Source organism: Sphingopyxis sp. P8 (assembly GCF_020622175.1).
Taxonomy (GTDB): Bacteria; Pseudomonadota; Alphaproteobacteria; order Sphingomonadales; family Sphingomonadaceae; genus Sphingopyxis; species Sphingopyxis jiangsuensis.
The window spans coordinates 615995-1071906 of record NZ_JACNMK010000002.1; the positions used below are offsets into that span (position 1 = coordinate 615995).

Here is a 455912-nt window from a genome sequence, read left to right on the forward strand (position 1 = left end):
TGGACCGAGGTGCGCGGGATGATCCCCGGCGCCTTCACCTCGACGCGCATGCGCTTGTCGGCCTTGATCGGGCCCTTGCCGTCGATGGGGTTGCCGAGGCCGTCGACCACGCGGCCGAGCAGGCCCTTGCCGACGGGGACGTCGACGATGGTGCCGGTGCGCTTGACCTGGTCGCCTTCCTTGATCTCGGCGTCCGAGCCGAAGATCACGATACCGACATTGTCGGCTTCGAGGTTGAGCGCCATGCCCTTCACGCCGTTGGCGAATTCGACCATCTCGCCGGCCTGGACATTGTCGAGCCCGTGGACGCGGGCGATGCCGTCGCCGACCGACAGCACCGAGCCGATCTCGCTGACCGTGGCGTCGGTGCCGAAATTGGCGATCTGGTCCTTGATGACCTTGCTGATTTCAGCGGCGCGGATTTCCATTGTTTAGCCTTTCATCGCCTGTGCGAAGCTATTGAGACGGGTACGGATGCTGCCGTCGATCAGCTGGCTGCCCAGCTGGACGACGAGGCCGCCGAGGATGGCGGGATCGACGGTGGTCGCGACCTGAACGTCGCGGCCGACACGGGTCTTGAGGTTGGCGGCGAGCGCGTCGAGCTGCTCGGCCGTCAACGGGTGCGCGCTCGTCACCTTTGCGGTCACTTCGCCGCGATGCGCGGCGACGATCGCGTCGAACGCGTCGATCATCCCGCCGAGATCGGCGAGGCGACGGTTCTCGGCGAGTACGCCCAGGAATTTGCCGGTGAGCGAATCGAGCTTCATCGCCTCTGCGACCGCGGCGACCGCCTTGGCGGCGTCGGTGCGGCTGACGACAGGGCTTTCGACAAGCGCCTTGAGGTCGTCCGATTCGGTCAGGCCCGAACGCAGCGCCGCAAGGCTCTGCTGGACGCTGTCGATGGCGTTCGATTCGCGCGCCAGATCGAACAGCGCGCTGGCATAGCGGCCCGCGAGGCCCGCCGTGATGTTGCCCTGAATGCCGCCGGAATTCTCCACGCGTGAAAGTCCTTTGCTACGATCCCGTGGGGGATGGGTCGCGCGGGTTTTGGCGGATATTCGGAAATATCCCCCGCTGCGAAGTCGCGGCGCGCCTAGCAACGATTGTGCGGCAATGCAAGGTGGTGGTTGGGGGAGTCCCGTGCCCTGCTCGACCCCCTTTGCCGCCGAGCCCGACCCGGGGTTGTCGAAGCACCGCCCTTTCGCCAGAACACCCGCTAGAGCGGACGGCCCTTCGACAAGATGAGGGCGAACGGATGAGGGGGAAGCCGGTGGGCGAAATGATTCGGATGACGATGGACGACGGCGCCGAGATCGCCGTCTATCATGCAGAGGCGACAGGCGAACGCCGCGGCGGATTGGTGCTGGTCCAGGAAATATTCGGCGTCACCGATCATATTCGCGAGCTTTGCGACGAATATGCCGCCGACGGCTATGAAGTGCTCGCCCCCGCGCTCTTCGACCGCGAGCATCCGGGGTTCGAGAGCGATTATTCGGGGCCGCAGTTCGAGCGCGCGGTCGAACTCGCGCGCAAGCTCCACCCGTTCGAGCAGAGTTTGAAGGATGCGCAGTCGTGCATCGACGCGCTGAAGGGGAAGGGCCCCGTCTTCATCGCCGGCTATTGCTATGGCGGGTCGGTCGCGTGGCGGATGGCGCAGATCAGTCCCGACCTTGCCGCCGCCTCATCCTATTATGGCAGCCTCGTGCCGACCCAGTTCAGCGAAGAGCCGCCGCGCTGCGCCGCGATCGCGCATTTCGGTCGCTTCGACGGCGGCATCCCGATGGACGGCGTCGAGGCGCTGATCGCCAAGGCGCACCCGACCGCGCAAATCTTTGTCTATGAGGCGGGGCACGGCTTCAACAGCGACCGGCGCAAGGATTATCACGAACCGAGCGCGGATCTGGCGAGGGAGCGGACATTGATGCTGTTCAAGGCGTGCGGGGGGTGAGGCTGGTCTTCATCCATGGCCCTGCAGCTTCGGGCAAACTGTCGTCGGCCGCTATTCTGCACGCGTTGGAAGCGAAGGGGGCGTTTGACTATCCGCCGATTCCCTCGGCGGTCACTATCGACACGGGCGGCGCTGCGCCCGCGGACGCCGCGCTCCGCATTCAAGGCGCGCTTGGTCTCGGTGGCGCATGAAGGCCGCGATCAACCTGCTCGTTTTTGTCGTCGTGCTTGCGCTGGCGGTGGGCGCGCTCTTCTATACGCAGCAGCGCCGCCTGTTTTTTCCGGCGCCGTCCGATTATCCGCAAACGGTCCCGGGCTTTCGCCTTGTCCACAGCCTGACCGATGACGGGCTGCGCCTGACGGCCTTTTATCGCCCCGCCGCACCGGGCAAGAAGACGATCCTCTTCTTTCATGGCAATGGCGACAATATGCTGGGCGCAATCGAGGCGACGCGCGGGCCGGCGGCGGCGGGGCATGGGCTGATGCTCGTCGAATATCGGGGCTATGGCGGCAATCCGGGAAAGCCGAGCGAGGCCGGGCTTTACAGCGACGGCGAAGCGGCGATGCGCTGGCTGGGGCAAGCGGGCGTACCCTCAAGAGAGATAGTCGTCGTCGGCAATTCGATCGGGTCGGGACCGGCGACCGAAATGGCGCGGCGCCACAAGGTCGCGGCGCTGGTCCTGTTGTCGGGCTTGTCCGACCTGCCGTCGGTGGTGCGGAGCCAGGCGGCGTTCATACCGCGCTGGCTTGTACGCGACCGTTTTGACAATGCCGCGAAGTTGGCGCAGGTCGAGGCGCCGGTTTTCCTTATGCACGGGGCGAGTGATACGCTGGTCAAGCCCGACAATCTCGACCGGCTGGTGCGGGCGCGTCGCGATGCGACCGTGGCACGCGTCGCGGGCGTCGGGCATGAGCTTGCCTATACCGCGGGCGCGCAAGCGATTCTCGCGAAATGGATCGACGCCTTGCCCTGAGCCGGTCAGTTCCCGGTCGCGGGCGATGCCGCGCCGTCCGCCAGCTTCTGGCAACGATAGACCAGCCGCTCGTTCGGACTCGTCGGCAGCGCGCTGCGGATCGCGTCCTGTTGCGTTGCAAGCGCTTCGACGCGCGCGGGGTCGGCGGTGCAGCTCTTGACCTCGATGCCTGAACGGATTTCTCTTGCGCGTTCCATCGTTTCGGCGTCGAGCAGATAGCGTTCGACGCGATATTCCTTCCCCGCGGGATCGATCGAGGCGACCGTCACCGTCGCCTCCTCGTTGGGGACAAGGATGCGCTGCCAGCGGCCGTCGGCCCCCATCGCATATTGGGTGCGCTCGTTGACGCAGCCGTTTTTGCCGATTGTCACCGGGACATCGTCGGCCGACGACACGGTGATGCGGCTGCGGTTCGACTGGACCGTGCAGATGAAGCGGCCCTCGGCGAGCGTGCGGGTGGCGGGCTGCGTCGGCTCGTCGGGTGCGGGAGCGTCGGCAATATCGGCGTGCGCGTCGGGGCGCGTCATGAACACCATGATCGCCAGCAGCATCAGCGCGCCACCCGCGCCGCCCGCGATCTTCGCGTTGCGCAGTTTCTGCTGGTTGTAGAAAAGCAGCCCCGCGCCCGCGGCGAGTGCGCCGATCACGAACAGCACGCCCGCGAGTGCGATGCGATTTTCGCGTGCGGCAAGCGCTTCCTCTTCGGCGCGCTGGAGACGGCGTTCGCGTTCGAGCTTTGCGGCCGCTTCCCTGGCCGAATTGGCTTCAGCGGCAACGCGTTCCTCGGCGGCAAGCGCGGCGCGTTCGCGCGCCTCGGCCTCGGCCATCGTCAGGCAGCCGGTGCCGACACTCGTATAGCCTTGATTCGCGTCGGCAAGGAAGCGCGCCAGTTCGCGCGCCGATATGGCGAAGGCGAAAGGCGAATCGCCGTCGTCGGCGCGGGTGATCGCGGTGTTGATGCCGGTAATGCGCCCGCAGTCGTCGACGAGCGGACCGCCCGAGTTGCCGCGCGAGATTTTTGCGGTGTGGACGAGCATCGCGACGCCGTCGACCGACTGCATGTTCGAATAATTGCCCTCGCTGCGCACCGGCGAACGCGGGGTGATATAGTCCGACGCGCTGCGCGCGGTCGCGAGGTCGACATTGCCCGGATAGCCGAGCGCGACGATGTCGGTGCCGGCATCGAGCGGCCCGGTATAGACGGCGGCGGGCGGGACGCGCCCCTGCGTGATTTCGATGAGCGCGAGGTCGCGCGCGCGGTCGATCGCGACGAGCTTTGCGGCATAGCTTTTCTGTCCCTCCGACGGGACGACGCCGAGCGCGACATTGTTCGGATAGCGCACCGCCGAATCGACGACATGCGCGTTGGTGACGATGCGCGTCGGCGAAATGGCGATGCCGCTGCCGTGGCCGAAACCGACGACCTCGCCCTCCATCATCGCGACGGTTACGACGCGCACGACGCTGCGCGACGCGGCGCTGATGTCATCGGCGGCGCGCGCCGGAAGGGCGAGGGAGACGAGGGCGAAGAGCAGCGCGAGCAAGCGGGTCATGGCGGCGCAGACTAAGGCCGTGCGCTTTGAACGCAAGCATCGGGACGCGATGTGCGGCGGGGCGTGGCAATCGGGCTCCAACAGACGGAAAGGACGATGCCATGACCTATACGATCACCGGCCTGGGCGCCGAGCAATTCGCGCCGCTGTTCGCAATGGACGATGCCGCGCTCGCCACTCGCGGCGCGCGGCGCGTCACGGCAAGTGCCGACCGCGGCTTTCCATGCCGGATCAGCCTGGAAGATGCGCGCGCGGGCGAGCAGCTGATCCTGCTCCATCATGTCAGCCACGATGTCGAGACGCCCTATCGCAGCGCCTATGCCATCTATGTGCGGCCGGATGTGCGTGCCGCCACCTATTGCGACGAGGTGCCGCCGGTGTTCGAGGGACGCCCGCTCGCGCTCCGCGCGTTCGACAGCGCGGGGATGCTGCAGACGGCGGCCCTCGCCGCACCGGGGGACGCCGACAAAGCGATCCGTGACCTGTTCGACGACGAAGGCATTGCCTATATCGATGCACACAATGCCGCGCACGGCTGCTTTGCCGCGCGGATCGAGAGGAATTGATCATGGACGGCCGCACCATGACCGACGACGAACGCTGGCAGGCGGTCCGCGCGCGCGACAAGGCCTATGACGGGCGCTTCGTCACCGGCGTGCTCACGACGGGCATCTATTGCCGCCCGAGCTGCGCAGCGCGCCACCCTTTGCGCGAGAATGTCCGCTTCTTTGCCGATGGCGCGGCAGCGCGTGCAACAGGGCTGCGACCGTGCAAGCGCTGCATGCCCGACGATGTCGCGCGCGACGAAAGCGCGGTGATCAAGGCGATTGCCGCGATCAAGGCGAGCGAGGAGCCGCTCGCGCTCGCCGATCTCGCCGCGCGTACCGGCTATTCGCCGACGCATTTCCAGCGCGTCTTTACCCGCCACACCGGCCTGTCGCCCGCAGCATACGCCCGCGCGCTCCGCGAAGAGCGTGCGCGGAAGGCGCTGAGCGACGGAGCAAGGGTGACCGACGCGATTTACGACGCGGGCTTTTCGGGGCCGTCGCGTTTCTATGAGAATATGGAGGGACGTATGGGCATGACGGCTTCGGCCTGGGTGAATGGCGGCAGGGGTACGACGATCCACTGGGCGGTCGTGCCCACCAGCCTCGGCGACATGCTGGTCGCGGCGACCGACAAGGGTGTGTGCCGCCTCAGCTTTGCCGAGGGCCGCGAGGCGCTCGAAGAGCGGTTTCCCGCCGCGACGCTGATCGAGGGCGGTGAAGAATTTGCGGCCCTTCTCTCACAGGTAGTTGCGGCGGTCGAGGCGCCGACGCAGGGTTTCGACCATATCCCGATCGACGTGAAAGGGACGGCGTTTCAGGAGGCAGTATGGCGCGAACTGCGCAGGATTCCGGCGGGCGAAACGCGCAGCTATGCCGAGATCGCCGCGGCGGTCGGAAAGCCCAATGCGGTGCGCGCGGCGGGGAGCGCGAACGGCGCGAACAATGTCGCCGTGCTGATCCCCTGCCACCGCGTCGTGCGCAGCGACGGGTCATTGGGCGGCTATGCCTATGGCCTGCCGATCAAGGATGAATTGCTGCGCCGCGAAAAAGCGTCAGGCCAGCGGGCATTTGACGAATTCTGAAGCAAACGAAGCAGGAGCATGAGCATGAGCGACAAGATCCGGGATTTCGCGGCACTGCACATACCGGGCAGCCCGCTGATCCTCGTCAATATCTGGGACGCGGGAAGTGCGAAGGCGGTCGCCGCAGCGGGCGCCAAGGCAATCGCGACGGGCAGTTTCGGCGTCGCGGGCGCGCAGGGGCGCGCCGATGGCGAGGATTTCCCGATCGAGGATGTGTTCGAGAATCTGGCGCGGATTCTGGCGGTCACCGACTTGCCGGTCACAATCGACCTGGAGTCGGGCTATGGCGCCGATCCCGCGGCGGTGGGTGTGTCGGTCGCGCGTGCGAAGGAGGCCGGGGCGGCGGGCATCAATATGGAGGATCGCCTGCCCGGTGAAACCGAGTTGCTACCGATAGGTGAAGCGCAGGCGCGCTATCGCGCGGCGGCAGGCACCGGCATCTTCGTCAACGCGCGCTGCGATGTGTTTCGCGGACGCGATGCGGCGAACGACGGCGACGCGCTCGTCGCCGCGACGCTCGAACGCGCACGCGCCTATGCCGACGCGGGAGCGGGGTCGCTGTTCGTGCCCTTCCTGCTCGACGAGGCGTGCATCGGCGCGATCTGCGAAGCCTCGCCGCTGCCGGTCAACATCCTGCGCGGCAAGGGCGGCCCGACGCATCAACGGCTCGCCGAACTCGGCGTCGCGCGGATCAGCCACGGCCACCAGCCCTGGGCGGCGGCAATGAAATGGCTGGCGGGGCAGGCGCGACAGGTGTTCGAGGGCGCCGAGCCGGACTATTGATCCGCGCCTTCCGCGTCCGACGCCTCCTCCATTGTCTCTTCTTCGAGATCGGCGCCATTCCCGCCGTCGCGCATCGATTCGAGGCTACGTAGCAAGGATCGGCCGTTCGCGCCCATATGCGGGTCGAAGGCGATCGATTGTGCAAGCTTGATCGCGACATCATGCTTGCCCTGATTGGCGAGCGCAAAGGCATAGGCGACGCGGACCTCGATATTCTCGGGCGCCAGTAAGAAGGCGGTGCCCAGGCCCTGGATCGCGATGTCAGGCGGGCGTACGCCCTGATCGACGAAGCTGCGGAAATAGGCATAGAGCGGCACCGGATCGTCGGGGTCGGTGCGGTTCGCCAGTTGAATCGGGCGCCGCGCCGCGCGCCAGGACGCGTCGTCATAGTCACCCTTTTCGTCGAGTTCTTCGGTCAATATCCTGCCTAGTAGGACGTTGGCGCGAACGTGGTCGGGCTTGATGGCGAGGGCGCGGTCGAGTGCGTCGCGAAGCGCGCCGGCGTCGCGCTGGCCCTTGTCGATCGCGCGCTCGGCCGCGGCGAGTTCATACCAGACCGCGGCGTCACCTGGGTGCGCCGCAGCGGCGATCTTGAGTGCGTCGCGGATCGCAGACCGCTTTTCGGGGTCGTTGCCCGCGCTCATCCGCTGCAACCGCAGTTCGATTATCGCGTCTTCGCCTGCAGAAAGCGGTGTGATGCGGATATTGGCGGGAATGGGGATGGCTGCGTTCGTCAGCCGGTAGCTGAGTGACCGGCCAACATAGCGCTTCAGGTCTTTATCGATCGCGTCAAGATCGCCGAAGGCGTTGAGCGCCGCGTCTTTCGCATCCTCGCCCGCGTTGATCGCGCGGACGTAGGCGTCAAGCTGACCCGCGCGCGACGGGTCCTGATAGAGCATGTGCGTCAACAACCATGCGCGTCCGTAAAACACATCGACCTGCTCGGTCGACTTGAGCGAAAGCGGGTCGCTCTCGATCAAGGTCTTGACCGGAATCTGCGGCAGCGCGAGCAGGCTGTAACCGCGGCGATAGGCGGGCTTTCCAACCTCTGCCTTGCCGTTCTTGTTGAAATCGACGGTCGAGTAATATTCGGCAAAACCCTCGATCAGCCAAGCCGGAAAAACCGCCGTGCGATAGCGTTTCATGAAATGGTGCGAATATTCGTGGAACAGCGTCTGCTGCGACGCCGAAGTGCCGCGCCCCGCGCCGTCATTCTCGCGATGCGAAACAGCAAAACTGCCGTCGGGACCGGTGCGGTAAAATCCCGCGAACCCCGAATTGCGGGAGCCGGTGAACAGCTTGGCAACCTCGCCCGTCGTGCCGAGCAGATAGATCGGCAGGCGATGCGGCTCGCCCTGTTCCTTGACGTCGAGCAGGATGCGAAGCGTGATGTCGAAGCGCTGCAAGGTTTCGGCGAAGCTACGCAGCGAGGATTCGCTGCCTTCGCTATAGATGATGAAGCTGTCGGTTTCGGCCTTTTGCCATTTCGCCCAGGCTGGCGTTGCAGATACCGCGGCCCACGCGCTGAGCGTGAGCATGATGATGCGCATATTTCTTCTTCCCCCCGGACACGATCACTTGCCGATTACTTGCTGCCATTGGCGAACACGACTGTAAAGTGTCAGACGAAACTATAGGGGTCGACGTCGATCGCGAGGCGCGCCTTGGCGGGCCAGTCGATGCTCCCCACCCATTCGCGGATCGTCCCTTGCAGGTCGAAGCTGCGCGGGGCGTGGAGGAGGAGGCGGAAGCGGTGGCGGCCGCGCAGCATCGCCAGCGGTGCGGGGGCGGGGCCATAGACCGCGAGGCCGTCGGCGACCGGCGCCTTTTGCCCCAGCCGCTGCGCGACGCCGCGCGCGACCTCGACATCCTCCGACGAGATGATCAGCGCGGCGAAGCGACCATAGGGCGGCGCGCCCGCGCGGCGACGCGATGCGGCCTCGGCGGCGTAGAAGCCGTCGCGGTCGTTCGCAACGAGCGCCGCCATCACCGGGGCGTCGGGAACGCGCGTCTGGATGAGCACCTCGCCCGGCTTCGCCCCCCGCCCCGCGCGCCCCGCGACCTGCGCGATTTGCTGGAAGGTCCGTTCGGACGCGCGCAAGTCGCCGCCGTCGAGGCCAAGGTCGGCGTCGACCACGCCGACGAGGGTGAGGTTGGGGAAGTGATAGCCCTTGGTGACGAGCTGTGTGCCGATGATGATGTCGACCAGTCCCTCCTCGACATTGGCGACGAATTCGGCAGCCTTGGCGGGCGACCACAGCGTGTCCGAGGTGACGATCGCGGTGCGTGCCTCGGGAAAGCGCAATGCCACTTCATCGGCGACGCGCTCGACGCCGGGGCCGCAGGCGACCAGGCTGTCTTCGTCGTCGCATTCGGGGCAGAGGCGCGGCGGCGGCATGACATGGCCGCAATGGTGGCAGGCAAGGCGATGGACGAGCCGGTGCTCGACCATCCACGCGGTGCAATTGGGACACTGGATGCGATGCCCGCACGTCCGGCAGAGGGTGAGCGGCGCAAAACCGCGGCGGTTCAGAAAGAGCAGGCTCTGCTCGCCCTTCCCCAGCCGGTCGGCGAGCGCGTCGACGAGCGGGGGTGCCAGCCATTTGCCGCGGTCGGGCGGGTCGCGGCGCATGTCGATCGCGGCAAGGTCGGGGAGGGTGGCGCCGCCGTAGCGCGCGGGCAGGCTGATGTGGCGATAGCGCCCCGCCTCGACCATCGCGAGGCTTTCCAGCGCGGGGGTCGCGCTTGCGAGCACGACCGGCACGCCTTCGAAATGCCCGCGCATCACCGCGACGTCGCGTGCGTGATAATGGACGCCATCCTCCTGCTTGAAGCTCGTCTCATGCGCCTCGTCGACGGTGATGATGCCGAGATTGGCATAGGGGAGGAAGAGCGCCGAGCGCGCGCCGACGATGATCTTCGCCTCGCCGCTGGCGATCGCGTGCCAGGCGCGGCGGCGCTCGGTCGAGCGCAAGCCCGAATGCCACGGCACCGGCTCGCAGCCGAAGCGCGCGGCGAAGCGCGTCAGCATCGGCTCGGTCAGCGCGATTTCGGGGAGCAGGACGAGCGCCTGCTGGCCCGCGGCGACCGCGGCGGCGATCGCCTCCATATAGACTTCGGTCTTGCCCGAGCCGGTGACGCCGTCGAGCAGCAATGTCTCGAACCGCGCGGCGGCGACCGCAGCGCGCAGTTGTTCGGCCGCCGCCGCCTGTTCGTCCGACAGGTCGGGCGGCGCAAAGCCGGGGTCGGGTTCGGGCCAGGGGGCGTCGGCGGACACCTCGACCGCGTCGAGCGCGCCTGTGTTGACAAGGCCGCGCACAACCGCCTCGCTGACGCTGGCGAGCGCGGCGAGTTCGCGCACCGTGCCCTGCCGCGTGCCGATGGCGTCCATCGCGACGCTGCGTTGCGGCGTCATGCGCGCGGGCAGTTCGCCGGTCGCGCGATATTCGACGATCGGGCGGCGCGCATCGGCAAAGGCGGCGCCGGGGAGCACCATGCGCAGCACCGACCCCGGCGGGCTCAGATAATAATCGCTCGTCCATTCGACGAGGCGGCGGAGCGCAGCGGGGATCGGCGGGACGTCGACGATCTCGAACAGGTTGCGCAGGCGGTTGTCGCCGACGGGTTCGGGCGCGCCGAAGCTTTCATCCTCCCACACCACGCCGCCCATCCGCCGCGGCCCCAAGGGGGCGACGACGACGCTGCCGAGCGGCGCATCGCTCCCCTGCGGCACGCGATAGTCGAGCGGGCCGAGGGCTGCGGTGAGGAGGAGAACGCGGGCGCGGGTCATGGAGGACGCAGGATATAGGCGGCGGCGCGAAATAGGAAAGCGGGGAGGTTATCCGACGGCCGTTTACGACCGATTGCGGACGTTCGATCCTCCCCATGGCTTCGCCACAGGGAGGATTTAGCGGCAGCTTCCCACCCCAAAGCGGCCTTTCGCCACCTATGCCGAAACCAACGCCGCCTTCGTCTCCCGCCGCGCGGGCTTCGGCCGCCGGAACCAGAAGGTCCACACCGCAAAGCTGCCGAGCAGGGTCAGCGCAATTCCCGACAGCGTCATCAGCAGACGATAGGCGAGCCCCCCGACCTTGCCCGCGTGGAGCGGATAGGCCTTGTTGAACGCCTGTGCGGCGGACGGCATGGCGAGCGCGTCGCGCGCGCCCAGCAGTTCGCCGGTCGCCGCGTCGAACCACAGGGTCGTGCGTCCGTTGGGGAGCCATTCGGCGGGCTGGCGCATGCGCAGGCTGATCGGATCGCCGGCCCCGCGCGGCAGGCTGAGGATACGGAATTCGGCGTCGGGAAAGCGGCGGCGCGCCTCGGCGAGCATCGCGGCATAATCGGGTTTTGCCGCGAGCGGACCGCTGTCATAGTCGGGCGTTGCCATTGCGTCGGCCGCTTCGCTCGTCGAGCCGAAAGGCGCGACGACCGCCATTGCGAAGGGACGAAAGATCATCATCGTGCCGGTGACGACCGACAGCAAAAGCAGCGGCGCGGCGACGATGCCGAGATCGCGATGGTGCATCAGGATCGCCGGGCGGCTCATCCGCTTGGGCCAGAACCGGAATTGAAAGGTCTTCCGCGTCCGCCACCACAGGATGACGCCGCTGATGACGAAGAACAGCCCCGCGATCCCTGCGATGCCGATCACCCATTCGCCGCTGTCGCCCGCGAACAAATGGTGGTGGAAATCGAACAGCCAGAGTTCGGGCCGCTCCCACTGACTCGCCCAGCGCGCGACCACATGGCCCGACTGGTCAGCATAGAGTCCGGCGCCTTCGCCGAAACGCGCCTGGTGCAGCCCGAAGCTTTCGCGCGCAAAGATAATGCCCTGCGGCGCCTCGGGCAGCGCCATGATCGCCTCGGTCGCGCGCGTTACGCTGTCGAGGTCGGTGCGCTGTGCGTCGGCTGCGCGCGGCAGGCCGATCCATGCGTCCTTGTGAAGCAGGATCGTCCCGGTCAGCCCGAGCAACGCGAGCAGGAGGCCGATAACCCCCCCCGCCCAGCGGTGCAGCGTGTCGAGCAGCTTCATCATTTAAAAGCGGTAATCCCAGCCGAGCGTAAAGGTCCGGCCGCGTCCGGCGAAGTTGAAGAAATTGTCGGTCGGGCGCTGGGTATCGCTCGCGTAGCTGATATATTGTTTGTCGAAGAGGTTCTGCACCGCGAGGCTGAGCCCCCCGATCGCGGTCTGGTAGCGGACAAACGCATCGGTGAGCGCGTAGCCCTCGAAATCGTTGCGCGTGTCGCGATTGGGTCCGTCGAAGGTGCGCGCGAGGTAGAATTGCGTCTGCACGCGCGCCGAAAACGGACCCTTGGCATAGCCAGCCGCAAGGTTGAGCCGGTCGGGCGAGATGTTCGCGCCGTCGAGGTCGGTGTCGACGACATTGTCGTCGTCGCTGTCGTAGCGGCCGACGATATGGGCGTAACCCGCCGAGAGCGTCAGCCCGTCGATCGGCGTCCTGACCGCGAGGTTGATTTCGAGCCCCTCGATTTCGACGCGCTCGCGTTCGACGGTGAAGATGCCGTCGGGCCCGGCCTGAAGCCGCTGGCCGTTCTTGCTCGACGACCAGAAATAGGCGGCGCTCGCGTCGAGCGGGCCGCGCTTGACCTCGAACCCGATTTCTCGGTTGTTCGAAACGATGGGGGCGATGTCGAGGAAGTCGTCGATATCGGTGCCGGGGGTGCTCACCGATCGCGTGATGCGCCCGACGTCGGGAACGGTATAGCCCTCGGCATAGCTGGCGTAGGCGCGGATGCCCGCGACCGGCTCGACGATCACGCCGCCGTTGAGCAGCACATCGTCGAAGGTCGGTCTGCCGCCCGAAACGAAGGTGCTGCCCGAGGAGGCGAGCGTCGTATAATCGTCGATGCTGATCTTCACATTTTCATAGCGCGCGCCGCCTGCCAGGCGGACGAGCCCGCCCGCCAGCTTGAGGTTCGCCTGACCAAAGGGCGCGAGGCTGCGGAAATCGGTCGGCGGCACCCAGCTGCGTCCCGTCGCGATCAGCCTTTGCTCGGTCGTGTCCCACAGTGCGTCGAAGCCCGCGATGAGGGTGAGTGCCTCGAACCCCGGCAGCGCGCGTTCATAGGACAGCTTGCCGCCATATTTGCGGCTGCGATTCTGCGACTGGTCGAACAGCGTTCCGACGGGCGCGATCGCCGCGTCCTGAAAGGTCGCAATCGGATTGGGCTCGCCGCCGAAGGTGTCGCGGCTGCGGTTCCAGAATATCTGGCTGACGAAATTGCCGCCGCCGAGGTCGCTGTCGGTGAGCGAGAGCGCGAGGCTTTCGGTGCGGTTGGTCGCAGGCACGCCCGGCGGGGTGCCGCGCTGCTGGCTCGTCGGCAGGCCGGTCGCGCGGTTGCCCGCGACGACCATATAATCGCCGTCGCCCTCGAGCTCGAAGCGGCTCGCGATCAGGTCGAGCCGCATCGTGTCGGTCACTTCATAACCGAAGCGGCCGAAGAGCGAGAGCGTCTGTGAATCCTGCGTCTCACCCTGCGTCAGGTTGATGCCGATCGGGCGTCCCTCGCCGTCGCGAAAAATGCCGCGCAGCTCATAGGCTGCGCCGACCGACGCGTCGAAGCGATCGGCCTTGTACTGAACGAGCCCCGCCGCCTTTCCGCCCATTCCGGCGTCGGAAAATTCATTGTCGGCGGTGCCCTGCAAGAGCACTCGGCCCGACACACCCTCTTGCACCGGCGCGCCGACGGTGACCTGATTGACGATGCCGCCGGTGCCGCCGATGCCCTGCAGCGCGTTCGAGCCATAGATGAGCTCGACGCGGTCGACAAAGAAGCCGTCGATGGTGAAGCCGTCGCGGCTGCCGTCGCGCAGCGGGGTCGATTGCGGGATGCCGTTGATCGCATAGAGCGGCGAGCGACCGCGCAGCGTCTCGCCCGCGCCCGACAGCTTCTGGCGGGTGGGAGAGAAGCTGGGGGTAAGCGTCGCGACCGCGTCGGTGACCGATCCGGAGATCGCAAGCTGTTCGTCGAGCGCTGCCTTGTCGATCAGGTCGACCGTCAGCGGCAGCGCATTGGCAGGCAAGATGGTCCGCGCGGCGGTGACGATAATCGCATTGCCGTGTTCGGCACCCCCGGCCGGGGCCTCTTCGGCGAAAGCGGGGGTGGCAAGCGCGCTTGTGGCGAGCATGGCGACGGCAATCTTGCGAATCATTCTCAACTCCTGTTTGCGGGCTCGCTAGTGAGAACCAATCGCAATTGCAAGCCGCGTTTGGAATCCCGCGCCTTTTTTGCGGGGCCCGTCGCCATGCGCGGCAAAGCGCGCTATCACGGTCGCCATGCGGGAGAAGGAACTGCGTTTCGCGCTGATTTGCTATGGGGGCATCAGCCTTGCCGTCTATATGCACGGCATTACCAAGGAGGTGTGGCGGCTCGCCGCGGCGTCGCGCGCCTTTCACGAGGGTGCGGTTCCCGATGGTTCGGGCGCCGCCTATCACGCGCTTCTCGCCGCGATCGACGCCAAGGCCGGGGTGCGCCTGCGCGTCTTTGCCGACATTATTGCGGGTGCGAGCGCCGGGGGTATCAACGGCATCTTCCTCGCGCGCGCGCTGGCGACCGGCCAGTCGCTCGATCCGCTCACCGACCTGTGGCTCGACGCCGCCGATGTCGACAGCCTGCTCGATCCCGATGCGCGTCCGCTATCCGCTGCGACCAAATTCTGGGCGGTGCCGATCGCAGGCTGGGCGATGAAGCGGCGCGGAAATGCCATCGACCGCACCGTCGGCGAAGGCGCACAGGACGAAGTGCGCGCAAAATTGTCGCGGTTCGTACGCGCGCGTTGGTTCGAGCCGCCGTTCGGCGGCGAAACATTTACCAACCTGCTGCTCGATGCATTCGAGGCGATGGATGCGGGACCAAGGGGGCCGCTCCTCGTCCCCGATGGTCAGCCGATCGACCTGTTCGTCTCGGTCACCGATTTCGCCGGCCATGCGATGCCGCTGTCGCTCAATAGCCCGCCGCGCGTGACCGAGCAGGAGCACCGGCTCGTCATGCACTTCCGTCACGACGGCCGCGGCGGCAGACGCATCGACGATGTGCCGGGGCTGACCGCGGCGGCGCGCGCGACCGCGAGCTTTCCTGGCGCCTTTCCGCCCTTTACCTTGCGCGAAATCGACCATGTGCTCGAACGGCGCAACCTGGCGTGGCCTGCGCGCGCCGGTTTCATCCGCGCGCAGCTTCCCAAGGGTGGCGAGGCCGATCCCGCCGACCGCGTGCTCATCGACGGTTCGGTGCTCGCCAATGCGCCCTTCCGTCCCGCGATTGCCGCGCTCAAGCAGCGTCCGGCGCGGCGCGAGATCGACCGGCGCTTCGTCTATATCGATCCCAAACCCGATTTCCGCTCGATCAGTTTCGGCAAGCCCGGCGAGGTCAAGGAGGGCGCGTCGCCGCGACTTCCCGGCTTCCTGCCCACGATCCTCGGCGCCTTGTCCGAAATTCCGCGCGAGCAGCCGATTCGCGACAATGTCGAGGCGATCGAAGGCATGTCGCGCCGTATCCGCCGGATGCAGCGCGTCGTCGATGCGATGAAGGTTGAGGTCGAGGAGCAGGTCGCGGCATTGTTCGGCACGACCTTTTTTCTCGATACACCAACAACCGCGCGCCTCGCGCGCTGGCGCGCAAAGGCGCAGGAACAGGCCGCAGCCCGTGCGGGTTTCGCCTATGCGCCCTATGGTCATCTGAAATTGTCGGCGGTGGTCGAGGAGCTGGTACGCGTGACCGAGCGGCTCGCGCCTTCGGCGAACGAGATGCAGCGTGCGTCACGACGCGAGGCGCTGTGGACGGAGGTTCGCGCGCGCGGGCTCGACCGGATTTCTGGCAAGCGCGGTGCGGGCGCGAGCGGCGATGCGATCGACTTTTTCCGCACCCACGACCTCGGCTTTCGGGTGCGGCGGCTGCGTTTCCTGGCGCGCGAGCTCGACGGCGCGGTTGAGGCGACGCGCGACGCCCGCGATCCCGAGTGCGAGGCGATGCGCGAGGCGATTTTCACCGCGCTCGGCCTTTATCTCGAGCGTCAGGGCGACGACTGGCTCGAGGCGATCGAGCTTTCGGACGAGGCGCCCCCCGCCGAATGGATCGATGCGATTGCTGCGCGGCGCGACCTGCCGGGCGTCGATGGCGATGCCGACGCGCTGATCGCCGAGGGGCTCGCCGCGTTGCCGAAGGACGATCGGCGGACTTTGCTGCTCGCCTATCTCGGCTATCCCTTTTACGATATCGCGACGCTGCCGCTGCTCCAGGGCGAGGGGTTCGACGAGTTCGACCCGATCAAGATCGACCGCATCTCGCCCTCCGACGCGACCGCGATCCGCGGCGGCGGCGCGGCGGCGATGCTCAAGGGAATCGAGTTCAACAGCTTCGGCGCCTTTTTCAGCCGCGCCTATCGCGAGAATGACTATCTGTGGGGACGGCTTCACGGCGCCGACCGGCTGATCGACATCGTCGCGAGCAGCGTCACCGGCGATGGCGCGCTGGCCGACGACGCCCTGATGGCGATCAAGCGCCGCGCCTTTCACGCGATCCTCGACGAAGAAACGCCGCGGCTGCCCAGGGTGCAGGCGCTGATCGCGGAGCTGCGGCACGAGATCGACGCCGCAGGCTGAGGAGCGGTTCGGGCGCTAGCGGTGCTGGTCGATCAGGATCGGATTGCCGTCGGGATCGACCAGCGTGATGCTCGCAGGGCCGCTGCCGTCGGGATCGGCTTCCGATGTCAGCTCGACGCCCGCTGCCTTCAACTGCGCCTGTAGCGCGCGCACGTCGGTGAAGGGATCGATCTCCTGCGCATTCTCGTCCCAGCCGGGATTGAAGGTCAGGATATTCTTGTCGAACATCCCCTCGAACAGCCCGATGACCGTCGTCCCGTTTTTGAGGATCAGATAGCCATGCTCGGCGTTGCCGCCGAAATCGCGGAATCCCAGCTTTTCATAAAATGCGCGTGACACCGCCAGATCCTTGACCGTCAGGCTGACCGAAAACACTCCGAGTTGCATGCCGCCTCTCCCTTTTCCGCCGAACTCAATGGCTGTGGTCGCCGCCGCCGTGGCTGTGGGCGCCCATGACGTCCTTTGACCGGTCGGGCTTGTGGCCGCGCGGATGCCCTTTTTCGCTGTTGTAGATGGCTTCGACGAAGGCGTCGCCCATGATGAAACCGCCCTTGACCTCATATTTGGCGGCGGGCTTCATCGCCTTTACCTCGTCGAGCGACATGCCCCCGGCCTTCGCGCTCTCGACCGCGCCAACCACTTCGGCGAGCATCGCGCGATAGGCGGCGAGGTCGGCCTTGGTGGCGAGCGGGCCGTGGCCCGGAATGATCACGCTTTTCTCGTCGGCCTTCGCGAGCACCATGTCGGCGGCGGCGAGCACGCCATAGACCGATCCACCGCTGCCGAGGTCGATGTAAGGCAGCGTCACCTTGTGGAAAAAGGTGTCGCCCATGTGAAAGACATTGGCCGTTTCCCAATGGAGGATCGAATCGCCGTCGGTATGCGCGTGCGGCGCGTGCATGACGCGTACCGTGTCGCCGTTGAGGTGCAGCGTGATGCCGTCGTGATAGGTGAGCACCGGCAGTGCATCCTTCGGTGCCGGCGCGGCGCGGCCGCCGCGGTGAAGGCTGCCCTCGGCGAGCCGCTCGCGGACATGGTCGTGCGCCATGATCATCGCGCCCGCCTTGCCGAAATTTTCGTTCCCGCCGCTATGGTCGCCGTGCCAGTGCGTGTTGATCAGCCATTTGACCGGGGTCGCGCCGAGCGCGGCTACCGCGGCCTGGAGTTTTGGGGTCAGCGGCGCGAACTGGTCGTCGACAAGGACCGTGCCGTCGGCGCCGTGGCTCACCGCGATATTGCCGCCAGCGCCGAACAGCACCGCGATCGACGGTGAAACGGTTTCGGTGCGGATTTCGACCTTCGACAAATCCTGCTGCGCGAGCGCGGCGGGAGCGGCGAGGACCAGAGTCGAGGCGAAGATCACGGCGCGGAACATGACAGGGCCTTTCGTAAGCGGACGATGCGAAAGGCTAGCAGGGTGCGGAGGGAAAGAAAGGGGGAGGCGGAGGTTCGGCAAAACCCGCGCTCAATCGGTCAGATCGTCCCACATTTCCTTGATGCGCCCGAAAAAGCCCTGGCTCGCGGGGCATTCGTCGCCGGTTTCGGTCTCGCGGAAGGCCTCGAGCAGTTCCTTCTGCTTCGCCGACAGGCGCGTCGGCGTTTCGACGTCGACCTGGACGACGAGGTCGCCGTGGCCGCGGCCGTTGAGCACCGGCATGCCAGCGCCGCGCTGGCGGAGCTGCTTGCCCGACTGGATGCCTGCGGGAATGTTGATCTCGTGTCTCTGGCCGTCGAGGCCGGGGATGGTGATGCACCCGCCGAGCGCGGCGGTGGTAAAGCTGATCGGCGCGCGGGTGAACAGCGTCGTGCCCTCGCGCTCGAACAATTTGTGCCGCGCCATGTGGAGGAAGATATAGAGGTCGCCCGGCGCCGCGCCGCGCGCGCCGCTTTCGCCCTCGCCCGACAGGCGGATGCGCGTGCCCTCGTCGACACCCGGGGGGATGTCGACGGTCAGCGTCTTGCGCCGGTCGACGCGGCCTTCGCCAAGGCAGGTGCCGCAGGGGTCGGCGATAACCTCGCCAGCGCCCTGACACGTCGGGCAGACCCGCTCGACCATGAAAAAGCCCTGCTGCGCGCGGACCTTGCCATGACCGCCGCAGGTCGAGCAGCGATGCGTATGGGTGCCGGGCTTGGCACCCGATCCGTCGCAAGTGTCGCAGCGCGCCGCGACGTCGACCTGGATTTCGCGGCGGCAGCCGGTGAAGGCATCCTCGAGCCGGATTTCCATGTCGTAGCGCAGGTCGGCGCCGCGCGCGGGGCCGCGCTGTTGCCGTCCGCCGCCGAATGCCGACCCGAAGATCGATTCGAAAATGTCGCCAATGTCGCCGAAGTCGGCACCGCCCCCGTTCGCGCCGAAGCCGCCGTTCCGGAAAGCATCCTTGCCGAACCGGTCATAGGCGGCGCGCTTTTGCGGATCTTTCAGGCAGTCATAGGCTTCGCTGATCGCCTTGAACCGCGCCTCGCTGTCGCTGCACCCCGGATTGCGGTCGGGGTGATATTGCATCGCGAGCTTGCGATAGGCTGACTTCAGCGCCTTGTCGTCGGCGCTGCGGTCAACCTGCAGCAGTTCGTAATAATCGATGTCGAGCGACATGGTTTGCTTATGCCCCCAAGGGTGCAGCCCTTCGAGACGGCCCTTCGCTTTCGCTCAGTCCCTCCCCCGGACGAACGGATAACCACGCACCGTTCGCCCTTGGGAGCCCTTGAGCTTGTCGAAATGGCGTCTCGAAGGGCATGCCCTTCGCCTTACTTCTTGTCGTCTTCGACTTCCGAAAATTCGGCGTCGACGACGTCTTCGTCGGCCTTGCTTTCGGTCGCATCAGCGGCGGGCGACGCCGCGGCCTGCTGTTCCTTTTCATAGATCGCCTGGCCGAGCTTCATCGCGACCTGCGCCAGCGCCTGCGACTTTTCGGTCATCGCGGCGCTGTCGCCGCCTTCGACCGCGGTCTTGGCTTCGGCAACCGCCGCCTCGATTTCGGACTTCAGCGCCGCATCGATCTTGTCGCCATGCTCTTCGAGCTGGCGTTCGGTCGTGTGGATCAGGCTTTCGGCGTTGTTCTTCGCCTCGGCCGCCTCACGGCGCTTCTTGTCCTCTTCGGCGAACTGTTCGGCGTCCTTGACCATCTGGTCGATGTCGCTGTCCGACAGGCCGCCCGACGCCTGGATCTTGATCTGCTGTTCCTTGCCGGTGCCCTTGTCCTTGGCGTGGACCGACACGATGCCGTTGGCGTCGATGTCGAAGGTCACTTCGATCTGCGGAACGCCGCGCGGAGCGGGGGGGATGCCGACGAGGTCGAACTGGCCGAGCATCTTGTTGTCGGCGGCCATTTCGCGCTCGCCCTGGAACACGCGGATCGTCACCGCCGACTGATTGTCGTCGGCGGTCGAATAGACCTGCGACTTCTTGGTCGGGATGGTCGTGTTGCGGTCGATCATGCGCGTGAACACGCCGCCCAGCGTCTCGATGCCGAGCGACAGCGGGGTCACGTCGAGCAGCAGCACGTCCTTGACGTCGCCCTGCAGCACGCCCGCCTGGATCGCCGCACCGATCGCGACGACTTCGTCGGGATTCACGCCGGTGTGCGGCTCCTTGCCGAAGAAATCCTTCACGACTTCGCGCACGCGCGGCATGCGCGTCATGCCGCCGACCAGCACGACCTCGTCGATCTCGCTGGCGTTGACGCCCGCATCCTTGATCGCCTTCTTGCACGGTTCGAGCGTGCGCTTGACGAGTTCTTCGACCAGCTTTTCGAGGTCGGAGCGCGTGATCGTCTTCACAAGATGCTTCGGCCCGTTGGCGTCGGCGGTGATGAAGGGCAGGTTGACCTCGGTCGTCGCGGCCGACGACAGCTCGATCTTCGCCTTTTCGGCGGCTTCCTTGAGCCGCTGGAGCGCAAGCTTGTCACCGCGCAGGTCGATGCCTTCGTCCTTCTTGAAGGTGTCGGCGAGGAATTCGACGATCTTGCTGTCGAAATCTTCACCGCCGAGGAAGGTATCGCCGTTGGTCGACTTCACCTCGAACACGCCGTCGCCGACCTCGAGAATCGAAATGTCGAAGGTGCCGCCGCCAAGGTCATAGACGGCGATCGTCTTGTTCTCGCTCTTGTCGAGGCCATAGGCGAGCGCGGCCGCGGTCGGCTCGTTGATGATGCGCAGCACTTCGAGGCCGGCGATCTTGCCCGCGTCCTTGGTCGCCTGCCGCTGTGCGTCGTTGAAGTAAGCGGGGACGGTGATGACCGCCTGCTCGACCTTTTCGCCCAGATAGGCTTCGGCGGTTTCCTTCATCTTCTGAAGGATGAAGGCCGAGATCTGCGACGGCGAATAATCCTCGCCGCCCGCCTTGACCCATGCGTCGCCATTGCCGCCCTTGGCGATGGTATAGGGGACGAGCTCCATGTCCTTCTTGGTCATGGGATCGTCGAAGCGGCGGCCGATCAGGCGCTTCACCGCAAAAATCGTGTTCTCGGGGTTGGTCACCGCCTGGCGCTTCGCCGGCTGGCCGATCAACCGCTCGCCATCCTTGGCGAACGCGACGATCGAGGGCGTGGTGCGCGTGCCTTCGACGTTTTCGATAACCTTGGGCTTGCCGCCCTCCATGACCGCAACACAGCTGTTGGTGGTGCCGAGGTCGATCCCGATGACTTTGGCCATTGATATATCCGTCCTTGTTGCAACTTTGGCGCCCTGAACAGGCACGCCGTTTCATTGGTCCCTTGCGGGTTTCTGGGGGCGATATAGGTGCGCCGCTCCTTGGCACAAGGGCTTTAGGGGCTTATCTGGGAGGCGAAAATTTCGGCTTTTACGGAGTCCTCCCAAAATGAAACCTTTTGCCATCGCTGCATTTGCCCTCGCTGCGCTGTCGCTTTCCGCGTGCGGCGAGAAGCTGGGGGGCGAAAAGCCGCTCAACGTCGTCAGTGGCCATATCGTGATGGGGGCGACCCCCGACCGGCCGGCGGTCGGCTATTTCCGCGTCCAGGGCGGCCCGCGCGACGTCGAACTCGTCGCCGTGACCGCCGACCTCGCGCAGCGCGTCGAGATGCATGAAACGGTGCGCGAAAATGGCGTCACCGCGATGAAGCCGCTTTCCGGCGCGCCGGTCCCCGCAAAGGGCGAGCTGGTGTTCAAGCAGGGCGGCAAGCATCTGATGATCTGGAACATCAATCCCGCCGCGGTGCGCGCCGGCAAGCTGCCGATGGCGTTCGTGTTCACCAACAACAATAATGAACGCATCCTCTTCGACCTGCCGATCAAGGAGGCGCCGGGCGCCGAAGCGATGGATCATGGTTCGATGGATCATGGCAGCGGCGGCGCGCCGGGCGCGGAATCCGCTGCGAAATAAGCGCAGGTGCCACGCCACGCCCGTGCCCTGACCGACGGCGAGGTCAAACTGGCGCGCAGCGTCTTTGGCGATGCCATCGACTATCCGCGCGTCCGCGTGTGCCGCAGCAAATGGGCCTTCTTCCAGCCGCGCCGCGTCGTGATGGCGCCGATGGGCGCGCTGCACTTTCACCCGCACGGCGATTTATATTGCGATGATTTCGGCGCGGCGTCGCAATCGCTGAAGGGGCTGTTCATTCACGAGATGGTCCATGTGTGGCAGGCGCAGACGCGCGGGCGCTGGTATCTGGTGCTGATGCGCCATCCCTTCGCGCGCTATTCCTATACATTGAAGCCGGGGTGGAAACTCGAACGCTATGGCCTGGAACAGCAGGCGGAGATCGTGCGTCACTATTGGCTGTTGACGCAGGGCGTGCGCGTTGCCGGTGCGCCGGGGGCGGAGGCGTATCGCGCGGTGTTGCCCTTTGCCGAGCCGCGCTGACATCCAGGTTGCGCTGGCGAAATCGACTTGCCCCGCGCGGCGGCGCATGACACATGGTAAGCGGTTCAAAATGGGGGTGAAGTCATGAAATTGATGGGGATTGCGGCGCTGGCCGCGCTGACCGTTCCGGTGGCTGTTTCGGCGCAGGATCTGTCGCTTCCCGCCGATCCGGTGAAAGCGATCGAGGGCAAGTGGACCGGACCGTGGAACGAGTGGGAAATCAACGTCCGCAACGGCCGCGTCGAACTGACGAAGGGCGATCCGAAGACATATAGCTATCTTCCGGTCGGCACCGTGCTGGGCGTGCTCAACGGCAACGGCAAGGCGGACGGCCGCGCGTATCGTTTCAGCGGGTCGACGTGCCTCCACCACAGTCAGGGACGCGGGCCTTCGGCCTATGAAGTGATCCCGTGCGGCGATTATGGCGCGGTGCTCAGCGTTTTCGCCAACTCTTATGAACTGCGCGTGTCGGGCCTGTCTTTTCGCCGGCCGAAAAAATAAACGTGAATGAACGGGCGGGAAGGCGCCGAAGCGCCTCCCCGCTCAACTTCAGTGCTGCATGTCCTGATGCTCGCCGTGGTCCGGCGCGTCCTCGCCCTTCTTCCCGGCGCAGCAATCTTTCTTCATTTCCTTGCAGCAGCACGCCTTGGGCGCCTTGTCCTCAGCCGCGTGCGCGGCCGTCGGGGCGGCGAACAACATGGCGAAACCGAACATCAGATTTTTCATGTGCAACTCCATCGAACGCAAGGACGAAGACTCGACCCTGACCGAACGACAGTCTGTATGCGCGTCGTTCGGCAATGTCGCCGCTTCATCGTGGCGGCAAATTAGCCCGGCCGCGCGGAAATGAAAGCATCGCAGAGCCGCGATGAATCTGCGCTGGCCAAATGGCCTGCGTTCGTCCTATGTTCCGCGCATGGACCCGACCGCGCTGCTCATCGCTCTCTTCTCCCTTGTCCTTGGCGCCCTGATCGGCTGGCTCGTTGCGGGGCGGCAGGCGGGGGCGCTCAAGGCCGAGCGCGACGGATTTGCCGAGCGCTTCAAGGCGGCGGTGAGCGACCTTGCTGGCGAGGCCGAGGCGCGCAAGACGGCAGACCTGCAATTGTCGGCGCTGCTCGCCGAGCAAAAGGCGCGCGACGCGGCGCATGACGCGCAGATTGCGCAGCTCAAGGACGCGCAGGCGGCGCTCACCGCGCAGTTTCGCGAGGTCGGGCAGGCGATGCTCGACAAGGCGCAGCAGGATTTTCTCGCGCGCGCGACCGACCGCTTCAAGCAGAGCGAGGAAAGCGCGGGGCAGAATCTGAAGGCGCTGCTCCAGCCGGTGCACGAGCGGCTGCAGAAATATGAGGAAGCGGTCGGCAAGGTCGAGGCCGAACGGCGCGACGCCTTTGGCATGCTGCAGGGCCAGATCGCGGCGATGCGCGAAGGCACCGATCGCGTGTCGAGCGAGGCGGCGAAGCTCGTGAACGCGCTCCGCAACGCCCCCAAGGCGCGCGGGCGCTGGGGCGAGCAGCAGTTGCGCAATGTGCTCGAAAGCTGCGGGCTTGCCGAACATGCCGATTTCCAGACCGAGGTGAGCGTCGCCGATGGTGACGGCGGGCGGCTGCGTCCCGACGTGGTGGTCAAGGTTCCGGGCGGGCAGAGCCTCGTCATCGACGCCAAGGTCTCGCTCAACGCCTATCAGGACGCCTTTGGCGCCGTCGACGATGGCGAAAAGGCGACGCATCTCGCGGCACATGCCGCCGCAATGAAGGCGCATGTCAACGCGCTGGGGGCCAAGGCCTATTGGAACCAGTTCGCCGACACGCCCGACTATGTGGTGATGTTCGTCCCCGGCGAGCATTTCCTCGCCGCCGCGCTCGACCATGATCACGAGCTTTGGGACTATGCGTTCGAGCGCAAGGTGCTGCTCGCGACTCCGACCAACCTGATCGCGATAGCGCGAACGGTCGCGGCGGTGTGGCGGCAGGAAAAGCTTGCCGGACAGGCGCGCGAAATCGCGGCGCTGGGCAAGGAGCTTTACGCGCGGATGGCGACGATGGGCGGTCATATCGCGCGCGTCGGCAAGAATCTCGATCAGGCGACTGGGGCGTACAATGCCTTTGTCGGCAGCTTCGAAAGCCAGGTGCTGACGCAGGCGAAGCGGTTCGAGACGCTCGACGTCGAGACGGGGGGCAAGGAGATACCGGTTCTGCCTGTCGCCGAACAGTCGGCGCGACCGCTTGCGAAGCTTGCGGCCGCGCCGAGCGCGGTGAACGACGAGGGCGAATAGCCCGCGAGCGACGGCGACTGAAGGCCCCTTAAAGGCTCCTTGAATGCGGTAACAAGAAGTATCGCAGTTTTCTTTTCGTGGCCGCGGGGGGAGACTCAAATCGACCGTCTGAGCACCGCCGTCCGTCCGTCCGGGCCGGTCAGCACCAACGTCCCGTCCGACGGAAACTCGATTCGCACCGGCGCGCGCATCAGCGCGAAGAAGGCATTTTCCTGCTCCGTTCCCGCCCCGGGACACGCCATCTTGGTCGCCATCAGCGGCCCGGCGGTGAGCATCGCGCCCTCGCGCGACCAGCTTCCCGAAAAGCGGTTGCATCCGGCGCTGCCGCTGAGGCGGTCGGCCTCGAACGCCAGCGATGTCGGACGGTCGGCAGCGACCGCGACGCCATTGATCGAGACGAAGGTCCAGCTCGTCCCGGCGAGGTCGGTCGGCGCAAGGATCGCGCCGCCGCAGCCTTTCACCGTCTTGCCGTCGGCTATCACCATCACCGTGTCGGCATACAGGCGATCGCTCATCCCGTCGTTGCACTCGCCATGGGTGATATCGACCGTCAGCCGGTCGGTGACGTAGCGTCTGCCGTTGAAGCTCGGCCGTGCGCCAGGGTTGGCGGCAGTGATACGGGTCTCGCCATAATCGCCATGATAATCGAGCTGTGCGGGCGTGATTTCCAGCGTCCAGCCCGGTTCGGTGCCGAGCGCCATATAGGCGGCGGGTTCGGTCGCGGGGGGCTGCGGCGCCTCGACCGGCGCGCAGGCGGCGAGGGCGGGCAGGACGAACAGCGGCAGGATGCGTTTCATGTGCGGCATCTCCTTCCTTCGACAAGCTGAAAATACTTCAGCATGTCGACATAATCGAGCGCCGCCAGCGTTGCCAACCGAAAGTCGGAATGCGTGCCGGCGTGCCGGTCGGTCAGCGCCGCCGCTGGTTCAGCACCTCATAGGCCATCACCGCCGCCGCGACCGCCGCGTTGAGGCTGTCGGCCTTGCCCATCATCGGCATCTTGACGCGGACGTCGGCGGCGGCGGCATAGCTCTCGGGCATGCCCTGCGATTCATTGCCGATCAGGATGAAGGTCGGTGCTTCGTATCGCACCGCCTGATAATCCAACGTGTCGTCCGCCAGCCATGTCGCGACGAGTTGGCCGGGTCCGCTGCGCAGCCAGGGCAGGAAATCGTCCCAGCGCGCCTGCACGAGCGCCTGCGTGAAAATCGCGCCCATGCTCGCGCGCACCGCCTCGACGCCATAGGGATCGGTGCTCTCGTCGAGCAGGATCAGCCCGCCCGCACCGACCGCATCGCCGGTGCGCAGCATCGTGCCAAGGTTGCCCGGGTCGCGCAGCCGCTCGGCGACGAGCCAGATCGGCGCGGCATTGCGGTCGAGGTCGGCGAGCGTCGCCGACGGCTCGGCATAGATGCCGACGACCGTCTGCGGATTGTCCTTGCCCGACAGTTTCGACAGGATCGCGGGTGTCGTGTCGATCACCTCGCCCCCCGCCGCGAGCGTCGCGTCGATGAGCGCGCGCGCCAGCGGATGTGCCGCGCCTTCTTCGCCAAGAAACAGCCACGCCGGCAACACTCCTGCCTCGCGCGCCTCGGTCGCGATGCGCAGGCCCTCGGCGAGGAACAGGCCTTCGGCGCGGCGATGCCGTTTTTCGCGCAACAGCCGCATCCGCTTGACGAGCGGATTCGAAAGGCTTTCGATTCGGGACCGGCGACCGTGCGCCATCATCAATCCTCGCCGAAGCTGTCCTTGACCAGCCCGACCAGCTTGAGCAGCGCGGCGTCGGCGCCTTCGCCGCTGGTGTGGATCGTGATGCTGTCGCCCTTGGCCGCGCCGAGCATCATCAGCCCCATGATCGACGTGCCGTTGACGCGCGAGCCGTTGCGTTCGACCTCGACGCTCACGCCGTCGGGAAGGCGGCTGACAAAGGTAACGAATTTGGCGCTCGCGCGCGCGTGAAGCCCGCGCTGGTTGGTAATCTCGACCGTCTCGCTGGCGTCACTCACGGCCCCACCCCCAGCATTTCCGATGCGACCGAAATATATTTCTGCCCCGCCTCTTTCGCGGCGATCACGGCGGCGCGCAGCTCCATCGATTTGCGCGCGCTTTCCAGCCGGATCAGCATCGGCAGGTTGATGCCCGCGATAACCTCGGTGCGGCCGCTTTCGAGCAGGCTGATCGCCAGATTCGACGGCGTGCCGCCGAACAGGTCGGTCAGCATGATGACGCCGCGGCCTTCGTCGACCTTTAGAATCGCGTCGGCGATTTCCTGGCGGCGCATTTCCATATTGTCATTGGGGCCGATGCACACGGTCGCAATTGCGCGCTGCGGGCCGACGACGTGCTCCATCGCGGTCACCATTTCCTCGGCGAGCCGTCCATGGGTGACGAGGACCATTCCAAGCAGCGGTAAAGCTTTATCGGTGGGCATGAAGTCGGGGACCCTTATTCCTGTCGTCCGTTCGCCGCGCGCGACGTCGGCGGGGGGCTGCCCTCAAGCCCATCTTGCGGGCTGGAGTCAAGATTGCGGTGGGACACGGTGGGTGCATGACCTGCCGAACGCAGCGTTTTTGCGACCCGTTCGGCGACATGGACCGAACGGTGGCGGCCGCCGGTGCAGCCGAAGGCAATGGTCACATAGCTTTTCCCTTCAGCGCGATAGCGGGGCAGCAGCGCCAGGAGCAGCGCCTCGATCTGCCCGACCGTCGCCTCATAGGCGGGGTCGGCGGCGACATAGGCGGCGACGGCATCGTCGAGTCCGGTGCGGGGGCGCAGCGCCTTGTCCCAATGGGGATTGCGCAGATAGCGCATGTCGAACACCAGATCGGCGTTGCGCGGCAGGCCGCGAGCGAAGCCGAAGCTGAGGACCGTGAGCACCGGTGCGGTGTCGCCGCCTTCGGCGAAGCGTTGGCGCATTTCCTGTTGCAGGTCGTTGCTGCTGTAGTTGGTCGTGTCGATGACGTGCTCGGCCCAGCGGCGCAGAGGTTCCATCATCTCGCGCTCGCGCGCAATGCCGTCGGCGGCAGGCCGGTCTTCGGCGAGCGGATGGCGACGCCGCGTTTCGGAAAAACGCCGCTCGAGTTCGGTGCCCGCGCAATCGAGGAACAATGTCTGGATGTCGCGACCGCCCGCTTCGCGCAATTCCTTGATCCGGCGGACGAGCAGCGCCGGCTTGAAGCCGCGACTCCGGCTGTCGATGCCGACCGCGACCGGACGGCCCGCGTCGCCGGGCTTGACGGGGGCTCCGATCAGGGCGTCGAGCAGCGCCAGCGGGAGATTGTCGACGACCTCCCAGCCCAGATCCTCGAGCACGTTGAGCGCGGTCGACTTGCCCGCGCCCGACAGGCCCGTCACGAGCATCAACCGCTGTTCGGGGCGCGGGTTCATGCCGCGGGCGCCAGCCGTTCGAGTGCGAGCATGATCTTGATCGGCGCCGACGCCTCGAACGCCGACAGCAGGAGCGCGGGGAGCGGGTGCCCCGCGACCATCTCGACCTGGTTGACCGCGGGCATGCGATCATAGCGGTCGGTCAGCCGCACCGCGAGCGCGAGCGGCGCGGGCGCCGTCCACGGACGCTCGACGATGCCGATGCCGCGGACCTCGATCAGCCCCGCGAGCGTATCGGGCGGGCGGCACCACAGCCGGTCGCGTTCGAACCAGACATCGCAGCGGTCGTCGGCGACGAGCCGCGCGCCGCGGTCGATGAGCCGCAATGCTAGGTCGGACTTTCCCTGTCCGGCATTGCCCAGGATCAGCACGCCGCCATTGCCCGCCGCCACGCAGCTCGCATGGATGTTGACGATTTCGGGGCGGGTCCGGTTCGCGAACATCGACATGGCTTACCGGCGACGAAGCGGGGCCGCAAGGCGATAGGCGGTTTGCCGTCAGCCGGCGCGTTCGGTGCGGTCCGCCGACGGCAGCGTAACCAGCAGGCTCGCGCCGCGCTTGCCGTCGTCGCGGTCGCGTGCCGAGATCGTCCCGGCATGCCCCTCGACGATGGCGCGGGCGATGGCGAGGCCCAGCCCGCTGTGCTTGCCGAACGCTTCGTCGCGCGGGCGCTCGCTGTGAAAGCGGCGGAAAATCGCCTCGCGCTGTTCGGGCTCGATACCGGGGCCGTCGTCGTCGACGCGGACGTGAACCTCGTCGCCCAGCCGCGTCGCGGAAATGCATACCAGCCCGTCGGCGGGCGAAAAGCTGATCGCATTGTCGATGATATTGTCGATCGCCCGTTCCAACCGGTGCCCGTCGCCCATGACGATGGTCGTTCCCTTGCGCGGGCGGGCAAAGGCAAGGCGCGGCTGTGCGGCGTCGGGTTCGGCGCGCGCCGCCCGTCCGGCGAGCATCGATTCGATCATCAGCCCGACGTCGATCGGCTCGAACAAGGTGCGCGACAATTGCGCGTCGATGCGGCTCGCATCGCTGATGTCGCTGACCAGCCGGTCGAGCCGTCGCACGTCCTCGTCGGCGATGGCGAGGAGTTGCTGGCGTTGTTCGTCGGTCTGGACGCGCCCCAGTCCCTCGATCGCCGAGCGCACGGAGGCGATGGGGTTTTTGAGTTCGTGCGCGACATCGGCGGCGAAATGCTCGCCTGCGTCGATGCGTTCGCGCAGCGCTTGCGTCATGTCGGACAGCGCCCGCGCGAGCGTGCCGATCTCGTCGCGGCGGCTTGGCAGGCGCGGGACGACGACCTCGCGCGCGCGGCCCAGCCGCACGCGCACCGCGGCGCGCGCCAGCCGTCGCAGCGGGCGGACGATCGTCCGCGCGAGGAAAAGCGACAGCAGCACCGATGCGAGCACGACCATCAGCACGACGACTGCCAGCCGGAAGCGCTCGGCGCGAACGGTGCGCGTGATGTCGCGCGCGTTGAGCGTCATCAGCACGACCTGCGGCGTGTCGAGGTCGACGATCCGCGTTGCGCTGAGCAGCGGCGTCCGCTCGGGCGCGTAGCGGAAGCGGTTCGTCGCGAGGCCCGATTGCATCGTCTCCACGACCTCGGGCCATGCTGCGGCATTGTCCATGACCGGCTCTTCGAATTCGGGATAGGTCGGGGCCCCGACGATCCAGTCGATGCCGCGGTCCATCGCGCGCGCGGCATCGCGTTTCCATGGCTGAAGGTCGGGGTCGCGCAACGTATAGGTTGGCGGCGCGCTTTCGAAACTGTCCGCAATGCGGCGGCCGTCGGCTGCATAAAAGCGCAGCCGCGATTCGGTCGCGCGCGTGAATTCTTCGACAAGCGCCGAGCGCCGGTCGGGCCGCGCCGCCTCGAGCGCTTCGTCGAGCAGCGCGAGCTGCGCCTGCATCACATCGACGCGCATGTCGACGAGCCGCGTGCGATAGGTGTCGAGATAGAAAAAGCCCCCGCCGAGCAGGACGATGGCGAGGATGTTCACGGCAAGGATGCGCGTTGTGAGCGACCAGCGCGCCGACCAGACCAGCGGCGCTTCTTCCTGCTCGGCGACCGAGCCTTCGGGGCTCGCCGTATCAGCCATCGTCGGAGAAACGGTATCCGGCGCCGTAAAGCGTCGCGATTGCGTCGAAATCGGGGTCGACCTCGCGGAACTTGCGCCGCAGCCGCTTGATATGGCTGTCGATGGTCCGGTCGTCGATATAGACATCGTCCTGATAGGCCGCGTCCATCAACTGGTTGCGGCTTCGCACGATACCCGGGCGCGCCGCCAGCGTTTCGAGGATCAGAAATTCGGTGACGGTCAGCGTGACGTCCTTGCCGTCCCAACTGACCTTGTGCCGCGCCGGGTCCATTTGCAGGCGTCCGCGCGTGATCGGTTCGGCAACGGGCTCGTCATCGGCGTCGGCGATGCTCTTGTTAAGTTCGACGCGGCGCAGGATGGCGCGGATGCGCGCGATGACGAGTCGCTGCGAAAAGGGTTTGGCGATATAATCGTCGGCGCCCATCGCAAGGCCCAGCGCTTCGTCGATTTCGTCGTCCTTGCTGGTCAGGAAGATGACGGGCAGCTGGCTTTTCTCGCGCAAGCGGCGGAGCAGTTCGAGCCCGTCCATGCGCGGCATCTTGATGTCGAAGACGGCAAGGTCGGGCGGGTTGTCGATCAGCGGCCTCAATGCCGCCTCGCCGTCCGAATAGAGCCGCGTGACGAAGCCTTCGGCCTGTAGCGCGATCGAAAGCGAATGGAGGATATTGCGGTCGTCGTCGACCAGCGCGATGGTTGCCGTCATGTTCTTTCCATAGGGCGGACCCGTTCGCCGATTAGCCGATTAGCTGCACAGCGACAACCGGATCGCACGGCTACCGCTTCCCTTTGGTACAGGTCGCGACGGCGGGGCGTTAATCTTTTGACCTCTCCTGCCAACCTCGCTAACGCGACCTTGTTTTCGGAATCGGCGTCGACGTCGGCACCCATGCAAATGCGGGCCCTCCCTTTCGCTTGGCAGGCATTGCATAGGTATGCAACGGCGGACGCCATGGGAAAGGCGCAGAAAATGACTGAGTTGGTGATCGGCGGAGCGGTTGTCGCGGCAAAAGCGGACGTCGCCGAAAACTGGGACACGCCGCGGCTGGTCGAGGATGCGGTGCGTCATGGCGAGGGCGTGCTGGCCAAGGAAGGTCCGCTCGTCGTCGCGACCGGCAAGCACACAGGGCGCAGCGCCAAGGACAAGTTCATCGTCAAGGACGCCGAGACCGCCGACACCATCTGGTGGGGCAAGACCAATGTCGCGATGACTCCTGATCATTTTGCCGCGCTCAAGGCCGACTTCTTTGCCCATCTTGCCGCGCGCGACCGTCTTTATCGTCAGCAGCTGTTCGGCGGGTCGCAGCCCGAACATCGCGTCGCGGTGCAGGTGATCACCGAATTTGCGTGGCACAGCCAGTTCATCCGTACGCTGCTCTGCCGCCCGACTGCGGACGAACTCGCCGGGTTCGACGCCGAATATACGGTGATCGACCTGCCGAGCTTCCACGCCGACCCGGAAAAGCACGGGACGCGCAGCGAGACGGTGATCGCGGTCAATTTCGCCGAAAAGCTCGTGCTGATCGGCGGCACCGCCTATGCCGGCGAGATGAAGAAGTCGGTGTTCGGCATCCTCAACTATCTGCTTCCGGCAAAGGGCGTGATGCCGATGCACTGTTCGGCGAACATCGGCCCCGAAGGCGACACGGCGGTCTTCTTTGGCCTGTCAGGCACGGGAAAGACGACGCTGTCGGCCGACGCGTCGCGCACGCTGATCGGCGACGACGAGCATGGCTGGTCGGACACCGCGGTCTTCAATTTCGAGGGCGGTTGCTACGCCAAGATGATCCGCCTCTCGCCCGAAGCGGAGCCCGAAATTTACGCGACGACGAAGCGCTTCGGCACGGTGCTCGAAAATGTCGTGATCGATCCGGTGGCGCGCACGCTCGACTTCGACGACAACAGTCTCGCCGAGAACAGCCGCGGCTCCTATCCGCTCGATTTCATTCCGAACACGTCGGACCATAATATGGGGCCGGTGCCGCGCAACATCATCATGCTGACCGCCGATGCCTATGGCGTGCTGCCGCCGATTGCGAAGCTGACGCCCGACCAGGCGATGTACCACTTCCTTTCGGGCTATACGGCGCGCGTCGCGGGGACCGAGATCGGCGTGACCGAGCCCGAGGCGACCTTCTCGACCTGCTTCGGCGCGCCCTTCATGCCGCGCCACCCGTCGGTTTACGGCAATCTGCTGAAAGAGCGGATCGCGAAGGGCAATGTCCAGTGCTGGCTCGTCAACACCGGCTGGACCGGCGGCATGGCGACGATGGACGGCATCAAGCGCATGCCGATCAAGGCGACGCGCGCGCTGCTCAACGCCGCGCTCGACGGCAGCCTGAACGACGCCGAGTTCCGCAAGGACCCCAATTTCGGTTTCATGGTGCCCGTCGCCGTTCCCGGCGTCGACAGCGCCTTGCTCGACCCGCGCGAGGCCTGGGCCGACAAGGCGGCCTATGACCGCACCGCGCAAACGCTCGTCCAGCAATTCATCGACAATTTCGCGCAATTTGCGGATCAGGTCGATGAAGGCGTCCGCCAAGCGGCCCCGAAGGCGACCGTAGCAGCTTAATCCACCCGGACATCTTCCGGGTGGCCATTCACCCGGAAGGACCGGACAATGACGACCGAATATTCACCGCGCCTGTTCGAGCGCGATTCCGACATCCGCGCGCTGGGCGAGGGGCTTCTCGCCTGCGCGCTGCCGCGCGAAGCGTGGACGCACGAGGCGCATCTCGCCGCCAGCCTGTGGCTGCTGACCGAACGGCCCGACATCGACGTCGATGCCGAAATTGCCGGGCTGATCCGCCGCTTCAACGAAAGCGTCGGCGGCGTGAATAACGACCATGAAGGCTATCACGACAGCATCACCCGTGCCTATGTCGCCGGGGTGCGGCTGTTCGTCGCGCGCACGGAGGAAACGGAGTTGGCCGCGCGCGTCAACGCGCTGCTCCGCTCGGAGGTCGGGCGGCGCGACTGGCCGCTACGCTTCTACAGCCGCGAACTGCTCTTCTCGGTCGCGGCGCGGCGGGGCTTCGTCGAACCCGACCTCGCGCCCTTCCCCTAGGGTCAGGAGCGGCGCGCGCTACGCCTTCGCCGCCGCGACATAGGCGTCGACATTCTTTGCCAGCACGTCGAGCGGCACATTGCCGCCCTCGACCAGCACCATGTTGAAGTCGCGAAGGTCGTATTTCGGCCCCAGCGCCGCCTGTGCGAGCCCGCGCTGGCGGACAATCTCGCTGTGCCCGACCTTGTACCCGCACGCCTGCCCGGCCCAGCTGCAATAGCGGTCGACCTCGCTCGCGACCTCGAGCGGGTTCGACCCGTTCTCGCGCACGAAAAACTCGACGCCCTGTTCGCGCGTCCAGCGCTTGGCGTGGAGCCCGGTGTCGACGACGAGGCGGCACGCGCGGAAGGCAAGCGACTGGAGATAGCCGAGCCGCCCGACCTCGAAATCGTCATAGAGGCCCAACTCGTCGGCAAGCTGTTCGGCATAGAGCGCCCAGCCTTCGCTATAGGCGTTGAACGCCAGCATCGTGCGGATCAGCGGCATCTGGTTAGAATATTCGCCCTGCCAGACATGGCCCGGAATTGCCTCGTGCATCGTCAGGTCGGGAAGCGAATATTTGCTGTGCAGGTCGGTGGTGCGCAGGTTGATCCAGAATTTGCCGGGGATCGTCCCGTCGATCGACCCCGCGCCGCCATAGGCCGAGGGTGCGCCGGGCTCCTCTTCGGGCGGCAGGCGCTTCACCTCGACATTGCCGCGCATCAGCGTACGGAAGGCGCGTGGCAGTTCGGCGCGGATCTTGCCGAGCCATGTCTGGATATAGGCCATGATCTCGGCGCGCCCCGCGTCATTGTCGGGAAATTTGAAACGTGGGTCCTTGGCGAGCGCGTTCATGCGGTCGCCGACCGACCCCTGCGTATAGCCGAGCTTCTTCAGGATCGGGTCCATCCGGCCGTGGAGCGCGGCGAGTTCGTCGCGGCCCATCTGGTGGATTTCGTCGGGGGTCATGCGCGTCGTCGTGCTCGCGCGCAGCGCCCAGGCGTAGAATTCGTCGCCGCCGGGGCGCGCCCACATGCCGGCGTCCATCGTCGCGCGCGGGCGCTGCGCCTTGAGTTCGGCAAGCTGCCGCTCGAGCGCGGGAACGACCGCGCCGCGCACGATCGCCTCGGCGCGCGGTCCCCAATTGCCCGCGATCCCCGCGGCGGCAGTCCGGCGCACGAGGCTATCGATCAGCCCGCCGCCTTCGCGCGCGCCAGCGAGCGTCGCCTCCATCTGCGTCACCGCCTTGTCGATCAGGAAGGCAGGCGCGATCAGCCCATAGGCTGCCGCCGATTTCAGCCGCTCGGTCTCGCCGTCGAGCATCGCGGGAAAGGCGTTGAGGCGCGATAGATAGGCTTCGGCGTCGGCCGATGTCTTGACCGGATGGTCGCTGTCGAGGAAGCGCGGGATGTCGAGATAGGCGCCGACATTCTGGATCACGACATAGGGGGTGTTGCGCCACCCCCCGACCGCAACGTCGCCATAGGGCTGCGCGAACCCGTCGAGCGCGACGTCATAGGCGCTTTCGACGACGGCAAGGCTGGTGCGCGTGCCGTGATCGAGTCCGGTGGTGTCGAAGGCGCGGATACGCGCGACGTCTGCCTTCAGCGTATCGGCAATCGCCTGTTGCCCTGCCGCCGAGCGGTCGCCGAGCTCGCCGCGCATCGCCGCGCGCGCCCCGGTGTCGATGCCAAGCCCGGTCGCGCCTTCGGGCGAATGGGCGAGCAGATTGTCACCGATCGAGGCGAGCAAGGTTTCTGCTGCGGGCTGTGCTCCCGTTGCCGGAACGGGTGCGGGCGCGGCAATGGCGGCGCCGCGCGAACATGCGGCGAGGGCGATGCCGGCTGCACCGGTTCCGAGTGCGCCGAGCGTCTGGCGACGGTTAAGGGAGAGAAAAATCTGATCGGGCACGTGCGGCATCCTCGCGACTGGTTTCGAACGAAACCTGTCTAGGGGGAGCGGCCGTGCGGTCAATGGGGCAGTGGCGTCCGTGGCGAAGCCACGGCGTCCACCCGCCCGGTTCGCGACATCGGCGTCACGCCGCCATCAGACGGAATTCCTCGCGAAAGTCGGCGTCCACATCGATGCGTCCGCGCATGGGGGTGACGGCATTGCTGCCGTCACCATCGCCCTCTTCGAACAGCGCGCAGGCGGCTTCGCCGCCGCGCGCAAGGCTGTAGCGCTGCGCGATCCGGCCGGTCGGCCTGAAGCCCAGCTTGCGCAGCACCGCGCCCGACGCCGGATTGTCGAGAAAATGGCCCGCGGTCAGCTTGGGCATGCCCATTGCGCGTGCGATGCGGACGAGCTGGCGCCCGGCCTCGGTCGCAAAGCCGAGCCCCCAATAGGGGCGCGCGATCCAATAGCCCATTTCGGGAGTGCCGTCGGGATCGGGCGAAATGCCGCACCCGCCGACGAGCCGCGGCGCGCCGACGGTGCGCGCGAAGATCAGGAAGCGCGGATGGACGGGGTCGAGCGGCTGGCCGAGAAAGGCCTGCGCTTCGGTCTCGCCATAGGGCCAGGGGGCGGTCGCGAGGTTGCGCACGACGGCTTCGTCGCCGATCGCGCGGGCGAGGGCGGGGGCATCCTCCACCCAGCCGGGCCGCAACAACAGTCTTTCGGTACGCGCAAACATTCTTTTCACTCCCAATCGGTGGTCGCATTGGCGCCAGATGGTGACGCTTTGACGACATTCGCATGCAGAGGGAGACTGGTTGCCCGATTTTCGCGTCCGTTTGCCAATCATGACGCCAAGCGCCCGATTTCGGACAAGAAAAAAGGGAGTCCGGGGTGACCCGTCTCCCTCTTTTCGAACCTTGTTTCCGCCGTGGCGGAAAGGACAGCTCCGGGTCATCCCTGGTGGACGACCCCGGAAAGATCGTCCCTTATTCGGCGGCTTCCGCCATCGCGTCGACCGACACATATTTGCGGCCAAGCTTGCCATCGTGGAATCGGACGCGGCCTTCGGCGGTGGCAAAGAGCGTGTGGTCCTTGCCCATGCCGACATTGACGCCCGGGTACACTTTGGTCCCGCGCTGGCGCACGATAATGTTGCCGCCGATCACTTCCTGACCGCCGAACTTCTTTACGCCAAGGCGACGACCGGCTGAGTCGCGACCGTTGCGCGATGAACCGCCTGCTTTTTTATGTGCCATGACTGATGCTCCTTAATTCGATCGGGGCCGAGCTGCGTTGCCGCGCTCAGGCGTCCTTCTTGGGGGCCGCCTTCTTGGCAGCGGGCTTCTTGGCGGGTGCGGCCTTTTCGGCGGCGTCCTTCTTGGGGGCGGCGGCCTTCTTCGGCGCAGCTTCCTTGGCAGGTGCGGCCTTGGCTTCGGCAGCCGGGGCTTCTTCCTTCTTGGGAGCGGCTTCCTTCTTCGGCGCGGCCTTCTTGGCTTCGCCGACTGCCAGGATGCGCAGCAGCGTCAACGATTGGCGATGGCCGTTGCGGCGGCGATAATTGTGCCGGCGGCGCTTCTTGAAGACGATGACCTTTTCGCCGCGCGTCTGCGCGATGATTTCGGCCGATACGGTCAGACCCTTCGCGTCCTTCACCTCGCCGCCGTCGCCGGCCAGCAGGACGTCGCCCAGCGACACGGTGTCACCGGCTTCACCCTCGATCTTTTCGACGGCGATCTTGTCTCCAGCGGCGACGCGATATTGTTTGCCGCCCGTGCGCACGATTGCGAACATGGTCTTCCATCCAATCAAAAACTATGGTGCCCGCGCTGCCAGTCACCCGCCGAAGCAGGCGATTTTTCCGGCATGCGGGAAAGACCGCGCCACTAACCGCACAGGCGGCTGCTGTCAACCGCATATTTCCGTGCTTTTGCTACATTGCGGCCGAAAACTGCACCCGTTCGGGCGCGGTCCGATTCGCGCTTGCTGCGGCGCGGCGGCGCTCATATCAGGGGCGGCAATGATGCGCATCCGCCTTTTGGCGCCTCCGGCGCTTGCCCTGTCGCTTTCCTTGTCCGGCTGCGCCGCAGCGCAGGGCGGCGCTGCGCCATCGCTCGCCAAGCGGCCGGTCGAGGGGCAGTTCGACGTGGCGCCACCGACGGTGGTCGTTGCGCCGCCGGGGCCGCTTCCCGCCGACCTTGCAGGGCGTCTCGCGCGCTGGGAGGCCGACGCCACCGCCGCGCAGCAGGCCTTTGCCGCCGAGCGCACGCCGACCGTCGAGGCAGTGGCCGCGGCGCAGGGGGCGGCGATCGCCAGCGAACGCTGGGTCGTCGCACAGCAAGCGGTTTCGCGCCTTGTCGCCGCGCGCGCACCGCTGACGGCGGCGCTCGCCGACATCGACCGGCTCTATCTTGAACGCCGTATCGAAGAGGCGGTCGACGGGTTGCCCGAAATTTTTGCGCTGCGCGAGCGGTTGACGGAACTGGCCTCGGCGCAGGACGCGGTCGTTGCGGCGCTGTCCAGCGAACTGCCGGAGGAATAGGCGGCGCGGGCCAGGCCCTTAATTCAACCCATGCTTCTTCAGGGCATGGCGAATCTGATCGTAACTCAGCCCTAGTGCCTCCGCCGCGACCTTCTGGTTGAAGCGGCAGCGTGCCATCGTATCCGACAATATCTGCCGCTCATAGGAATCGACCGCGGCGCGCAGATCGCTCACGGGGCCCGGCGCGGGCGGGGCGGACGCCTCGCTATTTGCGGCCTGCTCCGTCGGCGTGTCGGCTGTGCGCGGCGCCGGTTGCCACGGGCTGGCGAACGGGTCGAAGCTCAGCGCGTCGACGGGCCGCGACGGGTCGCCCCAGCGATAGATGGCGCGTTCTATCACGTTGCGCAGCTCGCGGACGTTGCCGGGCCAGTCGTGCCCCTCCATGGCAGCGAGCGCACGCGGTCCGAATCCCGGCCACGCCTCCCAGTCGAGCACGGCCGCCATCCGCTGCCCGAAATAGTCGGCGAGCACTTCGATATCGCCCTCGCGCGCGCGCAAAGGGGGAAGGGTGATGACCTCGAACGACAGGCGGTCGAGCAGGTCGGCGCGAAATTTATTCTCCTCGACCAGCGCGGGGAGATGCTCGTTGGTCGCCGCGACGATGCGGACATCGACGCGGATCGGGCGCGACGAGCCGACACGCGTCACTTCGCCATACTCGACCGCGCGCAGCAGCCGTTCCTGCGCGCCCATCGACATGGTCGCAAGCTCGTCGAGGAACAATGTGCCGCCGTCGGCCTCCTCGAACCGGCCCGCGCGACTGCGCGTCGCGCCCGTAAAGGCGCCCGCCTCGTGCCCGAACAATTCAGATTCGATCAGCGTTTCGGGCATCGCGGCGCAGTTCATTATCAGATAGGGCTTGTCCCACCGCGTCGACAGCCGGTGAAGACGCTCGGCGATCAGTTCCTTGCCGGTACCGCGCTCGCCGATGACGAGGACGGGACGATCGAGCACCGCGGCCTGGCTTGCGCGTTCGACGGCGTCCTGAAAGGTCGCCGACTGACCGATGAACTGCGTTTCGCGCTCCATTCCCAATCATTGGCAAATTTCACCGATGATTGGCAAGGCAAATCGTGCAGGGCTGCGATTTCGGTGTGAAGTTGCACGCATTTCCGCCCTTTTCGGCAATTGGCATACCCCCTGCATAGTGTTGGTCGAACCGGCGCAAAATGTGCCGGGCAGTCAGAACAGGATGGAAAATCATGAAGCCGATGTTTGCCCAAGCCGCCACCTTCGCATTCAGCGCAGCCGGGGCGTTGGCGATCCTCGTCGGATCGATCAACCAGCCCCTGCTCGCGGCCAATGTCGCTGGCGCCCCCGCCATCGGCCTGGTCTCGGCTGCTTCGACCCCGGCGGTCAGCCCTACGGCTTGACCGACACTGGTGCCGGGGCACTCTCCCCCCTTGCCCCGCCCCGGCACCAGCATTTTTTCTGATTTTGACCGAGTTTTCGACAGGAGTTTCAAAATGGGTATTTTCTCACGAACCCGCGACATCATCGCCGCCAACGTCACCGACCTGCTCGACCGGGCCGAAGACCCCGAAAAGATGATCCGCCAGATCATCTTCGAGATGAATGAAACGCTCGTCGAAGTTCGCGCTTCCGCCGCCCGCACGATCGCGGACCAAAAGGAAATGCGCCGCCACATCGCCAAGCTCGAAAGCCTGCAGGACAGCTGGAAGGAAAAGGCCGAACTCGCGTTGTCGAAGGACCGCGAAGACCTCGCCACCGCCGCGCTCGTCGAAAAGCAGAAAGCCGGCGACATGGCCGAGCGGCTCAAGAACGAGATTGCCGTCCTCGACGACGCGCTCAAGGGCTATGAGGCCGACATCGCCAAGCTGCAGAAAAAGCTCAGCGAAGCGCGCGCCCGCCAGTCGAGCGTCGTCAACCGCCTCGAAAGCGCCGAGAACCGCTTCCGCCTGCGCGAGATGACCAATGGCGACCGCGTCGAGGATGCCTTCTCGCGCTTCGAAATCCTCGAGCGCCGCGTCGACGAGGCCGAAGGCCGTGCGGATGCGCTCAGTCTCGGCTACAAGAAGTCGCTCGACGAGGAAATCGCCGAACTGCAGGCCGCCGACAAGGTCGCCGACGAGCTTGCCGCGCTGAAGGCGGCGCAGGCCAAGAAATAAGGAGCCCGGCCGATGGAAGAGATCATCATCGTCCCGATTGTCATCGGAACCCTCTTCCTCGGTCTGCCCTGGCTGATCCTCCACTACATCACCAAGTGGAAACAGGCCAAGACGCTGACCGGAGAAGACGAGCAGCTGCTCGACGAACTTTACGATACCGCACGCCGGCTCGAGGGCCGTCTGCACACCGTCGAACGCATCATCAGCGCCGACCATCCCGAATTCCGCCCCGCGGTTCGCAGCGATGAAGAGCTGGCGCAACTTGAAAATACAAGCAGGAGGAATTGAGATGTCTGCCAGCCGCACCAAATTCTATCTCGACAAGCAGAACGCCAAATGGAGCGGCGTGTGCGCGGGTATCGCGGACTATAGCGGTGTCGATGTCCTCTGGGTCCGCGTCGGCGCGGTCCTGCTGACCCTGATGGGCGGCTTCCCCTGGACGCTGATCGCCTATTGGATGGTCGCCTGGATGGGAACGCCGAAACCCTTCGCGCTCTACGGCTCGAACGAGGAAGCGAAGTTCTGGCAGGGCGTGCGCAGCAACCCCGGTGCCTCGACCCGCGACATCAAGTCACGCTTCCGTGACATCGACCGCCGGCTTGCCGACATCGAGCAATATTACACCAGCCACAATCGCCGCCTCGCCGACGAAATCGACGCGCTGCGCTGAGCGGACAGGCAACAGGGAGAATTGACATGAGTTGGGGTGGTCCCACCTTCGTCCTCGCCATCATCGCACTGTCGATCGGCGGCTGGATGTTCACGACATGGATTCGCGCCAAGCACGGCTATCCGGTTGAAAATGAATGGGGCGGCACGGTTCATCGAACCGACCCCGACGCTGATCGAAAAATCGCATTGCTCAGCGACGACAATGCCAAGCTCGCCAACCAAATCGGCCGGCTCGAAGAACGGATTGCAGTGCTCGAACGCATCGCGACCGAAGAAAGCGGCCGCGCAGCGCAACTCGCCGACCAGATCGACCGTCTGCGCTAGGGGGAATTGACCAATGAACGCTGACCTTTTGAACGCTCTTGCTCCCGCCGCAGCCCTGATCGGCATCATCGCCGTCGGTGGCTGGATCTTCACCACCTGGCTGCGCGTCAAGCATGGCTACCCGCTCGAAAACAGCTGGGGCAAGGCGGTTTATCCCAAGACCAGCGACGAGGCGATGGAACGCGTCAAGCTGATCAGCCAGGAAAATGCGCAGCTTCGCGCCGAGCTGGGCTCGGTCAAGGACCGCCTTGCGGTAATCGAGCGCATCGTCACCGACGAAGGCAACCGGCTGAGCCACGAAATCGAGGCGCTGCGGCGCCCCGCGAACTGAGGAGTGAGCGATCATGGGCGATGAAATCTGGATCCTGATCCCGCTGGCCCCCTTCATCCTCGGCGGCTTCGTCATCTGGTCGAAGCACCAGCAACGGATGATCGAGAAACAGTCGGAGATGACTGCGGAAAAGGCTGCGCAATATGCAGCGCATACCGAACGGCTCGAAGAACGCGTCCGCGTCCTCGAACGCATCATTACCGACAAGGGAGTTGATGTGGCCGACGAGATCGAAAAACTGCGCGACGCGCCGCTCAACTGACGCGACGACAATAGGAAAGGATCTTCCCGATGGGACCGTTTGAAATGGTAATTGGCATCGTCCTCATCGTGACGATTGGCAGCATCATCCGCGCCAAGCACGGCATCCGTCGCGATCGCCACGGCAATGACTATGTCGCCGCAAACGATGCCGAGACCAAGGCGCTGCAAGCCGAGATTCGCGCGCTGAAGGAGCGCATCCACGTGCTCGAGCGCATCGCCACCGACAACAACCGGGCCGTCAGCCTCGACCAAGAGATCGAGAAGCTGCGCGACCGTTCCCTCCCCTGATGTGACGAAGAAGGAGCCGGCCGATGGCCACCATCACTTCCGATCTGGCAACCAATCTGGTCACCGCGGCGGTCGCGCTGAGCGCGCTGACCATCATCAGCCTCGCTGCGCTGCGCGGATGGCGCGACTGGATCCAGTATAAGCGCGAGGAACTCGCCGCGTGCCATGCGGTCGGCCACGATCCCGCGCTGCCGCACACCGGCTCGCGCATCGAGATCGCCGACCTCAAGGAGCGGCTGCGCAAACTCGAAGCCATTGCTGCGGGCGTCGATCTGTAGCACCCGTCGCTCCCGCGAAGGCGGGGGCCGCAGGCGGCATTGCTCAGCCGCGTTGCTTGAATTGTGGGGGCGTCGTCTTCTCTGGCGCGGCGGAAAAGGACGAGGCGGACCCTTTCCTCCACGCCCCAAATCTGCCACTGCCGCGACCATGCGCAGCCTCTCCGACATTTACGACGAATATGACTTCCTCGACGGCGACGACCGCTATCGCCTGCTGATCGAACTCGGCCGCGAGCTGGAACCGATGCCCGACGCGCTCAAGACCGACGCGACGCTGGTGCGCGGCTGCAGCGCAAGCGTCTGGGTCTATCCGGTCCCGCAGGATGACGGCCGGCTTCATTTCCTCGCCGACAGCAACGCCGCGATCACCAAGGGGATCGTCGCGCTCGTCCTGTCGGCGGTGCAGGACAGGCCCGCCGCCGAGGTTGCCGATATGGACATCGCCGCCGCGCTCGCGCCGTTCGAGCTGACGCGCCAGCTCTCGTCGAACCGGACGCAGGGCGTTCCGAACATGATCGCGCTCGTCAAGGACACCGCGCGGCGCATCGCCGCGGGCTGACCGCGACCCGGCCGCTGCCACGCGCCACACCTTCTCCGTCATCCACGAAAAAGGGCGCGAGAGTTTCCTCCCGCGCCCGATTTCTTGACGCAATCGCGCCGCTTAGAAGGCGACGGTCAGCGTGCCGCTGACGGTGCGCGGCGCACCGATCTGCGCGAACGGCGGCGACGATCCCTGCGAGATCGACGTCGTGTAGCGACCGACATAAAGCGTATCGAACAGGTTATAGACGTTGAGCTGGAAGAAGGTCTGATCGTTCAGGCCCAGGAATTCCAGGTTCAGGCGTGCGTCGAGGTTGACGAGCCAATAGGCATTCGTCTTGGCCGGAAAGACTTCGCTGCCGCCAATGACGATCGGCAGGTTCGTGTCGTAAATGTACCGGCCGCCCGTGCGCTTGGCAGTCACGCCCAGTTCGACCGGGCCCAGCGTGCCACGCGCCGATCCGCCGAGGGTATAGGCAGGGGCGCCCGATTCGCGCTTGCCGGCGGTCGGGATGAAGCTGGTGCCGCCCGACTGGACATCGTCCTTGATTTCCGATTCGAGATACGAACCGAAAGCATACAGCGCGAGTTGGGGCAGCGGCTGCCAGGCGACGCTGCCGTCGATGCCATATTTGTCGACGCGGCCGAGGTTCCGATACAGGTTGCGATCGGTGACCGGATCATAGGCCGAAGCAAGACGATTGTCATATTTCGTGAACCAGCCCGAAACCTGCGCCTGGACCTGCCCGGTGCGATAACGGAGGCCGAGGTCGAAGTTGTCGGTCGTTTCGGGTTCGGGGCGTGCCGACGGCGTGTCGGGGGCGAAGAAGAAGGCATTGTACAGGGCATCGGTGCCCGGGACCTGCAGACCCTTCGAATAGTTGGCGAAGACCGAAACCTGGTTGCTCGGTTTGAACAGCAGGCCGACGTTCGGAAGGATTTCGTCATATTTCAGCACGCGCTGCTGCGGCCCCTGAACCGTCGGATTGGCGGCAGCATATGCGGCGTTGCGCGGATCGCCCTGTCCGAAACAGTCGACAAAGCCGGTGTCGCTCGTGGTGAAACAGAAATTGTTGAGGTCGCGCTTGAAGAAGGGCGCGCGGATGCCGAGCGTGGCAACGAGCGACCCGTCCATGAATTCGCCGCGATATTCACCCGAAACCTGCGACAGGATCGCATAGGACAGGCGGTCGCGCTTCTGGAGCACGGCGCCGGTCACATCGGTGAGCGGGTCGTTGACCGGGAACACATCGACCGGCTCGCCGTTCAGCTGGAGCAGGCCGACCTGGCCGGTCTGGCGGTGGCGCGCGCGGTCATAGGTGAAGCCGACGCGGACACTGTGGTCGTCGTTGATGTCCCAGCGCAGGTTGGCAATCACGCCATAGCGGTGCGTTTGCGTCTGGCTGGGAGCCGTCATCGTGACTTCGTCGAGCAGGTCGCCGTCGCCGTTGAGGTCCATCCCGAAATAGGGACGACCACCGATATAGCCAGCGAGGTTGGTCACACCGGCGCCAGGCTGAACGTCCTGAAGGCGCTCGCGTGCATTGACCGTGCCGCCGCCATTGGCCTTCACATACTGATAGCTCGGATCGACGGTCAGCACGACGCCTTCGGTCAGCGTGAAGCGCGACGCACCGCGGATGTTGCCGGTGTTCGACGGGTTGTAGCGGCGATCGAATTCGGTGCCGCAGCCATTGGTCAGGTCGGCGAGGCCGGGCCGCGCGATGGTGCTGACGGTGCAGGGATAATTGATGTCATATTCGCGCTCGTCCTTCGACTGCGGGAAGCCCGACGGGACCGCACGGTCGAACCGCAGCGGCAGCGAACCGAAGAAGTTGTTGCGGTTCTCGTTATAATGGCCGGAGATCGCCACGAAGTCGCCATTGTCGCCGATCGGCTGCCAGATGCGCGCGTTATACTGCTGCTTGTCGACGACGCCGTAATTGTTGAACGGGTTGTCGTTCGACGCGGTCGAGGCCGAAATGAAGGCGCGCGTGCCCCAGGGGGTGAAGACGCCGGTGTCGACCATGCCGAAAATGCGGAAGAATTTAAACTCGCCCGCCGAGCCCGACAGGCGGACGCCAAATTCTTCGCCCGGCGTGCGCGTGCGATAGTTGACGGTCGAACCCGTCGCGGCGGCGGTCGGGCTGTCGACGTCGGTGGTGCCGAGATTGACGTTGACCTGCTCGATCAGCTCGGGATCGAGCTGCTGGTTCGAATAAATGGCATAGTTGCCCGAATCGTTCAGCGGAACGCCGTCGAAGGTCAGGCTGATGCGATCTTCCGAAAAACCGCGGATCGAGAGCTGGCCGCCCGACGAGCCGTAGGCGTCATTGTTGGTGAAGACGACGCCGGGCACCAGGTTGATCGTGTCGAGGATCGTCTGACCGGGGTTCTGGCGGGCAATGATTTCCTGGTTCAGCACCGACTTGGCCTTCGACGTGTCAGGCGACTGGATGCCCGCGACATCGGTGGCGCGTGCGCCGGTCACGACGATCTCGTCGTCGAAGTCGACCGAGCCGGTCGACTGGGCAAAAGCCGGAGTGGAAAGCAGCGCGGCCGGAATCAGCGCGGCGCTTGCGGCAAGCGAATGACGGAGTTTCATCTGAGGTTGTCCCCTTTGTGGTGCGAATCTGGCAGGCGCACTCGACAGGGCGCGCAGTACCCGCGAGCGCCCCTGAAGCCCGCGTGTGGCACGATTGTGACAGCAATTGTGACAGTGCAAGCCGCGAAGGAGTTGGCGATCAGGAAAGCGTCAAGAAAGCGCGCATTTGCGTGAAATCGCGGCGGCGCATGACCTGCGCGGCTGCGCTTTTTTCAGCAACTGTTGCTGCAATGCAACATAGTTGGCGAGGCAACCAAACCCGATGCGGTGCGACTCAGGCCGCGTCGCCGGCCTCTTTCGCCTTGTCGGCATAGACGCGCACGGGATCCTTGCGGCCTTCAACGACATCCTTGTCGACGACGATTTCGACGACGTCGGTAAGGTCGGGCAGGTCGAACATCGTGTCGAGCAGGATCGCCTCGACGATCGAGCGCAGCCCACGCGCGCCGGTCTTGCGTTCGATCGCCTTCTTGGCGACCGCGACGAGCGCATCGTCGGTGAAGGTCAGCGCGACATCCTCGAGGTCGAACAGCTTCTTATACTGTTTGACCAGCGCATTCTTGGGCTCGCCCAGAATCTTGACGAGCGCGTCGATGTCGAGATCTTCCAGCGTCGCAATGACGGGCAGGCGGCCGACGAATTCGGGGATCAGGCCGAACTTCAGCAGATCTTCGGGCTCAATCTGTTTGAGTACTTCGCCCGTGCGGCGTTCGTCGGGGCCGGCGACATGCGCGCCAAAGCCGATCGACTTGCCCTGCAGGCGGTCGCCGATGATCTTTTCGAGGCCGGCAAAGGCGCCGCCCGCGATGAAGAGGATGTTCGTCGTGTCGACCTGCAGGAATTCCTGCTGCGGATGCTTGCGCCCGCCCTGCGGCGGAACGCTCGCGGTCGTGCCTTCCATCAGCTTGAGCAGCGCCTGCTGGACGCCTTCGCCCGACACGTCGCGGGTGATCGACGGATTTTCGGCCTTGCGGCTGATCTTGTCGATCTCGTCGATATAGACGATGCCGCGCTGCGCCTTTTCGACGTTGTAATCCGACGACTGGAGCAGCTTGAGAATGATGTTCTCGACATCCTCGCCGACATAGCCCGCCTCGGTCAGCGTCGTCGCGTCGGCCATGGTGAAGGGCACGTCGAGGAAGCGCGCGAGCGTCTGCGCGAGCAAGGTCTTGCCGCTGCCGGTCGGGCCGACGAGCAGGATGTTCGACTTGGCTAGCTCGACATCGTCGCTGCGCCCCGAATTGGCGAGGCGCTTGTAATGATTGTGCACCGCGACCGACAGCACGCGCTTGGCGGTGTTCTGGCCGATGACATAGGCGTCGAGATGCTGGCAGATTTCGAGCGGCGTCGGGACGGCGCCGTCCTTGCGCGCGGCGATCCCGCCCTTGATTTCTTCACGGATGATGTCGTTGCACAGCTCGACACATTCGTCGCAGATGAACACCGTCGGTCCGGCAATCAGCTTGCGGACTTCGTGCTGCGACTTGCCGCAGAAGGAGCAATACAGAGTGCTCTTGCTGTCCGAGCCGCTCAACTTGGTCATAAATCTTCCTCTGGCCCGCGCAAAATGCGCGCTGCCCTGTTTATCCTAGCCCGCGTCCCCTCAATTACAATATGGCAATTGGGTGACATGGCTTCAATGTCCCGCATAGCGCCAGGCGCCGTGCGAGACGTCAAGAAATGCGGTTAGCGGGAGGTTGCGCCGGCGTCCGGTCAGGGCGTCGGGCCTTCGCTCACCTCGGTCGGCGCGTCGTCGCCGGGCGCGCCCGGGCGGCGGTCGAAGACCTGGTCGACGATACCGAATTCCTTGGCTTCGTCAGCCTCGAGGAAGGTGTCGCGATCCATCGCCTTCTCGATGTCTTTCAGGGGCTTGCCGGTATATTTTGCATAAAGGTCGTTCATCCGTCTGCGGATACGCAGGATTTCCTTGGCCTGGATCTCGATGTCCGACGCCATCCCGCGCGCGCCGCCCGACGGCTGGTGGACCATCACGCGCGCATTCGACAGCGCGACGCGCATCCCCGGTTCGCCGCTCGCGAGAAGGAAGCTGCCCATCGACGCGGCCTGGCCGATGCAGACGGTGCCGACGCGCGGGCGGATGTACTGCATCGTGTCGTGAATCGCCATGCCCGCCGTCACCACGCCGCCCGGCGAGTTGATGTACATATAGATGTCCTTCTTCGGATTCTCCGATTCGAGGAAGAGCAACTGGGCGACGATCAGCGAGGCCATATTGTCCTCGACCTCGCCGGTGACGAAAACGATGCGCTCGCGCAGCAGGCGCGAGAAAATGTCGAAGCTGCGTTCGCCGCGGCTCGTTTGTTCGACGACGACTGGAACAAGGGCGGCAAGCGGGTCGATCATCGGGAATTCGTCCTTATGGTTTTCAAGGCGCCGCGCCGAGGACCGGCGGGCTGGGTTTCCGTCGCCCTACATCGTCGCCCCGCGCGACGGATTCAAGAGGGGAAAACATGGCGAGGCCGATCAGGGTGGGAGTCGATATCGGCTTTGGGATAACGGTATTGATTGGAAACGACGTCCACTACCGGTCGTCAGGCGATACCACTCTCCGTATGAAAAAGGGGCGGGAATGACCCGCCCCTTCTGTCCGTTTGACGTCGCGGCGATCAGTCGCCTTCGCCGGGTTCGGGCGAGAAAAGCTTCTCGAACTTGCCTTCGACGCCCTTATATTCTTCGGCGTCGGCGGGGCTTTCTTTCTTCACCGTGATGTTCGGCCATTCGGCGCTGAACTTGGTGTTGACCTCGAGCCATTTCTCGAGCCCGCTTTCGGTATCGGGCAGGATCGCCTCGGCGGGGCATTCGGGTTCGCACACGCCGCAGTCGATGCACTCGTTCGGGTTGATGACGAGCATATTCTCGCCCTCATAGAAACAATCGACGGGGCAGACCTCGACGCAGTCCATATATTTGCAGCGAATGCAGGCGTCGGTGACGACATAGGTCATGGGTTCGGGCTCCCTTTGCCGACGGCACCCTTGCCGTCCGGCCTTCATCTGCGACCCGCCTCTATGCCGCGCGGACGCGGCGCGTCAACGCAAAGCGACAGTTGCGAATCACTTTCATTCCCCTAGTCCGCCCACGGCAAAGCCGCGCCAGAGAATTTCCTTGGGCGCTGAAAGTTCAGTGCGCCGCGGCAGTCGCGCCGGGGTCGAGCCGGATGTAACAGGCGTGCGCTTCGGGCGCCGGACCGCGGCGTCTGGGGAGGGCGACCAGCCGGATGACCTCGACGCGCTCGCCGACGGGGAGGACAAGCGTTTCGCCCGCGCGTACCGGCGCCGACGCGCGCGTGATACGGCGCCCCTCGAGGCGGATATGCCCCGCGGCGATCATCGCCTGCGCGACACTGCGCGACCGGGCGAAGCGCAGGTACCAGAGCAGCTTGTCGAGCCGGATGCTCCCTGCCGCGCCGGGACTCGCCATCGCCTGCGTCAATCCTTTCCGGCGTCGGCGAGCAGCGCCGCGAGGCCTGCAAAGGGGCTGGTCGGCGACGGGCCGCGCCGCGGTGGCCGGTCAACGCGCGCCGGGCGCTGGACAGGCGTGCCGGGCGGAGCGGATTTGCCGCGTTTGCCGCGCGGGCCTTTGGCCGCCGCGCGCCGGTCCTTGCCGCTGGCATCCGCTGCGGGAGCGTCGGCCGTCTTCCTGGCCTGTTTGCGACGGCGGCGCTTGTCGGCGCGCTGCAGACCCGACCAGCGCCAGCGCTGCAGTTCGGGGTCGCCGACGGTACGAAAGCCGAAGCTTTGCAACAGCGCGCGCCGCGATTCCTCGTCGAGACCGAGCGAGGTGGCCAGCGCCGGGTCGATTGCAAAGCCAGGCGCGACCGCCGCCGCGCCATCGGCAGCGCTGCTGTCCTCATGCTGGTCGACATGATGCTCGGCGGTGCCCGAAATCGGTGCCGCGGGCGGCGCGGCGGCCTGCATACGCGCCGCATGGGCCTGTCGCGCAAGCTTTTCGGCCATGTCGATCCGCAGCCAGCCGGTCGCGCAGCGCCGGAAACCTGCGATCCGCAGCCCCGCCTGGTTGCCGCTCTTTTGCAGCACCGCGCCTTGCGGCGGCAACGCGGGGACAGGCGCGCCCTGCTGTGCCGCGGCGAGCGCGGCGCGCCAGCGCACTGCCTCGGGCTTGAGCAGTTGCGGGTGGAAAATGTCGAGCGAGCCGATTGTCAGGCCGAGTTTGCGCAACTGGGGTCGGTCTTCGGCGCTGATCGCGCTCAGCTGGTCCTCGACCGCAGAGCGACCGATGGTGCCGCCGCCGTCGACGAGCGCCGCCAGCAGCGCGCGGACGCGCGGCGGCGTGAAAAGGTCGCTCGCCGCCTCGCCCATCGCGGCGAGCGGCCCCGCATGGCGCGCGAGCTGTTCGGCGACAAAGGCGTGCAGTCGCTCGGTGATCGCCTGCACCTGTTGCGGCTCGAGGCGGCGCAGCGAGGGGTCGATTTGGAGCGCGGGCTGGACGAGCGTCGGCCCGCGCCCGAGCGTCGCGACGATGTCACCGTGCCACGCGAGGCGCGGCGGCGCGCCCGCTTCGCTCACCAGCGACAGCGCGCTTCCGTCCCCCTCGGCGAGCGATGTCGCGCGCCGCGCGAGTTCGCCCCGCAGATGCTTTTCGGCCGCGGCGAGCAACATGCGATGGTCGCTTGCTCGCGCGACCGGGTCGACCTTGAAATGAAAGCCCCTGAGCGTGCCGAGCGCCTCGCCATCGACCGCGACGGTGCCGTCGGCGCTAACCGCGACCGGCAGCGCCGCGTTGCGCTGCCCCGCGTCGCGGAGGAGCAACGCGAGCCGCCGGTCGACGAAGCGCTGCGCGAGCGCTGCGTGGAGCGCGTCCGACAGGCGTGATTCGAGTTCCTGCGTCTGTTCGGCCCATCCTGCGCCGCCCGCGATCCAGTCGCCGCGCTGCGCGATGAAACAAAGCGTGCGGACTGCCGCGATGCGGCTCGCGAGCTGTTCGATGTCGCCGTCGGTGTCGTCGAAGCGTGCAAGGCGCCGCGCGAACCATTCGGGGTCGATCATCCCGTTGCCGCTCGTGCGCCATTGCCACAACTTGAGCACGGTGCGGCTGTGATGCTCGGGACCGAGCTGTTCGAAGTCGGGGAGGCCGCACACGTCCCACAGCCGCTCAACCGCTTCGGCGTCGGTCGCGCGCGCGCGCACCTCCATGTCGCCTGCCAGATATTTGAGCACCGCGATATCGACCGCCTCGGGCGCCGGGCGCAGGCCGGCCAGCGTCGGCGGCTCGGCAAGGTCGGTGAGCAGCAGGTCGAGCGTGTCGGCACGCGGTACCGGATTGCGCCAGAACAGGTTGGGAAGCGGCGGAAAATGATGCCCCTCGATCGCCGCGATTTCCTCAGGGGTGAATCCGCCCTGCGGCATGCCGACGGTGCCGAAACTGCCGTCCTGCTGGTGGCGCCCGGCGCGGCCCGCGATCTGCGCCATTTCAGCGACCGTCAGGCGGCGCAGGCGGCGCCCGTCGAACTTCTGCAGGCTTGCAAAGGCGACATGCGTAACGTCGAGGTTCAGCCCCATGCCGATCGCGTCGGTGGCGACGAGATAATCGACCTCGCCCGCCTCGAACATCGCGACCTGCGCGTTGCGCGTCTTGGGGCTGAGCGCGCCCATCACCACCGCCGCGCCGCCCGAAAAACGCCGCAGCATCTCGGCGATCGCATAGACCTCCTCGGCCGAGAAGGCGACAACCGCGGAGCGTTTGGGCAGGCGCGACAGCTTTGACGGGCCGGCATAGCTCAGCGTCGAAAAGCGCGGCCGGGTGACGATTTCGGCCTCGGGAACCAGCCTGCGGACCAGCCCGCCGATGCTCGCCGAACCGAGGATCATCGTTTCCTCGCGACCGCGCGCGCGCAGCAGGCGATCGGTGAACACATGGCCGCGTTCGGGATCGGCGCCGAGCTGCGCCTCGTCGATACCGACAAAGGCGACGTCGCGCGTGACGGGCAACGCCTCCATCGTGCCGAGCAGATAGCGCGCATCGGGCGGCGTAATCCGCTCCTCGCCCGTGACGAGCGCAACCTGTGCCGCGCCCTTGATCCGGACGACGCGGTCGTAAACCTCGCGCGCGAGCAGGCGCAGCGGGAATCCGATCATGCCGCTCGCATGGGCGGTCAGGCGCTCGACCGCCAAATGGGTTTTGCCGGTGTTGGTGGGGCCAAGGACGGCCTTGACCGGGGTGGAAGAGGGTGGCGCCATTGTCTTTCGTGCACGCTGGCATGGACGCGCCGCGTGCGCAACAGGCGATCGACGGCCACCGGTGCGCCGTGTGCGGTTTTCGCCCTGAATCACGCCGCGTCGCGGCGACGCCACGCCCCGCCGCAACAAAATTCCCGCGGCGGGCCATTAAATTGACTTTAACGGCCTTTGTTTACAGACAAAGCGGCGGTAATATGAATTGAGCGGCCGGGCCGGGGGGCTCGTCGAGCGGGGGTAATATCTTGTTCCAGCGTCACGAACCCATCGCGGGGATGTCCGGCAATGCTGCCGCCCTCACGATGTCGCAGGCGATTCCCCTGCGATCGGGTGACGCAAAAGCGCCCCCTCTGCTGTCGTGGCGTGAACGGCTGGCGCAGCTCGACCTTGTTCCCGACCTTGGTAACGATATCGGCTCGCGCGAATGGTGGCGCGGCCTCGCGACGTTGACGCTGCTCTGCGGCAGCGCGATCGCGACCTTCCCCGGCATCCGGCCACTTGCGGCGCCGACCGCGCCCGCGCTCGACGCCGCCGATTTCAACGAGGCGCGCGCGCAGATGATCGTGCCGCTCGCGTTCGGCGGCGACACGGGGCGGCATATGGCGGCGACCGATGCGGTGCGCCCGCTGACGCAGACACCCGAACGCCCGCAGATCGAACTGACGGCTACGCTCGGCCGCGGCGACAGCTTTGCGCGCGTCCTCGAACGTGCAGGCGTCGGCAGCGCCGAGGCGCAGGCGCTTGCAAGCCAGGTTTCGGGCGCGGTGCCGCTTGCCGATATTGCGGCGGGAACGCGCATCGACCTGATCCTGGGGCGCCGCGCCGCGCGCACGATGCCGCGCCCGGTCGACGCGCTGGCGATGCGTGCGCGCTTCGACCTCCGGATCGAGATGGAGCGGATCGACGGGCGTCTCGTCATGCGGAGCATCCCGATTGCGGTGGACAACACGCCGCTGCGTATCCGCGGCCGCGTCGGCGACAGCCTGTATCGCTCGGCGCGCGCGGCGGGAGCGCCACCCGAGGCGATCCAGGCTTATCTGCGCGTCATCGGAAAGCAGATATCGGTCGGCAGCGACATCCGCGCCAACGACGAATATGACATCGTCGTCGATTATCGCCGCGCCGAAACGGGCGAGAGCGAGACGGGCAAGCTCCTCTACGCCGGGTTGATCCGCAACGGTCGGCCAAAGCTGTCGATGCTCGAATGGAAGAAGGACGGACGCAGCCAGTGGTTCGAGGCGTCGGGCGTCGGCGAACAGCGCGGCGGCATGGCGCGCCCGACGAACGGCCGTGTTACCTCGACGTTCGGGATGCGGCGCCACCCGATTCTCGGCTATCGCCGGATGCACAGCGGCATCGACTTCGGCGGCGGCTATGGTGCGCCCATCTATGCTGTAACCGACGGCGTCGTCGCGATGGCGGGGCGCAACGGCGGTTATGGCAATTATGTCCGGCTCAACCACGGTGGCGGTCTGGGCACCGGCTATGGGCATATGAGCCGCGTCGCGGTGCGTGCGGGTCAGCGGGTCAGCCGCGGGCAGGTCATCGGCTACATCGGCTCAACCGGCCTCTCGACGGGGCCGCACCTCCATTACGAGCTTTACCGCAACGGGCGCGCGGTCAACCCGTCGTCGGTGACATTTGTGACGCGCGCGGCGCTCGAGGGCAAGGAACTCGCCGATTTCCGCGCGCGCATCCGTCAGCTCACCGCGATCGAATCGGGCGCCGCGCTCACCCCGATCGCGCCGAAACAGGTGGAGGGGCCCAAGCTCGGCTCGCTCGCCGACGTGACGGCAAAGCGGATCGGCGACGGCATCTGAGCGCCGCGGGTTCGCACCAATATCCGTTTGCGGCGCGGCAAAGCGCGGCTATGGACGCGCGATGACCAACGCCGCTTTCCCCGACCTGCGCCTGCGCCGGACGCGCCGCACCGGCTGGAGCCGCGCGATGGTGCGCGAGACGCATCTGGCGCCGTCGAACCTGATCTGGCCGCTCTTTGTCTGCCCCGGCACCGCGACCGAGGAACCGATCGCGAGCTTGCCGGGCGTGTCGCGCTGGTCGGTCGACCGCATCGTCGAACGTGCAAAGGACGCCGTCGCGGCCGGAATCCCTTGCATCGCGCTTTTCCCCTATACCGAAGCCGGTCGGCGCAGCGACGACGGGGCAGAGGCGCTCAATCCCGACAATCTGATGTGCCGCGCGACAGCGGCGGTCAAGGATGCGCTTGGCGACGCCATCGGCGTTCTCACCGACGTCGCGCTCGACCCCTATACCAGCCACGGGCAGGACGGGCTGGTCGACGAGGGCGGCTATGTGCTCAATGACGAGACGGTCGACGTGCTGGTGGGGCAAGCGCTCAACCAGGCGCGTGCGGGTGCCGACATCATCGCGCCCAGCGACATGATGGACGGCCGCGTCGGCGCGATCCGCGAGGCGCTCGAGATGGAAGGGTTCACCCACGTCCAGATCATGAGCTACGCCGCCAAATATGCCTCGGCCTTTTACGGCCCCTTCCGCGATGCGGTCGGCTCGCGCGGGCTGCTGAAAGGCGACAAGAAGACCTATCAGATGGACCCCGCCAATGTCGAAGAGGCGCTGCGCGAGGTCGAGGCCGACCTGGCTGAAGGCGCCGACAGCGTGATGGTCAAGCCGGGCCTGCCCTATCTCGACGTCGTGCGCGCGGTGAAGGACCATTTCGCGGTGCCCGTCTATGCCTATCAGGTGTCGGGCGAATATGCGATGATCGAGGCCGCGGCCGCAGCCGGAGCGGGCGACCGCGACGCGCTCGTCCTCGAAACCCTGCTCGCGTTTCGCCGCGCCGGCGCGGCGGGCGTGCTCAGCTACCACGCGCTGCATGCGGCGCGGCTTCTCGGCGCATGATCGAAACCCAGCGGCTCCTGATGCGTCCGTGGCGCGATGACGACGTCGTGCCCTTTCAGGCGATCTGCAGCGATCCTGCGGTCATGGCGACGCTCGGGCCGCCGCTCGACAGTGAACAGACCGCCGCGCTCATCGAGCGGATGCGCGGGATCGATGCGGCGCACGGCCATTGCTTCTGGGCGCTCGAACGGCGCGACGACGCGCGGCTGATCGGATGGTGCGGGGCAATCCGCGGGAGCGTGGGGCCGGTCGCCGACAAACCCGAAATCGGTTGGCGGCTGGCAAGTGATTGCTGGGGTCGCGGCTATGCGACCGAGGCGGCAAAGGCCGCCGTCGCGTGGGTTTTCGACAATTTGGCTGACGAAGCCGTGTGGGCGATCACATGGCGGGGCAATGTCCGCAGCCGGGCGGTTATGGAGCGATTGGGAATGCAGCACGCCGAGACTTGCGATTTCGACCATCCCAGGCTGACCGAGGGCGATCCGTTGCGTCCGCATGTCGCCTATTCGCTCGACCGGGCAAGCTGGGGGCACGCATGAGCGCGGTCGCGACACGGCGCTGGCTTTTCGTGCTGACCATCTTGGTCGGCAGCTTCCTGCTTTTCCAGATCCAGCCGATGGTCGCGCGGATGGTGCTCCCCAAATTGGGCGGCGCGCCGGCGGTGTGGAACAGCGCGATGCTCGTTTATCAGGCGTTGCTGCTCGGCGGCTATGCCTATGCGCACTGGCTTGGACGTTTCGCGCTGCGGCGGCAGGCGATGATCCACGTTGCGCTCTTCCTTGTGGCCGCGCTCTGGCTTCCGATCGGAATTGCGCAGATCGCGCCGCCGGCGGCGGGGCAGGAGGTGCTGTGGGTTCCGCTGCTGCTTCTGGCGTCGATCGGACCGGTATTCTTCGTCGTTTCGGCGCAGGCGCCGCTGATGCAGCGCTGGTTTGCCGCAGATGCGCGCGCGGGCGACCCTTATTACCTCTACGCCGCGTCGAACCTCGGCAGCTTTGCCGGGTTGATCAGCTATCCGGCACTGGTCGAGCCCAATCTTCCGCTGGCGACGCAAAGCTGGGGATGGACCGGGGGCTATGCGGCGCTGCTGCTGCTGGTCGCCGCGAGTGGCTGGGCGCGTTGGAGCGCACACCCGGAGGCCATGGACTCGGATGTCAAGCAACCAGCCGAGCCGGCACCGACGTCGCGACGGATGCTCCACTGGCTGTTCATTGCGGCGGTTCCGTCGGGCCTGATGCTGTCGACGACGACGCATCTGACGACCGACATCGTCGCGATGCCGCTCCTGTGGGTGCTGCCGCTCGGCCTGTACCTGCTCAGCTTCGTCATTGCCTTTTCCACGATGGACCGCGCGACGCAGGTCGTCACGACGATCGCGCCGACGATGCTGCTGATGGTCGGCGCGCTCGCGCTGCTCAGCTCGGCCGGCGGAACGATGATGGTGGCGCTCGCCAGTCTTGCGATGCTTTTTGTCGTCGCGACCGCGCTCCACGGCTATCTCTATCATCTTCGCCCCGCGCCGCGGCACCTGACGCTTTTCTACCTGGTCATGTCGGCGGGCGGGGTGCTTGGCGGCCTGTTTGCCGCGCTGGTTGCGCCGCTGCTATTCGACTGGGTTTACGAACATCCGTTGCTGATCGTCGCGGCGGCGCTGTTGCTGCCGTTGCCCGCGCTTTTCCCGTGGAACGAGTGGATCAAGGCCTCGCCGCAGCAAACGCGGCGGCTCGTCTTGCTGCTCGTCATCCTCGCAGCCTTCGCCTGCTGGAACATGGTCCAGCGCTGGTCGGGGGCGTTCGACACGGACACGGCGCTGTGGGGCCTGACAATCGTCGCGGTGGGCTTGCTCGTATCTGCATGGCGCTGGGCCTATGTCTCTACGCTGCTGCTGTTGATGATCGGCGTCGGCGGCTGGGATACAGTGAAGGTCAGCGTCGACGGGACGCGGGTGCGCAGCTATTTCGGCGTCTATTCGGTCACCGACGACGCTTATCGCATGCAGCGGCGGCTCGCGCACGGCACGACGCTCCACGGCCTGCAAAGCACCGAGCCCGGGAAGGAGCGCGAGCCGACAACCTATTACGGGCACCAATCGGGCGTCGGCCTGGCGCTCGACAAGGCCGAGGCGCTGGCGGGGCCGGATGCGTCGGTGGGGATCGTCGGGCTCGGCGCCGGGACGCTGTCCTGCTATCGCCGTCCGGGCCAGAGCTGGACGTTTTACGAGATCGACCCCGTGATGGCCGACATCGCCCGCGACCCGCAGAAATTCACCTTCCTTTCGAATTGCGCGCGCGACACACCAATTGTCATCGGCGATGCGCGGCTGCAGATAGCAAAGGGACCAGCGGCGCAGTTCGACATTTTGGTAATCGACGCCTTTTCGTCCGACGCCATCCCGCTGCACCTGCTGACCGAAGAAGCGATCGGCGTCTATGCGCGCGCGCTCAAACCCGACGGCTACCTGCTGATCCATATCTCGAACCGTTTCTTCGGACTCGAGCCGGTATTGGCCGCCGAGGCCAAGGCACGCGGCTGGTCGGCCGCAATCCGGATTGACCCGACCCCCGATCCCGAGGGCGAGTTCGGCGACCTGACCGGGTCGAGCTGGGTTGCGTTGACGGCGACACCGCAGCGGCTCGAGCAATTGACCGGCGGGACGAAGGCGCGCAATCTGAGCGCCGAAGACGGCACTTGGGTTCCGCTTGCGGCGCGCAAGGGGTTCACGCGCTGGACCGACGATTATGCCTCGACCCTGCCAGTGCTGATCTGGAAAAACGTGATCGGAAGCTACGAATGACCCGGAGTGACATCAGCATCATCAGCGTCAATGGCAAGACGCCGCAGATCGATCCCAGCGCCTTCATCGCGCCGGGATGCCGGATCATCGGCGATGTGGTGATCGGTCCCGACGTCAGTATCTGGTATAATTGCGTGCTGCGCGCCGATGTCAGCCATATCCGCATCGGCGCGCGCTCGAACATCCAGGACGGCAGCATCCTGCACTGCGACGGCCCGACTCCTTTCCATCCCGACGGCTTTCCGACGATCGTCGGCGAAGATGTGCTGATCGGACATTTGGCGATGGTGCATGGCTGCACGCTCGCCGACCGTGCTTTTGTCGGCCTGAAGGCCACGGTAATGAACGGCTGCCGCATCGGCAGCGACGCGATGCTCGCCGCGGGCGCGTTGCTCACCGAGAATAAGGAAATCCCTGACCGCGAACTGTGGGCCGGGACCCCGGCGCGACGGGTGCGCGAGATCGACGACGCGCAGGCCGCGGGCATGCAGATCGGCGTCGCCCATTATGTGATGAACGGTCGGCTGCACAAGGCAGCGGTGGAAGGGTGAATAAATCCTCCCTGTCGCGAAGCCATGGGGAGGGGGACCGTCGCCGTAGGCGATGGTGGAGGGGCGGCAAGGTTGCGCCAAAGCCCCTCCGTCAGCCCTTCGGGCTGCCACCTCCTCATCGTTTCGCGACAGGGAGGATCGTCACATCACCCGTGGTTGGCGTTCACCATCGCATAGAGCATGGGAATCGACAGCAAGGTGTTCGTTCGAGAAAAGATCATCGCGGTTTGTGCCGCCTTGGCCTTCGTTGCGTCATCGGCCTCAACGATGCCCAGCGCCTTTTTCTGGTTCGGCCAGATCACGAACCAGACGTTGAAAGCCATGATCAGCCCCAGCCACATGCCGACGCCGATCAGCTTATAGGGGTCCTGCAACGTCAGCGCGGGAACCGCATATTGGGCGTGAAAGGCGATGGCGAGACCGAAGAGCACCGTCGCGGCGGCCGCCCAGCGGAACCAGAAGAGCGCGGCGGGCGCGATATGCTTGCCGACCGCAGGTTTCAGTTCGGCCGGAATCTTCGGCATCGTCGGCATCTGGACGAAGTTGAAATAATAAAGCAACCCGATCCATAGTACGCCGAAAAAGGTGTGCAGCCAGCGCATGATGGCATTGCCCGCGGCGACGCCATCGTCGAAATTCTGGCCATTGAGGCCCAGCATCAGCACGATTGCGAACACCAGCCCGGTACCCAGAACGGCGTGAAGATTTCCGAAAAACTTCCCCATTTGCATTCCCCTCCTTATCGTTCGGCGCGCGGTGCGACCCGGTGCCGTGGCGATGCTATGCCAGCGCGAAAGGAAAGGCTCAAGCGGGCTTGTCGGAGGTGTCCTCGGCGACCGAAAGGCCGTTCTTCAACATCACCGGGACCTGCGTCAGCGTGAAGACGAAGGAGAGGGCGGTGACGCCCCAGACCTTGATCGTGAGCCACAGGTCGAAACTCATGCGATCGGTCTGGATCAGTTCGTACATCACGTGGTTTGCGATGCCGAGCGCGCCGAAGAAAATTCCCCAGTTCCGCGACAGCAACAGCCAGCCCTTTTCGGTCAACCCTTCGAGCGCCGACTGGAGCAGATATTTGAGCATCGGGCGCTTCAGCCACCAGCCGCCGAGCAGCAGCAGGGCAAAGGCGCCATAGATGATCGTCGGCTTCATCACGATGAAGCGCTCGTCATGGAACCAGACGGTCAGCGCACCGAAACCGAGTACGAGCACGCTCGACATCCATAGCATCGGCGAAATCTTGCCCAGCTTCCACTTCGACACCGCCATAGCGACGATAATCGCGACCATGAACGCGAGTGTGCCCTTGATCGCGGCGGTCGTCGCGGCAAAGGCGCCGTCGCCTTCCGATGCGAACTTATAGGCGACGAAAAAGACGAGCAGCGGTCCGAAGTCGATCGCAAAGTTCAGCCAGCCGTGCTGCGCGCGCGGCGGCGCGGGGACGGGCTCGGGGCCGGTGGGCGGCATATCGGGGGCGGTCATCGGATATTTCCTGCAATGATGGCGGCGATCTCGTCGGCGTCGAAGGGGCGCAGATCCTCCATCGTCTCACCAATGCCGATTGCGTGGATGGGCAGCCCGTGGCGCTCGGCCGCGGCGACGAGGACCCCGCCGCGCGCGGTGCCGTCGAGCTTGGTCATGACGAGCCCGGTAACGCCCGCGACCTCGCGAAAAACGTCGATTTGCGACAGCGCATTCTGCCCGGTCGTCGCGTCGAGCACGAGCACCACGTCGTGCGGCGCGGCGGGGTTGAGGCGGCCGAGGACGCGCTTGATCTTGGCAAGCTCGTCCATCAGCTCGCGCTTGTTCTGCAGGCGTCCAGCGGTGTCGACGATCAGCACGTCGATGCCCGTCGCCGTCGCCTGCTTCACCGCGTCAAAGACGATGCCCGCGCTGTCGCCGCCTTCGGGGCCCGCCATAATCGGCACGCCCAGGCGTTCGGCCCAGACCTTCAATTGCCCGATTGCGGCGGCGCGAAAGGTGTCGCCCGCGACGAGCATTACGCCATAATCCTGTTCCTGGAACAGGTGCGCGAGCTTGGCGATGGTCGTTGTCTTGCCCGACCCGTTGACGCCGATCACCAATATGACCTGCGGACGCGGAAAGGCGTCGATTTCCAGCGGTTCGGCGACCGGGCGCAGCACCGCCGCAATCTCGTCGGCGACGACGCGGCGGAGCTCCTCGGTGCCGTTCGCCGCGACGTCGCGGCGCTCGGACAGGCGATCGCGGATGCGCGCGGCCATCGCGGGGCCAAGGTCGGCGGTGATCAGCGCCTCCTCGATCCGGTCGAGGTCGTCGTCGTCGAGCCGCGACTTACCGGTCAGTCCCGACAGATTTTCGCCGAGCCGCTCCGACGTGCGGCGAAGCCCGCCGAGCAACCGCTCGCTCCAGCTCGCCCCGCTCATGCTGCGATGCTTTCGGCGATCATGCGCTCGCCGTCGCGCGCGCGAAGGCGCACCGGCACTATACTGTTCGGCGCGGCGGGTGCGGCCAGCGTCAGCGCGGCAAAATTCTCGGCATGGCCGCACATCCCGTCGCGCTCGACGAGCATCTGCGTCATCGTGCCAGCTTGCGCGTCGAGCCAGCGATGGCGCCGCCGCGCATTGGCCGCGCGCAAGGTCGCGGCGCGGTCGCGCGCGACGCGGCGCCCGACCTGCGGCATGCGCGCGGCGGGCGTTCCGGCGCGCGGGCTGTACGGAAAGATATGGCCGAAAACGATGTCGCAATCGTCGATCAGCGCCAGACTGTTGGCAAACATGCTGTCATCCTCGGTGGGAAAGCCCGCGATCAGGTCGGCGCCGATCGCGATTTCACTACGCGCCGCCTTGAGCCGCTCGACGAGCCGCACGGCGTCGGCGCGGCGATGGCGGCGCTTCATGCGCGTCAGCACCATATCATCGCCCGCTTGCAGCGACAGATGGACGTGCGGCATGACCCGCGGCTCTTGGGTGAGCAGCGCGAACAGCGCATCGTCGACGCGGTCGGGGTCGAGCGAGGAGAGGCGCAGCCGCTCGACGGGCAGCGCGAGCAGCGCCTCGACGAGCGATGCAAGACTCGTCCCGCTGTCGTCGCCATAGCTCGCAAGATCGACGCCGGTGAGCACGATCTCGCGCTGTCGGCGCGCGAGCGCGGTGCGCGCGGCCTCGACGACAGCATCAACCGTCGCCGACCGCGCGGTCCCGCGCGCCAGCACGGTCGCGCAAAAGGTGCAGCTGTGCGAACAGCCGGTCTGCACGCCCAGGAAGGCGCGCGCATGATCGGCGCCGGAGAGGGCGGGGGTATAGGATTTGGGTGTGGGTGTGTAAGTATCCATGTTCCCCCGCGAAGGCGGAGGTCGATCTCTGGCCGGTGCTATTTGGAGCGCGCCGGTGTTGGGTCCCCGCCTGCGCGGGGACACACCGATATTTGCGTAGCTTTGCGTCAGCCCCTTCGCATCGTTCGCCACGACCAGTGCGCCCATCGCTTCGAAACGCCCGGCCTCGAGTTCCGCCGCGCATCCTGTCACCACCACCTCGGCATCGGGATGTTCGCGTAGCGCGCGGCGCACCGCCTGCCGCGCCTGACGCACCGCCTCATCGGTCACTGCACAACTGTTGAAGACGATGGTGTCGGACGCGCCCGCGTCGCGCAGCGCGGTGCGAACCGCTTCACCCTCGGCGATGTTGAGCCGGCACCCGAAATTGACGACCCGATGCCGGTCGGCGACCGAATTGCTCATCCGAAGCGCGCCCAGTCGGTCTCGCCCTCGAACACGCGCGTCGCCGCGCCGGTCATCACGATCGGCTCGCCGGGCGCCCAGCGGATGAGGAGGTCGCCGCCGGGGAGCGAGACGGTGACCGGCGACTGGACCAGCCCCGCGCGGATCGCCGCGACCGCCGTCGCGCAGGCGCCGGTGCCGCACGCCTGGGTGACGCCCACGCCGCGCTCCCAGACGCGAAGTTGCAGCTGATTCTCGCCGTCGAGGCTCGCGACATTGACGTTGACGCGCTCAGGAAACAGCGGGTCGGTTTCGATTCGCGGACCCAGGTCGGCGAGCGGCACAGCGTCGGCTTCGGGTACAAAAAAGACGATATGCGGATTGCCGACGTTAACACCTGCGCCATGTTCAAGCTCGTCCCATGCGACCGGCATGTCGCGCGTGTCCATCGGCATCGCGAGCGGGATATGCTCCCAGTCAAACACGGGTTCGCCCAGCGTCACTTCGGCGCCGCCATCGGCGGGGCTGACGCGCAGCATCCCGCCCAGCGTCTCGATCACCGCGGGCTGCGCGAGCAAGGTCGCGACGCAGCGCGTTGCGTTGCCGCACGCCTCGACCTCGCCGCCGTCGGCGTTGAAGATGCGCATCTTCACGTCGGCGCTGGTCGACGGTTCGAGCAGGATCAGCTGGTCGCAACCGATGCCGTGACGGCGATCGGCAATCGCGTGCGCGCGCGCCGCGGTCATTTCGACCGCTGCCTCGCGCGCGTCGATCACGACGAAGTCGTTGCCGAGTCCGTGCATCTTGGTGAAGCGGTCTGCCATAGCCGCGCATGTAAGGGCGCGGCGCCGCGAAGTCTAGCGATGGGTCGGGTCAGGCGCTCTTGCGCAGTGGCTCGGCGTCGGGCTTCGCAACGCCGCCTTCAGGTATCGCGGGCGCGCGCAGCAACCCGCGCTCGGCGAGCAGCGCCGCGGTGTCGCCCGCCGACGCGGCCCGGCCATAGAACCAGCCCTGTCCCTTGGTGCAGCCGAGGCGGGTGAGTTCGATCGCCGTCGCCTCGTCCTCGACGCCCTCGGCGGTGATCGGCATCGCAAGGCTTTCGCCGAGCCGGACGATGGCGACGACGATGGCTTGCGCATCGGCGCTGTCGCGCATCGCGGCGACGAAGCTGCGGTCGATCTTGATCCGGTCGAACGGCAGCGCGCGCAGGTGCGACAGCGAGCTATAGCCGGTTCCGAAATCGTCGAGGCTCAGCGACACGCCCTGATTTTTCAGGCTGGTGACGATCGAGCGGACCAGCGGCAGGTTCTCGAACAGGCTGCTTTCGGTAATCTCGACCTCGAGCTGGCTTGCGGGAAAGCCCGCCTCGACGAGCAGCTTGGTCAGCTTCTGGCTGAACCACGGGTCCTTCAACTGCTGCGGCGAGATATTCACCGCGAGCATGATCGACGGGTCCCAGCCCTTGGCGATGTCCATCGCGCTACGGATGACCTGCAGCGACAATTCGCCGATCAGCCCGCTCTCTTCGGCAATCGGGATAAAGCGTTCGGGCGGGATCATGCCATATTCGGGCGAATCCCAGCGCATCAGCATTTCAAACCCGACCAGACGGCCGCTGGCGATATCGACCTGCGGCTCGAAATAGGGGACGAACTCGCCGCGCGGCATGCCGCTGCGGATGCCCGTTTCGATCTGGTTGCGGACCTGCACCGCCATTTCCATGCCCATCTCGAACCAGCAATAGCGGTTCCGACCCTGGTCCTTGCAATGGTACATGGCGATGTCGGCCTGCCGCACCATTGTGTCCATCGTTATGCTCGCATCGTTGGCGAGCGCGATGCCCAGCGATGCGCCGATGCGGATCTGCTGCGCGTCGTGCGTCACCGAATCCTCGAGTGCCGCGACGAGCTGTGCGGCGAGCGCGTCGATCGTCGCACGCGCGCCGGGCTCGAAGGGCAACAGCGCGACGAATTCGTCGCCGCCGAGGCGCGCCTTGGTGGCGCTCGGCGGCAGGACGGTGCTGATGCGCTCGGCGGCGACCTGCAGCACGCGGTCGCCCGCGACATGGCCGTGGATATCGTTGACGGTCTTGAAATGGTCGAGGTCGAGCAGGAACAGCGCGACCTGCCGACCTTCAACCGCCGATTTCGCGATCAGCTGCTGTCCGGCGACGAGCAAGGCGCGGCGGTTCAGGAACCCGGTCAGCGGGTCGGTATCGGCCAGATAGCGGGCGCGCTTCTCGGCCTCGGTCCGCTCGCGAATTTCGCGGTTCAGATCCTCGTATCGCCGCCACCCGAACAGGATCAGCGCGACGTTCAGGATCAGCGCCGCCGCCAGCACCTTGTCGGGTCCGCCGCCCAGCCCGATCAGGCTCTGCACGAGCGCGTGCATCAGATTGCTGCCGGTGCCGACGAAGAGCAGGATGGCCGCGACCACGATACCGCCGGTCAGGACGTCACGCCGGGCGGCTTCGCTGCGATCTCGCGGCCGGATGTCTGAAGTCATAGATTCTTTTCCCACTGTTGTGCCTTTTATGGCGGGCAGCGATGAAATTTGCGTTAAGTGCGTTACCGCGGCGGCGGTGCGCGAGAGCGTCGTGCGGCCTTGCCTTTCTTTGCGCTTTTGCGTAAAGGCGCCGCGTCCGGCCGCATCTTGCGGGCGGACAGATACGACATCCGCGACGGAAACGTCTGTCCACGGATAGCCGCTGGTTGGCGAGGTTTCGCTCACCGGCGTCTTTTGCGTTGCGGCATGTCAGAAGGGTGCAAACGGCGCATGTTCGACAGTCTGAGCAATCGGCTTGGCGATGTTTTCGGGAAGCTCCGCGGTCGCGGCGCGCTGACCGAGGCGGACGTGCGCGCGGCGATGCGCGAAGTGCGAATCGCCTTGCTCGAGGCCGATGTCGCGCTGCCCGTCGTGCGCAGTTTCGTCGATCAGGTCACCGAACTCGCGATCGGCCAGAATGTCCTGCGATCGGTCACGCCGGGGCAACAGGTCGTCAAGATCGTCAGCGACGCGCTGACCGAGATGCTCGGCTCGGAAACCGCCGAGCTCGACCTCAATGTCGCGCCGCCCGCGGTGATCATGATGGTCGGTCTGCAGGGCTCGGGCAAGACGACGACGACCGCAAAGATTGCGAAGCGGCTCAAGGACAAGGAGCGCAAGAAGGTGCTGATGGCGTCGCTCGACGTCAATCGCCCCGCCGCGCAGGAACAGCTCGCCGTCCTCGGCACGCAGATCGACGTCGCGACGCTGCCGATCGTCGCGGGCCAGCAGCCGACCGAAATCGCGAACCGTGCGCTGCAGGCGGCGAAGCTTCAGGGCTACGACGTGCTGATGCTCGACACCGCGGGCCGCCTCCACGTCGACCAACAGCTGATGGACGAAATGCAGGCGGTATCGCGCGCGGCGAACCCCGCCGAAACGCTGCTCGTCGTCGATAGCCTGACAGGTCAGGACGCGGTGCAGGTCGCGCAGCGCTTTACCGAACAGGTGCCGCTCACCGGCGTCGTCCTGACCCGCATGGACGGCGACGCGCGCGGCGGCGCCGCGCTGTCGATGCGCGCGGTCACCGGCAAGCCAATCAAGTTCGCGGGCACCGGCGAAAAGCTCGACGGGCTCGAACTCTTTCAGCCGTCGCGCATCGCGGGCCGCATTCTCGGCATGGGCGACGTCGTTAGCCTCGTCGAACGCGCCGCCGAGATGATCCAGGCCGACGAGGCCGAGGCGATGGCCAAGAAGATGGCGAAGGGTCAGTTCGACCTCGACGATCTTCGCAGCCAATTGAACCAGATGCGCCGCATGGGCGGGCTCGGCGCGCTCGCGGGGATGATCCCCGGCCTCAAAAAGGCGCAGGCGGCGATGGCGCAAAGCGGCGCCGACGACAAGGTGCTCGTCCATATGGATGCGATCATGGGGTCGATGACGCGCAAGGAGCGCGCAAAGCCCGAAATCATCAACGCCAAACGCAAGATCCGCATCGCCAACGGGTCGGGCACGACGGTGCAACAGGTGAACAAGGTGCTCAAGATGCACCAGGAAATGTCCACCGCGATGAAGAAAATCCGCAAAATGGGCGGGCTCAAGGGGCTCGGCGCGCTGTTCGGGCGCGGCGGCGGCATCCCCGGAATGCCCGGTCTTGGCGGCGGCATGGGAGGCATGGGCGGCGGTCTGCCCGGGCTCGGCGGCGGAGCGATTCCGCCCGATCTCGCCAACCTGATGAACAAGAAGAAATAATCCAGACAATCCAGTTAGACTTAGAAGGAAAATATCATGGCTACCTCCATTCGCCTCTCGCGCGGCGGTTCGAAAAAGCGCCCCTATTACAAGATCGTCGTCGCCGATTCGCGCAGCCCGCGCGACGGCCGCTTCATTGAACGCATCGGCAGCTACAACCCGCTGCTCGCCAAGGACAATCCGGAGCGCGTCAAGCTTGACGCCGAGCGCGCGACGCACTGGCTGAGCGTCGGCGCGCAGCCGAGCGACCGCGTTGCCCGCTTCCTCGACGCCGCGGGCATCAAGGAACGCGCCGCGCGCAACAACCCCAACAAGGCGGTTCCGGGCGAAAAGGCCAAGGAACGCGCCGAAGAAAAGGCGTCGAAGCTGGCTGAGGCCGAAGAGGCCGCAAAGGCTGCCGCCGCCGCTCCGGCTGAAGAAGCCCCGGTTGAAGAGGCTCCCGCTGAAGAAGCTCCCGCCGAAGAGGTTACGGCCGAATCGGATGCCACGGGTTCGGTGAAGACCGAAGAAACCGCCGAAGCCGTTGCCGATGCGGTCGCCGACGAAGTTCCCGTCGACGCGACTGCCGAAGACGCAACCGCGATCGCCGAAGAAGTCGCCGAAGGCGGCCCCGTCGCTGCCGAGGGCGAAGAAGCCCCGGCCGAAGACGCCGGCGAAGAAAAGGCCGAAGGCTAACCGCCTTGGTGAACGCCGACCGCCCCGTCACCCTTGCCGCCATTGCCGGTGCGCACGGGGTACGGGGCGAGGTGCGCCTCAAATTGTTCGGCGAAGGCGCGGATGCTCTCCGCGCCTTTTCCACATTCGATGCGGGGCCGCGCAAGCTGACCCTGACGTCGGTGCGCCCCGCCAATCAGGGCGCGGTCGCAAGCTTTGCCGAGCTGACCGACCGCAGCGCTGCCGAGGCATTGCGCGGCACGCTTCTGACCGTTCCGCGCTCGGCGCTGCCGCCGCTCGGTCCCGGCGAATATTATCATCACGACCTGATCGGGCTTGCCTGCACCTCCACCGACGGAGCGCCCGTCGGCCACGTCGTCGCGGTCGAAAATTTCGGCGCGGGCGACATCCTCGAAATCGAGAAGCCCGATGGCAAACGCTTCATGGTCCCGATGACCGCGCAGGCGGTCACGGCATGGGATGACGCGGGCGTGACGATCGATCCGGCATTTGCCGACTGACACAGCGCGTTCAGCGCGCGCGCGCCCGCTTTCGCGTGGCCGCCCGGCCGATTGATTTGCAGCATTCGGCGACCCGCACGAAATAGGTGTCGGCGCCTTCGCGGTGGCTCGGCGTCACCAGTTCGGCGAAGCGGTCGAACGCCGCCACGGACTTGCGTACCAGCCGGTCAATATCGGCGCTGAGCTGGCCGTGGCCTGCGACCCAGACGCGCATAAAATTTTCGTCCATCATCGGTCTTCTCCTGCTTGTCCGATGACGATCCATTTGCGCCTTTCGCGCGCCGCTTGCCAACAAAAGCTGTGGCGCTTCTCATAAGGACAGCTTATGATGATCGGCATGACGAAAATTCCGCCGCTTGCCGCCGTCCGCGCGTTCGAGGCCGCAGCCAGGCTGGAAAATTTTTCGCGCGCGGCAGAGGAACTGGGGATGACGCAGGCGGCGGTCAGCTATCAGGTGCGTCAATTGGAGGATCGCCTCGGCCGCCCGCTGTTCGTCCGCGAAAAGGGTCGCGTGCGGCTGTCGGAAACGGGGCAGCGCCTGCTCCCCGCGATCAGCTCGGCCTTTGCGGCAATGGGTGATGCCTTTGCGTCGCTGGGCAGCGACGAGACCGATGTGCTGACGATCAATGCCGTGACAAGCTTCGGCGGCGGGTGGCTCGCCTCGCGCATCGGCGCGTTCCAGCTCGCCTTTCCCGACCTCGCGGTCCGCCTGTCGATGTCGAACGCGCTCGTCGATTTCAACGCGTCGAGCGTCGATGTTGCGATCCGCATGGGGCCGGGCGGGTGGCCGGGGCTGCGCGCCGATTTCCTGTTTCGCGGCCATGTTTCGCCGATCTGCGCGCCATCGTTTCGCGACGCCAACCATATCGAGCAGCCCGCCGACCTGCTGCGCGTCGAGCGGCTCGCGCCGAATGATCCGTGGTGGGCGGGCTGGCTCGCGGCAGCAGGGGTCGACACGTCGCCGCCGCCGCAGCGGCGCGGCATCGAACTCGACAGCCAGCTTCAGGAGGCGTCGGCGGTGCAGAGCGGCTTCGGCATCGCGATGATGACTCCGCTGATCTGGCGGGCCGAAATCGATGCGGGGCGGCTCGTCCAGCCGTTCGACACGTTCTATCATACCGGCAGCGCGACGTGGCTTGTCCACCGCGAGGGCCGGGCCGGCGTCCGCAAGATCGAGCGCTTCCGCGAATGGCTCCACGCCGAAATGGACCGCGACCGCGACCGTTCGCCCGCCGCGATATGGGAGCCGCTGGGCTAGCGACGCATAGCCCTCTTGCCAGCGCGTGGCGCTGTGCCATGAAGGCGCGATGACCCAGCTTCACGCCACCATCGTCCAGGCCGCCCCGATTCCGCTCGCGATCGGCGACGGCATCGCTGCCGCTGCCGACCATGCGCGGCGCGCGGCGGACGCCGGCGCGCAGATTGTCGCATTTGGCGAAACCTTCCTCGGCGGCTATCCGCTCTGGCTCGACGAGGCGCCGGGCGCCGCGCTGTGGGACCATCCGGGCACGCGGGCGCTCCACCGCATCCTGCTCGATCAGGCCGTGCGCCAAGACGATCCGCGCTTCGCGCCGTTGCAGGATGTCGCCGACCGCGGGGTGCTCGTGTCGATTGGCGCGCACGAGCGCGTGCGGTCGAGCCTTTGCAACACGCAGATTCTTTTCCGTCCCGGCGCGCCACCGCTCCTCCACCGCAAGCTCGTTCCGACGCATGGCGAACGGCTGATCTGGGCGCGCGGCGACGGGTCGACGCTCGACGTCCATCAGGCACCCTTCGGCGCGGTCGGCAGCCTCATCTGTTGGGAGCATTGGATGCCGCTCGCGCGCGCGGCGATGCACAATCGCGGCGAAGCGGTGCATGTCGCCGCTTGGCCGACAGTGCGTGAAACCTATGCCATTGCGTCGCGCCACTATGCGTTCGAGGGGCGGTGCTTCGTTCTTGCTGCCGGGCTGGTACAGGCGCGCGCCGACCTCCTCGACGGCCTCGCGCGCGTCGGCGGCGATGCCGAGGCCGAGGCGCTGATCCGCGCGATGCCTGACGGACCACTCAACCGCGGCGGCAGCCTGATCGTCGCGCCCGACGCGACGGTGCTGGCCACGGCGGGTGAGGGCGAGGAGCATCTGTCGGCGACGCTGGACCTGTCTATGATCGGCGAGGCGCTCGCGGCGCTCGATGTCGACGGCCATTATAGCCGCCCCGACGTCTTCACGCTCGATGTCGACACAGCGCCGCAAGCGGGGGTGCGCTGGGACTGACAGGGCGACGCGCGGGGGGAATCGCTTCTTGCGCGCGCAGCCGCTATGGCGGCTCGCATCATGACATTCGCCGCCGTTCCGCTGACGCTTTATCCCGACATGTTCCCCGGCCCGCTGGGGCACAGTATGGCGGGCCGCGCGCTTGAGGCGGGGGTGTGGTCGTGCGCGCCCGTGCAGATCCGCGATTTTGCGACCGATAAGCACCGCACCGTCGACGATACGCCCGCGGGCGGCGGCGCGGGGATGGTGCTCAAGGCCGATGTGCTCGGCGCCGCGATCGACCATGCGACGGCGGTGCATCCGGGGCTTCCTATCGTCGCGATGACGCCGCGCGGCGCACCGGTGACGCAGGCGCGCATCCGCGAACTTTCCGTCGGCCCTGGTGCGATCATCCTTTGCGGGCGGTTCGAGGGGTTCGACGAGCGCATCTTCGACGCAAGGCCCATTGAGCAGCTTTCGATTGGCGACATCATCTTGTCGGGGGGCGAGATGGCGGCGCTGATGCTGCTCGACGCTTGCATTCGGCTGCTTCCCGGCGTAATGGGCGCGGCTTCAAGCGGCGACGACGAATCGTTCGAACACGGTCTGCTCGAATATCCGCACTATACCCGGCCCGTCACTTGGGAAGGGCGCACGATCCCCGAAGTGCTGCGATCGGGGGATCATGCGAAGATCGCCGCCTGGCGGAAACACCAGGCGGAGGACGACACACGGTTACGCAGGCCGGACCTTTGGGAGCGTCATATCGATGCTCGGGACCGACCTGCCTCTGGCGCGCGGCAAAAGAAGAAGGACTAGGGGCATGAACCTCATCCAGACGATCGAAGCCGAAGAAATCGCCAAGGCTGGCAAAGACATTCCGACCTTCCGCCCCGGCGACACGCTGCGCGTCGGCGTGCGCGTGGTCGAAGGCGAACGCACCCGCGTCCAGAATTTCGAAGGCGTGTGCATCGCGCGTTCGAACAAGGGCATGGGCTCCAACTTCACCGTACGCAAACTGTCGTTCGGCGAAGGTGTCGAGCGCGTTTTCCCGCTCTATTCGCCGAACATCGATTCGATTACCGTCGTCCGCAAGGGCGCCGTCCGCCGCGCGAAACTTTACTATCTGCGCGGCCGCACCGGTAAATCGGCGCGTATTGCGGAACGCCGCGATTACCGGTCGGAAGCCGAGGGCTAAGGAGAGCTTCTCCTCCACAAAGCCGAAACAGCTTTCCAAAACGGCCGGTTCCGCCAACAGGCAGAGCCGGCCGTTTTTCGTTTCACGCCAAGACAAAGGACATTTTCATGGGTTACCGGATCGTCGTCGCAGGTGCGACGGGCAATGTCGGACGCGAAGTCCTCGCCATCCTCGCCGAACGCGAATTCCCGATTGCCGAACTGGCAGCGGTCGCTTCGTCGCGCAGCCAGGGCGACGAGGTCGAGATCGGCGAGACCGGCAAGACCGTGAAATGCCAGAATATCGAGAATTTCGACTGGTCGGGCTGGGACATGGCGATTTTCGCCATCGGCAGCGACGCGACTGCTATCCATGCGCCCAAGGCCGCGGCGGCGGGCTGCGTCGTGATCGACAACAGCTCGCTCTATCGCATGGATCCCGACGTGCCGCTGATCGTGCCCGAAGTGAATCCCGACGCGATCGACGGCTACACCAAAAAGAATATCATCGCGAACCCCAACTGCTCGACCGCACAGATGGTGGTGGCGCTGAAGCCGATCCATGATGCCGCAACCATCACGCGCGTTGTCGTATCGACCTATCAGTCGGTGTCGGGCGCGGGCAAGGCGGGGATGGACGAGCTGTGGAACCAGACGCGCCAGATATTCGTCGGCGACGAAAAGGATGTGCAGAAGTTCACGAAGCAGATCGCCTTCAACGTCATCCCGCACATCGACAAGTTCCTCGATGACGGCTCGACCAAGGAAGAGTGGAAGATGGTTGTCGAGACCAAGAAGATCCTCGATCCCAAGGTCAAGGTGACCGCGACCTGCGTGCGCGTGCCCGTCTTCGTCGGCCATTCGGAAGCGATCAACATCGAAACCGAAAAGGAGCTGTCGGCAGAGGATGCGCAGCGCATCCTGCGTGAAGCCCCCGGCGTCGTGCTCCACGACAAGCGCGAGGACGGCGGCTACATCACCCCCGTCGAATGCGTCGGCGATTTTGCGACCTTCGTCAGCCGCGTGCGCGAAGACCCGACGGTCGATAACGGCCTCAACCTGTGGTGCGTCAGCGACAATCTTCGCAAGGGCGCCGCGCTCAATGCGGTGCAGATCGCCGAACTGCTCGGACGGCGCCACCTGAAGAAGGGCTGATCGCCGTGTCGCCGAACGAGAAAGCCGTGCGCGCCTATATCGACGCCTTCAACCGCGGCGACTGGGATGCGATGCATGACATTTTCACCGAGGACGCCAGGATCCAGGGCGTCCTCGGCCATGCGACGCTCGACTGGGCGCTCGACATCTGGAAAGGGTTGCACGAGGCGATGGGCTGCCGGCTCGAGCCGGTGGCGATCGCGGTCGACGGCGACCAGGTCGCCGTGCGCTACAAGGAAACTGGCCGCTTCGCCGCCCCCTTCATCGCCTATCCCGACGCTGAGCCAACCGGCAAAAGCTATGAGGTCCTCGCGATGGAATGGTTCGACTGTCGCGACGGCCGCATCAACCAGCGTTGGGGCGCGCGCGATTCGGCGACGATCCGTAAACAGATACTGGGTGAGTGACGGCGGCGACGAGCCCCGCGCAGCGTCGCCTGCTCGGCCTGCTGCTTGCGCTGCTGCTCGTCGCGCAGATCGATCAGCCCTATCCTGAAGTCGCGCTGCTCCAGCATCTGCCGACGATGCTGCTGCTGATCGCGTCGCCGGCGCTGCTTCGCCGCTGGCCGCTGTCGACGCCGGCGGTCGCGTGCGTTGTCGCTTTCCTCGCGCTGCACACGCTCGGCGGACGCTACGCCTACAGCGACGTCCCCTATGACGATTGGGCGCGCGTGCTGACCGGCACGACTCTCTCCGAAAGCCTTGGCTGGACGCGCAACCACTACGACCGCCTTGTCCATTTCGCTTTCGGCGCGCTGTCGATCGTCCCCGTCGCCGAAGTCGCGCGCCGTTGGGGCAGGCTGGGCCGACGCGGCGCGCTGGTTGTCGCCATTGGCTGCGTGCTTGCGTTGTCGAGCCTCTACGAAATCCTCGAATGGCTGCTCACCGTCGTTGCTGCGGGCGAAACCGCCGACCGCTACAACGGCCAGCAAGGTGACATGTGGGACGCGCAGAAGGACATGGCGCTCGCGCTGCTCGGCGCGCTCGCCGTCGCGGCGGCCATGGCGAAGCGGTAATCGATCGGCTTCCTTCGATGCAAAGCAAGGCAGAACAGGCGGCGTCCAGCCTAGTGCCTCCCACGGCCGAGGGCCGAACCTAGCGCCGGTCGTTTGACGAGGAATGGCCGGGAATTGCTTCCCGGCCATCGGTGCGTCTCAATCGGTTGCTTACCACCCGGTCGGCTTGCCCTTGTTCTGCTCGTCGAGCCATTTTTTCAGCGGCGCGAAATAGGCGGCCATCGCCTTGCCCGACATTTCGCGGCTGCCGGTAAAGGCTTCGAGCGCGTCGGGCCACGGCTTTGACGCGCCCATTTCGAGCATCGCGTTCAACTTCTCGCCGACCGCCTTGTTGCCATAAAAGGAACAGCGGTGGAGCGGCCCTTTCCACCCCGCCTGCTTGCACGCCGCCTGATAGAATTGGAACTGCAGCACGCGCGCCAGGAAATAGCGCGTGTAGGGCGTGTTGCCCGGAATATGATATTTTGCGCCCGGATCGAAGGCGTCAGCCGGACGCTCGGCGGGCGGGACGATCCCCTGATATTGGGTGCGAAGATCGGTCCACGCCTTGTTGTAATCGGCGGGCTGGATCGACCCATCGAACACACCCCAGCGCCAGCGGTCGATCAGCAGGCCAAAGGGCAGGAACGCCACCTTGTCCATCGCCTGCCGCAGCAGCAGGCCGATGTCCTTGTCGGCGCTCGGTACCTTCGCCTTGTCGAGCAGGTCGATGTCGACGAGATATTGCGGCGTGATTGACAACGCGACGAAATCGCCGATCGCCTCGTGGAAGCCATCGTTCGCGCCGTTCAGATATAGGAACGGCTGTTCGTTATAGGCGCGCTGATAATAATTATGGCCGAGTTCATGGTGGATGGTGACGAAATCGTCGGCATTCACCTTGATGCACATCTTGATGCGGATATCGTCCTTATTGTCGATATCCCACGCCGACGCATGGCAGACGACTTCGCGGTCGGCGGGCTTGGTGAACATGCTCCGCGTCCAAAAGGTTTCGGGTAGCGGCTCCATCCCCAGCGACGAATAGAAATTCTCGCCGATCTTGACCATGTCGATCGGGCCCTTGCCCTTCGCCTCCAGCAATTCGCCGATGTCATAGCCAAGGTCGCCCGTTCCCGGCGGCGCGACGAGTGGATAGATGTTGCCCCATTCCTGCGCCCACATATTGCCGAGCAGGTCGGCGCGAATCGGACCCGTCTTCGGCTGGATCGCGTCACCATATTTCTCGTTGAGTTTCGAGCGCACATAGGTGTGGAGCGCCATGTAGAGCGGCTTGACTTCCTGCCACAGCCGCTCGGTCGTCTTGGCGAATTCTTCGGGCGGCATGTCATAGCCAGAGCGCCACATCGCGCCGACGTCGGTAAAGCCCAGTTCCTTCGCGCCCTCGTTCGCGATGCCGACCATCTTGGCATAGTCGTCCTTCATCGGCGCGCCGACCTGATTGTGCCAGCTCATCCACATTTCAGCGAGTTCGGCGGGGGTGCGTTCGACATTCCCCATTTCGGCCTCGATGTCCGAACCCGAAATTTCCTTGCCGTTGAGCGTCCCGCGGCCCTTGCCATATTGCGACTGCAGGTTCGTCGCGATCTGGTTGAGTTCGGTCGCGGCGCCCGGCGTCGTCGGCGCGGGAAGCACGAGGCCGGTGCGCAATATGTCGAGCTTGCGCCGCGTATCGGCGCTGAGCCCTCCGACGTTCATGTATTTGGCAGCTTCGAGCGCATATTTGACCATCTTTTCGGTGCCGACGGCATTGATGCGCGCCGCCATCGCGTCGGTATCCTCGGTGATATAGGTCGAATTGACCCAGTTCACCTGGCTCGCCTCGACCGTATAGTCGAACAGATCCTTTTCGGCCGCGGCGATAAAGGCTTCGGCGTCCGCGACAGTGGGCGCGGCCGTTTGCGCCGCCGCCGGCGTCGCCACGGCGAGCGAAAGGGCAAGCGACAGGGTCGAGATCATCGATTTCATGGGGTTGCGTCCTCAATCAAGTTTCATGCGCTCTGCGGCGCGATAGCCACAGCTTGGCGCGCGCCGCCTGCCCGGTCAAGCGGCCAGGAAGCTTGCGATCGCCTCGCCGAGAGCAGGCTCGGTCACGCTCGACATATGCGTTCCGGGGATCGTCGTGAGCCGCGCGTCGGCGAGCGTTGCCGCAAGTTCGGGCGCTGAACCATTGTCCTGATCGTCCTCGCCGCAGACGACGAGCGTGGGCATGGTGATCGCCGCCAGTGCTTCAGGTGGCGTGTCGGTGAAGCTGTTCAGCAGATGCCCGGCAGCGACGCGGTCGACCTTCATCGTTTTCATGAACTGGATCGCCATCCATGTATCGTCCCCGCGTTTCGCGCTGTCATATTCGGCGATCGCGCGGCGAAAGAAATCGCCCCGGCGCTGCCAGCCTGAAAGGCCAGCGAGCCCCATGCCGCCAAGGATCAGCCGCTCCGGCGCGACGCCCCCGACGACCGCGCGTACACTGGTCCGGGCGCCGAGCGAGAAGCCGCCGAGATCGAAGCGGTCGAGGCCCAGATGCGCTATCAGGTCGCGCAGATCGTCGACGAGGACATCGGGCGGATAATGCGCCGCGTCGTGCGGCGCGTCGCTCGCCCCATGAACGCGCAGGTCGGGCATGATGACGCGGTAACCCTCGGCTGCAATCCGGTCGGCGGTGCCGAACTTGATCCAATTGACCTCTGCGTTGGAGAAAAGGCCGTGGAGCAGGAGCAGCGGCCGCCCCTCGCCCCTTTCGCGCCAAGCAAGGCGAATCCCGTCGCGCGCTTCGAAAAAATTCGTGTCGTTCATCGCGCGCGCAGTCCCTTTTGCTCCATCCGCCATTTCGCCATCTCTATCCGGTCCTGCCCGAAAAAGGGCTCGCCGTCGAATACGAGCGTCGGGACGCCCCAATGGCCCGCGATCTCGAGCGCGACCTGATTGCCGGCAATCTCAGTGTCGAGCGCATCGGCATCCGCGACGACCTCTGCATCAAGCTCGCCGAGGTCGAGTCCGGCGCGACCCGCGGCGCCGGCGAGATGGTCGCCAAGGTGCCAGTCCTCGACGCCGCCCCAGATCAGCTGCCCCGCCTCATGCGCGAAGGCGAGCCCCTTGCCGCGTCGCGCTGCCGCCTGCCCCAGCCGTGTGAGGCGATAGATATAGGGCTGATCGGCTGCGATCGCGCGCGTCGTCACATTCTGGACGATCGGATCGGGGCGCGGCGGCCCGAAGGGGATGCCGTGGAACTGCGCGACGCGGATCATGTCGCGCATCGTATAGCTCAGCCAATTGGGGTGGTTGCGCTCGAAGAAGTCGGGCTGGCGGATCGCGAGCGGATAGACGGGGCGCAGCTTGATCATAACATCGTGGCTCGCCGCGAGCGCACGATAGCGGCCGACGGCGAGATAGCTGTACGGCGAGCGGAAGGACCAGAAAAGGTCGGCGGTCAGCGTCATGGAGCGCACCCTGCCCGAAATGGAGCGAAGTGCAACCGTTGGCGCCGCTGTTGCTGCCGAAACGGATGTTTTCGAAGGTGTCGCGCAGCGTGCGTTGTGTTTAGTAGCAATTGCTATTATATGTGGTGCCATGAGTGAATCGATCGGCTTTCTGCTCAACGACACCGCGCGGCTGTTCCGGCGCGCGTTCAACGCGCGCACGCGCGACAGCGGCATCACCGCGTTGCAGTGGCGCGTGCTGTCCTATCTGTCGCGGCACCCCGGTATCCGCCAGGGCCCGCTCGCGGATATTATCGAGGTCGAGCCGATCACCCTGTCGCGGATGATCGACCGGCTGGAAGAGGCGGGGCTTGCCGAGCGCCGCGCCGATCCGACCGACCGCCGCGCGTGGCTGCTGCACCTCACCCCGCTCGCCGAGCCGCTGCTCGACGATCTGCGCCGCACCGGGCGGGCCGTCGTCGCCGAGGCGACCGAGGGGCTGAGCGACGCCGAACGCGACCAGCTCGCCGCGCTCGTCGAGCGCGTCCGCGCCAACCTGTCGCGCCGCGAATGCCTGAAAGAGAAAGAGACGCTCTGATGGACCAGCTGACCCGCCGCCCGCGGCCCGAGGATGCGAACTCCCCCGCCGCAGCGCCGAAGGCCGATCCCGTCCCGCCCACCGCCCCCGACGCGGCATCGCGCGGCGATGCAGCGCCCGCCTGGCGCACCCGCCTGCTGATGTTCGGCCTGCCGCTGCTGTTGGCGGCCGGGGCGGGCGGATACTGGCTGATGAGCGGCGGAACGGTGTCGACCGACAATGCCTATGTTCAGATGGACAAGGTTTCGGTGGCTGCGGAGATCGGCGGACGCATCACCGAAGTTGCCGTGCGCGACGGACAGCATGTCGCGGCGGGCCAATTATTGTTCCGCATCGACGGCGAACCCTATGCGCTGAGCGTCGCACAGGCGGACGCGGCGATCGATGCCGCGCGCGTCGACGTCGGCAATCTGTCGGCGAGCCTCGCCGCCACCGGCGTCGCCATCCGCGCCGCCGAAGAGGATATCGCCTTTGCCGAGGCCAATTTCCGCCGCCAGGCCGCGCTGATGGAGCAGGGCTTTACGACGCGCGCCGCCTATGATGCCGCGAAACATGCGGTCGACCAGGCGCGCGCCGGCCTGGCGCAGGCGAGGGCCGACGCGGTCGAGGCGCGCGCGAAGCTGGCGACCGGAGGCAGCGGCATCAATCCGCAGGTCGAAGCCGCGCGGGTGCAGCGCGCGCAGGCGGCGGTCAATCTGGGCCGCACCGAGGTTCGCGCGCCAAGCGCGGGCCGTATCGCGCAATCGGACCGGCTGCAGGTCGGCCAGACGATGGTCGCGGGCCTGCCCGCGGTGACGATCGTCGACACGGCCAGTCCGTGGGTCGAGGCCAATTTCAAGGAAACCGACCTTGCCGACATGCGCGTCGGCCAGCGCGCCGAAATCCGTTTCGACGCCTATCCGGGGCTGAAGGTGCGCGGCCATGTGCTGACGATCGGGGCAGGGACGGGCAGCGAATTTTCGGTCCTGCCCGCGCAAAATGCGACGGGCAACTGGGTCAAGGTGACGCAGCGCGTCCCCGTCCGCATCGCCCTTGACGAAAAGCCGTCGCGCGACATGATCGCCGGGCTGTCGGCGGATGTGCGGGTGTTTACCGGCGGCGGGACGGCGGCGGGGAAGTAGGGGTGGTCGCGCCGCTTTACACAACCCCAACCCCTCCCCTTCAGGGGAGGGCAGCGAGACTTGCCGGGTTGCTGCCTAGTCGCAGCGGGTGGGGGCCAGCGGCCTTGCGCCAGGCCGATGGACCCCACCCCAACCCCTCCCCTGGAGGGGAGGGGCTTTAGCTAGCCATGGCCAGCCGCTCGCTCCCCCGCCGGCCCGCCGCCGCTGCGCTGCCCGCCGGCGACGAGGTGCCGCTGCACGAGCGCGTGCGTTTTCGCGGGCTGCTGACGGTCGCGGTGATGGGCGCGTCGATCATGCAGATCCTCGACACGACAATCGCCAATGTCGCGATCCCGCACATGCAGTCGGCGCTCGGCGCGACGGGCGAGACGGTGACGTGGGTGCTCACCAGCTATATCCTCGCGTCGGCGGTCGCGATGCCGATCACCGGCTGGCTTGCCGACCGTATCGGCCGGCGCGAGCTGTTCCTTGCCGCGATCGCGGGCTTCATCGTCACGTCGATGGCGTGCGGCGCCGCGCAATCGCTCGAACAGATGGTCGTCTTTCGCTTTCTGCAGGGCGTGAGCGCCGCCTTTATCGCGCCATTGTCGCAATCGGTGATGCTCGACATCAATCCCCCCGAACGCCATGCGCGCGCGATGTCGATCTGGGGCATGGGAATCATGATCGGGCCGATTCTGGGTCCCATACTCGGCGGCTGGCTGACCGAAAGCGCCAATTGGCGCTGGGTCTTTTACGTCAACCTGCCGGTCGGCCTGATCACGCTCGCGATGATGTGGGCGCTGCTCCCCGCGACGCACCGCCGCGAGCGCAAGTTCGACCTGTGCGGATTTTCGATGCTCGCGCTGGGCCTCGCGGCCTTGCAACTGATGCTCGACCGCGGCGCGCACGAGGACTGGTTCGACAGCGCCGAAATCTGGATCGAATGCGGGGTCGCCATCGGCTGCCTGTGGATCTTTGGCGTCCACCTGTTCACGTCGCGCCGCGACACGCTGTTCAACCGCGCGATGCTTGCCGACCGCAACCTCGTCACCGCGATGGGATTCATGATCGTGATCGGCGTCGTGATGTTCGCGTCGATGGCGCTGCTGCCGCCGATGCTCCAGAATCTGTTCGGATGGCCGGTGATCGACACCGGGCTGGCGCTCGCGGTGCGCGGGATCGGAATCCTGATCAGCATGGGGATCGCGGGGCAGTTGATGGGCAAGGTCGATGCGCGCTGGCTGGTCGGCGCCGGACTTGCCATCGCCGCGCTGTCGCTGTGGCAGATGAGCCACTGGTCGCTCGCCATGGGGATGCGGCCCGTCATCGTCAGCGGGCTGGTGCAGGGGCTGGGCATGGGGCTGATCTTCATCCCGCTCAACACCATGGCGTTCGCAACGATCGCGCCGCATTTCCGCACCGACGGGTCGAGCCTGCTCAACCTGTTCCGCAGCCTGGGCGCGTCGGTCGGCATATCGGTCGTGACGACGCTGTTGGGCGCGAACATCCAGACGAGCCACGCCGACCTCGCCGCGCATGTCACCAGCGGTTCGACGAGCGTGATCGACCCGTCGACCGCCGACCGCTTCGGATCGCTCGGCGATGCCGCGATGATGATGGTCAATGCCGAGATCAACCGGCAGGCGGCGATGATCGCCTATATCGACGATTTCTGGCTGATGATGTGGGTGACGCTGGCGGCGGTGCCGCTGGTGCTGCTGCTACGGCCGGCCAGGCAGGAGGCGCCGCAGGCGGCGACGGAGGATATGGGGGATTAGAAAGCGGCGGTTTTGGGGTAGGGAGTGGACGTTCAACGCGATTAAGGCCCCTCCCTTTCAGGGGAGGGGTTTGGGGTGGGGGTCCGACGCCTTGCGCAAGGCCGCTGGCCCCCACCCCACTCCGACTAGGCAGCAAGCTGCCAAGTCTTCGTTGCCCCTCCCCTGAAGGGGAGGGGCTGTCTTTTCCTTACGGCAACTATCGGTCGCTACCAGACCTTCGTCATCGCGGACTTGATCCGGGATCCATAGCAGCGCCGAAGTCATGGATCCCGGATCAAGTCCGCGATGACGAACTGATTATTGGCAGATATGGGTGCAATCTGTTCCAAACTCCCTGTCGCGCAGCGATGGGGGGGTGGCAGTCGCGCTGCGCTAGCCCGCCTCCACGCGGCGCTTGAGCCGCGCGAGTCCGTCGGCTGCGGCGGCGGCGTGGGGGCCGATCCAGCGGTCGTGGATGTCCTGGATCGGCATCGCGTCGAGGTGGTTCCAGCGTTCGCGCCCGCGGCGTTCGGCGATCACCAGCCCGGCATCTTCCAGCACCCTCAGATGCTGCATCACCGTGCAGCGGTCGATTTCGGGGAAATGGTCGCAGAGCGTTCCCGTCGTGAGCGGCTGGTCTTTCAGATCGTCCAGAATCTGTCGCCGCACCGCATGGGCCAGCGCCTTGAACACGCGGTCATAATCGTCGTGGATTGACATGTTATAAAAATATAACATAATTGGCGCCGACTCAAGCGGAGATTGGCGATGGAACTCAAATTCAGGGTCGCGGCGCGGATCGCGAAGCCGGTGCACGAAGTGTTCGAGGCGGTGGCCGATCCCGCGCAGCTTTCGGAATATTTCACGACCGGCGGCGCGCAGGGGCGGTTGGAGCCGGGCGCGACCGTGTCGTGGGCTTTTCACGATTACCCCGGCGCCTTCCCGGTTTGGGTGATCGAAGTGGTGAAGGACGAAAGGATCGTGCTCGAATGGCAGGCGGGCGAAGGCGAAGCCCCCAATCTCGAGGGCGGCGAACTGACGGATGCCGATTACCGGACGCGCGTGACGATGAGTTTCAAGAGCCTCGACGACGGCCGCACGCTGGTCGAGATCGCCGAGGAAGGCTGGCGCGAGAACCAGGCCGCGCTCGGCGCCAGCTATGGCAATTGCCAGGGCTGGGCGCAGATGCTGTGCGCGCTGAAGGCGTGGCTCGAATATGGCATCAACCTGCGCGCGGGCATGTATGATTGAGGCGCGCGCGGCGCGGGCCAGCCCGCGCGGCGGCCCGATTTAACGGAACGGCGGCTCGTTGAACGCGCGCAATTTGCGGCTGTGCAGCTTCGCGCCCTCGTCGTGCAATATCTCGCAGGTCCGAATGCCGATTTGCAGGTGCGCGGCGATCGCCTCTTCGTAGAAGCGGTTCGCCTGTCCGGGCAGCTTGAGCTCGCCGTGCAGCGGCTTGTCGCTGACGCAGAGCAGCGTCCCATAAGGTACGCGGAAGCGATAGCCCTGCGCGGCGATCGTCGCCGATTCCATGTCGATCCCGATCGCGCGCGACTGCGAAAAGCGCAGCGCCGAGTCGGTGAAGCGCAGCTCCCAATTGCGGTCGTCGGTGGTGACGACGGTGCCGGTGCGCATCCGTTTCTTGAGGTCGGCGCCGCTCGTCCCCGACACCGCCTCGGCCGCGCCGGCGAGCGCCTGTTGCACTTCGGCGATCGGCGGGATCGGGATTTCGGGCGGCAGCACGCTGTCGAGGATATGGTCGTCGCGCAAATAGGCGTGCGCGAGCACATAGTCGCCGATCCGCTGGCTGGGGCGCAGGCCGCCGCAATGGCCGATCATCAGCCATGCCTCGGGCCGCAGGACGGCAAGGTGGTCGCAGATCGTCTTCGCATTCGACGGGCCGACCCCGATGTTGACGAGCGTGATGCCGCTGCCGTCGGGCGCGATCAGGTGATAGGCGGGCATCTGGTGCCGCCGCCACGCGCTGTCGGCGACGAGCGCGCTCGCATTGACGCCGGGCCGGTCGACATAGAGACCGCCGGCGCCCGCAAGCGCCGTGTAGCGACCCTCGCCGACCTGCTTGCCCGCCCAGACGACGAATTCGTCGACATAGCGGTGATAGTTGGTGAAGAGGATATAGCGCTGGAAATGCTCGGGCGCGGTGCCGGTATAGTGGCGCAGGCGCGCGAGGCTGAAATCGGTGCGCAGCGCGTCGAACAGCGCGAGCGGCTGCGCCGCGGTCGGATCGAGACCGAACAGCCCGTCGGCAAGCTCGTCGCCGATGTCGGCGAGTTCGGTCGTCGGAAAATGGCGCGCGAGCTCGAGCGGCGTGACGCTCCCCATGTCCGAACCGTCGCTCGCGTCGAGCACATAGGGGAAGGGGATCTGTTGTCCCGTCCGCGTGACCTCCAGCGTCACCTCATAGTGGCGGACGAGCAGCAGCAATTGCTCGCGCAGATAATCCTCGAACAAATCGGGGCGGGTGACGGTGGTGACGAATTCGCCCGCGCGCTCGAAATGACCGAAGGCGAAATTGTGGCCGCCCTGGCCCTTGCGAAACTCGCCCGTGGTGACGAGACGGAGCGCGGGATAGTCGAACAGCCCCGCCGATGCCGCGTCGGCGGGCGGCAGCGTGCGGTCGCGAACATAGTCGGCAATCGCCGATTTCAGCGCGGATACGGAAGACTGGAAGCGGCTTTTGAGTTCGTCGATGACCGCGTCGACAAGCGCGGCGGGATCAGCGATTTCGGAAGTTGGCGATGAGGTCGTCATCGCGACGCTGTTGCACGAAATTATGACAAAAGGGAAGAGGGCGGCACCATCGGGCGCCGCCCCCCAGATCTCAGAGCTGTTCGAGCATATGGTCGGCGCTCGAAACCTTGAATTCGCCCGGTGCCTCGACGTTGAGCTGTTCGACGACGCCGTCGTTGACGATCATCGAGAAGCGCTGGCCGCGCTTGCCCATGCCGAACGCCTTGCCGTCCATCGTCAGCCCGACCGCTTCGGCGAAGTCGCCATTGCCGTCGGCGAGCATCGTGACGCTGTCGCCGGCGCCGGCGCTCTTGCCCCACGCGCCCATGACGAAGGCGTCGTTCACCGCGGTGCAGACGATTTCATCGACGCCCTTGGCCTTGAGTTCGGCGGCCTTGTCGACAAAGCCGGGAAGATGCTTGGCCGAGCAGGTCGGCGTGAACGCGCCGGGCACCGAGAAAAGCGCCACCTTGCGGCCCTTGAAATAATCGCTGCTGCTCACCTGTTCGGGACCATTTTCGGTCACCTTGACCAGCTTGGCGTCGGGCAAAGTGTCTCCGGTCTGGATCGTCATGTCGGCATCCTTTCGTTGAGGGGGTTGGATCGCGGCAGACATTGGGGCGGGGCGGTGCCAAGTCAAGCGGTCGGGAACCCCCCTGGCGGGAATTTCCGCAATCGGCGGCGCGGCTGGGCCGGCGAGACGGGCGCCGACGTCAAAGAGGCTGGACCTGCCGCGCACGCGGGTTCATGATGGCGCGATGGAGACGGACCCGACCTGGTTCACCGGCCAGCTGCTGCTCGCGCTGCCCGGTATTGGCGATCCCCGCTTCGAGCATTCGGTGATTGCGATGATCAGCCATGACGAGGAAGGGGCGATGGGGATCGGCATCGCCGACCCGATCGGCGGCATGACCGTCGGCGCGGTGCTCGACCAACTCGAAATCGACCATGACGACCCGCTCGATCAGCCGGTTTTCCTCGGCGGGCCGGTCGAGCCCTCGCGCGGTTTCGTCCTGCACAGCCGCGATTGGGGCGGCGAGGGGGCGGTACAGGTTTCGGACCGCTGGATGGTGTCGAGCTCGCACGACATATTGCGCGCGATCGGCGACGGGCACGGACCGTCGCAGTGGCTCGTCGCGCTCGGCTATGCGGGCTGGTCGCCGGGACAGCTGGAGGGCGAGATGGTGCGCCACGGCTGGCATGTCACACCGGGCAGCGACACCCTGCTATTCGAAACGCCGCCCGCCAGACGCTGGCAGGCGGCGTTCGCCGAAGCGGGAGTGGACGCCCGCCTGCTTGCCACCGAAGGCGGCGAAGCATAGCTTCGTTTTTCGCCGGGACGACGATATCGGATCAGCGCGCGAGCGCGAGCAGCGGCCGACCCCGATCGAGGTTGGCGCGCGCGGTGCGCGCCGCCCAGCGTGAGTCGACATAGCGGCCGTCGGCCAGCTCGACATCGTAGCGGATCGGGCTGGCGGCCGCCGCTTCATAGGATGCGGCCGCATCGGCGGTGCGACCCAGCCGGGCATAGGCGGTGCCAAGGTTGATGAGGCGCGACGGGTCGCGCGCGTCGAGCGTGGTGTCGCTCGTCAGCTTGGCGACCGCGGCCTGATTGTCGCCCGCTTTCAGCTCCGTATAGGCCACCGGCAACACATGCGAATCAGCCTGCGGGGCCGTTACGACAACGATCGATTGCGCGGCGGCAGGGGTCGCGAAGGCCAGGACGACAAGCGGAAGCAGAATTTTTTTCATCTTAGGTATCTCCCCGAAAACTTTATGCGATTTTCTCGCGTGACCGTGAAAAAGTCAATATTTCCGGGCATATGTAACATGGCTGTCACATTAGGAAATTATGCTCATCGCATGGCGCATTATAAGTCAAGATAATCAGAATCTTGGCTTTTGCGACTCCGTGTCACAATTCCGGGGTCGCGATTGTCATAATTGCGCCGCTCCAAAATTTATTTGCCGCGCCGGTTCGGTTCGCGGTCAACGAATCGCGTTCAGGGAGCCGCCGGAGTCCCGACAAAAGAGCGCGGTTTACCGGGTCATTTTGCCCGCATCGCGAACGGCCGGGCGCGCCGCATTTGCGATATAAAGAAAAGTTTATATTTGATTGGCCGCGCCGTTTCGGTTAGGGCGCCGGGCATAATTGCTTCGAGCATTCGGGACCGCTCGCCTGCGGTCGAACTTGCCAGACTGGAGAAACATCGTGGCCACTCTTGCCGCCGATACCCGTGATTATGTGATTGCCGACATCGGGCTTGCCGATTTCGGGCGCAAGGAAATCAACATCGCCGAAACCGAGATGCCGGGGCTGATGGCGCTGCGCGAAGAATATGGCGCGTCGAAGCCGCTGAAGGGCGCGCGCATCACCGGGTCGCTGCACATGACGATCCAGACCGCGGTGCTGATCGAGACGCTGACCGCGCTCGGCGCCGAAGTTCGCTGGGCGACGTGCAACATCTTTTCGACGCAGGACCATGCCGCCGCCGCAATCGCCGCGTCGGGCGTTCCCGTGTTCGCGGTGAAGGGCGAAAGCCTTGCCGATTATTGGGACTATGTCGGCCGCATCTTCGACTGGGAAAGCGACAATGACGGCCAGACCTGCAACCTGATCCTCGACGACGGCGGCGACGCGACGATGTTTGCGCTGTGGGGCGCAAAGCTCGAGGCCGGCGAAACCATGCCCGCGCCCGAGAATGAGGAAGAGGTCGAGATGCAGCGCGCGCTGAAGGCGTTCATCGCGGCGAAGCCCGGCTATCTCACCAAGACGGTCAAGGCGATCAAGGGCGTGTCGGAAGAAACGACGACCGGCGTCCACCGCCTCTATCACATCGCCAAGAAGGGCGAGCTGCCTTTCCCCGCGATCAACGTCAACGACAGCGTGACCAAGTCGAAGTTCGACAATCTTTATGGCTGCAAGGAATCGCTCGTCGACGCGATCCGCCGCGGCACCGACGTGATGCTCGCGGGCAAGGTCGCGACCGTCGCGGGCTTCGGCGACGTCGGCAAGGGCTCGGCCCAGTCGCTCCGCAATGGCGGCGCGCGCGTGCTCGTCACTGAAATCGACCCGATCTGCGCGCTGCAGGCGGCGATGGAAGGGTTCGAGGTCGTCTCGATGGACGAAGCCGTCAAGCGCTCGGACATCTTCGTCACCGCGACGGGCAACGCCGACGTTATCACCGCCGAACATATGGCGGCGATGAAGAATATGGCGATCGTCTGCAACATCGGCCACTTCGACAGCGAGATCCAGATCGCGGCGCTCGCCAACTACAAGTGGACCGAAGTCAAGCCGCAGGTCGACCTGGTCGAATTCCCCGACGGCAAGCAGATCATCATCCTCTCGAAAGGCCGCCTCGTGAACCTCGGCAACGCGACCGGCCACCCGAGCTTCGTGATGTCGGCAAGCTTCACCAACCAGACGCTCGCGCAGATCGAACTCTGGACGCGCAGCGAGCAGTACAAGAACGACGTCTATGTCCTGCCCAAGCACCTCGACGAAAAAGTCGCCGCGCTGCACCTCGAAAAACTGGGCGTGCATCTGTCGAAGCTGACGCAGAAGCAGGCCGACTATATCGGCGTGCCGGTCGAAGGGCCGTTCAAGCCCGACCATTATCGCTATTGATCGGCAAGGCCGATCGGAAGGAAGCGGCGCCGGGATTCCGGCGCCGTTTTCATTTGGAGGCGCCGCGAGCGTCAGCGAGCGCTTGCGCGCTCGGCCCCTCGGTCAGCCGCGGCGCGACTGCCACCTCCCCATCGCTGCGCGGGCGGGAGGATTGGGGCAGCTTGCACCAATTGCTGCCAATAATCAGTTCGTCACTGCGGACTTGATCCGGGATCCATAGCAGCGCCGAAGTCATGGATCCCGGATCAAGTCCGGGATGACGAAGGTCTGGTAGCGGCCAATAGGAGACGCTGGCATTATCTTTAATGCTTCGAAAGCGAGCGCCGACCGCATATCCCTGCCCGCAACGCTGCGGGGGCGGGCTGCGATTTTGGGTGAGGACTACGCTATGAAGATTCGTTCAATTCCAAACCCTTTTAAGATTGTAATGCTGATGATATTTTCGCTTCTGGCCTACTATACGGTCGGAACCATTTGGATTGGCCTGGCTTTTTTCGCGATGGGCATAGTCGCGATTTTGATCAACAGATGATGGTCAGTGCGGAAGCGTTGGCTTCTTTGAAAGCCCCCTAACAGGATGTGGCAGCTTTAGTGGCCGCCCGCTTCTTACGTCCGCTCCCCCACCCCGAAGCAGCCCTAGTCCGCGAGCGGACCCAGTACGTCGCGCAGGGGGCCAAGCCATTCGGCATAGGGGCGCCACACCTCCATCCCGTCGCGGTTGAGCGGGCGGCGTACCTGTTCGCTCGATGGCGTGCGGACGACGCGATCGAGCTTGTGGAATTCGAGGATCGCGGCATCCCAGTCGAGCCCGAGGTGGGCAAGCGTGGCGCGCAGTTGCGGCTCGGGATCGTCGACGAGCGCGGCATAGTCGATGTGATGCACCATGCCCGGCGCAACGCGGTCGAGGTGCGCCATCAGCCGCACATAATCGACATAGCATTGCCCGATGTCCTCGAGCCGGAACGAAGCAGCATGGGCGCGCGAGAAGCTCTGCGTGAAGTTGGAAAAGCAGCAATCCATCGCCGGGCGGCGGATGTCGAGGAACTTTGCCTGCGGCAGGATGCGGCGGAGGAAGAGGATGTTGCTCCAATTGTGCGGAAGCTTGTCGATGAAGAAGGGCGCGTCGGTGCGGCGGTGGAGCGCGGCGCGCGCCAGATAGTCGGCGCCCATCGCGGCGGCCTGTTCGGGCTGCAACCCGGCGATCAGTTGCGGAACGGTGACGCGGCCGCGGCGCGTTGCCAATTCCATCACACTGCGCAGGATGGCGGGCGCGTAGGGAAGCTCGCCGACCGGCTCGATCGCCGGATGGCTGCCGAGCATCTGTTCGAGCAACGTCGATCCCGATCGCGGCAGGCTGACGATGAAGATCGGCGTGGCGTCGCCGACCGGCGGCTGGTCGAGCGAAGCGAGGAACGGTGCGTCGGCGAGCTTTTCGATCTCGGCAATCTCGCCGGTCAGCTCGCTTGCGTCATAGCCAATGTCTTCGGCGCGCTGGCGGTTGCCTTCGGCATAATGCTCGAACGCCGCCGCATGGTCGCCGCGGTCGTGAAGCGCGCGTGCGAGTGCGAAATGCAGCGGCGCGCTGTTGCGCACGTCGATGGCGATGGCGATGGCGCGGCGCATGGCGTCGAGATCGGCGTCGGCAAAGACGCGCCGTTTGATGCTTGCAAGCCCCCACCAGGCCTCGCCGCACTCTTCGTCGAGTTCGATCGCCTTGCGGTAGGCGGCGACGGCATCGTCGACGCGGCCCGCGGCGCGCAAATTATGGCCGTAGGAAATCCAGTAGTGCGGCCGGTCACTCGTCTCTTTGGCGAGCGGCTCGATGAGCGCGCGCGCTTCCTCTGACCTCCCGAGCCGTTCGAGGACGTTGGCGTGCATGCCCGCGAGTATGGACTCATCGTGCTCGCGCCGCAGATCGGCATAGAGGCGGGCCGCTTCGTCGAGCCGTTCCTGCTGGCTGAGCACCGACGCCAACTGTCCCCGCATTGCGCGATCGGCCGGATCGGCGGCGAGGGCGCGGCGGATGAAATGTTCGGCCTGCATCAGCGCGCCGAGGTGCATAGCAATTTCGCCGAGCAGCGCCATGCCCGCCGGATCGTCGCGATAGCGCCGAAGATGCGCCATGGCCGCCTGCGCTGCCTCCTCGAACCGCCCCGCGTCTGCAAGTTCGCGTGCTTTGCCGAGCATGGGATAAAGGGTGACGGTGCCGTTGCCAGTCATCGGCGCTTCAATCAGTCATAACCGAGCAACGCACGCAGTCCGGGCGCGTGATAATCGACCAGCGCCTTGTGCCGACGGGGCAATTGGCTCGGGAAGTCGTGCTCGACGCCGGTCAGATTCTCACGCGCGGTCGCACTTTGTCGCCGGTCCGAGCCGATACGCACGCGATCGCGCCAGTCGTCGGGGCGGGCGATGCCGCAGGCGTCGAGCAGCGCGCCGAAAAAGTCTTCGGCCCCGCCGTTGTCGAGATCCGCGACATGGGTGGCCAGATCTTCAAAGCGTACGATATGGACGCGAGCGCCGAGCCAAGCAGCGGCGTTCATTTCGTAAATGTCGTTGAGCGACGGGGCTTTGCCCGGCAAGCCAAAGATCATCATCGTCAGCAACTCGTCGATGGAGAGTGCTTTCGATTTCAGGAAATCCATATTGCCCGAAAACTGCTCCGAGGCGAAAAATCGTGCTCGCGCGATCACCCAATCATAGGGATCGCGATAAAGGAGGATGCGGCGTGCGGGCGCGGTCTCGATTGCCGAAGCGTCGGCGAAGAACAAATGTCCCCAACTCAGCCTGGGGGCGGCGGGATCGAACGCCGCTCGATGCTGTTGCAGATTGGCCCATTGAATGAAGTCGGCGCGATATTGCTGCTGCACAGGCACGAACATGCGCAGGATGTTGCGCAACAGATGGCTGCCGCTCTTGGGCACACTGTTCAGAAATACCGGCTGCGCCAATGGCGCGAGATCGAACCGTTCGGCTTCGGTGTCGAGCGTGTCGGCTTTTACCAGGATGCGCGGCATTGGCGATATCTGCTCCATTGTGCGGGTTTCGAAAACGGGCAAGGGGCGGCATGTTGTCATGCCGCCCCCGCCTTGTCCCGTGCAATCGGGTCAGTAACGTGCGCGGACGTTCAGAAATGCGCGCCGCCCCACGAAGGGATATTGCGAGGCCGAGACGACGGGGCCGAGCATCGTGATCTGACCACCATTGAGCACCGAAACACGCGGCGGACGCGTGTTGAAGATGTTGCTCACGCCAGCCGTGATTTCGAAGCGGCCATCGCCGATTTCCTGCGTGATCGAGGCATTGTGATAGAAGGTCGCCTTGGTCGTCAGCAGTGGGCAATAGCGACCGCGCGTCGCCGAATCGATGCAGGGATCGTCGCCATTGCGGGCGAGGAAATCTGCGACATCCGACGTGCCGCCAATGACGTTCATGCCATAGAAGAGCGATGTTCCGCCTTTGGTCCAGTTGAGCCTGAAGTCACCGACCCATTGGGGCGACCCTGCTTCGCCGTTGTCGGACTGGAGCGGCGAGTTGGGAAGCAACCTGAAGTCGTCCTTAACTTGCCACGTCATGTCGGCGGTGAAGTTCAGCCGACCCGCACGCCCGAGATCATGGCGCACATTGACTTGAACGTCGACACCGCTGTTCTTCTGGCTCGCGATGTTGACGAACTGGTCGTAAACTTCATTGACCGCAAGCGGGTCGGCAGTCTGTCCACGTGTGAACAGGTTGCAGAGCGGCTCATTCGCGAAATCGTCGGAGTCATAGCAGCCGAACAAGATATTGTTTGCCCCGAGCTGCGTGATTTCGCCTTTCACGCGGATATTGAAGTAATCGACTGCGACGTTGAACGTTGTGTCCGGAAGGAAGGCGAATTTGGGCGACAAAACCCCGCCCAAGACCAAAGCTTTCGAGGTTTCGGCTTCGAGTTGCCCGAGACCGCCCTGCGAAAAGGCCGTGGCTGTGATGTTGCCGCCGACATAGGTGCCGGGGATCCCGTCAGCGGCACAATTGTCGGCGACGCGCTGCGTCGTCGAGCCGTCGGTGAGCCCCTGTTGCCAGTTGACGCACGGATCGATGTTCCGCGCATTCGGGAAGCTTGTTTCGTTCGCCAAAAACTGTTCGAACAATGCAGGCGCCCGGAATGATGTGCCGTAGCTTGCCCGGAACCGGATGATGTCGTTTAGCGCCCAGTTGGCGCCCAACTTGTATGTCCAGTTGCCGTTGTCGCTGTCCGACACGCCGTCCGATGCGCGCGTTGCCTTCACACTGGTGATGCGCGCCGCGCCCGACAGGGACAGATCCTTGAAGAAAGGCTTGTCGGCAAAAACGGGCACGTTGATTTCGCCGAAAGCTTCCTTGGTGATGCTTTTGCCGGCGGTAATGCCCGAAGCCGAGGCACCCCAGGCATTGGCGGCGAGCGTAATTTCACCGGGTACGTCGTTGATACGGTCGCGCCTTACGGTGACGCCAAGCCCCACCTGCAATGGTCCGGCGGGCAATTCGATCAAGTCGCCGTTGACCGTCGCCTCGCCGGTTAGCTGGGTATAGACGGTCTTGCCCTCTTCCCAAGAAAAGAGGAAATCAGTCTGCTCGGGCGTCAGCTCTCCGCGCAGGAAATAGGGATCCATCCACGGGAGGTCGATGCACTGCTTGCCCGAAACCGGGAGCACTGTGCCGACGCACGAACCGCCAAAATAAAGTCCCTGATCGATCCCGACGTCGTATACGTCCTGCAGGATTTGCTCGGTGCGATAGCGGCCGACACTCTTGCTATATTGGCCATAGGCCTCCCAGCGCCATTTGCTATCGCTGCCGAAATCTCCCCGCAGGCCACCGACACCGCGATAATAATCGACCTTCTGGCTACTGTCGGCGTGATTGGTAATGCCGGTGGGACTGACGAGGTTCACGCCCTCCCAGCCCGGCGCCCAAACATTGTAAATCGTTCCGGTGCCATAAAGGTCGCCGGTGTAACCGAAGTTCCAGAACTGGCGCCAGCCGTTCTGATAGGTCTTGCGGCGATTGAAGAGGAACTCGCCGAACAATTCGACCGACTCGCTCACTTCGAACGCACCTTCGGCATAGGCGGTTATCAGGCTGGTTTCCGGAATGATGGTCTGTTCTTCGACAAATGGATGGTAAGCATTCTGCACGGCAAGCGACGCGGTGTCATATCCCGTCGGGAACCAACCTGCAGGAACGCCGATGTCGCCAGGAAATGCCGGAGCACCGTATGTGGGAATGCCCAATGTTTCGCCCGGGTACTGGAACTGAATAAGATTGACGCCGCCAAACCTGGCCGTGTCGATGCCCGTGTTCGGGCCGCCGGGTCCATCAAGCGCCATGTTGCCGATGAGGTCATAGGTCCATACATGGCCCCAGCGAAGATCCTCGCACTTGAACTGGCCGGTGCGCGGATCGATCAGATCAGCGCGGCTGCCATCTTCGCGGAACGTATAGGCTTCGGGGCAGGCGAGGTAACTGCGGTCGCCGCGCGCCAGTTCGCGAATTTTGGTGTAGTCGGCGGCCACCAGGAAATGGCCGCGGCTGAAGGTCTTGCCCCAGATGGCGCTCAACCGATATTCTTCGCCGCCCCCGTCAAACGGAATCGATACATTGCCATTGAGTTCGACGCCGTCGGTATCGGTTTTGGTGATGATGTTGACCACACCCGCAACCGCGTCGGAACCATAGACCGACGACGCGCCAGTCTTCAATATTTGCACATTCTGTGCAATCGATTGGGGCAGGACGTTGAGGTCGAACGACGACACCGCGCCCCTTGTCCCGGCAGGGCCGGCACGGCGTCCATTGAGCAATACGAGCGTGCGGTTCGCGCCGAGACCGCGAAGATCGATGGTCTGCGCGCCGGGGCCGCCGTTGGTGACGAAGTTCGACGAAATCGCCGAGGTGATCTGCGTCGAGCCCGCCGCAACGGGCGAGCTTTGCAGCGTCGAGGCGAGATCGAACTTGCCTTCCTTCGACGCGATTTCGGGATCGATCACCGAAATCGGGTCGGGGCTGTTGAATGGCGTGACGCGGCTGAGGCGCGATCCGGTGACGACGATGGCGGGTTCGCTCGCGGCGGCTTCCTCTTCGCTCGTCTCCGTTGCCGCCGTGTCCTGGGCATAGGTCGGCGTCGCCAGGATGACGGCCATTGCCGACAGGCTGGCCAAGCCAAGATTGCGGCGCTGAAGTGGCGCCAAGCCATTGCTATATTTCATATTTTTTTCCCCGGTTTTTAGCCCAACGGCATTTTCCCCTGAAAATGCCTTGTCAGATGGCCCTTTGCAGACCTTATGACTTGTCAGGATTAAGAAGGTTTCAAAGCCAACCAGCCAAGTCAACCCAAAGCGCGCCCTTTTCGGCCTTTCGCGCCGCATGTGGCAAATTTGCCGCACTTGTGTGACGATTATTTGGTGGTCGTGTCCGGCCATCGGGACGGCGCCAGGTGATTGAAACGCCGCGGCACAGTCGATAGGGCGAAACCATGGCCCTTCGCCCGTCCCTTGCCCTTTTTCCGCCTGTGGTCCGCCGCCGATGACGCTGTCGACGGGCGCAGTATTTGCGCTGGGCATTTTTGCGGCTTTCTGGTTGCTCGCCGGCCTGTGGGCGGTCGGCCGCGGGGTGGCGATGCAGCGCCGCTCGGCCTTTGTCGCCGGGCAGACCGGACGGCTTGCGGGATTGCTGGAAGCGTCGCCCTATCTGCCCGTCGTCGTCCGGTCCGACTGGCGGATCGAGGCAAGCGACCGCCTGGGGCGCTGGCTGGGTCTTGGTCCGGGGCCACGCAGCTTCGACGAGCTGCGCGGACAGGATGCCGGGCTCGACGCCGAAGGGCATGAAGCGCTGCGGCAGGCGATCATCGGCGCGCAGCGCGGCGCGCGGCCCTTTACGCTGAGCCTCAGGCCGCTGGGCGGAACGCGCACGATCGTCGTGCATGGCGCCGCCGCGCCGCAGAGCGTTGCGGGGCCGGGCAGCGTGCTGTTGTGGCTGAGCGACGCGACCGACGGGGAGCAGGCGCTCGCGCGGGCGCGCGGCGAGCGCGACGAAGCGCTCGCGGCGTTCGAGGCGCTCTCGGGGCTGATCGAGGCGGCGCCTTTCCCCATGTGGTTCCGCGATACCGAGCTGCGCCTCGCGCTCGTCAACCGCGCCTATGTCCGCGCGGTCGAGGCGACGAGCGCCAATGCGGTGATCGACGAGGGGGTCGAGCTGTGCGAATCCGTCGCCGGCGTCAGCGCGACCGATACCGCCGAGGAAGCGCGCGAATCGGGCGTCACGCAGACGCGGACGATTCCGGTGACGATCGAAGGCGAACGTCGCATCATGCGCGTCGTCGACGTTCCGCTGTCGCCCAACGATGGCCATGTCATCGGGATTGCCGGTTACGCGATCGACATTCAGGAGCTCGAAAGCGAGCGCGGCGCGCATCGCCGTTTCGCCGACGCGCAGCGCGAACTGCTCGACCGGCTTTCGGCTGCGGTGGCGCAGTTCGGCCCCGACCAGGGGCTGATATTCGCCAATCAGCCGTTTCGCCGCCTGTTTTCGCTCGAAGCCGACAAGATTGCCGAAGCTCCGCCTTTTGCGCGACTGCTCGACGTGTGGCGCGATATCGGGCGGACGCCCGAAGTGCGCGATTTTCCCGAGTGGCGTCAGGCGCATGTCGACTGGTTCGCGCGCGCCGAGGCGAGCGAGGAGGACTGGCTGCTGCGCGACGGCACCCACCTGCGCGTTGTTGCCCAGCCGACGCCCGACGGCGGCCTGCTTCTGATCGCCGAGGACCGGACCGAGCAGGTGCAACTGGCGTCGACGCGCGACACGCTGCTCCGCGTGCGCACCGCGACCTTCGACAATCTGTTCGAGGCGATTGCGGTCTTTGCGCCCGATGGTCGGCTGCATCTGTGGAACCAGCGTTTCCGGCGCCTGTGGGGCATCGACGAGGGCACGCTCGCCGCGCACCCGCGCGTCGACACGCTGATGGGCGAGCTTGCCGACCGGCTCGCCAAGCCGAACCAGGTCAGCGTGGTGCAGGAAGTCATCCGTGCCGCGACGCTCGAACGCACGCAACGCCGCGGCGACATCCGTTTCGCCGACGGGCATCATTTCGATTTTGCCTCGATCCCGCTTCCCGACGGCAATGCGCTGCTCATCATGCTCGACGTCACCGACAGCCGCCGCATGGAAAGCGCGCTGCGCGAGCGGAACGAGGCGCTCGTCGTCGCCGACGAGGTCAAGACGGCCTTTCTGTCGCGCATGAGCTATGAATTGCGCACGCCGCTGACCTCGATCGGCGGGTTCGGCGAGATGTTGCAGGCGGGCTATGCGGGCAAGCTGTCCGACCAGCAGCAGGAATATATCGCGGCGATCATGGACTCGGTCGAGGTGCTGAGCCGGCATATCGACAATGTGCTCGACCTCGCGCAGGGCGAGGCAGGGACGTTGGTAGTGGAGCGCGCGACGGTCGACCTGCCCGCGCTGCTCGACAAAGCCCTCGCGAGTGCGCGGCCCCTGGCCGACGCCGAGCAGATCGAACTGGTCGGCAATCTGTCCGACGCGCTCGGGACGATCGAGGGCGATGCGCCGCGGCTGTCGCGGCTGGTGGCCGGGCTGCTCGACAATGCGATCCGCTACACCGCGCCCGAGCGGCGCGAGGGCGGGCGCGTATTGCTCCATGCGGACGGCGACGAGCGCGGCGTCGACATCATCGTTTCCGACAATGGACCCGGCCTTCCCGACGCGGTCGGCGCGATCACCAGGGGGACGCAGGCGGGCACCGCGACCGGCGGCATCGGCCTCGCGCTCGCGCGCCAGCTTGTCGACGCGCACGGCGGCGCGATGGAGGTCATCACCGAAAAGGGGCAGGGAACGATGGTCCGCATCAGCCTGCCGCGCCGCGGATGACGAGCTTTCGCCGGGACTATGAACTGGGCGAGGCCGAGCGCGTCGGCGCGGCGATCGGCGCGGCGCTGCGCGCGGGCGATGTCGTCGCGCTCTCGGGCGACCTCGGCGCGGGCAAGACGACGCTGGCGCGCGCGATGCTGAAGGCGCGCGGCCTCGCGGGAGAGGCGCCGAGCCCGACCTTCGCCATCGTGCAGCCCTATGCGCCGCCCGAGGTCGACCTGCCGATCGCGCATATCGACCTTTACCGAATCGAGGACGCGAGCGAACTGGTCGAACTGGGTCTCGACGATTACCGTCATGACGGCGCGCTGCTGATCGAATGGCCCGAGCGACTGGGCGATGGCGGCTGGCCCGACATGCTGTGGCTGGAGATTTCGGGGAGCGGCGAGCGGCGCGTCTTGACAGCGAAGGTGCCGCCCGCTTGGGAAGCGCGATGGCCGCTCCGATGATTCCGCCCGCCCATGCTCCGGCCTTCCTTGCCGCGCATGGCTGGCCCGATGCCCAGATTTTGCCGCTCGCGGGCGATGCCTCTTTCCGTCGTTACTTCCGCATCGTCGCGCCCGAGCGGTGCGCGGTCCTGATGGACGCGCCGCCGCCGCACGAGGACCCGCGGCCCTTCGTTGCGGTTGCCGAATGGCTGGGCGCGTGCGGCCTTACCGCGCCGACGATCCTTGCGCGCGACCTCGACAAGGGATTGCTGCTCATCGACGATTTCGGCGACGTCCGCCTGCGCGAGACGCTCGACGCGCAGCCGCAGGCCGAGGCCGAACATTATGCCGGCGTCACCGACCTGCTCGTCCACCTCCATGCGCAGCCGCCGATGGCGGGGTTGCCCGTCCACGGGCTCGACGAGTGGCTCGACGAGGTGATGCTGTTCACCGACTGGTATTGCCCGGCGCTCGAGATCGAGGTCGATCGCGACGCCTTTCGCGCCGCATGGGCCGAAGTGCTGGGGCCGGTCGAACGCGACGCGCTGCCGTGCGTCACCGTGCTGCGCGATTTCCATGCCGAGAATATCATGCTCGTCGCGGGCAAGGACGGGCTGGCGCATTATGGCCTGCTCGACTTTCAGGACGCGCGTGTCGGTCATCCCGCCTATGACCTTGCCTCGGTGCTCGAGGATGCGCGGCGCGACGTGTCCCCGGCGGTGGAGGCGGCGATGATCGACCGCTATATCGCCGCGACGGGGCAGGGCGAGGCGTTTCGCGCTGCCTATTGGGCATTGGCAGCGCAGCGCAACACGCGCATCCTTGGCGTCTTCGTGCGGCTGTGGAAGCGCGACGGCAAGCCGGGATACCGCCAGTTCCAGCCGCGCATGTGGGGCCTGCTCGAACGCGACCTCGCGCACCCGGCGCTTGTCGCGGTGCGGCAATGGTTCGACGCCAATATTCCCGCCGCGAAGCGCGCGGGCGCGTGGATGTGAACGGAGCGATGGCGGTGACGATCGAAAGCGCGATGGTGATGGCGGCAGGGCTCGGCAAGCGGATGCGGCCGCTGACCGCGACGCGCCCCAAGCCGCTGGTTCGCGTCGCGGGCAAGCCGCTGATCGACCATAGCCTCGACCGGATCGAGGCCGCGGGCATCGGCCATGTCGTCGTGAACGTCCATTATCTCGCCGACGCACTCGAGGCGCATCTTGCGAAACAGAAGCGTCGTTTCAGCATCGCGGTGTCCGACGAGCGCGGGCAACTGCTCGAAACCGGCGGCGGGATGGTCAAAGCGCTGCCGCTGCTGCGGGGCGACCCGATCCTGATCGTCAACAGCGACAATATCTGGACCGACGGTCCGCAGGACAGCATCCACCACCTCGCGCGCCACTGGGACGGGACGCGGATGGACGCGCTGCTGCTCCTTATCCGGCAGGCGAGCGCGACGGGGCACGCCGGACGCGGCGATTTTCACATGGACCCCGACGGGCGGCTGTCGCGGCGCAAGGCGGGACGGGTCGCGCCCTTTGTCTATACCGGCATCCAGCTCATTTCTCCGCGCCTGCTGGACGGCGCGCCCGAAGGGCCGTTTTCAACCAACATCTTGTGGGACCGCGCAATCGAGGCGGGGCGTCTGTTCGGCGTTTCGCACATGGGGCAATGGTTCGACGTCGGCACGCCCGCGAGCATCGCGCCGACCGAGGCGGCGCTGAGTGACGTCTGACCGCAAGCCGACCATCTTCACCATCCCGGTCCACCGGGCCTTTGCCGACGCGCTTGCCGCAGGGCTGATCGCCCGCTTTGCCGACGGCGCGCTCGGGCTGGCAGAAGGGATCGTCCTGCTCCCCAGCAATCGCGCGCGCAGCGCGGTGCAGGCGGCGTTCGTCCGCGCGGGCGGCGACGGGTTGCTGATGCCCCGGCTTGCGGTAATCGGCGACGCCGACCTCGACGAAAGCGTCGCGCTCGCGCTCGATACGATCGACGATGCCGCGCCGATCCCGCCGGCGATCGATACGCTGCGGCGGCGGCTGATGCTCGCCGAACTGATCGAGCGGCATACGCCCGCGGGCGAGGATCGCATCGCGGGCGCCGCGGCTTTCCAGCTTGCCGACGGGCTCGCGCGCGTCGTCGACCAGCTCCATTACGAAGAAGTGCCGGTCGCCGCGCTCGTCGACCTGGACCTCGGCCCCTATGCCGAACATTGGCAGGCGTCGCTCGCGCGGCTGCGGCTGCTCGTCGATCATTGGCCCGCCATGCTCGCGCAGACCGGCGCCATCGATCGCGCCGAGCGGCGCAACCGGTTGCTCGACCGCGTCGCGCTGTCATGGCGCGCGGCGCCGCCTGCGCGTTTCGTCGTCGCGGCGGGGATAACCACCGCTGCGCCCGCGATTGCGCGGCTGCTGCGTGCCGTTGCCGATCTGGAGCGGGGGATGGTCGTGCTGCCCGGACTCGACATGGCGATGGATGCCGCCGAATGGGACAGCCTCGGTCCGACGCGCCCCGATCCCGACAATCCGGCGCGGCCCGTCGAAACGCACCCGCAATATCATCTGAAGCTGCTGCTCGACCGCATCGGCGTTGCGCGCGCCGAGGTGACGGCGTGGGACGCAGCGTCGGACTTCGACGGACCGGCCGAGCGTGCCGAACTCGCCTCCTTGCTTTTCGCGCCCGCCGCCCATGCGGACCGCTGGCAGCGCGCGGGTGATCTGAACGTGGCGACCGCGGGGATCGAAAGCGCGGTTTTCGCCGATGACGGGCAGGAGGCGCAGGGAATCGCGCTGCTGATGCGCGCGGCGCTCGAAACGCCGGGGCGCACCGCGGCGCTGGTGACGCCCGACCGCGCGCTTGCCGAACGCGTCGCGGCGGCGCTGACCCGCTGGGACGTCGCGGTCGACGACAGCGCGGGGCAGGCGCTCGCGCGGACGCCGCCCGGTGCCTTGCTGCTCTTGCTCGCAGAGCTTGCGGCGGACTTCGACCCGGTGCGGTTGCTGGCGCTGCTGGGGCACCCGCTGGTTCGCAAGGGTGACGGCCGAACCTTGTGGCTCGACCAGTTGCGGCGGCTCGACCTGCTGCTGCGCGATCCGGGGCTGACGCCGGGCTGGGAAGGGGTAACGGCGCGCGCCGCCGAGCGTGCGTCCGACGCGAAGTCGCGCGGGCACGGGCTGGCCGTTCAGCTTTTGCCCTGGTGGCAGGATGTGGCGACGGCGATGGGCGACGCCCTCGCGCCTTTTGCCGCGCGCGCGCCTGCGCCTCCGGAGGCGTTGCTCGCGGCGCTCCAGCGCGCGCTCGAATGGCTTGCGGGCGATGCGGCGTGGAGCGGTCCTGCCGGTCGCGAGCTTGCGAAACTGTTCGACGACTGGGGGCTTGCGCGCGGCGCCGGTCCGGCGCTGGTCGATCCCGCCGATTTCCCCGCGATGCTCGGACAGCTGCTCGCGCAGGCGAGCGTGCGCCCGCCCTATGGCGGCCATCCGCGCCTGTTCATCTGGGGGTTGCTCGAGGCGCGGCTCCAGCGGGCCGACCTGATGATCCTTGGCGGGCTCGACGAAGGACGCTGGCCTGCCGCGACGCAGCCCGACCCGTGGCTTGCGCCCGGAATTCGCCGCCTGCTCGGCCTTCCTGCGCCCGAACGGCAGCAGGGGATGGCGGCGCATGATTTTGCCAGCGCGCTTGCCGCGCGCCGGGTGGTGATAACGCGCGCCGAGCGTAGCGGCGGCGACCCGGCGGTCGCGTCGCGTTTCTGGCTGCGGCTCGTCGCGCTCGCGGGCGACCTGCCCGAACCTGCGCCCGGCGGGGTTCCGCTCACGCGCCTCGCCGCCGAACTCGACCTGCCGTGCGGTCCCTCGACCCCCGCTGCACGGCCGCAGCCTGCCCCCCCCGTCGCCGAGCGGCCGCGCCGGATCAGCGTTACGGCGGTCGACCGCCTCGCGCGCGATCCCTTTGCCTTTTACGCGCAGGCGATGCTCGGCCTGTCGGCGCTCGACCCGCTCAGCGCGTCGCCCGATCCGCGCTGGCGCGGCACGCGCGTGCACAAGCTGTTCGAGGATTGGGTCCGCGGCGGCGCGACGGCAGAGGGGTTCGAGGCCGAACTCGAAGCCTTGCGCCGCGACCCGGCGTTCGACGCGCTCGCGCGTGCTTTCTGGCTGCCGCGCATCGAGCCTGCGCTGCGCTGGGCGGCGGCGCAGGTCCTGGGCGCTGCCGAACGCCGCCCCGTCGCGGTCGAGTGCAAGGGTGAGATCGCCATCGACGGCATCACGCTTCACGGCAAGGCCGACCGCATCGACCGCGACGGCGAAGGAAGGCTCGCCATCGTCGATTACAAGAGCGGCGGCGCGCCCAGCGCGAAGGCGGCGTTCGACAAGCTCGACAACCAGCTCGGCCTGCTCGGCCTGATCGCGCAGCGCGGCGGGTTCAAGGATATGCAAGCGGCCGATGTCGCCGCGCTCGAATATTGGAGCCTGCGCCCCGACCGGAAGGCGGGCGGGGCGGGGCGCATCGCGACGACCTATGGCCCGCGTAACGACTTGCCGAGCGCCGCGGCCGCGATCGACCATGCCGCCGACGCGCTGGCCGAATTCGCTGCGCTGTATCTGGTGGGCGACGCGCCCTTTGCGCCAGGCGAGGCGGCGGGATTCGGCGATTTCGACCAGCTCGCGCGCCGCGACGAATGGTTCGGGCGCGGGAGGGACGCGTGATGGCAAAGCCCGGCGGTCTCGCCATCTTGCACGCGCGGCAGGCGATGGCCGCCGACCCCGCGCATCATGTGTGGCTCGGCGCGTCGGCGGGGACGGGCAAGACGCAGGTGCTGTCGGCACGTGTGCTGCGGCTGCTGCTTAACGGCGTCGCGCCCGACGCGGTGCTGTGCATCACCTTCACCAAGGCGGGGGCGGCCGAAATGGCGCACCGCATCCACGAACGGCTCGCCACCTGGGTACGGATGGACGATGCCGAGCTGCGGCTCGACCTGCACGCGCTCGGGCTCGACTGGCAACGCCCCGGCCTGATCGATCGCGCCCGCGCGCTCTTTGCGACGGTGATCGACAGCCCCGGCGGTGCGATCCGCGTGCAGACGATCCACAGTTTTTGCCAGACCTTGCTCGCGAGCTTCCCGCTCGAGGCAAAGCTGCTCCCCGGTTTCCGCCCGATCGAGGAGGATGAGGCGGCGCGGCTCCAGCGACAGGTGCTCGGCGCGCTGATCGAGGCGGCGGGCGACGAGGCCGGGCGGCTGCGCGCCGCCGCGGCGATGCTCGCACGGCGGCTGGGGCAAGAGGCGGCGCTGTCCTTCCTGTCGCGCTGTGCGGCCGCATTCGGCGGGCCGCGGGCGCAGCTCGTGCCGACGGCGCGCGACCTGCGCGCGGCGTTCGATCTGCCGAGGGGCGACCCCGATGCCTGGCTGGTCGGTGAACTCGGGCGCGGGGCGATTGCCGACGCCGATATCAAGGCGGTCGCCGCGAGCGGCGCGGCCTGGGGGACCAAGACCGGACTCGCCTGCTCCGACGTGATGGTCGGGTGGCTCGTCGCCGACGCAGCGGGTCGCGCGGCGATGCTCGGCGAGCTTGTCGGCTGCTTCCTGACCGGCAAGGGCGAGCTGCGCGCCGATTTCGGCGGCGACAAGGGGCGGATGACCGACTGCGTCGACAGCGCGGTGCGGATTGTCGAGGCGGCGCAGCAACTGAGCGCAACCGCGACCGCGATGCGCGTCGCCGACGATCTTGCGGCGGCGTGGCTGCTCGGAAGCCGCTTTGCCGAAAGCTATGCGCTGGCGAAACGCGAGCGCGGGCTCGCCGATTTCGACGATCTGATAACCCTTGCCGGAACGCTGCTCCGCGTCAGCAATTTCGGCGAATGGGTGCGCTTCAAGCTCGACCAGCGCACCGACCACATCCTTGTCGACGAGGCGCAGGATACGAATATGCGCCAGTGGGGCATCGTGCTGTCGCTCGCCGAGGAGTTTTTCGCGGTGCACGGCGACGATGCCGAGCGGCTGCGCACGCTGTTCACCGTCGGCGACCGCAAACAGGCGATCTTTGGTTTCCAGGGCACCGACCCCGCCGCCTTCTCCACCGCGCGCGACCTGTTTCGCGCGCTCGGCGAGCGCGCGGGGCAGGCGTTCCAGAATGTCGACCTCGAATCCAATTATCGCTCGACCCCGGCGGTGCTCGACGTCGTCGACCGCTGGCTCGCCGACGGCGGAACGACGGCAATGGGCCTCGATGGCGCCGAGCCGCCGCACCTCCCTTTTCGCGAAGCGCAGGCGGGACAGGTCGAGCTGTGGGCGCCGCTGCCCGTCGGTCGCGCGCTCGATGGCGCGGCAGACGAAGCCGACGATGGCAGCGGCGACGGCAGCGCCCCGGCGCGCGATCCCGCGTCGATGCGCCTTGCCCACGCGATCGCCGACGAGGTGCAGGGCTGGATAGCGCATGGCAAGGACGGCCGGCCGGTCGCGCCGGGCGATATCATGATCCTCGTGCGGCGGCGGCGCGATCTTGCCGCGCGGATCGTCGCGCGGCTGCAGGCGCTGCACGTGCCGGTCGCGGGCGTCGACCGCTTTGCGCTCGTCCAGCCGCTCGCGGTGCAGGATCTGCTGGCGGCGATGCGTTTCGCCGTGCAGCCGCTCGACGACCTCAACCTTGCGTCGCTCCTCGTCTCGCCGCTCATCGGCTGGACGCATGACGAGCTTTACGCACGCACCCGCAAGCGCGGACGCGCGGCGATCTGGGAGCATCTGCGCGCGACCGAAGACGCGCTGCCCCCGGCGACGATGGCGGCGCTCCGCCAGCTTCTCGGCATGGCCGACTTCACGACGCCTTTCCGCTTCCTTGAAACCTTGCTGTCGGGGCCGATCGACGGGCGGCGCAAACTTTATGCACGGCTGGGACGCGAGGCGCGCGACCCGATCGACGAGCTGCTGAACCAGGCGCTTGCCTTCGAGGCGCGCGAGACCATGTCGCTGCTCGGCTTTCTGTCGGCGGTCGAGGCGAGCAAGGCCGACATCAAGCGCCAGACCGAGGCGCGAAGCGACGTGGTGCGCGTGATGACGGTGCACGGGTCGAAGGGGCTGCAGGCACCCATCGTCATCCTCGCCGATGCGACCGACGATGCCGCCATCGGCCATCGTCCGTTCACGGTCGATGTCGCGGGGTGGGAGAAGCTTCCGGTCTTTGCGCTGCCGACCGACGAGCGGCACGGCAGGCTTGCCGCCGCCTATAACGACGCCGCGCTCGCCGCGTCGCAGGAGCATTGGCGGCTCTTCTATGTCGCGATGACGCGTGCCGAGGAAATATTGGTCGTCGCCGGGGTCACGAAAAAGCCCGACGGTTCGGTTCCCGAGGCGAGCTGGCACAGCGCCGCCGACCGCACGCTGGAGGCGATGGGCTGCGCGTGGGAGGATGCGGGGGGCGCATGGGGGCAGCGCCGCGTCCACCGCGTTCACGCCGGGAAATGGGCGCGCAAGACCAAGGCCGCCAAAGCCACGCCGCCGCCGCTCGCCATCCCCGGCTGGGCGCACCAGCCGGCGCCCGAGGAAGCGCGCCCGCCGCGCCCGCTCGCGCCGTCGGCGCTGGGCGACGACGATGTCGCCGCACCGCCGCAGGGCGCGGGACGTTCGGCGGCGGCCGAGCGCGGGATCTTGCTGCACGCGCTGTTCGAGCGTCTGCCCCCGGTAGCTCCCGGGCGTCGCCGCGCCGCCGCGCTGCGCTGGCTGGAGGCGCAGGCGCCCGACATGGGAGCCAGTGAACGCGCGGCGATGGCCGACGAGGTGCTGCACATTCTCGACGACCCGGCGCATGCGGCGATCTTCGGCCCCGGAAGCCTCGCCGAAGTGCCGCTGTCGGCCGTTGTCGATGGCGGCGCCGTCGTCGCGGGGATTGTCGATCGCCTGCTCGTTACCGATGCGGCAGTCACGGTGATCGACTTCAAGACCGGACAGCATGTGCCCGCCGCCGCCGCCGACGTGGCGCCTGCCTATCTGCGGCAGATGGCGGCATATCGCGATGCGCTGCGCGTCATTTTTCCGGGGCGAGGGGTGAAGGCGGTGCTGCTCTACACCGCCGCGCCGCGGCTTCTGGGCCTCGACGATGCGCTGCTCGACGCGCACAAGCCGGGCTTGGCGGCAACCAAGGCGAATTTGCCGGGTTCGGCCCTTGAGCGCGCCGCATCGACGCCCTAGCTAGGGTGCAACAGCGATTCAGGAGTTTCGATATGGGTACCAAGGCAATTACCGACGCCAGCTTTCAGGCCGACGTCCTCGACAGCGACACCCCCGTGCTCGTCGATTTCTGGGCCGAATGGTGCGGCCCGTGCAAGATGATCGGTCCCGCGCTCGAAGAAATTTCGGACGAACTCGACGGCAAGGTGGTGATCGCCAAGCTCAACATCGACGACCATCCCGACGCCCCCGCCAAATATGGCGTGCGCGGCATCCCGACGATGATCCTGTTCAAGAATGGCGAGATCGCCGACACCAAGGTCGGCGCGGCGCCGAAGAGCGCGCTCAAGGGCTGGCTCGAAGGGGCGCTGTAAGTCTCCGTCATTGCGAGGAGCGAAGCGACGCGGCAATCTCCTGCTATCGGCTTTGCGCAAGGCTGTGAACTGGAGATTGCTTCGCTTCGCTCGCAATGACGAAGAGAATTTTCAGCTCCGGTAATCGGCGTTGATGCTGATATAACCGTGCGTCAGATCGCACGTCCACACCGTCGCGCGGCCTTCGCCGAGGCCGAGGTCGGCGCCGACGCGGATGTCCTGGCCTTTGAGATGCGCGGCGACCGGCGCCTCGTCATAGCCGTCGACGGGCAGCCCGTCCTTTGCGACCCAATGGTCGCCGAAGCGGATCGCCAGCCGGTCGCGGTCGGCGGGTTCGCCCGCCTTGCCCACCGCCATCACGACGCGGCCCCAATTGGCGTCCTCGCCCGCAATCGCCGTCTTGACGAGCGGCGAGTTGGCGATGGCGAGCGCGACGCGCCGGGCGCTGTCGTCGCTCACCGCGCCCGTCACCTGCACCTCGATGAATTTCGATGCGCCTTCGCCGTCGCGCACGACGAGATGGGCAAGCTCGCGCGCGACCGCATGGATGGCGGCGTACAGCGCATCGGCGCCGGCATCGTCCCACGATTGCAGTTCCGGATTGTTCGCTTTCCCGGTCGCGAAGAGGAGCACCGTGTCGCTCGTCGACGTGTCGCTGTCGACGGTGATGCTGTTGAAGGTCGCCCCCGTCGCACGCGCGAGCATGTCCTGCAGCAGTGCCGGTGCGACTGCGGCGTCGGTGAAGATATAGCCGAGCATCGTTGCCATGTCGGGCGCGATCATGCCCGAACCCTTGACGACGCCCGCAACCTGCACCGTGCGGTCGCCGACGACCGCACTCGACGCCGCGCCCTTGGCAAAGGTGTCGGTGGTGCCGATCGTCTCGGCGAGCGCCTCCCACGAGCAGGGTTCGGCGGTCAGCGCGGCCTCGACGCCCGCGCGCGCCTTGTCGCTGGGCAGCGGCACGCCGATGACGCCGGTCGAGCTCACGAAAACCTCGCGCGCGCTGCATCCCAGATGCTCGGCGACCTGCGCCATGATCGCCTCGACCGCCTCGCGCCCGCGATAGCCGGTGAAGGCGTTGCTGTTTCCCGCGTTGACGACCAGAGCGCGCGCGCTGCCGCCCTGCACCTGTTCGCGCCCGAGTTCGACCTCGGACGAACAGCAGACATTGCGCGTGAACACCCCCGCGACGGTCGTGCCCGGTGCGAGCTCGACATAGCTGAGGTCGCAGCGGTCCCATTCCTTGTAGCGCGCCCGCGCGACGCGGCGCGTTACGCCCGCGATTTCGGGCAGGGCGGGGAAGGCGGCGGGGGCGAGCGGAGAGCGGCTGTGCATGGGTGGGCGCATAGCTGCGCCTTGGAAAAACATAAAGCCCCTCCCCTTCAGGGGAGGGGTTGGCGTGGGGGGTTCGCGGCGTGGCGCCGGGTTGCTGACCCCCACCTGCTGCGACTAGGCAGCAAGCTGCCAAGTCTCGCTGCCCTCCCCTGAAGGGGAGGGCGTGGAGCTATCAGGCCGGAACGCCGCTGATGGCCTTGACCTCCATGAAGTCCTTGAGGCCGAAAATGCCGCCCTCGCGGCCGTTGCCCGATGCCTTGTAGCCGCCGAACGGCGCGCCCGGCCCCGGCCCCCAGCTGTTCACCGCGACCATGCCCGCGCGCAACCTGGGCGCGATTTCGGCGGCCTTGGCGGGGTCGCCCGAAACGACGGCCGACAGTCCATATTCGGTGTCGTTGGCAATCTCGACCGCCTGGTCAAGGTCGTCATAGGCCATCAACGTCGCGACAGGGCCGAACACTTCTTCCTTTGCGATACGCATGTTCGGGGTCACGCCCGAAAAGACGGTGGGCTTGATATAATAGCCGCGGTTGACGTTCGACGGCAGGCCGGTGCCGCCCGTCTCGAGCTTTGCGCCTTCGTCGATCGCCGACTGGATAAGGCTCTGAATCTTGTCGAACTGCGCCTTGTTGACGACGGGGCCGATGTGGCCGCCTTCGCTCATCGGGTCGCCGACCTGCGTTCCGTCGAACATCGCCTTGATCACGCCGACCGCTTCGGCCTCGCGCTCCTTGTGGACGAGGATGCGCGTCGGCGCGATGCAGCTTTGTCCCGTGTTGACGAGCACGCCCTGCACCGTGGGCGGCAGCACGGTTTCCAGATCCGCGTCGGGCAGGACGATGTTCGGCGATTTTCCGCCGAGTTCCTGATGGACGCGCTTGACCGTGTCGGCCGCCGCCTTGGCGACAAGGATGCCCGCGCGCGTCGATCCGGTGAAGCTCACCATTTCGACGCCCGGGTGCGCCGAAATCGCGTTGCCGACGGTCGGCCCGTCGCCCTGGACGAGGTTGAACACGCCCGGCGGCACGCCCGCGGCATCAAGGATTTCGGCAAAGATTGTGGCATTGCCGGGGCATTCCTCCGACGGTTTCAGGACCATCGTGTTGCCGCCCGCGAGCGCGGGGGCGACCTTGAGCGCGATCTGGTTGAGCGGCCAGTTCCACGGGGTGATCATCCCGACGACGCCAATCGGTTCGTACACGACCTTGTTCGCGCCATGTTGTTCGGTGAACTCAAAATTCTTGAGAGCCTCGATCGTACCGAGGAAGCCGCCGATGCCTGCGCCGACCTGCGCGGTGCTCGCAAAGCTCACCGGTGCGCCCATTTCGGCTGCCATCGATTTGGCGAGGTCGGGAACGCGCTTCTTATATTCCTCGACGATGCGGCCGAGCAGCGCCAGACGGTCCTCGCGCGTCGATTGCGACCAGCTTTTGAACGCTTCGCGCGCGGCGGCCACCGCGTCATCGACGTCGGCGGCGGTGCCGAGGATGATGGTCGACGCGGGCTCTTCGGTCGCGGGGTTGATGACGTCGTGCGGCTTGCCGCCCTTCGAATCGACCCAGCGTCCGCCGATGTAATTCTGCTTGAGGTGCGTTTCGGTGCTCATGTCCTGTCTCCCATCGGCGGTGAATCCGTCTCGGATTGCTACCTAATCACTGTAGCGGATGAATCAAGTTCGTCGCGCCTTTATCGTCACCCCGGATCAAGTCCGGGGCGGCGAAGCGGGAAACAGGACGCGCTACCGCTTTTCGGCAGCGAGCCGCGACATCAATATGGCGGCGCGGACCGCCTGCCGTTCGATGCTCGGCAGGTCGACCGTTTCCTCGGGCCCGTGATCGCCGGTCGAATAGGCGCCGAGTCCGGCGAGGCTGTCGACCATCGGCGCGACGAAGCTGATGTCGGCGGCGCCGCGCTTCAACGGATCGAGCGGCGCCATTTCGGGAAGGCCGAGGTCGCGGTTGACCGCATTGAGCCGCGCCAGCAGCGCGCGATTGCCGTCGGTCGGCGCCATCGCCGGATAGCCGCCGGGGTCGAAGGCGAGCGTGGCCGAGGTGTCCGGCGCATGGTCGGCGACGATCGCCGCCATCCTGGCCTTCACCCGTTCGGCCTGTTCGGCTGACAGCGTGCGCAGGTCGCCGCGCGCGATGGCGGTCGCCGCGATGATGTTCGTCTTGCCGTTCGCGCTCGCGCGGATCTTGCCTTCGTCGAGCGTCACCTGCTCGCCGCCCGCGACCAGCCCGACGTTGAAGGTCAGGTTCGGCTCGGGCAGCTCGGTGCGGAAACGGTGGATGATGCGCGCGAGTTCGTAGATCGCTCCGTCGCCGGCATCGGCGCTGAAGATGCCCGAACTATGGCCGGTCTTTCCGGTCGCCGTGACCTGCCAGCTTTCCGAACTGCGCCGCGCGATCGAACTCATGTCCGCACCATTGTCTCGGATGAGCCCCTCGAACCCCAGCGCGACATCGGCGCGCTTTCCCGCTGCAAGCAGGTCGGCGCGCGCGATCGATTGCGGGTCGCCCGTATCCTCCTCGTCGCCGGTCATGTGAAATTCGATATTGGCGTCTTTCAGCGTCCCCGCCTTGTGCATCGCGCGCAGCGCGGCGACGACAACGACCATCCCGCCCTTGTCGTCGCCGACCCCGGGGCCCTTCGCCTTGTCACCCATGCGCTCGAAGCGCTGGAAGGGCGAATCGGGCTCGAACACCGTGTCGAGGTGCGCGATGAGGAGCAGCCGCTTGGTATCGGGGCGCCCCTTGTGCGTCGCGATCAGATGCCCCGCGCGGCCGGTTTCGCGCATCGGCTTCCATTCGACGGTGAAGCCGAGCGGCTCCAGCTCGGCGCGCATCATCGCGCCGACCTTTTCGACGCCTTCGAGGTTCAGCGAGCCGCTGTTCTGGTTGACGAGCTTTTCGAGCAGCGCGATCGAACGCTCCTGTTCCGCGGCAACGGTGCGCGCCATAGCGGCTTCGGCACCATTCAGTTCCGCCTGTGCAGGCGCGGAGGCAATCAGCTGCAATGCGGCAAGCGCGGCAAACGACAAAAATTTCATATCGGGCGACTCCTTGAAGTCGGCCCTTGTGCCGCCTGCCGCGCCGAGCGGCAACCCGTCAGCCGGTCGAGGTGTGGGCGTCCTGCTCCGGCCATCATCGCATGACGCCCGGTCAAGCCTCCGGGGTCCGGAAAAAGGCGGTGATCCGAGCGCGTCAGAAAAGGGCGATCGCCCGTCCCGTCACGGTTTGATGCCATATCCGGCATAGATGCTGTCGATCCGCGCCGATTGCATTCGCGCCAGTGCGAGGTCGCCCTGCGCCCCTTCGCGGTCGTTTTCGCGCAGGCGCACGATCCCGCGCATGAATAAAGTCGCCGGGACGTCGGGGTGGAGCTTGAGCGCCGCGTCGAGGTCGGCGCGCGCCTCCTCGAGCCGGCCGAGGCGATAGAAAACGAGCGCGCGGCTATCGAGCACCGCCGCCGGGCTGTCGGTCAGCTCGATCGCCCGCGTGCAATCCTTGAGCGCCGATTCGAGCGCGACCGAGCGCGTGCCCTTCAGCCAGCAGAGATTGTTGAGCAGGCCGGGGTCGCCCGGACGTTCGACCAGCGCCTCGTCGAGCAACGCCGTGCCTTCGTCGGCGCGGCCCGCCTTGCCGAGCGCTTCGGCCTTGAGCGTGACCCAGCCGCGCCTGTCCTTCGCGGTCGCAATCTGTTCGTCGGCGAGCGCCAGGGCTTCGTCGATGCGGCCCGCGTCGGCGAGTGTTTCGATCTTGAAAGCGAGCGCGCTTTCCGAGCCGGGGTCGAGTTGCAACGCCTCGTCGACGTCGGCGAGGGCGCGTTTGTGGTCGCCGATCGCATTGTAGAGTCCGGCGCGGCGGAGGAAGGTGTCGGCGTCGGCTTCGCGCTTCAACGCCTCGTCGACATCGGCAATGGCGGCGCGCGGTTCGAAGATTCCGGCGTAAAATGCTGCGCGGTTGAGATAGCCATTGGCTTCGTCGGGATCGTCGTCGATCGCCTTTTGGTAAGCGGCGAGGAGCGGGGCAAGGCGCCCCGCCTTCTTGGCTTCCGCGATCTCGGCGACGCGGGTCGGCGCGCCTTCGGGCGCGCGCAGGCGGAACAGGCGCTGCTTGGCGGCCGCGACCTGCGCGCGCGCCGCCGGGAGGTCGGCGGCTGCAACCTCGACACCGCTGCTCCAGATGGTTTCGCGCTGTTCGAGACGCGCTCCGTCGAGCCGGGCGTCGCGGCGCAGCGCTATGCCCGCAATCGACAGATTGGCTTGCGCGTCGCCCTCGGTCGAATAGCCGGCACGGTCGGGCAGTTTCAGGCTGATCTTGCGAACGATCAGACTCGAGGGGCCGCCCGCGACGGGGATGTCGCGCCAGGCGGCGCGCGCGCGGTCGGCGCGAACGTCAAAGTCCTGCACGAGGCCGTCGAGCGTTACATAGGGACGCGGTTCGTCGCGGCTCCAGATAAGATTGCCGATTCCCGACGCCCGGACGGTCGTCGTTCCGTTCGCTTCGTCGACCTCGATCGTCCGGCTGTGAATCTGGCCATTGTTGATCAGATTCCCGAGCGCCGCCTGCGCGGCATCGCGCAACTGATCGGGCGTCGCCTGCGCCTTCATGGTCGCAATCCGCGCCGCCAGTTCGCCGCGCACCGTGAAATCGATGTCGAACAGCGGCGGAAAGGCGCTTCCCGCCGATTGGTCGTAGTCGATCGCTATCTGGATATGGGGTCGCTCCGGCTCGCGCACGGGCAGCGCTGCGAGAGTGTGCCCGTCCATCGTCAGCGGCAGCGCGTGGCCGAACGGGGGAACGTCGGCCAGGTCTTCGATATGTGTTCCCGCCGTCGTGCCGTCGAGCCAATAGTCTGTCCCGTCGATGCGCGCCTGCACGACGACATGGTCGAACGCGGCGAGCGTCGGCAGCCTGTCGGGAAGCGCGTCGCCGAAGCTCGAATGGACCAGCGTCGGCACCGCCTCGATCCCGAGCCGGTCGAGTACAGCGAGCAGCAACAGCGTCTTGGCCTTGCAGTCGCCATAGCGCAGCGTCCACGTCTGTTCGGGCTTTTGCGGGACATAATTGCCGTTGGCGAGGCCGTTGTAGAGATAGCGTATCTCGTTCTGGACCAGAGCAAGCGCCTGCGCGGCGCGCAGCTTCGGGTCGGTGCTGGCGCTTGCAATGCGGTCGACCGCCGCGGCGAGTGTGCCGCCATCGGCGATCGTCCCGCTCGTTGCATAGAGCGGTGCCATCGTGCGCGACAAATCGGCCCAGCCGGGAAAGGTCGAAAACTCGAGTCCGGGCGGGCGGCGGAAACGGAGCGGCGTGTCGGTGGGGAGTTCGTCCTGCTTCACGACAGGCTGGGTCAGCGACAGGATGCGAAAGCCGCCCTTGTCCTTGATCTCGGGCGTGACGCCTTTCCCGAAGGCTTTCCATTTGACCGGAAGCGCCGTCGGCCACAGCACGCGAACGGTCCCCTGCGCGATGGTGGCGGGCCTTGCCTGAACGTCGACGATCGCCTCGCCATTGCCCGCAAGCACATCGCTGCGCTCGACGGTCGTCACCGAAAAGCGCACCGTGTCGCCGACGCGGAGATCCTCGATCGACGCGGTTGCCGTCAGCAGACCGTCGATCGTCTTTTGCTCATAATCCTTCTCGCGCCGCAGCACGGTGAGCTTCATCCCCTGGCCGAGCAGGTCGATCGTCGCGCCGTCGCGGATGATTTCGATTCTGTGGACGATGAGGTCGTCGCGGTCGGGGTGCCAGACGAACTGCAGATCGTTCCAGTTGCGCAGCGAGTCGGCCGAAGCGATGTAAAAGGCATTGTCGGTGAAGGTCGACCTTTTGTCGGCTTCGATCAGCAGCTGCTGGTCGCCCAGCACCCACGGCGTCGACGCATCGCCGATCGCCAGCGGTGCGGTCGTCGGGACCACCCAGTCGGCGGGGCTGCCATAGGTCGGGGTGTCGGCGGCAAAAGCGGGCGCGCACGGCGCCAGAGCCGAAGCGGCCAGCAGGACGGCAATTGAACGCAATGTCGGAACTCCCCTCTTTCGGGTCGTCTAACTTGGTTCGCGTCCGTTACAAAACTCTTTTGGTTCAGAAAATGGAGCGTCCGGTTCCCCCGAACCGGACGCTCTCTTACGCTGCCGATCGCAGGGCGATCAGGCGCTGTAATACATGTCGAACTCGACCGGGCTCGGCGTCTGTTCGAAGGTATAAACTTCGTCCCACTTGAGTTCGATATAGGCGTCGATCTGGTCCTTGGTGAACACGTCGCCCTTCAGCAGGAAGTCATAGTCGGCGGCGAGGCTGTCGAGCGCTTCGCGCAGCGATCCGCAGACGGTCGGGACTTCCGAAAGTTCCTCGGGCGGCAGGTCATAGAGGTTCTTGTCCATCGCGTCGCCGGGGTGGATCTTGTTCTGGATGCCGTCGAGGCCCGCCATCAGAAGCGCGGCGTAGGCGAGATAGGGGTTCGCCATCGCGTCGGGGAAGCGGAACTCGACGCGCTTCGCCTTGGCGCCCGCGCCATAGGGGATGCGGCACGAGGCCGAACGGTTGCGGCTCGAATAAGCGAGCAGCACCGGCGCTTCGAAACCGGGGACGAGGCGCTTGTAGCTGTTCGTCGTCGGGTTGGTGAAGGCGTTGAGCGCCTTGGCGTGCTTGATCACGCCGCCGATGAAATAGAGGCACATGTCCGAAAGCCCGGCATAGCCGTTGCCGGCAAACAGCGGCTTGCCCTTTTCCCAGATCGAAATGTGGGTGTGCATGCCGCTGCCATTGTCGTCCTTGATCGGCTTGGGCATGAAGGTTGCCGACTTGCCATAGGCATGCGCGACCTGGTGCACGACATATTTGTAGATCTGCATGCGGTCGGCGGTTTCGGTGAGCGTGCCGAAGGTCAGGCCCAGCTCGTGCTGCGCCGCCGCGACTTCATGGTGATGCTTGTCGCAGGGCAGGCCGAGTTCGAGCATCGTCGAGACCATCTCGGCGCGGATGTCGACGGCGCTGTCGACCGGCGCGACGGGGAAATAGCCGCCCTTGGCGCGCGGGCGGTGGCCGAGGTTGCCGCCCTCATAGCTGCGGCCGGTGTTCGTCGGCAGCTCGATGTCGTCGATCTCGAAGCCCGACTTGTTGTAGCCGCTTTCGAACTTCACATCGTCGAACATGAAGAATTCGGCTTCGGGGCCGACATAGACGGTGTCGCCGATGCCGGTCGAGCCGAGATAGGCTTCGGCGCGCTTCGCCGTCGTGCGCGGGTCGCGGGCATAGCCTTCGCCGGTCGACGGCTCGACGATGTCGCAGAAGATGACGAGCATCGGGGTCGCCGAGAAGGGATCGTCATAGACCGCGTCGAGGTCGGGCTTCAGGATCATGTCGCTTTCGTTGATCGCCTTCCAGCCCGCGATCGACGACCCGTCGAACATCAGCCCGTCCTCGAGCGCATCCCCGTCGATCACGCCGGCGCACATCGTCAGATGCTGCCACTTGCCCTTGGGGTCGGTGAATCGCAGGTCGACCCACTCGATGTCGTTTTCCTTGATCCGCGCAATGATGTCCTTGGGCTTCGTAGCCATGATTAAGCTTCCTTCTTGCGATGATGACCGGCGCTGCCGGGGTTCTGGTTGAAATTCGTTATGGCCGCGTGTCCCCGCGAAGGCGGAGGTCCGTCACGACCATATCTCAGAGCGCGTCCTCGTTGCGTTCGCCGGTACGGATACGCAGCGCGGTTTCGACGGGGATGACGAAAATCTTGCCGTCGCCGATGCGGCCGGTCTGCGCGGCGGCGGCGATCGCCTCGACGACGCGTTCGGCCATGCCGTCCTCGACGATGACCTCCAGCTTCACCTTGGGCAGGAAATCGACGACATATTCGGCGCCGCGATACAGTTCGGTATGCCCCTTCTGGCGCCCGAAGCCCTTTGCCTCGGTGACGGTGATGCCGCTGACGCCAACTTCGTGCAGCGCCTCCTTCACCTCGTCGAGTTTGAACGGCTTGATGATCGCCTCAATCTTCTTCACGCTCTTCTTCCCCCTTTGGGCTGGCCATCGCACTTCGCGGTCATGGCCGAACCAGGCGCGCCTGATCCGGTGTCTCCGTCGAGTCGGTGCGGTGTGCCGCCATCTTGCACCAATCAAGAGCCGTGCCAATTGGCGAATCGCAAGCTTTCGGTAAGAATTTCGACATGAAATTGCGCCGTTGCCCAAGGGGTGAGCAATCGGGTTGATCCCGTGCCTAAAAAAGAAGCACCGCACTCCTCCCCATCGCTGCGCGACAGGGAGGATTTGCGCATCACCGCCCGACGGGTGCCGAAGCTTCGGGCAAGGTCCGCTTCGTCCAGATCGACCGGTCGATGACATAGGCGCGAATTGCATCGGCCTCGTCGGGCTTGAGCACATTGGCAAAGCTCACCATGCCGCGATCCTTGAGCGCGCCGTCGATCACGACCGACTTCCACGCGTCGGCATCGACGAGCGTTCCCGAGACGCGCAGATCGGGGGTGAAGCCGTTGCCGATCGCGCTGTCGCCGTGACAGACGAGGCAATAGCGGCCATAAAGCGCCTTGCCCGTCGCCACCTGCTGCGCGGTGCCGAACTGCGGCGGCGGGTTCCATGCGAGCGTCGCCGTTTCGGGCAGCGGCGGCAATTCGACCTCGCCGCCGAGCTTGAGCACGACGAGCCGCGGGATGTTGGGAACCTTGCGCGTCACGCCGCCCGCGACGCCTGCGACGAGCGGAAAGGCGCCGCCCTTGCTCGTCATGAAGGCAACATATTGCGTGCCGCCGACGCGAAAGGTCGACGGCGCGGCGACGATCCCCGACTGCATGTCGAGGTCGAGCAATTGCTTGCCCGTATCGGCGGCATAGGCGCGGAACCGCCCGGTGCTCGTCCCCTGAAAGACCAGATTGCCGGCGGTCGTCATCGTGCCGCCGTTCCACGCGGCGGGATAGTCGACGCCCCACGCGACCTTGCCGGTGCGCGGGTCGAAGGCGACGAGGCGGCCCGTCGTCGCGGCGATAGCGGCGCGGAACGCCGCCTCGTCGTCGGGCATCATCGTGCCGGTGAGCGAGCTTCCGACATTGAAGCCGAGCACTTTCCGCCGGTCGAGTTCGTTCATGTCGGCGAGATAGCCTTGCGGAATCTGCTGCGCGGGAATGTAAACGAGGCCCGTCGCCGGATTATAGCTCATCGGGTGCCAATTATGCGCGCCGAGCGCACCGGGGATCGCGATGAAGGGCTCGCCCGTCTTGTAAAAGCGCGCGGCGGGATTCTCGTTGGGTCGCCCGGTCGTCAGGTCATAACCTGTGGCCCAGTTGATCCCGTCGACGAAAGGCTTGGCGTCGACCAGCTTGCCCGTGGTGCGGTCGATGGTGAAGAAAAAGCCGTTCTTGGGTGCGTGGTACAGCACCTTGGTCGGCGTGCCGTCGACCTCCTGCTCGGCAAGGATGATCGGCTGCGTCGCGGTATAGTCCCACGTTTCGGCCGGGGTTTCCTGATAGTGCCATTTATAGACGCCGGTCTTGGCATCGAGCGCGACGATCGACGAGAGGAACCAATTGTCGCCCTCGCCATTCGAGCGCGTGCCATGGTTCCATGGATTGCCATTGCCGACGCCGATATAGACCTGGTCGAGATCCTTGTCATAGACGATGGCGTCCCACACGGTGCCGCCGCCGCCCGATTCCTTCCATTCGCCCTTGTCGGACCACGTCGCATTGGCCCTGGCCGCGAATATCTCGTCGCTCGCGACATTGTCGGCGCGGCGATCGGGATTGGGGGTCGTGTAGAAGCGCCAGCGTTGCTTGCCGGTATCGGCGTCATAGGCGGTGACATAGCCGCGCACCCCGAACTCGGCGCCGCCATTGCCGATCAGCACCATGTCGTTCGCGACGCGCGGTGCGCCGGTGATCGTATAGGGCCGCCGCTTGTCGGTGGTCTGCGTCGACCAGATCGGCGTTCCCGTCTTGCGGTCGAGCGCGATCAGCCGTCCGTCGAGCGCGGCGACGAACAGCTTGTCGCCCCACAGCGCGACGCCGCGGTTGACGACGTCGCAGCAGGCGTTGACCGCGGTCTCGCCCGCCACTTCGGGATCGTAGGACCAGAGCTTCCTGCCCGTCGCGGCGTCCCATGCGCTGACCTTTGACCAGGCGTGGCTGACATAAAGCGTGCCGTCGACGACGACCGGCGTCGCCTCCTGCCCGCGTGCATCCTCAAGGTCGGCGTACCAGGCAATGCCGAGAGTGCCGACATTGCTGTCATCGATGTCGGTGAGCGGGCTGAAGCGGCGTTCGTCATAGCCATAGCCGATGGCGGCCCAGTCGTCGCCATTGCCGCCGGTCTTGAGCAGCGCTTCGGTCGCGGCTTCGGCGGGATCGAGCGCTGGCGGCGCAGGCTTGTCCTCTTCCTTGTTGCACGCCGCGAGCAGCAGGGCCGCGCCTGCAATGAATGAGGCTGTAATGCGCCGTATCGCCATCGCGTCTCTCCCGCTCGCCGTCTTGTGCTTGACGTTCACGTCAAGTCTGCGCGCTAAGCGCGAGGGGTTCAAGGGCGAATTTTTCGGGGGCGAGAATGGTGTATCGTCGCCCCGGACCTGATCCGGGGTCCACGAGGGCCAGCGCGGCGCTTGAAGCAATGGATCCCGGATCAGGTCCGGGATGACGAACGGGAAACCGTCGTCTCGCTTACTGCCAAGGCGGCGCGTTCAGCCCTTTCGGGCTGGCGGTGAAAATCTCGCAGCCGTCCTCGGTGATGCCGATGCTGTGCTCGAACTGCGCCGACAGCGAGCGGTCGCGGGTCACTGCGGTCCAGCCGTCGGCGAGCATCTTCACCGCATATTTGCCGGTGTTGATCATCGGTTCGATGGTGAAGAACATGCCGGGACGCAGCTCGGGTCCGGTGCCGGGGCGCCCGGCGTGGACGACCTCGGGCGCATCGTGGAACATCTGGCCGAGTCCGTGGCCGCAGAAATCGCGCACCACCGAATAGCGGTGCTTTTCGGCGTGGCTCTGGATCGCATGGGCGACGTCGCCCATGCGGTTGCCGGGCTTCGCCTGCTCGATGCCGAGCATCAGGCATTCATGGGTGACCTCGACCAGCCGTCGCGCCTTGATCGGCACGTCGCCGACCAGATACATGCGGCTCGTGTCGCCGTGCCAGCCGTCGACGATGCTCGTCACATCGACGTTGACGATGTCGCCTTCGCGCAACGGCTTGTCGTCGGGGATGCCGTGGCACACGACATGGTTGATGCTGGTGCAGCAGCTGTGCGTGAAGCCGCGATAGCCGAGCGTCGCGGGGATGCCGCCGCCCGCGAGCATCATCGCGCGCACCTTGTCGTCGATCGCTGCGGTCGTCACGCCCGGCTGGATGAAGGGGACAAGCGCGTCGAGGATCTCGGCCGACAGCCGCCCAGCCTTGCGCATCCCGGCAAATCCCGCCGCATCGTGCAGCTTGATGGTGCCGTCGCGCACGGGGGTGGGGGCGCCGGCATCGGCGGTGGTCACGGAAACATAGTCGTACATGGGGGTGATATAGGCGAAGTGGCGCCGGAATGCGAGGGGCCGGCTAAGCCCCTCCCCTTCAGGGGAGGGGTTGGGGTGGGGGCTGTCGAGGTTGCGCAAGGCCGATGGCCCCCACCCGCTGCGACTAAAGCCGGCAAGCTGGCAAGTCTCGCTGCCCTCCCCTGAAGGAGAGGGGTTTAGCTAGTCTACTCCGCCGCCTTCTTTGCCTTGTCGGCCTTCGCCTTGCCCTTTGCGCCCTTGGGCGGGGTGGGGGTGATTTCGAAGGCCAACGGATTGCCGACCTTGGCGTCCTCGCCGGTCTTCATCTTCACCTTGACCTCGCCGCCGTGGACGAGCTTGCCGAACAATAGTTCCTCGGCGAGCGGCTGCTTGATCTTTTCCTGGATCAACCGGCCCATCGGGCGCGCGCCATAGAGCTTGTCATAGCCCTTGGCGGTCAGCCATTCGCGCGCGGCGTCGTCGAGCTGGATATGGACATTGCGGTCGGCGAGCTGGAGTTCGAGCTCGAGGATGAACTTGTCGACGACGCGCGCGACCACCTCGGGCGGCAGATAGCCGAAGGGCACGATCGCATCGAGGCGGTTGCGGAATTCGGGGGTGAACATTTTCTTCACCGCCTCTTCCTGCGCGTCCTCGCGCGTCGCATTGCCAAAGCCGATCGACTCGCGCGCCATGTCGCTCGCGCCCGCATTGGTCGTCATGATCAGGATGACGTTGCGGAAATCGACCGTCTTGCCGTGGTGGTCGGTCAGCCGGCCATTATCCATCACCTGCAGCAGGATGTTGAACAGGTCGGGATGGGCCTTTTCGATTTCGTCGAGCAGCAGCACGCAATGCGGATTCTGGTCGATCGCATCGGTCAGGAGCCCGCCCTGGTCATAGCCGACATAGCCCGGAGGCGCGCCGATCAGGCGGCTCACCGAATGGCGCTCCATATATTCGCTCATGTCGAAGCGCTGGAGCGGGATGCCCATGATCGACGCGAGCTGCTTTGCGACCTCGGTCTTGCCGACGCCGGTCGGGCCGCTGAACAGATAATTGCCGATCGGCTTTTCGGGATCGCGCAACCCCGCGCGGCTGAGCTTGATCGCCGACGACAGCACCTCGATCGCGGTGTTCTGGCCGAACACGACGCGCTTGAGGTCGGTTTCGAGCGTTTCGAGGACCTTCTTGTCGTCGCTCGACACCGATTTCGGCGGGATGCGCGCCATCGTCGCGATCACCGCTTCGATCTCCTTTGCGGTGATCGTCTTGCGGCGCTTCGACGGGGGGACGAGCATCTGCATCGCGCCGACCTCGTCGATCACGTCGATCGCCTTGTCGGGGAGCTTGCGGTCGTTGATGTAGCGCGACGACAGCTCGACCGCTGCGACGATCGCGTCGGCGGTGTATTTCACATTGTGATGGCTCTCGAACGCGTCGCGGAGGCCCGCGAGGATTTTCTTCGTATCCTCGATGCTCGGCTCGATCACGTCGATCTTCTGGAACCGGCGCAGCAATGCGCGGTCCTTTTCGAAATGGTTGCGGAACTCCTTGTACGTCGTCGACCCGATGCAGCGGATGACGCCGCCCGAAAGCGCGGGCTTGAGCAGGTTCGACGCGTCCATTGCGCCGCCGCTCGTCGCGCCCGCGCCGATGACGGTGTGGATCTCGTCGATGAACAGGATCGCGTGCGGCATGCCTTCGAGTTCGGAGACGACCTGCTTCAGCCGCTCCTCGAAATCGCCGCGATAGCGCGTACCGGCGAGCAGCGCGCCCATGTCGAGCGAATAGATGACCGCTTCCAGCAGCACCTCGGGAACGTCGCCCTCGACGATCTTGCGCGCAAGTCCCTCGGCGATCGCCGTTTTCCCGACGCCGGGGTCGCCGACGTATAGCGGGTTGTTCTTGCTGCGGCGGCAAAGGATCTGGATCGTCCGGTCGACCTCGGCGCTGCGCCCGATCAGCGGGTCGACCTTGCCGCCCTTCGCCTTTTCATTGAGGTTGACGGTGAACTGGTCGAGCGCGGTTTCCTTCTTGTTCTTGGCTGCGTCCTTGTCCTTCGTCTCTTCCTTCTCTTCGGGCTCGGCGGTGGGCGAGGGCTTGCCGCCCTTGCCGACGCCGTGGCTGAGGTAGGAAACGGCATCGAGCCGCGTCAGGTCCTGCTGCTGCAGGAAATAGACGGCGTAGCTTTCGCGCTCCGAAAACAGCGCGACGAGCACGTTCGCGCCCGTCACCTCGTCCTTGCCCGACGACTGGACGTGCAGGATCGCGCGCTGGACGACGCGCTGGAATCCGCTGGTGGGCGAAGGGTCGCTGTGCCCCTCGACCTTCAGACTGTCGAGTTCGGTGTCGAGATAATGGATCACCGCCGCCTGCAGGTCGTCGAGCGCGACGCCGCATGCGCGCATCACCTCTGCGGCATGGTCGTCGTCGACCAGCGCCGAGAGCAGATGTTCGAGCGTCGCATATTCATGATGGCGCTCGGACGCGGCCTTCAGCGCATTGTGCAAAGTCTTTTCGAGGGATTCCGAAAAGGACGGCATGGGTCATTCTCCTTGCAGGGACCATGCCGGGGAGAGGCGGCCCCCTCTAGACCACAAGGTGGCGACACCGCCGCCCCACCGCAAGGGAAAAGCGGTCGGCTGTGTGAAATTACGATGACAGCATTGCGCTATGGTTAACGTCGCGTTGAGATTTTGGGGTGGGTATCTGCCGCAAATTCCTCCCTGTGGCGCAGCCATGGGGAGGGGGACCGCTCGCGAAGCGAGGGGTGGAGGGGCCGCGACGCCAGCGCCATTAGCCCCTCCGTCAGCCCTTCGGGCTGCCACCTCCCCATGCCTGCGGCACAGGGAGGATCGAATGTCCTCAACCGGTCGTTTCCCGCCTTTCGTCATCCCGGACCTGATCCGGGATCCATGACTTCGGCGCTGCTATGGACCCCGGGTCAAGCCCCGGGGTGACGACGAACCGAGATTACGCCTTTAGGTCGTTTCCGGACCGTCCCTCTTTTCCGTTCGTGTCGCGCGAAGTCGAGACACCCATCGACCTTGCTCCACGCCGAGGGGCATTTCGATTTCGCGCGATGCGAACGGAAATGGGACGGCGTTCTAACCCTTCCGAAACAGCGCTTCGGCGATCGCCTTGTGACTGGTCGCAGCCGCCTTGTGCGCCTTGACGCGGGCGATCTCGCTCTCGAGCACCGCGACGCGCTCATCCAGCTCCTCGACCGACAGCGGGTCAAGCGATTGCCTGGTCAGCGCGGCGAGCACGTCGTCGCGGCGGCGGGGAAGATCGTCGTCGTCCATCGCAAAAGCTCCCTGATTGCGCGCAACTGTTGACCCGCGCCGTGCGGCTGTCAATAAGGCGGCGCGAGTGGGATTTCGCGAACATATGGGGGACCTAGCTTGACCAGCCTGCCCGAACGCATGACCGCGGTCGCGATAAGCGCGCCCGGCGGACCCGAGGTGCTTGTGGCCGAAGAGCGGCCGGTGCCGCAGCCCGGTCCGGGCGAGCTTCTGATCCGTGTCGCGGCGGCGGGGGTGAATCGTCCCGACGTTCTGCAACGCATGGGCTTTTATCCGCCGCCGCCGGGGGCGTCGGACCTGCCGGGGCTGGAAGTCGCGGGCGTGGTTGCCGCGGTCGGGCCGGGCGGCGATCCCGAATGGCTCGGCCAGTCGGTGTGCGCGCTCGTCGCGGGCGGCGGCTATGCCGAATATTGCCTCGCGCCGGTCGGAAGCTGCTTGCCCGTTCCCAAAGGCTTTTCGATGGCCGAGGCGGCGGCATTGCCCGAGACGGTGTTCACCGTGTGGCACAATCTGTTCGAGCGCGGCTGGGTCAAGGATGGCGAGACTGCGCTCGTCCACGGCGGGACGAGCGGCATCGGCACGACCGCGATCGGGCTGTGCAGGCTGTTCGACGTGCGCGTGATCGTGACCTGCGGCAGCGCCGAAAAATGCGACGCCGCGCGCGCGCTCGGCGCCGACCTTGCGATCGATTATTCGTCCGAGGATTTCGTCGAGGCGGTCAAGGCGTTCACCGGCGGCGCGGGCGTCGACGTCGTGCTCGACATGGTCGGCGGCGATTATCTGCCGCGCAACCTCGAATGCCTTGCCGACGACGGGCGCCATGTGTCGATCGCCTTCCAGCGCGGCGCGAAGGCAGAGGTCGACATCACGCAGCTGATGCGCCGCCGCCTGACGCTCACCGGATCGACGCTCCGCGCGCGCAGCGCCGATTTCAAGGCCGCGCTCGCCGATGAGATTCACGGAACGCTGTGGCCGCGACTGTCGGCTGGCGAGTGGAAGCCCGCGATGGACCAAAGCTTCGCGCTCGCCGACGCCAGCGCCGCCCACGCGCGGATGCAGGCGGGCGCGCATGTCGGAAAGATCGTGCTGACGGTGGGGTGAGGGGATTCGGACGGTCGTTCATCCAACGGTCCCCAAAAACCCGGCCCGCAATCCCCGCTCTTGCTCCATTTGCCAATCCGGCATATAGCCGCCCCCAATGTCCGGCCGCCCCGCGAGGGGCGGCCCTTATTATTTCCGCTTGGAGTTTGTGTCATGGCTGCCGCCAATCCTACCCCGCTGATGCCGCACGCGACCGCCGCCTGGCTGGTCGACAATACCGGCCTCACCTTTGCCCAGATCGCCGAATATTGCGGCATCCACATTCTGGAAGTGCAGGCGATCGCCGACGAGACCGCCGCGACCAAATATACCGGCCGCGATCCGGTGCGCGCGCACGAGCTGTCGATGGAAGAAATCGAAAAGGGTCAGAAGGACCCCGATTACAAGCTCAAGATGAGCGTCCAGTCGCAGGATACGATCCGCCGCACGCGCGGGCCGCGCTACACGCCGGTCAGCAAGCGGCAGGACAAGCCCGACGGCATCGCGTGGATTCTCAAGAACCATCCCGAAGTGTCCGACGGCGCGATCGGCAAGCTGATCGGCACGACGCGCAACACGATCAACGCGATCCGCGAGCGCAGCCACTGGAACAGCGCGAACATCGTTCCCAAGGATCCCGTAACGCTCGGCCTCTGCTCGCAGCGCGAGCTCGACGCGCTTGTTGCCAAGGCGGCGAAGAAGGCGGGAATCAAGGCGCCCGAGGACAGCCGTTTCGAGGGCGACCGCGAGGCGCTCCTCGAAGAACTGCGTGCCGAACGCGCGGCGGCAGCCGAAGCGCATGCCGCCGAGGAAGCCGAAACCAACGGCGAAGCCTGACGCGTGCCGGATCGCGGCAACGAGGACGACATCCCGGCGGCCAGCGGCTCGCCCGACGCCTCGCTGACGCAGGACGACAGCTTTACCGCGACGAGCCGTGCGGGCCTGACCTACCCGTGGGGCGAAGCCGCGCCCGGCGCGGGCGAGACGATCCGCATCGCCGACGGCGTCAGCTGGGCGCGCATCCCGATGCCGGGCTCGCTCGGCCATATCAACAGCTGGCTGCTCGACGACCATGACGGCGTCGCCGTCGTCGACACCGGCATCTGCATGACGCTCTGTTCGGACGCGTGGAAGGCGCTTTACGCGGGCGCGCTCAAAGGCAAACGGATCACGCGCGTCATCGGTACGCACCTCCACCCCGACCATATCGGCCTCGCGGGCTGGATCGCGAAGAAGCAGGACGTCAAGCTGTGGATGACGCGCGGCGAGATGCTCACCGCGCGGATGATCGTCGCCGACGCGAGCGAGACGGTGCCTGAGGAGGTGCTCGAAAAATCGCGCGCCGCGGGCTGGGACGAGGAGGCGATCGAGGCGCAGCGCGCGCGCGGCTGGAACATGTTCCAGCGGATGATCTTCGCGCTGCCGCGTTCCTATGTGCGGATCAAGGACGGCGACCAGCTCGACATGGGCGCGCACCGGTGGCGGGTCGTCACCGGGTCGGGGCACAGCCCCGAACATGCGTGCCTGTGGAACGAGCGCGAGGGCGTGCTGATCTCGGGCGACCAGGTGCTCCCGCGCATCAGTTCGAACGTGTCGGTCAATCACACCGAGCCGGATGCGGACCCGCTTGGCGAATGGCTCGCGTCGATCGACAAGCTGATTGCGACCATACCGTCCGACGTGATCGTCTGCCCCGCGCATGGCGAGCCGTTCCGCGGGCTGCACGTCCGTTTGACCGCATTGCGCGACGAGCACCGGATGCGGCTCTACAATCTGGCCGAGGCGATCGCCCGGCAGCCGATGCGCGCGGTCGATACCTTTCCCCTGCTCTTCAACCGCCCGATAGGCAGCCATAATCAGGGGCTCGCGACGGGCGAGGCGCTCGCGCATCTGAAGCGGCTCGAGGTCGAAGGGCGGGTGCGCTGCGACGATCGCGACGGCGTCTGGTGGTATCACGGCGTCGCGTGATGCGGTTCATTCGCCGCGGTGCATGATCCAGCTGAAGGCGAGCGCGTTGAAGATCGTGTAAAGCCCATAGAGCAGCAGGCCGGTGAACCAGTTGCGCGTCGCGATCGCCAGCGCCCCGACGAGCAGCAGGAACTCGAACACATAGGTGGCGTGCGGCCCGACGCGGTCGGCGAGCGGCTTCACCATCTGCTGGACCAGCGGGTCGTCGCTTTCCATGAATGCGCGGTGCATCGCGAAATTGCCGACACCGGCGCAGAATATGGCGATCATCGCGATTAGCATAGGTTTGCACATGGGATAGGCGGGGTGGAATTGCCAGCCCCGTTGTGCCTATATGCGCGGCGCCGCAATGGCTTGCCGATGAAACGAACGCTGAACCGACCTCCCCCACGAAAGGCAAAGCGATGAAAGTCTCTCCCCGTCTCGCCGCGCTTGGACTCGCCCTGTTTGCAAGCCCCGCGCAGGCGCAGCTTGCCGATCCGGTGCGCGCGATGATCGAGGCGGCGATTGCGACAGGCGATGCCGACAAGGTCGACACCGTTGCAGCGATTGCGCGGACGACCAATCCCGATCATGTCGCCGAGATCGACGCCCTGCTGGCCGGTTTCTCCGCGAACGAAATCGTGCCGGTCGAGCCCGCGCCTCCGCCGCCCAAGCCGACGCGCGTCCTTCTCGATGCGGCGATCGCCAGCGGCAAGGACCGCGACGTCGAAACGGTCGGCAAGCTGGCCAAGGCGGCGAGCCCGGAAGACGCGGCCGAGATCGACCAATTGCTCGCCGACTATCGCGCGCGCCGCGAGCGCGAAAAGGCGGCGGCGGCAGCGGCGGCACGCACGAAACTCGCCAACGCGAAATTCTGGCAGAACTGGAAGGGCGAGGGCCAGATTGGCGCAATGTTCAGCAGCGGCAACACCGACGCCGCCGGGATCAATCTGGGGGTCGCGCTCAAGCGGCAGGGTCTCAACTGGGACCAGCGCTTTCTCGCACGCACCGACTATCAACGCACCAACGGCCGCAAATCGACCGAACGCTATCTTGTCGAATATGAACCGCAGGTCCGGCTCGGCGAACGCGCTTTCGTCTTCGGGCTCGGGCGTTGGGAACGCGATTTCAAGCTCGGCTTCACCGCACGCTGGAACACGTCGGCAGGGCTCGGCTACAAATTGTTCGACGACAAGGTTCTGTCGCTCAGCGTCAAGGCCGGCCCGGCATGGCGCGAGACCGTCTATCGGCCGGGACGCGGGCAGGACGAGAGCGAGCTCACCGGTCTTGGCGGGCTCGATTTCGGCTGGCAAATGTCCCCGACGGTCAAGCTGACGCAAGTCGCCTCGACGACTGTCAGCGAGCGCAACGTGACCGCCGCGTCGCAAACCGCGCTCAATGCCAAGATCAACGGCGCGCTGTCGGCACGCATGACCTATGCGGCCGAGGTCGACAGCAACCCGCCGCCGGGGGTCGAAAAGCTCGATACCCAGACGCGCTTCACCCTCGTGTACGGCTTCTAGTCGAAAATTTCGGCGCCGCCGATTTCGCGCCCTTCGACGAGCAGCCCCGCGCCGGGGACATGATTGAACTCGATGCGGATGCCGTCGGGGTCCTCGAACAGGATCGAATAATAGCCCGGCGCCCATGGCTCCTCCTGCGGTGCATGGACAAGGGCGATGTCGGTGCGCGGCTTCAGGAAAGCGTGGAGCCGGTCGATGGCGTCGCGGTCGCGCATCCGGAAGCAGACATGGTGCAGCCCGGGCGCGCCCTGGTCGAAGCGCTTCCCGGCATTGTCGGGGCTGCCGGTGCGGATACCGATCGCCGTGCGCCCGCCGACGCCATAGAGCATCGCGTCGCTGTCGAGGACGATCTTGAGGTCGAGATAGACGATCAGTTCGCGCCAGAAGGCCGTCGACCGCGCAAAATCGCCCGCCGTAAGGATGACATGCGCGACGCCGTTGAGGTCGCCGGTCATTTCATCGCGGCGCCGCGAATCAGCTCGCGGCGGTTCAAGCGGTCGAACTGGCGGAAATCCATGCGGTGTCCCCTGCTGTGCTTATGTTGCAGAGAGTGTTCTTCACTTTTCGCGTCGAGGCAAGAACGCACCGGCGAGACCCCGGCCTTCGCCGGTGACGGAAATAAAAGCGGTGATACATAAAGTAGATCGTCACCCCGGCGCAGGCCGGGGTCTCGCCGTATCGGCATGCCACCTTCACCCAAGGATAGTATCGAACAGATCGTTCCAGTCGGGGTTTTGCTCGTCGACCAGGCGTCGCTTCCAATCGCGATGCCATTCCTTCAATGCCCTTTCGCGCGCGATCGCATCGGGCATCGTTGCGTGGAACTCGACATGGACGAGCTTGCGGATGTTGTAGCGTCGGCAATGCACCGATCCTTCACCGGCGCGATGGTGCATCATGCGCGCGGCAATGTCGCTTGTGACGCCGATATAGAAGAGTTGGTTGCCGCGATTTGTGAGGATGTAGGTGCAGGGCTGGCGCATCACCGCATCCTACCCCGCATCGTCATCCCGGCGAAGGCCGGGATCTCGCCGTTTCGGAGGTTTCAGGTCGAGAGGGCGAGACCCCGGCCTTCGCCGGGGTGACGGGGAAGGGAAGGTGAGACCGCACCCTTGGATGCGGCGGAGCAGGCGGGACAGGCGTACGTTCGGCAACATGAATGTTCTCCTGCGTCAAAGAGAACACCCCTTTAGAAACCGATTCTACGGTTCTCAAAATGACAACATTGTAAGGGCGCGCCTTACAAAGTCGGCCTCACGCCCCCTCCAGCAACCCCTCCTCCTTGATCCGCTTCTGCCACAACGCCGGGGCGTTCACGTGGACATTCTGGCCTTCGCTGTCGACCGCAACGGTGACAGGGAAGTCCTTGACCTCGAACTCGTAGATCGCTTCCATCCCCAGATCGGCGAAACCGACGACCTTGCTGCCCTTGATCGCGCGCGCCACCAGATACGCCGCGCCGCCGACCGCCATCAGATAGGCGCTCTTGTGCTTCGCGATCGCCTGCGTCGCGGCGGGGCCGCGCTCGGCCTTGCCGACGCAGGCGAGCAGGCCCTGGCCCAGCATCATGCCCATGAACTTGTCCATGCGCGTTGCGGTCGTGGGGCCTGCGGGGCCGACGATTTCCTCGCCGACCGGATCGACCGGGCCGACATAATAGATGACGCGGCCCTTGAATTCGACGGGCAGTTCCTCGCCCTTCGCCAGCATGTCGGCGATGCGCTTGTGCGCGGCGTCGCGGCCCGTAAGCATCTTGCCATTCAAGAGGATGCGGTCGCCCTGTTTCCAGCTCGCGACCACTTCGGGTGTCAGCGTGTCGAGGTCGACGCGCTTCGCCGCGCTGTCGGGCGCCCAGTCGATCTGCGGATAATCGGCCAGCACGGGCGGCTCGAGATAGGCCGGGCCCGACCCGTCGAGCGTCACATGCGCGTGGCGCGTCGCGGCGCAATTCGGGATCATCGCCACCGGCTTCGACGCCGCGTGCGTCGGCCAGTCGGCGATCTTGACGTCGAGCACGGTCGAAAGGCCGCCGAGGCCCTGCGCGCCGATTCCGAGCGCATTGACCTTTTCATACAGCTCGATGCGCAATTCCTCAGTCGGGTTCGACGGCCCGCGCGCGAGCAGTTCGGTCATGTCGATCGGGTCCATCAGCGATTGCTTGGCGAGCAGCATCGCCTTTTCGGCGGTGCCGCCGATGCCGATGCCGAGCATCCCCGGCGGGCACCATCCGGCGCCCATCTGCGGCACCATTTCGAGCACCCAGTCGACGATGGAGTCGCTGGGGTTCATCATCTTGAACTTCGACTTGTTCTCGCTGCCGCCGCCCTTCGCCGCGACGTCGATATGCACCTTGTCGCCCGGCACCATCTCGACGTTGAGCACCGACGGCGTGTTGTCCTTTGTGTTCACGCGGCTGAACGCCGGGTCGGCGAGGATCGAGGCGCGCAGCTTGTTTTCGGGGTGGAGATAGGCGCGGCGCACGCCCTCGTCGACGACCTGTTGCAGGCCGCGGGACGAGTCGAGGCGGCAGTCCATCCCCCATTTGATGAAGACGGTGACGATGCCCGTGTCCTGGCAGATCGGGCGATGCCCCTCCGCGCACATGCGGCTGTTCGACAATATCTGCGCCATCGCGTCCTTCGCCGCGGGCGATACCTCGCGTTCATAGGCGGCGCCGAGCGCGCGGATATAATCCATCGGGTGGAAATAGCTGATGTACTGGAGCGCGTCGGCGATCGTTTCGATCAGATCGTCTTCGCGGATGATGACGCTATTCATGGGATGCAGCCTTTCGCCCTGTGCCGGGATTCGGCGCCTCCCTAGACCCGCAGCGCGCAGCCGAAAAGGGGTTTAGCCCCAGTCGGCGAGCGGCCGCCGGGTTCGCAGCGCCTTCCAGCAGCCCGCGGTGGCGAGCGCGAGCAACAATATCCACCCCGCGCCGATCGACGGGACGAGCGCCCAGGCAAAGGCGGCGGGGGTGATGAGCGCCATGACCGTCGGTATCGCGGCGAGCACCGCGAGCGTCCCGGCGAGCGCCCACCAGCGGCCGAGCTGCATCGCCGCCCCGCCAATGACGACGTTGGTTGCCGCCAGAGCCAGGAATTTCACGGTGACGGGAAGAGAGAGGCTCGCCATCGCGGGCGAATAGTCGCCGAGCGTGAAGGCCGCCTGGATGTCGAACAGCAGCCAGTTTTCATAGGCGTCGGACAGGGCGGCGAGCAGCGGCAGCACCGCCGCAGCGAGTAGCACTCGCCGGCGCAACTCGCGCCACAGCGCGATGCAGCCGCTTGCCAGAAAGGCGCCATAGAGCAGCATGTAGAGATAATCCCGCTCGTTCCCGCTGCGCATCGCGGCGAGCCGCGTCACCTGTTGCGGGTCGCCGTCGGGGCCGAAGATTGCGATCAGATCGTCCTGGCCCCCTGCGAATTCGAACGCGAGGACCGGCGCGCCATAGCCCGGCGCCATCGCGAAGCCCGTTTGGGGGAAGATCGCGGTCAGCCATGTGCCGAACAATGCCGTGGCTATCCCGAAAACCAGCGTCGCCTGCCACCAGCGCGTCGGTGCGGGCGGGCGATGGTGCTGCGTTTCGAACCAGGTGGAAAGGCGCGATCCCGACCCGGCCGTCATGATCGGATTATTGGCAATCCGAACATTTGCCGCGCACCTCGATCACGGGGCGCTCGGCGGAAAAGCCCGTGGCTTCGGCAGCGGCGCGGACGCCGTCCGACAGCTTGTCGTCGTCGACATGGACCGCGGTTCCGCAAGTGTCGCAGATCAGGAAGATGCAATCGTGCAGGCAGCCGGGATGGCTGTTCGCGACGAAGGCATTGGCGCTTTCGACGCGGCGGACAAGGTTGTTCGCGACGAACAGGTCGAGGATGCGATAGACGCTGTTCGGCGCAACGCGCTTGCCCCGGTTTTTCGATACGATGTCGGCGATTTCATAGGCGCTCGCCGGCTTGCCGATGGCCGCCACGGCGTCGAAAATCTGCGCGCGCATGTCGGTCCACGCCTCGCCCGCGCTTTCGAGCGCGGCCTGCGCCGCCTTGGCGAGCGACGCGCCGCTCGCTTCGACATGCGGATGATCATGCTTGCCCATTGCTTTTCCTATGCGCGTCGCTGCACGCCAAAATATCCCCTGCGGGAACAATGTAAGCGCTTCGGGGTCATGCCGCAAGCTGCGGCCATAGGCGGGGTCAGTGACGCGCGCGGCGATTGAGGTCGTGGCCGAGCGCCACCACCGCGACGCCGATCATCGTGGCCAGAATTTCGCTGCCGTCATGCGGCCGCGACAGCGCGCCGCCCATCACGCCAAGCCCGAAGCAACCGACTGCAAAGGGCATCATATAGCCGTGGCTCAACACCCCCGCGAGCAATGTGACCAGTGCGAAACCGATCGCGATGACGAGGCCGATCTCGTGGAACAGATGGTTTTCGAGGACGACGCTGACCGACGCAATCGATGCGAAAAGCACGGTGCTGGCCAGGCAATGGATCAGGCACAGTCCCGACAAGCCCATCGCGAGCTGGTCGCCCGACAGCGACGTCAGCGGCCGCGAATCGCGCATAGCACGCCACAGCGCGCCGAAGCGCGTCTGGACAAGGCCATGGCTGGCGACTTGGGTCACCCGAATCTCCGTTACTGCGATTGCAGCAACGGATATGGCATATCATGACAAAGGTTACAACGTCTCATCGGGCCGGGCGCTGAATTTTCGCCGATCAACCGCCCGCTTCCGCGCGCAGCGCCTTGCGGTCGAGTTTGCCGATCATCGTTTTGGGGAGTTCGGCGCGGATTTCGACCGCACTCACCCGTTCGTGCTTTCCGAGTTTGGGGTTGAGCCATGCGGCAAGCGCTTCCCCCGAAACGTCGAACCCTTCCTCCAGCGTCACGAACGCCTTCGGACTCTCGCCGCGATAGGCGTCGGGGACGCCCAGTACGATCGCCTCCTTGACCGCCGGATGCTCATAGAGATGCGCCTCGATCACGCTCGGATAGACTTTGAATCCGCCGACCGCGATCATGTCCTTCAGCCGGTCGACGATGCGGATATAGCCTTCGTCGTCGATCGTCGCGACATCGCCGGTGCGCAGCCAGCCGTCGGCGGTGAAGCTGTCCTTGTCGGCATCGGGCCGGTTCCAATAGCCCTGCATGACCTGCGGCCCCTTGACCGCGAGTTCGCCCGGCTCGCCCGCCGGCGCATCGCGCGACGGATCTTCCTTGTCGAGCAGGCGGATACGCGTCGCGGGGATCGGCTGGCCGATCGTTCCCGGCTTGACGGGGCCGTCATAGGGGTTCGTCGATACCACCCCCGCGCTTTCGGTAAGGCCGTAGCCCTCGACGAGCGAGGCGCCCGTCGCCGCGACGAATTTCTCGCGCAGTTCGGCGGGCATCGGCGCGCCGCCCGAAATGCAGACGCGCAGCGACGAGAAATCGGTCTTGGCCAGGTCGGGATGATCGAGCAGCGCCTGATACATCGTCGGCACGCCGGGAAGCGCGGTCGTGCGCGTGCGCGTGATCGCGGCGAGCGCCGCCTTGGCGTCGAAGCGCGGGAGCATCGTGATCGACCCGCCGTTGAGCACCGTGCGGTTGAGCACGCAGGTGTTCGCAAAGACGTGGAAAAAGGGCAGCACGCCTAGGATACGGTCGTCGGCGTCGTGATCGGGGTCGATGACATTCACCTGTCGCGCATTGGCGGTCAGATTCTGGTGCGTCAGCATCGCGCCCTTCGGCGTCCCCGTCGTGCCGCCGGTATATTGGATGAGGGCGATGTCCTTCTCGGCATCGATGGCGACCGGTTCGGGCCGTGCGTCATTGTCGGTGAGCGCCGAAAAGCGGATGACGCGCGGGTCGTCGGGGATCGCCGCGACCTCCTTGCGGCGGAACAGGCGATAGAGGACCGAGTTTGCCGCGGGCAGCCCGCCGGCGACCGACCCGACGACGAGCTGGCGCAGGCTCGATCCGTCGAGCACTTCGAGCGCCGTCGGAAGCAGCGCCGACGCGCTGATCGTGAACAGCGTGTCGGTCCCCGAATCCTCGACCTGCGCCTCGAGCTCGGCGACGGTATAGAGCGGCGAGAAATTGACGACCGTCGCGCCTGCGGCGAGCGCGCCATAATAGGCGGCGACATAGTGCGGGACGTTGGGAAGAAACAGCCCGACGCGGTTTCCCTTGCCGATCCCGCGCTGCTGCAGCCCGCGCGCAACGCGCGCCACCCCTTCGGCAACCTCGTCATAGCTGAACTGGCGGCCAAGGAAGTCGAGCATCGGGGCAGGGCCACGCCGCGCGACGCTGTCGGCGAGCATGGCAGGCAGCGTCATCGGCGCAAAGACCTGGCTCCATTTCGCGGGGTGACGATATTGGGCGGACCAGTCGTGTTCGATCGTCGTGGCGGCCATTCGCCCTCTCCATAGCGTTACTGACATTTATATAAGCAGCATTGAAACGCCACCGCAATCTTGCGGCGCCATCGAGCGACGGCTACGCCCTTGTCTCGACGGCCAACCGGGGGTGAATATCATGCGAAGAGAGTCCCTTGCACGTGCGATCGGATTGTTCGCCGTTGTCGTGTGGGTTTCTCCGGCGTTGGCAAAGGACAGAAAAGCGCCCCCGCCGCCCGCGCAGGTGCAGCAGATTTTCGATTGCCGGGCCATTTCGGACGATGCGGGTCGCCTGGCGTGCTTCGACGCGCAGGTCGCATCTTTCGAGGATGCGGTCGGGAAGCAGGACGTCCGGATTTTCGACCGCGCGGCTGCGGACAAGGCGCGGCGCAGCCTGTTCGGCTTCACGCTGCGCGATTTGCCCTTCTTTGGCGACGACGACGACGGGAAGGAAGGCGTTCAACGGATTGAATCGACGATCAAATGGGCGCGCCGTGAAGGCTATAATCAGGTTCGCTTCGCGATCGAAGAGGGGGCGGTGTGGGTGCAGGCCGACCAGACCGACTTGCCGCGCGACCCGCGGCCGGGAGACAGAATCGTGATCTATCCCGGCGCGATCAGCAGCTATTGGGCCGAAATCGGATCGTTGAAACGCATCCGCGTTCGCCGCGAGCGTTGAGCCCGTCGGGGAAGCGCGCCATGGATTTCACCGCCTGATGTCGCAACCGAGGGTCGCGCCGGTGGGCGTGTCGACGCCGCCTTTTGTATTGCTCGACGACGCCCGCGCCGAGGGCGCGGTCGCGGCGCGGCTTTTCGCCGAGCCGGTCGATGTCGTCGCCGCCCATGATGCGCGGGAGATTCCGGCGCTGCTCGACACGCTCGAAGCAGCGCGGCGGCGCGGCCTCTATTGCGCCGGCTATCTTTCCTATGATGCGGGGCAGGGGCTGGCGCCCGCATGGCGGGGCGCCATCGAGGCGCGCGAAGACGCGGGGGCGCCGCTCGCCTGGTTCGGGCTGTTCGCGTCGGTCGAGCGGATCGACGCCGACGCGGTCGAAAATCTGCTTCCCGATCCGGCAGGCGCATGGGTCGGCCCGGTCGTGCCGCGCGTTTCGCGCGGGGATTTCGAAGCATCGATTGCGCGGGTGCTCGACTATATCGAAGCCGGCGACATCTATCAGGCCAATCTGACCTTTCGCGCCGACGTTCTTTTTCAGGGCAATCCGCTGGGCGTTTACGCCCGGCTTCGCCGCACGGCCCGCGCGGGCTATGGCGGCTTTATCTGGACCGGCGATCGGGCGATCGCCTCGCTGTCTCCCGAACTCTTCTTCTCGCTGCGCGGGAAGGACGTGATGGCGCGGCCGATGAAGGGCACGGCCGGACGCCGGGATGATCGCGAAGCCGACCGGCGCGCCGCCGCCGAACTGGCGCGCGACCCCAAACAGCGCGCCGAAAACCTGATGATCGTCGACCTCATCCGTAATGACCTGTCGCGCGTCGCTGCCGCCGGATCGGTCAAGGTGCCCGATCTGTTTCGCGTCGAAAGCTTTCCGACGATCCACCAGCTTGTTTCGGACGTGACGGCCGAATTGCCCGAGGGCGCCGGCGCCGTCGACGTGCTGCGCGCCGCCTTTCCCTGCGGCTCGATCACCGGCGCGCCCAAGGTCCGCGCGATGGAAATCATCGACAGCCTCGAAAGCGATGCGCGCGGTATCTATACCGGCTCGATCGGGTTCATCGAGCCGAACGGCGACGCGGCGTTCAACGTCGCGATCCGCACGCTCGTCTTTTGCAGCCAGCATGGTGCGGACCGGGGGTTGCAGGACGGGCCAATGTGCGCCACGCTGGGATTGGGTTCGGGAATTGTCGCCGACAGCCGCGCTGCCGAGGAGTGGCGTGAATGTCTGGCCAAGGGGGAATTTGTGGGCGCAGCGGGGGAAAGCTTCGACCTCATAGAAACGATGCAATTTGATCCGGTCGACGGAATCCAGCGGCTCGACGGGCATATCGCCCGGATGAAGGCGAGCGCCGATGCTTTCGGTTTCCGGTTCGATCGTCATGGTGCGCGCAACAGCCTGCAGTCGGCGACGTTCCGGATGCGAAACGCCGCGCGCGTGCGGATGCGGCTTGCGCCGTCGGGCGCGCTTGCGGTCGAAGTTTCGCCGCTGCCGCGCCTTGCCGAACTGCCGGTGCCCGTTGCGGTGCGGCCGGCCCCGATGCCTGCAGGCGACTTCCGTCTCGGCCACAAGACCAGCCTGCGCGCGCCATATGAGGCGGCGCGACGCGAAAGCGGTGCTATCGAGGTGCTGTTCGTCGACGAACCCGGTTTCGTGACCGAAGGCAGTTGGAGCAATATCTTCGTCGAGCGCGACGGGCTGTTGCTGACGCCGCCTGCATCGCTCGGCTTGCTCCCCGGCGTGTTGCGCGCCGAGCTCATTGAAAAGGGGCGCGCGGTCGAATCGCACCTGCGGCTCGCCGACCTTGGCAATGGATTTTTCATCGGTAATTCGCTGCGCGGCCTGATCCCGGCGCGGCTCGCCGACACCGCCGCGAGCCAATCGCTGCCGCATAGGTAAATTTGGCCGTTCGCCTTGCGATTTGCAGGCAGAGGCTTTAGGCGCGGCCCCGCGCGATTCCCGTGTCGCGCTTTCCCGCCTCGCGACCAGCAAGGAAGACCCGTCGATGCCGCTCAAGCCGCATATCTCCGCCGCCCTCAACCGCATCCAGCCCTCGGCAACGCTCGCGATGACCGCGCGCGTCGCGAAGCTGAAAGGCGAAGGGGTCGACGTGATCGGCCTGTCGGCGGGCGAGCCCGATTTCGACACGCCCGATTTCGTCAAGGAAGCGGCGATCGAGGCGATCCGCGCGGGGCAGACCAAATATACGCTCGTCGATGGCACGGTCGCGCTCAAGGAGGCGATCCGCGGCAAGTTCCGCCGCGACAACGGGCTCGAGTTCGGCCTCGACCAGATCACGGTCAATGTCGGGGGCAAGCACACGCTGTTCAATGCGCTCGTCGCGACGGTGGACAAGGGCGACGAGGTCATCATCCCGGCGCCCTATTGGGTGAGCTATCCCGACATCGTCGCCTTTGCCGGCGGCACCCCGGTCATCGTCGCGGCCGGCGCGGCGCAGGGATATAAGCTCACGCCCGAACAGCTTGACGCGGCGATCACGCCCAAGACGCGCTGGATCATCTTCAACTCGCCGTCGAACCCCTCGGGCGCGGCCTATTCACCCGAAGAGCTCGACGCGCTTGGCGAGGTCGTGCGCCGTCACGAGCATGTGATGGTGATGTGCGACGATATGTACGAGCATGTCTGGTACGCCGACTTCGCCTTTTCGACGCTCGCACAGCGTTGCCCCGACCTTGTCGACCGCATCCTGACGGTGAACGGCTGTTCGAAAGCCTATGCGATGACCGGCTGGCGCATCGGTTATGCGGGCGGCCCTGCCTGGCTGATCAAGGCGATGGGCAAGCTCCAGTCGCAGTCGACGTCGAACCCCTGCTCGGTCGCGCAGGCCGCCGCCACTGCGGCGCTCGGCGGTCCGCAGCAGTTCCTCGACGACCGCAACGCAGCCTTCCGCAAGCGCCGCGACATGGTCGTCGCCATGCTCAACGACGCGCCGGGGCTCGATTGCCCGGTGCCCGACGGCGCCTTTTACGTCTATCCCGACGCGAGCGGCTGCATCGGCAAGAAGACCCCGGCGGGGCATGTGATCGACAGCGACGAGGCGTTGATCGACTATTTCCTCGACGCGGCGCGCGTCGCGGCGGTCCACGGCGGAGCCTTTGGCCTGTCGCCGGCCTTCCGCGTCTCCTATGCGACGTCGGAGGCGGCGCTCAAGGAGGCGTGCGTGCGCATCCAGCAGGCGTGCGCGGCACTCAGCTGAGTTCAGCTTTGCGACGGCCAAATAATTCTGTACCGATTGGTCTTGAACTGTCGGGCGCACGCGCCTATCTGCGCCACCTGAACGGCGGTTAAGCGGCCGGTTCACCACATGGTAAGTCCTGTCGGTTAAGGGTGACCCCGATCACTGCACGGCGGCACGGGGCGCGCCACGATGTCGGTGTAACCAAAGCGGCAACGTCCGCGAACAAGATGACATGATACGAGGCACCGATGATTACTCTCCTTCGCTCCGACTGGTTCCAGACGATGCTCGCGGGATTCGCGATCGGCACGCTGTACATGGTGTTCCAGCAGCCGGCGTTCGCGCTGCCGTTCTGATGCCGCTGCGGCGGTCCTTGTCGGCGCTGATGGCGGGGCTGCTCCTCGCCCAATGCGCGCCCGCACAGGCCGAAAGCATCGTCAGGCTTCCCGCCGCCAAAATCGACCCCGCCGTCAATGCAAAGCGCGCCACCGCGATTCTCGCCGGAGGTTGCTTCTGGGGCGTCGAGGGCGTCTTCAGCCATGTGAAGGGCGTCATCTCGGTCGAATCGGGCTATCATGGCGGCAGCGCCGCGACCGCCAAATATGAACTGACGCACGACGGCACCTCGGGCCATGCAGAGGCGGTGCGGATCGTCTATGACCCCTCGCAGGTCAGCTATGGCACGCTCTTGCGCGTGCTCTTTTCGGTGATCGCCGATCCGACGCTCAAGAACCGCCAGGGCCCCGATGTCGGCCCGCAATATCGTGCGGCGATCGTGCCGGTCGACGCGACCCAGCGTCGGGTTGCGACCGCCTATCTCGCGCAGATCCGGTCGGGGCGCTTTTTCGACAAGCCGGTGGTCGTACCCATCGAAAGCTACAAGCGCTTCTATCGGGCGGAGGCCTATCACCAGGATTTCATGCGCCGCAATCCGCGCCACGGCTATATCGTCCGCTGGGATGCGCCCAAGCTCGCGGCACTCAGGAAACTATACCCCCAACTAACAAACCCAACCCCCGCACCCTGAGTTTGGGGGCGGCGCCGCCGCTTATCGCGCGACAGGAATCATTCATCGCAATTCGCTGGCGAGGCAGCCATGCTTGCGAGACGAGTGGCCCGGATGCAAGGGCCGGAGGTATGGTCGCAGTCGCGGGGATTGAATGAGATTTGAAGTATCGGGCAAGCCGCTGCTTGCCGCTACAATGAGTGCCGCAGTGCTCGCTGGCTGCGTGAGCAGCGCAGCGATCGTTCCGCCCCCGCGCCAGCAATCGACGACAACCACTGCGCCCGCCGGGTCGGCCACCGTCCCGATCGCGGGCCCCGTTCGAGCCGCTGTGCCGGTCGCCAAGGGTCCGATCGATCCGGGGTTTCGCCGCGCGCCGGCAGGATTGGAAGAGCGCCTGTTCAGCCTCTGGCGTGGCTTTCCGGGCAAGACCGGCATCGCGGTTCAGCGTATCGACGGCGAATGGGCGCTTGCCCAGCGCGGCGACGAGCTGTTCCCGCAGCAAAGCGTGTCGAAGCTTTGGGTGGCAATGACCGCGCTCGACGCCGTGGACCAGGGACGCGTCCGGCTCGATCAGTCGGTGCGGATCGGGCCCGAAGACCTGACGCTTTTCTATCAGCCGCTCGCCAGTACCGTACGCGCGCAGGGATCGGTGACGATGACCGTGCGCGAGCTGATCGAAACCGCCATCACGCGCAGCGACAATACCGCGAACGACAGCCTGCTGCGTACCGTCGGCGGTCCGGAGGCGGTGCGGCGCTTTATCGCGAAAAAGGATCTGGGGGCGATTCGCTTCGGTCCGGGCGAGCGCCTTCTGCAGTCGGGTACGGCAGGGCTGAACTGGCAGCAGGCCTATTCGGTCGGGCGTGCATTCGAACAGGCGCGCGCTACGCTGCCCGATGCTACGCGCAAGGCCGCGATGGACGCCTATCTGGCCGATCCGGTCGATGGCGCCAGCCCGGCGGCGATTGCGAGCGCGCTTACGCGCCTCGCGCGCGGCAATCTTCTGTCGCCCGAATCGACAGAATATCTGCTCGACGTCATGAGCCGCACGCGGAGCGGTCCGCAACGGCTCAAGGCCGGACTTCCGGCAGGCTGGAAGTTCGGCCACAAGACCGGAACGGGACAGAATTACAAGGGCATGACTGCCGGCTATAACGACATAGGGATCGCCACGGCGCCCGACGGGACACGCTATGCCATCGTCGTCATGCTCGGTACCACGACCTCGCCGATACCGGAGCGCATGGCACTGATGCAGGCGGTGTCGGGCGCGGTGGCCGAATTCCACGGGCGATAACCACTATGAAGAGATTCATCTCGCCGCTGGCTGTGCTGGCACTGACACTTTCGGCCTGTGCAACACCCGAAACACGGCTCCGCACCGGCCTCAATAATGCCGGTCTTTCAAAGGCGATGTCGGGATGCATGGCCGAACGGATGGTCGACCGGCTCTCGTTGCTTCAGCTTCGGCGGCTGTCCTCGCTCGGCAGTCTCAAGGATCGCGAAATCACCGACCTGACGCTCGACCAGTTTCTCCGCAAGGTCCGCGCGCTCAAGGATCCGGAGATATTGGGGGTCACGACAAGCTCGGCAGCGGTGTGCGCTTTGCGCTGAGCAAGCTTTTCTGTCGGCATCCGGGGTAGCCTTGCCGCCAAACTTGTGCTTATGCGGCGGCGCAAATCTCCCGCTCCAGAGTCGAAAGGCCCGGCAGACCTCATGAACATTCACGAATATCAGGCGAAAGAACTTCTCGCGAAATTTGGCGTCGCGGTGCCCAAGGGCATTGCCGCGATGAGCGTCGAGGAAGCCGTTGCGGCGGCAAAGCAACTGCCCGGGCCGCTCTATGTCGTGAAATCGCAGATCCATGCCGGCGGCCGCGGCAAGGGCAAGTTCAAGGAACTCGGCCCCGATGCAAAGGGCGGCGTCCGTCTTGCCAAGAGCATCGAGGAAGTCGAGGCGCACGCCAAGGACATGCTCGGCAACACGCTCGTCACGATCCAGACGGGCGAGGCAGGCAAGCAGGTCAATCGCCTGTACGTCACCGACGGCGCCGACATCAAAAAGGAATATTATCTCGCGCTGCTCGTCGACCGCGCGACCAGCCGCATCGCGGTCGTCGCCTCGACCGAGGGCGGGATGGACATCGAAACCGTCGCGCACAACACGCCCGACAAGATCCACACGATCGTCATCGACCCCGCGACGGGGCTGATGCCGCACCACTGCCGCAGCGTCGCCGCAGCGCTCGAACTGACGGGCGACCTTGCAAAGCAGGCGGCCAAGACGCTCGCCGGTCTTTACAGCGCGTTCCTTGCAACCGATGCCGAACAGATCGAAATCAATCCGCTCGCGGTGTGCGAAGGCGCGAATGGCGATGAACTACTCGTGCTCGACGCCAAGCTCGGCTTCGACGGCAACGCAATGTTCCGCCACCCCGACATCGCCGAACTGCGCGACCTGACCGAGGAAGACCCGGCCGAGGTCGAAGCGTCGGAATATGACCTCGCCTATATCAAGCTCGACGGCAATATCGGCTGCATGGTCAACGGCGCGGGCCTCGCGATGGCGACGATGGACATTATCAAGCTGAACGGCGCCTTCCCTGCGAACTTCCTCGACGTCGGCGGCGGCGCTTCGAAGGAAAAGGTGACCGCGGCGTTCAAGATCATCCTGAAAGACCCGGCGGTCGAAGGCATCCTCGTCAATATCTTCGGCGGCATCATGAAGTGCGACATCATCGCCGAGGGCATCGTCGCCGCGGCGAAGGAAGTGAACCTTTCGGTGCCGCTCGTCGTTCGCCTCGAAGGCACGAATGTTCAGCAGGGCAAGGACATCCTTGCGAACTCGGGCCTGCCGATCGTCGCGGCGAACGACCTGGGCGACGCCGCCAAGAAGATCGTCGCCGAGGTCGCCAAGGCGGCGTGAAAAAACTCCTCTCCCGCAGGCGGGAGAGGATAGGAAGACTTGGCAGCTTGCTGCCTAGTCGGCTTGGTGTGGGCCTGCTCCGTCGCATTTGCCCACTCCGCTGCGACTAGCGGGACACGCCCGCAAGTCTCGCTGCCTCTCCCGCCTGCGGGAGAGGAGGGGCTGCAGGTTGACGTTTACGTAAGCGCCAATTATGACGCGGTGCAACATTGTTGAGAGGAGCTGACAAAGCCATGAAAATCCTCGTCCCCGTGAAGCGGGTGCTCGATTACAACGTCAAGCCGCGGGTCAAAGCCGACGGCACCGGCGTCGACCTTGCCAACGTCAAGATGTCGATGAACCCGTTCGACGAAATCGCGGTCGAAGAAGCGATCCGCCTCAAGGAAAAGGGTGCCGCGAGCGAAATCGTCGCCGTCAGCATCGGCCCGGCGAAGGCGCAGGAAACGCTGCGCACCGCGCTCGCGATGGGCGCCGACCGCGCCATCCTCGTCCAGACCGACGACGCCGTCGAACCGCTGGCCGTTGCCAAGATATTGAAGGCGATTGCTGACGCGGAGGCACCCGGCCTCGTCATCCTCGGCAAGCAGGCAATCGACGACGACAATAACCAGACCGGCCAGATGCTCGCCGCATTGACCGGCTGGGCGCAGGGCACTTTCGCGAGCAAGGTCGAGGTCGAGGGCGACAGCGTGAGCGTCACCCGCGAGGTCGACGGCGGGCTCGAAACGGTCAAGCTCAAGACCCCTGCGGTCGTTACCACCGACCTGCGCCTCAACGAGCCGCGCTATGCGTCGCTTCCCAACATCATGAAGGCGAAGTCGAAGCCGCTCGAAACCAAGTCGCCCGCCGACTATGGCGTCGACACGGCCCCGCGCGTCAAGGTGCTCAAGGTGGCCGAACCGCCGGTGCGCCAGGCGGGCATCAAGGTCGCCGACGTCGACGAGCTGGTCGCCAAGCTGAAGTCGATGGGCGTCCACAGCTGAATCTATCCCCCGCTCGTGTCGAGCGAAGTCGAGACACCCATCGGGACAGCGCAAGGTCGAGGGGCATCTCGACTTCGCTCGATGCGAACGGGACGGGAAGAAGGAACGTAAGAGATGAAAACTCTGGTTTGGGTCGAACATGACGGCAGCGCCGTCAAGGATGCCACGCTCGCTGCGGTGACCGCCGCCTCGAAACTCGGCGAAGTCCATCTGCTCGTCGCGGGCGAGGGCGTCGATGGCGTCGCGCAAGCCGCCGCGCAAATTTCTGGCGTGGGCAAGGTCCATGTCGCCGACAGCGCTGCCTTCGGCCACGCGCTCCCCGAAAATATCGCGCCGATGATCGCCGAACTGATGGCGAGCCACGACGCCTTCGTCGCGCCTGCGACGACGACGGGCAAGAATATCGCGCCGCGCGTCGCCGCGCTGCTCGACGTGATGCAGGTGTCGGACATTCTTTCGGTCGAAGGGCCGAAGACCTTCACGCGCCCCATCTATGCGGGCAATGCGATCGCCACCGTCGAAAGTTCGGATGCCAAGCTCGTTCTCACCGTCCGCGGCACCGCGTTCGAAAAGGCGGCGACCTCGGGCGGCTCGGGCGCGGTCGAGGCCGTGTCGGCGGGCGGCGATACGGGCATCTCGAGCTTTGTCGGCGCCGAAATCGCCAAGTCGGAACGCCCCGAACTCACCTCAGCGAAGGTCATCGTCTCGGGTGGCCGTGCGCTCGGGTCGAGCGAAAAATATGAAGAGGTCATCGTTCCGCTCGCAGACAAGCTCGGCGCCGCGCTCGGCGCCAGCCGCGCCGCAGTCGATGCGGGCTATGTCCCCAACGACTATCAGGTCGGCCAGACCGGCAAGATCGTCGCGCCCGAAGTCTATTTTGCGATTGGCATTTCGGGCGCCATCCAGCATCTAGCGGGGATGAAGGATTCGAAAACGATCGTCGCGATCAACAAGGACGAGGATGCGCCGATCTTTCAGGTCGCCGACCTCGGCCTTGTCGCCGATCTGTTCAACGCCGTTCCCGAATTGACGGGCAAGATCTAGGCCGGAGGCGCGATGGGGGGGCATCATCCTGGGGTACCCGGACTGGGCGATGCCCCATTCAGCGCCGGGGGACGCCATTCGGCGCGGCCGAAGTCTGCCGCTGAGGAAGATGCCAACCTCGCGAAGGAAGAAAGCCACGGGCGGTCGGTAATGCTCGCGCGCATCGCGCGCGACGCCCGGCTCAATCAGAAATTCCTGCTGCTGATCACGCTGTCGTCGGCGATCGCGACGCTGGGACTGCTGCAAAGCTCGGCGCCGGTCGTCATCGGCGCGATGCTCGTGTCGCCCCTGCTCGGCCCGATCATGGGCGTCGGCTTTGGCCTCGCGACACTCGAGCGCCATCTGATCCAGCGTTCGCTGATCACCATGGCTGCGGGAATGGGCGTTGCGGTGCTCATCGCGATGGTCATCATCTGGCTGTCGCCGATCAAGGACGTCACGCCAGAACTGCGCGCGCGGACCGAACCGACCTTGCTCGATCTTGGCGTCGCCGTCGTCGGCGGGGTCGCGGGCGTCTACGCCATCCTGCGCAAGCTGTCGGGGGTCATGGTCGGCGTCGCGATCGCCACCGCGCTTGTCCCGCCGCTGTCGACGATCGGTTTCGGGCTTGTCACCGGGCGCTTTGACTATGCGCTTGGCGCCGCGTTGCTGTTCCTCACCAACACGCTCGCGATCGCGCTCGTCGCGACGATTGTCGCCCGGCTGAACCGTTTCGGACCGTCTCTGACTGCCCAGAATACGGCGATGCAGGTGGTCGGAATCGTCGTCACACTGGGCATATTGTCCATCCCGCTAGCGCTGTCGCTCAACAATATCGTCCGCGAAGTCGGCGCGCGCAACGCCGTCCAATCCGAACTCAGCGATCTTCTCAAACGCGGTGACCGCGTTGACAGCCTCAATGTTCGGATGGAGGGCGACGAGGTGGCAGTCGATGGCGTCGTGCTCGTCGACCAGTATGCGTCGCAGCTCAACGGCGACCTCGCGCGGGCCGTTCGCGATCGACTGAACCGGGACGTCCGTGTCAGCATTGTCCAAATTCGCCAGCAGACCAACGCCGCAGTCGAGTTCGAAGAACGGCTCAATCAGCGAATCGCGGCGCTTGAGCAGCGCGAGAGCGAAAGTCGCGGTGTTCTTGCCGGACTGACCGTGGGGAACCTTGTGCCGCGCGACCGGGTGCTGATCGATCTGCAGGCGCGCCGCGCAATCGTTCAGCGCGACCGCGAGGCCGAAGGCGAGCAGGTCGCGGCGGCGGTCGACCGCGTCATGGCATCGGTGCAGGATGATTTCCCGCAATGGCTGATCCAGAACGGGGCGCTGACCGAAGCCGAGGAGCCGCCACCGATCGAAGAGACCGCTCCGACCGGCGAGTGATCGCGGACACGCGGAGGCTCCTGTCATCCAATTGTCACCGACCGGCGCTTGAGCGGCCTTGTACCTGCCCACATTCGGGCGCCGACGAGGACTCCGCATGCCCCAGGCTGACAAGCGCGCGCTGATCGCCGAAGGGCTGACCGTCGGCGAGGACGACGATGCATTGCACCAGCGGCTCGTCGCGGCGGGGATTTCGGGGGCGTCGGCGCGCTATGAAATCGACCGGCTGGCAAAGGACCCGCTTGCCGCGGCGCTCCGCCGTCAGGCCGCGCGCATGGCGAAGCAGCGCTGGCTGTTCACCAACCAGCAACGCCTCGCGTTCGAGGCTGAGGGCGGCTTCGCGCTCGATACGCTCGGCAACGCTGACCCCGACCATTTCTATCGTCACTATTATGACGCCAACCGTCCTGCGAAATTGCTCGGGCTGGTCGATCATTGGCCCGCGCTTTCGAACTGGTCGCTCGATCATTTCGCGGCGGTCGCAGGCGACGCGGTCGTCGAGGCGCAGGTTGGGCGCGAGCGCAGTCCCGATTATGAGATCGCCAAGGACGACCACCGCCGCCCGGTCCGCTTTGCCGAACTCATCGAATGGCTGCGCGCCGATACGCCGAGCAACGACGTCTATCTGACCGCCTATAACAGCAGCGCCAATGCCGCCGCGCTCGCACCGCTTTGGGATGACATGAAACCCATCACCATTCTCGATCAGCGCTCCGAACGCGATGGTTTCTTCTGGCTGGGGCCGAAGGGGACGCTGACGCCCTGGCATCATGATCTCACCAACAATCTTCTGGTCCAGATTGTCGGGCGCAAGCGTGTTCGCATGGCGCCGCCCTGGGCGGCGGATCGGATGAAGAACCGCATCCATTGTTTTTCGGACTGGAACAATACGCCCCTGCCAGCGGGGCAGGGCGACGCCGAAACGCCGCCGGTGATCGAAACGGTGATCGGCCCCGGCGAGGCAGTATTTCTCCCGGTTGGCTGGTGGCATCAGGTCGAGGCGCTCGACCTGTCGGCAAGCATGAGTTTCACGAGCTTCCGCCGCCCCAACGCGCATGTCGAGGATTATGCGTCCTATGGAGATATTGAATGACGGTCCCCATTGCCAATGCGAACGCCGAGGGATAGTCAGTAAGGCCATGAAAACAGGCGCAAAGGCCATTCTTGGCATATTGGTCCTGCTGCCCTCCGTCCCGGCAGCGGCGAAAGATCGGCCCCTCGTGCTTGAACCCTCGTCGAAATGGAACGTCCATTACGCCGATGATTTTTGCCGCTTAGCCCGGACTTTCGGTACGGGCGACGAGGCGATCACCATTTTTCTCGACCGGTTTTCGCCAAGTTCGACGTTTCGGCTCAACCTGATCGGGCAGCCGATGAAGCGATGGGTCAGCGACGGAAAGGCTCAGATCCGTTTTGGCCGCGAGTTGCCCGACCAGTCGCTCTACTTTTATGTGGGGAGCTTTGAGAACAAGGTTCCCACATGGACCTTCGCGGCTGTGGTCGGGCTGCGACCCTGGGTGCGGGAAGAGGAATATGACGAAGTGGCGCAGCGCACGCAGCGTGCCCGCGACGAGGCGAACGTCAGCGAAATCGCTATCGGGTCGCCGCTACGAACGCCGGTGATCCTGCAAACCGGCCCGATGAAAAACGCCTTCGCCGCGCTTCATGCCTGCACCGAACAGCTGGTTTCCACCTGGGGTGTCAACATCGAAAGCCATCGCACCGCGCAGCGCCTTCCGGCACCCGTGGGCACTCCCGAGAAATGGATAACATCGTTCGACTATCCGCCGGACATGCTTCGCAAGCGCCAGCCGGGGCTGGTCGAATTTCGCCTGATGATCGATGCCGAGGGCAAGGCGACCGCATGCCATATCCAGCAATCGACCAATCCCGAGGGATTCAACGACATTGTGTGCGAGGCACTGATGCGCCGCGCCAAGTTCGAACCCGCGCTCGACAAGGACGGTCGCCCGATGGCTTCCTATTATCGAAGCCGCGTTCGTTTCCACATGTAACGGAGTCCGACCCTAACCCGGCTTCCTGAACCGCAGCGCGAACTGGTCGGTCTTGCCGCGGATCGCCGCGTCGAAAACATTGGCGGAGCGCGGATCGTCGGGGCGGGCGTATAGGTCGCTTTCGGCCTCGAGGATAAAGCCCGCCTGCGTCAGCGCCGCGATCACCGCGGCCTTGTCGATACGGTGCAGGCTATCCGCCAGCGTCGTACCGCTGCCGTCGGCGGCGCTGTGATCGACGACCACCAGCGTCCCGCCGGGTTTCAGCGCCGCGAACAGCGCCGCACTCGCTCTGTCGCCCGTCCCTGCCGGGAAAGGCTTCAGATACAGGTCATGGAAATTCTGCACGGTAATGATCGTGTCGAGCGGTTCGGGAAAGGGCGGCGCCGCGAAGGCGCCGTTTACGGCGTCGATATTGGCATAAGCATCGACGACCCTTTTCTGGTCCTCGCCATATTGCGCGCGGAATGCGATGAATTCCTGCGGCTGAAAGGCATAGACGCGGCCCTCGGCTCCGACGACGCCCGACAGGATGCGCGTCAGATAGCCGCCCCCCATCACATAATCGCCAACGCGCTCGCCACGCGCAATCTGGGCAAAATCCATCAGCCGTGCGGGCATCCGCGCCGCGTCGCGCTCGCGGTCGGCGTCGGGGCGCGTGGGATCGGCCAGGATCGCCGCATAGTTGATCGCCATCGGCGGCGGCATGGCGGATGCGGCGCTGGCTGCGCCATCGGCGGGGCCGGTTGCGGTGCAGGCGGTGAGCAGCGACAGCGCGCTCGCGGCAGCAAGTATCGGACGGATCATCGTTTCGACTCCCTCTATCCCGGTGCCGTCATAGCATCGCACGGCCCCACCCTTTCCTGCAAAATTGCCTGGTGCCATGACGGCTGCCCGTCGACGGATAGGCCGGGTTCAAAGCGACAGGGAGACAGTTTCGATTGCCCTGCCCGTATCCCTTGTCGCTTTAGGGCGCCGCCAAGGGCCTTGGCATATCGCGAATCCATGATAGGTTTCGTCGTGAAACGAAAAATTGCGCGAAGATAATCGGGCGAAGATAATCGGGAGAGCGAAGATGCACGATCTGGTCATACGCGGCGGAACCATCGTCGACGGGACGGGCAGCGCGCCCTTTACAGGCGATGTCGCGATCGACGGCGACCGGATCGTCGCGGTGGGCGACAACCTCGGCCCCGCACGCGAGGAAATCGACGCAGCGGGCAAGATCGTCACCCCCGGTTTTGTCGACGTCCACACCCATTATGACGGGCAGGCGACGTGGGACGCCGAAATGGCGCCGTCGAGCTGGCACGGCGTCACCACCGTCATCATGGGCAATTGCGGCGTCGGCTTCGCTCCCGCCAAACCCGACCGCCACGACTGGCTGATCTCGCTGATGGAGGGGGTCGAGGATATTCCCGGCACCGCGCTCGCCGAAGGAATGAGCTGGGATTGGGAAACCTTCCCCGAATATATGGACGCGCTCGAAAAACTGCCGCGCACCGTCGACGTCGCCTGCCATGTCCCGCACGGCGCGGTGCGCGCCTATGTGCTCGGCGACCGCGAAAAGCCCGGCGCGATTCCAACCGACGAGGACGTCGCCGAAATGTCGCGCATCGTCGAGGAAGGCGTGCGTGCGGGCGCACTCGGCTTTTCGACGAGCCGCACCGTTCTGCACAAATCGGTCGACGGCGAACTTGTGCCCGGCACCACCGCGACCGCCGAAGAGCTGATCGCGATCGGCCGCGCGATGGGCCGCGTCGGCTATGGCGTGTTCGAAATGGCGAGCGATTTGAAGCGCGAATGGAACGAGTTTCAGTGGATGGGCGATTTGAGCCGCGAAACCGGGCTGCCGGTGACCTTCGCCGCGTTGCAATCTATCGCCAAGGAATTGCCGCTCGAGGAACAGATCGACGAAATGCGGCGCCAGAATGCCGCCGGCGCGAACATCGTCGCGCAGATCGCGCTGCGCGGCAATGGGGTCATCATGGCGTGGCAGGGGACGGTACACCCGTTCCGCTTCAAGCCCGCGTGGAACGAGATCACCGACCTGCCGTGGGCCGAGCAGCTCGCCAAGCTCAAGGACCCGGCGTTCAAGGCGCGGATGATCGCCGAAGAAAATGTCTGGCCCGAGAGCGACATCATCGACTTTCTGAAGATGGTCGCGCTCGGCTGGCCGCTGCAGTTCGAGATGGATCCCGATTTCAACTATGAGCCCAAGATGGACGAGAGCATCATGGCGCGCGCCGCCGCCGCCGGGGTCGGCCCGTCCGAATATGCCTATGACCTGCTGATGAAAGACGAAGGACGCGGTTTCATCTATTTCCCGATCCTCAACTATCGCGACGGCAATCTCGATTTTCTCGAGGAGCTGCAGGCGGCGGACGATACGGTGAACAGCCTGTCCGACGGCGGCGCGCATTGCGGCACGATCTGCGACGCGGCGTCGCCGACCTTCATGCTCCAGCACTGGGTGCGCGACCGTGCGCGCGGGCGTATCGCGCTCGAACATGCGGTGAAGCGCCAGTGCCGCGACACCGCATTGCTCTATGGCCTCGACGACCGCGGGCTGATCGCGCCGGGCTATCTCGCCGACCTTAACGTCATCGATTTGGGAGCGCTGAAGCTCGGCAAGCCGTGGCTCGCCTTCGACCTTCCCGCGGGCGGCAAACGACTGCTGCAAAAGGCCGACGGCTATGTCGCGACAGTCAAGTCGGGGCGGGTCACCTTCCGCGACGGCGAAATGCAGGGCCCGACCCCCGGCGGTGTCATCCGCGGCCCGCAGCGCGTCGAACTGGCGATGGCGGCGGAGTGATCGCCGCCGCTTCGTGATTTTCCATCGTCACCCCGGCCTGCGCCGGGATGACAGTCAAGCCTGGCGCAGCGCTTCGGCCAACCGTTCCACATCCCGCAAACCGTTATAGGCATGGAAGGACAACCGCACGACGGTTCTGCGAAAGTCGGCCCGGATGCTGTGTCCATCAAGCGCAGCAGCGACGCGCGGCTGGTCGGCGCCGGTGTCGATGCACAGCGTCCCGCCGATGTCGCCCGTCGGCCAGCGCCACTGCGGCGTTTTCGGCTCCACCGCGTCGCGGACCATCGCCTGCAAGGCCAGATTATGGCCGCGGACCGCATCGACCCCGATCGCCGCAATCTCGGCGATGCCCGCGGTCGACAATATGAACGGCGCAACGTCGGGCGTTCCGCCCCACCAGCGCCGTGCGTCGGGGGCATAGCGGAAATCGGTGATGTCCATCTCGAACGGGTCGGCGTGGCTCCACCAGCCGCGCTCGGTCGGATCGAGCGCCGTGCGGTCGTGCGGTGCGACCCACAGCCACGCTGCGCCCGGACCGCCGCACAGCCATTTGACGCTCGTCCCGAGCGCTGCATCGACGCCCCACGCAGCGGGGGTGACGGGCACGACCCCGACCGACTGCGCGCAATCGACGATGCAGCGCCCACCCGCCGCGCGCACCGCCGCGGCGATACCGGCAATATCGGCGCGCGCGCCGCTGTTCGAGCTGACGTGCATCGGGATCGCGAGCGCGACATCTGCGTCCATTGCCGCGGTCCAGCTGGCGGGATCCCGCACATCGGCACCGGCTGGCAGCATGCGTGTCTGCCAGCCTTCGGCGGCGAGCCCGCCCGCGACATAGCCGATCGTCGGAAAGGCGCCCGGCGCGAACAGGATCGTCCGCCGCGTCGTTGCTTGCCCCAGCGCCGACAGATAGCGCGACAGCCCGGCGCTGACATTGGTCGCAGGGCAGAGGTCGCGCGGCTCGACGCCAACCAACGCTCCCAGCGCCGCCCGCCACGCATCGACAGCATCCAGCCAGTGCGGCCAGGCTTCGCCCGTCCCGGCCCAGGGCGCCAGATAGCGCTCGCGCAGCAGCGCCTCCGCCCGGCGCGGCTGGCAGCCGACGCTGTGACTTTTCAGATAGGTGGCGCCGTCCGGCAGGTGAAAGCGCTCCGCGACGCTTTCAGGGAGCAGCGTCCCGGTCACAGCCCGCTGCCGTGGCCCGGCGCGCCGCCGCTGATGCTGTCGCGCTTCACGCCATATTCAGCGCCCCAGCGGTCGGTCATGTCGGCGCGAATGTCCCACAGCTCGGGAAAGAAGCGATGCCGCGCCCCCGCATTGAGCAGTTCGACCGGGCGGCCTTTGAGCGACTTCGACCCCATGCCGATCGACCGGTGGATCAGGTAGATGTGGAGCGCGCGGAAAATCTGGAACAGCTCGTCGAACTCGATCAGCGCCTCGGCGACCATATAGGCCTCGTCATGCTTGTAGCCCGTGTCATAGACATCGGCGACGCTGCGCCCTTCGGCTTCCAGATAGACGGCCTTGTAACGCGCCCACAGCGGCTGCGGCAGCGTGAGGAGCAGCTGGAAACCGGGGCTCTCCTGTCCTGATCCGTTGCCGAGCTGGAGCCGGATCGACTGATAATCGAACGGGCTCATCGTCTCCAGCAGCGAAAGCTGATCGGTCATCAGCCGCATGAGGCGGTGGACGCGGTCGAACAGGGTGAGGACGCGCATCGTCTCGCGCGTTTCCATATGACCGTCGATCTCGCCGAGCGTGAAGGCGATGAGCTTCATCCACAGCTCTTCGACCTGGTGGACGATCTGGAACTGGAGCTCGTCGGGGGTGCAAAGTTCGGCGAGCGGTTTCTGGCAGTCGAGCAGGCGGTCGACCGCCAGATAGACGCCATAATCCTTCATGTCGGGCGTCTCGATGCGGCGGTGGAGGTCGGATTTCTGAAGCATGGGCAACGTCCCTTGCTGGTGTGGCGCAAACAGGCGAAAGGGCGCGCCGGGGCGCACCGGTTCGTCTATCCGCGCGGTGCCACACCAGCCGGCGGGCGCCGCGGCGAGCCCGCCTGGCCGCGCCACGGCGTCATGTCGCGCCGGTCGGGGGAGGCGCGGCCGATCATCAGGCAGTCTCTTTGCCCTCTTCGCCGGATGCGCGCGCCTCGGTGTTCGTAAGGACGTCGCCGTCGGCCGATATCTCTGCGTCGGCTTCGGCTTCGACCGCCGCATATTGCGGATGCGGCGGGGCAAGGCGCAGCACTGCAAAGCCCGCGAGCGCCGCGACGAGCGATCCCATCAAAATGCCGATCTTTGCTTCTTCGATCAGCAGCGCATTGCCGGGGAAGGCGAGGCCGCCGATGAACAGGCTCATCGTAAAGCCGATGCCGCAGAGCGTCGCGACGCCATAGATCTGCAACCAGGTCGCGCCGCGCAGCTTGCCCGCGATGCCGAGTTTGACGCTGAGCCACACGCTTCCGAAGATACCGATCTGTTTGCCGAAGAACAGCCCCGCCGCGATGCCGAGCGGCAGCGGTGCGAAAATCTGTTCGGTGGTCAGTCCGCCAAGATCGACCCCGGCGTTGGCAAAGCCGAACAGCGGGACGATCGCAAAGGCGACCCACGGATGCAGCGCGTGTTCGAGCCGGTGCAGCGGCGATGTCTCGCTGTCCGGGGCGCCTGGCGTCCGCTCGAACGGAATCGCCATGGCGGCGAGCACACCCGCGATCGTCGCGTGGACGCCCGACAGAAGCGTCGCATACCAGAGGAGCGCGAACATCAGCATATAGACGATCAGGCTTTTGACCCCGCGCCGGTTCAGCACGAACATCACCGCAAGGATCGCAGCCGCGGCGCCGAGCGCGGCCAGATTGATCTCGGCGGTGTAAAAAAGCGCGATGATCGCGACCGCGCCCATGTCGTCGACGATTGCGACGGTGACGAGAAACAGTTTGAGCGAGGTCGGCGCCCGTTTGCCGAGCAACGCCAGTACCCCCATCGCAAAGGCGATGTCGGTCGCTGCCGGGATCGCCCAGCCTTGCGCGAGGCCCGGAGTGCCGCCGGCGAAGAGCATATAGAGCGCCGCAGGTACAGCCATCCCCGCGGCGGCTGCAATCATCGGCAGGCGTCGACGGTCCCAACTCGCGAGCCGCCCATCGACGAACTCGCGCTTGATTTCGAGACCGACGAGCAGGAAGAAAATCGCCATCAGGCCGTCGTTGATCCACAGATGGACGGTCATCGGACCGAGCTTGTCGGTCAGCACCGGCCCGGTCACGGCATGGATGGCATGCTCATATGTCTCGCCCAATGCCGAATTGGCGACGATCATCGCCAAAATGGCTGCGAAAATCAGCAGCATGCCACCGGCGCTTTCGCTTTCGAGAAAGTCGCGGAGAGCCGAACGAGGCGCAGAAATGCTGGTCATAAAGGGCCGATAACCTGATTTTTGACGATAGGGAGAAAAATCTCCTAGCCGCTGCTCCCGGATTCGTCACCCTTTACAAAAATTAAGTCCTGATTACGCAGGCTTGGTCGATGTTACATGCCATCAAGAAAAAGGGCGGGGCGCACGGTGGACCTGTCGACCTCGGGGTTGGAACTTTGGGTTGGGATCGTCGGCGCCGAACTGATGTTCTTTGCGTCGGTCGGAATCCTGCTGTTCGGCCTCGACGATTTGCTCTTCGATCTGATCTGGCTGATGTCGCCTTCGAAGCGGAAGGCAGCCGATGCTTTGGCCGGGGTATTGCCGGGAGTAATCGCCGTTTTCGTGCCGGCGTGGGACGAGGCATGTGCTTTGCCCGCAATGTTGCGGAGAACCCTCGCGGCATGGGATGGCGAGGACTTCCGAATCTATGTCGGCTGCTATCCGAACGATCCTTCGACCATCCTGGCGATATCGGACCTCGTGGCGCGCGATCGGCGATTGCGGCTCGTAATCGGCTCCGACGATGGACCGACGACCAAGGGAGCCAATCTCAATCATCTGTGGAATGCGCTCGGAGAGGATGAGCGCGCCGAAGGTATGCGCTTTTCCGCAATCGTTCTTCACGACGCCGAAGATCATGTGCATCCTGAGGAACTTAGCCTTTACCGTGCACATCTTTCGCGCTGCTCCATGGTACAGATCCCGGTCGTGCCGTTCGTTTCGGCAGGGGCGCAATGGGTTGGCGGCCATTATGCCGACGAATTTGCCGAGGCTCATGCAAAAGAACTGACGGTACGCACGCGCCTCGGCGTGCCGATACCATCGGCCGGGGTGGGATGCGCGATGACGCGACGGGCGCTGTCACTGGTGGCGATCGACCGGGGCGGCGAGCCTTTTCGGACCGACAGCCTGACCGAGGATTACGAACTTGGCATGATCTTCGGCGCTTATGGTTTGCCGACCGCGTTCGTCGACAGCGTTGGAAGCGACGGAAGCCTGATTGCGTCACGCGGCAGTTTTCCGGGACGTATCGATTCGGCAGTGCGTCAGAAAGCGCGCTGGATTGCCGGAATCGCATTCGACGGCTGGGACCATATCGGGTGGCCGGGGTCCCGGATTCCGAATGGCTCCCGCGGGGGCGGGTGGATTGCAAGGTGGATGCTTTGGCGCGATCGCCGGCCACCGCTTGCCGCGCTGGTCCTGCTCGCTGCCTATCTGGGGTCGGTCGTTACGCTCGCTGGACTGGCGGGACAGGCAATTCTTGGTTGGCGCGCGCCTGCCATCGGAGAATCGCTGCGTCTCCTCGTCTTCATGGGAGCTATCCTGTTGTTATGGCGCCTCGGCATGCGCATCCATTTTTCGGCGCGCTGGTATGGCTGGCGGCAAGGTGTGCTGGCCGTGCCGCGCGCCTTCGTGTCGAATTTGGTCGCGATCCTCGCGGCGCGTCGGGCGCTCGTCATCTACTGGCACATGCTGCGCTCGGGGCGCGTCGTTTGGGACAAAACCGACCACCGCGAGACGGAGTCGATGGTCGAAGCAATGTACGTCCAGCGACGCCGGCCGGGATGAGCGGCGCGGTGCGACATATTCCGATTTCGCCGCGCCGCCGCGAGGCGGGAGCGATGCGTTTCCTTTTCATCTTCATCGGCGGCTGGATATTGCTGCGGCTCCTGATCGCGTGGATGCCGGTTTCTCCCCCTGCCGTTGCGGAATCATCGACGAACCAATCGGGGCTGTTTCCGGGTGCGGTGCCGGTCGCGCCCCGACCGATCGTGCCCGAGCACCTCAGCGATGACGCGAAAATCGCACTTCCGCCTGAAGGGAGGGCGCGTCGCGATCGCATTCAAACGCGGCCGAATTTCTCAAGTGCTGATCCGGGTTCGTACCCGCCATCAGCGTCCGACGTGAGCACCCCTGTCATCGCTCCCGCCCCACCGCTGCCGCCCCTGACCGAATTCGATCGCGGCGGTGGCGGCCTGGCGCCGCCGGTGGCCGAAGAACGGCGCAGGCGGTGGGCGGTCGACGGATGGGCGTTCCTGCGGCCCGATTCGGTCAACGCGAGCGATAATCTGGTAGCGGGCGGCCAACTGGGGGGCAGTCAGGTGGGTGTCCGGGCGAGCTATGCCTTGGAAAAGGAAGGACGCTTGCGTGCCTACACGCGCGCAACGATCGCAGTCGCGCGGCCGCGGCAGCGCGAACTGGCGGTCGGCGTTTCGCACGCGCCCGTCGCCGGCATCCCGGTCGCGGTGGCAGTCGAGCGCCGGATCGCGTTAGGGAGCGAAGGGCGCGATGCTTTTGCGGTCGTGGTGGCGGGCGGCGTGAACGACATGCGGCTTCCGGCGCGCCTTCGGCTGGAGAGTTATGGACAAGGCGGCATTGTCGGCGCGCGGCGGCGCGACGGTTTCGCCGACGGTGCCGTTGTTGTCGATCGCCCGGTCGCGTCGGTCCGCAAATCGAGTATCCGCGCCGGAGCGATCGTTGCCGGTGCCGTCCAGCCGGGGGTGAGCCGCTTCGATGTGGGGCCTCGCTTGACGATCGACCTGCCGACGGTCGGCCGCGGCAGCCGCGTCGCGCTCGATTGGCGCTTTCGCGTCGCGGGCGATGCGCGGCCGGGCAGCGGCGCCGCGTTGACGATCGCGTCGCACTTTTGATGCTGCCGGAAAAATTGACGTATCAGCCGATTCCACGGTGCGGGAAAATGCTCTAGGGTTTCAGGAATCGGCGACGCAGCGACGCCGTGGAATGATGTTCGGGGCCCATGGATCTCTACCTTCCTGTCGCCAATCTCTCGGTCAATGCGCTCGTCATCGTCCTTCTCGGCGGCGGGGTCGGGTTTCTGTCGGGGATGTTCGGCGTCGGCGGCGGATTTCTGACCACCCCCTTGCTGATCTTTTACGGCATCCCGCCGACGGTCGCGGCGGCGTCGGCGGCAACGCAGGTGACCGGCGCCAGCGTGTCGGGCGCACTCGCGCATCTCGAGCGCGACGGGGTCGACCTGCGGATGGGCACGGTGCTCGTGGCCGGCGGTTTGATCGGATCGCTCGTCGGCGCGGTGCTGTTCGAACTGCTCACCGCGTGGGGCCAGATCGATACCGCAATCAACATCCTCTATGTCGCCTTGCTCGGATCGGTCGGTTCGATGATGGCGCGTGAGGCGTGGGGGGCGCTGCAACAAATGCGCGCGGGACTGCCCGCACCGGCGCGCAAACGGCGGCATCACCCGATGGTGGCCAACCTGCCGATGCGCTGGCGCTTCTATCGATCGGGCCTCTATATTTCGCCGCTCGCGCCGCTGCTGCTCGGGATATTGGTCGGCATATTGACGATGCTGCTTGGCGTCGGCGGCGGCTTCATCATGGTCCCGGCGATGCTTTATCTGCTCGGCATGGGGACGCAGGTCGTCGTCGGCACGTCGCTGTTCCAGATCTTGTTCGTGACGATTGCGACGACGATGGTCCATGCGATGACGACCGGCGCGGTCGACATCGTGCTCGCCGGCCTGTTGCTTATCGGCAGCGTCATCGGCGCGCAGGTCGGCGCGCGCTTCGCGCAGCGGCTCAAGCCCGAATATCTCCGCATGGCGCTCGCGGCGATCGTGCTCGTCGTGGCACTTCGGATGGCGGTCGACCTGTTCATCCGTCCCGACGAAATCTACACGGTCCAATGACCGTCCTGCGCGCCCTGATCGTGGGATTGGCGCTGCTTTTGGCGACAGGAACTTCGCGCGCCGCCGACCCGCGGCTCGTCCCCGATGTGTCGAGCCGTGCGATCGACATCCAGTACAGCTTCACGGGCGAGGAATTGCTGCTGTTCGGCGCCATTCTCTATCCGGGGCAAAGGCTTCCCGACGACCGGGCCGATATCGTCGTCGTCCTGAAAGGGCCGGTGCGTCCGATCATCCTCCGCGAGAAACGTCGCGTTGCCGGCATCTGGGTCAACGCGAGCAGTATCCGGCTGCGCACGACGCCCGGCTTTTATGCCATCGGGTCGTCGCGCCCGATCGACAAGCTGGTCGATGAGCGGACTGCGGCGATATTCGAACTCGGACTCGACAATCTGTCGATGTCGCCCACCGGCTTTTCGGAGGCGCAAAAGCTGGAGCGGTTCGAGGCAGGGCTGATCGACCTGTATCAGCGCCAGGGACTGTTCGTCCAAAACCCCGGGGCGGTCGAGATTACCGAGGGCGTGCTTTATCGCGCTCGCATCCCCGTGCCGGCGCGCGTTCCAGTCGGCACCTATCGCGCCGAGACCTATCTGATCAGTCGCGGCCGCGTGCTCGCGGTTGCAGCGCGCGATGTCCAGATCCGCAAGGCGGGGTTCGAACGCTTCGTCGCCTTGGCGGCCGAGCATCACGGCTTTCTCTATGGCTTGGCGGCGGTAACGCTGTCGCTGTTGCTCGGCTATGTTGCCTCGGCCATTTTCCGGCGGCGTTGAGCCAAAGTTCACGGCCTATTTACCCTCGTCTGCGATACCTGCCTCGGGATCAAATTCAGGCGGGGCACGATATGGATATGCATGGCAGCGGTTTCGCGGCGGGGGATTCAACGGCGGCGCAGCATGTGCGGCTCGCCGGCGGCGGCACGGTAACGCCCGTTGCGCCAATCGCCAATCATCACCGCGACGAGCTGCTTATCGGCGAAGTCATTGATATTTCAGGGTCGGATTCGCGAATCCTGCTCGATTCAAAGACCATCGGCCAATTGACCAGTTCGACCGACCCCGCCGTCGCAATGGCCGGTCAGGTCGGCGCGCAGGTCAAGATCCGTGTTGGCAACATCTGGCTTATCGCCAGCATCCGCGATCAGCAATTGCATCAACAGGGCGAAGGCCTGATCGTCGCGACCATCGATTTCCTCGGTGAAGGCGAAGAAGAAAAGATCACCGGCCGCATCCACAACTTCCGCCGCGGTGTGACGCGCTATCCGATCCCCGGCAGCCAAGTCTATGCCGCGACCAGCCACGACCTCAAACAAATCTACGCCGCGGACGAACGCGCGCACGTCGAAATCGGGACGGTGTATCCGACCAAGGATATTCGCGGATCGCTCTATGTCGACGCCATGCTCGGCAAGCATTTCGCTCTCCTTGGTTCGACCGGCACCGGCAAATCGACCAGCGCCGCATTGATCCTGCACAAGATCTGCGAACTCGCCCCGCAGGGCCATATTGTCATGATCGACCCGCACGGCGAATATTCGGCGGCGTTCAAGGGGACCGGCGCGCTGTTCGACGTCGACAACCTTGCCATGCCCTATTGGCTGATGAATTTCGAAGAACATTGCGAGGTGTTCGTCACCGCGCAGGGACGCGATCGCCAGACCGACTGCGACGTGCTTGCGCGCTGCCTGCTGCAGGCGCGGCAAAAGAACCGGCTCGCCGAAGGGATGACGAAGATCACGGTCGACTCGCCGATCCCCTATCTGCTCTCCGACCTGCTCAATATTCTTCAGAACGAAATGGGCAAGCTCGACAAGGCGACCTCCTCGGCCCCCTTCATGCGCATCAAGGGCAAGATCGAGGAAATGCGTGCCGACCCGCGCTATAATTTCATGTTCTCCGGCATGCTCGTCGCCGACACGATGGCCAATTTCATCGGCAAGATTTTCCGCCTGCCTTCGGACGGCCGGCCGATCTCGATCATCGACGTGTCGGGCGTCCCCTCCGACATCACGTCGGTGGTGGTCGCCGTCCTGTCACGCCTGACCTTCGACTATGCGATCTGGTCGCGCGGCGAGCCGCAACGCCCGATCCTGCTCGTTTGCGAAGAGGCGCACCGTTACATCCCCTCAAAGGACATCGGCCAGGGTCAGTCGGTTCGCAAGATCCTCGAGCGGATTGCCAAGGAAGGCCGTAAGTATGGCGTGTCGCTGGGCCTCATCACCCAGCGCCCGTCGGACCTTGCCGAAGGCGTGCTGTCGCAGTGCGGCACGATCATTTCGATGCGCCTCAACAACGATCGCGACCAGCAATATGTGAAGGCGGCGATGCCCGAAGGCGCGCGCGGCTTCATCGACTCGATCCCGGCGCTGCGCAACCGCGAGTGCATCGTCTGCGGCGAAGGTGTCGCGATCCCGATCCGCGTCTATCTCGACACGCTCGAAGAGGACAAACGCCCGGCATCGAGCGACCCGCTCTTCTCGAAACTGTGGCGCGAAACGGGCGGCGAGGCGGAAATCCTCGAGCGCGTCGTCAAACGCTGGCGCAGCCAGGGGCGGTAAAGCCCCGCGTCAATTCCCGTCATTGCGAGCGCAGCGAAGCTACCCTTTCGGCGGCTCCCAAAGCTCGATCGGATTGCCCTCGGGGTCGTGGACGCGTGCGAAGCGCCCGATGGCGGGGTCGTTCCATTCGTCCTTGGTGATGATTTCCTCGCCCGCTGCCCGAAATGGCGCGAGCACGGCATCGAGATCGTCGACCCGCAAATTGACCATATATTGCCGGTCGGGCGCGAAATAGTCGGTGTCGGCCTTGAACGGCGCGAAGACGAGCGGGCCGGCGGCGACGCTCCAGCTCCATTCGTCGACCGGGCCGTCGGCCTCTGCGCTGCAACCCGCCCCGACCCCCAGCCGCTCGCGATACCAGCGGTTGAGCGCGTCGGGGTCCTGCGCCCGAAAGAACAGCCCGCCTATGCCTTTAACATGTCCCATGCCAGTCTCCTGCTACCGCGAAGAGGGAGACTAGGCGCGAAGGTTCAGCGAATCCACTCTCCGCTCTTGCGATATTCCTCGCGCACGTCGCCCGACTGATTGAGCCGTGCGTCGGTATAGGTTGGCGGTGGGGCCACGGCGGGCTGCGGCGATGCAACCGAAGCGGGCGGCGACATCGCGCCCGGCAAAGGCGCTGCTGCCGTGTCGGGAAGCGGGGCCGCGGTTGCGGCAGCAACCGGTCCCGCGCCGGGAGCAAGTCCCTGTCCCTTCAGGATCGCGACCTGCTGCGCGACCGGCAGATAGGGTCCGGGCACCGGCTCGCGCCCCGAATAGGGTACGCGGAACGCATCGGGCATCCCCCAACGGCCGCGCCAGCGGTGAAAGATATGGGCGCCGACGATATTGGTCATGACGAGGCTCTTGCCCCAACGCGGCCAGATTGCGGTGGTATGATAGTGCGTCGCGAGCCCTACTTTCGGAAACACGGTGCCGCCGAGCGCCGCCGAGGCGACGCGGCTCGCGCGCAGCCAGTTGCGGCGCTCGGGCGTCCGCGCCATCGCGCCGTCGCAGCTGAATGTGAACTGGCACACGCCCGCGCGCTGTGACCCCTGGAACACGACGCCGCACACGGTCGAAGGAAAGCTCGGATGACGCACGCGATTGAGCACCGTTTGCGCGACGCCGCGCATCCCGTCGTCGCTTTCCGATGCGGCTTCGTAATAGATGGCGGCAGTCAGGCAATAATGCGCGCGTTCGCGGTCGAGCGCAGTAACGCCTTGGAACGCATAGCTTTTCGCCGGAGGGCCGGCGAGCGCCTCGTCGCGGAGGAGCAGCGGGTCGGCAGGTGGTTCAGGGGCGGCGTCGCTCCAGTCGATGCTGCGCGGGTCGGGCAATGTCGGGTCGATTTTGAGCGCCGCTTCATAGTCTCCCGCATTCATGATCGCCCAGCGCGCCGGGTCATAGGGCGCGAAATCGACCGGTACGGAAACGCTGTAGGGGCCAAGGCCGCGCGGCCGGAACTGCCCGGTCGAAAGCACGAGCACGAGGCTCGCGACTGTTACGACCGCAGCGAACGCAGCCCAAAAGCTCCGCCCCGGCGTTGCGGGCGCCGCCGCGGGGTCGAGCCACGCCGAGGGAGCGGAAAGGGCGAGTTCGGGCTTCATGCGTGCGTCGAATATCCAGTTCGGGCCGCCGCGAGCGATTCGCGCAGCCATTGCCGCAACAGCCTAGCCGATGAGTCGCGAACAAAGCGTTGCGACGTCCCGATTGCGCGCATCGCAGATGTGCCGCCGATTCCCGCTTGCCGACCCGCCGCGTTGCGCCTATATGCACGCTCACTCCTAGACATGGTGAACCAGTTAGGACGTCGGGGCCGCGGGCCGCGGCGGCCAAAAGCGCATGGTTCCCGGTCTGCCGATTGGGACATGGATTTGGTCGATTTTGAAGCCCTTGATGCGATTATCGCGCCCGAAGCCGAGGCGATGGGCCTCGCGCTCGTGCGCGTTGCCTTCTTTGGGGGAGAGAGCGATCCGACGTTGCAGGTGATGGCCGAGCGGCCCGAGACGCGCCAGCTGACGATCGACGATTGCGCCGGCCTGTCGCGCCGTATCTCCGAAAGGCTCGATGCGCTCGAGGAAGCGGGGAAGGACCCGATCGAAGGCGCCTATCGGCTCGAGGTTTCGTCGCCCGGCATCGACCGGCCGCTGACGCGCCCCGCCGACTTCGCCGACTGGGCGGGGCATGAGGCAAAGATTTCGCTCAAGGAAAAGCTGGACGGGCGCCAGCGGTTCAACGGTACGCTCGTCGGTATCGATGGCGACCTCGTCACGGTGATCGACAAGGAAGAGGTCGAACACAAGCTGCCGTTCGACGCGATCGACACGGCAAAGCTCGTCCTCACCGACAAATTAATAGCTGCAACCGTCCCGCTTTCGACCGAAGGCGCCGACGAAATGGAAGAAGAAGGACAGGACTGATGGCCACTGCCATTTCCGCCAACAAGGCCGAGCTGCTTGCGATCGCGAACAGCGTCGCCAGCGAGAAGATGATCGACAAGGGCATCGTCATCGAGGCGATCGAGGAAGCGATCCAGCGCGCCGCGCGCGCCCGCTATGGCGCCGAGAACGACATTCGCGCCAAGCTTGACCCGCAAACCGGCGACCTGCGTCTGTGGCGCGTCGTCGAGGTCGTCGAGCAGGTCGAGGATTATTTCAAGCAGGTCGATCTCGCGCAGGGCCAGAAGCTGCAGAAGGATGCGAAGATCGGCGACTTCATCGTCGACCCGCTCCCTGCGGTCGACCTTGGCCGCATCGACGCGCAGTCGGCGAAGCAGGTGATTTTCCAGAAGGTCCGCGAAGCCGACCGCGAACGCCAGTTCGAAGAGTTCAAGGACCGCGGCGGCGAAATCATCACCGGCGTCGTCAAGTCGGTCGAATTCGGCCACATCGTCGTCAACCTCGGCCGCGCCGAGGGCGTGATCCGCCGCGACCAGCAGATCCCGCGCGAACTGATGCGCGTCGGCGACCGCGTCCGCGCGATCATCCTGTCGGTGCGCCGCGAAAACCGCGGCCCGCAGATTTTCCTGTCGCGCGCGCACCCCGATTTCATGAAAAAGCTGTTCGCGCAGGAAGTCCCCGAAATCTACGACGGCATCATCGAGATCAAGGCCGCGGCGCGCGATCCGGGCAGCCGCGCGAAGATCGGCGTCATCAGCTATGACGGCTCGATCGACCCCGTCGGCGCGTGCGTCGGCATGAAGGGCAGCCGCGTGCAGGCGGTCGTCCAGGAAATGCAGGGCGAAAAGATCGACATCATCCCCTGGTCCGAAGACACCGCGACCTTCGTCGTCAACGCGCTTCAGCCCGCGACGGTGCAGCGCGTCGTCATCGACGAGGATGACGGGCGCATCGAAGTCGTCGTTCCCGACGACCAGCTCAGCCTCGCCATCGGTCGCCGCGGCCAGAACGTCCGCCTCGCGAGCCAGCTGACCGGCAAGCAGATCGACATCATGACCGAGGCCGACGCGAGCGAGAAGCGCCAGCGCGAATTCGTCGAACGCTCGACGATGTTCCAGGAAGAACTCGACGTCGACGAAACGCTCGCGCAGCTCCTCGTCGCAGAGGGCTTCGGCGAACTCGAGGAAGTTGCCTATGTTCCGCTCGAGGAACTGGCGGGCATCGAAGGCTTTGACGAAGAACTCGCCGAAGAGCTGCAGAGCCGCGCCGGCGAAGCGCTCGAGCGCCGCGAAGAGGCTGCGCGCACCGAACGCCGCGAACTCGGCGTCGAGGATGCACTCGCCGAAATCCCGCACCTCACCGAAGCGATGCTGGTCGTGCTCGGCAAGGCGGGGATCAAGACGCTCGACGATCTTGCCGACCTCGCGACCGACGAACTCATCGCCAAGAAGCGCAGCGACAACCGCCGCGGCCCGCCGCGCAGCGAGCGCGCCGAGGACAAGGGCGGCGTGCTCGGCGAATATGGCCTGAGCGAAGAGCAGGGTAACGAGATCATCATGGCGGCGCGCGCGCACTGGTTCGACGACGAACCCGAAGCCGCGCCGGCAGAAGCCGAAGCTTCGGCAGAACCGCAAACCGGGGAGGCCGCCGATGCGGACCCCGCGCAATGATCAGCTGAGCGAAACCGGCCGCGCGGGGAAGCGCGGGAAGCACGTGCCCGAAAGGCGCTGTGTGGTGACCGGCGAGGTTGCGCCGGCGCACCGGCTCGTGCGCCTCGCGCTCGGCCCCGACGGCACCATCGCGCCCGACGTCCATGCCAAGGCGCCGGGGCGCGGCGCGTGGATCGGCGTCGATCGTGCCGCGCTCGAGGCGGCGCAGGCAAAGGGCAAGCTCAAGGGAGGGCTCGCGCGCGCCTTGCACACCGGCGATTTTTCGATTCCCGACGACCTCGGTGCGCGCATCGAGGCACAGCTCGCACGCGCGACGCTCGACCGGCTCGGGCTCGAATCGCGTTCGGGCACCCTGATTTCGGGTAACGAGAAAATCGAGCAGGCGGCGCGGCGCGGCCAGGTCCGCTTGCTCCTCCACGCGGCCGACGCGGGCGAGGACGGACGCAAGAAACTGGCGCAGGCATGGCGGGTTGGCGAGGACGACGAAGGGTCGGGCCGCGAGGGGCTGACCTTGCCGGTGGACCGCGGCACCCTATCTATGGCATTGGGGCGCGAGAACGCGGTGCATTTGGGTGTGACCGACGCCCGCGCCGCCGACCGGGTGCTGGCGCATTTGAGCCGCTGGCAGTTTTTCACCGGATGGAGTAGGGACGCGGCGAGCCGCGCTTCCGACATGATATCCCGTGCAGCGGGAAATGGGGCGGCGTCCGCGGATTCTGCCGAACTACGGCCGATTTCGGGCGATATTTGAAGGAATGATGAGTTTCGATGAGTGACGAACAGGACAAGCCGACCCTCAGCCGCAAGCCCCTCGGGCTGAAGCGGACGGTCGAGGCCGGACAGGTGCAGCAGCAATTCAGCCACGGGCGCCGCAATACGGTGGTCGTCGAGGTGAAGCGCCGCCGTGTGCTTGGCCGCCCGGGCGAAACGCCGCCGGCCACAGAGGCCGAAGAGGCACAGGCTACGCCCGCCCCTGCTCCTGCACCCGCCCCGGCGCCTGCGCCGAAGCCTGCCGCGCCCAAGGCCGACAGCCTGATGACGCGTCAGGAACGCCAGGCGCAGTTGCTGCGCGAGGCCGAAGAGGCGCGCCTCGCCGCGCTCGAGGAAGCGCGCCGCCGCGAAGAGGCCGAGCGTGCGAAAGCGATCGAAGTGGAAAAGGCTCGCGCCGCCGAAGCGCGCGAGGAAAAGGCGAAGGAAGCCAAGGTCGAACCCGCGCCGGCTCCCGAGGCGCCCGCGACGCCAGCCGACGAAGCGCCTGCCGCGGACAAGAGCGAAGAAGTCGCCGCCGCGCGCCCGGCAAGCACCGCGCCTGCGCCGCGCCGCTTCACGCCGGTCGAGGCGCCGAAACGTTCCGAACCGAAGCGTCCCGAGCAAAAGAAAGAACATCGCGGTGACCACCGCCGCCAGTCGGGCAAGCTCACCGTCACCCGCGCGCTCAACGAGGATGAAGGCGCGCGTGCGCGCAGCCTCGCCGCGCTCAAGCGTGCGCGCGAAAAGGAAAAGCGTTCGCACCAGGTGTCGAGCGGGCCGCGCGAGAAGCAGGTGCGTGAGGTTGTGGTGCCCGACACGATCACCGTGCAGGAACTCGCGAACCGCATGGCCGAAAAGGGCGCCGACCTGGTGAAGGCGTTGTTCAAGATGGGCATGCCGGTGACCGTCAACCAGACGATCGACCAGGATACCGCCGAACTGCTCGTCACCGAATTCGGGCATGAAATCAAACGCGTGAGCGAAGCCGACATCGACATCCGTCACGATATGGACGTCGACGATCCGGCAAAGCTGCAACCGCGTGCGCCGGTGGTCACGATCATGGGCCACGTCGACCACGGCAAGACCAGCCTGCTCGACGCGCTGCGCGGCGCGAATGTGCAGGCCGGTGAGGCGGGCGGCATTACGCAGCATATCGGCGCCTATCAGGTGAAGACTCCTGACGGCTCGATCGTCACCTTTCTCGATACGCCGGGCCACGAAGCGTTCACCGAGATGCGCGCGCGCGGTGCGAATGTCACCGACGTCGCGATTCTCGTGGTCGCGGCCGACGACGGGCTGAAACCGCAGTCGATCGAGTCGATCAATCATGCCAAGGCGGCGGGCGTGCCGATCATCGTTGCGATCAACAAGATCGACAAGGAAGGCGCGAACCCGCAGCGCGTGCGCGAACGCCTGCTCGAGCACGAGATCATCGTCGAGGCGATGGGCGGCGAAGTGCAGGATGTCGAGGTGTCGGCGCTCAAGAAGACCAATCTCGACAAGCTGCTCGACGCGATCGCGCTGCAGGCCGAGATCATGGAACTGAAGGCGAACCCCGACCGCAACGCCGAAGGCACGGTGGTCGAGGCAAAGCTCGACAAGGGCCGCGGCCCGGTCGCGACGATCCTCGTTCGCCGCGGCACGCTGCGCGTCGGCGACATCTTTGTCTGCGGCGCAGAAAGCGGCCGCGTCCGTGCGCTCGTCAACGATCAGGGTCAGCAGGTCAAGGAAGCCGGCCCGTCGATGCCGGTCGAGGTGCTCGGCCTCGGCGGCGTGCCGATGGCGGGCGACACGCTCGTCGTCGTCGACAACGAGGCGCGCGCGCGCGAAGTTGCGGCCTATCGCCAGGAACAGGCGCTCAAGAAGCGGACGGCGCAGGCGCCGGTCAGCCTCGAGGGCATGTTCTCGGCGCTCGCCGACAAGGCCAATGTCATCGAATATCCGGTGGTCATCAAGGGCGATGTGCAGGGCAGCGTCGAGGCGATCGTCAACGCGCTCAACAAGCTGTCGACCGACGAAATCCGCGTCCGTGTGCTGCATTCGGGCGCCGGCGCGATCACCGAAAGCGATGTCACGCTCGCGGCCGCGACCAACGCGCCGATCATCGGCTTCAACGTTCGTCCGAACGCGAAGGCGCGCGAGATCGCGAACCGCGAAAAAGTGCGCTTCATGTACTATGACGTCATCTATCACCTGACCGAGGAGGTCGCGAAGGAGATGGCGGGCGAGCTCGGCCCCGAACGCGTCGAAACCGTCGTCGGCCGCGCCGAGGTCAAGGAAGTCTTCCCGGCGGGCAAGCGCGACAAGGCCGCAGGCCTGCTCGTGCTCGAAGGCTCGATCCGCAAGGGGCTCCACGCGCGTCTCACGCGCGACGACGTCATCGTTTCGGCAACGACGATCGCCTCGCTCCGCCGCTTCAAGGACGACGTTGCCGAAGTGCGCGCGGGTCTCGAGTGCGGTGTCGTGCTGTCGGATACCAACGACATCAAGGCGGGCGACAATCTGGAAGTGTTCGAGGTCGAATTGCGCGAACGGACGCTGTAACCTCTTTGTGCCCCCGCGAAGGCGGGGGCCCAGAGCGGCATGGAGCCACGATAGATGGGGTCGAGGCCGGGCTATGTTTATATCATGGCCAGCGCCCGAAACGGCACCATCTATATCGGCGTCACAAGCAACCTTGCGAAGCGAGCGTGGGAGCATCGTGAAGGCGTCGTCGCAGGTTTTGCCCGCGATTATGGCTGCAAATCGCTTGTCTGGTTTGCGGCCTTTGATGATATTCAGGATGCGCGCGTTTACGAACTGCGTATGAAGAAATGGAAACGCGCCTGGAAACTGCGCGCGATTGAAGAGATGAATCCGCTGTGGAACGATTTATACCCGACGCTGACGCCGTGACGCTCTGGACCCCCGCCTTCGCGGGGGCACTTGGAGGGTGGAATGCGTCATAACGAAAAATCGGACGGCCCCTCGGTCCGGGTTTTGCGCGTGGGCGAACAGGTGCGGCATATCCTGTCCGAAATCCTCGCGCGCGGCGACGTCCACGACGATCTGCTCACCAGGCATCCGGTCAGCGTGACCGAAGTGCGCATGTCGCCCGACCTCCGCCATGCGACGGTGTTCGTGAAGCCGCTGCTCGGCAAGGACGAGGAAGCGGTGATCAAGGCGCTACGCACCAACACCGCCTACCTCCAGCGCGAGGTCGCGCACCGCATCCGCATGAAATATGCCGCGAAGTTGAAATTCCTGCCCGACGAAAGCTTCGACGAGGCGACGCACATCGACGCCCTGCTGCGCGACCCGAAGGTCGCACGGGACTTGGAGCGCGGCGAGGGCGAATGAGGCAGGTGGCGCCGCTCGTCGTTGCCACACTGGTGGCGATCGGTGCGGCATTATCGCCTGCTTTTCTGTCGCCGGAGTTCGTGCGACCGTCGCACAAAGATGCGCTCGACATCCTAGAAGCTGCCGCCGACTATAATCTGTTGATAAGCAATGCCGAGGCTGGTGGCCAATCGGTGCCGCTGCTGCCCGAATCCGCAAAGTCCGACCATATCAAGTTCATCGAGACCAAGGCGTGCGGCGCGGTCGAGGCGACCGAAGATTGCGTGATACTTGACGTGAACTTGGGTGAGAATGCCGGACGTTTACTGGTGGCGTCGTGGCACGACGCGGGCGTAAACTTGGAAAGCCATCAGGGGATCAATGCAGATAATCCGCTTCCCAAAATCATCGACATTCGACGTCTGCAATCTCCAAGCGCTGAAAAGCTGGCGCGACTACAAATTGCCGCATCGCGACCGAAAGTCGATTTTATCGCGCCCTCCGGGCTCGACGCCAACGAGGCTCGCAGTCGGATCATGTTGCGCGGGGATACTCCAGAACGCCATCTTCGCATTTATTCGGCGCCATGGGTCACCGACGATATCGCCTTCATGGAGGTTGGGCTGATCTGCGGCGACTTATGCGGACGCGGGGAAAATTACGCGCTGCGAAAAGTCAGTGGAAAATGGCGCGTCATAGCCGTCCAGCCGAGCTGGGTCTCCTGACGATTGACTACTTCCCCTTCTTGATCCCCGCCGCCGCTTCCAGCTCGACCAGCGCTTCCTCCAGATAATCGATCATCCGCTGCGCGTGCGGGACGCTGCGGCGGCACGCGGTGATGCCGAAATCGATATTCTTGAAGTTCGACACCTGCGTGATGTTCATCGCCATGCCGTCGACGGGGATGCTCGCGGGATACATGCCGTCGAGCCGCGCGCCGTTCCAGTACATTTGCTCGCGCGGGCCGGGGACGTTGGAGATGGTCACCGAATAGGCCGGAAATTTGTCGGCGGTGCGCGTCAATGCGGTGAGCATCATCGGGAAGCTGGTGATCGCGGTGTAAAGCTGGATCTGCTGCGCGGTCATCGCGCGGAGCTGCGCTTTTGCCGAGTTCATCGATTCCTGGATCATCGCCATTCGTGTGGCCGGATCGTCGATATGCGTCGCCAGATTGGCGGTCACCGATGCGACCGAATTGCCCGAATCGACGTCGTCGGCGGGGCGGATCGACACCGGCGCCATCGCTTTGAGCGGCTTGTCGGGAAGCTCGTTCAGCGATTGCAGATATTTCCGCATCGCGCCCGCGCACATGCCGAGAACGGCGTCGTTGATCGTGCCGTCATAGGCCTTGCCCATCGCGCGCACGCGATCGAGCGACCAGCTTTGCGCGACGAAGCGCCGCGCGCCGGTGATATTGCGGTTGAAGCTGGTGCGCGGCACGCCCGCAAAAGGTGTCACAAGCCCGTCGCCGCCGATCCCGAACATCGCCGCAAGATATTGGTTCAGCGCCTTGGTCACCCCGACGCTGTTTCCCCATTGCTCCTTCAGGAAATCGCCGATCGCCTTGATGTCCATCAGGTTCGGGCGCGGCGGCTTCTTGGGCGGCGGGAACAGGCGCTTATAGGCTTCATAGGCCTCGACCGAGAGCGGCGAGGCGCTCCGCCGTTCGTCGGGGTCTGCCGACAGCATCGAATTATAGAAATGGATGCTCGCCGCGCCGTCCATCAGCGCGTGGTGCACCTTTTTGAACGTCGCGATCTGGCGGTTGGGAAGCCCCGAGATCAGCGTGATTTCCCACAGGGGCCGTGTGCGGTCGAGCAGGCTCGAATGGAGCCGCGATGCCAGCTCGAACATTTCGCGATAGCGCCCCGGTTTGGGCAGCGCTGCGGCGCGGACATGATAGTGCATGTCGATGTCGCGGTCGGGCTCCAGCCGGATCGGACCGTACTGGCCGAGCGCAGTGAGCTTCAGCACCTCGCTGAACGGACGCCGCAATCCTTCCGACTGGCGCAGCAGGGCCAGTTGATCGCGGAGCCATTCGGTTTCGTCGGCGCCTTCGGGCAAGGTATAGAGATTGATGCCGCCGATGTGCATCGGCGTCTCGCGGCTCTCGCCCCACAGGAACATCGCGTCGGTGACCGGCATCAGACGCATCGGCAGCTCTCCCCCGTCCAAATGCTGCGTTGCTGTCGCGCACAGCATGACAGGGGCCGGTGGCGAGTCAAGCAAAGCCGCGGAGGAGCGACCGCGCACAAGAAGGATTGGCGAAACGGGGGCGGCGCAGTATCGGCACCGCAATGGCCAAGCTCTATTTCTATTATGCCAGCATGAATGCCGGCAAGTCGACGACGCTGTTGCAGGCGGATTTCAACTATCGCGAGCGCGGGATGGAAACGATGCTGTGGACCGCGGCGCTCGACGACCGGTACGGCGCGGGACAGATCACCAGCCGGATCGGCCTGCTGGCGGAGGCGCATAAATTCGATCCCGAAAGCGACCTTTGGGAAGGCGTGACCGCCGAGCATCGCAACCGTCCGCTCGCCTGTGTGCTCGTCGACGAGGCGCAATTCCTGTCGCGCGCGCAAGTTCTGCAACTCGCGCGGCTTGCCGACGAGGCCAACATCCCCGTGCTCTGTTATGGTCTGCGCACCGATTTTGCTGCAAACCTCTTTCCCGGATCGGCGGCGCTCCTCGGTCTCGCCGACGCGCTCGTAGAGCTCAAGGCGGTGTGCGAATGCGGGCGCAAGGCGACGATGAACCTGCGCGTCGATGAACGGGGCCGCGCGGTGGTCGAGGGCGCGCAGACCGAGATCGGCGGCAACGACCGCTATGTCGCGATGTGCCGCCGCCATTTCATGCAAAAGCGGCGCGAAGCGGCACAGAGGAACTTTGATGCGTGACCGGCTTTATGTCGACCTGGCCGATGGAACGCTGCGCCTCGTCCGGCTGGTCGAGGCGCACCGCGACGAGTTGCGCGCGGCGTGCGCGCTCGATGCCGACATCTGGCCCATCTACGCAACGAGTTTCGATCCCGATCATTTCGACGCCAGCTTTAGCGCGCTGATCGGCAATGACATGCGTATGCCCTATGCTATTTTCGACGGCGACCGGCTGATCGGCATGACCGCGTGGCTGCGTCCCGACTGGTCGGCGCAGACGGCGGAGGTCGGCAACAGCTATATCGTTCCCGATGTGCGGGGCAGCGGGATCAACCGCCGCATCAAGCGCTTGATGCTCGACCACGGCTTTTCCGTCGGCCTTCGCCGCGTCGAATTCCGCATCGATGAACGCAACACGCGCAGTCAGGCGGCGGTCGCCAAGCTCGGCGGTACCAAGGAAGGGACGCTGCGCGCCGAGCGTATCATCTGGACGGGGCACCGCCGCGACACCGCGCTCTGGTCGATCCTCGCCGACGAATGGACGGGCGGTCTGCGCGGCCGGTCGTAATTTCCGTCAGTGGCGGTTCAGCTTCTGCATGATAGAGGTGCTGCCATGAACAAGATACTCGCACTCTCCCTGGCCGCTTCGCTGCTACCCCTTTCGGCAGCGGCGGCCAACGAGCCCGCCGAGGCGCCGCGCGCGCTCGGCGAAGAAGCCAGCATCGTCTTTCCGAGCGACTCGACGATCCGCAACTGGCGCGCCGATCGCGACCGCGGCATCTGGGTGCAGGATCGCCGGGGCGACTGGTTCTATGGAACCTTCGCCGGAATTTGCCGCGACATCGACTTTGCACCGCAGATTGCGGTCGACTCGCGCGGCGTCAATCGACTTGACCGCTTCGCCACCATCCTCGTGCGCGGCGAGCGCTGCCCGCTTGTCTCCTTCGTGACCTCGGCACCGCCACCATCGAAGGAGGGTGCGTCGAAGGAAGACAAGAAGACCGCCGATGCGGCCGAGGACGCAGTGGCAAATTGACAAGCGGCCCGCGCGCACCGTAGCGGCGCGCAGGTGAACGGCTGGATCATCCTCGACAAACCCGTGGGCCTCGGCTCGACGCAGGCGGTTGGCGCGGTCAAGCGCGTGTGCCGCGAGGCGGGGCTCGGCAAGGTCAAGGTCGGCCATGGCGGCACGCTCGACCCGCTGGCGTCGGGGGTTCTCCCGATCGCGCTTGGCGAGGCGACCAAGCTTTGCGGCCGGATGCTCGACGCGAGCAAGATTTATGACTTTACCGTGCAGTTCGGGACCGAGACCGCGGGCCTGGATGCCGAGGGCGACGTTGTGGCGACAAGCGATGTGCGGCCGACGTTGGCGGCGATTGAGGCGGTTCTCCCGCAGTTCACCGGGCCGATCGAACAGGTGCCGCCGGCCTATTCGGCGATCAAGATCGATGGCGAGCGCGCCTATGATCTTGCGCGCAAGGGCGAAGCCGTCGAGATGAAGGCGCGGGGGGTGACGGTTTATTCCCTTCGTCATGCCGGACTTGATCCGGCATCCATTGCCGCGGGCGCCGAATGGACCCCGGATCAAGTCCGGGGTGACGAGGGTGGGGGAGGGGGCATCGAATCCCTGACCCTCACCGCACACGTCTCGAAAGGCACCTATATCCGCTCCCTCGCGCGCGACATCGCCCGCGCGGTCGGAACTGTCGGCCATGTCACTATGCTTCGACGCACCAAAGCGGGACCGTTCACGCTCGATCAGGCGATTTCGCTGGACAAATTGAACGCATTCGGCCAAGGGGCCGCGCAATCAGAGATATTTCTGCCGCTGGAGGCAGGGCTGGTCGACATCCCGGCTCTGGACCTCTCCCCGGAAGCGGCAGGGGCGATCCGTCAGGGTCGCGTCTGGACCGGGGAAAGCACGCAGGACGGGCTCTATTGGGGACGGGACAGCCAAAAGCGGCCCGTCGCACTGGTGGAGGCTTTGGCGGGAACGCTGAAGGTCGTGCGGGGCTTCAATCTCTAAGCATCGATGTCGAAGGAAGAATGACATGTCGATTACTGCCGAACGCAAGGCCGAACTCATCAAGGAACACGCCCGCGAAAAGGGTGACACGGGTTCGCCCGAAGTTCAGGTCGCGATCCTCACCGATCGCATCAACACGCTGACCGAACATTTCAAGGCGCATCACAAGGACAATCACAGCCGCCGCGGGCTGCTGATGATGGTCAACAAGCGTCGCAGCCTCCTCGACTATCTGAAAAAGAAGGACGAAGGCCGCTACGCCGACCTGATCGCGAAGCTGGGTCTTCGCAAATAATGACGGTGGACGGCCCCGCTCCGGGGCCGTTTGCTTACCAAGTCTCCGTTCGCCCCGAGGAGGGACTGAGCGAAGGCGAAGGCCCGTCTCGAAGGGCCTTGCGATCCTTCGAGACGCCATTCGACAGGCTCAATGGCTTCTCGGGAAGAGCGGCGTTGGGTTGTTCAAGGGGCTGCCCGCATCCGGCGGGTTCGCCATTTGGGGCAGACAGACGCCCCGCACCGCCCGGGCCGGACTGCCCGGAACAGAGGCCCCGCCCGGCATAGGGCCAGGCGGGCGAAGGAAACCACATGTTTGACGTGAAAAAAGTATCGATCGAGTGGGGCGGTGAAACGCTGACGCTCGAAACGGGCAAGGTTGCCCGCCAGGCCGACGGCGCCGTGATGGCGACGCTGGGCGAAACGGTCGTCCTGTGCGCCGTGACCGCCGCGAAGTCGGTGAAGGACGGGCAGGATTTCTTCCCGCTCACCGTCCATTATCAGGAAAAATATTCGGCCGCCGGGCGCATCCCGGGCGGCTTCTTCAAGCGCGAACGCGGCGCGACCGAAAAGGAAACGCTGGTCAGCCGCCTGATCGACCGTCCGATCCGCCCGCTGTTCCCCGAAGGTTTCTATAACGAAATCAACGCCATCGCCCAGGTTCTGAGCTATGACGGCCACAATGAGCCCGACATCCTCGCGATGGTCGCGGCGTCGGCCGCGCTCACCATTTCGGGCGTGCCCTTCATGGGCCCGATCGGCGCCGCGCGCGTCGGTTATGTCGACGGCGAATATATCCTCAACCCGACCGACGAGCAGGTTGCCGAAGGCGACCTCGACCTCGTCGTTGCCGCGACGCACGATGCGGTGATGATGGTCGAATCCGAAGCCAATGAGCTGTCGGAAGAGATCATGCTCGGCGCCGTGATGTTCGCGCACGACGCGTGCCGCGAAGTCGTGAAGGCGATCATCAGCCTTGCCGAACAGGCCGCCAAGGATCCGTGGGAAATCGCATCGTCGGACGACAATGCCGCGCTCAAGGACAAGCTCAAGAAGCTGATCGGCAAGGACATTGCCGCCGCCTACAAGCTGACCGACAAGTCGGCGCGCTCGAACGCGCTCAACGAAGCGCGCGCGAAGGCGAAGGAACAGTTCACCGCCGACGGCCTCGAGCCGCAGCAGGTGATGGCGGGCATCAAGCTCACCAAGAAGCTCGAAGCCGAAATCGTCCGCACCGCCATCCTCAAGGAAGGCAAGCGCATCGACGGCCGCACGACGACGCAGATTCGTCCGATCGTCGCCGAAACGCACTTCCTGCCCCGCGCCCACGGCTCGGCGCTGTTCACCCGCGGCGAGACGCAGACGATCGCGACCTGCACGCTCGGCACCAAGGATGCGGAGCAGATGATCGACGGCCTCAACGGCCTGTCGTACCAGCACTTCATGCTGCACTATAACTTCCCGCCCTATTCGGTCGGTGAAGTCGGCCGCTTCGGCGCGCCGGGGCGCCGCGAAGTCGGTCACGGCAAGCTCGCGTGGCGCGCGCTGCACCCCGTGCTGCCGACGAAGGACGAGTTCCCCTATACGATCCGCCTGACCAGCGACATCACCGAATCGAACGGTTCGTCGTCGATGGCGTCGGTGTGCGGCGGTTCGCTGTCGATGATGGACGCCGGCGTGCCGATCAAGCGCCCCGTGTCGGGCATCGCGATGGGCCTGATCCTCGAAGGCAAGGATTATGCGATCCTGTCGGACATCCTGGGCGATGAAGACCATCTCGGCGACATGGACTTCAAGGTCGCGGGCACGTCCGAAGGCATCACCACGATGCAGATGGACATCAAGATTGCGGGCATCACGCGCGAGATCTTCGAGGCCGCGCTCAATCAGGCGAAGGAAGGCCGCGCGCACATCCTTGGCGAGATGGCAAAGGCGCTGGGCGAAGCCCGCACCGAGCTGTCGGCGCACGCGCCGCGCATCGAAACGATGCAGATCGACAAGGCGAAGATCCGCGATGTCATCGGCACGGGCGGCAAGGTGATCCGCGAGATCGTCGCGACCACCGGCGCCAAGGTCGACATCGACGACGAAGGCCTGATCAAGATTTCGTCGAGCGACCTCGACCAGATCGAGGCCGCGCGCAAGTGGATCGCGGGCATCGTCGAGGAAGCCGAAGTCGGCAAGATCTATGACGGCAAGGTCGTCAACCTCGTCGATTTCGGCGCGTTCGTGAATTTCATGGGCGGCAAGGACGGTCTCGTCCACGTCAGCGAAATCCGCAACGAGCGCGTCGAAAAGGTCGCCGACGTCCTGAGCGAAGGCCAGGAAGTCAAGGTCAAGGTGCTCGAGATCGACCCGCGCGGCAAGGTCCGCCTGTCGATGCGCGTCGTCGACCAGGAAACCGGCGAGGAACTCGAAGACACCCGCCCGGCGCGCGAACCGCGCGGTGACCGCGGCCCCCGCCGTGACGGCGGCGACCGCGGCGATCGTGGTGATCGTGGCCGTGGCGGCCGCGACCGTGGCCCGCGCCGTGATGGCGGTGATCGCGGTCCGCGCCGCGAACGCAGCGACAATGTCCCCGAGGATCAGGGCCATGTGCCCGACTTCCTGAAGGACTGATCTTTCCGGTTACGGATTGACGAAAGGGGCCGCTGTTCAGCGGCCCCTTTTTTATATCGGCTTCGGGGTGGGGAGCTGCTGCTAAATCCTCCCTGTGGCGAAGCCATGGGGAGGGGGACCGCTCGCGTAGCGAGGGGTGGAGGGGCCGCGACGCTGCGCCATCAGCCCCTCCGTCAGCCCTGCGGGCTGCCACCTCCCCATGCCTGGGGCACAGGGAGGATCTGATGTCCGCAATCGGTCGCTTTCCAACATTCCTGTGTCCGTTCGTGTAGAGTGAAGTCGAGACACCCATCGATACACCGCCTATCCCGATGGACATCTCGACTTCGACCAAGGGCAAAATCAGTCGAACAGCCGCTCGGCATAGACCGCGCGAAGCTGCGACCAATTGTCCCAGTGCGGCGCGGCCCGGGTCCCGCGCAGCCGCGCTTCGAGCACGTCGACATGCGCGTGCCAGCCGGCGCTGACGTTGAGCAGGACCGACGGGTCCTCGATGCGGCGATGGACGATGATCAGCAGCACCTCGTCGCCTTTCTCCTCCAGCGTGAAGGTCACGCCGCCGGTGCTGCCCCATGTGATCGACAGGCTGTGGGGCGCGTCGATCGCGGTGACTTCGCACGTCATGCGATGCTCGGCATCAAAGCCGTCGGGGCGCGTGCCCGGCGGATCGGTCAGCTCGTCGTTGCGCCACACGAAATCGACCGCCGCGCCGACCTTTTCTTCCATCGCGCCCGCGGCGAGCCATTGGCGGCGAAGCTCGCCATCGGTCAGGTAGGACCAGACGCGGTCGATGGGGCCGGGAAGCAGGCGTTGCAGCGTCAGCGTCGCGGGTTCGGTCACGACGCCATAGGCGTCGTCGGCAAGCATTGCGGTCATCGTCATTCTCCTTTTTTCGGGGGGAGGGGATTTTTCGCGGGATCGGCGCGCAGCAGCGCTTCGAGGGCGTCGAGGCGGCCGGTCCAATAGCGGCGGTACATGCCGATCCACCGGTCGGCGCTCATCAGCGGCGCGGGCTCGAGGCTGCAAATATGCGTGCGGCCGCGCACCTCGCGGCGGACCATGCCGGCGCGTTCGAGCACCTTGATATGCTTCGACGCCGCGGCGAGCGACATGGCATGCGGCTCGGCGAGCGCGCTCACCGTGCTCTCGCCCTCGGCGAGCTGCGCGAGCATCGCGCGCCGCGTCGCATCGCCGAGCGCCTGAAAGACTGTGTCGAGTGTCTGCGAATCATGTTCAACCATGTGGTTAAATATGCTGCTTCGCCCGAGTATTGTCAACCATAAGGTTGAATATTGTCGGGAGGGGCGATTGGGGCTTTCGCCGCTGCCGCGATGACCGCATAATGACGGGCATGTTGCAGACTCTCCTCGCGGCGCTCGCGCTTGCCGCCCAGCCCGCCGATACGCCTCCCGCGCCCGAACCCGCTGCCCCGGCGGTGGAACCCGACACGCGTCCGCATGTGGCGCTCGTCACCGATCTCGGCACGATGATCGTCCGGATCGAGGATCGGCGTGCACCGGTGACGGCCAGGAATTTCCTCCGCTACGTCGACGCAAAGCGGCTCGACGGCTTCAAATTCTATCGCTCGACGCGCAGCTGGGGGCCGGCGAACATGCTCGTCCAGGCGGGCAATCGCGGCGACGCGCGGCTCAACTTCCCGCCCATCGCGCACGAGCCGACGACGCAGACGGGTCTGACCAACTGCAAGGGCGCATTGTCGATGGCGCGGCTCAACCCCGGCGATGCGACGAGCGATTTCTTTGTGCTGCTGTCCGACATCAAGGGCTTCGACGCCGACGCGCAGGGCGGCGACGGCGCGGGCTTTGCCGTGTTCGGCGAACTGGTCGCGGGCGCCGACGTCGCCGAGAAAATCTACGCCGCGCCGATTTCGGAGACGCTGGGCGAAGGCGTAATGCTCGGCCAGATGCTCGACCCGCAGGTCGCGATCAGGAGCGCACGCCGCGTTCCCGCACCCGCCGACGCGCCGCAGGGCTGCGTCGTCAAGGCGCCATAAAGGCGCGGCGGACCCCCATCATTTATTTTGCGTTCATCGGCGCTGTGGCTATACCGCGCGCATGACTCAGCGTTCCTCCCTGCGCGCCTCGACGCGCCTGCTCGCCGCCGCTCTTGTTATCACGCCCTTGCTGGCGGCCTGCGCCGGTGGCGGCGGGGTCAAAAAGGACACGCGCTATGTCGCGCGCGATGTCAGCACGCTCTATCGGGCGGCGCAGGAGCGGCTCGATCGCCAGCAATATGGCCTCGCCGCCGCGCTGTTCGACGAGGTAGAGCGCCAGCATCCCTATTCGCCCTGGGCGCGCCGCGCGCAGCTGATGAGCGCGTTTTCCTATTATATGGACCGCGAATATACCCCGGCGATCGAGGCGGCGCAGCGCTTCCTGTCGATCCACCCCGGCAACAAGGACGCGCCCTACGCCTATTATCTGATCGGGCTCAGCTATTATGAGCAGATCAGCGACGTCACCCGCGACCAGAAGATCACCGAGCAGGCGAAAAATGCGCTCGGGGAAGTCATCCGTCGCTATCCCGACAGCCGTTATGCCGCTGACGCGCGCCTGAAGGTCGACCTGGTGCAGGATCACCTCGCGGGCAAGGAGATGGAGATCGGCCGCTTTTATCAGCGCAGCTCGAACTGGCTCGCCGCGTCGATCCGCTTTCGCGAGGTGACCGACAAATATCAGACGACGAGCCACGCGCCCGAGGCGCTTTATCGCCTCACCGAATGCTATCTCGCGCTCGGCATCCCGTCCGAAGCCAAGAAGTCGGCCGCGGTGCTCGGGGCGAACTACCCGGGCAGCGAATGGTACGACCGGGCCTACGACCTGATGCAGAAGCACGCACCGGCCGCCTGATGCCCGAACGTCGCCCCCGCGCAGGCGGGGGCCGCTGTCGTTCTTGCGTAACCTTTCCTGCGGCCCCCGCCTGCGCGGGGGCGACATGTTACTACCGAATAGATTCTGCCTTTGTTCTGCGGTAAGGACGTGCCGTGCTGACCGCTTTGTCCATCGCCAACATCGTGCTGATCGAGCGGCTCGACCTCGAATTCGAGGCGGGGCTGGGCGTGCTCACGGGTGAGACAGGGGCGGGCAAGTCGATCCTGCTCGACGCGCTCGGGCTGGCGCTCGGGATGCGCGCCGACACCGCACTCGTTCGTCAGGGCGCCGACCGCGCGCAGGTGACCGCGAGCTTCGCGCCGCCTGCGTCCGGTACCGCGCTCGCCGCGCTGCTCGCCGACAACGACATTGCGCTCGACCCCGGCGAACCGCTGCTGATCCGCCGCACGCTCAAGGCCGATGGCGGCAGCCGCGCGTTCGTCAACGACCAGCCCTGCTCGGCGGCGCTGCTGCGCGAGGTCGGCGGCCACCTCGTCGAAATCCACGGCCAGCACGACGACCGCGGGCTGCTCGCACCGGCGGGGCATCGCGCGCTGCTCGATGCCTATGCGCGCGCCGATACGGGCGCGGTCGCCGCCGCGCATGCCGCGTGGCGCGCCGCCGAGGAAAGGCTCGCCGCGGCACGCGCCGCGATTGCCGAGGCGACGCGCGACCGCGAATGGCTCGAGCATTGCGTCGCCGAGCTTCGCGCGCTCGCGCCGCAGCCGGGTGAAGAGGCCGAACTCGCCGAGGCGCGCGCCGCAATGCAGAAGGGCGAGCGGATCGCGGGCGACCTTGGCGCGATCATGGAGGCGTTCGACGGCAGCGCGGGCGGCCCGGCGCTGCTGCGCGGCGCGGCGCGGCGGCTCGACCGGCTCGCGGGCGATCACCCGCTGCTTGCCGAAGCGCTCGCGAGCCTCGACCGCGCGATCATCGACGCCGACGAGGCCGAGACGAAATTGCACGAGGCGGCGCGTGCGATGGAATATGACCCCGACCGCCTCGAAGCCGCCGAGACGCGGTTGTTCGAACTGCGCGCGATGGCGCGCAAACATGGCGTCCAGCCCGACGAACTTGCGGCGCTCACCGACGACCTCGCGGCGCGGCTCGACGCGATCGAGGGCGGCAGCGCCGGCCTCGCAAAGCTCGAAGCCGCGGTCGCCGAAAGCGCCGCCGCCTACACCCACGCCGCGACCGCGCTGTCGGACCAGCGCGCCAAGGCAGCGGCACGGCTCGACGCCGCGGTCGCGGGCGAGCTTGCGCCATTGAAACTCGACGCCGCGCGCTTCCGGACGCTCGTCGAGCGGCTGCCCGCCGAACGCTGGGGCGCCGACGGCATCGACCGCGTCGAATTCCTCATCGCGACGAACCCGGGCGCGCCTTTCGCCCCGCTCGCCAAGATCGCGAGCGGCGGCGAATTGTCGCGCTTCATCCTCGCGCTCAAGGTCGCGCTTGCCGAAGAGGGCGGCGCCGACACGATCATCTTCGACGAAATCGACCGCGGCGTCGGCGGCGCGGTTGCGAGCGCGATCGGCGAGCGGCTCGCGCGGCTCGCGGGCGCGGGCAAGCAATTGCTCGCGGTGACGCACAGTCCGCAGGTTGCGGCCAAGGGCGCGGCGCATTTCGTCATCGCCAAATCGAGCGAAGGAACGGTCACGCGCACGAGCGTCCACGCGCTCGACGAAGCCGGCCGCCGCGAGGAAATCGCGCGCATGCTGTCGGGCGCCGAAGTGACGGAAGAGGCACGGGCGCAGGCGGAGCGGTTGCTGGAGGTGGCGGCGTGATCGCGCACCCGCTCGACCGCCCGATCTGGTCGATGCTCACCGGGCGGCAGGCGCATCTGGCCGAGGGCGATGCGCGCGCGGTGCGGATTGATCGCGGGTACGGGCCGTTCGGCGCGGCGGCGGACGAGGCGGCGGAGGCGCAGGCGGCGCTCGCGGCGCTCGTTCCTGCCGATGGCGAGCTGTGGATCGTCGAAGGCGCGCCGCCGCCGCTCCCGCCCGCTACGCGCGAGGTCAAGCGCGCGGTGCTCGCGCAGATGGTCGCCGAAGGCCCGCCGCCCCCGCCGCGCGCCGACGAGCCCGTCATCGTCGCGCTCGGCGAGGCCGACGCTGCCGAGATGCGCGCGCTCGCCGAACATGCGCAGCCGGGGCCGTGGGGTCCGAAGACGCATCTTTACGGCCCCTTTTTCGGTGTCCGCGAGAATGGCCGCCTGCTTGCGATGGCGGGGCAGCGGATGCTGATGCCCGGCATGGCCGAAGTCAGCGGCGTCGCGACCTGGGCCGATTGCCGCGGTCGCGGCCTTGCGCGCGCGCTGATCGGCCATGTCATGCGCGCAATGGTCGCACGCGGTGAGACGCCCTTCCTCCACAGCTATGCCGACAATGCGGGCGCGATTGCGCTCTACGAATCGCTGGGCTTTCGGCACCGGCGGCAAATTCATCCGCTGGTGGTGGCGCGGAGCACCGATTGAGAATTGCCCCTCGCAAGCGCTGTGCGCCGGTGGCAAAGACGGGCCGATGAAGGACATCGAATCGCTGACCGAGGCTGACGCCGCGAACGAGCTGATGCGGCTCGCCAAGGCAATCGCGCACCACAACCGGCTCTATCATGCCGAGGACAGCCCGGAGATTTCGGACGCCGATTATGACGCGCTCGTCCGCCGCAACAATGCGATCGAGGCGGCCTTCCCGCACCTGATCCGCGCCGACAGTCCGAACAAGCTCGTCGGTGCCGCGGTCGAGGCGTCGCCGCTCGCCAAGGTCACGCATGCGCAGCGGATGATGAGCCTCGACAACGCCTTTGCGGCCGAGGATGTCGCCGAATTCGCGGCGCGCGTCCGCCGCTTCCTCAACCTCGGCGAGGACGAGCCGGTCGCGCTTACGGCCGAGGACAAGATCGACGGCCTGTCCTGTTCGCTGCGTTACGAAAAAGGCGAGCTCGTTCAGGCGGCGACGCGCGGTGACGGCAGCGTCGGCGAGGATGTCACCGCGAATGTCGCGACGATTGCCGACATTCCCCAATCACTCGTCGCCCCCGCGACGGACATTCCCGACGTTTTCGAAATCCGCGGCGAAGTCTATATGGCCAAGGCCGATTTCGCCGCGCTCAACGCGCGCCTGCTCGCCGAGGCCGACGATCCCGACAAGGCGCGCCAGTTCGCCAACCCGCGCAACGCCGCGGCAGGCTCGCTGCGCCAGAAGGATGCGAGCGTCACTGCGGCACGCCCCTTGCGCTTTCTCGCGCACGGTTGGGGCGAGGTCAGCGACCTGCCCGAAGACACGCAATTTGCGATGATGAAGCGCATCGAAGGCTGGGGCGTCCCGGTGTCGCCGTTGCTCGCGCGCTTCGACAGCGTCGAGGCGGTGCTCGCCCATTATGCCGACATCGAGCGCCGCCGCGCCGAGCTGCCCTATGACATCGACGGCGTCGTCTACAAGGTCGACCGGCTCGACTGGCAGACGAGGCTCGGCTTCGTGGCAAAGGCGCCGCGCTGGGCGATCGCGCACAAATTCCCCGCCGAACGCGCGCAGACGACGCTCGAGGCGATCGACATCCAGGTCGGGCGCACCGGCAAGCTGACCCCCGTGGGGCGCCTCACTCCCGTCACCGTTGGCGGCGTCGTCGTCTCGAACGTCACCCTGCACAACCGCGACGAGATCGAACGGCTCGGCGTGCGGCCGGGCGACCGCATCGTCGTCCAGCGCGCGGGCGACGTCATCCCGCAGGTCGTCGAAAACCTGACCCGCGACGAGGAGCGCGTGCCCTTCGTCTTTCCCGACCACTGCCCGGTGTGCGGCAGCGAGGCGGTCGCCGAAGAGGGCGAGGTCGATGTCCGCTGCACCGGCGGGCTGATCTGCGCAGCGCAGAAATTCGAACGCCTGCGCCATTTCGTCAGCCGCGGCGCGCTCGATATCGAGGGGCTGGGCGAAAAGAGCATCGAGGAGTTTCTGGCGCTCGGCTGGCTCGACAAGGGACCCGCCGACATCTTCCGCCTCAAAAATCATCGCGACGAACTGCTGGTGCGCGAAGGATGGAAGGAAAAGTCGGTCGAAAACCTCCTCGCCGCGATCGAGGCAAAGCGCCAGCCCGATGCGGCGCGACTGCTCTTCGGGCTCGGTATCCGCCATGTCGGCGCGGTGACCGCGCGCGACCTGATGAAGGGTCTGGGCGACATTGCCCGGCTCCCCGCCAAGGCGCAGGAAATTCACGCCTATCTGGCCGAGCATCCACAGGACGAAGGCGAATCCGACGGCAAATATATGGCGCGCAAGGTGGAGGCGATCAAAGCGATCCTCGAGGTTCGCGCCGACGGCATCGGCGCCGCGGTCGGCGAGGCGCTCGCCGACTTCTTCCACGAACCGCACAACCGTGACCTGTGGGACGACCTTCTCTCGCAAGTCTCGCCGCCGCCCTATGTCGTCGAGACGCGCGACAGCGAGGTGTCGGGCAAGACCGTCGTCTTCACCGGCAAGCTCGAAACGATGAGCCGCGACGAAGCCAAGGCGCAGGCGGAGAAGCTGGGGGCCAAGGCCGCGGGCAGCGTCAGCGCCAAGACCGACCTTGTCGTCGCGGGACCGGGCGCGGGATCGAAACTCAAGCAAGCCGCGGCGCTGGGCATTCCGGTGATCGACGAGGCCGCATGGGCGGCGATTGTGGAGGCGGCGGGTTAGGCAGGCGAGCGATGCCGGTGCCTATCGTTCGCCCGCTGTCATGCCGACCGCACAGGTTAGCGCCGGCGCGATCATCGGCACATGGTTACGCCCGACGACGACAAACGGCCTCTCGCCCGCCCGCATCGCTTCGGCCAACAGTCGCACAAAGTGGCGGTCGCGAATGCTGCTGTCGGCGCGATTGATCGCTCCCATTACAACGCCGCCGGTTTCCTCGTCATCGGCGGTTGGCGAGAACCATCGTGCCTCGGCGTCCTGCCACCGGCGTCCCGGCCATAGCCGCTCGGATTGCTGCTGGAGGTCGGCGACGCTGCCGATGGACTGATCTAGACCCATGGCTGCGGCCAGTGACCTCATACTTTCCAGAAGCGCACCGATTCGCGCGTCGAGCTTGGCTCCGGACAGGCCTTCGCGGTCCCGCAGGCGAACCGCTTCGCGCAGAGTGAAAAACAACAGAATCTCGTGGACGGGGAACCGGCTTTGAAGTTCCTTCATCTGATCCGCGGGGGAAGGCTCCAGCGAACGGGCAGGGACGCCGCGTTCGCGCGCCAGATATCGCAAAAAGCCCGACTCGCCGAAATCGGCGATCGTTTCGCTCACGGTCGCGGCCATGCCGCGATCCGGTCCCTCGTAAAAAACCAAAGTTGGACGAAAATCTTCGATCGCGGCATCAATCTCCGCAAACTGGCCGTCGGCCGGATCGCGCGAATGGCGTGCTCCGACGATGGAAAGCGCGGAGGATTGAAAATTCCATTGCTGCGCGCGCGATTCCTGCCATTCAGCATAGTCGAGCACGTCGGGGCAGTCCGATTGGGCGGCGTGAAGCGGAACGGGCGATATCAGGATCGCGAGGGCGACCGCGACACGGGGTCTGAACATGGCGGATAAATTCCTCTTTTCATCGAGTGAAGTCAATTAGCGTCAGCGGTTCAACCGGTGGGAGCCAACATCGCTCGACCAAAGCCCTTGGGGTTTCGACGGAAGGAAGGCCACGACTTGCCAGCGGTGCGTGTCCGCCATAAAGCGCGCGCCGTGAGCCTACTCGCCGCCTTGCGCCGTCCCGGCATCCTGCTTCTGCTGCCGGTGCTGTTCGCACTCGCGGCGCGGATGCTCGCTGCGCCGGGCTGGATGCTCGAAAGCGATGCGAGCGGGTCGATAACCGTCCGCATCTGTTCGGACCCTGCCAATCCCGGCGGCACCATCGACATCCCGATCGAGCGCGTCGGCGGCCATGACGCGGGTGAGGCGCAGCAGCATTGCCCGTGGGGCGCGCTCGCGGCGGCCCCGCCGCTTCCCGAAGGGGCTGTTCTTCCCGCCGCGCCGGTGGGCTTCGCGGCGGTTCCTGCCACCCCGGCATCGCTCGGCTTCGCGCCGGGCATCGCTTCGCCGCTCCCGCCGAGTACCGGCCCACCCAGCTTCGCGTAGAGCGTCATTCCGGCGAAGGCCGGGATCTCGCCGGTGCATGTCAAGGCTAGGTCGAGATTCCGGCCTTCGCCGGGATGACGAGACGACGGCTGCTCGATGCGGCCTGCACTCGCTCTCCCGCGAAGGATCATTCAATGAAAGACTATATGACCCGCCGGGCGCCGCTGTTGGCGCTCGCCCCCGCGCTGCACGTCGCGCCCAACCTCGAATGGGTGCCCGATGGCCCTTACGCCGACTATCGCAATCGCGTCGCGACGCCGGGCTATGCCCTCATCGGCGTGACCGGCGGCGCGACAATTGCTGGGGGCGTCGATGCCTTCGTCGATGTTCGCAACGTCACGGCCAAAAAGGCAATCGGCGACATCGGCGCCGCGATCACGGTGACCGACGCATCGGCCATCTATTACCCCGTCGAGCGCCGCGCCGTCTCGGCGGGCGTGCGCGCGCGCTTCTAGGGGGAGCGAAGGCGATGACCGACGCCCGCCCGATACCGCTCTACCGCACGATCTGGCGCTGGCATTTCTATGCCGGGCTGTTCGTCATCCCCTTCATCCTGCTGCTGTCGCTCACCGGCGCGGCCTATCTCTTCAAGCCGCAGCTCGATCGCTGGCAGGAACGCGAATGGCGCGGGCTGCCCGCCGGGCGGTCGGTCGACGCCGACGCGCAGGTCGCGGCGGCGCTCGCGGCCTTTCCCGGCGCAAGCTTTCACTATTACCGCATCGCCGAAGCGCCCGGCGACGCCGCGGTGGTCCATCTCGGCCTGCCGTCGGGCGGCATGCGCGACGTCGCCGTGTCGCCGCGGGGGGAGGTGATCGGGGCGGCCGATCCCGATGCGCGGATTTCGGCCTGGCTGTCGCGCGTCCACGGCAGCCTGCTGATCGGCCGCGCGGGCGGCCTGCTCGTCGAGCTTGCGGCGAGCTGGGCGATCGCGATGATCCTCACCGGCCTTTACCTCTGGTGGCCGCGCGGGCGGGGGCTCGCCGGCGTCGCCTGGCCGCGCCTCGCGCTCGGCACGCGCACGGCGCTCCGCGACCTGCACGCCGTGACCGGATTCTGGGTGTCGGGGCTTGCGCTCGTCCTGCTGCTCACCGCCTTGCCGTGGACCGACGTCTGGGCGAGCGGCTTTCGCGCGCTGCGCGCTGAAATGGGCTGGGTTGCGGGGACGCAGGACTGGAAAAGCGGCGGGGGCGATCCGCACGCCGCTCACGACCATGCCGCGATGGCACAAGCCGCCCCCGCCGGTCCCGTGCCGCGTGCGCCGCTCGCCTATATCGTCATGCGCGCGCGGAGCGAGGCGATGCCCGCCCCGGCGATCATCCAGCCGCCCGGCGCGCCCAACCTGTTCGGGCCGCCCAACGGCAATGTCTGGACGCTGACCACCCTGACGCAGAACCGGCCGCGGGTCCGCAAGGTCAGCTATGACCCCGTTACCAGCATCGAAGTGTCGCGCAGCGGCTTCGCCGACAAGCATGTCGTCGACCGCATCGTCGGCGTCGGCATCGCCTGGCACGAGGGGCAGCTCTTCGGCCTCGCGAACCAGTTGGTCGGCGTCGCGACCGCGCTCGCACTCGTACTGCTCAGCGTCACCGGCTTCCTGATGTGGTGGCGGCGCAGGCCCGGCGATGCGCTCGGCGCGCCGCCCGCGCCGCGCGATCCGGCGCGGCCAAGGGGCGTCGCGGCGATCGTCCTGCTCCTCGCCGCGCTGCTCCCGCTGCTCGCCGCATCGCTGATCCTGCTTTGGATCGTCGACAATTTGCTCCTCCAGCGCCTGCCGCGCGCGGCAAGGTGGCTGGGGGTCCGACTGGCGGGTTGAGCCGCACCGCGTTATGGCGGGACAAATGCGCTGCTTCGCCCGCCTTGCCTTGATGCTTGCCGCACTGTTCGCAGGCGCGATGGCGCACGCCGCCGACCGCGGCCCGGTCGTGCTCGCGGCGTCGAGTCTGCAAGGGGCGCTGGGCGAGGCGGCCGACGCCTGGACGGCGCGGGGGCACGCGCGGCCCTTATTGTCCTTCGCGGCATCGTCGGCGCTCGCGCGGCAGGCGATGGCGGGGGCGCCCGCCGACCTGTTCGTCTCGGCCGACGAAGCGTGGATGGACGCGCTCGCGCGCGCCGGGCGGCTGCGCGGCGGAACGCGTGCGACGCTCGCCGCCAACCGCCTCGTCCTCATCGCGCCTGCGGGGAGCAAGGTCGAAATTGCGATCCAGCGGCGCTTCGCCCTCGCTGCCGCGCTCGGCAGCGGACGGCTCGCGATCGCCGACCCTGCCGCAGTCCCCGCGGGGCGCTACGCCAAGACGGCGCTCGCCCATTATGGTGTGTGGGACAGCGTCGCGCCCAAGCTCGCCCCGGCCGAAAATGTCCGCGCCGCGCTCGCGCTCGTCGAACGCCGCGCCGCGCCGCTCGGCATCGTCTATGCGACCGACGCGCGCGCCTCGCGCCGCGTGCGGCAGGTCGCGCTCTTCCCCGCGTCGAGCCACCCGCCGATCCGCTATCCCGTCGCGATATTGAAGGCCTCGCGCCACCGCGACGCCGCTGCCTTTCGCGCCTTCCTCCTCTCGCTCCACGGCCGCGCGATCCTCGCGCGCCATGGCTTTGCAGCGCCCTAGGCCGCGCATGATGTCCGCCGAACTGTGGGGGATCGTCGCGCTGTCGCTGCGCGTCGGTGCGCTCGCGGTCGCCTTGACCCTGCCGCTTGCCTTCGCGCTCGCGTGGATACTCGCGCGCTGGCGCTTTCCGGGGCGCGTGCTGCTCGATGCGCTCGTCCACCTGCCGCTCGTGTTGCCGCCCGTCGTCACCGGCTGGCTGCTGCTCGTCGCTTTCGGTCCTGCCGGCCCCGTGGGGCGCTGGCTGGAGGAGTGGTTCGGCGTCGTCCTCATCTTCCGCTGGACGGGCGCCGCGCTCGCCGCCGCGATCATGGCGCTGCCGTTGATGGTGCGCGCGATGCGGCTGTCGATCGAGGCGATCGATCCCCGGCTCGAGGGCGCCGCGCGAACGCTGGGGGCAGGGCGGTGGCACGCCTTCCGCACCGTCAGCCTGCCGCTCGCGCTCCCCGGCATTTTCGCCGCGCTCGTCCTCGGCTTTGCGCGCTCGATCGGCGAGTTCGGCGCGACGATCACCTTCGTCTCGAACATTCCCGGCGAAACGCAGACGCTTCCGCTCGCCATCTATTCGGCGCTGCAGGTACCGGGGGGCGAGGCGATGGTGACGCGGCTCGCGCTGCTGTCGGTCGTGCTCTCGCTCGCCGCGCTCGTCCTCTCCGAATGGCTCGTGCGCCGCTCGCACGGCGAAAGGGCGCGGCGTGGCGATTGATATCGACGTCGAAAGGCGGCTCGGCGAGCGCAATATCGCTGCGCGCTTTACCGCCGGGCCGGGGCTCACCGCACTGTTCGGCCCCTCGGGCGCGGGCAAGACGAGCATCCTCAACATGGTCGCGGGGCTGCTCCGCCCCGACCGCGGCCACATCCGCATCGGCGAACGCACCCTGTTCGGCCCCGGCATCGATCTGGCGCCGGAGGCGCGGCGTGTCGGCTATGTCTTCCAGGACGGGCGCCTCTTTCCGCACAGGCGCGTGCGCGCGAACCTGCTCTATGGCTACGACCTCGCGCCGCCCGCGAACCGCTGGATGGGGTTCGACGAGGCGCTGGCCTTCCTCGGCATCGGCCATTTGCTCGATCGCTGGCCGCAAAGCCTGTCGGGCGGCGAGGCGCAGCGCGTCGCGATCGGGCGCGCGCTGCTCGCGGCCCCCGAACTGCTGCTGCTCGACGAACCGCTCGCCTCGCTCGACGCCGCGCGGCGCGGCGAGATCATGGCGGTGATCGAGCGTATCCGCGACGAACTGCGCGTGCCGATCCTCTATGTCAGCCACGACCGCGCCGAGGTCGAGCGGCTGGCGACAGAGATCGTCCCGATCGGCGGCTAAGGTTTCACTTGAAACCAATAATGTGATAGGATTTCGGGCATGAAGAATCCCGCCACCCATGTCCACGACACTCCGCCGCCGGGCGCCGCGCCCGACTGGACGATTCCGCAGGATTGGGACGCATTCACCGCCGACGAACATGCGATGTGGGACCGGCTCTTCGCGCGCCAGTCGGAGATGCTTCCCGGCCGCGCGTCGCAGGCCTTCTTGCGCGGGATCGACGTGCTGCGCCTCGAAAAGCCCGGCATCCCCGATTATCGCGAACTCAACGCGCGGCTGACGGACGCGACGGGGTGGCAGGTCGTCGCGGTGCCGGGGCTCGTCCCCGACGATGTGTTTTTCGACCATCTTGCCAACCGGCGCTTTCCGGCGGGCAATTTCATCCGGACCCCCGAACAGCTCGATTATCTGCAGGAACCCGACGTCTTCCACGACGTGTTCGGCCATGTCCCGATGCTCGCCGACCCGGTCTTCGCCGACTATATGGTCGCCTATGGCGAGGGCGGACTGCGCAGCCTGCAATTCGACGCATTGAAACAGCTCGCGCGGCTTTATTGGTACACGGTCGAATTCGGGCTGATCCGCGAGGACGGCTCGTTGCGCATCTATGGCGCCGGGATCGTGTCGAGCTATGCCGAAAGCGTGTTTGCGCTCGACTCGGACAGCCCGAACCGCATCGGTTTCGACCTCGCGCGCGTGATGCGCACCGATTACCGGATCGACGATTTCCAGCAGAATTATTTCGTGATCGACAGCCTCGACCAATTGCTCGACGTCACGGTGAACACCGATTTCGCGCCGATCTATGCCGCCAACGCCGCGCTGCCGCCGATCCCGATTGCCGACATCCTGCCCGGCGATCAGGTGATCACGCGCGGTACGCAGGAGTATGCCCTCGCGAAAAGCTAGCTAGCCCCTCCCGCACGCGGGAGGGGAGGAGTCACCAGCTCCCGAAACTCGCATCGGCGGGATTGGCGCGGTGGAGCGCGCGTTCCTTGCGCCGGTATCCGAATCGCCGCCGCTTGACGAGCAGCAGGCACGGCCATTCGCGGCTTCCGCCGCGCGCCGCCAGGCGAAAGCCGTGCGCGCGATAGGCGGCGAGCACATCGTCCATCTGCCGCGTGATCAGCCCCGCCAGAATCGCGTGCCCGCCCGGCGCGGTCGCCGCCGCTATGTCGGGCGACAGGGTGATCAGCGGCCCCGCAAGGATATTGGCGATGACAAGGTCATAGGGAGCGCGGTGACGGATCGCGGGATGGTCGGTCCCCGGCGCGACCGCGAGCGTCAGCCGCCCCCCACCACGCCCCATCGCGATGTCATTGACCGCCGCATTGTCGCGCGTCACCGCGATGCTCGCGGGGTCGATGTCGGACGCGATCGTCCGTGCGCGCGGCCACAGCGCCATCGCCGCAAAGGCGAGCAGCCCCGTGCCCGTGCCGATGTCGGCAATGTTGCGCGGCGCCGCGCCCGCGCGCGCGAGCCGGTCGAGCATCGCAAGGCACCCCGCCGTCGTATCGTGCCCGCCCGTCCCGAACGCCTGGCTCGCGTCGATCAGGAAGCTGGTGCTGCCCTGCGGAACCCGGTCGGCATAGCTGCTCGTATGGACGAAAAAGCGCCCGGCGTGCACGGGTTCGAGTCCCTGCTGCGACAGCGTCACCCAATCTTCCTCGGGCAATTTCTCGACGGCCGGCGTCTTGCCCGCCGCGCTCGGAACCAATGCCGGGAGCAGCTTGAGCAGCGCGGCGCTCGGCCGGTCGTCGACATAGGCGTCGAGCTGCCACAATCCGGCATCCTCGTCGATCTCGCGCGTGACGACCACAGGCGCTTCGGAAAGCGCGTCGAGTGCAGGGATTTCGCCCGACAATGCCTCGGCCTCGTCGCGCGTGCAGGGGAGCGAAACGACCCAGCTCATGCGTCAGCGCACATAGGAAGCGCCATTCACGTCGAGCACCGCCCCGGTCATCGACGGCGGCGCGTCGAGCGCGCACCAGCGCGCCATTTCGGCGACCTCCTGCGGCATCGCGACGCGGCCGAGCGGGATGTCCGCAAGCAATTTTTCGCCGCCGCGGCTTTCCAGATAATCGTCGGCCATCCCGGTCATCGTGAAGCCGGGGCAGATGGCAAAGGCGAGAATCCCTTCCTTCGCGTGCGCGCGCGCGATCGTCTTGGTCATCGCGACCATCCCGGCCTTCGACGCCGCATAATGCCAGTGCGCGGGGCTGTCGCCGCGATGGGCGGCGCGGCTCGCAATATTGACGATCCGCCCGCCAAGGCCCGTCTGCTGCCAGTGAAGCACCGCCAGACGGCACAGCGACGCCGCCGCGGTCAGGTTGACCTGCAGCGTGCGGTTCCATTTCTCGAGCCACTCGTCGCCGGCGGCAGTGATCGGGTTCGCGTCGAAAATGCCGGCATTGTTGATCAGCACGTCGATACGCCCGTCGAGCGTGTCGAGGCTGTCCGCCCACAGGCGCGGCGGAACATCGGGGTCGGCGAGGTCGCCGTCGGCGCTCGACAACGCGACGATCCGGTGGTTCTGGTGCGCGAGCGCGTCGGCGATTGCCGCGCCGATGCCGCGGCTCGCGCCGGTGATCAGGATATGCGTGGTCATGATCCCGCCATAGAGGAGGGGAGGTGACGTTGCCAACTCGTGCGTCCGCCTCATTTCGTCCCCCCGGCCTCCGCCGGGATGACAATAGGGACCGGAGGAGTCAGGGCGTAGTCGGCGTCACGCCACCCGGCGGCTGAACTCGCTCGCGGCCTTTTCCAGCGACTGCAGCCGCGCGCCCATCCGTGCGAACTCCTCGCTCAGCGTGCTGATCTCGCCCGCGACCATTCCCGAATCGTTGCGGATGCTCGCGATCGTCGACGACATCGAATCGGCGGCGAGCGCGGTTTCGTCTACCGCGGCGGTGATCGACGTCACCGTCTGCGCCTGCGCGTCCATCGCTTCGCGGATGCGCTGCGCCGACTCCTGCACTTCGACGATCGTCTGCTGGATCGACTGGTTCGCCGACACCGACCCGCGTGTCGCCTGCTGAATCGCGGTAATCTTGGCGGCAATATCGTCGGTCGCGCGCGCCGTTTCGTTGGCCAGGCTCTTGACCTCCTGCGCCACCACGGCGAAGCCGCGGCCAGATTCGCCCGCGCGCGCCGCCTCGATCGTCGCATTGAGCGCGAGCAGGTTGGTCTGTCCGGCGATCTCGCGGATCAGCCCGAGGATCGATTCGATCGACTGGGCATGGTGCGACAGCGCTTCCGACATGACGACCGCTTCGCCCGCCTGTTCGGACGCGCGCGTCGCGACGCTGGCCGATGCCTCGACCTCGCTGCGCGCATCCTCGATCGCGCGGATCAGGCCGGCGGCGGTCGACGCGGCTTCGCGCATCGCCATCGCCGACTGTTCGGACGCGGCGGCGACTTCGCTTGTCTTCGCGATCATCCCCTTGGCGGCATGGTCCGCCGATTCGGCCTGCCGGGCGAGCTGTTGGCGCGCCGCGTCGGTTTCCTGGACCAGCGACGCAATCGAGCGGTCGAAATCGCCCGCAATCGTCTGACGCTCGCTCGATACCGCCGCGCTGTTCAGCTTTTGGGCATAGGCCTGCATGATGTCGGCTTCCAGCATCGCCAGCCGGTTTACCGCACTCGTCAGCCGCGTCGTCCGTTCGGCATCGTCGGCACAGGCTTCGACAATATATTTGATCGTCACCTCCTGGCTATGCGCGATGCAGGCGAGAATCGAGGCGATGGGGATGCCGGTGCGCAGCGCGACATGCGTGTTCTGGCACGCGATCGTTGCCGTTTCCTGCCCTGCGACATCCTCATATTTGATGCGCGCCTGGTGAACGCTGCCCTTCATCAGCTTGTCGAACAATGCCCCTTCGATCTTCGGGACGTTGGGAAGCTTGTTGAACACGTCCCAATAGGCCAGCGCGATTTCCGTCTCGCGGCCTGCAACAATTTCGTGAATTTCGGCGGCGTCGGCGGCGAGCCGTCCGTCGAGGTCGTAAAAGGGAAAGCGGTCCGCCATCAATATGGGGTCGATCTGCTGCTTATGAATGGGACTTTCCTTCGCCATAAACCTCTTCCCTCGCCAAACCTCGGACGCGCGAACTTTGGTGTCCGCATTCGTCCCCGAATTTTGTCACCGGGGTATGCGGAGGAATTGGTAAAATCGTCGTTAACCAGCCAGGCGGGTTCGCAACAATTCAGCGGCGCTCGGCAGGTCTGACCGGATAGCCCTCAAACGCCTTGATCGTCCGCAAGGCGAAGGCGCTATGCATTGCGGCGACGCCGGGCAAGCGCGACAGGCATTGGCGGTGCAGCCGGTCGAAATCGGCGACGTTGCGCGCCGCGACGCGCAGGCGGTAATCGGACGCGCCTGACAAAAGCTGGCACTCCAATATTTCGTCGTGACTTTTGACGGCGCTTTCGAACGCGGTCAGCGCCTCTTCGCTTTGCGAGGTAAGGCTGATGTCGACGAACACATCGAGGCCAAGGCCGATGGACGCGGGCGACAATCGCGCCGCATAGCCTTCGATGACACCCGCCGCTTCCAGCGCGCGGACGCGGCGATGGCATGCCGATGGCGACAGCCCGACGCGCTCGCCGAGTTCGGCGACCGGTCGCGGCCCCTCGCGCTGCAATATGGTGAGCAGCTTGGCGTCTGTTCGATCAATCATGTTGCGCGAATCCCGGTGTTGACGCGAAAATTTGGCGTGTTTCTCTTCTTCTCCACGATGAATTGCAAGCAAATCGCGCTTGCGGGCTGCTATAAGCGCCGCCAGACTCGAGCGTGCCGGATTGCGCCACGCCGACAACAAGGTGGAGAGCGACAGATGATCATCGGCACCCCGAAGGAAATCAAGAATCACGAATATCGCGTCGGCCTGACGCCCGAAAGCGCACGCGAACTCGCGGCACATGGCCACCGCGTCCTCGTTCAGTCGGGCGCCGGCGAGGGCATCGGCGCGCACGACAGCCATTATGTCGAGGCGGGTGCCGAAATCGTCGGTTCCGCAGAGGAAATCTTCGCGACTTCCGACATGGTCGTGAAGGTCAAGGAGCCGCAGGCGAACGAGCGTGCGATGCTCCGCGAAGGACAGATTCTCTACACCTACCTCCACCTCGCGCCCGATCCCGATCAGACGCGCGACCTGATGAAGTCGGGCGCGGTGTGCATCGCCTACGAAACCGTCACCAGCCCCTATGGCGGGCTTCCGCTGCTCAAGCCGATGAGCCAGGTTGCCGGGCGCATGTCGATCCAGGCGGGCGCGACGGCGCTCGAAAAGGCGCACGGCGGCCGCGGCGTGCTCCTCGGCGGCGTTCCCGGCGTTGCGCCGGGCAAGGTGTGCGTGATCGGCGGCGGCGTCGTCGGCTTCAACGCGGCGCAGATGGCGGCGGGGCTTGGCGCCGACGTGACAATCCTCGACCGCGACCCCGAAGTGCTCGAACGCGTCGGCACCTTCTTTGAATCGCGCGCCAAGACGCGCTTTTCGAACCGTGCGAACCTCGCCGAATGCGTTGCCGAGGCCGACCTTGTCATCGGCGCGGTGCTCATCCCCGGCGCCGAAGCGCCCAAGCTCGTCAATCGCGAGATGCTCGGCACGATGCGCCAGGGTTCGGTCCTCGTCGACGTCGCGATCGACCAGGGCGGCTGTTTCGAGACGAGCCACCCGACGACGCACGCCGACCCGACCTATATCGTCGACGGCATCGTCCATTATGCCGTCGCGAACATGCCCGGCGCCGTCGCGCGCACCAGCACCTATGCGCTCAACAACGTCACCTTGCCGCACGCGCTGCGCATCGCCGATCTGGGGTGGAAGGAAGCGCTTCGCCGCGACGTGCATCTTTCGCAGGGGTTGAACGTTTGGAATGGAAAGGTGACGTTCGAGGCAGTAGCCGAAGCGATCGGAACCGACTATGTGCCTGTCGAGCAGGCACTTGCCTGACGAAAAGGACCGAGACCACACGATGACCGACGAAAGCGCGCAGCCCCCGCACGAAGAAACCGAAGAAAATGAGGTGCTGCGCGCGATGCGCGAGCTGAAGGCGCAAAAGGAGGCTGCCGACGCCAGCGAGGCCGGCGCCGATGCACCGGCGCGCCGGGGTATCGGCTGGAAAACGGCCGCAGGCATCGGCATCGGCTCGGCCGCGGTTCTCGCGGCGCTACTCTATGCGAACCGCGACAAGCTGAAATAGGCGGCGCGCTGCCTCAACCCGCCTCTATGGCATAATGGATCGGTTTGAACGTGCCGCCGCAACTGTCATAGGCCGAACAGGCCGTGAGGCCGATAATCAGGTCCGCGAGCGCGCGGAACCGGATGAAGTCGCCGGGCTTCGTCGTCGGCGGGTCGACCTTGATCCGCCCGTCACGCCCGACCGGCACATTCATGAAGATGTTGAACGCCACCGGGATCGCGTCGGGTTCGATGCCGAAAGGCGCCAGCGCTTCGGCCAGATTGCCGAAACAGCCCCGGTGAACGGGTTTTCCGGGGTAAAAATGGCGGAACGTCGCCTCGCTGCACGGCGTCAGCAGAAAGTCGTGCAGCCCGGCGCCATCCTCGACGATCTCCAGCAGCGGGCGCGAACGGTTCGACCACAAGCGGTTGCCTTCGCCGAGGCGGATCGTCTCTTCATAATCAAAGGTGCGTCCGTTCGACAGCGCCTCGCGCGGGTCGTCGGCGGCAAAGGCCAGCATGTCGCTCACCTGCCCGCCTTCAGGATCGATCACGCGCAGATGCTGCCCGGCCGCCAAACGAAATGCCGTTCCCGATCGCGGGGGGATTTCGGCAATCATGCGGCGTTCCGTGGATCGCGGAACGGGCATTGCCAGTCGTCGCCGACGCGCCGGCCGCTATATTGCGCCGCCGCGCTCGCCTCGCCGTGGCGTGCTATCATCGGGTTGATGCTTCCCGCCAGTTCGGCGTCGCGCGCCAATATGCGCTCGCGCATGCGCTCATAGCGTCCCTCGGCGCGCAGGCGCTCGAACTGGTCGTGCAGGTTGAAAATCAGTGCCGGACGCTCGAACCGCCGCGCGGGGCGCGAGGCGCGCGGATGCAGGCCGACGACGAAATAGGCCTCGCCGCCGAAGCTCAGTCCGAAATGCGGATTGTCGGGGTCGGGCGACACGCGGGCGTCATGGCGCAGGCCCTTCCACGCATCCTTGTCGGCGAGCGACTGGATCCGCGTCCATAACGCCTCCTCGAACGCCGCCTCGTCCAGATCGTCGGGGCCTGCGAAAATCACCGAAAAGCTCCGAAATCCGGTCGGATCATCCTTATAGGCACGCGCCCATTCGACGAGTTCGCGATGGATCTGCAGGTCGTTCCAGCCGCTGGTCAGGTCGCGCGCCTCGAATATGCGGAGCATGTCGTTGGCGAGGGCGGATTTGGCTCCGACGCAGGGAAAATCGGGGGCGCCGATAAATTTCCGAAAACGGGATGAAAGGTCGGGGGCGGCGGTGCGGTCGAGCGTGTCGGTTGTCATGATGCCGATAACGCACGCGAAATCCAAAGGCTGCGTCAAAGCGCTGTCAATTGTCGGCGGTCGCATCAACAAACTTTCCGCCGCGACAGCCTTAGGCTCAGGACCCATTAATTACGCGTTCGAGGCGTCGAAATGGCGAAGATATCGGGTCCGGGCGGGTGCAGCGGGTAGCATCGCTACCCGCAAGGCCGCACGGGCCCGAGATCGAAGCCATTTCGGCGTCCCTCCGGGATTTGACCGATTTTGTCCACTGCTTCGTCGGCAAGCCTCGAAATATCGACATATTCCGTCGCCTTGCCTCCTCGCACTGAACAAAATCGCTTCAAACCTCGAACGCATAATTAATGGGTCCTGAGCCTAATCAATTGCATATCGCGCCGACCGCGTTAAACCGCGCCCATCGACCGACAGAGTCACGGAACGGGGCTGATATGGCTGGCAAGCAACCGGGCGGGCGACCGCTTTCACCGCACCTGCAGGTGTATAAATGGGGGCCGCACATGGCGGTCTCGATCTTTCACCGGGTAAGCGGTGACGGGCTCGCCATCGTCGGCGCGCTGATGTTCCTCGCCTGGCTCGGCGCGATCGCCGCCGGTCCCGATGCCTATGCGGCCTTCGTCGCCTGCGTGTGGCACGATCCCGACGCCGGAACCGTCCATAAAATCACCAATATCCTCGGCAAAATCGTCCTCGTCGGGCTGACCTGGGCCTTTTTCCAGCATCTCTTCTCGGGACTGCGCCACCTCGTCCTCGACACCGGCGCGGGCTATGAACTCAAGACCAACAAGCTCTGGTCGGCGCTGGTCATGATTGCCGCCGTGGTCGCGACGGCCGCGGTGTGGCTCTACATCCTTGCGGAGGCAGTCAATGGGTAACGGCACGCATCTCGGCAAGGTCCGCGGCCTCGGGTCGGCGCAGCATGGCTCGCACCACTGGCTGCAACAGCGGCTGACCGCGCTCGGCAACGTCCTGCTCGTCAGCTGGTTCGTCGTTTCGCTGCTCCGCCTGCCGCTCGGCGATCATGGCGCCGTGCTGCGCTGGGCGTCGAACCCGACGGTTGCGCTCGCGCTGATCCTGCTCGTCGTCAGCGTCTTCTGGCACCTGCGCCTCGGGCTTCAGGTGCTGATCGAGGATTATGTCCACGGCGAAGCGACGCGGCTGCTCGCGCTCGTCGTCCTGAATTTCTATGCGATCGGCGGCGCCGCATACGGCATCTTTGCCATCGTCCGCATCGCGCTTGGCGGGGGAACGGCGGCATGAGCGACGCCTACAAGATTATCGATCATGTCTATGACACCGTCGTCGTCGGCGCCGGCGGCTCGGGCCTGCGCGCCACGATGGGCAGCGCAGAGGCGGGGCTGAAGACCGCCTGCATCACCAAGGTGTTCCCGACGCGCAGCCACACCGTCGCGGCGCAGGGCGGCATCGCCGCCAGCCTCGGCAACAATTCGCCCGACCATTGGACGTGGCACATGTACGACACGGTCAAGGGCTCCGACTGGCTCGGCGACCAGGACGCGATCGAATATATGGTGCGCGAGGCGCCGCAGGCGGTCTATGAACTCGAGCATGCAGGCGTGCCGTTCAGCCGAAACGCCGACGGCACCATCTATCAGCGCCCGTTCGGCGGCCATATGCAGAATATGGGCGAAGGCCCGCCGGTGCAGCGCACCGCCGCCGCCGCCGACCGTACGGGGCACGCGATGCTCCACGCGCTCTATCAGCAGTCGCTGAAATATGACGCCGACTTCTTCATCGAATATTTCGCGCTCGACCTGATCATGGAAGACGGCGTGTGCCGCGGCGTCATCGCGCTGTGCATGGAGGATGGCAGCATCCACCGCTTCCGCAGCCAGGCCGTCGTCCTCGCAACCGGCGGCTACGGCCGCGCCTATTTCACCGCGACCTCGGCGCATACCTGCACCGGCGACGGTGGCGGCATGGTGCTGCGCGCAGGGCTTCCGCTGCAGGACATGGAATTCGTCCAGTTCCACCCGACCGGCATTTACGGCGCGGGCGTGCTCATCACCGAAGGCGCGCGCGGCGAGGGCGGCTATCTCACCAACTCCGAAGGCGAGCGCTTCATGGAACGCTACGCCCCGTCGGCAAAGGATCTCGCGTCGCGCGACGTCGTGTCGCGCTCGATGGCGCTCGAAATCCGCGAGGGGCGCGGCGTCGGCCCGCATTCGGATCATATCTATCTCCACCTCGACCATATCGACCCAAAGGTGCTCGCCGAGCGCCTTCCGGGGATTACCGAGAGCGGAAAGATTTTCGCGGGCGTCGACCTGACGCGCCAACCGCTCCCCGTCGTGCCGACGGTCCATTACAATATGGGCGGCATCCCCTGTAACTATCATGGCGAAGTCGTCACGCTCGGCAAGGACGGCCCCGACACCGTCGTCCCCGGCCTGTTCGCGGTCGGCGAAGCGGCCTGCGTGTCGGTCCACGGCGCCAACCGCCTCGGTTCGAACAGCCTTATCGACCTTGTCGTCTTCGGCCGCGCGACCGGACACCGGCTCAAGGAGCTGCTCACGCCCAATGCGGCGCAGCCCGCGCTGGCAAAGGACAGCGCCGATTTCGCGCTGTCGCGTCTCGACCATTTCCGCAATGCGAACGGCGGGTCGCCGACCGCCGAGGTGCGCACCGAAATGCAGCGCGCGATGTCGGCGCACGCGGCGGTGTTCCGCACCGACGACCTGATGGCGGAGGGCAAGGACAAGCTCGCGAAGACCTATGCGCGGATGCAGGACATCCATGTCACCGACCGCAGCCTCATCTGGAACACCGACCTCGTCGAAACGCTCGAGCTCGACAATCTGATCGCGCAGGCGGCGGTGACGATGCATTCGGCGCACAACCGCAAGGAAAGCCGCGGCGCCCACGCGCACGAGGATTTCCCGAACCGCGACGATGCGAACTGGATGAAGCACACGGTTGCCTGGTTCGACGGCTGGGGCGGCAAGGGCGGCGGGGTCAAGATCGACTATCGCCCGGTCCACGAATATACGCTGTCCGACGACGTCGACTATATCAAGCCGAAGGCGCGGGTGTATTGAGGTGATGAGGGCGCCCCGCGCTGCGGAGCGGCGCGGGTGCGATCAGTCGAACAGGCTTCTTAACGGGTCGAGGTCCGAAAAGGGTTGGTCGACCTGCTGGCCCATCAGATACAGCTTGTAACAGGCGATCGCGAAGAACATCAGCGCGATCGTCCAGATGATTGCCGTCTTGATGATGATCCAGCGTTTCGCTTCATAGGCCGCGCGCGCGCGCGCCTTGTGGTCGATGCCCAATTCGCCCTCGAACTCGGCAACGAGCTGCGCGCGGCGGGTACGCGAAATATTCGCGAGACTCGCGGCTTGCGTCACGTCCTGATTTGTCCGGCGAGTCGCCATGCCCACACCTTGTGATCTGGTCACATTTACAGCCACTATAGGTTGGAGGCCCTGATAAAGGGTTAACCTTCCGGCTGCGGGGCGGGGGGCAACCCCGAAACACCGATCAATTTTGTGCGGGCAGAGGTGCCGCGGAGCAGTGAGAGATCGCTCCGCGGCCGGTCGAGTGCCTTGGCCAGCAGCCGCAGCACGGCTTCGTTCGCCGCGCCGTCGGCGGGCGGCGCGCTGACCCGAACCTGCACGACATTGTCCGAAATCTTGATCGTATCGCGGCCGGCGCCGGGGACGACACGGATTTCGAGCCGTCCACCGGCGGCGCGTGCCGCCAGCTCGGCGGTCAGCGCCGGATCGGGCCGGTACTTCAGAGCGTGACGACCAGCTTGCCGACCGCGCTCCGGTCGCCCAGCTTGGCAATCGCCTTGCCCCCGTCTTCGAGTGCGTAGGTGCCGGTGACGCGCGGGCTGATCTTGCCCCGGTCCCACAGCCGGAACAGCCGCGCGATATGGGCGCGGTTGCGTTCGGGTTCGCGCATCACGAACGCGCCCCAGAAGACGCCAGCGACGTCGCAGCTCTTGAGCAAGGTCAGGTTGAGCGGCAGCCGCGGGATGCCCGCGGGAAAACCGACGACCAGGTAACGCCCCTCCCACGCGATCGAGCGCAGCGCAGGCTCGCAATAATCGCCGCCGACCGCGTCATAGACGATGTTGGCGCCGTCGGGGCCCACGGCCTCCTTGAACTGGTTTGCAAGCGCCTTGGAGGCATCCTTGTCGAACGGTTGATAGCCATAGACGACAACTTCGTCGGCGCCTGCCTCGCGTGCGATCTGCGCCTTTTCCTCGCTCGACACGCCCGCAACGACGCGCGCGCCCAGCGCCTTGCCGAGTTCGACCGCGGCGATGCCGACGCCGCCCGATGCGCCGAGGACGAGCAGCGTGTCGCCCTCCTGGATGCGTCCGCGATCGACGAGCGCGTGGATGCTCGTGCCATAGGTCATGAGCAAGGAGGCACCTTCGGCGAAGCTGTGGCTCTCCGGAAGGTGGTAAACATTGTGGACGCCAACCGCGACCGCCTCGGCCATTCCGCCATTGCCGCAGCCCGCGATGACCCGGTCGCCAACCTTGAACTGCGTGACACCTTCGCCAACTTCGGCAACCACCCCCGCGACCTCGCCGCCGGGAGCGAAGGGGCGCTCGGGCCTGAACTGATATTTATCCTCGATGATCAGCGTGTCGGGAAAATTGACCGCACATGCCTTTACGTCGATGACGATCTGTCCCTTGCCGGCGGTGGGGCGCGGCAATTCGCCGAGCGTCAGCGTTTCGGGGCCGCCGGTTGCGGTCGACAAGAGAGCCTTCATCATCTTCTCCTCTGTTCGTTATGCCGCCGCCGGCCGCATCCAAGGCCGTTCGGCGTCGAGCTTCTGCTCATAGGCTGCAATGGCTGCGTCGCTCTTTTCGGTCAGCGAAATTTCGTCGAGACCCTCCAACAGGCACATCTTGCGAAAGGGATCGATCTCGAAGGTAAAGCGGTCCTGAAACTGCGTCGTGACCGTTTGATGTTCAAGGTCGACATAGATCGGATCGGTCTTTGCCACTTCGATCAACCGATCGATCGACGCCTGCGGCAGCACGACTGGAAGAATACCGTTCTTCACCGCATTGCCTGAAAAAATATCCGAATAGCTCGGCGCGATGACGGCGCGGATACCAAGGTCGCCGAGTGCCCATGCCGCATGTTCGCGGCTCGACCCGCACCCGAAATTGTCGCCTGCGATCAGGATCGGCGCGCCTTGATATTCGGGGCGGTCGAACAAATTGTCGGGATCGGCGCGCAGGCTTTCAAAGGCGCCGCGCCCCATGCCCTCGCGGCTCACCGTTTTCAGCCAATGGGCAGGGATGATGACGTCGGTATCGACATTTTTCAGCCCCAGCGGGATGGCGCGGCCTTCGACTTTATCGAGCGGGTTCATTCGGCGGCTTTCGGAAAGGGTGGTAGTTTGGCGACATCGCGCGGCTCGTGCTGGATGATGACGGTGGCACCCAGATTGTCGGCGAGGCCCTTGAACCGGTCGAAGGAAGCAAGCGTGTCGGCGCGATCGGTGTTAAAGGTGGGCACTCCGTTCCTGTCGTAATTCTCCTGGAAATGTGCCTGATCGCCGCTGAGGAGCACGGTCCCGGTTTCGGACAGGCGGACCAGCAGCGCGTGATGGCCGGGCGTGTGACCGGGCATGTTGAGCATCACGACGCGGCCGTCGCCGAAAACATCCTTGTCGCCGCTGACCGGCTCGACCGGCGCGCCGCCGTCGATCCATGCGGCAAAGGGACTAGCATTGACCGATGCAGGCTTGTCCGGGCTCGTCAGGACATCCCAGTCGCCCTTGCCGATGAGCAGCTTGGCCTTCGGGAAATCGGCGAGCTGTCCGATATGGTCGAAATGAAAATGGCTGACCGCGACATAGCCGATGTCGGCGGCGTCGATACCGAGTTCGCCGAGCTGTTCGACGATGGTGCGCGTCATTGAGGCTGACATCGCCCCCTCGCGGCTCAACTCGGCATTTTTCAGGCTCACAGGCAGGCCGAAATCCCACAGCATCAACGTCTCGCCGTGGCGGATCAGGTAACAGCCGACCGACAGGTCGCGGCTCTGCCCTGTATAGGCGAGCGTGTCGGAAAAGGCATTGAGCTGGTTGACGCGGACGGTGCCGCAGTCGAGCCGCGTCAGGGTGAGCGCCGGTGCGGCTTTATCCTGCGCTGTTCCCGAGAGGGGAAGCAGCAGCGCGGCGACACTGGCGGCAAGGGCAGCAAGTTGTTTCCGGACCATCTTCTTCCTCCTACGAATTTTCGGGGGGGTGGCAGGTGAAAAAGTCAGCGCATCAACTCGCGCACGTCGGTCAGCCTGCCGGTCACCGCCGCCGCCGCCGCCATCGCGGGGCTGACGAGGTGAGTGCGGCTGCCGGGTCCCTGGCGGCCCACGAAATTGCGGTTACTCGTCGAGGCGCAGCGTTCGCCCGGCGGAACCTTGTCGGGGTTCATCGCAAGGCACGCCGAGCAGCCGGGCTCGCGCCATTCCAGCCCCGCCTCGATGAAGATGCGGTCGAGCCCTTCGGCCTCGGCCTGGCGCTTCACGAGGCCCGAGCCGGGGACGACGATCGCCCATTTGACCGTGTCGGCCTTGTGGCGGCCCTTGATGACCGCGGCGGCGGCGCGCATGTCTTCGATGCGGCTGTTGGTGCAGCTGCCGATAAAAATATTCTCGACCGCGACGTCCTGCATCCGCGTGCCCGGCTCCAGCCCCATATAGGCGAGACTCTTGGCAGCCGCCGCCTGTTTCGACGGATCGGCGAAGCTCGCGGGATCGGGCACGACGCCGGTGATCGGAACGACGTCTTCGGGGCTCGTTCCCCAGGTTACGCTCGGTGCGATGTCGGCGGCGTTGATAACAACGCTCTTGTCATAGGTCGCACCCGGATCGGTGGCGAGGCTCCGCCAATAGTCGACTGCCGCGTCCCAATCGGCGCCCTTGGGCGCATAGGGACGGCCCTTGAGGTAGGCAAAGGTCACATCGTCGGGCGCGATCAGCCCGGCGCGCGCACCGCCCTCGATCGCCATGTTGCTGACCGTCAGTCGTCCCTCGATCGACAGCGCACGGATGGCGCTCCCGGTATACTCGATGACATGGCCGGTGCCGCCCGCAGCGCCGATGGTACCGGTGATATGGAGGATGATGTCCTTTGCGCTGACGCCGGGGCCGACTTCACCCTCGACGCGCACTTCCATTGTCTTTGCTGGCTGGAGCAGCAGCGTCTGCGTCGCGAGCACATGCTCGACCTCGCTCGTCCCGATGCCGAAGGCGAGCGCGCCGATGCCGCCGTGGCATGCGGTATGGCTGTCGCCGCACACGATGGTGGTGCCGGGCAGCGAAAATCCCTGTTCGGGCCCGACGACATGGACGATGCCCTGCTCGGCTGCGACCGCGTCGATATAACGGATGCCATATTCGGGCGCGTTCTTTTCGAGCGCGGCGAGCTGCGCCGCGCTCTCGGGATCGACGATGGGCAGGCGGTTGCCGTTTGCATCCTTGCGCGGGGTCGTCGGCACATTGTGATCGGGTACCGCGAGCGTCAGGTCGGGGCGGCGCACCGTGCGACCGCTCGCGCGAAGCCCCGCGAACGCCTGCGGGCTGGTGACTTCGTGGACTAGGTGGCGGTCGATGAAGATCAGGCAGGTGCCGTCGGGGCGACGCTCGACGACATGCGCGTCCCAGATTTTCTCGTACAGGGTGCGGGGGCGGTTCATGCGGTCCACTTAAGCCAGTCGAACAACAATGCAAGCCGGTGGCTGATGAAAACGCAATTATCGGTCGCCGATCATGCCCGATCTATTGTTGCCGTCCCGGACTTGATCCGGGATCCAATCATCCAAAGTCGCGCGAATGGATCCCGGGTCAAGTCCGGGATGACGAATCCAGATAGTGATTTGGATATGGATCGGGCCTATATTGTCAGCATGTCGCTGCCCGCCATCCTCCTCCTTGTCCTCGCCACCGTCGCGGGGATGGAATTTGTCGCCTGGGCAAGTCACAAATATATCATGCACGGTTTCGGCTGGGCGTGGCATCGCGACCATCATGAGCCCCATGACAAGGCGCTGGAAAAGAACGACCTGTTCGCACTTGTCGGCGCCGCACTCAGCATCTCGATGTTCGCGCTCGGCAGTCCGATGATCATGGGCGCGGGGGCGTGGGAGCCGGGGACGTGGATCGGGCTCGGCGTCCTCATCTATGGCATCATCTACACGCTCGTCCACGACGGGCTCGTCCACCAGCGCTGGTTCCGCTGGGTACCGCGGCGCGGCTATGCGAAGCGGCTGGTTCAGGCGCACAAGCTCCATCACGCGACGCTCGGCAAGGAGGGCGGGGTCAGCTTCGGCTTCGTCCTCGCGCGCGACCCGTCGAAGCTCAAGGCTGAACTCAGGGCGCAGCGCGAAGCGGGCATCGCGGTCGTGCGCGAGGCGCTCGCCGAATAATCGTTCGGGGCCCTCCGCAACCATCGGGCACGCGCTTGGTTGCACTTCCCGAAAGGAGTTCGCAATGTCAGGCAGGGTTTCTACCGGACGCGTTGGCGGCGTTCTGAAAATGTTGGGCGGCGTCGGGCTGGTATGGCTCGCCGGCCGCGCAATGAAGGGGTCGGGTGGCCAGAAAAAGGCCGACGGTCATGCGGCTGCCTATCGTGACGATGAGACCGATCCTGAAAATATCGACCAGACGCGCTCGGCCGGGCCGGACGCGATGCGCGATCCGGCGACGCGGCCGTGGGGAGCGGTCGACGAGGCGAGCGACGAATCCTTTCCGGCCAGCGACCCACCTGCCTATTGAGACCGGGTGTCAGGCGGCGCGATAGTCGGCGATTATCGCACCCGCCGCCGCGAGTTCCTCTTCATGGCTCGCCTCGCGCCAGTCCTCGGCGAGCGCCGCGGCTTCCCACTCGCGCATCGCCGGGTGGGCGAGAATATGATCGACCCACGCCTGTCCCGCACCGACATCGAGTCCATAGGTACGAATACGGAAAGCGACCGGCGCGAAAAAGGCATCGACTGCGCCAAAGGTGTCACCCGCCAGCCAGGGGCCGCCAAAGCGCGCCAGTCCCTCTTCGAACAATTCGCGGAGGCGCGCGACATTGGCCTTCAGCGCATCGGACATCGGCTTGGGCGTGACGCGCACCCCCACATTCATCGTGCAGTCGCTGCGCAGCGCCGCAAAGCCGCTGTGCATCTCGCACGCCGCGCATTGTGCCCAGGCGCGCGCATCGGCGTCTGTCGCCCACACGCCATCGTGCCGGTCGGCAAGGTAGAGCGCGATACCGAGCGAATCGTAAATCGCCCGCCCCTCGTGCAGAAGCACCGGAACCTGCCCGGTAGGGGAGAAGCTGCGAAACTCGTCATAATTGGTCGGTTTGGTGAAGGGTTCGATGCGATCGTCGAACCTTATTCCCAGGCCCTTCATCAGCATCCACGGGCGCAGAGACCAGCTCGAATAATTGCGGTTGGCAGTGATCAGCACATACATGACTCGCGCTCCTGTGCGACGATGGGGGAGGTGTAGTCGGGATCATGCGCAAAGGGCAGCTCGCTGCCGTCGCGGAGCGCCGCGAGTACCGCGGCAAAGTCGGTTCGCGCGCGCCAGCCGAGACGGCGCTCGGCGCGCGATGGATCATAGACGCGGTCGATAGCCTCGGGCAGCACCCATCCGCGCGCAGCATAGAGATCGGCGGCGTCGGGGAAGTGCCGTGCGATCACCGCACGCGCATTGCACGCCAGCTCGGCAGCCTCCTCGCGCGCAAAGGGCGGCGGTGCCGACAGGACGAACGTGTCGCAGCCGATCTCGGGCGTGCGCTCGAGCGCGGCGAGATGCGCCGCCGCGGCGTCCTCGACCGTCAGGCGGCGGTTAAGCAGTTCATTGGCCTTGAGATTCTCCCCGCTCGGGACGGCGTGCGTATCGTCATCCTCGGGAAAGAAGCGCCCCGCGCGCAGGATCGCGATCGATATGCCATGCTCGCGGTGGACGAGCCGGCACGCCTGTTCGGCGGCGAGTTTGGTGATGCCATAGATGTTGCGCGGCGCGAGCGGGCCGAAATCTTCGTCCATCCACCAGGCGCCAGCATCGCTCGCCCCTGCGCGCACATCGTCGCGGACCATCAGCGACGTCGTCGAGGTGAAGAGAAACCGGTCGTTGCCCGCCGCGACGGCGGCTTCGATCAGGTTGAGAGTTCCGCTCGTGTTGACGTCGATGAAGGCCTGGCGCGGATAACGGACGATGTCGGGCTTGTGCAGCGCGCCCGCGTGGATCACTGCCTCGATGCCATTGTCGCCCATCGCCCGGTGGACGAAAGCGCGGTCGGCGACGGTGCCGAGCAATTGCGTATGCGCGCCGGGCACGACGTCGAGCCCCACAACCTCATGTCCCGTCTCGATCAGCAACGGCGCGAGATAGCGTCCCAGCCAGCCCGACGAACCGGTCAACAGGACGCGCATCGAATGTCTCCTACGGCCAAGGACGCGCGCCCGATAACGAAGCGCGAGGTCGCGAGCAAGCCTTGTCAGTCGGGCGCAACCTGACCTGCGTCGCGCGGCGCGACGATCGGCGGGGGTGCGGCCGGGTTTTCGCGCTGCGGCAGCTCGCTGAGGTCGAGCCAGTCGGTGTCGGTGCGCCGGTGATAACTGTCGATGGCGGCGAATGGGATGCGGAAGGGAAAGCCCCAGTCGCTGTTCCACATTGCGACGACGCCCGTCCGCGTCGCAGGTTCGAAAATCATCGTCGCGCGATAGCCCGACACCGCACCCGAATGGCCCGCGAGACGGCTGCCGCCAAAGGTAAAGCTTCGCCAGCCGAGGCCGTAGGCGGCGTCGCTGTTCGCTTGCCGCAGCGCGCCGCCGTAGAGCCGTCCGGTGCCGACGCGGGGGCGATGGGCAAGCTCCAGCACCGCGGCGGAAAGCACGTCGGAGCGCCCCCCCATCATCGCCTGCATCCATTTTGCGAAATCGACGATGTCGCTCTGGACACCCGCCGCCGCTGGAACGCGCCAATAGGCCTCCTTGACCGGCAGCACGCGCTGCTCGCGATGCGGCTTCGCCCAATCGGCTGCTGCGATCAGCGGCTCCATTCCATAGCTGGCGCTCGCCATGCCGAGCGGAGCGAACAGCCGGTTCATCACGGCATCCGAAAAAGGCTCGTTCGCCGCGCCCGACAAAAGCTCGCTCGCGGCGTCGAAAGCGATATTCTGGTAGGTGTGACAGGTGCCGGGATCGCATTGCAGCGGCGCGCCGGCCAGGCTGACGCGTAGCGCCGTCGGGTCCTGTCCGTCCTCAAGCTTGTCGTCATAGGCGTTTTTCGTAAGGCCGGTACGCTGGGCGAGCAGGTCCTCGATCGTGATGCGCGTCTCGCCGCCGCCGGGAAGGCGCAGCGTCGTGCGCCGGTCGGCCAGCCGCGTGCGAAGGTCGAGCGCGCCGCGATCGGCGAGCGCTGCGGCGAGAGTGCCCGCCACCGTCTTCGACACCGACGCCCAGCGAAACAGCGTGTGCGGCGTGACCGGCGCGCCGGTCGATGCGTCGGCGACCCCATAGGTGCGGACAAAGCGCAGTTCGCCTTCCTCGACGACCGCGACCGCGAGTCCCGCCATCTGGGGCCGCTGCGCCAGCGCGGTCAACTGCCGGTCGAAGGCGCGATAATCGATGCGCCCGCGCCATTCGGCGGGCGTGTCGGGCAGGTTTTCGGGGGCGCTGCGCGGAATGGCGACGCTGGCGACGGGATCGCCGCCGCCCATCGCGCGATAGCCGACCCAGCCCGACAATCCCAGTGTGGCGAGGGCGATCAGAACGATGACGATGCGGTGCATGGGGCGGTCTCTTAGCCGCCCCTTACCCCGTCGTCACCCCGTCCGCTGTGGGAAGGCGTCAGGCGATGTAATGCGCCGTCGTCTTTGCCGCGACCTCGTCCGCGGTCACACCCGGTGCCAGCTCGATCAGCCGGAACGGGCTGTCATGGTCGTCGCGTTTGAACACGGCAAGGTCGGTGATGATCATATCGACCACATTCTTGCCCGTCAGCGGCAGCGTGCACGCCGGTATGAACTTGGGGTCGCCGTTCTTCGACACATGCTCCATCACGACGATGATCTTCTTGACCCCGGCGACAAGATCCATCGCGCCGCCCATGCCCTTGATCATCTTGCCCGGGATCATCCAGTTGGCGATGTCGCCATTTTCGGCGATTTCCATCGCACCGAGAACGGTCAGGTCGATATGCCCGCCGCGGATCATCGCGAAACTGTCCGACGAGCTGAAATAGACCGACTGCGGCAGTTCGCTGATCGTCTGCTTGCCCGCATTGATCAGGTCGGGATCTTCGTCGCCCGCATAGGGAAAGGGGCCGATGCCGAGCATGCCGTTTTCCGACTGCAGCGTGACCTCCATCCCCGCGGGGATATGGTTCGCGACCAGCGTCGGGATGCCTATCCCCAAGTTCACATAATAGCCGTCCTGCAGCTCTTTCGCGGCGCGCGCCGCCATGTCGTCACGGGTCCAGCTCATTGTGCATCCTCCCGCTCGCGGACGGTTCGAAATTCGATCTTCTTGTCATAGGGCGCGCCGACGATCATGCGCTTCACATAAATTCCGGGCAGGTGGATCGCGTCGGGGTCGAGGCTGCCAACGGGGACGATCTCCTCGACCTCGGCGACGCAGATTTTTGCCGCGGTTGCCATCGGCTGGTTGAAGTTGCGCGCGGTCTTGCGGAAAATCAGGTTCCCGCTCTCGTCGGCTTTCCATCCCTTGATGATCGCGAGGTCGGCAAAGATGCCGCGTTCGAGGATATAATCCTCGCCGTCGAAGCTCTTCACTTCCTTGCCCTCGGCGACGAGCGTGCCGACGCCGGTCTTGGTATAAAAGCCGGGGATGCCCGCGCCGCCCGCGCGGCAGCGTTCGGCGAGCGTCCCCTGCGGGCAGAATTCGACTTCGAGCTCGCCTGCCAGATATTGCCGCTCGAACTCCTTGTTCTCGCCGACATAGGAGGAGATCATTTTCTTGACCTGCCGCGTGCGTAGCAGCTTGCCCAGCCCTTCACCGTCGATGCCGGCATTGTTGCTCGCGATGGTGAGGTCCTTGACGCCCGCGTCGCGGATCGCGTCGATCAGCCGCTCGGGGATGCCGCACAGGCCGAAACCGCCCGCGCAAATATGCATGCCATCGAACAAAAGCCCGTTGAGCGCCGCCGCCGCGTCGGGATATCGCTTATTCGCCATAGGTCGGCCTCCTCTCGTGTCGCGTGCGACATTGGCGCAAATAATTCATCAATTCTAATTGTTCTAATTTTCGATTATTCATAACTGATGTCTATTAATCGAATTTCGATCTACCATCTCGAAACCCTGCTGTGGATCGAGCGGCTCGGGACCTTCTCGGCGGCGGCCGAGCGGCTCAACACCACGCAGCCCGCGGTGTCGGCACGGATGCGCGAACTTGAGCAGCGCGTCGGCGCGACGCTGTTCCGGCGCGACGGGCGCGGCATGGCGCTCACTCCGGCGGGGCGCAAGCTGGTGCGCGACTGCGCGCCGCTGCTTCGCGAGATGGAGCAGGCGCTGCTCGGCAGCGGCGGCTTCGGCGAGGCGAGCGGGGTGGTACGCATCGGCGCGGGCGAGATTGCGGCGGCGAGCTGTCTCCCGCCCTTCGTCGCCGAACTCAAGGCCGATATGCCGGGTGTCGGGCTGGAGATCGAGATCGATCTTACCGCCAATCTCATCCAGCAATTGCTCACCGGGCGCACCGACCTCGCGTTTGCCGCAGGACCGATCGCGCACCCCGCGCTCAAGACCAGCCCGATCGGCGAGGTCGAACTGGTCTGGCTCGCAAGCCCCGCAGTCGCTGCGGCCTTTGCGGGCGGCGCGGCCATGCTGCCGGTCTGGTCGCTCGCCAGCCACTCGCCGATCCACGGCCGGATGCGCGAGGCGATCGCGGCGTCGCGCATTGCGCAAAAGTCGCTCAATCTCTGCAACAATGCGCGCACGATGATCGACATCGCGCGCGCCGGGGGCGGCATCGGTATCTTCCCGCGACCGATGGTGCGCGGCGAAGTCGAAAGCGGCGCGCTCGTCGAAATCGCCGCCATGCCCGCCCTCGCGCCCGTCGAGTTCCACGTCGCAATGCGCGTCGCCGACACCGAACCCGTGCTCACGCAGATATTCGACCGCGCGGCGAAACTGAACCTCGCGGCGGCAGGCGCATGATGAGGGCAGGGTGCGACCGATTTCCGGGCATTCTTTCCACCCTCAAGCCGACGTCCCGCCGACCAAGTGCTCAACCTAACGCGGCCCGACCAACCCCTCGCCTGCCGGAATGTCATGCCCGTTGACGTCGCGCGCAAGCAGGCGGCGCTTTTCATAGGGACCGGGCAAGTCCCATTTGCCCGTTGCTTCGGCGGTGAAGCCGAAGAAGCGGCCGTAATATTCGGGGTCGCCAATCATCATCAGCGCGCCGTCGCCGGCGCTTTCGGCGGCTGCGAGCATATGGTCCATCAGCCGGCGGCCGTGCCCGCCGCGCTGCGCGTCGGGGCGCACGGCGACCGGGCCGACCATCACGAGCGGGGTGACGGTGCCATTGGGGGCGCGGTGCGCGACCGGCCAGCATTGGATCGTCGCGACGAGCGCGCCTTCGGACACCAGCGCAAAGCTGAGCGCAGGGATGGCGCTGGCGCCCTCGCGAAGCCGATAGGCGGTGCGGGCGAAGCGGTCGGCGCCGAATGCCGCGTCGAGCAAATCCTCGACCGCCTGCGGTGCAATCTCCGCCAATGGAAGTAACTCGACCAACGCGCGCCCTTTCGCTAATGCGGCGGCGCTTTAGGGGCGCGCGGCGGCGATGCAAAGCCGAATGTCGCGTCCTCCAGACAGGATTTTCTTGTGACCGATCAATTGTGGCTCGAAGTCGACGGCTTGACCGTCCAGGTGCTCACCGGAATCTATTCCGAAGAGACGCACCTGCCGCAGCCATTGCGCATCTCCGTCCGCGCGCGGCTGGCGATGGCCGATCATTATGAGCCGACGACGCCGCTCAGCCGGTCGAAAAATTACATGAACCTGAAATTCGCGGCGACCGAGGGCATCCCCAAGGATGTGCATTTCGTGCTGATCGAAAGCGTCGCCGACCACATCATCGACACGCTCTTCCTGCAGGACGACAAGGTCGAGGAGGTCGAGGTGAAGATCGTCAAGCTCGCGATTGCCGAGGAGGGCGAGCAGATCGGCATCACGATGCGGCGGAGCCGCGCGCAGTGGCGTCCGTGATGCAGCGGCTGGCGCTTGTCACCGGCGGTCTGCACCGCGTCGGCGCGGCGATCGCCGCGCGGCTGGCGCGCGAAGGCTATGCGCTCGCGATCCACAAGCGCAGCCCGGGCGAGGCCGACGCGGTGCTTGCCGACGCGCTCGCCGATACGGGCGCCGAGTGCCGGCGCTTTGCCGCCGATCTGGCGGACCCGGCGGCGGTGGAGGGGCTGGTCCCCGCGGTCGTCGAAGCCTTTGGCCGCGCACCCGACCTGCTCGTCAACAATGCCGCGCTGTTCGCCGAGGGCGAGTGGGGCGATCTGTCGCACGCCGCGCTCGCCGAAATGATGCAGGTCAATCATCACGCGCCGGTAATGCTTGCAAAAGCGCTCGTCGCCGCCAGCACCCCCGATGCGCGGCCCGCAATCGTCAACATCCTCGATCAGCGCGTCGCCAATCCGGTGCCCGACCAGCTTGCCTATAGCCTGTCGAAATCGGCGCTGTGGCAGGCGACCGCGACGCTTGCCGTCGCCTTCGGCGACCGCGCACGCGTCAACGCCGTCGCGCCGGGGCTGACGCTCGCGACCGACGATTACAGCGCGGCGCAGGTCGAGCGGCTCGCTGGACGGATGCCATTAAAGGCCCTGCCGCGCCCCGGTCAGGTCGCGGATGCGGTCGTGTATCTCGCGCGCGCCGAGTCGGTGACGGGGCAGACGATCTTTGTCGACGGCGGCGCGCATCTGGCGCCGCTGGGGCGCGATTTCGTGGCGCTGGAGCGGGGTTGAACGTCGCTGGCAATGAGGGCTGTTTAGGGCCGATTGCGGTCGTTTTGATCCTCCCTGTGGCGAAGCCATGGGGAGGGGGACCGCCGCCGCAGGCGGTGGTGGAGGGGCCGCAACGTCCGCGAAAAAGCCCCTCCGTCAGCGCTGCGCGCTGCCACCTCCCCATCGCTGCGCGACAGGGAGGATTTAGCTGCAGCTCCCCACCCCCAAGCCGCTATTCACCTCGGTGCCGTGCGGCGCTCAATAAATATGCACCGCCTTGGTGACGAGATAGCCGTCGAGACCTTCGGGGCCGCTTTCGCTGCCGAAGCCCGACTGTTTGATCCCGCCAAAGGGCATGTCGTGGCTTGAAATGACGAAGCTGTTGATCCCCACCATCCCGCTTTCGATCCCGTCGGCGATGCGGTTGATGCGGCGGCCGTTCTCGGTGAAGGCAAAAGCGGCGAGGCCATAGGGCAGCCGGTTCGCCTGTTCGAGCGCATCCTCTTCGGTCGCGAAGGGGCGTATCAGCGCCATCGGGCCGAAGGGTTCGTGGTTCATCGCATCGGCGTCGAGCGGCACGTCGGCGAGCGCGGTCGGCTGGAAGAAATAGCCGCCCTCGCCGCGACCGCCGCCCGCGACGACGCGCGCGCCCTTGGCGGTCGCGTCGGCGATCATCGCCTCGAGCGCGGGGATGCGGCGCTCGTTTGCGAGCGGCCCCATCTGCGTGTTGGCATCGAGCCCGCTACCGACGCGCACCTTGGCGGTGCGCTCGGCAAAGCCCTTGACGAAGGCGTCGTAGTTTCCTTCCTGCACATAGAAGCGCGTCGGCGACACGCAGACCTGGCCCGCGTTGCGGAACTTCTGCGCGACGACGCGGTCGAGCGTCGCATCGAGGTCGCAATCGTCAAAGATCAGCACCGGCGCATGGCCGCCGAGTTCCATCGTGATACGCTGCACATTGTCGGCCGCGAGTTTCATCAGATGCTTGCCGACCCCGGTCGATCCGGTGAAGCTGATCTTGCGGATCACCGGGCTGCCGAGCAGGTGGCGGCTGATCATGTCGGGATTGCCATAGACGAGCTGGGCGGCGTCGCCGGGGATGCCTGCATCGGCGATGCAGCGCATGATCGCGCTGGTGCAGCCGGGCGTTTCCTCGGGCGCCTTCGCGATCACGACGCAGCCCGCGGCGAGCGCGGGGGCAATTTTCTTTACCATCAGATTGACCGGGAAGTTCCACGGGCTGAACGCCGCGACCGGGCCGACGGGCTGCTTGAGCACCATCGCGCGCTGCCCTGCGGGCCGCTGGAGGACGCGGCCTTCGATGCGCTTGCCCTGTTCGGCGAAATAGTCGAACAGCCCCGCCGCCGACAACACCTCGCCGCGCGCCTCTGCAAGCGGCTTGCCCTGTTCGAGCGTGAGCAGCGTCGCGATATGGTCGGCACGCTCGCGGATCAGTCCCGCGGCCTTGTGCATCAGCGCGGCGCGCTCGTCGAAGCTCTTCGCGCGCCACAGCGGCCAGCCGCGCTCGGCCGCGGCAAGCGCCTCGTCGAGGTCGGCGGCGGTTGCCACCGGTAGTTCGGCGATGGTGTCGGCGGTTGCGGGGTTGAACACCGGCCGCGCCTCGCGCCCCTCGCCCCCGCGCCACTCGCCCGCGATGAAAAGCTGGAGGTCGGCGTCATAGGTGGCGGTGTCGGTCATGGGCATTTCCTGTCTGATCCGTGGGGAGATTGGTCAGTGCGAGCGATATAGGCGCGATCAGCGATAGTTAAAGCTGATACTAATTCGCTCGCCCTTGCCGGAGTGCGGCATCACTTCGTGCCGCAGCCAGCTTTCCCACAGAAAGACGCGCCCCGCCGCGGGTTCGGCATAGACGAAGGGGAGCAGATGTTCGGGCGCGTCGTCGGTGCGCCCGGGCGCCGCCATCAGCATAGCGAGCCGCGGGTCCTCCAGCTTGAGCGCGCCCGACCCGGGCGGCACCGCGACATAGAAGGTGCCCGACACGATGCTGTGCGGGTGGATATGCCCGCTGTGCGTGCCGCCGGGTTTGAGGATATTGACCCACAGGCTGTCGAGCCTGAGCGGCTTCGCCAAATCGAAATGGCACGCCTTTGCAAAAGCGCGCACCTGCTTGTCGAGCAGCCGCTTGAGGTCGGCGAAGGCGGGATCGCGTTCGGGCAGGTCGGCGAGGCTCGCGTAACTGGTGTAGCCCTTATAGCCATGCTCGCGGCTCCAGCGGCGCCCGGCGGCGTCCTCTTCGGCGAGCAGGTGGCAGCTATGTTCGAGTTCGTCCAGAAGCGCGTCCGATCCGATGTCGGCTTCGAAGAAAGGGGTGGCGAAGAGCGTGCGAACGGGCATGATGGCCGCAAAGCACAGCCACGGAGCAAGAGCAAGGGAGACACCCCATTTCGTCATGCCGGACTTGATCCGGCATCCATTCGTCACTCGCTGCGCAGAATGGACCCCGGATCAAGGCCGGGGTGACGAGGTGGAGATGACAAGAGGAGGGAGAGACTATGGCCGCTTTCGAATTGATCGCCGATGGACTGCGCTTCCCCGAAGCGCCGGTGGTGATGGACGACGGCAGCGTCATCGTCACCGAGATTGCGGCGGGCCGCATCACGCGCTGCTGGCCGGGCGGACGCAAGGAAGTGATCGCGTCGCCCGGCGGCGGCCCGAACGGGCTGGCGATCGGCCCCGACGGCAAGCTCTATTGTTGCAACAACGGCGGGTTCGAATATGTCGAGGCGAACGGCTTTCTCGCGCCGCACGGCATCGCAAAGGATTATTCAGGCGGGCGGATAGAGCGGATCGACATCGGCACCGGCGCGGTTGAGACGCTCTACCGGAGCGGCGATCAGGGCGTCAGCCTGCGCGGCCCCAACGACCTGATGTTCGACGCGCACGGGGGCTTCTGGCTCACCGACCATGGCAAAGTCGACTATGACAAGCGTTGCCACGACATCGTCGGCATTTTCTATGCGAAGGCGGACGGCAGTTTCATCGAGGAAGTGATCTTCCCGAGCTACAACCCCAATGGCATCGGCCTGTCGCCTGACGGAACGAAGCTTTATGCCGCCGAAACCTACACCTGCCGCCTGACGCAATTCAATATCGTCGCCCCCGGCAAGGTCGACGATGCCGCGGGGCCGGGCGGACCCGGCATCCCGCTCTATCGCCCCGCGGGCTATAAATTCTTCGACAGCCTCGCGATGGAGGCGTCGGGCAATATCTGCGTCGCGACCATCGGCGAGTGCGGGATCAGCGTCGTGTCGCCTGCGGGCGAACTGGTCGAGTTCGTCGCAACCGACGACATCTTCACGACCAACATCGCCTTCGGCGGCGCCGACATGCGCGATGCCTATATCACCCTGTCGGGCAGCGGGCGGTTGGTGACGACACGCTGGGCACGGCCGGGTCTGGCGCTCGCCCATTGACGGCCCCGCGCGGTTGAATCCGCTCCCCGCATCTGCAAGGTTGGTTTCCTTGCAGAACAAACGGAGGGGCGCGTTCATGAATGACAGCGGTTGGGCGATCGACATCGATCGCGATGATATCACCCAGGCCAGTCTCGTCGCCGATCCGCCGCCGCCGCTCCAACCTGGGCAGGTGCGCGTGCACATCGACAGCTATGCGATGACCGCGAACAACATCACCTATGCGGTCTTCGGCAAGCCTTCAGGGCTGTTCGGCAACGACCAGGGCTATTGGGATTTCTTTGCCGAGCGCGATGCGCCCGGGCGCCTGCCTGTCTGGGGCTTTGCAACCGTCACCGAAAGCGCTGCCGATGGCGTCGCGGTGGGCGACCGTTTCTATGGCTATTACCCGATGGCGAGCCACGCGGTGCTCGACGTCGGCAAGGCTGGACCCGCGGGCTTCACCGACGTCACGCAGCGGCGCAAGACGCTGCCCCCCATCTATAACCAATATCAGCGGATCGACGCGCTCGTCGATTATCGCGCCGCGCATCACGACCATTGGCCCGTCTTTCGCCCGCTCTTCCTCACCGGCTGGCTGATCGCCGACCAGTTCGAGGATGAGGGCGATTATGGCGCAGCGCAGATCCTGATCGCCAGCGCGTCGAGCAAGACGGCGATTGGCCTTGGCTTTTCACTCGCGCGGCGTGCGAACCGGCCCGAGACGGTCGGGCTCACGAGCGCAGCGAATGTCGAGGCGCTCGCCGCGCAGGCGATTTACGACCGCGTGATCAGCTATGACCAGATTTTCGCGCTCAACGCCGGCGCACCTGCCGCGCTCGTCGATATGGCAGGCAATGGCGCGGTAACCCGCTCGGTACACAGCCATTTCGGGAACAATCTCAAAGCGTCGATCGTCGTCGGCAAGTCGCACTGGGACGCGCGCGCCGACGACAATGGCCTCCCCGGTCCGCAACGACAGGGCTTTTTCGCGCCGGGGCGCAGCCAGAAGCGCATCGCCGACTGGGGCGGCGCCGAGTTCGGCAAAAGGATCGCCGAAGCGTGGCTTGCCTTCATGGCGGTCGCCCCGCGGTTCGCCGCCATCGACAAGCGCCGCGGCGGCGACGCCGCACTTGCAGCCTATCGCGAGATGCTTGCGGGCACGCCGAACCCCAAGGCCGGGATCGTCATCGAGCCATGAGCTTTTCGACCGTCATCTTCGATTTCGGCGGCGTCATTACGTCCTCGCCGTTCGAGGCGTTCAACCGGCTCGAGGAGGAACGCGGGCTGCCGCGCGACTTCGTCCGCCGCGTCAACGCTGCGAACCCCGACAGCAACGCCTGGGCCTTGTTCGAGCGCGCCGAGATCGACGGAGCGGCGTTCGACCGCATGTTTGCCGAAGAGGCGCGCGCAATGGGGCACGAGCTCGAGGGTGCGGCGGTGCTCGCCGTGCTTGCGGGCGCGGTGCGCCCCGCGATGGTCGCCGCGCTCGACACGTTGAAGGCGAAGGGTTTTACGGTCGGCTGCATCACCAACAATGTCCCGACGCATCAGACCGGTCTGCAAGGCGCAGGCATGGCGCGCACCGCCGCCGATGCCGAGCAGATCGCCGCGATCATGGCGCGCTTCGACCATGTGATCGAATCGAGCAAGGTCGGTGTGCGCAAACCCGACCCGCGCATTTACCGCATGATGTGCGACGCGCTGGGGGTCGAGCCTTCGGCGTGCGTCTATCTCGACGACCTCGGGATCAACTGCAAACCGGCAGCAGCGCTCGGCATGCACGCGATCAAGGTGACGAGCGGCGAACAGGCGCTCGCCGACCTGTCGGCGGCGTTGGGGATGAGGCAGTTTCCGGCATCGTTGTGCGTGTGAAGTTGCGCAGATTTCCGCGGCTTCTTGCACCCGCAACTCGCGTTGCTTGCGACTGTTCCCTTTACTTGCCCACCCACTTTCCTATGTCGGTCCTATGGTCAGCCCCGCACCATCGCTCCCCAAGGATTTTGCGCAGCTTACGCTAGCCGAAGCGGCAGAGCTGCTCGCGGCGCGCAAGCTGCCGCCGGTCGAGCAATGGCAACCCGAGCGCAGCGGTGACAGCGCGATGGAAATCCGCGCCGACGGCAGCTGGTATCATGAGGGCGGACGGATCAACCGCCCTGCGATGGTCCGGCTTTTCTCGACCATCTTGCGGCGCGAGCCCGACGGCAGCCATGTGCTCGTCACGCCCGCCGAGAAGCTGGCGATCGCGGTCGAGGATACCCCCTTTCGCGCGGTCGAGATGAAGAGCGAGGGGGAGGGCGCGGACCGCAGGCTCATCTTCCGGCTCGACACGGACGACCTCGTCATCGCGGGCGCCGATAACCCGCTTAGCTTTGGCGACGATCCCGACAATCCCGACCCGCGTGTCCACGTCCGCGGCTTGGTCGGTAACGGGCTCGAGGCGCGGATCGACCGTGCGCTTTATTACGAGCTGGTCGAAATGGCGCTTGCCGAGGGGGGCGACCCCCCTGCGATCTGGTCGGGCGGCGTCCGTTTTCCGCTGGTGGGCCGCTGATGCTGTCGGCCAAGCTGCGCGCCGCGCTCGACAGCCTGCTCCCCGATCCCGGCGACGATGAGGGCTATCTGCTTCAGGGCACGACGCTGCGCGACGCCGCGGTGCTGATCGCCTTCACCGACCGGCCCGACCCCGGCGTGATCCTGACGCAGCGCCCGCAATGGCTGCGCGCTCATGCCGGGCAGGTCGCCTTTCCGGGCGGGAAGGTCGACCCGACCGACCGCGACGTCATCGACGCGGCGCTGCGCGAGGCGGAGGAAGAGATCGGGCTCGACCGGCGCGACGTCGCGATTGCGGGCGTCACCGACCCCTATCGTTCGGGCAGCGGCTATCACATTACCCCGGTACTCGGCGTGATTCCGCCCGACCTGCCGCTCGACCCCAATCCCGACGAGGTCGAGGAATGGTTCGAAGTGCCGCTCGACATCTTGTTCGATTCCGCCAATTACCAGCGGCACGAGGCGAATTGGCAGGGGCAGCGCCGCCGCTATTATGACATGGATTGGCAAGGACGACGGATCTGGGGCGTGACGGCGGACATCATCATCAACCTGTCGCGGCGCCTACCCACAGGATGGCATCGCTAATATGACCGGGACTCTTCCCGACGCCGATTGGCGCGCGCGGCCCGGGCTGCGCCGAATCGTCGGCGCGCTCGGCGCCGACGCGGTGAAGATCGTTGGCGGCGCGGTGCGCGATACCTTGCTCGGACTCCCGGTGACCGACGTCGATCTGGCGACCCCGCTCCTTCCGCAGGAAGTGACGCGGCGGCTGGCAGATGCGCATGTGAAGGTCATCCCTACAGGGATCGCGCATGGCACCGTCACCGCCATCGCGAGCGGCGACCATCACGAGATCACGACGTTGCGCCGCGATGTCGAAACCGACGGCCGCCGTGCGACCATCGCCTTTGCCGGCGATTGGCGCGAGGATGCGGCGCGTCGCGACTTCACGATCAATGCGCTTTATGCCGACCCCGACACCGGGGAGATTGACGACTGGTTCGAGGGGCTCGCCGATCTTGCCGCGGGCTGCGTTCGCTTCATCGGCGACGCACCCGCCCGGATCGCAGAGGATCATTTGCGCATCCTTCGTTTCTACCGCTTTGCGGCGCGTTTCGGGCGGGGCGAGCTTGAGCCCGTCAGCCATGCCGCCGCCATCGACGCGCGTCAGTCGCTGAAGAGCCTGTCGCGCGAGCGGGTTGCCGACGAACTGCTCAAGATCATGGCGCTTCCCGACCCGCGGGCCATCCTATTGCAGATGGCCGACGACGGCATTTTTTCGGTCGTGCTGCCCGAACTCGATCTGGAATTCGGCAGCGCGCTCAACCGGCTGCACGCCAATGAGGATGCGGTCGCTGCGCCGGCGGCCCCGCTCCGTCGTTTTGCGGCCTTGCTTCCGGCGGACGCGACGATTGCCGAACAGGTGGCAAGCCGGTTGCGGCTGTCGACCCGCCAGCGCAAATATCTGGCTGCACTCGCGCGGCACCGGGGCGCCGTTCTGCCGCCCGCGCGCCAGCTTGCCTATGCGGTCGGCATCGACGCGGCGCGCGACATCTATTTGCTGGCGAGTGACGAGGCGGCGGCGGCGGCGGCGGCGAAAGGCGCGCTCGCGGGATGGGACGTGCCGCAGCTACCGCTGAAGGGCGGCGACATCATCGCGCGCGGCGTCACCGCGGGGCCGGAGGTTGCCCGCCTGCTCAAGGAGATCGAAAGCGCGTGGGTGGAAGAGGACTTTCCCGACGCGGCCCGCGTTGCGGCGCTCGCCGATCAGAAAATCGGCTTGGTGCGCGACTGACGCCAGAATTCGAGCGCGGAGATGCTGTCCATCGGCCGGGCGAAAAGAAAGCCTTGGCCGAAGTCGCAGCCGAGTGCGGAAAGTAGTCGCGCCTGGTCGGCGGTTTCGACGCCCTCGGCCGTCGTCCGCATCCCGAGCGTTTCGGCAAGGCTCTGGATGGTACGGACGATTGCCACTTTTTCGCGATCGTCGACCATATGCTCGACGAAGCTGCGGTCGATCTTGAGCACGTCGAGCGGCAGCCGCTGCAGATAGGCGAGATTCGAATAGCCGGTGCCGAAATCGTCCATCGCGATGCGGGCGTGGAGTGCCTTGATCTTGCTCAGCACCGACATTGCAAGATCGGGGTCGGCGATGATGGCGCTTTCGGTGAGCTCGATCATCAGCCGCTCGCCGCCGATCTTGTGCGTTTCGAGCGCGCTACGGACCGCCTGCGCGATGTCGTCGCGCACAAGCTGGATCGCCGAGACATTGACCGAAAAATAGCAATCGACGCGCTCGCCGCCATTCTGGCGGTCCCAATCGGCAAGGACTTCGGCTGCCTTCCCTATCGCCCATTGGCCGAGCGGAACGATCAGCCCCGAATCCTCGGCCACCGGGATGAATTCGGACGGCGACACGAGCTGTCCGTCCCCGTTGGTCCAGCGGGCCAGCGCCTCGAAGCCGGCAACCGCGCCGGTCGCAAATTCGACGAGGGGCTGGAAATCGAGACGCAGCCGATCGTCCTCTATGGCGTGGCGAAGCTCGGTTTCGAGGCCGAACCGGTTATCGACGAGCCGGGCGGCTTCGGGCTCGTATATTTCGATGCGGTCGGTGCGCTTGGCGCGTTTCAGGGCGATTTGCGCATGGCGGAACTGATCGGCGACGTCCGTGCCGGGTGCGGATTGAATGGCACATCCGATTGCACATCCGACGCTGACTTTGAGGTCCGCGATGCGAAAGGGGTGGTCAAAACAGCCCCGGATGCGCCCGGCCAGTTCGCGGATGTCGGCCTTGCCTTTGCCGATGCGGGTCGAGACCGCAAATTCGTCGCCGCCGGTGCGCGCCAGTATGTCGCCGCTGCGAAGACTTGATTTCAGGCGTCGGGCAACGGTGATGATGAGCTCGTCGCCCGCAAGCGAACCGATATGTTCGTTGATCCGGCTGAAACGCGACAGGTCGAGGAGGAGAACTGCGTGGTCGCCCGGTTTCTCGGCATCGGTTGCCGCCCGCTCCTCGACCAGTTCCTCGAAACCGGCGCGATTGGGAAGCCCGGTCAAGCTGTCGGAAACAAGTTCGCGGCGCAGGTTGCGCTCGGTCATCATTTCCTGCGTGCGGTCGATGAGGGTGAGCAGAAACAGCGAATCGTCGCCGCATTCGGACGATAGCGGACCGATCGATCCGCGCAGGTCGCGCGCCGCCACGCCCTCGCCAAGTTGGCAGGCGAATTCGTCGGTATCGGCCGGATTCAGTGTGGCGCGTTCGATCGCCTGCAACAGCTCGGTTGGAATGTCCGTGCCGACGGTGGACAGTCCCAGCCGATCAAACGCAGCATTGCTTGCGTGGAGGCGAAAACGCCCGCGCTCCATAGGCCGGATGAGCGCCGCAGGCACCGGCAGCGCGTCGATCCAGCCGACAAACAGGATGGGCCGGTCTTCGCCGGTTCTATTGATAGGCATAACAAAGGGTTTCGTGCGACCTTTCCCCATTGGCCGTTGCCTAGGGCAAGGGGAGTAAAGAAGCTATTTACGGCGACGCGATTTCGCGTTCAGGTGAAACGATTATTTCGCGGAAAGCCCGTCGGCGGCATGCGCCCGGCGGCGCCGCGCGCGACGCGCCACGGCGCGAGGTCGGTTTCGGTGCGCGTGCGTCCCGTGTCGCCGCCCATCGCCCAACTCAGCCCCTCGGCAAAAGGGAAGGCGATTGCGTCGGATAGGCCGCCGTCACGATAGCGTTGAAGCATCACGCCCTGACCGCGGGTCATTACGGGGATTTCGGCGAGCGGGAAGACGACGAGTTTGCGGTTCTCACCCACCACCGCGACGCTGTCATCGTCCGCCGCGATGGGACGCACGACCGCAAGCTGCGCCTTGGGCTTCAGGTTGACGACGTTGCGGCCCTTGCGCGTCTCGGCGACGACTTCGGCCATATTGGCAACGAAACCGTGTCCGCTCGACGAAGCGAGGAGCAGGCGCCCTTCGGCTTGCGCCGGAACGAGTGCGACGATCCGCGCGTCGGGGTCGATGTCGACCATCAGCCGCAGCGGCTCGCCGAACCCGCGCCCGCCGGGGAGTTTGTCGGCGCCGACAGTATAAAAGCGCCCGTCGCTTGCGGCGACGAGCAGTTTGTCGGTGGTCTGTGCATGCGCGGCAAAGGCCAGCTCGTCGCCTTCCTTGAACTTGAACTCGCCCCACTGGTCGGGCGTGACATGGCCGCGCTGCGCGCGAATCCAACCGCGCTTCGACAGGATGACCGTCACCGGCTCCTTCTCGATCATCGCGTCGAGCGGGATGTCGCGCGTGGGAGCGGCTTCGGCGATGGTGGTACGCCGCGCGCCGAGCGCGGTGTCGGGACCGTAAACCGTGCGCAAAGCGGTGAGGTCGCGCTTCAGCCGCGTGCGCTGCCGCGCCGGGCTTTCGACGAGCTTGACCAGCTCCTCGCGCTCGGCGGCGAGGGCCTCCTGCTCGCGCTTGAGCTCCATTTCCTCGAGCTTGCGCAAGCTGCGCAGCCGCATGTTCAAAATTGCCTCGGCCTGGCGGTCGGTCAGGTGGAACTCGGCCATCATCACCGTCTTGGGCTCGTCCTCGGTGCGGATGATCTCGATCACCCGGTCGAGGTTCAGGAAGGCAATCAGATAGCCTGCAACCAATTCGAGCCGGTCGTCGATCTTGGCGATGCGATGCTTCGACCGGCGGACCAGCACGATGATCTGGTGCTGGAGCCATTCGGTGAGCAACTGATGCAGCCCCATCACCTTGGGCGTGCGCGTCGCGTCGAGCACGTTGAGGTTGAGCGCGAAGCGCGTTTCGAGTTCGGTCAGCCGGAAAAGGCTTTCCTTCAAGATGTCGGGATCGACATTGCGGCTCTTGGGCACGAGCACGACGCGTAAATCCTCGGCGCTCTCGTCGCGCACATCGTCGAGGATCGGCAGTTTCTTGTCGGCGATCAGCTGTGCGATCTGCTCGATCAGCTTGCCCTTGGCGACGCCATAGGGGATTTCGCTGATGACGAGCTGCCAGGTGCCGCCGGGCAGCTTTTCGAGCCCGTCGGCTTCCCATTCGCCCGCATCATTCCTGCCGGTCGAAAATCGCGCGCGCACGCGGAAACTGCCGCGCCCGGTGGCATAGGCCTGCGCGATCGTATCGGCGCCGTCGACGATCAACCCGCCGGTCGGAAAATCGGGGCCCTTCACATGTTCGAGCAGTTGCGCAAGCTCGGCATGCGGATTTTCGATCAGCAGCAGCGCCGCGTCGATCACCTCGGCGGCATTGTGCGGCGGAATGTTCGTCGCCATGCCGACCGCGATCCCGCTCGCGCCATTGGCGAGCAGGTTCGGGAAAAGCCCCGGCATGATCTCGGGCTCTTCATCCTCGCCATTATAGGTCGGCTTGAAATCGACCGTGCCCTCGTCGAGCCCCTGCATAAGGTCGATGGCGACGCGGGTCAGCCGCGCCTCGGTATAGCGATAGGCGGCGGCATTATCGCCGTCGATATTGCCGAAGTTGCCCTGGCCATCGACGAGCGGATAACGGAGCGAGAAATCCTGCGCGAGGCGAACCATCGCGTCGTAGACCGCCGTGTCGCCGTGCGGGTGGAATTTGCCGATCACGTCGCCGACGACGCGCGCCGACTTCTTGTAGCCCTGTGACGGGTCGAGCCGCATCGCGCGCATCGCCCACAACAGGCGACGATGGACGGGCTTCAACCCGTCGCGCAAGTCGGGCAGCGAGCGCGCGGTGATCGTCGACAACGCATAAACGAGATAACGCTCCGACAGCGCGCTATCGAACGGGGTGTCGATGTTGCCTGAAGGAGGGGGTGGTTCGGATGGAGGAAGGTCGTCGGTGATGCTCGCCATTATCGGGCGCCGATAGCAAGGCTAGGGCAGCATGGCAAAGGGCTTGGGATGGGAGCTACGGCTTGTCGGCGTAAGCCTTGACCAGATCGAACATATAGTCGCGCCCCATATAGACCGACTTTACCGAAATCCGTTCGTTCAGCCCATGGACGCCGTTGCCGTCGGGGTCGCCCCAGATGCCGGGAATGCCATAGGTCGGGATGCCGACCGCGCCGAGGAAGGTCGCATCGGTATAGCCGTTCGCCATCGACGGGATGACCTTCAACCCCGGCCAATATTTGTCGACAAGCCTTTGCATCGGTTCGATGATCTTCGGGTCGAGCGGCGGTGCCGGCGGGGCGGGGCGCTTGGGTGGCAATTGCGTCACCGTGACTCCGGCGTCGCCAATGATACGTTCGAGCTCGCTCTTGATCTCCTCGATCGGATGGCCGGGAAAAATGCGGCAGTTGATATTGGCGCCGGCGCGCTGCGGCAGCGCGTTCGCGGCGTGGCCGCCGTCGAGCAAAGTCGCGACGCAGGTGGTGCGGATGTTGCCGTGGAGGAAGCGGTCGGTGTTGACGATCGCCTCGGCTGCCTTGTCCGCGGGGTTCGCCGCGAGCGCGACCATCGCCTTGCCGACCTCGTCGCCACGCAGCGCACCGGATTCGGCGAAGAAGCGGCGCGTGGTATCGGTCATTTCGACCGGAAACGCATATTCGTCGATCGCGGTCAGCGCGCGCGCGAGTTGATAGATGGCATTGTCGCGCACCGGGACCGAGCTGTGGCCGCCCGGATTGCGCGTCTCGAGCCGGAAATTGGCAAAGGTCTTTTCGCCGACCTGCACCGATTGGCCGATCACATTGCCCTTGCCGTCGCTGTCGCCGCCGCCGCCCTCGTTGAGTGCGAATTCGGCGTCGATCAGGTCGCGCCTGTTCGCGGTGAGCCATTCGACGCCGTTGAACGCGCCGTTGGTTTCCTCGCCGCAGGTCAGCGCCAGTTTGACGGTGCGTTTGGGCTTATATCCCTCCTGCCGAAAGCGGATCAGCGTGTCGGTCCAGATCGCCGCCTGCGCCTTGTCGTCGAGCGTGCCGCGGCCATAGAAATAGCCGTCTTCTTCGACCATTTTGAACGGATCGCGTTCCCAATCCTCGCGCTTTGCTTCGACGACATCGATGTGCGCGACGAGCAGGATCGGCTTCGCGGCCTGCGACGTGCCCGGATAAACGGCGACGAGTCCGCCCTCCTTCGGATGCTCGGGCGTCGCAAAGAGCGTGAGTTGGTCGTCGGTGAAGCCCGCAGCTTTCATCCGCGCCGCCATGCGTTCGGCGGCGAGCGTGCAACTGCCCGACGACAGCGTGGTGTTCGTTTCGACCAGTTCCCTGTAGAGTTCGCGAAAGGCGATCTGGTCGGCGCGCGGCTGTGCCTCCTGCGCAATGGCGGGCGCGCCGACCAGCAAGGCGGACGTCAGCAGCGCAGTCAGTTTCGGCATAAGTCTATCTCCCGTTCGCACGATGGGAGCAGAAAGCGCCGGAGCCTGCAAGCCGCTTGCGCGGCGCGGCGCTTTCGCGCAATCGGGAGGAGAGAAGGGGAGAGCGATTGACGCGGACCGAAGACCATCCGCCGGGCCTGCTGGCGCGTGCCGTACGGCGGCTGTTGTTGCTGCTCTATCGGGTCCGCGGCTGGCGGGCGGTAGGAACGGTGCCCGAGCCGCGCCGTTTCATCATCATCGCCGCACCGCACACCAGCAATTGGGATTTCGTCAACTTCCTGGGCCTCACCGCCGACGTCGGCATCCGCCCGCATTTCATGGCGAAGCTGTCGCTGTTCAAATGGCCGCTCGGTGGCTTCATTCGCCAGATGGGCGGTATTCCGGTCGATCGCACAAAGGCGAGCAATGCGGTGCAGCAGATGGTCGACCAGTTTGCGCGCCGCGCCGAGTTCATCCTGACCGTCGCGCCCGAAGGAACGCGCGGGCGGGCGAGGAAATGGCGCACCGGATTTTACCAGATCGCACTCGCGGCGAAGGTGCCGCTTGTCGTCGGACTGATGGATTATGGTACAAAGACGGGCGGACTTGGCCCGATGATCTGGCCATCGGGCGATTTTCGCGCCGATATGCAGAAAGTTTTCGAAGTCTATAAGAATTGCGTCCCCCGGCATCCCGACCGCGCGGTCCGGTCGATCAACGATATATTGGGCGACGATACGGAAGCGGGAGCGGCGATATGACCGGGATGCTGGCACTGTTGGGGATGAACTTCGCGGGGCTGATCGCGGTGATCCTGCTGCTGTGGGGGGTGGCCATCGCGATCCGCGACGTATCGTTCATCGACGCCTTCTGGGCGTTCGGCATGGTGCTGCTGGCGTGGTGCAGCGCGGCGCAGGTCGGCTTGGCAGGGCTGCACGGTCAATTGCTCTTCGGGTTGACGACCCTGTGGGGGTTGCGGCTGTCGATCCACCTGTTCGCGCGCTGGCGCGCCGAGGGGGAGGATCCGCGCTATCGCCGCATATTGGGCGGCGTGATCGAGAAGAAGGGCTGGAGCTGGCCGGTGGCGGCGCTCGTTATGGTGTTCCTGATGCAGGCGCCACTGCTTTTCGTGACGAGTCTTCCCGCACAGATCGGCATCTGGGCGAGCGCCGCCGCGCCGCAGCCGGTCGGGGCGCTCGGTTGGGCGGGTGTGGTCGCAGCGCTGGCGGGCATCGCGTTCGAGAGCATCGGCGACGCGCAACTCCGCGCCTTTCGCGCCGATCCGGCGAACAAGGGCCGCGTGCTCGACACCGGCCTGTGGCGCTATACGCGGCACCCCAATTATTTCGGCGATGCGCTGACCTGGTGGGGATTGTGGCTGGTCGTCGCCGACCTCGGGCCGGAGACCGCGCTCGCGAGCGTCATCGGGCCGCTCTTCCTGACTTTCACCCTGACGCGCTGGTCGGGCAAGGCGCTGCTTGAAAAGGGGCTGCACAAGTCGCGCCCCGCCTATGCCGACTATGTCGCGCGCACTTCGGGCTTCATTCCATGGCCGCCAAAGACGAAGGCCTAGGCGATGCGCCCGTCGCCGCCGATGTCAGCGCGCTCGGCGATGCGCCGCGCATCCGCGCGATCCTGACCGCCGCGGCGCGCGAGGGGCGCAGCGTCAGCTATTCCGAACTGCTCGGCGATTTGGGCTTCCGCTTCACGCGGCCCAAAATGCGCGCGGTCTGCAAGACGCTCGCCGAAGTCGATCGCCACTGCGCGCTTGACGGCGAGCCCGACCTTGCCGTGCTCGTCGTGCGCGAAAGCGACCGGCTGCCGGGGCAGGGCTGGTGGGTCGGCGGGGCTGCGCTGCTGCTCGGCTACGACGGCCCGTGGGAAGGCGCGGCGGCGGCGCGCTTCATCAGGGAGCAGCAACAGGCGGTGTTTGATTATTGGGCGGAGCGCCGAACGCCCTGATCGGTCCGGCCGCCCCGACCGGGCAGATCCGCGCGGCGGACATTTGGAGATGTTCCCGAATTGGACGTCCCGCAGGACTATATGGTGCGCGACGCAGTCTGTAGCGAATGGCGCTCTTGTGCGGATTCCCTGAAACGCAGGGAATCTGCAGGGAAATCTCTAGTTTTCGGCCTTATTCTGTGAACGGCAGCGGCTGAGATCCGCAGAAATCCGCGGGGTTCAAGCTGAAATTCCCTAGTTCGCAAAACAGGGAAACTTCTCGCACAATCAATGAACAAAGTCAGCGATAACTGGCGGATCAAGGACTGACGCTTGAGCGCGTTATTGCTGTGGTTTTTCTCCAATATCGCGCGGGTCCTGCATGGCTGCGCGTACCGCAACCAGTGCCTGTTCCAAGCTTGCTTCGATCCTGCGAAGCTCAAGACCGACTTCGATGCTGCCATTACCTGTGAGGGTCTGGATCACGTACATGACCGATGGCGAATTCGCTGCCAGTGTAACGAGATGCGCACCGCTCGGGCTGACTCGTCCGCAAAGCCAGGAACGTGCAGTGGTATCGCTCACCCCGGTCCAGCGCATGATCGTTTTGGATGACTGCCGAGTCGCACCAATTTCCTCCCTCAAGGCGTTGCCGATTTGCCGTGCGAGGTCTGAGTCCAACAAGACAAATCGTGAATCCCGAAGTTGAGTTACGGTTTTACGAACCATGCTTCGGCTCCTCCTGTTGTAAGACATAGTCTCTGCAACAGGCGCCCGTGAGGCAGCGATGGTGATAAACTGGCTGGATACGCAAGGATCGACGCCGTCGGTCGATCGGCCCACAGTCCGGGCTGCGGAGTACGTCCGCATGTCGACCGAACACCAGAAGTATTCAACCGATAACCAGGCATCAGCAATTCGGAAATATGCCGAGCAGCGCGGATACAAAATTGTTCGTACTTATGCCGATGAGGGCAAGAGTGGGCTCAACATTGGCGGCCGTCTCGGCCTGCAGAATTTGCTGAGCGATGTTGAGGCAGGCCGCGCCGATTTTCATGCCCTGCTCGTTTACGACGTCAGCCGCTGGGGTCGCTTTCAGGATCCCGACGAGGCTGCCTCATACGAGCTGCGCTGTCGGCGCGCAGGCGTGCAGGTTCATTATTGTGCCGAGCAGTTTGAAAATGATGGCAGCATCGGTTCGTCGATAATCAAGACTGTCAAAAGGGCGATGGCGGGTGAATACAGCCGCGAACTTTCGGTCAAGGTATTCGCTGGCCAAGCCAACCTGATCCGGCTCGGCTATCGTCAAGGCGGCCCTGCCGGATTTGGTCTACGCCGTATGCTGGTCGATCAGGAGGGCCGGGAAAAAGGCCTGCTGGGCCATGGCGAGCACAAAAGCATAACCACAGATCGCGTTATCCTCGTGCCCGGTCCCACGCACGAAGTCGACATTGTCCGGGAAGTCTACCGGCAGTTCGTTGAAGGTGGGCGCAGCGAGTGGGAAATCGCAAATGACCTAAATGCACGAGACGTCGTGACAGACCTTGGCAGGCCTTGGTCCCGCGGCGCGGTTCACCAATTGCTGATCAATGAAAAATACATCGGCAACAACGTTTGGGCGCGCACTTCCTGTAAGCTAAAAGCCAACCACGTGCGCAATGATCCGGCAGAGTGGGTGCGGGCCGACGGCGCTTTTGCGGGCATCGTTGAGGCGGAACAGTTTAAGGCCGCCCAAGCAATAATTCGGCAGCGAAGCGCACGTCTGACTGATGAGGAGATGCTCGGCGCGCTGTCACAGATCCTGGCGCGCAATGGCTGCCTTTCCGGTCTGATAATCGACGAAACAGAGGACAGCCCATCGAGTAGCTCATTCCGCACCCGCTTTGGGAGCCTCCTGCGCGCCTACACACTGGTGGGCTTCACACCAGATCATGACTACCGATACCTCGAAACCAATCGAAAACTGCGGTCGATGCATCCGGGCATCATGGAAGCGGTCATGGCCGGCATTGAGGGTGCAGGCGGCTCAGTCGTTCGCGATCCCATCACCGACCTGATGACGATCAACAACGAATTCACCGCCTCACTTGTCATCGTCCGGTGTTTCCAGACCTCGGCTGGCTCGCTGCGCTGGAAAGTGCGGCTCGACACGAAATTGAAGCCTAACATCACCGTTGCTGTACGCATGGACAGCAACAACGAGCACCCTCTCGACTATTATCTCCTGCCTCGGCTCGACATGCGGGATGCGATTTTCAGGCTCGCTGAATTCAACGGCCTATCTTTTGACGCCTATCGTTTCGACACGCTTGATGCATTCTATCAGATGGCTGCTCGCGCGCAGTTTCGGAGGGCGGCGTGATGTCATCATTGCCAGCCCAGCGCGTTGAATTGATCCCGATCGACCGGATCACGGTCCTCAATCCGCGCGAGCGTAATCAACGAAACTTCAAAGAGATTGTCGACAATATTGCCAAGGTCGGCCTGAAAAAGCCGATCACTGTGACACGCCGTGCCGAGGCTGGCGGACCCTTTTACGACCTGGTTTGTGGGCAGGGTCGGCTGGAGGCGTATATGGCGCTGGGACAGCTTGAAGTCCCTGCTCTGGTCGTCAGCGCCGATCGGGAAGATTGCCTCATTGCCAGCCTTGTTGAGAACTGCGCTCGTCGCCAACACCATTCGCTCGATCTGCTGCAGGACATCCGCGGGATGGAGCAGCGTGGCTACTCGCAGACGGAAATCGCCAGAAAAACGGGTCTTACCTACGAATATGTTCACGGTGTTTCGCGCCTCCTAGAAAAGGGCGAACGACGACTGCTTCGATCTGTCGAAAGCGGGCACATTCCGCTCAGCGTGGCTGTTGAAATCGCTGAGGCGGAGGATCACGATGTTCAGGCCGCCCTATCGAGCGCATATGAGCGCGGTCTCCTCAAGGGACGTAAACTGCTGACCGCGCGAAAGGTCGTCGAAATGCGGCGCCGGCGCGGCAAGGGCGTCAGGACGGGTGACACTCGCAAGCGTACCCCGGTTTCTGCTGAGGCGTTGGTCAAGGCATATCAGGAAGATGCAGCGCGCAAGCGTTCGCTGATCCACCGAGCTCAGGCAACAAGGGATCGATTGCTCTTCATTGTCGAGGCCCTTCGCCGGCTTTCTGTAGATCAGACATTTATCACACTGCTGGAAGATGAAGATCTGGCAACGCTGCCGCAAAATCTTGCTGAGCGATTGTCGCCAACTTTAGAGCCCGCCTGATGACCCGGAAGCCATGCCAGGATCCCGGAACGGCATTCGAGGACACAACTCTTCGCATTGGGATCGCTGACATCGTCCCTTTGCGCGAGATTCGTCCTGAGGTTCGCAAGTCGGTCAAGTATTGCCAGATAGCATCATCGATCCAGGAGGTCGGCATTATCGAACCTCCAGTCGTCGCGCGTGATCCCAAGGCCACTGGCCGTTTCAGGTTGCTGGATGGCCACTTGCGGCTCGATATCCTGCTTGCCCGAGGCGAGACAGAAGTCGTGTGCCTTGTCGCGACGGAGGACGAGGCGTTCACCTACAACAAGCGCGTTAGTCGCATTGCAATCATCCAGGAGCACCGGATGATCATGAAGGCCGTGAAGCAGGGTGTCTCCGAGGAAAGGCTCGCTCGCACGTTGAACGTGAACATTGCGAGCATCCGGCAGAAGCGAAATTTGCTTGTCGGGATCTGCGACGAAGTTGCCGAACTGCTGCGCGACAAGCATGTGCCTGTGAACACTTTTGTCCAGCTCCGGAAACTCAAGGCCATGCGTCAAATTGCGGCTGCAGAGATGATGGTGGCGATGAATCAGTATTCCATCAGCTATGCCAAATCGATTGTGGCAGCGACGCCAGCTGATCAGTTGGTTGAGGGAAAGTCGCAAGCGGTTCCAGGCCTGTCGGCGGCACAGGCCGATCTTATGACCGAGGAATCCGTTCGGCTGGATCGTGAATTCAAGGCCATCGAGCACAGCTACGGAGTGGATCATCTCGATCTTGTGCTGGCCTCCGCTTATCTCGCAAACCTGCTCGAGAATGCCAGCGTCGTCCGCCACCTAGCCAAGCATCATCCTGAGCTTCTGAACGAATTCCAGAAGATTGCTGACTTGCGAAAAGCAGCATGATGGGGACCCGGACCCGATAAGCGCGGGGACCGCAGGAGACGCCGCACTGTGGGGCGGATCGAGCGCGGCGGTGGGGATGGCGGCGAACCCGCATGAGGCCCACCCGGGGGCCGGAAGGTCCTCGTCAGATGATGCGCGCCAGCCGAGAGAACGGCTGGCGCGCCTCGTCTCGCCATGATCCCCCACGGAGTCACGAGGTGACTGAGATAACAGCTAGGCAGAATGGGATTTATCTTGCCGCCTGAGCACATGAGTGCGCGGTATGCCCACTATTCTTTGACCACCCCGCTAACGGTCGTGCGATATTGTGCGAAGGGCTTGCGCGCGACCGATGAGATGTTGCTGGATGCCTTTCAGCAAATTGACCCTCCCCTGCTTGGGCCGCAGGATAGCCGTACAATTGCCCATATTCTCAGGCGAACGAGCGGCCGACGACCGGGTTCAATGCCTTCGGGAGACATGTTGGCTCAGAAGATCCTCCAATGCAGCCGGAAGGACATTCCAGCGGCATATATTGAACTGTTAGCCTTTCGGCTGAGCAAGCCGAAAGGCCTGACAGAAGCCACCCGCGCAAGAAGGGCCGGGAAGCAACTGAACAAGCTGCAGCGCGATAATATGATCCGGTTTCTCTATGCGCAGTTCAGGGACCTGAGGCCCGATGGCGATTTCGTCGAGCATCCGATTTTGGGGCGGCTGCTAATCCCGTTGAACATATCCAGTCGCAGCGAGCGCGCCCTGTGGCTGGTCCGTGAAGTGATGGACGAGCGGCTGGGATATTATCCTCCCTCAGAGGCCACCATTCGAAACATCATCTCCAGGAAAATTAAATAGACCTCGTTTTCGTGAGTCATCGGGATCCCGGGATGCTCTAACTGGATGGCTCCGTTCTTAATCTGAGGAGCATCCCGTTGAAAAATAGCACTCATCCCGCGGTCGAGATGATCGCCATTTCGGCGATCTCGCCAAACTCGCGCAACGCGCGCACCCACACCGAAAAACAAATTGGACAGATCGCTACAAGCATCGAACGCTTCGGCTGGCTTGTGCCCATCATCATTGATGAGGCGAATATGATCGCGGCGGGTCACGGACGTTGGCTCGCCGCGAAGAAGATGAAGCTGCGCGATGTACCTGTGATCCGTGCGCAATTCGTTACCGACGCCGATCGGCGTGCTTTTGCCTTGGCAGAAAATCGCATCGCTGATCTTTCTGGCTGGGATGAGGCCCTTCTAGCCGAGGAGCTGACATTCCTGTTTGACGATGGTTACGAGCTCGAAATCACCGGCTTCAGCATCGCTGACCTTGATTTCGCGCTACCCGAAGCTGACCAGGCCGAGGCCGAAGATGTCGAACTACCCGACCCGGAAGGCGAGCCAGTATCGAGGCCTGGCGACCATTGGCTGATCGGCCCGCACCGGGTCTTCTGCGGTGACGCCCGCGATGCCAAAAGCTGGGAGACATTATTAGGCGACGACCGCGCCGCAATCGTGTTTGCTGACTGTCCCTATAACGTAAAAATCGATGGGTTCGTTTCTGGCAACGGCCGGAACCGGCATCGCGAGTTTGTGATGGGTGCTGGCGAAATGAACCCGCCGGAATTCACGGCATTCCTGCGCGCGATTTTCCGCAATTGCGTCCGGTTCTCCACCAGCGGTTCGATCCACTACCAGTGCATGGACTGGCGTCATACGCGCGAACTGCTCGATGCCGCTGACGGTGTGTATTCGGAGCACAAGCAACTCATTGTCTGGAAGAAGGACAACGGCGGCCAGGGCGCTTTCTACCGCAGCCAGCATGAACTTGTCTTCGTGTTCAAGTCGGGCAAGGCCAAGCACATCAATAATTTTGGGCTCGGTGAGACGGGTCGTTACCGCACCAATGTGGTCGAGTATGCGGGCGCTAATACCTTCCGTAAGGGCCGTGATGCCGATCTCGCCGCTCACAGCACGGTCAAGCCGACCGCGCTGGTTGCCGACTTTCTGATCGACTGCTCGAACCGCGGCGATCTTGTCGTCGATCCGTGCCTGGGCTCCGGCACCACACTGATCGCTGCCCACCGGACCGGACGGCGGGGTGCCGGGATCGAACTTGATCCAGGCTATGCCGACACGGCAGTCCAGCGTCTGGCTGCAATGGCCGGTATCACGCCAATCCTGGCCGGTGACGGCCGCTCCTTCGATGACGTCGCCGCAGCGCGCAAGATCGAGAGGGCCTGATCCATGACCGATCAAAACGACTATGAGGTGGGCTACGGCAAGCCTCCTGCGCAGAACCGATGGACGAAGGGCCAGTCTGGCAATCCGCGCGGCCGCCCCAAGGCGTCGCGCGGCCTCAAGGCCGATCTTCATGCCGAACTGATCTCGCGCATGGAAATCCAGATGAACGGCAAGCGGATCAGCGGGACCAAGCAACAACTCATGCTAAAGACGCTCACAGCCCGCGCGGCAGCGGGTGACGTCAGGGCGATCAAGGCGCTGGTTGATCTGGTGATGCAGGTGTTCGGCCCCGAAGATCGGGGTGGGGATACAAAGCGGCTTTCTGCCCAGGACCAGCAGATACTGGATGAACTGCTCGGCCGCCGAACGGAGGCAGCGTCTGATGGCACAACGTCATCAGAAAGCGACGCGAATTCGGTTGCTGCGCAGGAGGCTGGTGATGACTAAAGCGTCATTGGACAACCCACAGGCCCTGCTAACACAGCTATGCCGGCATGATTTCACGGCCTTTTTACGCAGAGCCTGGCCGTGGATCACCGGCGGCGACATGCTAGCCTGGAACTGGCATCTTGACGCTATCGCTGAGCACCTTGAGCGCATCAACGCCGGGGATCTGAAGCGCTCCTTGATCAATCTGCCGCCGCGCAATGGCAAGTCGAAGACTGTGTCAGTGATCTGGGTGGCATGGATGCTTGGCTGTGACCCCACTCTGAACTTCGTCTGCGTGAGCTATTCGAACGAGCTCTCCGGCAAGTTTGCCCGTGACTGCCGGGCGGTCATGGAGTCGGCTTGGTACCGCGAGATCTTTCCCGGAACGATCATCTCGCGCGCACGGTCCGCGTCACATGATTTCGAAACGACGCGCGGTGGCGGACGCCTCGCCACATCTGTTGGTGGCTCGCTGACGGGGCGTGGCGGCGACATCATCATCCTCGACGATGTGATCAAGCCTGAGGATGCAAACTCCGAAACCACCCGCAACAGCGTCAACGAATGGTTCAAATCAACGCTCGCATCGCGCTTGGACGATAAGCAAAAGGGCGTGATGGTATGCGTGATGCAGCGCCTCCATGAGCACGATCTGTCAGGGATGCTCCTGGAGCAGGGGGGCTGGGATCACCTTTCGCTGCCCGCCATCGCCACCGAAGAACAATCAATCATGCTGGCGCGCGGCGGTGTCTATCGCCGGCGAGAAGGCGACGTGCTGCACCCTGAGCGCGAACCACTCGAGATTCTGATGGGGCTGAAGGCGTCGATGGGATCGCCCGCCTTCGAAGCTCAGTATCAGCAGCAGCCGCTGCCCGCCGAGGGCAATCTCTTCAAGGCTGAATGGCTGACCTATTTCGAGCAGGATCGTGCTGAGCCACCCTATGGCGAGATTATCCAGTCCTGGGATACCGCGATCAAGATCGGATCGAACAACGACTTCTCGGTCTGCATCACCGCAGTGATGCGAGGAAAAAACGTCCACATCATCGATGTGTGGCGCGGCAAGCTTGAATTTCCGGATCTCGAGCGCAAGGCTATCAATCTGGCGCTACAGCACAGAGCGAGCACCATCATCATCGAGGATAAGGCATCGGGCCAGCAATTGCTTCAGGCCTTGCGAGCCGGCAGTAATCCTGAGGTTCCAACGCCGCTCGGGCGTATTCCGGAGCAGGACAAGTATTCTCGCGCTGCTGGCATCAGCAGCATCGTTGAATCCGGCAAGGTCTTGCTGCCCGACAAAGCAAGCTGGCTTGATGAATTCCGCCGCGAACTGCTGGCGTTCCCAAGTTCGCGGAATGACGACCAGGTCGACGCGCTGGCACAGCTGCTCGACTATGTCCGCAGCCGCTGGATGTATCAGCCTTCGCCATCTGTTGGCGGCACATTGTTCATAATGAACGATGACGGCATTATCGAGACTTACGGCGATGACGATCTTTTCGACATTGAGTCCGACGAATATGATGAAGACCCTTGGGGAGCATCTTGAAGAGCCCGCTCTCATTTTCAAGATGCCAGAATCCGCGTCTCTGACAAATGGATAGAATTGTCTGGCCCTGGTAGTCAGAAAACCGCTCTTTTACTGTAATTAGCGTCAAAGGTGCTGACATGAAGCGAGTCAATTTTGTGAAGCAAATGAAGCAGCATCAGGTGCGCTGGGCAGCTGCCAATGGACTGCATCCGGCCGCCACCGAGAATGGTGGCAGCCGCGACCATGTCCTTTTGCACGAGCGCCGCAGCCAGAATCTGTACGATCCGGATTGGTGGGAATTGATCAGCGGCAAGGAGCACCGCTGGGCCCGTTCTCTGACTTCCAGCCAGTGTTTCGCCGTCAACCTGTTCGGGCCTTTGGTTGACGATCCTGAGCTAGCCAAGCAGGTTTTTGAAAGCTTATTCCCGCACCGGATTGAGGCAGGAATATCGGTCGAGGTCGCCTTGGAATTTGCACCTGAAGAAACAGGAAAATGGCTGGGGGAAGCAGGACAGACCACTCAGGTTGACGCCTGCTTCATCGTCTCACGCAGCGGCGCTCAGGTCGGGTTTGCCTTAGTCGAGGTTAAACTTGCCGAAACCGGTTTTGGCACCTGCCGCGGCGCTAGAGTCGCGGGTGAAAATGGCTCCGGCAATCCTGACCCGAGGAGGTGCGAAGCTTTTGGCCAAGTTCATCGCTCGCCGCAGACAGTTTGCTGGATGGTGACCCGGCACGGGCGGCGTTACTGGGACTGGTTGAACGACACTGATTGGTTTGACCTAAGCCATGTTCCAGATGCCGAGGGCTGCCCCTTCCGCGACGGGGTCTATCAACTCATGCGCAATGCCGTCCTGGCAAGAGCATTGATGGTGGAAGCGGGTGCAGAATGGGCAGAAGTGGCTGTCTGTGTGCACGCGGGCAACCATATCGCGCATATACTCAAATATCCGATCGCCGGCTTGGCTGATGCGCTGGATGCAGCGCGGCTTATTGCCCCCAGAGCGGGTTTCGAGTCCTTAGCCCCTGCGGCAATTGTTGCAGCAACCGAAGCGTCTAATCCATCCTGTTCAGAATGGGCGAGGTGGATGCAAGAGCGCTATGGCTTGATTGCTCTGATCGCTGAGGAAGCGTGACTGCCGATGAGTTCCGTCCCGTAGGGCTGCTCTCATGCTTCGAGCCTCTGGACTTTTGATCCCAACACCCGGTGGAGGATGCACCGAATTTCTGGCTTTCCGCCTCTGATGGATACATCGGTCTTAGCTATGACTGCAGCAGCATGATCTGACAAAGTCTTTCGGCAAATCACTCCTGTGACTTTCTATCGATCAGGACGCGGAGTGCGGTCAGAATTGCGCATATCTGCAACATAGCTTTGGCCGCTTTCGGCCTTGAAAATTTCGAAGAGGCCGGTCGCCTCGAAAAGCTTCGGAAAGTTCTTCACGCCGTAATTACGAGGATCGATTGGCGCTTGCCGCTTCGCCGCACTGCCCGCTGCCGACATGGCTGCCCAGCCATCGTCGTGAGCAGATGCTTCAACCGCGCCACGCAAGACGCGGATGAGTGCTGCATCTTGAGCAAGCACCTTTGCCGTCGGCTTCGGCGGATTGGCTTCGGATTTCGAGACGGTCTTTGTGGCGGCCTTACCTTTAGCTTTTGGAGCATTCGTGGGCTTCAAACTGGCCGTGTCCTCCGGCTCAAAAGCGCCTTCATCGTCAAGGCTGTCGAGATAAAGGAACGTCGTACACGCGTTGACGAAAGGTTGCGGGGTCTTGCGCTCACCAAAGCCATAAACTTCGTGTCCATTGGCTTTGAGTTGCATGATGAGCGGCGTGAAATCTGCATCGCTTGAAGCTATGCAAAACGCGTCCAGATCCTGGGTGTAAAGCAATTCCATCGCGTCGATGACTAGGGCGATATCGGTCGCATTTTTGCCGGCTGAATAGCTGAACTGTTGGATAGGTCGAATTGCAGAATCATGAAGTTTGCTTTTCCAGCCCTTCAACCCGGCACTTGCCCAGTCACCGTACGCACGGCGGATGTTGGCCGTTCCGTACTTTGACAACTCGGCCACAATTGCTGCGACTTTGGTATGCGAAACATTGTCTGCGTCGATAAGCAATGCGATGCGCCGGTTGGGTTTGTTGCTCATAGGTTGGTCGGGTTCCATGCTCTTCCTTTCAGAAAAAGCTATTTCAAATCAATACGACTTCATTCAACAAACCTTCGCATGCGTCGACTGAGCTTATGTCCAATGAAGTTTGAGCTCTTCCGAGTTAGCGATTGATAATTCGGCCCACATGCCGAAATGATCGCTAAGCTTGGTACCGTTTGGGCTAGCGGCTGACAGTCCGCCCACCTTCTTGCAGGATATTCCCTGAGATCCCGCGATGTGATCGATCGCGAAGCCGCAGCCTTCGATTTTGCCGGTCGTGAAGACATTGGCCTGCTCCAATACCGAACGGCACAGAGCTTCGTAAACACGGGCGGGGGCAGTTCGCTTTGGTATTGCCTGGTTGAAGTCGCCCATGACGACGAAGGGCTCTTCAAGGCGGTCCAAGTGGCAACCAAGACCAGAAATATAGGCGAGGTGCTCATCCCAGCGCTTCCTGTCGCGTCGGCCGGTGCTGACGTGAGCTGCCGCCCAAGGGATGCAAACTCCGACAAACCTTAGAAGTCCTGCGCTCGTCTCGGTACAGCCGCTAATGAAACGTCCCGGAGGGAGTATTTCGTCGCCGACTCGGTCGACGGCTTGCCACGGTTGCCTGCTCCAAAGAAGGACCTTGCGGCGGTTTCTGATCAAGGGGTAGCCATAGTCGGCGTCGGCGCAAATGACGTGTCCGCTGCCACGCATGAAGTCGGCATCTGCCTCGGTAATGCAAAGGACCTCGGGGTCGCTCGCGAGCAAACGGTCTCGCATCGTCTTGCCAGCGAGGCTGGTTGGCTGTCTCCAGGCGACGTTCCAAGTCCCTACTTTTACTGTAGTTGCCAAGCGGTCACCTCCTCCTATTCGCCATTACCAACCTTGGGCCACCTAGCCTAGCGTTGCTTCATGCCGCTTGGACACGATGTTGTGTAGCAATCGTCTGTTTAGTGAGGCTCGAACCCGCATTACAGTGAGCGCAAGCTCGCGAAGCCGAACGTCCGAGGCTATAGATGATGCGGCTAGCTTGAGACACGATATCGAAAGGGCCGAGCCATCGCCCGGATTTAGCCCCGGCTGGCGGCAAAGCTGGGGGTCACGTCAGAGGAAATATGAATGCGAGACGACGCGCCTGCTTCGTTATTTCCGGACGAAATCGAAAGCGATGACTGGACACTCTTCCACGGCACATCGGTTTCAGCTGCCGCCGCTGTAGACGAACGCGGGCTCCTTCCACACTCGAGTCTTGCTACAAAGGAGATGGTAAGTCGCGTCCTCGCCATCATTGAGGAGATCGACTGGATTTCATCCAGTGCCGTGCCACTCATATCATTTTCCCAAGGATTTGACCTTGTCCACGGCAGAAGCCCAATATTTTTGGCCGAAACAAGCCAGCGTGCAGCTGGCTACGCTTCAGAAGATTTTGCTGGCGGTGAGAAATTAAGTCGAATTCGAAAGACAATCGATGATCTTGAGGTCTTCTTGACGGACAAAGCTCTGCGTGAAGAGCATTATGCGTCCAAGGCGAGAATCTACGAGAGGTACAAGGGCGTCATGCATCCTGATCAACTCGAAAGTCTTCGACCGAAGTTTATCGATCTCCATTGGCTATCCGAACAGCTTGACGGTTTGGGAGATATTCGCCGTGTCGCAGATGAAGCGAAGGCCGAGCATGCGCAAGGAGTGGTGCTTGCCTTGCGGCTCGAGCCAGATGATGTGAAAAAAATGGTGTGGCATAAATCAATGGGAATCATGACCTTTGCACACATTCCTGCCAGCAGGATTGTTGATAGGGCGGCAGTTCCAAGGGACTTCGTCGGCGGTCCACGTGCGGACCCATTCCTTCTCCCATTTCATGAGAAGGCCATCGCTTCAGCCTTGAAGCCCTGGACCATCGAATGGTCCGGGGGGTGAAACGAAGGTTTTGGCCCCACTAGCGGTGCAAGACCGAATGCGAAGTGATCTTATGTAAAACGGGGTTCGAGCCCGGTGCCGCCAACGACTGCTGGCCGCGCCTTATTGGCCACCCTCGACTCTTCGATGTTCGAACATTTCAGTCTTTCTGCCAGCGGCCACGGCGTCGGTTCCGCGCAATTCCTCACCAAATCAACAAAGCAAATCCGCACGCGCCCGCAGGCCCCATCAAGTTCCATTCATCTCATCGGACAGCGAGATCGTCCGCACGTCATTGTAGAGGTCCCGGGCCGCCTTCGCGATGTCGTTGACGCGCCATTGCGACCGGCGCTTCGTGAGCGCTGCGTTTCCGGCGCAGTACTTCGGTGCGGGGTCCAGAAAGAGCGTTCCGTTGTAGAGCGCCTCGAACAACTGCTCCGCTGACGTTTCGCGGCACCACAATACCCGGTCACCGAACTCCACGTAATGGCGGTACCCGGCCGCGCCGAGTTCAGCGTCGTCACACTTCATCTTCACCGCCGGGATGTAGACGGCCTCATTATGCTTTGATGACCAGCTGTTCAGCATTCGGCTCAATGACCATCCGGCGGCGAGGTTGCCAGCGTCGTCGAACAGTCCGAGATGCACGTCGTCGTCGACGCTACCAGAAATGGGTGTACCACGGGCGTGGTTCATGACCCGCAGCGTCAACCCACTCTTCTCGCAGCGGATGCCTACACGATGAATCCCGGTCACGCGAAGGTGTCCGTTCTCGTCCGGATAGCCGTAGGTGGTCATGAAGCTGGAGAAGTCTGCCGCATAGAGCCCCATGTCCGGTTCCGGTGTGAACAGGGTGACCTTCTTCTGTGTGTGGGTCTTGAGCTCGATACCCTCGAAGTCGCCATCCTTGCCGCTGTTCGGGATGATCCCCAGCTCGTGCTCGAGCGTGTAGCCGCACACCTGCGTTCCGTTGAACGGAAGCGTTGCACCGGCTGCATTCAGCCGACGCCCGGGCAGCTTGCGACCTGAAGCCGCAGCGAGCAAGGCGATGAGCCGCTGCGGCGCTGTGGTCCGAAGACGCAGGTGCCTCCAGACCCGCGAGCCGGTGGCGCTGGGAAGACCGGCAACGTCGTCGATGAACTGCTGCGGCGGATTGGCTACCATCATCGCAACGGCCTGGCCGCTGCCACGGCGACCAAGGACGAGGTATCGCACCGCATTCGGCTGAGCTTTAGTGTAATCGACCGACAGCGAAACCGGCATGGTGTTCTCGATCGTGCTGAACCCGCTGAGCCGGGTTTCGGGATACTGTGCGTAGATGATCATTCGCACATCGCGGGCGCGAACCTCTCGGCCTGTATCATCGACCCAGAAGAAGTCGCGAAATACCGCCTCGGGAATCAATGCGCCCGCCGCCTGACCTCCCTTCTTGCCACTCGTCGAGGCGCCCCTGTCAGCGAATGTCACGTCGAAGGTAGGGTAGAGCGGCGTGAAGTCCCTGCCGGAGTAGATCTGGTTCTTGTCGTTGTGGTTGCGGGTCAGCGGCTTGATGAGAGCTTCGGTGACGCCGTGCGCACCAAGAACGGCAATCAAATCGGCGACTGTGGGGGGACAATGTTCAAACGCCATAATGTCCTCTCGAGCTTACTTTGAGGACAGAATGTAGGGTGGCAGATCAGCTGCACAACCCCCATCAGCTGGGCGAAAACCCGGCGAAAGACTGATGGTGGAGTTCAAGTATATGATTATATGAGAGATAAAGTTTCTCAGTTGTGAAAAACTGAGTCTCGCTGAGGCTTGCTGATTTCCTCTTGGGTGATTGCCGGTCAGCTTGAACTGGCCGTTGTCTCACTCGCCGCGCAGGACGCCAGCCTGTTCAAAAAAAGGGCACTCAGTAGCGGCTGCCGCGCTTGGCGCCTGAGCGACGACGGCTTTGCTAGCTACAGTACTTCGGGGGTCAGTGAGGCCATCTCATTATGGCGTCTGGTGAACTGTGATCGTCCTGGATCCTCCCACCGAAAGGAATGGGGTCGGCGAGTTCAGGAAATCGACCAGCTCAGCAAGGACTCCATCAACCGGCGTTCTACGAGGCCCCTTAATCTGACACTCCCACACTTCCGCCATACGCCAGCCCTGCTTCAGCAGCGCCTTTCGGTTGCGCGCATCGCGTGCAATGTTCGCGGCAATTTTCTCCCTCCAGAACTCCGGCCGCGTGGCCGGCCAGCGGAACAGCGGGCAGTCATGCCCGTGCCAGAAGCAGCCTCGAACCTCGATCACCGCGCTGCGCGAGGTGAACACCATGTCCGGCTTCCCGGGCAGGCCCTTGCCATGAAGACGGAACCGAAACCCCATGCGGTGGAGCCCCGACCGGATCAGCAGTTCAGGCTTCGTATCGCGACCCCTGATCCCGGCCATCATCCGGCTGCGGGTGGCGGGATCCACGATGTCGGTCAAAGCGGCACCAGCTCGCGGGGTACGTAATCGCCGGGCGAAGTGAGCGCCGTCTCATTCGAACCGGCCGGAGCATCCCTGCCCAGCGCGCGCATCAGCGCAGGCTGCATGGCGCGGGCAATCGCCTCGACCACCGGCACCACCACAGCATTGCCGAACTGGCGATAGGCCTGTGTGTCAGAAACCGGGATTTGCCAATTGCGCCCGTCCCGCTCGAACCCCATGAGCCGCGCGCACTCGGTCGGGGTGAGCCGACGCGGGCGGGTGCCCTTCTGCTGGATCAGGATCTCCGAGCCATCCTTGTGGTAGCGTGCCGAAAGGGTGCGCGCGACGTCGTCCGGCCCATGCGCCGTGAACCCGAACCCGTTACCGGCCTTCTCGTGCTTTTTGCGGTAATCCTGCAGATACTGCCAGAGGTTGGGGGTGAGGGTGTATTTAGGATCGATTTCGTTATGCGAGTGCAGGATGGCACCCAGCTTCGGCCATTCCTCCTCTGGTGGTACGCACCGGTCGAAATCCTCGAACCGGAACCCTGCATCCTCACGGAAGCCGACGATGAAGATCCGCTGCCGCTTCTGCGGAACGAACGGCGCCGAGCTGATGATCCGGGTCTCGATCCGGTAGCCCAGATCCTCCTCAAGTGTGCGCCGGATCACCTCGAAGGTGCGGCCCTTGTCATGGCTCTTCAGGTTTTTGACGTTCTCGAGCAGAAAGGCCGAGGGGCGGTGATGATCGAGGATCCGCGCGATCTCGAAGAACAGATTGCCCTGTTCCTCACAGGCAAACCCATGGGCACGGCCCAACGAGTTCTTCTTCGACACACCGGCCAGCGAGAAGGGCTGGCACGGGAACCCCGCCAGCAGCACATCAAACGGCGGGATCTTCGAGGGATCCTCGCCATAGGGCCGGATGTCGCCGGCAAAGACATGATCATCGCTGTCGGGAAAGTTCTGGCGATAGGTTTTCTGCGAGTAGCGATCCCATTCGCTGGTAAATACGCATTTGCCGCCGATCGCTTCGAAGCCGATCCGCATGCCGCCGATGCCGGCAAACAGGTCAATGAAGCGGAAGGCGGGCTCGCTGCCGAACGAGAAGGCCGAGCGCCGTGCCGCGGCCAGCTCGCACATCTTCGCGGCAACCAGTTTCGGGACATTGCTCTGACCGGCGATGTAGCGACGCACCTGGCGCACTGAGGTTCCGAATTCGTCTGCCAGCACTTCGACCGGAATTCCCGCCCTTGCATGGTCCTCGATGAAGCGGCGGTTCCTGTTCATATGCTGTCCTTCTGGAGGCGCCCAACAAAAACTGGGTCACTTGTGGACATGGTGGCAGGAGGACTCCCGGAAGGCAAGGATTTGTTCGCGTTTTGTCTCGGGTGCGTCCACAGCTGTGAAGCACAGTTTGGCCACCAGCGAATGTGCAGCATGTTCGGCACTATTAGTCAGTGACAAGAAGCTCCATAAGCCCTGCCGCAGCTGGCATAGGACAAGACCGTCTGGAGGCGCCGTGGGTTGCGCACGACCTGTCTATCGACAATGTGCAATTTCCGACATTGAGGGTTTTCCAAAACTGAAACAGTCCGTTAGGACTTCAGGACTAGGGCGGGAGGCAGATATTCCAACTCTGAGCCAGAAGGGCAAGAGGATCGATCAGCATGACGGTAATACATGACCCTTCCAGCATACGATCGAGTATGGTTGCTCGACTGTTTGAGGATCTGATTGGGCCCCGACAGGAGAACGAGAAATTACAGTCCCGTCCTTCGGATGTTTATCTGTCCGGCATCCTTTGGCCGATGCGATCTGCAACTCCTGGAGAGGAAGACGACAAGCTCGAGGTCGGTAGTACAGGCAGAAACGAAGAGGCGTCGGACGGAGCGCCAGAGGAAATCCCGGCGAAATCCGTGATGCGCCCTTCTACCGCCGGCGTATCCTTTTCGCTTCGCTCCGCCAGTAATTACAAGATCAATGTTGAGGTTAGCTTCGCCCGGTACGACAAGGTAATCGAGGACGACGGCCTGGAAGTTTGGGAAAGGACCTCGGTTAACCTTCTGGTTGAGGGCATCAGCTGTGACGGCAACTCTGCCAGAATTGGCCTTGCCGAAATGAACAAGACGGCAAGTGGTGCAGAACTCCATGTCAGGGCAGTCGACGGACCAGACTGCCGGCTGGTCACGGTAACCCTCATCAATTCCAACCTCTCGACAGCTGGAAGGGACGACGCCGAGAGCTCTACGTTCTTCCAGACCGGTCTGACGATAACCGCAGGCGAAGATTCTGCTCTCGTTCCGCGGCCGTCTGGCAGGGGATTTCAGGGATCGACTGGCGACGAAGAAGCCATTTCCAACGCCCTGCTCTATCGCAATGTTGAGGAGTTCGCAGCAGGCCATACATGCTCCGCAGAATGGTCTGATCCGTTTGTCGGGGCGAACGGAAACGAGGTCGCTTTTGTAAAAAGCACCTGGATGCCGAGCGGGGTTGTTCCGGACGTTTCGTCTGCAGGCCATGCCGTATTCGAGGAGCTCGCGGCCGCCGGGGGGGCAGGACCACTTGGCGCGGACTTTCTGGCCTCGGCAAGCACCGATGATCTTCTGCTTGGGCTCGAGGGGTTCTGCGCAGCGTACGAAAGCTGGATCTCTATCCAGGCTTCGAGGATAAGCGAACTTGGCGACTGGGAACGGAAGGCCGCGGAGACGAACCTCGAGCGATGCCGGACAGTCATGGAACGCATGTCTGCTGCCTGCAGCAGAATGGGGCGCGATAGTGCAATGCGGCAGGCGTTTCAGCTGGCCAACCTTGCCATGAGCACGCAGTTCAACTGGGCGCAGGAGGGCGCGAGCAGACCACTCGTCTGGCGGCCGTTTCAGCTGGCCTTCCTTCTTCTCGCCTCGGAATCCACGATTGACCGGGAACACGTTGACCGGGACGTAATGGACCTTCTCTGGTTTCCAACCGGTGGCGGCAAGACGGAAGCTTACCTCGGTCTCATTGCCATGCTGATCTTTCATCGTCGGCTTGGCGGTCTGGCCGAAAGCGGCCCCGGAGTGGTGGCGGTCATGCGTTACACCCTCCGGCTTCTCACCACCCAGCAGTTTTCCCGGGCCGTCGCGATGATTGCCGCCTGCGAAGCTATCCGGACTGGCCTCATCAGAACCAGTTTCGATTTCGAGCTGAAAGGTGCGCATCCGATCTCAATCGGGCTTTGGGTGGGGGACGCGGCCACTCCAAACAGGAGATCAGCTGCCTATGCTGCCTTGCATGGAGCGAAAGAGGTCTCCTCGCCGGAACAGCTTGCGAAATGCCCCTGCTGCCACCAAGATGTCAAATGGACACAGCAAGCAGCGACTTCACCCGTATGCGTCCAATGCGTGAACAGCAAATGTCTGCTGCATGGTGAGCTTCCGGTCTTTACTGTCGATGATGACATCTACGAGCAGCGACCTGCCCTGCTTATTGGAACAGTCGACAAATTTGCACAGATAGTAAGGAACGACCGCACTGTTGTGCTCTTTGGCGCTCACGACGGTAACACTCCCGACCTCATAATCCAGGATGAATTGCATCTGATTTCGGGGCCACTGGGCACAGTGTCCGGGCTCTATGAAAGCGCAATAGACCTGATCTTTTCGGCATCTGGAAGCCTGCCCAAGATCATTGGCTCGACCGCCACCATCAGAAAGGCTGAGGAGCAGGTAAGGGCGCTTTTTGACAGGAGGACTTGCCAGTTCCCTCCACCGGGAATTGATCACCAGGACTCAGGCTTCGCGGTCACAAAACCTGTAAAAGAGAAAGCCGAGGGAAGACGGTACATCGGCATTTCGACAGCGGGCCGGTCAGCCAAATTTGCGCTTCAGGCGATCGCGGGGTCATTGCTCCAGTCGGCGTCACGATTGCCGGCCGGGGCAGGAAGAGACGACTACTGGACGTTGCTCGGCTATTTCAATTCTCTGCGCGAGCTAGGTGGTGCGCTCGTACTCATGCAGGACGACGTGTCGGATTCGGTGAAGCTTTTTGCCGCTGCCAGATCAGAAGATGAGCGCGAGGTGTCCAACGTCGAGGAACTTACCTCACGACGGACGCAGGACGAAATCCTAAGGATGCTCGATCAGCTCGAAACCCCATGTAACGAGGAAGGCTCGGTTGATGTGGTTCTGGCCACAAACATGGTCAGTGTGGGCGTCGACATAGCGCGCCTTGGGCTGATGGTCGTCAACGGGCAACCGAAGACAACGTCGGAGTATATCCAGTCAACCAGCCGGGTAGGTCGAAGTGATACAGCGGGACTTGTTGTCACGATACTCAACAATGCAAAGGCACGGGACAGATCCCACTTCGAGACATTTGCGGGCTGGCACCAGGCGCTCTATCGGGACGTCGAAGCGACCAGCGTTACGCCCTTTGCCTCCAGGGCCAGAGACCGCGCTCTCCATGCCGCCCTCGTAGCTGCTGTACGTCATCTGGTTCCGGGTATGACCGGCCAGTCTGACGTCAGGTTGTCGGAAGAAAGGCGCGAGCTTGCCGAAGAGCTGGTTCACAAGATGGTGCTGCGTGCCGGACGCATTGACAGTGAGGAGACCGAAGTCAGGGCGGAGCTCGAAAAGCTGCTGGACGACTGGCAGGCAAGATCGCCCCAGAAGTATTGGGACGAATTTCGACCATCCGCATCCCTTTTGCAAAGTGCAGAAAAGGCTGCCCAGAAGAGGGCTCTTGGTCGTGAGCCCGGCGAAGCATGGGCCACAATGAACACCATGCGCAGCGTCGAAGTCGGCTCGGCTTTCCGGATGGCCGAACGGCTGCGCAAGGGGAGGTAGCGGAAGATCATGGCCAAGAATGACCTTGGAGAAATCAGACGGGCCTCGCTTGTCTCGACATTTGGCCCAGGAGCTGTCGTCGACTTCCGGGCCTCGGGAGGTGCTGTCTCAGGTGTCGTGGCTGGACTCGAAACATGGGACGAGAAGTTCCCGCCTGCCGGTCTCGCAAACCGCCAGACTGTAACGGAGCGGCGCCTGCAAAAGAAGTTGCAGGTCAGCGGATTCAGGCTCCCTCCCGTCCTAGAGACGCGAACTTCGAAAGACGACAAGGAGGATTCCCGCCGCCTTGTCGCCACCAGATTCCCGATCTGGCTTCAATGCCCGCACTGCGACAGGATCGGCAGGTCCAGCGACTGGGCGAACATCGCCGGCAACCCTACACCCTATTGTGGCGAGTGCAGCAGGACGAGCGAAACGGGTCGGAAGATACACGTCATACCCGTACGCTTCGTTATGGCCTGCGAGAACGGCCATCTGGACGACTTCCCATGGCATTTCTGGGTGCGTCACAAGGAGGGGTGCCGGAACGCAGGCCGCCAGGGTTTCCTCGACTTCCGATCGGAGAGCGCCGGGCTTGCGGGCCTTGTCGTCAAATGCCGGGAATGCGGCGCCAGGCGATCGATGGAGGGCGTGTTCTCGAAGAAGATGTGGGCAAACAGCGCAAACTGCGCCGGGAAACGCCCGTGGCTGGCTGAGGCTGACGAGAACTGCGACCTCAAACCGGTCTGTGTTCAGCGAGGTGCCTCCAATCTCTATTTCCCGGTCGTCGAGAGTGCGCTCAGCATTCCCCCGTGGATGCCAAACCTTCGTGAGAAGCTTGGTGGTTTCTGGGGCCCACTTTCACTTACATTTCCAGAGGACCGGGCAAAGCAGATCGAGAGATACTGCGAGGACCCCTCGTTTCGTCATGTGCTGGACAGCCTCGGGAAAAGTCCTGCGGAGCTGGCTGCTCTTATTGAGACCGAACTCAACCAGGATGCGGAGATCGATATCGATCACCTCCGTCTCGCCGAATACAAGCAGTTCCTGAATTCGAAGACCGAAGTGAGTGACAAGGAATCCGAATTTGAAATTCGCCATGAGCCAGTCCCCACGGCCCTTGAAGGCCTGGTGTCAGATGTGGTCCGGGCTGTGAGGCTTCGCCAGGTGCAGGCAATCAGGGGCTTTACAAGGATCAACCCTCCCGGAGAGCTGGAAGAGGGAAACATTGCGCTCCTGAGTGAGCATAAACTGCCTTGGCTTCCCGCAATCGAAGTCAGGGGTGAAGGCATATTCGTTGCGCTTGATGAAGAGCAGGTCGAAATCTGGGAACAGCGATCAGCCGTCCTTGATCGGGTCCGGCGCCTGAACGATGACCACGCAAGGTCATGGCATGAGCGTCATGGCGAGGAATCGACTCCGAAAAAGATCTCCGCCCGTTTCCTTCTGTGTCACACGCTTTCTCACATCGTGATGAAGCAGCTGACGCTCGAGTGCGGCTATTCATCGTCTGCCATTCAGGAGCGGCTTTACGCTGACGAAGAAGGTGGCGAGATGGCGGGCTTTCTTATCTATACAGCGACCTCTGACGCGGACGGAACGCTCGGCGGCCTGCAGCGTCAGGGCAGATCGGACCGATTTGGCGAAATGTTTTTCAACGCAGTCCGGGGGGCAGAGTGGTGCTCGTCTGACCCACTCTGCATTGAGGACCTTATGGGTGCATCTGCAAGCTTCTCACGCTCGGCTTGCCATGCCTGCGTTCTTGCGCCGGAAACCGCATGCGAGGAGTTCAATCATTTCCTCGACCGCGCCCTCATCGTGGGCACTCCGGATCAGCCGGAACTAGGGTTCTGTTCCACTCTGCTGGAGAAGTACTGATGGCAAGGATGTGGCCTGAAAGGCTTCCCCAAGAGGTTCGTAACACTCCCTTCCGCAAGGCGGAGATCGCTGTGTTCGATGCTCTTGAAAGCGTCCTGGAAGACGACTTTGTCGTATTCTATTCGAGGCCTTGGCTGGGCGAAGATCGGTTCGGCAATGAACGCGATGGAGAGTGTGATTTTCTCATCGCACACCCGCGCTTCGGCATCCTGGCTATTGAGGTAAAGGGGGGAGGTATTTCCTATGACCCTGCCAGTTCACAGTGGGTCAGTACTGACCGTGGCGGAATAAGACACCGCATCAAGGATCCGGTCGGACAGGCGGTCAGCGCCAAGCACGAAATGCTTCGAAGACTGCAGGACCACCGGCAATGGCAAACCCGGCATATCCATATCGCACATGGTGTGATCTTCCCCAATGCAGAGTCACCGCCATCAGACCTCGGCGCGGACAAACCGCGAAGGATTTTCTGCTGCGCCAAGGATCTCAACCACAACCTCAGGAGCTGGGTTGGGCAGCGGCTGGGCGAAGGGCGTGAGCAAACAGGTGACGAACCTCTGGGTGCAGACGGCATCAGGGCTCTGGAGGACATTCTCGCCAAACCGGTCCTGCTGAAATTTTCCCTCGGCGCCCAGATTGAGGACACGAATAGGCAATTGGTCGCGCTCACTCCAAGTCAGTTCCACATCATTGACATGATATCCGGCATTCCCAAGGCGCTTGTCGAAGGTGGTGCTGGAACTGGCAAGACAGTCATTGCGATGGAGGAAGCGCGAAGATCCGCTGCCGCTGGCAAAAGAACTCTCCTGACCTGCTATAATCGTTCATTGGCCCGATCAATGCAGCGTATGGTCGGGGAAGTGGCCAATCTCGAAATTCTCAGCTTTCACTCGTTCTGCAGACATGTTGTCAAACTTGCAGGGCATCAGCTTCCGCGTGAGGACGGCAGTTCAGATTATTTCGGAAAGCGATTGCCTGAAGCCGCTATGCTGGCACTGGAGAGCGACACATCGCTCCGTTGGGACGAAATTGTTGTCGATGAGGGACAGGACTTCCGTCAACTGTGGTGGATCATTCTGGAAAGCGCGCTTTCGGATGAGCGCAGGCTTAGGGTCTTCGCTGACTCCAACCAGCAGGTCTACGGAGAACTGGAAGCGCCACCTGCTGATCTTGAACTAATTCCAATCCGGCTGAGCCAGAACCTGAGAAACACACGCAACATCCACGCTGCCGCGGCGGAACATTACACCGGATTTCCTATCACTGCCATCGGACCGGACGGAACTTCAGTGGAATGGCTGAAGGTCGAAGACGACCAGCAGCTTCCCCGAATCCTGATCCAGAAGCTCAAAGAGCTTGTGAACAAGCAGGAATGGTCACCCGGTGGAACGGCGCTCCTGCTACCCAACTTGGAGTTGGTGGAGGAATGCAGGGCGCTTGTCGGCAGGACCAATATGGAAGTCACTGACGCTGATGAGATGTCTGATGACGCCGTGGTCATTGACACTGTCAGGCGGTTCAAGGGGCTGGAAAGGCCAGTTGTCCTGATCGCTTTCCGCGCACAGGACCGGGGAACAAGCGAGTACGCCTATGTCGGTCTGTCGAGGGCGTCCAGCCATCTGGTTGTGGCTGGAGATCAGGATGTTCTCGCGTGGCTCGAGTAGGTCAGCAATGGCGCGAACCCGGCTCTAATGGAAAAAAACCAGTGGGGTCCCCGCAAGGATCGGTGCCAGCGAAAATCTTGGCGACTTTGAGGCATCCTGGGACACGACAGAGCTGGAGCCAATGACAAATACGCCCTCGATCCTGATCGACGGACTTACATCCTTGCCGGTCAGCTCTTTTCCGATCATCCGCAGGTCTGATGTAAATGCAGCTGATAGCCAACCGACAGGGATTTTTCCGGAATCCTGATCCAGACTGATTCTATACCTGCCGCTCCTCAGTGTGAGCACCGCCCTGCCGATTTTCTCGGATCGCCGCCACAGGTGGAAATTTATGTCAGCAAGATCTTGCGCACCTTTGTCCGACGCTTGCGCTTCGACGTCATCCGGAAGCCCAATCTCAACATAGGCAGCCGGATTCGCGGTGGCAGTTAAGGCCCTCCAGTTGCGCTTGCGAACACCGCGCAAGGTTTTCATCCCCTTGGGGTATGCGCCAATTCTAAGCTCCTTTGATGCACGGGTGGCGCCAACATATAGCACACGTGCTTCTTCCAGAATCTTCTCCGCTTCTTCGGCTCGCGTTGTGCCAGCGAGGCTCAGCACGACAACCTCGGCCTCCCTGCCTTTTGCAGCATGGATGGTAGAAAGGAGCGGAGCAGATCGGGGGCCGATATCCGCTATGGCAAGCTCTGCGACCGGCGCGCTGCTCCTCATCATTTCCGCAAGCCTGACGAGGTCAACCCCGCCCCTTTCATCGCCACTGACCCGCCGGAGCGTCGCCCATGCCTGTTGAGAAGGCCTTCCGGGAAACGGTTGGAGGCTGGTGTATGCTTCAAGGAATTCCTTTTCGGAGATGGACTCACCAATCGCGGATTGCAGCGCAGCGGAAATCCAGGGCTGAATCAGCGTGCGGTGATGAGGCAGCCGGGTCCTTACAGGCTGTCCTGCGCGGAGGGACTGGTTGATCGCTGAAGTCAGCTGTCCACGCCACCGGAAGAGATGGAATGCGTCGCCTCCGACAGTCCGCCCATGTTGGCTGGTAGCAGGCTCTGCAGCCGTCTCGATCTCGTTGCGGATGCGCTCGAAGATCTCAATCGGCTGCATTTCGTCAGAATCCAGAAGGCGCCTTCCTTCAGCAAACAGGTCCAGAAGCTTCTGCGACTTGCACCGATAGTTTCTGAACAGCTCGACAGTTCTGAAAGCAGGTTCAATTGCGTTCAGGCCGCTTTCGATCCCTGCTTTTTCGCCTTCCACAAAATGATAGATGGACTGCGCCGGGTCATGGAACACAGAGATTCCACAATCTTTCCGCAAGCATTTCAGAAGAGCCAGCACCATTGACCTGCGATCTCCGGTGAGATCCTGCGCTTCATCGATCACTACATGCTGATACCGCTCAAGCTCATCCAGCAGCCAGTCCTCATCAGCTTCAAGCAGCTTGAGCGCTCCCCTGATCCCGGCCTCAAAGTCCGCTGAGGTTAGGTCGCTGGCGGTCCCCGCGCCCGAATTCAGTGCCCACGCCAGCGAATCCAGCGTCTGAATATTGATCGCAAAGGCATCATCGGGGTGCTCAAGAAACCCAGCAATCCGGTTACGAATTTCCGCAACGGCCGCTCTCGTGAAGCTGACGACCAGAATGCGAGCAGGAACAGCGCCGCCTCCGATAAGTTTCGCAATCCTGCTACAGGCCGTCCAGGTCTTGCCGGACCCTGGTGCGGCGGCAATCAGCAGGCGCGCATCGATCGGGGCTTCAATTACTTCCGCCTGCGCCCGGTCCTCGGGTACGGGCATTCCATGGGGCGTCGGAATACCGAGCCATTCCGAAAATGTCTCCGCAGATGCTTCACCAAAGCTCCATCTGTTCAGACTGTCATCCTCAGGAGTGCTGAGGAGCGTCAGGATCGCAAGAAGCCTCTCGGGCATTCCGAGCTGCTCGGGCCAATCCTTCACACCGGCCGGGCCGGCGTGGCTGAGATACAGCCATGCAAGATCATCAGGATCGTCCAGCCTCAGGCAGACGTTATTGGCGGCCCCATCCCGGAAACAGACTGCGGGTACTCGCCCTTCTCCCTCCGGAACATTGCAAAGCCTCACTTGCAAACTGCCAAGCTCGACTAGCGTTTGAGGTTCGGATCCGGCGTTGATCTGAAGTGATGAATGCGACGAGGCCTCACGAAGGCTGTCCAGAATGCTGGCAGGGCGCAATCCCTCGGCAAGGCCGAGACGATCTGTGATGGAGGGCCAAGGAGGAGGAGGTATGTGTTGAAAAAGGTCGACAGATTGATCCTGTGCCACTGTTTTTCTGACGACGGAGTTTGCATCGAGCAAGGGACCCGCATCTTCCAGGTCGCCGAGCAGCACATCAGGCCCAAGCCCCAACGTCACTGTCATTGGCTCAACGGCCAAAAGGTACTTCTTGCCGCCGTTCTCGATCAGCGAGAGATCGCCGACAGCAGACAGCTGCTTGCAGATGCTTCGGAATCTGGCGTCGACCGCTCCAGTTGAATAACCGGCAGATGACGCCAAGGCATTGATCCAGGCAGCCACCTCACTGAAATCCGCCGAACGGCGAGCGCTAACATATCTCCTGATCGCGTCCGCGACATGAGACCTGGCGGGCAACCCCGCTTCATCGCTGGGAAGACCGATGGATCCCGCAAGATGTTCGGACTCCACGGGGGCAAAAGAACGCAAGCGCCTTCCTCTCAAGAGAATTTCAAGTAATACAGTGCAGTATGTATTATGCCAGTTTAAATCTCGTCAAACATGCAAATTGGATTGGCGGCTTGATCGGGTTCTCGCGCAGGTGGAGAGATTTCTGGACATGAGTCTCGCGGAGATCGAAGCAGATATCAGGACGGCCTTTGATTTTCATCGGGAGCAAAGGCGGGGGCTTCCTGTCTTTGGCCTTGAGCACGGCCTTGATGCGGAAAGGGTTCAGGAGGCGCAGAACGCATTGGGCCGTATGGTCAGGTCACGGGCCGTCGAAAGCATCTTTCAGGCATTCCCCCTCTCTGTCGTCGCCTGCTCATCCGAGGTCGGCTACGATTATCGTGGAACCGGTACCGATTTCTGGCCGAAGCTTGAGGCTGAGATTGCAGCAGAAATCACCGAATCTGGAAGACAGGCCCATACGCGAGCCTTCCTTTACGCCCACAAAACGTTCGGCCTGAAGGCTCCTCCCGAAACACCTTGGACCCGAAATTTCCGACACATTGCGTGGCCAATCACGAATGCAGTTGCATCAAGGGAAATTCATCGCCCACTCGCCCTCGCGCTTCGCCGTTCGATGACGTTTGCGTTGGGCGGCGCCTCAATTCTCGAACTTGTCGAGAGACTCAAGATCGAGGCGAGAAGCCAGCAGAACACGCGCCTTATTGAATGGCTCCAGCATACGGACGTGGTGTCAGCTCTTGTTTCGAGACTGCTCGACCTGCCTGTCGAGGAAAATGCCGTTGAGACCGTGTCCCTTGACCGGATTGTTGCAGATCTCGAAGCTGATCCGATTGCAAGGCGGTCGGTCGCGTCAGCTTCGGAGAAACTGAAGACTGCAAATCGCAAGCCGGCAGTTCAGCCATTCCGCTTTCGGGTTGTTCCTGATGTTGGCAGCTTTCCGAGAGTGACGTTGCAGGTCCCGATTATGGAAGGGCCAGAGCGGGAGGCAATCGAGCGTGAGCTGGCAAAGTTCGGGGGGCGCATCTCGCTGGCTGATGGAGGTTGTGAGCTTGTTTCCTCGCAGCTTTCGCCGGGTTCCGAACTCGAAGTACAGATTTCGTCGCTTCACTCCCTTCTTTCAGGCAGCAAAGATCTGCTGAGCGGAGTCAATGAATCAGAGGAGCTCGTTGATCGACTTCGGAAGCTAATGCCGTCCGTGAGCGATCCGATGGTCCTTGTCGAGGAAATGGTGCCGGGCCATTTTGGCGACTGGAACAGCAAGAGAAAAATCCCGCGTGGCAGACGCGTGCTCCTGGCGACTTCCAGGATAATTGCTGAGCCTGAAGGACTTGTGTGTCTTGCAGAAAGCGAAGGAGTACACTTCCTCGAAATTCAGCTCTCCTCTGCAAAGGGACTGCTTCATCTCAACAGAGCCGGGGCCGCCATGGAGCACGAACAGCCCTATGAAATCATGGGGGGGATAGCGATCGCCGAAGGAATCGCTGGGCCAGTCTACGCACGTGGTATGCCTGTCCTTCTACGGCGCACCGGAGTCGGCGGTTCGGGCGAATGGATCGTGAGATCTAATGCAGTCGGTCAGCTGAGGTTAGGTGCGAACCATGTCGCCGCTACTCTGGATGACGCTCCGGATCATCAGGAGATCCAGATCGAGACCGGCGAGGCCAACGCAACAACGATAGTCAGTTTCACCTCGGTTGACGAGACGGCAAGACCCTTATCCGTACAGCTAGAACCTTCGTCTCCTTCCGTCGAAGATATTCAGCGAGGCCAGCTTCGGCTTCAGATCAGTTCGCCAATGGACCTTAAGCATGTTTTCGTATCAATCACCGTTGAATCTTCCGGGGTCAGGCTCGCATCCGCTTCGACGAAGATTGACACCATACCGGCAACGATTGGATCCGGCTCTGAACTGATCCGCGAACTGGCCAAGGCGCTCGTCCGGGCAGCGCCTGACAGGGTAGGGCACCTCAACCTGGAAGTGTCGCTCCACAAGATCTGGAAGCGGCGTTGGCGTCTCGACTGGGATCCAGTCGAGGTCAACTGGCTCAACAATGATGGTGTCTGGCACGCCCTTTCGGATGATAGTGAGCTTGAGATTTCCCGCTCTGAAGCGGCGGCGCCTCTTTCGAGGGCCGCATATGACGATCCTGACAGTCAGAGCAGCACATACAGGGTGCTGATTCCAACCGCTGACGGAACACCGGTCTATCTCGGTGCGATCTGCGATGGCCCTGAGGCACTGAGGCCTGGTGACATTGATCCCCAGCTTCCTGGAAAGATCGCGCGGACACTGGAAAGCGGCGAAGATATCGTCAGCTTTCCGGAGGCCGTAAACGGGTATCTCCTCTGGTCGGTAGCGAGGCCGGTCCATCCGATTGCTTCACTCGCATCGCGTGCAGTTGCTGGCCGTATTGAGGAGTTGATTGTGGAGCAGTTGTGCGGATCCGCTTGGCTTGAGGCAGAGCGCCGGTCGCAGATTTCTGCTGGCAGTCTCTTCGATGTTGTCGCTGCCCGGGCCATCGAGACAGAACTCGCTGCCGGAGGGGAGCTGCCACCCGTCCCGACTTCTTTGCAGAAGCTTCTCGCACGTAGCCTCGCGGATGAGATGCAGTCTGCCTGGCCACAACTGTCGGCCGATCTGCTGGATATTGATTTCGATAAATTCGCTGAAGAGATGGATGGCGCCGTTGCCAACACCTACGGGGTTCTGGCCGACCATCTGGAAGGTGAGGAAGCGGAAGCTTTCAGAGACGTAGACCCCTACTCGGAACCATCACAATGGCAGTCCGCATTAAGATCAGCGGTTGATCGCATGAGTGGCAGCTTGCTTTCGCGAATGATCCTGCCGGCGGAACGGGGAGATCAACTGCAGACCTGGGATTTCAGCCTGCCCGAGGCGCAACTTGTTTCCCTTCTCGCAGATATCCATACGGATCGATCCCCACGAGGCCAGAAACAATGGATTACTGCCCCCAACATCCAGGATTGCCTGCACCTCTGGACTGAGCCCTCGGAAGTTCTGAGGAGTGAGGAGTGGCTGACATCACTCGCACGGTTTCTGCAGGATCGGCAAACCGCCCGCGCGGTTCGTTATGCTGCGCTACGCTACCGTGCAGCTCGCTCGATGGACGCCAGGCATGGCTGAAGACCGGTTTCTGGCATTCGCTGCTGGTGTTCAGGCAATGCGTCGCCTGTGCGAGGGCATTGGAGTGGGGATGGGCGGCGCCCTTGGTGTCGCGGCTGAGCCCTATCCACATCAGATCGCAACAACGAAGCTCATTCTTTCCGACATCAGAATACGGCATCTCATCGCCGACGAGGTCGGCATGGGCAAGACCGTGCAGGCGTTGATGATCCTGAATGCGCTGCGCCGGCAGAAACCTTCGCACCGCACCGTCATCCTGACCCCGCCGCGCCTGATGGATCAATGGCACAAGGAATGCTGGACCAGGGCCCATGTGAACGCCACAGTTTTTGACGGAACAGGGAGCCTTCAGGACGGGCTGGTCCGGATTATCAATCCCCAGACAATTCTTGCTCGAGGCGACGGGAGTGACGACGGCTTCGAAACGTTCTCCCTTGATCCTGACTTTTTTGATCTTCTGATAGTCGATGAGCCTCAACTGATGCCAGTCGCGGTCATGGACGTGGTGCAGAGGGAGGCCCGTTCTTTCCGGCAGGTTCTGCTTCTCTCTGCAAGTCCGCGTTTAGGAGAAAAGGACGCCCGAACGAGGATCCTGTCTATCCTTGAGCCGGAGAAGACGAGCCTTGCAGAAGCAGAAGATCTCGGTGTTGATGCCTACATTGAGGCCCTTGAAGAGGATGCCTGCAAGCAGATCGCCGATGCCCGGCTCGATGGAGCAGAAGCATTTGAACGCCTTGCGAGGAGCCGCCGCATTGTCCGTTCAACCCGAAAACAGTGGCCAATGTTCTTCCCCAAGAGAAAATTCGAAGCCCTCGTTACCGAGCCGAACGATGCTGACGTCAAACGACTGCAATATGGCCTTGAATGGCTGGAGACCGACAAGGCTGATCGTGATCACTGGTCAGCAGCACAGCGCCTTCACCGAGGATCAAGATCAGTCAGGCCATTTTTGGCCGGGTACGATCTTTCGAATTCAGAGGCGGGTCGTCGCGCGCTCGAGCAATGCGATACCGGCCCTGGTGACTCTCGCCTCGATACCCTGCTCGATCTGCTTCGATTAATCTGGGCTCGGAATCCCGACGAGCAGGTCGTGATTGTTGCAGGCGATAATCCAACTATCGACTTTGTAACGCGAAATATCCGGAGATATTTTGACCCTACGGGCGAACGCATCGGGATTTCGACCATCCGTCGGCAGGCCGGTAGTGCCAAGACCGAGCTGGAAGACATAAATGAGATGCAGCAGGCAATGGCGCGCTTCTCGGAGGGAGAGGATCGGATCCTGTTTGTCGGCGACTGGATTCAGGCAGGTCTGAACCTGCATTATTTTGCGAAGAGCATTGTCTTCTACAATCTGCCTTGGGACCAGAACGCGGTCGATCAGCTCATCGGTCGACTGGACAGACTGAGACCAAATGGGCTTTTCAAAGGCGAAAATGGCAGAAAGTTCGAGGAGATTTCGATCTGGGCCATCGTACAGCCGGATAGTCCTGAGAGCCGGATACTCGCCGGCCTTGAGAAGCTTGGTGTTTTTCTTGAACCAATCCCTCCCGTTCCTCCGCAAATAGAAGTCGAGATACGCGAGTGCCTTGAGGCGCTCGCTTCCGGACAAGGTGTGAGCAAGGCTCTCGTGCGCCTGGAAGAGATCAACGGGTCAGTTCACGAAACGGCTCAGATCTCGAAGCTCGAACAGTATGCGCCGGCGCTGGCTGACCTCGCAAAACAGCAATACGAGGCTTTGCAGTCCGCTGATTTGCCTGACCCTGTAATATCCTCCAACGCTACGGATACCTTCACGCAAAGAAGCGAACGCGCACTGCTTGGATGGCTGGAGTTCCTGAAGAGATCACAGCTCCTCGGCATCGGGGGCAGGAAGGACAAGGTCGACCCTGATGTCCAATTCTCGACACTGTGGTACACAGACCCCGTCAGGAAGGTGTCCCCGGCAATCCGGCTCGACGAGGTCGAGGGCGGCAACTGGATATCTGACCATGTTCCGTTCGTCTGCAGATTGCGAGATCTCCATAGGCCCCCCCTAATGAAGGTACATACGGACGATGGGGAGCCTGAAGGTCGGCCATTACGTTTTCTGAGCCACGGCGACTCCGTCCACGATGATCTGATTGGAAAGACAATCCAGTTTGCCCGCGCTGCCTCTGCGGGTGATCCTGCAATCGGTGAGACAATCAGATTCGATCCGGAAAATGCGACCGCGGCCCGCTTCAGGAGCAAGCCGGTTCTTGCATCTGCGGCACTGGCGGACCCGACTGTCATTGCACTACCCTCCTCAACCTTTGATGCCTTCGAGCAGGAAGCGCTGCAGATCATCAGAAGTGCACCGGGCGAGCGCCAGAAGGCGCGGCTGCAATCCCTTCTGGATCTAGCAGCGGAGTGGTGGAATGCCGACTGCCGCTGGCTGGGTCTTCAGCTGGAGCCAATTTTTGAGGTGGCTGCCTTTTTCCTTGATGACACAACCTGGAAGGTGATGCCGGCCGCTGCTCTCAAGGACCTCCTCCAGGCAGATGCCGACCGGAAAGAGGCGCGGTTCCCGAAAGCATATGGCAACCCCTTCAGGCTCGATGTCGGCCTGGTCGATGAGGCGGTTGGCCAGCTACGCGATGCCCACACTACGCGAGCGATAGCATTGTGGCGAGAACAGCGTCAGGCCCTTCAATTGGCAACAACGCGCCGACTGGGTGGGCTGGCACGTGAGCAGGAGGATCTGCTCCGTGTCCTACAGATAAACGTCGATCGCGCTTGGAGTCGGACGGATGTCGTAGACGAAAGGCAGAAGCAGATGCTGACAGGGCAGGCAGAAGCTGCGGAGAGAATTCTGAGACTTGCCGAGACCGCAGCCGCAGCGCGCATTCGATGGCTGGAGGAGGCCCCTGGCCTGCTGGGCACTCCTGATCCGGACTGGCTCGGTACGGTACTCTTTCGACCTGTGCCCTATCAGGATTATTGAGAATAGCCTCTAGGCCTGCGACTGAGAGGTGTAACCTGTCGCAACCGTGATCGCGCCGGCCTCTCCCAAGCGCTGGCTGTCGTGCGTGCCGGCGAAACTCTGGTCGTGCCGAAGCTGGATCGCCTTGCCCGGTCCCTGCCGGACGCGCGGACCATCGCCGATGAGTTGGAGAAGCGCCGCACCAGCCTTGCGCTGGGCAAGCAGGTCTACGATCACAACGATCCCATCGGCCGGATGGGGCAGCTCATGAACATCAGCGTGATGGAGATGTCAAAATGAGCGCGTACCCATCGCGGTGACTTACGCTCCGATGGAAAAATCGATGCTCTGAACTCAGTTCGATCTTCGTGAGGTGGAGCGCCCATCTTGGACGCTCCAAAGGATCGCTGACACCGGGCGCGGTTAGCGCTGCGACCGTCAGTTCTGGCCGCTCGCAGCCGGCGCTCCTTGGCGGCTGCGGCGAACGCGCATATCCATGACGAACGCGATCAGGTCTTCTTTGGCGCGCTTCTGCACGATGGCGTAGGTTTCATTGGCGTTGATGACTGAGCTTCCTGCGGCTTGGAACACGGTGGAGTTCCAGACCTTGTAAGCGAATGACCATTCGCTGCACACTGAGAGTGACGCGTCGGCAACGGCTTCAGCTGTTTCGGAGAGTGCCAGGTATTCCATGGCTTTCTTGCGAGTGCAGCGCAGCCACTCTGTGGTGACCTTGTCGCGGCCTGCTTCTGCCCGCTCGCGCAGCTCTACCGGCCATGGCTTGTTACGCTTCTGCTTCTCGCCGCTTTGCCGAATTTCGGTCAGTTCGGTCTTGAGCTGCTCCATCGTGCACTGAGGATCGTTCGTGTCGGGGCATGCGGTGGTCATCAGGAGCAGAGCAAAAAGAAGACTCATCATCATCGCTTTCTGGGCTTGGATTTTGCGGCTCACTTAGCCGCCGAACAAGCCGGCAACAATGTTGCCCGCAGATTTATCCGTCACGTCCGGCCAGAGCATTCCGAGCGTGCCAGCGACCACGCGGCCCGCAAAGTCGGTCTCATACATCGCACCAAGGAACCGTCGGTCTGTACTTCTTCCGGTTACGAAGGACGCTGAGTGCCATGAAGTCGGGCGTCAGCGGAAGAAGTTGATGCCGCCTTCGAATATTTCGCTATGGAACCTAATTCCATTGACAGTTTGAGATTCTGCGCTAGAAACCGGATCCATGGCAACAATCAACCTCGTAGCATGCGCTAGCATTTTCAGCGGCACTGCAGTCGTGCGGGGCTCAAGCGATTCGCTCGCAGTCATGGTGGGCGACCTGGACGGTAGTGGCGTCCTCCCGCGCATGCTCAGCAAGGTGGGTGCGCCACCTTCGGCGCGCTCGGGGACATTGCGCGCGGGCGACGTTGTGATCTCGTTGCGCGGCAATGCCAACAACGCCGCTGTCATTGACGCTAGCGATCTTGATGGCCCGCCACTGTTCGCCACCCTCGATCTTGCCGTCATCAGGCTCGCCGATCCTGAAAACGTCAGCCCCCACTACATCGCCACCTACCTCAATCTGCCGACAACGCAGGCAGTTCTTGCGGAAGGCCGGGAAGGGTCGGCCGCTAAGCGCCTGCCGCTAGGGCCGTTGAAGAGCCTTCAGCTCCCGGTTCCCGACTGGCAGCGCCAGTTGGCAATTGTTTCTCTTGCACGCGAGGCAGCAGAGGAACGGCGACTGGCCGATCACCTTGTCCGCCTTCGCTCCACCCTCATCAATCATTGTCTGGCTGAGGCTGCTGCCCTGCCTATGAAGGAAGCCACCCTATGACCCCCGTCAAACAGTCCGACGTCAACAAGGCCGCATGGGATGCCTGCGACACGTTCCGTGGCACCATCGATGCGGCCAACTATAAGGACTACATCCTTGTCTTCCTGTTCTGGAAGTACCTGAGCGACATCTGGGCCGACGAGCGCAAGCAGGCTGCCGAGCAGTATGACGGTGACGAAACGCGGATCGCCCGCCGCCTCTCGCGTTTCCGCTTCCAGCTCCCCTATGGCACCAGCTTCCATGACCTGTACCCCCAGCGCAACGCCGAGAATGTAGGCGAACTGGTCAACATCGCCCTTGAAGCGATCGAGGATGCAAACCTTGCGAAGCTGGAGAACGTGCTGACCGCAGTCGACTTCAACAGTCGCAACAACCTTGGTGAAACGGCTGACCGCAACCGGCGGGTGAAGGACCTTTTCGACACCTTCCACAAGCCCGCGCTCGATTTCTCGCCTTCGCGCTTTTCGGGCAAGGACACCGCCGAAGACGTTATCGGCGAAACCTACATCTACCTGATCTCCCGCTTCGCCAGCGATGCAGGCAAGAAGGCTGGCGAGTTCTTCACCCCGCGCAAGGTGTCCGAGCTGCTGGTCAAGCTTGCCGATCCGCAGCCCGGCAACCGCATCTGCGATCCGGCCTGTGGTTCTTCCACGCTGCTGATCCGCGCTGCCGAGTATGTGGCGGAAAAGGAAGGCAAGCAGCACGCCAGCGAAGCCAATGTCGCACTGTTCGGGCAGGAGGCGACGAACCAGACCTCGGCGCTCGCCCGGATGAACATGTTCCTTCATGGGCTGGATAGCGCGCGCATCGAATGGGGCGACACGCTGACCAACCCCAAGTTCCTGACCGAAGATGCACTGATGCGGTTCGACCGCGTGATCGCCAATCCGCCCTTCAGCCTTAAGAAGTGGGGCAGCGAGACGGCGAAGAACGATCGCTTCCACCGCTATCACCGTGGTCTGCCGCCGCAGTCGCGCGGAGACTATGCCTTCGTCAGCCACATGATTGAAAGCGCCCGCCCGCGTGAGGGCAAGGTTGCGCTGATCGCGCCGCATGGGGTGCTGTTCCGGGGCGCGGCTGAAGGCGTGATCCGGCAGAAGCTGATCGAGGAGAACTTGCTCGATGCGGTCATCGGTCTGCCCGCGCAGTTGTTCCCCTCTACCGGCATCCCGGTGTGCATCGTGATCTTCGACCGTTCGCGGGAAAAGGGCGGCGCGCGCGCTGGCGTGGACGATGTGATGTTCATCGACGCGAGCCGCGACTTCACCCCCGGCAAGAAGCAGAACGAATTGGGGGAAGGCCACATTGCCAAGATCGTGGCCACCTATCAGGCGCGCGAGGACGTGGAGCGTTATGCCTCCCTCATCGAGCGGGCCCAGATCCGGGAGAACGGCTACAACCTCAACATTCCCCGCTACGTCGACACCTTCGAGGCAGAGGCCGAAATCGACATTGCCGCTGTTCAGGCCGAGATCGTGGCGCTGGAAAAGCAGCTGGCCGATACGCGCAAGCGCATGGACGGCTTCCTGAAGGAACTGGGGGTATCGCTCTGATGGCGAGCGATCTGATCCAGTACCAGACCGAGGATGGCGTCACCGTCATTCGCCTTCAGGCGCGCGACGGCAAGGCCCCACGCAAGGCTGACGCGATGATTGCCAAGAACTATCTGAGCGAAGAGCAGATGGAGCCGCTCAACCGCGTCACCACGGCCTATCTCGAATTTGCCGAATTGCAGGCACAGGGGCGGCGCCCGATGCATATGGCGGACTGGATCGCCAAGCTGGACGAGTTCCTGAAGCTGGCGGATCGCGACATCCTTACCGGCGCAGGGCGGATCAGCCATGCCGCCGCCATGGCCAAGGTGGAGGCGGAATACCCCATCTGGAACCAGCGCCGCATCAATGCCCCCAGCGCGGTCGAGCAGCATTTTCAGGAGGCGACACAGGCGGCCAAGCGGATTGCGGCTGAGAAGAAGAAGCCGAAGGGCAAAGGGGCTAAGTCGTGAGCACCGGTGGCGGACAAGGGGGTTCAGCATATCCCAAAAGCATTCAACCGGGCATCCCGAAGATCGACAATCCGGCAGGGTGGCCAACCCCGAAGATCGGCGCGTTGCTCAAGGTGGTGCAGCGACCGGTCAGGTTGGAAAAGACCAAGGAGTATCGACTGGTAACTGCGCGGCGCAGTCGCGGTGGGATCGTTCGGCGCGAAACTTTGCTTGGCAAAGATATCGCCACGCCATCCCAGTTTGAGATTGCCGAGGGCGATTTTCTAATCTCGCGTCGCCAGATTGCACACGGCGCATGCGGGATCGTGCCGGCCGAATTGGCAGGTTCGATTGTCTCGAACGAGTATGCCACTCTGCGTCCTACCGCCGCGCTCGATCCGGGTTTTCTCAAACACCTCACCGCCTCGATCTACTTTCAGCAAACGTGCTTTCATTCGAGCATCGGCGTACACGTAGAAAAGCTCGTCTTTGATCTGCAAGGTTGGCTTAGGTGGCCGATTGCAGTGCCGGAGCCGCCCGAACAGCGGCGGATCACGGCGGTGCTGGACGCATGGGATGAAGCGATCGCAGCGTCTGAAAAGCTCGCGAGATCGAAGAAGAAGCTGTTGAGCTCCGTAGCAGATAAACAAATGGAACTCTGGTCTGATGGCGTAGAGCTTGGCACTCTGGTGCGCGTTAACGCCGCGTCGTTGCCAAACGCCACAGCAGCTGATTTCAGGTTTGAGTATTTCCCCATTGGCGATGACGACGAGGCCGGGGGGTGGATGACATATGCCGAAAGCCCATCTCGTGCCCGTCGGCTTGCGAGGCCCGGTGATGTTGCATATTCCACGGTGCGGCCTCTCCTTCGTCGGCTCTTCGTTGTCACCGAGCACCCAAGCGCGGTGTTCTCAACGGGCTACACCATTCTCAGTCCCAAGGAACGTGGCGATAGCGCCTTCATCTTCCACCTGATGACCTCCGCAACCGTCGAACGGCAGGTTCATGGTCGCGTGACGGGATCGGGTTACCCAGCCATTTCGGCGTCGGATCTCAAGACCATCAAGATCCCTAAAATCCCAAAAGACCAAAGGATGCGGATCGGGCAGACCCTGACAAGTGCTTCGGATGAGGTCTACCAACTCGAAGCCTTGGCTACTCTCCTCCGTAACCAGAAGCGCGGCCTCATGCAGGGGCTCCTCACTGGTAAGTTGCCCGTTCCCAAAAGCATTGAGGCCCTGCTCCCCAGCAATATCGAGGTGGCAGCATGAAATTCATCTATGCCGACGAAAGCGGAGGCCGCGACCAAGGTGACGTCTTTGTCATGTGCGGCCTGATGGTCGACGCTTACAAGCTTAGGAAGAAAACGGCCGATTTCGATGCGAAACTAGAAGCGCTGTTCGCCACACACCCCGGCAACCGAGGCGATCTCAAGACGAGCCGTTTCATCAACGGCAGGGGGGCCTGGAACCAGATTGCCGCTCAGGAGCGCAAGGATTTCTTGACCGACGTATGCCGTCTTGCCGTGGCAAACGGAGGCAAGATCTATGGCATCGGACTGTCGTTCAACGCCTTTGACGCGGCGGTAGGCGCTGACCATGGCCATCCCTTCGGCAACAACTATTGGATTGCCGCCAGCATGTTCACCAGCGCGCTGGTGCAAAAGAAGATGCAAGGCGTGGCCAACAGCAAAGGCCTGACTGTTCTCATCATGGATGACAACAAGGCCGAGATGGCAAGGCTTTCAGACGGTCTATACGATTGTAGCGACTGGTATGACGGTCTCTACCAATGCCGGGGCAGGGTGCGTGGAAAGAGCGTCTGGCTACCGAGGACGAAAAAGGACCGCTTCGATCACATCATCAACACTGCGTTCGCCATCAAGTCAGATCACTCTTCACTCGTACAGGTAGCTGACGCGATCAGCTACGTATATCGTCGGCACCTCGAACTGAAATCGCAGGCGGAAGCCTACGCTGGCGAACAGGCCTATTACCAAGGGCTGATCGACATTCTTGAGCCGCATCGCGAGAAGATCGGGCAGTCGCCCGCTGTACCCTGCGTAGCCTTTTACCGGGCGGCTCAGCATCCGGAATGGGCCCTTTGACCGGCCCCCGCTTCGCGACCTCCGAAATGGGCGGTGTGCAGCTCGCCGCCGTGATGACGCTCGCGCGCAATGGCTGGCGCTACATGCCCCGCGCCGAGGTGGATGCCGAGCGGCGTGGACGGCTTGATGGGATCGTGCTGGAAGATGTGCTGGCCGAACGCATTCTGGCGCTCAACACAGTGCGGCAGCGCGGGCGCAACCATCCCGTGACCGAATCTGCCGCGCGCGAGGCGGTGGACCGCCTGAAGGGTCTTGCAGCCAACCTCTCCGAAGGCTTGCTCACCGCCAATGGCAGGGCGAGCGACATGCTGCGGCTCGGCACTTCGATCGACATGACGATCGAGGGGGAGACCAAGGGCCGGCAGCTGCGCTTCATCGATTGGGACACGCCCGCCAACAACCGGTTCCACATGACCTGCGAATTCGCCGTGCGGCGTGAACGACGGGACGATACCCGGCGGCCCGACATCGTGCTGTTCGTCAACGGTGTGCCGCTGGTGGTGGTTGAGGTGAAGAAGAGCGCCGTCACCACCGCCGAGGGCGTCAGCCAGATGATCCGCAACCAGAACCCGGATGGAGAAATCCCCCGGCTGTTCGTGCCCGCGCAGTTGCTGATCGCCGCCAACGACAGCGCCCCGCGCTATGCCACCACCGGCACCCCCGCCCCCTTCTGGGCACACTGGCGCGAGGAAGGCTTTGGCGAGGGCGAACTGCACACGCGCGTCAACCGCGGGCTCGACCCGGAAGAGGCGGCGCGGATCTGGACCGATTTCAGCCCGTTCCGCCGCGCCCATGACCGCCTCATGGATGCAGGCAGCGGCGGACGCCTGCCCACCGAACTCGACCGCACGCTAATCGGCCTCTGCACGCCGGAACGCCTGCTCAAGATCGTGCGCGGCTTCACCCTGTTCGACAATGGCGTGAAGAAGGTCGCCCGCTACCAGCAGTTCTTCGGCGTGGAGCGCACGCTGGAGCGCGTGGCGCAGGTCGATACGGCGGGCAAACGCGCAGGCGGTGTTATCTGGCACACGCAGGGGTCCGGCAAGTCGCTCACCATGGTGATGCTGGCGGGTGCGATCGAGCGGGCCTATCCGCGCGCGCGGCTGATCCTGGTGACCGATCGCGTCGATCTCGACGATCAGCTGACCGGCACCTTCCGCGACACCGGCAAGTCGCCCGAACAGGCCGCGACCGGCAAGGAACTGATCCGTCTGCTCCGCGAAAAGCGCGCCGTGGTCACGACGCTGATCCACAAGTTCCGCTCGGCCCTGGCCGCTGCCGGTCAGTTTGTTGACGACGATCAGGACATCTTCGTGCTGGTCGACGAAAGCCATCGCAGCCAAGCCGTCACCGATATCGACAGCCTGCATGCCCAGATGCGCAAGGTGCTGCCCCGCGCCGCCTATATAGGCTTTACCGGCACGCCCCTGCTCAAGTCGGAGAAGAGCACTTTCGACCGCTTCGGCGGGCTGATCCACGACTACAAGATTGATCGCGCCGTTGAGGACAAGGCAGTGGTCCGGCTGCTTTACGAAGGCCGCCATGTCGACATGACAGTTCAGCAGGCCCCGCTCGACAAATGGTTCGACCGCGTGACGCGCGAGCTTTCGGCCGACCAATGCGCCGATCTCAAGAAGCGTATGGCCCGGGCGCAGGTCGTGCAGGGGGTAAAACCCTGGCTTCAGGAAGTGGCCTGGGACATCGCCAACGATTTCGACCGCAACCTGCGCGGCACGCCATACAAGGCGCAGCTGGTTGCACCGTTCAAGCGGGAAGCGGTGCTGCTCAAGAAGCTGATGGACGAAACCGGGCTCGTGACCAGCGCAGTCATCATCTCCGAAGAGGACGATCGGCAGGGCCACGAAGCCGTGGGTGCCGAGGACGAGGATGATGTCGTCAAGGCTTACCTGAAACAGGTTACGGCGTTGCAGCCGCTGAAGACCTTTGAGAAGGACACAATCCGGGCGTTCATCGCCGGCACGGGCGTTGATGTGCTGATCGTGGTCGACAAGCTGCTCACCGGCTTCGACGCGCCGCGTAACCAGACGCTCTATCTCGCCAAGGAACTGCGCGAGCATAAGCTGCTGCAGGCGATTGCGCGGGTGAACCGGCTGTTCTCATCAAGCGAGGAGGACGAATTGGGCCGCCCGCTTCACGAGAAGGAACATGGCCGGATCGTCGATTACGTCGGGAGCCTCGGAAATCTCGATCAGGCGCTGACCAGCTATCGCGAGTTCGCAGGCTATGACGAAAGTGACGTCGCTGAGGCCATGCTTTCGCTCCATGATGAGGCGCAGCTCCTGCCAGACCGGCATGCCGCGCTGCTCGACATGTTCAAGGGCATCGGCAATGCGTTCGACATGGAAGCGTACCAGCTCCACCTGCGCGAGGAACTGACCCGCAGACGCTTCTATGAAAGGCTGAGCGCGTTCGCCCGCACGCTGCAGACTGCGTTCTCGTGTCAGCAATGGATCGAGGAGACCGAAGAGCGGGTCATTGCCAACTACAAGGCAGACCTGAAGCGCTTCGAGGAGCTGCGCCGGGCGGTCCGCCTTCGGTACGGCGATGCTGACGAGGATTACGACTATCGTCGCTATCAGGCGGCCATCCGCGCGCTGCTCGACAAGCATATTGATGCGAGCGAGCTGATGTCCGTGGTTTCCCCCGTCGACATCTTCGACGATCAGAGCTTCCGGCAAGTGGTCGAAGGACAGAGCGGAAGCCCTGCCTCTGTCGCCGACACCATTCTTTCGGCGGCAACCCGCACGATCAATGAGCGAATGGAGGAAGATCCCGCCCTTTATGCGCGGTTCTCGCGGATGGTTCAGGAAATCATCGATGCCTTCCGTGAGGGGCGCCTGAGCGAAGCCGAATATCTGAACCAGGCGCAGGAAGTCCGTGCCACTGTCGTGCGCGAGGCTCAGGGGCAGGGCGGCGGTGACCTGCCCGAAGCTGTGCGCGGCGCGCCGCTAACCAGCGCGCTGTACCGGCAGGCAGCGGAGTCCATGCGTGAAGTATCAGGCGCCCAGACCGAAGACATCGCGTCGCTCATCGCTCTCGAGTTCGCGAACATCATTGGACGACACGCCCGCGTGGGCTGGACCAACGATGCAGACATCGAAAAGCTGATGCGGCAGGACATGGACGATTTCCTGATCGATGAAATCAAGAACAAGCATGGTCAGTACGGCCTCGAATTCGATCTGATCGATGAGATGCTCGATCAGGCCATTGCCCGCGCCAGAAGGCTAGCGGCCCAATGACCGAGGTAGCCGGGCGGTTGGAAATCGGCACGGAAGCGTTCGACTACACGCTTCGCAGATCTGCGCGAAAGACCCTCGGAATTTCCGTAAAGCCGGACGGCAGCGTCGTTGTCACTGCCCCTGAGGCTGCCAAAGTATGCCAGATTGAGGCCATTCTGCGCAAGCGAGCCTCATGGATTCTCGACAAGGTCGATGAGGCGGTGTTGCGAACTCCGCCCTTGCCCCCGCGCAGATACATTCCGGGCGAAACACATTATTTCCTAGGTCGGCAGTACCGCTTGCGGGTTGATCCCGAGGCACGGGGCACCCGCCGCGAGGACGACTGGATAATTGTGGGCGGCGTGCCTTCAGATGAACCGAGCAGGATCCGAAATCGCTTGATGCGGTGGTATGAGGTTCAGGGTTATCGTATCTTTTCTGAAAGATTGTCGGCGTGCATTCAGCTATTCAGCTCAGACTTCGAACGCCCCAAGTTAAAGATCGCCGAAATGGAGCGCCGTTGGGGGAGCTATGTTCCTACGTCGCATAGCCTGGTGCTCAACCATGTTCTGGTGCAGGTGCCGGTGCCACTGATCGACTATGTGATCACCCATGAGCTTTGCCATCTCCCTTACCCAAATCACGGACCGGAGTTCGCTAGATTGATGGGAAAACTGATGCCCGATCATGCGCGACGTAAGGCCAATCTGGAACTGGTGTTCACGTAGTTAGAGCCAGACCTGCACCCGAGTTCAACGCTCGGTGCTGCGAGTAGTTCGCGATCATCTACCCACCACAGCACACCACGATCGCCTAGCCGTCCGCGCCGAAACGACAGGTCGACGCAGACGGCACAGACCTTCGCTCTCTTTCCAGGTCCTTTCTGACGCCAAGCCCACGAATCGATGGTACTATAAGGAATGCGCCAAGCACCCAAGTGAGTACCGGGCATGATCCCGGACAGCTCTCATCCATGGCGGCGAAAGCGAAGGATGCGATGGTCGTGGAAAGGCGACATCGCCTCCAGTCAACATTCCCCTCGACTTCCTTGGCACCGCAAGCATTGGTGTTGTCAGTGAATCGCGGCACCTGAGCAGCCGCATCCCCGACGCCAGAGGCGCAGCGGGGCATCGGGTGGTGGGAGCAGCGGTGGTCGCTGCTCTGATCAGGAGACCCACCCATGACCAGTACCGTTACAATGGCCGACACTTCGGCATTTGCCAACCACAGGGGCAAAGCGGCGCGCACCGCAGAAGCTTCTAAGGAGCGTCTGAGAGCCTCATCAGAGGCCCATAGGAAGCGGGACAAGAAGTTGGTCGCGACTGCTTCGCCGGAGAAGACTAGCAAGCCCTACCCGAGCGTGCCTGCTAGCGAAGCCGCCGGCGGCTCGGCAACTCAAAAGCCGCGCCAGACCAAAGCCTCGTTGGTCGAGGCGCTGCTCGCACGCGAGGGCGGCGCCAACCTCGCCGCACTAAGTGATGCGACCGGCTGGCGAGCGCATACCTGCCGTGCTTTCCTCACCGGCCTACGGAAGAAGGGCAGGGAGGTGATCCGCGCCAGCGATAAGGATGGCAAGTCGATCTACCTGATCGCACCGGACCGTTCGCCTGCACCATCGCCCGCCACCGACCAGACCGAGGCGGAGGGCAACTGATGGGCCGGCGGGCGCTGATGACCCTCGACCGGCTTGGGGGGCTTGGTCCGGCTGAACTGAAGGAGGAGTGGGCGCGCTGTCATGGCGCGCCCGCGCCGTCCGTCACGCCGGACCTGTTGCGGCTTGGCATCGCCTACAGGCTGCAGGAGAAGCAGCAGCGCGGACTGAGCCGCGAAAGCAAGCGGCTGCTACGTCAGGCGAGTGCGATAACCCAGCGGGACAATGCAACGGCACCACCACCGCGCCGCCTCTCGCCCGGCACGCGGCTGGTGCGCGACTGGCACGGCACCGGCCACACGGTCACCGTACTGGTCGACGGATTCGAGTACGATGGCCGCTCTTGGCGATCGCTGACTGCCATCGCCAAGGCCATCACCGGCACTCACCGCAACGGCCCGAGGTTCTTCGGCCTCACCGGAGATGCCGCATGAAGCCGCTGCGTTGCGCCGTCTACACCCGCAAGTCGACCGAGGATGGTCTGGAGCAGGAGTTCAACAGTCTCGATGCCCAGCGCGAGGCCTGCGAAGCCTACATCCTGAGCCAACGTCACGAGGGCTGGTCGCTGGTTCCAAACCATTATGACGACGGCGGGTTCTCCGGTGGTAATATGGAACGGCCCGGTCTGAAAGCGCTGCTCGCCGATATCGATGTTGGGCTGGTCGACGTGATCGTCGTCTACAAGGTCGACCGGCTCACCCGCAGCCTTGCTGACTTTGCCAAGATCGTTGAGCGGCTCGATGCTAAGCAGGCCAGCTTCGTCAGCGTGACGCAGGCGTTCAACACCACGACCAGCATGGGACGACTTACGCTCAACGTCCTGCTCAGCTTCGCGCAGTTCGAGCGCGAGGTCACCGGCGAGCGGATCCGCGACAAGATCGCCGCCTCCAAGAAGAAGGGGCTGTGGATGGGTGGACCCGTTCCGCTCGGCTACCAAGTGGTCGAGCGCAAGCTGGTGCCAGTCCCTGAGGAGGCCGAACGGGTGCGCACCATCATGCGGCGCTACATCACCTCAACCTCAGCAAACCAACTGATCGCCCAACTGGAGGCAGAAGGGATCAGAACCAAGATCCAGTACCGCTCCAGCGGACCGCACAAGGGCGGGATCCCGTTCAAGCGGGGCAGCCTGTTCCACCTGCTCGCCAACCCGATCTATCGCGGCAAGATCGTGCACAAGGGCAAGGTCTACGACGGCGAGCACAAGCCCATCATCGACGAGGAGCTGTGGACCGCGGTGCAGGCGCGGCTGCAGCAGAAGGCGCCGCCGCGCAAGCGAATGAGCAACGATCCGCAGGAGGCCATGCTGCGCGGGCTGCTCACCGACCCCGACTGCAGGCCGATGGTTCCGACCTACACAAAGAAGAGAACGCAGCGCTACGCCTACTACGAGACCCGCAAGGACCTCGCGGCGAAGAACGGGGTGCCTGCGCCCACGCGCATCGCTCAGTCGAGCATCGAACGGCATATCGTCAGCCATCTGACCGCCCTACTTGACGATGAGCATGCGCTACGGCGACTGACCATTATGGAGGAAGCGAGTCAGCTGACAGCATTGTTCGATGCGGCACGGCTGCGCAGGTTGGAACTGGAGCATCCTAGGACCCGCGACGATACTGTCCGATCGCTGATCGCAGGCATTGCTATCGGCGGGAGCAGCATGCGGATCAACGTCAACCTTGGGGCGCTAGGAGCGCAAGGCGAAAAGCCGCTCTACCTGCCGCTCCCGGAACGCAAGCCGTTCCGAGAGGTTAAGCTGCGGATCGAGAATGGTGCGGGCGCTGACTGGACCGATCGCAAGCTGGCCAGTCTGATCACCGAGGCGATGGAGGTGCGGGAGCTGGTTCTGGCATCGCCGGAGCTCAGCCTCAACCAGCTTGGCAAGCGTGAGGGTCGCTGCCGAACCCAGCTTGCCAAGCTGTTCCGATTGTCGTGGCTGAGCCCTCGCATCGTCGAAGCGATCATCGACGGTCGCCAGCCCGCGCGCCTTGATCGAAGGACACTGCTCACGGCAGACCTGCCGACATGCTGGCAGGCGCAGGAGCGGTTGCTGGGGTTGGCTGCCTGACACAGCGCGACCCCACTTGCGGTTAGTTTTTTCCGGACAGAGATAGCAGAGGTAATGGGTCGGATAATCCGGCTCTTTTTGAGTGCTCAGGCACACGTCTGCCTTCAACCACCACCGAAATCCCGCAGAACTGCGCCGCTTTCCGAGCGCAGGGCGCCCTAGGGCGAAAATTCGATTTCAGGAGAGACTGTTTGGTGCGGTCGAGAAGACTCGAACTTCCACGGCCTTTCGGCCACAACGACCTCAACGTTGCGCGTCTACCAGTTCCGCCACGACCGCACATCATGATGGGCCGAACGGGTCCGGCACCAGGTAGGAGCGGGCGCCTAGCAAAGCTTTGCGGGGTATGCAAGCGAGCTTCGCAGCATTTATTTTTTGCATAGGCGAAGATGCAAGGCCGCCCAGCGGGCGCGTGTCACACAATCGACTCCAAAGAGTCATTCAACTGTCATTGCTCTGGCGTCAGACCGTCATCGAATCACCCTAGTGGCGGCGCCATCGGGGGTGACGGGCAACACTTTCACCTGCCGGTTGTCGTTCACAGCGTCCATCAGGGCGCGCACCGGGTACGGAGATTTTCATGGCGGCTTTTGCACGCATTCGTATGGTCATGCTCAGCGGCGTGGCCTGTTCAATTCTGGCCGCCTGCGGCGCCGATGGCGTTGCATCGCCGGGCGAGGGGGTCATCGTCGTTCCGACGCCCACGCCGACTCCGACTCCGACGCCGACACCGACCCCCACCCCGACGCCGCCCGCGACTGTTACGCCGGCTGCCAATTGCCCGACCATCGCCGGTGGCGACCAGTTGTCGGATCTCGGCACGATCACGGGCAATGAAGGCACGTGGCGCAACTGTGGTTTCCCCGCCCGCTTCAATTCGACCACCGCGATCCCCAAGGTTGCCGGCGTCATCTATTCGCTTCCCGGCCGTGTCGATGTCGGCACCGACCAGGGGGCGGCCAGCACCAACACCGACGTCACGCTGACGATCGACCCGGGCGTCACCATCTTTGGCGCGACGGGCGTTTCGTTCCTTGTCGTCAACCGCGGCAACAAGATCGACGCTGTGGGCACGCCGACGCAGCCGATCGTCTTCACCGGTCGCGGCAACGTCGTCGGTTCGGCGAACGACCAGACGTCGCAGCTTTGGGGCGGTGTCGTCCTGCTCGGCCGCGCGCCGATCACCGACTGTCTTGCTCCGGGCGCGACGCCGGGCACCGCGGCGTGCGAACGCGACACCGAAGGCACGTCGAACGCGCTCTATGGCGGTGCGCAGCCCGCCGACAATTCGGGCCGCATGTCCTATGTGCAGATCCGCTATTCGGGCTTCGTGCTCAGCGCCGACAAGGAATTGCAGGGCCTGACGCCGTCGGGCGTCGGTTCGGGCACCCAGTTCGACCACATCCAGATCCACAACAGCTCGGACGACGGCATGGAAGTTTTCGGTGGCCGCCCGAACTTCAAGCACATGATCGTTACCGGAGCCGAAGATGACAGCTTCGACACCGACGTCGGCTACAAGGGCAACATCCAATATGCGATCGCGATCCACCGTGCCGGCGGCGCGGTCGGCGACTCGATGATGGAAATCGACTCGGACGGCAATGAAAACACGACGCCGCGCCAGAATGTCACCATCTCGAACTTCACCTTCATCCATCGCAACAATGCCGCGGGGAACGGCGCCGCAATCCGTATTCGCGGCGGCGCCGATTACACCTTTGCCAACGGCTTGATTGTCGCTCCCGGTATCCGCTGCCTGCGCATCGACAGCACGTCGACGACGCAGCCTGCCGACCCGGCGCTCGACGAAGCGGGACCGCCGAAGTTCTTCTCGATGTCGATGCAGTGCAACGCGACGCCGTTCCGCGGCGGCGGCAGCCCGGCGGTGACCGACGCGCAGGTTCAGGCGATCTTCGAAGCGGGCACCAACAACCGCACGACCTACACGCCGACGCTGACGAACCTGTTCGTCAACGGCGCGACCGAAACGGGCTTCACGCCGTTCGACGCGAAGACGATCAACGCCTTCTTTGACACCACCGCCTACGTCGGCGCCGTCCGCGACGCCAACGACACCTGGTACCAGGGCTGGACTTGCAACTCGGCGACGGCGGGCTTCGGTTCAACGAGCGGCAGCTGCACCGCCATCCCGACGACCTGATCGCTCGCGATCCAATGCGGGGAGCGGGCGAGCCTTGAGGGGCTGGCCCGCTCCCTTCCTACATTTTCTTGGGGACAATCCACATGACAAAGCGGCCGATCTTCGCCAGCCTGCTCCTCCTCAGCACCGCCCTCGTCGCGCCGTCCGCATTTGCGCAGGACGCGGCAAGCGAACCCGCGACCGACGAACCGACCGCCGACCAGGCGACCGACGATGCCGCGGCGCAGGACGAGGATTTCGACGTTTCGATCCCGGGCGGCGCCAATAGCGAAATCGTCGTCACCGGCCGCTACACGCCCAATGTCGTGCGTGCGACGCCTGAAGTGGTCTCGGTCCTGTCGTCGGCCGACATTGCGCGCACGGGCGAGGGTGACATTTCAGGTTCGCTCCAGCGCGTGACCGGCCTTTCGGTCGTTGGCGGGGGCTTTGTCTATGTCCGCGGCCTCGGCGACCGCTATTCGCTCGCACTGCTCAACGGCTCGCCGCTGCCGAGCCCCGAGCCGTTGAAGCGCGTCGTTCCGCTCGACATCTTTCCGTCCAACGTGATCGATTCGACGCTCGTCCAGAAAAGCTATTCGGCGAACTTCCCCGGCGAATTTGGCGGCGGCGTCATCAACCTGACGACCAAGGCGACGCCGCGCGAACCCTTCCTGACCTTTTCGGGCGGTATCGGCTGGGATAGCGAGACGACCAACCAGCTCGGCTATACCTATTATGGCAGCGACACCGACTGGACCGGTTTCGACGACGGCACGCGCGACATTCCGCCGCTGCTCAAGGCGGCGCTGAACAGCGGCAAGCCGATCCTCGAAGGGGCCGATTTCACCCAGGACGACCTCGAAGCGATCCAGATGGAGCTGGTCAACGCCGAGACGAGCCTGCTCCAGCAGAACAACCATATTCCGGTCAATTGGTCGGCCGGGGTCACCGGCGGCACGACCGTTACCTTGCCCAATGGCGAGCTTGGCATCATCGCCACCGCAGGGATCAGCAACAAGTGGCGCACGCGCGACACGCTCCAGCAAACGTCGCTGAACCAGGATCTGTCGGGCGATCCGCAGACGAGCTATAACCGCGTCATCACCGACAACCGCATCGTCGTGAACGGCCTGCTCGGCTTCGGGCTCGAGCTCGGCGATCACAAGTTCCGCTGGACCAATCTTTATATCCGCGACACGCTGAAGCAGGCGCGGCTTGGCCTCGGTACCGATCGCAACCAGTCCGAACGCGATATTTTGAAGCAGGATACGGCCTGGTTCGAACGGCAGCTGATCAACACGCAGATCGTGACCGAGCTGGAGTTCGACCGGTTGCAGGTCGACCTGCGCGGCGCCTATGCCAATTCACAGCGCGAAGCGCCCTATGAGCGCGGCTTCACCTATGTCCGCACCAACCTGCCGACCGACCAGGATCCGACCGGCGACAAGTTCGTCAACGACCTGGGTGGCAATCGCGGCGATGCGACGATCGCCTTTTCGGATCTGAACGAAGATTTGTGGTCGGGCGGCGTCGATCTGTCGTACGAGCTCGCCCCGCGTATCACCGCGACGGTCGGCTATGCCTATACCGATACGCACCGCGTCTCGGTCCGCCGCGCCTTCCAGTTTCGCGGCTCGAACCTGCCGATTTCGGTGACGCAGCTGCGCCCCGACTATCTGTTGTCGGACGCCACGATCCAGCTTTACGACATCGCGCTGCAGGAAACCTCGGCGCAGGACGGCACGGCGGCCTTCGACGCAAAGCTGACGACGCACGCCGGCTATGCGCAGCTGCAGGCCGAAATCGTCCCCGGCGTCAACGTCAATGCAGGCGTACGCTACGAGGAAGGCAAGCAGACGGTCGTGCCGATCGACCTGTTCAACACCGGCGGCAGCGCGATCGTCGAAACCGACCTCAATAACGACTATTGGCTGCCCGCGCTGACGGTCACGTGGGAAATCGCGCCCGACATGCAGATCCGCGTGAACGGGTCAAAGACGATCGCGCGCCCGCAGTTCCGCGAACTGATTGCGCAAATCTATCAGGACACCGATTCGAACCGCCTGTTCCGCGGCAACCCGTCGCTTACCGACAGCGAACTGTGGAACGCCGAACTGCGCTATGAATGGTATTTCGGGCGCGACCAGCGCCTGACGGCGGCGGGCTTCTACAAGTCGATCGAAAATCCGATCGAGACCTATACCTCGGTGTCGGACTCGGCGGTCAATTCGAGCTTTGCCAACGCGCCCAAGGCGACGCTCTATGGCGCCGAGCTGGAAGTGCAGAAATATTTCCCGCTCGATACCATGTCGGACGCGCCCTTCTGGCAAAGCCGCCGCCTCGTCCTGATCGGCAACTACACCTATACCCAGTCGGAGATCAAAGTCGGGGCAAACGACACGACGGTCATCAACGGCGTGGTGCAGGATGCGGCGAACTTTTTCTTCGACGGTTCGCCGATGACCGGCCAGTCGGATCATCTGGTCAATTTCCAGTTCGGTCTCGAGGATCAGGACCGGCTGTCGCAGCAGACGCTTCTGCTCACCTATGCCAGCCCGCGCGTGACCAGCCGCGGTCCGTCGGGTCAGCCCGACATCCGCGAAAAGCCGGGCATCTCGCTCGATTTCGTCGCGCGGCAGGGGATCAACCTGCTCAAGAAGGAAATCGAACTGAAGTTCGAGGCGCGCAACCTGACGGGGCGCACCTATAAAGAGGTTCAGGAAGCCGGCGACAACCGCATCTTCCTCAACCGCTACAAGCTGGGCCGGACTTTCTCGCTCAGCGCGTCGCTCAAATTCTGACCGGCGTAGAGGCCCCTCCCGTGCGGGAGGGGCCTCGACCAGTTCGGTGCGGTCGCGGACTCGCGCCCCTGACAAAAAACTGTAATCTTCCCGTCAACTGATTGTCACGCTTCGCCCCTAGGCGATTCGCATGACGTTTTTCAGCTGGGGGACAGGGACGAATTCATGGCGACGCTGATGTCCGGATCGGCCGTACGGCTGCCGCGCGCGCTGCCATCGTGGCTTCGCCTGCGCAGGGCATCGCCGCGTGCTATTGGCCCGCAGCTGGTCGTTGCGCTTTTGGGAGCGCTTCTCGTTTGGCAGGCTGTCCGCTTGCTTTGGGCCCTCGTCGTCCCCTTGTCGCCGCTGGGAGCGTGGGAGCCCCAGACAGCTGTCATCGCCTCGCCCGCTGAGCGCCGCGCCATCTTCACCAGCCTCGATCCTTTTTTTCGCAGCGGGCAACAGGGTCCGGCAAGTGCAACGGTGACCGCGCTCGGCCTGACGCTTTACGGCGTCAATCTCAACGCGGCCACGGGCGGCGGTTCGGCGATTATTGGCGGCGAGGACGGCGAACAGGCGAGCTATGCGGTTGGCGAAGAGATTGCACCGGGGGTCCGGCTTGTCGGCATTGCGTTCGATCATGTGCTGCTCGACCGCGGCGGAGCGCGCGAAAGCCTGTTCCTCGACCAGAGCGGCGACGCGCCCATCGTCACCCCGGCCTCCCCTTTGCCTGCCCCGACGCCCGAGCTTAGATCTGCGCCTGCAACCGGGGCAGCAGCGGGCGGCGAAATGTCGCCGGCCGCGCTGCGGAGCGGCGTCGGTTTTGCGCCCCGGACCGAAGAGGGACGCGTAACGGGCCTCGTCGTCCAGCCGCAGGGCGATGGCGCGGCTTTCCGCGCGGCGGGGCTGCGTCCCGGCGACGTTATCCGCTCGGTCAACGGCCGGCCGATCGGCTCGGCGGGCGACGCCGCCTCGCTTGCGAGCCAGTTCGCCCCGGGCGCGCGCATCTCGCTTGAAATCGAACGCGGCGCCAGCGTCGTGCCCGTCGCCATCTTTCTCTCGAAGCAATAGGTCCTATGCGTTTCAGACTTTCCCTGATGCTCGCCGCCGCGCTGGTTTCGGCCGCGCCCGTTCCGGCGTTCGCGCAATATACGCTGAACGTCCGCGATGCCGACATCCGCGCCTTCATCCAGGATGCCGCGCGCGTCACCGGGCGCACTTTCGTCATCGACGGACGCGTCAACGGCAAGGTGTCGGTGGTCACCGACCGCCCGTTGTCGCGCAGCGAATATTTCGAGATTTTCCTCGCGACCTTGCGCTCGAACGGCCTTGTCGCGGTTCCCGGCCCCAATGGCGCCTACCGCATCCAGCCGATCGACGGCGCCGCGGCGCAGCCCGGACGGATCGGCAGCGACCGTGCGGCGCAAAACCAGTTTGTGACCGAGATTATCCGCCTGCGCCATATCGACGCGGTGGCAGCCGTCGAGACGCTCCGCCCGCTCGTCAGCCCGCAGGGTTCGCTGACCGCCAACCGCAACGCCAACAGCCTGGTCGTTGCCGATTTTGCCGACAATATCCGCCGCATCCGCGCGCTGGCGTCGAGTATCGATCGCGACAGTTCGACGAGCCAGATCGTCACGCTCAAAAATGCGGGCGCGCGCGAGATCGCCGCAGCCTTACAGGCGCTGGTTCCTGCGGCGGGCGAGGGCGCACAAGCCCCCGTTGCAATCGTGCCGATCGACAGCAGCAACGCGATCGCGCTGCGCGGCGACCAGGCGCTCGTCGCGCGCTTCGTGTCGATGGCGCGCGATCTCGATCAGAAAGCGGCGGGCGGCACCGAGTTGCGCGTCTATTGGCTCCAGCACGCCAACGCCGAAACCTTGCTGCCGACCCTGCAACAGCTCGTCGGCGGCGGCAGCGACCCGGCGCAGAAGGCCGGGCTTCCGCCCGCCGGCGGCTCGTCGGGCGATGGCGGCGGAGCAGCGCCGGTCGCAGCAAGCTCCGGCGCCTCGGCGACCGTCGGCGGCGCAGGCGGCAGTATCGCGACGCGCGGCCCGGCCATCGTCACGCGCTATGAGGGCGCCAATGCGATCATCGTCGCCGCGAACAGCGAGGTCCAGCGGATGCTCGGCGAGTTGATCCGCCAGCTCGACAGCCGCCGCGAGCAGGTTCTCGTCGAAGCGATCGTCGTCGAAATCGGCGACGATGCGGCAAAGCGGCTCGGCGTGCAGTTCCTGCTCGGCGGCAAGAACATTCCCTTCGTTGCGACCAATTACAGCAATGCTCAGCCCAATATCTTCACGCTGGGCGGTGCCTATGCCGCGACCAAGCTCACCGAGGACAAGACCACCGTCGATGGCACGACGGTTGTTACGCAGACGTCGAGCGCGCTCGGGAACAGTCTGCAGGAAGCGGCAGCGGCGTCGCTCCTCTCGGCGACCGGCGGTTTCGCAGGATTCGCTGGCGACATCGGCAAGGACACGATCTTTGGCGCCATCATCAATGCGGTGAAGTCGGACACGACGTCGAACCTGCTCGCGACGCCGCACATCGTCACGCTCGACAATCAGGCGGCGAAGTTCCTGGTCGGACAGGAAGTGCCGATCACCACCGGCGAGGCGCTGTCCGACAATTTCGACAACGCCTTCCGTACCGTCCAGCGCGAGGAAGTCGGCATCAAGCTGGAGGTCACGCCGCAGGTCAATGGCGCGGGCGAGGTCAAACTGTTCCTGCGCCAGGAAGTGTCGAGCGTCGCGGGGCCGGTTTCGTCGCGCAACAGCGACCTCATCCTCAACAAGCGTTCGTTCGAGACGGTGCTGACGGTCGATGACGGCGAAATTCTGGCGATCGGCGGACTGCTCAACGACGACGAGCGGCGGACGATTGAGCGTATTCCGCTGCTCAGCGACATTCCGCTGCTCGGCGAGTTGTTCAAGTCGCGCAGCCGCTCGCGGTCCAAAACGAACCTGATGGTCTTCATCCGCCCGACAATCCTGCGCAACCGTGCTGACAATGCCGCGCTGACGGCGCGACGTTATGGCTATGTCCGCAACTTCCAGCTCCAGCGCAATCCGGGCGAGGAGCCGGCGATCGACACGCTGGTGCGCGATTATCTGGGCACGGTGCCGCCCGTCCCCAGCGCGGCGACTGCTGCCGACGTGACGGTGGGGCCGGTCAATCTGCCTGCGATGCGCGGTCCCGACGGTCAGGTCACCCCCACAGAGGTGCCGCCTTCGGAAGCCCATGCGCCCCCGCCCATGGAGGGAGATCAGCCGTGACCGACGGCATCCCGGCCGAAACGCCTCCCCCGGCGCCGGTCGATATTCCTTATGGCTTTGCGCGAACGCATGGCGTTGTAATAGCGCCGGGCGATGACGGAAGCTGGCTCGCAACCTTGCGCGAGGGCAGCGATCCCGCGGTGCTGATCGAGGTCAAGCGCTACCTCGCGAGCCCGCTGCGCGTCGCGACCGCGAGCGTCGCCGATTTCGACAGGCTGCTCTCCGACCATTATGCCGTCGATTCGTCGGCGGCGGGGCTCGCGGGATCGCTCGACGGCAGCGACATCGACTTGAGCCTCCCGAGCGCCGAGGATTTGCTCGACAGTGCCGACGATGCGCCCGCGATCCGGCTGATCAACGCGATCATCGCCGAAGCGGTGCGGCAGGGGGTCAGTGACATCCATATCGAACCTTATGAAAGCGGACTCGTCGTGCGGATGCGTGCCGACGGCGTGCTGCGCGAACATCTGCGGATGCCGCCGCATGTCGCGCCGGTCGTCGTCAGCCGCATCAAGGTGATGGCGCGGCTCGACATCGCCGAGCGCCGCGTGCCGCAGGACGGACGCATCGCGCTGACGCTCGCGGGCAAGGCGATCGACGTGCGCGTTTCGACCCTGCCGAGCCGCGCGGGCGAGCGGGTGGTGCTGCGTATCCTCGACAAGGATACGGCGGGGATCGATTTCGACGTGCTCGGCCTGTCGGGCGAGGCCGATCGCATCCTGCGCGAGGCGCTCGCCGAACCGAACGGCATCATCCTCGTCACCGGCCCGACCGGCTCGGGCAAGACGACGACGCTCTATGCTGCGCTCAAGCAATTGAACGATGGGCAGCGCAATATCCTGACCGTCGAGGACCCGGTCGAATATGCTGTCGACGGCGTCGGCCAGACGCAGGTGAATGCGAAGGTCGGGCTCGATTTTGCGGCGGGGCTGCGCGCGATTTTGCGCCAGGACCCCGACGTCGTGATGGTCGGCGAAATCCGCGACCGCGAGACCGCCGATATTGCGGTGCAGGCCTCGCTCACGGGTCACCTCGTCCTCTCGACCGTTCACACCAACGACGCGGTCGGCGCGATCACGCGCCTCAAAGACCTGAAGGTCGAACCCTTCCTGCTCGCCTCGACCCTGCGTGCGGTGATCGCGCAGCGGCTCGTGCGCAAGCTGTGCGATCATTGCCGCGAACCGGTGCAGGCCGATAACAGCATCGCCGCGATGCTCGGCCTCGACATCGGCACCGTGATCTGGCGTCCCAAGGGCTGCGAGCAGTGCGGGCAGACGGGTTACAAGGGCCGCATCGGCGTGTTCGAGGCGATCAAGGTCGACGAGACGGTGCGCCGCTATATCTATGCCGGCGGCGACGAAGCGATGATCGCGAGGCACGCATTTCTGAAGGCACCGACGCTCGCCTCGTCGGCGCGTGCGATGGTGGCGAAGGGGCTGACCACTGCCGAGGAAGCAATCCGCGTCGCGCGGCGCGAGGATGTCGATGCCTGATTATCGCTATGTGGCGATCGACCCCAAGGGGCGCGAACGCACGGGGCGATTGACCGCGGCGAACGACGATGCCGCGCGCGCCGACCTCGTGCGCCGCCATTTCCATGTCGTCGCGGTCGAGCCCGCGCTGCCGCGCGCGGCGGGACGGTCGCTCTTCGCATTTCGCCGCACGCGGCTCAGCAGCAAGGAACTCGCGCTGTTCACGCGCCAGCTCGCGACGCTCGCCGAAGTCGCGCCGCTCGAAGAGGCGCTGCGGACACTGACGCGGCAGAGCGAGGCCGAAAGCGCGCGGCTCGTGATCGGCGACGTCCATGCGGGGCTGCTGGAGGGCCGCCGCCTCGCCGACGCGATGGCGCGGCAATCGCCCAGCTTTCCGCCGCTCTATCGCGCGATGGTCGCGGCGGGCGAGACGACGGGCAGCCTCACCGTCATTCTCGCGCGGCTCGCCGACCTGCTCGAACGGCAAGCGGAAGTGCGTGGCAAGCTGATCGCCGCGCTCGCCTATCCGGTGGTGCTCGCGGTCGTTGCGATCGGCGTCGTGGCCGCGTTGATGATCTTCGTCGTTCCGCGCGTCGTCGAGCAGTTCACCGACGTTGGCCAGCAATTGCCCTTCCTGACGCGCGCGGTGATCGCGATTTCCAGCTTTGCCGCGAACTGGTGGTGGCTTGTCCTGTTGCTGCTCGCAGGAGCGGGCGCCGGCTGGGTCAGCGCGATGCGCCGGCCCGCCTTCAAGGCGCGCGTCGACGCGCGGCTGCTCCGCCTGCCTTTGCTTGGCCGCCTGCTTCGCGACCTCTATGCCGCGCGCTTCGCGCGCACGCTGTCGACGATGGTTTCGAGCCGCCTGCCGCTCGTCGAGGGGCTGCGGCTCACCGTGCCGACGATCCGCAACGCCGCGCTCGCCGCCGCGACCGCGGGGCTCATCGACCAGGTGCGTGCGGGCGGCAGCCTGTCGGCGGCGCTGCGCGATGCCGGGGTCTTTCCGCCGCTGCTCGTCTATATGACCGCCAGCGGCGAGAGCGCCGGGCGGCTCGAGGTAATGCTCGAACGTGCGGCCGAGTATCTGGAGCGCGAGTTCGATCGTTTCACCGCCGCGTCGATGGCGCTTCTCGAACCTGTCATAATCGTCGTTATGGGGTCGTTCGTCGCCCTCATCATCCTCGCCATCCTTCTGCCGATCCTCCAGTTGCAGAACCTCGCAGGACTATAATAAATGTCGCTGATGCAGCTTTTCATCCGCCTGATGTTCGACCCCCGGCGTCCGCCGGTCACGCGCCGCCGCCGTCGCGGCGAGCGCGGCTTTACGCTCACCGAGTTGATGGTCGTCATTTTCATCATCGGCCTGCTCGCGACGGTCGTCATGATCAATGTGCTGCCGAGCCAGGATCGCGCGATGGTGACCAAGGCGAAGGCCGACATCGCGACCCTCGAAACCGCGCTCGAACAATATCGACTCGACAATCTGACCTATCCGGCGACGACCGACGGCCTCAATGCGCTCGTCACCGCGCCGCCAGCGCTCGCGCAGCCCCAACGCTACCGCCGCGGCGGCTATATCAAGAAGCTGCCCGACGATCCGTGGGGGCGTCCCTATAATTACCAGGCGCCGGGGCTGAACGGGCAGCCGTTCGACGTCTGGTCGTTCGGCGCCGACGGCGCGCCCGGCGGGACCGACGACAATGCCGATATTCGCGGAGACAGCTGAGCGGGACGGGGGTCGCCGCCGCTCGCGCACCGGCGGGTTCACGCTCGTCGAACTGATGGTCGTGCTGATGATCCTCGCACTCGCTGCGACGGCGGTCGTGCTTACCATTCCCGACGAGCAGCAGACGGTGCGCAGCGAGGCCGACCGGCTCGCCGCGCGGCTTGCCGCCGCGCGCGACATTGCGGTCGTCGAAGGACGGAGCGTCGCGGTGCGCTTCGCGCCCTCGGGCTATGGATTCGAGCGCCGCATAGAGGGAAGTTGGCAGCCGCTTCCCGGGCGCTCCTTTGCCCAGCGCAACTGGCCATCCGACGTCGCCTTCGCCGGCGGCGACGGGCAGCCGGTCGCGCGGCTGATCTTCGACCGCGTCGGCACCAGCCCGACGCCGCAAGCGCTGGTCCTGTCGGGCGGAGGCGCGCGCGAGACGGTGCGAATTTCGGCGACGGGCGAGGTCAGCCGTGGCCGCTAAGGTCGAACATCCTATGTCCTCGGGCGCTGCGGGGTTCACCCTGCTCGAAATGCTCGTTGCGCTCAGCATCATCAGCATCGCCGCGCTGACGCTCGTGCGGCTCGATGCCTATGCGGTGCGCACCGCCGGCGATCTCGACGAAAGCACGATCGCGGGCGTCGTCGCGCAGAACCGCGCGGTCGAGCTCTGGACCGACCCGGCACCGCCGACGATCGGCGCAAGTGCATCGTCGGTCACCAATGGCGGAAGGCAGTGGCGCATCGATCAGCGCGTCGCGCGCACCGCCGACGACAGCCTGCTTCGCATCGACCTGCTCGTCCGTCCGGCAGAGGGGCGCGGGCAGGCGGCGCTGACGATCATCCGGCCGGGCCGATGAGGCGATGTTTCCCATGGCGTCGCGGGGCCCCGGCTTCCGCCGGGGCGCACTGGCCGGACGGCCAGCGCGGCCTCACGCTGGTCGAAATGCTCGTCGCGCTGTCACTGTTTGCAGCGATTGCGGCGATGGGGGTCGGTCTGCTTCGCAGCAGCGTCGACACGCAGGACGCGGTGCAGGAGCGCCTGAAGGCGATGAGCGGCGTCAACCGGCTGCGAGCGGTAATGGCGAATGACCTTGCACAGGCGGTGCAGCGCTCGACGCGCGGGGCGTCGGGCGAGCCCGTGCCGGCCTTCATCGGGTCGTCGACGGGCTTCGCCTTTGTGCATTCGGGCGCTGCCAATTTCGACGGTATATCGCGTCCCGGCGTCGAGCGTGTCGGCTATGCGCTCAGCGGCAGCGAATGGCGGCGCGCGGCGCAGCCGATGCTCGACGGTGCGATGCTCGGCGCGGGCGACCCGTTGCTGCGCGACGTTGCATCGGTGCGGGTCCGCTATCGCGATGCGCTTGGTAATTGGGGCGATGGCTGGACCTCCGAACCGGGCGACCGGCTGCCGCTTGCGTTGGAGGTGCAGTTGACGCGGCCGGGACGTGCGCCCTTGACGATGCTGTTCCTCACCGCGCCGACTCCGCCCCCGCCGCCTGCGACGGTGGAGGAGGCACCATGACCCGCCTGACGCACGGCGACGAGCGCGGCGCGGCGCTGCTCAGCGTATTGTTGCTGGTCGCGGTGATGGCGGTGATTGCCGCAACCGCGCTCGACCGGTTGACGCTCGCGACGCGCATCGCCGGAAGCGCGTCGACGGTCGATCAGGGGCGCGCCTTTGCCTTCGCCGCCGAAGAGATTGCGCTGCGTCGCGTCGCCGACCTCGTCGGGCGCGACCGCACGCGGCTGACGCTCGCGGGCGGCTGGCTGGGACGCGAATTCGTGCTGCCGCTGCCCGGCGGCGAAGGACGCGCCCGGCTGACCGATGCCAGCAATTGCTTCAATCTCAACAGTCTGGCCGCCGAAACCGCGCCGGGGCGGCTCAGCCAACGGGTTGGCGCAATCCGCCAATTCACCGAGTTGATGACACTGCTCGGCATCGACCGCGGCCAGGCGATGGCGATTGCCGGGGCAAGCGCCGACTGGATCGACAGCGATTCGGTCGAAGGGCCGCTCGGCGCCGAGGACAGCGCCTATCGCACGACGTCGCCCGCTTATCTTCCCGCCAATCGCAAGATGGCCGATGTCAGCGAACTGCGCGCGGTGCGCGGCGTCACGCCGAAAATCTATGACCGCTTGCGCCCGTGGGTCTGCGTACTCCCGTTTGCCGAGCCGGTGCGGCTCAACGTCAATACGCTCGCGCCCGAACAGGCGCCGCTCGTCGCGATGCTGATGCCGGGCGAAATCGGCACTGCCGATGCTCGTGCAGCGCTGGCCCAGCGGCCCGCGGGCGGCTATGGCAGCAGCGTGCGATTCTGGCAGACGCGCGCGCTCGAGCGGTTCGACCCGCCCGACGATGTCGCCGAGCAGGCCGCCGTGACCAGCCGCTGGCTGGCATTGAGGACGAATGTGGTTCTGGGGGACGGGTTTTTGACGACGCATTCGCTGATCGACGCCAATGGCGGAGCACCCGTCGCCGGGTCCGCGCCGCCGGTTATCGTGCGTCGCAGTTGGGGCGAGAGCGACTGAGGTGACACGGACGCTGATTCTGTGGCTGCCCCCGCTGGCGGCGCTCGGCGACGGCGGCCGCGATGGCGGGGCTGCGCGCCCCGCCTGGCTGCGCGTCGATGACGGGGTCATCGTCGATTCGGGCCAGGACGATGGCTGGGCCGACGCGTGGGAACGCCCCGACGAGGACGCGGAGGACGAGCGTCTCGTCGCGATAGCCCCCGCCGCCGACGTCCCCGTTCGCTGGCTCGCCTATCCCGACGCGGCGCCCGCGCAGGCTGCGGCCGCGGCGCGTATCGATGCGCTGAAGTCCAGTCTCGGCGATCCCGCCACGCTCCATATTGCGGCGGGCGAACCCGCCGAAGCGGGGCAGGCGCTTCCCGTCGCCGCGACGACGCACGCGGCGATGCGAACATGGACCGACTGGCTGGCGTCGCAGGGACTTTCCGCGGCGGCCATCATTCCGGCGGCGGCGATCGTTCCGCCCCCCGAACCGGACAGCCTGTGGGCGGCCGAGCTTGGCGGCGAAACGATCATCCGGAGCGTCGACCGTGCCTTTCGCTCGGACCCCGAAATCGATGCGCTGATCGGCGGCGACCGCGCGATTGTCCCCCTCGATGCCGATCTGGTCCGCGAGGCGCTTCTCCTGTCGGTAACCGCCCCGCCGCTCGACCTGCTGGCCGGGGCGTGGAAGCCGAAAAGGCGCCTCGCAATCGATCCCGCATTGCTGCGGCTCGGCAAGCGGTTGCTTATCGCGTTGCTCGTCGTCAGCCTGGCCGTTCCGCTGGTTCACGCGGTTCGCCTGATGACGGACACAAGGCGCGCCGACGATGCTGCGGTTGCGACAGCGGCCGAGGCGGGGATCGACGCCCCCGACGCCGAGGCCGCCGAAGCTGAACTCGATCGCCGGCTCGCGGCGGCGGGCGGCGGGCCACTCGCCTTCTCTGTCCCGGCCTCGGCGCTTTACGACGCGATGGCGGACGCGCCCGGCGTGTCGCTCAAGACGCTGTCGCACCGCACCGACGGCACATTGACGACGACGCTCGCCGCGCCGCGCGTCGAGGACATCAATGCGGTGCTCATTGCCGTGCAGGCGCGCGGCTACCGCGTCACGGCGCAGCCGATGGCGGGAACCGACGGCCAGCAGATGGCCAATATTACGGTGCGGGCGGTGCCATGATCGAAACGGTCAAAAACTGGTGGTCGAGCCTGTCTCGACGCGAACAATGGCTCGTCGCGATAGCGGGGGCGCTGGCCGTTGCCGTGATCGCTTGGGCGCTCGGACGCCCCGCCGTCGCGGCATTTGCCGATCTGGATAGCCGGCACCGCGCCGCACTCGAGCGCGAAGGGCGCGTCGCAGCAAAGGTCAAACTCCTCGCAGAGCCTTCGACGGGCGCGGCCGCACTCACGGCGAGCGCGGTCGCCATCGATCAATATCTGTCACAATCGGCGGGCGAAATCGGGCTGACGCTCGACCGCAACGAGGCGCGCGGTGCCGATCAGGCGACGATAGCGATCGCCACGGCAAAGGCGCCAGTCCTGACCGATTGGCTCGCGGCGCTAGAGGGGCAGGGGTTCGTCGTCGACCAGCTCACCATCACGCCCGCCGCCGACGGGACGGTGGGCATGACCGCCGAACTCAGGAGGGGCGGACGATGAGCGCGCGGCGCCGCTGGATCGCTGCTGCGGCAGCATTGGCACTATTGCTCGGAATCGCGACCTTTCCGATGCGCCTCGCGCTCGCATTGTCGGGCGCAGATGACGCGGGCATCAGCGCGCGCACGGTGCGCGGCTCGATCTGGGCGGGCGAACTGGTCGAGGCGCGGCTCGGCGCGCTGCCGCTCGGGACGGTCGAGGCGAGCCTGTCGCCGCTCGCCCTGCTTGGCGGACGTACCGAACTTGCATTCGCGCGCGCCGACGAAAGGCTCGGGGCATTGTCGGGGCGTTTGCACGGCGGCGGCGAGCGCGGCCTGTCCGATGTCAACGGCACGGCTCTCTTTGCCGGCGGCCTTGGAGCAATCCCGGTCGATACGGTCGGCTTCGAAGGTGCGGCGGTGCGCTTCGATCGCGCGGGCAAATGCGTCGCGGCGAGCGGCCGCATCGCGTTGTCGGTCGCCGCGCCGATTGCCGGACTCGACCTGTCGCGCGGCCTGGCGGGACCGCTCTCCTGTGCGGGCGGGCGCGCACAGGCGGCGCTGAGCAGCCAGTCGGGAATGGAACGGCTGACGATTTCCTTTGGTGCAGACGGCGCCTATCGCGCGCAGCTTGCCATCGATGCAGGCGGCGATCCGGCGATGGCGTCGGCGCTTGCCGCGATGGGCTTCAAGGCCGGTTCGGGCGGCTTCATGCTGGCGACTTCGGGCCGCTTCTGACCATGACCGCCATCGACGCCTTGCCATGGGGCGCAGGCGTCGCGCTCGCCGGACTGTTGGGTGCGGTCCTCGGCAGCTTTATCGCGACGCTTGTGCTGCGCTGGCCAGAGGGGCAATCGCTCGCCGGGCGGTCACGCTGCGATGCGTGCGCCAGGCCCGTTGGCGCGCGCGATCTCGTTCCGCTCGTGTCGGCTTTGATATTGCGCGGCGGCTGCCGCCACTGCGGCGCGGCTATCGATCGCTTTCACGGCAGCGTCGAGCTGGCGGCGGCGCTGATCGGCGCGGGCGCCTTGGCGTTGCTGCCGGGCGTGCAGGGTTGGATCTGGGCCGTGTTCGGCTGGCTGCTGTTGCCGCTCGCCTTGCTCGACGCGCGCCATTTCTGGCTGCCCGATCGGCTCAACCTGCTGCTGGCGATAGCGGGAATCCTGCTCGCCGGCCCGCTGTTGGACACCGGCCTGCTCGACCGCTGGATCGCCGCTCTCGTTGGTGGGGGCGTGCTCGCGCTGGTCGCATGGCTCTATCGCAAGCGTCGCGGGGCGACGGGGATGGGCGGCGGTGACCCAAAGCTTGTCGCGGCAATCGGCGCATGGACCGGCTGGCAGGCGCTGCCGCTGGTCCTGCTTCTCGCCAGCTTGGGCGGGATCGCGTGGGCGCTCATCGCTCAAGGAAAAGGGGACCAGCCGCTCCGCGAGCGACGGGTCCCCTTCGGTGTTTTCGCGTGCGCCGCGGCGTGGACCGCGGTGCCGCTGTGGCTGCTGATCAGCGTCCGATAACGACCGTCACCGCGCGGCGGTTCTGCGCCCAGGCTTCCTCGTTCGATCCGATCGCTGCGGGACGTTCCTTGCCATAGCTGATGACCTGGATGCGGTTCGGGTCGACGCCCAGCGACGCGAGATAATTCTTCGCGGCGTTGGCGCGGCGTTCGCCGAGTGCGATGTTGTAATCGCGCGTGCCGCGTTCGTCGGCATGGCCTTCGAGCGTGACGCGGACCGCGGGGTTGCGCTGCAGCCATTGCGCCTGGCTGCGCAGCGTCGCCTGATCTTCGGCATCGACATTATACTGGTCGTAATCGAAGAAAATGCGGTCCGACGAGATATTGGCGATGAAGTCGGCCTGCGATCCGGGAACGACCCCGGTATCGGTGCCGGTGCCCGTGTCGGTGCCCGTGCCCTCGGGCGCGGGGGGAAGCGTGTCGGGAGCTTTCTTGGCGCACGCGCCAACCGAAAGCATCGTGATCGCAGCAATCATTGCGGTGGTTTTGCGTATCGTCATGACGTTTGTCCTCTTCTTGTTGTCTTCATCTGTTCCGTGGCTCTCGCCGATGAATCCAATATGAACGCCTCATCTGAACCCCACGGAAATCCTTTGGTTCCGCCTGATATGCAGCGGATCAGGGCAGCACCGGCCCCCAACTCGGGTCCGATCCGTCCTGCGGTGTCGGCAGGCGGCGCAGGTTTACGCCGGTCAGGTCGACCTGCCACAGGCTCGACTTGCCGTCGCGCCCCGGCGAGGTTCGGAAGAACTGGATGACGCGCCCGTTCGGCGACCAGGTCGGCGCTTCGTCCTGCCAACTGTTGGTGAGCAAGCGCACCCCGCCGCCGCTCGGCGTCATGACGCCGACGCGAAACTCGCCGCCGCCGATGCGCGTGAAGGCGATCAGGTCGCCGCGCGGCGACCATTCGGGGGTCGCATAGCGCCCGCCGCCAAAGCTGATCCGCCGCTGGTCCGATCCGTCGATATTCATCGTATAGATTTGCTGGCTTCCCGAGCGGTCGCTTTCAAACACGATCTTGCGCCCGTCGGGAGAGAAGCTGCCGCCGACGTCGATTCCCGGCGCGTTGGTCAGTCGCACCGGCGTGCCGCCGTCGGCCGACACGCGATAGATGTCGGTGTTGCCGCCGACCGCCATCGAAAAGAGGATCTGGCGCCCGTCGGGCGACCAGCGCGGCGCAAAAGTCGCATTGCCGCTTTCGGTCACCAGCTTCTGCGAGCCGCTGGCTATGTCATAGATGAAAACACGCACGCGGTCGTTCAAATAGCTGACGTAAACGATCTTCTTGTAATCGGGCGAGAAACGCGGGCTGATCGCCAGCGCCTGACCGTTGGTGATGAAACGGTGATTGCCGCCATCGGAGTCCATGATCGCGAGCCGCTTGATGCGGTTCCCCTTGGGGCCGCTCTCGGCGATATAGGCGACGCGGCTGTCGAAGAAGGGTGCCTCGCCCGACAGGCGCGAATAGATGGCGTCGGCGCATTTGTGCGCGGCGCGGCGCCAGTCGGCGGGCTGGATCTCGAACCCCTGCCGCACCAGCTCGCTGCCGAGCTGCGTGTCATAAAGATAGCATCCGACGACAAAGCCGCCCGTACCGCTTGCCTGCACAAAGCCGTGAACGACATTTTCGGCGTTGCGCGCCTGCCAATCTGCGAAACGCGGCGCCCGCACCTCGCCCATGGTAATCGCACGGACGCTGCCCGGACCCAGCGGCGCATAAAGGCCACTGCGTTCGAGGTCGGCGGCGATCACTTCGGCAATCTGGCGGCCCAGGCTGTCGGTGCGCAGCCCCGCAACCGTCGCAACCTGCGGCGTTGCGAGCGCAGGGATCGCGATGACGGTGCGGTCTTGCGACAACTCGCCCTCGATCGTCTCGCGCGGCGTGGCAGGCGCGGGATCGGCGGGGGGTGGCGTCTGCGCGAGCGCCGACGCGGTGGTTAGCATCAGGGTGAGCGAGAAGAGGGTGGGACGCAGCATGGAACCTACCTTTTGATGAAGTCGAGCGTGTAATTCTGCCAGAAGCTGTAATTGTCCTCGGGCAGGTCGAAGGGCGCCGCCAGTTCGATCGCGCGCTTGGCGCATTCCTGGTGGCGCTGAATCTGGAAACGGTTGCTGTCGTTCTCGCCGCTCGTCTCGACGCTGGTAAAGCCGGCGAGCGCGCCCGACTCGCTCAGGCGGAATCTCACAACGGTCTTGAGTTGATCGACGTCGACTCCCGACACACGGCAGCTGTTCCAGCGCGGGCCGACCGCCGCCTTGATGCTGACGTCGATCGAGCGGCGAACCTCTGCGGCGGTGGCCGCAGCGGGCGCGCCCTTGCTCGATGCGCTTTTCGGCGGCGTTTTCGACAAGCCTTCCGCGATGCCGTCGAGGCGCCCGGTCGGTCGCGTCGGACGATCCTTGGCGGGCGTGCTCTTGGGTGACGCCTTGGGCGGGGCCTTTTCGGCGGCGGGCGGCTGCTTTCGTGGCGGTGCGGGCCGCGACACCTGTTTGGGCGACGGCGCCGGGTCGGGGCGGACGATGGGGTCGGGGACCGGCGGCGCGGGCGTCGGTTCGGGCGCTGCAATATCGTCGGCGAGTTCGTCGCCGAGCCGCGCGGCGGGCGGATTGTCGCTGAGCACCGGCGCCGTTGACTGCACCGCCGTTTCGGCGATCAGGTCGACCTCCATCGGCGGATTGTCGAAGCGGCGCTCGCCTGCGGTCCATTGCACCGACAACAGGCCAACGAGGACGACATGCAGCGCCACCGCGATGGCGATGCCCGTTCGTTCACTCCCCTGTCGTGGTGCGTCTGCAACCATGGTGCCAGCCTATTCCGCGCTGCCTGAACCGTCGGTGACCGTTTCGGCGCTCGCGGTTGGCGCGGCTTCGGCATTGGCGCCCGTTGTCACCAGCGCAATGCGCGTCAGCCCGGCGCGGTTGAGCTCGCCCATGATCCGCATCACCCGGCCATATTCAAGGCCCTTGTCGGCGCGCAGCATGATCTGGCGCGGCCGCTCGCCGTCGCGCTGTTCGCGCGCGATCGCGTCGAGACGCGCGGGAAGCTCGGCCTCCGGCACGATGTCCTCGCCGATATAGACGGTGTCGTCGGCTCCGATCGATAGTTGGACCGGCTCCTGTTCTTCGGTCTCGACCGGCTTGGCGCGGCTTTCGGGAAGGTCGATGGGAACGGCCGAGGCGAGCAAGGGCGCGGTGATCATGAAGATGATGAGCAGCACGAGCATCACGTCGACGAGCGGCGTGACGTTGATTTCGGACATCGGCGCGCGCCGTCCGCCGCGCCCGCGGCGTCCGCCGATGCCGCCTGAGGGGCCGGTCATCGCCATCAGGCGTCGACCTCCAGCTCGCGGCTGAAGGTGGCGTGAAGCCCGTCGGCAAAGCGCCCGAGCCGCGATTCGAGCCGGTTCAGCCGCTGCGAGAAGGCGTTATAGGCGATGACCGCAGGGATCGCGGCGAACAGGCCGATCGCGGTCGCGAACAGCGCCTCGGCAATGCCGGGCGCGACGACCGCCAGGCTGCTGTTGTTCGACGCCGCGATCGCAGTGAAGCTGCGCATGATCCCCCACACGGTACCGAACAGCCCGACGAAGGGTGCAACCGACCCGATGGTGGCGAGCGCGCCGATCTTTTCGGCGAGTCGGTCAACCTCGGCCGCAACCGCGCTGTTCATCGCGATGCCAAGCCGTTCGCGCGTACCGTCGCGGTCGACTGCCTTGCCGGCGGTCGAACGGCGCCATTCCGAAATTCCCGCCGCGAGCACCTTGGCACTCGGCAGTTCCTCGCGGCCATTCTCGTCATAGAATTTGTCGATATTGCCCGCGCGCCAGAAATCGCGCTCGAACCGCTCCGACGCGCCGATCAGGCGGCCGACGCCGGTGCCGTGGGTGAAGATGACGGCCCAGACATAGATGCTGGCGAGCAGCAGCCCGATCATCACCGCCTTCACGATCCAGTCGGCCTGCAGGAACAGGGCGATGGGGGACAGGGTCGCCGCGTCGGCGGCCAGCGAGATATTGTCTAGCAAGGGGAGGTCTCTCCATTCATGATCGCGGTGAATCTTTCGGCCCATCCCGCGGGCTGGCGACGCGGCCGGCCTTCGGGGGACAGAAATGCGGCGGTGACGCGGCCCTCGGTAAGCGTTTCGCAGCTTAACGTATCATGACCGCGAAGGATGCGCTGCGCGATGACAACGCTTGCACCGCGCACTGCCTCGACCTCGCTCACGACGAGCAGGTCGTCGTCGAGCCTGGCCGGGCGGCGATATTTGATCGCGAGGTCGGTGACCGCCCAGGCGCCATCGCCCGCCTCCATCGCCGCGCGCTGGTCGATCCCGGCAAGCCGCAGCATGTCCGACCGCGCGCGTTCCATATAGCGCAGATAATTGGCGTGATAGACGATGCCGCTGAGGTCGGTATCCTCGAAATAGATGCGCACGCGGTACCGATGTTCGGCCCCGACGAAGGCGCCGGGCACGAAGGGGGGCGGGGCGTTTACCATCGTGGAGAGCGATAGCCGCGCTTCGACTCGTCGCAAAGCCCTCATAGACGGCTCGTCGCAGATGAGGGCCGCTTGGTGGAGGGCATAAACTCGTCGCCCCCGCCTTCGCGGGGGCGACGGGATCATTTGTCGAACAGCCCGTCCTGCGACCCCGCGGGCGGGTTGAGTCCCAGATGCTTCCATGCGCTGGCGTTGAGCGTGCGGCCGCGTGCGGTGCGCGCGATCAGCCCGATCTGCAGGAGATAGGGTTCGATCACATCCTCGATCGTGTCGCGTGGTTCCGACAATCCCGCCGCGAGCGTTTCGACCCCGACCGGGCCGCCACGATAGATGTCGGCGATCATCGTAAGGTAGCGCCGGTCCATCGCGTCGAGGCCGAGCGCGTCGACCTCCAGCCGGTTGAGCGCGGCGTCGGCGGTCTTTGCATCGACGACGTCATGCCCCGCCACGGTCGCGAAATCGCGCACGCGGCGCAGCAGGCGTCCCGCGATGCGCGGCGTCCCGCGCGCGCGCCGCGCAATCTCGAGCGCCCCGTCGGGCGCAATACCGAGGCCGAGCAGCCTCGCGGCGCGCCCGATCACCTGCTCAAGCTCGGCATGGGTGTAGAAATTGAGCCGCACGGGGATACCGAAACGGTCGCGCAGCGGCGTCGTCAGCAACCCCTGCCGCGTCGTCGCGCCGACGAGGGTGAATTTGGGAAGGTCGATGCGTACGCTGCGCGCCGACGGTCCCTCGCCGATCATGATGTCGAGCGCGCGGTCCTCCATCGCCGGATAGAGGATTTCTTCGACCGCGGGCGACAGGCGGTGGATTTCGTCGATGAACAGGACGTCGCCGTCCTCCAGATTGGTGAGCAGCGCGGCGAGGTCGCCCGCCTTGGCGATAATCGGTCCCGAGGTCGAGCGAAAGCCGACGCCCAGCTCCTTGGCGACGATCTGCGCGAGCGTCGTCTTGCCGAGCCCCGGCGGGCCGAAAAAGAGCACATGGTCGAGCGCATCGCCGCGCGCCTTCGCCGCCTCGATGAAAACCCGCAAATTCTCGCGCGCCGCTGCCTGCCCGACAAATTCTGCGAGCGACTTGGGCCGCAGTGCCGCATCGGCATCCTCGGCGGTGCGGATTGGGGTGGTGAGGTCGACGGGCTCAGACATGGTGGTAGGCGCCGATGCGCCTTTCCGTCGCCGCAAGCCCGTCGAAGCTGGCATCGAGTGCCGCATAGGGAATGGCATGTTCGCTTTTGAAACGATCGAAGGCCTGCGGCGATGCCCAACGGTCAATCGTCAGATAGACACCGGGCTGCTCGGCATCCTTGAGCAGTTGGGTTTCGATAAATCCTTCGGCTTGAGCAAACAATGCCGCCCAGGGGCCGTCGGGGCGATAGCCTGCCTCGAAAGCTTCGCAATTGTCGGGCGCGACGGTAAATTGCCAGATGATCGAATGGCTCATTTCGCCGCCTTTTTCAGCGCCACGCGCACCAGCGCATCCAAATTCGCGCCTGCGCCCAACTCCTCGCTCGCTGCGGCAACCGCGGCGCTCGCTTCGCCGGGCTTGAAGCCGAGACCGGTGAGCGCCGAGATGGCGTCGCCGAGCGGGCCGCCGACCGGCAGGCTGGTGACGCTGCCGCCCGCGATCCCGCCGAGCGCGCCCGCCTTGTCCTTCAGTTCGTGCGCGATGCGCTGCGCGAGTTTCGGGCCGACACCATTGGCGCGCGCGATCATCGCGCTGTCGCCGCTCGCGAGCGCGCGCTGAAGGTCGGCGACCTCGAGCGCGGAGAGGATCGCGAGCGCGACCTTGGCGCCGACGCCCTGGACGCTGGTGAGCAGGCGGAACCAGTCGCGTTCCTCGGCGCGCGCAAAGCCCAGAAGACGCAGGAAATCCTCGCCGACGAGCATTTCGGTGTGAATGGTGACGTCGCTGCCCACCGCGCCGAGCGCGTCGAGCGTGCGCGCCGACGCCTCGACCAGATAGCCGACGCCGCCGACGTCGATCACCGCATGGCCTGCGCCGCTGCTGTCGAGCCGTCCGGTGAGTTTCGCGATCATGCCCCCGTGCGTAGCGCGGTGGGAATGAAAAGGGAACAGATTTGGCGGTGCCCTCGGGCGAACCTTTCGCGCCCCTCGCGGGTTCGAACAGGGACAAACAGGAAAGGAAGCCCCATGAGCTATCGACGCTTCGCCGCGATGATCGCGACTTCGACGCTGGTCATGTTCATCCTCATGTACCTCAACAGCTATGCGCTCGACCATCAATTTTACAGCCAGACGCGCACCTGGATGGCGCTGCTGATGGGGGCGACGATGGCGGTGATCATGCTGGGCTTCATGTGGAGCATGTACGACGGGCAGCGCACCAAGGTCGCGATCGTCGCGGGCGCGCTGATTGTCGGCGCCGGGTCGCTGTGGTTCGTGCGCAGCCAGGCGACGGTCGGCGATATTTCCTATATGAAAGCGATGATCCCGCACCATTCGATCGCCATCCTGACGAGCAGCCGGGCGCACATCCGCGACCCGCGCGTGCGCGAACTCGCCGACGAGATCATCAAGGCGCAGGTGCGCGAGATCGACGAGATGAAGAGGCTGATCGCCGATATCGAAGCCAATCCGATCCCCGACGACGCCCCCGACCTGCCGCCGGCAAAAGCAGCTTCCTGATCGAACCGATGCCGGTCAGGCGCGCGGCCGATGGTTGGCGTGGCAGATCGCCACCGCCAGCGCATCGGCGGCGTCGGCTCCCGCGACCTTGGCGCCGGGGAGGAGTATGCGCAGCATTGCCTGTACCTGCTCTTTCGCCGCGCCGCCGGTGCCGACAACCGCTTTCTTGACGAGGCGCGGAGCATATTCGGCTACCGGCAGGCCGCCGCGCGCGCAGGCGAGCAGCGCGACGCCGCGTGCGTGGGCGAGCTTCAGCGTCGATTGCGGATTGTCGTTGACGAAGACTTCCTCGACCGCGGCGTGGGTCGGCACATGGTCGGCGATCACGGCGGCGAGCACCGTGTCGAGATGCGCAAGGCGGTCGGGCAGCAGGGCCTTGGCGTCGGTCTTGACCTGACCGTTGGCGATATGGCTGATTCGGCTGCTCTCGACGCGAATGACGCCCCAGCCGGTGCAACTGAGCGACGGATCGAGGCCGAGGATGATCATCGAAAAATCCTCCCGGGAACGGGGAGGGGGACCGCGAAGCGGTGGAGGGGGCACGCGGTTTCGAGCGGCGCTAAAGGCCGCACCCCCCCTCCGTCAGCGCTTCGCGCTGCCACCTCCCCACAAGTGGGGAGGATTGGGTTCAACCCAGTTTCTCCATCACCGCGTCGGGGATGTCGTAATTGCCCCAGACGGTCTGGACGTCGTCGTCGTCGTCGAGCGTGTCGATCAGCTTGAACAATGTCTGCGCGGTCGCCTCGTCGGCGACTTCGCTTTTCAGCGTAGGGCGCCACGCGAGCTTGACGCCCTCGGCTTCGCCAAGCTTGGCCTCAAGGGCTTTCGCGACTTCGTGCAGGCTATCGACGCTGGTCCAGATTTCGTGGCCGTCATCGGACGATTCGACGTCGTCGGCGCCCGCGTCGAGCGCGGCTTCGAACACCGTGTCGGCGTCGCCCGCGCTTGCCGCATAGCTGATCATGCCAAGGCGGTCGAAACCGTGGCTGACGCTGCCCGATGTGCCGAGATTGCCGCCATTCTTGCTGAAGGCGGTGCGGACGTTGGTCGCGGTGCGGTTGCGGTTGTCGGTCAGCGCCTCGACGATCAGCGACACGCCGCCGGGGCCATAGCCTTCGTAGCGGATTTCCTCGTAATTCTCGCCGTCGCCGCCGCTCGCCTTGTCGATCGCGCGCTGGATATTGTCCTTTGGCATCGACTGCGCCTTGGCGGCGTTGACCGCGGCGCGCAGGCGCGCGTTGGCGTCGGGATCGGGCAAACCCATCTTGGCCGCCACGGTGATTTCGCGGCTCAGCTTCGAAAAGAGGCTGCTGCGCTTTTTGTCCTGTGCACCCTTGCGGTGCATGATGTTCTTGAATTTACTATGGCCGGCCACGGCCTACCTCCATCAACGGGATAATCTGGCGTCGCCCCTAGCGCGGCGAGCCGTTTCAGACAACCACGGCGGTTCCCGACGCGCTGACCATCAGCATCGAGCCGTTCTGGCCGAGGACTTCATAGTCGAGGTCGACGCCGATCACGGCATTGCCGCCGAGCCGCACCGCTTCGCCCTCCATTTCGGCAATCGCCTGTTTGCGCGCGCGGGCGAGGACGTCCTCATATTTGCCCGAGCGGCCGCCGACGATGTCGGTGATGCTGGCGAACAGATCGCGGAACAGATTGGCGCCGACGATTACTTCGCCGGTGACGATGCCCAGATATTCGCGGACCGGATGGCCTTCGATCGCATTGGTCGTGGTGCTGATCATCGTCATTCTCCCTGCTGGATATCGGCGGCGGTGTCAGGCGATTCCGAGCGCCGATTTATACACGTCGAGGATCGCTTCCATTTCCTTGCGGTCGTGCGGCGGCATTTTGCGCAGGCGCACGATCTGGCGCATGATCTTGGGGTCATAACCCTGCGACTTGGCCTCCAGATACACGTCGCGGATATCGTCGGCGATGCCCTTTTTCTCTTCCTCCAGACGCTCGATACGCTCGATGAACAGGCGCAATTGTTCGTCGGACACGGTGGCTTCGCTCATTTTTCACTCCGCTGGATTGGATTGGGATGGCGAAGAGAATCGCCTTGGCCGCTCACCTAGCGGCCTCAAGGATTCTTCGCCATGCTTTCTTCCATCCGGGCAAGCTGTTCGGGGGTGGCGGGGGTGTGATGGCGCGCCTTCCATTCGGAGGTCGGCATGCCGTGGACGATTGCGCGGCCGCTCTCCTTGTCCATGTCTCCCGCTTCGGCGATCCAGTCGCCGAGGCAGTTGCGGCAAAATCCCGCGAGTCCCATCAGGTCGATGTTGGCTGCATCGTGGCGGTGCCGGAGCAGGCGGACGAGCCGGCGGAAGGCAGCCGCCGCGACCGCATCGTCGAGGCTGTCGAGCGCATCGCCGGTCGCCAAAGGGTCGTCGCTGCATGACATGGGGTTTCTCCGTTCGTTGATGAATAGCTATACGGCGGTTGCACTGGCGCGCGCGGCGCGCCATGCGGTCGCCATAACCAAAGATGACATAGCGGAGCAATCGTGGTCCAGAGCTTTACCCCCCGCCAGCGCAAGGTACGTATTCTGGCGACGCTTGGCCCCGCCAGCGCGAACCCCGAAATGATCGCGGCGCTGCACCGCGCGGGCGCCGATGCCTTCCGCGTCAATATGAGCCACGGCGACCATGCGGGCCATGCCAGGGTCATCGCGGCGATCCGCGCGCTCGAAAAGGAGACGGGGCGCCCGACGACGATCCTCGTCGACCTGCAAGGGCCGAAGCTGCGAGTCGGAGCGTTCAAGGATGGACCCGTCGAGCTGGCCAAAGGCGCGCCGTTCGTCCTGGACGCCGACAAGGCGGCAGGTGATGCGACGCGCGTTCACTTGCCCCACCCCGAACTGTTTGCAGCGCTCGAACCCGATACCCGGCTGCTGATCGACGACGGCAAGCTGGTGCTGCGCGTTCAAAGCGTCAGCGCCGACCGCATCGAAACGACGGTCGAGGTTGGCGGCAAGATTTCGGATCGCAAGGGCGTAAACGTTCCCGACGTCGTCGTGCCGCTCGCCGCGCTCACCGAAAAGGATCGCAAGGACCTCGCCTTCGCGCTCGAACAGAATGTCGACTGGGTTGCGCTGTCCTTTGTACAGCGCCCCGAGGACGTTGCCGAGGCGCGCCGCCTGATCGGCGGCAAGGCGGCGTTGCTGGTCAAGTTCGAAAAGCCTTCGGGGGTGCAGCGGCTGGAGGAAATCCTCGAGATCGCCGATGCGGCGATGGTCGCGCGCGGCGACCTTGGCGTCGAACTGCCGCCAGAGGCGGTGCCGCCGCTGCAAAAACGGATCGTCGCGACCGCGCGCCGCATGGGCAAGCCCGTCGTCGTCGCGACGCAGATGCTCGAATCGATGATCGTCTCGCCCTCGCCGACGCGCGCCGAGGTGTCCGACGTCGCGACCGCGGTCTATGACGGCGCCGACGCGATCATGCTGTCGGCCGAAACCGCCGCGGGCGCTTGGCCGGTCGAAGCGGTGACGATGATGGATTCGATCGCGCGCTCGGTCGAGAGCGACCCCGACTATTTCCGGCGCCTGCATTTCACCGAAACCGCACCCGACGCGACGACCGCCGATGCGCTCGCGGAAGCGGCGGGGAGCATCATCGGGACGATCGGCGCCGACGCGATCATCTGTTTCACCGCATCGGGGTCGACCGCACGCCGCGTTGCGCGCGAGCGGCCGGGCGCGCCGCTGCTCGTGCTGACGCCGCGCAAGGAGGCGGCGCGGCGCATGGGGCTGCTGTGGGGCGCGCACGCCGTTTCGACGCGCGACATCGACAGCTTTGAGGAGATGATCGCCAAGGGCAAGCGCATGGCGCTGCGCCACCGGATCGGAAAAGCGGGGTCGAAACTGGTGATGATGGCCGGCGTTCCGTTCGGCACGCCGGGGTCGACGAACGTGCTTCACGTCGCCACGCTGACCGGCGACGAGCTCAAGGGTTACGCCTGAACGATTCAAAACGGCACAAAAGTTACCGGGCGATTCAGAAAATTTTCGAACTGATTCAGTCCGGGACGTGTAAAAATGGTAAACGGACTTTGCACCATTGACGCTGCACGGCATATTCGGTGCAATTAGCCGGTCGCTCCCGCGTTGGGGGATCAGCTTTGCAAGCCCGGAGGTCCATTTCGCGTGTCCGCACCATTCCGCTTCCCGCGTTTCTTCGTAACGAGCCCCGCGCCGTGCCCTTACATCGCGGGCAAGACCGAGCGGAAGGTGTTCACCGAGCTGAACGGCAATAATGCAAGCGAGCTGAACGACGCGCTTGGCCGCATCGGATTCCGGCGCAGCCAGTCGGTTGCCTATCGTCCGAGCTGCGCCGATTGTTCGGCGTGCGTGTCGGTGCGCGTGTGCGCAACCGAGTTCAAGCCCAGCAGCTCGCAAAAGCGCACGATCCGCCGCAATCGCGATCTGAAGGTCAGCGCCTGCAAGCCCTGGGCAACCGATGAACAATATGCGCTGCTGCGTTCCTACCTGGCCTCGCGTCACCCCGACGGCGGAATGGCCGACATGGACGAGCAGGATTTCGCCGACATGGTCGAGCAGACTCCGGTCGACAGTTTCATGATCGAATATCGCGAGCCCACCGACGACGGCAGCCGAGGGCGACTGGTCGGCTGCTGCCTGACCGACCGCCAGGGCGACGGCCTGTCGATGATCTACAGCTTTTTCGACGCACATCATCCGCTGCGCGAAGGGCTGGGGACCTATATCATCACCGACCATATCCTGCGCGCCGCCAATGCAGGGCTTCCCTATGTCTATCTGGGCTATTGGATCGACGGGTCGACGCGCATGGCCTACAAGGCGCGCTTTCGCCCGCTCGAACGGCTCGGACCCGATGGCTGGTCGCGGTTTGAGCCGGTCGCGTCGGACAAGCTTGCCAAGCTGTTCGAACTCGCCTGAACGGCGCCAGAAATTCGCCCACGCCGGTTGACGTTCCTCCGCTTTCAAGGGCATAGCGCTATCGCCAGGACATAAGTTCGGGTCGCATCCGTATTGGACTCGCCGGAGGGGCTGGCGATGGGGGGATTGGGATGCCCGTTCGCGCATTCGTCAGCTTCAGGACCAGTCGGACGCCGGTTACCTGGCGTCAAGCGGTCGTGCGCCGATGAGCGAAGCTGTCAAGGTCGCGATCATCGGATCGGGCCCCGCGGGGCTCAGCGCCGCCTCGCGTGCGGGGCAGCTCGGGATGAGCCATGTGCTGCTCGAAAAGACCGACCATCTGTCCGACACGATTTTCAAATATCAGAAGGGCAAGCGCGTGCTCGCGACGCCCGAGCGGCTGGACCTGCGCTCCGACTGTCGTTTTGCAGAGGGCGCGCGCGAATTTATCCTTGGCAATTGGGACGAGGATGCGGCGAACAACAAGGTCAATGTGGCCTATCACGCCGATGTCGTCGAGGTGACGGGACAAAAGGGCGATTTCGCGATCAAGACCGCGAAGGGCGATGTGTACCGGGCCGAGAATATCGTGCTCGCGATCGGGACGCAGGGCAATCCGAACCGGTTGCGCTGCGAAGGGTTCGACCTGCCGCATATTATCTATCAGGTCGATGATCCCGAAGATTTCAAGGACAAGCATATCACCGTCGTCGGATCGGGCGACGCGGGGATCGAAAATGCGTTGGGCGTCGCCGAGGAAGCGCTCGAAAATACCGTCACCATCCTCAACCGCTCAAAGGATTTTGCGCGCGCCAAGGCCAAGAATGTCTCCGATATGATGGACGCGGGCGAGAATGGCCTGCTGAGCATCCGAACCGAGACGCAGCCCAAGAAGGTCGAACCGGGCTGGCTGATGCTCGAAACGCCCGACGGCGAAGAGAAGATTCCGTGCGACGTGATTGTTGCGCGGCTGGGTTCGGTTGCACCGCGCGGCTTCGTCGAATCGATGGGGATCGAATTTACCGGTCCCGACCGCGAGGCCTTTCCGAAACTGTCGCCGACCTTTGAATCGACCGTCCCCGGCATTTTCGTGATCGGCGCGCTCGCGGGCTATCCGCTGATCAAGCATTGCATGAACCAGGGCTATGACGTCGTCGAGTTCATCAATGGCAATACCAGCCTGACCCCGGCGGACGAAAAGGATCTGGCGGCGATCTTTGCGGGCCTGCCGCAGCAGAAATCGGTGAGCGAGTGGCTCGACTATCTGCGCGAACGGGTGCGGATTTTTGCCGATGTGTCGCCGCTTCAGATGCGCGAGTTCATGCTCGATTCGAAGGTTGCCTTTTACCGCAAGGGCGAGGTGGTGTTCGAAAAGGGCGAGCCGGGGTCGTCATTGTTCGCCATCGCCGATGGCCATGCCGAGGTAGAGGTCGGACCGGACATCACCGTGCCGATCGAGCAGGGATCGATATTCGGCGAGGTCGGGCTGATTTCGGGGCGCAAGCGCGGCGCGACGATCCGCGCGGGCGCCGACGCGATATTTGTCGAGGTGTCGCGCACCGCCGCGCTCAAGCTGATGGCTGCGGTCCCCGGCGCCAAGCGCGTGATCAATCGCATTTCGCTCGAACGCCAGCTGCTCCAGATTTTCAAGGGCGGGCTGACGGTGGAGGATCTGGCCCCCGTCGTCGACGAGGCCGAGGTGATCCGCGTGCCTGCGGGCAAGGTCGTCCTTCAGGAAGGCGACGCGGGCGACGATGTCTATGTCATCCGGTCAGGGTCGATGGTGGTCGAAAAGGATATCGGCGGCAAACCGATCTTCCTCCGCTATTTGCCCGCGGGCAGCTATTTCGGCGAGATGGCGGTGCTCAATGACGAGCCGCGCAATGCAACGGTGAAGGCCGCCGTCGGTAGCGAAGTGATCAAGCTCACCGGCGCGGGCTTCAAGGCGATGCTCGCGGCGCGGCCGCAGGTGCGCGCCGCGACCGAAGCGGCGGTCGCCGAACGCGCGCAGATGAACAGCTTCATCGAATCGCGCAAGGCGAGCTATTCGAGCGCGGTCGATCTCTATTCGGACACCGCCAGCTTCATCATGAAAGAGGGGCTGGGCGAGGCGACCGATGCGCTGCTGATCGACGAAAATCTGTGCGTCGGCTGCGACAATTGCGAAAAGGCGTGCGCCGACAGCCATGAAGGCCTGTCGCGGCTCGACCGCGAGGCGGGGAAGACCTTCGCCCACCTGCACGTCCCTACCAGCTGCCGCCACTGCGAGCATCCGCACTGCATGGCCGACTGCCCGCCCAACGTCATCCACCGCGGCCCCGATGGCGAGGTGTTCATGGAACCGGGGTGCATCGGCTGCGGCAATTGCATGCGCAACTGTCCCTATGGCGTGATCCGCATGGAGGCAGCGCCCCCGCCCAAGCCCGGGCTCTTGAGCTGGCTGCTGCTCGGCAAGGGGCCGGGGCCGGGCGAACCTTCGCCCAAATGGACCAAGAAGCAGCTCGGCGACGAAAAGCCCAAGAAAATTGCCGTCAAATGCGACATGTGCAAGGGGCTGGCGGGCGGACCGGCCTGCGTGCGCGCCTGCCCTACCGGCGCCGCTATCCGCGTGTCGCCCGAAGAATTTCTGTCGATCGCGCGGCTCGACGAGGCGACCGACTGATGGCGTCGATCTTTCGCCGCCGCCGCAACCGGGCGACGCAGACCGAGCGGGTGCGCGAACGCCAGCACGAGGGGTTTCTGCGCTATGCGGGATTTCGCTGGGCGAAGATTTCGGGCGCGCTCGGCCTGATCGTGATCGTCAGCTACGCGCTGATCGACGTGACGCCGCGTCACAATGGCGGCAGCTGGTACGGCTATACGCTCGGCACGATCGGCGCACTGCTGATCCTGTGGCTCACCGCGCTCGGCTATCGCAAGCGCAAGATGACGAGCGATTACTGGTCGCTGAAGGCGTGGACCTCGGCGCATGTCTATCTGGGATTGAGCCTGATCGTCATCGGAACCTGGCACACCGGCTTCCAGCTCGGCTGGAATGTCCACACGCTCGCCTGGGCGTTGATGATGCTCGTCATTTTGTCGGGGCTTTATGGCGTTGTCGTCTATGCGACGCTCCCGCAGGCGTTGTCGAACAACCGGGACCAGATGACGCAGATGCAGATGCTGGAGGCAATCCGCGCGTTCGACCGCCAGCTCCACTCTGCCGCGCAGCCGCTGTCGCCCGCCGACACCGCGCCGGTGCTCGCCTCGCTCGACGAGAATCCGTTTGCGGGCGGTATCGGCGCGCGGTTGAGCGGCCGCTATCCGCGCTGCGCGACGGCGGCCGCGCTCAGCGCGCTGGCGGCGTCGCACGGCAGCGCCCCCGAAGCGCGCGAGAAGGTGGTTGGGCTGCTCCGGCAAAAGCAGGCGGCGCTCGCGCGGCTGCGCGCGCATCTGCGTATTCGCGCGCTGCTCGAAATCTGGCTCTATGTGCATGTGCCGCTGACCTTTGCGCTGATTGCGGCGCTGTCGGCGCATATCATCAGCGTCTTTTTCTATTGGTAAGGCGGGGAGGGGGACGATGAGCTTCATCCTGCGCCGGATCGCGACGACGAAGACGGGCAAGCAGATCATCCGCGACCAGCCGCTGCCCGGCGATACGATCACGCTCGGCCGCGACAGCGCGAACACGATCCATGTCGCCGATCTGGCGGTGAACCCGCATCATGCGACGATCGGCAGCGGCGACGGGCGCACGGTGCGGGTGACCGCGCAGGAGGGGTTGGGTTTCGACCTCAACGGCCGGACCGAAACGGTGGCCGACATCGACAGCGCCGCGGGCGCCGAACTGCGTTTCGGCGGTCACCGGCTGACGATCGCCCGCGAGGACGACAAGATCATCCTGCTCGTCGAACGCATCGACGAGCTATCGCAGGCGTCGAAGGACGTCGACGAGGTCAAGGCATTCTCGCTCCAGAGCGTGCTTTTCGGCAAGCGCGTCGGTGCATGGACCTTTGCGGCGCTGATGCTGCTCGCCTTCCTGATCGGGCCGATCTGGGCGTGGCACAGCTATCGCGGCGTCGACGAGCGGCCGGACGGCTTTCATGCCGACAGCGCGTGGCTTTCGGGGCCGCTGTCGAGCGCGCACGCGAACCTGAAGAACGACTGCCAGTCGTGTCATGTCGACGCCTTCGTTGCGGTGACCGACAACGCCTGCGTCAACTGCCACACGGGCGAGCACAAGGCGATGAGCATGGCGCATGCGGGCGCTCCGACCGCAATGCTGCTCGCCGCGCGCCACCCGCCGGGGCTGGGCGAGAAGGTGCTCGCGGGCTTTGCCGAGGCGTTCAACAAGCCCGCGGGGCGCTGTGTCGATTGCCACACCGAGCATGAGGGCGCGGGTCCGATGGCGGCGACGCCCCAGAAATTCTGCGCCGATTGCCACGACGGTATGGCGGGACGGCTGAAATCGGCGGGGCATCCGACGATGCTCGCCGATGCAGCCGATTTCGGGACGAGCCATCCCGAACTTCGCCCCCTCGTCCGCCCTGCGGCGGGGGCAAAACCGGTGCGCGCGATGCCGGGCAAGCCGTGGCGCGACTATAACGGCCTGAAATTCCCGCATGACCTGCATCTGCAGGCGACCGGCGGCGTCGCGCGCATGGCGGCGAGTTTTCGCGGGCGCCATGATTTCGGCAAGAAGCTTGAATGCGAAAACTGCCACCGCCCCGACGCCGACGGCGTGCGGATCAAGCCGGTGGAGATGGAGCGCGACTGCGCGATGTGTCACAGCCTCGCCTTCGAAACGGTCGGCGGCGTGACGCGCACCTTGCGCCACGGCGAGCCCGATCAGGTTGTCGCCGACCTGACGGCCTATTATCGCTCGACGCCCCCGGCGCGGCCGCTGCAACTTGGCGGAATGGCGCGGCGGCGCCCCGGCCAATATGCCGAGGGGCAGGTCTATAACATCTATTTCCGCGAGGTCGCGGCGCGTCCGTCGCGCGCCGCCGACGCCGTGCGCGCGGTCTTTTCCGAAGGCGGCGCCTGTTACGACTGCCACACGATCTTTCCGCCGGCTGCAGGAAATAATTGGCGCGTGATGGCGGTCAACCAGACGCGGCGCTTCCTGACGAAGGGCTGGTTCGACCATGACGCGCACCGCGAGACGGCGTGCGCCGATTGCCATGTCACCGCGACGGGATCGAAGGCCTCGACCGATCTGCTCGTTCCCGCGCTGCGCCAGTGCCGCGATTGCCATGTCGGCGAAGGCGGCGCGCGGATCGTCAAGGTCGAGACCGCGACCGAATCGCCCTGCGCGATGTGCCACGAATATCACTCGGACGGCGGCAAGCCCTGGCAACCGAAGCGCGAGCGCAAGCGGCAATTGTCGTCAATAACGCATCAACCATCACGAGCTATCTATGGTGTGAGCCTGATCACAGGCAAGCGGGAGCGGGGCTTATACGATGTGTCGTGGCGCACACCTTCCTTGCAGGGGGCAAGGCAGGGCGGGTGAGTTTTTGGGGGTCGGACCAGCCGGCCGGAGCAGGGGACGGATATGCTGATCGCGCAGATCACCGATATCCATATCGGATTCGATCCGGACAATCCGGCCGAATATAACCGCAAGCGCCTCGACGACGTGCTCGACCTGCTCATCGAGGGGCCGAACCGCCCCGACCTGCTGCTGGCGACGGGCGACATCGCCGACCGCGGTGATGCCGACAGCTACCGCCGCCTCGAAACCGCCTTTTCGCGCTGTCCCTTTCCGGTGTGGCCGAGCGTCGGCAACCACGACCTGCGCGACAATTTCCACGCGCGCTTTCCCGGGCTCGACGACGGCAACGGCTTTGTCCAATATGTGATCGAGCTTCCCGAACTGCGCCTCGTGACGATCGACACGCTCGAGGAAGGACGCCACGGCGGCGCCTTTTGCGACGTGCGCGCGGCGTGGCTCGACGCCAAACTGGCGAAGGCGCCCGACAAGCCGACCTATATCGTGATGCACCATCCGCCCGTCGAAAGCGGGATCGAATGGATGAACACCGACCCTGACGAGCCTTGGGTCGCGACCTTTACCGATGTCGTGCGGCGTCATCCTCAGGTGCGCGGGCTGATCTGTGGGCATCTGCATCGCAGCGTCACCGTGGCGTGGGAGGGGCGAACCGTCGCGATCTGCTCGTCGACCGCGCCGCAGGTGTCGCTCGACCTGCGCCCGATCGATGCGGACCACCCCGACGACCGCCCGATGATCGTCGCCGAAGACCCCGCCTATGCGCTGCACCGCTGGAACGGGCGCGAACTCGTCAGCTTTTACGACCATGCCGGCGCGCACACGATGCTCGCCAAATATGACGAGCGATTGCAACCGCTGGTCAGGGAATTGAAGTCGGAACGTCCCGCTTAGGACAAACCGGCCATCGCAAGCACGCCGTCGATCCCGCGGCTCGTTACCGCCGGGGCGGCATCGAATTGTTCGGGTGCGACGCCGAAGCGGTTGACCCACACGGTGCGATAGCCGAACCAAGTCGCGCCAACGGCATCCCAGCCTCCAAAGGCGGCAAATCCGATATTCTCGCGCGGCATGCCGAACGCATCGAGCGCCATGGCATAGGCTTTCGGCGACGGTTTGAAAGACTGCACTCGGTCGGTACTCAGCGGCGTCTCGAAAAATTCTGCGATGTCGTTGCGCCGTATGTTGGCTTCGAGTGTTGCGCCGCCAAGGTTCGACAGGAATGCCAATCTTATGCCCTCTGCACGCAGGCGTTCAAGCGCGGGAGGTACATCGGGCCAGATGGCGAGTTCGTCATACGCGCCGACGAGCGCGGTCCGCGCTGAATCGTCGAGCGGAATCTGCATCGAGCGGGCCGTAAAGCGCAGCGCGGCGTCGGCAATCGTGCGAAAATCGCGATAACGTCCGGCAGCGGTTTCGAGCCAGCTATAGCCGAATAGCTTTGCCGACCATTGCGCCGCCAACGCCTTGCCCTTCTCGCCGTAAATGTCCTGCGCGCGCGCGGCGATGCTGCGCGGGTCAAAGATCGGAAATGCGTCAAAGGCGACGGCGCGAATGCCGAGTGGCTGGGCGCGCAGGGAAGGTGCTGCGGCAAAGGCAAGGGCGGCGGTCGTCCCGGTCAGCACGCGACGGCGATCAACACAAGTCTGGGTTGGCATATTAATCCCGGGAAAATCTTCGTGCCCCGATTTCGCTGGCACCGCGAGATTGGTTACCGCAGAGGCCTCAATATCCCAATGTCAGATTCACTTGCGGCGTAACGTCCTCGCCGGTTTTCCAGCGGTCGAGATTTTCGAGGAAGCGCTCCGCCGAGCGCACGAACATCTTGTCCTGCGCGCGGCCCGACAGGTGCATGGTGATATGCGCGTTATCGAGGCTCCACAGCGGATCGTCCTCGGGCAGCGGCTCGGGTGTCGTGACGTCGAGGAAGGCGGCGCCGAGGCGTTTCTGGTCGAGCGCGGCCACGAGCGCATCCTGATCGACGACGCTGCCGCGCGCGATGTTGACGAGCGTCGCGGTCGGCTTCATCGCCGCGAGTTCGGCCGCGCCGATCATTCCGTCGGTTTCGGGGGTCGCGGGAACCGCGAGGATCACCCAGTCGAACTCGCCGAGCCGTTCCCGCCACTGATCGGGGGTCAGCGTGTCTTTCCCCGGCGAGCGGCGCACGATCGTCACGTCGACAGCAAAGGCCCGCAGCCGTTCCTCGACCAGCTTGCCGATCGCGCCATAGCCGAGCAGCAGCGCCTTCGACCCGAACAGCTCGATCTTGCCCGGCGAGTCGGTGAGCCATTCGCGCCGGTCCTGCGCGCGCACCACCTCACGATAGCCCTTGGCGATGGTGAGCATCCCCATCACGACATATTCGGCGATGGTGATCGCGTTGATGCCGGCGCCGTTGGTGACGACCGTCCCGCGCCTGGCGAGCAGATCGAGCGGCATGCCGTCGACCCCGGCGTAGATCGAGTTCAGCCATTTGAGGTTTGTCGCAGCGGTGATGACCGCGGCCATGTCCTTCTTGTCGTACATGTCGAACCAGCCGATTTCCGCCTCGGGAGCGAGCGCCATGGCTTCGTCCTTCGACAGGAAGAAACGCGGCTCGACCCAGTCGGGCAGGCGGTTTTCGACGAGCGGGCGGATAAGGCCCGACAGGACGGTGACGGTTTTGGTCATAAACGATCCTTTTGATCCTCCCCATCGACTTGCGATGGGGAGGTGGCATCGCGAAGCGATGACGGAGGGGCTTTTCCGAATCTGTTCAGGCGGTCTTCGACCATATCGACAACAGATTGGGCGACGGTCTCGGCGCTGTCCAGCACCGCGCGGGCGGAAATGCGGATCGTATCGATCCGATTGGCGCGCAACCAGGCGTCGCGCCGTTCGTCGTGTGCGGGGTTGTCGCCCATATCGTGCGCGATGCCGTCGATTTCGATCGCGAGATTGGCGCGGGCGCAGAAGAAATCGAGGATAAAGGGGCCGGCGGGATGTTGCTTGCGGAACCTGTGGCCGCCGGGCGCGGTGCGCAGGATTTGCCAGAGCAGGGTTTCGGGCAGGGTGAGTTGGCGGCGGAGCCGTTTGGCGCGGCGGATGGTCCAAGCGGGTTTGTCTGGACGCACCGTCGTTGCCCCTCCACCACCCGCTGCGCGGGCGGTCCCCCTCCCCATCGCAAGTCGATGGGGAGGATTGGCTCTTAACGATCCTCGCCATTGACTTGCAATGGGGAGGTGGCAGCGCAAAGCGCTGACGGAGGGGCCGCTTACGCTTCCAGCCGCCAGTCCCAGCCGAGCGGGTCGCCGTCCATCACCTCGACGCCCGCGGCGATCAGTTCGTCGCGGAGTTTGTCGGAGGTGGCGAAATCCTTGGCGGCGCGGGCTTCCTTGCGTTTGGCGAGCGTGGTTTCGATTTCTTCTTGGGCGATTGTCGCGGTCTTCGGCCGGACACGCAGGTCGGCGCGCTCGATGGTCAGCAGATCGAGGCCGAGCACCGCGTCCATCGCGGCGAACGCCGCGCGCTTCTGGCTCGCGTCGACCTTTTTCATCGCTGCGGCTTCCTCGAGCAGGGTCAGCGCGACGGGCGTGTTGAGATCGTCCGACATGGCGGCGTCAAACTTTGCCAGTAGGTCTGCGACCCACCCCGGAACGGGGAGGGGGACCGGCGAAGCCGGTGGAGGGGGTTGGCGGTCTTGCACTGCATCGGCGGAAGGACGCCGCCCCCCTCCGTCATCGCTGTGCGATGCCACCTCCCCGTTCCGGGGAGGATCAAGTTTTTCGACAGCCATCACCAGCCGCTTCAACCGCGTCAGCGCCGCACCGAGCCCCTCCCAAGAAAACTCCAGCTCGCTGCGATAGTGTGCCTGGAGGCACATCAGGCGATAGGCGAGGGGGTGGTAGCCCTTGTCGATGAGCAGTTGCACGCGCAGGAACTCGCCGCTCGATTTCGACATCTTGCCCGAGCGTTCGACGAGGAAATTATTGTGCATCCAGATGCGCGCGCCGCTGTCGGCAGAGCAGCTGTGCGCCTGGTTCTGCGCGATTTCGTTCGGATGATGGATCTCGCGATGGTCGATGCCGCCGGTGTGGATGTCGAAGGGGAAGCCGAGCAGGGCCTCCGACATCACCGAGCATTCGAGGTGCCAGCCCGGTGCGCCCTTGCCCCAGGGCGAATCCCATTCCATTTGGCGCTTCTCGCCCGGCGGGGTCTTGCGCCAGATCGCGAAGTCGGCGGGGTGGCGCTTGCCGTCGACGGGATCGATGCGGCTTTCGCCTTCATCGGTGGCATGGCGCGCGAGGCGGCCGTAGTCGGCGACGGTCGACGTGTCGAAATAGAGGCCGCTGTCGAGCTCGTAGCAATGCTTGTCGGCGATCGCCTTCGCGAACTCGATCATCTGCGGGACATAATCGGTCGCGATCGACCAGTGCGCCGGCTGGCGGATATTGAGCGCCTTCACATCGGCCCAATAAGCCTCGGTATAGTGCCGCGCGATATCCCAGATCGATTGCGCCTTTTCGGCGGCCGCTTTCTCGAGCTTGTCCTCGCCCGCATCGGCGTCGTCGGTCAAATGGCCGACGTCGGTGATGTTGATGACATGCGTGAGCTTGTAACCCTTGAACGACAGCGTGCGCCCGAGCGTGTCGGCAAAGACGTAGGCGCGCATATTGCCGATATGCGGGTAATTATAGACCGTCGGCCCGCAGCTGTAGACGCGCGCCTCCGGCGGGTTCGCCGGATCGCCAGGAACGCCGGGGTGGACGGGCTCGAAGATTTCGAGACGGCGCGTGAGGCTGTTGAACAGCTTGAGCGGCGGGGCAGGGGCATCGGTCATGGCTTGGCCCATGCCCCGCGCCGGGGTTTCCCGTCAACCGAAAGCCAGCGCGCGGGTTGCGGCGCTATTCGGTCGTCGGTGTCCACAGATCGTCGTTGCCCGCGCCCGTCACGGGGTCGTCGAGCAACGGCTCGCCGGTCAGCGGGTCGAGGTCGCGCATCGTGATGAGCGGCGCCGACAGGACATTGCCTTCGCCATCCTCGTCGCTCTCGCTCGTTTCTTCGATGACGTCCTGAACCGGAAAGTCGCTTTCGGACTCGGGCGATGACGGCGGGAAAATGCCGCAAACGCCGGGGTTGGCAATCAGGCAGCCGTTGAGCGTCGAGCGCGGGTCGTAGGTGCCCGCGGTCGGGGCCGAGCCGTTGAAGCTTAGCAACGGGAGCACGTCGAGTCCGGTGATCTGCCCGTTGGCCTCCAGTCGCACGCCGTTGATGACGACGCGCACATTCGAACCGAGCGTATCGACATTGAGCCCCTGCGTCCCGAATGTGAACCCGCGGCGCGCGTCAAAGTCGCTGCTGGTGCCGCTGTTCTGTACGTAAAATCCGCCGCTGACAGCCGCGTTGATGCCGCCCGTAAACAGCGCGCCGTCGCTGAGCACTATGCCGTCATTCTCCGCAAGCCGCGCCCCGATCGCGTCGGTCGAGTTCGCCGCGGCAACGTCGGCGATGGCGGCCGCAGTCGCGACGATGATGTCGTCCGACGCCATGTTGAGCATCCCGGTCGGGACGCCGCCATTGTCGAGCCTGACGCTGCCCTGGCCCAATATCACCTCGAGCGCGTCGTCGGCGAAGAGGTTGAGGCTGTTGTTGGCCGTAAGCCCTGTCATCTGGACATTGCCGATGACGCGCATCTTGCCCGGTGTGCGGATCGTCAGCGCGCCGCTCGCGCCGATGTTCGAACCCGGCGTTCCGCCGGCTACGGTGAAACTGTCGACGATGACGTCGGGCGGTGCGGCCGACCCGACCGATCCGCTGCCGACATCCTGCACATCGGGCGCGACAATCTCTATCGCGGTGCCGAAAATGCGCATCATTTCGTCGGCGTCGAGGTGGTAACCCGCGCGCGTTCCGGTGCCGCCGATGAAGGTCTGCACGTCGCTGCTGTTGTTCGTAAGCGACAGGTTATCGGTCAGACCGGCGCTGCCCACCTGCGCCGACGGGCCGATGTCGATGTCGGCCGACGCCAGCGCGATCGAGCGCGCGGCAATCGCTCCGTCGACGAACATCGTCGTCAGTGCCGAGGCGCCAAGCGTGTCGCCGACGGTGATCGAGGTCAGCGCCATTTGCCCGCTGGTTGCCGCGAATTGCGCGTTCCCTGCCACATCGGCAGAGAATATTGTCAGGCTGCCCGCCTGCACCGTCGCGTCGCCGACATCGGTGACGAGATTGCTGAACGTCAGTGCGCCCGAACCGGCGATTGCGGCCGAAAGGCCGCTCGCGTCGACGGTCCCGCCCGCCGAAAGCCCGTCGATGGCGATCGCCCCGTCGCTGCTCGCGAGCAAGACGTCGCCCGTTGCCGCGACCGAGCCGCCGGTGATCGGACCGGCGGCGGTGATCGCAATATTGCGCCCGGCGCCGACCGGACCGGTCATATCGACGCTGTCGGTCGAATCGACGGCGACGTCGCTGAACGCGTCGATATTGGCGAGCGTCGTCGCTGCGCCGGTCGTGCGGATGCTGCTGTCGCCGCCGTTGAGGCCGGTGCCCAGCGTCGTCGCGCCGTCGACCGCGATGGTCGTCGCTGCGCTTATCAATATGTCGTCGCCCGCCGACAATCCCGCGGCATCGACGGCACCTGTCGCAGAGGCGAGGACGATGTCCGACCCGTCGAGCGAGCTGCTGCCTCCGCCCATGCCGATCGTGAAGCCTGATCCGCGCGCGAAGAACAGTTCGAATCCGTCGATCCCGCTCGCATCGGCGGTCGCGTTGGCGATGGTGATGTCGCCGTTGGCGCGCACGCCGATGTCGTCTCCCGCGGTCACGTCGGTCAGGTTGGCGGTCGTTCCGGCGATTACCAATATGTCTTCGCCCGCGGTCGCATTGGTCAGCGTTACCGATCCGTCGCCGTTGACCCCCATCATCCCCGCGGTGCTGCTGTCGGTCAGGGCGACATCGCCCGCCGCGTCGACAAAGCCGTTGCCTGCCAGCGGCGCATCGCCATTCTGCGGATCGGGAAAGCCCCCGGCTGCGTTGACGCTGGCCGTGATATTGGCGCCGGAGCCGAGGAATATGTCGCCGCCGGCCGAATAGCTGCCCGTCACGTCGCCGACCGCCGACACGGTAATCAGTCCCGCGACATCGGCCTGGTCGATGGCGACGCTTCCGCCCGTACCGATGGCGGACATCGAGTTGTCGCCCGTTATGCTGGCGACGCTGACGCTGTTACCGAACAGGTCGATGCTACCGAGAGCAGTGATAGAGCCGCCGGCGATACCTTCGGCGCCGGGGGCAGTGCCGGTCGCGTTCAGGCTGACGAAATCGCCCGCGTCGATGGCATTGAAGGCGATCGATTGGCCATCGACAAAGACAAAGCCGCCTGCGGTCGAATTGCCCAGGTCGACCGCGCCTGGCGAGGTCACGGTGATGTCGCCGCCGGTGATGATCGAGTTGAGGCCGGTGGTGAAGCTGCCCACCGTGGCAGTGAAGTCGTTGACCGCCTCCGCATGTTCGACGCTCGCATCGCTCGTGCTGCTCATCACGATGTCGCTGCCGCCGTTGAGCGTGTCGACCACGATCGTGCCCGTCGGGCCATTGGCGTCGAGCGTCATCGTCCCGTCGGCGGAAAGGATGCTGCCGGGCGCGCCAGCGATGCTTGTTCCCGCCGTCGCCGCGAATATGCCCGCGGCGTGGATTGTCGGAACGGTCCCTTCGCGTGCGTCGTGGCGAATGTCGATCTGGTCGCCCGCCTGGATGACCAGATCGTCACCGGCGTCGACATAACCGTCCGACGTTGCATAGACCCCGACCGAGCCGTCGGTGGTCAGCGACACCGACCCGAAGGAAGTGATGCTGCCGCCCGCGGTGCCGAGGAAAATGCCCGATGTGGCTTCGTCGAGATCGTTGTTGGTTGGATCGGCAAAGCCGAGCGCCTGGACGTCGAGGCTCGACAGTTCGATCGTGCCGCCCGCGCCGGTGCGCAGGACGACGCGCCCAGCACGCGTACCATTTGTCGCGATCGTCGTGTCGCCAAGGCCGACGAAACCCGGCGATCCGGTTGGCGAGCCGACAGCGTCGAGCGTCACGTGCCCGCCTTCGTCTTCGGTCACAATGCCGTCGGCGCCGTCGACGCCCGTTCCCGTTCCGGCGCCCCCGGCCCCCGCCGTTCCCGATACGCCATAGGCGGCGATGTCGATGGCGTTACCGTTGGACGTCACGGTGCCGCCGTCGCCGAACAACAGCACTTCGCCGCCGATTCCGGCGCCGCCATTGCCGCCATTGCCGCCGCCCGAGCCGTCGATGAAGCCTCCGTCGGCACCATCGCCGCCATTGCCGCCAAAACCCGCGCTTTCGAGCAGGATGTTGCCGCTCGTCGGGGCAGGCAGGTTCACCGTGCCGCCGTCGGTCGCGATCAGCGCGAGCTGCCCGCCTGTTCCGCTTCCGCCATTGCCACCCGACGGCGAAACTGCAGGGCTCGCGCCAAAGCCAAGCGCCCCGTTGCCGCCATTGCCCCCCGAGCCGAAGGTCAGGAAATTGCCCTGTGTCACCGAAACATTGGCGTTCGGACCGTCGGCAAGCACGAGCGACACGCCGCCGACGGCATCGCCGCCATTGCCCCCCGCGCCATCGCGGCCGTCCGATCCCGCGCCGCCCACGGCACGCGAGTCGAGCGTTACGCCAAGGTCACCGGCGTCGAAATCGTCGACGATCGCTTGCGCGAGACCGCCGAGCCCCGATCCGCCCGTCCCGCCGACATTATGCTGACCGCCATCGCCGCCCGTGCCTTGCGCAAAGGCGGACAGTGCCACGCCGGGGTCGACCGCAGCAGTGAGGTTGATTGTCGAAACCCCGCCTTGCCCCGATCCGCCGGTTCCGCCGACGCCGACGCCGGTCGCGCCGCCGCTGCTGCTCGAAAAGAAGGAACTGCCGCCGTCCCCGCCGAATCCCGACGTGTCGGCTACCATATCCTCGGCAATGGTGGTGCCGCCGAAGTTGTTGACCGTCGCGGTGCCGCCGATGCCGTCGCCGCCGTCTCCCGTCGGGCCGGGGTTTCCGCTGAAGCTGAAAACATTGACGAAATCGCCGCCGTCCCCGCCCCGACCGCTGGCCGACGCCGTGACCGACGTCGTGCTGACCACTGCGGTGCCATCGATCGTGATGGTGACGTCGCCGCCCCGACCCGTTCCGCCTGCGCCGCCGGGAATGATATTCGCCATATCCTCGTCGCTGCCGGTCGTACCGGTGGCGCCGAGGCCATTTGCCGTTGCGGAAATATCGCCGGCGCCGATCGTGCCGCCGGTCAGCGTGATCGAAGCCGACCCACCGACGCCCGATCCCGGCGTGCCGTCACCCATGCCGCCGCTGCCGTCGGCTGCGACGACCAGTGATCCGACCGACGTCGAACCCGCCGTTTGCGTAAAGCTCGCGTTGCCGCCGGTTCCGGTTCCGCCCACGGCCGCATTGCCCGCGCCCGACCCTTGCGATGCAACCGTCACGAGGTTCGATGTCAGGTTGCCCGCGACATTCATCGACGCGGTTCCGCCCTCGCTGTCGCCGGTCAGGCTGTCGGCTACCCCGTTCGCAAGAACCGACAGGTCGCCAAGCGTAACGAGGGAGCCGCCCTCCGCGACATTGACCGATGCCGTGCCGGCCGCACCGTTGGCGCCGCCCGATTGCACGACCATATTGCCCGTCGCACCGACCTGTTGCGTCGCGCCGACGGTCAGGGTTGCGCTGGCATCGCCGATGAAGGTCGCATCGCCAAGAACGACAAGCCGCCCGTCGGCAGTCGGCCCCGGATTGTTGATCGGCGGCCCCATTCCCGCCAGCGGCAGCAGCGGCCCGCCTACAAAGGCGCCGCTCGCCTGCGCGACGACGCTGCTGTCGAAGATCGTGTCGGTGACGGTTATATTGGCTGCGACGCCGTTGACCGGCGTCGTGTCGAGTTCGCCGCCGACGATATTATATCCCGCCGACAGCCGAACCGCGCCGTCGGGTTCGATCTGCGGCGACATTGCATCCTGATAGCCGACATTGCCCGACACGAGCATGCCGACCGCGACATTTTTCGGGATCGCGACCATATAGATGCGGCTCTGGTCGGTATCGCCCTGCTGATGCGCAGGGCCCGTCGTCGTTCCGCTGTGCGTGATGACCGTGCCGCCTTCGGCGCCGACGAGTACATTGATATCGAACAATCCGCCGTTGATACGGATGTCGGCCTGTTCTGCCGCCACGAAGGCCGCCGAGCCGTCGACGCTGACCGAGCCCGCCTGCACGATGCGCGGGGCGACCATCGCAACATAGCTGCTGCCCGGATCGAGGGTGTTTCCGGCGGTGATGCTGCCGTTGACCGTGATCGACGACAGGCCGCCCGACGCACCGCGGAAACGGATCGAGCCATCGGTCGGATCGAGCAGGCCGCCCGTCGTGTCGATGTCGTTGCTCGTGAGCACAAGGCTGCCGACGTTGATGACGCCGCTCGCGCCGATCAAGATGCCGCCGGCATTATAGAACCAGATATTGCCGCCGCGCGGCCCGGTGGTGGATCCGATATAGCTGTTGACCGTGCCGTTGAGCGCAATCTGGCGGCTCAGACTGCCGCCGCCGCCGTCGACGAAGCGGTTGAGGACGGTATAGCCGCCGGTGCCGATGAAGTTCAGATTCTCGCCATCGGGCAGGAAGTCGATGGCCCCGCCCGTCGGTGCGGTATCGGTCGGCACCCAGTTGATGATGCTCTGGTTCGATCCCAGCGTGACGGTCGTCGTATTGGTCGCGCCACTGTCGACGATCGAACTGCCCGCGCCTCCTCCGCTGACGAACGTTCCTGTGCCGGCAACCTGCGCCAATGCCGGGCCACCGCACGCCAACGCCATCATCCCTGCGGCGACCGCGCAACTGGTCATCAGGCGGTGTTTGCCGTGACGGGCTGACGAGGGGTTGGAACTGGCAGACATGGCAATGGTCCTTGATGCAAATCGCATGGCTCAGCGCGCCTTGATGCCGAACTGGGTCGTAAAAGAGAGCAGGAAGCGCGGGTCGGGTCGCTGCGCGAGGAAGCCGCCGCGGTTGAGTGGTACCGCAATCGTCGCATCGAGGCGCGCGCGGTCGCCATAGGCAACGCGCACGCCGCCCCCCGCCGAATAGAGCTTTTGCGGGTTCAGGCCGTTGAACACGCTGTCCTTGTTCCAAACCCACGCCGCATCGAAAAAGACAAAGGGCTGGAAGGCAAAGCTTTTGACGTTGGCGGGAACGAAAGAGCCGTAGCGCGCTTCAAGCGCCACCGCGACGCCGCTGTCGCCGATGACCGTGCCGGGGTCGAACCCGCGACCGACGGTGAAGTTGCCGCCCGAAAACTCCTCATAGGCGAGCAGTGGATCGCTCGCCCATTGCGCGCGCGGTGCCGCCGAAAGTGTGAACAGCTTGTGCGGGCGGAACTCGGCATGAGCCTGCGCGCGGACGAGAAATGCGTCGGGTTTGCCTTCGACGCGCGTCAGCGGGATGGCGCCCGGCGCAAAGCACGCCGCGCCGCCGGGTCCGCAATCGTCGCTGGCGCCGAGGAAATTGACGCCCTGCCGTGCCTCGAGCGAGGTCGCGAGCGACCAGCGCGGCTCGGCGGGGCTGAAGCCGCTGCGCCCGGCGACCGACGCCGGATCGATCCAGCTTGCGTCGCCGCGCAGGCTGAAGATGCGTAGCCGGTCGCGATTGAGGGGGACGCCGCCGAACTTGATGTCCTGGTCGATGAAGTCGAGGCCGCCGCCGACGGTCAGCCGCCGCGCCTGCGTCAGCACCACCGGATAGCTCGCAAAAAGGCTGGCGATCTGGGTGTTCGACCTGATCGGAAAGGCGGGCACGTCGGGACGCGTCCAGGCGTAGGTATAGCTTGCACCCAGCCGCAAACCTTCGCCGCCGACGCGAAACTCGTGCGCGAGTTGCAGCACCTTTTGCTCTTCGAAATCGGGGGTCGAATAGAAGCTGACCGTCGTAAGGTCGCCCATTCCGGTCAGCCCGGCAAAGCGCGCGCGGTGGACGCTGCCCCAGCGGCCGACGTCGCGCGATCCGAAATTCTGCGTGCTGCCGTCGATGAGGATGGGGGTGCGCGTCACCAGAACCTCGCCGACAACCTCGCCCGGCACCGCCCCCGGCCGCAGCGTCAGCCGCGCGTCGAGCCCCGGAATGTCGCCCGCGAGCAGCAGATAGCGCTCGGCCTCGGCGATGCTGAATACCGGCTGGTCGTCGAGCCGCGACAGATAGCGCGCGAGCAGGGCTTCGTTGGCGCCCGCGTCGCCGCGCACCTCGACCCGCGCCATGCGCGCGGCGAGGATGTCGAGCCGCACCACCCCGTCGCTGATCGTCTGCGGCGGTACGCGGATCGCGGCGAGAAAGCCCTTCGCGCGCAGCATCGTCGCCGCACGGTCGCGAATGTCGCAGACCACCGAAATCGGCAGGTCGTCGCCCGTGCGGTCGGTCCAGCTCGGCGCCAGCATCGCCGGGTCGATCCCTTCGACCGATGCGAACTCGACGCGGCGGACCGCGATGCGGATATTCGCATATTCGGGACTGGCGAGCGGGCAGGGCGACCGCTCGATCTCGTCATCGACGGCGACGATCTGCTCGCGCGGCGGCTGCGTCGGTGGCGGCGCAACCGGTTGGATTTCCTCGCGTGTCGGGATTTGCGGCGCGACCTGCGCCTGCGCGGTCAGCGGCAGCCCCGCCAGCGCGAGAGCCGCCGACCCGGTCAGCAGGATGCGGGCAGGATCACCCGCCGGTCGCTGCCGCTTGCAATGTCGCACTACCCCCATAACCGTCCCCATTCCTCGCGCGCCGACGCGCGAAAAAGCATCGCGGCGCCAGATCCATTCGCTCCGTCTTGCGACGACGGAACGCATTTTCGACCCAAGGAAAGGGCAGACCGCTTCGTGCGGTGACCATTCGCCCTATTGTTATCAGACGGATGAGGCGCGAACAATGGCCGCGCCCCTTCCGGCCTCATCCCCCGGTCATTTCCGATTCCGCCATCGCATCGACTAACCGCTCGAGCTGTGGCGAGCAGCTATTCGCCATCAGTGTCTCGACCGACGCCTCCGGTGTTTCGGGCAGCGCTTCGAGCGCCGCAAAGCGGACCGTCACCGGCGCGGCCAATCCCGCACCCGAGAGCCGGTAATCGACCCCATATTGGACGGGCATCGTTTCGGTCGGCCACTTGCGGAAATTGGCGCCCGACACAAAGGCGACGGTTTCAGTGCGTTCGCCGCGTTCGATGCGCAGCAGCTGGTCGCTGCCCATATCGGGGCGCCAGAGCAGCAAGGATGCCGGGTCGACGACGCAGAAGGTGCCGCCTTCGCGATAGTCGAGCAGCCACAGGTTCGGCGCGCGCACGTCGACCGGTTCCGGATCGCCGGGGCCGCGCGAAAATCCGCCGCGCGAGCGAACCGACGGCCCCTTGGCGAGCATGCGGGTGACGGTGGACCCCATCGACTGGCTCGCCTGGACGGTGCCGGTCGCGTTGAACGTGCCGGGTCCCGACAGCGTCCGGGTCTTGCCGCCCTGCATCAGCACGACCCTGTCGCCCGCAACAAGCGTGACGCGGTCGTTCGATTTGAGCTTGGTGCCGGTAGGATATTTGCTCGCCGAAGGTCCGGTCGAGCGGACGACCATCGACTGGGCGGCGGCGGTGCCGACAACGGCAACCGCCATGACCGCGGCGACGGCGGTCAGGCCGAGGCGGCGTATCGAGTGTTCAGGAAAGGGCATAGCTTTCTCCTTTTTCGGTCGCGTTCAGACGTTCTATCAGAAAGTTGATGGCTGCATCCTGACTATATTCCGTGGCCAGCGCTGTGGCGTGGGTCACAAAGGCGTTTTTGTCGCCCGCGGCATGCGCCTCGACCATGGCGGCAATCGCGCGGCGCTGGTCGGGGGTAAGGTCGGGACGCGGGGTGAAGACATCGACCGGTTGCGCACGCCCGCGCAACGTCACCCGGCCCATCGGAACAAGGTCGTCGCGCTTGGCATGGGCGGCCGCCTCGGCGGAGATCAAAATGCCGGATTTCAAGCTCTTGTTCGCCGATTCAAGCCGCGATGCGGTGTTCATGCTGTCACCGAGCGCCGTATATTGAATGCGGTCCTCGCCACCGAAATTGCCGACAATCGCATCGCCGACGTGCAGCCCGACGCGCGTCATGCCGATCGGCGGGACGCCCTCGGCAAGGTCGACGCGAAATTTTTCGCCCGCTTCGTACATCGCGACCGCTGCTGCCGCTGCCCGTTCGCCATCGTCGGGACGCGAAAGCGGCGCTCCCCAGAAGGCGACAATCGCATCGCCGACAAATTTGTCGATGGTTCCGCCGTGGTCGAGGACGATATCGCTCAGCCTGTCGAGATATTCGTTGAGCAAACGCGCGACCGTTTCCGGCGTAACTGCATGGCTTAGCTGGGTGAATCCTTCGAGATCGGTGAATACGCAAAAGATGTTGCGGCGCTCGCCATGCAGTGAAAGCTGGTCGGGATCGCGCATGATCTGCGCTGCGACATCGGCGGGCAGATATTTGCCGAGCGCCGACTGCGCAAAGGCGCGCTGGCGGGCGCCCACCGTCCGCGCAGCGGTGCCGACGGCGGCATAGCCGAACAGCCAGCCAATCGCCCAGCCGAAAGCGGGCAATGTCGTGGTATCGACGCCCCGCGCGTGCACCCAGAAGGGAAAGGTGAGGAAGAAAGCCGACTGCCCGAGAAAAATGAGTGCGACCCAGCGCGCGCGAAGATCGACGATGCTGGTCAATCCCCCGGCGACGACCACGAGGATCGCGAGAAGCCAGAGCGAAACGCGCGGAAGCGGGTTCGTCCAGGCGCCGTCGAGCTGCTGCGCGAGCATATGCGCATGTATTTCGAGCCCGATCATCGTTTCATGCTCGCCGGATATCGGATCGGGAAAGCGGCTGAGCGGCGTGTTGAACTGGTCGTTGTCGATGATGTCGCCGCCGATCAGGACATAGCGCCCCTGCACCAGGTCCGACATTCCGGCGAGCATTGCATCGTCGAGTGGCGCGCCGAAAATGTCGATGGGGAGGTTGGCAAACACCGGTTCCTCCTGTCCCCTGGCGGCGCGTGCCGGGAGCAGGAAGCGGATATTGCCCTGAAAATTGGCATGGGCGGAATCGACCGGCGCGAGCGCATTGGCCATCAATGGCGGCAGATGGGCAGGGCGGTCGGGCCAGTTGCGGATGACGCTGTCGTCGTCGGTTCGGAACAGCACGCTCGTCGGCTTGGTGCGCGGCCCGACGACGTCGGCCTGGAATGCCTCGAGAAACTTCTGCTGCTCATAAAAAATGGTGTTCGGGTTGCTTGCCTGCTCGGCATAGGCGAGCCACGTCGGCGTTTGCATCGACCGAAGCTGCTCCTTGAGCAACTCGTCGTCGGGGCGCGGCGAGTCGAACACGATATCGATGCCGATGGCCTTTGCCCCCATCTTGTCGAGATTGGCGAGCGCGTTGGCGAGCAGAGTACGGTCGAGCGGCGAGCGGATGCCTGTGTTGAACAGCGTCTCGTCATTATAGGTGACAAGGACGATGCGCTTGTCCTGCCGGGTCTGCGGCGCCATCAGCGTTGCGCGCGCATCATAGAGGGTCCGCTCGGCGTCGCGCGCGAGCGGCAGTTCCCACCCGAAACGCGCGATGAGCACTGCGACGATCAGGAACAGGATCGTCGCGACCATGCGCGACGGGCCGAGTTGAGTGACCAGCCGCCGGATGCGCTTGCGCAGCGGCACGGCGGCGGGCTGTCCGTCGGACGCCGCGGTGGGTTCGATCGTTGCCGTTTCCGTCATGCTGTCAGCGTGCCGAGCGGCCTGCCGTCTCCCCCCGCTGCGCCGTCGATGCGGTGTCAATTGCGTGCAGCAACGGTTGGCCGCCGTCGCCGATAATGGCGAAACCGGCCCAATAATAGGGGTGCGACGTCTGTTGGTCGTCCATCAACTGCTGCTGCGTCGCCCACAGCGCGTCGGCGACGCTATCGCCCTGACGCGCGGTGAACAGCCCGCCGATCAGCCGCCGCGTTGCGTCGAAATCGTCGGGCGCGGGCCAGTGGCTTGCGATTACCGACCGTCCGCCGGCGCCGATGAAGCTGCGCACCAGTCCGTCGAGCGCGTTGCCGCCGCCGCTCGAAATGCCGGCCTCGCGCGTCGCCGCGACCGAGGCCGCGCCCGCAGTGTCGCAGGCCGAAAGAATGACGAGATCGGCATCGATCTTGAGCTCGAAAATTTCCTGGAAGGTCAGCAGCCCGTCGGATTGACCGTCGCCGAACGAGGTGACCAGCGCCGGACGCGCCGGGCACGACCGGCGCGGTGCGGTGACAAGACCGTGGGTTGCGAAATGGATGATGCGATAGTCGGACAGGTCGCTGCGCGTCTTGACGGCCGTGTCGGTAAAGTCTCCGCCGGTGAGAAGCGTTGCGGTGTCGCGGCCGATGGCGTTGCTCGCGGTAACGAGTTCGGCCGAAGAAATCGGGCGGCTCCACTGCGCCAAATCCCATTGGCAGTCGTCATCGACGCCGACGCCGACCGCGCCGCGCGTCCCGAGCGACGGGAGGAGCCCGGTGACCGGCACGTTTTCGCCGAGTCCGAAATATTGGTTGCGGGCATTCGACGGCGCTGCCTGACGCGCATTGCGAAATCCGAGCGCCGATACCGCGGTTGACGGCCGCGTCGCGCGCCCGAGCCAAGCAATCTGGCGCATGTCGAACGGATCGGCGTCGACGTCGAGCAGCCGTTCCTCATAGGCGGCCAGCCCGGTGTCGGCGGTGACGAGCAGGTTGATCGGCAGCTTGAGCATCGCGCCGTCGGGTTCGAAAATCAGGTGGCTCACAGTGGGCAGGCGCTCGGCGACGGGGCCGAAAAGCCGCGAATAAAGCGACCGCGCCGTTGCGGCGTCGAAAGGATAGGTCACGCGGCGGCCGCTCTCGACCACCGAGATGGTCGACCGAAGCTGGTCGACCGCGCCTTCGAGCGCGCCTGCACCGATGTCCGAACGCCAAAGCTGCGCCGCTCCGGGTTCGATCAGCATCCCGTAAACCGCATCGCCGACGACGAGCATCTTGAGATAGGCTTCGTCGGGGCGCAGCACCTGCTGCAACTCCGTCAGCTCGAGCTTGCCCGATGCGACCACGCGATATTGCGGGAAGGCCGAAAGCGCGCCGATGGTTTCGGTCTGCTGAAAGGCAAGATTGTCGAGCTGGGTCTTGAGGTCGGCGCGCAGCGCATTGACCTCTGCCGTCGCCGGAAGCTGCGCGAGGCGCGCGTCCTCGATCCGCGCCCGCTCGATATCGCGGGCGATCGTCGTCGCCTGCCGGAACAGCCGTGCGCCTTCGTCGCTGCCGCTCGACAGTTCGCGTGCGAGCACCGCCTGCGTATCGGCTACGCCGGGGCGGATCTGAAGCTGGCTGGCGACGAAGAAGTCGTTGATCGCTGCAGCGTCGGAGCCGACCCGCTCGGTGAGCAGGCGATAATAGGGCGCCATCATGTTCGCCATGCCGGTCGTCGACCGCTGCGACGAGGCGAGTGCACTCACGACCTCGCGATAGATGCCGATCGCCTTGTCGTCCTGGCCGTGCCGCGTCAGGAAGGCGGCGTAGCGCGCACGGGCCGAGGCGAGCGCATTGGTTTCGGGATATTCGACCGCGAGCGCATTCACCGATTCGATAAAGCGCGCGTCTGCCGCACCGATGTTGCCGAGCGCTTCTTCGGCCAGCGCCAGTTCGCCGAGCATTTGCGAACGCAGGCGGATAATGGAAGTCACGCGCCCTTCGCGTACCGCAATCGCATCGCCGAGACCCTTGATCTGCGCGGCCTTTGCCGCGCTGGCGTTGCCGCGCAGCCGCTCGGCCGTCCCGAACAGATGGTCGGCCTGCGCGTCGATAATCTTCGCCCGCTCGGCGGGGGTCAGTTTTTCGCGACCACCATCCTGCCGGATCGCGCTGTTCGTGCCGCTGTTGACGCCGGCGACGATTTCGGGCGTCAGCGTCACCGCGCCGCCCAAGACCGTCACCGCATCGCGCAGCGGCGGGACGGGGGCCTGAAGGATCGACGCGGCGCCATCGAGATCGCGCTGGTTGAGCGCGTGGATCGCGCGGAAATTGCGGCGCAGGCGGAGCTGCACGGGATCGCTCGTCGGGATGGCTTCGACCTCGCCGAACAGCCGTTCCGCCTCGGAAAATTCGCCGAGGTTCGAGCGCTGCAGCGCGCGGTTGAGGGTGAATTCGGTCGGGTCGATGTCGACCGCATCCTGCTCGTCAAGCGCGCGCCGCGACAGCGCCTCGAAAAATTCGGCGGCTTCGGCATAATCGCCGCTGTGGTTGCGCCGGTATCCTTCGGCAAGCGCCTTGTCGACATCGATGGTCCCCGCGAGTGTCCGGGCAAAGCCGTCGTTGCCGCCGACCGAGGTCGTGGCGACCCTGATGACGCCTGGGACGACGCGGCGCTGGCGAACCGATTCGAGCGCGATGTCGAGCGCATCGCCATAGGCGGCAAAGCCTTCGACGGCATAGGCCGTTTCGCCCTGTTGTTCGATCCGCGTCTGCCAAGCGATGTCGCTGCCGCGCACCGTGCAGGTGCCGGCGGCACTACAATCTATCGTTTCCGTCCGTCCGGCGTCGATGCGTGCCGCCGCCTCGGCGCGATCCGCGCGCAGCATGCGGACATAGCCGACCGGCTGGCTCGCATCGCGGCAGACGATGACCCACGCGCGATCGAACATTCCGCGGATGACCGAATCGCGCACGGTCGCCTGAACCGCGCACAGCGATCCGCCTTGCTCGCCAATCGAAAAACTGTCGCGCAGCGTTGGGTCGACACCTTGGCCTTGTGCCGCTGCCGGTGGCGTTGCCGCTATCGAAGCGGCACCGAGCGCCGACAAACAAACCTTAAGTCGAGCGGCCATCGTACATTCCCCCAAAACACATAACCGAAGCGCCCTGTCGCCCGTGCGTCAGGGTGCCATCTTCGCTGCTGTGGTACGACCCATTCCCTGCCGACGGACCCTAAACCCTTCGCTTTCAAAAGGGAAGTGATCTGGGGCACAGGCGGCTTGCGCCGCCGCAGTCGGGCACCTATCTGGTACCGACTGTTTCAACCCGGTGAGGACAAGATGAACGCATTCGACGATCGTGAACGGGCTTTCGAGGCGAAGTTTGCCCGCGACCAGGAGATGCAGTTCCGCATCACCGCGCGCCGCAACCGCCTACTCGGCGAATGGGCGGCCGAGCGAATGGGGCTGACGCCCGAGGAGACCGACGCCTATGCCAAGGCCGTCGTCCAGGCCGATTTCGAGGAAGCGGGCGACGAGGATGTCATCCGCAAGCTGGCGGGCGACCTGACCGCCGCAAAGGTCGAGATCAGCGATGCCGAAATCCGGGCCGCACTCAACGAGAAGGCGACCGAGGCTCGCCGCCAGTTCATCGAAAGCCGGAACTGAGGGCGATCGGCGATGGGGATGCGCGAATCCGAATTGAGGAGCCTGATCGAGGCGGCATTTCCCGATGCCGACGTCACGATCACCGACCTTGTGGGCGACAATGACCATTATTCGGCACACATTGTCAGCGCCTCATTCGCGGGCATGTCGCGTGTCGCGCAGCACAAGGCGGTCTATGCGGCGCTCGGCGGCCGGATGGGCGGCGAACTTCACGCCTTGCAATTGACCACCGCCATCCCCTCATAAGGGGCAGAGCAAAATATTGCGCACCGCGTGCGCCACCGGAGACCTGACATGACCGACCCCGCCACTCACGACCGCATTGCCAAGCTGGTCGCCGATCATCCCGTGCTGCTGTTCATGAAGGGCACCCCCTTGTTCCCGCAGTGTGGGTTTTCTTCGCGCGCCATTGCGATGCTCGACCGGCTTGGCATCGAATATGATACCGTCGACGTCCTGCAGGACATGGAAATCCGGCAAGGCATCAAGGAATTTTCCGACTGGCCGACGATTCCCCAGCTTTATGTGAAGGGCGAATTCGTCGGTGGCTCCGACATCATGATGGAGATGTGGGAGGCGGGCGAACTTCATCAGGTGATGGACGGCATCCCGACCAAGGCGGACTGATTGCTGCGGCGTGTGCCGCAGCGTGACAAACAGATTATGGTGGAGATGTTATGACGCACAAGGGAAGCTGCTTTTGCGGCGCGGTCGAGATCGCAGTGTCGGGCGATCCGGTCGATATGGGATATTGCCACTGCCAGTCGTGCCGGAGCTATTCGGGGGCGCCGTTCGTTGCCTTCACCATCTGGCCGTCCGACAATGTTGCCGTGACCAAGGGCGCCGAACTGATTGGCGGCTATAACAAGGTCGGGACGAGCGATCGCAAATATTGCACGCAGTGCGGCGGTCATATGTTCATCGACCATCCCAAGCTCGGCGTCGTCGATGTTCGCGCGGCAATCCTGCCGACCGTCGATTTCGAACCAAAGGCGCATCTGAGCTACGCCGAGGCCGTTTTTGCGGTTTCGGACGATCTGCCGAAGTTTGTCGATTTTCCTGCCGAAATCGGCGGTTCGGGAAAGTTGGTCGACGCAGCCGACTAGTTCAGGCGCCGGGTAGTGCCCCGGAATGAGCCGCGGCACGGCGACGTGCGAGGGCGTCGATGGCGTGTGCAAGCCGCGCCCGGACTACCGGCTCAAGCCATCGTGTGCAGGCCAATGCAAAGCCGACGACGATTGCTGTCGTCAATAGCAACGCTTCGGTGAATGACATCCCCGTACGAAGCAACGCAGCCGCGGCGACCGCCCCCGCATCCTGATGAATGAGGTAAAGTGGGTAAGTGGCAAGGCCGAGCTGCGTAGCCATCGGGAGCCATTGCGTTCCGATTGCGATGCGATCGGCGCTCGCGATGACGAGTAGTCCCGCTACAAAGAATAGGAAGGGAAGCGCAAACCCCTGGGTCACATCCATCGCCGTCATGCGAGCGGCCGTGACATTGGCGATTTCGACCGTGCAGGCTGCCAGAGCGAGTACAAAAAAAGACGGCGAAGACAGGGCGCCGGTCCGTGCCCGGCGTTCGAGCATCATGCCGACGGCGAAGAAGCTGGCGTGCGGCGCCAGCAACAAGCATAGCCCGAGCGACGGTGGCTGACCCGGGCCTGGACCTGCGAGCAGGTACGACGTCCAGAACAGCGCTCCGACGAAAGCGAGGATTTTGGGCAGCACGTCAAGGACGGCATCACCTGCGCGCCACAGGCCAAGGCCGACGAGCAGATAGAAATTCACCTCGACGCCGAGCGTCCAGTAGGAGGCGTCGATTTGTGGTGCGGCGGCGAGGAAAAGAGTCGATGCTGTCCAGCGCCGTGCGACTTCGGCGGGCGTGAAGATGCCCGCCCAGATGAGGGCAAGCGCGGTGATCGTTGCACAAAGCCATGCTGCCGGGGCGAGGCGAAGGATGCGCCGTCGCACGAACTGGCCGGCCCCGCTGCCGCGCGCTGACAATGCAATGACGAAGCCCGAGATGACGAAAAATAGTTCGACGCCAATCCATCCGAACCAGGTGAAGGACGCGAAGGGCGCTGCGAGATCCTGTCCCGAAAGAGCCTCGCGCGCGGCCGCGCTTGGCGCGCGCGCGAACGAGGCGAAATAATGCGCCGCGAGCACCAGCATCGCACAGGCGAAGCGGAGCAGGTCGAGGGCAGCCAGTTTGCGAGGCGCGGCGCGAGCGTGTCCCATACCGCACGCTGTGCACCAGAATGGATAACAGCCGATTAAACCGACGGCTTCCGGGGGCGGGGCCGATTGGCCGCTCCGCCCCCGTTCGCTTGGGGTAAGTGGGGGATGTCCCGGTGGGGGCAGGGGGCATCAGGGACCAGACCGATGCCCCCCACCGCTCCATTTGAGCGGAACACTCGGGAACGTGGACATACTATTCAAACGCCGTGCCAAATCGCGGCGATCGCGGATTATGACGCGAGACGCTGGTTAGCGAATCCTTACCGCCCCCGCCGTTTGTCAAGAATTCCGACACTCGTGCGTAATTTTTCGTTCAGGAAGCGTTCAGCCGTTTGACTACAATTGTAGTCGTGTTCTATCGGTGAACGCCTAGAGGAGGGGTCCGGCATGGCGGAACGAGCAAGCGAGTCGGAAATGCAGGTATTGGCAGCGCTGTGGGACAGGGCCCCGCAGACGGCCGCCGACCTGACCGAACGCGTCGGCAAGCGCAACGGCTGGACGCAGGCGACCGTCAAAACGCTGCTCGCGCGGCTCGTGCAAAAGGGCGCGGTGACGGCCGAAGCCGACGGGCGGCGCTATCTCTATTCGCCGGCCATCGAGCGCGCCGATGCGGTGGGCGAGGAGTCGCAGCGCTTCGTTGACCGCCTGTTCGGCGGCCGGGTTAGCCCTTTGATCGCTCATCTCGCCGAGCGCGAGGCATTGTCGGATCGCGACATCGCCGAGATTGAGGCGCTGCTGCGGAGGCTGAAGTCATGAGCGCCGCGATGCTGTTCGACGTGTGGATCGACACGCTCGTTACAACTGCGCTGCTCGTGCTAGCGATCTTGCTGATCCGTAAGCCTTTTGCGCGCTTTTTCGGACCGAAGCTGACCTACACGCTGTGGCTGATCCCGGCGCTGCGCCTGGTCTTGCCGCCACTTCCCTTCGCCGATCCCGTCGTGCCTGCGGCACCCGTAGCGATGCCCGTGACCGAGATTGTCTGGCCTGACGCGGCCCAGCTCGGCGCGCTCGATGGTGCGGCTGCGGCGTCGGCGGCCGCTCCGCTCTGGTCATTGGCCGAATTGCTGCCGTGGCTTTTCGCAGCATGGGCGGTTGGCATGGTCGCGGTTATCGTCGCAGCCATGCTCGCGCACGACCGTTTCCGGCGCGCGGTACTGGGCGCATCGGTCGAGCTCGAGCCGATCGGGTCGATCCGCCTCGTCATGTCGGACGCGGTCGATGGCCCTATCGCCTTTGGTTTGTGGCGTCGGTTTGTCGCAGTGCCGCAGGATTTCTTTGCACGCTATGCCGCCGATGAGCGCGCGCTGGCGGTTGATCACGAACTTGCGCACCATCGCCACGGCGACTTGTGGGCGAATGCGGCGGCGCTCGTGCTGCTCGCGACCCAATGGTTCAATCCCTTTGCCTGGCGCGCCATCAGGGCCTTCCGCTTCGATCAGGAAGCCGCGTGCGATGCGCGTGTGCTGACGATGGCTGACAGCAGTCCGCGTGCAGTGCGCACCGTCCGCTACGCCCATGCCATCGCCAAGGCTGCGGTCGGTTCGCGCCTGTCGCTCGCCGCGCCGATGGCGGTCCACGATAATTTGCAGGAGAGACTGACGATGTTGATGCGGGAGGATGTTTCGATCAAGCGCGGCGCCATGGGGCGCTTGCTTGTCGGCGGAGCGGCGGTGGCGGTTCTCGCGACGACCGCGACGCTGGTGCCGTCGGGGATTGCCAGTGCGAATGCGCAATACGCCGATGCGCCGGAACCCCCGGCGCCCCCGGCCCCGCCCGCAGCGCCCACCGACGTGCCGCAGCCGCCTGCACCGCCTGCTGCACCGGAAGCGCCCGCGGCACCCGGCGTCCACCGCGTGATGATCGTCACGACCGACGACGACGCCAAGGGGGCAGATGGCGGCAAGAAGCGCGAGATCCACCGCGTCGTGATCCGGGACGGCGAGCGCAAGGGCGGCGGCGAGCACGGCCTCCACTGGGCTCCCGAAGCGGGGGCGAGCGGAAAGGTCAAGCGCTTCGAATTCGCGCTTCCCGGCGCGCCTACGCGTGATGAAATTCTGTCGGCGCTGAAGGAGCAGGGCGTAACGGGCAAGAAGGCAAATGCTATTGCCGACCGGCTCGAGGCGAAAGGGAAGCGCAGCATTGCGCTCGCCCCCATGCCCCCGATGCCGCCCATCCCGCCTATGCCCCCCGCTGCATGGTCGTCGGCCGACGGCAAGGGTTTTGCCTTCGCCAAGTGCGGCAAGGATGCGAAGGCGATGCCCGTCATCGAGTTCGAGGAACAGCAAGGCGGCAAGAAGAGCCGCGTCGTGATGACCCATTGCGGCCCGGAAGGCGACCGGACGGCGCAGGTTTCGGCGCTTAAAAAGGCCCGCGAACGTTTTGCCAGTGGCGAGAGTTCCGGCAAGTTGAGCGACGAAATCCGTGCCAAGGTACTCGCCGACATGGACCGCGCGATCGCCGAGATCGAAGAGTCCGGCGACTGAGGTTTCAGCTTCGACGCTGACCCCCGTCCCCGGTGGGGTCAGCGGCAGGGGCGGGGAAAGGGAGTGGCGATGCCGCTCCCTTTTTCACATGCGCGGCCCTTTTCCTTCCGGCTTTGTGATGCCACATGGCATATATGAGCGACGAAAAGCCTTGGCCCGATACGATCCGTGCCGGCGATTGCGAAGAGCATGAGCCGCTGGTCAGGCGCGTGCTCGCGCCCAATCCGTCGCCCTACACCTTCACGGGAACGCAGACATGGATCGTCGGCGCGGGCAGCGACGTTGCGATCATCGACCCTGGCCCGACCGGCAGCGGGATGAGTATCGGAGACCCGCCCGACGCCCATGGGGCAGGGCATGTCGACGCGATCCTCCGCGCGGTCAAGGGGCAGCGCGTCGCAGCGATCCTTTGCACGCACACGCATCGCGACCATTCGCCCGCCGCGGCGCCCCTGAAGGCCGCGACGGGTGCGCCGATCGTCGGCTGCGCCCCGTTGGCGCTTGCCGACGACGGTCCGCGCGCCGACTCTGCCTTCGATCCCGATTATGCGCCCGACCGGGTTCTTGCCGATGGCGAGCGTGTCACTGGCGACGGCTGGACGCTCGAGGCGGTGGCGACGCCGGGGCATACGTCAAACCATCTGTGTTTTTCGCTCATCGAGAGCAAGGCCCTGTTTACGGGCGATCATGTGATGGCATGGTCGACGAGCGTCGTGAGCCCGCCCGATGGTGACATGGCGGCCTATATGGCGAGCCTCAAGAAGCTCTATGACCGCGACGACCGCATCTATTATCCGGCGCACGGCCCTGCCGTGGCCAAGCCGCGCCAGCTCGTGCGGGGGATGCTCGGCCATCGCAAACAGCGCGAGCGACAGATTTTGCGGGAACTCGAACGCGGGACGGACGTGATTCCCGACATGGTAAAGCATATGTACAAGGGGCTCGACCCGCGCTTGACCGGCGCCGCCGGCCGATCGGTGCTCGCGCACCTTCTCGACCTCGAAGCGCGCGGTCGCGTCGCACGTGCCGATAACCGCTGGCGGCTCGTCGCATGAGGCGCGACCTTTTTCGCATAACTGTCGTCGCGCTTCTCCTGCTCGCGATCTTTCTCGGCTGGCGGGCGTGGAGCGGCTGGCAAAAGGGCTATGAGCCCGAGACCGTTGTCGCCGCGAGCCTCGAAGGGTTGCGCGAGCAGAATGTGCTCGTTCCCTTCACCGCACGCTATGTCGCGGTGGTGACGTCGAGCCAGAGCCGTCTTGGCCTCAGCGCAAAGAAGACGCTGATTATGCCGGGGACGGTACGCTACGAACTCGATCTGGCGAAGCTGCAGTCCTCTGACCTCGACTGGGACGAGACGGCTCGCCGGCTGACGGTGACGCTCCCGCCGCTGCGTCTCGCTGGTCCCGAAATCGACATCGATGCGATCAGCGAGTTTCGCGATGGCGAAATCCTGCTTGCGATCACCGACGCCGAAGCGTCGCTCGACGCCGCCAATCGCAAGGCGGGGCAGGCCGAACTGATCAAGCAGGCGAAGAGCGCAACCCCGATGCGCCTCGCCGAAGCGGCCGCGCGCTCGGCCATTGAGCAGAGCTTCGCGATGCCGCTGAAGGCCGCCGGCATCGACGCGACGGTGACTGCACGCTTTAGCGAGCGCTGAGCGCCTTTCTCCGACCGTCCCGATGCGCTATACCGCCGCCAAATGAGGGGGTGATTATGGCGACGACGACAAGCGACGCAGCGATTACGGAAAGCTTTTGGGAGCGCATGGCGCTTGGCCTCGCGCTGCTTATCCTGTTCGGTTTCGCGCAGTTTGCACTGCGTGGCTTTGTCGATCCGTTCGGCGTGCCGCTGTCGACCCACTTCCACGGTTTGGCGATGCTCGCATGGCTCGCGTTGCTCGTCGTGCAGCCGCGCCTGGTGCGGCAGGGCGATATGGCGATGCACCGCCGGCTCGGACGGCTTGGCGTTGCCCTTTCGATGCTTGTCGTGGGGCTGGGCTTTTATGTGGGTATATCGGTGATCGCGGCGGGGCGGCTCCCGCCCTTTTTCACCCCTCACTATTTCCTTGTCCTCGTCTCGGTGGAGCTGCTCGCTTTTGGGGGGCTGGTATGGGCGGCCGTCGCCCACCGGAGCAGGACCGACTGGCACCGGCGCTTCATGATCGGATCGGCGATAATGCTGCTCGAACCTGCGCTCGGGCGTCTGCTGCCGATGCCGCTGATGATCGGGTGGTGGGATCTGCCTATCGCGATCATCCAGCTTGCGGCGGTGGGGCTGATCGCGCTGCATGACCGGCGAACGTTCGGACACGTGCATAGTGCGACCAAGATCGTCGCGCTGCTTGTCATCCTGGTCCGGCTCACCATCTATATGGTGCCGATGTTGCCGCCGGTTCAAGCGCTGGCTGCGGGGCTTTCGGGGGGGTGATTCCGTCCCGAATTGCCCTCTGGCGCGGCGCCGTGTAGGGACGTGCCGGGCAACGGCCCCGATAAGGAAAGACCATGACTGCTCCCGTCCGCGAAAATCTGTCCGGCGTCGATTTGCGCGCCGAAATCGACCGGCTGCGTAAGGATCGCAACGCGGTCATCCTTGCGCATTATTACCAGAAGCCCGAGATCCAGGACCTGGCGGACTTCGTTGGCGACAGCCTGGAGCTCTCGCGCAAGGCGGCTGAGACCGACGCCGACGTCATCGCGTTTTGCGGCGTCAAGTTCATGGCCGAAACGGCGAAGATTTTGTCGCCGGAAAAGATTGTCGTGCTGCCTGACATGGACGCGGGATGCAGCCTCGAGGACAGCTGCCCGCCCGAGCAGTTCAAGCGGTTTCGCGAGCAGCATCCCGATCATATCGCGCTGACCTATATCAACTGCTCGGCCGCGGTGAAGGCGCTCTCCGACATTATCGTCACATCGTCGAGCGCCGAGACGATCATCAGCCAGATCCCCGAAAGCCAGAAGATCATCTTTGGCCCCGACCGGCACCTCGGCGGCTATCTCAATCGCAAGTTCGGGCGCGACATGCTGCTCTGGCCGGGCGTGTGCATCGTCCACGAAGCGTTCAGCGAAACCGAACTGTTGAAGCTGAAGGCGCAGCATCCGGACGCGCCGGTTGCGGCGCACCCCGAATGTCCGCCGCACATAATCGACCACGCCGACTATGTCGGGTCGACGAGCGGCATCCTGCAATTTGCGAAAAGTTTCCCCGGCGACACGCTGATCGTCGCGACCGAGCCGCACATCATCCACCAGATGGAAAAGGCGCTGCCCGAAAAGAAGTTCATCGGTGCGCCGGGGGCGGACGGGAACTGCAACTGCAACATCTGCCCCTATATGGCGCTCAATACGATGGAGAAGCTCTATTTTGCGCTTCGCGACCTCGAGCCGCGCATCGAGCTTGACGAGGAGCTACGGCTCGGCGCCAAGAAAAGCCTCGACCGGATGCTCGAAATGGCATCGGGGACGATCGGCAAGGGCGATCTGGGTGCGCGCGCGCCGGCCTGACGGTAACGACAGGTTCGCGGGAGGGGCGAGGTGATCGTCCGTCTCCGTGCCCTATGGGAAGCAATCAACGCCAGCTATTGGTTTTACCCCGCGCTGTTTGCCCTGGGTGCGGTCCTGGTATCGTCCACGACGATCTGGTTTGACCGCAACGGTGCAGCGGAAATATTGTCACGCGTCGACTGGCTGACGCCATCGCGCCCCCAGGGCGCGCGGGCGCTCCTTTCGTTGATTGCCGCATCGATGATCGGTGTCGCAGCGACGGTGTTTTCCATCACCATCGCGGCAGTCGCCTATGCGTCGGGCACCTATGGGCCGCGTTTGCTCACCAATTTCATGGAGGATCGTGGCAACCAGCTTTCGCTTGCCGTCTTTATTGCGACCTTTGTGCACGCCCTGCTCGTGCTGCGTGTCGTCCGCGGCGAGGATGAGGAAGCGATATCACTGGGCGGCGCTGTCGGGACGTCGACACCGGGATTCGTGCCCCAGCTTTCGATCCTCGTGGCCTTTGGCCTCACGATGATTTCGGTCGTGGTGCTGGTTTACTTGCTCCATCATATTCCCTCGAGCATCCGCATAAACAAGGTCATTGAACAGATCGGTTGCCGCCTCATCGCCTCGATAAAAGGCCGCTTCCCCAAGTCGGGCGACGCCGAGCATGTGCAGGAACCGCTCAACGGAACGCCGGTCATCGCGGCCGATCATGGCTATATTACGCTGATCGATTTTGCGACGCTCGACGCCATCGCCGAAAAGCATGGTGCAGTGGTCGGCCTGCCGCTGCGCACGGGCGACTTCGTGCACGGTGCAGTGACCCTGTTGCACTGGCGTGGTCCCGATCTTGATGACGAGACCGAAGAAAAGCTGCGCGGATGCTTTGCGATAGGCTCCAGCCGCTCTCCGCATCAGGACATCGATTATATGATCGACGAATTGGTCGAGATTGCGCTGCGTGCCCTGTCGCCAGGCATAAATGATCCTTTTACCGCGATTGCCGCGCTCGACTGGCTCGGGGCTGCCACTGCCGAACTTTCAAGACGCAGTCTCGACCGCGGCCCCGAGCAGGACGATTATGACAGGACCAGGGTCAAACCTGTTGCCGACGGATTCAACCATTATCTCGAACGAGGGTTTGGCTCGGCATTGCGATCCGTGGCCTCAAGCGACGTGGCGGCGGCAAAGTTCATCGGCATTGTCGAGAGCATGTTGCCTGCGGCGGCGAACGCGGAACGTCGTGCGATGCTTTTAGCGCTGGTCGATCGGCTTCTTGCACTAGCGGAGATCGCGCTTGAACGGCCCACCTTCGTGCGACTCGAGTCGCGGTGCAGCATTCTTCCGGCCGTGTGAACGCGGCGCGGGCACAAGAGGGGGCGCCACAATTCTCGAATCCGAGTCAAAAAATGCTGCACCCTTGTTACAAAAATGCTGCAGGGAATCTGCTTGTTGCAACTGCCGGACTTATCCACAATTAAGCATCGGCCGAGTGAAAAAATGCGCCGATTTTTGTTGGTGGACCGGGCCCTTCATGTCAGCTTCAAATCATCGGACGACAGAGACGTCGGATCGCCGGGAAACGAAGGGTAGTTGCAAGACTAGCCGGAAGAGAACGGGCCAGATCGACGAGGAAGTCATCCGGTGACCCGATCACGGAACGCAGCGATTCCCACGAGTTGAGGCGAACCCGATCGGACAGGAAAGCAGTCCATCGCTTGAAAAGCGACTGTTTCGGCAGACGCAATGACGAGATGATGAAGGGCTTTCCAGGTGCGGCCGGCCCCCGAAAGGGGGCCGACCAAACCGTCGCCGGATTGTTCCGGCGCGCGCCGGGGCGCATCATTTGGCGGGCTGCCGATCGCAAGAGAGGCGGACCGGGATGAAGCGGCACGGGGATGCGTGGAACGACACCGGATAGTGGGGGTTGGCAGCGATGCCGGCCCCCATTTCGTATGCGCTTCCCGCGATGGAGGTCGCTGTGCGAAGCGCTGGTATCGCCTGAATCCATACTTTACGAAAAAAATGCCGAACGAGTGACAGCCGTCACAACGGCGTCGCATTGTGTGCCCTAAAACCCTTCTTGCGACCCGGAGACGTTCCCCGACCGGAACCGATCCTCCTCTTCCCGGTCAGCGGCAAGTGACGTTGACCGGGAACCTTTTCCCATCCGCTCGATTATATTTCCATCGTTCGAACGATGTCGGGGCGCGACGATGCGTCCAGCAAACCGGCGGCCGGTCGCGCCGTTGCGGGTTCGGAAAGGAAATCTAATGGGTATTATCATCACCTTGATTGTCGGCGGGATTATCGGCTGGCTGGCGAGCATCGTCATGCGCACTGATGCGCAGCAAGGAATATTGCTGAACATCGTCGTCGGTGTCGTCGGCGCTTTCCTGGGCAATATCCTGGGCGGCATGTTCGGCATGGGCGCGACATTGAGCTCGTTCAATCCGATCGGGCTGCTGTGGGCCTTTATCGGTGCGCTCGTGCTTCTCGCGATCGTCAACATGGTGCGCCGCGGTCGCGTTCGGTGACGGTTGCCCGGCGCGCTGGTCGCGCGTGATCTTTTGGGTTAGCATTCATTCGCCTGCAAAGTCGGGCATCCGCAATGATCGTAGGGGGTCATCACATGCTTACTTGGATTATCGCAATCATCATGGGCGGGATTATCGGTTGGCTGGCGAGCATCGTCATGAAAACCGATGCCCAGCAGGGAATTTTCCTGAATATCATCGTCGGTGGTATCGGATCCATTCTGGGGCGTTTCCTGTTCGGAAGCTTTCTGGGTGGTGGACATCTGCGTGGCGATGCCTTTGATCCGATGACGCTGCTCACGGCGTTTCTGGGGGCGGTGGTGCTGCTTGCGATCGTCAATCTGATACGGCGCGGTCGCGTTCGCTGACGGCGGGCGCCAGAGGCCGGCAAGACCGGTTCGCGCGAACGGGGCGGCCACCGCAGGGTGCGCCGCCCTTTTCGTTGGCTAGCCTATGGAAATTATATCGGAACTTGCCTATGCCGCCTCGCTGGACGGACCGGGGGAGCGGCGGTGTTTCGCCCTCTTGCCACTAGTGATATAATGGGGTAATACACCTTCGACGGGATCGCTTCCGTCGTGTGGGCCGGAATGGGATGTCGCGCAGCGACAACGTCCCGGCTGCTGCCGTCGGCAGAAGAGGATTCGACGTGAACTACGAGCGGAAAGTGGATTCGATGGACAGCCTGGCGGGGACGCAAAGCTTTTACGAGGAAACCGACAGCCGTCGGAAGCGGACGAGACTGATTATCGCGCTGGTGCTGATCGGGTTGGCGCTCGTCGCCGCCTGGTACGCCTTCACGCACGGCAAGGACGGCGCCGCAGCGGGGGCCGGTGGGGCCGGCGAGGCTGCTAGCACGCCGAGCGTCACCGTCGTCATCCCCGGGCGCGTTTCGGTCGAGGCTGCCATTGCCGCGACCGGAACCATAGCCGCGCGGCGCGAAATGCCCGTCGGCGTTGCGGGCGAGGGCGGCCAAGTGCAACGCGTGCTCGTCGAACCCGGCCAGTGGGTCGGCGCCGGCCAGACGCTCGCGGTGATCGACCGGTCGGTTCAGGCGCAGCAGGCGGCGAGCCTCGCGGCCTCGATCCGCGTCGCGCAGGCGGACGCGAGCCTGGCGCAGGCAGAGTTGGAGCGCGCCGAAGCGCTCGTTTCGCGCGGCTTCATTTCAAAGGCCGACATGGACCGCAAGCGCGCCACCCGCGACGCCGCCAACGCGCGCGTCCGCGTCGCGCAGGCGCAATATGCCGAAGCGACGGCACGCAACGGTCGGCTCAACATTGTTGCCCCGGCTGCGGGGCTGGTACTCACGCGTCAGGTCGAACCCGGACAGGTCGTTGGTGCGGGCAGCGGTGTGCTTTTCCGCATGGCGCGCGGCGGCGAAATGGAAATGCTCGCGCAAATGGCCGAGGCCGACCTGCAGAAGGTGAAGGTCGGTACGCGCGCGACCGTGACTCCCGTCGGCACCGACCTGAAAATATCGGGGCAGGTCTGGCAGGTGTCTCCGATAGTGAACGCCGAATCGCGCCAGGGCATGGTGCGCATCGCGGTTCCCTATAGCGACGCGCTGCGCCCCGGCGGCTTCGCCGACGCGCGGTTGGTGTCGGGAACGGCCGAATTGCCGTTGCTTCCCGAAAGCGCCGTGCTGAGCGGTCCCGAGGGCAATTATGTCCTGATCGTCGATCAGAATGACACGATCGCTCGCCGTCCGGTCAAGATCGGCGCGGTCAGCGATCGCGGGGTTTCGATCGCGTCCGGGCTGACCGGCACCGAAAAGGTCGTCGCACTCGCGGGTGCGTTCCTGAACCCGGGCGAGAAGGTCAAACCCGTCGTCCAGAAATCTTCGCGATAATTGCCCGGCGCGGCACATAAGGCGTTTGAATCATGAGCTTTCGTAACATCTCCGCCTGGTGCATTCGCAATCCGGTGCCGCCGATCGTCATGTTCGTGCTGTTGCTGCTGGCCGGCGTCGTCAGCTTCAACCGGATGGACGTCAACGACAATCCGGACATCGAATTTCCTGCCGTCCAGGTCATCGTCGTGCAACCGGGTGCGGCACCGTCGGAGCTTGAGACGCAGGTGACGCAACGCGTCGAAGCTGCGGTGCGCAGCGTGAGCGGCGTCGACGAAATGTCCTCCTATGTCAGCGAGGGCAACAGCCGGACGATGGTGCAGTTCGCGATCGGGACACCGATCGACCGCGCCTATAACGATGTGAACCAGGCGATCTCGCAGATCCGCAGCGACTTGCCCGACGGCATCCTCGAGCCGCGGGTTATTCGCGTCGACATCGCGGGCGGGCCGATCACCTATTTCGCCGTCGAAACGTCGGACATGACGCTCGAGCAGCTGTCGTGGTTCGTCGACAACACCGTCGCCAAGGAATTGCTCTCGATCCCGGGGATGAGCCAGGTTCGCCGTTCGGGTGGCGTCGATCGCGAGATCCGCGTCATCCTCGATCCCGCGCGCATGCAAAGCTATGGATTGACCGCGAGCCAGGTGAACCAGCAGCTTCGCCAGGTGAACCTAAACGCCGCGGGCGGACGCACCGAAATTGCAGGTTCCGAACAGGCGGTGCGCGTGCTCGGTAACGCGGACAGCGCCTTCCAGCTCGGCGAAACGCACATCTCGATCGGCGGCGGCCGTACGATCCGTCTTGCCGACGTTGCGGCCGTCACCGACGGCTATGCCGAACAGCGCAACATCGCGAAGATCCGCGGCCGTCAGGTGCTCTCTTTCTCGATCGAAAAGGCGAAGGGCGCGTCCGACGTCACCGTCCATGACGAGACGATGAAGAAGCTGGAGCAGATCAAGAAGAACAATCCCAAGGTCGACTTCAAGATCCTCTTCACACGCACCGAATATACGAAGGAACAATATCGCAGCTCGATGGCGGCGATGATCGAGGGCGCAGTGCTCGCCGTCGTTGTCGTATTCCTGTTCCTGCGCGACTGGCGCGCGACGATGATTTCGGCGCTTGCGATCCCGTTGTCGGCCATCCCGACCTTCTGGTTCATGGACATGATGGGCTTTTCGCTCAACGGCCTTTCGCTGCTAGCGCTCAGCCTTGTCGCCGGCGTGCTCGTCGACGATGCGATTGTCGAGATCGAGAATATCGTCCGGCACATGCGCATGGGCAAGACCGCCTATCAGGCGTCGATCGACGCCGCTGACGAAATCGGTCTTGCGGTCGTCGCGACGACGATGTCGATCGTCGCAGTCTTCCTTCCCGTCGCACTGATGCCGGGCATTTCGGGGCAATTCTTCATCCAGTTCGGCATGACCGTCGTGTTTGCCGTGCTGATGAGCTTGGCCGTCGCGCGCATGATCACGCCGATGATCGCCGCCTATTTCCTCGCCGCGCAGGGTGAGCAGGATCATGCCAACGGACCGTGGATCGACCGCTACGAACGGCTGCTGACCTTCACGCTCGACAACAGCAAGCAGAAGGCGGTGCGCGCGCGTTACGAGGCATGGCCGACCAAGCTCGCCTATCTCGGCGTGCCGTTCGCGTTCGCCGGCCTCTATGTGCTTTACGCCATCTATTCCTATTTCCAGCCGGTCCCGCTGGGACAGGATGGCCCGAACCCGGCGATGTACTTCCTCCTGCAGATTCCGTTCACCGCGATCTTCGTATTCCTCGCCGCCAGCCTGTTGCTCATCATTCTGGGCGCACTTGCTTGGGTTCTGGGCATGCGTGGTTACGGCGTGACCAACTGGAGCAAATTCATGCTCCAACGCGCCTATGCGCGGCTGCACGACCATCGCGTCTGGATCGTCGGCATCGGCTTCGGCGCCTTTGCGCTCAGCATCGTCCTGTTTGCGACGCTCCCGCAGCAGTTCCAGCCGACAATCAACAGCGACTATAGCCAGGTCCGCTATGAGCTGCCGCCCGGATCGACGCTCGCCCAGAGCGAGCATATCTCGAACCAGATCAACGAGATTCTTTCGAATAACGATGTGGTCGAAAATGCCTTCTATGACGTGCGCGTCGGCGAAGGGTCGGTCTATATCACGCTCAAGAAGGACCGCGAGCTCAGCAGCGTCGAGTGGGAGCGCGGGCTCCAGCCGCGCATGTCGGCGATTCCCGATGCCCGCGTGAATTTCGCGAGCCAGTCGGGCGGCTTCTCGGGCCGCGACATCACTTTCATCATCGGCGGCGACGATCCCGTCGCGCTCGAACGCCATGCGCGCCAGATCGTCAAGGAGATGGAAGGCGTCAAGGAGTTGCGCGGCGCGCGCATCGAGGGCGACATTCCGCGGCCCGAGATTATCGTCACGCCGCGCCTCGACCTTGCAGCCGAGCTGGGCGTCACGACGGCGGCGCTCAGCCAGACGATCCGCATCGCGACGATCGGCGACATCGACCAGAATGCTGCCAAATTCTCGCTGTCCGATCGCCAGATCCCGATCCGCGTGCTGCTCTCCGAAGACTCGCGGCGCGCCTTGTCGACGATCGAGAATCTTCCCGTCCCGACATCGCGCGGCACTACGGTCCCGCTCAAGTCGGTCGCGCAGATCGGCTTCGGCGCGGGACCGACCGAACTGCGCCGTTATAACCAGACGCGGCGCATCGTCATCGGTGCCGATCTGGCGCCGGGACTCGTTACCGGCGACGGGCAAAAGAAGATCGACGCGCTGCCGTCGGTCAAGAATATGCCGCAGGGTATCCGCAAGGTGATCCAGGGCGATCAGAAATGGCAGGCGGAGCTGATCAACAACTTCATCATCGCGGTGATTTCGGGGTTGATGCTCGTCTTCTCGACGCTCGTGCTGCTCTATCGCCGTTTCCTGTCGCCGCTGGTCAACATGTCGTCGCTGCTCCTCGCGCCCCTCGGCGGCCTGCTCGGGCTGCTTGTCACGGGGATGGAAATTTCGATGCCGGTCTATATCGGCCTGCTGATGCTGCTCGGTATTGTGGCCAAGAACTCGATCCTGCTCGTCGATTTCGCGATCGAGGAAATGGACAAGGGGATCGGCAAGGTCGAAGCCTTGCGCGATGCAGGCCGCAAGCGTGCGCAGCCGATCGTCATGACGACGGTCGCGATGGTCGCGGGCATGGTCCCGACCGCGCTGTCACTGTCGGGCGACGGGGCATGGCGTGCGCCGATGGGTGTCGTCGTGATCGGCGGCCTGATCCTTTCGACCGTGCTGACGTTGCTGATCGTTCCGGCGGGCTTCAGCCTTGCCGACAGCATCGAAAAGCGCCTCGGCCGCTTCTTCTCGTCGAACCTGCTCACCTATCGCAAGGGCGACGACACGCGGCCACATGGCGAACCGGCGCCGCAACCTGCGGAGTGACCGGGCGCGGCCCCAGCCGCCGCGCCGGTTGCAACCTTTGGCGGGCTTCGCCATTGGGTTGGCATGACGGATAGCGTTTCAGCCCGGTCCGACGCAGGCGGCGCGGATTTCATGCGCCGCGGCGTCGCCGTGCCGACCGGCGGGCTCAATATCCGCGTTGTGGCGACGGGTATGCTGGTCGTGATGGCGGTCGTGTTCGTCAGCGCCAAATATTATCAGGACGTGCATCCGGCGATCGGCTTTGTCCGGGCCTTTGCCGAGGCCGCGATGGTCGGCGGGCTCGCCGACTGGTTCGCCGTGACCGCACTCTTCCGCCATCCTATGGGGCTGCCGATTCCGCACACCGCGATCGTCCCGCGGAACAAGAATCGCATCGGCGATACGCTTGCGCGCTTCCTGCTCAATAACTTCCTGCTGCCGCGCCTGATCGCACGAAAAATGCTGACGGTCGACGTCGCGGGGGCGGTCGGCAAGTTCCTCGCACATCCTGCCGAGGGCGGCGGGCGTCTGCGGCTCGGCGCGTCGCGGATAATCGCCGACGGGCTCGGCGCGCTCGACCAGCAACGGCTCGGCGGGATGGTCAAGTCGGCGATCGCCGACCGGTTGCGCGAACTTGATGTCGCGCCGCTGCTGGGGCAGGCCTTGCAGGCCGCGCTCGCCGAGGGGCGGCACCAGCCCTTGCTCGACGCGATGGTAAAGTGGGGGTCGAAGACGCTCGATCTCAACGCGCACCTGATCCACCAGATGGTTCACGACAACAGCAACGCGATCGTGCGCTTCACCGGCCTTGACGAGAGTATTTCGAACCGCATCGTCGCGGGGCTCGGCAAGCTGCTCAGCGAAATGGCGGTCGAGCCCGATCATCCGCTGCGTATCCGCGTCGAAGAAGGGCTCGCCAAAATGGCGCTCGACCTGCAGCATGACCCCGAGGTCAAGGAAAAGGTCGCGCGCGTCCGCGACGAATTGCTCGAAAACAAGGCGGTCAAGCGCTGGCTCGACGGATTGTGGGAACAGGGCCGCGGCGCGCTGCTCAAGGCGGCACGCGATCCCGAAACGATGCTCGCCGGGCGGATCGGCGAGCTCGTCACCCAATTCGGTACGATGCTGGGCGAAGACGTTCATATCAAGCGCACGCTCAACCGCTATGCGCGCCGCGCGGTGGTGGGCATGGTCGACAGCTATGGGGAGACCGCGCTCAAGCTCGTGTCCGACACGATCCGCGGCTGGGACGCCAAGACGATTACCGACCGGCTGGAAAATGCGGTGGGCGATGACCTGCAATATATCCGCATCAACGGCACGCTGGTCGGCGGACTGGTTGGGGTCGCGATTCACACGGTCGATGTGTTGATTTGACGACGGCCTACAACAGGCGCGCCAGCCCTTCGCGAAAACTGGGATAGCGCGGTGCCCAACCGATGAGGCGTTTTGCTTTCCCGTTCGCGACACGGCGGTTCTCGGCATAAAAGGCGCGGGCGGCGGGTGACAGGCCTGCTTCATCGATCCTTTGCAGCGGCGGGACAGGGAGACCGAGCATCGCGCAGCCCCATTCGACGAGGCGGTTCTGGTGGCACGGCTCGTCGTCCGCCAGATTATAGACGCCGGGCGGCCCCGTGAAGGAGGCGATCACGCCGCCCGCTATGTCGTCGACATGGACGCGACTGAACACCTGATCGGGCAGGTCGATGCGATGGGCGCGACCCGTGCGCAGGCGGTCGAGGATCGAACGGCCGGGGCCATAGATGCCGGGCAGGCGAAAGACGCGTGCGTCGCTTCGCAGTTCGGCCCATGCTGCATCGGCAGCGTTGCGCGGGGCGCGGCGACCCTGGATGGATGCGCTTTCGTCGACCCACGCGCCGCCGGTATCGCCATAGACGCCGGTCGAGGAAAGATAACCGACCCACCCCGCCGGGGCGACCGCAACCGCTTCGCCATAGCGGGCGAGTACCGGATCGCCCCGCTCGCCCGGCGGCACCGACGACAGGATGTGCGTCGCGCCGCGCAGGGCCGCTAACACCGCCGTCTCGTCGTCGAAGCGTAACGTCGCGTCGCGTCCGTCGCGCGTCGTCCCCACGACGTCCCACCCGCGCGCTTCCAGTCGCGCGGCGAGGTGACGCGCGGCATAGCCCATTCCGAAAATCAGCATCTGTCCCATTGCCGCCCTTATTGCGCGCCGCGCGGCGCAAGCCTAGACCGAAGCGATGACCGACGTCTCTTCCTCCCCGCCCGTCCCCGTTACCATTCATCGCGGCGATTACCGCCCGCCCGAGTGGCGCGTTCCCGATATTGCGCTCGATTTTCGGCTCGACCTGGCGGAGACGTCCGTGACTGCTGCGTTGGCTGTCGAACGCGATATCGAAACGCCATCACCGCTGGTCTTGCGCGGCGACGGTTTGACGCCGGAGGCCGTACGCGTCGATGGCGAGGTTTGGAACGACTGGCGGATGGACGGGTCCGATCTGATCGTCGACCTTGGCGACCGGACGGCGGCCACGGTCGAGGTCGACACGCGGATCGACCCGAGCGCGAATACGCAGCTCATGGGGCTCTATGCCTCGAACAACATGCTCTGCACCCAGTGCGAGGCCGAAGGCTTTCGCCGCATCACCTTCCACCCCGACCGCCCCGATGTGCTCAGTCGCTACAAGGTGCGGATGGAAGCCGACAAGACGCGCTTCCCGATCCTGCTGTCGAACGGCAATTGCATCGACAAGGGGGCAGGCGAAAGCGGCAAGCATTGGGCGCTGTGGGAAGATCCGTGGCCCAAGCCCTCCTATCTCTTCGCGCTCGTTGCGGGCGACCTCGTCGTCAACCGCGACGAATTCGTCACCATGTCGGGACGCAAGGTCGAGCTGGGCATCTGGGTGCGCGCGGGCGACGAGAGCCGCACCGGCCATGCGATGCAAGCGCTGAAGAACAGCATGGCGTGGGATGAGCGGGTCTATGGCCGCGAATATGACCTCGACCTCTTCAACATCGTTGCGGTGAGCGATTTCAACATGGGGGCGATGGAGAACAAGGGGCTCAATATCTTCAACACGCGCTATATCCTTGCTGACCCCGACACCGCGACCGACGCCGATTATGACGGGGTCGAGGGCGTCGTCGCGCACGAATATTTTCACAATTGGTCGGGCAATCGGATCACCTGCCGCGACTGGTTCCAGCTGAGCCTGAAGGAAGGCTTCACCGTCTATCGCGACCAGAGTTTCTCGGCCGACATGGGATCGCCCGCGGTCAAGCGAATCGAGGACGTCCGCCTGCTTCGCGCGGCGCAATTCCCGGAGGATGCGGGACCGCTCGCGCATCCGATCCGGCCCGATAGCTATCAGGAAATAAGCAATTTCTACACCGCGACCGTCTATAACAAGGGCGCCGAGATCATTCGCATGATGGCGACGATGGCGGGCCCCGAGCGCTTCCGCAAAGGCACCGACCTCTATTTCGACCGCCACGACGGCGAGGCTGCAACGTGCGAGGATTTTGTACGGGCGATCGAGGATGGCGCGGGGCTCGATCTCAAGCAGTTTCGCCTCTGGTACAGCCAGGCGGGAACGCCGCGCGTTACGGCGCGCGTCGAACATGACGCGGCATCGGGTGCGGCGCAGCTTCATCTGACACAGAATGTTCCGCCGACGCCCGGTCAGCCGGTCAAGGTGCCGATGCCGATTCCGCTACGGATCAAGGCCTTTGACCGAAGCGCGACTGCGACGCATGCCGGCGAGCAACTGGTCGTGCTGCACGATACCGAAACAGTCGTTCCGCTCGGGCAGTTCGCAGCGCCGCCGCTGCTGTCGCTGAACCGCGGCTTTTCGGCGCCGATCATTATTGATTTCGAGCGCGGAGCCGACGAACTCGGCTGGCTCGCCGCGCATGACGATGATCCCTTCGCGCGTTACGAGGCGCTCCAGCAGCTGATGCTCGACACGCTCGTCGCAGCGGTTTCGGGCAAGTCGGGTCACCGCCAGGCGGTGATCGATGCGGTGGCGGAAACGCTGCGCGGCCGTGAGGCGGACCCGGCCTTTGTCGCCGAAGCGGTGTTGTTGCCGAGTGAGGCGTTCATCGGCGACCAGATGTTGACGGTCGACCCCGACGCGATCCGCCGCGAGCGGCTCGCGCTGCAGGATGCGATCGGCGCGGCGCTCGAAAGCGAGTGGCGCTCCATTCTTGCCGAGGACGCGCCGCCGGCGTCGGTCCTGTCGCGCAAGGCAAAGGGCGCGCGGCGCCTCCGCGGTGTCGCGCTCGCCTATCTGGCGGCCACCGACCGCGCCGATGTGCCGTCGCTGGCATTCACAATTTTCTCGGAAGTCGACGGGATGACCGAGCGGCAGGCGGCGCTCGCTACACTGGCGCATGGCGACAGCGACGAGCGCGCGCACGCGCTCGACATTTTCTACCAGCGCTATCGCGACAATCCGCTCGTGCTCGACAAATGGTTCCAGGTGCAGGCGTGGTCGATGCGCCCCGATACGGTCGATGCGGTGCGCGCGCTTGCGCAGCATCCCGATTTCACGCTGACCAATCCCAACCGCGTGCGCGCGCTGTACGGTGCGCTGACGGGCAATCAGGCGGCCTTCCATCAGGCCGACGGTGCGGGATACCGCACCATCGCCGACCTCGTCATCGCGCTCGATCCCAAAAATCCGCAGACCGCCGCACGGATGATCCCGCCACTGGGACGTTGGAAGCGCTTCGACGAGGCACGTGCCGCGATGATGAAGGCTGAGCTCGACCGGATTTTGGCGCAACCGGGGCTGTCACGCGACGTAACCGAACAGGCGAGCAAAAGCTTGCTCGGCTGAGCGACTGCCGTTGAGAGAGAATTGACGGCGGCTGTAACGGTCGCGGCGTTGTGCGCGTATTCCGGAAATGGCACGAGTAGGCTTGGCAAGATGGCGTAGCAACGATCGTCCCGAGATAACGTTTTTGCGGCTGTCAGAGATACCGGCGGCGCAAATATTGGACCACATGGCCGACGAGCGGATTGCGCGCCATTTGCCCTTGATGCGCGCGCCGTGGGATATCGAGACGGTCCGGGCTTTCGTGGCTGCGAAAGAAGAGTGCTGGCGACGCGACGGACTCGGCCATTGGGCGATAATGATCGACGGGCGTTACGCAGGCTGGGGCGGATTCCAGTTGGAAGGAGATGATTGGGATTTCGGTCTCGTCCTGCATCCCCGGGCTTTCGGATATGGCGCCGCCATCGCGCGAAAGGCGATCGAATTTGCCAAGCAGCATGAATCAATTGCCGAGGTTAGCTTCCTGTTGCCGCCATCGCGGCGCAACGCGTTCTTGCTCTCCCGTTTCGGCGCCGAACGCGCCGGAGAGGTTGTGGTCGATGGCCAGCTTTTCCACAGGCACCTGCTCGATCTTCGAGCGGAGGCGCCAGTGTTTACGCCGTCCCGCGATCGGTGCCGGTCGGACGGCTGACCTGGCCGAGCTCAATGAACCTCGCGCTGCGCTATGACGCCGGACGGATCGACATGGCGACCGAGCGCGCGCTCCGCATCTTGCCCGCGATGTCGCCGTCTTTCCCAGGGACATCGTAGGTATAGACGGCAACGATCTTTTCGGCGGCGGTCGTGATGCACGCGCCGAGAATGATCGGATAGGTCACGCCGCCGCCGTTCACTTTCACCGAGCCGCCCATATAGGCGCAATCGCTGTCGGTCCCGCGCGGAGCGTGGAAGGGGGTCGCCGAATGCGTGCCGGCTTTCGTCGGCGCGCGGCAACGCCCGACAGCAGCAGGCTCGACTCGGTTGTTGTGTGGGTTTAGGGTGGGCATCGTTTCCAGCGTTCCGGCCGAGGGAGAGTGACGATGGTTCGCAGGATGGTCGTAGCGGCGGCGGCGCTGGGCGTGCTTGCAGGGTGCAGCGAGGATCCGGCGGCGGACGCCAGGGGCGATGCAGGTGCAAATGCGGTGCTTCCCGCCGGCCCCGCAGCGCGTATCGACAAGATCGCGGCCGCCGACCTGCCCGACGCGGTGCGCGCGGCGGTGCTCACCCGGATTCCCGACATGACGATCGTCGAGGCCGAGCGCAAGGAGCGCGACGGCATGGTCTTCTATGACGTCGAAGGCACGCGCGCCGACGGCAGCGAGATCGAACTCGATATATTGGAGGAGGGCGGCCAGTACCGCGTGGTCGAGGTCCAGCGCGACATCGAGTGGACCGCGGCGCCGGCCGAGGTGATCGCGGCGGCCGGGGCGGCGCCCGACAGTTTCACCCCCGAACGCGTGATCGAAAGCACCCAGAATGACGGGACGGTGGTTTTCGAGCTGTTCGCACCGGGCAAGCCCGACGAGCCCGCGGCGGAGGTGAACTGGAAGGACGGCCGCGCCGAACTGCGCCGCGAGCGCAATGTCTATTAGACCGCGCCGCCGCGCCATCCGAACGGGCGCTTGACCTAAAGCGCGGTTGAGCTTGCAGAGACGGAGGCAAATGATTCGCGAAAGGATGATTTGCCGATGCTCTACCGCCCGTTTTCTCCCGATTTATCGACTATCGATGCGGCGCCATCGCTGTTGACGCGCCACGCGGAGCGCACGGGCTATGCGGGGCCGCCGCCCGCGCCGACGATGGAGGTTTTGCGCGCGTTGCAGGCGGCGCATCTGGCCGCGATCCCGTTCGAATCCTTCGACCCCCTGATGGGCCAGGCGGTCGATACCGGCGCGGAGGCCGTCGATGCCAAGCTGCTCGGGCCGCGGCGGCGCGGCGGATATTGTTTCGAACAAAATGGGCTGTTCCTGCGTGTGCTGCGGGCGGCGGGCTTTGTCGCCGAACCCTTGCTCGGCCGCGTGCGGTGGATGATGCCGGGCGACGCGCCGCCGACAGCACGCACGCACCTGGTGCTGCGCGTGATGCTGGACGGGCGCGCGTGGCTCGTCGACGTGGGGTTCGGCGCGACGGTGCCGCCGCAGCCGCTCGCGATGGACCATTCGCGGCCGCAGCCGACGCGGCACGAGCGCTATCGCGTGCGCCGCGGACGGCGTTCATACCGCGTCGAGGCCGAGGTCATGGGCGAGTGGCGCGTGCTTTACGACGTGGAGGACAGCCCCGCGCCGGCGATCGACCTGGAGGTCGGCAATTGGTACACCTCGACGCATCCCGCGTCGCATTTCCGCCACATGCTCGTCGCCGCGCGGACGACCGATGCGGCGCGGCACGGGCTGCGCGACAATCGGCTGACGATCCGCCACGCCGACGGCGCGGTCGAGCAGCGATACCTCGACGCCGATGCGATCGAACGCGCGCTGGCCGACATCTTCCTGATCGACGTCGAGCCCGGCTGGCGCCGCGCGATCGAGCGTGCGGCGACGGCCGAGGTGGCGCCCGCCTAGGCGCCACCCCGTACCGCCGCGCCGCGCGTCAGGCCGCGAGCGCCTTGGCGCCGAGCCGCCCGTGCTCGCACCATGCGGCGAGTTCGGGGCTGAATTCGGCGGCGACCTTTGCATCATAGAGCGCGAGGTCGTCGGCGCGGAAAATGTCGCGCCAGCGGCCGTTGGTGCCCTTGTGCAGGAAGGTCTTGCCGCCGCCTTCCCAGATGTCGGCGGCGGTCGGCATCAACTGGTCCGACGCCGCTTTCATCGCGTCGAAGCCCGCCGCCTCGATCAGCGAAGGCCACAGCGCTTCGTCGATCGCGATGTCGAGGAATTCGGCAATCCGCCGCATCTCGCCGCCGCGATCGGCCTTGAGGTCGTTATAGTGGACGAGCAGGACATTGGGGTCGCTCCGCGCTTCCCAAAAGCTGGTTTCCATCGCGAAATATGACGCTCCGGGGTCACCGAGCGCATCCTCGTCGCCGACGAGCCAGTCGTGGAAATGCTGCGCCGGGTCGGTCGGCACGAACTCCATTGTATCGCCGAACTTCGGGTCCGCCATGCTGACGCGCGCGAACTCCTCGACGATGCCGGGGGTATATTTGCTCTTGTGGTTGAAGAAGGACATCGCGGCGTCGCGGCCGTCGCGCGCGACGTGGATGAACTTCACGCCCTCGTGCACGGGCAGCGCATCGAAGGGCAGGTGCGACTTCAGGAAGCGGCGGTGCGTCTGCGACGCGGCAAGCGCGCGCGTCGCCTCGGGCGGGATGAAGCGGAAATCGGGCCAGGGCGAGCTGTCGTGCACCGCAAAGGGCGCCGCGCTGCCGAAGACGAGCATGCCGACGATGCGCTGTGTCCAGGTGGTGCCGCATTTGGGATAGGTCGAAATCACGATGTCGTCGCCGCGCATCGGGAAATCGTCCCACAAGGCGCTGTCGAAGAAACGCGAGCGCACGGGGCGCGTCGCGGGGCGGATCAAGCGGGGGGTGGTCGTCATGCAGGTCCTTTCGCTTCGGGATCATCATGTCCCGACGCCAGGAGACGGAGCGGGTCATGCGAAACCTCGATTCTGATACGCGCACCCGTTGCGGTGCACGGCGGCTCTGTGCGAGGGCGACCTGCGCACGGCAGTGCCGCCGGTCACAGTCCCGAATTTTGTGCGGTGCCCCCTCGTCCCCGATGCGACTCGCCCCTGCGCCGCGCAGCATAGCGCAGGAACGCGCAAAGGTCGCGGCTGCCGGAACGGCCGCGACGCGCCCCGGCTGGCTGCCCGCGCCCCAGCCAGCGGGTCGCGCGTGCGCAGCGTCACCGCCTTGCGGTTCTCGATCCGGTCGAAGCGGAGCGGGAAGGGCGGTGCGACGAAGCCGTCCAGCGCGGCGATGGTCGCGGGCAGCCACTCGGGCGGCGCGCATGGTGCAGTTCGTAGAGCGAGATGAGCGTGACATGGAGGAGGTGGGGGCCGCGTCCGGGGGCGTTGCGGGGCAGCGCGGCGATCTGCGCCTGCACCTCTCTGGCGGCGGCTTGGCCATGACGTAGAGGGGGTTTCGGGCGCGCATGGGTGGGGGTGTAGCATGATGTGGGGGTGGGGCCGATTGACGGCCACTCCGTGGGGGCCGGGATTTGGAGGTTTAGTAAACCGTCATTGATCGAACCGCACGATCGGCTGCCCGTCGATGTTAGACGAGGTCGTCGCCAAGCATTAGCGGAGCTTCAAACGCGATTTCGTCTTCGATCCAAATTTTAACGAGGTAGGTTCCCGGAATCAAAACAGACGGCACTCGCCATCTCTTAGCATTGGGTGGAATGGGGCGAAAGTTGTCATTAACAAATTCAGCTACAACCACGCCTTCTGAATCTATAATATTAATTCGGAAGTCAATGTTTCTGCTATCATTGCGCGGGTGAATTTCAAAGATCGCGCCCTCGCCACTTAAATGGACGTGTTCAACATAAGCAAGCAAACGATTGAAGACACGAATATCGTCAGAAACTCTGATTTTTGGGCGCCAATCATCAGCTCTATCGCCCAGAAAATACAATAAGGTATCGCGTTCTGCTTCGGATCGGCAATAAATCCAATCAAGGCTTTCATTAAGATCTAATGGTGATGTCGCTAAGACCTCTGCGCATCGGTGGCCAATAATAGAATGGTCGCCATTTAAACCGCCTTCATGGTATACTTTCTCCCAAGGAATTCCCGCAAAGAACGCGGCGTCATCTCCTACTAATGCAGAATTTCGCTGCATATTTTCATTCGAAAAGCGAGTTCCCAGTCTAGTTAAAATCGGACGCGCTTTTAGAACAAACATTATGAGTATTGGGGCCTGATGGCCGAACTCGCATTCTAGTCGCTTTCGAATTCCCTCGATGTGAAACTGGGTCGGCGTCCTGGGTCGAAAATACAATCGGACAAATTCGTGAGCGTCTACTCTGGCATCGATAACGCCGTCCCCCGCAACATTCCGACGGAGATTTATATCGGGGTCAGCGCGGGATCGTAGAACTCCCTCGCTCAGTATCTGAACCGCGTTTTCCAACGGTGCATGATGGAACAGCCTAGATGGCCATTTTGACCTATGCGAGAAGTATGGGAGATCGAGTTTTCGCTCCCATTCTAAGATGTGTGCATCCGCCTCTTCTGCGCTTAGTGCCATTCGAGCCTGAGCTGTTCATGCGCGGGTGAAGTGGTGCCGATCCGTCGTGCCCAAGGCTGCAATTCAACAGCGATTTCAGGTTCATTCCCACGCTGAATTTCGACCGGGCGAGTGTTGGGTAGCATGCTAAGCAGCGTTATTATAAAATTGCCGCCCTCGCCTTTTGACCATTCAGCTCGCTCTTTGGTCACCAATCCCCGTAGAAGTGAGACCCAAACTCCGTGAAGGTCTTCAGCGTCGAACTCCCACGTTCCAGTGTTCGATTCAATCTGTAGAGATTGGCAATCATTTACTCTGGCCTTGAATGCCTGATTTGAATTTAAATCGACAAGGCTGTCCCCGCCTAAGGTTGAGATAACGCGCAGCCCATTGACGAATGTTTCAAACTCCACACCCAAGGGAATGCCCTCCGCTGCTCTATCGGAGATCATTTCCAGATGTTCAGGTATCCCAATATCCTTCTGGAAGTCATGGATATATACTGGAATGCGCACTCTTTTCAAAAAGTGCTCCATTAAAGGTTTTACATCTTCCCAGTCTAAATTTCCATTTCCACATCCAAGTCTCGGGAATGAGATTTCTCGAATTTTGAGATCCTCATATGTGTCAACAAACTTCTGAAGGCCTTCTTCAATCCATTCAATTCTCGAAGGGTTTCTCCAATGAACTTTTGTAGGGAAATTTAGAACCCAATTGCTCACGCCTCGCCACAGCCATAGTTTCCCTGGCTGAAGCTGGCTTCGATCACAGATTTCCTTGTACCGGGTGAACATTGATGGTTCCCGGCCTTTGAACTCGCGGGCCAATCCCTTGCCCATTACTCCGACACAGTTGACCGTGTTGACCAAGGTCTGCGCCGGGGAATCAAGCAAGCTTGTTCGCCTGTAAAGTAACATTGCCTTGTCCTTCCGCGAGGCCCCTTCTTAACCTAGTGGCCCGCCAATTGCGATCCCGTTAATCTGAACATGAGAACATAAGGTGAACATATAGTCTTGTCAAAGCTTTCGGGCTTCAATCATGCTCCCTGCCACCCGCACCCATATAAAGCTCGCTCCCCGTCTCCTTGAACAGCTCGCTCATCTCGGCCATGCCTGCCTCGACTTCGCTCGGCACAAGCTTCTTGGCTTCTTCCGCCGCGATGAAATTTTCGGCGGGCTGGTTCTGCTTTGCGGCAAATTCCCGCACCTCCTGGCTGATCTTCATCGAACAGAACTTAGGCCCGCACATGCTGCAGAAATGCGCCGACTTGGCGCCCTCGGCGGGGAGGGTCTGGTCGTGGTACTGCTCGGCGGTGTCGGGGTCGAGCGACAGGTTGAACTGGTCGCGCCAGCGGAATTCGAAGCGCGCTTTCGATAGCGCGTCGTCGCGGACCTGCGCGGCGGGGTGGCCCTTGGCGAGGTCGGCGGCGTGGGCGGCGAGCTTGTAGGTGACGACGCCGACCTTCACATCGTCGCGGTCGGGCAGGCCCAGATGCTCCTTGGGCGTGACGTAGCAAAGCATCGCGGTGCCGTACCAGCCGATCATCGCGGCGCCGATGCCGCTGGTGATATGGTCGTATCCCGGCGCGATGTCGGTGGTGAGGGGGCCAAGCGTGTAGAAGGGCGCCTCGCCGCACGCTTCCAATTGCTTGTCCATATTCTCCTTGATCTTGTGCATCGGGACGTGGCCCGGCCCCTCGATCATCACCTGCACATCCTGTTCCCACGCGCGCTTGGTGAGCTCGCCCAGCGTGTAGAGCTCGGCGAACTGCGCCTCGTCGTTCGCGTCGGCGATGCTGCCGGGGCGCAGGCCGTCGCCGAGGCTGTAGGCGATGTCATAGGCCTTCATGATCTCGGTAATCTCGTCGAAGCGCTCGTAGAGGAACGATTCCTTGTGATGCGCGAGGCACCATTTCGCCATGATGCTGCCGCCGCGGCTGACGATGCCGGTGACGCGCTTGGCGGCGAGCGGGACGTAAGGCAGGCGGACGCCCGCATGGATCGTGAAATAGTCGACGCCCTGCTCGGCCTGTTCGATGAGCGTGTCGCGGAAGATTTCCCACGTCAGTTCCTCGGCGACGCCGCCGACCTTCTCCAGCGCCTGATAGATGGGGACGGTGCCGATCGGGACGGGCGAATTGCGGATGATCCATTCGCGCGTGTCGTGGATGTTGCGCCCCGTCGACAGGTCCATGACGGTGTCGGCGCCCCAGCGGATCGACCAGACCATCTTGTCGACTTCGGAGGCGACGTCGCTGGCGACCGCGCTGTTGCCGATATTGGCGTTGATCTTGACGAGGAAGTTGCGGCCGATCGCCATCGGCTCGCTTTCGGGGTGGTTGATGTTGCTGGGGATGATCGCGCGGCCGCGCGCGACCTCTTCGCGGACGAATTCGGGGGTGACATAGTCGGGGATGCTCGCGCCCCAGTCCTGCCCGTCGCGGACATATTCGGCGAGGCGTTCGCGGCCGAGATTTTCGCGGGTGGCGACATATTCCATCTCGGGCGTGATGATGCCGCGGCGGGCATAGTGCATCTGGCTGACGTTCGCGCCCGGCTTCGCGCGCAGCACGGTCTTGCGGACGTTGGGGAAGGCGGGGACGCCGCCCGAGCGGTCGGGGCCGAGCTGGCCGTTGTCCTCGGGCCGGACCTCGCGCTGCGCAACCTCCTCGACATCGCCGCGCGCGCGGATCCAGGGGGCGCGCAGTTCGGGGAGGCCGGCGTGGATGTCGATGCGCGCATCGGGGTCGGTGTAGGGCCCCGACGTGTCATAGACGCGCACCGGCGGCTCGCCGCTCGACGGTTCGAGCATGATCTCGCGCATCGCGACGCGGATGCCGCTGCCGGTGGGACTGGCGACGTGGACCTTGCGGCTGCCGCGGATCGGGCCGGTGGTGATTCCGATCGGTTCGGCTTGCGTCTTGTCGAGGCGGCTGTCGATGTCGGCCATGTCTGTTCGCTCCAAAGATGTCGGAGCGAGAATGGATTTCACGCGGTGAAAGCCAACCCTCCCTCCGCCCGTATTACCGGGATCAGGTTCGACGGGTCGCGGGCTGTTCCGCTCTCAACCTGTTGCTGCACACAGGCTCCCCGGGGATGGTCGCGACCATAGGCGAGGCGCGCGCAAAGGGGAAGGGGTCATCCGACGCGGCGGGCGAGCCAGACGCCGGCGACCATCAGCGCGATGCCCGCAATGCGGCGCGCGTCGATCGGGTAGCGGAGCGATCCGAACAGGCCGAAATGGTCGATCACCGCCGCGCTTGCGAGCTGGCCGACGAGGACGAAGAAGATCGCATTGCCGACGCCGAAGCGGGGCGCGATGAAGGTGACCGCGATGACATAGAAGGCGACGAACAGCCCGCCGAAATGGAAGGCGAACGGAATGTCGCCGCCGACGCGGATCGCGCCGAGCGAGCCGGTGAGCGCTGCGCCCGCGAGCGCGATGGCGAGCGCGAGGCCGAAGAGGATGACCGATGCTGCAAGCGGGCTCCCCAGCCGCGCGCCGAGCCCGCCGTTGAGCGCGGCGAGGATCGGGATGCCGACGCCGGTCAGGAACATGATCGCGGCAAAGGCGGGGGCAGGGTTGGTGGTCATCGCGGAGGGACTCCTGTTTCGGGCGCCTCCTTCGTATCAGCTCTCGGCTGAGGGCCAACCCGGCATCGCGGGGAAGCCCGGCAGCGCGGCGATGCGGCGCGTCCAGTCGCGGATATGCGGCCATTCTTCGAGGTCGATGCCGCCGTCGGGGGCGAGCGCGAGATAGGGACTCGCGGCGATGTCGGCGATCGTCAGACGCTCGCCGACGAGCCATTGACGCGATGCAAGATGCGCGTCGACGACGGGCAGGATGCGCGCGGCGACGGCGCGGGCGCGCTCGCGGTCGATCGACCAGTCGAACAGCTTTTCGGCGCGCAGCAGCGCGGGTCCGTTGAAAATCTCGTTCGCCGCATGCGACAACCAGACGGCGATCGCGCCGCGCTCTTCGGGGGTGCGTCCGTCCCATTCGCCGGGGCGGTGGCGCGCGGCGAGATAGGCGGCGATCGCCTGGCTGTCGCGCAGCACGAAATCGCCTTCGACATATACGGGAATCTGCGCCATCGGGTTGAGTGCGCGAAAGGCCTCGTCCTGCCGCGCCGCGGCGTCGACCGTCACCTCCTCCCATGCGATCCCGAGGAAGGCGAGCGCCATGCGGACCTTGTGGACATTGCCCGACATTGGTGAACCAAAGAGGCGGATCATCGTCATTCTCCCTTTTGAGTGGCGCGCAGGGCTTCGACCTCGGCGCGTAGCTGGTTGAGCTCGGCCGCCATCGGCTTGATCGCGGCGGAAATTTCGCCCTCGGTGAAGCGCGGCGTGATGTGCTGGGGGCAATTCCATTCCCAGCCGATCACGTCGATCAGGAAGGCGCGTTCGGGCGCCGCGCGATATTCCTGCGGCATCAACGCCGCGACAGTGGCGGGATCGTCGGCCTGCTCGACGATCACGGCATGGCCGAGCAGCTTGAGCCGTCGCCGGTTCGCATAATCCATCAGGAACAGCGACACGCGCGGATTCTCGGCGAGGTTCGTCGTGCTGATATATTGGCGATTGCCCGAAAAATCGGCGAAGCCGATGCGGTTCGCCTCGAGATGGCGAAGAAAGCCGGGAGGGCCGCCGCGATGCTGCATATAGGGCCAGCCGTGCGGCGTGACGCTGGCGATGTAGAAGCTGTCGCGCGCCTCGACGAAGGATATTTCCTTGTCGGTCAGCGCGTCGGGCGTGCCGTCCGCGCCGGCCTCCATCCGCGCATAGGAGGCGCGCGAACCGTGCGCCTCCTGCCGCGCGCGGGCGGCGTCGGTGAAGATGGTGTGGAGATAGTTTCGCGCCATCGTCGGTAATCCTCGAAGGTGGAGCGAGCGGAGGTTCGGGAGTGTGGAGGGAGGCCCTCCGCTCGCAGAATCGAGATAGTGAATTGCGCTGATCGAGATAATCTGTAAAAAATTGACAAGTCTATTCCGATAAATGGAATAATATGGATCGCCTGCTCACGCTCGAAATGTTCGTCGCGGTCGCCGCCGAGGGCGGGTTCGCGGCCGCGGCACGCAAGCTCGGAAGTTCGCCGCCTGCGGTGACGCGCGGGATCGCCGCGCTCGAGGCGCGGCTCGGGACAGTGCTGTTCCACCGATCGACGCGCGCGGTCGCGCTCACCGATGCGGGCGAGATTTTCCTTGAGAAGGCGCAGCGCATCCTTGCTGACCTTGCCGGCGCCGAGCGCGAACTGCGCGGCGCGGAGGCCGAACCGGGCGGCCAGCTTTACCTGACCGCGCCGGTGATGTTCGGCCGCCTGCACGTGCTGCCCGTCGTCGGCGAACTGCTCGCACAGCATGCCGCGCTATCGGTGAGGATGATGCTGATCGACCGCAATGTACGCATCGTCGAGGAGGGCATCGATGTCGCGGTGCGTATCGGCGCGCTCGTCGATTCGGCGCTGAAGGCGGTGAGGATCGGTACGGTGCGTCAGATGCTGGTTGCGAGCCCCGGCTATCTCGCGCGGCATGGCGCGCCCGAGGGCGTCGCCGACCTGAACGGTCATAATCTGATCGGATCAATGGGGCCGCGCGCCAGCGGTGATTGGCATTTTGTCGCGGGACGCCTGCGTGTCGATGCGCAGCGGCGGTTGACGGTCAATACGGTCGATGGCGCGCTTGCGGCGGCAGAGGCGGGAATGGGGATCGCGAACCTGCTGAGTTACCAGGTGGCCGAAGCGGTGGGGGCGGGCCGCCTGATTTCGCTGTTGCCCGACGACCAGCCGCCGCCGCTGCCGGTGAACCTGTTGTTCGAGCCGTCGCGCGCGTCGCTGCCGTCGGTGCGCGCGTTTGTCATGGCGATGAAGGAGCGCGGACGGCGAAAGGGGCTGGGCTGAGGCCGGATATGCAGGCGGGCCTACAGGTTCAGTTTGTGTATCGGCGAGGTTCAGTTTCTGCACTGGAGCGATTTCGGTCCGATCTGCTGTGAGCGTGTCGGCGCGCACATCGCGTGCCACGACAACAGCAAGAAGGATCGATATATGTATCTGGAATCTCCCTCTGGGCTTTTGCAACGCTCCCGCGCCGGGGACCGGCGGCACAGATCGCGGCGCATCGTGCGGTTTGTGACCGCGATCGGGGCGGTCATGGCTTTGTTCGCGGCGACGGTCCTGGTCGCGGTGCCCGCATCGGCGATGCGTCAAGCCGCGTCAGTGGCGGCGCAGCCCACCAGGTTCGTGGGTTACGACGACCTGGACCTCACCCGGCCGGCCGGCGTCGCGGCACTCGTCCAGCGGACGAAAAAGGCGGCGCGCGCGGTATGCAGGATGCAGGCCAAGGCAGCGAAACGACCCTATGCCCGCCCGTCGACATGTATCCGCAAGACATTTGCCGAAAGCGTCCGTCAGATCGACCGCGCGGTCGCGCGCGCGCAGGACAGGGCGCGCTATGCCGAGCAGTCGGGGTTCGACGTGTCGACCGACGCTCTCTGAGTGGCGGCTGCCGGTCCGGCCGTCGACGAAGCCGACGGGCCGGTCCGGCGATGGCCGGTCAGAAATTCGGGATGCTCGGCGAAATATGCGTCGATGCGCTCGAACAGGTCGCGAACGAAAGGGCGCCGCAACGATGCCCTCCGGCCGATCAGGTAGATCGGAACGTCGAATTCGGGCGGCGGCGCGAAGCAGCGCACCAGCAGGGGGTCATGGTCGCCGACGGTCAGCGGCAGCGCCGTGATCGCGCGCGCGGTTATCACGGTCGAACGCAGCGAATTATAATTGTTGCATCGCATCGTGCGCCCGCTCCGTGCCGTCGCCTCGGCGAGCCGCAAGAAGATTGGCAGTCGGGATAATATCTGGTCGGGCAGGGCAACGATGTGGCTATCGAGATCGTGCCAGCCCGAAGGCCGCCGGTCGTCCGGCATGTCGGCGGGCGCATAGAGCGTCCATGCGCAGTCGGGCAGCCGCCGCGACACCAGCGCATCGTCCTCGGCATTGAGGCGACCGCGAACGGCAATATCGGCTTCGCCCCGCGCGAGGTCGTAGATACGGTCGCTCGCGAACATGTCGACGCGGACGTCGGGCCAGTGATCACGATAGGCGCACAGGATAGGGACGAACAGCCGTTCGAAATGATCGAGCAAGGTCAGCCGCACCGCCTGTGCCGTATCGCCGCGAAGGTCGCTGATTTCCCCGTCAAGGTCCTGCGCCGCGCGCTCCATGCGTTCAGCGACCGCGGCCAGTTGCATTGCGGCCTCGGTCGGGATGAATCCCGCGGCACTGCGGTCGAAGAGCGTCAGGCCGCTCGCCGCTTCCAGGGCGGCGATGCGGCGGACGACAGTGGGCTGGCTGCAGCCCAGACATGCTGCCGCGCGGCCCGTCGTCCTTTCGCGGAGAAGCGCCAGGAAAACGGCAACATCATCCCAACGATAGTTCACCTGTCGCCTATTCACTTTTGCATCGCCCGATGCAAGCATTTCGATTGGCCGCGCGCAGCCGTCCCGTTAGGGGCGCAATAGGTGCAAGCTTTCGCATATTGATGCGGAGGCCGGGGCAGGGTGCACCACCAGCAAAAACGTCAATCCGCTATCGGCCGGGGCTCGAAGCGAATGTCTGGCGGACGTCACGGCACCGTATCGCGCATGCGGGGCCGCGACCCTGCCTTTTGGAGGGAAAATGTTCGATACGCCGCAATATCCGCGCAAGACGCGCGAGTTTCACAATCACCACATGGATTCGACAATCTGGAATCGTTTTGCGTTCCGTCCCGACGACGTCATCGTCAGCACCTATGCCAAGTCGGGGACCACCTGGACGCAGCAGATCGTCGGGCAGATTTTGTTCCAGGGCGATCCCGACGTCCGCGTCGCCGACATTTCGCCGTGGCTCGACCTGCGGCTGCCGACCGAGGAGGAAAAATTCGCGCTGCTCGATGCCCAGACGCATCGCCGCTTCATCAAGACGCACCTCCCGCTCGACGCCTTTGTCTATCGGCCCGAGATCAAGCATATCTATATCGCGCGCGACGGCCGCGACATTGCGTGGAGCATGTTCAACCATGCGAGCAACTTCGTTCCCGAATTCTATGACATATTGAATTCGGTGCCCGGGCGTGTGGGCCCGCCGCTCGAACACCCCGAGGCCGATGTCGTCGCCTTTTTCCGGCGCTGGCTCGATCAGGACGGCGCGCCCTTCTGGTCGCTGTGGGAAAATGTCCGCACCTGGTGGGAAGGCCGCCATCTGCCGAACATGCTGATGCTCCACTTCGCCGACATGAAGCGCGACCTGCCCGGCACGATCCGCAAGGTCGCGGCGTTCCTGGAGGTCGAGCTCAGCGACGAAGCCTTTGAACGGGCGGTGCTTCATTCGAGCTTCGACTGGATGAAGGCCAATGCCGAAAAGGCGGCACCGCTTGGCGGCACCATTTTCCAGGGCGGCGCAGCGACCTTCATCAACAAGGGCAGCAACGGTCGCTGGCAGGAATTGCTCACCGACGCCGATGTGGCCGCCTATGAAGCGCGAGCGCTTGCCGAACTGGGTGCTGAATGTGCCGGATGGCTGGCCGGGGGCGGAGAGATTGCACCGCCGCAGGCGGTTGCGGCCTGATTGCCAAAAGCCACCGGGCCCGCGCAGCGTGCCCGGTGAGCCCCGTCAGGCGCCGCCGAGCCAGTCCGCGACTTCGCCCGCGATGCGGTTGGCGGCGCGTGTCAGCGCCTCGCCAGCCGGCTTGGCCTCGACTGCGCTGCCGATCGGTTCGCGCGCCTCGAAGCGGCGCTGCGTTACCGTCTTGCCGCCGCTGTTTACGAGCATCGCCTGATAGACGACGACGGCCTCGTTGGTGCGCGCATCGACGCCAAATTCCATCAACTGTCCCGCAAGCTGTTCGCCGGGGGCGGTCAGATATTGCCCCTCGTCGAGCACGACGCGGTTCGTGCGCGCGGCGACCGTTTCGGACAAAAGGCGCTGGAACAGGCGCGATGGCGCCTCGACCCATTGCGCGTCCTTGACATAGGCGACGCTCGCTCCGTCCTGCTGCACCGGGATGCGCGTCGTGCGCAGCTTTTGCGGGGCGGTGGGGATCAGGATGGTCAGCGTTGCGGCGTCGGCGGCGGTGCGTGCAGTGCCCGCTGCAGGTGCCGCGTCGGGGTCGAGCGTCAGCAGGAAGGGCGGCGGTTTGGCGCCGAGGCTGAAACAGCCCGACAGCGCAAGCGCGCCGATGGCAGCCAGCGCCGACGTACGGAGCGAACGGAAACGATGGGGCATCGAGTTTTTCCTCATGGCTTGTAATCGGGCAGCTTGCTGCCGCTGATGACTGCACCCGCGCCCTGCTGGTCGAGCTTGTCGGTCAGGCTCGATAGCGAGGCGGAGGTGCGGCGCAGGTCGCGGATCAGCGCATTGGCTTCGGGGATCGTCGTTTCGCTGAAGGTTTGCAGGCCGGGGCGCGCATCGGCGATCGCGCTCTCCAGCGTCTTCATCGACGCGTTGGCCGATTTCAGCGTATCGCGCAGGTTCGCCATGGCGGGGTCGACGTTGCGGTCGATCGTGCCCTGCGCCGAGGCGGCCAGATTGCCGATCTGTTCGGCGGCGGTACCCGTCTGCTGGATCGCGATGCGCGTATCGGCGAGTGCGGCCTCGATCGCGGGGCCGTTGCGCGCGAGGATCGCGGTCGATTGTTCGACATTTTTGAGGATCGCGCTGAAACTAGCCTGATTTTCGTCGTCTGCGAGTTCGGCGAGGCGTTCGGTGAGCGTCGAGAGGCGTTGGAGGAGCTGCGGCGCGGTGTTGAGAATTTCGCCGAGCCCGCCGATGCGGTTGGGGATGACGGGCCGGCCCGCAGGCCCCTTGTCGGTGATCGGCGGCGCGCCCTTGACCGCACCGTCGAGTGCGATCTGCGAGACGCCGGTAAAGCCGACGCCTTCGAGCGCGGCGGTTGTGCCTTGCAGGATGGGCACCGTCTCGTCGACCTCGATGCGCACGCGGACGAATTGCGGGTCGTCGCGCCACAGCTCGATCTGCCGCACCTGTCCGACCGGGACGCCCGAAAATTGCACCTGTGCGCCCTTGTTCAGACCGTCGACCGATTGTTTGAAAAAGATGTCATATTCGCGCCGGTCGCCGCCGCTGTCGTTCGCCATCCACACGACGAAAAAGGCGAGCGCGAGGGTGAAGAGGAGCACGAACGCCCCCACCAGCACATTGTTCGAACGCGTTTCCATCACCCTTTTCCTATCGTTCCGGCGCGGCGCCGTGCGCCTCGTGGCAATCCGCGGCGGAGCGGCCGCGCGGCCCGTTGAAATAATCCTGTATCCACGGATGCTCGGTGGCAAGCAGTTCGGGGATCGTCCCCACCGCGATCACCCGCTTTTCGGCAAGCACCGCGACGCGGTCGCAGGTCGCATAGAGCGTGTCGAGATCGTGCGTGATCAGGAAGACGGTCAGCCCCATCGTGTCGGCAAGCTCGCGGATCAATTCGTCGAACTTGGCCGCGCCGATCGGGTCGAGCCCCGCGGTCGGTTCGTCGAGGAACAGCAGCGCGGGATCGAGCGCGAGCGCGCGCGCAAGGCCGGCGCGCTTGACCATGCCGCCCGACAGCTCGGCGGGATATTTGGGTCCGGCATCGGGGGGGAGGCCGACCATCGCGACCTTGTACGCGGCGATTTCATCGAGCAGCTTCTGGTCGAGGCGCGGGTAATATTCGCGAAGCGGGACCTGGATATTCTCGGCCACCGTCAGCGTCGAGAAAAGCGCGCCGCCCTGGAACATCACGCCCCAGCGGCGGCGCAGGTCGCGCGATTCCTCTTCGTCGGCGATGGTGTCGAGCGTCTTGCCATAGACCTCGACCTCGCCTGCCGTGGGCGTCTGCAACCCGATGATCGAACGCATCAGGACCGACTTGCCGGTTCCGGAACCGCCGACGACGCCCAGTATCTCGCCCGAATGCACTTCAAGGTCGAGATTGTCGTGGACGACAGCATCGCCGAACCGGTTGACGAGCCCGTTGACGCGGATCGCGACGTCGAAATTTTCGGGCTGGATGAACTCCGCCATCAATTCCACCCGATCGACGAGAAGAAGACAGCGAAAAAGGCGTCGAGGACGATGACGAGGAAGATGGCAGCGACGACTGCGGCGGTCGTGCGCCGACCGACCTCTTCGGCATTCTGGCGAACCTGCATCCCCGAATAGCAGCCGGTGACGCCGATCAGGACGCCAAAGACCGGCGCCTTGATCAGCATCGCCCAGAAATCGGTCATCGGGATGATCTCGCGCAGCCGCTGGATATAGGTGAGCGGGGGGATTTCGAGCCCGACCCACGCAAACACACCGCCGCCGATAATCGCGCAGATGCTGGCGTAAAAGCCGAGCAGCGGCATCAGCAGCGTCGAGGCGGCGACGCGCGGCAGCACGATCGCCTCCATCGGCGACACGCCGATCGTGCGCATCGCGTCGACCTCTTCGGTCAGTTTCATCGTGCCGATCTGCGCGGCAAAAGCCGACCCCGAGCGGCCCGCGACCATGATCGCGGTCATCAGAAGTCCCAGCTCGCGGATCGAGGCGCGGCCGACGAGGTTGATCGTGAACACTTCCAGCCCGAATTGCTCGAGCTGAACCGCGCCCTGCTGCGCGATGACAATACCGATGAGGAAACTCATCAATCCGATGATCGGCAGCGCGTCGACGCCGACGGTCTGGAAGCGCGTGACGATCGCGTTCCAGCGCAGGCGGCGGCGCGCGCGAATCTGGGTGAAGACGGCGACGAGCATCGCGCCGAAAAAGCCGATGATGCCGATCAACTCGTCCCAGATCGCGACGCTCGACGTGCCCAGCTGCTCGAGCATGCGGACCCAGACGGGGCGGCGGTCGGCGTGGACGCGATATTCGCTCTTGTCGCTCGCGAGCGCATCGAGCAGCCGCTGCGCCTCGTCGCTTGCGCCGACGATCCGGGCGCCGGGATGCTGCGCGGCGGCTCGCGTTACAATCCACGCGCCGACCGTGTCGATGCGCTGGATCTGCGACAGGTCGAGCGTCGAAATCGGCCCTACCTCTTCGAGCCGCGCGGGCAGGTCGCCGAGCCGCGCGAGCGTCAGGCGGCCGGAGAAGCGCACCTCTGCTCCGTCAGCCCCATCGCTGTGTTCGAAGTCCGCCCATGCCGCCATCGCCGACGACATTGTATTATTTGCCGAATGACGGCAAGCAAATCCCTCTGTCCCGTGCGGGTCTTGGCGCGGCGGCGTGCGAGCGGTAAGTGGCCGTAATGGACCTGCCGACGACCGACCCTTCGCATCGCATCGCGATGTACGACATGGACCGCACGATCACGCGCGCGGGAACCTACAGCGGTTTCCTGATCCATGTAGCGCAGCGGCGCCAGCAATGGAGGTTGCTGCTGCTCCCGCTCGTGGCGGTTGCGGGGCTAGCCTATCTGGTGCGGCTGATCGACCGGTCGACGCTGAAAGCGATCAACCTGCGCCTGCTCGTCGGCAAACGCTTCAACCGCCAAGAAATCGCGCCGCTCGCCGAGAGCTATGCCGACCGTGTCATTGCGCGCGGGCTGCACGCCGCCGCGCTCGAACAGATCGCCGCCGACCGTGCGGCAGGATACCGCGTGCTGCTCGCGACCGCCTCGTTCCACCTCTATGTCGATGCGATTGCCAAGCGGCTCGGCATCGACGACGTGCTCGCGACAAGGCTCGACGAACCCGATGGCGCCGACCATATCCACGCGCGGCTGTCGGGCCCCAATTGCTATGGACTCGACAAGTTCGCGCGTATCCAGGACTGGATGGCCGACAATGCGATCACGCGCGACGCCGCGCACATCCGCGCCTATTCGGACCATGTGTCCGACCATCCGATGCTGCATTTCGCCGACGAATCTGTCGCGACGACGCCGTCGCGCGCGCTGCGGCTCCTTGCGCCCAAGATGGGGTGGCAGGTGGTCGACTGGCGGGCGCGGAAATAGGACGACGATCGCGCGCCCCATTTTTGGGTGCGACCGAATGGCGGTTTCGGAGTGGGAAGGGATACCAACTTTTCCGTCATCCCGGCCTTCGCCGGGATGACGATGAAATAGTGATCCGCAATCGGTCATCCCCGGCCATTGCTCGCGGCCGAAGCGACTTACACTGCGGCCAGCGCCTGTTCGAAATCGGCGATCAGGTCGTTCGCATCCTCGATGCCGATCGAGATGCGCACCAGATTGTCGGTGATGCCCAGCGCTTTCTTGCGTTCGTCGGGGACCGAAAGGTGCGTCATCGCGGCGGGGTGGCTGGCGAGCGTTTCGGTGCCGCCGAGGCTGACCGCGAGCTTCGCGATCTTGAGCGCGTCGAGGAAGCGGAAGCTCTCCGCTTCGCCGCCCTTGATGAACAGCGAAAAGGTCGATCCCGCGCCGGTGCAGTGGCGGTCGAACACGTCCTTCTGCGGTCCGTCCTTGAGGAAGCCGAGATAGCCGAGTCCCTCGACCTTCGGATGATCTTTCAGGAAGGCGCACACCTTTTCGGCATTCTCGCCCGCGCGGCTCATGCGCAGTTCGATCGTTTCGAGGCTGCGGAGCAGCATCCAGGCGGTGTTGGGGTCGCAGATGGTGCCGATGGTGTTGCGCATCATGCGGATCGGGCCGAGCCACTGCTTCGAGCCGAGTACGCCGCCCGCGACGAGGTCGCTGTGGCCGCCCGCATATTTGGTGAGGCTGTAGAGCACGATGTCGGCGCCGTGCTGGAGCGGCGCCGACCAGAGCGGGCCGAGGAAAGTGTTGTCGATCGCGATCGGCGGGCGGGCGTCCTCGCCGAACGCCGCTTCGACCGCAGCGCGCATCGCCTGCACGTCGACGAGCGCGTTGGTCGGGTTCGCGGGGCTTTCGAGATAGACCATCGCGACCTTGCCGCCCTGCTTTTCCGCCATTTCCTTTGCGCGGGCGAGGATGGCGTCCATTTCGCCCCGCGAGGCTTCGGCCGGGAAATCGACATAGGTGGCGCCGAAGCGCGAGAGGATGCGCGCGATCAGCGTCTCGGTCGCGGCATAGAGCGGGCCGGAATGGACGATGACGTCGTTCATGTTGACGTGCGCGAGGAGCAATGTCGCAATCGCCGACATACCCGACGAAAAGACGAGCGCGTCTTCGGCCTTTTCCCACACGCCGAGCCGCGCTTCGAGGATTTCCTGGTTGGGGCCGTTGAAGCGCGAATAGACGAGGCCGTCGGCGCCGCCGGGGCGCTTGCCGGTAATCCCCTCGAAGTGGCGCTTGCCCGCGGCGGCGCTTTCGAAGGCGAAGGTCGAGGTGAGGAAGACCGGCGGCTTCAGCGAGCCTTCCGACAGCATCGGGTCATAGCCATAGCCCATCATCAGCGTCGAGGGCGACAGCGCATGACCGCCAATCTCGGTCACGTCCTGCTTCGGCGCGCGGCGCTGCGAGGTCGTGCCGGTCAGGTCGTTGTTGTCGATGGGGGGCATGCGAAGGACTCCTGTGGAAAAGATAGTTTCATTCGCAACTAGCGCGAAATGCGCCGCACGTCACCCCAGCATCGCAATCGCCCAGATGACGCCGATCAGCAGCGGCACGCCGATGATATCGAGCGCGAGCCCCGCCGTCAGCATGCGCGGCAGCGCGATATGCTCGGTCGCCCAGGCGATCGCATTGGGACCGGTGCCCGAGGGGAGCATGAAGCCCCAGCTCGCGGCCATTGCGACGGGCAGCGCGAGCAGGATCGGATCGGCGCCGGTCGCGGCGATGAGCGCGGCGAGCACGGGCATGATCCCGCTTGCGGTCGCGACATTGCTTGCAAATTCGGTGACGAGGATGGTGAGCGCGACGATGATCGCCGCGAGCGCGATGGTCGGGATCGAACCCAGCGGCGCGAGCACGCTGCCGAGCCAGGCCGCGAGTCCGCTCGCGGTGATCGACGCCGCGAGCGCGAGCCCGCCGCCGAACAGCATGATGACGCCCCAGGGCGCGCGGTCGGCCTCTTTCCATATCAGGAGCGGGCGACCGGTGCCGTCGGGAAGGAGGAAAAGCAGCAGGCTGCCAGCGACCGCAATCGTGCCGTCGGTGAGCGAGCCTGCAGGAACGAAGGGCTCGAGCAGCGGCTGGAGCATCCACAGCCCGACGACGAGCGCCACGACGGGGACGACGCGGCGCTCGGCGGTCGACCAGATCGCCTGATGCCCGAGCGCGCCCGACGCGGCGGCGCCGTCGAAGGGATGGTCCTTCAGTCGCTGGACGCGCTGGAGGATGAGCATCGCGGCGGGGACAGCGAGCGCGACCACGGGAATCCCGTACATCGCCCAGGTGGCGAAGCCGATCTGGAGGCCGAGCGCGCGCTCGATCAGCCCCGCGGCGATGGCGTTGGTCGGGCTGCCGACGAGCGTTCCCAGCCCGCCGATCGACGCCGAAAAGGCGATGCCCATCATTACCGCTCCGGCAAAGCCGCGCGTCTCGGCGGCTTCGATCCCGCCCGCGCGCAAGACCGCGAGCGCGATCGGCACCATGATGAGCGTCGTCGACGTGTTCGAAATCAGCATCGACAGCATCGCGGTCGCCGCCATGAAGGCGAAAAGCAGACCGGTCGAAGTCGGCGGCGCGAGCTTGAGCAGCGCGAGCGCGAGGCGGCGGTGGAGCCCGACGCGCTCGATCGCAAGCGCGAGAAAGGCGCCGCCAAGGATCAGGAAGAGGATGGGATCATAATATTCGTTGGCGATCTCGCGCGCCGACATGACGCCCGCGAAGGGAACGATAAGGAAGGGGAGGAGCGCGGTGACGGTGAGCGGCAGCGCCTGCGTCATCCACCAGACCGCCATCAAGAGGGTCAAGGCAGCGACGCGCTGCGCGGTCGGTTCCATCCCTTCGGGCGCGGGCATCAGCAGCATCGCGGCGAACAGGCCGAGGCCGCCGATCAGCCCCAAAAATTGCGTCCGCGTCATTGCCTCTCCCTTTTCTTTTCCCGTCATCCCGGCGGAGGCCGGGATCTCTTCGAAGCGTTGGGCCGCATCGGCGAGATTCCGGCTTTCGCCGGAATGACGATCAATGGTCTTGGGCCGCCTGATTGGCGATCCCGATTATCGATATCTGCCGGCCATAGCCGCCTTCGCCGCGCAGGCACGCGCGGCGATAGCTGAAATAGTCGGCCTCTTCGGCGCAAGTATCCTGCCCGCCGATGTCGACCCTGCCCACACCCGCTGCGGCGAGGCGCGCGGCGACATAGGCGGCGATGTCGAACATCGCGTGACCGGGGCGACCGGCGGCGAAGAAATGTTCGTTGGCTGCGTCGACGGCGCAGAAGCGATCGACGAAGACCATGTCGACCTCATAGGAGCCGCGGCCAATGCACGGGCCAATGGCGGCGGCAATATGGTCGCGCCGCGCGCCGAGGCTTTCCATTGCGGCGAGCGTCCTGTCGGTGACACCCGCGAGCGCGCCCTTCCACCCCGCATGCGCCGCGCCGACGACGCCCGCTTCGGCATCGGCGAACAGCACGGGCACGCAGTCGGCGGTGAGGATGGCGAGCAGGATGCCCGGTGTGCGCGTCGCGAGCGAATCGGCCTCGGGCCGTGCGGCAAGGTCGCTGGCCGCATCGACGATGACGCAGCGTGCGCCATGGACCTGATAAAGCCCGGTAAGCGCCGCGCCCGGCAGCACCGCGTCGGCGGCGCGGCGGCGGTTCTCGGCGATCAGCGCGGGATCGTCGCCCGACCCGAGCCCGCAGTTGAGCGAGGCGAGCTCGCCCGTCGACACGCCGCCCTGACGCCCGAAAAATCCGTGCGGGACTCCGGCCAGCGGAGCGGCGGTGGCGAAGGGCGGGGTCAAAGGTCGAGCCTCCAGATGCGGTCCTCGTCGACATGATTGCCGACGCGAAAGGCGTTGCGACCGACATCGACGAAACCATAGCGGCGATAAAAAGCCTGCGCGCGCGGATTTTCGGTGAAGACCGACAGATAGAGGATCGCAGCGCGTGCCCGCGCCCAGACGATGCCCCAGTCCATCAGCGCGGCGGCGATGCCGCGGCCTTTGGCTTCCTCTGCGACATAAAGCTGGTGCAGCTCGACCGCATTGTCGGCAGGCTGTCCGGCGGGGAGGTCGAAATCGACCGGGCCGAGCTTGGCGAAGCCGGCGATGGTGCCGTCCCCATTTCGCACGAGCGCGATCGCCCAGTCGGGATCGGCGATCTGCGCGCGCAGCCGTTCGGGCGGGTTCCAGCCGGAAAGGAAGGCGGCAAGGTCGGCGGGATCGTAAATATGGCCGAAAGTGGCGGCGAAAGACGCCTCGGCAAAGGCCGACAGCGCTTCGGCGTCGCGCGCGGTCGCGAGTTCGATCTGGGTCATGCCGCCATCCCGAAGCCTTCGGGGCGCGGCCAGCCGGACGCGGTCACCGCCATCGCCTTGAACAAGTCGCCCATCGCCCCGGTGTCGACGAGCCGGTCGCGCTGGCCGGTCAGCTCCTCCGCGCGGTCGGGCGCGGCGGCGGACAGGCCTGCGAGCCGCGCGTCGATGCCCATCGCGCGCAGCAAGGCGCCCTGCGTCACGGGGCCGTGGACGATTGCCCCCGCGCGCCGCGCGACCTCTGCCAGCGGGGCAAAATCGACGTGCGCGGTCAGGTCGACCTCGCCGGGGTCGGCGAAGGGGTCGGCATATTTGTGCGCCTTAACCGCCTGAAGCGTGTCGCCCGCTGCCGGGCCGACATGGCCATAGTCGATCGCGAGCATCGCGCCGCCCTGCCGTGCGAGGCGAAAGGCGCAGGCCTGCATGACGGCGGCGGAGGCGGGGGCGGTCTCGACGATCGCGCCCTCGTCGGCATCGCGCAGCGCGGCGGGGACGGCATCGTCGGCGGGCACATCGCCGGGAACCGCGTGCAGCCGCCCGTCGCGGCGCACGACCATGCGTTCGCGCCATCCGTCGCCGGTGCGGACATATTGGTGGACCGGCAGCGCGTCGAAAAATTCGTTCGCGACGATGACGAGCGGCGTGTCGGAGGGCAGCGCCGCGACCTCGTCATGATGCTCGGCCTGCGCGATGCGTGACAGTTGGGCAGAGCGCAGCGCCGCGCTCGTCTCGACAAGCTCGACGCCGGCGGGCGTGCAGCCGAAACGCGTCATCACCCGCAGCGCATCGGCGGCGAGCGTGCCGCGGCCGGGGCCGAGCTCGACATAGCGAAAGGCGGGGCGCCCCGCGCGCGTCCACAGGTCGGCGATCCAGATGCCGACCATTTCGCCGAACATCTGGCTGATCTCGGGCGCGGTGGTGAAATCGCCCGAGGCGCCGAGCGGGTCGCGCGTCGCATAATAGTGCGCATTGGCGGCCGCCATATAATCGGCGACGCTCACCCCCCGCGCCGCCGCGATTTCGGTCAAAAGCTGCGCCGGTGAGGGCGGGCGGTCAGGCAATGCTGTCGGTTCCCGCGACCGGTTCGACGCGCTGGCGGCGGCCTTTGGCAGTCGCGACGAGCCATAGGCCAATCGCAATCATCGGGACCGTCAGCCACTGGCCCATCGACAGGCCCGTCGCCTCGACCACCCATAGCCGCTGGACATCGGGCTCGCGTACGAACTCGACCGCAAAGCGGCTGATGCCATAGATGATCGACGCCATGCCGACGAGAAAGCCGGGCTTGTAACGCGCGTCGGTGCGCCAGAAGAACCAGGCGAGCACCGCCATCATCACCAGCCCCTCGAGCCCCGCTTCGTAAAGCTGGCTCGGGTGGCGCGGCAGATCGCCTGCCCCGCCCGGGAAGACGATCGCCCATGGCACCGTCGTTACGCGGCCCCACAGTTCGCCGTTGACGAAATTGGCGACGCGCCCGAGGAACAGGCCGAAGGGGACGACGCAGGCAATATAGTCGCAAAAGCGCAGGAAGCTCAGCTTTTCCTTGCGCGTCACATACCAGATGGCGGCCAGCACGCCGAGGACGCCGCCGTGGAGCGACATGCCGCCGTCCCACAGCCGGAGGATCGCCACCGGGTCGGCGATATAGGCTTCGAGATTATAGAAAAGGACATAACCGAGCCGTCCGCCGAGGATGATCCCGAGCATGGCATAGAAGATCATGTCGTCGGCGTGGCGCCGCGCCATCGGGGCGCCGGGCTGTGCAATCAGCTTGAGCAGATACCAATAGCCGAGGAAGATTCCGGCAAGATATGCAAGCGCATACCAGCGGATCGGCAGGCCGAAGACGCTGAACGCAATCTCGCTGTTCGCCCCCATCATCTCTTGGAAGTTCACATATTGCGTTGCGTCCGCTAGGGTTGCAAAAAGAAACATAAATATCTCGGACCTTCCCCAGAAGAGGCTTCCCCATAAGGGGTAAGTGCGACGAGACCAAGAGGAGAGTACCCGATGCCATCCGCGCTCGATTTGCGCCTGGAAGCCGCCTATAATCTGATCACAGGCCCCGGCGGTCCGATCCAGGTCGGGACCGTCGAACGCCACGGGCGCGAGATGCCCTTCATCACCAATGCGCCGACGAATCTGGCCGATTATGTTGCGTTTTTTTGTGCGCAGCATGGCGATGCGACCTTTCTGGTCGAAGGCGAGGCGCGGCTGAGCTTTCGCGAATTTTATGGCGCGGCGCGCAGGGTCTCGGCCGCGCTCGTCGAGGCGCATGGGGTGAAGCGCGGCGACCGAGTGGGACTTGCGATGCGCAACGCCAACGCCTGGTGCGTGACCTATGTCGGCATCCTGCTCGCCGGCGGCTGCGCGACCTTGCTCAACGGTTGGTGGCAGGGCGGCGAACTCGCGGCCGGGATCGACGATGCCGAGGCAAAGCTGGTGATCGCCGACGTCCAGCGCGCGGCGCGGCTTGCCGAACCCGGCGTGTCGCACGGCGCAAAGGTCATCACGCTCGACATCGCGCAGCCCCTCGACAAGGCGCTCGCGCCGATCACCGGGGCGGGCGGCGGTACTGAAACCGAACTGCCCAAGCTGGGAGGCGACGATCTTGCCACGATCCTTTTCACATCGGGATCGACCGGCCAGTCGAAGGGCGCCTATTCGCGGCACGAGGCGATCTGTCAGGCGGTCTTCAACTATGTCACGCAGACGGCGAGCATCGTCCATCTGCTGACCGAGGACGGGCAGATGTCGGAGCTTCAGCCCGCGACGCTGGTATGCACGCCGCTGTTCCACGTCACGGCCGAAATTCCGGTGTTCCTGCAAAGCTTTGCGCTCGGGCGCAAGCTCGTGCTGATGCCCAAATGGAATGCCGAGGAGGCGATGCGGCTGATCCAGGACGAACAGTGCAACTATTTCGTCGGGGTTCCGCTGATGAGCTATGAAATACTCGTTCACCCCAACCGCAAGAATTACGACTTGTCGACGTGCAAGAGCTATGCGGGCGGCGGCGCGCCGCGTCCGCCCGAGCATGTCAAACGGCTCGCGACCGAGATGGGCGAGGGCAAGCCTTTGCTCGGCTATGGCCTCACCGAAACCAACGCGGTCGGATGCGGCATCATCAACGAGAATTACCTCGCCAAGCCGCTGTCGACCGGGCCGGCGTCGAAGCCGCTCGTCGACCTTGCGATCCTCGACGACGATGGCGAACGCCTCCCGCAGGGCGGGGTCGGCGAAGTGTGCATCCGTTCGGTGTGCAATTTCGACGGCTATTGGAACAATGAGGCGGCGACCAAGGCGGCCTTTTTCCCCAATGGATATTTCCGCACCGGCGACCTCGGCTATCTCGACGAGGATGGCTATTTGTTCATCGTCGACCGCAAGAAGGACATCATCATCCGCGGCGGCGAGAACATCAGCTGCCAGGAGGTCGAGGCGGCGATTTACGCGCACCCCGAGGCGAACGAGTGCGCGGTGTTCGGACTGCCCGACGAACGGCTCGGCGAAGTCGTGGGCGCGGTGATCTGGATGAAGCCGGGAAGCAGCGTCGATGCCGACGCCATGTGCTCCTTCCTCGGCCAGCGGCTCGCGTCCTACAAGGTTCCGTGCAAGATCTGGATGTCGGACGACGCGCTGCCCAAGCTGGGCAGCGAAAAGATCGACAAGGTCAGTTTGCGCAACCGGTTCCGCGAGGAATATAAGGCCGAAGTCGCCGCGTAACCGGCGAAGCGGAGGGAGCGAACAGGAGACATGGCCGACGCTACGCCTCCTGCCGCTCCTGCCGCTCCCGCCGCACCGCCGCCGAAGCGCGTTTATCGTCACCGGCTTCCAGCGCGCATCTGGCACTGGACCAATGCCGTGACCCTGCTCGTCCTGCTGATGAGCGGGCTGATGATCTTCAACGCGCACCCGCGTCTCTATTGGGGGCAATATGGCGCGAACCACGATCCGGCGTGGCTGGTGATCGGCGCGACCGAGGACAGCGGTTTTCTGCGCGTCGGATCGCTGCGCGTCGAGACGACGGGCGTGCTCGGGCGCTGGACCGACAGCGCGGGCGTCGAAAAGACCTGGGCGTTTCCGGGCTGGGCGACGATCCCGACGCGCTACAGCCTTGCCGACGGGCGGCGCTGGCACCTCTTTTTCGCCTGGGTGCTCGCGATCAGCCTGACGCTTTACATGCTGTGGACGGTGTTCGGAGGTCATTTGCGCAAGGATTTGCATGTCCGCCGCGCCGAATGGTCGCCGCGCCATATCTGGCACGACATCAAGGAGCATGCGCGGCTGCGCTTCCCGACCGGCGAGGCGGCGGCGCGTTACAATATCCTCCAGAAGCTGAGCTATATCGGGGTAATTTTCGTGCTGTTGCCGCTGATGATCGCGACGGGGTTGACGATGTCGCCCGGAATGAATGCAGCGGCGCCGTGGATGCTCGACCTGTTCGGGGGACGGCAGAGCGCGCGGTCGATCCACTTCATCGCGGCATGGGCGCTCGTTGCTTTCTTTCTCGTCCACATCGCGATGGTGCTGCTCGCCGGTCCGGTGAACGAGATCCGGTCGATGGTGACGGGCTGGTTCCGGCTGCCCGAGCCGAAGGATGTGAAGGACATGGGCGCATGAGCGGCGTCGTCATCCTGCGCCGCCGCCTGCTCACGCGCGCGGGCGGCCTTGTTGCGACCGCCGGGGCGCTACCGCTGCTCGCCGGGTGCGACGCGATCAACGATGCGCCCGCGGTCCGCAAGATATTGTCGATGGGCGAGGAGATGAACCGCGCGAGCCAGCGCGCGCTGATGGACCGCAATGCGCTGGCGCGCGAATTTTCCCGCGCCGACCTGTCGCCCGTCTTTCGCGCGAACGGAACCCGCCTGCCGCCGGGTGCAGACTATGCCGCGCACGCGGCGCGGGGTTTTGCCGACTGGCGCGTCGCGGTGACAGGACTTGTCGCGCGGCCGCTGTCGCTGTCGATGGCCGACATTCGCGCGATGCCCCAGCGCTCGCAGATCACGCGCCACGATTGCGTCGAGGGGTGGAGCGCGATCGGCGAATGGACGGGGCCGCAGCTTGCGACGATCCTGAAGGCGGCGGGGGTGCGCGATGCCGCGCGCTATATCGTCTTCCGCTGCGCCGACCGGCTCGGCGACGCGCTCTATTATGAAAGCTGCGACATGATCGACGCACGCCACCCGCAGACGATCCTTGCCTGGGCGCTCAACGGCGCGGTGCTGCCGATCGCCAATGGCGCGCCGCTGCGCCTGCGGCTCGAGCGGCAATTGGGGTATAAGCACGCCAAATATCTGACCGGCATCGAGGCGGTCGCCAGCCTCGACGGCATCGGCCGGGGCAAGGGCGGCTATTGGGAAGACCGCGTCGATTATGAATGGTATGCCGGTATCTGATTGAAGGAAAAGCGATTCGAAGTCGCAGACGAGTGACCGCCATGTCGATACTCTCCCCCTTTCTCTCGCGCGTCATCCACAAGGGGCGCCTGACCGTCACCGGTCCCGACGGGGCGGTCGAAATCTATGGCACGCCCACGCCGGGTTTTCCCGAGGTCGCGATCCGTTTCACCAGCCGCAAGGGGATGCGCCGCATCATCCTCGACCCGCGGCTCGGCGCCGCCGAAGCCTTCATGGACGGCGAGATGCTGATCGAGCAGGGCGACATCATGGAGCTGGTCGCGCTGCTGCGCATGAACACGCCGTGGGATCGCGGCGCCAAACTCAAGGACAAGGGGCCGGTCGGCGAAGCGGTCGATTGGGTCAAGACGCGCATCGATTCGATCAATCGCCGCAGCCGTTCACGGTCGAACGTCGCGCATCATTACGACATCGGCAACGAGCTTTATCGCATCTTCCTCGATGCCGACATGCAATATAGCTGCGCCTACTGGCCGCGCGACGATATGACGCTCGACGAAGCGCAGGAAGCGAAGAAGGTGCATATCGCGGCAAAGCTTGCGCTTGCGCCGGGGCAGCGGGTGCTCGACATCGGTTGCGGCTGGGGCGGGATGGCGATCACGCTCGCGAAGCTCGCCGACGTCGAGGTGCTTGGCATCACCCTTTCGCACGAACAGCTCGCGCTTGCGCAGGAGCGCGCGGCAGCGGCGGGCGTGGCCGACCGCGTGCGGTTCGAGCTGATCGACTATCGCGACCTTGCCGCGCGCGAGGCGGGGCGCTTCGACCGCATCGTCTCGGTGGGCATGTTCGAACATGTCGGCGCGCGCAATTTCGATATTTTCTTCCGCGCCTGCGCCAACCTGATGACCGCCGACGGGGTGATGCTGCTCCACACGATCGGGCGGTTCGGAAAGCCCGGCTCGACCGACGCCTTCACGCGCAAATATATCTTCCCCGGCGGCTATATCCCCGCGCTCAGCGAGACGCTTGCGGCCAGTGAAAAGAGCCGGTTGATCGTCACCGACGTCGAAACGCTGCGGCTCCATTATGCCAAGACGCTACGCCATTGGTATGCCAACACGCTCGCGCACAAGGACGAGATCGTCGGACTCAAGGACGAGCGCTTCTATCGCATGTGGACCTTTTACCTCGCGGGTGCGACCGCGGCGTTCGAAAGCGGCGGAATGGGCAATTACCAGATCCAGTTCGCGCGCAGCCGCCACGCGCTGCCGCTGACGCGCGACTATATGGCGGCGGCGGAGGCGGGCTACACGCGCGTTGCAACGTAATCGTCATCCCGGTGAAAGCCGGGATGACGAGGTCAGGCGGGATAAAGCCGGTTCATGACGTCCCAGCTCAGCGCCACCAGCCCTTCGAGCGCGTCGAGGTCGACGTCGGCGAGCTTGTTGATGTAAAGACAGGATTTTCCGGTCTTGTGCTTGCCGAGCCGCGCGAACAGCGCGTCGGCCTCGGCCTGCCGGTCGCAGTAATTGCCCATCAGATAGACGGTCATCGCCGCCTTGCGCGGGCTGAATCCCGCGCGGCACATCGTTCCCGAATGGCCGCTGTCATAGACATAGTCATAGCTGCCATAGCCGATAATCGACGGCCCCCACATTTTGGGCTCGAAGCCGGTGACGCGGCGGTGGATGGCGTCGACGATGCGCGCTTCCTCGCGCCGCCTTTCGTGCGGAACCGCTGCGATAAAGTCATCGACCGCGACGTCGGTGGCCTTGGTCTTGATTTCCGCCTTGCCCATAAGGCCTCCCCGCCGCTTGCGCCGCAACCGGCAGCCTGCTAGCCGCGCCCGCGTCTTTCCAGCCAAAGGTACAGCCATGACCGATTCCATCAAGCGCGTTGTCCTCGCCTATTCGGGCGGCCTCGACACGAGCGTCATCCTGAAATGGCTGCAGGTTACCTATGGCTGCGAGGTCGTGACCTTCACCGCCGATCTGGGGCAGGGCGAAGAGCTGGAACCCGCGCGCGCCAAGGCCGAGCTGATGGGGATCAAGCCCGAGCATATCTATATCGACGACCTGAAAGAGGAGTTCGTCCGCGACTTCGTCTTCCCGATGATGCGCGCCAATGCGCGCTACGAGGGCGATTACCTGCTCGGCACCTCGATCGCGCGCCCGCTGATCTCGAAACGGCTGGTCGAGATTGCGAAGGAAACCGGCGCCGACGCGGTGGCGCACGGTGCGACGGGCAAGGGCAATGACCAGGTGCGTTTCGAACTGAGCGCCTATGCGCTCAACCCCGACATCAAGGTGATCGCGCCGTGGCGCGACTGGGACCTCACCAGTCGCACCGCATTGATCGCCTGGGCCGAAAAGCATCAGATTCCGGTTCCCAAGGACAAGCGCGGCGAAAGTCCCTTCTCGACCGACGCGAACCTCCTCCACACTTCGTCCGAAGGCAAGGTGCTCGAAGATCCGTGGGAGGAAACGCCCGACTATGTCTATTCGCGCACGGTCAATCCCGAAGACGCGCCCGACGCGCCCGAATATATCACGATCGATTTCGAGCACGGCGATGGCGTCGCGCTCAACGGGCAGGCGATGTCGCCCGCGACGCTGCTCGCGGCATTGAACGACCTTGGCCGCAAGCATGGCATCGGCCGCCTCGACCTTGTCGAGAACCGCTTCGTCGGGATGAAGTCGCGCGGCATGTACGAAACGCCCGGCGGCGAGATTTATGCCCGCGCGCATCGCGGCATCGAAAGCATCACGCTCGACCGCGGCGCGGCGCATCTGAAAGACGAACTGATGCCGAAATATGCCGAGCTCATCTATAACGGCTTCTGGTTCGCGCCCGAGCGCGAGATGCTGCAGGCGGCGATCGACCACAGCCAGCAGAAGGTGACCGGCACGGTGCGGCTCAAGCTCTACAAGGGCAATGCGAGCGTCGTCGGCCGCAAATCGCCGCACAGCCTGTACAGCGAGCGTCATGTGACGTTCGAGGACGATGCCGGCGCCTATGACCAGAAGGATGCGGCGGGTTTCATCAAGCTCAACGCGCTGCGTTTGAAGCTGCTCGCGCGCCAGTCGAAATGAGGGCTTAGCAGCCGCGCTGCGCTGCGCTAAGGGCGGCGGCATGACAGCCATGCGCTTCTTCTCCGACAACGCCGCGACGGTGCATCCCGCGGTGATGGAGGCCTTGGCGGCCGCCAACCATGTCGACACCGCCTATGACGGCGACGCGCTCAGCCAGTCGCTCGACCGCACCTTTTCGGACTTGTTCGAGACGTCGTGCGAAGTCGTCTGGGTGTCGACGGGGACCGCGGCGAACAGCATCATCCTCGCGCATTTCGTGCGGCCGTGGCAGGGCATTCTCTGTCACGAGGAAGCGCATATCGAGGTCGACGAATGCGGCGCGCCGACCTTTTACTCGGGCGGCGCCAAGCTGATGCCGCTGCCGGGGCGCGGCGCGAAGATCGACATCGAAGCGCTCAAGACGCGGCTTGCCGGCATCCGCAAGGATGTGCACCAGGTCCAGCCCGCAGCGATCAGCATCACCAACGCGACCGAATATGGCCTGTCATGGGAGCCGGGCGAAGTCGGGGCGATCGGCGAGGTAGCGAAGGCCGAGGGGCTGAAGCTGCACATGGACGGCGCGCGCTTTGCCAATGCCGTCGCCTATCGCGGCTGTTCGCCCGCCGACGTCACGTGGCGCGCGGGGGTCGATGCACTGTCGTTCGGCTTCACCAAGAATGGCGCGATGATGGCCGAGGCGATCGTCTTTTTCGGCGGCAGCGGCGGCGCGGGCGTGCGCGAATTGAAGAAGCGCGGCGGGCACCTGCTGAGCAAGGGCCGCTTTGTCGCGGCGCAGATTTGCGCGATGCTGAAGGACGACCTCTGGCTGGCCAATGCGCGCGCGGCCAACGCCGGCGCCGCGGCGCTTGCCGAAGCGTGCGGCGACCGGCTGATGCACCCGGTCGAGGCGAATGAGCTGTTCGTCCGGCTGACCGCTGCCGAGGCGGCGCAATTGCGCGCCGCCGGTTTCGACTTTTACGATTGGGGCGAGGGCGCAGCGCGGCTCGTTGTGAGCTGGGACCAGGATGCGGCGACCGTGGCGCCGCTCGCAGCGGCGATCGCCGCGCTATGAGCGAGGCGCAGCCGACGCTGCTGACCCCGCGCGTCCTTGTCCCTTTCCTGCTCGTCACGCTGATCTGGGGATCGACGTGGATCGTCATCAAGGGACAGCTTGGCGTCGTTCCGCCGAGCTGGTCCGTCAGCTATCGTTTTTTCGTCGCAGGCGGCGCAATGTTCGCCTTTGCGGCGCTGCGCCGCGAGCGGCTGTTCCTTGACGGTCGCGGCCTCGGGTTCGCCGCCTTGCTCGGCGCTTCGCAGTTCGTCTTCAATTTCAACTTCGTCTATCGCGCCGAGGAATATATCGCCTCGGGCCTTGTCGCGGTGCTGTTCGCGCTGCTGATCGTGCCCAACACGCTGCTTGGCCGCCTGTTCCTGCGCACCCCGCTCGAGCGGCGCTTTCTGGTCGGCGCGGGGATTGCCATCGTCGGGGTCGCGATGATGATCCTGCACGAATATCGCGCCGCCGCGATCGGACCCGAAGCGGTCGTTATCGGCACGCTCTTCACGCTTGCCGGCGTGCTCAGCGCGTCGAGCGCCAACATCATGCAGGGCACCGGCTTTGCCCGTTCGCAATCGATGATCGTGATGCTCGCGTGGGCGATGCTGATCGGCGCGTGCGCCAACGGCCTGTTCGCCTTTGCGACGACCGGCGCGCCGCGTATCGAACAGAGCTTCGTCTATCTGGGCGGCATCGTCTATCTGGGCGTGATCGCCAGTGCGGTGACCTTTCCGCTCTATTTCAACATCATCCGCGCCGTCGGGCCGGGGCAGGCGGCCTGGTCGAGCGTGCTGATCCCGATCGTCGCGATGGGCATGTCGACACTGTTCGAGGGCTATCGCTGGGCGCCGCTGTCGATCGCGGGCGGCGCGGTCGCGCTCGTCGGGTTGGTAATCGCCGTCGCCAAGCGCCCCGAGCGTCCGACGGTCAGCGGCAACATGGTCGCGGTGCCGGTGGAAAACGACCCAAATACCTAGGGTCCTGACCTAAGGGTCCTGACCCTAGTTCCGTTTCGCTCGATGCGAACGGGAAAAGGCGGAAAATCAGCCCGCGCTGATCCGTTCGATGTCGGCGCCGACGGCCTGGAGTTTCTCCTCGAGCCGCTCGTATCCGCGGTCGAGGTGATAGACGCGGTTGACCTCGGTCTGCCCCTGCGCCGCCAGGCCCGCGATGATCAGGCTCATCGACGCGCGAAGGTCGGTCGCCATCACCGGTGCGCCGACAAGGTGATCGACGCCGCGCACCACCGCGGTGCGGCCCTTGACCTGAATGTCGCAGCCCATGCGCGCCAGTTCAGGAACGTGCATGTAGCGGTTCTCGAAGATCGTCTCGGTAAACAGCGACGCGCCGGTGCCGAGCGTGGCCATCGCCATGAACTGCGCCTGCATGTCGGTTGCGAAGCCGGGGTAGGGCGCGGTCGACAGCGTGACCGGCTGTGCGCGGCCCGACATGGCGACGCGGATGCCCGATTTCGTGCCTTCCACGGTCGCCCCTGCTTCGCGCAGCGCGGCCAGCGTCGCTTCCATCTCGCCGGCCTTCGCGCCGACGAGTTCGACATCGCCTTCGGTAATCACCGCGGCGCAGGCATAGCTGCCCGCCTCGATGCGGTCGGCCATGACGCGATAGGTCGCGCCGTGGAGCCGGTCGACGCCTTCGATCGTCAGCGTCTCGGTCCCGATCCCCTCGATATGTGCGCCCATCGCGACGAGGCAGTTGCAGAGGTCGACAATCTCGGGCTCGCGCGCCGCATTTTCGAGCACGCAGGTGCCTTTGGCCAGCACCGCCGCCATGACGGCGTTTTCGGTCGCGCCGACCGACACGACGGGAAAGGTGAATTTGCCGCCCGCGAGGCGTCCGCCGGGCGCGACGGCCTTCACATAGCCCGAGGCGAGTTCGATTTCGGCGCCAAAGGCTTCGAGCGCTTTGAGGTGCAGGTCGATCGGGCGGTTGCCGATCGCGCAGCCGCCGGGCAACGACACCGTCGCCTCGCCCGCGCGCGCGAGCAGCGGCCCGAGCACGAGGATCGACGCGCGCATCTTGCGGACGATGTCATAGGGCGCGACGGTCGAGGTGAGGGTCGTCGTGCGCGCGGTCATCACGCGGCCGAAATCTTCGGGCCGCGAACCTTCGATCGTCGTCGAACAGCCGAGCTGGTTGAGCAGGTGGCCGAAGCCGTCGACGTCGGCGAGCCGCGGCAGGTTGCGCAAGGTCAGCGGCTCGTCGGTGAGCAGCGCGCAGGGAAGCAGCGTGAGCGCGGCATTCTTGGCACCGGAAATGGGAATACGGCCCTTGAGTCGCTGGCCGCCGCGAATGACGATCTGATCCATCCGCCGTCCTTAGCGGATGCACGTCGGGGCGCAAGCTGCGGGCCGTCTTCGCGCGCCGGGGTCTCGTCTTCCGTCGAGCGGCGCGCGGGGCTGTCGGCGCGGATTCATCCTGTCGTCACAATATGATGGCAATCTGGCGAAAGATGTGGAAGCATGATGCGCGTTCACGGGCAGTAACAGGAAATATCGAACGACGACATCATGCATCGAGGGGAGGGGTTATGAGAAATCATATTGTATCCGCGATTGTGTCAACTTCACTGGCGATAGGTCCCGCAGGCGTTCCCGCCTTTGCACAGACGACTTTACCTGTTCCCGCCAATCCCGGTGGACCGCAGATCCAGCCGCCCCGTCCGTCGGATGGCTACAAGGGCTCGATCCGCTGCGAATCGCGCAACAACCAGATGCAGCGGTGCAATGTGCGCACCGACAATCGCGTTGCGATCAAGCGGGTGCTCGGCGGACGCTGCACGGCGAATCGGACATGGGGTTATTCGGCACGCCAGATCTGGGTGTCGGGCAATTGCCGTGCCGAATTTCATTATGGCTATGCGGGGGCGGTTCCCGTCCAGCCCGGCAATGATTTCGCCGGTACGGTTCGATGCGAGTCGCGCAGTGGACGCTATCAGCAGTGTAGCGTTACGACGCACGGTCGCGTCGAACTGGCCCGGCGCCTCGGCGGAACATGCAATGCCGGTCGCCAGTGGGGATATACTGCCAATTATATCTGGGTGAACAACGGCTGCCGTGCCGATTTCCGCTATGGCTACAATAATCTTGTGCCGCTGCCCGGACCCGAGCCCGAAAAGAAGAAAGGGCCAAGCACCGGATTGATCATCGGCGGAATTGTCGTCGCAGGCGGGCTGCTCGCGCTGCTGGCCAGCGGCAAGAAGAAAGCGGGATCGAACGAGGATGTGGCGCCCGAAGAGGTCGTGTCCCAGCCTGGCAGCGGTCCCGCGGCGCTCAGCGCCGATCTCGGCCAGTTGCCTGCCGCGGCGCGGCCATCGGTCCAGAACTGCATGAACGACGCCGCGCGCCAGATTGGCGTCACGGGCGGGACGCGCCTGTCCTACGACCGGCTGATCCACCTCGAGCAGGGCAATGGCGGCTGGCGCATTCGCGCCGCGATGACCGCAACCTATCCCGAGGGTGCGCGGACGATGGAGATCTATTGCCGGGCGACGCCGACGCAGATCGTCCAGCTCGATTTCAGCTGACGGGGTCTGGATTTCGGCGGGACGTCGGCTTTGGGTCGATCCCAGACCTACGTCATCCCGGCCTGCGCCGGGATGACGATATATGAACGTCGGCAATTGGCCGTAACCGGTTGCTTGCTGCACCAAAAGAGAATGCCGCCGCTCCGGCGCGGGCAGGGATTGCGCAGGCCGGGTCCTGATACCCTCCCGCGTGCACGGGTACCTGCTATTACGCCTTTTCCAGCGTGCATTGCAGCGGGTGCTGGTTCTGCCGCGCGGCGTCCATCACCTGGTTCACCTTGGTTTCGGCGACCTCGTAGCTGAACACGCCGCACACACCGACGCCCTGTTGATGGACGTGGAGCATGACCTGCGTCGCCTGTTCGATATCCATGTTGAAGAATCGCTGAAGGACCATCACGACGAATTCCATCGGGGTATAGTCGTCGTTGAGCAGCAGCACCTTGTACATCGATGGCTTTTTGGGCTTTGCGCGCGTGCGCGTCGCAATGCCGACACCGGGCGCGCCGCCAGCGTCGTCGTCCTTGTCCGCCATCGCGTGGACCGGCAGAAATTCGGGATCGGGAAACATCATCGACGGAATATCGCACGCGCGGACGGATTCGCAAGGGGGCGGGGGCGATGTTAACCGCCTTTTGTTCTTGCACGGGACCCGATGCGCAAAAAAGAACCGCCCGCTTCACAGGGAAGCGGGCGGCCTTTCTATGGTCAGCGCAGGCGGGGGGAGGGGGAAGTGCCCGCGCCGACGCGAAGGTGAAGTCGCTTAGGCGGCCTTCATCTTCGAAGTGATGACCGACACGCGGTTCGAGATCGGCGCGAAGCTGTCGTTCGTCAGCTTGACGACGAGTTCGCTGGTCTTCGAGGTCTGCGCGACAGCGGCGTCGAACGCCTTCTTGCTGTTTTCGGCATAGAGTTTGAAGAATTCGGTCGGCGACTTGACGGCGGTGTAGCCCTTCAGCGCGGCGGTCGTGTCTTCAAAGCTCTTGCGAGCGAAGGCGACGCCTTCCTGGCCGAGCGTTTCCATGCCCTTGGCAGCGATCTTGCCCGATTCGACGAGCGCTTCGACATTGGCCTTGTTGAATTCGACGGCTTCTTCGGCGAGCTTGCTCGACTTCGACATCGCTTCCTTGGCGCGATCGTTGAAATCGGCGGTCAGGGCTTCGACGCGGGTCTTGGCTTCGTCGGCGAACTTCTTGACGGTATCGTTCATGGTCTTGAATCCTTTGCTGGTGGCAGCGACGGGCTTCGGCGCGGCCTTGGGGGCAATTTTCTTCACGGTCGCCTTCTTGGGGGCGACCTTCTTGGCTGCGGCTTTGGGGGCAGCAGCCTTTTTCGCAGTCGGCTTGGCTTTTGCCTTCACCGTCTTGGTTTTCACGGGAGCCGCAACGGGCTTTGCAGCCGCCGGGGTGGCGGCAGCTGCCGGAGCGGCCGGAGCGGCCACCGGCTTGGCGGCAGTTTCCAGCGTCGCGGCTTCGAAAGCCTTTTCGGCACTATCCATCTTGGTAGCCATCGGGACAACTCCTTTTTGTTGCACTGCACAATATAGGAGTGGAACGGCGATTTCAAGGATTTTTTGTGCAGCGCACAATGAATCTTCGAATGCCGGCCCGGGGCCGAGTATATTTACGCGATATTACCGCTGCTTGACATAGCGGCCGGGGGCGTCTTCGATGGCCTTTTTCTTGCCCTTTCCGGGGATACGCGCGCCTTTGGCGGGAATTTTCCTGGCGTCCTGTTCGGCGATCCAGCCAATCCAGTGCGGCCACCAGCTGCCCTTTGTCTCGGTCGCGCTGGCCTCGAACTCGGCGAGCGTCGGGGCGCTATTGTCGCCCGTCCAATATTGATATTTTCCCGCAGCCGGCGGGTTGACGACCCCGGCGATATGCCCCGAGCCCGCGAGCAGAAATGTCTTTGGTCCCGACAGATGATCCATCAGCCGCCAAACGCTCGCGAGCGGCGCTATATGATCTTCGCGCCCCGCCTGGATATAGGTCGGGGTCTTGATCTTGCGCAGGTCGATCGGCGTGCCGCAGACCGACAGGCTGTTCGGGATGACCAGCCGGTTGTCGCGATACAGGTCGACCAGATATTGGCGGTGCCACTTCGCCGGCAGGTTCGTCGTGTCGCCGTTCCAATAGAGCAGGTCGAACGGCGGATAGTCGTTGCCGAGCAGATAATTGCTGACGACATAATTCCAGATGAGGTCGCGTCCGCGCAGGCTGTTGAACGTCGCCGCCATATAGCGTCCGTCGAGATAGCCCGGCGCCGATAGCTGCTGGAGCAGCGCGAGATAATTGTCGTCGACGAACAGCTTGAGCTCGCCCGCGAACTCGAAATCGACCTGCGCGGTGAAAAAGGTCGCTGACTTGACCTTGTCGGCTTCGCCCTTCGCCGCGAGCATCGCCAGCGTCGCGGCGAGCGTCGTCCCCGCCACGCAATAGCCGATCGCATGGACATGCGGTACGTCGAGCAGGTCGCGGATCGTGTCGATCGCATCGACCTGCGCCGCGACATAATCGTCCCACACGACGTCCTTCATCGTTTCGTCGGCCGATTTCCACGACACCATGAACACCGAAAGGCCCTGCTCGGTCGCCCATTTGACAAAGCTTTTGGCGGGGTTGAGGTCGAGGATATAGAAACGGTTGATCCACGGCGGGAAGATGACGAGCGGGACCGTGAAGACCTCCTTCGTCGTCGGCGCATAGTGGATGAGCTGATAAAGGTCGGTTTCGTGGATGACCTTGCCCGGCGTGGTCGCGATATTGACCCCGACCTCGAACGCGTCGGGATCGACGTGGCTGAGCTGCCCGCGCGACAGGTCGGACAGCATATGCCTCAGCCCCTTGAGCAGGCTTTCGCCGCGCGTTTCCACCGCCCGTTTGATGACCTCGGGATTGGTGAGCGCAAGATTGGTGGGCGACAGCGCCTCGGCCATATTCTTTGCGGCGAATTCGAGCTTGGCGCGCGCGGCATCGTCGAGCCCGGCAACCTGCCGCGTCGTCGCCAGCAATTGCTCGGACAAGAGGCCATAGGTCTGTCGGATCAGCGCGAACGCCGGGTTGGCCGTCCATTCGGGATCGCTGAAGCGCCGGTCTTTTGGCGCATCCTCGGCAGGCGACGGTGCGAAGGGGGGCTGGAGCGTGGCGAGCGACGACCAGAAGGCGACGCCTTGCTCCCACATCTTCGAGGTCTGGGCGGCCCAGATTTCGGTCGCCGGCGTGTCCAGCCATTTTGCCGGATCGAAGAGCGGCCGGGCATCGGCATCGTCCTGGGCCTGACCGAGCGCATATTCGAGCATCATCTGCTGCGCGCGCGTCATGACGCTCGCCCAATGCTGGAGATCGTCGGGGGAGGGCAGGAAGGGATTGGGTGCCGTGCCGCTATCGTCGTCGCCGGTTTCGCTCATTATGGTTCCCGCTGGTCAGCCTCTGCTGCCATGCCTATAACAAGCCGCGGCACGGCTGGCGAGGCGCCGTTCGGGCCGATGGAGAATGTCCGAAACGAAAAGGAGTTGTTCTAGTTTCCCATGTCCGACGATGAATTCTACCGCATCAAGCGCCTGCCGCCCTATGTCATCGCCGAAGTCAATGCGATGCGAGCGGCCGCGCGAGCCGCGGGGGAGGACATCATCGACCTGGGGATGGGCAACCCCGACCTGCCGCCGCCGCAGCATGTGATCGACAAGCTGTGCGAGGTAGCGCAAAAGCCCGACGCCCACGGCTATTCGCAGTCGAAAGGGATTCCGGGGCTTCGCCGCGCGCAGGCCAATTATTACGCGCGCCGCTTCAACGTGGAACTCGACCCCGAAAGCGAGATCGTCGTGACGATGGGGTCGAAGGAAGGGCTCGCAAGCCTTGCGACCGCGATCACCGGCCCCGGCGACGTCGTGCTCGCGCCGAACCCCAGCTATCCGATCCACACCTTTGGCTTCATCATCGCCGGCGCCGCGATCCGCAGCGTGCCGACGACTCCCGACGAGAATTATTGGCGCGCGCTCGACCGCGCGATGGCGTTCACCGTTCCGCGTCCGTCGATCCTCGTCGTCAACTTCCCGTCGAACCCGACGGCGGACACGGTCGACCTTGCCTTTTACGAGCGGCTCGTCGCCTGGGCGAAGGAAAACAAGGTATGGGTGCTTTCAGACCTTGCCTATTCGGAGCTGTATTACGACGGCAATCCGACGCCCTCGATCCTGCAGGTGCCGGGCGCGAAGGATGTCGCGATCGAGTTTACCTCGATGTCGAAAACCTATTCGATGGCGGGTTGGCGCATGGGCTTTGCGGTCGGCAACAAAAGGCTGATCGCGGCGATGACGCGCGTCAAATCCTATCTCGACTACGGCGCCTTCACGCCGATCCAGGCGGCCGCATGCGCGGCGCTCAACGGCCCGCAGGACATTGTCGAGAAGAATCGCGAGCTCTATCAGAAGCGCCGCGACGTGATGGTCGAAAGCTTTGCACGCGCCGGCTGGGACGTCCCGAGCCCCAAGGCGTCGATGTTCGCCTGGGCGCCGCTGCCGCCCGCGCTCAAGGAAATGGGCAGCCTCGAATTCTCGAAGCAACTGCTCACCCACGCCAAGGTCGCGGTCGCGCCGGGCGTCGGCTATGGCGAGGACGGTGAGGGCTATGTCCGCATCGCGATGGTCGAGAATGAACAGCGCATCCGGCAAGCCGCGCGCAACGTTCGAAAATTCCTTCAGATGCACGGCGTGAACACCCCGACCGTGGCGGCAGGCGGCGGCGGGTGAGCGCGGGCAGCTCGGCGCTGGTCGCCGAGACGATCCAGCTGTCGGTGACGCCGGTATTCCTGCTCGTCGCGACGGGCGCGTTGCTCAACGTCCTTACCGGGCGGCTCGCGCGCGTCGTTGACCGCTCGCGGACCCTGATGGAGCGGTGGGCGGAGACCGAGGGGGCCGAGCATGACCGCGTCGTCGACGAACTGCGTGCCGCCGACCGGCGAATGGATATCATCAACAATTCGATACTGGCCGCGGTTCTGTGCGGTATCGTCGTCTGCCTGCTCGTCGCGCTCTTGTTCGCGCAGGCGATTGCCGGGTTCAACCTGGGGCTCGCGGCCTCGTGGGCCTTTGCGGCCGCCATGCTGCTGCTGCTCGTCTCGCTGACCCTGTTCCTTGTCGAGGTCCGCATGGCGATCCGCACCATCCATGTACCGATGGAGTTGCTCGAACTCGAGGAAATGGGCTGGCGGCGGCGACGCGACCGGCGCTGAGCGCAGCGTCGATCAGGGCGTAATCGCCGCGCGATAGGTCGGCGCGACACGCTTGCGGCTCACCTGCTCATAGGCAAAGCCCGCCGCCAGAACCTCGGCATCTTTCCACTTGCCGCCGATGAAGGAAACGCCGACGGGAAGCCCCTCGATCGCACCCATCGGCACCGTCAGATGCGGATAGCCCGCGACGGCGGGCAACTGGCTCGCGCTCGGCCCCGTATAATGGTCGCCGTTGACGAGGTCGGTGGTCCATGCTGGACCATTGGTCACGCCGACGAGCAGGTCGACGCGGTGCGCCGCGAGCAGGCGGTCGATGCCGTCCGGCCCGGCCAGCCGCGCCGCCTTCGCCTTCGCCTCCCTATAGGCCGCGCTGTCGAGGCTGCCCTTGCTCTCGGCAAGTTCGAACAGCGACTGGTCGAACCAGCGCAATTCCTCCGGATGCGCCTTGTTGAAGGCGATCAGGTCGGCGAGCGTCTTCGGTCCCTCGGGATTGGGGAGCGAGGCGAGATAGGCGGCCATGTCGGCCTTGAGCTCGGTCATCAATATCTCGAACTCGGCATCGCCCAGTTCCTCAAGCCCCGACTTGCTGTCGGCGATTTCAACGATCGTCGCCCCCGCCGCCTCCATGTCGCGCAGCGCTGCGTCGAACAGCGTGGCAATGTCGGCGCGGCCGCCGATCCGGTCGCGCAGCACGCCGATGCGCTTGCCCGATAGCGCGCGGTCGGCGAGCGCGGCGACATAGTCGGTCTTGCGCGCATCGGCCTCGGCGGTCGCGGGGTCGGCGGGGTCGCTGCCCGCGATGGCCGTCAAAACCGCGGCGGCGTCGCGCACCGTGAGCGCCATCGGGCCGGCAGTGTCCTGGCTGTGGCTGATCGGTACGATATGGGTGCGGCTGACGAGGCCGACCGTCGGCTTGAAGCCGACGATGCCGTTGACGCCGGCGGGGCAGGTGATCGATCCGTCGGTTTCGGTGCCGATCGCGACGGGCGCGAGGCCCGCGGCCACCGCGGCGCCGCTTCCCGAGGACGAACCGCAAGCGTTGCGGTCGAGCGCGTGGGGGTTCCGCGTGAGCCCGCCGACCGCGCTCCACCCGCTCGTCGAATCGTTCGAGCGGATATTCGCCCATTCGCTGAGGTTGGTCTTGCCGAGGATGACCGCCCCCGCCTCGCGCAACCGCGCGACGAGCGGGGCGTCGCGGCCCGTGACATTGTCCTTGAGCGCGAGCGAGCCCGCGGTCGTCGGGACCGGACCCTTTGCTTCGATATTGTCCTTGAGCAGGATGGGAATGCCGTGAAGCGGGCCGCGGATCGCGCCCGCGGCGCGCTCGCGGTCGAGCCGGTGTGCCTCGACCGTCGCGTCGGGAAATGTCGCGATGACCGCGTTGAGCGTCGGACCCGCATCGTCGACCCTGCGGATACGCTCGAGATAGGCGGCGGTCGCAACGTCGCTATTGATCCGCCCCTCGCTCATCTCCGCCTGCAAGGTTGCGGCGTCCTTGCCTGCGACTTCGGGCAGCGGCGGCGGTAACGCCATCGCCGGAGCGACGAGGAAGAGCGCGGAGGCGGCGAGTAGCGAAAATTTTTGCATGGCCCACAAGCTGCCAGCCGTAGCGGCAATTGCAAGTCGCCATTTTCGGACCGTCGATGCGGCGTTGACTCGCGCCCTTGCCGTCTGCACCCATCGTCGCGGGAGAATGCGATGACCGAAAAAGCCGCCCTTGCGCCGGGCGCTGCGGCGCCGAGCGGCGATGCCGCGTCCGCCAATGTCCGCACGACGCTGTGGATCCTGCTGATCGTCTATATATTCAATTTCCTCGACCGGCAGATCGTCAACATCCTCGCCGAGCCGATAAAGGGCGAGCTCGGGCTCAGCGATACGCAACTGGGATTGCTCGCGGGCCCGGCCTTTGCAGTTTTCTATGCGCTGCTCGGCATTCCCATCGCGCGCTATGCCGACAAGGAGGGCACCAACCGCGTTCGGCTCATCGCCTTGGCCGTCGCTGTCTGGTCGGCGATGACGGCAGTGTGCGGTCTTGCGCAGAATTTCGTCCAGCTCCTGCTGGCACGCATCGGCGTGGGGGTTGGGGAAGCGGGCTGCACGCCCGCCGCCCATTCGCTGATCACCGACAGCGTACCGGCGGAGAAGCGTTCGTCGGCGATCGCCTTTTACGGGTTGGGCGTACCGGTGGGATCGCTGCTCGGGCTTATCATCGGGGGCGTCGTAAACGATCTGTATGGCTGGCGGATCGCGCTGATGCTCGTTGGCGCGCCGGGGCTGCTGCTCGCGCTCGCGGTGCTCTTTTTCATGCGCGAGCCGCGCCACCACCGCCCGCTCGATGCCGCGGAAGCGACCAAGCCCGCCCCCTTGTCGACGAAAAAGGCGCTCGCGGAAATTTTCGGCTCGCGCGCCTTCGTCTATATTCTCATCGCAGCGTCGGTCACGGCCTTTCTGGGCTATGGCAAGGCGCTGTGGACGATCAGCTTCTTTATCCGCAGCCACGGCCTGTCGACGACCGAGGCGGGGCTGTCGATGGCAGTCGTGCTGGGGCTTGCGGGCGCGGTGGGGACCTGGCTCGGCGGGAAGGCGGCCGATGTCCTCGGCAAGCGCGACAAGCGCCATATCCTGACGTTCCCCGCTTACGGGATGGCGGTGGCGGCGCCATTGCTGTTCCTGGGGTATTATATGGAGGATTGGCGGATCGCAGTGGCTTTGCTCGTCGTGCCGACAATCTTCAACGCCGCCTATTATGGTCCTGCCTATGGCTGCGTGCAGGGGTTGGTTCAGCCGCGCGCGCGCGCCGTCGCGGCGTCGATCATGCTGTTCGGCCAGAATTTGATTGGCCTCGGCCTCGGACCCTTCCTTTTCGGCGCCCTCTCCGACCTCTTCGCGCCCGTCGCGGGCGAAGAGAGCGTACGCTGGGTGCTATATGGCGCAGCGTGGCTGGGGCTGATTCCCGCCTTCTTCTTCTGGCGCGCAAGCCTGCGGCTCAAGGCCGAGCTCAAATCGGGTTAAGCGTTTGTCGTCATCGCGAGCGAAGCGAAGCAATCTCCAGCCACCGGACTTGCGCAAAGCTGATAGCTGGAGATCGCCGCGTCGCCTCCGGCTCCTCGCGATGACGAAGGCTAGTAGGGCGGCGCTTGCCTGGCCCGCTGCGCCTTCGCCGCGTCGATCCACCAGTTGAGGTCGTCGGCAAAACGGGGAAAGGACTTCTGCAACCGCGCGCCGTCGTCACCCGTTGGCTGTCCGTCGGCATCGAAGGCATGGCCGATACGCGCGACGGGGAGGATCGAGGAGATCACCGCCATCCCCATCTCGCCCAATATGTCGCGCCAGCCCATCATTGCGCGTACGCCGGCTTGCGGACCCGCCGAGTAACAGGCGATCGCCGCGGGACGCCAGAACCACTCCTCGAGGAAATGGTCGGTCAGGTTCTTGAGCCCCGGCTGCGGCCCCCAATTATATTCGCCGGTGACGAACAGGAAACCGTCGGCGGCGCGGATCTTGCCCGCCAGCTCTTCCATCGCGACGGGCGCCTCGCCCTTCGGATATTCCTTGTACATGCGGTCGAGCATCGGAAGATCGACGGTCTTGGCATCGATCAACTCGGCGCTGTCGCCGCGCGCGGCGATGGCGTCGACGAGCCAGCGGGCAAGCGCGATGCCCTGTCGGTCGCGGCGGTAGCTTCCGTAGAAGACGAGGATGTGGCGGGTCATGCCGTGTTGGTGCCACGGGGGGCGCCAAAACGGAAGGGCCACCCGCGCCCTAGTCGCTGAACGGGTCGCGGATCAGGATCGTGTCGTCACGCTCGGGGCTGGTCGACACGAGCGCGATCGGCGTTTCGATCAGTTCCTGGACGCGCTGGATATATTTGATCGCCTGCGCGGGCAGATCGGCATAGCTGCGCGCGCCTGCGGTCGATTCGCTCCACCCGTCCATTTCCTCGTAAATCGGTTCGACCGCCGCCTGATCGGCGGCATGGGCGGGGAAATAGTCGAGGATCTTGCCGCGCAGGCGATAGCCCGTGCAGATGCGGACCTTCTCGAAACCGTCGAGGACGTCGAGCTTGGTGAGCGCGATACCGGTGACGCCCGAAACGGCGCAGCTCTGGCGCACGAGAACCGCGTCGAACCAGCCACAGCGGCGCTTGCGGCCCGTGACGGTTCCGAATTCATGCCCGCGCTCGCCGAGGCGCTGGCCGGTCTCGTCCTCAAGCTCGGTGGGGAAGGGGCCGCTGCCAACGCGCGTCGTATAGGCCTTGGCGATACCCAGCACGAACCCGACGGCGCCGGGTCCAAGGCCCGAGCCCGACGCGGCGGTCCCGCTGACGGTGTTCGAGCTGGTGACGAAGGGATAGGTGCCGTGGTCGATGTCGAGAAGCACGCCCTGCGCGCCTTCGAACAGGATGCGCGCGCCCGCCTTGCGGACCTTCTTGAGCCGCTTCCACACCGGCTGCGCATATTCGAGCACGAAGTCGGCGATCTCGCGCAGCTCGGCGACGAGCGCGTCGCGGTCGATCGGCGGCTCGCCGAAACCCGCGCGCAGCGCGTCGTGATGCGCGGTCAGGCGGTCGAGCTGCGGTTCGAGATGGTCGAGGTGCGCAAGGTCGCAGACGCGGATCGCGCGGCGGCCGACCTTGTCCTCATAGGCAGGACCGATGCCGCGGCCCGTAGTGCCGATCTTGCCCGCGCCGGCAGCCGTCTCGCGCAGCGCGTCGAGGTCGCGGTGAAAGGGCAGGATCAGCGCGCAATTGTCGGCGATGGCGAAATTCTCGGCGTTGATCGTCACACCCTGGCCGCGCAGTTTGGCGATCTCGTCGCGCAGCGCCCACGGGTCGAGCACGACGCCATTGCCGATGATCGACAAGGTGCCGGTGACGATACCCGAGGGGAGCAGCGACAGCTTGTAGGTCTGGTTGCCGACGACGAGCGTGTGACCGGCGTTGTGCCCGCCCTGGAAACGGACGACCGCGTCGGCGCGGCTTGCGAGCCAGTCGACGATCTTTCCCTTGCCCTCATCGCCCCATTGCGACCCGATGACGGTGACATTTGCCATGATGCTGTCCTGCTGTGTGCGGCCCGCAAGAGCCCGCGCGGCCTTAGCGGATTTGGCCGCAGAGGCAAGCGCGGCTGGCATGAAAATGCGACATTTGCCGCGCAGATATTCTCTTCGGGAGGATTGTTTTTCTCGCGTCCCCGTCGGGGCGACGCTTTCGTCCTGGAAAGGAATGCCCATGCGCTGCCCGCGCCCGTTCGTCGGATTTGTCGCCGTCACGGCCTTTGCCGTGGCGAGCATCGCCGTGCCGGCTCCCTTTGCCGACGGCCGCGAGCGGCTGCGCGACCGGATCATGGAGCGTATGGGGGCCGACAACGCGCCCAAGGTTCCGGGAAGCGAGACGATATCCTATGGCGCCGACCCGCTGCAGGCGCTCGATATCTGGCGCGCCAAGGGCGCAAAGGGACCGGCGCCGCTGATCGTCTTTGTTCACGGCGGCGGCTGGAAGCGCGGCGACAAGGACAATGCGACGGGCCGGTTCAAGGCGGTGCATTATCCCGGGCAGGGCTATGCCTTTGCGTCGATCAACTATCGCCTCGTCCCTGCGGCGAAAGTCGAGCAGCAGGCCGCCGACGTCGCCGGCGCGGTGCGCGCGCTCGTCGACCGGGCGGCGGCGCTCGGCATCGACCGGCGGCGCATCGTGCTGATGGGGCACAGCGCGGGCGCGCATCTCGTCGCGCTGGTCGGCACCGACGAACGCTATCTGAAAGGCGCGGGACTGTCCTTCGCCGACATCGCGGGGGTGATCCCGATCGACGGCGCCGCCTATGACGTGCCCGCGCAGATGAGCGATGGGCCGCCGATCATGCAGAAGACATATGCGCAGGCGTTCGGGACCGATCCGGCGCGGCAAAAGGCGCTGTCGCCGACCGCGCAGGCAGTCGCGCCAAATGCGCCCGCATTCCTGCTCCTGTATGTCCAGCGGCCCGACGGGGTGCGGCAGGCGAAGGCATTGGGGGCTGCGCTCGAAAAGGGCGGTTCGCGCGTCGAGCATGGCAGCTTCCCCGGCGAGGGGTTGAAAGGCCATGCCGAGATCAACCGCAGCCTTGGCGACCCCGGCTATGCGCCGACGGGAGCCGTCGATGCTTGGCTGAAAAGGCTGTTCGCGCGCTAGATCCTGCGCGGAGAAGTGCGTCAGAGCAGCCCTTCGATCGCCTCGGCCAGCCGGGCGTCGCGTTCGGACAGGCCATTCGCGTCGTGCGTCGTCAGAAGGACGTCGACGCGGCTATAGACGTTCGACCATTCGGGATGATGGTCCATCTTTTCGGCAATGATCGCGACGCTCGCCATGAAGCCGAACGCTTGCGCGAAATCGGCGAACTGGAAGCGGCGCACGATCGCGTCGCGCTCGGGCTCGTGCGTCCAGTCGGGAAAGCGGTTGAGCAGCGCGGCGCGCGCCGCATCGTCGAGTTTCTGGACCATCTTCGTTTCTCCCGCTGGTCAAGCCGTTACGCCCGCCATAAGGAAGGGCGCGATGAGCGACAAGTCTGCCCTTCCTGCCGGCTGGACCGGCGCAGCGCCCGACGCCGACGCGCTGTTCGCGATGGCCGAGGCGGCGCTCGCGACGCTCCCCGACGTCTTTGCGCCGCACATTCGCGGGCTCGTGATTTCGGTCGAGGAATTCGCCGACGACGAGATACTTGCCTCGCTTGGGATCGAACATCCCTATGACCTCACCGGTCTTTATGAAGGTCGCCCGCTCACCGAACGCAGCATCGACGCGAGCGGCGGCATGCCCGACCGCGTGACGCTCTATCGCATCCCGATACTCGTCGAATGGATCGAGGGCGGCGAGCGGCTCGACTGGCTGGTGCGCCACGTACTGATCCACGAGATCGGCCACCATTTCGGCTTTTCCGACGACGATATGCACGCGCTAGAGGATATGGCGTGAGCGAAGCCGACCTGTTGCTGCGGCTCGATCGCGTGGCGTGCGTGCGCGGCGACCGGCTGGTGTTCGAGGGGGTCTCGCTCGCGCTGGCGCGCGGCGGCGCGCTGTGGCTGCGCGGCCCCAATGGCGCGGGCAAGTCGAGCCTGATCCGGCTCGCGGCGGGATTGCTGCGCGCGGCGGCAGGGACGGTCGAACGCCGCGAGCGCATCGCCTTGATCGACGAGGGTGCGGCGCTCGACCCCGAACTGCCGCTGCGCCGTGCGCTCGATTTCTGGGCGCGCATCGACACGATCGATGGCCCCCGCGTCACAGAAGCGATGGGCGCGATGGGACTGGCACCGCTCGCCGAGGTTCCGGTGGCGATGCTCTCGACGGGCCAGCGCAAGCGCGCCGCGATGGCGCGTGTCATCGCGAGCGGCGCGCCGATCTGGCTGCTCGACGAGCCTGCAAATGGTATGGACGAAGCGGCGAAGGAGCGGCTGGTCGCGGCGATTGCCAAGCATCGCGGCAACGGCGGTGCGGTGCTGCTGGCCTCTCATTTTGCGCTGGACATAGCGGAGTTGGCCGAACTCGATATGGGGGCGCTGGCGTGACGGCGCTTATCGCGCTTTTCTGGCGCGACCTGCGCCGCGCGTGGGGCAGCGGGGCGCTATGGCTGCCCATTGTCTTCTTCCTGCTCGTCGCCACCGCCTTTCCCTTTGCGGTCGGCCCCGACGCGCCGCTGCTGTCGCGGACGGGCGGCGGGATGGTCTGGGTCGCGGCGCTGCTTGCGGCGCTGCTGCCGATCGACCGGCTGGTGCGACCCGACAAGGAAACGGGCGTGCTCGACCAGCTTGCCGTGCGCGGCTTCGCCGACGAAGTGGTCGCGGCGGTCAAGATCGCCGCACACGCGTTCGGGTTTGGCTTGCCGCTGCTCGTAGCGCTGCTTCCGGCGGCGGCATTGCTCGCGCAGGACGCTGCGCGCGTCGAAATGCTGGCGACCGGTCTTGCAATCGCCATCCCCGCGCTCGCATCGCTTGCCGTTTTGAGCGCGGCGCTCACGGCAAACCTCAAGGGGGGGAGCGCGATCGGCGGATTGCTCGTGTTGCCGCTCGCGGTGCCGCTGCTGATCTTTGGTGCAGGAATGCTCGACCCGTCGGGGCGCGGCGCGGTGAAGCTGCTCGGCGCGGCGAGTCTGCTGTTGACGGTCATCGGCCCCTTTGCAGCGGGCGCTGCGCTGCGGGGGCTGCGCGAATGACGCGACCGTCGCTTGCGCATGTCGCGCTCGTCGTGCGCGATTATGACGAGGCCATCGCCTTCTACGCCGGAAAGCTCGGCTTCACGCTTGCCACCGACGACAAGTGGGTTCTGAAGGCGCCCCGCCGGTGATAAACCCGCCCCGGCGCTTTTGCCCGCACGAAATTGCCGAGCGCGACGAACAACATTTCGCGCGCACCGCATCCCAGCATTTCGTTTGTCAGCCAGTCGAAATGCGCGCGATCCTGGTGCGCCGCCGCGACCGTTACCGAAGCGAGCAGCGCTTCGTCGAAGCTCAGGTGCGGACAGCAGGGCGGCGCGACGGCAAAGGGGTCAGGCCAGACATGGCCGATCGCCTCGACGACGAGGCGGAAGCGCCGCGCGGCGAGGATTTTGCCCCAGCGGCGCTCAAGCTCGGGCATCGGATCTCGCCCACCGCGACGACAGAGGATGCAATAGCGCAGCGCAAGCACCACCTGCGCGGCATCGACGGGAAGCGCGCGTAGCAGCGGCTGTTCGGTCAGGCGGCGCAAGGTATCGCGGATTGGCATGCGGCTGGTGTCTCCCGTCGCAGCCCGTCACTCGGCTTCCAGGCCGAAAAAGATGCCGGCCGCATGGGTGCAGCTGAAAGTGGCAGCGGCCGGCAGGAGGGGACTGCTCGACTGTGCTAATGAGAATTAATCGCAAATACAAGGGAAAAGAATGGCGCCCGAAGGCGCCCTTGGAAAGCCTGGGTTTTGCACGCTTTCGTCGCCCCGCGAAAGTGGGGGCCGCTCTCGGTTTGCGTCACGATGCAGGGTAGCGATCCCCGAAAAGGCTGATGACGGCCCCCGCTTTCGCGGGGGCGACGTTCTAATTCTCAGTCGTCGCTCACCGGTTTCGACTGGAGCTGGATATAATTTTCGATGCCCATGCGTTCGATAAGGTCGAACTGCTTTTCGAGTTCGTCGACATGATGCTCCTCGCTCTCGAGGATGTCGGTGAACAGGTCGCGGCTCACATAGTCGCGCACGCCCTCGCAATGCGCGATCGCATCCTTGAGCAGCGGGATTGCCTCTTCCTCGAGCGCGAGGTCGGCCTTCAGAATCTCCTCAACCGTCTCTCCGACGCGCAGTCGCCCGAGCAACTGGAAATTGGGGAGGCCGCCGAGGAAGAGGATGCGATCCGCCAGCTTGTCGGCATGCTTCATCTCGTCGATCGATTCCTCGCGCTCGAAATGCGCGAGCCGCGCGATGCCCCAATTGTCGAGCATGCGGTAATGCAGCCAATATTGGTTGATCGCGGTCAATTCGTTCTTGAGCGCCTCGTTGAGGAAATCGATGACCTTTTCGTCGCCCTTCATTGTCTTGTCCTGTTCTGTGTCCGGGGATGGGATAATAGGCGCATTATACCCCTCCCGGACCCGTCAGGCCAAGGGTGAAAGTGACGGTTTTCCTAGAAAAATCAGGCGGTCGCGGCGACGTCGCTGATGATATTGCGAGCGAAATTCAGGCACTGTCCGCATTTGGGTTTGCGACCCATTTGCGCGTAGGCCGCCTTCGCGCAGCGCAACTGGCCGCTCCGCGCGACATCGCGCAGCTGGCTTTCCTTTATTGCGTTGCAGACACAGACGACCATGTGCGAATCCTTCTCAGCAACTCCTCTTTACGGCTAGTGCGACCGATTCGCAACAAGAAAGTTGCGACTGGTTCGCAATCCGAAGAGGCGCGTTTTACCCTCGCACGCCCCTTGCCGTTCGGGTGATTCGCGGGCATAGGCGCGGCCAGATTCCCGCCCGCTCGAACAAAGGTCTGCCCCGATGAAAGTGAATGTCTATGTGACGCTCAAGACCGGGGTCCTCGACCCGCAGGGCAAGGCGATCCATCATGCGCTCGAAGGACTGGGATTTGCCGGCGTCAGCGATGTGCGCGCGGGGCGCTTCATCGAACTGGAGGTTGCCGACGACGTAACCGACGCCGATCTCGACGCGATGTGCGCGAAGCTGCTCGCGAACACAGTGATCGAAAACTACCGCATCGAACGTCCCTGACCGGTACGAAGGAACCCGCGCCATGAAGACCGCCGTCATCGTCTTTCCCGGCTCCAATTGCGACCGCGACATGGCGGTCGCGCTCGAAACCGTCACCGGCCGCGCGCCCGCGATGGTGTGGCACCGCGAGACGGCGCTTCCCGATGGCACCGACTTCATCGCGTTGCCCGGCGGCTTCTCCTATGGCGATTATCTCCGCTCGGGCGCGATGGCGGCGCGTTCGCCGATCCTCCGCGCGGTCGCCGACGCGGCGGCGCGCGGCGTGCCCGTTCTCGGCGTGTGCAACGGTTTTCAGGTTCTGACCGAGGCGGGGCTGCTTCCCGGCGCGCTGATGCGCAACGCGGGGCTGAACTTCGTATGCCGCACCGTGTCGCTGACGGTCGAGAACAGCCAGTCGCTGTTCACCGCCGCCTATCAGGCGGGCGAGACGATCGACATTCCGGTTGCGCATCATGACGGCAATTATTTCGCAGATGCGGCGACGCTCGACCGGATCGAGGGCGAGGGGCGCGTGGCGTTCCGTTATCTCGACGGGGTCAACGGATCGGCGCGCGACATCGCGGGCGTTCTGGGCGACGCGGGCAACGTGCTCGGCATGATGCCGCACCCCGAGCGCGCGATCGACCGCGCGCACGGCGGCACCGACGGGCTACGCCTGTTTGAGGCGGCGCTCGGCGTCCTCGCCTGACGGCGTCGCAGTCGCGCGGGAGAGCTGCGGTTGCAGCCATCGGCCGACGAGCAAAAGCACCGTCGGCCAGAACATCGTATTCCAGATGTCGTGCAAGTGCGCCGTGTCGGGCTGTAGCGTCGATCGCGTGATTTCCGCGACGATGTCGAGCCATTCGCCGGCGCAGGCCATCGCAAAGGTCGCGATCCATGCCGCAATCCAGCCACCGCGCCAGCGCCACAGCAGGCGGACCGCCAGAAACAGACCCAGCCCGAAATAGATGTGGAGCGCATCCTTGCTGAGGTCGCTCGCGGATACGATCCACAGCTTTTGTTCCTGAAACAGGGCGGCCAGTTGCACCAGCGTCATCGTGTCAAACCTTGGCTCCAAAAGGCGTGAAATCGGTGCCCTCGTCAAAGACGTCGACACCCTCGCGCCGCTTCAACGCACCGACCGCCCAATAGGTTACCGGCGTCAGCGCGGCTTCCCATGCCGTCTTGATCAGCCATTGCGACAGCACGACCTGATAAAGCTGCTCGGGCGGCCATCCGGCAAGCCCGTAAAAGGCGAGCGGGTAGAATATCAGGCTGTCGAGACCCTGGCCGACGACAGTCGAGCCGATCGTGCGCGCCCAGAGGAAGCGTCCGCCGGTCCATATCTTCATGCGCGCGAGAACATAGGAGTTGGCGAATTCGCCGACCCAAAAGGCGGCCATCGACGCGAGCACGATGCGCCAGCTGTTGCCGAACACGAACTCATAGGCGTCCTGCCCCGGCCAGCCGTCGGCGGGCGGCAACGCGACGACGACCCACGCCATCAGCGCCATGAAGGCAAGTGCGGCGAAACCCGTCCAGATCACCCGCCGCGCGCGCGCATAGCCGTAGACCTCGGTCAATATGTCGCCGATGATGTAGCTGATCGGGAAGAAGAGCACCCCGGCGCCGAATGCCCATTGGCTGCCGTCGGGCAGTGCGACGAAGCTCGGCTTCGACGCGCCGATGATGTTCGAGAGCAGCAGGATCGCGACGAACGCCGCCATCACCAGGTCGTAATAGCGGAAATGCCGCACGCTCGCGGCGGCGACGCGCGCGGGCGCAGCTTCGGCCGCAGGGGAGGGGGGCGTTTCCATGCCGCGCTGCTTAACGCGCTTTGCGCCGGACGCAAACCACGCTATTCGCCACCCCGGGGCGCCCGTAGCTCAGCTGGATAGAGCACCCGCCTTCTAAGCGGGTGGTCGCAGGTTCGAATCCTGCCGGGCGCACCATGCACATGCAAACAATTCAGATATTTCAGTAAACTATCGCCGGATAGCGCATTGTGGCGTAGTTCCGCGGGTCCCCTGCAAGCGGATCTGGCGCTCTTGCCGGCGCAGTTGAGCACGCGTCATCATGCGCGTCTCGTCGGTTGGTATACGAAGCGAAGATTACGCCCATTCGTTACGCCGAACGAAGGCATCGCGCATCTGCAAGGCGACCGGGAATTTGCGTGCCGCGCCGATTCTGATTGGTCACACCAAGATTGAAAATGCTGTGCGGCACTTTGGCGTCGATGTTGAAGATGCGTTGATCCTAAAGGCGGATAGTCCCCATCAGCCAAATTGCGTTGCACCTGGGCTATGATGTTCCCCTCAAGCTGGCTCTGATCGCTATCAAGGCATCCGGATTTTCGATCGTGGGCGGCGCGTCCACATCCTCGCCGTTGACCAGACGGCGTATCACCGCACGCAAGATCTTGCCCGATCGGGTTTTCGGAAGCACGTCGACGATGCACACGCGCTTCAACGCCGCAACGGGCCCGAGTTCGCCGCGGACGCGCGCAATAATCTCGCTCGCGAGTTGATCGTTTCGGGAAGCGCCCGATTTTACCACCGCAAATGCGCACGGCACCATGCCCTTGATTCTGTCGTCGGCGCCGACGACGGCGCATTCGGCGATGGCGGGATGGCCGGCGATGATTTCCTCGATCTGTCCTGTGGACAGCCGGTGCCCCGCGACGTTGATGATGTCGTCGGTGCGCCCCATGATGTGCAGGAAGCCGTCGCCGTCGATATGGCCCGCATCGCCCGTTTCATAAAAGCCAGGGAAGCTTTCAAAGGATCGCGCGTATCCGGCTTCGTTGTTCCACAGGGTCGAAAAGCATCCCGGGGGTAGCGGCGCCTTGATGGCGAGACGCCCGTCATTGGCATTGTCTGCGCCGCGTCCCGCTTCGTCGAACAGCGCAAAGCGAAAGCCGGGTACGGGAAAGCCCGCACTTCCGGCGCGGCGGCGCGTGTCGCCAAGCCCGAAACAGGTGGCAATCGCGGGCCATCCGAGTTCGGTTTGCCACCAATGGTCGATCACCGGCAGTTTCAAATGCCGTTCCGCCCATTCGATCGTGCTCGGGTCGGCGCGCTCGCCCGCAAGGAACATCGCCTTAAGACGTCCGGTTCCGGTCGCATCGATGAAGCCGCCGTCGGGGTCTTCCTTGCGGATCGCGCGGATCGCGGTGGGCGCTGTGAAAAACACGTCGACGTCATGGTCGACAATGGTGCGCCAGAAGGTTCCGGCGTCGGGCGTCCCGACCGGCTTTCCCTCGAAAAGCAGCGTCGTGCACCCGGCGAGCAGCGGACCATAGACGATATAGCTGTGGCCGACGACCCAGCCGACATCCGACGCCGCCCAGAAGGTGTCGCCGGGGTGCACGCCATAAATATTGGCCATGCTCCACGCGAGTGCGACGGCATGGCCGCCATTCTGGCGGACCACGCCCTTGGGCGTCCCCGTGGTGCCCGAGGTGTAGAGGATGTAGAGCGGATCGGTCGCCGCAACCGGCACGCACGGCGCGGGCGCGGCGCCCGCAAAGGCTTCGGCCCAATCGAGGTCGCGTGCTGCGGTCATCGACGCCTCGCAGGCGTCGCGCTGGAGCAGGACGACATGGTCGATCGGGTGCCGCGCGAGTTCGAGCGCTTCGTCGACGAGCGGTTTGTAGGGGACAATGCGGCTGCCTTCGATTCCGCACGACGCCGTGAGGAGGATTTTCGGCGTCGCATCGTCGACGCGCTTGGCAAGTTCGGGCGGCGCGAAGCCACCGAACACCACCGAATGAACCGCCCCGAGCCGCGCGCACGCGAGCATGGCGAACAGTGTTTCGGGGATCATCGGCATATAGATGACGACACGGTCGCCCTTGGTGACGCCGAGCGCGGCCAGCATTCCTGCCGTGCGCGCGACCGCATCGCGCAGTTCGGCAAAGCTGATCAGGCGGCGCGTCCCGGTTACGGGGCTTTCGTAAATGACGGCGGTGTCGCCGCCGCGCCCCGCCTCGACATGGCGATCGACGGCATTGCGGCATGTGTTGAGCCGCGCACCGGCGAACCATCCTTCGCCTTCGACCCATCCCCTATCGGGCGGGGTGTCCCAGTCGATTGCCGCTGCCGCGCCCAGCCAGAAGGCGTCGGGGTCGGCAAGGCTGGCGGCACGGACTTCGTCATAGCTTGCACTCATCGGATCACGCCGCCGCCATCAGCTCCTCGAGCAATTTATGGTCCAGGATCGATGAAATCTCGCCCTTTTCGTCGAGAAAGGCAACCGGTCCGTAATTGGTGAAAAGCAATTCCGTATATTCGGGAAAGGCCGTGTGCTCGTGGATGACGTCGAGCGGTTCATAGCCATAGGCCCCCGCCGGCGCTTCGCCCATGCGATAGGTCATCCGCCCCTTCAGCACATAATATTCGCCCGCGCCGAGGTGGAGATGCGGGCCGAAGAAGCTGCCCGGCTGCGCACGGAACAACACGGTCCAGCGGCCGGTCTCGGCGCTCGAATAGAGCAGGGTGAATTCGATCCCCTCGGCAAGCGGCGCCCATTTCATCATCTCGGCGGTCGTCAGGCGTTCATCCAACATCGTTCGTGCGTCCTTGCTCAGAAACGGAAGGAAAGTTCGGCGCCATAGGTCGCGCGTTCGCCATAATAGCGGGGCACGAACCCGAAACCGCTCGTGTCGGTGGCGTCGACGATATAGGCCTTGCCGGTGACATTCTTTGCCCAGGCGGCAAGTTCCCACCCCTGGTCGGGGTTGGCGAAGGCAAACCGCAGGTTGAGCAGCCCATAGCCTTCGCCCGAGCTGATCAGCTCGTCCTCGGCATTGTTGTAATATTTCTTGCCCGTATAGTTATATTCGACCCGCCAGCGCGTTTCGAAATCGCCGACGGGGATCGTCACCTGTGCAAAGGTCGAGGCGGTGAATTTCGGCGCGCCCGGCATGCGGTTGCCCGAAAAGTCGCGCGGATCGCCGGTCACCGGGTCGATCGCGCCCGAGAGGTAGTTTTTATATGTGGCGTCGAGGATGCCCATATTGAGCCCGAGGTCGAGCCAGTCGGTCGGCACCGCGGTCGCTTCGACCTCGATCCCCTTGATCGTCGCGTCGGCCGCATTGTCGAGCCCGAGCGTCGGCACCGCGCTTCCCGCCTGGCGGTTGACCGACAGCACCTGCAGATCGGTATAGTCATAATAAAAGGCCGACAGGTTCAGCCGCAGGCGGCGGTCGAAGAGGGTGGTCTTCAGCCCAATCTCATAGGAGGTCAGATATTCGGGATCGACCTGCGTGCGTTCGGCGACGCTGGTGATGATCCCGATGTTGAACCCGCCCGCCTTGAAGCCGCGGTCGATGCTCGCATAGGCGAGGATATCGTCGGTGACGTCGAGATCGGCCGACACGCGCCACGAGAAGGATTTGAACGTGTCCTTCAGCGATGCGAACGGGACGAGCGGCACCGGCGTGCCGTTGGGGATGTCGGCGTCGAAATAGCCTTCGATCAGGTCGGCGCGGTGCGTCGCGCGTACCTTGTCGATCGTGTAGCGTCCGCCGAGCGTCAGCCGCAGCGTGGGGATGACCGCATAGCTTGCCTGGCCATAGATGGCATAGGCCTTGTTCTTGCGCGTCGCGCGCGTGATCAGCGGCAGCGCGCCCTGTGCAAAGGTGAGCTCGCCGAGCAGGTCGGCGTCGCTGTCGGCGTCGAGATCCTCCTGAAAATAATAGAGGCCGACGATCGCATTGAGCGGGCCGCGATCATAGGACAGCTGGAACTCCTGCGTGACCTGTTCGGCGTCGGTCAGGAACACGATCTCGTCGATGCGCAGCGGCCCGCCGTCGACGTCGACGCGGTTGTCGACCTCGCTCTTGTCGTACCCGGTCAGCGACCGGAAGGAAAAGTCGCCGAAATCCTGCGCGACGCTGAGATTGACGAAGACATTGTCGCTGTAGTTGCGCGACGGCCCGTTGAAGTTGAGCAGGTTCGCCTTGTCGGGGAAGGGATCGGTATAGCCGAACAGGTCGGCGCCGTTGATCGTCCCGACGGGCTTGTTTTCCAGATAGTCGCTGCGGTCGCGTCCGCCGCCGACCGACAAGCGAATGTCGGTGTCGCTCGACGGCTGCCAGCGAATGATGGCGCGCGCCGCGGCCTCATCGACGTTGATGACGTCTTCTCCGTTAAAAAGATTGGTCTTTTCGCCGTCGCGCCGACGGACGATCCCGGCGACGCGCACCGACAGGCCCTCGGCGAGCGGCAGGCTGGCCGTCGCCTCGGCCTCGAACAGGTCGAACCGGCCATAGCCGACGCGGGCGTTGCCCTCGAAGATATCGTCGGGGAGCTTGGAGAAGAACTGGATCGCGCCGCCGGTCGTGTTCTTGCCGAACAACGTGCCTTGCGGACCGCGCACGACCTCGATCCGCTCGAGGTCGAACAGCGAGAAGATCTGGCTGCCGGTCGATGCGACGACCACATCGTCGCGATAGATGCTGATCGGGCCGATCGACGAGGCGTTGAAGTCGTTGTTGCCGACGCCGCGGATGAAGATGTTGGGGACGCCGCCGAACGTCTTGATCTCCAGATTGGGGACCTGATCGCCGATCGACAGGCTGTTGGTGAAGCCCGCTTCCTTGATCGCCGTGTCGTCGAAGGCTGTGACCGAAATCGGCACGTCCTGCAGATTCTGGGCGCGTTTCTGCGCCGTCACGACGATATCGCCGACGCCGCCCTGCTCGGGCGCGGTTGTCTCTTGGGCAAAGGCGGGCGCGCTGACGGCAAGGGCCGTGGTAGCCGCCGCCATATACAGCCCGATCCGGAACTGGTTCGACATATATTCCCCTCCATGGTCTCGGCCCACCTGCGTTGGATCGGCCTCTTCTCCCTCCTTCTAGGCGCGGCGGCGGCAACTGCATGTGTCGGAGCGGCGCAAAATTTGACTGAGGGCGAACCGGGCGTCGGGCGCCTTGTCACGCCAAACCGACTGGTTTTCCGGCGAAAATTGTATGGGGGCGCACAGGTTTTTGTATGGGCGCGAACCCTTGCGGCGCGCCGATTGCATCGGCGGCCCGAACGCCCTAGCCTGCGGAGTCGGAGAGAGGGGCAGTGCCATGCTGCTAAGCGAAGAACGCTGGACGTCCGCTTCCCTGCCGCCGCCGCGCCAATTGCCGGGGTTTCAGGAAGTGTTCGACCGGACCCATTTTCACTGGGGACTGAGCCGCGCCGGCTCGGACGCCTATCATGCCGAGCTGCGCCGCCGCGCGATCGACGATTTCGTCTTTACCGACATCGTCTGCGATCCGGTGACGGGATACCGCACCCACGACGATGTCCGGCGCGGCGCCGACGATTATTTCTGCCTGCTCTATTTCGACGAGGGCAATTGCCTGCTCCGTCAGGGACGCAATGAATCGGTCGTTCGCCGCGATACGATAGCCGTGTGGGACAGCACGCGTCCGGCGATGTTCCAGAACAGCGACCAGTTGCACCAACTGTCGATCATGATCCCGCACCGCATGGCCAAAACCATCGTTCCGGGCATCGAGGACATGTGCGGCCTGACCGTCGACGGCAGCGCGGGCCTCGGCGCGATCCTCCTGTCGCACCTGCGCCAGATCCACCGGACGGTCGATACGGTCGCGCCGCAGGACCGCGCGGCGGTGCTGCGCGCGACGGTCGAACTGGTCGCGGCCGCTTTTCGGCCCGCGCCCGAACGGCTTGCCGGAACCAGCTTTCGCCGCGCGCTGCTTAACCGGGTGCAGGATCATATCGTTGCGCATCTGGGCGATCCGTCGCTTTCGGCCGCGACCATCGCGCAGGCCTTTCGCTTCAGTCCGCGTTATCTCCATCGACTGTTCGAGGAGTTCGGGGTGACTGTGGGCACCTGGATCCGCGAGCGCCGTCTGCAATCGGCGCGCGCCGACCTTGCCGATCATGCCTCGGCGCATTTGAACATCACCGAAATCGCGATGCGGCATGGCTTTGCCGATGCTTCACATTTCAGCCACGCCTTTCGCGGCGCGTTCGGCATGTCGCCGCGCGCCTGGCGCACCGAGGCGGCGCGTTCGGCGGCGAGTTCCCTCCAACCCAAATAAGCCGCCATTCTGACGCAAGTCACCGCGGCTCCGCTCCCCTAGGTCCGATCGAAAGACCGTGGGAGATGGACGATGGCCGACAGGCTGAAAGGCAAGATTGCGCTGGTGACCGGCGCGGCGCAGGGAATTGGGGCAGGCATTGCCCGCGCCATGGCGGCCGAGGGCGCAACGATATTCGCCGCCGATATCAACGTCGCCGGCGTCGAAGCGCTGGCCGCCGAAATCGGCGCCGAGCCGCTTGCGCTCGACGTGACGCGCGAAGAAGCCTGGAAAGCTGCCGCCGACCGCATCGGGTCTGCGCTGTCGATCCTCGTCAACAATGCCGGCGTCGAGCTCGTCAAGCCGATGACCGACCACAGCCTGTCCGACTGGCGGTCGGTGATGGCGGTCAATGTCGACGGCCTGTTTCTCGGTTGCCGCACGCTGCAACCCTTGCTGGCGAGCGGCGGCACGGCGGGGGCGCCGGCAAGCGTCGTCAACATCTCGTCGATCGCGGGGCTCGTCGGATATCCCGACCAGCTTGCATACAACACGTCGAAAGGCGCGGTCCGGCACATGACCAAGAGCCTTGCGATTGAATGGGCGGCGCACGCGCTGCCGATCCGGTGCAACTCGATCCATCCCGGCTGCATCCGCACCCCGATGCTCGAACTCGCCGTCGAAGGCTGGGTGCGCGAAGGCTCGATCCCCGAGGATGATCCCTGGGGCGCGGTCGCAGCGCTCTGTCCGCTCAATGCGGTCGGTGCGCCGGAGGATATCGCCATGGGGGCGGTCTATCTGGCCAGCGACGAGGCGCGGTTCGTTACCGGAATCGAGCTGGTGATCGACGGCGGGTGGGTCGCTCGATGAGCGGTACACCGAGCAATCGCAGCGACCGGCTGTGGATGTACGCCACGATGGTCAAGAGCCGGCATTTCGAGGCGCTGATCAAGCCCGCCTATTTCGAAGGGAAAACGCCGGTGTTCAACATGGCGAAGGGGCCGCTGCCGGGCGAGATGCACCTGTCTGACGGGCAGGAGCCCTGCGCGGTCGGCGTGTGCGCGCATTTGCGTCCCGGCGACACGGTCACCGCGACGCACCGCCCGCACCATGTCGCAATCGCCAAGGGTGTCGACCTCGACGCCATGGCGGCAGAGATATTCGGCAAGGCCTCGGGCCTGTCGGGCGGGCGCGGCGGACATATGCACCTGTTCGACGCGCGGGTGAATTTCGCCTGTTCGGGCATTATCGCGCAAGGCCTTGGCCCCGCCGTCGGCGCGGCATTGGCGAGCAAGCTGCGCGGCGAGGACCATGTCGCCGTCGCCTTTCTGGGCGAGGGCGCCGCCAATCAGGGGGCGTTCCACGAGGCGCTCAACCTTGCATCGGTGTGGAAAGTCCCGGCGATCTTCGTCATCGAGGACAATAGCTATGGCATTTCGGTCGCGAAGCGCGATTGCACCGCGGTCGAACGCAATTCGGACCGCGCCGCCGCCTATGCGATGCCCGGCCATTTCGTGCCGGGCAATGATGCCGATGCGGTGCACCGCGTGGCGGGCGAAGCCATCGCGCGCGCGCGGCGCGGCGAGGGGCCGTCGCTGATCGAGATCGAAACCTGCCGACTCGAAGGGCATTTCATGGGTGATGCCGAGGGCTATCGCCCCGAAGGCGAGGTCGATCGGTTGAAGGCGGAAGACCCGATCCCCGCCTATCGCGCCCGCCTCTTGTCCGAGGGCTTCGAGGGCGCCGAGCTCGACAAGGCCGAATTCGAAGCGCGCGCCGCGGTCGACGCGGCATTCGCCGCCGCGCGCGCCGCCGCCTATCCGCAGCCCGAGGAGGCTTTTGCCCATGTCTTCGCCTGACGCCCCGACCACCACCGCTCCCGCGCGCCGCTTGACCATCGCGCGTGCGATTTCCGAAGCGATCGGCCAGGAGATGGAGCGCGATGCAAATGTCCTCGTGATGGGCGAAGACATTGCCAAGCTGGGCGGCGTGTTCGGCACGACCACCGGGTTGCTCGACAAGTTCGGACCCGAGCGCGTGCGCGACACGCCGATTTCGGAGACCGCCTTCATCGGTGCCGCGACCGGGCTTGCCGCGGCCGGGATGCGCCCGATCGTCGAGCTGATGTTCGTCGACTTCTTCGGCGTCTGCATGGACGCCATCTACAATCTCGCGGCGAAGCAATGCTATTTCTCGGGCGGGCAGGTGACCTGCCCAATGGTGCTGATGACGAGCGTCGGCGGCGGATATGGCGATGCCGGGCAGCACAGCCAGACGCTCTATGCGACCTTCGGCCACCTGCCGGGGCTCAGGGTCGTCATCCCGTCGAACGCGCATGATGCCAAGGGCCTGATGCTCGCGGCGATCCGCGACCCCAATCCGGTCGTTTTCATGTATCACAAGGCGCTGCAGGGGATGGGCTGGCTCGGCACGGTGCAGCGGTCGATCACCGAAGTGCCCGGCACCGACTATGTCGTCCCGCTCGACAAGGCAAAGATCGTGCGCGAAGGGAGCGACCTCACCTTGGTCGGGCTGGGCCTGTCGGTCCACCAGGCGCTCGATGCCGCGGAAAAGCTCGCCGGCGACGGTGTCTCCGCCGAAGTCATCGATCTCGTCAGCATCGCGCCGCTCGACCGCGAAACGGTGCGCGCGTCGGTGCGCAAGACCGGGCGCCTGCTCGCCGTCGACGACGATTATCTGAGCTATGGCGTCGGCGCCGAAATCATCGCGAGCGTCTGCGAGGCTGGCATCACGCTGCGCTCGGCGCCGCAGCGGATCGCCTTTCCCGACATCCCCGTGCCCTTCACCCCCGTGATGGAGCATTTCGTGCTGCCCAACGCCGACAAGATCGTCGCGGCCGCACAGCATATGATGGAGCCTTCCGCCAATGACTGACGTGACCATTCCGACCGGCCTCTGGAACGATGGCGACGAAGCCGCAATCTCGGCCTGGCTCTATTCGGACGGCGATATCGTTGCCCAGGGCGCCATTGTTGCCGAGATCATGGTGGAAAAATCGAGCTTTGAGCTTGTCGCTCCGGCTGCAGGTAGCTTGACGATCTTGGTTCCGGCCGAAGAAGCGGTGCGCCCTGGGCAAGTGGCCGCACGCATCGGCTGACGCGTGCGCCCGATACCTACCGTCGAAACGCTTGCTGCAGGTTTTTCGTCCGGAGCGGCAATCGAAGCCGGGCGGGGCCGCGAAGCCATAGATGCGGATGCCGAGCGGTTGGCGGCTTTGCTGAATGGCGATGCGGCCGCACGCGGGCTGCGGCTGTGGACCAACACCAAATGCCTCGTCACAACCCGTCGCTTTGCGGCGTTACCCACCTTTGCGCGCGCCGCCGCGGAGAGCGCGGCGCGCGGCTGGCCGGTCCATGTGCGAACGAGCGGCGGAACGACGGTCGTCCATCGCCCGGGCATGCTCAACGTCAGCGCGTTCGACGCGTGGATCGACGACAGCCGCGATGTGACCACGGCGTTCGAGCGATTTTGCGGTCGGCTTGTCGCTGTGCTGCGATCGGCGGGTGTCGATGCGGACGTGGGATGGGTGCCCTTCAGCCATTGCGACGGGCGCTTCAACCTGACTGTCGCCGGTCGCAAGATCGGCGGAACTGCGTCGCTCGTCCGTCGCCGCCGATCCATGGTCGCAATGCTTGCGCATGCATCGATCTGGATCGAAGGCGATGTGACGGTCGATTTGGAGGCAGTCGAGAGGTTCGAACGAGATATCGGGTGTGGTGTGGCATACAATCGATCCGCACACGCAAGCATCTGCGATGCGATGGCAGAGGCCCGGTCGGTCGGGCACGCAAATGGTCAAGATGCGCGGCGGTCCGGTGATTGGGCGCGTGTTAGCGCGGCAGACCAGGCAGTGCGCGGCGCCGGCGCTTGTCATATCGCTGTCAACATCGACGGGCACTGCCCGGACTAGCCGCTTGCCCTGACGATCGGCCTGGGGCGAACGTCGCCTTCGAGCGGGCATGGGCCAGCCATTTGTGCCGCGCCGCATTCGTCGGCCGTAACTCCGATTTCGCCGCTTTAAAGCAAAGATCGGACAGTTGGCGACTTCTCTGTCTTCGATCGACCCGATTTTCCCCAGAAGGCCGTCGGCAAACCGCGTCTGAAGGCCGACCGCGATGCTGCGCGGGCCGTGCGGGCCTTTGCTGCGGGAGAGTCGTGCCCGTGACGGCGCGTTGCCAACCAGAAATATGAAAAAAGGGATAGTCAATGACGAATAGAACGAAGCTTTTTGCCAAGCTTTTGTGCGGATCGGCTGCGCTCGGTCTGATGGCGCAAATGCCGGCCAGCGCCCAGAATGCGCCGACCGCCTCGGCCGATGACGACGCCGCAACTACGGAAGGCGTTCAGGCAGAGATCGTCGTGACTGGCTCGCTTTTCCGGCGCACCAATGTGGAAACGCCTTCGCCAGTCACCGTTCTGTCGGCGGCCACCCTCGAAGAGCGCGGCCTTAATACTGCGGCCGAAGCGCTGCAGCGCGTCTCCGCCGGCAATGCCGGAACCATTTCGCAGGGTTGGAACGCAGGCCACAATTTTGCGTCCGGAGCGAACGCCGTGTCGTTGCGCGGTTTGACGGTGCAGTCGACGCTGAGCATTTTTGACGGCCTGCGCATGGCGCCCTATCCGCTCGCGGACGACGGCCAGCGCAATTTCGTCGATCTCAACACGATCCCCAGCGCAATCATCGAACGCATCGAAATTCTTCGCGATGGCGCCTCATCGACCTATGGGGCCGACGCCGTCGCCGGCGTGATCAACGTCATCACGAAGAAGCAGGTCGAAGGTCTGTTTGCCAACGCTTCGGTCGGCATCTCACAGCGTGGCGACACCGGTGAACGCCGGGCCGATCTGACCTACGGGTATGGCGACCTCGCCGATCAGGGCTTCAACTTCTATGTGAGCGGCGAATATCAGAAGCAGGACGCCCTATGGGCACGCGATCGCGGCTATCCGTTCAACACGGCGGACTGGAGCCGTATTTGCAATGCCGCCAACTCCTGCATGCACAATCTCAACCCCAATGGCGTGAGCCCCGACGGGTATTTTAACGGGTTCGCGCCCGTTCCCGGTGTTACGATGGTTCGCCCCGTGACCGATGCCGGCGGTGCAATCGGCAGCGGCCGCTATGCTTTCCTGAACCCGGCCTTAGGGTGCGGACGCTGGGACACCATACAGCTCACCGCCGCGCAAATCGATCCCGCGCAAGGCGGGTCGGCCACGGCGCCTGCCGACGGCCGCGTCTGTACCTATAATGCGGTCGGCGAATATTCGATGCTGCAGCCCGAGATCGAACGATTTGGCGTCTCGGCGCGGTTCACAGCCAATCTTGGCGACAATCACCAACTCTATGCGCAGGGCAACTTCTACAAGACCCAGACATTCTCCTCGTCGGCACCTCGTCGCTGGCACGACCGTCCGACCGCACCGCGCAGCGGCGCCGTGGTCTACAATGTGATCGCGCCGGTTTACGTATGTGCTGCCGGCAAAGGAACGCTCAACGGTGTCGGTACCGGTTGCGACGCCACGAATGGCGTCCTCAACCCGTACAATCCCTACGCGAGTTCGGATCAGACGGCTCAGCTATTCTTCATGCCCGACCGTCCGACCACCGATGAAACCTCATCGCGGTCGCTTCGCGGCGCAATCGGCCTGACGGGTTCCTTCGGCGACAGCTGGCGTTATTCGGCGGATTTCACGGCGTCGAATGTGCAGCTCACCAGGGTGCAGCGCGGCTATGCCATCCCGCAGCGTATCATGGACGTGGTCGCTCGCGGCACGTTCAACTTTGCCAACCCCGATGCGACGCCCCAGTCGGTCTGGGACTATGTCATGCCGACCAATGTCACGCGGTCGAACTCCAACCTGTGGCAGGCAACCGCAAACGTCACCCGTTCGCTGGCCGAACTTCCCGGCGGAACGCTGGAAGCGGCCCTCGGCGTGGCCTACCGCCAGGAATCGATCGACGCGCCGAGCGCCAACCCGCAGAATGATGCCCATCCCTATGATCGCTATTATGTGATCAACGCGGTCGGCACCTCGGGCAGCCGCAACGTCTTCTCGTCGTTCGGAGAACTGAGCGCGCCCATTTTGGACGAGCTCGAAGTCAACCTGTCCGGCCGGTACGACAGCTATTCCACCGGGCAAAAGAACTTCTCGCCAAAGGTCGGCGTGAAAGTGACGCCGGTGCGGCAACTCGCGCTTCGCGGCACATGGTCGAAGGGCTTCCGCATTCCGAGCTTCAACGAAGCATTCGGATTGCCCACGACCGGGTTCGTGACGCAGGGCGGCGGAACCTTTTGCACCACCTATGCAGCCTTCTGCGCCGCGCATGGCAACAACGCGTATGCATCCAGCCCCTTCTCGGTCGGGCTGACCAACGTCGGCAACCCCGAACTCTCGCCGGAGCGGTCCCAGAATTATACGCTGGGGGCGATTTTCGAACCGATTCCGAACGTCAGCTTCACGATCGACCTGTGGCGGATCAAAATTCGCGACCAGATTGTCGGCGTCAGCAATATCGGTCCCGTGCTCGCGGCTTATTACAAGAACAACGGGGTCGTGAACATTCCCGGCTTCGTCGTGACGCCCGGTATCCCCGATCAGGCCAATCCCAATGCCCTGCCACATATCGGATCGATCCAGGCTTCCTTTGCCAACGCCAACAGGCAGCTTGTCCAGGGCGTCGATTTTGGCGTCAATGGCCGGTTCGACGTCAGCGACGATGTCCGGTTCACGACGTCGTTCGAAGCATCGTATCTCGACAAGAACCATCTGACACTTGTCGACCCGGTCACCGGCGAAGCTCAGCCGCCCGAGCGCTATGAGGGAACGCTGAGCCCGTGCAACACCACATCCTGTTCGGGTTCGCCCAAGTGGCGCGCAAGCTGGCAGAACACGATCGCCTTTGGTGACACCACGATTTCGGCGACGACCTATTTCACCAGCGGCTACCATGTCGCGCAGGTGGACTTCGGAGCCACGCCGGGTGATTGCGAAAGCGCGGTTGCAGCCGGTGCCGCGACCTATCCGGACGGTACGCCGGTGATGTGCCGGTCGAAGGCGATCTGGAACGTCGATCTGACGGCGTCGCAGAAGGTGTCGAAGAACTTCACCCTGTATGCCAATGTCCTGAACCTGTTCGATACCAAGGCACCGTTCGATCCGAACGCGGCTTACGGCATCTATGGCTACAACCCGGCGTGGGCAGGTCCGAATATCGTCGGCCGATACTTCCGGTTGGGTGCGAAAGTGAACTTCTGATAGCCTGAATCCGAAGGGAAGGGGGGTAGCGTTCGCGCTGCTCCCCTTTGCTTTTTTACGCCCTCAGATAATTTCGAACCGCCTTTTCATATCGTGCACCGACAGCGACCCATTGGCCGCAGCTCGAACGGACGGCAGCGATACGATTTCCGTCGCGCTTGACTTCCTTCACGCTGTCGAGCCGCACAAAGGCGGACCTGTGAACCCGTATCAGCTGACGCGATTGCAATAGTTCTTCCAGATCGTTCATCCTCAATCGCGCCAAATGCGCCCGGCCTTCCGCATGAAGCCGGACATATTCTCCATGCGCTTCGACCCAGCTTATCGAGCTGATCGGGACAAAAAAGGTGCGCCCTAGATATTTGACCCAGAATCCTTCGCCGTGCATCGTCGACGGGATAGCGGGATGCCTCCGCGCGGCTTCCAGGGCTCGCTTGGCCAGCATTCGTTCGCGCGCGCGCAGGATGACGGGGAGCAGCGATTCCGACCGTACCGGTTTCACAAGATAGTCGACCGCATTGAATTTGAATGCGTCAGCCGCAAATTCGCCTGACGATGCCAGGAATACGACTTCGGCGGTTCCCGCGGCTGCCGCAACATCAAAGCCGCTGTCGTCACCCAGCTCCACATTGACGATGATCAGATCGGGGTTTGCGAGCGCGATCGCGGCGCGGGCATCGGCTTTCGACGATGCCGCTGCCACGATTTGCGCGTAGGGGAGGGGCGACGCGATCGCGCAAAGTTGGTCGAGGCCGGCGGGGTCGTCGACCAAAAGGACTTTTAGTTGTTGTTCGGCCGTTCCTACGGTGCTGTCGCTCGCCGTTGAGCGAAATGCGGTCGTTGTCATAGATTGCGTACTGCGCTCCGCGCGCCTGTATCAGTCCCGATAATCGACGAAGACGAGATCCGATGCGACCAACTGGATCGGCGCTCCGCGCGATTTCTGTTACTTGCAGATCATGAATATCCCGGCGCAACCATTGTTCTATAACAGTTTTTCGCAGCACGGCGTTCAGCCGGCGATGCGGGTCATGCTTGTCGATGACGAACCGCTCGCACTCGCGCGACTGGAGGCTGCACTCGCCGAAACACCGGACATCGAACTTGTGGGTAGTGCTGTCGAAGGGCTTGAGGCCGCCAGATTGATTGCCTCCCTCCGCCCGGATGTCGTCGTCCTCGACATCCAGATGCCGGGCCTGTCAGGAATAGAGCTTGCCGAGTCACTCGGTGCGAACGATTGGCGGCCCGAAATCATTTTTGTGACTGCGTTCAACCGTTTCGCAATCGAGGCCTTTCACGTCGAAGCGATAGATTACCTGCTCAAACCCGTCAGTTTCGATCGATTTCGAGTTGCCATCGAACGAGCGCGGCGACGCATCGCGTTGCTCCGGGCGGAAAGCCATGCGGTCGAACTGTCGACCGTGATCGCGGCCTTGCGCGAGGACGCCGTCAAATCGGAGCCGCCACCTGACAATGCCTATGATAGCGGCGTTTGGGTTCCTTATCGGCAGGGCGCCATTCGGATCGATGTCGACACCATCGACTGGATCGAAGCCGCCCGCGACTATGTGCTTCTGAACACGTCAACGAAGACCCACATCTATCGGGCGAAGATCAGCGATCTCGAACGCAGAATCGACCCGCGTGTGATCATGCGGGTACATCGATCGCATATGGTGCGCCTCAAATCGGTCGTCGCGGTCGAAAAGCCAGGTAAGGGCGCGCTTCGACTCTTGCTGTCGGACGGTGCCAAGGTTCCCGTCGGTCCCGCATTCCACGATCAGGTCCTCGCCGCGCTCCGACTTTAGACGGGGTTTTGGACGTACAGCGCCGCTTTGACGGCACGTTCCGCGTTCAAGGCACATCTCGGCCAGCAGTTCGAACTCGGCGACCGCTTTTCGTCACGCCAGAATCGCCTTTGGTCGATGTCGTCCTGCGGCGGCCATCTTTATCGCATTTGCGCTGCAAGCGCGCTCCGGATGGGCGAAACCCTGTCTCAAGAAGGACAGAGCGGTCGCGTTGGATCATCTGATCAGCCGACGGTTTCGGGTGCTTCCGGCAAGCGTCGCGAACAAGATCCAAAGCTCGATCGTCCCTGATCCAGCTTGGACGGGCGGCCCACCACGGTGGGTCGCCCGACTTTCCGGATACAATCAACGCTGCGCGCTCTGGGGTCCCACGGCGCGATTTAGCGACCGAGATGCATATGGGAAGTGGCGCTTCGCACATGAGAGCGGGCGGCTTCCCGCGATGGAACGGAAGCAGCTACGTTTGCTGAGGCGACGAGTTACGACAGGCCGAGCCGATCCATAACCTGTTTGACATAGCTCGGACCGACCTGGATCACCGCGCCGTCGCGAAGCAAGAGGCTCAGACTCCCGCGCCCCGGTCGCTCGACTCCATCCACGAGCGAAAGCCGTACGAAGCTCGATCGGTGCACGCGCATCAGTTCGGACGGATCGAGTTGCAATTCCAATGCACTCATCTGCGCCCGATGAAGATAACTTCGGGTGCCGGTGTGGAGCATGACATAATCTTTTGCCGCCTCGATCCAATCGATTTCACTGACGCTCAGGCGTATCTGTCCGCCGCGCACGGCCACCCAAATTGCATCGGCATATTGGGGCTGGCCGTCCTCAGGAGGCCGCGAGAGTGCGATCCGCCGTTTGGCGCGCGCTATTGACGATCGCAAACGATCGAAGCGTACCGGCTTCAAGAGATAGTCCGTCGCATCGACTTCGAAGGCGTCTGGCGCAAAATGTTCGAAGGCGGTCACAAAGATAATTTCGGGACGCCGATCGCGCGGCAAATCTGCAGCCAGCGCCATCCCGTTGCCGCCGGGCATCTGAATGTCGAGAAAGACAAGGTCCGGTGCCAATTCTGCAATTCGCTCATGTGCGTCCGCCGCAGACGAAGCACTCCCCACTACCGAGACATCTTCAAGATTGCGTAGCAAGTCATTGAGCCGGTCAATGGCCAGCTGTTCGTCGTCGACGAGCAGGACGCGAATTGTCATTACGAAACCATATGGTGTTTGTAGGGGAGTCGTACGATCGACAGAAAGCCGGCATCGCGCCGGACGGCCTCAAGCTGACCGCGTTCGCCATAGAGCGCGTTGAGCCGTTCGCGAACGTTGCGCAGGCCGATTCCGGTCCCGCCGCGCGAGACCGCGCCAGGACTGCCGTCGTCTTCGATTACAATGACAATATCCTCGCCATTGCGGGCAGCTTCGATCCGGATCGTCACCACGCGACCCTGATCGGCTACTCCATGTTTGATCGCATTTTCAACAAGCGGCTGCAGGATGAAATTCGGCATCTCGCAATCGCGCAGGTCGGGCGGGCATGTGATGTCGATCGCCAACCTGTCTCCGATGCGGGTTTGCTCGATCGCCAGATAGGCGGCGACTGTCTCAAGTTCATGTTCCAGTGTCTGGCCGCAGGATTCCGATTCCAGCGTCACCCGCAAGAAATCGGCGAGACGGGATAGCATTTCTTCTGCCTGATCGTTCCGCCCCGTGATGACCAGCGACGAAATCGAATTGAGCGTATTGAAGAGAAAGTGGGGATTGAGCTGATAGCGCAGCGCGGCAAGGCGCGCGACGGTGGCCGCGTGATTGGCCTCGGTCGCCGCGATTTTGGCTCGCTGCAATTCAAGGTCCCGTGCGCGATGCATCTCCGCTCGCTCAAGCGTCCAGAATGTCACGGCAAGCAGGGAAAATTGAAACGCGAATGCCGCAAAATTGTCGGCCCAGCGCGAAGCATAGGGAAATGACGTCCATATCGTCAGATTGCCCAAGGCACTCACGAAATCGAATATGGCAATGTCGAGAAAGCTTTGAATCACGCCGAGGGTCAAGGTTCCGGCGGAAACGATCAGAATTGCATGCCGGCCCTGCGTGGCCAATGTCCGGATGACGCCGCCAAGAATCAGGAGCGAAAGAATGAATCCGCTGATCCCGGAGAGAACAAAGCCGAGCAGTCCATAAAGGGAGATGCGGGATACAATCAGTACATAAGGGGCGGCGTACAGGCAAATCCAGCAGAGCCAAATCGCACCGGTCAGTAGGAGAAACTTGCGCCTTTCGCCGAAAAGCGATTGGACGAACGGCCTTCTTTCGGCAGTTGCCCTATGCTCCCCGATGTTGTTCGCTAATGGCATGTTCATGTCGGGCACTGTTCAGCCTAACTGTCAAAAAGAACAAGAGGCAACCAATCGGTGCAGCTTATTGCCTCATTCTCGTCCGAGAAACGGTCCCGGAGGCGAGCCCGACATTCGGGGTTCTCCAATCCCGTTCATTTGAGGGCTGTCATGCGGCGATGGACTGCATCCCAGTCCACCATGAACATCGCTGCTGCAAGACGCGCCACCGGCCGCTCGGGGTCGAGCCGTCCACGCCGAAGATCGTCGTTTTCCTGCGCATAGCTCGAGACATGTACCAGCAGGGGATGGCTCCCGATTGCGTTCAATTGATACCAGCTCCGGTCGCGCTGCAGTTCGGCCGCCAGCTTTCCCACCTGCCAGGGTTCTTGGGCTCGCGGCTCAAAGGCGGTCGATGCGTCGGATACGAACAGGCCATAGGCGGATCCCGTGCGAACCCGAAGGAGGCGCCCATCCATTCCTTCGGCTTGGACGTCGCGTGTCGCGAGCATCTGATAGGGATTGAGGAACACGCGAAGCACCGCTCCTTCCTCGGTCGGCGTCATAAAGCGCCCGTTGCGCGATATCGTTGCTTTGTCGCCCTCGACGACGCTCTTGGCCAGAATACTCAGCGTTGCGCCGACCAAACGCACCCCATCGGCTGTCGGCACGACTGAAATGTTGATATCGGCTTGCAGGCTCGTTCCGCGGACGTCGCGCAGCGATGGCTGCTGCATCAAGGCTTCAAAGGCGACCATCGCGCGCCGGCGCAAAATATCCGCTTCGGCAAGCGGGATCGTCGTGCCGTTCAACGGGCGGTGGACATGGAGTCCCGGAGTTTCCGAATACCAGCCCGGCAGTCCTGCACCAGGGTCTGCCTGTCCCTTGGTCCAGCGCTGAAGAAACGGGGGCTCGGCGCGCTCATCGGGTGTGGCAGCCGCCGCGGTTGCAGTGGGCGCTCCGACGAAAACGCCCATCATGGCCAGGCGAAACAAGGCGTACTTCAATTTCGGGACCTTCCAAATCAGGCGTGTTGTGCAGCCGTCCTGCCGCATCATCTCGGCTCGGGATTCAGGGGTCGGTCGGAACGACGCTGCGATTGATGTCCTATTTGTGCGGTATCCGCGCAGGCGAAATTGCTCTGCGCCTAAAGCTGCAAAGAAATCGTCCAATGCGGTTTGGAACCGATGAACGTCGCCCGTGGAGCGACGGGGATGTCGATCGAGATGCGCCTTGACTGCACTGGCGCGTAGCGGGGTGAGGGCGGGGCCGACGAGCAATCAACACTTAGCCGATGTAATGCACATTTCACCGCGGCCCCCAACCGGCAATTTGGTCGCTTCCATATCCAGATTGGTCGCCGCGCCCTGTCCTGGCCGGACAGATGCCGGCAAGTCGACAATTTCGAAGCATCGAATTGACACCGGTCGGGACCGTCGGCGCGTAGTGGCGACGGGCTCTGGCAGACGACGTCGGTCCCAGTTGATCACAAAGCGCCGCGCCGTCTGCGGCCAAGGTTCGCCGAACGGCGCGCATCAAGGAACAGGAGTAATCAATGACAATCGTACGCGCCCTGCCCGCTGTGGGGATCGGAATGCTATTGTCCGGTGCTGCCTTTCCGGTTGCGGCTGCGGCCGCCCAATGCACGCGCGCCTGGACTGGTTCGGTACAATATTCACGCTCGCACGCGAACAGCAGTTCCAAGACGGAAGACCGCATTTCCGGGAAGGGTACGGAAACGACCAATTGGTCGACGACCTTCAAATATACGGCGCAGGTCTCAGTTCGCGAGGGGCCGGATCGAACGAGCAGTATTGCGAAGGCCAACATTGGGGTCAGCTCGGTCTCGACCGAAACCAAAACCGCCAACGATCGCCATATTTGCCCGCACGAGCGCACTCCGCGCGCCATGTCGGGAAGTTTCGCGTCGCGCAGCCAGAGCAAGGGGGGCGGCAGCGGATTGGATGCGGACGTCACCGTGTCAATGGATTCGGATGGCGCTTATCGCGTGGGAGTGCGGTTGCCCGACGTTGCGGGAACGGCTTCGGGGTCGACATCGTCGAGCTTTAGCGGACAATGCACGCCCCGAAAGGGTGTGAACCACAGTCTGGCCGAGATGCCCACGCGGTTCGACGGCGTCAAATTTTCGACCGGCGGCGCGGATCGCGTTTCGCCGGACAAGCCCGACCAACTGTCGGGCAGCTATTCCGAAAGCTATGGCGGCGTGACCGAAACGCTGAGCTGGAGCCTGCGACGCTGCGGCGGCGCGCTGCGGCTGGTCAAGTTCAAGCTTGAGGACATGCGCTTTCCGAACTGGGAAGACTGGCAGGAAATCAAGGAACAGACCGGCACGACCGATGGGAACATCGTGCGGTTCACTGCGGTCGTCGCCAATGACAGCGGCGAGGAGAAGCCCGCGACAGTCAAGTTCAAGGATCTGGATGCCGATCAAAAGGCGGGAGGCGCCTCGGAAGCCGTGCTCGACGAGATCACCGTCGATGTCCCGCCGGGCGAAGAGCGCGAGGTGACGTTCAAATGGGATAGTTCGGGCTATGCCTGGTACGACGATGGCCGTCCCCGGATCACCCAGCGCATCCGCGCCGAACTTGCCGACGGTGGAAAGAAGGCCGGCGAGGAGACCCGCAACCTCAAGGTCGCGCCCAAGCCGCTCGTGCTCGTGCACGGCCTCTGGTCGAACTGGAAGGCCTGGGAAAGCTGGCAGGGAATTCTCTCGGGCGCGCATTCGAGCAACTGGAAGGCGTTTCCCGTAGGCCAGCATGCGCAATTCGGACGTATGCGGACCGGCGACGAAGTAGGAAATCTGGGGCCGACCAATACGATCGCCCAAAATGCCGGGGAGCTCGAACGCTATATCAAATATGCGCAGCGCGAACGCAACGCCTGGCATATCGACCTTGTCGCCCATTCGATGGGCGGCCTGATCAGCCGCCGCTATATCCATGCGGCGATGCCGACCTATCCCGACGGCAAGCCGCAGGTGCAGCATCTGGTCATGCTCGGCACCCCCAATATGGGCAGCCGCTGCGCCGACCTCATCAGCTTGCCGCTGGAAGCGGCGGGCCGCTCGATGGAGGCGCTGCGCGAATTGCGTCCAAGCGTGGTCGCGCAATTCAACGCGGCCCATACGAACCGCAAGGGCGTCGAGTTCTCGATCCTTGCGGGCAATCCGCTGCCGGCAATCTGCTATATGTACAGCCCCAATGACGGCGTGGTCACTGTTCCCTCTGCTTTCTGGGCGATCGCGGACCGCGCGCAACAATCGCTCCTCCACACGGACATGGCGAATGAGGCGGGGTTCAAGTCCTTTGTGAAGTCGCGCGTCGCGCTCGGCCCGGGAAAGCAGTCGCCCGAGGGGCAACTCGCCGCACTGGAGGCATTGGCGAGCAAAGGGGGATCGCCCTCCACCCGGACGCCTGCCAAGGATTCGACGTCGTCAGAGCCGCCGAAGCTCGATTTCACGAAGATCGTAAAGCTGTCACCGGGTCAGACCATCGAGATTCCGTTCGATGTTCCCGACGCGGACAATTTCGGTCTGACCTATGTTGCGCCACCCAAAGTCGGAGCGACCGTGGTGGACGAGGGAGGGGCTGTCCAGGGGACCAACCCGCCCGGCACCCCCAGCGCACAACAAATCTTCCGCTCGATCTTCGTCGGCAACCCGATCAGCAAGGCCAAGTGGACGCTCATGCTCGAAAATGAGGATGAAGAAGAGCGCGAAGTGGTCGTATCCGGGTGGTCGAACGCCAAATAGATTGGCGTTCGCTGGCTGCTGCGCGAACGCCGGCTTCGGTCCGCATAAACATGGCACAAACGCAAACAGCCTCCCCTAGGAGTAAGGGAGGCTGCGGTGCTCGAATCTTGAGTCCTCAGGGGTAGCGAAGTTCAATAGACTTCGACCCAGCTGTCGCTTGCGGAGAAGCTACTTGCTTTGCCCCAACAGATAAGGCCTTCGCGGCGGGCGCTCGCTTTGCCCTTTTCCAGCAGCCAATCGTAGATTTTGCAGTCGAACCCGCCGACCTTCGCTTGCTCGCGCATGGTGATCGTGCCGTAGTTTTCTGTCCCTTGCCAGTTCAACTTCTCGCCCGGCTCCATCTTCGCGAGCTTGGCCGTCCACGCCTTCGCATCGCCGAGCAGCTCGGAATAAAAATAGCGACTGGCCCACGCCTCATAATCATGGCCGCCTTCGCAATCGGAGCAGCGAACCTTGCTGAATTCGACGAACGCCGATTTCTGCGCCTTGATCTCTGCCGAAATCGGCATCTCGCTGGGGCGGCTATAGCTTGCTGCCGATGCGCTCTTGCGCGCGCGCGCATTGTTTTGGGCCGGTGTCGACGCGTCACTATCGACAGGGGGCGGGGTTTCATCGTCCCGGCAACCGCTTGCGGCTGCCGCCGCGACGGCATTTTCGCGCGCGCTGTCGGCCGTATCGCGCGCTGCCGCGTCGGCCGCGGCCCTGGCGGCGGCTTTGCGCCCCGTGATGGCCGCCACGCCGGCCGCTCCCATGAGCTTCCCGAAGCGCTTTCCGAACACCTTCCCGTTAGGCGCGGAAGCCCCCGGGCAATTTTCCTGCGCGTTGGCGGCAGCAGGGATGGAACCGACGGCCGCGATAAATGTGCTCACACACAAAAGCGTGAACCGACTCTGTCGACTTGGCGCGCGCAGGTTGATCATGCGAATTCTCCGTCGTTATGGCTGAATATCGACGGGCCTTGTGTCGCGGACCGGCTGCGAGTTCACCTCCTGCTCTGCCAACCGGGTCGATGAGCCGCTCAATTGGCGCCGCAGCGACGAAGATGGCCAAACGCGCGACGAAAACGGCGTTCGCCCGGCGCTCTCGCTGCAAGCGTTCGAGAATCGACGCTTCGGGTCGCACCGATATGCAGAGCGAACGGCAATTTTTTGCGTTCCGCTTTCTTCAGAACCGTCAGTCCGCAATCGGCCAGAGTTGCTTGAAACAGGAAGCGGGCAACCCATGCATTTGATCCGGCCCAACGAGGATAGTGAAAGCAATGATCAGGCCGTGGATCGTCTGCTCACCGTGAAGCGAGGCGGCCGAACCCAATCGCAATGCGTATAAGGACGGTCGTGCCGGACGACATACATGCTTGCGCAGTTTCTCTATTTACAAAGCTGTAGGTTTCTTGATAATATTGTTTTGAAAATTGCGTTAAAGATATTCTTTAATTACAATAAGAATCTCTTTTCATAAGAGATATTGCTCAAGACGCACTTCAGAATAGTGACACGCGGCAAGAGATTGGCGCCGCGCGCGATCCTGTGCGGGCGCTCCAAATTTGGAACGAAAGCTTGGAAACACCGTTTCAAAAGGCGTGCGGAGCGTGAGATTCCGCGTCTGGGATAGGAGCAGGGAATGGCAGATGATCGACATGATCTCGCCCGCTCGAATCGTTTCGCGGGCGCCGAGGATCGCCGCGACACCAACCGATATCCTGCCGCCTACCGCATCGCGCGCTTGAAACGCGGAAGCGACGTCGGACTGGCGCATGTCCGCAATGTCTCCGACGGCGGCATGATGGTGTACTCGGACATGGCGCTGGCACCGGGTGAAAAGGTCGAAATCATGCTGTCGGCCAACATGCTGATGGCAGGAAGAATCGTCTGGTCCGAGCGCGGGCGTTACGGCGTCGCATTCCTTGAGACCCAGGATGCCGAGGAAATTGTTGCGGCCCTGATGCACGAGCAAAAGGCGGAGAGCTATCGCGCGCAGCGCCTGCCGGTCGATGCCGAGGCGATCCTTGCAACTTCAAGCCAGGCTTATCCGATCGATCTCGTCGACATCTCGGCGAACGGAGCAGGCTTTCGGACAACCCATAGTCTCGAAGCCGGGCAAATTGTCGAACTCTTGCTTCCCGGTGACGATGTGAGGCGAACGGCCGTCATCCGATGGTCGAAGGGCGATCGCGGAGGTCTGTGGTTTTCGATCCCGCTCGACCGCAATGCTTTGGCGTTGGTGCGCGGCAAAGGGCGTACGCATTAGAACCAATATCATCCGGTAGCCGACGCCTCATTTCTTGTTCGCGCGCTCGATTAAGGGGGCGGCAGGTAGAATTCCCGCGCGATATGTCCCCCAACTGCGAGCGCACCGGCTGCCGCTGCAAGCCAAAGAGGCGTTTCATGTTAGCGCAATTAAGATAAAACTTGCGCACCCCAATTTTGATGTTAATTGGCGTCACATGAATAGCGATTCTCCCACGCGCCCCTACCGCCAATCGGCGCGCGCAGAGGCCGCGCAGGCGCGCGGTGAACGCATCCTCGATGCCTTTGCCACGCGCATCCGCGACAGCTGGTTCGACGAGATTCGCCTTGAAGATGTGGCGCAGGATTCCGGGGTCACGGTCCAGACGGTGATCCGCCGCTTTGGCGGCAAGGAGGGATTGATCGCCGCGATGCAGGAACGGCTCGCGATAGAGGTTACACTTCGCCGCGAAGTGCGGCCGGGCGATGTGACGCGCGCGGTCAATTCGATCGTCGAGGATTATGAAGAGGTCGGCGACCTGATCCTCCGCTTGCTCGCACAGGAGGACCGCTATCCGGCGGTGCGCGCGATGACCGATCGTGGCCGCGCCCAGCATCGCGCCTGGATTACGCAGGCGTTCGCTCCATGGCTCGACGGCCTCGGAGCCGAGGCGCGGCAGCGCCGGATCGACGCGCTCGTCGTCGCCGGCGACCTCTATGTCTGGAAGCTCGTCCGCCGCGACATGCAGCGCAGCGTCGCCGACTATCGGCAGCTGATGATGCGGATGTTCGCCGATGCGATCGGGGCCGATCCCGCAGAAATTTTCAACCACGAACCAATCGGAGTAAACCGGTGACCCAAGTCTCTTCCCCCCTGAATTTTCTTTTCGCTACCTGGGAGGGTGGCGGATCGGTGATGCCGATCATCACCGTGGCGCGAAAGCTTGCCGAGCGCGGGCACCGCGTGCGTGTGATGAGCGATGCCTGCAACCGCAGCGAGGCCGAGGCGGTCGGCGCCCGCTTCATTCCATGGACGCGCGCACCGAGCCGCACCGACCGTACCCGCGACAGCGACATTTTTCGCGATTGGGAAGTCGACACGCCCGAGGAACAGATCGGTCGCGTCCTCGACCGCATCATGGTCGGCCCCGCGCACGCCTATGCCGAGGACCTGATCGAACAATTGAAGGCCGAGCCTGCCGACCTCGTCGTTTCGAACGAAATGCTGCTCGGCGTCGCGATGGGGTGCGAGGCGATCGGCCAGCGTTTCGTCCTCCTCACCTGCAACGTCAGCCTCTTTCCGATGGAGGGCGTACCGCCGCTTGGCCCGGGTTTGCTGCCCGCGACGAACGATGCCGAGCGCGCACTGCATGCGGAGATTATGCAGGCGAACGGCCAGATGTTCGACAGCCGGCTCCCCGCGCTCAATTCGGCGCGTGCAAGCTATGGCCTTCCCCCGCTCGCTGCGCTCGCCGACCAGCATGACGCCGCGCATGCGGTCCTGCTCGGCACCAGCCGCGCGTTCGATTTCGCCCCCGAACAGCTTCCAGACCGGATTCGCTATGTCGGACCCCAGCTCGACGATCCCTCATGGGCAAAGCCCTGGACGTCGCCGTGGGCCGCCAACGATGCGCGCCCGCTCGTGCTCGTCGGGTTCAGCACGACATTCCAGGGGCATATCGGTGTGCTTCAGGACATCATCGACGGTGCGGCCTCGCTTGATGTCCGGCTGCTTGTCACGCTCGGCAGCACGATCGCGCCCGAAGAACTGACGCCGGCGGCCAATTGCCAGCTCGTGCGCAGCGCACCGCACAACAGCGTCATGAAGCAGGCGGCGCTGGTCGTCACCCACGGCGGGCACGGCACCGTGGCGCGCGCGCTGTCGCACCTGCGTCCAATGGTCGTCGTTCCGCACGGCCGCGACCAGAACGACAATGCGGTGCGCGTCACCGCGCGCGGCGCGGGCATCCAGCTCGCTGCCGACGCAGGGCCCGATGCCTTCCGCGCCGCGATCGAATCGATCCTGTCGGAACCCGCATATACGGCCGCGGCAGCGCGGCTTGGCCGGGTGATGGCCGACGATGCGCGCAACTCGCCGGTCGTCGCCGAACTCGAAACAATTGCGGCGGAAATGCCCGGAAACGGCCTCCGCGCCGCCTGAACGCAGGTCGCGGCGACATTCGCTCCCGGGGCGGGGGCAGCTTCGGCTGCTCCCGCCTTCGGCGTTTTTGCGGCTGGCGGATATTGCGCGCCGGTTCGGCGCGCCTTTCACAATTTTCGTAATCGCCGGTCAGCAGATTCATCTTCTATCATTCGGCGCTGTCCGGGCGACGAAGGGGATGGATATGGCAGCGCGCGAGGTCGTGGCCGACTCTTTCCTTCGCTATGTCGAGGCCAATTGTCCGGCCGGGAACAAGGTGATGAAAAGGCATTTCCGATGAATAAATCGTCCTGATCCCAGGTTTATCCGGACACGTGACGTGGTGGATTGTTCACCGCCGTTCAGGGGGGCGGCGGCGCTGCGATCCCTCTCGCCGACGCCAACCCTGCTCGCGCTCGCCAATCGCTCGGCGACCTGTTCCGGCGCAGCGTTTGCGCCTATGCTCCGATCGAGAAGTAGCGTTTCGTTGAGAGGATGGCGCGATGGCCGACGGCAGGCCCCGGTACAAACCCTATGCCCGTCCGGCCGGGGGCTGGGGTTCGGCCGCCGCCACCGCAAAGGTGCTGCTCGAACAGAGCGTTGTGAGCAAGGGGTCGCGCGCGCTGCTCGCGATGAACCAGCCGGGCGGCTTCAAATGTCCGAGCTGCGCCTTTCCAGACGCCACCTGCACCAGGAAACTCGAATTCTGCGAAAATGGTGCAAAGGCGCTCGCGCACGAAGCGACGAAATTCCGCGCGACGCGCGAATTTTTCGCACAGCACAGCGTGACTGCGCTGCGCGAGCAGTCGGACTATTGGCTCGAGATGCAGGGACGGTTGACCGAGCCGATGCGCTACGATCCGGCGAGCGACCATTATGTCCCCGTCGCATGGGACGATGCGTTCGCGCTCATCGGCCGCCATCTGCGCGCGCTCGCCGATCCGAACGAGGCCGAATTTTATACCTCGGGGCGGACGCCGAACGAGGCGGCTTTTCTCTATTCGGTCTTCGTCCGCGAATATGGCACCAACAATTTCCCCGATTGTTCGAACATGTGCCACGAACCGACGAGCCGCGGCCTGCCGCCCGCGATCGGCGTCGGCAAGGGCACGGTGGTGCTCGACGATTTCGAACATGCCGACGCAATCTTCGTCATCGGGCAAAACCCCGGCACCAATGCGCCGCGGATGATGACGCAGCTGGTCGATGCGCGCAAACGCGGCGTGCCGATTGTCGCGGTCAATCCGATGCCCGAACGCGCGCTGATCCGCTTCACCGAACCGCAGGACCCGGTGCAGATGGCGACCTTCGGCTCGACGCCGATTGCCAGCGAGTTCGTCCACATCCGTATCGGCGGCGACCTTGCGCTGCTCAAGGGGATGATGCGGGCGATGTTCGAGCGCGAGGCGGCGGGCGAGACCGTGTTCGACCATCAGTTCATCGCCGAACATACCGAGGGTTTCGCGGCGCTGCGCGACGACATCCTTGCGCAGGACTGGCGCGATATCGTCGCCAAATCGGGGGTGGACGAGGCGCAGATCCGTCGCTGCGCCGACATCTATATGGCGTCCGATGCGACGATCATCTGTTACGGCATGGGAATCACCCAGCACGAGCGCGGGTCGGAGCTGGTCCAGCAGATCGCCAACCTTCTGTTGCTCAAGGGCAATTTCGGACGGCCCGGCGCCGGCATCTCGCCGATCCGCGGCCATTCGAACGTCCAGGGCGACCGCACCGTCGGCATCGACGAGCGGCCGACCGCTGCCTATCTCGACCAGCTGTCAGCGGTGTTCGGCTTCGACCCGCCGCGCGCGCACGGCCACCACACGGTCGAAGCGGTCGAGGCGATGCTGGCGGGTACCGCCAAGGTCTTCATCGGCCTTGGCGGCAATTTCGTTCGCGCGGTCCCCGATACCGACCGCGCCTATGCCGCGATGCGCGGGCTCGACCTGACGGTCGGGATCGCGACAAAGCTCAACCGTGGTCATTTGATCCACGGCCGCGAGGCGCTGATCCTCCCGGTGATCGCGCGCTCCGAGCGCATCGAAACCGCGCGCGGCAAGCAATTTGTGACCATCGAGGATTCGATGTCGAACGTCACGGCGTCGCGCGGCGTGCTCGAACCGGCGAGTCCGCACCTCCTTACCGAGGTCGAGATCGTGTGCCGCATGGCGATGGCGACCCTCCCCGAAAGCCGCGTCGACTGGGCATCCTACATCGACGATTATGACCGCATCCGCGACGCCATCGCGGCGGTCTATCCCGCGCTCTATTCCGAATTCTCGGCGCGTATTCAGGACCCCGCGGGTTTCCACCTCGACGTCGCGCCGCGCCGCCGCGTGTGGTTGACGCCGAACGGCAAGGCGAATTTCCTGCTGCTTCCGGGGCTCGATGTCGATCCGCAGATCGACGATCCGGCGATGCTGCGGCTCGCGACGGTGCGCTCGCACGACCAGTTCAACACGACAATCTACAGCTATAACGACCGCTACCGCGGCGTTCGCGGCGACCGCATGGTGCTGTTCATCAACGCCGCCGACCGCGAGGCGCGCGGGCTGGCGGCCGAAACACGCGTGACGCTGGAGACGATCAGCGACGACGGCATCGCGCGGCGCGTCGGGCCGTTGACGCTGGTGGACTATCCGATGTCGCCGGGGTCGGTCGCAGGCTATTATCCCGAGCTCAACCCCTTGCTTCCGCTCGGCAATTACGACCGGGCGAGCGGGTGTCCCGCTGCCAAGGCGATTCCCGTCCGCATCGTCACGCCTTCAGCGTCATGACGCCGGGAGATTGCCGTCCGCGAGCCGCGCAAGATCGGCGGCGCTGTTGATGTTCGGCGGGGCAAAGCCCGTCTCGACCGCGCGCGCACCGACACGGTCGCCGAACGCACGCACCGCCAGCTTCGTACCCTCGGCCAGCAGGGCGTCGAGCGCTTCGAGCGCCTCCACTGGCCAAAGCCCGATCACCGGCTGCGCCGCCAGATAGGCTGGCGCGGGTTCCAGCACGGCGCGCAAATCGGGCGGCAACCGCACGCAATCGACCGGTGCGGTCAGCAATTGGCCGAAGCCGCCCTCTGCCGCGGCCGCCAGCGCGCCCGCGATCCCGCCGAGCGGACCCATCCCGCCGCGCGGGCGGTCGGCGACGCTGCCGAAGTCCGGATGCGCGCGGCCGACGACTATGATCGCGTCGCAGTGCGGTGCGAGCGCCGCAATCGACAGGTCGATCAGCCGCCGCCCGTCCAGCAGCGCCTCGGCCTTGTCCGATCCGAAGCGCGTCGAACTGCCCCCCGCGAGGATTGCGCCCAATGTTCTCATGCAATCATCCCTTGCGGATCGCACACGACAAGCGCCGAATCGCGCCGCGCCAGCGAAACGAGCGTCAGCCCCGCCGCCGCGGCGCGGTCGGCGGCAAGGCTTGTCGGTGCCGAGATGGTGACGAGCATCGGGCACCCCGCGCGCACCGTCTTGTCGACCAGCTCGTAACTGCAACGCGCCGACAGCAGGATGAAGCCTTGCCCCGCGTCGACGCCCGCGCGCATCATTGCCCCGACCAGCTTGTCGAGTGCGTTGTGACGCCCGACATCCTCGCGCACGAGGCAGATGGCGCCGTCGGGCGTGCAAAATGCCGCGGCGTGCGCGGCGCCCGTCGCGCGACCGAGCGGCTGATGGCTGTCGAGCGCCGCCAGCGCGACAGCAATCGCGGCGCGATCGGTCGTTATGCACGCGGTGACGCTTGGCAGCGGTCGCAGAACCTCCTCGATATTCTCGATCCCGCACAGTCCGCAGCTGCTTTCGTTCACCCGCCTGCGCGCCCGGTCGAGTGCGCGCTGTGACCGACCGGCCCCAAGCCACAGCCGCAGCGCGACGCCGCCCTCGATGGCATGGACGGCAATTCGCGTCACGTCGGCGGGCTGGTTGATGAGCCCCTCGCTCGCGGCAAAGCCAATCGCATAATCCTCAAGGTCTGCCGGTGTCGCCATCATCACCGCATAGCCGAGCCCGTCGACTTCGATCGAAACCGGCGTTTCGACCGCAAGCTCGCGCGCGAGCAGCGCATCGCCGGGCTCGGCGAGGCCGATGCGCCGTAAATGGCGGGCATCTGCGCTGGCGTGCGTGTCGGCGCTGCAAAATTCGCGAGTTTCCATATGCCCTTGTCCTGCTTTCGACCCGGCGAAGCAAGTCGCCGCGATTGTCGGCACCCTTGATTGAGTTTTTCGATTAGTCGCGCAGGATTTTTCAATTGTCGCGGCGCAACATTGCTGGCTAGGGGAGCGTTTCCGGACCCAACTCAACGATAAAGGAGACTCTCCCATGTCCGTTCTCAACACGACCATCCAGCCGTTCAAGGCGACCGCTTACAAGCAGGGCAAATTCGTCGACATCACCGAAGAGGATGTGAAGGGCAAGTGGGCGGTGTTCTTCTTCTACCCCGCCGATTTCACCTTCGTCTGCCCGACCGAGCTTGAGGATCTGGCCGACATCTATCCGACGCTCCAGAAGATGGACGTCGAGGTGTTCGCCGTGTCGACCGACACGCATTTCTGCCACAAGGCGTGGCACGACACCTCGCCGGCGATCGGCAAGATCGACTATTTCATGGTCGGCGACCAGAACCACACGCTCTCGAACAATTTTGAAGTGCTCCGTCAGGGCGTCGGCCTTGCCGACCGCGGCACGTTCGTCCTCGATCCGCAGGGCGAAATCCAGCTCCTGGAAATCACCCCCGAGGGTGTGGGCCGCAACGCTGCCGAACTGCTCCGCAAGATCAAGGCGCTGCAATACTGGGTCAGCCATCCGGGTGAAGTCTGCCCCGCGAAGTGGGAAGAGGGCGCCGAAACGCTTGCTCCCTCGCTCGACCTCGTCGGCAAGATTTAAGACATCGAAAAATGCCAGCGTGCTCCCGCGAAGGCGGGAGCCCAGAGCGCCCAAGCGCAATAAAGCGCAATCCAGCTCCGGGTCCCCGCCTTCGCGGGGACACGCGGCTCTTTTCTCCTCCCTCTCGCAGGAGCTCTCCCCATGCTCGACGCCAATCTGAAGCAGCAGCTTTCATCCTATCTCGCGAACATCCGCGAGCCGATCGAACTGCTCGCGTCGCTCGACGACGGGCCGAAGTCGGCCGAGCTCGCGACCCTGCTCGACGAAATCGCCGCGCTGTCGGACATGGTCAGCGTGGCGCGCACCGACGACGACGTGCGCCGCCCCAGCTTCCTGATCCGCCGCGCGAGCGACCATGATGTCGCGGTCCGCTTTGCCGGCATCCCGCTCGGCCATGAATTCACCTCGCTCGTTCTCGCGCTGCTGCAGGTCGGCGGCCACCCGCCGAAGGTCGCGCCCGAGGTGCTGGAGCAGGTCGCGGCGCTCGACGGCGATTATCATTTTGAAACCTATTTCTCGCTCTCGTGCCAGAATTGCCCCGACATCGTTCAGGCGCTCAACCTGATGAGCGTCATCAATCCGCGCATCACCCACACCGCGATCGACGGCGGGCTGTTCCAGGCCGAGGTCGAGCAGCGCAAGGTGATGGCGGTGCCGACGATCTTCCTGAACGGCGAGAATTTCGGCCAGGGCCGGATGGAGCTCGAACAGATACTCGCCGAGCTCGATACTGGTGCCGAAGCGAAGGCGGCCGAGAAGATCGCCGCGAAGGACGGGTTCGACGTGCTCGTCGTCGGCGGCGGTCCGGCGGGCGCCGCCGCGGCCATCTATGCCGCGCGCAAGGGCATCCGCACGGGCATCGCGGCCGAACGCTTCGGCGGGCAGGTGCTCGACACGATGGCAATCGAAAATTTCATCTCCGTCCAGCACACCGAAGGCCCGAAACTCGTCGCCCAGCTCGAGAGTCATGTGAAGGATTATGACGTCGACGTCATGAACCTCCAGCGCGCCGAAAAGCTGGTGCCCGCCAAGGCTGAGGGCGGCCTGCACGAGGTGCAGCTCGCCAACGGCGCGTCGCTGAAGGCGCGCACCGTCATCCTGTCGACCGGCGCGCGCTGGCGCCAGATGGGTGTTCCCGGTGAAGAGGAATATCGCAACAAGGGCGTGGCTTACTGCCCGCACTGCGACGGCCCGCTCTACAAGGGCAAGCGCGTCGCGGTGATCGGCGGCGGCAACAGCGGCGTCGAGGCGGCGATCGACCTTGCGGGCCTCGTCGCGCATGTCACCTTGATCGAATATGACAGCCAGCTTCGCGCCGACGCGGTGCTCCAGCGCAAGCTTGCCAGCCTGCCCAACGTCAAGGTCATCACCTCGGCGCTGACCACCGAAGTGCTCGGCGACGGTGAAAAGGTTACAGGGCTCAGCTACAAGGACCGGGGCAAGGACGTCGATCACCAGATCGAACTCGAAGGCATTTTTGTCCAGATCGGCCTCGTCCCGAACACCGAATGGCTCGCGGGCACGGTCGCGCTGTCTCAACGCGGCGAGATCGAGGTCGATCATCGCGGCGAAACGAGCCAGCCGGGCATATTCGCCGCGGGCGACTGCACCACCGTGCCCTACAAGCAGATCGTCATCGCGATGGGCGAGGGGTCAAAGGCGGCGCTGTCGGCGTTCGACTATATGATCCGCCTGCCCGCGGAGGTCGCCGAGGCGGCGTAACCGATAGGGTCCTGACCCTAATCCTCCCTGCGCACAGGGCGGATTACGCGGGCAGCGGCGGTTTCGCCGGGATCGTTTCGAGAAAAGCGTCGAGCCGCGCCACATCGTCTGCGGCGAAGTGCAGTCCCAGCTTCGTCCGCCGCCACAATATATCGTCCGCGGTGCGCGCCCATTCCTGCGCGACGAGCCAGCGCACCTCGGCTGCGCTCAGCCCGTGCGCGATCTCGCCGCCCAGATCGTCCCAGCCGTCGGCCTTGCCCAGCCAGCTTTGCGCATCGGTGCCATAGGCCTTGACGACCCGGTCGACCGTGGCGGCGGGCAGGAAGGGGTGGGCGAGGCGGATGGCGGCCTTCAGCGTCGCGGCGCCGTCCGTCCGGAAATCGCCGCCCGGAAGCGGCGCCTTGCCCGTCCAATGCTTGCCCGTCAGCGCGGGTACGACCTCTGCGAGCATGTCGACCGCATGTTCGGCGACATGGCGATAGCTGGTGATCTTGCCGCCATAGACGGTCATCAGCGGCGCGCCCTCATCGCTGTCGAGGTCGAGCCGATAGCCGCGCGTCGCCGCCTCGGGCTTGCCCGACCCGTCGTCGATCAGCGGGCGCACCCCCGAATAGGTCCACAGCACGTCGCCGGGGTGAATGGCGGCTTGGAAATATTGGTTCGCCCCCTCGCACAGATAGGCGATTTCCTCCTCGCTCGCGCGCACATCGCCAAGCGGGCCGTCATGATCCTGGTCGGTCGTTCCGATCAGCGTGAAGTCGCGCTCATAGGGAATGGCAAAAAAGATCCGCCCGTCGGGGAGCTGGAAGAAATAGGCGTAATCATGGTCGAACAGCTTGCGCACCACGATGTGCGACCCGCGCACCAGCCGCATCGCATAATCGGGCGGCGCCGATGCGCGCCCCAGCACGTCGAGCACCGCAGGGCCGGCCGCGTTGACGAGGCTGCGCCCGGAGAAACGGTAATTATGCCCGCGATCGTCGGTCGCCTCGACGATCCACCGGCCTTTTTCGACGCGCATCAGCTCGGCGCGCATGTGCGTGCGGATGCGCGCGCCGCGTTCGGCAGCGTCGCGCGCGTTGAGGATGACGAGCCGCGCGTCATCGACCCAACCGTCCGAATATTCGAAACCGTGGACATAGTCCGGCTGCAGCGGCGCACCTGCGGGGTGGCGCGCGAGCCTGACCGAACGCGTCGCGGGCAATTTCTTGCGTCCGCCGATATGGTCATAAAGGAAGAGCCCGAGCCGCAGCAGCCAGCGCGGACGCAGCCCGTCGCGATAGGGCAGGACGAAGCGCAGCGGCCAGATGATGTGCGGCGCGATTCCCCACAACGTCTCGCGCTCTTTCAATGCCTCGCGCACGAGGGCGAATTCATAATGCTCCAGATAGCGCAGCCCGCCGTGAATCAGCTTGGTCGACGCCGACGACGTGCCCTGTGCAAGATCGCCCTGTTCGAGCAGCAGCACGCGCGCCCCGCGCCCCGCGGCATCGCGTGCGATCCCGGCGCCATTGATGCCGCCGCCGATCACGATGACATCATAAGGAGGAGGCGTATCGGCCATCGCGCGCTAGTAGAATGAATGCGATAAAAGGAAAACACCCTCCGCTTCATTGGGGCACGGGTTCGGTTTACGTATGCGCGTTGCATTCAGGGGGCGCATCCTCCACTTCGGGCATTGCTATCCAAGGGGATAATTGTGAGCGTGAAAGTCGAAACATTGGTGCTGTTCGGTGCGACGGGCGACCTCGCGCAACGCATGCTCTTTCCCTCGCTCTATAACCTCCACGTCGACGGCCTGCTCGAAGAGTCGCTGGCGATCATCGGGTCGGGCCGCACCGCGATGGACCGGGTTGAATTCCACGACCAGGTGCGCGCAGCGCTTGCTGAACATTTGCCCGGTGACCGGCTCGAAACGGGCGCGGTCGACGCATTCCTCGCACGGCTCGATTATTGCGCGATCGATGCAAAGGCGGGGACCGGCTATGACGCACTCGCCGCGCTGCTCGGGGAGCGCATGGAGCGTCCGATCGGCGTCTATCTGTCAACGCCACCGTCGATGTTCGGACCGATCGCCCAGGGCCTCGCGTCCGAAGGCATAGCCTGCGCCGAATGCCGCATCGCGATGGAAAAGCCGATCGGCCACGACCTCGCCTCCTCGCGCGAGGTCAATGAACAGGTCGGCAGTGCCTTTGCCGAAGACCATATTTTCCGCATCGACCATTATCTCGGCAAGGAAACGGTGCAGAATCTGCTCGCGCTGCGCTTTGCCAATATGTTGTTCGAGCCGCTGTGGAACGCGCAGGCGATCGACCACGTCCAGATCACCGTTGCGGAAACTGTCGGCCTCGAAGGCCGCGTGTCCTATTATGACGGGGTCGGCGCGCTCAAGGACATGGTGCAGAACCATATGCTCCAACTGCTCGCGATCATCGCGATGGAGCCGCCGTCGAGCGTATCGGCAACTGCGGTCCGCGACGAAAAGGTCAAGCTGCTCCGCTCGCTACGCCGCATGACAGCCGAGGATGTCAAGGCGCACAGCGTCAAGGGCCAGTATAGCAGCGGCGCGGTCAACGGCGCGGCGGTCGCGGGCTATGCCGACGAGCTTGGCGATCCGTCGAACACCGAAACCTTCGTCGCGCTGAAAGCGTTTATCGACAATTGGCGGTGGAAGGGCGTGCCCTTTTACCTGCGCACCGGAAAGCGGATGCCGCAGCGCAAGTCCGAAGTGCTGATCCAGTTCAAGCCGGTGCCGCACAACATCTTCGCCCGCGTTGGCGCGGGTAAGCTCGATGCGAACATGATGATCATCAACCTGCAGCCCGAGGAAAATATCCGCGTCAAGGTGATGGCGAAACAGCCGGGCCTCGACCGCGACGGCGTGAAGCTGAAAGAAGTGACGATGGACGTCTCGCTCTCGCACAGCTTCGCCGGCGAGCGGCGACGCATCGCCTATGAACGGCTGCTGCTCGATTTCATCGAGGGCGACCAGACGCTCTTCGTCCGCCGCGACGAGGTCGAGGCGCAGTGGCAGTGGATCGATTCGATCCGCGACGCGTGGGCGGCGGTCGACATGCCGCCGCAGACCTACACCGCAGGCAGCTGGGGCCCGTCGAGCGCGATCGCACTGATCGAACGCGACGGGGCAAGCTGGCATGATTGAATTCTCCCGAAACCTTCTCCCCTTGTGGGAGAAGGATATGCAGCCTTGGCGCGGAGCGCCTAGGCGCAGTTGGATGAGGGGTATGCGAGCCTCCGGCTCGCGCGGTCGGATTGCGACCGCAACCCCTCACCCAGCTTCGACTAGGCAGCAAGCTGCCAAGTCTGTGCATCCCTCTCCCACAAGGGGAGAGGGGGATTGGATTATCTGATGACCACACTCCACCCCACCATCGCCGCGGTGACCGACCGCATTATCGCGCGCAGCGTCAAGCGTCGCGCCGCCTACCTCGACCTGATGGAGCGCCAGCGCGACGCGGGAACCAACCGCGGCAACCTGTCGTGCGGCAACCTCGCGCACGGCTTTGCCGCAGCAGGCGACGACAAGCCCGTCATTCGCACCGGCGCCACGATGAACATCGGCATCGTCACCGCCTACAACGACATGCTCTCTGCGCATCAGCCCTATGGCCGCTATCCTGAACAGATAAAGCTGTTCGCGCGCGAAGTCGGCGTCACCGCACAGGTCGCGGGCGGCGTTCCCGCGATGTGCGACGGGGTGACGCAGGGGCAGGCGGGGATGGATCTGTCGCTGTTCAGCCGTGACAATATCGCGCAGGGCACCGCCATCGCCTTGAGCCACGCGATGTTCGAGGGCGCGCTTCTTCTCGGCATCTGCGACAAGATTGTCCCGGGCCTGCTCATCGGCGCGCTGCGCTTTGGCCATCTGCCGCAGATTCTTGTCCCCGCAGGGCCGATGCCCTCGGGGCTCGCGAACAAGGAAAAGCAGCGCGTCCGCCAACTTTATGCCGAGGGCAAGGCGACGCGCGACGAGCTTCTTGAGGCCGAGGCGGCAAGCTATCACGGCGCGGGTACCTGCACCTTCTACGGCACCGCGAACAGCAACCAGATGATGATGGAGCTGATGGGGCTGCACATCCCCGGCGCCGCCTTCACCAACCCCGGCACCAAGCTGCGGCAGGAACTGACGCGCGCCGCGACGCACCGGATTGCTGCGATCGGCTGGGACGGCGACGATTATCGGCCGCTCGCCCGCTGCATCGACGAAAAGGCGATCGTCAACGCGGCGATCGGCCTGCTCGCGACCGGCGGCTCGACCAACCATGCCATCCACCTGCCCGCGATCGCGCGCGCGGCGGGGATCGTCATCGACTGGCAGGATTTCGACGAGCTGAGCCGCGCGGTGCCGCTGCTCGCGCGCGTCTATCCCAACGGCGCAGGCGACGTGAATCATTTCCATGCCGCAGGCGGGATCGGCTTTGTCGTCCGCGAATTGCTCGACGCCGGGTTGCTCCATGGCGACGTGCTGACGGTTGGCGGGACGATGGCCGATTATTCGGGCGAACCCGTGCTCGTCGACGAGGAACTCCACTGGGAGGCCGCGCCCGCCGAAACGCGCGACGACACGATGCTGCGCCCCGTCGCCGCGCCCTTTTCGCCCGACGGCGGGATGCGCCTGCTCGCGGGCAACCTCGGCCGCGCGATCATCAAGACCAGCGCGGTCGACGAGGATCGCTGGACGATCGAGGCGCCGTGCCGGATTTTCGACGACCAGAACCAGGTGCTCGCCGCGTTCAAGGCGGGCGAACTCGAATGCGACGTCGTTGTCGTCGTCCGTTTCCAGGGGCCGCGCGCCAACGGGATGCCCGAACTGCACAAGCTGACGCCGGCCTTGGGTGTGCTGCAGGACAAGGGTTTTCGCGTCGCGCTGCTCACCGACGGGCGCATGTCGGGCGCGAGCGGCAAGGTGCCGGCGGTAATCCACCTCTCGCCCGAGGCGCTCCCCGGCCCCGATGGCACCAGCGGTCCGCTCGCCTGTCTTCAGGACGGCGACCTCGTGCGCGTCTGCGCGCGCAAGGGCGAAGTCGTAGCGCTCGTCGACGAGGCCGAATGGGTCGCGCGCACCCCCGCCACTGCCCCGCCGCCCGCGCTTGGGGTCGGTCGCGAACTCTTCGCGCTCTTTCGCCATCACGCCGACGAGGCCGAAAAGGGCGGGTCGGCGATTTTGGCGGCAATGGAGACGGTGGTCTGATTTCCGTCATCCCGGCGAAGGCCGGGGTCTCGACGGTGCGCAATGACGACAGGGTGATATCCCGGCCTTCGCCGGGATGACGAGAAAGAGAAGTTATTGATGACCGACAAAAGTATCGACCAGATCATGCGCCTCGCGCCCGTTATCCCGGTGATTGTCATCGACCGGGTCGAGGACGCGGTGCCGATGGCCGAGGCGCTCGTCGCGGGCGGCCTGCCCGTGCTCGAAGTCACGCTGCGCACCCCGGCGGCGCTCGACGCGCTGACCGCGATGAAGGCAGTGAAGGGCGCGGTCGTCGGCGCGGGAACCGTGCTCGATCCTGCGATGCTCGCCGCCGCGATTCACGCGGGCGCCGAGTTCATCGTATCGCCCGGCCTCACCGACAATCTCGGCAAGGCGGCAGTGGCAAGCGGCATTCCCTTCCTTCCCGGCATCGCCAATGCAGGCGACATCATGCGCGGGATGGACCTCGGGCTCGACCGCTTCAAATTCTTCCCCGCAGCGACCAGCGGCGGCATTCCGGCGCTGAAGGCGCTTGCGGGCCCATTCGGCCAGGCGCGCTTCTGCCCCACCGGCGGCATTACCCCCGCGACAGCTCCCGAATGGCTCGCGCTGGGCGCCGTACTCTGCGTCGGCGGCAGCTGGGTCGTCCCGTCGGGGCCGCTCGACCCGGCAACGATCGAGGCGCTGGCACGCGAAGCGGCGGGCCTCGCATCCTGACCCTCGCCCCGCATAGGCGGGGGCCGGCGTCGGCTTTCTCCTCCGTCGCCCAGTAAACCGGCAGCGGCCTCCGCCTGCGCGGGGGGCGGCGAATCGGGCGCCATTGATTAACCCCATCTTACCTGCCATCGTGCAGGGATAAGCGGCATTTGAAGCTGCTGGTGGGGAGGGTGCGTGCCAAGACCGCAGCCGCATTTGAAGGAAGTGCTCGCGTCGGAACCCGGCGCGCATATCGCCGCGCTGTTCGATTTCGACGGGACGATCATCGCCGGCTATTCGGCAACCGCGATGCTGCGCGAGAAGTTCGAGCGGCGCGAGATGTCGGTCGAGGAAATCGCCGAAACCGCGCAGGTGATCGCGCAGCATAGCCTGGGAGCGATCGGCTTTTCGGGGCTGATGACCGCCGCCGCCAAATTCATGAAGGGTGTCGACGAACAGAGCTTCATCGATTTCGGCGAGGAGCTCTACAAAAAGCACATCGCCCGCAAGATCTATCCCGAAACGCGCGCGATTATCGAGGCGCACCGGGCGAAGGGTCACCGCGTTGCGATCATTTCGTCGGCGACGATTTACCAGATCGAACCGACGGCGCGCGACCTTGGCATCACCGACATCAAATGCTCATCCTATGAAATCGAGGATGGCGTGTTCACCGGCGAAATCATCCGCCCCTTGTGCTTCGGTGAGGGCAAGGTGCTCGCGGCCGAGGAGCTTGCCGAGGAATATGGGCTCGATCTCGACCAGAGCTATTTCTATTCGGACAGCGACGACGACATCGAACTGCTCGAACGCGTCGGCAAGCCGCGGCCGCTCAACCCCAATCTGAAACTGAAGGCCATTGCCGACGAACGCGGCTGGCCGGTGCAGCGTTTCGCGAGCCGCGGCACGCCAAGCTGGGTCGACTATACGCGCACTATCTATGCGACCGGATCGCTCGTGGGCGCCTTTGCGGCGGGCCTGCCAATTTGGGCGCTCACGCGTTCGCAGCGCGAAGCAGTCAACTTCTCGATGGGATTGTTCGGCGATTTCGCGACCGCGATCACCGGCGTCGAGCTGGAGGTCGAGGACGAGCGCCACCTCTGGTCGTCGCGTCCGTGCGTCTTCATCTTCAACCACCAGAGCAAGGCGGACGTGATGATCCTCGCCAAGCTCATCCGCCGCGACATGGGCGGGGTGGGGAAGAAGGAGATCAAGAATATCCCCATCCTCGGCAAGCTGATGGAATGGGGAGGCACCGTCTTCGTCGATCGCGCCGACGGCAAGAGCGCGATCAAGGCGATGGAGCCGCTCGTCGATGCGATTCGGCAGGAAGGCAAGTCGATCTGCATCGCCCCCGAAGGGACGCGCAGCCTGACGCCGAAGCTCGAACCCTTCAAAAAAGGCGCCTTTCACCTCGCGATGCAGGCGGGCGTCCCCATCGTCCCGATCGTCATTCACAATGCGACCGACGTTGCGCCGAAGAACGAGTTCGTGATGCGCCCCGCGACGGTGCGCGTCACCGTGCTGCCGCCGGTCGACACGTCGGGGTGGAGCGCAAGGACGATCAACGCGCATGTCCGCGACGTGCGGAACATGTTCCTCCGCACCTTGGGCCAGCCCGAAGAGCGCGCGGCGGAATCGGTGGCGAAGGAACCAGCGGCCAAGGCCGCGGCTCCCAAGGAAAGGACAGAAAAGCCGAATGCCCAGAAGGCGGCGACCAAAAGCCCCGCCAAGAAAAAGGCGCCCGCTAAAAAGACCTCCCCGCGAAAGGGAAGGGCGGCTTAAAGCATGACCTACCTCGTCATTGCGAGCGAAGCGAAGCAATCTCCAGCTAGCAATCTTGCGAGTTCGATGGCTGGAGATCGCCGCGTTGCTACGCTCCTCGCGATGACGGAAAAGGTGTAAGCCGTGGCCGAAGGCGCGCCTCGCACCCCCTTCACGGCGGAGCAGGCGGCCGACCGGCTCTATATCATCGACGCGCGCAACGGCGTCGAACGGCGCATCCTGCTCGACTGGATCCACGCCACTTGCGACGATGGCAAGCCCGCATGGACCAGCCTCGACATCGAGGATGGCGACCATGCGCTGCCGGTCGAAATGCTCCAGGCGCGGCTCGACGGCGCGCCATCGCGCGAGGTCGTGCCGCTGCGCGTCGCGTGGCGCATCCCCGGCTTTGACCGCGACCGCGCGCTCAAATTCCGCCACCTGATCTTCGGTGATCCGCGCCATCCGGGCGCGTTGCGCGCGCGCCTCATCCTGCTGCGCGACCGGCGCCGCGCGCAGATATTGGTGGGCAAGGGGGCGACGCTCGCAGCGCTGCGCGAACGCTATTGTCGACAGACCGGCGGCGGTGCGGGTGCGGGCGCCGACAGCCCCGAATTCGCGGGCTTCGTTGCGCGGCAGGCGGGGCTCGCGCTCGACGCCGCCGAACGCGGGGTGCGCGGCAGCCGTTACAAGGTGCCGCGCTTCGTCGCCTATGGCCTGCGCACCAGCCCGGCCTTTCGCGCCGCGCTCGCCGATCTGTCGGCAGAGATCGGCCGGTCGGCGAACGACCTCTACCGCGAGGCGCGGCCGTTGATGAAGGAGGTGATCGCGCGGCCGTCGGCGCTGTTCCTCGATCTGCGCGCCCGGCTCGATCGCATGATGTTCGGCGGCTATGCGCCCGCGATGGAGATCGACGCCGTCGAACTTGCGCGGTTGCGCGCCGTTTTGCGCGAGCATCCGACGGCGATCCTCTTCACGCACAAAACCTATATCGACGGCGCGACGCCGAGTCGCCTTGCCTATGAAAACGACCTGCCGATGCTCCACAGCTTCGGCGGTGCCAATCTCGATTTCGCGATCATGGGCGGCTTTTTCCGGCGATCTGGGATGATCTTCATCCGTCGCAGCTTTCAGGACCAGCCGGTCTACAAGCTGGTGCTGCGCCACTATATCGCGTGGCTCCTTGCCAAGCGCTTCCCGCTCTCCTGGGCGTTCGAGGGCACCCGCTCGCGACTCGGCAAGCTGATGCCCCCCAAATATGGCCTGATGAAATATGTGCTCGACGCCGCGCATGCGACGGGGACGCGCGGCGTGCATTTCGTGCCTTTTGTCACCAGCTTCGACCTCATTCGCGACGTCGAGGAATATGCCGCCGAACAGACGGGCCGCAACAAGAAGCCCGAAAGCCTCAGCTGGTTCCTGGGCTATATGAAAAGCCTGAAGGAGCCGTCGGGGCGCATCCGTCTCGACATCGGCGAACCCATTGTGATCGACGAGGCGCCCGGGCCCGACGACCGGCGCGCGCTCGAAAAGATCGCCTTTGCGGTCGCGGTCGAGGCGAACCGCGTCACCCCGCTCACCGTGACCTCGGTCATGTGCCTGATCCTGCTCGGCCTTGCGCCGCGCGGGGCGACCTCGGCCGAGCTGCTCGCCGCCATCGCGACGCTCACCGACTGGGCGCGGGCGCGCGGCATCCGTCTCAGCCGCGAGCTCGAGACGGGCGATCAGGCCGCGCTCTCGGCCACCGTCGACACGCTCGTCGCCAGCGGACTGCTCACGCGTTACGAAGCGGGCAGCGCGAATATCTATTCGATCGACCCCGACAAGCACCCGATGGCGAGTTATTACCGCAACATCATCGCGCATCATTTCCTCGACCGCGCGATGATCGAGCTTGCCTTGTTCGAACTGCGCGATGCCGAGGGTGGCAATTTCAACGCCGCCTTCTGGGCCCGCATCGACCGGCTGCGCGATCTGTTCAAATTCGAATTCTTCTATCCCCCGCGCGATGAGCATCGCGTCGCACTCGAGGCCGAGCTTGAACGGATCGATCCCGTCTGGGACCGCCGTCTCGCGAGCGGCGCGAGCGGCGCCGCGGCGCTCATTCGCCGCTGTCAGCCCGTAGTCGGCCACGCGGTGCTGCTTCCCTTTGCCGAGGCCTATTCGGTCGTCGCCGAGCTGCTCGCCCGCGCCCAGCCGGGGGAGGATGTCGATGCGAAGGCGTTGCTCGACGCGGCGCTCGTCGAGGGAAGACAGGCCTATCTGCTCCGCCGGATCAGCAGCGAGGCGGCGATCGGCAAGCTGCTCTTTGAAAACGGCCTGTCGCTGATGCGCCACATGGGCCTCGCCGACACCGCCACTCCCGAAGGGCTGGTGGCGCGCCGCGCGCTGCTCGCCGAACTGCGCGGGCTTGCAAATATGATGGAACGGATGCGCCTGACGACGGCGGCGCTCGCGGACAAGGTGGCGGGGGTCGATCAATGAGCGCGCCCCGCCCTACATCGTCATCCCGGCGAAGGCCGGGATCTCGACCTCGATATATAACGCACCGGCGAGATCCCGGCCTTCGCCGGGATGACGGCAGATTTGATTTCAGAGGAACCTGACATGCTCAAACAGCTCAGCGCCCAGGACGCCCAGTTCCTCTATACGCAGACGGCGAACAATCTGACGCACATCATGGGCGTCTATATCTATGACCCGTCGACGGCGCCCGGCGGCTTCGTGCGGTTCAAGGACATCATCGCGCACGTCGAAAGCCGCGTCGATACCTCGCCATTGTTCAAACGGCGGCTTCACCGGCTGCCCTTCGACCTCGACCATCCCTATTGGGTCGAGGACGAGCATTTCGACATCGAGGCGCATATGAGTCACGCGCGCCTGCCCGAGCCCGGCGACTGGCGCCAATTCTGCATCGCGGTCGCGCGCCATTTTTCGAAACCGATGGATATGAACCGGCCGCTTTGGGACATCTACGTCATCGAAGGGCTCGACCGCATTCCGGGCATCCCCAAGGGCAGCTTCGCGATGCTCCACCGTGTCCACCACGCCGCGGTCGATGGCGCATCGGGCGCGCATGCTTTCATCGCGATGAGCGACATCGATCCAAGGGGGACGCCGGTGATCGCCGATCCGCCGCCGCCCGAAGACCTCGGACGTGCACCGTCGAGCGCCGAGACTGTGACGCGCGCATGGGGCGCCTCGCTGCAATCGCCGGTCAAGTTCATGAATGCGCTGATGAAGATTTCGCCTGCAATTGTCTCGGCGGCGCGTAAGTCGATGGCCGATGGCGGCATGACCGCGGGCGTCCCCGAAACGCGCTTCAACGTCGCGGTCGGCCCGCACAAGATGTTCGATGGCACCTCGGTGGCGCTCGCCGATGTAGCCGAAGTGCGCAAGAAGGTGCCCGGCGCAACGGTGAACGATGTGGTCCTGACCACGGTCGGCGGCGCGCTGCGCAAATATCTCGCGAAGCACAAGGAATTGCCGAAAGAAAGCCTCGTCGCGGTCGCGCCGATCAACCTGCGCGGAAAGAGCGGCAAGGCGTCGACCCCCGGCAATCAGGTATCGGCGATGAGCGTTCCCGTGCGCACCGACATTGCCGATCCGCTCGAACGGCTCGCCGCGATCCGCGACTATACGGTAGAGGCCAAGGAAGCGAAGGCCGGCGTCAGCGCGCGGATCATGACCGACCTGTCGCAGCATATTCCCGGCGCGACGATGGCCGCGGTCGCGCGGCTGCTCACCAGCGAGCGGTTCGCGGTGCGCGGCACCAATCTCTTCATCTCCAACGTCCCCGGCGCGCAGGTTCCGCTCTATCTCGCGGGCGCGAAGCTTGTGATGCAGCACGGCATGGCGCCGCTCGCAAACAATATGGGCCTGTTCGTCGCGACCCCCAGCTATAACGGTCGCATCGCCTTTTCGATCATCTGCGAACGGCAGATCATGCCCGACATCGCCTTTTTCCGCGAATGTATCGACGACAGCTTCGCCGAACTGATGAAAGCGACGCCGAAACCCGAAAAGGCAAAAGCCGCTGCGGCAAAACCGAAAGGAGCGCCCAAACCGGCGCGGAAGTCCAAGACTGTTTCCAAACCGGGCGCCAAGCCAAAGGCAAAGCCGAAACCGGCGGCGAAGGGAGGCAAGAACCCCGCCTCTTCGTCATCCCGGACTTGATCCGGCATCCATGACGCCGGAGCTGTTATGGGTCCTGGATCAAGCCTGTCCTGAGCCTGTCGAAGGGTCCGGGATGACGGCAGTGGGGAAGGCCGATGTCAAAATAGTTGCCAAAGGCAACGCAACCCGCAAGACTCGGAAAAACAGACCATGCTCTCGCAGGATTACCGAATGATATTTGCCCCGACGCTCAGCGCCGACGCCGAGCTTGCCAAGGCGACCGACTATGCGGCGTGGGCGAAAGCCGCGCGCGAGCACGACCGGAAATCGGGAATGCAGGCGTGGCGCGATGCCGACGAAAGCAAGCATTTCGACTTTCGCGCGATCCGCGCCCGCCTCCAGAAATTGCGCAAACTATCGGCTGCGAACGATGTGAAGGGCCTGCTCTTCGTCCTCAACGAAGGCATCCACGGCAATGTCGACGGCATGGGGCACGAACGCCTTTATCAGAAGGCGCGCTTCGGCACGAAAAAGCTCATCGAGGCCTATGTCGCCGAAGTCGTGTCGGCGCTCGACGCGATCGCTGCCTCGCGCGCCATCCCGCGCGCCGAGAAGCGCGACTTCTTCCGCCGCGCCCAGCATTGCTATGGCCGTTCGGCGCTGCTGCTGTCGGGGTCGGGCAGCTACCTCTTCTTCCACGTCGGCGTCGTCCATGCGCTCTGGTCCGAAGGCGTGCTGCCGAACATCCTCGCCGGATCGAGCGGCGGGTCGATCGTCGCGGCGATGGTCTGCACGCGCAAGGATGCCGATGTCGGCGCTTTCCTCGCCAGCGACCGCCTCGCCAATCCCGACCGCGATCCCGAACAGCGGCGCCTCGCGTCCGAAGAGGTGCGCGCACGCCTCGCCGCGCTGATCCCCGACCTGACCTTTCAGGAGGCCTATGAGCTGAGCGGACGGCACCTCAACGTCTCGGTCGCGCCCGCGCAAAAGCATCAGAACGGCCGCCTGTTGAACGCGATCACCGCGCCCAATGTGCTGATCCGCGAGGCGGTGCTCGCATCCTGCGCGGTTCCCGGCGTCTTTCCGCCGGTCATGCTGATGGCGCGCGACGATAGCGGCGCGCGCATTCCCTACCAGCCCGACCGGCGCTGGGTCGACGGGTCGGTGACGCACGACATTCCGACCAAGCGGCTCGAGCGCCTGTACGGCGTCAACCACCATATCGTCAGCCAGGCGAACCCGCTCGCGCTGCCCTTCGCGACCGACACGCGCAAGCAGATGGCGCCGATCGAGGCGATCCAGCACGCGTCGATGGCGACCTTCAAGGCATGGCTCAACGCCAATATGGTGATTTTCCAGAAGCCGCTCGAAATGGTGCCGCCGCTCAACAGCCTCGCCAATCTCGCGCGCTCGGTGATCAACCAGGAATATACCGGCGACATCAACATCATCCGGCCCGCCAAATATTGGTCGCCGACCAAGATCTTGTCGGACCTTGCACAGGACGACATCGACGAACTGATCGACACCGGCAAGCGCACCGCCTGGCCCAAGATCGAGATGGTGCGTACGCAGACCGCGATCAGCCGCGCGCTCGACGCAATCCTGGCAAAGATCGACAAGGGCGGCGACGACGGCCCCGGCCATCGCAGCGCGGCGCTCAAAAAGGCGGTGCGTTGACCGCCGCATCGGTCATCCTGCCCGCGGATTCGGCCGGGGCGGGCGCGAGACTGCACGTTACCCGCTGGCTTCCCGCGGCGGCGCCCAAGGCCATCGTCCTTCTCGCGCACGGCTATGCCGAACATGCCGGGCGCTACGGTCATGTCGCCGCGCGGCTCAACGAAGCGGGCTATGCCGTCTATGCCGTCGATCATTGGGGGCACGGCCGATCCGACGGAACGCCCGGTTTCGTCCCGCGCTTCTCGGCCTATCTCGACGGGATGCGCGAGCTTCTGACGCTCGTCGAGGTCAATCATCCCGGCACCCCGCGCCTGCTTCTCGGTCACAGCATGGGCGGATTGATCGCGACCTTGCTGCTGATCGAGCGGCAGGACGCCTTCGCCGCCGCCGCGCTCTCCGGCCCCGCCATCCTTCCCGCCGAGCCGCCGTCGCGCTTCACCGTCTGGATCAGCCGCTTCCTGTCGCGCGTCTTTCCGCGCCTCGGCGTGCTGGCGCTCGACGCGAACGGCGTCAGCCGCGACCCCGCCGTCGTCGCCGCCTACCGCGCCGACCCGCTCGTTTATACGGGCAAGATCGGCGCGCGCTTGGGTCAGGAGTTCATGGATGCGATGGCTGCGGCCCGGGCGGGCGCGCCGCGGATCGCGCTGCCGATCCTGCTCCAGCACGGCGCCGACGACCGGCTCACCGCGCCCGAAGGCTCGCGCTTCCTGTTCGACCATGTCGCGTCGGCGGACAAGAGGCTCAAACTCTACCCCGGCCTTTATCACGAGATTTTCAACGAGCCCGAACAGGCCGCGGTGCTCGGCGAACTGGTCGCATGGTTCGACGCGCATGTGCAATAGGCCCCTCCCCTTCAGGGGAGGGGTTTGGGGTGGGGTCGTGCGGGGTAGCGCAAGGCCGATTGGCCCACCCCGCTGCGACTGGCGGGCGACAGCCCGCAAGTCTCGCAACCCCTCCCCTGAAGGGGAGGGGATGAAAGGATCGCTATGAAACTCCTCCTCATCCTCATCGCCGCGCCGCTGATCGCGCTCGCCATCCTCTATTTCGCCTTCCCCGAACGGCTCGTTGCGCTGATGCGGTCGCTGGTGCGCCGCCGCGGGCGGCTCGTGCAAAAAAGCGTCACCGTCGACGGTCGCAACTGGCCCTATCTGGAGGGCGGCGACCCGTCAAAGCCCGCGCTGGTGATGGTTCACGGCTTTGGCGGCGACAAGGACAATTGGACCTTCTACGCCGCAGGGCTGACGCGCGACTATCGGCTGATCGCGCCCGACCTTCCCGGCTTTGGCGAAAATGACCGCGACCCGGCGCTGCCCTATGACATCGAAAGCCAGGCGGCGCGGCTCAAGGGCTTTCTCGATGTGCTCGGGCTCGACCGCCCGCACCTTGGCGGCAACAGCATGGGCGGCTGGATCGCGCTGCGTTTCGCGCTCGACTATCCCGGCCGTTTGCGCACCTTGACGCTGCTCAACAATGCCGGCGTGACGGGCGCGAACGAAAGCGAGCTGCAGAAGCTTTCTGCCGACCGGGACTTTAACCCGCTGGTCATCGCGAATCTGGAAGATGCCGACCGGCTTGTCGCCTTTGTCGTGCACAAGCCCGTCTATGTCCCGTCGCGCCTCAAGCCCGTCGTCTATGGCGACGCGCTCAAATATCGCGATCTGCTCGACCGGATATTCTGGGTGATCGCCGACGAGATGGAGGCAAAGCCGCTCGACGACCGGCTCGGCGAGGTGAAGGTGCCGACGCTGATCATCTGGGGCCGCCACGACAAGCTCATCGACGTCAGCTGCGTCGCGACGCTCGAAAACGGCATCGCGAACAGCCGCAGCCATGTCTTCGACCATGTCGCGCACGTCCCGATGATCGAGGCCCCGAAAGCGACCGCCGAGGTCCAGCGCGCGTTCCTGGCGGAGCATCCTTAGCGGGACGCCGTTCATCGTTAAATCGTCATCCCGGCGAAGGCCGGGATCTCGCCCTTGCGTAGAGCTGCACCGGCGAGATCCCGGTCTTCGCCGGGATGACGAGTGAGTGGCGCTTGCCAACCCCCCAATCCCGCGCCACTCTCCCCTCAAAACAGGGAGAGGGACATGCGCCTCAACGTGGGCCTGCTCGGCGGGGGAAGCTGGGGAACGACCGTCGCGGCGCTGGTGTCGCGCAACGCGCCGATCACGCTGTGGGCGCGCGACGCCGAAACGGTCGATGCGATCAACCGCGACCATGAGAACCGCAAATATCTCTCGGGCATCAAATTGCCCCCTGCGCTCCGTGCCACCGGCGACATTGGTCAGGCGGTGGCGGGGGCCGACGTGCTCGTCATGGGCGTGCCCTCGCACAGCTTTCGCGGCGTTCTGGAGGAAGCGCGCGCGCATCTGCGCCCGTGGGTCCCGGTGATCAGCCTGACCAAGGGGCTCGAACTCGCGTCGGGCAAACGCATGACCGAACTGATCGAAGAGGTGCTGCCCGGCCACCCCGTCGGCGTTCTCACCGGACCCAATCTGGCGCGCGAGATCATGAGCGGGCAGGCGGCGGCGAGCGTGCTGTCGATGGAGGACGAAATCGTCGTCCGCGCGCTCCAGCCCTTGTTCCACTCGGGGCTGTTCCGCGTTTACACCAACACCGACCTTCTGGGCTGTGAACTCGGCGGCGTGCTCAAGAATATCGTCGCGATCGCGGTGGGCATGGGCGACGGGCTGGGGGCAGGGGACAATACACGCGCCGCGCTCATCACGCGCGGCCTGTCCGAAATCACGCGGCTCGGCGTGGCGATGGGCGGGCGGCCGGAAACTTTTGCCGGGCTCACCGGGATGGGCGATCTGATCGCGACCTGCACCAGCCCCTTGTCGCGCAACCGCCATGTCGGCGTCGAACTCGGCAAGGGGCGGCACATCGACGCGATCATCGCCGACATGCACATGGTGGCAGAGGGCGTCAAAAGCGCCCCGACGGTGATGGCGCTCGCCGACCGCTACGGCCTCGACATGCCGATCGCGCGCGACGTGTTCGACGTGACGCAGGGAAAACGCAGCGCGCTCGACGTGTTTCGCGGCCTCCTGCGCTCGTCGGTCGGCGACGAAGCGCACCCCGGATAGGCGCGTCGGCACGCGATTCCACCGCGAGCCGTGAAAAATCGGCGGTGGGACGGGAATAAATCGGCCGCCTCCTTCGTTGCTCTCCTGACCACAGGGTCCACAAGGAGAATGACGATGAAAACATGGACGACTTTGGCCGCAATCCTGGCTGTTCCCGCGGGCGTCGCCGCCGCGGCGGTCCCCTATCATGCGATGCCGGCTGGCTTCGAGCGCCCCGAAATCCGCTCGGTCCCCATCGCCGGGATCAAGAACCAATATTGGTTCAACTATCAGGCCGACATCCTCGAAGCCGAAAAGGAACTGGTGAGCGACCTGCGCCGCGCGACCGACCGCGAGGACCGCTGGGACGCGTGGGACGAATGGGCGAACGAGATCGTCGATGCCGACAAGGACTATGTGAAGGAAATGCGCAAGAAAGGCTATCGCGCCGGCCGCGTCACGGTCGGCTGATCGCCGCACCCATCCCCGGCCTCGCCGGGGTCACGGGAGGGCGGGCGCAGCGATGCGCCCGCCCTTTTTCGTGGGTGTTCGCGCCGCCGCGAAGGCAGACGGAGCGCGTTCAACCGATTGCCGCGGGGGTTGTAACTTGCTTCTGCCGTGGCCATCTACGGTCTAGCTACCAGTCGCAATCGACGGTCCCGAGGGCCATTTTCATCCCTCCCTTCTTTCTTTTTCGTCTCTTAGCCCGCGATAAGCGGTCGATGATGATTGCTCGCGCCCGAAAGAAGGAACATTTTCATGACATATTATGGCAAGATTCAGAGCTACGACACCGGCAAGGGTGCGGGAACCATCACCCCCGACAAGGGCGGCGACAACCTCGCGTTCGTCAAGGCCGATCTGCAGCAGGAAGCCGCCGAACCCAAGGTCGGCCAGCACTTTGGATATGAGACCCGCCAGGTCAGCGGTGGCAAGGCGCAGGCGGTAAAGCTCCAACAGTCACAGGGCCAGCCGACTGAAAAGCAGCAGGGCTGATCGAATATCGGCCGGGAGTCCGTCGACCCAGACGCTCCCGGCCGATCGTCCCGTCTCGCCATATTGCCAAGGAAAGAGTCGATGGATCTCAACGAACTACTAGGCGCCCATCAACTCGAATTGATGAAAGCGAGCGCATCCTGCGACGCCTCGACCCGCGAGGGTCATTTCACTCGGGTCGCATTTTATGCCAACCGTATCCAGAAATTGAGAGATTCCTACCATATGCGCAGCCCGATCATGCGGCCCGTATTGCAGGAAACCCTGATCTGCGAACTATATGCTGGAGATTCCGCGTCAGATCGCCAGACCGACACATTGGAATGCTGGAAAAGCGAAGGCGAAGCCCTCTATTCTCCCCGCCCGCGCTTCCACCCTGCATCACGCGCCGCACGTTCGCCTTCGGCGTCCAGCGGTTCCCCCGCCATCATCGCGGCGGATGCGGCAGCGAGCGACGCCGACGACGCCTGGCGATAGTCGGTCGCCGGCGATCCGCGCAGCGTCTGTTCGAGTGTCCAGCCTTCGCCCTCGCGGCACGCGATGCCGTCGACCGCCGCGCTTTCGAAGCTGCGGCAATAGCGCCCGTCCTGCGCGCGGAAGCTGAGGCCGATCCGCGTCGCCGCGTCTGCCGGCTGGTTCGACGCGAGCTGCGTGTCGAGCGCGTTGGCAAGCGGCCCCGATGCGACGAGCGCGCCGCTTTCGACCGCGACCGGGCTTGCCGGTCCCCACGGCTGCATGCCGACGGTCAGCCCAAGCACCAGCGCGGCGGCCATCGCGCCCCACTGCATCGCGCCCCATTGCCCGCCAAAGCGCGCTTGTCGCGCCGCGCGGCGCTCGGCGAGGCTCGTGTCGACCGCCGCTTCGGCCCGAAGCAGCTGCGTCAACCGGTCGGGCAGCGGCTCGTCGAGCACCGGCGCGAAATGCGACCGCAGCCGGTCCTTCAATTCCCGCTGGCGCCTTATCTCCGCCGCGAGCGCCGCGTCGTTCGCTGCCTCGCGTTCGATGCGGCGCGCGGTCAGATCGTCGAGTTCGCCATCGACAAAGGCGGCGATGGTCGCAGGATCGTGGGTCATGCCGCTTCTCCCAGTATATGCATCAATGCCTCGCGCCCCCGCGCGAGACGCGAGGTGACGGTACCGATCGGCACGTCGAGGATTTCGGCGGCTTCGCGATAGGCATAGCCTTCGACGAGGACGAGCATCACCACCTCGCGCTGCTCGTCGGGCAGGCGCGCCATCGCGCTGTCGACGTCGCCCGCGAGCGCACCCGCCTCGACCTCGGCGGCGCCGTCGCCCGCGACCTGCGTCACGGCATCGTCGATCGGGTCGTGCTGCCCGCGGCGTCCTGCCGCGCGGCGGTCGTCGATCCAGAGGTTTCGGGTGATGCGGTACATCCAGCTATCCAGTCTCGTTCCTTGTTGCCACTGTTCGCGCGATTTCAGCGCGCGTTCGATCGCCGCCTGGCAGAGGTCGTCGGCATCGCTGGCATCGCGCGTCAGCCCGCGCGCAAAGCGGCGGAGGCGCGGCAGCAATTCGACCAGTTCCTCTTCAAAGCGCATGATCGCCTTTTCGATTGTTTGTGGATGAAACGACGCCCTTCTATCGTTTCTTCCGCATCATGCTAAATTTTTTGCGCGCGCGCCGTTCAGCGCGGTGCAACGGACGGACGGTTAAGGACGGTCGATGGCCAGTTGGAAAAGCCTTGTCGCACTCGCTGCGCTCGCCATGACGGCGGCGGGCTTCGGCGCGTCGGCGCAGATCGGCCTGCCAAGCGTCCAGATCCCCGACGCCGCGCGCAACCTGCCGCCGCTGCCCGATGTGGTGGGTGAGCCGCTGATCGCGGTGGGCGAGCGGCTCGACCGGCTGCGGCTCGACCGGATCACTGCGCTGCTGCGTGCCCACCCCGACCGGGTCGAGCTCGACCGCAACGATCAGCCGGCGGTACGCGGCGTCCTTGTCGCGACCGGGGTCGACGCCGCAATGGCGGCGCGCGTGGCGGCCGAAGGCTTTGCCATGATCGACCGCGAGCGCGTCGACGGTCTCGACATGGAAATCCTCCGCTTTCGCGTCCCCGATGGCCAAAGCCTCGCGCGCGCGCAGAAACGGCTGCAAAAGCTGCTTCCGGGCGCCGCGGTCGATGCCGACCATCTCTATTTCACCAGCGGCCCCGGCGGCGCGCTCCCCGCAACGGCGCTTGCCAGCGGAACGGCGGGCTCCGGCGCGCTAGGGCTGATCGACGGCGGCGTTGCCGCGCATCCCTCGGTTGCGGGGCGCGTCGAGCAGCGCGGCTTCGCAAATGGCGCGCCGAGCGCCAGCCGCCACGGCACCGCCGTCGCCTCGCTCCTCGTCGGCAGCGGCAGCGTGCGCGGCGCGGCTTCGGGCGGGCGGTTGCTTGCCGCCGACGTCTATGGCCGCGACCCCGCGGGCGGCAACGCCACCGCGATCGCGCGCGCGCTCGGCTGGCTCGCCGAAAACAAGGTCCCGGTGACGACGATCAGCCTTGTCGGCCCCGACAACCGGCTGCTCGGCGTCGCGGTATCGCGCGCGCAGGGGCGCGGGATGCTGATCGTCGCGGCGGTCGGCAACGACGGCCCCGCCGCGCCGCCCGCCTATCCCGCCGCCTACAAGGGCGTGCTCGCCGTTACCGGCGTCGATGCCAAGGGCAGGGTGCTGCCCGAGGCGGGGCGCGGTGCGCATGTCGCTTTCGCCGCGCCCGGCGATGGCGTGCTTGCTGCGACCGCTGCCGACGCGACCGACCGCCTGCGCGGAACGTCGTTCGCCGCGCCGCTCGTCGCGGGGCGTCTCGCACGCCATTATCGCAGCCCCTCGATCCCCGCGATCGAGCGTGCGGTGCGCGCCCTGATGGCCGAGGCGCGCGATCTCGGCAAAAAGGGACGCGACAAAATCTACGGCCACGGGCTGATTTGCGCCGATTGCGCCGGGCGCTGACAACCTGCCCGTCTTTTTCGCCGTCATTGCGAGGAGCGTAGCGACGACGCAATCTCCAGCGATCGTTGGTGCACCCGCGAGAGCTGGAGATTGCTTCCCCCGGCTGCCGCCGGGCTCGCAATGACGCCGTACCAATTCGACCGGAAAAAATTTCATCGTCCGGGGAAGAAAGCCCGGAGCGCCATCGTTCTCCTCCCAAGCCCACCCCTCCGGGCTGAAAAGTAAGGAGACGAAAAATGGCTAACCGTAATCTCATTCCCGCCGCCGCGCTGATGGCGTCGGCGCTCGCATTCGCAATGCCCGCTTCGGCGCAGCTGCTTGGTGGCAGCGGCGGCCTCGGCGGCAATCTCGGCAGCACCATCGGCGGGACGCTCGGCAATCCGACCGGGCCGATCGGCGGCACCATCGGGACCGCGGGTGACGTCACCGGCTCGGGTCGCGGCGATGCCAAGGTCGACCGCCGCTCGGGCCGTGTCCAGGGCAGCGGCGGCGCCGATGCGCGCGGCAGCGGTTCGGCCGATGCGTCGGGCGACCTGCTCGGCAGCACGCTCGGCGGCAGTGCTTCGGGCTCGGGCAATGCCTCGGGTCAGGGCAGCCTCGACGCCCAGCTCATCGGCACCGATCAGGTCGGGCAGACGGCGCGCGGCGCGGTCGGCACCGCCAAAGGCGCGGCAGCCACGGCGACCGGAACGGCGCGCGGCGCCGCGGGTCAGGCCGTCGGAACCGCCAGCGGCGCGGCCTCGAACGTCTCGGGCAGTGCGAACGGCGCCGCCTCGGGCGCGGGCGCCTTTCAGGGCAGCCTCGGCCAGCTCGCCGCCCAGGGTAGCGGCGCGGCCAGCGGCGAAGGCATGTTCGCCATCGCCCCCGGAATGCCCGTCACCGATCCGCGCGGCAAAGTGATCGGCCATGTCCAGTCGCTCCGCCAGACCGGTCGCGGTGTCGTCGAGGCGGTGACCGTCGAGGTCGGCGACCGCGTCGCGACGCTTCCTGCCGCAAGTTTCGCGGGATCGGGCGACGTCCTCGTCAGCGCCATGACCAAGGGTCAGCTGAAGGACGCCGCCAAGGAACAGGACAATGCCGACTAACCCCAAGAAAGGGGCACCGGCGCCCGCGACCCTTCGATAGCGCCGGTTGATACTGGGCGGGCCCGCTGCGGCCCGCCCATTTTTTCTGGACGAGAGCCCGATCGACGCGCGAAAACCATCCGAAACGCGCCACCACACCGATGGAAATGCAAAAAATAATGCTTGTGGGTCACGGCTTTACCGGCGCATCCCATGCCGACCGGTCTTCCCCGCGCAACTATCGCCTGTCCCGCGAGTATTCATGTGCCAGATGGGGACACGCGGCCGCGTGGGCCTGTCTGCGCAGTTTGAAGGAGTAGGCTATGGGTGCCGTTTCGAATAATCAAAGACTGACACTGCTGCTCGCGATGCTCGCGGTGCCGCTGACGGGCAGCATTGCCGCGCGGGCGCAGGATGCGTCCGAGGATGACGTGATGGCCACGGTCTATGCCGCGCGCGTCCCGGCGCTTGCCGGCCTCGCCGAAGGACCGAAGATCGACGGTATCATTTCGGCGCGTCAGGGCAACCGGATGCAGGTCACGACGACCGACGGCACCAGCACGACGATTGCGATCAGCGAAGAAACCAAGATCAAGGCAAAGGGCGGCTTCCTGGGCCTGAACAGCAGCAAGGTGGCGGCCAATTCGCTGCTCAACGGCCTGCCGGTTGCCGTCGAAACGCGCCAGTGGGAAGGTGGCCTCGTCGCGAGCGAAGTCGACCTGAAGAGCAAGGATCTCCGCACCGCGTCGATGATCCATGTCGGCACCGACCAGCGCTTTGCCGAACAGACCGCGGCAACCGACGCGCTGCGCGCCCGCGTCGGCGACATCGACCAGTATAATGTCAAGAGCACCACCGACGTCCATTTCGATGTCGGCAAGGCCGTGCTGTCGGAACAGGCAAAGGCCGATCTGTGCGCAACCGCCTCTGCCGCCGCCGCGACGGATAATGCGCTGCTGCTGGTCGTCGGCTACACCGATTCGACGGGCAGCCAGGAATTCAACCAGGTGCTCAGCGAAAAGCGCGCCGGCCGCGTGGTCAACCATCTGCAGCAGGCCTGCGGCTGGAAACCCTATCGCATGCTGACGCCGACCGGCATGGCCGAAGCCGATCCGGCGGCGAGCAACGACACGCCCGAAGGCAAGGCGCAGAACCGCCGCGTCGCGGTCAACGTCCTCGTCAGCAAGAGCGTCGACGGCCTCTAACTGCGGAAGGGCGCTGCCCGACCGAAACCGACATGGCGGGAAGCGCAAATCCGGGCGCTTCCCGCCATTGTCATTTCTGCGCTGGCTGGGCCTCAGCCAGCAGCGCCGTCGCCTCGTCGCCCTGCCAGTCGAGTGCGCCGACGACGCGCCACACTTCCTTGCCCGCCGCATCATAAAGCACCGTCGTCGGCAGCGCGGCGTTATAGGCGTCGAGCAGCCCGTTCTCGGGATCGAGATAGGGTTGCAGCGTCTTGAGCCCCGCCTTCTGGAACCAGGGATCGACCACCTTGGCGCCTTGCAGATCCTGCGCGACCGCGATTACGGCCAAATCCTTGCGCGCGGCGGCCAGCGCGTCGAGCGTAGGCATTTCGGCGACGCACGGCGCACACCATGTCGCCCACAGATTGACGAGCAGCGGGCGTCCGCGAAACTGCGCCAGCGTCACCGGCGCATCGTCGGGGCCGCGAAACGAGTTCGCTGGGGCGGGCTCGCCGCGATGCGTGCGGTCGACCTGATGCTCAAAGGAGCCGATCGCTTTATCGTGCGACAGATTTGCTTGCGCGCCAGCCGCTTGCCCGTCGGCCTGCTTTTCCCTATCGCAGCCCGCGATCGATCCGGCCATCAGCAGGGCCAGGACGACAAGACAAGGGCGCGGGACGCGGTGGATGACCAATTCTCCGGACAGTAACAGCATGTGGGGCGGCCGCTTCGGTGGCGGACCCGCTGCAATCATGCAAGAGATTAACGCCTCGATTCCCGTCGACAAGCGGTTGTGGGAAGAGGATATCGCCGCCAGCCGCGCCCACGCTGCGATGCTCGGCGCCTGCGGGATCATCGGTGCCGAGGATGCCGTCCAGATCGACCGCGGACTCGCGCAGATTGCCGACGAATTTGCGAAGGACGGCGTTCCCGTCGATCTCGCGCTCGAAGACATCCACATGACCGTCGAATCGCGGCTCAAGGAACTGGTCGGCGAACCGGCCGGTCGGCTCCACACAGCGCGCTCGCGCAACGATCAGGTCGCGACCGATTTCCGTTTGTGGACACGCACCGCGTGCGACCGCATCGATGCGGGGCTCAAGGCGCTTCAGGCGGCACTGCTCGCGCGCGCCGAAGAGCATGCGGACAGCATCATGCCCGGCTTCACGCACCTTCAGGTCGCGCAGCCGGTGACGCTCGGCCATCACCTGCTCGCCTATGTCGAAATGGCGCGCCGCGACCGCGGCCGTTTTGCCGATGCGCGCCGCCGTCTCAACGAATCGCCGCTCGGCGCCGCCGCGCTCGCGGGGACCGGCTTTGCGATCGACCGCAACGCGACCGCCGCCGTGCTCGGCTTCGACCGCCCGATGGCGAACAGCATCGACGCCGTGTCCGACCGCGACTTCGCGCTCGAATTTTGCGCCGCCGCGTCGATCGCCGCGATCCACCTGTCGCGCATTGCCGAGGAAATCGTCATCTGGGCAAGCCAGCCCTTCGGTTTCGTCAGCCTGCCCGACGCCTGGTCGACCGGCAGCTCGATCATGCCGCAAAAGCGCAACCCCGACGCCGCCGAACTGGTGCGCGGGCGTGCGGGACTGCTCCTCGGCGCATTCCAGCGGTTGGCGGTGATCGTGAAGGGGCTGCCGCTCACCTATTCGAAGGATTTGCAGGACGACAAGGAGACGCTGTTCGGCGCCTTCGATGCGCTCGCGCTGTCGCTCGCCGCGATGACGGGCATGGTCGAAACCCTGGCTTTCCGCACCGACCGGATGCGCGCGCTCGCCGCGTCGGGTTATTCGACCGCGACCGATCTTGCCGACTGGCTGGTGCGTGAAGCCGGCGTGCCGTTCCGCGAGGCGCATCATGTCGTCGGCGCCTGCGTCAAGCGTGCCGAAGAGCTGGGCGTCGAGCTGTCGGCGCTGCCCGCATCCGACGCCGCGGCAATCCATGCGGCGGTGACTCCCGAAGCGCTCGCCGCGCTGACGGTCGAGGCGTCGGTCGCGAGCCGCACAAGCTATGGCGGCACCGCGCCCGAGCGGGTAAGGGAAGCGATCGCCGCGGCGCGCGCCGCGCTGGAAGGACAGGATTGATGGCGAACCACCGCTCCATCATCACGATATTTGCCGCCGCCGCATTGCTCGGCGCATGCGGCGCAAAGGAAGATCTGAAACCGCCGGCAGGTGAACCCGGCCCGGCAGTCCCCCTGGGCGCGACCCGCGCCCCGACGACGGAGGAGCTCACGACGCCTGACGCGCAGGCCCGGCCCGCGCGCAGCGACGAACTTCTCAAACGCTCCGAACGCCGCGAACCCGACGAATTTGATCTGCCCCCTCCGGGCTGATCGCACCCAGCTTCAATCAGTCCGTTCGTGTCGAGCGTAGTCGAAACACCCATTGAAATCATGTGCCCGAAGGGCATCTCGACTTCGCTCCGTGCGAACGGTTCAGAATAACAGGAACTGACTGTGGACCATTTCCAATATCGTGACGGCATCCTTCACGTCGAAGACATCCCGTTGCCGCGCATTGCCGAAGAAGTCGGCACTCCCGTTTATGTCTATTCGCGCGCGACGCTCGAACGCCATGCCCAGACATTCCGCGACGGGCTCAAGGACGTTCCGAAGAAGCATCTTGCCTTCGCGATCAAGTGCAACCCCAACCTCGGCGTGCTGCGCGTGCTGGCGCGGCAGGGCTATGGCGCCGACGTCGTGTCGGGGGGCGAGCTCGAACGCGCGCTCGCCGCGGGCATGGCGGCCGAGGACATCGTCTTTTCGGGCGTCGGCAAGACGCGCGCCGAACTTGCGCTCGGCCTCGATCGCGGCATCGGCCAGTTCAATATCGAGCATGAACCCGAAGGCATCGCGCTTGCGGAAATCGCCGTCCAGAAAGAGATGACCGCGCGCGCCGTGCTTCGCGTCAACCCCGACGTCGATGCGGGCACCCACGCCAAGATTTCGACGGGCAAGGCCGACAACAAGTTCGGCGTCGGGATCGACGTCGCGCCAGAAATCTTCGGTCGCCTCGCGGGGCTTCCGGGGTTGCAGCTTCGCGGCGTGGCGCTCCATATCGGCAGCCAGCTCACCAGCCTCGCCCCGCTCGAGGCGGCGTTCGAGCGCGTCGGGCGCCTCGTCGCCGACCTGCGCGCCGCCGGACACAGCATCACCCATGTCGATCTCGGCGGCGGCCTCGGCGTTCGGTACCGCGAAGGGGACAATCCCCCGACCCCCGCCGAATATGGCGCGATGGTCGCGCGCGTGACAAAGGATTGGGACGTCACGCTGATGTTCGAACCCGGCCGCGTCATCGCGGGCAATACCGGCGTTCTTTTGACCGAGGTGCTGTGGGTCAAGCCCGGCGCGACCAACCCCTTCGTCGTCGTCGACGCCGCAATGAACGATCTCACCCGTCCCGCGCTTTATGACGCGCACCATGATTTCGACGCCGTCAAGCGCAGCGGCGACACGATGACCGCGTCGATCGTCGGCCCGGTGTGCGAAACGGGCGACACCTTTGCCCGCGACCGCGAGATCGACACGGTCGCCCCCGGCGACCTTGCGGTGTTTCGGACCGCCGGCGCCTATGGCGCAACGATGGCGTCGACCTACAACAGCCGCAGCCTCGTCCCCGAAGTACTCGTCGATGGCGACCGCTACGCCATCGTCGCCGACCGCATCGCGGCGAAAACCATCATGGCGGCCGAGCGCGTGCCCGACTGGCTCGATTGATACAGCGCGGTTGCGTGAATAGGCGGCGACGCTATCTTTTCTTCGTCATGCCGGATTAAGTCCGGCATGACGATAAAAAGGGCAAATTCATGCACCAACTCCCCATCTTCCTGAACCTGACCGGCCGCAGCGTCGTGCTGGTCGGGGAGGGGGAAGCGGCGGATGCCAAGGCGCGGCTGATCGAGCGGGCGGGCGGGCGCGTCGTGTCCGCGTGGGAACAAGGCGCAACCATCGCCTTTGTCGCGCTCGACGACGAAACCGAAGCGCGCGCCGCCGCCGAGCGGCTGCGCGCCCACGGCCTGCTCGTCAATGTCGTCGACCGGCCCGCGCTGTGCGATTTCACCACGCCCGCGATCGTCGACCGTGCGCCCGTGACCATCGCGGTCGGCACCGGCGGCGCATCGGCGGGGCTTGCGAAGGCGGTGCGCCAGCGGATCGAGGCGCTGCTCCCTTCGCGGCTCGGCGCGCTGGCACAGGCGCTCCACGCCGCGCGCGCCGCGATGAAGGCGCGCTGGCCCGACGCCGCGAGCCGCCGCCGCGCGATCGACGCCGCGCTCGCCCCCGGCGGCGCGCTCGACCCGCTCGACGATAGGGCAGCGGAGCGCATCGACGACTGGCTCGCCGCCCCCGCCGAAGTTGGCGCATCCTCGCGCCTCGAAACCGTCCGCCTCGCCGGCCCCGACCCCGACGAGCTCACCCTGCGCGCCGCACGCCTGTTGGGGGAGGCCGACCATATCTTCCACACCCCCGCCGTCCCCGCCGCGATCCTCGACCGCGCGCGCGCCGACGCGGTGCGGCAGGTGGCCGATGCGCCGCCCGAAGCGCCCCCGCCGGGACTGGTGCTGTGGGTCACCCTCGGCGGGGAAGGCTCATAATTCCAGCAATCGTCATCCCGGACTTGATCCGGGATCCAGGCGACGCCGCGTGACAGATCCCGGATCAAGTCCGGGATGACGACCGTTCAAACGCACCGCCCCCAATCTCCCGCTTGCCAACCCCGCCCCACGGCGCAAAGTTTGCGCAACAGCATCTCAAGCCGCGCTCGCCGAAATGGGCTGGACGATCGGCGATCCCGACGGCGGCTTCGGCCGCTATCAATGCGTCGAACAGCGGATGGACGGCGACACCCGCGTCTACGCCGCCGCCAGCGAAATGCGCGCCGACGGCTGCGCACTGGCTTATTGAGGGGGCCAAACTCTTCGTCGCCCCGGACTTGATCCGGGGGCCATTGCTTTAGCGCCGCGCAAGAGGATGTTGGATCGGCGCTGCGCTCGTGTCGAGTTCGGCCCGATACTCGTCAA

The 455912-nt window shown here is 64.8% G+C and carries 418 protein-coding genes, 2 tRNA genes, 3 pseudogenes and 1 riboswitch (1 of these 424 cut by a window edge); of the genes and pseudogenes, 243 read left to right on the forward strand and 180 right to left on the reverse strand.

What is annotated here, in order from left to right; all coding sequences use genetic code 11:
* Positions 1-428, reverse strand: partial view of a F0F1 ATP synthase subunit alpha gene (gene atpA, locus H7692_RS11430; RefSeq protein ID WP_201928170.1) — the 5' portion only. Its footprint begins 1102 nt before the window's first position; the window shows 428 of its 1530 coding nt (coding positions 1-428); the start codon lies at positions 426-428; its stop codon lies beyond the left edge, outside the window.
* 3 nt (positions 429-431) lie between these two features.
* A complete protein-coding gene (locus H7692_RS11435) occupies positions 432-998 on the reverse strand; it encodes a F0F1 ATP synthase subunit delta (protein WP_222136931.1) in 567 nt (188 codons plus the stop codon).
* Between the two features lie 281 nt (positions 999-1279).
* Between H7692_RS11435 and H7692_RS11440 the strand changes: the two genes are divergently transcribed.
* Both H7692_RS11440 and H7692_RS11445 read left to right on the forward strand, forming a co-directional pair.
* Positions 1280-1948 carry a dienelactone hydrolase family protein gene (locus tag H7692_RS11440; RefSeq protein ID WP_227340471.1) on the forward strand — a complete coding sequence of 223 codons (669 nt, stop codon included), beginning with the start codon at positions 1280-1282 and terminating at the stop codon, positions 1946-1948.
* 187 nt (positions 1949-2135) lie between these two features.
* The gene (locus H7692_RS11445; RefSeq protein WP_201928167.1) at positions 2136-2921 is read left to right on the forward strand and encodes an alpha/beta hydrolase; all 786 of its coding nucleotides are present in this window, start codon (positions 2136-2138) and stop codon (positions 2919-2921) included.
* Between the two features lie 5 nt (positions 2922-2926).
* On the opposite strand, the gene H7692_RS11450 is transcribed toward H7692_RS11445, so the two are convergent.
* Complete coding sequence (locus H7692_RS11450) at positions 2927-4474, reverse strand: S1C family serine protease (RefSeq protein WP_201928166.1); 1548 nt, start codon at positions 4472-4474, stop codon at positions 2927-2929.
* Between the two features lie 101 nt (positions 4475-4575).
* Between H7692_RS11450 and H7692_RS11455 the strand changes: the two genes are divergently transcribed.
* Genes H7692_RS11455 through H7692_RS11465 form a run of 3 tightly spaced genes read left to right on the forward strand, consistent with a single transcriptional unit; the run spans position 4576 to position 6887 of the window.
* A complete protein-coding gene (locus H7692_RS11455) occupies positions 4576-5040 on the forward strand; it encodes a DUF1203 domain-containing protein (protein WP_201928165.1) in 465 nt (154 codons plus the stop codon).
* 2 nt (positions 5041-5042) lie between these two features.
* Complete coding sequence (ada, locus tag H7692_RS11460; RefSeq protein ID WP_222136933.1) at positions 5043-6104, forward strand: bifunctional DNA-binding transcriptional regulator/O6-methylguanine-DNA methyltransferase Ada; 1062 nt, start codon at positions 5043-5045, stop codon at positions 6102-6104.
* 24 nt (positions 6105-6128) lie between these two features.
* A complete protein-coding gene (locus H7692_RS11465) occupies positions 6129-6887 on the forward strand; it encodes an isocitrate lyase/PEP mutase family protein (protein ID WP_227340199.1) in 759 nt (252 codons plus the stop codon).
* On the opposite strand, the gene H7692_RS11470 is transcribed toward H7692_RS11465, so the two are convergent.
* The 4 genes from H7692_RS11470 to H7692_RS11485 all read right to left on the reverse strand — a co-directional run bounded on the left by H7692_RS11470 (position 6881) and on the right by H7692_RS11485 (position 14061).
* Positions 6881-8437 carry a hypothetical protein gene (locus tag H7692_RS11470; RefSeq protein WP_227340200.1) on the reverse strand — a complete coding sequence of 519 codons (1557 nt, stop codon included), beginning with the start codon at positions 8435-8437 and terminating at the stop codon, positions 6881-6883. The genes H7692_RS11465 and H7692_RS11470 overlap by 7 nt on opposite strands.
* Positions 8438-8508: 71 nt before the next feature.
* A complete protein-coding gene (locus H7692_RS11475; protein ID WP_222136936.1) occupies positions 8509-10677 on the reverse strand; it encodes a primosomal protein N' in 2169 nt (722 codons plus the stop codon).
* A gap of 156 nt (positions 10678-10833) precedes the next feature.
* A complete protein-coding gene (locus H7692_RS11480) occupies positions 10834-11919 on the reverse strand; it encodes a PepSY-associated TM helix domain-containing protein (RefSeq protein WP_222137348.1) in 1086 nt (361 codons plus the stop codon).
* A gap of 3 nt (positions 11920-11922) precedes the next feature.
* A complete protein-coding gene (locus tag H7692_RS11485) occupies positions 11923-14061 on the reverse strand; it encodes a TonB-dependent receptor (RefSeq protein WP_227340201.1) in 2139 nt (712 codons plus the stop codon).
* Positions 14062-14185: 124 nt separating this feature from the next.
* Between H7692_RS11485 and H7692_RS11490 the strand changes: the two genes are divergently transcribed.
* Positions 14186-16507 carry a patatin-like protein gene (locus H7692_RS11490; protein WP_227340202.1) on the forward strand — a complete coding sequence of 774 codons (2322 nt, stop codon included), beginning with the start codon at positions 14186-14188 and terminating at the stop codon, positions 16505-16507.
* Between the two features lie 15 nt (positions 16508-16522).
* On the opposite strand, the gene H7692_RS11495 is transcribed toward H7692_RS11490, so the two are convergent.
* The 4 genes from H7692_RS11495 to dnaK all read right to left on the reverse strand — a co-directional run bounded on the left by H7692_RS11495 (position 16523) and on the right by dnaK (position 21157).
* On the reverse strand, positions 16523-16894 hold the full coding sequence (locus tag H7692_RS11495) for a VOC family protein (RefSeq protein ID WP_201928158.1): 372 nt from the start codon (positions 16892-16894) through the stop codon (positions 16523-16525).
* Positions 16895-16919: 25 nt separating this feature from the next.
* Positions 16920-17882, reverse strand: coding sequence for an MBL fold metallo-hydrolase (locus H7692_RS11500; protein WP_201928157.1), 963 nt, complete (start codon positions 17880-17882; stop codon positions 16920-16922).
* A gap of 90 nt (positions 17883-17972) precedes the next feature.
* Positions 17973-19100, reverse strand: coding sequence for a molecular chaperone DnaJ (gene dnaJ / locus H7692_RS11505; protein WP_201928156.1), 1128 nt, complete (start codon positions 19098-19100; stop codon positions 17973-17975).
* Positions 19101-19252: 152 nt separating this feature from the next.
* Entirely contained in the window at positions 19253-21157 is a 1905-nt protein-coding gene (gene dnaK, locus H7692_RS11510) for a molecular chaperone DnaK (RefSeq protein WP_201928155.1), read from the reverse strand.
* A 166-nt stretch (positions 21158-21323) separates the two neighbouring features.
* Here dnaK and H7692_RS11515 point away from each other — a divergent pair, with 166 nt between their 5' ends.
* The 3 genes from H7692_RS11515 (at position 21324) to H7692_RS11525 (ending at position 22826) form a co-directional block, all read left to right on the forward strand.
* Positions 21324-21845: a copper chaperone PCu(A)C gene (locus H7692_RS11515; RefSeq protein WP_201928154.1), complete on the forward strand. Its 522-nt coding sequence runs from the start codon at positions 21324-21326 to the stop codon at positions 21843-21845.
* A 6-nt stretch (positions 21846-21851) separates the two neighbouring features.
* The gene (locus H7692_RS11520) at positions 21852-22325 is read left to right on the forward strand and encodes a vgr related protein (RefSeq protein ID WP_201928153.1); all 474 of its coding nucleotides are present in this window, start codon (positions 21852-21854) and stop codon (positions 22323-22325) included.
* Positions 22326-22409: 84 nt separating this feature from the next.
* Complete coding sequence (locus tag H7692_RS11525; RefSeq protein ID WP_201928152.1) at positions 22410-22826, forward strand: hypothetical protein; 417 nt, start codon at positions 22410-22412, stop codon at positions 22824-22826.
* Between the two features lie 48 nt (positions 22827-22874).
* Here the strand turns inward: H7692_RS11525 and H7692_RS11530 are convergent, their stop codons facing one another.
* Positions 22875-23051: a hypothetical protein gene (locus H7692_RS11530; protein WP_201928151.1), complete on the reverse strand. Its 177-nt coding sequence runs from the start codon at positions 23049-23051 to the stop codon at positions 22875-22877.
* 190 nt (positions 23052-23241) lie between these two features.
* On the opposite strand from H7692_RS11530, the gene H7692_RS11535 reads away from it, so the two are divergent.
* Positions 23242-24597: a DNA recombination protein RmuC gene (locus H7692_RS11535; RefSeq protein ID WP_222136941.1), complete on the forward strand. Its 1356-nt coding sequence runs from the start codon at positions 23242-23244 to the stop codon at positions 24595-24597.
* A 95-nt stretch (positions 24598-24692) separates the two neighbouring features.
* Here the strand turns inward: H7692_RS11535 and H7692_RS11540 are convergent, their stop codons facing one another.
* The 8 genes from H7692_RS11540 to H7692_RS11575 form a co-directional block, all read right to left on the reverse strand.
* Positions 24693-25394, reverse strand: coding sequence for an META domain-containing protein (locus tag H7692_RS11540; RefSeq protein ID WP_222136942.1), 702 nt, complete (start codon positions 25392-25394; stop codon positions 24693-24695).
* A 112-nt stretch (positions 25395-25506) separates the two neighbouring features.
* Positions 25507-26322, reverse strand: coding sequence for a TrmH family RNA methyltransferase (locus H7692_RS11545; protein ID WP_227340203.1), 816 nt, complete (start codon positions 26320-26322; stop codon positions 25507-25509).
* Positions 26323-26324: 2 nt separating this feature from the next.
* Complete coding sequence (locus tag H7692_RS11550; protein ID WP_201928147.1) at positions 26325-26603, reverse strand: HPr family phosphocarrier protein; 279 nt, start codon at positions 26601-26603, stop codon at positions 26325-26327.
* The gene (locus H7692_RS11555; RefSeq protein ID WP_201928739.1) at positions 26600-27004 is read right to left on the reverse strand and encodes a PTS sugar transporter subunit IIA; all 405 of its coding nucleotides are present in this window, start codon (positions 27002-27004) and stop codon (positions 26600-26602) included. The genes H7692_RS11550 and H7692_RS11555 overlap by 4 nt, the downstream gene beginning before the upstream one ends.
* 38 nt (positions 27005-27042) lie before the next feature.
* Entirely contained in the window at positions 27043-27984 is a 942-nt protein-coding gene (gene rapZ / locus H7692_RS11560; RefSeq protein ID WP_222136944.1) for an RNase adapter RapZ, read from the reverse strand.
* On the reverse strand, positions 27981-28427 hold the full coding sequence (locus H7692_RS11565; protein WP_201928145.1) for an HPr kinase/phosphorylase: 447 nt from the start codon (positions 28425-28427) through the stop codon (positions 27981-27983). Before H7692_RS11565 ends, rapZ begins: the two co-directional genes overlap by 4 nt.
* 54 nt (positions 28428-28481) lie before the next feature.
* The gene (locus H7692_RS11570) at positions 28482-30086 is read right to left on the reverse strand and encodes a sensor histidine kinase (protein WP_227340204.1); all 1605 of its coding nucleotides are present in this window, start codon (positions 30084-30086) and stop codon (positions 28482-28484) included.
* Complete coding sequence (locus H7692_RS11575; protein ID WP_201928143.1) at positions 30079-30789, reverse strand: response regulator transcription factor; 711 nt, start codon at positions 30787-30789, stop codon at positions 30079-30081. The genes H7692_RS11570 and H7692_RS11575 overlap by 8 nt, the downstream gene beginning before the upstream one ends.
* Before the next feature lie 264 nt (positions 30790-31053).
* Between H7692_RS11575 and H7692_RS11580 the strand changes: the two genes are divergently transcribed.
* Positions 31054-32655, forward strand: coding sequence for a phosphoenolpyruvate carboxykinase (locus H7692_RS11580; protein ID WP_222136947.1), 1602 nt, complete (start codon positions 31054-31056; stop codon positions 32653-32655).
* A 48-nt stretch (positions 32656-32703) separates the two neighbouring features.
* Entirely contained in the window at positions 32704-33150 is a 447-nt protein-coding gene (locus tag H7692_RS11585; RefSeq protein ID WP_222136948.1) for a hypothetical protein, read from the forward strand.
* 18 nt (positions 33151-33168) lie between these two features.
* Here H7692_RS11585 and H7692_RS11590 read toward each other — a convergent pair whose 3' ends face one another.
* The 4 genes from H7692_RS11590 to rplU form a co-directional block, all read right to left on the reverse strand.
* Positions 33169-35040, reverse strand: coding sequence for a DUF885 domain-containing protein (locus H7692_RS11590; RefSeq protein ID WP_227340205.1), 1872 nt, complete (start codon positions 35038-35040; stop codon positions 33169-33171).
* A 124-nt stretch (positions 35041-35164) separates the two neighbouring features.
* Entirely contained in the window at positions 35165-35761 is a 597-nt protein-coding gene (locus H7692_RS11595; protein WP_201928139.1) for a GNAT family N-acetyltransferase, read from the reverse strand.
* Between the two features lie 250 nt (positions 35762-36011).
* On the reverse strand, positions 36012-36281 hold the full coding sequence (rpmA, locus tag H7692_RS11600) for a 50S ribosomal protein L27 (RefSeq protein ID WP_033074585.1): 270 nt from the start codon (positions 36279-36281) through the stop codon (positions 36012-36014).
* A gap of 46 nt (positions 36282-36327) precedes the next feature.
* Entirely contained in the window at positions 36328-36816 is a 489-nt protein-coding gene (rplU, locus tag H7692_RS11605) for a 50S ribosomal protein L21 (RefSeq protein WP_201928138.1), read from the reverse strand.
* A gap of 226 nt (positions 36817-37042) precedes the next feature.
* Here rplU and H7692_RS11610 point away from each other — a divergent pair, with 226 nt between their 5' ends.
* The gene (locus H7692_RS11610; RefSeq protein WP_227340206.1) at positions 37043-37564 is read left to right on the forward strand and encodes a hypothetical protein; all 522 of its coding nucleotides are present in this window, start codon (positions 37043-37045) and stop codon (positions 37562-37564) included.
* 18 nt (positions 37565-37582) lie between these two features.
* On the opposite strand, the gene pspF is transcribed toward H7692_RS11610, so the two are convergent.
* Positions 37583-38593, reverse strand: a complete 1011-nt coding sequence (gene pspF, locus H7692_RS11615) for a phage shock protein operon transcriptional activator (protein ID WP_222136949.1) — start codon at positions 38591-38593, stop codon at positions 37583-37585.
* Positions 38594-38766: 173 nt separating this feature from the next.
* On the opposite strand from pspF, the gene H7692_RS11620 reads away from it, so the two are divergent.
* From H7692_RS11620 to H7692_RS11665, 10 genes are all read left to right on the forward strand, one after another.
* Positions 38767-38937 (forward strand): hypothetical protein, encoded by a 171-nt coding sequence (locus tag H7692_RS11620; RefSeq protein WP_222136950.1) that lies wholly within the window; start codon positions 38767-38769, stop codon positions 38935-38937.
* A 93-nt stretch (positions 38938-39030) separates the two neighbouring features.
* A complete protein-coding gene (gene pspA, locus H7692_RS11625) occupies positions 39031-39693 on the forward strand; it encodes a phage shock protein PspA (protein ID WP_201928135.1) in 663 nt (220 codons plus the stop codon).
* 12 nt (positions 39694-39705) lie between these two features.
* A complete protein-coding gene (gene pspB / locus H7692_RS11630; RefSeq protein WP_201928134.1) occupies positions 39706-39981 on the forward strand; it encodes an envelope stress response membrane protein PspB in 276 nt (91 codons plus the stop codon).
* Position 39982: 1 nt separating this feature from the next.
* On the forward strand, positions 39983-40363 hold the full coding sequence (gene pspC / locus H7692_RS11635; RefSeq protein ID WP_201928133.1) for an envelope stress response membrane protein PspC: 381 nt from the start codon (positions 39983-39985) through the stop codon (positions 40361-40363).
* Positions 40364-40389: 26 nt separating this feature from the next.
* Complete coding sequence (locus H7692_RS11640; protein ID WP_201928132.1) at positions 40390-40689, forward strand: hypothetical protein; 300 nt, start codon at positions 40390-40392, stop codon at positions 40687-40689.
* A gap of 13 nt (positions 40690-40702) precedes the next feature.
* Positions 40703-41020, forward strand: a complete 318-nt coding sequence (locus tag H7692_RS11645) for a hypothetical protein (protein WP_201928131.1) — start codon at positions 40703-40705, stop codon at positions 41018-41020.
* A gap of 13 nt (positions 41021-41033) precedes the next feature.
* Positions 41034-41282: a hypothetical protein gene (locus H7692_RS11650; protein ID WP_201928130.1), complete on the forward strand. Its 249-nt coding sequence runs from the start codon at positions 41034-41036 to the stop codon at positions 41280-41282.
* Between the two features lie 29 nt (positions 41283-41311).
* Entirely contained in the window at positions 41312-41572 is a 261-nt protein-coding gene (locus H7692_RS11655) for a hypothetical protein (protein WP_201928129.1), read from the forward strand.
* A 23-nt stretch (positions 41573-41595) separates the two neighbouring features.
* Positions 41596-41850: a hypothetical protein gene (locus tag H7692_RS11660; RefSeq protein WP_201928128.1), complete on the forward strand. Its 255-nt coding sequence runs from the start codon at positions 41596-41598 to the stop codon at positions 41848-41850.
* A gap of 148 nt (positions 41851-41998) precedes the next feature.
* Complete coding sequence (locus H7692_RS11665) at positions 41999-42409, forward strand: SufE family protein (RefSeq protein ID WP_201928127.1); 411 nt, start codon at positions 41999-42001, stop codon at positions 42407-42409.
* A gap of 102 nt (positions 42410-42511) precedes the next feature.
* Here the strand turns inward: H7692_RS11665 and H7692_RS11670 are convergent, their stop codons facing one another.
* The 6 genes from H7692_RS11670 to H7692_RS11695 form a co-directional block, all read right to left on the reverse strand.
* On the reverse strand, positions 42512-44995 hold the full coding sequence (locus tag H7692_RS11670) for a TonB-dependent receptor (RefSeq protein ID WP_201928126.1): 2484 nt from the start codon (positions 44993-44995) through the stop codon (positions 42512-42514).
* Between the two features lie 274 nt (positions 44996-45269).
* Complete coding sequence (gene clpX, locus H7692_RS11675; RefSeq protein WP_227340207.1) at positions 45270-46538, reverse strand: ATP-dependent Clp protease ATP-binding subunit ClpX; 1269 nt, start codon at positions 46536-46538, stop codon at positions 45270-45272.
* 170 nt (positions 46539-46708) lie between these two features.
* Complete coding sequence (locus H7692_RS11680) at positions 46709-47359, reverse strand: ATP-dependent Clp protease proteolytic subunit (RefSeq protein ID WP_201928124.1); 651 nt, start codon at positions 47357-47359, stop codon at positions 46709-46711.
* A 263-nt stretch (positions 47360-47622) separates the two neighbouring features.
* Positions 47623-47961: a ferredoxin FdxA gene (fdxA, locus tag H7692_RS11685; protein WP_227340208.1), complete on the reverse strand. Its 339-nt coding sequence runs from the start codon at positions 47959-47961 to the stop codon at positions 47623-47625.
* 175 nt (positions 47962-48136) lie between these two features.
* Complete coding sequence (locus tag H7692_RS11690; RefSeq protein WP_222136951.1) at positions 48137-48436, reverse strand: RNA-binding S4 domain-containing protein; 300 nt, start codon at positions 48434-48436, stop codon at positions 48137-48139.
* 8 nt (positions 48437-48444) lie between these two features.
* Positions 48445-51213 carry a helicase-related protein gene (locus tag H7692_RS11695; protein ID WP_222136952.1) on the reverse strand — a complete coding sequence of 923 codons (2769 nt, stop codon included), beginning with the start codon at positions 51211-51213 and terminating at the stop codon, positions 48445-48447.
* Positions 51214-51512: 299 nt separating this feature from the next.
* Here H7692_RS11695 and H7692_RS11700 point away from each other — a divergent pair, with 299 nt between their 5' ends.
* The 5 genes from H7692_RS11700 (at position 51513) to H7692_RS11720 (ending at position 57435) form a co-directional block, all read left to right on the forward strand.
* Positions 51513-53030, forward strand: a complete 1518-nt coding sequence (locus H7692_RS11700; RefSeq protein ID WP_227340209.1) for a M23 family metallopeptidase — start codon at positions 51513-51515, stop codon at positions 53028-53030.
* A 61-nt stretch (positions 53031-53091) separates the two neighbouring features.
* A complete protein-coding gene (gene hemB, locus H7692_RS11705; protein ID WP_222136953.1) occupies positions 53092-54090 on the forward strand; it encodes a porphobilinogen synthase in 999 nt (332 codons plus the stop codon).
* On the forward strand, positions 54087-54629 hold the full coding sequence (locus H7692_RS11710) for a GNAT family N-acetyltransferase (protein ID WP_201928119.1): 543 nt from the start codon (positions 54087-54089) through the stop codon (positions 54627-54629). The genes hemB and H7692_RS11710 overlap by 4 nt, the downstream gene beginning before the upstream one ends.
* On the forward strand, positions 54626-56884 hold the full coding sequence (locus tag H7692_RS11715; protein WP_222136954.1) for a spermidine synthase: 2259 nt from the start codon (positions 54626-54628) through the stop codon (positions 56882-56884). The genes H7692_RS11710 and H7692_RS11715 overlap by 4 nt, the downstream gene beginning before the upstream one ends.
* On the forward strand, positions 56881-57435 hold the full coding sequence (locus H7692_RS11720) for a gamma carbonic anhydrase family protein (protein WP_222136955.1): 555 nt from the start codon (positions 56881-56883) through the stop codon (positions 57433-57435). The genes H7692_RS11715 and H7692_RS11720 overlap by 4 nt, the downstream gene beginning before the upstream one ends.
* 146 nt (positions 57436-57581) lie before the next feature.
* Here H7692_RS11720 and H7692_RS11725 read toward each other — a convergent pair whose 3' ends face one another.
* From H7692_RS11725 to H7692_RS11750, 6 genes are all read right to left on the reverse strand, one after another.
* Positions 57582-58160, reverse strand: a complete 579-nt coding sequence (locus H7692_RS11725) for a urate hydroxylase PuuD (protein ID WP_222136956.1) — start codon at positions 58158-58160, stop codon at positions 57582-57584.
* A gap of 79 nt (positions 58161-58239) precedes the next feature.
* Positions 58240-58917: an inner membrane-spanning protein YciB gene (locus tag H7692_RS11730; RefSeq protein WP_222136957.1), complete on the reverse strand. Its 678-nt coding sequence runs from the start codon at positions 58915-58917 to the stop codon at positions 58240-58242.
* Positions 58914-59840, reverse strand: coding sequence for a signal recognition particle-docking protein FtsY (ftsY, locus tag H7692_RS11735; RefSeq protein ID WP_222136958.1), 927 nt, complete (start codon positions 59838-59840; stop codon positions 58914-58916). The genes H7692_RS11730 and ftsY overlap by 4 nt, the downstream gene beginning before the upstream one ends.
* Positions 59837-61153, reverse strand: coding sequence for a MiaB/RimO family radical SAM methylthiotransferase (locus tag H7692_RS11740; protein WP_222136959.1), 1317 nt, complete (start codon positions 61151-61153; stop codon positions 59837-59839). Before H7692_RS11740 ends, ftsY begins: the two co-directional genes overlap by 4 nt.
* Positions 61150-61956 (reverse strand): diaminopimelate epimerase, encoded by an 807-nt coding sequence (gene dapF, locus H7692_RS11745; RefSeq protein ID WP_222136960.1) that lies wholly within the window; start codon positions 61954-61956, stop codon positions 61150-61152. Before dapF ends, H7692_RS11740 begins: the two co-directional genes overlap by 4 nt.
* Positions 61957-62005: 49 nt before the next feature.
* Complete coding sequence (locus tag H7692_RS11750; protein WP_222136961.1) at positions 62006-63637, reverse strand: putative bifunctional diguanylate cyclase/phosphodiesterase; 1632 nt, start codon at positions 63635-63637, stop codon at positions 62006-62008.
* Positions 63638-63907: 270 nt separating this feature from the next.
* Here H7692_RS11750 and ffh point away from each other — a divergent pair, with 270 nt between their 5' ends.
* The 3 genes and pseudogenes from ffh to rimM all read left to right on the forward strand — a co-directional run bounded on the left by ffh (position 63908) and on the right by rimM (position 66543).
* Entirely contained in the window at positions 63908-65368 is a 1461-nt protein-coding gene (gene ffh / locus H7692_RS11755) for a signal recognition particle protein (protein WP_222136962.1), read from the forward strand.
* Between the two features lie 36 nt (positions 65369-65404).
* Positions 65405-65845, forward strand: a pseudogene (gene rpsP, locus H7692_RS11760) (30S ribosomal protein S16); the annotation flags it as partial.
* Between the two features lie 206 nt (positions 65846-66051).
* On the forward strand, positions 66052-66543 hold the full coding sequence (gene rimM, locus H7692_RS11765) for a ribosome maturation factor RimM (protein ID WP_201928108.1): 492 nt from the start codon (positions 66052-66054) through the stop codon (positions 66541-66543).
* Positions 66544-66553: 10 nt separating this feature from the next.
* Here the strand turns inward: rimM and H7692_RS11770 are convergent, their stop codons facing one another.
* The gene (locus H7692_RS11770) at positions 66554-66775 is read right to left on the reverse strand and encodes a hypothetical protein (RefSeq protein WP_222136963.1); all 222 of its coding nucleotides are present in this window, start codon (positions 66773-66775) and stop codon (positions 66554-66556) included.
* A 105-nt stretch (positions 66776-66880) separates the two neighbouring features.
* Between H7692_RS11770 and H7692_RS11775 the strand changes: the two genes are divergently transcribed.
* The 7 genes from H7692_RS11775 (at position 66881) to H7692_RS11805 (ending at position 72123) form a co-directional block, all read left to right on the forward strand.
* Positions 66881-67801 carry a LysR substrate-binding domain-containing protein gene (locus H7692_RS11775; RefSeq protein WP_201928736.1) on the forward strand — a complete coding sequence of 307 codons (921 nt, stop codon included), beginning with the start codon at positions 66881-66883 and terminating at the stop codon, positions 67799-67801.
* A gap of 49 nt (positions 67802-67850) precedes the next feature.
* A complete protein-coding gene (locus H7692_RS11780; protein ID WP_201928106.1) occupies positions 67851-68798 on the forward strand; it encodes a carbon-nitrogen hydrolase family protein in 948 nt (315 codons plus the stop codon).
* Positions 68799-68858: 60 nt separating this feature from the next.
* Positions 68859-69596 carry a tRNA (guanosine(37)-N1)-methyltransferase TrmD gene (gene trmD, locus H7692_RS11785; RefSeq protein ID WP_201928105.1) on the forward strand — a complete coding sequence of 246 codons (738 nt, stop codon included), beginning with the start codon at positions 68859-68861 and terminating at the stop codon, positions 69594-69596.
* A gap of 4 nt (positions 69597-69600) precedes the next feature.
* Positions 69601-69975: a 50S ribosomal protein L19 gene (gene rplS / locus H7692_RS11790; protein WP_201928104.1), complete on the forward strand. Its 375-nt coding sequence runs from the start codon at positions 69601-69603 to the stop codon at positions 69973-69975.
* Between the two features lie 107 nt (positions 69976-70082).
* Entirely contained in the window at positions 70083-71108 is a 1026-nt protein-coding gene (locus tag H7692_RS11795) for an aspartate-semialdehyde dehydrogenase (RefSeq protein ID WP_201928103.1), read from the forward strand.
* A 5-nt stretch (positions 71109-71113) separates the two neighbouring features.
* Positions 71114-71515 (forward strand): ester cyclase, encoded by a 402-nt coding sequence (locus tag H7692_RS11800; protein ID WP_201928102.1) that lies wholly within the window; start codon positions 71114-71116, stop codon positions 71513-71515.
* Positions 71512-72123: a DUF2238 domain-containing protein gene (locus H7692_RS11805; protein WP_201928101.1), complete on the forward strand. Its 612-nt coding sequence runs from the start codon at positions 71512-71514 to the stop codon at positions 72121-72123. Before H7692_RS11800 ends, H7692_RS11805 begins: the two co-directional genes overlap by 4 nt.
* Before the next feature lie 150 nt (positions 72124-72273).
* On the opposite strand, the gene H7692_RS11810 is transcribed toward H7692_RS11805, so the two are convergent.
* From H7692_RS11810 to H7692_RS11820, 3 genes are all read right to left on the reverse strand, one after another.
* Entirely contained in the window at positions 72274-74091 is a 1818-nt protein-coding gene (locus H7692_RS11810) for a M2 family metallopeptidase (RefSeq protein ID WP_227340210.1), read from the reverse strand.
* Positions 74092-74166: 75 nt separating this feature from the next.
* Positions 74167-74916 (reverse strand): alpha/beta fold hydrolase, encoded by a 750-nt coding sequence (locus tag H7692_RS11815; RefSeq protein WP_201928099.1) that lies wholly within the window; start codon positions 74914-74916, stop codon positions 74167-74169.
* Positions 74913-75560: a 2-hydroxychromene-2-carboxylate isomerase gene (locus H7692_RS11820; protein WP_222136964.1), complete on the reverse strand. Its 648-nt coding sequence runs from the start codon at positions 75558-75560 to the stop codon at positions 74913-74915. Before H7692_RS11820 ends, H7692_RS11815 begins: the two co-directional genes overlap by 4 nt.
* A gap of 130 nt (positions 75561-75690) precedes the next feature.
* On the opposite strand from H7692_RS11820, the gene H7692_RS11825 reads away from it, so the two are divergent.
* The 3 genes from H7692_RS11825 (at position 75691) to H7692_RS11835 (ending at position 79018) form a co-directional block, all read left to right on the forward strand.
* Positions 75691-76137: a MarR family winged helix-turn-helix transcriptional regulator gene (locus H7692_RS11825; protein WP_222136965.1), complete on the forward strand. Its 447-nt coding sequence runs from the start codon at positions 75691-75693 to the stop codon at positions 76135-76137.
* A complete protein-coding gene (locus tag H7692_RS11830; protein WP_222136966.1) occupies positions 76137-77258 on the forward strand; it encodes an HlyD family secretion protein in 1122 nt (373 codons plus the stop codon). Before H7692_RS11825 ends, H7692_RS11830 begins: the two co-directional genes overlap by 1 nt.
* Positions 77259-77425: 167 nt before the next feature.
* A complete protein-coding gene (locus tag H7692_RS11835; RefSeq protein ID WP_227340211.1) occupies positions 77426-79018 on the forward strand; it encodes an MDR family MFS transporter in 1593 nt (530 codons plus the stop codon).
* Positions 79019-79390: 372 nt separating this feature from the next.
* Here H7692_RS11835 and H7692_RS11840 read toward each other — a convergent pair whose 3' ends face one another.
* On the reverse strand, positions 79391-79717 hold the full coding sequence (locus tag H7692_RS11840; protein ID WP_201928094.1) for an ArsR/SmtB family transcription factor: 327 nt from the start codon (positions 79715-79717) through the stop codon (positions 79391-79393).
* A gap of 48 nt (positions 79718-79765) precedes the next feature.
* On the opposite strand from H7692_RS11840, the gene H7692_RS11845 reads away from it, so the two are divergent.
* Positions 79766-80248 carry an SRPBCC family protein gene (locus H7692_RS11845; protein WP_201928093.1) on the forward strand — a complete coding sequence of 161 codons (483 nt, stop codon included), beginning with the start codon at positions 79766-79768 and terminating at the stop codon, positions 80246-80248.
* A 39-nt stretch (positions 80249-80287) separates the two neighbouring features.
* Here H7692_RS11845 and H7692_RS11850 read toward each other — a convergent pair whose 3' ends face one another.
* Both H7692_RS11850 and H7692_RS11855 read right to left on the reverse strand, forming a co-directional pair.
* Entirely contained in the window at positions 80288-81772 is a 1485-nt protein-coding gene (locus tag H7692_RS11850) for an AMP nucleosidase (RefSeq protein ID WP_227340212.1), read from the reverse strand.
* A gap of 70 nt (positions 81773-81842) precedes the next feature.
* Entirely contained in the window at positions 81843-82325 is a 483-nt protein-coding gene (locus tag H7692_RS11855; RefSeq protein ID WP_201928091.1) for a peroxiredoxin, read from the reverse strand.
* Between the two features lie 184 nt (positions 82326-82509).
* On the opposite strand from H7692_RS11855, the gene H7692_RS11860 reads away from it, so the two are divergent.
* Positions 82510-83073, forward strand: a complete 564-nt coding sequence (locus tag H7692_RS11860; protein WP_201928090.1) for a YqgE/AlgH family protein — start codon at positions 82510-82512, stop codon at positions 83071-83073.
* Between the two features lie 31 nt (positions 83074-83104).
* On the opposite strand, the gene H7692_RS11865 is transcribed toward H7692_RS11860, so the two are convergent.
* On the reverse strand, positions 83105-83503 hold the full coding sequence (locus tag H7692_RS11865; RefSeq protein ID WP_227340213.1) for a hypothetical protein: 399 nt from the start codon (positions 83501-83503) through the stop codon (positions 83105-83107).
* A 460-nt stretch (positions 83504-83963) separates the two neighbouring features.
* Here H7692_RS11865 and ahcY point away from each other — a divergent pair, with 460 nt between their 5' ends.
* Positions 83964-85382, forward strand: a complete 1419-nt coding sequence (gene ahcY, locus H7692_RS11870) for an adenosylhomocysteinase (protein WP_201928088.1) — start codon at positions 83964-83966, stop codon at positions 85380-85382.
* A 636-nt stretch (positions 85383-86018) separates the two neighbouring features.
* On the opposite strand, the gene H7692_RS11875 is transcribed toward ahcY, so the two are convergent.
* The 3 genes from H7692_RS11875 to H7692_RS11885 all read right to left on the reverse strand — a co-directional run bounded on the left by H7692_RS11875 (position 86019) and on the right by H7692_RS11885 (position 91612).
* Positions 86019-87602: a tetratricopeptide repeat-containing sulfotransferase family protein gene (locus tag H7692_RS11875; protein WP_227340214.1), complete on the reverse strand. Its 1584-nt coding sequence runs from the start codon at positions 87600-87602 to the stop codon at positions 86019-86021.
* An 11-nt stretch (positions 87603-87613) separates the two neighbouring features.
* The gene (locus H7692_RS11880; RefSeq protein WP_201928086.1) at positions 87614-88399 is read right to left on the reverse strand and encodes a hypothetical protein; all 786 of its coding nucleotides are present in this window, start codon (positions 88397-88399) and stop codon (positions 87614-87616) included.
* Positions 88400-88489: 90 nt separating this feature from the next.
* Complete coding sequence (locus H7692_RS11885) at positions 88490-91612, reverse strand: TonB-dependent receptor domain-containing protein (RefSeq protein ID WP_222136971.1); 3123 nt, start codon at positions 91610-91612, stop codon at positions 88490-88492.
* Between the two features lie 316 nt (positions 91613-91928).
* Here H7692_RS11885 and H7692_RS11890 point away from each other — a divergent pair, with 316 nt between their 5' ends.
* Genes H7692_RS11890 through trxA form a run of 7 tightly spaced genes read left to right on the forward strand, consistent with a single transcriptional unit; the run spans position 91929 to position 103231 of the window.
* A complete protein-coding gene (locus H7692_RS11890) occupies positions 91929-94286 on the forward strand; it encodes a sensor histidine kinase (protein WP_227340215.1) in 2358 nt (785 codons plus the stop codon).
* Positions 94283-94735: a tRNA (adenosine(37)-N6)-threonylcarbamoyltransferase complex ATPase subunit type 1 TsaE gene (gene tsaE, locus H7692_RS11895; RefSeq protein WP_222136973.1), complete on the forward strand. Its 453-nt coding sequence runs from the start codon at positions 94283-94285 to the stop codon at positions 94733-94735. The genes H7692_RS11890 and tsaE overlap by 4 nt, the downstream gene beginning before the upstream one ends.
* Complete coding sequence (locus H7692_RS11900) at positions 94732-95709, forward strand: aminoglycoside phosphotransferase family protein (RefSeq protein ID WP_201928735.1); 978 nt, start codon at positions 94732-94734, stop codon at positions 95707-95709. The genes tsaE and H7692_RS11900 overlap by 4 nt, the downstream gene beginning before the upstream one ends.
* 8 nt (positions 95710-95717) lie before the next feature.
* On the forward strand, positions 95718-96437 hold the full coding sequence (locus tag H7692_RS11905; protein ID WP_201928734.1) for a nucleotidyltransferase family protein: 720 nt from the start codon (positions 95718-95720) through the stop codon (positions 96435-96437).
* Positions 96427-99405, forward strand: a complete 2979-nt coding sequence (gene addB / locus H7692_RS11910) for a double-strand break repair protein AddB (protein ID WP_222136974.1) — start codon at positions 96427-96429, stop codon at positions 99403-99405. Before H7692_RS11905 ends, addB begins: the two co-directional genes overlap by 11 nt.
* Positions 99405-102878, forward strand: a complete 3474-nt coding sequence (addA, locus tag H7692_RS11915; RefSeq protein ID WP_222136975.1) for a double-strand break repair helicase AddA — start codon at positions 99405-99407, stop codon at positions 102876-102878. The genes addB and addA overlap by 1 nt, the downstream gene beginning before the upstream one ends.
* Before the next feature lie 32 nt (positions 102879-102910).
* Positions 102911-103231 carry a thioredoxin TrxA gene (gene trxA / locus H7692_RS11920; RefSeq protein WP_201928080.1) on the forward strand — a complete coding sequence of 107 codons (321 nt, stop codon included), beginning with the start codon at positions 102911-102913 and terminating at the stop codon, positions 103229-103231.
* A gap of 111 nt (positions 103232-103342) precedes the next feature.
* On the opposite strand, the gene argJ is transcribed toward trxA, so the two are convergent.
* The 10 genes from argJ to H7692_RS11970 all read right to left on the reverse strand — a co-directional run bounded on the left by argJ (position 103343) and on the right by H7692_RS11970 (position 119362).
* Positions 103343-104569, reverse strand: coding sequence for a bifunctional glutamate N-acetyltransferase/amino-acid acetyltransferase ArgJ (argJ, locus tag H7692_RS11925; RefSeq protein WP_390881115.1), 1227 nt, complete (start codon positions 104567-104569; stop codon positions 103343-103345).
* A 172-nt stretch (positions 104570-104741) separates the two neighbouring features.
* Positions 104742-106175: an aldehyde dehydrogenase family protein gene (locus H7692_RS11930; RefSeq protein WP_227340216.1), complete on the reverse strand. Its 1434-nt coding sequence runs from the start codon at positions 106173-106175 to the stop codon at positions 104742-104744.
* A gap of 132 nt (positions 106176-106307) precedes the next feature.
* On the reverse strand, positions 106308-107618 hold the full coding sequence (locus H7692_RS11935; protein WP_227340217.1) for a M20/M25/M40 family metallo-hydrolase: 1311 nt from the start codon (positions 107616-107618) through the stop codon (positions 106308-106310).
* 180 nt (positions 107619-107798) lie between these two features.
* A complete protein-coding gene (locus H7692_RS11940; protein ID WP_227340218.1) occupies positions 107799-110588 on the reverse strand; it encodes a DUF3857 domain-containing protein in 2790 nt (929 codons plus the stop codon).
* A 129-nt stretch (positions 110589-110717) separates the two neighbouring features.
* A complete protein-coding gene (gene glnA / locus H7692_RS11945; RefSeq protein ID WP_227340219.1) occupies positions 110718-112130 on the reverse strand; it encodes a type I glutamate--ammonia ligase in 1413 nt (470 codons plus the stop codon).
* A gap of 106 nt (positions 112131-112236) precedes the next feature.
* Positions 112237-112575: a P-II family nitrogen regulator gene (locus H7692_RS11950; RefSeq protein ID WP_011540464.1), complete on the reverse strand. Its 339-nt coding sequence runs from the start codon at positions 112573-112575 to the stop codon at positions 112237-112239.
* A gap of 271 nt (positions 112576-112846) precedes the next feature.
* Positions 112847-115027, reverse strand: a complete 2181-nt coding sequence (locus H7692_RS11955) for a PQQ-dependent dehydrogenase, methanol/ethanol family (RefSeq protein WP_222136980.1) — start codon at positions 115025-115027, stop codon at positions 112847-112849.
* 208 nt (positions 115028-115235) lie between these two features.
* Positions 115236-116075 (reverse strand): type I methionyl aminopeptidase, encoded by an 840-nt coding sequence (map, locus tag H7692_RS11960; RefSeq protein ID WP_201928073.1) that lies wholly within the window; start codon positions 116073-116075, stop codon positions 115236-115238.
* Between the two features lie 185 nt (positions 116076-116260).
* Entirely contained in the window at positions 116261-118600 is a 2340-nt protein-coding gene (gene clpA / locus H7692_RS11965; RefSeq protein ID WP_201928072.1) for an ATP-dependent Clp protease ATP-binding subunit ClpA, read from the reverse strand.
* A 564-nt stretch (positions 118601-119164) separates the two neighbouring features.
* A complete protein-coding gene (locus H7692_RS11970) occupies positions 119165-119362 on the reverse strand; it encodes a DUF1192 domain-containing protein (RefSeq protein ID WP_201928071.1) in 198 nt (65 codons plus the stop codon).
* A 99-nt stretch (positions 119363-119461) separates the two neighbouring features.
* On the opposite strand from H7692_RS11970, the gene H7692_RS11975 reads away from it, so the two are divergent.
* From H7692_RS11975 to H7692_RS11985, 3 genes are all read left to right on the forward strand, one after another.
* Positions 119462-120463, forward strand: coding sequence for an NAD(P)H-quinone oxidoreductase (locus tag H7692_RS11975; protein WP_227340220.1), 1002 nt, complete (start codon positions 119462-119464; stop codon positions 120461-120463).
* Between the two features lie 153 nt (positions 120464-120616).
* The gene (locus H7692_RS11980; RefSeq protein WP_227340221.1) at positions 120617-121279 is read left to right on the forward strand and encodes a cell cycle transcriptional regulator TrcR; all 663 of its coding nucleotides are present in this window, start codon (positions 120617-120619) and stop codon (positions 121277-121279) included.
* A gap of 3 nt (positions 121280-121282) precedes the next feature.
* Positions 121283-122410 (forward strand): MBL fold metallo-hydrolase, encoded by a 1128-nt coding sequence (locus H7692_RS11985; RefSeq protein WP_201928069.1) that lies wholly within the window; start codon positions 121283-121285, stop codon positions 122408-122410.
* A 6-nt stretch (positions 122411-122416) separates the two neighbouring features.
* Here the strand turns inward: H7692_RS11985 and H7692_RS11990 are convergent, their stop codons facing one another.
* Complete coding sequence (locus H7692_RS11990) at positions 122417-122692, reverse strand: hypothetical protein (protein WP_201928068.1); 276 nt, start codon at positions 122690-122692, stop codon at positions 122417-122419.
* Between the two features lie 122 nt (positions 122693-122814).
* On the opposite strand from H7692_RS11990, the gene H7692_RS11995 reads away from it, so the two are divergent.
* Positions 122815-123915 (forward strand): YdiY family protein, encoded by a 1101-nt coding sequence (locus H7692_RS11995; RefSeq protein ID WP_227340222.1) that lies wholly within the window; start codon positions 122815-122817, stop codon positions 123913-123915.
* On the opposite strand, the gene H7692_RS12000 is transcribed toward H7692_RS11995, so the two are convergent.
* The 7 genes from H7692_RS12000 to H7692_RS12030 form a co-directional block, all read right to left on the reverse strand.
* Positions 123912-124370, reverse strand: coding sequence for a VOC family protein (locus H7692_RS12000; RefSeq protein ID WP_201928067.1), 459 nt, complete (start codon positions 124368-124370; stop codon positions 123912-123914). The two genes, H7692_RS11995 and H7692_RS12000, sit on opposite strands and share 4 nt — an antisense overlap.
* Before the next feature lie 237 nt (positions 124371-124607).
* A complete protein-coding gene (locus tag H7692_RS12005) occupies positions 124608-124898 on the reverse strand; it encodes a GIY-YIG nuclease family protein (protein WP_222136982.1) in 291 nt (96 codons plus the stop codon).
* A gap of 271 nt (positions 124899-125169) precedes the next feature.
* Complete coding sequence (locus tag H7692_RS12010) at positions 125170-126693, reverse strand: fumarate hydratase (RefSeq protein WP_227340223.1); 1524 nt, start codon at positions 126691-126693, stop codon at positions 125170-125172.
* Positions 126694-126765: 72 nt separating this feature from the next.
* Positions 126766-127542 (reverse strand): hypothetical protein, encoded by a 777-nt coding sequence (locus H7692_RS12015; RefSeq protein ID WP_227340224.1) that lies wholly within the window; start codon positions 127540-127542, stop codon positions 126766-126768.
* Between the two features lie 7 nt (positions 127543-127549).
* Positions 127550-128014 carry a Fur family transcriptional regulator gene (locus H7692_RS12020; RefSeq protein ID WP_201928064.1) on the reverse strand — a complete coding sequence of 155 codons (465 nt, stop codon included), beginning with the start codon at positions 128012-128014 and terminating at the stop codon, positions 127550-127552.
* A 97-nt stretch (positions 128015-128111) separates the two neighbouring features.
* Positions 128112-128543, reverse strand: coding sequence for a MerC domain-containing protein (locus H7692_RS12025; protein ID WP_227340225.1), 432 nt, complete (start codon positions 128541-128543; stop codon positions 128112-128114).
* 94 nt (positions 128544-128637) lie between these two features.
* A complete protein-coding gene (locus tag H7692_RS12030; RefSeq protein ID WP_227340226.1) occupies positions 128638-130314 on the reverse strand; it encodes a long-chain-fatty-acid--CoA ligase in 1677 nt (558 codons plus the stop codon).
* A gap of 121 nt (positions 130315-130435) precedes the next feature.
* Here H7692_RS12030 and H7692_RS12035 point away from each other — a divergent pair, with 121 nt between their 5' ends.
* From H7692_RS12035 to H7692_RS12090, 12 genes are all read left to right on the forward strand, one after another.
* Positions 130436-130975: a hypothetical protein gene (locus H7692_RS12035; RefSeq protein WP_227340227.1), complete on the forward strand. Its 540-nt coding sequence runs from the start codon at positions 130436-130438 to the stop codon at positions 130973-130975.
* A gap of 37 nt (positions 130976-131012) precedes the next feature.
* Positions 131013-132869 carry an aminodeoxychorismate synthase component I gene (gene pabB, locus H7692_RS12040; RefSeq protein ID WP_227340228.1) on the forward strand — a complete coding sequence of 619 codons (1857 nt, stop codon included), beginning with the start codon at positions 131013-131015 and terminating at the stop codon, positions 132867-132869.
* A gap of 106 nt (positions 132870-132975) precedes the next feature.
* Positions 132976-134187 (forward strand): pyridoxal phosphate-dependent aminotransferase, encoded by a 1212-nt coding sequence (locus tag H7692_RS12045; RefSeq protein ID WP_227340229.1) that lies wholly within the window; start codon positions 132976-132978, stop codon positions 134185-134187.
* A gap of 337 nt (positions 134188-134524) precedes the next feature.
* Entirely contained in the window at positions 134525-135196 is a 672-nt protein-coding gene (msrA, locus tag H7692_RS12050) for a peptide-methionine (S)-S-oxide reductase MsrA (protein WP_201928059.1), read from the forward strand.
* Between the two features lie 133 nt (positions 135197-135329).
* Positions 135330-136472 (forward strand): class A beta-lactamase, encoded by a 1143-nt coding sequence (bla, locus tag H7692_RS12055; RefSeq protein WP_227340230.1) that lies wholly within the window; start codon positions 135330-135332, stop codon positions 136470-136472.
* A 5-nt stretch (positions 136473-136477) separates the two neighbouring features.
* Positions 136478-136789, forward strand: a complete 312-nt coding sequence (locus H7692_RS12060; RefSeq protein WP_222136989.1) for a hypothetical protein — start codon at positions 136478-136480, stop codon at positions 136787-136789.
* Between the two features lie 102 nt (positions 136790-136891).
* Positions 136892-138100: an ADP-forming succinate--CoA ligase subunit beta gene (sucC, locus tag H7692_RS12065; protein WP_222136990.1), complete on the forward strand. Its 1209-nt coding sequence runs from the start codon at positions 136892-136894 to the stop codon at positions 138098-138100.
* Positions 138101-138333: 233 nt separating this feature from the next.
* Positions 138334-139083, forward strand: coding sequence for an electron transfer flavoprotein subunit beta/FixA family protein (locus H7692_RS12070; RefSeq protein ID WP_222136991.1), 750 nt, complete (start codon positions 138334-138336; stop codon positions 139081-139083).
* A gap of 114 nt (positions 139084-139197) precedes the next feature.
* Positions 139198-140127 (forward strand): electron transfer flavoprotein subunit alpha/FixB family protein, encoded by a 930-nt coding sequence (locus H7692_RS12075; RefSeq protein ID WP_201928054.1) that lies wholly within the window; start codon positions 139198-139200, stop codon positions 140125-140127.
* 150 nt (positions 140128-140277) lie between these two features.
* A complete protein-coding gene (locus H7692_RS12080) occupies positions 140278-141498 on the forward strand; it encodes a DUF389 domain-containing protein (RefSeq protein ID WP_227340231.1) in 1221 nt (406 codons plus the stop codon).
* A 97-nt stretch (positions 141499-141595) separates the two neighbouring features.
* The gene (locus H7692_RS12085; protein WP_222136993.1) at positions 141596-142591 is read left to right on the forward strand and encodes a cupin-like domain-containing protein; all 996 of its coding nucleotides are present in this window, start codon (positions 141596-141598) and stop codon (positions 142589-142591) included.
* 46 nt (positions 142592-142637) lie between these two features.
* Positions 142638-143513, forward strand: a complete 876-nt coding sequence (locus H7692_RS12090) for an energy transducer TonB (RefSeq protein ID WP_222136994.1) — start codon at positions 142638-142640, stop codon at positions 143511-143513.
* A gap of 12 nt (positions 143514-143525) precedes the next feature.
* On the opposite strand, the gene H7692_RS12095 is transcribed toward H7692_RS12090, so the two are convergent.
* Positions 143526-144317: a class I SAM-dependent methyltransferase gene (locus H7692_RS12095; protein ID WP_227340232.1), complete on the reverse strand. Its 792-nt coding sequence runs from the start codon at positions 144315-144317 to the stop codon at positions 143526-143528.
* 268 nt (positions 144318-144585) lie between these two features.
* On the opposite strand from H7692_RS12095, the gene H7692_RS12100 reads away from it, so the two are divergent.
* The gene (locus tag H7692_RS12100) at positions 144586-146325 is read left to right on the forward strand and encodes an N-acyl-D-amino-acid deacylase family protein (protein WP_222136995.1); all 1740 of its coding nucleotides are present in this window, start codon (positions 144586-144588) and stop codon (positions 146323-146325) included.
* 54 nt (positions 146326-146379) lie between these two features.
* Here the strand turns inward: H7692_RS12100 and H7692_RS12105 are convergent, their stop codons facing one another.
* From H7692_RS12105 to nhaA, 3 genes are all read right to left on the reverse strand, one after another.
* A complete protein-coding gene (locus tag H7692_RS12105) occupies positions 146380-147513 on the reverse strand; it encodes an aminotransferase class V-fold PLP-dependent enzyme (protein WP_222136996.1) in 1134 nt (377 codons plus the stop codon).
* Positions 147510-148274: a tryptophan 2,3-dioxygenase family protein gene (locus H7692_RS12110; RefSeq protein ID WP_201928048.1), complete on the reverse strand. Its 765-nt coding sequence runs from the start codon at positions 148272-148274 to the stop codon at positions 147510-147512. The genes H7692_RS12105 and H7692_RS12110 overlap by 4 nt, the downstream gene beginning before the upstream one ends.
* 166 nt (positions 148275-148440) lie before the next feature.
* Positions 148441-149742, reverse strand: a complete 1302-nt coding sequence (gene nhaA / locus H7692_RS12115) for a Na+/H+ antiporter NhaA (protein WP_222136997.1) — start codon at positions 149740-149742, stop codon at positions 148441-148443.
* Positions 149743-149889: 147 nt separating this feature from the next.
* Between nhaA and H7692_RS12120 the strand changes: the two genes are divergently transcribed.
* From H7692_RS12120 to H7692_RS12140, 5 genes are all read left to right on the forward strand, one after another.
* Positions 149890-151311 carry a glycosyl transferase family protein gene (locus tag H7692_RS12120; RefSeq protein WP_227340233.1) on the forward strand — a complete coding sequence of 474 codons (1422 nt, stop codon included), beginning with the start codon at positions 149890-149892 and terminating at the stop codon, positions 151309-151311.
* 335 nt (positions 151312-151646) lie between these two features.
* Positions 151647-152393 carry a hypothetical protein gene (locus tag H7692_RS12125; RefSeq protein WP_222136999.1) on the forward strand — a complete coding sequence of 249 codons (747 nt, stop codon included), beginning with the start codon at positions 151647-151649 and terminating at the stop codon, positions 152391-152393.
* A 107-nt stretch (positions 152394-152500) separates the two neighbouring features.
* The gene (locus H7692_RS12130; protein WP_201928044.1) at positions 152501-153409 is read left to right on the forward strand and encodes a sulfite exporter TauE/SafE family protein; all 909 of its coding nucleotides are present in this window, start codon (positions 152501-152503) and stop codon (positions 153407-153409) included.
* The gene (locus tag H7692_RS12135; RefSeq protein ID WP_201928043.1) at positions 153406-154176 is read left to right on the forward strand and encodes a TIGR02186 family protein; all 771 of its coding nucleotides are present in this window, start codon (positions 153406-153408) and stop codon (positions 154174-154176) included. The genes H7692_RS12130 and H7692_RS12135 overlap by 4 nt, the downstream gene beginning before the upstream one ends.
* 71 nt (positions 154177-154247) lie before the next feature.
* Entirely contained in the window at positions 154248-155960 is a 1713-nt protein-coding gene (locus H7692_RS12140; protein WP_201928042.1) for an ATP-binding protein, read from the forward strand.
* Between the two features lie 39 nt (positions 155961-155999).
* Here the strand turns inward: H7692_RS12140 and H7692_RS12145 are convergent, their stop codons facing one another.
* Both H7692_RS12145 and H7692_RS12150 read right to left on the reverse strand, forming a co-directional pair.
* Entirely contained in the window at positions 156000-156386 is a 387-nt protein-coding gene (locus H7692_RS12145; RefSeq protein ID WP_227340234.1) for a VOC family protein, read from the reverse strand.
* A gap of 44 nt (positions 156387-156430) precedes the next feature.
* Positions 156431-157600: a cell wall hydrolase gene (locus H7692_RS12150; protein WP_227340235.1), complete on the reverse strand. Its 1170-nt coding sequence runs from the start codon at positions 157598-157600 to the stop codon at positions 156431-156433.
* Positions 157601-157816: 216 nt separating this feature from the next.
* Here H7692_RS12150 and rimP point away from each other — a divergent pair, with 216 nt between their 5' ends.
* From rimP to H7692_RS12185, 7 genes are read left to right on the forward strand one after another with little or no spacing between them, the layout of a single operon-like run.
* On the forward strand, positions 157817-158362 hold the full coding sequence (rimP, locus tag H7692_RS12155) for a ribosome maturation protein RimP (protein WP_390881116.1): 546 nt from the start codon (positions 157817-157819) through the stop codon (positions 158360-158362).
* The gene (gene nusA / locus H7692_RS12160) at positions 158362-160011 is read left to right on the forward strand and encodes a transcription termination factor NusA (RefSeq protein WP_201928039.1); all 1650 of its coding nucleotides are present in this window, start codon (positions 158362-158364) and stop codon (positions 160009-160011) included. The genes rimP and nusA overlap by 1 nt, the downstream gene beginning before the upstream one ends.
* On the forward strand, positions 159992-160762 hold the full coding sequence (locus H7692_RS12165; RefSeq protein WP_201928038.1) for a DUF448 domain-containing protein: 771 nt from the start codon (positions 159992-159994) through the stop codon (positions 160760-160762). Before nusA ends, H7692_RS12165 begins: the two co-directional genes overlap by 20 nt.
* A gap of 17 nt (positions 160763-160779) precedes the next feature.
* On the forward strand, positions 160780-163308 hold the full coding sequence (gene infB, locus H7692_RS12170) for a translation initiation factor IF-2 (protein WP_227340236.1): 2529 nt from the start codon (positions 160780-160782) through the stop codon (positions 163306-163308).
* 54 nt (positions 163309-163362) lie between these two features.
* Complete coding sequence (locus tag H7692_RS12175; protein ID WP_201928036.1) at positions 163363-163659, forward strand: GIY-YIG nuclease family protein; 297 nt, start codon at positions 163363-163365, stop codon at positions 163657-163659.
* A gap of 42 nt (positions 163660-163701) precedes the next feature.
* Positions 163702-164103 (forward strand): 30S ribosome-binding factor RbfA, encoded by a 402-nt coding sequence (rbfA, locus tag H7692_RS12180; RefSeq protein WP_201928035.1) that lies wholly within the window; start codon positions 163702-163704, stop codon positions 164101-164103.
* Positions 164104-164108: 5 nt separating this feature from the next.
* Positions 164109-164807 (forward strand): hypothetical protein, encoded by a 699-nt coding sequence (locus H7692_RS12185; protein WP_227340237.1) that lies wholly within the window; start codon positions 164109-164111, stop codon positions 164805-164807.
* A 7-nt stretch (positions 164808-164814) separates the two neighbouring features.
* On the opposite strand, the gene H7692_RS12190 is transcribed toward H7692_RS12185, so the two are convergent.
* Positions 164815-166236 carry a WS/DGAT/MGAT family O-acyltransferase gene (locus H7692_RS12190; protein ID WP_201928033.1) on the reverse strand — a complete coding sequence of 474 codons (1422 nt, stop codon included), beginning with the start codon at positions 166234-166236 and terminating at the stop codon, positions 164815-164817.
* 143 nt (positions 166237-166379) lie between these two features.
* Between H7692_RS12190 and H7692_RS12195 the strand changes: the two genes are divergently transcribed.
* From H7692_RS12195 to pnp, 6 genes are all read left to right on the forward strand, one after another.
* Positions 166380-166982: a thymidine kinase gene (locus H7692_RS12195; RefSeq protein WP_227340238.1), complete on the forward strand. Its 603-nt coding sequence runs from the start codon at positions 166380-166382 to the stop codon at positions 166980-166982.
* Positions 166975-167529 carry a GNAT family N-acetyltransferase gene (locus tag H7692_RS12200; RefSeq protein WP_227340239.1) on the forward strand — a complete coding sequence of 185 codons (555 nt, stop codon included), beginning with the start codon at positions 166975-166977 and terminating at the stop codon, positions 167527-167529. Before H7692_RS12195 ends, H7692_RS12200 begins: the two co-directional genes overlap by 8 nt.
* A 45-nt stretch (positions 167530-167574) precedes the next feature.
* Positions 167575-167997, forward strand: a complete 423-nt coding sequence (locus tag H7692_RS12205; protein ID WP_222137008.1) for a DUF6491 family protein — start codon at positions 167575-167577, stop codon at positions 167995-167997.
* Between the two features lie 33 nt (positions 167998-168030).
* Positions 168031-168987: a tRNA pseudouridine(55) synthase TruB gene (gene truB / locus H7692_RS12210; protein WP_227340240.1), complete on the forward strand. Its 957-nt coding sequence runs from the start codon at positions 168031-168033 to the stop codon at positions 168985-168987.
* 25 nt (positions 168988-169012) lie between these two features.
* Positions 169013-169282: a 30S ribosomal protein S15 gene (gene rpsO, locus H7692_RS12215; protein ID WP_201928029.1), complete on the forward strand. Its 270-nt coding sequence runs from the start codon at positions 169013-169015 to the stop codon at positions 169280-169282.
* A gap of 290 nt (positions 169283-169572) precedes the next feature.
* Positions 169573-171879, forward strand: coding sequence for a polyribonucleotide nucleotidyltransferase (gene pnp / locus H7692_RS12220; RefSeq protein ID WP_201928028.1), 2307 nt, complete (start codon positions 169573-169575; stop codon positions 171877-171879).
* 342 nt (positions 171880-172221) lie between these two features.
* Here pnp and H7692_RS12225 read toward each other — a convergent pair whose 3' ends face one another.
* Entirely contained in the window at positions 172222-172755 is a 534-nt protein-coding gene (locus H7692_RS12225) for an SRPBCC family protein (RefSeq protein ID WP_222137010.1), read from the reverse strand.
* A 2-nt stretch (positions 172756-172757) separates the two neighbouring features.
* Complete coding sequence (locus tag H7692_RS12230) at positions 172758-173120, reverse strand: ArsR/SmtB family transcription factor (RefSeq protein ID WP_201928026.1); 363 nt, start codon at positions 173118-173120, stop codon at positions 172758-172760.
* A 110-nt stretch (positions 173121-173230) separates the two neighbouring features.
* On the opposite strand from H7692_RS12230, the gene H7692_RS12235 reads away from it, so the two are divergent.
* From H7692_RS12235 to ligA, 5 genes are all read left to right on the forward strand, one after another.
* The gene (locus tag H7692_RS12235) at positions 173231-173893 is read left to right on the forward strand and encodes a peptidylprolyl isomerase (protein ID WP_222137011.1); all 663 of its coding nucleotides are present in this window, start codon (positions 173231-173233) and stop codon (positions 173891-173893) included.
* A 61-nt stretch (positions 173894-173954) separates the two neighbouring features.
* Positions 173955-174749, forward strand: coding sequence for an outer membrane protein assembly factor BamD (locus tag H7692_RS12240; RefSeq protein WP_201928024.1), 795 nt, complete (start codon positions 173955-173957; stop codon positions 174747-174749).
* Positions 174750-174883: 134 nt separating this feature from the next.
* Complete coding sequence (gene recN / locus H7692_RS12245; protein ID WP_222137012.1) at positions 174884-176554, forward strand: DNA repair protein RecN; 1671 nt, start codon at positions 174884-174886, stop codon at positions 176552-176554.
* Complete coding sequence (locus H7692_RS12250) at positions 176551-177243, forward strand: GNAT family N-acetyltransferase (RefSeq protein WP_227340241.1); 693 nt, start codon at positions 176551-176553, stop codon at positions 177241-177243. The genes recN and H7692_RS12250 overlap by 4 nt, the downstream gene beginning before the upstream one ends.
* A 46-nt stretch (positions 177244-177289) precedes the next feature.
* Positions 177290-179443, forward strand: coding sequence for an NAD-dependent DNA ligase LigA (ligA, locus tag H7692_RS12255; protein WP_227340242.1), 2154 nt, complete (start codon positions 177290-177292; stop codon positions 179441-179443).
* Positions 179444-179464: 21 nt separating this feature from the next.
* On the opposite strand, the gene H7692_RS12260 is transcribed toward ligA, so the two are convergent.
* A complete protein-coding gene (locus tag H7692_RS12260) occupies positions 179465-180358 on the reverse strand; it encodes a hypothetical protein (RefSeq protein ID WP_222137014.1) in 894 nt (297 codons plus the stop codon).
* Between the two features lie 117 nt (positions 180359-180475).
* Between H7692_RS12260 and H7692_RS12265 the strand changes: the two genes are divergently transcribed.
* The 7 genes from H7692_RS12265 to phhA all read left to right on the forward strand — a co-directional run bounded on the left by H7692_RS12265 (position 180476) and on the right by phhA (position 185693).
* Entirely contained in the window at positions 180476-180868 is a 393-nt protein-coding gene (locus H7692_RS12265) for a hypothetical protein (RefSeq protein WP_222137015.1), read from the forward strand.
* 134 nt (positions 180869-181002) lie between these two features.
* Positions 181003-181323: a hypothetical protein gene (locus H7692_RS12270; protein ID WP_222137016.1), complete on the forward strand. Its 321-nt coding sequence runs from the start codon at positions 181003-181005 to the stop codon at positions 181321-181323.
* Positions 181324-181337: 14 nt separating this feature from the next.
* On the forward strand, positions 181338-182681 hold the full coding sequence (locus tag H7692_RS12275) for a PepSY-associated TM helix domain-containing protein (RefSeq protein ID WP_222137017.1): 1344 nt from the start codon (positions 181338-181340) through the stop codon (positions 182679-182681).
* A gap of 25 nt (positions 182682-182706) precedes the next feature.
* Positions 182707-183471, forward strand: coding sequence for a molybdate ABC transporter substrate-binding protein (gene modA, locus H7692_RS12280; RefSeq protein ID WP_222137018.1), 765 nt, complete (start codon positions 182707-182709; stop codon positions 183469-183471).
* Positions 183472-183478: 7 nt separating this feature from the next.
* Positions 183479-184174, forward strand: a complete 696-nt coding sequence (modB, locus tag H7692_RS12285; protein WP_222137019.1) for a molybdate ABC transporter permease subunit — start codon at positions 183479-183481, stop codon at positions 184172-184174.
* Positions 184164-184784, forward strand: coding sequence for an ATP-binding cassette domain-containing protein (locus H7692_RS12290; RefSeq protein ID WP_227340243.1), 621 nt, complete (start codon positions 184164-184166; stop codon positions 184782-184784). Before modB ends, H7692_RS12290 begins: the two co-directional genes overlap by 11 nt.
* Before the next feature lie 39 nt (positions 184785-184823).
* Positions 184824-185693, forward strand: coding sequence for a phenylalanine 4-monooxygenase (gene phhA / locus H7692_RS12295; protein WP_201928014.1), 870 nt, complete (start codon positions 184824-184826; stop codon positions 185691-185693).
* A 31-nt stretch (positions 185694-185724) separates the two neighbouring features.
* On the opposite strand, the gene H7692_RS12300 is transcribed toward phhA, so the two are convergent.
* The 4 genes from H7692_RS12300 to H7692_RS12315 form a co-directional block, all read right to left on the reverse strand.
* The gene (locus H7692_RS12300; protein ID WP_227340244.1) at positions 185725-186696 is read right to left on the reverse strand and encodes a 50S ribosomal protein L11 methyltransferase; all 972 of its coding nucleotides are present in this window, start codon (positions 186694-186696) and stop codon (positions 185725-185727) included.
* 3 nt (positions 186697-186699) lie between these two features.
* On the reverse strand, positions 186700-187392 hold the full coding sequence (locus tag H7692_RS12305; RefSeq protein WP_201928012.1) for an SDR family NAD(P)-dependent oxidoreductase: 693 nt from the start codon (positions 187390-187392) through the stop codon (positions 186700-186702).
* Between the two features lie 117 nt (positions 187393-187509).
* The gene (locus H7692_RS12310) at positions 187510-188859 is read right to left on the reverse strand and encodes a methyl-accepting chemotaxis protein (RefSeq protein ID WP_227340245.1); all 1350 of its coding nucleotides are present in this window, start codon (positions 188857-188859) and stop codon (positions 187510-187512) included.
* A 130-nt stretch (positions 188860-188989) separates the two neighbouring features.
* Positions 188990-189463, reverse strand: a complete 474-nt coding sequence (locus tag H7692_RS12315) for an Lrp/AsnC family transcriptional regulator (RefSeq protein WP_201928010.1) — start codon at positions 189461-189463, stop codon at positions 188990-188992.
* 156 nt (positions 189464-189619) lie between these two features.
* Here H7692_RS12315 and ald point away from each other — a divergent pair, with 156 nt between their 5' ends.
* Both ald and H7692_RS12325 read left to right on the forward strand, forming a co-directional pair.
* Positions 189620-190735, forward strand: a complete 1116-nt coding sequence (gene ald / locus H7692_RS12320) for an alanine dehydrogenase (RefSeq protein ID WP_201928009.1) — start codon at positions 189620-189622, stop codon at positions 190733-190735.
* A gap of 22 nt (positions 190736-190757) precedes the next feature.
* Positions 190758-190985, forward strand: a complete 228-nt coding sequence (locus tag H7692_RS12325; RefSeq protein ID WP_227340246.1) for a hypothetical protein — start codon at positions 190758-190760, stop codon at positions 190983-190985.
* 13 nt (positions 190986-190998) lie between these two features.
* Here H7692_RS12325 and H7692_RS12330 read toward each other — a convergent pair whose 3' ends face one another.
* A complete protein-coding gene (locus H7692_RS12330) occupies positions 190999-191583 on the reverse strand; it encodes a DUF1989 domain-containing protein (RefSeq protein WP_227340247.1) in 585 nt (194 codons plus the stop codon).
* Positions 191580-192272 carry a guanitoxin biosynthesis heme-dependent pre-guanitoxin N-hydroxylase GntA gene (gene gntA, locus H7692_RS12335; protein ID WP_227340248.1) on the reverse strand — a complete coding sequence of 231 codons (693 nt, stop codon included), beginning with the start codon at positions 192270-192272 and terminating at the stop codon, positions 191580-191582. The genes H7692_RS12330 and gntA overlap by 4 nt, the downstream gene beginning before the upstream one ends.
* 431 nt (positions 192273-192703) lie before the next feature.
* Here gntA and sdhC point away from each other — a divergent pair, with 431 nt between their 5' ends.
* The 3 genes from sdhC to sdhA are packed head-to-tail and all read left to right on the forward strand — an operon-like array spanning position 192704 to position 195331.
* Positions 192704-193147, forward strand: coding sequence for a succinate dehydrogenase, cytochrome b556 subunit (gene sdhC / locus H7692_RS12340; protein ID WP_227340249.1), 444 nt, complete (start codon positions 192704-192706; stop codon positions 193145-193147).
* Positions 193140-193532, forward strand: coding sequence for a succinate dehydrogenase, hydrophobic membrane anchor protein (gene sdhD, locus H7692_RS12345; RefSeq protein ID WP_201928005.1), 393 nt, complete (start codon positions 193140-193142; stop codon positions 193530-193532). The genes sdhC and sdhD overlap by 8 nt, the downstream gene beginning before the upstream one ends.
* Entirely contained in the window at positions 193529-195331 is a 1803-nt protein-coding gene (gene sdhA, locus H7692_RS12350; RefSeq protein WP_227340250.1) for a succinate dehydrogenase flavoprotein subunit, read from the forward strand. The genes sdhD and sdhA overlap by 4 nt, the downstream gene beginning before the upstream one ends.
* A gap of 42 nt (positions 195332-195373) precedes the next feature.
* Here sdhA and H7692_RS12355 read toward each other — a convergent pair whose 3' ends face one another.
* From H7692_RS12355 to leuC, 6 genes are all read right to left on the reverse strand, one after another.
* Positions 195374-195667, reverse strand: a complete 294-nt coding sequence (locus H7692_RS12355) for a hypothetical protein (RefSeq protein WP_227340251.1) — start codon at positions 195665-195667, stop codon at positions 195374-195376.
* Between the two features lie 62 nt (positions 195668-195729).
* A complete protein-coding gene (locus H7692_RS12360) occupies positions 195730-196032 on the reverse strand; it encodes a DUF167 domain-containing protein (RefSeq protein WP_222137353.1) in 303 nt (100 codons plus the stop codon).
* Complete coding sequence (locus H7692_RS12365) at positions 196029-197024, reverse strand: NADPH:quinone oxidoreductase family protein (RefSeq protein WP_222137028.1); 996 nt, start codon at positions 197022-197024, stop codon at positions 196029-196031. Before H7692_RS12365 ends, H7692_RS12360 begins: the two co-directional genes overlap by 4 nt.
* 18 nt (positions 197025-197042) lie before the next feature.
* Complete coding sequence (gene leuD / locus H7692_RS12370; protein WP_222137029.1) at positions 197043-197636, reverse strand: 3-isopropylmalate dehydratase small subunit; 594 nt, start codon at positions 197634-197636, stop codon at positions 197043-197045.
* Entirely contained in the window at positions 197633-198487 is an 855-nt protein-coding gene (locus H7692_RS12375) for an N-acyl homoserine lactonase family protein (RefSeq protein WP_222137030.1), read from the reverse strand. The genes leuD and H7692_RS12375 overlap by 4 nt, the downstream gene beginning before the upstream one ends.
* A 44-nt stretch (positions 198488-198531) precedes the next feature.
* Positions 198532-199962 carry a 3-isopropylmalate dehydratase large subunit gene (leuC, locus tag H7692_RS12380; RefSeq protein WP_222137031.1) on the reverse strand — a complete coding sequence of 477 codons (1431 nt, stop codon included), beginning with the start codon at positions 199960-199962 and terminating at the stop codon, positions 198532-198534.
* 210 nt (positions 199963-200172) lie between these two features.
* Here leuC and H7692_RS12385 point away from each other — a divergent pair, with 210 nt between their 5' ends.
* Together H7692_RS12385 and H7692_RS12390 are read left to right on the forward strand one after the other, a co-directional pair.
* Positions 200173-200691, forward strand: coding sequence for a sterol desaturase family protein (locus tag H7692_RS12385; protein ID WP_222137354.1), 519 nt, complete (start codon positions 200173-200175; stop codon positions 200689-200691).
* 64 nt (positions 200692-200755) lie between these two features.
* Positions 200756-201040, forward strand: a complete 285-nt coding sequence (locus tag H7692_RS12390) for a hypothetical protein (RefSeq protein WP_222137032.1) — start codon at positions 200756-200758, stop codon at positions 201038-201040.
* Positions 201041-201049: 9 nt separating this feature from the next.
* On the opposite strand, the gene H7692_RS12395 is transcribed toward H7692_RS12390, so the two are convergent.
* The 5 genes from H7692_RS12395 to H7692_RS12415 form a co-directional block, all read right to left on the reverse strand.
* On the reverse strand, positions 201050-201730 hold the full coding sequence (locus tag H7692_RS12395) for a glutathione S-transferase family protein (protein WP_222137033.1): 681 nt from the start codon (positions 201728-201730) through the stop codon (positions 201050-201052).
* Positions 201718-202695, reverse strand: coding sequence for an NAD-dependent epimerase/dehydratase family protein (locus tag H7692_RS12400; RefSeq protein ID WP_227340252.1), 978 nt, complete (start codon positions 202693-202695; stop codon positions 201718-201720). The genes H7692_RS12395 and H7692_RS12400 overlap by 13 nt, the downstream gene beginning before the upstream one ends.
* 65 nt (positions 202696-202760) lie before the next feature.
* Entirely contained in the window at positions 202761-204056 is a 1296-nt protein-coding gene (locus H7692_RS12405; protein ID WP_222137035.1) for a serine hydrolase domain-containing protein, read from the reverse strand.
* Positions 204057-204114: 58 nt separating this feature from the next.
* Positions 204115-204750 carry a CoA transferase subunit B gene (locus H7692_RS12410; protein ID WP_201927994.1) on the reverse strand — a complete coding sequence of 212 codons (636 nt, stop codon included), beginning with the start codon at positions 204748-204750 and terminating at the stop codon, positions 204115-204117.
* Positions 204747-205460: a CoA transferase subunit A gene (locus tag H7692_RS12415; protein ID WP_227340253.1), complete on the reverse strand. Its 714-nt coding sequence runs from the start codon at positions 205458-205460 to the stop codon at positions 204747-204749. The genes H7692_RS12410 and H7692_RS12415 overlap by 4 nt, the downstream gene beginning before the upstream one ends.
* Before the next feature lie 87 nt (positions 205461-205547).
* Here H7692_RS12415 and H7692_RS12420 point away from each other — a divergent pair, with 87 nt between their 5' ends.
* The gene (locus H7692_RS12420) at positions 205548-206441 is read left to right on the forward strand and encodes a LysR family transcriptional regulator (RefSeq protein WP_201927992.1); all 894 of its coding nucleotides are present in this window, start codon (positions 205548-205550) and stop codon (positions 206439-206441) included.
* Positions 206442-206516: 75 nt separating this feature from the next.
* On the opposite strand, the gene H7692_RS12425 is transcribed toward H7692_RS12420, so the two are convergent.
* Positions 206517-207020: a GNAT family N-acetyltransferase gene (locus tag H7692_RS12425; protein ID WP_413541446.1), complete on the reverse strand. Its 504-nt coding sequence runs from the start codon at positions 207018-207020 to the stop codon at positions 206517-206519.
* Positions 207021-207110: 90 nt separating this feature from the next.
* Here H7692_RS12425 and H7692_RS12430 point away from each other — a divergent pair, with 90 nt between their 5' ends.
* Complete coding sequence (locus H7692_RS12430; RefSeq protein ID WP_201927990.1) at positions 207111-207494, forward strand: dihydroneopterin aldolase; 384 nt, start codon at positions 207111-207113, stop codon at positions 207492-207494.
* Positions 207482-208255, forward strand: coding sequence for an SDR family oxidoreductase (locus H7692_RS12435; protein ID WP_227340255.1), 774 nt, complete (start codon positions 207482-207484; stop codon positions 208253-208255). The genes H7692_RS12430 and H7692_RS12435 overlap by 13 nt, the downstream gene beginning before the upstream one ends.
* A gap of 237 nt (positions 208256-208492) precedes the next feature.
* Here H7692_RS12435 and H7692_RS12440 read toward each other — a convergent pair whose 3' ends face one another.
* Together H7692_RS12440 and H7692_RS12445 are read right to left on the reverse strand one after the other, a co-directional pair.
* The gene (locus H7692_RS12440; RefSeq protein ID WP_227340256.1) at positions 208493-209932 is read right to left on the reverse strand and encodes an NAD-dependent succinate-semialdehyde dehydrogenase; all 1440 of its coding nucleotides are present in this window, start codon (positions 209930-209932) and stop codon (positions 208493-208495) included.
* Positions 209933-209989: 57 nt separating this feature from the next.
* Positions 209990-210589: a TIGR02466 family protein gene (locus tag H7692_RS12445; protein WP_227340257.1), complete on the reverse strand. Its 600-nt coding sequence runs from the start codon at positions 210587-210589 to the stop codon at positions 209990-209992.
* A gap of 158 nt (positions 210590-210747) precedes the next feature.
* Between H7692_RS12445 and H7692_RS12450 the strand changes: the two genes are divergently transcribed.
* The 6 genes from H7692_RS12450 to H7692_RS12475 all read left to right on the forward strand — a co-directional run bounded on the left by H7692_RS12450 (position 210748) and on the right by H7692_RS12475 (position 215998).
* On the forward strand, positions 210748-211668 hold the full coding sequence (locus H7692_RS12450; protein ID WP_227340258.1) for an SMP-30/gluconolactonase/LRE family protein: 921 nt from the start codon (positions 210748-210750) through the stop codon (positions 211666-211668).
* Between the two features lie 76 nt (positions 211669-211744).
* Positions 211745-212848 carry a DUF2855 family protein gene (locus H7692_RS12455; RefSeq protein ID WP_227340259.1) on the forward strand — a complete coding sequence of 368 codons (1104 nt, stop codon included), beginning with the start codon at positions 211745-211747 and terminating at the stop codon, positions 212846-212848.
* Positions 212845-213522: an HAD-IA family hydrolase gene (locus tag H7692_RS12460; RefSeq protein ID WP_227340260.1), complete on the forward strand. Its 678-nt coding sequence runs from the start codon at positions 212845-212847 to the stop codon at positions 213520-213522. Before H7692_RS12455 ends, H7692_RS12460 begins: the two co-directional genes overlap by 4 nt.
* Positions 213523-213616: 94 nt before the next feature.
* Positions 213617-214201 carry a DUF1285 domain-containing protein gene (locus tag H7692_RS12465; RefSeq protein WP_222137044.1) on the forward strand — a complete coding sequence of 195 codons (585 nt, stop codon included), beginning with the start codon at positions 213617-213619 and terminating at the stop codon, positions 214199-214201.
* Positions 214201-214788, forward strand: a complete 588-nt coding sequence (locus H7692_RS12470) for a CoA pyrophosphatase (RefSeq protein ID WP_201927983.1) — start codon at positions 214201-214203, stop codon at positions 214786-214788. The genes H7692_RS12465 and H7692_RS12470 overlap by 1 nt, the downstream gene beginning before the upstream one ends.
* A 1-nt stretch (position 214789) precedes the next feature.
* Complete coding sequence (locus tag H7692_RS12475) at positions 214790-215998, forward strand: CCA tRNA nucleotidyltransferase (RefSeq protein WP_227340261.1); 1209 nt, start codon at positions 214790-214792, stop codon at positions 215996-215998.
* On the opposite strand, the gene H7692_RS12480 is transcribed toward H7692_RS12475, so the two are convergent.
* The 3 genes from H7692_RS12480 to H7692_RS12490 form a co-directional block, all read right to left on the reverse strand.
* Complete coding sequence (locus H7692_RS12480; protein ID WP_227340262.1) at positions 215971-217656, reverse strand: putative bifunctional diguanylate cyclase/phosphodiesterase; 1686 nt, start codon at positions 217654-217656, stop codon at positions 215971-215973. The genes H7692_RS12475 and H7692_RS12480 overlap by 28 nt on opposite strands.
* An 89-nt stretch (positions 217657-217745) precedes the next feature.
* Positions 217746-220055, reverse strand: coding sequence for a DNA topoisomerase IV subunit A (gene parC, locus H7692_RS12485; RefSeq protein ID WP_222137046.1), 2310 nt, complete (start codon positions 220053-220055; stop codon positions 217746-217748).
* A gap of 55 nt (positions 220056-220110) precedes the next feature.
* The gene (locus H7692_RS12490) at positions 220111-221523 is read right to left on the reverse strand and encodes a M20/M25/M40 family metallo-hydrolase (RefSeq protein ID WP_222137047.1); all 1413 of its coding nucleotides are present in this window, start codon (positions 221521-221523) and stop codon (positions 220111-220113) included.
* A 107-nt stretch (positions 221524-221630) separates the two neighbouring features.
* Here H7692_RS12490 and H7692_RS12495 point away from each other — a divergent pair, with 107 nt between their 5' ends.
* From H7692_RS12495 to H7692_RS12505, 3 genes are read left to right on the forward strand one after another with little or no spacing between them, the layout of a single operon-like run.
* On the forward strand, positions 221631-222263 hold the full coding sequence (locus H7692_RS12495; RefSeq protein WP_201927978.1) for a lysophospholipid acyltransferase family protein: 633 nt from the start codon (positions 221631-221633) through the stop codon (positions 222261-222263).
* Positions 222260-223075 (forward strand): DUF1295 domain-containing protein, encoded by an 816-nt coding sequence (locus tag H7692_RS12500; RefSeq protein ID WP_222137048.1) that lies wholly within the window; start codon positions 222260-222262, stop codon positions 223073-223075. Before H7692_RS12495 ends, H7692_RS12500 begins: the two co-directional genes overlap by 4 nt.
* Positions 223051-223464 (forward strand): ribose-phosphate pyrophosphokinase, encoded by a 414-nt coding sequence (locus H7692_RS12505; RefSeq protein WP_222137049.1) that lies wholly within the window; start codon positions 223051-223053, stop codon positions 223462-223464. The genes H7692_RS12500 and H7692_RS12505 overlap by 25 nt, the downstream gene beginning before the upstream one ends.
* Before the next feature lie 321 nt (positions 223465-223785).
* Here H7692_RS12505 and H7692_RS12510 read toward each other — a convergent pair whose 3' ends face one another.
* The gene (locus tag H7692_RS12510) at positions 223786-224172 is read right to left on the reverse strand and encodes a hypothetical protein (protein ID WP_227340263.1); all 387 of its coding nucleotides are present in this window, start codon (positions 224170-224172) and stop codon (positions 223786-223788) included.
* A gap of 139 nt (positions 224173-224311) precedes the next feature.
* Here H7692_RS12510 and H7692_RS12515 point away from each other — a divergent pair, with 139 nt between their 5' ends.
* The 8 genes from H7692_RS12515 to H7692_RS12550 all read left to right on the forward strand — a co-directional run bounded on the left by H7692_RS12515 (position 224312) and on the right by H7692_RS12550 (position 232894).
* The gene (locus H7692_RS12515) at positions 224312-225805 is read left to right on the forward strand and encodes a recombinase family protein (RefSeq protein WP_413541447.1); all 1494 of its coding nucleotides are present in this window, start codon (positions 224312-224314) and stop codon (positions 225803-225805) included.
* Positions 225805-226695 carry a plasmid partitioning protein RepB C-terminal domain-containing protein gene (locus H7692_RS12520; protein ID WP_227340472.1) on the forward strand — a complete coding sequence of 297 codons (891 nt, stop codon included), beginning with the start codon at positions 225805-225807 and terminating at the stop codon, positions 226693-226695. The genes H7692_RS12515 and H7692_RS12520 overlap by 1 nt, the downstream gene beginning before the upstream one ends.
* On the forward strand, positions 226695-227585 hold the full coding sequence (locus tag H7692_RS12525) for a plasmid partitioning protein RepB C-terminal domain-containing protein (RefSeq protein WP_227340265.1): 891 nt from the start codon (positions 226695-226697) through the stop codon (positions 227583-227585). The genes H7692_RS12520 and H7692_RS12525 overlap by 1 nt, the downstream gene beginning before the upstream one ends.
* 462 nt (positions 227586-228047) lie before the next feature.
* A complete protein-coding gene (locus H7692_RS12530) occupies positions 228048-228416 on the forward strand; it encodes a hypothetical protein (protein ID WP_227340266.1) in 369 nt (122 codons plus the stop codon).
* A 77-nt stretch (positions 228417-228493) separates the two neighbouring features.
* Positions 228494-229801 carry a site-specific DNA-methyltransferase gene (locus tag H7692_RS12535; protein ID WP_227340267.1) on the forward strand — a complete coding sequence of 436 codons (1308 nt, stop codon included), beginning with the start codon at positions 228494-228496 and terminating at the stop codon, positions 229799-229801.
* Positions 229802-229804: 3 nt separating this feature from the next.
* Entirely contained in the window at positions 229805-230248 is a 444-nt protein-coding gene (locus H7692_RS12540) for a DUF5681 domain-containing protein (protein ID WP_227340268.1), read from the forward strand.
* Positions 230241-231779 carry a phage terminase large subunit gene (gene terL, locus H7692_RS12545; protein WP_227340269.1) on the forward strand — a complete coding sequence of 513 codons (1539 nt, stop codon included), beginning with the start codon at positions 230241-230243 and terminating at the stop codon, positions 231777-231779. The genes H7692_RS12540 and terL overlap by 8 nt, the downstream gene beginning before the upstream one ends.
* Before the next feature lie 119 nt (positions 231780-231898).
* Entirely contained in the window at positions 231899-232894 is a 996-nt protein-coding gene (locus tag H7692_RS12550; protein ID WP_227340270.1) for a PGN_0703 family putative restriction endonuclease, read from the forward strand.
* 185 nt (positions 232895-233079) lie between these two features.
* Here the strand turns inward: H7692_RS12550 and H7692_RS12555 are convergent, their stop codons facing one another.
* Together H7692_RS12555 and H7692_RS12560 are read right to left on the reverse strand one after the other, a co-directional pair.
* On the reverse strand, positions 233080-233910 hold the full coding sequence (locus tag H7692_RS12555) for an NYN domain-containing protein (RefSeq protein WP_227340271.1): 831 nt from the start codon (positions 233908-233910) through the stop codon (positions 233080-233082).
* A 93-nt stretch (positions 233911-234003) separates the two neighbouring features.
* Positions 234004-234750, reverse strand: a complete 747-nt coding sequence (locus H7692_RS12560) for an endonuclease/exonuclease/phosphatase family protein (protein ID WP_227340272.1) — start codon at positions 234748-234750, stop codon at positions 234004-234006.
* Positions 234751-235017: 267 nt separating this feature from the next.
* On the opposite strand from H7692_RS12560, the gene H7692_RS12565 reads away from it, so the two are divergent.
* Entirely contained in the window at positions 235018-235815 is a 798-nt protein-coding gene (locus H7692_RS12565) for a hypothetical protein (RefSeq protein ID WP_227340273.1), read from the forward strand.
* A 228-nt stretch (positions 235816-236043) separates the two neighbouring features.
* On the opposite strand, the gene H7692_RS12570 is transcribed toward H7692_RS12565, so the two are convergent.
* The 3 genes from H7692_RS12570 to dcm all read right to left on the reverse strand — a co-directional run bounded on the left by H7692_RS12570 (position 236044) and on the right by dcm (position 239519).
* Positions 236044-237423, reverse strand: coding sequence for an MvaI/BcnI family restriction endonuclease (locus H7692_RS12570; RefSeq protein WP_227340274.1), 1380 nt, complete (start codon positions 237421-237423; stop codon positions 236044-236046).
* A 345-nt stretch (positions 237424-237768) separates the two neighbouring features.
* Positions 237769-238248, reverse strand: a complete 480-nt coding sequence (locus H7692_RS12575; RefSeq protein ID WP_227340275.1) for a very short patch repair endonuclease — start codon at positions 238246-238248, stop codon at positions 237769-237771.
* On the reverse strand, positions 238245-239519 hold the full coding sequence (gene dcm / locus H7692_RS12580; RefSeq protein WP_227340276.1) for a DNA (cytosine-5-)-methyltransferase: 1275 nt from the start codon (positions 239517-239519) through the stop codon (positions 238245-238247). Before dcm ends, H7692_RS12575 begins: the two co-directional genes overlap by 4 nt.
* 419 nt (positions 239520-239938) lie before the next feature.
* Here dcm and H7692_RS12585 point away from each other — a divergent pair, with 419 nt between their 5' ends.
* From H7692_RS12585 to H7692_RS12595, 3 genes are read left to right on the forward strand one after another with little or no spacing between them, the layout of a single operon-like run.
* Positions 239939-243055 carry a helicase-related protein gene (locus H7692_RS12585; RefSeq protein ID WP_227340277.1) on the forward strand — a complete coding sequence of 1039 codons (3117 nt, stop codon included), beginning with the start codon at positions 239939-239941 and terminating at the stop codon, positions 243053-243055.
* Between the two features lie 9 nt (positions 243056-243064).
* On the forward strand, positions 243065-244912 hold the full coding sequence (gene drmB, locus H7692_RS12590) for a DUF1998 domain-containing protein (RefSeq protein ID WP_227340278.1): 1848 nt from the start codon (positions 243065-243067) through the stop codon (positions 244910-244912).
* The gene (locus H7692_RS12595; RefSeq protein WP_227340279.1) at positions 244912-246576 is read left to right on the forward strand and encodes a nuclease-related domain-containing DEAD/DEAH box helicase; all 1665 of its coding nucleotides are present in this window, start codon (positions 244912-244914) and stop codon (positions 246574-246576) included. Before drmB ends, H7692_RS12595 begins: the two co-directional genes overlap by 1 nt.
* A 24-nt stretch (positions 246577-246600) precedes the next feature.
* Here H7692_RS12595 and H7692_RS12600 read toward each other — a convergent pair whose 3' ends face one another.
* A complete protein-coding gene (locus tag H7692_RS12600; protein WP_227340280.1) occupies positions 246601-249252 on the reverse strand; it encodes a UvrD-helicase domain-containing protein in 2652 nt (883 codons plus the stop codon).
* Positions 249253-249400: 148 nt separating this feature from the next.
* On the opposite strand from H7692_RS12600, the gene H7692_RS12605 reads away from it, so the two are divergent.
* The 3 genes from H7692_RS12605 to H7692_RS12615 are packed head-to-tail and all read left to right on the forward strand — an operon-like array spanning position 249401 to position 255641.
* On the forward strand, positions 249401-252397 hold the full coding sequence (locus H7692_RS12605) for a hypothetical protein (RefSeq protein ID WP_227340281.1): 2997 nt from the start codon (positions 249401-249403) through the stop codon (positions 252395-252397).
* Entirely contained in the window at positions 252390-255362 is a 2973-nt protein-coding gene (locus H7692_RS12610; protein ID WP_227340282.1) for an SNF2-related protein, read from the forward strand. Before H7692_RS12605 ends, H7692_RS12610 begins: the two co-directional genes overlap by 8 nt.
* A 21-nt stretch (positions 255363-255383) precedes the next feature.
* Entirely contained in the window at positions 255384-255641 is a 258-nt protein-coding gene (locus tag H7692_RS12615) for a recombinase family protein (protein WP_227340474.1), read from the forward strand.
* A gap of 138 nt (positions 255642-255779) precedes the next feature.
* Here H7692_RS12615 and H7692_RS12620 read toward each other — a convergent pair whose 3' ends face one another.
* Positions 255780-256292, reverse strand: coding sequence for a hypothetical protein (locus H7692_RS12620; RefSeq protein WP_227340283.1), 513 nt, complete (start codon positions 256290-256292; stop codon positions 255780-255782).
* A gap of 274 nt (positions 256293-256566) precedes the next feature.
* On the opposite strand from H7692_RS12620, the gene H7692_RS12625 reads away from it, so the two are divergent.
* From H7692_RS12625 to H7692_RS12670, 10 genes are all read left to right on the forward strand, one after another.
* On the forward strand, positions 256567-257157 hold the full coding sequence (locus tag H7692_RS12625) for a hypothetical protein (protein ID WP_227340284.1): 591 nt from the start codon (positions 256567-256569) through the stop codon (positions 257155-257157).
* A complete protein-coding gene (locus tag H7692_RS12630) occupies positions 257154-258710 on the forward strand; it encodes a type I restriction-modification system subunit M (protein WP_227340285.1) in 1557 nt (518 codons plus the stop codon). The genes H7692_RS12625 and H7692_RS12630 overlap by 4 nt, the downstream gene beginning before the upstream one ends.
* The gene (gene rhuM, locus H7692_RS12635; protein ID WP_227340286.1) at positions 258710-259162 is read left to right on the forward strand and encodes a RhuM family protein; all 453 of its coding nucleotides are present in this window, start codon (positions 258710-258712) and stop codon (positions 259160-259162) included. Before H7692_RS12630 ends, rhuM begins: the two co-directional genes overlap by 1 nt.
* Complete coding sequence (locus tag H7692_RS12640) at positions 259159-260412, forward strand: restriction endonuclease subunit S (protein WP_227340287.1); 1254 nt, start codon at positions 259159-259161, stop codon at positions 260410-260412. Before rhuM ends, H7692_RS12640 begins: the two co-directional genes overlap by 4 nt.
* On the forward strand, positions 260409-261248 hold the full coding sequence (locus H7692_RS12645; RefSeq protein ID WP_227340288.1) for a DUF3800 domain-containing protein: 840 nt from the start codon (positions 260409-260411) through the stop codon (positions 261246-261248). The genes H7692_RS12640 and H7692_RS12645 overlap by 4 nt, the downstream gene beginning before the upstream one ends.
* Positions 261236-264511: a type I restriction endonuclease subunit R gene (locus tag H7692_RS12650; protein WP_227340289.1), complete on the forward strand. Its 3276-nt coding sequence runs from the start codon at positions 261236-261238 to the stop codon at positions 264509-264511. Before H7692_RS12645 ends, H7692_RS12650 begins: the two co-directional genes overlap by 13 nt.
* Positions 264508-265218 (forward strand): M48 family metallopeptidase, encoded by a 711-nt coding sequence (locus H7692_RS12655; protein ID WP_227340290.1) that lies wholly within the window; start codon positions 264508-264510, stop codon positions 265216-265218. Before H7692_RS12650 ends, H7692_RS12655 begins: the two co-directional genes overlap by 4 nt.
* 452 nt (positions 265219-265670) lie before the next feature.
* Positions 265671-266144 carry a DUF3489 domain-containing protein gene (locus H7692_RS12660; protein ID WP_227340291.1) on the forward strand — a complete coding sequence of 158 codons (474 nt, stop codon included), beginning with the start codon at positions 265671-265673 and terminating at the stop codon, positions 266142-266144.
* 17 nt (positions 266145-266161) lie between these two features.
* Positions 266162-266575 carry a DUF2924 domain-containing protein gene (locus tag H7692_RS12665; protein WP_227340292.1) on the forward strand — a complete coding sequence of 138 codons (414 nt, stop codon included), beginning with the start codon at positions 266162-266164 and terminating at the stop codon, positions 266573-266575.
* Positions 266572-268206, forward strand: a complete 1635-nt coding sequence (locus H7692_RS12670) for a recombinase family protein (protein ID WP_227340293.1) — start codon at positions 266572-266574, stop codon at positions 268204-268206. Before H7692_RS12665 ends, H7692_RS12670 begins: the two co-directional genes overlap by 4 nt.
* A gap of 192 nt (positions 268207-268398) precedes the next feature.
* On the opposite strand, the gene H7692_RS12675 is transcribed toward H7692_RS12670, so the two are convergent.
* A tRNA-Leu gene (locus H7692_RS12675) sits at positions 268399-268485 on the reverse strand.
* Positions 268486-268786: 301 nt separating this feature from the next.
* On the opposite strand from H7692_RS12675, the gene H7692_RS12680 reads away from it, so the two are divergent.
* From H7692_RS12680 to H7692_RS12750, 15 genes are all read left to right on the forward strand, one after another.
* Positions 268787-270370 (forward strand): hypothetical protein, encoded by a 1584-nt coding sequence (locus H7692_RS12680; RefSeq protein ID WP_222137050.1) that lies wholly within the window; start codon positions 268787-268789, stop codon positions 270368-270370.
* An 83-nt stretch (positions 270371-270453) separates the two neighbouring features.
* Complete coding sequence (locus H7692_RS12685; protein ID WP_227340294.1) at positions 270454-273150, forward strand: TonB-dependent receptor domain-containing protein; 2697 nt, start codon at positions 270454-270456, stop codon at positions 273148-273150.
* A gap of 165 nt (positions 273151-273315) precedes the next feature.
* Positions 273316-274200, forward strand: a complete 885-nt coding sequence (locus H7692_RS12690; protein ID WP_222137052.1) for a type II secretion system protein N — start codon at positions 273316-273318, stop codon at positions 274198-274200.
* Between the two features lie 5 nt (positions 274201-274205).
* A complete protein-coding gene (gene gspD / locus H7692_RS12695) occupies positions 274206-276407 on the forward strand; it encodes a type II secretion system secretin GspD (protein ID WP_222137053.1) in 2202 nt (733 codons plus the stop codon).
* Positions 276404-277900 (forward strand): GspE/PulE family protein, encoded by a 1497-nt coding sequence (locus H7692_RS12700; protein WP_222137054.1) that lies wholly within the window; start codon positions 276404-276406, stop codon positions 277898-277900. The genes gspD and H7692_RS12700 overlap by 4 nt, the downstream gene beginning before the upstream one ends.
* Positions 277893-279107 carry a type II secretion system inner membrane protein GspF gene (gspF, locus tag H7692_RS12705; RefSeq protein ID WP_222137055.1) on the forward strand — a complete coding sequence of 405 codons (1215 nt, stop codon included), beginning with the start codon at positions 277893-277895 and terminating at the stop codon, positions 279105-279107. The genes H7692_RS12700 and gspF overlap by 8 nt, the downstream gene beginning before the upstream one ends.
* Before the next feature lie 12 nt (positions 279108-279119).
* Positions 279120-279602 carry a type II secretion system major pseudopilin GspG gene (gspG, locus tag H7692_RS12710; RefSeq protein ID WP_227340295.1) on the forward strand — a complete coding sequence of 161 codons (483 nt, stop codon included), beginning with the start codon at positions 279120-279122 and terminating at the stop codon, positions 279600-279602.
* The gene (locus H7692_RS12715) at positions 279577-280068 is read left to right on the forward strand and encodes a GspH/FimT family pseudopilin (RefSeq protein WP_222137056.1); all 492 of its coding nucleotides are present in this window, start codon (positions 279577-279579) and stop codon (positions 280066-280068) included. Before gspG ends, H7692_RS12715 begins: the two co-directional genes overlap by 26 nt.
* 13 nt (positions 280069-280081) lie before the next feature.
* Complete coding sequence (gene gspI / locus H7692_RS12720; RefSeq protein WP_222137057.1) at positions 280082-280444, forward strand: type II secretion system minor pseudopilin GspI; 363 nt, start codon at positions 280082-280084, stop codon at positions 280442-280444.
* Positions 280441-281109: a type II secretion system minor pseudopilin GspJ gene (gene gspJ / locus H7692_RS12725; protein WP_222137058.1), complete on the forward strand. Its 669-nt coding sequence runs from the start codon at positions 280441-280443 to the stop codon at positions 281107-281109. Before gspI ends, gspJ begins: the two co-directional genes overlap by 4 nt.
* Positions 281106-282116: a type II secretion system minor pseudopilin GspK gene (gene gspK / locus H7692_RS12730; protein ID WP_222137059.1), complete on the forward strand. Its 1011-nt coding sequence runs from the start codon at positions 281106-281108 to the stop codon at positions 282114-282116. Before gspJ ends, gspK begins: the two co-directional genes overlap by 4 nt.
* A gap of 1 nt (position 282117) precedes the next feature.
* On the forward strand, positions 282118-283275 hold the full coding sequence (gene gspL, locus H7692_RS12735; protein WP_201927962.1) for a type II secretion system protein GspL: 1158 nt from the start codon (positions 282118-282120) through the stop codon (positions 283273-283275).
* Positions 283272-283754: a type II secretion system protein GspM gene (gspM, locus tag H7692_RS12740; RefSeq protein ID WP_201927961.1), complete on the forward strand. Its 483-nt coding sequence runs from the start codon at positions 283272-283274 to the stop codon at positions 283752-283754. The genes gspL and gspM overlap by 4 nt, the downstream gene beginning before the upstream one ends.
* On the forward strand, positions 283751-284467 hold the full coding sequence (gspN, locus tag H7692_RS12745; protein ID WP_201927960.1) for a type II secretion system protein N: 717 nt from the start codon (positions 283751-283753) through the stop codon (positions 284465-284467). Before gspM ends, gspN begins: the two co-directional genes overlap by 4 nt.
* 2 nt (positions 284468-284469) lie before the next feature.
* A complete protein-coding gene (locus tag H7692_RS12750; RefSeq protein WP_201927959.1) occupies positions 284470-285240 on the forward strand; it encodes a prepilin peptidase in 771 nt (256 codons plus the stop codon).
* Here H7692_RS12750 and pal read toward each other — a convergent pair.
* From pal to ruvA, 9 genes are all read right to left on the reverse strand, one after another.
* Positions 285227-285739 (reverse strand): peptidoglycan-associated lipoprotein Pal, encoded by a 513-nt coding sequence (gene pal / locus H7692_RS12755; protein WP_201927956.1) that lies wholly within the window; start codon positions 285737-285739, stop codon positions 285227-285229. The two genes, H7692_RS12750 and pal, sit on opposite strands and share 14 nt — an antisense overlap.
* 118 nt (positions 285740-285857) lie before the next feature.
* Positions 285858-287216, reverse strand: a complete 1359-nt coding sequence (gene tolB, locus H7692_RS12760) for a Tol-Pal system beta propeller repeat protein TolB (protein WP_227340296.1) — start codon at positions 287214-287216, stop codon at positions 285858-285860.
* 5 nt (positions 287217-287221) lie between these two features.
* Positions 287222-288040, reverse strand: coding sequence for a hypothetical protein (locus tag H7692_RS12765; RefSeq protein ID WP_201927955.1), 819 nt, complete (start codon positions 288038-288040; stop codon positions 287222-287224).
* 9 nt (positions 288041-288049) lie between these two features.
* Positions 288050-288565 carry an ExbD/TolR family protein gene (locus H7692_RS12770; RefSeq protein WP_201927954.1) on the reverse strand — a complete coding sequence of 172 codons (516 nt, stop codon included), beginning with the start codon at positions 288563-288565 and terminating at the stop codon, positions 288050-288052.
* Positions 288565-289263, reverse strand: coding sequence for a protein TolQ (gene tolQ / locus H7692_RS12775; RefSeq protein ID WP_227340297.1), 699 nt, complete (start codon positions 289261-289263; stop codon positions 288565-288567). The genes H7692_RS12770 and tolQ overlap by 1 nt, the downstream gene beginning before the upstream one ends.
* Entirely contained in the window at positions 289257-289736 is a 480-nt protein-coding gene (locus H7692_RS12780; protein ID WP_227340298.1) for a YbgC/FadM family acyl-CoA thioesterase, read from the reverse strand. Before H7692_RS12780 ends, tolQ begins: the two co-directional genes overlap by 7 nt.
* 122 nt (positions 289737-289858) lie before the next feature.
* Entirely contained in the window at positions 289859-290884 is a 1026-nt protein-coding gene (gene ruvB / locus H7692_RS12785; protein ID WP_201927951.1) for a Holliday junction branch migration DNA helicase RuvB, read from the reverse strand.
* Complete coding sequence (locus tag H7692_RS12790; protein WP_227340299.1) at positions 290877-291179, reverse strand: antibiotic biosynthesis monooxygenase family protein; 303 nt, start codon at positions 291177-291179, stop codon at positions 290877-290879. The genes ruvB and H7692_RS12790 overlap by 8 nt, the downstream gene beginning before the upstream one ends.
* Positions 291176-291775 carry a Holliday junction branch migration protein RuvA gene (ruvA, locus tag H7692_RS12795; protein WP_227340300.1) on the reverse strand — a complete coding sequence of 200 codons (600 nt, stop codon included), beginning with the start codon at positions 291773-291775 and terminating at the stop codon, positions 291176-291178. The genes H7692_RS12790 and ruvA overlap by 4 nt, the downstream gene beginning before the upstream one ends.
* Before the next feature lie 114 nt (positions 291776-291889).
* Between ruvA and H7692_RS12800 the strand changes: the two genes are divergently transcribed.
* The gene (locus H7692_RS12800) at positions 291890-292384 is read left to right on the forward strand and encodes a DUF305 domain-containing protein (protein WP_222137065.1); all 495 of its coding nucleotides are present in this window, start codon (positions 291890-291892) and stop codon (positions 292382-292384) included.
* Positions 292385-292399: 15 nt separating this feature from the next.
* Here H7692_RS12800 and ruvC read toward each other — a convergent pair whose 3' ends face one another.
* The 5 genes from ruvC to H7692_RS12825 form a co-directional block, all read right to left on the reverse strand.
* The gene (gene ruvC / locus H7692_RS12805; protein WP_227340301.1) at positions 292400-292873 is read right to left on the reverse strand and encodes a crossover junction endodeoxyribonuclease RuvC; all 474 of its coding nucleotides are present in this window, start codon (positions 292871-292873) and stop codon (positions 292400-292402) included.
* Positions 292874-293012: 139 nt separating this feature from the next.
* On the reverse strand, positions 293013-293759 hold the full coding sequence (locus H7692_RS12810; protein ID WP_201927945.1) for a YebC/PmpR family DNA-binding transcriptional regulator: 747 nt from the start codon (positions 293757-293759) through the stop codon (positions 293013-293015).
* A gap of 55 nt (positions 293760-293814) precedes the next feature.
* Complete coding sequence (locus H7692_RS12815) at positions 293815-294132, reverse strand: YbjQ family protein (RefSeq protein WP_227340302.1); 318 nt, start codon at positions 294130-294132, stop codon at positions 293815-293817.
* A gap of 33 nt (positions 294133-294165) precedes the next feature.
* Positions 294166-294408 (reverse strand): DUF2312 domain-containing protein, encoded by a 243-nt coding sequence (locus H7692_RS12820; protein ID WP_033075583.1) that lies wholly within the window; start codon positions 294406-294408, stop codon positions 294166-294168.
* 65 nt (positions 294409-294473) lie between these two features.
* Positions 294474-294794 (reverse strand): DUF1244 domain-containing protein, encoded by a 321-nt coding sequence (locus tag H7692_RS12825; RefSeq protein WP_227340303.1) that lies wholly within the window; start codon positions 294792-294794, stop codon positions 294474-294476.
* 102 nt (positions 294795-294896) lie between these two features.
* On the opposite strand from H7692_RS12825, the gene pyk reads away from it, so the two are divergent.
* The 6 genes from pyk to H7692_RS12855 all read left to right on the forward strand — a co-directional run bounded on the left by pyk (position 294897) and on the right by H7692_RS12855 (position 303672).
* Positions 294897-296351, forward strand: a complete 1455-nt coding sequence (gene pyk, locus H7692_RS12830) for a pyruvate kinase (RefSeq protein WP_201927942.1) — start codon at positions 294897-294899, stop codon at positions 296349-296351.
* Positions 296352-296534: 183 nt separating this feature from the next.
* On the forward strand, positions 296535-297308 hold the full coding sequence (locus tag H7692_RS12835) for an arginyltransferase (RefSeq protein ID WP_201927940.1): 774 nt from the start codon (positions 296535-296537) through the stop codon (positions 297306-297308).
* A 205-nt stretch (positions 297309-297513) separates the two neighbouring features.
* Entirely contained in the window at positions 297514-299949 is a 2436-nt protein-coding gene (locus H7692_RS12840; protein WP_222137069.1) for a cyclic nucleotide-binding domain-containing protein, read from the forward strand.
* On the forward strand, positions 299949-300830 hold the full coding sequence (locus tag H7692_RS12845; RefSeq protein ID WP_227340304.1) for a hypothetical protein: 882 nt from the start codon (positions 299949-299951) through the stop codon (positions 300828-300830). The genes H7692_RS12840 and H7692_RS12845 overlap by 1 nt, the downstream gene beginning before the upstream one ends.
* Before the next feature lie 16 nt (positions 300831-300846).
* Complete coding sequence (locus H7692_RS12850; protein ID WP_227340305.1) at positions 300847-302781, forward strand: cytochrome c3 family protein; 1935 nt, start codon at positions 300847-300849, stop codon at positions 302779-302781.
* Positions 302782-302823: 42 nt separating this feature from the next.
* A complete protein-coding gene (locus H7692_RS12855; protein ID WP_227340306.1) occupies positions 302824-303672 on the forward strand; it encodes a phosphodiesterase in 849 nt (282 codons plus the stop codon).
* Here H7692_RS12855 and H7692_RS12860 read toward each other — a convergent pair.
* The 9 genes from H7692_RS12860 to H7692_RS12900 form a co-directional block, all read right to left on the reverse strand.
* Entirely contained in the window at positions 303669-304403 is a 735-nt protein-coding gene (locus H7692_RS12860) for a haloacid dehalogenase type II (protein ID WP_227340307.1), read from the reverse strand. The two genes, H7692_RS12855 and H7692_RS12860, sit on opposite strands and share 4 nt — an antisense overlap.
* A gap of 100 nt (positions 304404-304503) precedes the next feature.
* Positions 304504-305448, reverse strand: coding sequence for a D-2-hydroxyacid dehydrogenase (locus H7692_RS12865; RefSeq protein WP_227340308.1), 945 nt, complete (start codon positions 305446-305448; stop codon positions 304504-304506).
* Positions 305445-305891 (reverse strand): endonuclease domain-containing protein, encoded by a 447-nt coding sequence (locus H7692_RS12870; RefSeq protein ID WP_227340309.1) that lies wholly within the window; start codon positions 305889-305891, stop codon positions 305445-305447. Before H7692_RS12870 ends, H7692_RS12865 begins: the two co-directional genes overlap by 4 nt.
* Positions 305892-306031: 140 nt before the next feature.
* The gene (gene cysS / locus H7692_RS12875; RefSeq protein ID WP_222137074.1) at positions 306032-307597 is read right to left on the reverse strand and encodes a cysteine--tRNA ligase; all 1566 of its coding nucleotides are present in this window, start codon (positions 307595-307597) and stop codon (positions 306032-306034) included.
* Positions 307598-307661: 64 nt separating this feature from the next.
* Positions 307662-313712: a beta strand repeat-containing protein gene (locus tag H7692_RS12880; protein ID WP_227340310.1), complete on the reverse strand. Its 6051-nt coding sequence runs from the start codon at positions 313710-313712 to the stop codon at positions 307662-307664.
* Between the two features lie 30 nt (positions 313713-313742).
* Positions 313743-315557 carry a ShlB/FhaC/HecB family hemolysin secretion/activation protein gene (locus H7692_RS12885; protein ID WP_227340311.1) on the reverse strand — a complete coding sequence of 605 codons (1815 nt, stop codon included), beginning with the start codon at positions 315555-315557 and terminating at the stop codon, positions 313743-313745.
* Positions 315558-315744: 187 nt separating this feature from the next.
* Positions 315745-316509: a hypothetical protein gene (locus H7692_RS12890; protein WP_227340312.1), complete on the reverse strand. Its 765-nt coding sequence runs from the start codon at positions 316507-316509 to the stop codon at positions 315745-315747.
* Positions 316496-318574: an adenylate/guanylate cyclase domain-containing protein gene (locus H7692_RS12895; protein WP_201927927.1), complete on the reverse strand. Its 2079-nt coding sequence runs from the start codon at positions 318572-318574 to the stop codon at positions 316496-316498. Before H7692_RS12895 ends, H7692_RS12890 begins: the two co-directional genes overlap by 14 nt.
* 4 nt (positions 318575-318578) lie before the next feature.
* Positions 318579-321680 carry a CHAT domain-containing protein gene (locus H7692_RS12900; protein WP_222137077.1) on the reverse strand — a complete coding sequence of 1034 codons (3102 nt, stop codon included), beginning with the start codon at positions 321678-321680 and terminating at the stop codon, positions 318579-318581.
* Between the two features lie 207 nt (positions 321681-321887).
* On the opposite strand from H7692_RS12900, the gene H7692_RS12905 reads away from it, so the two are divergent.
* From H7692_RS12905 to H7692_RS12920, 4 genes are read left to right on the forward strand one after another with little or no spacing between them, the layout of a single operon-like run.
* Positions 321888-322214, forward strand: coding sequence for a DUF1476 domain-containing protein (locus tag H7692_RS12905; RefSeq protein WP_201927925.1), 327 nt, complete (start codon positions 321888-321890; stop codon positions 322212-322214).
* A gap of 12 nt (positions 322215-322226) precedes the next feature.
* A complete protein-coding gene (locus H7692_RS12910) occupies positions 322227-322460 on the forward strand; it encodes a BolA/IbaG family iron-sulfur metabolism protein (RefSeq protein WP_201927923.1) in 234 nt (77 codons plus the stop codon).
* Positions 322461-322508: 48 nt separating this feature from the next.
* Positions 322509-322841 carry a Grx4 family monothiol glutaredoxin gene (gene grxD / locus H7692_RS12915; protein ID WP_201927921.1) on the forward strand — a complete coding sequence of 111 codons (333 nt, stop codon included), beginning with the start codon at positions 322509-322511 and terminating at the stop codon, positions 322839-322841.
* A 50-nt stretch (positions 322842-322891) separates the two neighbouring features.
* Complete coding sequence (locus H7692_RS12920) at positions 322892-323320, forward strand: GFA family protein (RefSeq protein ID WP_201927919.1); 429 nt, start codon at positions 322892-322894, stop codon at positions 323318-323320.
* A gap of 1 nt (position 323321) precedes the next feature.
* Here the strand turns inward: H7692_RS12920 and H7692_RS12925 are convergent, their stop codons facing one another.
* Positions 323322-324452 (reverse strand): acyltransferase family protein, encoded by a 1131-nt coding sequence (locus H7692_RS12925; RefSeq protein WP_201927917.1) that lies wholly within the window; start codon positions 324450-324452, stop codon positions 323322-323324.
* Between the two features lie 387 nt (positions 324453-324839).
* On the opposite strand from H7692_RS12925, the gene H7692_RS12930 reads away from it, so the two are divergent.
* The 12 genes from H7692_RS12930 (at position 324840) to H7692_RS12985 (ending at position 339614) form a co-directional block, all read left to right on the forward strand.
* The gene (locus H7692_RS12930; protein WP_201927915.1) at positions 324840-325208 is read left to right on the forward strand and encodes a BlaI/MecI/CopY family transcriptional regulator; all 369 of its coding nucleotides are present in this window, start codon (positions 324840-324842) and stop codon (positions 325206-325208) included.
* Positions 325205-326935: a M56 family metallopeptidase gene (locus H7692_RS12935; protein ID WP_201927913.1), complete on the forward strand. Its 1731-nt coding sequence runs from the start codon at positions 325205-325207 to the stop codon at positions 326933-326935. Before H7692_RS12930 ends, H7692_RS12935 begins: the two co-directional genes overlap by 4 nt.
* Before the next feature lie 134 nt (positions 326936-327069).
* Positions 327070-327990, forward strand: coding sequence for an MBL fold metallo-hydrolase (locus tag H7692_RS12940; protein ID WP_222137078.1), 921 nt, complete (start codon positions 327070-327072; stop codon positions 327988-327990).
* Complete coding sequence (locus H7692_RS12945; RefSeq protein WP_201927909.1) at positions 327987-328592, forward strand: DUF4230 domain-containing protein; 606 nt, start codon at positions 327987-327989, stop codon at positions 328590-328592. The genes H7692_RS12940 and H7692_RS12945 overlap by 4 nt, the downstream gene beginning before the upstream one ends.
* A gap of 56 nt (positions 328593-328648) precedes the next feature.
* Positions 328649-329362 (forward strand): adenylate cyclase, encoded by a 714-nt coding sequence (locus H7692_RS12950; RefSeq protein ID WP_201927907.1) that lies wholly within the window; start codon positions 328649-328651, stop codon positions 329360-329362.
* A gap of 74 nt (positions 329363-329436) precedes the next feature.
* Complete coding sequence (gene nadA, locus H7692_RS12955) at positions 329437-330435, forward strand: quinolinate synthase NadA (protein WP_201927906.1); 999 nt, start codon at positions 329437-329439, stop codon at positions 330433-330435.
* A 30-nt stretch (positions 330436-330465) separates the two neighbouring features.
* Positions 330466-331779 (forward strand): DUF2254 domain-containing protein, encoded by a 1314-nt coding sequence (locus H7692_RS12960; protein ID WP_201927905.1) that lies wholly within the window; start codon positions 330466-330468, stop codon positions 331777-331779.
* 917 nt (positions 331780-332696) lie between these two features.
* Positions 332697-332960 (forward strand): GlsB/YeaQ/YmgE family stress response membrane protein, encoded by a 264-nt coding sequence (locus H7692_RS12965; protein WP_201927904.1) that lies wholly within the window; start codon positions 332697-332699, stop codon positions 332958-332960.
* 95 nt (positions 332961-333055) lie between these two features.
* Positions 333056-333328, forward strand: coding sequence for a GlsB/YeaQ/YmgE family stress response membrane protein (locus H7692_RS12970; protein ID WP_201928721.1), 273 nt, complete (start codon positions 333056-333058; stop codon positions 333326-333328).
* A 308-nt stretch (positions 333329-333636) separates the two neighbouring features.
* Positions 333637-334809 (forward strand): efflux RND transporter periplasmic adaptor subunit, encoded by a 1173-nt coding sequence (locus H7692_RS12975; RefSeq protein WP_222137358.1) that lies wholly within the window; start codon positions 333637-333639, stop codon positions 334807-334809.
* A 32-nt stretch (positions 334810-334841) separates the two neighbouring features.
* On the forward strand, positions 334842-338258 hold the full coding sequence (locus H7692_RS12980; RefSeq protein ID WP_227340313.1) for an efflux RND transporter permease subunit: 3417 nt from the start codon (positions 334842-334844) through the stop codon (positions 338256-338258).
* A 111-nt stretch (positions 338259-338369) separates the two neighbouring features.
* The gene (locus H7692_RS12985; RefSeq protein ID WP_227340476.1) at positions 338370-339614 is read left to right on the forward strand and encodes a DUF445 domain-containing protein; all 1245 of its coding nucleotides are present in this window, start codon (positions 338370-338372) and stop codon (positions 339612-339614) included.
* A gap of 7 nt (positions 339615-339621) precedes the next feature.
* On the opposite strand, the gene H7692_RS12990 is transcribed toward H7692_RS12985, so the two are convergent.
* Entirely contained in the window at positions 339622-340413 is a 792-nt protein-coding gene (locus H7692_RS12990) for an SDR family NAD(P)-dependent oxidoreductase (RefSeq protein WP_201927902.1), read from the reverse strand.
* Positions 340414-340459: 46 nt separating this feature from the next.
* Between H7692_RS12990 and pepN the strand changes: the two genes are divergently transcribed.
* Positions 340460-343060: an aminopeptidase N gene (gene pepN, locus H7692_RS12995; RefSeq protein WP_227340314.1), complete on the forward strand. Its 2601-nt coding sequence runs from the start codon at positions 340460-340462 to the stop codon at positions 343058-343060.
* A 166-nt stretch (positions 343061-343226) separates the two neighbouring features.
* A complete protein-coding gene (locus H7692_RS13000) occupies positions 343227-343688 on the forward strand; it encodes a GNAT family N-acetyltransferase (RefSeq protein WP_201927899.1) in 462 nt (153 codons plus the stop codon).
* Positions 343689-343719: 31 nt separating this feature from the next.
* Here H7692_RS13000 and H7692_RS13005 read toward each other — a convergent pair whose 3' ends face one another.
* Positions 343720-344043, reverse strand: a complete 324-nt coding sequence (locus tag H7692_RS13005; protein WP_227340315.1) for a hypothetical protein — start codon at positions 344041-344043, stop codon at positions 343720-343722.
* Between the two features lie 33 nt (positions 344044-344076).
* Here H7692_RS13005 and H7692_RS13010 point away from each other — a divergent pair, with 33 nt between their 5' ends.
* Both H7692_RS13010 and H7692_RS13015 read left to right on the forward strand, forming a co-directional pair.
* Positions 344077-344628 carry a hypothetical protein gene (locus tag H7692_RS13010; protein WP_222137082.1) on the forward strand — a complete coding sequence of 184 codons (552 nt, stop codon included), beginning with the start codon at positions 344077-344079 and terminating at the stop codon, positions 344626-344628.
* Between the two features lie 96 nt (positions 344629-344724).
* Complete coding sequence (locus tag H7692_RS13015) at positions 344725-345597, forward strand: arylamine N-acetyltransferase family protein (protein WP_227340316.1); 873 nt, start codon at positions 344725-344727, stop codon at positions 345595-345597.
* Positions 345598-345625: 28 nt separating this feature from the next.
* Here H7692_RS13015 and H7692_RS13020 read toward each other — a convergent pair whose 3' ends face one another.
* From H7692_RS13020 to H7692_RS13050, 7 genes are all read right to left on the reverse strand, one after another.
* Complete coding sequence (locus tag H7692_RS13020; protein WP_227340317.1) at positions 345626-346573, reverse strand: sulfotransferase domain-containing protein; 948 nt, start codon at positions 346571-346573, stop codon at positions 345626-345628.
* Positions 346574-347252: 679 nt separating this feature from the next.
* Positions 347253-348230: a DarT ssDNA thymidine ADP-ribosyltransferase family protein gene (locus H7692_RS13025; RefSeq protein ID WP_227340318.1), complete on the reverse strand. Its 978-nt coding sequence runs from the start codon at positions 348228-348230 to the stop codon at positions 347253-347255.
* Complete coding sequence (locus H7692_RS13030) at positions 348221-349102, reverse strand: macro domain-containing protein (RefSeq protein ID WP_227340319.1); 882 nt, start codon at positions 349100-349102, stop codon at positions 348221-348223. The genes H7692_RS13025 and H7692_RS13030 overlap by 10 nt, the downstream gene beginning before the upstream one ends.
* Before the next feature lie 139 nt (positions 349103-349241).
* Entirely contained in the window at positions 349242-351158 is a 1917-nt protein-coding gene (gene thiC / locus H7692_RS13035) for a phosphomethylpyrimidine synthase ThiC (RefSeq protein ID WP_227340320.1), read from the reverse strand.
* Between the two features lie 42 nt (positions 351159-351200).
* Positions 351201-351311, reverse strand: a riboswitch (TPP riboswitch).
* Between the two features lie 35 nt (positions 351312-351346).
* Positions 351347-351802: a DMT family transporter gene (locus tag H7692_RS13040; protein WP_201927884.1), complete on the reverse strand. Its 456-nt coding sequence runs from the start codon at positions 351800-351802 to the stop codon at positions 351347-351349.
* Positions 351803-351838: 36 nt separating this feature from the next.
* Entirely contained in the window at positions 351839-352444 is a 606-nt protein-coding gene (locus tag H7692_RS13045) for a glutathione S-transferase family protein (protein ID WP_227340321.1), read from the reverse strand.
* A gap of 2 nt (positions 352445-352446) precedes the next feature.
* Positions 352447-353073 carry a pyridoxamine 5'-phosphate oxidase family protein gene (locus H7692_RS13050; RefSeq protein ID WP_227340322.1) on the reverse strand — a complete coding sequence of 209 codons (627 nt, stop codon included), beginning with the start codon at positions 353071-353073 and terminating at the stop codon, positions 352447-352449.
* A gap of 143 nt (positions 353074-353216) precedes the next feature.
* Between H7692_RS13050 and H7692_RS13055 the strand changes: the two genes are divergently transcribed.
* Together H7692_RS13055 and H7692_RS13060 are read left to right on the forward strand one after the other, a co-directional pair.
* Positions 353217-354107 carry a LysR substrate-binding domain-containing protein gene (locus H7692_RS13055; RefSeq protein WP_227340323.1) on the forward strand — a complete coding sequence of 297 codons (891 nt, stop codon included), beginning with the start codon at positions 353217-353219 and terminating at the stop codon, positions 354105-354107.
* Positions 354108-354356: 249 nt separating this feature from the next.
* Positions 354357-354701: a UrcA family protein gene (locus H7692_RS13060; RefSeq protein ID WP_227340324.1), complete on the forward strand. Its 345-nt coding sequence runs from the start codon at positions 354357-354359 to the stop codon at positions 354699-354701.
* On the opposite strand, the gene H7692_RS13065 is transcribed toward H7692_RS13060, so the two are convergent.
* A complete protein-coding gene (locus H7692_RS13065; RefSeq protein ID WP_222137091.1) occupies positions 354656-355642 on the reverse strand; it encodes a LysR family transcriptional regulator in 987 nt (328 codons plus the stop codon). The genes H7692_RS13060 and H7692_RS13065 overlap by 46 nt on opposite strands.
* 238 nt (positions 355643-355880) lie before the next feature.
* On the opposite strand from H7692_RS13065, the gene H7692_RS13070 reads away from it, so the two are divergent.
* Positions 355881-356810 carry a sulfotransferase domain-containing protein gene (locus H7692_RS13070; RefSeq protein ID WP_201927876.1) on the forward strand — a complete coding sequence of 310 codons (930 nt, stop codon included), beginning with the start codon at positions 355881-355883 and terminating at the stop codon, positions 356808-356810.
* A 45-nt stretch (positions 356811-356855) separates the two neighbouring features.
* On the opposite strand, the gene H7692_RS13075 is transcribed toward H7692_RS13070, so the two are convergent.
* Genes H7692_RS13075 through H7692_RS13090 form a run of 4 tightly spaced genes read right to left on the reverse strand, consistent with a single transcriptional unit; the run spans position 356856 to position 360361 of the window.
* Positions 356856-357467, reverse strand: coding sequence for an ABC-type transport auxiliary lipoprotein family protein (locus tag H7692_RS13075; protein WP_201927874.1), 612 nt, complete (start codon positions 357465-357467; stop codon positions 356856-356858).
* Positions 357468-357478: 11 nt separating this feature from the next.
* The gene (locus H7692_RS13080) at positions 357479-358420 is read right to left on the reverse strand and encodes an MlaD family protein (protein ID WP_201927872.1); all 942 of its coding nucleotides are present in this window, start codon (positions 358418-358420) and stop codon (positions 357479-357481) included.
* A 10-nt stretch (positions 358421-358430) separates the two neighbouring features.
* Positions 358431-359252, reverse strand: a complete 822-nt coding sequence (locus H7692_RS13085) for an ABC transporter ATP-binding protein (protein ID WP_201927870.1) — start codon at positions 359250-359252, stop codon at positions 358431-358433.
* Positions 359252-360361, reverse strand: coding sequence for an ABC transporter permease (locus H7692_RS13090; protein ID WP_227340325.1), 1110 nt, complete (start codon positions 360359-360361; stop codon positions 359252-359254). Before H7692_RS13090 ends, H7692_RS13085 begins: the two co-directional genes overlap by 1 nt.
* 98 nt (positions 360362-360459) lie before the next feature.
* Between H7692_RS13090 and H7692_RS13095 the strand changes: the two genes are divergently transcribed.
* The gene (locus H7692_RS13095; RefSeq protein ID WP_222137361.1) at positions 360460-361167 is read left to right on the forward strand and encodes an HAD family hydrolase; all 708 of its coding nucleotides are present in this window, start codon (positions 360460-360462) and stop codon (positions 361165-361167) included.
* A gap of 158 nt (positions 361168-361325) precedes the next feature.
* Here the strand turns inward: H7692_RS13095 and H7692_RS13100 are convergent, their stop codons facing one another.
* The 6 genes from H7692_RS13100 to lgt all read right to left on the reverse strand — a co-directional run bounded on the left by H7692_RS13100 (position 361326) and on the right by lgt (position 367451).
* Complete coding sequence (locus H7692_RS13100) at positions 361326-362654, reverse strand: cystathionine gamma-synthase family protein (protein WP_201927866.1); 1329 nt, start codon at positions 362652-362654, stop codon at positions 361326-361328.
* A 60-nt stretch (positions 362655-362714) separates the two neighbouring features.
* Positions 362715-364121 (reverse strand): SLC13 family permease, encoded by a 1407-nt coding sequence (locus H7692_RS13105; protein ID WP_227340326.1) that lies wholly within the window; start codon positions 364119-364121, stop codon positions 362715-362717.
* A gap of 100 nt (positions 364122-364221) precedes the next feature.
* Positions 364222-365004: a peptidoglycan editing factor PgeF gene (gene pgeF, locus H7692_RS13110; RefSeq protein ID WP_222137096.1), complete on the reverse strand. Its 783-nt coding sequence runs from the start codon at positions 365002-365004 to the stop codon at positions 364222-364224.
* The gene (locus H7692_RS13115) at positions 365001-365519 is read right to left on the reverse strand and encodes a GNAT family N-acetyltransferase (protein ID WP_222137097.1); all 519 of its coding nucleotides are present in this window, start codon (positions 365517-365519) and stop codon (positions 365001-365003) included. The genes pgeF and H7692_RS13115 overlap by 4 nt, the downstream gene beginning before the upstream one ends.
* Positions 365516-366544, reverse strand: a complete 1029-nt coding sequence (locus tag H7692_RS13120) for a class I SAM-dependent methyltransferase (RefSeq protein ID WP_227340327.1) — start codon at positions 366542-366544, stop codon at positions 365516-365518. Before H7692_RS13120 ends, H7692_RS13115 begins: the two co-directional genes overlap by 4 nt.
* Positions 366545-366569: 25 nt before the next feature.
* Positions 366570-367451 (reverse strand): prolipoprotein diacylglyceryl transferase, encoded by an 882-nt coding sequence (lgt, locus tag H7692_RS13125; RefSeq protein ID WP_222137098.1) that lies wholly within the window; start codon positions 367449-367451, stop codon positions 366570-366572.
* Between the two features lie 75 nt (positions 367452-367526).
* Between lgt and H7692_RS13130 the strand changes: the two genes are divergently transcribed.
* From H7692_RS13130 to H7692_RS13145, 4 genes are read left to right on the forward strand one after another with little or no spacing between them, the layout of a single operon-like run.
* A complete protein-coding gene (locus H7692_RS13130) occupies positions 367527-369239 on the forward strand; it encodes a class I adenylate-forming enzyme family protein (RefSeq protein ID WP_222137099.1) in 1713 nt (570 codons plus the stop codon).
* Positions 369240-369269: 30 nt separating this feature from the next.
* Entirely contained in the window at positions 369270-370136 is an 867-nt protein-coding gene (locus H7692_RS13135; RefSeq protein ID WP_201927858.1) for a cytochrome b/b6 domain-containing protein, read from the forward strand.
* Entirely contained in the window at positions 370133-370912 is a 780-nt protein-coding gene (locus tag H7692_RS13140; protein ID WP_222137100.1) for a molybdopterin-binding protein, read from the forward strand. Before H7692_RS13135 ends, H7692_RS13140 begins: the two co-directional genes overlap by 4 nt.
* Positions 370913-370953: 41 nt before the next feature.
* Complete coding sequence (locus H7692_RS13145; protein ID WP_222137101.1) at positions 370954-372201, forward strand: SAM-dependent methyltransferase; 1248 nt, start codon at positions 370954-370956, stop codon at positions 372199-372201.
* Between the two features lie 32 nt (positions 372202-372233).
* On the opposite strand, the gene H7692_RS13150 is transcribed toward H7692_RS13145, so the two are convergent.
* A complete protein-coding gene (locus tag H7692_RS13150; RefSeq protein WP_222137102.1) occupies positions 372234-372671 on the reverse strand; it encodes a DUF1801 domain-containing protein in 438 nt (145 codons plus the stop codon).
* A gap of 76 nt (positions 372672-372747) precedes the next feature.
* Here H7692_RS13150 and H7692_RS13155 point away from each other — a divergent pair, with 76 nt between their 5' ends.
* Genes H7692_RS13155 through H7692_RS13165 form a run of 3 tightly spaced genes read left to right on the forward strand, consistent with a single transcriptional unit; the run spans position 372748 to position 375978 of the window.
* Positions 372748-373965, forward strand: a complete 1218-nt coding sequence (locus tag H7692_RS13155; RefSeq protein WP_222137103.1) for an argininosuccinate synthase — start codon at positions 372748-372750, stop codon at positions 373963-373965.
* A gap of 49 nt (positions 373966-374014) precedes the next feature.
* Positions 374015-375016, forward strand: a complete 1002-nt coding sequence (locus H7692_RS13160) for a threonine aldolase family protein (protein ID WP_222137363.1) — start codon at positions 374015-374017, stop codon at positions 375014-375016.
* A complete protein-coding gene (locus tag H7692_RS13165; RefSeq protein WP_222137104.1) occupies positions 375013-375978 on the forward strand; it encodes a DMT family transporter in 966 nt (321 codons plus the stop codon). The genes H7692_RS13160 and H7692_RS13165 overlap by 4 nt, the downstream gene beginning before the upstream one ends.
* Positions 375979-376044: 66 nt before the next feature.
* Here the strand turns inward: H7692_RS13165 and murA are convergent, their stop codons facing one another.
* The gene (murA, locus tag H7692_RS13170; protein ID WP_227340328.1) at positions 376045-377328 is read right to left on the reverse strand and encodes a UDP-N-acetylglucosamine 1-carboxyvinyltransferase; all 1284 of its coding nucleotides are present in this window, start codon (positions 377326-377328) and stop codon (positions 376045-376047) included.
* 248 nt (positions 377329-377576) lie between these two features.
* Here murA and H7692_RS13175 point away from each other — a divergent pair, with 248 nt between their 5' ends.
* Positions 377577-378545, forward strand: coding sequence for a DUF3011 domain-containing protein (locus H7692_RS13175; RefSeq protein ID WP_227340329.1), 969 nt, complete (start codon positions 377577-377579; stop codon positions 378543-378545).
* A gap of 208 nt (positions 378546-378753) precedes the next feature.
* Here the strand turns inward: H7692_RS13175 and clpS are convergent, their stop codons facing one another.
* The 3 genes from clpS to H7692_RS13190 all read right to left on the reverse strand — a co-directional run bounded on the left by clpS (position 378754) and on the right by H7692_RS13190 (position 381954).
* The gene (clpS, locus tag H7692_RS13180; RefSeq protein ID WP_201928715.1) at positions 378754-379080 is read right to left on the reverse strand and encodes an ATP-dependent Clp protease adapter ClpS; all 327 of its coding nucleotides are present in this window, start codon (positions 379078-379080) and stop codon (positions 378754-378756) included.
* Between the two features lie 228 nt (positions 379081-379308).
* Positions 379309-380055 carry a phasin family protein gene (locus H7692_RS13185; protein ID WP_222137106.1) on the reverse strand — a complete coding sequence of 249 codons (747 nt, stop codon included), beginning with the start codon at positions 380053-380055 and terminating at the stop codon, positions 379309-379311.
* A 123-nt stretch (positions 380056-380178) separates the two neighbouring features.
* Positions 380179-381954: a PHA/PHB synthase family protein gene (locus tag H7692_RS13190; RefSeq protein ID WP_227340330.1), complete on the reverse strand. Its 1776-nt coding sequence runs from the start codon at positions 381952-381954 to the stop codon at positions 380179-380181.
* 120 nt (positions 381955-382074) lie between these two features.
* On the opposite strand from H7692_RS13190, the gene H7692_RS13195 reads away from it, so the two are divergent.
* Complete coding sequence (locus H7692_RS13195) at positions 382075-383295, forward strand: LL-diaminopimelate aminotransferase (protein WP_222137108.1); 1221 nt, start codon at positions 382075-382077, stop codon at positions 383293-383295.
* On the forward strand, positions 383292-383777 hold the full coding sequence (locus H7692_RS13200) for a DUF2721 domain-containing protein (protein ID WP_201927848.1): 486 nt from the start codon (positions 383292-383294) through the stop codon (positions 383775-383777). The genes H7692_RS13195 and H7692_RS13200 overlap by 4 nt, the downstream gene beginning before the upstream one ends.
* A 12-nt stretch (positions 383778-383789) precedes the next feature.
* Here H7692_RS13200 and H7692_RS13205 read toward each other — a convergent pair whose 3' ends face one another.
* Positions 383790-385364 carry an amidase gene (locus tag H7692_RS13205; protein ID WP_222137109.1) on the reverse strand — a complete coding sequence of 525 codons (1575 nt, stop codon included), beginning with the start codon at positions 385362-385364 and terminating at the stop codon, positions 383790-383792.
* Between the two features lie 111 nt (positions 385365-385475).
* On the opposite strand from H7692_RS13205, the gene H7692_RS13210 reads away from it, so the two are divergent.
* Positions 385476-386789 (forward strand): spinster family MFS transporter, encoded by a 1314-nt coding sequence (locus H7692_RS13210; protein ID WP_222137110.1) that lies wholly within the window; start codon positions 385476-385478, stop codon positions 386787-386789.
* 110 nt (positions 386790-386899) lie between these two features.
* On the opposite strand, the gene H7692_RS13215 is transcribed toward H7692_RS13210, so the two are convergent.
* A complete protein-coding gene (locus H7692_RS13215; RefSeq protein WP_222137111.1) occupies positions 386900-387490 on the reverse strand; it encodes an NADPH-dependent FMN reductase in 591 nt (196 codons plus the stop codon).
* A gap of 49 nt (positions 387491-387539) precedes the next feature.
* Positions 387540-388829 carry an adenylosuccinate synthase gene (locus tag H7692_RS13220; protein ID WP_201927843.1) on the reverse strand — a complete coding sequence of 430 codons (1290 nt, stop codon included), beginning with the start codon at positions 388827-388829 and terminating at the stop codon, positions 387540-387542.
* A gap of 292 nt (positions 388830-389121) precedes the next feature.
* Between H7692_RS13220 and H7692_RS13225 the strand changes: the two genes are divergently transcribed.
* Entirely contained in the window at positions 389122-389943 is an 822-nt protein-coding gene (locus tag H7692_RS13225; protein ID WP_390881125.1) for an alpha/beta hydrolase, read from the forward strand.
* Positions 389944-389963: 20 nt separating this feature from the next.
* On the opposite strand, the gene H7692_RS13230 is transcribed toward H7692_RS13225, so the two are convergent.
* Positions 389964-390251, reverse strand: a complete 288-nt coding sequence (locus tag H7692_RS13230; protein WP_222137113.1) for a 4a-hydroxytetrahydrobiopterin dehydratase — start codon at positions 390249-390251, stop codon at positions 389964-389966.
* A 52-nt stretch (positions 390252-390303) separates the two neighbouring features.
* Here H7692_RS13230 and H7692_RS13235 point away from each other — a divergent pair, with 52 nt between their 5' ends.
* The 4 genes and pseudogenes from H7692_RS13235 to H7692_RS15145 all read left to right on the forward strand — a co-directional run.
* On the forward strand, positions 390304-390723 hold the full coding sequence (locus H7692_RS13235) for a metallopeptidase family protein (RefSeq protein ID WP_201927839.1): 420 nt from the start codon (positions 390304-390306) through the stop codon (positions 390721-390723).
* Entirely contained in the window at positions 390720-391313 is a 594-nt protein-coding gene (gene ccmA / locus H7692_RS13240; RefSeq protein ID WP_227340331.1) for a heme ABC exporter ATP-binding protein CcmA, read from the forward strand. The genes H7692_RS13235 and ccmA overlap by 4 nt, the downstream gene beginning before the upstream one ends.
* The gene (locus H7692_RS13245; protein WP_201927837.1) at positions 391310-391957 is read left to right on the forward strand and encodes a heme exporter protein CcmB; all 648 of its coding nucleotides are present in this window, start codon (positions 391310-391312) and stop codon (positions 391955-391957) included. Before ccmA ends, H7692_RS13245 begins: the two co-directional genes overlap by 4 nt.
* Positions 391954-392013: pseudogene (locus H7692_RS15145) on the forward strand (hypothetical protein); the annotation flags it as partial. The gene H7692_RS13245 and the pseudogene H7692_RS15145, both read left to right, overlap by 4 nt.
* Positions 392014-392018: 5 nt before the next feature.
* Here the strand turns inward: H7692_RS15145 and H7692_RS13255 are convergent.
* The 3 genes from H7692_RS13255 to H7692_RS13265 form a co-directional block, all read right to left on the reverse strand.
* Positions 392019-392507 (reverse strand): addiction module antidote protein, encoded by a 489-nt coding sequence (locus H7692_RS13255; protein WP_227340332.1) that lies wholly within the window; start codon positions 392505-392507, stop codon positions 392019-392021.
* A gap of 308 nt (positions 392508-392815) precedes the next feature.
* The gene (gene bfr / locus H7692_RS13260; protein WP_201927834.1) at positions 392816-393298 is read right to left on the reverse strand and encodes a bacterioferritin; all 483 of its coding nucleotides are present in this window, start codon (positions 393296-393298) and stop codon (positions 392816-392818) included.
* A gap of 101 nt (positions 393299-393399) precedes the next feature.
* Positions 393400-393573, reverse strand: coding sequence for a bacterioferritin-associated ferredoxin (locus H7692_RS13265; RefSeq protein WP_201927833.1), 174 nt, complete (start codon positions 393571-393573; stop codon positions 393400-393402).
* 181 nt (positions 393574-393754) lie between these two features.
* On the opposite strand from H7692_RS13265, the gene purS reads away from it, so the two are divergent.
* Entirely contained in the window at positions 393755-393985 is a 231-nt protein-coding gene (gene purS, locus H7692_RS13270; protein ID WP_201927831.1) for a phosphoribosylformylglycinamidine synthase subunit PurS, read from the forward strand.
* Positions 393986-394007: 22 nt separating this feature from the next.
* Positions 394008-394673: a phosphoribosylformylglycinamidine synthase subunit PurQ gene (gene purQ / locus H7692_RS13275; RefSeq protein ID WP_222137115.1), complete on the forward strand. Its 666-nt coding sequence runs from the start codon at positions 394008-394010 to the stop codon at positions 394671-394673.
* On the opposite strand, the gene H7692_RS13280 is transcribed toward purQ, so the two are convergent.
* Both H7692_RS13280 and H7692_RS13285 read right to left on the reverse strand, forming a co-directional pair.
* Positions 394635-395021 carry a hypothetical protein gene (locus H7692_RS13280; protein WP_222137116.1) on the reverse strand — a complete coding sequence of 129 codons (387 nt, stop codon included), beginning with the start codon at positions 395019-395021 and terminating at the stop codon, positions 394635-394637. The genes purQ and H7692_RS13280 overlap by 39 nt on opposite strands.
* A 4-nt stretch (positions 395022-395025) precedes the next feature.
* Entirely contained in the window at positions 395026-395781 is a 756-nt protein-coding gene (locus H7692_RS13285) for a queuosine precursor transporter (RefSeq protein ID WP_227340333.1), read from the reverse strand.
* Positions 395782-395839: 58 nt separating this feature from the next.
* Here H7692_RS13285 and H7692_RS13290 point away from each other — a divergent pair.
* Positions 395840-395916 (forward strand) — tRNA-Arg (locus H7692_RS13290).
* A 349-nt stretch (positions 395917-396265) separates the two neighbouring features.
* Here H7692_RS13290 and H7692_RS13295 read toward each other — a convergent pair.
* The 3 genes from H7692_RS13295 to H7692_RS13305 are packed head-to-tail and all read right to left on the reverse strand — an operon-like array spanning position 396266 to position 400765.
* Positions 396266-398134 carry an AMP-binding protein gene (locus H7692_RS13295; RefSeq protein WP_222137117.1) on the reverse strand — a complete coding sequence of 623 codons (1869 nt, stop codon included), beginning with the start codon at positions 398132-398134 and terminating at the stop codon, positions 396266-396268.
* Positions 398135-398138: 4 nt separating this feature from the next.
* Positions 398139-398531 (reverse strand): 2,4'-dihydroxyacetophenone dioxygenase family protein, encoded by a 393-nt coding sequence (locus H7692_RS13300; RefSeq protein WP_201927823.1) that lies wholly within the window; start codon positions 398529-398531, stop codon positions 398139-398141.
* Between the two features lie 17 nt (positions 398532-398548).
* On the reverse strand, positions 398549-400765 hold the full coding sequence (locus tag H7692_RS13305; RefSeq protein ID WP_227340334.1) for a TonB-dependent receptor: 2217 nt from the start codon (positions 400763-400765) through the stop codon (positions 398549-398551).
* A 277-nt stretch (positions 400766-401042) separates the two neighbouring features.
* On the opposite strand from H7692_RS13305, the gene H7692_RS13310 reads away from it, so the two are divergent.
* The 7 genes from H7692_RS13310 (at position 401043) to H7692_RS13340 (ending at position 409283) form a co-directional block, all read left to right on the forward strand.
* Positions 401043-402026, forward strand: coding sequence for a helix-turn-helix domain-containing protein (locus H7692_RS13310; RefSeq protein WP_201927821.1), 984 nt, complete (start codon positions 401043-401045; stop codon positions 402024-402026).
* A gap of 72 nt (positions 402027-402098) precedes the next feature.
* Positions 402099-402875: an SDR family oxidoreductase gene (locus tag H7692_RS13315; protein ID WP_201927820.1), complete on the forward strand. Its 777-nt coding sequence runs from the start codon at positions 402099-402101 to the stop codon at positions 402873-402875.
* Complete coding sequence (locus H7692_RS13320; protein ID WP_222137119.1) at positions 402872-403864, forward strand: thiamine pyrophosphate-dependent dehydrogenase E1 component subunit alpha; 993 nt, start codon at positions 402872-402874, stop codon at positions 403862-403864. The genes H7692_RS13315 and H7692_RS13320 overlap by 4 nt, the downstream gene beginning before the upstream one ends.
* Positions 403851-404900, forward strand: coding sequence for an alpha-ketoacid dehydrogenase subunit beta (locus H7692_RS13325; RefSeq protein ID WP_222137120.1), 1050 nt, complete (start codon positions 403851-403853; stop codon positions 404898-404900). The genes H7692_RS13320 and H7692_RS13325 overlap by 14 nt, the downstream gene beginning before the upstream one ends.
* Positions 404893-405123 carry a biotin/lipoyl-containing protein gene (locus H7692_RS13330; protein WP_201927816.1) on the forward strand — a complete coding sequence of 77 codons (231 nt, stop codon included), beginning with the start codon at positions 404893-404895 and terminating at the stop codon, positions 405121-405123. Before H7692_RS13325 ends, H7692_RS13330 begins: the two co-directional genes overlap by 8 nt.
* Before the next feature lie 3 nt (positions 405124-405126).
* The gene (locus H7692_RS15220; protein ID WP_201927814.1) at positions 405127-405936 is read left to right on the forward strand and encodes a biotin/lipoate A/B protein ligase family protein; all 810 of its coding nucleotides are present in this window, start codon (positions 405127-405129) and stop codon (positions 405934-405936) included.
* Positions 405937-406292: 356 nt separating this feature from the next.
* On the forward strand, positions 406293-409283 hold the full coding sequence (locus H7692_RS13340; protein WP_222137122.1) for a TonB-dependent receptor plug domain-containing protein: 2991 nt from the start codon (positions 406293-406295) through the stop codon (positions 409281-409283).
* Between the two features lie 55 nt (positions 409284-409338).
* On the opposite strand, the gene H7692_RS13345 is transcribed toward H7692_RS13340, so the two are convergent.
* The gene (locus H7692_RS13345) at positions 409339-410130 is read right to left on the reverse strand and encodes a LytR/AlgR family response regulator transcription factor (RefSeq protein ID WP_222137123.1); all 792 of its coding nucleotides are present in this window, start codon (positions 410128-410130) and stop codon (positions 409339-409341) included.
* Positions 410131-410242: 112 nt separating this feature from the next.
* Between H7692_RS13345 and H7692_RS13350 the strand changes: the two genes are divergently transcribed.
* Together H7692_RS13350 and H7692_RS13355 are read left to right on the forward strand one after the other, a co-directional pair.
* Positions 410243-411091, forward strand: a complete 849-nt coding sequence (locus H7692_RS13350; RefSeq protein ID WP_222137124.1) for a LytR/AlgR family response regulator transcription factor — start codon at positions 410243-410245, stop codon at positions 411089-411091.
* Between the two features lie 27 nt (positions 411092-411118).
* Positions 411119-411382: a hypothetical protein gene (locus tag H7692_RS13355; RefSeq protein ID WP_227340335.1), complete on the forward strand. Its 264-nt coding sequence runs from the start codon at positions 411119-411121 to the stop codon at positions 411380-411382.
* Positions 411383-411570: 188 nt separating this feature from the next.
* Here the strand turns inward: H7692_RS13355 and H7692_RS13360 are convergent, their stop codons facing one another.
* The 3 genes from H7692_RS13360 to H7692_RS13370 all read right to left on the reverse strand — a co-directional run bounded on the left by H7692_RS13360 (position 411571) and on the right by H7692_RS13370 (position 414595).
* Entirely contained in the window at positions 411571-412299 is a 729-nt protein-coding gene (locus tag H7692_RS13360) for a LytR/AlgR family response regulator transcription factor (protein WP_227340336.1), read from the reverse strand.
* Entirely contained in the window at positions 412299-413450 is a 1152-nt protein-coding gene (locus H7692_RS13365) for a sensor histidine kinase (protein ID WP_227340478.1), read from the reverse strand. Before H7692_RS13365 ends, H7692_RS13360 begins: the two co-directional genes overlap by 1 nt.
* Before the next feature lie 128 nt (positions 413451-413578).
* Complete coding sequence (locus H7692_RS13370; RefSeq protein WP_227340337.1) at positions 413579-414595, reverse strand: hypothetical protein; 1017 nt, start codon at positions 414593-414595, stop codon at positions 413579-413581.
* A gap of 923 nt (positions 414596-415518) precedes the next feature.
* Between H7692_RS13370 and H7692_RS13375 the strand changes: the two genes are divergently transcribed.
* On the forward strand, positions 415519-417195 hold the full coding sequence (locus H7692_RS13375) for an esterase/lipase family protein (protein ID WP_227340338.1): 1677 nt from the start codon (positions 415519-415521) through the stop codon (positions 417193-417195).
* Between the two features lie 131 nt (positions 417196-417326).
* Here the strand turns inward: H7692_RS13375 and H7692_RS13380 are convergent, their stop codons facing one another.
* The gene (locus H7692_RS13380; RefSeq protein WP_201927797.1) at positions 417327-418115 is read right to left on the reverse strand and encodes a hypothetical protein; all 789 of its coding nucleotides are present in this window, start codon (positions 418113-418115) and stop codon (positions 417327-417329) included.
* 700 nt (positions 418116-418815) lie between these two features.
* Between H7692_RS13380 and H7692_RS13385 the strand changes: the two genes are divergently transcribed.
* The 4 genes from H7692_RS13385 (at position 418816) to H7692_RS13400 (ending at position 424340) form a co-directional block, all read left to right on the forward strand.
* On the forward strand, positions 418816-419442 hold the full coding sequence (locus H7692_RS13385; protein ID WP_227340339.1) for a PilZ domain-containing protein: 627 nt from the start codon (positions 418816-418818) through the stop codon (positions 419440-419442).
* Between the two features lie 196 nt (positions 419443-419638).
* Positions 419639-420277 (forward strand): TetR/AcrR family transcriptional regulator, encoded by a 639-nt coding sequence (locus tag H7692_RS13390; protein WP_222137130.1) that lies wholly within the window; start codon positions 419639-419641, stop codon positions 420275-420277.
* A 59-nt stretch (positions 420278-420336) separates the two neighbouring features.
* Complete coding sequence (locus H7692_RS13395) at positions 420337-421581, forward strand: glycosyltransferase (RefSeq protein WP_222137131.1); 1245 nt, start codon at positions 420337-420339, stop codon at positions 421579-421581.
* A 482-nt stretch (positions 421582-422063) separates the two neighbouring features.
* The gene (locus H7692_RS13400) at positions 422064-424340 is read left to right on the forward strand and encodes an FdhF/YdeP family oxidoreductase (RefSeq protein WP_222137132.1); all 2277 of its coding nucleotides are present in this window, start codon (positions 422064-422066) and stop codon (positions 424338-424340) included.
* On the opposite strand, the gene H7692_RS13405 is transcribed toward H7692_RS13400, so the two are convergent.
* Entirely contained in the window at positions 424335-424874 is a 540-nt protein-coding gene (locus H7692_RS13405; RefSeq protein WP_222137133.1) for a molybdenum cofactor guanylyltransferase, read from the reverse strand. The two genes, H7692_RS13400 and H7692_RS13405, sit on opposite strands and share 6 nt — an antisense overlap.
* Entirely contained in the window at positions 424871-425704 is an 834-nt protein-coding gene (fdhD, locus tag H7692_RS13410) for a formate dehydrogenase accessory sulfurtransferase FdhD (protein ID WP_222137134.1), read from the reverse strand. Before fdhD ends, H7692_RS13405 begins: the two co-directional genes overlap by 4 nt.
* Positions 425705-425870: 166 nt before the next feature.
* Between fdhD and ahpC the strand changes: the two genes are divergently transcribed.
* The gene (gene ahpC, locus H7692_RS13415) at positions 425871-426434 is read left to right on the forward strand and encodes an alkyl hydroperoxide reductase subunit C (RefSeq protein ID WP_201927784.1); all 564 of its coding nucleotides are present in this window, start codon (positions 425871-425873) and stop codon (positions 426432-426434) included.
* A 141-nt stretch (positions 426435-426575) separates the two neighbouring features.
* Entirely contained in the window at positions 426576-428156 is a 1581-nt protein-coding gene (gene ahpF, locus H7692_RS13420) for an alkyl hydroperoxide reductase subunit F (RefSeq protein ID WP_222137135.1), read from the forward strand.
* Between the two features lie 43 nt (positions 428157-428199).
* On the opposite strand, the gene H7692_RS13425 is transcribed toward ahpF, so the two are convergent.
* Positions 428200-429720: a glycerol-3-phosphate dehydrogenase gene (locus tag H7692_RS13425; protein ID WP_222137136.1), complete on the reverse strand. Its 1521-nt coding sequence runs from the start codon at positions 429718-429720 to the stop codon at positions 428200-428202.
* A 195-nt stretch (positions 429721-429915) separates the two neighbouring features.
* Here H7692_RS13425 and zwf point away from each other — a divergent pair, with 195 nt between their 5' ends.
* The 12 genes from zwf to H7692_RS13485 all read left to right on the forward strand — a co-directional run bounded on the left by zwf (position 429916) and on the right by H7692_RS13485 (position 445691).
* Entirely contained in the window at positions 429916-431319 is a 1404-nt protein-coding gene (zwf, locus tag H7692_RS13430; protein WP_236659916.1) for a glucose-6-phosphate dehydrogenase, read from the forward strand.
* Positions 431320-431526: 207 nt separating this feature from the next.
* Positions 431527-433368, forward strand: a complete 1842-nt coding sequence (gene edd / locus H7692_RS13435; protein WP_222137137.1) for a phosphogluconate dehydratase — start codon at positions 431527-431529, stop codon at positions 433366-433368.
* A 99-nt stretch (positions 433369-433467) separates the two neighbouring features.
* Positions 433468-434088 (forward strand): bifunctional 4-hydroxy-2-oxoglutarate aldolase/2-dehydro-3-deoxy-phosphogluconate aldolase, encoded by a 621-nt coding sequence (gene eda, locus H7692_RS13440; RefSeq protein ID WP_222137138.1) that lies wholly within the window; start codon positions 433468-433470, stop codon positions 434086-434088.
* Between the two features lie 174 nt (positions 434089-434262).
* Complete coding sequence (locus H7692_RS13445) at positions 434263-435852, forward strand: HAD-IB family hydrolase (protein WP_222137139.1); 1590 nt, start codon at positions 434263-434265, stop codon at positions 435850-435852.
* 123 nt (positions 435853-435975) lie between these two features.
* Positions 435976-438315 carry a glycerol-3-phosphate 1-O-acyltransferase gene (locus H7692_RS13450; protein WP_227340340.1) on the forward strand — a complete coding sequence of 780 codons (2340 nt, stop codon included), beginning with the start codon at positions 435976-435978 and terminating at the stop codon, positions 438313-438315.
* Between the two features lie 123 nt (positions 438316-438438).
* Positions 438439-440007 carry a WS/DGAT/MGAT family O-acyltransferase gene (locus H7692_RS13455; RefSeq protein WP_227340341.1) on the forward strand — a complete coding sequence of 523 codons (1569 nt, stop codon included), beginning with the start codon at positions 438439-438441 and terminating at the stop codon, positions 440005-440007.
* Positions 440008-440178: 171 nt separating this feature from the next.
* A complete protein-coding gene (locus H7692_RS13460; RefSeq protein ID WP_201927769.1) occupies positions 440179-441627 on the forward strand; it encodes a DUF3336 domain-containing protein in 1449 nt (482 codons plus the stop codon).
* Positions 441624-442469, forward strand: a complete 846-nt coding sequence (locus H7692_RS13465; protein ID WP_227340342.1) for an alpha/beta hydrolase — start codon at positions 441624-441626, stop codon at positions 442467-442469. Before H7692_RS13460 ends, H7692_RS13465 begins: the two co-directional genes overlap by 4 nt.
* 144 nt (positions 442470-442613) lie before the next feature.
* Positions 442614-443549 (forward strand): alpha/beta fold hydrolase, encoded by a 936-nt coding sequence (locus tag H7692_RS13470; protein WP_227340343.1) that lies wholly within the window; start codon positions 442614-442616, stop codon positions 443547-443549.
* A gap of 165 nt (positions 443550-443714) precedes the next feature.
* Positions 443715-444716 (forward strand): NAD(P)H-dependent glycerol-3-phosphate dehydrogenase, encoded by a 1002-nt coding sequence (locus H7692_RS13475; RefSeq protein ID WP_201927764.1) that lies wholly within the window; start codon positions 443715-443717, stop codon positions 444714-444716.
* Between the two features lie 114 nt (positions 444717-444830).
* On the forward strand, positions 444831-445166 hold the full coding sequence (locus tag H7692_RS13480) for a hypothetical protein (protein WP_201927762.1): 336 nt from the start codon (positions 444831-444833) through the stop codon (positions 445164-445166).
* A gap of 288 nt (positions 445167-445454) precedes the next feature.
* On the forward strand, positions 445455-445691 hold the full coding sequence (locus tag H7692_RS13485) for a cold-shock protein (protein ID WP_201927760.1): 237 nt from the start codon (positions 445455-445457) through the stop codon (positions 445689-445691).
* A 350-nt stretch (positions 445692-446041) separates the two neighbouring features.
* Here the strand turns inward: H7692_RS13485 and H7692_RS13490 are convergent, their stop codons facing one another.
* Both H7692_RS13490 and H7692_RS13495 read right to left on the reverse strand, forming a co-directional pair.
* The gene (locus H7692_RS13490) at positions 446042-446764 is read right to left on the reverse strand and encodes a NepR family anti-sigma factor (RefSeq protein WP_222137144.1); all 723 of its coding nucleotides are present in this window, start codon (positions 446762-446764) and stop codon (positions 446042-446044) included.
* The gene (locus H7692_RS13495; RefSeq protein ID WP_222137145.1) at positions 446761-447249 is read right to left on the reverse strand and encodes an RNA polymerase sigma factor; all 489 of its coding nucleotides are present in this window, start codon (positions 447247-447249) and stop codon (positions 446761-446763) included. The genes H7692_RS13490 and H7692_RS13495 overlap by 4 nt, the downstream gene beginning before the upstream one ends.
* Before the next feature lie 124 nt (positions 447250-447373).
* On the opposite strand from H7692_RS13495, the gene H7692_RS13500 reads away from it, so the two are divergent.
* From H7692_RS13500 to H7692_RS13510, 3 genes are all read left to right on the forward strand, one after another.
* On the forward strand, positions 447374-448639 hold the full coding sequence (locus tag H7692_RS13500; protein WP_222137146.1) for a S8 family serine peptidase: 1266 nt from the start codon (positions 447374-447376) through the stop codon (positions 448637-448639).
* Positions 448640-448875: 236 nt separating this feature from the next.
* Positions 448876-449724 carry a hypothetical protein gene (locus H7692_RS13505; RefSeq protein ID WP_222137147.1) on the forward strand — a complete coding sequence of 283 codons (849 nt, stop codon included), beginning with the start codon at positions 448876-448878 and terminating at the stop codon, positions 449722-449724.
* A gap of 302 nt (positions 449725-450026) precedes the next feature.
* Complete coding sequence (locus H7692_RS13510; protein WP_201927750.1) at positions 450027-450908, forward strand: OmpA family protein; 882 nt, start codon at positions 450027-450029, stop codon at positions 450906-450908.
* A gap of 70 nt (positions 450909-450978) precedes the next feature.
* Here the strand turns inward: H7692_RS13510 and H7692_RS13515 are convergent, their stop codons facing one another.
* The gene (locus H7692_RS13515; RefSeq protein WP_227340344.1) at positions 450979-451530 is read right to left on the reverse strand and encodes a TlpA family protein disulfide reductase; all 552 of its coding nucleotides are present in this window, start codon (positions 451528-451530) and stop codon (positions 450979-450981) included.
* A 70-nt stretch (positions 451531-451600) separates the two neighbouring features.
* Between H7692_RS13515 and argH the strand changes: the two genes are divergently transcribed.
* The 5 genes and pseudogenes from argH to H7692_RS13540 form a co-directional block, all read left to right on the forward strand.
* On the forward strand, positions 451601-452977 hold the full coding sequence (gene argH / locus H7692_RS13520) for an argininosuccinate lyase (protein ID WP_222137365.1): 1377 nt from the start codon (positions 451601-451603) through the stop codon (positions 452975-452977).
* Positions 452977-453228, forward strand: coding sequence for a hypothetical protein (locus H7692_RS13525; RefSeq protein WP_201927748.1), 252 nt, complete (start codon positions 452977-452979; stop codon positions 453226-453228). Before argH ends, H7692_RS13525 begins: the two co-directional genes overlap by 1 nt.
* A 123-nt stretch (positions 453229-453351) precedes the next feature.
* Positions 453352-454611, forward strand: a complete 1260-nt coding sequence (gene lysA / locus H7692_RS13530; protein ID WP_201927747.1) for a diaminopimelate decarboxylase — start codon at positions 453352-453354, stop codon at positions 454609-454611.
* A gap of 89 nt (positions 454612-454700) precedes the next feature.
* Positions 454701-455486, forward strand: a complete 786-nt coding sequence (locus H7692_RS13535) for a bifunctional precorrin-2 dehydrogenase/sirohydrochlorin ferrochelatase (protein WP_222137149.1) — start codon at positions 454701-454703, stop codon at positions 455484-455486.
* A 151-nt stretch (positions 455487-455637) separates the two neighbouring features.
* Positions 455638-455796 (forward strand): annotated as a pseudogene (locus tag H7692_RS13540) (gamma-glutamyltranspeptidase); the annotation flags it as partial.
* Positions 455797-455912: the final 116 nt, after the last annotated feature.

Excerpts from the sequence above, each read along its gene's own strand:
- H7692_RS11440 (WP_227340471.1), top strand. The coding sequence starts at position 1,280 with ATGATTCGGATGACGATGGACGACGGCGCCGAGATCGCCGTCTATCAT.
- H7692_RS11445 (WP_201928167.1), top strand. The coding sequence starts at position 2,136 with ATGAAGGCCGCGATCAACCTGCTCGTTTTTGTCGTCGTGCTTGCGCTG.
- H7692_RS11450 (WP_201928166.1), bottom strand. The coding sequence starts at position 4,474 with ATGACCCGCTTGCTCGCGCTGCTCTTCGCCCTCGTCTCCCTCGCCCTT.
- H7692_RS11455 (WP_201928165.1), top strand. The coding sequence starts at position 4,576 with ATGACCTATACGATCACCGGCCTGGGCGCCGAGCAATTCGCGCCGCTG.
- ada (WP_222136933.1), top strand. The coding sequence starts at position 5,043 with ATGGACGGCCGCACCATGACCGACGACGAACGCTGGCAGGCGGTCCGC.
- H7692_RS11465 (WP_227340199.1), top strand. The coding sequence starts at position 6,129 with ATGAGCGACAAGATCCGGGATTTCGCGGCACTGCACATACCGGGCAGC.
- H7692_RS11470 (WP_227340200.1), bottom strand. The coding sequence starts at position 8,437 with ATGCGCATCATCATGCTCACGCTCAGCGCGTGGGCCGCGGTATCTGCA.
- H7692_RS11475 (WP_222136936.1), bottom strand. The coding sequence starts at position 10,677 with ATGACCCGCGCCCGCGTTCTCCTCCTCACCGCAGCCCTCGGCCCGCTC.
- H7692_RS11480 (WP_222137348.1), bottom strand. The coding sequence starts at position 11,919 with ATGAAGCTGCTCGACACGCTGCACCGCTGGGCGGGGGGGGTTATCGGC.
- H7692_RS11485 (WP_227340201.1), bottom strand. The coding sequence starts at position 14,061 with ATGATTCGCAAGATTGCCGTCGCCATGCTCGCCACAAGCGCGCTTGCC.
- H7692_RS11490 (WP_227340202.1), top strand. The coding sequence starts at position 14,186 with ATGCGGGAGAAGGAACTGCGTTTCGCGCTGATTTGCTATGGGGGCATC.
- H7692_RS11495 (WP_201928158.1), bottom strand. The coding sequence starts at position 16,894 with ATGCAACTCGGAGTGTTTTCGGTCAGCCTGACGGTCAAGGATCTGGCG.
- H7692_RS11500 (WP_201928157.1), bottom strand. The coding sequence starts at position 17,882 with ATGTTCCGCGCCGTGATCTTCGCCTCGACTCTGGTCCTCGCCGCTCCC.
- dnaJ (WP_201928156.1), bottom strand. The coding sequence starts at position 19,100 with ATGTCGCTCGACATCGATTATTACGAACTGCTGCAGGTTGACCGCAGC.
- dnaK (WP_201928155.1), bottom strand. The coding sequence starts at position 21,157 with ATGGCCAAAGTCATCGGGATCGACCTCGGCACCACCAACAGCTGTGTT.
- H7692_RS11515 (WP_201928154.1), top strand. The coding sequence starts at position 21,324 with ATGAAACCTTTTGCCATCGCTGCATTTGCCCTCGCTGCGCTGTCGCTT.
- H7692_RS11525 (WP_201928152.1), top strand. The coding sequence starts at position 22,410 with ATGAAATTGATGGGGATTGCGGCGCTGGCCGCGCTGACCGTTCCGGTG.
- H7692_RS11530 (WP_201928151.1), bottom strand. The coding sequence starts at position 23,051 with ATGAAAAATCTGATGTTCGGTTTCGCCATGTTGTTCGCCGCCCCGACG.
- H7692_RS11535 (WP_222136941.1), top strand. The coding sequence starts at position 23,242 with ATGGACCCGACCGCGCTGCTCATCGCTCTCTTCTCCCTTGTCCTTGGC.
- H7692_RS11540 (WP_222136942.1), bottom strand. The coding sequence starts at position 25,394 with ATGAAACGCATCCTGCCGCTGTTCGTCCTGCCCGCCCTCGCCGCCTGC.
- H7692_RS11545 (WP_227340203.1), bottom strand. The coding sequence starts at position 26,322 with ATGGCGCACGGTCGCCGGTCCCGAATCGAAAGCCTTTCGAATCCGCTC.
- rapZ (WP_222136944.1), bottom strand. The coding sequence starts at position 27,984 with ATGAACCCGCGCCCCGAACAGCGGTTGATGCTCGTGACGGGCCTGTCG.
- H7692_RS11565 (WP_201928145.1), bottom strand. The coding sequence starts at position 28,427 with ATGTTCGCGAACCGGACCCGCCCCGAAATCGTCAACATCCATGCGAGC.
- H7692_RS11570 (WP_227340204.1), bottom strand. The coding sequence starts at position 30,086 with ATGGCTGATACGGCGAGCCCCGAAGGCTCGGTCGCCGAGCAGGAAGAA.
- H7692_RS11575 (WP_201928143.1), bottom strand. The coding sequence starts at position 30,789 with ATGACGGCAACCATCGCGCTGGTCGACGACGACCGCAATATCCTCCAT.
- H7692_RS11580 (WP_222136947.1), top strand. The coding sequence starts at position 31,054 with ATGACTGAGTTGGTGATCGGCGGAGCGGTTGTCGCGGCAAAAGCGGAC.
- H7692_RS11585 (WP_222136948.1), top strand. The coding sequence starts at position 32,704 with ATGACGACCGAATATTCACCGCGCCTGTTCGAGCGCGATTCCGACATC.
- H7692_RS11595 (WP_201928139.1), bottom strand. The coding sequence starts at position 35,761 with ATGTTTGCGCGTACCGAAAGACTGTTGTTGCGGCCCGGCTGGGTGGAG.
- rpmA (WP_033074585.1), bottom strand. The coding sequence starts at position 36,281 with ATGGCACATAAAAAAGCAGGCGGTTCATCGCGCAACGGTCGCGACTCA.
- rplU (WP_201928138.1), bottom strand. The coding sequence starts at position 36,816 with ATGTTCGCAATCGTGCGCACGGGCGGCAAACAATATCGCGTCGCCGCT.
- H7692_RS11610 (WP_227340206.1), top strand. The coding sequence starts at position 37,043 with ATGATGCGCATCCGCCTTTTGGCGCCTCCGGCGCTTGCCCTGTCGCTT.
- pspF (WP_222136949.1), bottom strand. The coding sequence starts at position 38,593 with ATGGAGCGCGAAACGCAGTTCATCGGTCAGTCGGCGACCTTTCAGGAC.
- H7692_RS11620 (WP_222136950.1), top strand. The coding sequence starts at position 38,767 with ATGAAGCCGATGTTTGCCCAAGCCGCCACCTTCGCATTCAGCGCAGCC.
- pspA (WP_201928135.1), top strand. The coding sequence starts at position 39,031 with ATGGGTATTTTCTCACGAACCCGCGACATCATCGCCGCCAACGTCACC.
- pspB (WP_201928134.1), top strand. The coding sequence starts at position 39,706 with ATGGAAGAGATCATCATCGTCCCGATTGTCATCGGAACCCTCTTCCTC.
- pspC (WP_201928133.1), top strand. The coding sequence starts at position 39,983 with ATGTCTGCCAGCCGCACCAAATTCTATCTCGACAAGCAGAACGCCAAA.
- H7692_RS11640 (WP_201928132.1), top strand. The coding sequence starts at position 40,390 with ATGAGTTGGGGTGGTCCCACCTTCGTCCTCGCCATCATCGCACTGTCG.
- H7692_RS11645 (WP_201928131.1), top strand. The coding sequence starts at position 40,703 with ATGAACGCTGACCTTTTGAACGCTCTTGCTCCCGCCGCAGCCCTGATC.
- H7692_RS11650 (WP_201928130.1), top strand. The coding sequence starts at position 41,034 with ATGGGCGATGAAATCTGGATCCTGATCCCGCTGGCCCCCTTCATCCTC.
- H7692_RS11655 (WP_201928129.1), top strand. The coding sequence starts at position 41,312 with ATGGGACCGTTTGAAATGGTAATTGGCATCGTCCTCATCGTGACGATT.
- H7692_RS11660 (WP_201928128.1), top strand. The coding sequence starts at position 41,596 with ATGGCCACCATCACTTCCGATCTGGCAACCAATCTGGTCACCGCGGCG.
- H7692_RS11665 (WP_201928127.1), top strand. The coding sequence starts at position 41,999 with ATGCGCAGCCTCTCCGACATTTACGACGAATATGACTTCCTCGACGGC.
- H7692_RS11670 (WP_201928126.1), bottom strand. The coding sequence starts at position 44,995 with ATGAAACTCCGTCATTCGCTTGCCGCAAGCGCCGCGCTGATTCCGGCC.
- clpX (WP_227340207.1), bottom strand. The coding sequence starts at position 46,538 with ATGACCAAGTTGAGCGGCTCGGACAGCAAGAGCACTCTGTATTGCTCC.
- H7692_RS11680 (WP_201928124.1), bottom strand. The coding sequence starts at position 47,359 with ATGATCGACCCGCTTGCCGCCCTTGTTCCAGTCGTCGTCGAACAAACG.
- fdxA (WP_227340208.1), bottom strand. The coding sequence starts at position 47,961 with ATGACCTATGTCGTCACCGACGCCTGCATTCGCTGCAAATATATGGAC.
- H7692_RS11690 (WP_222136951.1), bottom strand. The coding sequence starts at position 48,436 with ATGGCGAGTCCCGGCGCGGCAGGGAGCATCCGGCTCGACAAGCTGCTC.
- H7692_RS11695 (WP_222136952.1), bottom strand. The coding sequence starts at position 51,213 with ATGGCGCCACCCTCTTCCACCCCGGTCAAGGCCGTCCTTGGCCCCACC.
- H7692_RS11700 (WP_227340209.1), top strand. The coding sequence starts at position 51,513 with ATGTCGCAGGCGATTCCCCTGCGATCGGGTGACGCAAAAGCGCCCCCT.
- hemB (WP_222136953.1), top strand. The coding sequence starts at position 53,092 with ATGACCAACGCCGCTTTCCCCGACCTGCGCCTGCGCCGGACGCGCCGC.
- H7692_RS11710 (WP_201928119.1), top strand. The coding sequence starts at position 54,087 with ATGATCGAAACCCAGCGGCTCCTGATGCGTCCGTGGCGCGATGACGAC.
- H7692_RS11715 (WP_222136954.1), top strand. The coding sequence starts at position 54,626 with ATGAGCGCGGTCGCGACACGGCGCTGGCTTTTCGTGCTGACCATCTTG.
- H7692_RS11720 (WP_222136955.1), top strand. The coding sequence starts at position 56,881 with ATGACCCGGAGTGACATCAGCATCATCAGCGTCAATGGCAAGACGCCG.
- H7692_RS11725 (WP_222136956.1), bottom strand. The coding sequence starts at position 58,160 with ATGGGGAAGTTTTTCGGAAATCTTCACGCCGTTCTGGGTACCGGGCTG.
- H7692_RS11730 (WP_222136957.1), bottom strand. The coding sequence starts at position 58,917 with ATGACCGCCCCCGATATGCCGCCCACCGGCCCCGAGCCCGTCCCCGCG.
- ftsY (WP_222136958.1), bottom strand. The coding sequence starts at position 59,840 with ATGAGCGGGGCGAGCTGGAGCGAGCGGTTGCTCGGCGGGCTTCGCCGC.
- H7692_RS11740 (WP_222136959.1), bottom strand. The coding sequence starts at position 61,153 with ATGAGCAATTCGGTCGCCGACCGGCATCGGGTCGTCAATTTCGGGTGC.
- dapF (WP_222136960.1), bottom strand. The coding sequence starts at position 61,956 with ATGGCAGACCGCTTCACCAAGATGCACGGACTCGGCAACGACTTCGTC.
- H7692_RS11750 (WP_222136961.1), bottom strand. The coding sequence starts at position 63,637 with ATGACTTCAGACATCCGGCCGCGAGATCGCAGCGAAGCCGCCCGGCGT.
- ffh (WP_222136962.1), top strand. The coding sequence starts at position 63,908 with ATGTTCGACAGTCTGAGCAATCGGCTTGGCGATGTTTTCGGGAAGCTC.
- H7692_RS11770 (WP_222136963.1), bottom strand. The coding sequence starts at position 66,775 with ATGATGGACGAAAATTTTATGCGCGTCTGGGTCGCAGGCCACGGCCAG.
- H7692_RS11775 (WP_201928736.1), top strand. The coding sequence starts at position 66,881 with ATGACGAAAATTCCGCCGCTTGCCGCCGTCCGCGCGTTCGAGGCCGCA.
- H7692_RS11780 (WP_201928106.1), top strand. The coding sequence starts at position 67,851 with ATGACCCAGCTTCACGCCACCATCGTCCAGGCCGCCCCGATTCCGCTC.
- trmD (WP_201928105.1), top strand. The coding sequence starts at position 68,859 with ATGACATTCGCCGCCGTTCCGCTGACGCTTTATCCCGACATGTTCCCC.
- rplS (WP_201928104.1), top strand. The coding sequence starts at position 69,601 with ATGAACCTCATCCAGACGATCGAAGCCGAAGAAATCGCCAAGGCTGGC.
- H7692_RS11795 (WP_201928103.1), top strand. The coding sequence starts at position 70,083 with ATGGGTTACCGGATCGTCGTCGCAGGTGCGACGGGCAATGTCGGACGC.
- H7692_RS11810 (WP_227340210.1), bottom strand. The coding sequence starts at position 74,091 with ATGAAATCGATGATCTCGACCCTGTCGCTTGCCCTTTCGCTCGCCGTG.
- H7692_RS11815 (WP_201928099.1), bottom strand. The coding sequence starts at position 74,916 with ATGAACGACACGAATTTTTTCGAAGCGCGCGACGGGATTCGCCTTGCT.
- H7692_RS11820 (WP_222136964.1), bottom strand. The coding sequence starts at position 75,560 with ATGACGCTGACCGCCGACCTTTTCTGGTCCTTCCGCTCGCCGTACAGC.
- H7692_RS11825 (WP_222136965.1), top strand. The coding sequence starts at position 75,691 with ATGAGTGAATCGATCGGCTTTCTGCTCAACGACACCGCGCGGCTGTTC.
- H7692_RS11830 (WP_222136966.1), top strand. The coding sequence starts at position 76,137 with ATGGACCAGCTGACCCGCCGCCCGCGGCCCGAGGATGCGAACTCCCCC.
- H7692_RS11835 (WP_227340211.1), top strand. The coding sequence starts at position 77,426 with ATGGCCAGCCGCTCGCTCCCCCGCCGGCCCGCCGCCGCTGCGCTGCCC.
- H7692_RS11840 (WP_201928094.1), bottom strand. The coding sequence starts at position 79,717 with ATGTCAATCCACGACGATTATGACCGCGTGTTCAAGGCGCTGGCCCAT.
- H7692_RS11845 (WP_201928093.1), top strand. The coding sequence starts at position 79,766 with ATGGAACTCAAATTCAGGGTCGCGGCGCGGATCGCGAAGCCGGTGCAC.
- H7692_RS11850 (WP_227340212.1), bottom strand. The coding sequence starts at position 81,772 with ATGACGACCTCATCGCCAACTTCCGAAATCGCTGATCCCGCCGCGCTT.
- H7692_RS11855 (WP_201928091.1), bottom strand. The coding sequence starts at position 82,325 with ATGACGATCCAGACCGGAGACACTTTGCCCGACGCCAAGCTGGTCAAG.
- H7692_RS11860 (WP_201928090.1), top strand. The coding sequence starts at position 82,510 with ATGGAGACGGACCCGACCTGGTTCACCGGCCAGCTGCTGCTCGCGCTG.
- H7692_RS11865 (WP_227340213.1), bottom strand. The coding sequence starts at position 83,503 with ATGAAAAAAATTCTGCTTCCGCTTGTCGTCCTGGCCTTCGCGACCCCT.
- H7692_RS11875 (WP_227340214.1), bottom strand. The coding sequence starts at position 87,602 with ATGACTGGCAACGGCACCGTCACCCTTTATCCCATGCTCGGCAAAGCA.
- H7692_RS11880 (WP_201928086.1), bottom strand. The coding sequence starts at position 88,399 with ATGCCGCGCATCCTGGTAAAAGCCGACACGCTCGACACCGAAGCCGAA.
- H7692_RS11885 (WP_222136971.1), bottom strand. The coding sequence starts at position 91,612 with ATGAAATATAGCAATGGCTTGGCGCCACTTCAGCGCCGCAATCTTGGC.
- H7692_RS11890 (WP_227340215.1), top strand. The coding sequence starts at position 91,929 with ATGACGCTGTCGACGGGCGCAGTATTTGCGCTGGGCATTTTTGCGGCT.
- tsaE (WP_222136973.1), top strand. The coding sequence starts at position 94,283 with ATGACGAGCTTTCGCCGGGACTATGAACTGGGCGAGGCCGAGCGCGTC.
- H7692_RS11900 (WP_201928735.1), top strand. The coding sequence starts at position 94,732 with ATGATTCCGCCCGCCCATGCTCCGGCCTTCCTTGCCGCGCATGGCTGG.
- H7692_RS11905 (WP_201928734.1), top strand. The coding sequence starts at position 95,718 with ATGGCGGTGACGATCGAAAGCGCGATGGTGATGGCGGCAGGGCTCGGC.
- addA (WP_222136975.1), top strand. The coding sequence starts at position 99,405 with ATGGCAAAGCCCGGCGGTCTCGCCATCTTGCACGCGCGGCAGGCGATG.
- trxA (WP_201928080.1), top strand. The coding sequence starts at position 102,911 with ATGGGTACCAAGGCAATTACCGACGCCAGCTTTCAGGCCGACGTCCTC.
- argJ (WP_390881115.1), bottom strand. The coding sequence starts at position 104,569 with ATGCACAGCCGCTCTCCGCTCGCCCCCGCCGCCTTCCCCGCCCTGCCC.
- H7692_RS11930 (WP_227340216.1), bottom strand. The coding sequence starts at position 106,175 with ATGAGCACCGAAACGCACCTCAAGCAGAATTACATCGGCGGACGCTGG.
- H7692_RS11935 (WP_227340217.1), bottom strand. The coding sequence starts at position 107,618 with ATGAAATTTTTGTCGTTTGCCGCGCTTGCCGCATTGCAGCTGATTGCC.
- glnA (WP_227340219.1), bottom strand. The coding sequence starts at position 112,130 with ATGGCTACGAAGCCCAAGGACATCATTGCGCGGATCAAGGAAAACGAC.
- H7692_RS11955 (WP_222136980.1), bottom strand. The coding sequence starts at position 115,027 with ATGGCGATACGGCGCATTACAGCCTCATTCATTGCAGGCGCGGCCCTG.
- map (WP_201928073.1), bottom strand. The coding sequence starts at position 116,075 with ATGTACGACTATGTTTCCGTGACCACCGCCGATGCCGGCGCCCCCACC.
- clpA (WP_201928072.1), bottom strand. The coding sequence starts at position 118,600 with ATGCCGTCCTTTTCGGAATCCCTCGAAAAGACTTTGCACAATGCGCTG.
- H7692_RS11970 (WP_201928071.1), bottom strand. The coding sequence starts at position 119,362 with ATGGACGACGACGATCTTCCCCGCCGCCGCGACGACGTGCTCGCCGCG.
- H7692_RS11980 (WP_227340221.1), top strand. The coding sequence starts at position 120,617 with ATGGCTGCCGCCAATCCTACCCCGCTGATGCCGCACGCGACCGCCGCC.
- H7692_RS11990 (WP_201928068.1), bottom strand. The coding sequence starts at position 122,692 with ATGCTAATCGCGATGATCGCCATATTCTGCGCCGGTGTCGGCAATTTC.
- H7692_RS11995 (WP_227340222.1), top strand. The coding sequence starts at position 122,815 with ATGAAAGTCTCTCCCCGTCTCGCCGCGCTTGGACTCGCCCTGTTTGCA.
- H7692_RS12000 (WP_201928067.1), bottom strand. The coding sequence starts at position 124,370 with ATGACCGGCGACCTCAACGGCGTCGCGCATGTCATCCTTACGGCGGGC.
- H7692_RS12005 (WP_222136982.1), bottom strand. The coding sequence starts at position 124,898 with ATGCGCCAGCCCTGCACCTACATCCTCACAAATCGCGGCAACCAACTC.
- H7692_RS12010 (WP_227340223.1), bottom strand. The coding sequence starts at position 126,693 with ATGAATAGCGTCATCATCCGCGAAGACGATCTGATCGAAACGATCGCC.
- H7692_RS12015 (WP_227340224.1), bottom strand. The coding sequence starts at position 127,542 with ATGACGGCCGGGTCGGGATCGCGCCTTTCCACCTGGTTCGAAACGCAG.
- H7692_RS12020 (WP_201928064.1), bottom strand. The coding sequence starts at position 128,014 with ATGGGCAAGCATGATCATCCGCATGTCGAAGCGAGCGGCGCGTCGCTC.
- H7692_RS12030 (WP_227340226.1), bottom strand. The coding sequence starts at position 130,314 with ATGGCCGCCACGACGATCGAACACGACTGGTCCGCCCAATATCGTCAC.
- H7692_RS12035 (WP_227340227.1), top strand. The coding sequence starts at position 130,436 with ATGCGAAGAGAGTCCCTTGCACGTGCGATCGGATTGTTCGCCGTTGTC.
- pabB (WP_227340228.1), top strand. The coding sequence starts at position 131,013 with ATGTCGCAACCGAGGGTCGCGCCGGTGGGCGTGTCGACGCCGCCTTTT.
- H7692_RS12045 (WP_227340229.1), top strand. The coding sequence starts at position 132,976 with ATGCCGCTCAAGCCGCATATCTCCGCCGCCCTCAACCGCATCCAGCCC.
- msrA (WP_201928059.1), top strand. The coding sequence starts at position 134,525 with ATGCCGCTGCGGCGGTCCTTGTCGGCGCTGATGGCGGGGCTGCTCCTC.
- bla (WP_227340230.1), top strand. The coding sequence starts at position 135,330 with ATGAGATTTGAAGTATCGGGCAAGCCGCTGCTTGCCGCTACAATGAGT.
- H7692_RS12060 (WP_222136989.1), top strand. The coding sequence starts at position 136,478 with ATGAAGAGATTCATCTCGCCGCTGGCTGTGCTGGCACTGACACTTTCG.
- sucC (WP_222136990.1), top strand. The coding sequence starts at position 136,892 with ATGAACATTCACGAATATCAGGCGAAAGAACTTCTCGCGAAATTTGGC.
- H7692_RS12070 (WP_222136991.1), top strand. The coding sequence starts at position 138,334 with ATGAAAATCCTCGTCCCCGTGAAGCGGGTGCTCGATTACAACGTCAAG.
- H7692_RS12075 (WP_201928054.1), top strand. The coding sequence starts at position 139,198 with ATGAAAACTCTGGTTTGGGTCGAACATGACGGCAGCGCCGTCAAGGAT.
- H7692_RS12080 (WP_227340231.1), top strand. The coding sequence starts at position 140,278 with ATGCTCGCGCGCATCGCGCGCGACGCCCGGCTCAATCAGAAATTCCTG.
- H7692_RS12085 (WP_222136993.1), top strand. The coding sequence starts at position 141,596 with ATGCCCCAGGCTGACAAGCGCGCGCTGATCGCCGAAGGGCTGACCGTC.
- H7692_RS12090 (WP_222136994.1), top strand. The coding sequence starts at position 142,638 with ATGAAAACAGGCGCAAAGGCCATTCTTGGCATATTGGTCCTGCTGCCC.
- H7692_RS12095 (WP_227340232.1), bottom strand. The coding sequence starts at position 144,317 with ATGATCCGTCCGATACTTGCTGCCGCGAGCGCGCTGTCGCTGCTCACC.
- H7692_RS12100 (WP_222136995.1), top strand. The coding sequence starts at position 144,586 with ATGCACGATCTGGTCATACGCGGCGGAACCATCGTCGACGGGACGGGC.
- H7692_RS12110 (WP_201928048.1), bottom strand. The coding sequence starts at position 148,274 with ATGCTTCAGAAATCCGACCTCCACCGCCGCATCGAGACGCCCGACATG.
- nhaA (WP_222136997.1), bottom strand. The coding sequence starts at position 149,742 with ATGACCAGCATTTCTGCGCCTCGTTCGGCTCTCCGCGACTTTCTCGAA.
- H7692_RS12130 (WP_201928044.1), top strand. The coding sequence starts at position 152,501 with ATGGATCTCTACCTTCCTGTCGCCAATCTCTCGGTCAATGCGCTCGTC.
- H7692_RS12135 (WP_201928043.1), top strand. The coding sequence starts at position 153,406 with ATGACCGTCCTGCGCGCCCTGATCGTGGGATTGGCGCTGCTTTTGGCG.
- H7692_RS12140 (WP_201928042.1), top strand. The coding sequence starts at position 154,248 with ATGGATATGCATGGCAGCGGTTTCGCGGCGGGGGATTCAACGGCGGCG.
- H7692_RS12145 (WP_227340234.1), bottom strand. The coding sequence starts at position 156,386 with ATGGGACATGTTAAAGGCATAGGCGGGCTGTTCTTTCGGGCGCAGGAC.
- H7692_RS12150 (WP_227340235.1), bottom strand. The coding sequence starts at position 157,600 with ATGGCTGCGCGAATCGCTCGCGGCGGCCCGAACTGGATATTCGACGCA.
- nusA (WP_201928039.1), top strand. The coding sequence starts at position 158,362 with ATGGCCACTGCCATTTCCGCCAACAAGGCCGAGCTGCTTGCGATCGCG.
- H7692_RS12165 (WP_201928038.1), top strand. The coding sequence starts at position 159,992 with ATGCGGACCCCGCGCAATGATCAGCTGAGCGAAACCGGCCGCGCGGGG.
- infB (WP_227340236.1), top strand. The coding sequence starts at position 160,780 with ATGAGTGACGAACAGGACAAGCCGACCCTCAGCCGCAAGCCCCTCGGG.
- H7692_RS12175 (WP_201928036.1), top strand. The coding sequence starts at position 163,363 with ATGGGGTCGAGGCCGGGCTATGTTTATATCATGGCCAGCGCCCGAAAC.
- rbfA (WP_201928035.1), top strand. The coding sequence starts at position 163,702 with ATGCGTCATAACGAAAAATCGGACGGCCCCTCGGTCCGGGTTTTGCGC.
- H7692_RS12190 (WP_201928033.1), bottom strand. The coding sequence starts at position 166,236 with ATGCGTCTGATGCCGGTCACCGACGCGATGTTCCTGTGGGGCGAGAGC.
- H7692_RS12195 (WP_227340238.1), top strand. The coding sequence starts at position 166,380 with ATGGCCAAGCTCTATTTCTATTATGCCAGCATGAATGCCGGCAAGTCG.
- H7692_RS12200 (WP_227340239.1), top strand. The coding sequence starts at position 166,975 with ATGCGTGACCGGCTTTATGTCGACCTGGCCGATGGAACGCTGCGCCTC.
- H7692_RS12205 (WP_222137008.1), top strand. The coding sequence starts at position 167,575 with ATGAACAAGATACTCGCACTCTCCCTGGCCGCTTCGCTGCTACCCCTT.
- rpsO (WP_201928029.1), top strand. The coding sequence starts at position 169,013 with ATGTCGATTACTGCCGAACGCAAGGCCGAACTCATCAAGGAACACGCC.
- pnp (WP_201928028.1), top strand. The coding sequence starts at position 169,573 with ATGTTTGACGTGAAAAAAGTATCGATCGAGTGGGGCGGTGAAACGCTG.
- H7692_RS12225 (WP_222137010.1), bottom strand. The coding sequence starts at position 172,755 with ATGACCGCAATGCTTGCCGACGACGCCTATGGCGTCGTGACCGAACCC.
- H7692_RS12230 (WP_201928026.1), bottom strand. The coding sequence starts at position 173,120 with ATGGTTGAACATGATTCGCAGACACTCGACACAGTCTTTCAGGCGCTC.
- H7692_RS12235 (WP_222137011.1), top strand. The coding sequence starts at position 173,231 with ATGTTGCAGACTCTCCTCGCGGCGCTCGCGCTTGCCGCCCAGCCCGCC.
- H7692_RS12240 (WP_201928024.1), top strand. The coding sequence starts at position 173,955 with ATGACTCAGCGTTCCTCCCTGCGCGCCTCGACGCGCCTGCTCGCCGCC.
- ligA (WP_227340242.1), top strand. The coding sequence starts at position 177,290 with ATGAAGGACATCGAATCGCTGACCGAGGCTGACGCCGCGAACGAGCTG.
- H7692_RS12270 (WP_222137016.1), top strand. The coding sequence starts at position 181,003 with ATGAAAGACTATATGACCCGCCGGGCGCCGCTGTTGGCGCTCGCCCCC.
- H7692_RS12275 (WP_222137017.1), top strand. The coding sequence starts at position 181,338 with ATGACCGACGCCCGCCCGATACCGCTCTACCGCACGATCTGGCGCTGG.
- modA (WP_222137018.1), top strand. The coding sequence starts at position 182,707 with ATGCGCTGCTTCGCCCGCCTTGCCTTGATGCTTGCCGCACTGTTCGCA.
- modB (WP_222137019.1), top strand. The coding sequence starts at position 183,479 with ATGATGTCCGCCGAACTGTGGGGGATCGTCGCGCTGTCGCTGCGCGTC.
- phhA (WP_201928014.1), top strand. The coding sequence starts at position 184,824 with ATGAAGAATCCCGCCACCCATGTCCACGACACTCCGCCGCCGGGCGCC.
- H7692_RS12300 (WP_227340244.1), bottom strand. The coding sequence starts at position 186,696 with ATGAGCTGGGTCGTTTCGCTCCCCTGCACGCGCGACGAGGCCGAGGCA.
- H7692_RS12305 (WP_201928012.1), bottom strand. The coding sequence starts at position 187,392 with ATGACCACGCATATCCTGATCACCGGCGCGAGCCGCGGCATCGGCGCG.
- H7692_RS12310 (WP_227340245.1), bottom strand. The coding sequence starts at position 188,859 with ATGGCGAAGGAAAGTCCCATTCATAAGCAGCAGATCGACCCCATATTG.
- H7692_RS12315 (WP_201928010.1), bottom strand. The coding sequence starts at position 189,463 with ATGATTGATCGAACAGACGCCAAGCTGCTCACCATATTGCAGCGCGAG.
- ald (WP_201928009.1), top strand. The coding sequence starts at position 189,620 with ATGATCATCGGCACCCCGAAGGAAATCAAGAATCACGAATATCGCGTC.
- H7692_RS12325 (WP_227340246.1), top strand. The coding sequence starts at position 190,758 with ATGACCGACGAAAGCGCGCAGCCCCCGCACGAAGAAACCGAAGAAAAT.
- H7692_RS12330 (WP_227340247.1), bottom strand. The coding sequence starts at position 191,583 with ATGATTGCCGAAATCCCCCCGCGATCGGGAACGGCATTTCGTTTGGCG.
- gntA (WP_227340248.1), bottom strand. The coding sequence starts at position 192,272 with ATGACAACCGACACGCTCGACCGCACCGCCGCCCCCGACCTTTCATCC.
- sdhC (WP_227340249.1), top strand. The coding sequence starts at position 192,704 with ATGGCTGGCAAGCAACCGGGCGGGCGACCGCTTTCACCGCACCTGCAG.
- sdhD (WP_201928005.1), top strand. The coding sequence starts at position 193,140 with ATGGGTAACGGCACGCATCTCGGCAAGGTCCGCGGCCTCGGGTCGGCG.
- sdhA (WP_227340250.1), top strand. The coding sequence starts at position 193,529 with ATGAGCGACGCCTACAAGATTATCGATCATGTCTATGACACCGTCGTC.
- H7692_RS12355 (WP_227340251.1), bottom strand. The coding sequence starts at position 195,667 with ATGGCGACTCGCCGGACAAATCAGGACGTGACGCAAGCCGCGAGTCTC.
- H7692_RS12365 (WP_222137028.1), bottom strand. The coding sequence starts at position 197,024 with ATGAAGGCTCTCTTGTCGACCGCAACCGGCGGCCCCGAAACGCTGACG.
- leuD (WP_222137029.1), bottom strand. The coding sequence starts at position 197,636 with ATGAACCCGCTCGATAAAGTCGAAGGCCGCGCCATCCCGCTGGGGCTG.
- H7692_RS12375 (WP_222137030.1), bottom strand. The coding sequence starts at position 198,487 with ATGGTCCGGAAACAACTTGCTGCCCTTGCCGCCAGTGTCGCCGCGCTG.
- leuC (WP_222137031.1), bottom strand. The coding sequence starts at position 199,962 with ATGAACCGCCCCCGCACCCTGTACGAGAAAATCTGGGACGCGCATGTC.
- H7692_RS12385 (WP_222137354.1), top strand. The coding sequence starts at position 200,173 with ATGTCGCTGCCCGCCATCCTCCTCCTTGTCCTCGCCACCGTCGCGGGG.
- H7692_RS12390 (WP_222137032.1), top strand. The coding sequence starts at position 200,756 with ATGTCAGGCAGGGTTTCTACCGGACGCGTTGGCGGCGTTCTGAAAATG.
- H7692_RS12395 (WP_222137033.1), bottom strand. The coding sequence starts at position 201,730 with ATGTATGTGCTGATCACTGCCAACCGCAATTATTCGAGCTGGTCTCTG.
- H7692_RS12400 (WP_227340252.1), bottom strand. The coding sequence starts at position 202,695 with ATGCGCGTCCTGTTGACCGGTTCGTCGGGCTGGCTGGGACGCTATCTC.
- H7692_RS12405 (WP_222137035.1), bottom strand. The coding sequence starts at position 204,056 with ATGCACCGCATCGTCATCGTTCTGATCGCCCTCGCCACACTGGGATTG.
- H7692_RS12410 (WP_201927994.1), bottom strand. The coding sequence starts at position 204,750 with ATGAGCTGGACCCGTGACGACATGGCGGCGCGCGCCGCGAAAGAGCTG.
- H7692_RS12415 (WP_227340253.1), bottom strand. The coding sequence starts at position 205,460 with ATGGCGAATAAGCGATATCCCGACGCGGCGGCGGCGCTCAACGGGCTT.
- H7692_RS12420 (WP_201927992.1), top strand. The coding sequence starts at position 205,548 with ATGTCTATTAATCGAATTTCGATCTACCATCTCGAAACCCTGCTGTGG.
- H7692_RS12440 (WP_227340256.1), bottom strand. The coding sequence starts at position 209,932 with ATGACCGACACCGCCACCTATGACGCCGACCTCCAGCTTTTCATCGCG.
- H7692_RS12445 (WP_227340257.1), bottom strand. The coding sequence starts at position 210,589 with ATGCCCGTTCGCACGCTCTTCGCCACCCCTTTCTTCGAAGCCGACATC.
- H7692_RS12450 (WP_227340258.1), top strand. The coding sequence starts at position 210,748 with ATGGCCGCTTTCGAATTGATCGCCGATGGACTGCGCTTCCCCGAAGCG.
- H7692_RS12455 (WP_227340259.1), top strand. The coding sequence starts at position 211,745 with ATGAATGACAGCGGTTGGGCGATCGACATCGATCGCGATGATATCACC.
- H7692_RS12460 (WP_227340260.1), top strand. The coding sequence starts at position 212,845 with ATGAGCTTTTCGACCGTCATCTTCGATTTCGGCGGCGTCATTACGTCC.
- H7692_RS12465 (WP_222137044.1), top strand. The coding sequence starts at position 213,617 with ATGGTCAGCCCCGCACCATCGCTCCCCAAGGATTTTGCGCAGCTTACG.
- H7692_RS12470 (WP_201927983.1), top strand. The coding sequence starts at position 214,201 with ATGCTGTCGGCCAAGCTGCGCGCCGCGCTCGACAGCCTGCTCCCCGAT.
- H7692_RS12475 (WP_227340261.1), top strand. The coding sequence starts at position 214,790 with ATGACCGGGACTCTTCCCGACGCCGATTGGCGCGCGCGGCCCGGGCTG.
- H7692_RS12480 (WP_227340262.1), bottom strand. The coding sequence starts at position 217,656 with ATGCCTATCAATAGAACCGGCGAAGACCGGCCCATCCTGTTTGTCGGC.
- parC (WP_222137046.1), bottom strand. The coding sequence starts at position 220,055 with ATGGCGAGCATCACCGACGACCTTCCTCCATCCGAACCACCCCCTCCT.
- H7692_RS12490 (WP_222137047.1), bottom strand. The coding sequence starts at position 221,523 with ATGCCGAAACTGACTGCGCTGCTGACGTCCGCCTTGCTGGTCGGCGCG.
- H7692_RS12500 (WP_222137048.1), top strand. The coding sequence starts at position 222,260 with ATGACCGGGATGCTGGCACTGTTGGGGATGAACTTCGCGGGGCTGATC.
- H7692_RS12505 (WP_222137049.1), top strand. The coding sequence starts at position 223,051 with ATGGCCGCCAAAGACGAAGGCCTAGGCGATGCGCCCGTCGCCGCCGAT.
- H7692_RS12510 (WP_227340263.1), bottom strand. The coding sequence starts at position 224,172 with ATGGTTCGTAAAACCGTAACTCAACTTCGGGATTCACGATTTGTCTTG.
- H7692_RS12515 (WP_413541447.1), top strand. The coding sequence starts at position 224,312 with ATGTCGACCGAACACCAGAAGTATTCAACCGATAACCAGGCATCAGCA.
- H7692_RS12520 (WP_227340472.1), top strand. The coding sequence starts at position 225,805 with ATGTCATCATTGCCAGCCCAGCGCGTTGAATTGATCCCGATCGACCGG.
- H7692_RS12525 (WP_227340265.1), top strand. The coding sequence starts at position 226,695 with ATGACCCGGAAGCCATGCCAGGATCCCGGAACGGCATTCGAGGACACA.
- H7692_RS12540 (WP_227340268.1), top strand. The coding sequence starts at position 229,805 with ATGACCGATCAAAACGACTATGAGGTGGGCTACGGCAAGCCTCCTGCG.
- terL (WP_227340269.1), top strand. The coding sequence starts at position 230,241 with ATGACTAAAGCGTCATTGGACAACCCACAGGCCCTGCTAACACAGCTA.
- H7692_RS12550 (WP_227340270.1), top strand. The coding sequence starts at position 231,899 with ATGAAGCGAGTCAATTTTGTGAAGCAAATGAAGCAGCATCAGGTGCGC.
- H7692_RS12555 (WP_227340271.1), bottom strand. The coding sequence starts at position 233,910 with ATGAGCAACAAACCCAACCGGCGCATCGCATTGCTTATCGACGCAGAC.
- H7692_RS12565 (WP_227340273.1), top strand. The coding sequence starts at position 235,018 with ATGCGAGACGACGCGCCTGCTTCGTTATTTCCGGACGAAATCGAAAGC.
- H7692_RS12570 (WP_227340274.1), bottom strand. The coding sequence starts at position 237,423 with ATGGCGTTTGAACATTGTCCCCCCACAGTCGCCGATTTGATTGCCGTT.
- dcm (WP_227340276.1), bottom strand. The coding sequence starts at position 239,519 with ATGAACAGGAACCGCCGCTTCATCGAGGACCATGCAAGGGCGGGAATT.
- H7692_RS12585 (WP_227340277.1), top strand. The coding sequence starts at position 239,939 with ATGGTTGCTCGACTGTTTGAGGATCTGATTGGGCCCCGACAGGAGAAC.
- drmB (WP_227340278.1), top strand. The coding sequence starts at position 243,065 with ATGGCCAAGAATGACCTTGGAGAAATCAGACGGGCCTCGCTTGTCTCG.
- H7692_RS12595 (WP_227340279.1), top strand. The coding sequence starts at position 244,912 with ATGGCAAGGATGTGGCCTGAAAGGCTTCCCCAAGAGGTTCGTAACACT.
- H7692_RS12605 (WP_227340281.1), top strand. The coding sequence starts at position 249,401 with ATGAGTCTCGCGGAGATCGAAGCAGATATCAGGACGGCCTTTGATTTT.
- H7692_RS12610 (WP_227340282.1), top strand. The coding sequence starts at position 252,390 with ATGGCTGAAGACCGGTTTCTGGCATTCGCTGCTGGTGTTCAGGCAATG.
- H7692_RS12625 (WP_227340284.1), top strand. The coding sequence starts at position 256,567 with ATGGCAACAATCAACCTCGTAGCATGCGCTAGCATTTTCAGCGGCACT.
- H7692_RS12630 (WP_227340285.1), top strand. The coding sequence starts at position 257,154 with ATGACCCCCGTCAAACAGTCCGACGTCAACAAGGCCGCATGGGATGCC.
- rhuM (WP_227340286.1), top strand. The coding sequence starts at position 258,710 with ATGGCGAGCGATCTGATCCAGTACCAGACCGAGGATGGCGTCACCGTC.
- H7692_RS12645 (WP_227340288.1), top strand. The coding sequence starts at position 260,409 with ATGAAATTCATCTATGCCGACGAAAGCGGAGGCCGCGACCAAGGTGAC.
- H7692_RS12650 (WP_227340289.1), top strand. The coding sequence starts at position 261,236 with ATGGGCCCTTTGACCGGCCCCCGCTTCGCGACCTCCGAAATGGGCGGT.
- H7692_RS12655 (WP_227340290.1), top strand. The coding sequence starts at position 264,508 with ATGACCGAGGTAGCCGGGCGGTTGGAAATCGGCACGGAAGCGTTCGAC.
- H7692_RS12660 (WP_227340291.1), top strand. The coding sequence starts at position 265,671 with ATGACCAGTACCGTTACAATGGCCGACACTTCGGCATTTGCCAACCAC.
- H7692_RS12665 (WP_227340292.1), top strand. The coding sequence starts at position 266,162 with ATGACCCTCGACCGGCTTGGGGGGCTTGGTCCGGCTGAACTGAAGGAG.
- H7692_RS12670 (WP_227340293.1), top strand. The coding sequence starts at position 266,572 with ATGAAGCCGCTGCGTTGCGCCGTCTACACCCGCAAGTCGACCGAGGAT.
- H7692_RS12680 (WP_222137050.1), top strand. The coding sequence starts at position 268,787 with ATGGCGGCTTTTGCACGCATTCGTATGGTCATGCTCAGCGGCGTGGCC.
- H7692_RS12685 (WP_227340294.1), top strand. The coding sequence starts at position 270,454 with ATGACAAAGCGGCCGATCTTCGCCAGCCTGCTCCTCCTCAGCACCGCC.
- H7692_RS12690 (WP_222137052.1), top strand. The coding sequence starts at position 273,316 with ATGGCGACGCTGATGTCCGGATCGGCCGTACGGCTGCCGCGCGCGCTG.
- gspD (WP_222137053.1), top strand. The coding sequence starts at position 274,206 with ATGCGTTTCAGACTTTCCCTGATGCTCGCCGCCGCGCTGGTTTCGGCC.
- gspF (WP_222137055.1), top strand. The coding sequence starts at position 277,893 with ATGCCTGATTATCGCTATGTGGCGATCGACCCCAAGGGGCGCGAACGC.
- gspG (WP_227340295.1), top strand. The coding sequence starts at position 279,120 with ATGCAGCTTTTCATCCGCCTGATGTTCGACCCCCGGCGTCCGCCGGTC.
- H7692_RS12715 (WP_222137056.1), top strand. The coding sequence starts at position 279,577 with ATGCCGATATTCGCGGAGACAGCTGAGCGGGACGGGGGTCGCCGCCGC.
- gspI (WP_222137057.1), top strand. The coding sequence starts at position 280,082 with ATGTCCTCGGGCGCTGCGGGGTTCACCCTGCTCGAAATGCTCGTTGCG.
- gspJ (WP_222137058.1), top strand. The coding sequence starts at position 280,441 with ATGAGGCGATGTTTCCCATGGCGTCGCGGGGCCCCGGCTTCCGCCGGG.
- gspK (WP_222137059.1), top strand. The coding sequence starts at position 281,106 with ATGACCCGCCTGACGCACGGCGACGAGCGCGGCGCGGCGCTGCTCAGC.
- gspM (WP_201927961.1), top strand. The coding sequence starts at position 283,272 with ATGATCGAAACGGTCAAAAACTGGTGGTCGAGCCTGTCTCGACGCGAA.
- gspN (WP_201927960.1), top strand. The coding sequence starts at position 283,751 with ATGAGCGCGCGGCGCCGCTGGATCGCTGCTGCGGCAGCATTGGCACTA.
- H7692_RS12750 (WP_201927959.1), top strand. The coding sequence starts at position 284,470 with ATGACCGCCATCGACGCCTTGCCATGGGGCGCAGGCGTCGCGCTCGCC.
- pal (WP_201927956.1), bottom strand. The coding sequence starts at position 285,739 with ATGACGATACGCAAAACCACCGCAATGATTGCTGCGATCACGATGCTT.
- tolB (WP_227340296.1), bottom strand. The coding sequence starts at position 287,216 with ATGCTGCGTCCCACCCTCTTCTCGCTCACCCTGATGCTAACCACCGCG.
- H7692_RS12765 (WP_201927955.1), bottom strand. The coding sequence starts at position 288,040 with ATGGTTGCAGACGCACCACGACAGGGGAGTGAACGAACGGGCATCGCC.
- H7692_RS12770 (WP_201927954.1), bottom strand. The coding sequence starts at position 288,565 with ATGGCGATGACCGGCCCCTCAGGCGGCATCGGCGGACGCCGCGGGCGC.
- H7692_RS12780 (WP_227340298.1), bottom strand. The coding sequence starts at position 289,736 with ATGGTAAACGCCCCGCCCCCCTTCGTGCCCGGCGCCTTCGTCGGGGCC.
- ruvB (WP_201927951.1), bottom strand. The coding sequence starts at position 290,884 with ATGTCTGAGCCCGTCGACCTCACCACCCCAATCCGCACCGCCGAGGAT.
- H7692_RS12790 (WP_227340299.1), bottom strand. The coding sequence starts at position 291,179 with ATGAGCCATTCGATCATCTGGCAATTTACCGTCGCGCCCGACAATTGC.
- ruvA (WP_227340300.1), bottom strand. The coding sequence starts at position 291,775 with ATGATCGCGAAACTCACCGGACGGCTCGACAGCAGCGGCGCAGGCCAT.
- H7692_RS12800 (WP_222137065.1), top strand. The coding sequence starts at position 291,890 with ATGAGCTATCGACGCTTCGCCGCGATGATCGCGACTTCGACGCTGGTC.
- ruvC (WP_227340301.1), bottom strand. The coding sequence starts at position 292,873 with ATGATCATCCTCGGCCTCGATCCGTCGCTCAGTTGCACCGGCTGGGGC.
- H7692_RS12815 (WP_227340302.1), bottom strand. The coding sequence starts at position 294,132 with ATGATCAGCACCACGACCAATGCGATCGAAGGCCATCCGGTCCGCGAA.
- H7692_RS12820 (WP_033075583.1), bottom strand. The coding sequence starts at position 294,408 with ATGAGCGAAGCCACCGTGTCCGACGAACAATTGCGCCTGTTCATCGAG.
- H7692_RS12825 (WP_227340303.1), bottom strand. The coding sequence starts at position 294,794 with ATGTCATGCAGCGACGACCCTTTGGCGACCGGCGATGCGCTCGACAGC.
- H7692_RS12840 (WP_222137069.1), top strand. The coding sequence starts at position 297,514 with ATGAGCGAAGCTGTCAAGGTCGCGATCATCGGATCGGGCCCCGCGGGG.
- H7692_RS12845 (WP_227340304.1), top strand. The coding sequence starts at position 299,949 with ATGGCGTCGATCTTTCGCCGCCGCCGCAACCGGGCGACGCAGACCGAG.
- H7692_RS12850 (WP_227340305.1), top strand. The coding sequence starts at position 300,847 with ATGAGCTTCATCCTGCGCCGGATCGCGACGACGAAGACGGGCAAGCAG.
- H7692_RS12855 (WP_227340306.1), top strand. The coding sequence starts at position 302,824 with ATGCTGATCGCGCAGATCACCGATATCCATATCGGATTCGATCCGGAC.
- H7692_RS12865 (WP_227340308.1), bottom strand. The coding sequence starts at position 305,448 with ATGACCAAAACCGTCACCGTCCTGTCGGGCCTTATCCGCCCGCTCGTC.
- cysS (WP_222137074.1), bottom strand. The coding sequence starts at position 307,597 with ATGACCGATGCCCCTGCCCCGCCGCTCAAGCTGTTCAACAGCCTCACG.
- H7692_RS12880 (WP_227340310.1), bottom strand. The coding sequence starts at position 313,712 with ATGTCTGCCAGTTCCAACCCCTCGTCAGCCCGTCACGGCAAACACCGC.
- H7692_RS12885 (WP_227340311.1), bottom strand. The coding sequence starts at position 315,557 with ATGGGGGTAGTGCGACATTGCAAGCGGCAGCGACCGGCGGGTGATCCT.
- H7692_RS12890 (WP_227340312.1), bottom strand. The coding sequence starts at position 316,509 with ATGCCCTTTCCTGAACACTCGATACGCCGCCTCGGCCTGACCGCCGTC.
- H7692_RS12895 (WP_201927927.1), bottom strand. The coding sequence starts at position 318,574 with ATGACGGAAACGGCAACGATCGAACCCACCGCGGCGTCCGACGGACAG.
- H7692_RS12900 (WP_222137077.1), bottom strand. The coding sequence starts at position 321,680 with ATGGCCGCTCGACTTAAGGTTTGTTTGTCGGCGCTCGGTGCCGCTTCG.
- H7692_RS12905 (WP_201927925.1), top strand. The coding sequence starts at position 321,888 with ATGAACGCATTCGACGATCGTGAACGGGCTTTCGAGGCGAAGTTTGCC.
- H7692_RS12910 (WP_201927923.1), top strand. The coding sequence starts at position 322,227 with ATGGGGATGCGCGAATCCGAATTGAGGAGCCTGATCGAGGCGGCATTT.
- grxD (WP_201927921.1), top strand. The coding sequence starts at position 322,509 with ATGACCGACCCCGCCACTCACGACCGCATTGCCAAGCTGGTCGCCGAT.
- H7692_RS12920 (WP_201927919.1), top strand. The coding sequence starts at position 322,892 with ATGACGCACAAGGGAAGCTGCTTTTGCGGCGCGGTCGAGATCGCAGTG.
- H7692_RS12925 (WP_201927917.1), bottom strand. The coding sequence starts at position 324,452 with ATGGGACACGCTCGCGCCGCGCCTCGCAAACTGGCTGCCCTCGACCTG.
- H7692_RS12930 (WP_201927915.1), top strand. The coding sequence starts at position 324,840 with ATGGCGGAACGAGCAAGCGAGTCGGAAATGCAGGTATTGGCAGCGCTG.
- H7692_RS12935 (WP_201927913.1), top strand. The coding sequence starts at position 325,205 with ATGAGCGCCGCGATGCTGTTCGACGTGTGGATCGACACGCTCGTTACA.
- H7692_RS12940 (WP_222137078.1), top strand. The coding sequence starts at position 327,070 with ATGAGCGACGAAAAGCCTTGGCCCGATACGATCCGTGCCGGCGATTGC.
- H7692_RS12945 (WP_201927909.1), top strand. The coding sequence starts at position 327,987 with ATGAGGCGCGACCTTTTTCGCATAACTGTCGTCGCGCTTCTCCTGCTC.
- H7692_RS12950 (WP_201927907.1), top strand. The coding sequence starts at position 328,649 with ATGGCGACGACGACAAGCGACGCAGCGATTACGGAAAGCTTTTGGGAG.
- nadA (WP_201927906.1), top strand. The coding sequence starts at position 329,437 with ATGACTGCTCCCGTCCGCGAAAATCTGTCCGGCGTCGATTTGCGCGCC.
- H7692_RS12965 (WP_201927904.1), top strand. The coding sequence starts at position 332,697 with ATGGGTATTATCATCACCTTGATTGTCGGCGGGATTATCGGCTGGCTG.
- H7692_RS12970 (WP_201928721.1), top strand. The coding sequence starts at position 333,056 with ATGCTTACTTGGATTATCGCAATCATCATGGGCGGGATTATCGGTTGG.
- H7692_RS12975 (WP_222137358.1), top strand. The coding sequence starts at position 333,637 with ATGGACAGCCTGGCGGGGACGCAAAGCTTTTACGAGGAAACCGACAGC.
- H7692_RS12980 (WP_227340313.1), top strand. The coding sequence starts at position 334,842 with ATGAGCTTTCGTAACATCTCCGCCTGGTGCATTCGCAATCCGGTGCCG.
- H7692_RS12985 (WP_227340476.1), top strand. The coding sequence starts at position 338,370 with ATGCGCCGCGGCGTCGCCGTGCCGACCGGCGGGCTCAATATCCGCGTT.
- H7692_RS12990 (WP_201927902.1), bottom strand. The coding sequence starts at position 340,413 with ATGGGACAGATGCTGATTTTCGGAATGGGCTATGCCGCGCGTCACCTC.
- pepN (WP_227340314.1), top strand. The coding sequence starts at position 340,460 with ATGACCGACGTCTCTTCCTCCCCGCCCGTCCCCGTTACCATTCATCGC.
- H7692_RS13000 (WP_201927899.1), top strand. The coding sequence starts at position 343,227 with ATGGCCGACGAGCGGATTGCGCGCCATTTGCCCTTGATGCGCGCGCCG.
- H7692_RS13005 (WP_227340315.1), bottom strand. The coding sequence starts at position 344,043 with ATGCCCACCCTAAACCCACACAACAACCGAGTCGAGCCTGCTGCTGTC.
- H7692_RS13010 (WP_222137082.1), top strand. The coding sequence starts at position 344,077 with ATGGTTCGCAGGATGGTCGTAGCGGCGGCGGCGCTGGGCGTGCTTGCA.
- H7692_RS13015 (WP_227340316.1), top strand. The coding sequence starts at position 344,725 with ATGCTCTACCGCCCGTTTTCTCCCGATTTATCGACTATCGATGCGGCG.
- H7692_RS13020 (WP_227340317.1), bottom strand. The coding sequence starts at position 346,573 with ATGACGACCACCCCCCGCTTGATCCGCCCCGCGACGCGCCCCGTGCGC.
- H7692_RS13025 (WP_227340318.1), bottom strand. The coding sequence starts at position 348,230 with ATGGCACTAAGCGCAGAAGAGGCGGATGCACACATCTTAGAATGGGAG.
- thiC (WP_227340320.1), bottom strand. The coding sequence starts at position 351,158 with ATGGCCGACATCGACAGCCGCCTCGACAAGACGCAAGCCGAACCGATC.
- H7692_RS13040 (WP_201927884.1), bottom strand. The coding sequence starts at position 351,802 with ATGACCACCAACCCTGCCCCCGCCTTTGCCGCGATCATGTTCCTGACC.
- H7692_RS13045 (WP_227340321.1), bottom strand. The coding sequence starts at position 352,444 with ATGATCCGCCTCTTTGGTTCACCAATGTCGGGCAATGTCCACAAGGTC.
- H7692_RS13050 (WP_227340322.1), bottom strand. The coding sequence starts at position 353,073 with ATGGCGCGAAACTATCTCCACACCATCTTCACCGACGCCGCCCGCGCG.
- H7692_RS13055 (WP_227340323.1), top strand. The coding sequence starts at position 353,217 with ATGGATCGCCTGCTCACGCTCGAAATGTTCGTCGCGGTCGCCGCCGAG.
- H7692_RS13060 (WP_227340324.1), top strand. The coding sequence starts at position 354,357 with ATGGCTTTGTTCGCGGCGACGGTCCTGGTCGCGGTGCCCGCATCGGCG.
- H7692_RS13070 (WP_201927876.1), top strand. The coding sequence starts at position 355,881 with ATGTTCGATACGCCGCAATATCCGCGCAAGACGCGCGAGTTTCACAAT.
- H7692_RS13075 (WP_201927874.1), bottom strand. The coding sequence starts at position 357,467 with ATGCCCCATCGTTTCCGTTCGCTCCGTACGTCGGCGCTGGCTGCCATC.
- H7692_RS13080 (WP_201927872.1), bottom strand. The coding sequence starts at position 358,420 with ATGGAAACGCGTTCGAACAATGTGCTGGTGGGGGCGTTCGTGCTCCTC.
- H7692_RS13085 (WP_201927870.1), bottom strand. The coding sequence starts at position 359,252 with ATGGCGGAGTTCATCCAGCCCGAAAATTTCGACGTCGCGATCCGCGTC.
- H7692_RS13090 (WP_227340325.1), bottom strand. The coding sequence starts at position 360,361 with ATGGCGGCATGGGCGGACTTCGAACACAGCGATGGGGCTGACGGAGCA.
- H7692_RS13095 (WP_222137361.1), top strand. The coding sequence starts at position 360,460 with ATGGACCTGCCGACGACCGACCCTTCGCATCGCATCGCGATGTACGAC.
- H7692_RS13100 (WP_201927866.1), bottom strand. The coding sequence starts at position 362,654 with ATGCCCCCCATCGACAACAACGACCTGACCGGCACGACCTCGCAGCGC.
- H7692_RS13105 (WP_227340326.1), bottom strand. The coding sequence starts at position 364,121 with ATGACGCGGACGCAATTTTTGGGGCTGATCGGCGGCCTCGGCCTGTTC.
- H7692_RS13115 (WP_222137097.1), bottom strand. The coding sequence starts at position 365,519 with ATGACCCAGATCGAACTCGCGACCGCGCGCGACGCCGAAGCGCTGTCG.
- lgt (WP_222137098.1), bottom strand. The coding sequence starts at position 367,451 with ATGTTTCTTTTTGCAACCCTAGCGGACGCAACGCAATATGTGAACTTC.
- H7692_RS13130 (WP_222137099.1), top strand. The coding sequence starts at position 367,527 with ATGCCATCCGCGCTCGATTTGCGCCTGGAAGCCGCCTATAATCTGATC.
- H7692_RS13135 (WP_201927858.1), top strand. The coding sequence starts at position 369,270 with ATGGCCGACGCTACGCCTCCTGCCGCTCCTGCCGCTCCCGCCGCACCG.
- H7692_RS13140 (WP_222137100.1), top strand. The coding sequence starts at position 370,133 with ATGAGCGGCGTCGTCATCCTGCGCCGCCGCCTGCTCACGCGCGCGGGC.
- H7692_RS13145 (WP_222137101.1), top strand. The coding sequence starts at position 370,954 with ATGTCGATACTCTCCCCCTTTCTCTCGCGCGTCATCCACAAGGGGCGC.
- H7692_RS13150 (WP_222137102.1), bottom strand. The coding sequence starts at position 372,671 with ATGGGCAAGGCGGAAATCAAGACCAAGGCCACCGACGTCGCGGTCGAT.
- H7692_RS13155 (WP_222137103.1), top strand. The coding sequence starts at position 372,748 with ATGACCGATTCCATCAAGCGCGTTGTCCTCGCCTATTCGGGCGGCCTC.
- H7692_RS13160 (WP_222137363.1), top strand. The coding sequence starts at position 374,015 with ATGCGCTTCTTCTCCGACAACGCCGCGACGGTGCATCCCGCGGTGATG.
- H7692_RS13165 (WP_222137104.1), top strand. The coding sequence starts at position 375,013 with ATGAGCGAGGCGCAGCCGACGCTGCTGACCCCGCGCGTCCTTGTCCCT.
- murA (WP_227340328.1), bottom strand. The coding sequence starts at position 377,328 with ATGGATCAGATCGTCATTCGCGGCGGCCAGCGACTCAAGGGCCGTATT.
- clpS (WP_201928715.1), bottom strand. The coding sequence starts at position 379,080 with ATGGCGGACAAGGACGACGACGCTGGCGGCGCGCCCGGTGTCGGCATT.
- H7692_RS13185 (WP_222137106.1), bottom strand. The coding sequence starts at position 380,055 with ATGGCTACCAAGATGGATAGTGCCGAAAAGGCTTTCGAAGCCGCGACG.
- H7692_RS13190 (WP_227340330.1), bottom strand. The coding sequence starts at position 381,954 with ATGAGCGAAACCGGCGACGACGATAGCGGCACGGCACCCAATCCCTTC.
- H7692_RS13195 (WP_222137108.1), top strand. The coding sequence starts at position 382,075 with ATGTCCGACGATGAATTCTACCGCATCAAGCGCCTGCCGCCCTATGTC.
- H7692_RS13205 (WP_222137109.1), bottom strand. The coding sequence starts at position 385,364 with ATGCAAAAATTTTCGCTACTCGCCGCCTCCGCGCTCTTCCTCGTCGCT.
- H7692_RS13210 (WP_222137110.1), top strand. The coding sequence starts at position 385,476 with ATGACCGAAAAAGCCGCCCTTGCGCCGGGCGCTGCGGCGCCGAGCGGC.
- H7692_RS13215 (WP_222137111.1), bottom strand. The coding sequence starts at position 387,490 with ATGACCCGCCACATCCTCGTCTTCTACGGAAGCTACCGCCGCGACCGA.
- H7692_RS13220 (WP_201927843.1), bottom strand. The coding sequence starts at position 388,829 with ATGGCAAATGTCACCGTCATCGGGTCGCAATGGGGCGATGAGGGCAAG.
- H7692_RS13225 (WP_390881125.1), top strand. The coding sequence starts at position 389,122 with ATGGAGCGTATGGGGGCCGACAACGCGCCCAAGGTTCCGGGAAGCGAG.
- H7692_RS13230 (WP_222137113.1), bottom strand. The coding sequence starts at position 390,251 with ATGGTCCAGAAACTCGACGATGCGGCGCGCGCCGCGCTGCTCAACCGC.
- H7692_RS13235 (WP_201927839.1), top strand. The coding sequence starts at position 390,304 with ATGAGCGACAAGTCTGCCCTTCCTGCCGGCTGGACCGGCGCAGCGCCC.
- H7692_RS13255 (WP_227340332.1), bottom strand. The coding sequence starts at position 392,507 with ATGCCAATCCGCGATACCTTGCGCCGCCTGACCGAACAGCCGCTGCTA.
- bfr (WP_201927834.1), bottom strand. The coding sequence starts at position 393,298 with ATGAAGGGCGACGAAAAGGTCATCGATTTCCTCAACGAGGCGCTCAAG.
- H7692_RS13265 (WP_201927833.1), bottom strand. The coding sequence starts at position 393,573 with ATGGTCGTCTGTGTCTGCAACGCAATAAAGGAAAGCCAGCTGCGCGAT.
- purS (WP_201927831.1), top strand. The coding sequence starts at position 393,755 with ATGAAAGTGAATGTCTATGTGACGCTCAAGACCGGGGTCCTCGACCCG.
- purQ (WP_222137115.1), top strand. The coding sequence starts at position 394,008 with ATGAAGACCGCCGTCATCGTCTTTCCCGGCTCCAATTGCGACCGCGAC.
- H7692_RS13280 (WP_222137116.1), bottom strand. The coding sequence starts at position 395,021 with ATGACGCTGGTGCAACTGGCCGCCCTGTTTCAGGAACAAAAGCTGTGG.
- H7692_RS13285 (WP_227340333.1), bottom strand. The coding sequence starts at position 395,781 with ATGGAAACGCCCCCCTCCCCTGCGGCCGAAGCTGCGCCCGCGCGCGTC.
- H7692_RS13295 (WP_222137117.1), bottom strand. The coding sequence starts at position 398,134 with ATGAGTGCAAGCTATGACGAAGTCCGTGCCGCCAGCCTTGCCGACCCC.
- H7692_RS13300 (WP_201927823.1), bottom strand. The coding sequence starts at position 398,531 with ATGTTGGATGAACGCCTGACGACCGCCGAGATGATGAAATGGGCGCCG.
- H7692_RS13305 (WP_227340334.1), bottom strand. The coding sequence starts at position 400,765 with ATGTCGAACCAGTTCCGGATCGGGCTGTATATGGCGGCGGCTACCACG.
- H7692_RS13310 (WP_201927821.1), top strand. The coding sequence starts at position 401,043 with ATGCTGCTAAGCGAAGAACGCTGGACGTCCGCTTCCCTGCCGCCGCCG.
- H7692_RS13315 (WP_201927820.1), top strand. The coding sequence starts at position 402,099 with ATGGCCGACAGGCTGAAAGGCAAGATTGCGCTGGTGACCGGCGCGGCG.
- H7692_RS13320 (WP_222137119.1), top strand. The coding sequence starts at position 402,872 with ATGAGCGGTACACCGAGCAATCGCAGCGACCGGCTGTGGATGTACGCC.
- H7692_RS13325 (WP_222137120.1), top strand. The coding sequence starts at position 403,851 with ATGTCTTCGCCTGACGCCCCGACCACCACCGCTCCCGCGCGCCGCTTG.
- H7692_RS13330 (WP_201927816.1), top strand. The coding sequence starts at position 404,893 with ATGACTGACGTGACCATTCCGACCGGCCTCTGGAACGATGGCGACGAA.
- H7692_RS13340 (WP_222137122.1), top strand. The coding sequence starts at position 406,293 with ATGGCGCAAATGCCGGCCAGCGCCCAGAATGCGCCGACCGCCTCGGCC.
- H7692_RS13345 (WP_222137123.1), bottom strand. The coding sequence starts at position 410,130 with ATGACAACGACCGCATTTCGCTCAACGGCGAGCGACAGCACCGTAGGA.
- H7692_RS13350 (WP_222137124.1), top strand. The coding sequence starts at position 410,243 with ATGAATATCCCGGCGCAACCATTGTTCTATAACAGTTTTTCGCAGCAC.
- H7692_RS13360 (WP_227340336.1), bottom strand. The coding sequence starts at position 412,299 with ATGACAATTCGCGTCCTGCTCGTCGACGACGAACAGCTGGCCATTGAC.
- H7692_RS13365 (WP_227340478.1), bottom strand. The coding sequence starts at position 413,450 with ATGAACATGCCATTAGCGAACAACATCGGGGAGCATAGGGCAACTGCC.
- H7692_RS13380 (WP_201927797.1), bottom strand. The coding sequence starts at position 418,115 with ATGATCAACCTGCGCGCGCCAAGTCGACAGAGTCGGTTCACGCTTTTG.
- H7692_RS13385 (WP_227340339.1), top strand. The coding sequence starts at position 418,816 with ATGGCAGATGATCGACATGATCTCGCCCGCTCGAATCGTTTCGCGGGC.
- H7692_RS13390 (WP_222137130.1), top strand. The coding sequence starts at position 419,639 with ATGAATAGCGATTCTCCCACGCGCCCCTACCGCCAATCGGCGCGCGCA.
- H7692_RS13395 (WP_222137131.1), top strand. The coding sequence starts at position 420,337 with ATGCCGATCATCACCGTGGCGCGAAAGCTTGCCGAGCGCGGGCACCGC.
- H7692_RS13400 (WP_222137132.1), top strand. The coding sequence starts at position 422,064 with ATGGCCGACGGCAGGCCCCGGTACAAACCCTATGCCCGTCCGGCCGGG.
- H7692_RS13405 (WP_222137133.1), bottom strand. The coding sequence starts at position 424,874 with ATGAGAACATTGGGCGCAATCCTCGCGGGGGGCAGTTCGACGCGCTTC.
- fdhD (WP_222137134.1), bottom strand. The coding sequence starts at position 425,704 with ATGGAAACTCGCGAATTTTGCAGCGCCGACACGCACGCCAGCGCAGAT.
- ahpC (WP_201927784.1), top strand. The coding sequence starts at position 425,871 with ATGTCCGTTCTCAACACGACCATCCAGCCGTTCAAGGCGACCGCTTAC.
- ahpF (WP_222137135.1), top strand. The coding sequence starts at position 426,576 with ATGCTCGACGCCAATCTGAAGCAGCAGCTTTCATCCTATCTCGCGAAC.
- H7692_RS13425 (WP_222137136.1), bottom strand. The coding sequence starts at position 429,720 with ATGGCCGATACGCCTCCTCCTTATGATGTCATCGTGATCGGCGGCGGC.
- zwf (WP_236659916.1), top strand. The coding sequence starts at position 429,916 with ATGCTCTTTCCCTCGCTCTATAACCTCCACGTCGACGGCCTGCTCGAA.
- edd (WP_222137137.1), top strand. The coding sequence starts at position 431,527 with ATGACCACACTCCACCCCACCATCGCCGCGGTGACCGACCGCATTATC.
- eda (WP_222137138.1), top strand. The coding sequence starts at position 433,468 with ATGACCGACAAAAGTATCGACCAGATCATGCGCCTCGCGCCCGTTATC.
- H7692_RS13455 (WP_227340341.1), top strand. The coding sequence starts at position 438,439 with ATGCTCAAACAGCTCAGCGCCCAGGACGCCCAGTTCCTCTATACGCAG.
- H7692_RS13460 (WP_201927769.1), top strand. The coding sequence starts at position 440,179 with ATGATATTTGCCCCGACGCTCAGCGCCGACGCCGAGCTTGCCAAGGCG.
- H7692_RS13470 (WP_227340343.1), top strand. The coding sequence starts at position 442,614 with ATGAAACTCCTCCTCATCCTCATCGCCGCGCCGCTGATCGCGCTCGCC.
- H7692_RS13475 (WP_201927764.1), top strand. The coding sequence starts at position 443,715 with ATGCGCCTCAACGTGGGCCTGCTCGGCGGGGGAAGCTGGGGAACGACC.
- H7692_RS13480 (WP_201927762.1), top strand. The coding sequence starts at position 444,831 with ATGAAAACATGGACGACTTTGGCCGCAATCCTGGCTGTTCCCGCGGGC.
- H7692_RS13485 (WP_201927760.1), top strand. The coding sequence starts at position 445,455 with ATGACATATTATGGCAAGATTCAGAGCTACGACACCGGCAAGGGTGCG.
- H7692_RS13490 (WP_222137144.1), bottom strand. The coding sequence starts at position 446,764 with ATGACCCACGATCCTGCGACCATCGCCGCCTTTGTCGATGGCGAACTC.
- H7692_RS13495 (WP_222137145.1), bottom strand. The coding sequence starts at position 447,249 with ATGCGCTTTGAAGAGGAACTGGTCGAATTGCTGCCGCGCCTCCGCCGC.
- H7692_RS13500 (WP_222137146.1), top strand. The coding sequence starts at position 447,374 with ATGGCCAGTTGGAAAAGCCTTGTCGCACTCGCTGCGCTCGCCATGACG.
- H7692_RS13505 (WP_222137147.1), top strand. The coding sequence starts at position 448,876 with ATGGCTAACCGTAATCTCATTCCCGCCGCCGCGCTGATGGCGTCGGCG.
- H7692_RS13510 (WP_201927750.1), top strand. The coding sequence starts at position 450,027 with ATGGGTGCCGTTTCGAATAATCAAAGACTGACACTGCTGCTCGCGATG.
- H7692_RS13515 (WP_227340344.1), bottom strand. The coding sequence starts at position 451,530 with ATGGCCGGATCGATCGCGGGCTGCGATAGGGAAAAGCAGGCCGACGGG.
- argH (WP_222137365.1), top strand. The coding sequence starts at position 451,601 with ATGTGGGGCGGCCGCTTCGGTGGCGGACCCGCTGCAATCATGCAAGAG.
- H7692_RS13525 (WP_201927748.1), top strand. The coding sequence starts at position 452,977 with ATGGCGAACCACCGCTCCATCATCACGATATTTGCCGCCGCCGCATTG.
- H7692_RS13535 (WP_222137149.1), top strand. The coding sequence starts at position 454,701 with ATGCACCAACTCCCCATCTTCCTGAACCTGACCGGCCGCAGCGTCGTG.